We start from the raw sequence: 461,373 nt of genomic DNA, 5'->3' as shown, positions 1-461,373 counted from the left end.
CCCGCCCTGGTGGCGACGGCCTGCTGGGCTTCGAGCAGGCCCTCGGTGGTGTCCAGGTCGTAGCGGGCGGCGAGGTCCGGTCGGGCGCGGCGGACCCGGCCCGCCGCGGCGTGGCGCAGCCGGTCCTGGGCGGGGTCCAGGACCGGGCTCGGGCTCGGGCTCATACGAACACCTCCGTGAGGAGGTCGCGGGCGGGTGCGGCGCGGCGCTTGCCGAGCAGGGCGGAGGTGAGCCGGTACGGGTCGACGTAGGTGTGGTCGCGGCGGTGCCCGCCGAGGAGGCCGGCCAGGTGGGCGGGGTCGGCGGGGGCGGCGGCGGCCAGCAGCCGCTGGGCGCGGCCCAGGCACTGGCGCAGCAGGTCGGGGCGGAAGGACTGCTGCTGTCCGGGGCCCAGGACGGCGATGAAGTAGAGGCGCATGCCCAGGCGTACGGCGTCGGCGTCGTGGTCGGCGTGGGCGGCGGTGAGCAGCGCGGCGGCGTGGTGCCCGGGGTCGCCGCCGTGGCGGGCGGAGCGGATGCGGCCGTCGATGGGCACGCGGCCGACGGGGATCCGGCGGACGGTGGGGCCGAGGGCGGTCAGGACGCGTTCCAGCAGTTGGTAGTCGGGGTCCAGTTCGGGGTCGTAGAGCAGGACGATCTCGTCGAAGTCGCCGGCGAGGGGGATGAGTTCGCGCAGTGCGCAGGCGAGGTAGTTGGGTCGTCCGTCGCGGGTGACGATCTGGCGCAGGGGCAGGCCGTGCCGGGTGAGGTCGAGGTGGACGGGGCCGCCGAAGGGGCGCTGGTCCAGGCACATGCCGTGGGCGCGCAGGGTGGTGAACGCCTCGTCGAGGGTGAGGCCGGGGGGCTGGTGGGCCTGGAGTCCGGGGTCGTGCAGGCCCAGGCCGCGGTAGTGCCCGGCCCACAGGCTCAGGATCCGTGCCGAGGCGGGGTGGACCCAGCCCTGCTCGACGGCGTCCTGGTAGGGCTGCAGGTGGTGGGCCGGGGGGCGGTCGGGTTCGGCGCGGAAGGCGACGTAGTGGGCGCCGATCTGTTCCTCGCTGAGGTCGGCGTAGTCGGTGTCGCCCTGGGTGCGGTCGAGGTACTCCCAGAATCCCAGGGTCTGTTCGGTGGGGTGGTAGGTGGTGTGGCTGTAGCGGTAGGTGACGTGGGCCAGTGGCTGGGTGGCCCGGTACATGACGTCGGTCCACAGCAGCCCTTTGAGGTGGCTGGGTGTCAGGGGTTTGGACGGGGTGACGGTGATGGGGGCGAGCAGGACGCGGCGGGTGCGGGGGGCGGCGGCGTCCTGGTGGGCCGGTGCGGGCGGGCGGGCGCTCACGGACGGGCGGGCGCTCACGGGCGGGCTCCGGCCGCCTGGGTGACGAGGCGGACGAGTTCGGCGTGCGGCGGGGCCTGCGGGCGGGCGGGGGGCGGGGGTGCCTGGCGGATCCTGGCGAGGATCTTGTCGTCCCCCAGGGCCTGCGCGGGGGTGGCCAGGGTCATCAGCGTGCGGGTCAGGGCGCGCCAGACGACTGCGTCGGTGGCGGCGGCCGCGGCGAGGGCGGCGGGGCCGGGCGGGTCCGCCGGGTCCGCCGGGGGTGGCGGCGGGGGCGCGGCGCCGTCGACGGCGGCCTGCCAGCGGGCGATGCGGGCCCGGTCGGCGGCGGCGGAGTGTTCGTACCAGGGCAGGAGGAGGGTCGTGGTGAGCCGGGCCGCGTCGTGGGCGGCTTCCTCGCCGGGCCGGGGGTGGGCGGCGAGCAGGTCGGCGAGGCGGAAGGCGTGTTCCAGGGCGAGGGACATGCCGCGTCCGAAGAGGGGGTTGGTGGTGCAGGCGGCGTCGCCCAGCGGGTAGAGCCCGGTGACGGGGGGCCGGGGGGCCAGGGCGGCGCCGCGCAGGGTGTTGGGCGGCGCGGTGATGGCGCGGACCGGGGAGAGGGGTTCGCTGACGCCGTCCGCCAGCCAGGGGCCCAGGCCGGGGGTGGCGCGGGCCGCGGCGGTGAAGCCGGCCGCGGTGCGCAGTGCGCTCAGGCCGCGGTCGCCGGGCAGGGTGGCCAGGGCGATGGAGAAGGTGTCGCCGTCGCCCGGGTGCAGGACGCCCGCGTAGTGGTCCCAGATGTCGCCGGCGGCGTTGCCGCGGTTGAGGGGGCCGGGGGCGGTGGCGGAGCGGAGCCGGTAGACGCGGGTGTGGCCGCGCAGGCCGGAGGGCTCGGCGCGGTCCTCGGGCGGGGGCGTGCCCGCGTCGCGCAGCCAGGCCCGGTGTGCGGCCGTGCGGCCGGTGGCGTCGACGACGATGTCGGCCGGCAGCCGTTCGCCGGCGGTGGTGCGTACCGCGCGCACCGCCCGTCGCGCCGGGTCGAGTTCCAGGGCGGCGAGGGTCGCGCGGTGGTGGAGGGTGACGCCGGGCAGGGTGCGTACCGTGTCGTGGAGGGCGCGTTCGAGGGTGGGGCGGCGGCAGCCGAGGGCGGCCAGTTCGTCGTCGCCGGGTTCGCGGGCGGCGTCGGTGGCGCCGGCGGGCATGGCCAGGGTGAGGTCGAGCAGGTGGGCGCCGGCGTCCCGGGCCGCGGCCAGGACCTGCGGGGCGCGTTCGCGCAGGACGCGCAGGCCCAGCGAGGTGAGGGTGTGCGAGTGCAGGGCCTGCGGCGCGGTGGGGCGGGGGCGGTCCGGGGCGGCTTCGCCGGCCCGGCGCGGTGGCGGCTCGTCCCCGCGTTCGAGGACGTGGACGCGGTAGCCGATGCCGTGCAGGGCCAGGGCGGCGGCCAGGCCGGCGATGCTGCCTCCCGCGATGACGGCCACGGGCATGTCAGCGCCGCCTGCCGTGGACGAAGAACACCCGGCGCACGCCCTGGACGGAGCGCGGCGGCACGGGGTCGGGCCAGCGGCCGAAGTCGGCTCCGTCCTCGCCGGGCTGCAGGGCCCGGGTGGTGTAGCCGTACTGGTCGAAGAGGGCTTCCGGTTCGTTGGTGCCGAACAGCCAGGGGCAGCCCCAGCTCTCGAACACGTCCAGCAGTCCGCGCATGTGCGCGAGCGTCAGGGCGTCGGCGTTGACGATGTCGGCGGCTATCCGGCTGCCGGGGGCGGAGATCGCGGCGACCCGCTGGAGGATGCGGTGGGTGTCGGCCTCGGGGATGTAGTAGAGCAGCCCTTCGAGCAGCCAGGTGGAGGGCGCCGACGGGTCGTAGCCGGCGTTCTGGAGGTCCTGTTCCCAGTCGGGTGAGGTCAGGTCGACGGCGACCTTGCGGTGGTCGGTGCGGGCCTGGACGGCGCCGAGGCGTTGCTGCTTGTAGGCGAGGACGGCGGGGCGGTCGACCTCGAACCACCGTACGCGCGCGGGCCAGTCGGTGCGGTAGGCGCGCGAGTCCATGCCGGCGGGGGCGAGCACGATCTGGGTGGTGGCGGGGTCGGCGGCCGCCTCCTTCAGGTAGTCGTCGAAGAACCTGGTGCGGATCGCGTTGTAGTCGGGGGTGCTGGGCAGGGTGCGCTCGCCGTCGGCGGGGAAGGTGGCGGCCCGCACCTGGGCCAGGAGTTCGGGGCCGATGTCGCCGGCCAGCGCGTCGGCGTAGGGGTCCTCGTAGAGCCGGTCGGGGCGCCGGGTCTCGGCGGCCCGCAGGGCCGCGGTGAGCAGGGCGGTGCGTTCGACGGCGTCGAGTGAGGCGGTCATGGGGGTGTCCTTCCCGGGCCGTGCGGCCGGTGAGTGGTGCCCGTCGGTCAGTGGTGGCCGTCGGTGAGTGGTGCCCGTCGGTGAGTGGTGCCCGTCGGTGAGTGGTGGCCGTCGGTGAGTGGTGCCCGTCGGTGAGTGGTGGCCGTGCGGCCGGTGGTGGCCGTCGGTCAGTGGTGGCCGTCGGTCAGTCGTGCCCACTGGGCGTCGTCCTGGCGGAACAGCCGGTCCTTGACCTGGGTGGGCCGGATGCCGGAGGCGACGGCCGCCTGCCAGTCCTCGGCGAAGGCCTCGGGGGCCAGGCGCAGGAGGGTGGGGGGTGCGAGCCGGCCGCCGGCGCGGGCGGTGCGGTAGCCGGCGGACTCGGTGCCCAGCTGCGCGTCGAGGAGGTGGAGGAAGCGCCGGCTCCCGTCCTCGTTCCAGGGCGCGCGGGGGGAGAGCGCGAACTCGTAGCCGGGCGCGGCGCCGGGCGCGGAGGGCCGGACCCGGCAGGCGACGTTGCGCAGTTCGAGGCCGGTACGGCCCAGGGCGACGGCCAGGGCGCGGGTCACCTGGGCGTCGCGCAGCCGCTCGCCGGCCGCGTCGGACCGGGTGCTGCGGCCGGTGTACTCCAGGCGGGGCGCGCCCCCGGCGCGGTCGACGACGCGGACCACGTCGCCGACGGCGTACCGGTAGAGGCCGCCGACGTGGCTGAAGACCACGTGGTAGTCGCGGCCGGTCTCGAGTTCCTCGGGCAGGAGGGTCTCGGTGTCGGGGGTGAGGTCGTCCTCGGCGTCGGCGAACTCGTGGACGGCGGCGGTGACGACCAGGCTCCCGGCGCTGGGGTGCCGGTCGAGCGCGACCCCGACCGGCCCTTCGGAGGCGGCGACCGGTGCGGGCAGGAGGGCCACGTCCGGGCCGAACTCCTCGCGCAGCCGGGGCAGGTAGAGGGAGGCCAGTCCGGTGGTCCAGCAGAACAGGGCGCGCATGCGCGGCCAGATGTGGGCGGGGCGCACGGTGTGGTGGCGGGCGGCGATCCGCTCCAGTTCGGCGGCGCGCCGCGGGTTGGGGGCGCCGTGGGGCAGGCCGCCGAGGGTGCCGTCGGCGATGTCCTTGAGGATCCTGGGCCACCACAGGTTCAGCTGGTGCGGCAGGGCGGCGATCATGGCGGGGTTGATGCCGATCACGCAGCGCACGTCGCTCTCCACCGCCAGGCGCAGCCGCAGGTACATCTTCTCCAGGTGCGCGCCGGCGTCGACGTGGGCGGGCAGGACGGCCCAGGGGGCGCCGGTGCCGGGTTCCGCGGAGAGCGGTTCGCCGAACCTCGTCCCGAAGTCGACCTGGCTGGCGCCGACGTGGGGGCGTCCGGAGGCGGTGGTGGGCGGGGCCGTCAGGGGGTCGTGCTTGAGGTTGAGCACGGCGTCCGGCCGGTCGAGGACGTCCGGGAAGTGCTCGATCAGGGGGGCCCAGGCCGCGTAGTAGAAGGGGAAGAACGTGGTGTGCATGAAGCGCGGGGTGACGGGGATCTTCTTGTGGGCGCCGGTGGTGCCGCTGCTGGTGAAGTACACGGCGGGCTGGTCGGCGGTCAGGACGTTGTGCTCGCCGGCGGCCGCCCGTTCGATCCACGGCCCGAGGGCGGTGTAGTCCTGGACGGGTACGGCCTTGCGGAAGTCGTCCAGGGTGCGGATGGCGGCGAAGCCGTGCTCGCGGCCGTAGTGGGTGCCGGCGTTGAACTCCAGCAGGTCCGCCAGGACGTGTCGGCGCCGGCCGGGGGCGTCGGCGAGGGCGGCGCGCAGGCGGGCGCGTTCGTGGAAGACCCGTTCGCGGTAGCGGCGCAGGCGGTCGGGGTCGGTCCAGGCTTCAGCCGAGTTCATGCGCGAGTACCTTTCGTATGGCCTGCGCGGTCTGCGCGGGGTCGCCGTGTCCGTCGATCACCGTCACCGGGAGGTGGGCGATCTCGTCGTGCATCGTCTTCGCGAGATCGCCCTGGTAGCGGGTGAAGCCGTCCGCGGTCGGCTGGGGGCCGTAGTACTCCAGGCGGTTGAGGTCGCGGCCGTCGTGGCTGCGGCGCCAGGCGGTGGCGGGGCGCACGTCGAGGTAGACGACCCGGCGCGGCTGGGGGAAGGTGCGCCACCAGGCGAAGCCGGCGTGGTCGTCGGCGCCGGCCAGCCGGCCCTTGGCGAGGAGCTTGTAGTAGTAGGAGTCGACGACGGCCGGGGTGTGCGGGTCGGCGCAGAGCCGGTCGCGCAGGTGTACGGCGGCCGTCTGCAGCATCGTGGCGAGGAAGTCGGGTGACCACGCGCCGGGCCGTCCGGCGACCTCGCGGACCAGGTCCCGGCGCAGGCTGGTGAGCAGGGTGTGCTCCGGTGCGAGGTGGGTGTCGTCGACGGAGAGGGTCCGCCACGGCACGGTGTCGCGCAGCAGGGAGAGTGCCGAGGACTTGCCCGCGTAGTCGGGCCCGAGGAGGACGCAGAAGGCAGGGTGGTGTTCCGGCATGGATCATCGCTCCTTGTGAGGGACGGTTCCCCGTGGCGCGTCGCGGCCGGCACGGCTGCGGCCCTGCGCCGACGTTAGGGGAGCGGGCGGGGGTTTTCCGTCTGCGGGGCGGTAACCCGCTGCGATCGTGGCAACTTGGCAGAGGTGTATCCGGTCTGCCGGAAAGGGGGGCGCTTTCGCGGCGGCCGCCGGCTCGGACACGGCGGGGGCACCCGGCGCGGCGCCGGGGCGGCGGGGGCGGCGGGGGCTGCGGCGCGGCAGCGGGAACGGGAACGGCAGCGGGAACGGCAGCGGGAAGGGGAACGGCAGCGGGAACGGGAACGGGACGGACGGCGAAGGCCGTCCGTCCCGTTCCGGGTGGCGCGGTGGCGCGGTGGTGCGGGTCTACCTGTCGCGGGGCTTCTCGCCGGCGAGGTGTCCGCGGGCGGCGGGGCGGGCGCCGTGCGGCGGGTGGCTCAGCAGGGTTCCGGCCAGGAGCTGGAGTCCGGCCTGCGAGGGCGATCCGGCCGGCGCGCTGTAGGCGAGCATCCGCTGCCCGGAGTCGTCCGCCAGCTGCATGCTCTCGAAGGACAGCTCCAGTGCCCCCACGAAGGGGTGGTGCAGCAGCTTGGTGCCGAAGGTGCAGCTGCGGACCGGGTGGCGTGACCACATCCCGGCGAACTCGTCGCTCTTCATCGCGAGCTGGCCGATCAGCTCGGCGAGGCGGCGGTCGTCGGGGTGGCGGCCGGCGGTGAGGCGCAGTGCCGCGACGGATGTCTTGGCCTCGTCCTCCCAGGCGGTGTGGAGTTCGCGGGTGTGCTCGTCGAGGAAGAGCATGCGGGTGAGGTTGGGGCGTTCCGAGGGCGACTGGGGGGCGGTGTAGTCGATGTGGCCGGCGAGGAGTGCGTGGCCCAGCGGGTTCCAGGCCAGGACGTCGTTGCGGCGGTCGAGGATGACGGCGGGCACGTCGGTCATGGCGGCGATGAGCTGGGCGGCGGCGGGGCGGGCGTAGTCCGGTCGCAGCGGGGCGGGGCGGGCGGGGGCGGCGGGGCGGGCCAGGTCGCGCAGGTGCGCGGTCTCGTCGGTGTTCAGGCGCAGCGCGCGGGCGATCGCGTCGAGGACGGCGTCGGAGGCGTTGGTGCTCTGGCCCTGTTCGAGGCGGGTGTAGTGGGTGACGCTCACGCCGGCCAGTTGGGCGAGCTCCTCGCGTCGTAGTCCCGGGACGCGTCGGCGGGCTCCGTAGGCCCGCAGGCCCACGTCCTCCGGTTGGAGCCGGGCTCGTCGGCTGCGCAGGAAGTCTCCCAGCACGGATGGTGTGTCCATGGCTCTCAGTGTGCCCCGCGCCGCGGGCGGGCGGGGTGTTCAAAGGTATCCCTGTGATGAGTAGTCTCCGGGCGACCAGTCGTGGGCTGGGTACTCACCTCAGAGGTCTGGGTAGGCCGCGCCGGCGGCGGCAGGCTCTTCTCCGTAAGCACCGCGATGGATGAGGAGTGTGTGATGTCGGTCGTTGATGAGGCGTCGGTTTCGGGCGGGGTGCGGGGGGCGGGGTCGCCACCGGCACGGATGACGGGGCGCCTGCGGCTGCTGCTGGTGGTGCTGCTGGTCGCGCAGTTCATGCTCGCGGTGGACTTCTCGATCCTGAACGTGGCCCTGCCGGTGATCGGCAAGGGCCTCGGGTTCTCCCTGTCGAACCTGCAGTGGATCGCGACGTCGTTCGCGCTGTGCGCCGCCGGGTTCACCCTGTTCTTCGGCCGCGTCGCCGACCTCTTCGGACGCCGGCGCCTGTTCCTCGCGGGCCTGGCCCTGCTCGGCCTGTCCTCCCTGGTGGGCGGCCTGGCCACCTCCCCGGGCATCCTGATCGCCGCCCGCATCGCCCAGGGCCTGGCCACCGCCGCCGTCACCCCCGCCGGCCTGTCCCTGCTGACCACCTCCTTCCCCGAAGGCCCCCTGCGCGACAAGGCCCTCGGACTCAACGGCGCCCTCATGTCCGCCGGCTTCACCACCGGCGCCATCCTCGGCGGCGTCCTGACCGACCTCCTGTCCTGGCGCTGGTCGTTCTTCATCAACGTCCCCGTCGCCCTCGCCGTCCTGCTCATCGCCCCCGGCGTCATCAAGGAATCCCGCCCCGACCAGCGCCCCCGCCTCGACATCCCCGGCGCCCTCACCGTCACCCTCGGCCTGCTCGCCCTCGTCTTCGGCCTCACCCGCGCCGGCGAGAACGGCTGGAGCGACCCCACCGCCCTGATCTCCCTGGCCGCCGGCCTCCTGCTCCTCATCGCCTTCTACCTCGTCGAGAGCAAGGCCCCCGCACCCCTGGTCCCCGTCACCATCCTCAAGCGCCCCACCGTCATCTGGGGCAACATCGCCGGCCTCATCGCCTTCCTCACCGAGACCTCCCTCGTCTTCCTGATGACCCTCTACCTCCAGGAAGTCCTCGACTTCTCCCCCCTGGCCGCCGGCCTCTCCTTCGGCGTCCTGGGCATCGGCACCGTCATCGGCGGCTCCCTCGCCGCCAAGGTCATCGCCCGCATCGGCACCAAGGCCACCCTCATCACCGGCGGCCTCCTCCAAGCCGCCGCCACCGCCGCCCTGCTCACCCTCGGCGACACCCGCACCTCCATGGCCGTCCTGCTCACCGCCACCTTCCTCGGCGGCATCGGCAACATGCTCGTCATCGTCGGCTTCATGGTCACCGCCACCTCCGGCCTGCCCGACCACGAACAGGGCATGGCCACCGGACTGGCCACCATGACCCAGCAGATCGGCATCACCATGGGCACCCCCATCATGAGCGCCATCGCCACCACCCAGATCACCACCCACGCCACCCACACCACCGTCCTCGACGGCGTCACCCTCGCCGTCCTCGTCAACACCGCCCTCGTCCTCGCCGGCACCCTCACCACCGCCCTCTTCCTCCACACCCGCAAAACCCCCACCCCCTGACCCACCCGGCACCAGACGGCCGCCATCTGGCCAGGTCGGTGTTGCCGCCCCCGCGGGGCCGCCGGGAGGGTGGGGCTCCCGGCTTCCCCCGGGCCGGGCCCCGAGCGCGGTACCCGCCGGGTGGCGGGTACCGCGCGGCGGGTGGTGCCGGGGGTCGCGGGCGCGGGAGTGCGCCCCGGGGCCGGCCGCCGTCGTACGAGCACGGGCTCTCTCTTCCCGACAGGTCTGCGAAACGGAGAAGGATCATGACGGGTTCGGCCACCGGCACCCCCGGACAGATCGTGTGGAAATCGGCTCTCGTGCCGGGCGGGGAGCACCCGGTGCCGGTGCGGATCCTGCGCCCCGCCGCCGGGCACCGCGGCTGGCTGGTCTGGGCGCACGGCGGGAGCTGGCGCAGCGGTTCGGCGGAGGGCTGGCACCGGGCGTGCGCGGACCTCGCCGTGCAGGCGGCGTGCACCGTGGTCAGCGTCGACTACCGGCTGTCGCCGGAGCACCGGCATCCCGCCGCGCTCCAGGACGTCCTGGCGGTGCTGGACTGGGCCCAGGAGCGGGCCGAGGAGGAGGGCCTGCCGCCGGTGGCGGTGGGGGGTGACAGCGCGGGGGGCACGCTCGCGGCGCTGGCGGCCCTGGTGCGTCGTGACCGGGGGCAGCCGCTCAGTGCCCAGGTGCTGGCGTATCCGCCGCTGGATCCCGAGTGCCGTGCCCCGTCGTACACGCGGTACCTGGACAACTTCCCGACCCGGGAGTCGCTGGTCTCGGCGTGGGAGGACTTCCGCGGGAGCGACGGCGGCCGCGGCTACCCCAGTACGCCGTTCGAGGTCGAGGACCTCGGTGCGCTGGCGCCCGCGATCTTGAGTGTCGGGGCGCTGGATCCGGTGGCGGACGACGTCCGTGACTTCGCGCGGCGGCTGCGGGCGGCGGGCAACGAGGTGGTGTTCCAGGAGTTCCCGCAGATGCTCCACGCGGCTTTCCTGCTGCCCCAGGGGCAGTTGCGGCAGTGGCTGGGGGCGGCTCTGCGGCTGCGGCTGCTGGCGTCGGGCCCGAGCCGCAGCGGTAGCGGTAGCAGTAGCAGTAGCAGTAGTGCCAGTTGATCTTGTCCGTGCCGCCGTACCGGCGGCCGTCCCAGAAGGAGAAGCCCGTGAACAGCGTCCCCGAGAGCGCCACCGGCACCGTCCCGGCGAGCGCCGGCACCGCCGCCCTGCCCCATGTCACCGCGCTGCTGCGGCATTTCGGTGACCTGCGGGACGGTTCGCACGGTGAGGCGACGAGCCGCCGGGGGAAGGAGGACCTGTTCCTCTCGGCGGTGGCCCTGCTCGCCCCCTACGCGCTGGAGGCGCTGGAGGAGGTGAACGCCCACCTGCTGAACGGGACGGGGAAGGTCGAGGGGACGGGGGTGCGGCGCACGGCGGACGGCGGGGTGGCCGCGCTGTGGACGCTGTCCTGGCCGGAGCAGCGTTCGGAGGGCATCGAGCCGATCACCCTGGCGGCGCACTACGGGCGCAACTTCCACCACCCGCACCTGCGGGGGGCCACGGTCGGCGAGTGGCCGCTGAACGTCTTCACTCCGGCGCAGGCGAAGGCCGAACTTCCCACCCTGCGCGCGATCATCACCGCCGACCTGCACAATCTCGTCTTCCAGCGGGATTTCCGGATCGTGCCCGCCACGATGGCCGCGGTCGGCTCCGACCACACGAACTGAGGTATCCGCCATGTCGATTCGCCTGTCCGTCCTCGACCAGACCCCGGTCGGCGAGGACTTCTCCCCCGCGGAGGCGCTGCGTGCCTCCGTCGACCTGGCCGAGGCCGCCGACCGCCTGGGCTTCACCCGCTACTGGGTGGCCGAGCACCACAACTCGCCGGGTTTCGCGGGCACCGCGCCGGAGATCCTGGCGGGGGCCCTGCTCGCGCGCACCCGCCACCTGCGGGTGGGGACGGGCGGGGTGCTGCTGCCCCGCTACGAGCCGCTGAAGGTGGCGGAGGTGTTCACCGTGCTGGCGTCGGTGTATCCGGGCCGGGTCGATCTCGGGATCGGGCGCGCGGGTGGTCCGGCGCACCGCTTCCCCCAGCAGCTCGACGAACTGCGGCGGCTGCTGGGGATGTCGGCGCCGGGTTCGGGCGCCGAGGACGCGCGGCGGGCCGGGCCGCAGATGTGGCTGCTGGGGGCGGGGGGCAGTTCGGCGGCGCTGGCCGGGCGCCTGGGGACGTCGTTCGCCTTCGCGCACTTCCTCGCTCCCGCTCCCGGGCGGGCGGCGCTGGAGGACTACCGGCGGGAGTACGCCGCCTCGGGGGCCCGGCCGCCGGCCGAGGGGGTGCTCGCCGTGCGGGTGGTGACCGCGGACACCGACGCGAAGGCGCAGGAGCTGGCGCAGGGGCTGCTGCTGTGGCGCAGCCGTAAGGACCTGGGGCAGGATCTGCCGTTGCCTTCGCCCGCGACGGCGCGTCGCCACCGGTGGACGGGGGCGGAGGCGGAGCGGGCGGCGGTCAACCGCCGGGCCCTGGTGGCGGGGACGCCGGAGCGGGTGCGTGAGGTGCTCACCGGCCTGGCCGCGGAGCACGGGGTCGGGGAGATCGTGGTGAACACCCTGACGCACGATCCCGAGGACCGGCTGCGGTCCCTCCAGTTGCTGGCGCAGGCCTTCGGGCTGACGGAGCGCGGTGGCGCTCTCGCGACGGCGGTGGTGTGACCTTCCCGGTCCGCCGCGCCCGCTCGCCCCGACCACGTGTGGCCCCTCCCCCGTTCTCGCGGGGAGGGGCCACTTCGTGGTCGGGGCGGTGGTGTCAGCGCAGGAAGTCGGTGATGAGCGCGGTGAGTTCGGCGGGTCGCTCGTAGGGGATGTTGTGGCCGCTGTCGATCTCCGCGTAGCGGCTGCCGCGGATCGCGCGGTGGAGTTCGCGGGAGTGTCCGACGGGGATGACCTGGTCCTGGGTGGCGCCGACGACCAGGGTCGGGGTGTGGATGGCGGGCAGGAGGTCGCGGATGTCGACGGTGAGGTCGAGGTCGATCTGGCGGCGGGCTCCCTCGGAGGGCACGGCGGTGGAGGCGGCCTTGGCGAGGGCGGCGCGGTCCAGTCCGGCGAGGCCGGCCGGGGAGACGGCGAGCAGGGTGATGAACTGCTGGTAGGCCTCGGTGTCGAGGTCGGCGAGGCGGCGCCAGAGGCCCAGGAGCGCTTCCTGGCGGGGGTCGTCGTTGCGGGCCCAGCCGCCGACCAGGACGAGGCGGCGCACGAGGTGCGGGTGCCGGGCGGCCAGGGCCGCGGCGACGACGGCGCCGAGGGAGAGGCCGACCACGTCGACGGGGGCGGAGCGGTCCGCTCCCGCGGCGCGGGCGGCGGCGGTGACCTGGGCGACCAGGTGGTCGAGGGTCAGTGGTCCCTCGGGCAGTGCGGTGAGGCCGCTGCCGGCGTAGTCGGGGGTGATGACGGTGTGCCGCGCGGTGAAGCGGGGGCGCAGGTCGGCGAAGTTGGTCTCGGAGTCGGCGGTGGAGCCGTGGACGAGGAGCAGGCCGGGGCCGGTTCCTTCGGTGCGGTAGTGGACGTCTGTTCCTGCTGCGTGGACGGTCGGCATGGTCGGCGTCTTCCTGGGCGGGGGCGGTCGGGGGCTGGTGCGGGTCGGGGGCTGGTGCGGGTCGGGGGCTGGTGCGGGTCGGGGGCGGCCGGTCAGGTGCGGCTCGCGGCGGTGACGGGGCGGGCGCTGCGGTCGGTGTCCTGGTCGGTGTCCTGGGCGGGGAGCGCGGCGGGGAGCGTGGCGGTGGCGGGCCTGCGGCTGCGGCTCCAGCGGCGCATGGCCGGCATCTCGACGAAGCGGAACAGGAGCCAGCCGCCCAGCAGGGACGCGGCGAGGAAGCCGATGACGACGAGGAGGGCCACCGGGGCGCTGTAGGTGTGGGCGCCGAGCAGGGAGCGCAGGTAGAAGATCGTGACGCCCTGGACGAGGTAGAAGCCGAAGGAGATCTCGCCGAGCAGCTGCATGACGGGTCCGCGCAGCCGGGTGCGGCGGCCGTCGACGTCGGCCGCGGCGACGGAGCAGATCAGGGCGCTGACGGGGATGATCATGGCGACGACGAAGCTGTACTGGAAGGGGACCAGGAGGGCGACGCCGTAGCCGACGGCGGTCAGCGCGAAGGAGACGCCGATGCCTATCTGGCGCGGCCACTTGCCGCTCATCACGATGCGGGCGAGCAGGATGCCGAGGGCGAACTCGAAGACGCGGCCCGGCGGGAAGAGGTAGCCGAACCAGAACTGCAGGTCGGAGACGGGGGTGATGGCGGACTTCGGGGTGGCGGGGACGAGGTAGGTGGAGACGAGCTGGACGGCGACCGTGCCGGCGACCATGACGGCGGACCAGGCCCACAGCGCCTTACCGGCGATCTTGCGGATCGGGATGATGAGCAGCGGGAAGAGGACGTAGAAGAGGAGTTCGCTGCCGAGGGACCAGCTCGGGGGGTTGACGCTGAGGTTGATGTCCGGCTGCGGGAAGAAGGTGTGGACGAGCAGCATGTTCGGCAGCCACTGGGCGGTGCCGGTGACGGCGGCGCCGGCGAACAGGACGATCGAGGCGGCGAAGACGACCAGGTGGTTGGGGAAGATCTTGAGCATCCGGCGGCGCCAGAAGGCGGTGACGCGCTCGCCGGGGCGTGAGGCCCAGGCGAGGACGAATCCGCTGAGGACGAAGAAGAAGGACACTCCGAGGTAGCCGGACTTGCTGAAGGCGGTCTCCAGGAAGCCGGCCAGGCCCTTGTCGGCGAAGGGGTTGATGGGGGCGTTGGGCGGGATCGGGGAGTTGCTCAGGGTGGAGTGGAAGAAGAAGACCGCCAGCGCCGCGAAGAACCGCAGTCCGGTCAGTGAGGGCAGTTTGGCCAGGGCGGCGGGCTTGGCGCCGGCGGCGGCGCGGGGGGTGGCAGGGGGCGTCGAGGACATGGCGGGGCTGCTTTCCGGGATCGTCGCGGGCGCGGGGCGGGCGCGGGGCGGGGGTGGGGGCGGGGGTGGGGGCGGCCGTCCTGGACGGCCGCCCCGGGGGCCGGGCTACTGCTGCTCGATCTCGTTGCGGTAGAGCATGAGCTTGGCGTCCTTGGCCACGTAGTAGTGCTGGACCGAGTAGGCGATGGTGGCGAAGTCGAGGCGGCCGTCGCCGTTGAAGTCGGCGGTGGCGATGCGTGCGACGGACTCGTCGGAGACGCGCCACTTGGCCCAGACGCCGTTCTCCAGGTCGATCGCCTTGTAGTACATGACGCCCTGCCACGGCCACGGTCCGCGCAGCGCGACCAGGAACTCGTCCTCGCCGTCGCCGTCGAAGTCGGCGCACACGATCTGGTGTCCGGGGCCCTCGCCGTTCTCGTTGGGGTCGCCGTAGACGTCGAGCAGGGTGCGCTTCCACTCGGCCTCGCCGGCCGGGCCGTCGGTGGTCTTGGTGTAGACGGCGACGGTGTTGCCGTGGAAGGGCTCGATCGCGGCGACGTAGGCCATCGGGTCGTCGCCGATGCGGCCGGCGTTGAGGTCGCCGCTGCCGCGGAAGCCGGTCTGCTCGAACTGGGTGAGTTCGCCGGTGCCGATGAGCTTGCGGACCCATTCCTTGGCGGAGTCGTCCCAGTAGAGCCAGGTGACGCCCTCGTCGGAGGCCAGGAGCAGGGAGTCGCGGTCGGAGCCGGGGATGAGGCCCGGCTTCTTCTCGGCGCCGTGGATCATGCGGAAGTGGCTGTCGTCGATGACCGTCATCGGCCATTCCTCGGCGCTCTGGACGTCGTCGGGCTGGGTGAACAGGACGACGGGCAGGACCGCGTGGACGTCCTCCTTGGCGACGATCGGCAGGCCGATGATCTCCAGGCGCTCGGTCTGGGTGAAGTGGCCGACGCGCAGGCGGTGCATGCCGGTGGCGCGGCCGACGTAGTGCCGCTTCCAGCGGGACTCGTCCTTGTCCGGGCTGCCGGGGTTCTCCAGCCAGTCGATCTTCCCGCCGGCGGTGTTGGCGTCCTGGATGGTGCCGATCGGGCCGTAGAGGTCGTAGCAGACGATGATGTCGGGGTGGCCGTTGCCGCTGATGTCGGCGAAGTCCGCGCCGACCGGCATCTTGATCTTGTCGGCGACCAGGCGGCGGGTCCACTTCTCGCCGTTCTGGTACCAGTAGATCTCGCCGAGCCGCAGACCGTAGCCGAACAGGTCCGGCTTGTTGTCGTTGTCGATGTCGGGGGCCTCCAGCCAGTAGCCGTCGCGCAGCTGGTCGGCCACGATCTCGGCGGCGAAGCGGGGGGCGCGCAGGTGGGATGCGTCGTTGGCGGTCATGGTCCTTCTCCTACGGGTGTCGGTGGGGCATGGGGTGGTACTCGACGGCGAGCCAGACGCAGTCGGTGTCGGCGCGGTACTGGTGCCAGGGGTAGAGGTAGGTGCCGTCGGGGCCGGTGGAGCAGAAGGGCTGGGAAGTGGTGTAGCCAGGGCTCATCGGCAGGTCCTCGTAGAGGGTGCTGTGGTCCTGCTCGGTGAACTTCTGCATCCGGCCCAGGCCGTGGAGCTGGGTGTGCACCTCGATGAAGTCGTGCTGGTTGTGGATGAAGCAGTCGGTGCCGGCCGGGGCGAACCAGAGGTTGGCCCTGATCTCGAAGGGCTGGAGGCGGCGGGGTTCGGCGCGCTCGGCGAGCAGGTGGGCGGGGTCCAGTTCGATGAGGCCGGCGTGGTCCTGGGGGCTCTTCCAGAGCGGGGTGTCGCGCGGGAAGGGCAGGGTGGCGTCCTCGGTGGGGGTGGTGCTGTCGCCGAGGAGGTCTCCCAGGAGGTCCCAGCCGGGTTCGCGGGCGATGCCGGCGATGTCGGTGTCGTCCTTGACGCGCAGGATCAGGAGGGAGGCGGCCTCCTCGATCCGGACGCCGGTGAGGATGGTGGAGGAGAGCGGGGGGATGGCCTTGCGCGGGGTGCGGGCGAGGTGGACGTCGCTGGTGCCGGTGTTGACGACGACGGCCGGTCCGCTGACGTGGTAGTCCTTCACGTCCTGGACGAGGAGGGCCTGGACGCGCGGGCCGCTGAAGTTGAGCGGGGTCTCGGCGTTACGGGGCATCAGGCCCTCGCGAACGGTGCGCGGCGGGCGAGCTCCACGGCGAACTCGTCGACCTCGACGCCGGGGACGAAGGGGTCCACGGCGGGGCCGTCGCCGAAGAAGTGGGCGATGGCGCCGACGGTGCGCTCGGTGGCGCAGCCGTCGCCGTAGGGGTTGGCGGCGGTGGCCATGCGCAGGTACTCGGCGGGGTTGCGCAGCAGTTCGGTGGTGGCGGCGACGATGCCCTCGGTGGTGGTGCCGACCAGCCGGGCGGTGCCGGCGACGACGGCCTCCGAGCGTTCGGTCACGCTGCCCAGGACCAGGGTGGGCTTGCCCAGGGCGGGGCCTTCCTCCTGGGAGCCGCTGCTGTCGGAGACGATGATGTCGGCGCGGCGCATGAGCTTGCTGAAGCTGAGGTAGGGCAGCGGGTCGACGACGGTGATGTTCGGGTGTCCGCCGATCCGGGGGAGCATCGCCTCGCGGACGACGGGGTTGCGGTGCAGCGGGACGATGACGCGTACGTCGGGCTCGTCGGCGATGTCGACCAGGGCCTGGGCGATCTGGGGCAGGTGCGGCCAGGCCTCGCGGCGGTGGGCGGAGGCGAGGATGACCCGCCGCGGGTCGGTGTCCAGGTCGGCGAGGGCCGGGTCCCCGTAGGAGTCGGAGCGTCCGCTGGCCCACTGGAGGGCGTCGATGACGGTGTTGCCGGTGACGACGATGGTCTCCTCGGCGATGCCCTCGCGCAGCAGGTTGGCGTGGTTGCCGGGGGTCGGCGCGAGGTGGAGGGCCGCGATCTGGGCGACGAGGCGGCGGTTGCCCTCCTCGGGGAAGGGCGATCCCAGGAATCCGCTGCGCAGGCCGGCTTCGACGTGGATGACGGGTATCTGGTGGTGGAAGCCGGAGAGGGCGGCGGCGAGGGTGGTGGCGGTGTCGCCGTGCACCAGGACCGCCTCGGTGGAGAGCTTGCCGAACTGCTCGCCCAGGCCGCGCAGGCAGCGGTAGGTGACCTGGGAGAGGGTCTGCTTGGGGGCCATGATCTCCAGGTCGATGTCCGGCTTGAGGCCGAACGCCTCCAGGGTGTCGTCGAGCATCTGCCGGTGCTGGCCGGTGGAGATGACGACGGGGTCGAAGCGGGGGTCGGCCTGGAGTGCCCGGATGACCGGCGCGAACTTGATGGCCTCCGGCCGGGTCCCGAGGACTACTGCTACGGACCGCATGATGTCTTTTTCCTTTGCTGTGGTCTGGTCAGGGCATGCGGAACCAGGGGCGGTTGCCGCGTCGGCGCGATGTTCTTCGGAGGCTCCTCGGCCGGCCCGGTGCCGGGCGGCCCGAGAGGAGGGCCTTCGGTGGCTCACGTCTTCGTGGAAGCCGGGGTCTTTCGCCGGTGGGCCCTGGCGGGCTCCCTTCGGCTGATAGATATCTTTCCCGTGAGCTATCTGTCCGTCAACGAAGGCATCCCGGGACTTGCACAGCGCGGGCACGGCGAAGCCCCCGCGCTCGCGGACGGCGAACACGGGGGCCCAAGGCGGCAGTTGGCGGACGGCAGGACACCCCGGCAGGCCAGAACCCGGCCAGGAGGACCCGCGGGGCGGCCCGCCGGCCCTCACGCCCTCAGACGGCGCAGGACCTCCCCCACCCGAACAGCGCGGGCACGGCGAAGCCCCCGCGCTCGCGGACGGCGAACACGGGGGCCCAAGGCGGCAGTTGGCGGACGGCAGGACACCCCGGCAGGCCAGAACCCGGCCAGGAGGACCCGCGGGGCGGCCCGCCGGCCCTCACGCCCTCAGACGGCGCAGGACCTCCCCCACCCGAACAGCGCGGGCACGGCGAAGCCCCCGCGCTCGCGGACGGCGAACACGGGGGCCCAAGGCGGCAGTTGGCGGACGGCAGGACACCCCGGCAGGCCAGAACCCGGCCAGGAGGACCCGCGGGGCGGCCCGCCGGCCCTCACGCCCGCAGGCCACGCAGGACCTCCCCCACCCGAACAGCGCGGGCACGACGAAGCCCCCGCGCTCGCGGACGGCGAACACGGGGGCCCAAGGCGGCAGTTGGCGGACGACGGGACACCCCGGCAGGCCAGAACCCGGCCAGGAGGACCCGCGGGGCGGCCCGCCGGCCCTCACGCCCGCAGGCGGCGCAGGACCTCCTCGCGGACGCTGCCCAGCGTCGCCGCGTCCCGGGCCTCGACGTTGAGGCGCAGCAGTGGCCGGGTGGTGGAGGGGCGCAGGTTGAACCACCAGTCGTGTGCCGTCACCGTCAGGCCGTCGAGGTCGTCGAGCATGACGTCCTCGTGGCGGGCGTAGGCGGCGCGCAGCGCCGCGGTGCGGCCCTGCGGGTCGTCGGTGGCGATGTCGGTCTCGTCGCAGGAGCGGTAGCGGTCCCAGGGGGCGACCAGGGCCGAGAGCGGGCCCGAGCGGTCGTCCAGGGCGGCCAGGAGGTGGAGGGCGGCGAGCAGGCCGCTGTCGGCGTTCCAGAAGTCGCGGAAGTAGTAGTGCCCCGCGCGTCCGGTGCCCAGGACCGCTCCCGTGGCGGCCATCTCCTCCCGGACGAAGGTGTGCCCCACCCGGGTGCGGACCGCCTTGCCGCCGTATTCGGCGGCCGCTTCGGGGACCGACCGGGAGGTGGCCAGGTCGTGGACCACGGTGGCGCCGGGGTGCCTGTCCATTTCGCGGGCGGTGAGCAGGGCCGCGAGGGCCGGGGCGGGGACGCTCTCGCCGCGTTCGTCGACGACGGCGCAGCGTCCGCCGTCCAGGGCCAGGCCGAGGTCGGCGCCCTCGGCGACCACGCGGGCCCGCAGGGCGGCGGTGGCGGCCGGGGCGAGCGGGTCGGCCCGGGCGTGGGCGGGGGCGGTGTCCGGGCCGGCGGGCAGCGGGACCACGCGCAGGGGCAGGGCCGCGAGGACGGCGGGGGCGCTGTGCCGGCCCGGGCCGTCGCCGGCGTCCACGACGACCGTCAGCGGGCGGATGCCCCGCAGGCCGGCCAGGGCGCGCAGGCGGGCCCCGTAGTCGCCGAGGACGTCGCGGCGCCTGATCGTGCCGACGGGGACGAAGGAGGGCGGGGCCCCGTGCACGGCCCACCGCTCGACCAGGGCGCGGATCTCGGCGAGGGCGGCGTCCTGTCCCAGGGGCGCGGCGCCCGCCCGGCACAGGGTGAGGCCGTGGTAGCCCGCGGGGCCGTGCGGGGCGGTGAACATCGCCCCGGGCAGGGCGAGTTCTCCCGAGGCGAAGTACAGCTGGTCGCTGGTGCAGGGGCCGATGTCGGTGACCGCCGTGCCGTACAGGGCCGCGCCCTGGGCGAAGGCGAGTGCCAGGTCGGGGGCGCAGGAGCGCGTGTCGTGGCCGACGACGAGGGCCTGGGCCTTCGTGACGCGGGCGAAGGCGGCGCCGAACAGTTCGGCGATCCGTTCGTCCCACTGGTCGGGGACGGTTCCGCGCAGGTCGTGGGTGTTGACGAGTGGGGAGAGGTCGAGGCTGTGCGGCCGGCTGAGCGGCATGGGTGTTCCTCCGGGTGCGTGCTCGGGGGGCCGCTGTCGGGCCCGGTGGTTCTCGGCGGGGCGGGGCCGGACGGGGCGGGCCCGGCACGGGCGCGGGCGCGCCCCCGCGGGGAACGCGGGGGCGCGCCCGGGGCCGGGGCCCTAGCGGGGCAGTTCGACGGAGAGTGAGTGGCGGAAGAAGTTCGTCGGGTCCCAGCGCTTCTTGACCTGCTGCAGGCGCGGGTAGTTGCCCTTGTAGTAGAGGGTCTGCCAGGGCACGCCGGAGGTGTTGTGGCGGGGGTCGGAGACGTCGCGGTCGGGGTAGTTGATGTAGCACCCGTCGGTGGCGTCGTCGATCAGGGGCACGCCGCCGGTCTTGGCGAAGAAGTCCTCGTAGATGCCGCGGGCCCAGCCGAGGTAGAAGTCGTCCTCGCTCGCGTCGGCCCAGAAGGTCTGGAAGCACATCTTGAAGATCGAGCTGCGCTGGGCGTTGGCGGTGGCGTCGGGGGCCACCGCGTTGACCTGTCCGCCGAAGGAGAAGAGCACCAGCATGGTGTCCGGGTTGTTGAAGTCCGGCCGGGTCATGTGCCGGTAGACGGCCGCGACCTGGTGGTCGGTGAAGTTCCTGCGCATGTAGCCGGACTTGTGGGCGCCGCGGGAGGTGGGGTTGGTGATGGTCGGGTTGTTGGTGCCCACCTGGCGGGTGGCCTGCAGCCACGGGAGTTCGCGGGGGGCGAGCAGTTCGGGCATCGCGGGCAGTTCGCCGTTGGCGCGGGCCAGTGCCCTGGGGGTGACGCCGGTGCCGGCGAGGACCGCTGTCAGGTAGTCGTCCAGGAGCCGGCGGGCGCCGGGGACGGTCGCGTCGACCTGGGTGAACATGCCGAGGCTGCCGTGCGCGCGGGAGCTGACGTTGAAGAGGCTGCTGAGGTGGCGGTACTCGGAGTCCGGGGCGCTGTTCGCCTCGTGCCAGGCGCCGAAGTTCTTCAGCAGGCGGGTGAACTTCGCCTCGGTCAGCTGGTCCCAGGGCAGTTCGATGGCGCTGACCAGGACCGTCGAGGGCGGGGAGACCAGCTGGTCGGCGGGGTTGCTGCCGGTGGCGCCCGGGGAGCGGAACAGGTAGCGGGTGACGAGGCCGAAGTTGCCGCCGCCGCCGCCGGTGTGGGCCCACCACAGTTCGCGGTTCGGGTCGTTCTCCTCCCGGGTGGCCAGTACGGTGCGGGCCTTGCCCCGCCCGTCGACCACGACGACCTCGACGCCGTAGAGGTGGTCGGAGACCAGTCCGTGGGCCCTGGACAGCAGGCCGTACCCGCCGCCGGCGATGTGGCCGCCGGCCCCGACGCTGTAGCAGATGCCGCCGGGTATGGTGACGCCCCAGCCCTTGTACAGCGCCTCGTAGACGTTGATCAGGCGGGCGCCGGGCTCGACGACGAAGGCGCGGTGGCCGGGGTCGTAGCCGACCTCGGTCATCTCGGAGAAGTCGAGGATGACCTCGACGCCGGGATTGGCCGTGAAGTCGGCGAAGCAGTGGCCGCCGCTGCGGACCGAGACCCGCTTGCCGGCCCGGAAGGCGCTCTCCAGGGCCCGCTCGGCGTCGGCGGAGGACCGGATCATCTTGACGTAGTCGGGCCGGGCGACGAACCGCTGGTTGTTGCCGCTGGTCAGCAGCGGGTACCGCGGGTCGTCGGGGCGGATGGTCGGGCCGGTGGCGGCTCCCGGGGCCGCCCCGGCGGGAGCCGCCGCGGCGCTCCCGCCCAGGGCTGCGGCGGCCACCGCTGCGCCGGCCACGGCCGCGCCGCGTCCCAGTACGGTCCGGCGATCCACACCACTCATCGTCAGCTACCTCGAGTTCCTTGGTTGTCGTGTCCGGGCGGGCGTGCCGCGCGCCCGGTGGGGCGGTGGGGCGGTGGGTCAGGCCGCCGCGGGCGAGGTCTGCTCGCTCGCGGGCAGGTCGTGCGGGGGCGGGTCGTGCGGGGGCGGGGGGCCGTCCGCGGCGGTGCGGCGGTCGAGCAGTCCGGCGAGGGCGGCGACGGCGAGGCCGGCGACGGCCAGCAGGGCGCCGACCCAGTTGGGGGCGGTGTAGCCGAGCCCGTGGCTGATGGTGAGGCCGCCGAGCCAGGCCCCGACGGCGTTGCCCAGGTTGAACGCCGCGATGTTGGCCGCCGAGGCGAGGGCCGGAGCCCCCTCGGCTTTCTGCATGACCCGCATCTGCAGCGGCGGCACGGTGGCGAAGCCGACGGCTCCCAGTGCCGCGAGGGTGATCGCCGCCGACACGGGTGTGCGGGCGGTGGCGACGAACAGGAGCAGGACGCCCGCGAGGGCGGCGAGGATGACGTAGAGGCTGGGCATCAGGCTGCGGTCGGCCGCGCGCCCGCCCAGGACGTTGCCGACGCACAGGCCCGCTCCGAAGAGCACCAGCAGCCAGGTCACGGCGCCGGGCGGGAATCCGGCGACCTCGGTCATCATCGGCGCGACGTAGGTGAAGGAGGCGAAGACCCCGGCGAAGCCGAGGGTGGTGGTCAGCAGCGCCAGCCATACCTGGGGGCGGCGGAAGACCGCGAGTTCGCCGCGCAGGCCGGCGCCGCGCTCGCGCTCCTGGCGCGGGACGAGGGCGGTGATGCCGCAGAGGCCGACGACGCCGAAGGCGGTGACCGCCCAGAACGTCGAGCGCCAGCCGAAGTGCTGTCCGAGGAAGGTGCCCAGCGGCACGCCGAGGACGTTGGCGACGGTGAGGCCGGTGAACATCAGGGCGATCGCGCTGGCCCGGCGGGCCGGGGCGACCAGGCCCGCGGCGACGACGGACCCGATGCCGAAGAACGCTCCGTGGGTGAGCGCGGCGACCAGCCGGCCGGTCATCAGCTGGGTGTAGCTGCCCGCGAAGGCGCAGAGCAGGTTGCCGGCGATGAAGAGGGCCATCAGGACGGCGAGCATGGTCTTGCGCGGCAGCCGGGATCCGGCGGCGGTCATCAGCGGGGCGCCGACGACCACGCCGAGGGCGTAGCCGGTGACGAGCATCCCGGCGGAGGGGATGGAGACCGAGAAGTCCCCCGCGATCTGCGGGAGCAGGCCGACGATGACGAATTCCGTCGTCCCGATGCCGAAGGCGCCCAGGGCCAGGGCGATGAGGGCCAGCGGCATCACCGCACCTCTTCCCGGTGCGCGCGGGCGCCCGCGTCGCGGTGGTCCTCCAGGAGGGCCCGCAGTCGCCTGCGGCCCCGGTGCAGGCGGGTGTTGACCGTGGCGTAGGGGACGCCGACCAGTGCGGCGATCTCCTCGTGGGAGAGTCCTTCCATGTCGGCGAGGTAGACCACGGTGCGGAAGATGCCGGGTATCCCCAGCATCGCGCGGGTGACCGCCGGGCCGGGCAGCCGGTCCAGGACCTGTGACTCGGCGGACGGCACGGGGCCGGGCCGGGCGGGCCCGCGGTCCTCGGTGTAGGGGGCGCCCGAGAGCTGGGGGGCGGCCTGCTTCTTGCGGTAGGCGTCGAGGTAGGTGTTCAGCAGGATCCGGGACAGCCACGCGCCGGCGTTGGTGCCGGGGCGGAAGCCGTGGTAGCCGCGGTAGGCGCGGGTGTAGGTCTCCTGCACCAGGTCCTCCGCGTCGGCGGGGTTGCGGGTCAGGCGCAGGGCCTGCGCGTGGAGCCGGTCCCGGTGGCCGAGCGCGTCGCGCTCGAAGCGCTCCGAGCGCTGGGCGCGGGTCTGCGGCGCGGCGGTGATCGTGTCCGTCATCAGGCGTCCTTCTACGGTGCCGGCGAGCGCCGCGGCGCGGGCGGCGCGGGTCAGATCTGGCGCAGTGCTCCGCCGTCGACGGCCCATTCGGCTCCCGTGACCTGGGCGGCGAGCGGGGAGAGGAGGTAGGCGATGACGCGGGCGACGTCGTCGGGGGTGCCGATACGCCCGGTGGGCAGTGCGCGCACCTCGCGGACGAAGTGCTCGACGGCCTCGTCGGCGGGCAGCGCGAAGCGCTCCGCGAGCTGGTCGGCGAAGCCTCCGGGGGCGTCGAACAGGGCGGTCCTGGTCGGGCCGGGCGAGACGACGTTGGAGCGGACTCCCCGGCGGGCGAACTCGGCGGTGAGGGACTTGGAGAGGGAGAGCAGGGCCGTCTTGGAGGCCGCGTAGTCGACCAGCGGGTGGTCGGGGAAGCGCGCGGCCTCGCTGGCCAGGTGCACCAGGGAGCCGGCGCCCCGCTCCAGGAGGGCGGGCAGCGCGGCGCGGGTCATCCGCACCGCGGAGTGGAAGTTGGTGTCGAAGGTCGCCTGCCACTGCTCGTCGCTCACGTCCAGGAAGCCCGTGCGGGAGTGCAGGGCGCCGACGTTGTTGACCAGTCCGTCGAGGCGCCCGTGGCGCTCCAGGACGGTGTCGACGACGCGGCGGGCGGCGTTTGGGGCGGTCACGTCGGCGGCGACCGTGCTGACCCGGGCGCCGGGGCCGGCGGGGTCGGCGGGGCCGGCGGCGGGCTTGCGGGACACCCCGACGACGGTCGCCCCTTCCGCGGCGAGCACCCGCACGGTGGCCCGCCCGATTCCGGCCGAGGCCCCGGTGACGAGGAAGACCTTGTCCGCGAGTTGCAGGTCCATCGGTTCGGCGTCCTTTGCGTGTCGCAGGGGTGGGTGGTGCCCGGCCCGGGCCGCCGGGGGTGGCCGGCGGCCCGGGCCGCGTCGCGGGTGGGTCAGGGGGTGGGGGTTTTGCGGGTGTGGAGGAAGAGGGCGGTGGTGAGGGTGCCGGCGAGGACGAGGGCGGTGTTGACGAGGACGGCGAGGGTGACGCCGTCGAGGACGGTGGTGTGGGTGGCGTGGGTGGTGATCTGGGTGGTGGCGATGGCGCTCATGATGGGGGTGCCCATGGTGATGCCGATCTGCTGGGTCATGGTGGCCAGTCCGGTGGCCATGCCCTGTTCGTGGTCGGGCAGGCCGGAGGTGGCGGTGACCATGAAGCCGACGATGACGAGCATGTTGCCGATGCCGCCGAGGAAGGTGGCGGTGAGCAGGACGGCCATGGAGGTGCGGGTGTCGCCGAGGGTGAGCAGGGCGGCGGTGGCGGCGGCTTGGAGGAGGCCGCCGGTGATGAGGGTGGCCTTGGTGCCGATGCGGGCGATGACCTTGGCGGCGAGGGAGCCGCCGATGACGGTGCCGATGCCCAGGACGCCGAAGGAGAGGCCGGCGGCCAGGGGGGAGAAGTCGAGGACTTCCTGGAGGTAGAGGGTCATCAGGAAGACGAGGGAGGTCTCGGTGAGGAAGGCGATGAGGCCGGCGATGTTGCCCCAGATGACGGTGGGGCGCTTGAGGATGGTGACGGGGACCAGGGGTGCGGGGGCCTTGCTCTCGACGAGGTAGAAGGCGATGAGGAGCAGGAGGCCGGCGGCCAGGGAGATCAGGGCGGTGGGGTCGCTCCAGCCGTTCTCGCCGGCGCGGGTGAGGCCGAAGACGAGGGCGAGCAGGCCGAGGGTGACGGTGAGGGCGCCGGGGATGTCGAGGCGGGGGCGCTGGTCGGGGCGGGATTCCTTGATGACGCCGGGGGCGATGAGCAGGACGGCGAGGGCGACGGGGACGTTGATGAAGAACGACCAGCGCCAGGACAGGAGGTCGGTCAGGACGCCGCCGAGGATGGCGCCGGTGGTGAAGCCGGCGGACATGAGGGCGCCGTTGAGTCCGAGGGCCTTGTCGCGCAGGGGGCCTTCGGGGAAGGAGGTGGTCAGCAGGGACAGGCCGGCGGGGGTGACGGCGGCGGTGGCCAGGCCCTGGGCGATGCGGGCGGCGATCAGGATGCCCGGGGAGGTGGCCAGGCCGCCCACCAGGGAGGACAGGCCGAGCAGGGCCAGGCCCGCGAGGAACAGGCGCCGGCGTCCGAAGAGGTCGGCGACGCGGCCGAAGAACAGGGTGAACCCGGCGGCGCACAGCGCGAACGACGTCGCGATCCACTGCAGGTTCGACAGGGAGAACCCGAGGCCCTTGCCGATCACCGGCAGGGCCACGTTCAGGATCGAGAAGTCCACCGCGAGCATGAACTGCGCGACCAGCAGCACCACCAGCAGCAGCCGCAGGCGCCCCGTCATCCGTGCCGGTGGCGACCCCGCCCCCCGCACCCCGCCCGAAACCGACGCCTCATCAACTACCGACATCACACACTCCTCATCCATCGTTTCTCTTCATCTGTCGGGCTTCCCCGCCCCCGTGTTCCGGGAGGGGAGGCCCCTGCCGCGTCCGGCCGCTACGGCGACGGGGCGCGGCGCATTCTGGCCGCGAATTCCTGCCAGGCTTTCGCGCATTCGAGGGCCGCGAGGGCGACCGTTTCGGTCCGGTGGGCCGGAACCGATTCCGCGAGGCGGTCCCACTGGTGGGGCAGGTGCGTTTCGAGCATGCGCAGCAGCAGGCGTCCGGTCTCGGTCTGGCGCAGGGAGGGGTCGTTGCGCAGGCTGGTGAGGACCCGGCCCAGGTCGGCGGGGGGCCCGGCGGCGGGGCCGGGCGCCTTCCCGGCGTCCTCGCGCGGGCGGGCCCTGGACGCCCGGGCGCCGGCGCCTCTTCGCCCGCGGGCCCGCGGCAGCGGGTCCTCGCCGCGCTCCAGGCGGGCCCGGACGTCGCGCACGGTGCCGGGCGAGATCCCGGCCTGGCGGGCGATCTCGCGCAGGGACGCCTGCGGGGTGGCCGCGATCAGCCGGCTGGCCGCCAGGCGCCCGGCGGTGCTGTCCAGCGGCCTGACCCTGCCGTCCTGGCCCACCCGGGCCCGCGGTGCGAGGTTCCCGGCGCCGGCGCGGCGCCGCAGGGCGGCCACGGTCTTCGAGGAGAGCCCGGCGACGGAGGCGATGGCGCGGTCCGACCACTGGGGGTGGGAGATCATGATGCGGGCCGCGGCCGCGGCCCGCTCGGCGAGGGTCAGCGGCAGGCCGTGGCGGCAGTTGGAGCGGACGGCGACGACGAAGGCGTCCTCCGGCGTCCCGTCGAAGAACAGCACCTCCACCAGCGCCCGCTCCTGGAGGATGGCGGCGCGCAGCCGGTGCATCCCGTCGATGACGCGCATCGTGGCGCGGTGCACCAGGATCGGGGGGAGGTTCCCGTCCAGTGCGCCGAGGGCGCGGGCGTGGTCCAGGTTCTCCCCCGACATGCGCGGCGAGTCGGCGGGCAGGAGCATGCCGATCGGCACCCGTTGCACGCCCTGGTCCTCCGCTTCGGGCGGCCGGCCCGCGTCGCCGCCGGAGGCGGGCAGGGTGTCGGCTTGGACGGTGTCCATGGTCGGGCGCACCTCCTGGGGTACCGGTCGTCGCGGAAGCCGGCGGTGTGGGTGGATCGGCCGGGTCGCCACCGAGATTACGTAACGATCGTTCGGTTTTCTTGGTCGCGCGGGACTCCCGCGGCGATCTGGGCAAGTCGCCCCGGGCGGGGCCCGGTTGCGCAACCGGGGAGTTCCCCGGTTGCGCAACCGGGGTCAGTGGGCGGGTGCGAGGACGTCGGCGGCCATGAACTCCCGCAGCCAGGTGCGGAACTCCGGGCCCAGGTCCTCCCGCTCCCAGGCGATGCGGACGGTGGCCTTGAGGTAGTCGGAGCGGTCGCCGGTGTCGTAGCGCCGGCCGGAGAAGACGACGCCGTGCACCGGGCCGCCCTCGTTGGTGTGGGCCAGTTCGCGCAGGGCGTCGGTGAGTTGGATCTCGCCGCCGCGGCCGGGCTCGGTGCGGCGCAGGACCTCGAAGACCGCCGGGTCCAGCACGTAGCGGCCGATCACCGCGTAGTTGCTCGGGGCGGTGCCGGGCGCGGGCTTCTCCACCAGGTCGGTGACCTGGACGGTGTCGCCGTCGCGGTCGTGGCGCACGACGGCGCAGCCGTAGAGGTGGATCTGGGAGGGGTCGACCTCCATCAGGGCGACGACGCTGCCGCCGTGCTGCTCGCGGACCTCGATCATCCGGCTCAGCAGGGGGTCGCGGGGGTCGATGAGGTCGTCGCCGAGCAGGACGGCGAAGGGTTCCGAGCCGACGTGGGGGGCCGCGCACAGGACGGCGTGTCCCAGGCCCCGGGGGTCGCCCTGGCGCACGTAGTGGATGTCCGCGAGTTCGGTGGGGGCGCAGACCCGGGCGAGGCGGTCGGTGTCGCCCTTTCTGAGCAGTTCGGCCTCGAGTTCGTAGTTGCGGTCGAAATGGTCCTCCAGCGGGCGCTTGTTGCGGCCGGTGACCATGAGGACGTCGGATATCCCCGAGGCGACGGCCTCTTCGACGACGTACTGGATCGCGGGTTTGTCCACCACCGGGAGCATTTCTTTCGGGGTGGCTTTGGTGGCCGGCAGGAACCGTGTTCCGAGACCGGCGACGGGTACCACTGCCTTGACTATGCGGGCAGACGTGGAGGTCATGGCCAGAAAGCTATTCGACCGGTATTGCGCGGGGAAGAATATGCCGTCGGGGCAACGCGACTTGGGCATTTTCCGGCTGATCTGGCACGGGCCGCCCGGGCCCGTCTAGACTTTGCTGGCCCCTGCGGTGCGCGGATCGGGGGGCCGGCGATCGGGGGGCGGGCGGACGTGGCGTCAGGGGCGGTCGACAGGAGCGGGTACGCCGTGGCGCCCGGGGCCGCGGCGGAGCTGGCCGCCCTGGCGGCGCGGCTGTGCGCGGTGATGGACGCGACCACCAGCGAGCGGATCGCCGAGCACGGGCTGACCCGTGCCGACTTCGACGTGCTGGCGGCGCTGCGCGGGGCGGGGCCCGGTCACCGGCTGCGGCCGATGGACCTGTCGGCGCTGTGCCGGCTGTCCTCCGGGGGGACGAGCAACGTCCTGCGGCGGATGACGGAGTCGGGCTACGTGGTGCGTGAGGCGGACCTGCGCGACGGGCGCAGTTCGTGGGCGCAGTTGACGGTGGAGGGGCTGCGGGTGGTCGGGGCGGTGCAGGAGGGGGTGGACGCGGTGCACGCGCGGGTGCTGCGCCGGCTTCCGCCCGGGGTGGTGGACGCGTTGTCGGCGTTGCTCGCGCAGGCCGTCGACGCCCTGGAGTCGCCGCAGTGGTGAGCGGTGCGCGCCGCCGCGCCCGCGCCCCCGCCGGCCCGGGCCGGCGGGGGCGCGGGCGCGGCGGGGTCAGGCGCGGGTGGGGCGGCGGGTGCTCAGCGCGGCGATGACGTCGAGCAGCCGCCCGGCCTGCGGGACGCCCTCGGTGCGCCATGGTCCGATGGCGATGGTGGGGACGGTGTGGACGCGCAGGGCGCGGCGGGTGTGCTGCTGGGAGTCGTGGTGGTCGAGGGCGGCCTGCGGGGAGAGGATGCGGGCGCGGAACTCCTCGGGGTCCAGGCCGAGGCCGGCGGCGGTGGCGGTGAGTTCGGCGGGGTCGGAGATGTCGCGGCCGTGGTGGAAGTGCGCGTCGAAGACGCGGGTGTCCCAGGCTTCTTGGAGGCCGTGTTCCCGGGCGTAGCGGTGTCCGTGCATGGCGAGGGCGGTGCGGGGCAGGGCGATGGCGGGGACGGGGCCGAAGCGGATGCCGAGCCGCTCGGCCATGGGCAGGACGGAGTTCTCCCAGACGTGTTCGGGGTAGTCGGTCTTGCCGGTGGGCGGTACGCCGTTCTCGTGGAGTTCGTAGGGGTGCCAGCGGACGTCGGCCGGTGTCCGGGCGGTGACGTCGTCGATGACTTTGCGGGTCATCACGGAGAAGGGGCAGATGTAGTCGAACCAGATGTCGATGATGGGTTTGGTGGCGGTCAGTTCCATGGGGTGTCATCTCCGGGGGGCCGGTGCGGCGGCCATGCCGCGGGGTCGAGGAGCCGTTCGACGTCTTCCAGCGGTATGTGCAGCCAGTGCGGGCGGTTGCGGGCTTCGTAGGCGCTCTCGTAGACGGCTTTGGCGAGGATGTGGGCGCGCAGCGGTGCGGGGGTGTCGCGGGGGTCGTGGCCGGTGGCCAGGGCGTAGCCGTCGCAGAAGGCGTGCTGGCTGTCCCGGGCCCAGCGGCGCAGGTCCCGCGGGTCGGCGGGGCCGGGTTGCCAGGCGGCGTGGTGGGCGGCGTAGTCGAAGGAGCGGAGCATGCCGGCGATGTCGGCGAGCGGGGGGCGGGGGGCGGTGCGCTCGGCCATCGGGGCGGAGGGTTCCCCTTCGAAGTCGATGAGCTGCCAGGTGCGGCCGCAGCGGACGAGCTGGCCGAGGTGGAGGTCGCCGTGGACGCGTTGGAGGGTGGTGGCGGGGGTGGGGTCGGCGGCCTGGGCGTAGGCGTGGCGCAGGGCGGTTTCGTGGCGGGCCAGTTCGGGGACGGCGCGCAGGGCGTCCTCCAGTGCGGTGAGCAGGCGCGCGGTGAGGCGGGCGGCTTCGCCGGGGGTGGGGCGGCGGGTGCCGAAGGCGGCGGCGAGGCGGGTGTGGACGGCGCCGGTGGCTGTTCCCATGGCGTGGGCGTCGCGGGCGAAGGACTGTCCGGGTCGGGTTCGGAGGTGGTGCAGGGCGGCGGTCCATCCGTCGACGGCGTCGGGCAGGTAGCTCTGCAGGACGGCGTAGGTGACGGGGGCTTCGCCGAGGTGGCCGTGGAGGACGGCGTGCAGGGGCGGGGTGAGGGGCGGGCCGGGGTGGCCGGCCAGGGCGCGGCGCAGTTCGACCTCGGGGTTGGGGCCGGTGTGCAGGCGGCGGAAGCACTTGAGGAGGTAGCGGTCGTCGATGACGACGGAGGTGTTGCTCTGTTCGGCGGTGAGGAGTCTGCTGGTGGCGGGCGGGCCGGCGGGGGGCCGGTGGCCGGGGGTGGTGTTCTCGGCGCGCAGGGCGAGGGGGGTGGGGGCGCCGTCTGGGGCCGGCGGCGCGAGGAGGTCGCGGACGAGCGCGTGGTCGGCGAGGGCGTCGTGGACGACGGTGTCGCCGATGACGGCGATGGGGGGCGGGTCCTGGGGGCGGGGGCCGGGCAGGGCGGGGCGGATGCCGATGGGCACCTGGTAGTGCTCGGGGGCGCCCGCGTCGGCGAAGTGGGCGCGGGCCACCAGGAGGAGTCCGCGGGCCGGGCCGCGGCGGGGGCCGGGCGGGCCGCCGAAGGGGTGCGCGGCGATGACGGACACGTGGTCGAGGGGGCGGGTCCTTCCCGCGTACCAGCGTTGTGAGGGCAGCCAGGCGGTGAGGGCCCGTTCCGTGGCGGCGCGCTCGAAGGGCAGGGGCTGGCCGCTCACCGGGGCTCCTCCTGGGGGCAGACGCAGAACCAGTAGAAGCCGTGGCCGGGCAGGCTGAGCTGGTAGGGGCGGCCGCCGATGGCGGGGAAGGCGGCGCCTCCGGTGACCTCGACGGGGACGATGCCGCGGTGGGCGCGCAGTTCCAGTTCGACGGGCTGGGGGCGGGAGGAGAGGTTGTTGACGCACAGCACGGTGGAGGTGGTGGCGTCGTCGCGGGTGTGGCGGCGCAGGTAGGCGAGGACGGCGGGGTTGGAGGAGGGGATCTCCTCGAACTCGCCGAGGCCGAAGGCGGGGTGGCGGCGGCGGGCGGCCAGCAGGCGGCGGGTGCGGTGCAGCAGGGAGGCGTTGTTGTCCCGCTGGCTCTCGACGTTGATCGCCTGGTAGCCGTAGACGGGGTCCATGACGGGGGGCAGGCCGAGCCGGCCGGGGTCGGCGCGGGAGAAGCCGGCGTTGCGGTCGGGGGTCCACTGCATGGGGGTGCGCACGGCGTCGCGGTCGCCGAGCCAGATGTTGTCGCCCATGCCGATCTCGTCGCCGTAGTAGAGGACCGGGGAGCCGGGCAGGGAGAGCAGCAGGGCGGTGAGCAGTTCGATCTGGCGGTGGTCGTTGCCCAGCAGCGGGGCGAGGCGCCGGCGGATGCCGACGTTGGCGCGCATCCGCGGTTCCTGGGCGTACTGGGCGTACATGTAGTCGCGTTCCTCGTCGGTGACCATCTCCAGGGTCAGTTCGTCGTGGTTGCGCAGGAAGATCGCCCACTGGCAGCCGGCCGGGATCTTGGGGGTGGCGGCGAGGATCTCGGAGACGGGGTACCTGGACTCCTTGCGCACGGCCATGAAGATGCGCGGCATCAGCGGGAAGTGGAACGCCATGTGGCACTCGTCGCCGCCGCGCTCGTGGTCGCCGAAGTAGTCGGCGACGTCCTCGGGCCACTGGTTGGCCTCGGCGAGCAGGACGCGTCCGGGGTACTCCCGGTCGACGAGCGCGCGGACCTCCTTGAGGAGGTCGTGGGTCTCGGGGAGGTTCTCGCAGTTGGTGCCCTCGCGGGTGTAGAGGTAGGGGACGGCGTCGAGGCGGAAGCCGTCGATCCCGAGGTCGAGCCAGAACCGCAGGACGTCCAGCATGGCTTCGCGGACGGCCGGGTTGTCGTAGTTGAGGTCCGGCTGGTGGGAGAAGAAGCGGTGCCAGAAGTACTGCTTGCGGACGGGGTCGTACGTCCAGTTGGAGGTCTCGGTGTCGACGAAGATGATCCGGGCGTCGGGGTAGCGGCTGTCGTCGTCGGCCCAGGTGTAGAAGTCGCCGTAGGGGCCGTCGGGGTCCTGCCGGGAGGCCTGGAACCAGGGGTGCTGGTCGCTGGTGTGGTTCATGACCATGTCGGTGATGACGCGCATGCCGCGCTGGTGGGCGGCGGTGACCAGGGCGGTGAAGTCCTCGAGCGTGCCGGACTCCGGCAGGACGGACTTGTAGTCGGAGACGTCGTAGCCGCCGTCGCGCAGCGGGGAGGCGAAGAAGGGCGGCAGCCAGAGGCAGTCGACGCCGAGCCACTGCAGGTAGTCCAGCCGGGCGGTCAGGCCGCGCAGGTCGCCGACGCCGTCGCCGTCGCTGTCCTGGAAGGAGCGGACCAGTACCTCGTAGAAGACCGCTGTCTTGAACCAGTCGGGTGCCGCGCCGAGGCCGCCGGGCGGGGCCGCCCGCCGGGCGTCGGCGGGGCGGCGGACGGGGGCGGGGCGGCGGACGGGGGCGGGGCGGCGGACGGGGGCGGCGGACGGGGTGCGGTCCGTGCTCACGTGTTCCTCCAGGTGAAGACGCGCCGCGGCGCGGCCGGCGGCCGGGTCGGTCGCCGGCGCCGGCCGGCCGGGGTGGCGCGGGGCGGGGGTGGCGCGGGGCGGGGTTCAGTTCGGCGAGGCGTGGCCGGCGGGGCCGGGGGGCGCGGCGGGATGCGGGCGCGGCGGCGCGGGGCGGGGGCGGGGGCGGGCCCAGCGGCGCAGGGCGGGGATCTCCACCAGGGTGTGCAGCAGCCAGGCCAGGGCGAGGCTGACGGCGAGTGCCGCGAGTACGAGGAGGGCGGCCACCGGGGTGGACCAGCCGCGGTCGGCGCCCAGCGCCCGGTGGCCGTAGCCGAGCACCAGCCGGTGCACCAGGTACAGGGCGAAGGACAGTTCGCCGAGCCGCACCACCGGGCGGGCGGCGAGCCAGCCGCGGCGCCCGGTACGGTCGGCGTGGGCGAGTGCCGCGACCAGCAGGGCGATCGGCACGACGGTGGCGGCCGCCAGGCCGTAGAGGTAGGGCACCCGGGTCGCCGCCGCGTACCCGGCGGCGGCGAGGGCGGTGGCGGGCAGCGGCCGCAGGCCGATCCACTTCCCCTCGCGCACGACCCTGGCCATCACCGCTCCCAGGACGAACTCCAGGGCGCGCACCGGCGGCAGCACGTAGACGAACCAGTACTGGTGGAGGGTGACGGTGCCGTCCGGCATCGTCAGCACCGGGCCGCCGGGCAGCAGGTGCCCGGCCAGCGGCGGCACGCACACGACGGCCGCGGCCAGCGCCCCCGCCCACCACCACAGCCGGCCGGCCCTGATGCGGCACAGCGCGCGCCACATCGGCGGGAAGGACAGGTAGAACAGCAGCTCGCAGGAGAGCGACCAGCTCACCGGGTTCCCGCTGACGAAGATCTCCGGCTGCGGGAACCAGGCCTGCGCGAGCAGCAGGTTGGGCACCACCTCGGCCCAGGTGAGGCCGGTGCCGCCCGCCACGAGCAGGGCCATCGCCGTCAGGGTGGTGACGAGATGGGCCGGGTGGATCCTGGCGATCCTGCGCCGGCGGAAACCGGGCCGCGCCCCGTGCGGGCCCGCGGACCAGGCCAGCACGAAGCCGCTCAGCACGAAGAAGAACGAGACGCCCGCCCAGCCGGCCTTCCCGAGGAGGGCGGCCAGGACCCCGGCGGTGCCCCGGTCGGCGAACAGCCCCTCGGAGGAGGCGTGGAAGGCGAGCACGAGGAGGGCGGCGAGAAACCGCGTTCCGGTCAGTGACGGCAATCGCTCCGGTGGGGCGGCTGCGGGTGCCATGAAGGGGCGCTCCTCGGCTGCGGGCGGCGGTTGGCAGCGCTGCGCACTGCGGGCGTCCCAGAACACCAGAACGAACGCCGGGGGCGGCCGCGGGGCGGGGCTTTCGCGGCGACTGGGGCAACTTGGGAGAGTCGCCGCGATCGTGCCCGCGGTCATTGCCCGCTCCCGGGGCAGGGGTTTGACTCGGTGGCGTCCCCAGCCCCCGGCCCGCGGCCCGCCGCCGGCGGCCGCGCCGACGGGACAGCCCTCGTCCTTACGTCACAGGGGAGACATCCGTGTCCAAACGCGTCCTGGTGGTGCTGTCCGAATTCGGGTACTGGGGGGAGGAACTCGTCGGGCCGCTCGACGTGTTCGACGCGCGCGGCTACCGGACGGCGTTCATCACCCCGACCGGCAAGCGCCCCCAGGCGCTGCCCCCCAGCCTCGACTCCGAGTACATCGACCCGCCGCTGGGCCGGGCGGTCACCACCCGCGACATGGCCCGCCGGGCCCGCGCCATGGACGACTCCAGCCGGCTCGACAACCCGCTCAGCCTCGCCGAGATGCTCCCGGAGCGCCCCTACTACAGCGCGCTCAACCACCTGCGCGACCTGGAGGAGTACAACCGCCGGCTCGGCGCGGCGACCGGCGAGCTGCTCGCCAGCTTCGACGCGATGGTCGTGGTGGGCGGCAGCGGTCCGATCGTCGACCTGGCCAACAACGAGCGCCTGCACGAGCTGATCCTGGCGTTCGTCGCGGCCGGCAAGCCCATCCTCGCCGAGTGCTACGGCGTCGCCGCGCTCGCCTTCGCCCGCGACGCGGAGTCCCGCGCCAGCCTGCTGCGGGGCAAGCACGTCACCGGCCACCCCAAGGAGTACGACTACAAGGACGGCACCGGCTTCGTCGGCGTCGAGTTCAACATGGGCCCCCCGCCGTACCCGCTGGAGTACATCCTGCGCGACGCCACCGGCCCCGACGGCGCCTTCCACGGCAACGTCGGCAAGGAGACCTCCGTCGTCGTCGACTTCCCCTTCGTGACCGCCCGCTCCACCCCGGACTCCGTCCTCGCCGGCGAACTCCTCGCCGAGGTGCTGGAGAACGGCCTGCGCCGCTTCGGCTGGTAGCCGAAGCGGCCGGCACAGTCCCCGGTCCGCGACCCCGAGGAGCCACCATGCCCGCAAGGCCCGGCAAGGCCGCCCTGTTCGAGCAGTTCGCCGCCGACGGCATCACCCACATGTTCGGCAACCCCGGGACCGTCGAGCAGGGCTTCCTCGACCTCGCCGGCGCCGGCGCCACCCGCTACGTCCTGGCCCTGCACGAGAGCGTCGCGGTGGCCATGGCCGACGGCTACGCCCGGGCCGCGCAGCGCCCCTCGGTGGTCCAGCTGCACAGCGGCGTCGGGCTCGGCAACGCGGCCGGCATGCTCTACCAGGCCAAGCGCGGCGGCTCGCCGCTGGTCGCCCTGGTCGGGGAGGCCGGCGTGCGCTACGACGCGATGGACGCCCAGATGGCGGCGGACCTGGTGGCGATGGCCGCCCCGGTCACCAAGTACGCCACCCGCGTACTCGACCCCTCCTCCGTCCTGCGGGTGCTGCGCCGCGCGGTGAAGATCGCGATGACGCCGCCGCGCGGACCGGTCCTGGTGGTCCTGCCCGCCGACGTCCTCGACCAGGACACCGCCGAGAGCGCCGTCGCCACCCTCGTGCCGTCCCTGCGCGCCGTCCCGGAGCCCGCCGCCGTGGCCGAGGCCGCCCGCCTGCTGACCTCGGGCACCGCCCCGCTGGTCCTGATGGGCGACGGGATCGCCGCGAGCGGCGCCCAGCGCCAGCTGACCGCCGTCGCCGAGCGGCTGGGCGCGCCGGTGTGGGGCGTGAACTCCTCCGAGGTCAACTTCGACACCACGCACCCGCTGTTCGCCGGCAACCTCGGCCACATGTCCGGCGCCGACAGCGCCCGGGTGGTGGGCGGCGCCGACACCGTCCTGATCGCGGGCACCTACGTGTTCCCCGAGGTCTTCCCCAGCCTCGCGAACCCCTTCGCGCCGGGCGCCCGCATCGTGCACATCGACGCCGACGCGTACGAGATCGCGAAGAACTTCCCCGTCGACCTCGGCCTGGCCGGCGACCCCGCGCTCGCCCTCGGCGCGCTGGGCGCCGAACTGGCGTCCCGCGGCGGCGCCGCCCCGGCCCGGCCCGCCGCCCCGCGGCGACCGCACGGCCCGCACGGCCCGCACGGCCCGCACGGCCGGGACGGCCAGCAGGGGCGGGACGGCCGGGACGGCCAGCACGGCCAGCACGGCCGGGACGGCCGGCAGGGCCGGGAGGGGCTGATGGAGGCGTTCGCCCGGGAGCTGGCGGCGCGGGCCCCGGCGAACCTCGCCGTCTTCGACGAGGCGCTCACCGCCTCCCCCGCGCTGACCCGCCACCTGCCGCCGCGGGTGCCCGGCACCTACTTCCAGACCCGCGGCGGATCACTGGGCGTCGGCATCCCCGGAGCGATCGGCGTCAAACTGGCCCGCCCGGACCTCCAGGTGGTCGGGTTCACCGGGGACGGCGCCAGCATGTACACCGTCCAGGCCCTGTGGACCGCGGCCCGCTACGGCGTCAGCGCCGGATTCGTCGTCTGCAACAACCGCCGCTACCGGCTGCTGGACCTGAACATCGAACGGTACTGGCAGGAGCAGGGCATCGCCCCGCACGCCTACCCGGACGCCTTCGACCTGTCGCGCCCCGAGATCCGCTTCGCGGACCTGGCCCGCTCGCTCGGCGTCGCCGGGCAGCGGGTCGACGCGCCGGAACAGGTCGGGCCGGCCGTCCACGCGATGCTCACCCACGACGGGCCGTACCTGGTGGACCTCGTGACCGGATGAGAGACCGCCCCGCCCGCCCGACCGGCCGCCCGCCCGACTCCCCCGACCAACCGCCCGCCCGACCCCGCGACCGACCGCCCGACCAGCCGAAGGAGCACCGCGCCATGCCCACGCCCCAGATTCAGCAGCAGCTCAGCGAGGCCGCCGTACGCCGGCTCGTGGAGGACTGGTACCGCGCGCTGGACCGGCACGACCCCGTCGAGGACGTCCTGCCCCACCTGGCCGCCGACGGCCTGGTCATGCGCTTTCCCGAGGGCACCGCGCACGGGCACGAGGGCTTCCGCTCCTGGTACGACGCGGTGACGCACCGGTTCTTCGACGAGGCGCACACCGTGCTCACCGTGGACGTCGAGGAGATCCGCGCCGCCTCCGCCGAGGTGCGGGTCCTCGTCAACTGGCAGACCAGGACGTGGAAGGCGCCGGACGCCACCAGCACCTGGCTGGGCTTCGACGCCCACCAGAGCTGGAGCGTCGTCCTGGAGGACGGCACCCCCCGCATCCGCGCCTACACCGTCGACTCCCTGACTCCGATGCCCGGCTCCGCCGGGCTCTGAGAGCCGCCGTCGCCGTCCCCCACCGGGAACGGGGCCGCGGCCGCGGCGCCCGCCCGCGCCGCGTCCGCGCCCCCGTCCCCCGCCCTCCCCCTGTCCGGCAACGACGCAATTTCCGGGAGAGTCCCCCGTGAGAACCGTGAAACCCCTGCCGACCGGCCGGCTGGCCGGAAAACGCATAGGCGTCCTGATGGAGAGCGACTTCGTCGAGGACGAGATCGCCTACTACCGGCGGCGCTTCGCCGAGGAGGGCGCCGAGGTCCGCCTGCTCACCCGGCTGTGGGGGCAGCCCTCCCTCACCTTCACCGGCCACGAGCACCACGCCCCGCTCGACGTCGACGGGGACCTGGAAGGCGCGGACTACCACGAACTGCTCCAGTACTCCGCGCTGATCGTCCCCGCGGGCAGCGTCGCGGACCGGCTGCGCTTCAGCGAGGACGTCGAGCAGACACCCCCCGCGCTGGAACTCCTGCGCCGCGCCTTCCGCATCCCCAGCCTGGTCAAGGCGTTCTCCTGCCACGGGCTGCAACTGCTCGCCGCCGCACCCGAACTGATCCGGGACAGGCCCGTCACCTGCCACAACAACCTGGCCGCCGACGTACGCAACATGGGCGGCGTCTACCTCAACCAGGACCTCGTGGTGGACCGCGACCTGGTGACCTCCCGCACCGCCGACCACTGCCACCTGCTGGCCCGCACCGTCATCGAACGGCTCTCCGTCCCGGCGCGGAGCACCGAGTGAACACCGCCCTGCCCTTCTCCTTCTCCGACCTCACCGCCGGCTACGTCACCGGCCACCAGGGCTCCCGCTTCACCCTGCGCACCCTGGACGGACGCGACGTCACCCTCCACCTCACCGAGACCACCACCGCCCAGCGGCTGCGCAACCTCGGCGAGCCCTACCACGACGTGAGCGCGCGGATCGGGGAACACCTGTCCCCCGGAGCCCTGGTCTTCGCCCACGGCCCCGTCTACCCGGACGGGGCGGACCTGTACTTCCAGGCCGACCGGCTGGTGTTCGCCGGGGACGCCGCCACCGCGCACCCCTACCAGGAACCCGGCTGGTGGACACGCCAGCTGGACCAGCTGGCGAAGTTCTACCGCCGCTCCCAGTTCGGCGACGGCCCCGCCGACTTCGCCCACTACCGCACCCAGGTCCGCGGCTGCGGGCACCGCACCGCGCACCACGTCCAGGAGAGCGACACCATCTCCCGCCTCGTCTACGGGATGGCCACCGCCTACATGCTCACCGGCAACGAGGAGTACCTGGAGGTCGCCGAGCGCGGCTCCCAGTACCTCCACGACCACCTGCGCTTCCACGACGAGGCAGAAGACACCGTCTACTGGTACCACGGCGTCGACGTCGAGGGCGGCGGGGAGCGCAAGCTGTTCGCCTCCGAGTTCGGCGACGACTACCGCGCGATCCCCGCCTACGAACAGATCTACGCCCTCGTCGGCCTCGCCCAGACCTACCGCGTCACCGGCAGCCCCGTCATCAAGGCGGACATCGAAGGAACGGTCAGACTCTTCGACAAGTACTTCCACGACCCCCGCCTGGGCGGCTACTACTCCCACATCGACCCGGTCACCCTCAGCCCGCACCACGACGGACTCGGCCCCAACCGCTCCCGCAAGAACTGGAACTCCGTCGGCGACCACGCCCCCGCCTACCTCATCAACCTGTACCTCGCCACCGGCGAGGACCGCTACCGGCGGATGCTGGAACACACCTGCGACATGATCGCCGTCCACCTCCCCGACCGCGGCCCCGACCCCAGCCCGTTCGTCAACGAGCGCTTCCACGGCGACTGGACCCCCGACCACACCTGGGGCTGGCAGCAGAACCGCGCGGTGGTCGGCCACAACCTGAAGATCGCCTGGAACCTGACGCGGACCGGCGCCGCCCTGCCCAAACGCGAATACCGCCGCCTCGCCGAACAACTCGCCCACACCATGCCCGCCGTCGGCCGCGACGGCCAGCGCGGCGGCTGGTACGACCTCCTGCAACGCGAGGCCGACAACGGCCGGCACGCCTTCGTCTGGCACAACCGCAAAACCTGGTGGCAGCAGGAACAGGCCATCCTCGCCTACCTGGTCCTCGCCGGACACACCCGCGAGGACCACTACCTGCACCACGCCCACGAGGCCGCCGCGTTCTACAACGCCTTCTTCCTCGACCACGACGAGGGCGGCGTGCACTTCACCGTCCTCGCCGACGGCATGCCCTTCCTCATGGGCGACGAACGCCTCAAGGGCAACCACGCGATGGCGATGTACCACAAAGCCGAACTCTGCTACCTCGCCGAGGTCTACACCCGGCTGCTGGTCCGCGGCGAGAGCCTGGACCTCTGGTTCAGGCCCCGCGGCGACGCCGACTACCCCGGCGCCCTGCTGCGGGTGGCCCCCGACCTGCTGCCGCCCGGCCGCGTCGAACTGCAGCACGTCCTCATCGACGGAGCCCCCTGGAGCGACTTCGACGCCGAGGCCATGACCGTCCGCCTGCCCGCGCACGACAGGGCGATGACGGTACGGGTACGCCTGCGCCCGACGGAACGCCCGTGAACGCCCCCCCGACCCGCACCACGCCGCCACCGCGCCCCGCACCGCCCGCGCCGCCCGCGCCGGCGGTCCTGCCCGGCGACCCGCTGCGCCCGGGAGCGTCCCCCACCGCCGCCGGCGTCACGTTCACGGTCAACTCGCCGACCGCGCACGCCATGTGGCTGGTCCTGCTGGACGCCGCGCACGGCGGGATCCTGCGCGAGATCCGCTTCCCCGAGGAGTACCGCACCGGCGACGTCTTCACCATGACCGTCCCCGGCCTGGACCCGCGCGCCGTCCACTACGCCTTCCGCGCCCAGCACTCCCCCGGCACCCCGCCCGGACCGCTCCTGCTCGACCCCTACGCCAAAGCCCTCGCCGGAGGCGAGCACTGGGGACAGCGGCCCGCCTACCGCTCGAAGATCGTCCACGACGACTTCGACTGGCAGGACGTGCCGCACCCCCGCATCGCCCCGCAGGACCTGGTCGTCTACGAGCTGCACGTGCGCGGCTTCACCCGCCACCCCTCCGCCGCCGTGCGACACCCCGGCACCTTCGCCGGCCTGCGCGAGAAGATCCCCTACCTGCGCGCCCTGGGCGTCAACTGCGTCGAACTCATGCCCGTCCTCGAATTCGACGAGACCGACAACCCCTTCACCGACCCCGCCACCGGAGCGCCGCTGCCCGACTACTGGGGCTACAACCCGGTCGCGTTCTTCGCCCCCAAGGCCGCCTACGCCGCCGACCCCTGGGGACCGGGCCCCGTGCGCGAACTGAAGGAACTCGTCCGGGAACTGCACCGCGCCGGCATCGAGGTGATCCTCGACGTCGTCCTCAACCACACCGCCGAGGGCGACCACCGCGGCCCCACCCTGTCCCTGCGCGCGCTCCACGACACGGCGTACTACCTCCACGACCACGACGGCTCCTACCTGAACCTCACCCGCACCGGCAACACCGTCAACGCCAACCACCCCGTCACCCGCGCCCTGCTCCTGGACTGCCTGCGCCACTGGGCGAGCGAGTTCCGCGTCGACGGCTTCCGCTTCGACATGGCCCCCATCCTCACCCGCGGCCAGGACGGCCGGCCACTGGACAACCCGCCCCTGCTGGAAGCCATCTCCCACGACCCCGTCCTCGCGCACTGCAAACTCATCGCCGAACCCTTCGACGCCAGCGGACTCGACCTGGTCGGCCGCTTCCCCTCCCACGGACGGTGGATGGAGTGGAACAGCCGCTTCCAGTACGCGGTACGGCGCTTCCTCACCGGCACCGGCGACGGGGGCGAGGAACTCGCCCACCGGATGGCCGGCTCCCCCGACCTCTACGGCCGACGCGGCCACCGCGCCTCCGTCAACCTCCTCACCAGCCACGACGGATTCACCCTCGCCGACTGGACCTCCTACGACCACCCCCACAACGAGGCGAACGGCGAACGGGGCGAGGACGGCCCCCGCGACAACGCCAGCTGGAACGCCGGCTGCGAAGGCCCCAGCGAGGACCCCGCCGTCCTGCGGCTGCGCTCCCAGCAGATCCGCAACGCCCTGCTGCTCCTGCTCACCGCGCCCGGCGTGCCGATGCTCACCGCCGGCGACGAGTTCGGCCGCACCCAGCACGGCAACAACAACGCCTACAGCCAGGACAACGCCACCGGCTGGCTCGACTGGACACTGGCCGACACCAACGCCCACCAACTCGCCTTCGTCCGCGCCTGCCTCGCCCTGCGCGCCGCCCACCCCGTCCTGCGCCGCCCCGCCCGCGCGCCCGGCGACACACCCCCCGGCTGGCCCTACCCCGCGCTGAGCCGGCACGGCGAACTGCCCTGGCGCGGCGAGGACCCCGCCGCCGAGGGCCTGCTCGCCCTGCTGGCACACCACCAGGACGACGACGCGACGACCACCGCGGACACCGTGTTCCTCGCCGCCAACACCCGCGGCCACACCCGCGCCGTCCACCCGCCCCCGCCCCCCGCCGGCACCCGCTGGCACCTGTTCGCCGACACCTCCGCACCCCCCGGCCAGGACATCAACCCACCCGGCGCGCCCCCCGGCCCCGCCCTCGCCGGCCCCCTGACACTGGCCGGCCACAGCGTCACGGTCCTCGTGGCGCACCCCGCAGAGACAGGTGACGAACGTGACCTTTGAGGCCTACTACGGCATCACCGGCTCCACCGCGACGATCCACCTCACCGGCGAACTGCCCGAACGACGGGTACCCGCCCTGCGCGGCCTCGTCGAACAAGCCCTGCAACGCCCGCTGAACCGCCTCGTCCTGCGCGTACACGGCCTGCGCTCCATCTGCGCCGGCGGCGTGCGCTGCCTCGCCCACACCCAGCAACTCCTCCCCCGGGGCGCGCAGATCACCGTCGACGGCGCGGGAACGGCCGTACGGCGCGCCCTGACCGCCGCCGGCCTCGACACCGCCATGACCCTCACCGACGACCCCACCCACACCACCGGCCCCGCCGGCGCCTGACCCCCCGCCCACGCCGCCCCGCCGCAGCGGCCCGCCCGGCCCGCCCGGCGGCGGCGGGCGCCCGGCCCACCCCGCCGCGACGCCCGTCCCGACCGTGACCGTGACCGTCCTGATCGTCCTGACCGAACGACCGAGGGAGAACTCCGGTAATGAAGGCTGTTGTGATGGCGGGCGGTGAGGGGACACGGCTGCGGCCGATGACCTCCGACCTGCCCAAGCCGCTGCTTCCCGTCGCCGACCGTCCCATCATGGAGCACGTGCTGCGGCTGCTGCGCAGGCACGGCCTGCGCGAGACGGTGGTGACCGTCCAGTTCCTGGCCCCGCTCGTCCAGGAGCAGTTCGGGGACGGCTCCGCGCTCGGGATGTCACTGACCTACGCGCGGGAGGACAGCCCGCTGGGCACCGCCGGCAGCGTGAAGAACGCCCAGGAGCAGCTGGGCGGCGCCCCGTTCGTCGTCATATCGGGCGACGCGCTGACCGACATCGACCTCGGCGACCTGATCCGGTTCCACCGGGAGAAGGGCGCCCTGGTCACCGTGTGCCTCACCCGGGTCCCCGACCCGCTGGAGTTCGGCATCACCATCACCGACGACCAGGGCCGGGTGGAGCGCTTCCTGGAGAAGCCCACCTGGGGGCAGGTGTTCTCGGACACCGTCAACACGGGCATCTACGTGATGGAGCCGCAGGTCCTGGACCACGTGGCCGCCGGGGAGAGCGTCGACTGGGCCGGCGACGTGTTCCCCCGGCTGCTGGCGCAGGGCCACCCGGTGTACGGGTACGTGGCCGAGGGCTACTGGGAGGACGTCGGCACCCACGGCAGCTACCTGAAGGCCCAGGCCGACGTCCTGGAGGGACGCGTGCGGGTGGACCTGCCCGGCTTCGAGGTCGCCCCCGGCGTGCGGGTGGCCGCCACCGCCCAGGTCGACCCGGCGGCCGTCCTGGAGGGGCCGCTCTACATCGGCGCCCACGCCCAGGTCGGCGCCGGGGCCCGGCTGGGCCAGCACACGGTGGTCGGCAGCCACGCCGTCATCGAGCAGGGCGCCGTCCTGCAGCGCGCCGTGGTGCACCCGCACGCCTACGTCGGCCCGCGCGCCGCCCTGCGCGGCGCGGTCGTGGGGCGCGGCGCCGTCCTGCACAGCGGCACCCGCGTCGAGGAGGGCGCCGTCCTGGGGTCCGGCTGCGTGCTGGAGGAGGACTCCTGCGTCACGGGGGGCGTCCTCGTCTACCCGGGCAAGAGCGTCGAGGCGGGCACCGTCGTCAGCGACTGCCTGATCTGGGACTCCCGCCGCGCGAAGTCCGTGTTCGGCTCCCGCGGCGTGCGCGGCACGCTGAACACCGAGATCACCACCGAACTCGCGGTCCGCCTGGCCGGCGCGTACGCCACGACCCTGTCCCTGGGCGCCCACGTGGCCATCGCCCGCGACCACGGCACACCCGCGCAGGTCCTGGCACCCGCGATGATCTGCGCGCTGCGCGCCGCCGGCGTCGGGGTGCGGGACCTGGGGCACGTGCCGCTGCCCGTCGCCCGCCGCGAGAGCGCCGCCGGCTGCGACGGCGCGATCGTGGTGACCACCACGCCGGGCACGCCCGAGAGCGTCGACATCGTGTTCCTCGGCGCGGACGGCACCGACCTGCCGCAGGGCGCGCAGCGCGCCCTGGACCGCGTCTTCGGGCGCCGGGAGTACCGGCGGGTGCTGGCCGGGGAGCTGGGCTGCCTGAACACCTCGCCCGCGTCGGTGGAGGACTACGCGCGCGAACTCGCCGAGCGCGTCGACGTGTCCGCGATCGCCGAACGGCGGCTGAAAGTGGTCGTCGACGCCGCGTGCGGGAGCGCCGCGCTCGTCCTGCCCTCGGTCCTGGGACGCATCGGCGTCGAGGCGCTCACCGTCAACAGCGGCCTGATGCCGTCGGCGTGCACGCAGACGGCCTCGGAGCGCGCCGCCGCCATGCGCACCCTGGGCCATCTGGTCGCCGCCTCCCGCGCGGCGTTCGGCGTGCGCTTCGACTCCGCGGGCGAACGCCTGTGGATCGTCGACGAACTCGGCCGGGAGGTCGGCGACGACGCCGCGCTGCTGCTGATGGTGCGACTGGTCACGGCCGAACTCGGCGGCGGCACCGTCGCGCTGCCGGTCACCGCCAGCCGGGTCGCGGAGTCCGCGGCCGCCGCGCACGGGGGACGGATCCGGTGGACCGCCACCGCCCCCGGGGAGCTCGCCCGCCGCGCCGCCCAGGACGCGGCCGTGCTGGCCGCCGACGGCGAGGGCGCGTTCATCCTGCCGGAGTTCTCCCCGCACGCCGACGGCATCGCCGCGTTCGTACGCCTGGCCGGACTGCTCGCCCGCGACGGCGCGCCGCTGAGCGAACTCCTCTCGTCACTGCCGCGGGCCCACGTCCGCAGCCGGGACCTGCCCACGGCCTGGCAGGACAAGGGCCAGGTCATGCGGACGGTGGTGGAGGCGGCCAGCGGACGCGCCATCGACACCACCGACGGAGTACGGGTCCTGGAGGACGACGGACGGTGGGCACTGGTCCTGCCCGACTCCGTCTCCGCCGTCACCCGCCTGTGGGCCGAAGGCCCCGACCCCGCGTCCGCGGACGCGCTCCTGGACGAATGGTGCGAAGCCGTGGGCCAGCCCATCGCCTGACCACCCCCGCATCCCCGCACCCCCGCACCCCGCGCCCCGACCGGGCTGCCCGCCGGTCACGGCCGCCGACGCGCGGGTGCCCCTCCCCCGGCCCGGCCGGCCACGGAAGGGGCACCCGCGCGTCGCCGCGCCCCGCCCCGGACCGGACCGCCCCGGACCGCCGCGGATCCCCACGGACCGCCGCGCCGCCGGGTGCCGGGCCGCCGCAGGCCGCGGCCCCGCCGCGGCGCGGTCGCGGCGCGGTCGCGGCGGGGCCCGGTCGTGGCGGGGCCCGGTCGTGGCGGGGCCCGGTCGTGGCGGCGGGGTGGGCGGGGGTCAGCCGGTGCCGGCCTCGGCGGCGCGGCCGATCGCGTCGTCGAGCTGCGCGCGGGAGGGCACGCCGTCGATCCGCCAGGACCCGATGACCACGACGGGCACCATCGTGACGCCCGCGCTCGCGCGGGCGGCGGCCTCCGCCTGGCGGTGCAGGCGCGCGTAGCGCGCGGACAGGATCGCCGAGCGGTAGGCCAGGGGGTCCAGGCCCGCCCGGCGGGCCAGGGCGGTGAGGACGACGGGGTCGGAGATGTCCTGCCAGTCGTGGAAGTAGGCGTGGAAGACGAGGTCGCTGTAGGCGGGTTCGGCGCCCTGTTCGAGGGCGTACTGGTAGCCCGTGAACGCCATCCGCGCGCGGCGCAGCGGGGTGCCGGGCGGTCCGGGCAGGGGTACGCCGTGCCGGCGGGCGAGCGGGCGCACCGAGTTCTCCCACACTCCCCGGGGGTACTCCCCCGCTTCCTCGACGCAGTGCGGGTTGACCTCGAAGGGGTGCAGGGTGGTCCTGGTGTCGGTGCCCGCGCCGGTGACGGCGCGGGCGAGGAGCTGGCGGGTGATCAGGCTGTAGGGGCAGATGTAGTCGAACCAGACGTCGATGTCGACGGTCACCGGGTGTCTCCGTGGGTCGGGTCCCCGCTCGCGGGCACCGGTGCCCGCGCCGCCACCGGCGGCGCCGCCACGGGCGGCGGCGGTACGGGTACGGCGGGGGCGGGCGGCGGTACGGGGGTGTCGGGCGGGGTGTGGCGGGGGGTGGCGAAGCGCCGCATGAGGGGGCGTTCGAAGGCCGTGTGCAGGATCCAGGCCAGCAGCAGGGTGAGGGCCGCGCTCGCCGCCAGCAGCGCGGCCGCGGCGGGGGTGCTCCAGGCGCGGCCCTCACCGAGGGCGCGGTGGCCGTAGACCTGGACGAGGCGGTGGGTGAGGTAGAAGGCGAAGGAGAGTTCGCCCAGGCGCAGCATCAGCGGCGCGCGCAGCGGGCGGGCGCGGGGGCCGGCCCTGCGCCTCCCCGCGAGGGGGGTGGTGGGGGTGGTGGGGGTGGCGGGGGTGGCGGGGGTGCGGGTGTCGGCCGCGGCGGCGGCGGTGATCAGCCAGGTGACGGGGACGAGGGTGACGGCGGCCAGGCCGTAGTCGAAGGGGGCCCGCAGGGCGAGGGCGTAGGCGCCGGCCAGGGCGAGGGTGGCGGTGGGGGTGCCGGGGCCCTTCCAGCGGCCGGTGGCGACGATGCGTGCCATCACCATGCCGAGGACGAATTCCAGGGCGCGTACCGGCGGGAAGGCGAAGACGAACCAGTAGTGCTGTTCGGAGACCGGCAGCCAGGTCATGTGGGGTGTGGCGGGCAGGAGGGCGCCGGCCAGCGGCGGGACGCACAGGACGGCCGCGGTGAGGGCGCCCGCGCAGGGCCACAGGCGCGCGGGGCGGATCCGGCGCACGGCGGGCAGCAGGGCGGGGAAGGCGAGGTAGAACAGCGCCTCGCAGGCGAGGGACCAGCTGACGGGGTTGACGCCGAGGATGACGTCGACGTCCGGGGTCCAGGTCTGGACGAGGAGGAGGTTGCGCAGGACGCCGGGGCGGGGCTGGCCGGCGCGGGCCATCAGGGCGAGGGCGGCGAGGGCGGTCAGCAGGTGGCTGGGGTAGATCTTGAAGAAGCGCCGGCGCCAGAAGCGGCGGGCGCTGTCGTGGGGGCGGGCGGACCAGGTGAGCAGGAAGCCGCTGAGGACGAAGAAGAAGGAGACGCCGACCCAGCCGGCCTTGCTGAACAGCTGGGAGAAGCGGGCGCCGGCGTCGGGGTCGCGGAAGGCGTTCTCGTAGGTGGCGTGGAAGCAGAACACGAGCAGGGCGGCGACGAAGCGCAGGGCGGTCAGGGACGGCAGCCGCCCGGGCGCGCCCGGGCCGGCGAGGTCGGCGCGGGCGGGCGTCACCGGGGCCGCCCGGTGCGCGGGGCCGTACCACTGCCGGTGCCCGGGCCGGGGCCGGTGCCGGGGCCGGGGCCGGTGCCGGGGCCGGTGCCGGTGCGGGTGGGGGTGGGGGTGGGGCGGGGGGCGAGGGCCAGGGCGAGGAGGGCGAGGAGGGTGACGGCGGCCAGGGCGGCGGCGAAGGCGTCCTGGTGGGCGCCGGCGCCGGTGCGGCCGCCGAGCGCGCGGGAGAACACGAGCGCGGTGACGGTGATGCCCAGGGACATGCCGATCTGGGCGGCGGTCTCCATCGCGCCGGAGACGGCCGCGCTGTCGCGGGCGGGGGTGTCGCGCAGGACCGCGGCGAACAGGGGGCTGACGCCGAGGCCCTCGCCGAATCCGATGACGGTCAGGGCCGTCATCAGCGTCCAGCGGTCGCCGGCGGTGGCGGGCAGGAGGGTGGCGGCGAGCAGCAGGAGGGTCCCGGCGGCGTTGACGGTGTATCCGATGGCGAGGACGTGGGCCTGGTAGGGGGGTTTCAGGCGGGGCGCGAGCAGGGACGCGGCGACGAAGGCGCAGGCCAGGGGGGTGAAGGTGAGGGCGGCTTGGAGGGGTGGGTATCGCAGGCCGTCCTGCAGGAGCAGGGTGAGGGTGAAGAAGAGGCCGGCGTTGCCGGCGAAGAACGCCAGCGCGGTGGCGCCGCCGCGGCGCACGGCGGGGTCGCGCAGGAGGGCGGGGGGCAGGAGGGGGGTGCCGCCGCGGGCGTGCAGGGCGCGTTCGTGGCGGTGGAAGGCGGCGAGGGCGGGCAGCGACAGGAGGGGCAGGGTCCAGGTCCAGGCGGGCCGGGCGGGGCCGGTGGCGTGGAGGAGGGGGAGGGTGAGGAGCAGGAGGGCGCAGGTGAGCAGGAGGACGCCGGTGAGGTCGAGCCTGGCGGGGCGCCGTCGCGGGGTGCGGGGCAGGGTGAACGCGGCGGCGGTGAAAAGCAGGGCGCCGGCGGGGACGTTGACGAGGAAGGCCGTCCGCCAGGAGAGGCCGAAGGGGTCGGCGGCGAGCAGGACGCCGCCGAGGAGCTGGCCGGTGACGGAGGCCGCGCCGATGGTGGCGCCGAAGGCGGCGAAGGCGCGGTCGCGGCGGCGGCCGGTGTAGGAGGTCTGGAGGAGGGCGAGGACCTGGGGGTAGAGGACGGCCGCGCCCAGGGCCTGCAGGAGGCGCAGGCCGATGAGGGCGGTGGCGGAGGTGGCGAGGCCGCAGGCCAGTGACGCGGTGGTGAACAGGGCCAGGCCCGCGAGGAAGGCCCCGCGGTGGCCGTGGAGGTCGCCGAGGCGTCCGGTGGTGATGAGGAGCAGGCCGTAGGCCAGGACGTATCCGGAGATGACGAGTTCGCTCTGGGTGAGGCCGGTGTGCAGGGAGGTGCGGATGGTGGGGGCGGCGACGTTGAGGATGAAGGAGTCCATGACGGTCATGAACGCGCCGCCCAGGAGCACGGGCAGCAGCACGCGGCCGCGGGCGGCCCCCGCGCCGTCCTCGGCGGGGACCGCCGGGGCGCCGCCCTCGGCGGGGTGCCGGACGGCGGGGGCGCCGGGGGCGCCGGGGGCGGCGGGGGCCGGGGCGGGGTGGGGGCCGGTGGTGGGGGTCCGGGCCGGGGGGCGGGCCGGGGGCGGTTCCTTGACCGCCCTGGTGGCCGCGGGTGTGTCCGCCACGGGATTCTCAGCTCCTCGCAGGTCCGCCGGAAGGGTGAGCCCTCACCCTCGGGCCCGGGGGGCGCGGGCACAACGGGGACTTGCGCAAGGTGTGCCCGGGTGGGGCGCGCCCCCGGGCGTGGGGTGTGTCCGGGCGGGGGTGCGCGTGCTCAGGTGGGGTTGGCGGACACGCCGCGCAGGACCAGGCGCCAGAGCTGGGCGAGTTGGGCGTCGGCGCTCTGGTGTTCGGTGTGGGGGACGCGGCAGCGGATGTGCGTCTCGGCGCCGGCGACGAGGTGGGCGACGAGGGCGGCGACGGTGCGCAGGTCGGTGCCGGGGCGCAGTTCGCCGTCCCGGGCCTGTTCGAGGAGTTCGTCGACGGTGTGTGTCCAGGCCGGGTACCAGGCGGTGGCGGCGGTGGTGGCGGGCATTTCCCGGGTGAGGCGGGCGGCGGCCCGTACGCTTGCCTCCTTCTCCAGGAGGCGGGCGAGTTCGAGGGTCAGCGCTATGACGCTCTGCAGGGCGGGCGCGGGGTGGGCGGCCACGCGTGTGACGACGTCCTGGGTGGCCGAGCGGCCCAGGCGCTGGACGGCGACGGCGAGTTCGCCCTTGGTGCGGAAGTGGAAGGTCAGGGCGCCCATGGAGATGCCGGCCGTCTCGCTGATGCGGGCGAGGCTGGTGCCTTCGTAGCCGGCGCGGTCGAATTCCACGGCGGCGGCCTTCACCAGGGCGTGCCGGGTGCGTGCCGCCCGTTCCTGCTTCACCACGGTGTGGCTCCCGTCTGCGCGCGCCGGCGGGGGCGGCCCGGGGCGGGCGCGTACGGGAGGAGGGCCCAGGCGGCCGGGGCGGGGCGCGGTGGCGGGGACGGCGGACGGCGGGGCGAGGACCGGCGGCGGGAGGGCGGCGGAGCGCCGCACACCGGGCGCGCCGGGTGTTCCGGGTGTTCCGGGTGCGCCGGGTGTTCCGGGTGCGCCGGGTGTTCCGGGTGCGGGGTGCGGGGTGCACATCCGGCCGGTGGTGCGTGTGCGGCCCTCAGATGTGCTCGTCCCACCACAGATCTCCCCACTGGCCCGCGCGTTCGGTCTGCCGCCCAGCTTTCGACGGCGGGCGGCTGCGGCGCAACGCCGACGTGCGAAAGACGTCCGGACTTCTCCTGCGGGTCCGGTCGTGGGGCGACTTGGCGAAGTTGTAGCAGGCGGCTCCACCCGATTCAAAAACAAAGCGAACGTTCTCTATTATCTTGGGAGGAGCCCAGCCGGGGAGGAAACAGAGGATGGCCGAAGACATGTCCCGCGCGGCGGCCGCGCTCGCCCAGTCGCGCCTCAGCGCCTTCACCGAGGAGCTGTTCGGCCATCTGCCGCGCGCCGACCAGCGCCGCTGGGCCCAGGCGTACCTGCGGGGGCTGCTGGTCACGCCGGGCAAGAAGTCGGTGCGCCGGCTGGCGTCGGCGGTCTCCGACTCCCCGACGGCCTCCCAGTCGCTGCAGCAGTTCATCAACGCGAGCCCGTGGGACTGGCGCCCCGCGCGCCGGGAGCTGACGCGGGTGGTCGAGCAGCACGCCCCGACCGAGGCCTGGTCCGTCGCCGCGGCCGTGCTGCCCAAGCGCGGGGACCACTCGTGCGGCGTCCACCGCCGTTTCGTGCCGTCGGCCGGGCGTACCGTCAACTGCCAGGTGGGGGTGGGGGTGTTCCTGTCCTCGGGCGGGCAGGACGTGCCCGTGGACTGGCGGCTGCTGCTGCCCGACCAGTGGGACGACGACGCGGTGCTGCGCGAGCGCACACGCATCCCGCCCGCCGTCCGCCACCGCCCCCTGTGGGCCCACACCCTCGACCTGGTGGACACCCTCGCCTCCCGCACCTCGCAGGCGCCCGCGCCGGTCGTGGCGGACATGAGCGAGTACCCGGACGCCGGCCGGCTGGTCGAGGGCCTCAGCCGGCGCGGACGCGACTTCGTCATCGCCGTGCCGGGCACCCTGCGGGTGGTGCCCGGCGGACTGCGCGCCGCCGCCCCCGACCTCCACGCCCCCCTCAGCGCCCGCCAGCTGCTGTACCCCTCCGGCACCCGCCACCCGCACACCGCGACGCTCCCCGCCCCCGACCGGCGGCTGCGCAGTGTCCGCATCCTGTCGGGGCTGGCCCGCCTGCACCTCCCGCGCCAGGACGCCCCCGCCGCGCGGCACACCTACCGGCTGTTCACCCAGTGGCGCCCCGGCGGCGGGCAGCAGCCCGCCCGGATGTGGATCACCAACCTCGTGGACCGGCGCATCGACCGGCTGATCGCCCTCTCCCAGCTGCACCGCGGCACGACGACGGCGATGCGCTCCCTGGAGCAGGAGTACGGAATGCTCGACTTCGAGGGCCGCTCCTACCCCGGCTGGCACCACCACATGACACTGGTCTCCGCCGCCTACACCTACAACCGCCTCGTCCACCCGGCCCAGCAACCGGGCGAGCCGGTACACCAGAGCGCCTGAACACCAGAACGCCTGAACGCCCGGACGCCCGGACGCCCGGACATCAGAGCGCCCCGCCCCCGGGGACACCCCGAAAGCGGCCCCCCGCCCGCGCGGGGGCTCCCCCGACAGCCCCCCGCACGGGAGCCGGACACCGCGCGCCCCGCCACACCCAAAGACGCCCGCACCGCCGGCACGCACCAGCCCGCCACCCCGCGCGAACCCCGGAACACCCCACACCCGCCACCCCTCCCCCCGAGCCGCCGCGTCCGGACGGCGGGTGCCCGGGCGTCCGGGCGGCGGGCGGCGGGCGTCCGGGCGTCCCGCACCGAAACAGCGGGCCCCGCACACCCCCCGCGAACCAACCCCCCACCCCCGCACGGACCCCGGCATCCCGCACCCACCGCACCGAAAACACCCGCACCCACCGCACCGGGGACGGCCGACACCCTCCGCCCCGCCACCCCTTCCCCCGAGCCGCCGCGTCCGGACGGCGGGTGCCCGGGCGTCCGGGCGTCCGGGCGGCGGGCGTCCGGGCGTCCCGCACCGAAACAGCGGGCCCCGCACACCCCCCGCGAACCAACCCCCCACCCCCGCACGGACCCCGGCATCCCGCACCCACCGCACCGAAAACACCCGCACCCACCGCACCCACCGGGCCCACCGCACCGGGGACGGCGGACATCCGCACCGCCCCCGTCGAGACACCTTGACGGCGGGGCGGCGGTGGCGGCCGCCGGGGCGGCGTCCGGCCCGCACGGGCACGGCCACGGCCACGGCCACGGCAGGACGGTGCGAGGCCGGGGCCGCGGGGGCGGGGGCGGGGGCGGTCAGGCGGTCAGGCGGTCAGGCGGTCGGGCGCGGGTCGAGGTGCGAGCGGTACCAGCGTGCCGCCTGTGCCGTCCGGGCCAGCACACCGGGGCCGGCCGGGCAGCCCGCCGCCCGCCACACCCGCTCGCTGCGGTACCAGTGGTCGCGGGTGAGCAGCTCCAGCTGCCGGGCGCTCACCCGTCCCGGCCGCGCCCGCAGCCGCTCCAGGCAGGCCTCCCAGGACAGCTCCTCCCGCTGCGCGACCGACGGCAGCACCCCGTGGGCGGCGAGCACCGCCAGCAGGTCCCCCACCCTGACCGGCACGGGATGGCTCGCGTGGTACAGACCACCGCCCACCGCCCGGGACGCGCACGCCAGACGGACGATCAGCCGGCCCAGATCACCGACCGCCACCGCCGACAACAACCCGCGGCCGCCCTCCCACCGGGCCGGCACCCGCTCGACCAGCTCCGCCAGCGCGGGAACGACCCACCGGTCCCCCTCCCCCAGCACCAGGCCCGGCCGCAACACGATCCCTCCCGCCGCCAGGACCGGCCCCTCCCCCGCCAACCGCGTACGGCTCACCACCGAAACGGGCACCGGCTCGACCTCGTCCACACCGATCCCGCTGTGCGGCCCCACCCCGTACACCGCCGCCGTCGAGAGACCCACGATCCGCCCCACCCCCGCCCGAACGGCCTCCCCCACCAACGCCGCGCTCCCCGCGACATTGACCGCCTCGCACATCCCCTCGTCCGCACCGATGTAACTGGCGAGATGCACCAGCACATCCGCCCCCTCACACACCCCGCGCAACGACGCCGGCTCCGCCAGATCCCCCCACACCCACTCCACCACCCCGCCACCCCCCACCGGAGGCCGACGCGACACCACCCGCAACTCCACCCCCCCACCACCCGCGGCACCCGCCCACCCGCGCACCAACCCCTCCAGGACCACCGAACCGACGAACCCCGTCGCCCCGCTCAGCACGATCCTGCGACCCCCCACCCGCCGACCACGCAACGAACGCCACCCACCCGGCCCCAACCCCGGCCCCGGCCCCGGCCCCGGCCCCGGCCCCGGCCCCGGCCCCGGCCCCGGCGACACGGCACCCCCGGCAGACCACGCCACACCACCCCCACCCGCGCTCCCCCACCACACTCGCGCCGACCTCCCCCCGAACAAAACGAACACCCTCCATTCAACCGGCCGCGACCACCCACCACCAGAGCCCACCCGGCAATCCGCACCACCCCACCACCCGAACCCACACCCGGGGCCGCACCCGGGGCCGGGTGCGGGTGCGGGGCCGCACCCGGGGCCGGGTGCGGGTGCGGGGCCGCACCCGGGGCCGGGTGCGGGTGCGGGGCCGAGCCCGGGGCCGGGGCCGGGGCCGGGGCCGGCCACCGAACCACCCCGCCACCCCCGCCGCGGGAAGCCGCGACGGACGCACGGCGCAAGGACACAAAGGCACCCCGCGGACCCGCCCGGCCCACCCGCCACCACCGGACAGACACCCCGCAACCACCCGCCGAGCCCGGCCGGCGGGCACCACCCGCAACACCGCCGCCACCCGACACCGGACACCGGACGACGGCCCCCGCCACCCCCGACCACGGAACCAGGCAACGCCCGAACACCGACCCCACCGGCCGACAGCACCCCGGGACCAGCCACGACCCGCACAGCGGACAGCGGACAGCACCCGGACCGAACAGCGCCGGCCCCGGACCAACAGCGCACCACCCCCCGCAGCCAGGACCCGGCCCCGACGACCAGAGCCGCGAGAACCGGACAGCACCCCCCGCAGACGGAGACGGAGACGGGACCAACGGCGACCCCGCCGGCCGGCCCCGCCGGCGCACCACCCCGAACCGAAACGGACAGCGCCCCCGGCCACCGGCCACCCGACCCCGCTCACCCCGCCGAGACCCGACCAGACGGCGCACCACCCCGAGCCGAAACGGACAGCGCCCCCGACCACCGGCCACCCGACCCCGCTCACCCCGCTCACCCCGCCGAGACCCGACCAGACGGCGGCCCGACCGACGGCTCCACCCGGCCCCCGCTCACCCCGCCGAGACCCGACCAGACGGCGGCCCGACCGACGGCTCCACCCGCAACAGCACCGCCGCCTGGGGGGTGGCGACCGCCGGAAGCAGATACCGCCACAGCGAAGCGATCCGCTCGGGCAGGTCCGCCCGCCCGGTCGCCACGTTGGAGAAGATCTGCGTCCCCGTGTAAGCCCCCACCAGCACCGTCGCGAACTCCCACTCGTCGACGCCCTCCAGCAGCTCACCGCACTCCCGCGCCGCGACAAGCTGCGCGTGGAACCGCTGGACCCACTCCTGGTACGCCGTGTCGTCCTCGAGCCCCAGCTCCCCCTGCTCCACCGCCAGACGCACACTCGCGCGGAACAGCACATTGCGCTGCAGCTCCCCCGCGATATGGAACGTGATGTCGATCAGCCGCTGCAGACCGTCCCGCCCCGGCGGCAGCCGGATGAACTCCTGCTGACTCGCCATGACCGCGTGCGCCAACCCCTCCTTCGACTTGAAATGAAAGTACATCCCGCCCTGCGTCGCCCCCGACCGCTGCATGATCTTACTGATGCTGGCACCGCTGTAACCGCACTCGTCGAAGACCTCGGCCGCCGCGTAAAGGATCACCTCACGCGTCCGCACGGCACGCTCCTGCTTCGGTTCAGCCACAGCCAGGCCCCGCTTCCACTCGGCAAACAAAACGAACGCCCTCTATTTTACAGACGAACCTCGGTCTAGGGTCAGGGTGTTGCACCATGTACGCCACGGGAGTGACACACCCCGAGCACAGCACGTCCGACCGGGCGGCCCACAGGCCACCGGCCCCACCTCGCACGCCAAAAAAGGGGAACGGCATGCTCGTCACCACGCAACCTCACACCGGCCCACGGCCCGCACTCACCACCACAGTGGCCAAAGAGTACGTCCACCGCGCGTCACTGTCCGAAGTCTTCCTCACCGGCTGGCACCAAACCGCTCCCGACACCTTCACCGTCACCGCCCAATGGCCCCGCAGCCACAGCTTCTACACCACCGACCACCACACCCACGACCCCCTCCTGCTGTCCGAAACCATCCGCCAGACCTTCCCCCTCCTCACCCACGCCGCCTACCACCTCCCCTTCGGCCACCAACTCAGCTGGTCGCACTTCCAGATACGGCTCGACCCCCGCGCCATGAGGATCGAACCCACACCCGCCGAGATCGAACTCCACGTCACCGCCACCAACATCAGGTACCACCGCGGCCTGCCCGCCTCCATGACCATGCACTACACCGCCCGACGCGACGGCCAACCCCTCGCCACCGCCACCACCCACTTCCACTGCCACACCCCCACCGTCTACCAACGCCTACGCGCCGGCCGCGCCACCACCGCCCACCCGTTCCACACCGCCCCCCCACCCCCCCACCCCCTCACCCCCACCACCGCCGGACGCACCCACCACCACGACATCGTCCTCTCCCCCACCCCCCACCCCCACCACTGGCAACTACGCGTCGACACCCACCACCCCGTCCTCTTCGACCACCCCGTCGACCACGTCCCCGGCATGCTCCTCCTCGAAGCCACCCGCCAAGCCACCAACACCCTCACCACCCCCCGAAAACCCCACATCATCACCCACCTCGACATCACCTTCAACCGCTACGTCGAACTCGACACCCCCTGCTACATCCACGCCCACACCACCCACCACAACCCCACCAACCACCACAACCCCACCCACCACATCACCGCCACCCAGGCCGACACCACCGCCTTCACCGCCCACACCCACACCACCCCCCTCCCCACCTGACAACCAACCCCCGAAAACCACCCCACCCACCCACCCCCGAAAACCACCCCCAAACAACCAAGGCGGCCGTTCCCCACACCCCTGTCGCGCGTCAGACTTTGTGGCAGGGCTCGTTTGTCGCGGGTCCTGCTGCGTGAAGGAGTCCGATCGATCATGGTGAGACCGCCGGCACTGCCGCCGGAGGAGAAGGTCCGGATCGTACTGTCGATCCTGGCCGGGGAGACGACCGTCGCCGAGGCCGCGCGACGGGCGAAGGTGTCCGAGCAATCGATCGGAACCCGGAAACGCCAGTTCCTGGAGTCCGGCCGCGCGGGGCTGGCGGGCAAGTCCGGCCCCAGCACCCGGGAACAGCAACTCGAAGCCCAAGTCGCCGACTTGACCCAGGCACCGGGTGAGGCCCCGGTCGAGCCGCGGGTGTGGAAGAAGTCCGCGGAGGGCCGACTGGGCCCTTCGAGGACCTCGAGGCGACCCGCGCCGAGGCGGGCATGCCGACCGCGAGGTTCTGCCGGCTGATCGGCGTGCCCGAGCGGACCTGGCGCCGCCACCAGGCCCGCGCCCGCCAGGGCGCGCCCACCAGAGGACCATGGCCGCGTCCGGCCCGCGAGAGCGTCCGGGAGACCGCCCGCCGGCACGCGCTCGCGCACCCGGCCTGGGGCCACCGCAAGGTGTAAGCGACGTGCCGCTGGGACGGCCACCGCGTCTCACAAGCGACCGTGTTGCGACTGCTGCGGGACGAGGGCCTGCTGCTGGAGGCGAACTACCAGCGCGAACGGCGCCAGCTCGCCGCCCGCCGCAAGGCCGCCTTCGCCACGGAGCCGACCGGCCCGAACCAGGTCTGGCAGCTCGACTTCTCCGAGTTCGAGACGGCCGGCAGCGGGATCTGGAGGCTGGCCGGCTGTCGCGATTACTGGTCGAAGTACGAGCTGGACTGGCACATCTCGCCCACCGCGAACCAGCACGACGCGATCGCCGCGATCGAACTCGCCGTCAAGGAAGCGGAGTCGCTGGCCGGAAAGCCACTGGCCGAGTTCGCCACGCGCGACGCGGACGGGACCGTGAAGCCGCTGGTCACCATCGTCACCGACAACGGCGGACCATTCCGCTCGTTCCGCATCGAGGCGTTCATGGCCACCCGACCGGAGTTGCGGCACATCCGCACCCGGGTCCGCACCCCCGGCCAGCACGGCTCCCGCGAGCGCGGCTTCGGCTCGCTCAAGTACGAGAAGCCGTTCCTCGAGGAGATCCCCGACGCCCTCGACCTCGTCCGGCACGCCGAGGACTACCGGCGTGACTACAACACCCTCCGACCGCACGAGGCCCTGGCCTGGAACCAACCCCACGACGTCCACACCGGCGCCGCGGACCCCCTCGTGCCCAACTTTCCCGAACACGAAAACCTGCCAATTGCTTGACGCGGGAAAGATTCGTATTTTGGCGGATCGTGACCGCCTCACTGCAGGTACGGCTTCGATCAGTGGCTGGATTTGGCGTGCTTGACGATATGGATTGCCAATGTGATCACAGCTGCTACTTCGATGGCGGAAACTGCCAGGCTGAGAGCGGAGTTCCGGCCCCCGGACCAGCAAACTGCCAGTGCCACGGTGGGGATTCCGGTGAAGAGCGCGAGGTCGACGGCGCACTGGATGGTCCGGCGCTGGGTCCGCCCGGCGTCGCTGCGGTGGAAGTGCTCCCAGGCGAACATCGTGACCTGCTCCTGGCTGATGGCGCCGAGCCGGGGGTCGAGGCTGGTGCGGATGTAGCGCCCCATGTCGCTGATCTTCTTGTCGTTGGCCAGGTAGAGCCACCCCAGAGCGGGGGTCGCGGCGGAGATCAGGAGGAGCAGAGGCGTGGAGAGGGAGCCGGCGACGAGGACTGCGGCGACGAGGCCGAGGGTGACGTAGGGGAGGTTGTCGCGGAAGGCGATCCTGGATTTCTGTTCCTCTTTGGTCTGCTGGTATTCGAGGAAGAGGGCCTTGATCGAGGTCGCTTCTTCTTCCACTAGGGCTCCTTCACTGTCGGAGGGTGGAGCTATTGTTGCCAGTGGATCGAGGGGATGCGATGCGGCCCGCCGTGGCATGGGGCCGGTACCTTCGAACGAGGGAAAGTCCGTTCTCGCAGGAGTGTTGTCTTTCTTTGGGGGTCTGATGAGTGGTAGTGATTCTCGGCCTGTGGTGGTGCTGACCGCACTGGGGCTGGAGTACGAGGCGGTTCGGGCCCATCTGTCCGGCCTGAGGCGCGTTGTCCATGGCGGGACCGTCTTCGAGACGGGGGTGCTCGGCACGACGGGGCGCGCGGTTGCCTTGGCCGAGGTCGGCCCGGGTAACCGACCGACCGCCGTGGTGACCGAGCGGGCCAGGCAGCACTTGGACCCGTGGGCAGTGCTGTTCGTCGGCGTCGCGGGGGCCCTGAAGCGGGACGTGGCGCTGGGGGACGTGGTGGTGGCGAGCCGGATCCACGCCTACGAGAGCGCCAAGCACACGCCGGCTGGCACACTCCCCCGCCCGCAATCCTGGCCCGCCTCCCACCCGATGCTGCAGGCGGCCCGGCACGCCCTGCGCGGCCGGGAGTGGCACGCAGGGATTCCCAGCGATGCGCGCGGCCGGTGGGAGGGGGCGGGGCCGGCAGTGCACTTCAAGCCGATCGCGGCTGGCGAGGCTGTCCTCAACACGTCGCAGGGCGAGGTGCGCAGGCTGCTGGCAGAGGCCTTCGAGGACGCGGCGGCGATCGAAATGGAGGGGGCCGGCCTTGCCGAGGCCGCCAGCATCGGCGGTTTGGAGGCGCTCGTGCTCCGGGGCTTGAGCGACTACGCGGACGGGGCGAAGGCCACGGCGGACGCATCCGGGTCGCAGCCCCTGGCCGCCGCCCACGCGGCCGCTGCGGCCGCCGCCGTCATCGCCGCCCTCCCTGCGGGGCCGGGTGAGCCACCGGATTCCCGCGGCACCGGCAAGGGGCCCGGGGCGGGCGAGCCGGGCGCGGTCGGCGGTCCGGTCCAGGTGAACACCGCGTACACCCAGGGCACGGTCAACGCGGTCCAGAAAGGGTCCCTGACGATCCGTGGGGACCGTCGGCTGCCGCCGGGGGTGTGAGGATGACCCGGCCGCCTGAGGACGCGGGCGGGGCACTCCCCCGTCAGGAATCACAGCAGGATGGGGTGCAGGTCAACACCGCCTCCGCCCACGGGAGCGTCTACGCCTCCCAGCACGGCGACGTCATCCACTACGGCGCCACTGTGGATGCCCCGGTCCTGTTCGCCCAGTGGGAGCGCAGGCTGCGCAGGCTCACGCCCGGCTTCATCCGCACCGGCGGCGGTGAGGAGTTGCGGATCGACCGCGGCGCGGCCGTGCGCGACCTTTCGGGCTGTGTCACCGATGCGGGAGCACAGGCGGTCGTCCTGGTGCGCGGGGAGCCGGGCACCGGGAAGTCGGCCCTGGCACTGGGTGTGGCCGAGGAGCTGAGGCGGCGCCAGTTCACCGTGCTCGCCGCGCCCTTGCCCGCCCTGGCCGGCCACCGGGACGGGCTGGAGGACCTGCTGGAGAGGGCGCTGGCCGCAGGGATCGGCGCGGACGGGCACGCCGATGGCGGGGAGCAGAGGCCACCGGGCCGTGCCGTGCTCCTGGACGGCGCGGAGGCGGCGCAGCAGGGCTTGGAGGACCTGGTGGCCGAGGCCGCCGAAGCGGCCTGGGGCCTGGGCGCGACTCTCGTCCTGGTCAGCCGCGACGATGCGGTGGACACCCTGCGGCAGATTCTGGAGCTGGCAGGGCGCCCGGTTCGGGAGTTCACTCTCCGCTCGTTGGACGAGGGCGAGAGTGCCCAGGTGCTGGCCGCCGCCCCCGAACTCGCCCGGATCGCCCGCGACGCCAGGTCGCGCTGGTTGCTGGGCCGGCTGACCACCGTCGACCTGCTGCTGCGCGCCACACGCACCGGCGCCCGTCTGCCCGAGGTGCTGTCCAGCGAGGCCGACGTCTACTCCGTGGTGTGGCAGGCACTGATCCTGCAGGGCGGGCGCCCTGGTGCCGATGACGAGGGGTCGGGGGATGACCGGGCCGACGCGCTGGTGTCGTTGGCGGAAGGGCGGCTGACGGCACGCCGGGGCCGCCTTCCCACCGGCCGGACGCTGGCGTCGCTGCGTTCGGCGGGGATCCTGGCGCCGGTGGGCGAGGGGTCGGCGCTGGGGGGCGAGGAGCAGCAGTTCGCGCATGACGTGCTGCGGGACTACGCCGTGGCCCGGCGGCTCCTGCTGGAGGACGGCCTGCCGCTGCTGGAGGCGTCGGGGCACCGGTGGGCGGTGCGGGCGGCGCGGATCGTGTGCCAGGTGAGGCTGCGGCAGCGCGGCAGCGCGACCGGTGCCTTCCTTGCGTGCTGGGAGGAGGTGTCGGCCAGGTTCGCGGCGCTGGCCGGAGTCCACGGGCCGCGGTGGGCGGAGGTGCCGTGGGAGGCGGTGCTGGCGGCGGGTTGGTGCGAGCAGGCGCTGGAAGCGCTGTCCGCTTCGCTGGGCGGCGACCCGCTATTGCTGGACAGTCTGCTGTCATGCGTGCAGCTGCGGTTCGCCGGCGAGGGGGCGTGCGATGTGGTGGTCGCAGCGCCGGTCGTGGCGTGGCTGGCTGCGAACACTGCCCTGTTCGCCTCCGGTGCCGACCATGAGCCGTCCCGGGGCGAGGAGGTGGTGCTCGGCTGGCTGCGGGGGGTCGCGCGGTTGGAGACGGCGGGATCCGACGTGTCGCCCTACCGTGCCGCGCGGGTTCTGGTGCGCGAGCGTCTGCTGAGCGGCGGGGGCCGTGGAAGCAGGGGCCAGGCGCGGTTGGAGGCCTTGGGGCTGCTCGGCGCCGACCTGGACGAACACGTGGCGCGGGCGCTGCGGGCGGTGGCCTTGGCCGACCGGGGCGAACTGGCTCCGGTGGTGGACCGCTTCGATCCCGCACGCGCTCTGGCGGCCCGTGATCCGGACCTGCTGCTGCGGCTCGCGGCGGCGTACTACTGCACGGACCCGCACGACGCGGGGAAGGACCTCCGCCGCCAGGAGGCGTTCCGGGGACGGCACGAGTACGAGGGGCTGCGCACACGCGGTCAGGCCGCCTGGTACCGGGGGCCGTTCATGGCGCTGCTGCAGGCCTCGGCCCCACACGGGCTGGCCCTGGTGTCGGCGCTGGCCCACGACTGCGTGTACGGGCCGGTCACAGAGTACTGGGACGGGGTGTCCGAGCGGGTCCCGGGCGGGCCCGAGGGTGCCAGCTCCCCCGGCGGCCCGGTGTTGGAGGCGGACCTGCTGGACACCGGTGTCCGCGTGTACGCCGGCGGCGCGGGGGCGTGGGGCTGGTACCAGGGGACCCTCAACGGCCCCCAGCCGTGCACGAGTTCCCTGATGGCCCTGGACCTGATGATGCATCACATGCTCGAGGCCGGGATGGAACTGCGGCACGTGGCGCAGCTCCCGCTGCGGCATGTCGGCACGGCCGCCGGCGCGGGATTGGCCTACGGCTTCCTCGTACGCCATCTGGACCGCGTCACCGACGAGTTGGACGACTTCCTCGCCCAGCCGCTGGTGTGGTCGTTCGAGAACCGGCGCGCCATGTACCGGGGCATGTTCGGCTCCGGCTCCCCCACCGACCTGCCCGGTGACCTCTACCTGCGGGCGCAGCCGGGCCGTGTGGCGATGCACTTGGTCGTCGAGGCCGCGCGCCAGGACGACCAAGGGGTCCTGGAGCGACTGCGGGGGGTGTCGCGGCGCCTGCGCGAAGCCGGCGGGGAGCAGGATGCCGTGGACCCAGCGGTGGGAAACTGGGCCGACCATCTGGACTTCGACCGCTACAGCATCCGCCGAGAAGGGCGGGAGGTGGTGGTCGAGGTCCTGCCCTCCCCCGACATCGCCGAGCGGATCCAACGGATGCGGGCCGCGAGCGGCTTCCAGAGCCGTCTGCTGGGGATGACCACGGCGTATCAGGCGATGACGGACCTGTGGCGGCGCGCTGCGGCCGCGGTGCCGGCGGATCTGGCCCAACTGGCCGCCGACCTGCGCGTTGCCCGGGATGCCGCCCAGGACTTGGAGGAGGGTTCTCGCTCTGATGAGGTCGGTGTCCACGCTGCCGGTGGCCTCTACGCGGTGGCCGCCGGGGCGGTGATGGCCGCCGACACGGGCCGCGAACTGGAGGCGGACGATCTGGAGTGGGCGATCGGGCTGCTGGCCTGCGCCATCACGGACCGCGTGCCGGCCGGCGCGGCCGATGCCACCTACCCCTGGGAGGGGAGCCGGATGGCAGCGCTGGTCCTGCCCCGATTGCTGCTGCCCTGGGCCGCACACCGGGTCGGCCCGGCACTGCGGGAGGCCGCGGCGGAGGCGGTACGCGCGGCGGCATGCCATCCGGTGCACGAGGTACGGCGCTACGCCTGTGACGGACTGGCCGTGCTGTGGCGCCAGCCCTGTGCTACGGCCGGGCCGGTGTGCCATCACGCCCTCGCATGGGAGGCAGTCCTCGGCGGGATCCGGCTGACTCCCGCCAACCCGCTGAACGTCCCGGACTGGTATCCCGAGGCGCTCGATGAGTTCGACGAAGAGGAGGAAGGCCACGGTGGTGCGCCGCCGCGCACGGCCTTGGGCCAGGCCGGCACACTGGCAGCCGACCTCGAGGCCATGGAGGACCACCGGATCCCACTGGACCTGCTGTTCCCGAGCGTGGCCGCGGTGCTGGACGCCGCCGCCGGCGAGCACTGCGCCGCGCCTGTGGCCCGGGCGCTTCGGCCGACCGTGTTGAACGCCTACGCTCGGGCAGTCTGCGTCGAGGACGGCCGGTTCCACAACCTGCGCTCCGACATGACCGCACCGCTCGCCGCGGCCGTGCTGCACGCCGGCCGCCACGAGCCCGCCGTCGCGGCCGGGATCATCGACCAGTTGGTCGGCTCGCCGGCCGTACTGGCACTTCTCCTGGATGCCCTGAAGATGGCGGCCACCTACGAGCCGGAACTCGCCGCCCCGCTCGCGGTGCTGTGGCCGCACGTCATGGAGAGCGCCCTCACTCTCCCCCCAGTCGTCGGCCGCGCCGGCTACCGGGCACGCCAGGGCCGCGAGGACCTGCTGCGGGCCCTCCTGCCCGCACCCACACCCCACGGCTCCGACCGGCACCTGGACGCCGTCATCCAGCAGGCCCGCGCGAACTGGCTCCCGGTGCAGCCCCTACGCGATCACATCGAGGCATGGCTCCAGGAGGCCCGCGGCGTGCAGCGGTGCACGGACGCCCTGGTTGGCCTGTTGAGGTCGCAGCCGCTCGGCTTCCAACTCGACCCCGGCCTGCGCTGGGCACGGGAACTCACCACACCCGTTGACGACACGGGCACCTCACCGGGCTACCTGATGCCGGAATGGCTCGAAGCCCTGCGCCCCCATGTCAGCTCGGCCACCCGCCCTCACTACCTGGCCCTTGTGGACACCTTCGCCAAGGACGGGCACACATTCGCCAGACAATTGCAGCAACGGGATGAGTAGCCAACGCCCTTCCCGCCCCCGTCAAGTACATCCGGCCAGGAGCTGGACGGGGCTGTGATCAGTCAAGCGCACCGGCTCGGCTTGAGACTCTACGTTGTGACTGTGACCAGGTGTTTTGTGGCGGTCAGGTAGTAGCTGGCTTCGTATTCGGCCGGTGGAACGTGGCCTATCTCACCGTGGAGTCGGCGATGGTTGTACCAGTCCGCCCACTCGGCGGTGGCGGGTTCGACTTCGGAGAGCGTGCGCCAAGGCCGCTGGGGTTTGATCAGCTCTGTCTTGTACAGGCCGATCGTTGATTCCATCAGGGCGTTGTCCAGCGCGTCGCCGACCGAGCCGATGGAAGCGGCGACGTCGGCCCGGCCCAAGACCCCGGGGAGGGCCGGACGACAACACCCGCGAGCAGCAACAACCAGCGGTGGCAGCGGTAGCGGTAGCGGTGGCGGTGGCGGTGGCGGTGGCGGCAGCGGTGGGCGGTGGCGGTCGCGACGCAACACGTATCGAAAGGCACCGGCACCACGGGCAGGCCGCCAGAAGGAGGCCCACCGCGCTGTCGGCACCCGGCACTCCACCCACCGCCGGGCGTACGGAGCATGGAAGCCACCACCCGATATCCCACCGCACCGGCATGAGCGCGATCACCGGCCGCCCCGCCACACACGCCCCCGCGCCGGAGCGCTCTTCCCGGCACCGCCCACAGCGGTGCCGGTCGCCGCTCAGTGCGAGGGCCTACTCACACCGACGGCCAGCACCACCACACCGAGCAGCACACTCACGGCCACCAGGACCCAGCGGGCCACGCGCAGACGCCGCACGCACGGCAGCAACCAAGTGACGACGACCGCCAACACCACCACACCCAACAAGACGACCACCGCGGCCCTGGCCCCGAAACCCGCGCCCATGCACCCACTCGATCCGTCATCGCAACCGGCATCACCGAATTTCACAAACGTCGCGAGCGGCCGTCTGGCGGGACTTCTCGGCGTCGGTCTGGCGGCGGCCTCCCACCTGAAGGGGGAGGCCGCCGCCGGAGGGTTCGGTCAGAGGCGGAAGGGGTTTCCGCCTTGGCCGGCGAGGATGTACCAGGCGGTGGCGCCGGTGTGCAGGGAGGCGTAGTAGATGTCGCCCTCACCGGTGGTGAGGCCGTCGCTGGAGGCGGCGACGATGCCGTTGCCGTCGGCGTTGGGGACAGCGCCGCCTTGGGCGTCCTGCAGGGTCTTCTGGAGGACGGCCGCCTTCGCGTCGTCGCCCGGTGCGCGGCGGGCGTGGTAGGCGGCGAGCAGGTGGGCGGTTCCTTCCAGCCAGACCTTGCTGGTGTCGGACTTGGCGAAGCTGACGCCGTAGAGGGTTCCGCCGACCGGGTTGTCGGTGGCGGCGAGGTTGGTGGCGGCCCAGTCGATGGAGCGGGAGTAGCGGGGGTCAAGGGTGGCCAGGTAGCTCCAGGTCTGGATGTCCTCGGGGACGCTGTCGCGGTTCTGGGTGACGCCGTCGTTGCCGGTGCCGGTCCACAGCCGGCCGTCGTCGGCCTGCATGCCGCGCACAAACGCGAAGGCGTTCTCGGAGCGCTGGGCCCAGGTCTGATCACCGGTCAGTTTCGCCAGCATGGCGAAGAACGCGCCGACGTCGATGTTGTGCTCGGTCGCCTTCCAGTCCTTGCGGACCATGGCCGTGCCGTTGCCGGAGGAGTCGGAGTAGCCGCCGGTATAGCCGCCGAGCCCGCGGGTGTCGGCGGCGTTGTCCTGGATCCAGTCGGCGGCCCGGAGCGCGCCGTTGAGGTACTTCTGTTCGCCGGTGACCGAGTACAGGCGGGCGAAGGCCATGCCTGCCCAGGCCATGTTGCCGGTGTAGACCGACCAGCTGCCGATGTAGGGGGTGCCGGCGGGGTAGTCGCGGCCGAGGGTGGTGACGAACGGGTCGGTCAGGTAGGACGCGCGGATCCGGCCGTCGTCGACCGGGTCGTGGTCCTGGGCGTACAGCAGGCTGTCGCCGAGCCTGACGGCCCGTCCGACGTCGCGGAAGCGTCCCTGCAGTATGGAGGCGATGATCACCGCGTTGTCGTAGGTGAAGGAGGCCTGGAATCCGTTGGGCCCGAACTCCGGGCCCGGGCCGAAGTGGCCCCCCGTGTAGCTCTGCGGCACCCCGAGGTCGTTGACGATGTTCTTGTCCATGGTCTTCTCGAGGAAGCCCGTCGCCATCAGGACCGACACCGGGTCCGCGTCCGCGACCGGCGCCGCATCGCAGGCGCCGAGCGACTGGAGGCTCGTGCAGGAAGCGGTGTTCTCCACCTTCCACTGCTGTTCGCCGAGCCCGGAGCAGGGAACGAGCCGCAGGCGCGAGTTCTCGTCCTCCTCCGAGGCGGTCAGGCACCAACGCCGCATGTTCGCCGGATGGATGTCCACAGCTCTGGGCTCGCGCAGGTGGGTGATCCAGAAATGCCCCTGGCTGTCGCTGTGGAACTGCCAGCTCGCCGCGTACGGATCGCTCTCGACGGGCCCCACGTCACGCAGGTGGACCGTCCCGGAACCCGGATCCGCGACCAGGGCGGCGCCGTTCGGCGCCCTCAACTGCCAGCCCCCGACCGTGTCCCTGACGGGCGTCCAGCTCTGGGCCGCGGCAAAGGTCCGCCCGGGCTCCGGCGCTGCGGGCTCCGCGTGGGTCGCCGGGAGGTCGCCCACGGGGATGAGCGTCCCCGGCGAGGTGAGGAACCGCCGCCCCTCCACCGGCCATGGTCCACGCGTGCTCAGCGCGGCACTGCCACCACTCGCGACCGGCGGATCGACCGCGACACCGAGCGAGTACCTCGCGTCCTCATCCTCGGACAATCCCATCTCGGTGGCCGGCCGTGCACCCGGATTCGTGCACTTGAATCGCCAGGCCCCCGTTCTGAAGCCCTGCTCCAGATAAGCGGCCAGCGCGGTGAGACACGCGCCCAAGGCCTGCTGCCCGTACGCGTTGGGGTGGATCGCCTCCTGCTGCGCACCCAGGGGGCCGACTTCGATGAGGCGGTCGGGGAGCCAGCGGATCCACTCGGCACGGTTGCTGGCCACTCCTCCCGACGTGGTCGCCAGGTCGGCGAACTTGCTGCACAGCTCATGCCCTGCGAAAGCATCGGTCAGGTCCAGGAACCTGACCCCGCCGACGTCGTCCGCCGCCTCCTTGAGACGATTGGTGAGTTTTTCCATCATCGTGGTGGCGGCCCAGGTGGCATCGGCGTCCTTGAAAGGGCAGCCCCTGTTGCCCCGGTTGTCCGGCGTGAAGTCATCGATTTTCGCGGGAAGGGGGCGAGGATACGACTGAAGGACCAGGCTGTAGTCCCAGGGCTGATACCCGGCGTCCCTCATCTTGGTCTTGATCGACCTGAGAACCGTGGAGACCTTGGTCCGGAGGTACAGGTTGGCCGAATCGAAATTCTTGTCCTGCTCCTCATTGCAAGTCCCCTGGAAGGGGAGCGTGTACGCCTTGACGCAGGCCTTGATGATGTCCGAGAAGCCGACATCATTCCCGCCGACCGAGACGACCACCATCTTGACCCGGTTGGTCCGGGCGACGTAGTCGAGCTGATCCAGCTGCGAAACCTGGCTTTTCTCGGCCCAGCCGTCGTGGAACTGGTCGGTCTTGGCCCCCGAGCAGGCGAGGTTGAACTTCTTCACCCCCACCTCGCCCGGCAGGTCCGCCATCATGATCTCGGCCACGTTCGACCGGTCGCACTTGTTGCCACCGTCCAGGTACGACGTGTTCTCTTCGATTCCCAGGTAATTCGGCCCCCGGTAGATGCCGATCCCATTGTCGGTGGAATCCCTGGCCTCGCCGTCGCCGTTTCCTCTCCATCGCCCTCCCTCGCCGGAGATGTAGCTGTCGCCCATGGAGACAATGGCGGGGGAAAGGTTCGGGTCTTGCGGGACCGCTACAGCGGGAGTGACGGTCACAATTCCCCCTGCCGCCACCGCGGCGACCGCGAGAAGGGCGGTGGCGGATTTTCGCCACCGCCCGCGACCGGCCGGGATAACTGTTGTGCGCATGGATTCCAAACCTCTCGGCACCGGGCCACGAGGCGGTTCCCCATGACCTGAAGCAGGCTTCAAAAGTAGGTGCTCCCGCCTCGGTTCTGTGGATCTGGTGTGAAACATGCGCGCTTTCCGGGAACCCCCGCCCGTTCGGACACGGCGTTCCTGCCTGTTCGGACACGGGCTGCCGGACCCTCCCGCCGGGGACCGACGGCCACGGGGAGGGGGCGTGCGGCATTGCCGTGCGCCCCTCCTTCGTTGTCCAGTGCGGCCGGCCCTCGCGTTGCGGGCCTGGAGACGGAGACGGGCCTGCTCGGCGTACTCGGCCAGACGGGCCCCGCCGCCTCGGTGGCCGGCTCCAGCCGGACGCAGAAGAAAAAGGGCCCGCCGCAGGCGCCGGACCCTGCCAGGCACGATCGAGGACAGCGCATCGAGCCGTTGCCCCGGCCGGCCTCCGTTTTGCAGAACCTGAATCAGCACAGGTGCGACATTCTCGCCAACATGCGACATCAACCTGTGAGGCGCGGACGGGAAGTCACCGAGCGATGCGGCCACATGTCAGTGGAGGTGCGGGCCAACGTCAGCGTTCCAGCCCTGCCGCACGTCCCCACCTGCGACTCAGCTCCCAAGCAACCGCTGGCGCGAAGCCGCATCCAGCTGGCACCGCGCCAGAACATCACACGGGGTCCGTCGTCAGGGTCGCGGTGACCGCTCGTGCGCCCGGAGGATGTCCGAGCGGGGACGCGGCCAGCGGCTCAGGCCGGGATGACGACCAGGTGGTCGCCGGGGATGCCGGCCAGGCCGGGGGCGAAGTAGTCCCGGATGCCGTCGGCCCAGGAGGCCACCGTGATCCGGTCCTGGGCGTCGGTGCCGAACGCGTCGAAGACCGAGTTGATGTTCGGCGCCTCGAAGCCCCAGGCCGTCATCAGGGCGAGGAAGCGGGGGCGCCCGATCAGGTTGTCGCCGTCCGGGTCACCGAGCACGGAGAGGGCGTCGGCGAACTCGTCGGCGGCCCGGCCGAACAGTTCGGGGCTCAGCACGGACGCCTCGAACTCCTGCGGGCTGACCACGCCGTTGCCGTTCTCGTCCAGCACTCCCGCGATCACCTCCCACCAGCGGCGCATGCTGTCGGTGAACGCCCTGCGGGCCTCCGGCGTCGAGTCCGGGGCCTCGGCCAGCACCCGCTCCGTCTTCAGCTCGAAATCCCCCGCGTCGAGCACTCCGTTCCCGTTGGCGTCGAGCAGCTTGAAAACCAGCGCGACGCGCTGGACGGCTTCGTTCCGCATGTCCGCACCCCTCTTCGAAGGAGACCGGGGAAATCGTCTCCCCCGGCTGTATGGTCCATTTTCCGGGGCCGAGTCCCGCGAACGGTCGAATCGGCGCGCTGTCACCCCGCGGGGTGACATGGTGTGACCAAGGGGATGCAGGCACCAGCCGGCCGCGCGGAGCTGACGCGGGCACCGGTCGGCCGTGACCCGGATGGCCCGGGCCGGGTCGGAGGGGGCACCGCCGACCCGGGCCCCGGCCCGCCCCCGTTCGCCCACCACCCGGACCAGGGCGGCCGGCCCCCAGGACGTGCCGGAGGAGCGGGAGGAGCAGCCGGCGTTCCTGAACCGGTGAGCGAGGCAATCACACGACAGGGGTGCGGAGTTGGACGGCCATGTCACGGAGACGGAAGAGTGCGGCGCCAGGGGCCTCCTGTCGCTCGGCTGGATTCGACGTCCACGAGCTGCGCGGGAGGCCCCGTCTTCATGCCCCGCCGATCAGAAGATCACCTGACCGAGTCGGCGGATTCGAACTCACGATCACCAAGGTCGATGGGGCAACGGCCGGTCAGACGGGGAGGATGACCAGGCTGGCGGTTCCGTTGACTTCGGAGAGACCGGTCGTGGCGCAGGCGGTCGGGCTCAGCTGGGGAATGACGACGGCCTTGGTGACCGTGCTGCCCAGGCCGAGGCCGGAGGTGATCGCGCCCACGGCGGTGACCGTGGTCGTGCCGTCGGCCGCGCGCACCGCGGTGCTGCTGACGTAGGTGGCGGTGCTGCTCTGACCGGTGTTCCAGCTGTACGTCTCCGTCGCCGTGTTGGTCGGAGGGGTCACCGCGAGGAGACAGCTCAGGGTCTGCACGACGGTGCGGTTCAGGGAGCCGCTGCTCACCGCGGTGAGCAGCGACGTGCAGCTGAAGTTGTTGGTGATGTGGGCGGTGGTGTCCTGCTCGGTGTTGGTGATGGGCGGGTCGTAGGTGACGTGCGTCGAGCCGAGGCAGGTGATGTCGACTCCGGCCGTCTGTGAGGCCTGGGCCGCGGCGGGGGCGAGCAGCGGCACGGCGAGGCCGAGCAGGGTCGCGGAGACGGCCGTCGCGAGGGTGCGCAGATGCTTCACGGTGGTTCCTTCTTTCTCGGGTGATGGCGCTGCACCGGTTCCGGGGCAGCGGACAGGGCCGCGGCGGAGGGAGCGGGTGAGGGCGCGAGCATGTCTTGGAGCCAAAACGCGAATGCGGCCTTGGCGCCGGCGCAGCGCGCGATGCGCGGGTCCTCGAGCGGGAGTGGGGTTCGGGGTGTCGTCGCGCCCAGACGGGTCGAGTCGGGTTGCGAAGCTGGGGCCGTGGCGGCCCTGGGCGCCGGCAGGTCCGCCCGGGGCCGGCCGCTGAGGCCCGTGGTGCACGAAGGCCCCAGGTCGCACCGGTCCCGGCGGGATCGGCATGGTCGTCCGGAGTCGATCGATTCTCGCGGACGCCCTCCCCCACCGGGCACGGCCCGCAAGCACCGGCATGTCAAATCTGATGAGCTGTCAAGAATGTGACGGCGGGGCCCCGCCCACGCCCGGACCCTGCGTGTCCCCCTCCGGCAAGCCGCGCGGGGACGGGCCGCTGCTCCCGCCGGACCGTCGGACGGCTTCCTGCCGATGCGGCCCGGCGATGCCCCATCCCGGGCCCTGCCCGCGGGGTGGGTGAGGTGTCGGCGGTCCCAGGCAGCCGCGCCCAGGGTGTGGCCCGGGTCGGCCCAGGCGATCGCCGGTGTGAGCGCGCGCCCGCACTGCCGAGATCGCCTGGGCCGACTCGGTGCGGCCTGCCGGCGCCGGCGGGCCGGTGGTGAGGCACCGGCGCTCACGGGAGATGCCGTCGGCGGCGGGGCGTTGACAAGGCGAGGCTGCCGCACGAGCATTTCCTGCGACAGAGGGCGACCATGCGACTACCGAGAGGGACTGCCATGCTGAGGACCGCCTGCCCCCTTGCCGCCGCCGCGCTGCTGACCGTCGTCACCGCGGGCGCCACGCCCGCCGGCGCCGCCCCGCAGCCCCTCGACCTGACGTGCACCGCACCCAGCAGCAACGTCGTCTCCTACAGCCCGGCACTGACGAACACCCCCTCACCCCACGTGCTGCAGACCAACACCCAGTACGGCCCGTGCGTCTCGCCCGGCCACCCCGGCGTCACCTCGGGAAGCACCTCGGGCACCGTCCCGCCGGGCGGCGACATCAGCTGCCTGACCCTGCTCGTCCCCACCTCCGTCACGTTCCCCATCACCTGGAACACCGGTCAGACCTCGACCGTCAGCGCCAACATCCAGTCCAGCATCGAAGGCGTCACCTTCGTCGTGGTACTCAGCGGCACCGTCACCTCCGGACTGTTCGCCGGCGACACCTACCTCCAGACCAACGTCGGCGCCGCCAGTGACATTCTGCTGTGCAACGCGGGCCTCGGAAGCGTCCAGGGCGTCTACTCCACCGTGACCCTCGAAATCACCGCCGCCTGACCGACGGAGCACACGGGTGAGGCGCGGACAGGAAGTCCCCGGCCGATGCGGCCACATGCCGGTGGAGGCACGGGCCGACGTCAGCGTTCCAGCCCTGCCGCGCATCCCCACCTGAGGCTCAGCCCCCAGGCAACCGCTGGCACGAAGCCGCATCCCGCCGGCACCGCACCCGAACATCACACCACCGGGCCCCTCCACGGCCGGACACCGAAACCGGGCTGCGGACCGCAGCCGAGACCTCCGGGGACAAGGTCCCCGGGGGCGGGTCGGGGGCGCCGGCCCTCGAACAGCGGTTGGCGCCGGAGGAGATCGAGCCGTGGTGGTGACCGCACCGGCCGACCGACCCGAGGGCCTGGGCGCCCGTGCGACCGCCCGGCAGTGGTGGCTGGAGTCCGACGGCCCTGTCGGCTGGGCCGGCCTCTGGGTGGAGACCGTCTTCGAGGGCGAGCCGCTGGGCCGGTGGGTGCGGGCGCAGCGGTCGGGCTTCGCCGGGCCCGACCGGGAGCGGCGGGACTTGGTGCTCGCGCTCGACGTCGAGGAGGAGCAGGAGCTGGCGGGGGCCGCGGCGAGGCTGACGGTGTCGCGTACCGACCGGTTCGCGGCCGAGCTGGTGGCGCCGGACGCAGGCGTCCCGGGGGCAGGTGCCGTCCCGCACGCCGCACAGGTCGAGTGTCTCCAGGATCTGGTGGGCGAACTCCTCGCCTCGGATCGAGCCGGTCCGGGCGCCTGTCTCCGGGCCGACGGTGGCGATGGTGGCGATGGTGAAGCCTCTGTCCCGGTTGACCGCCTGGGAGTGGCGGAAGAGGGCGTAGAGGGCCGAGTAGGGCGGTTCGCCGGGTCGCTGTGGCAGGCAGAAAGGTCCCACGACCGTCCCGGGGCCTGGATACGCCTGTGGGCTCGTGGGAGCTCAGAAGGGCGCTCGCGCGCAGGAGTTCGCCGAGATCCGCCCGTTCCTGGGATCCGGCGTGCCGGGGCTCGGAAGACTGACCCGCATGGTGATGACCGGGATGACCGTGTGCCAGGACCCGAAGGCCGTGACGGCGAGTTCGGAGGGGGCGGTGGCGATCGGCGACCGGGTGCTGCACCCGAGAGACCTGGACGCCTACGCCACGATCGCCTACGAGCTGGCCGGCCTGCGCGAGGACGACGGCGGCTTCGGTGACGGCGAGGACGGCCCGGACGACGTCGACCCCGAGGGCCTGGACACCGCGCTGGAGTGGGCGCGGGGCGGGGCGGTGCCCCGGCCCGCGGCGGTCGTGGTCCCGGGGTGTCAGGGCCGGTCGCTGAAGATGACGGTCCGGGGCTTGTAGCCGATCTTGTCCGAGGAGGCGACGAAGACCTCCTTGGCCACGAAGTCGACGGCGACGCCGTGCGCGACGTCGCCGGGGATCTCGGCCTTGCCCAGGCTCTTGCCGGCGGCCGGGTCGAAGGCCGTCAGCGCGAAACCGGAGCTGTTGTAGAGGGATCCGGCGACGTAGAACCGCCCGGTGACGGGGTGGGCGGCGACGCCGTCGAAGTACTTGTCCGCGGTATCCCAGGTGCGCGTCTTCCCGCTGGCCGGGTCGATCTCGATCAGCACGCTGGTGAGGGTCCGCTCGCCGGGCTGGACGGTGTAGATCCTCCCGTTCGCGGTGTTGAGCGCGGTCTTGGTCCCGGCGTTGGCCACCTTGACGTCCTTGAGCGGCTTGCGGGTGGAGGACTCCCACACCTTAAGAGGACATCTCATTTGGTGAGTCTGTGGTGGCAGATGAGGGCGGCGGCGATGGTGGCGAACGCGGCGAAGTGGGTGCCCTTGCGTTCGTAGCGGCGGTGGAGTCGACGGCATCCGCCAAGCCACGCGACGGTGCGCTCGATCACCCAGCGGTGGCGGCCGAGACGCTGGGAGGAGTCGATGCCCCAGCGGGCGGTGCGGACCGGGATCTGTCGTCCTCGCAGGCAGGAGCGGATGAAGCGGTCGTCGTAGGCCTTGTCGGCATGCAGCTTGCCGGGCCTGCGACGCCTGGGTCCGCGGCGTGAGCGGATCGGTGGGATCGCTTCGACGAGCGGGATCAGGGCCTGGCCGTCATGGACGTCGGCACCGCAGACCGCGAGCGACAAGGGCAGACCGACGCGTTCGCAGTCGGGCCCGCGTGCACACCGACGTGGCGACGGCGACGGTGCCGCCGGGGGCGGTGACGCGGTACCACTCGGTGACGGCGGTCGGGCGGTCGGGCGGTCGGGGAAGAACTGCAGGCCGTGCTGACAGCACGTCGGGGCGAACGCCGCGTCGGGGAGGCCGTCGAGCGGGGCCGCGCCGGTGAGCGGGGGGTGCTGCGCGGCGCCGACGGCGGGCTCGATGACGGCGCCTTCGAAGGTCAGGCGGTCGACGACAACCGCGCAGCGCCGGGGCGGTGAAGGTCTTCCTCCAACCGCCGAACAACTCGTCCGAGGCAATGGTCACGCTGTCCTTCTCCCCCACCCAGTCAAAACGCGGAACAGCAACTCGGCCCCACAGCGGGCGAGTTCCAGCACCGCCACCACTCCCGCCCCACGCCCGCACCCGCGCGGGGATGACCCCGGCGGCCCCGAGGAGCGGGAAGCCGGGACAGGGGGCGGGGCGGCTCGCGGGGCGTGCTTGCGGGGGTGCTCGCGGAGTGGCCGCCGATCCGCTATCTTGCATTGCATGGTACCTGGTATGGCAAGCAACGAGGGCGGTGACGCCGACGGGCCGGTGGCCACGCAACTGCGCAAAGGGGTGCTGGAGTACTGCGTGCTCGCGCTGCTGCGCGAAGGGCCCCGCTACGGCGTCGAGCTGCTGAACGAGCTCGGGCGCTTCCCCGCGCTGGCGACCAGCCAGGGCACGATCTACCCCCTGCTGTCGCGGCTGCGGCGCACCGGGCTCGCCGAGACCTTCCTGCGTGACTCGGCGAGCGGGCCCTCGCGTCGCTACTACACCCTCACCGACACCGGACACCGCGCGTTGGAGGAGTTCACCGCGCTGTGGCCCGCCTTCCGCGAAACCGTCGACCGCGTCCTGACCACCGGAGAGAACCCGTGAACACCCCCGCCGAACACCCCCTGGTCCGCGCCCACCTCACCGCCGTCGAGCGCCACACCGCGCCGCTGGCGCCCGAACGCCGACGCGAACTCCTCGCCGACCTGCGCGAGCACGTCGAGGTCGCGCTCGCCGAGAACGGCGACACCGGCGGCGCGCCCGACGACGACGCCGTGCGGTACGTCCTCGGACAGCTCGGCACTCCCCGGGAGATCGCCGACGCCGCCCTCGCCGAAGACGGCCGCACCCGTCCCGAACCGGAGAGCGCCCCCGCACGGCCACCACCCTGGCCCTGGCCGCCCTCGCCGCCCCCCTGCTCCTCGTCCCCGGCGTCGGGCCGCTCCTCGCCCTGGCCAGCGCCGCCACCGCGGCCGTACGGATCACGAAATCCCCGCAGTGGACCAGGCGGGAGAAGAAGCGGGCCACGCTGCTCCTGCTCTGCGCCCTCCCCCTCACCCCCCTCGCGGCCGCCGCCATCGCCCTCACCGGCACCCTCGACCCGAACGGCGTCCTGCTCGCCCTCGCCGTCGGCCTCACCCCGACCCTCCTCGCCACCCTCCTCCTCGCCCGCTCCGCCCACCGACTGCGCGCCGCCACAGCCGCCTGAACCCCCGACAGCCGCACCGACAGCCGCACCCGGAAGAACCGGCGGAGGCAGCGCCCTCCGCTGATGACCGGAGCGGGCGAGGAGGGCGGTGGCCGCGGGACCGCCGGGTTTCCGGGCGGTCGGGTCGTCGTACTCACTAGGATCGGCCGCATGACCAGTCGACGTCAGCTGATACTTCGTCTGTCACTGTCCCTGCCACTGCTGTTGGCCTCCACGCTCTCCCTCGCGGCCTGCGAATCGACGCCCTCCAAGGCCACGATGGCGGCGCGCGAGTCCACCAAGTCCGCCTGTGCCTCGCTGCAGCAGCTGGCCGACCAACTCGCCCTCCCCCGGCCGTCGAGTCTGACCGACCCCTACTACCAGACCGCCGAGCAGTACCTGAACACGGCGACCAACCGCGCCGCCGACGCGGCCCAACAGGACCACGACTACCAGGAGTTCGCCGACACCCTGCACCGGGCGGCCGAGATCTGGCAGGTCACCTCCACGCTGACCGAGGCCGAGCCGCTGATCCGGCAGGCGCGGACGGAGAAGTGCTGACGTCCTCGGCGTGAACCCGCTCGGCGACGGACTCCACCCGCCGCTCCTGCGCCCTGGAGCGGAGGAGCGGCGGAGCGGAGGAGCGGCGGAGACGGGTCAGGCGTGGGTGGGGCGGTGGGGCTGGTGGGTGGGGCGGGGCTTGGGGAGGTGGGCGGGGAGAGTATGGCCGGTGTGGTCGTCGGTCTGCCAGGACTGGGACTGGAAGGCCAGGAAGACCGCCGTCCAGCGCGACCGGCCGGGGAAGTGGATGAGGAGGGCGCCGTCCTGCCAGACGCCGTCGTCCTTGCTGAAGCGCTTGCTGTTGCCCTGGTTCATGTGGACGTCGTGGACGCCGTTGCCGGGCTTGAAGCCGAACACCTTGTCCGGGACGGTGGGTTCGGTGGGCCAGCGCTGGCCGAAGACGTACACGACGGCGTCCGGGTCGTCGATGGCCCGCAGGACCTGGCGGTCGAGCAGGTCGGCGAGGTCGTTGTCCGCGCCCGGGCGGTCCGGGGGAAGGGTGTGGAGCGCGGCGCGGTCGAGGAGCTTGCCGCGGACGAAGTCGAGGGCGGCGGTGTCGGGCGCGGAGGGCAGCGGGGTCCAGCCGACGGGGGCGGCGGGCAGCAGGGCCGTGACCGGGTGGGTGAAGTCCTCGTCGACCAGGTAGCGGAGGTCGGACGGGGCCTGCTGGGACTGGACGTTGACCGCGGCCCGGAAGTGCGTGCCGGCGCTGTCCTGGAGGTGGATCTGGTAGTGCGGGGTGTCGGAGGCGCCCTCGCGGCGGCGGTCGACGGGCCTGGCGGCGAGCACGCCGTAGTGGGCGATGGGCATGCGGGGTCCTTTCGGTGGGCGGGCACGCGGCCCGCTTGCTGCCCGTACTGTCTCGCACCACCGGGGCCCCGGGCCGGCGCGTCACCCGATGTTCACCCGCTCGGGAAGGGGAGTCGGGAGGGGGAAGGGAGGGGAAGGGAGGGGGGAGGAAGGGAGGGCGTGGCGGAGGGCCGGGCGGAGGGGGCTCCGGCCCGGCCCTCGGTGGGGTGGGGTGGGGTGAGGGGGTTACATGTGGGCGGCGGCGGGGGCGTCGCTGTCGTGCGGGGTCGGCGGGCCCGCGCGGTAGAGGAGGGCGGTGATGACGAGGCCGAGGGCGAAGAAGGCCGCGGACCACCAGTACGCGGTGGAGTAGCTCTCGATCGCGGCCTGGGCCTGGACCTGCGGGCTGGGCTGCTTGCCGACCAGGTAGTTGGTCGCGGCGGTGGTGGCGAGGGTGTTCAGCAGGGCGGTGCCGATCGAACCGCCGACCTGCTGGCTGGTGTTGACCATGGCGGAGCCGACGCCGGCGTCCTGCGGCGCGATGCCGGCGGTGGCGAGGTTCATCGCGCAGGCGAAGATGAAGCCCATGCCGAGGCCCGCGATCATCAGCGGGCCGAGGACGTGCGCGGCGTAGTTGCTGTCGGTGTCGAGGCGGGTGAGCCAGAGCATCGACGCGCAGGCCAGGGCCATGCCGATCGGGACGAGGACCTTGCCGCCGAACCTCGGCAGCAGCGAGTTGGTGGCGACCACCGAGGCGACCACCATGCAGGCGACCAGCGGCATGAAGGCGACGCCCGTGGTGACGGGGGTGTAGCCGAGGATCTGCTGCAGGTAGTACGTCAGGAACAGGAAGACGCCGAACATGCCGGCGCCGGACAGGAACATCGCGATGAAGGACGCGCCGCGGTCCCGGTCGAGGACCACCCGCAGCGGCAGCAGCGGGTGCTCGGCCCTGGTCTGCCACCACGCGAAGGCGATCAGCAGGAGCGCACCGGCGACGAGGAAGCCCCAGGTCTGGAACTCGCTCCAGGCGTGGGTCTCGGCGTTGCTGAAGCCGTAGACGATGCAGAACAGGCCGGTGCAGGCGAGCACGGCGCCCGGTACGTCGAGCCTGGGCCGCTGGGCGGGGCGGCCGCCGTGCAGCAGCCGGACGCCGCCGATGATGGCGACCACGGCGAAGATCAGGTTCACGTACAGGCACCAGCGCCAGTCCAGGTACTCGGTGAGGACGCCGCCGAGCAGCAGGCCGACCGCGCCGCCGGCGCCGGCGATGGCGCCGTAGATGCCGAACGCCTTCGCGCGTTCGCGCGGGTCCGTGAAGGTGGTGGTGAGCAGGGACAGCGCGGCGGGTGCCAGCAGGGCACCGAAGGCGCCCTGCAGGGCGCGGGCGATCACCAGCATCTCGAAGCTGGTCGCGGCACCGCCGATGGCGGACGCGCCGGCGAATCCGATCAGGCCGATGACGAAGACGGTCTTGCGGCCCACCAGGTCGGCGATCCGGCCGCCGAGCAGGAGCAGACTGCCGAAGGCGAGCGCGTAGGCGGTGACGATCCACTGCCGGTTGCCGTCGGAGAAGCCCAGGTCCTGCTGGGCGGAGGGCAGCGCGATGTTCACGATCGTCGCGTCCAGCACCACCATCAGCTGGGCGATGCCGATCACCGCGAGGATCCACCACCGGTGTTCGTGCGCCCCGCCGGCGCCCGGGGACGCCCCGGACGGGTCCCGCTTCCTCGTCGATTCGGATGACTGAGCCACGTTCGACCTCCCACCGCCCCCCGTCGGCCCCCCTCGGTCCCGTTCACCAAGCTAGATCGGCGGCTGGGGTGCCGCGACCCGGGTCGCGGTGGGTGAGCGGGCGGACGCGGGGAGCGACGGGCGGGCTGGGGTGGGAGGGCGGAGCGGGTCAGGTGGTGCGGAGGAAGTGGTGCAGGGAGGTCTTGGTCGCGGCGATGAAGGACTCGCGTTGGTCGGGGGTGGCGGCGTCCAGTGAGAGGTAGGGGTTGAGGTCCTCCAGTTCGACGAGCAGGAGGTCGCCGTGGGCGGTGCGGCAGGCGTCGACGCGCTGGATGCCGTGGTCGAGGGTGTTCCAGTCGATGAAGCGGCGGGCGAAGTCCAGGTCGGCCGGGGTGGGGTGGTAGGGCGTCAGTTCCCAGCGGCGGGCGGGGTCGGGGGCGTGCAGGGCGTACTGGAAGGTGTGGTCGACGTAGTAGAAGGAGACCTCGTAGCGGAAGTCGACCAGGGGTTGGACGAGCAGGCCGTGCCAGTCCAGGGCGGGCAGGTCGGCGGGGGCGAGGACGGTCAGGCCGATCGAGTCCGCGCCGTTCCTGGGCTTGGCGACGTAGCGTTCGGCGGGCGGGAGGAGGGGGAGGTCGGCGGGGCGGTCGACGGTCGGTATGACGGGGAGGCCGGCGGCGGTGAGGGCGGGCAGGTAGTCCTTGCCGGCCATGTCGCCGCGGCCGGTGAGCGGGTTGTAGACGCGGGTGCCGAGTTCGGTGGCGCGGCGGCGGAACGCGTCGTACTGCTCGCGGTAGTGCAGGACCGGGCCGCTGTTGCGGACCATGACGGCGTCGAAGCCGTCGAGCAGCGCGGCGGCGTCCCCGGGGTGGCACAGGGCGAGGTCGAACTCCTCGCGCAGGCGGGCGGTGAGCAGGATGTCCTCGTCGCAGTAGCGGCGGCCGCGGGCCGGGTAGGCGAGGTCGGTGACGTACAGGATGCGGGGGCGGTCGGGCACGGGGGTCCTCTTCCCGGTCGGGGGCGGGCCGTCGCCGGTCCGGCCCGGTCGGCGGTCCGGGCACTCTACTCGGGGCGGGCCGCGGGCCGGGCGGGGCCGGTCAGCCGATTTCCTGCCGGTGGCGATCGGCGGGGGCAGGGGCGGGGGCGGGGGTCGGCGGGGTGGCGCGGGCGGTGGTGCGGGGCAGGGTGAAGGCGAGGGCGGCGGCGGCCAGGGCGAGGACGGCCAGCACCTGGTAGGCGAGGTGGTAGGCGGCCAGTGGCGGGTGGGCGCGTTCGGGGCCGGTGGTGGCGAGGACGAGGGCGGTGGTGACGGCGGCGGGGGCGAGCGCGGCGCCGGTCTGGCGGACGACGGTGTTGAGGGTGGCGGCGTGGGCGACGTCGGCGGGGGCGATGGTGCTGAAGGAGGCGATGGTGGTGGGGATGAAGACGGCGCCCATGGCGAGGCCGAGCAGGAACATGTAGCCGCGCAGGGTCCACGGGCCGGTGTTCGCGTCGGTGGTGGCGAAGAGCAGCATGACGGCGGCGACGGCGAGCAGGCCGGTGCCGATGATCGGGCCGGGGCCGGTGCGGTGGTAGAGGGCGCCGACCAGTTGCATGGTGAGCAGGACGCCGAACGCCTCGGTGAAGGTGGTGGTGCCGCTGTCCAGGGCGGTGCCGCCGTAGGCGTTCTGGACGAGGAGGGGGCCGAGGAACATCGCGCCGAGCATCGGGACGTAGCCGATCAGGCTGACCAGGTTGGTGTCGCGGAAGAGCCGGTCGCGGAACAGGCGCAGCCGCAGGGCGGGGTGGGGGGTGCGCAGTTGGTGGCGGACGGCGGCGGTGAGCAGGGCGGCGCCGGCGGTGAGGGCGGCCAGGACGGCGGGTTGGTGCCAGCCGAGGTCGGGGCCGGCGCACAGGCCGTACATCAGGGTGGCGGTGGCGGCGGCGGACAGGAGCAGGCCGGGGAGGTCGGGGCGGCCGGGGGCGTGGTCGCGGTGTTCGGTGAGGAAGAGGGCGCCGAACAGGACGGCGGCGGCGCCGAGGGGGACGTTGACGTAGAACACCCAGCGCCAGGACAGGCCGGTGACCAGCAGGCCGCCGAGCAGCGGGGCGATCGCCGGGGCGATCTGCTGCGGGATCACCATCAGCCGGGAGAGCCGGACCTGTTCGGCCTGGGAGAAGGTGCGGAACAGCAGGGCCTGCGAGGCGGGCATGAGCAGGCCGGCGGCCAGGCCCTGGAGCGCGCGGGCGGCGATGAGCAGGGAGAGCGTCGGGGCGGCGCCGCACAGGCCGCTCGCGGCGGTGAAGGCGGAGAGCGAGAGGAGCAGGGTGCGGCGGCCGCCGTGGCGCTCCAGCAGCCAGGCGGAGGCCGGGATCATCATGCCGAGGCAGACCGGGTAGATGACGACGACGCCGGTCAGCGCGGCCGGGGCGAGGGCGAACTGCCGGGCGATGCTGGGGAGGGCGACGGTGGTGATCGCCCCGTCGACGATGCAGATGAAGGTGGTCAGGACAGCCATGATGGGCACGACACGGCGCTGGCCCAGGCGGGTGCTCATAGAAGCTGAGCATACTCACTATGATTGTGCTCAGGAAGTCCGCGAGTCGGCGGAGGACGGGGAAGGCACGGCATGACAGAGGAATCGACGGCGCGGCAGCGGTTCGGCAGCAGCGACGTCCTGATCGACGAACTCTTCGACACCACGCACCGGTTGCGCGTCTTCGTGGACGGCCGACTGCGGGAGCACGGCGCCTCGGTGGCCCGCCTGCGGACGCTGCGGGTGCTCGCCCTGGCCGGGGAGCCGCTGCGGATGCGCGACCTCGCCGAGCACGTGGGCAACGCCGCCCGGACCACCACCACGATCGTCGACAGCCTGGAGCGGGACGGCCTGGTCGAACGCGTCCGGCACCCCACCGACCGGCGGGCGTTCCTGCTGGCCCTCACCCCGGAGGGCGTCCGGCGCCACCGGGAGGCCGAGGAACTCGACCGGGCCGCGCTCGCCGCCGCCACCGGCACGCTGAGCGACACCGAGCGCGGACAGCTGCGCGCACTGCTCGGCCGCGTCCGCACGGCGGTCGCGGACGCGGGCGGGGGCGCGGACGGGGCCACGGACGCGGACGCGAAGGAACCGCCCTCCGGCGAATGAGGCGCGAGTGAGGCGCGGACGGGCGCGCGCCGGAGGTCCGGACAGCGCGCCTCCGGCGCACCCGCGCGGCCGGAGCGGGCAGCGCGGGCGGTCAGCGCAGCAGGGCGCGCAGGGCGTGGCGGAAGAGCGGGCGGGCGCACCAGGCGGTGGGGCGGTCGAGGAGGGTGGGCAGGGGGGCGAGGCGGAGGTCCTCGCGCCAGCGGACGAGGGAGCCGTCGCGGTGGCGGCGGACCTCGACCTCGGCCCAGCCGGTGATCAGCGGGCCGCGTTTGACGAGCCGGCAGCTTCCGGGGGTGTCGCCGTGGGGCGGCTGCCAGTGGGCGAGGTCCATCACGTCGTCGAAGCCGAACCGGCCGAGGGCGGTGCGGGCGGTCACGGTGGCGCCGTCGGCGCGGACGGTGGTGAGCGGCATCGCGCGTCCGTGCCGGGGCCAGTCGGTGACGCGCCGCCAGGCGGCTTCGGGGGTGAGTGCGGTGGCCCGGACGATGCGGAACTCGGTCATCCGTTGATGGTAGGCCGGTGCGGGGTGGGGCGTACGGCAGGCGTACGGGAGCACGCCGGTGGCGAGGGGCGCTCGGGGAGTCGCGGCGGGGTGTCGGCGGGCGGACGGAACGGGCCGGGGCGAATCGGTACGAATTCCTACCGATCGGACAGTGATGCGTACTGGCGCGCGATTCGGCATATGACTGGGTCTCTTTCTGATTCGCTCATGTGAATGATTACACGGAGATCACGGAGGAATCGCCGCACGCGGCCGCGATGAACCCGACAACGTGATAGGAATAGTTATGTATTACGGGGGAAGTCGTGCGCCAGGCGGATGGCCGGCGCACGCGTCCGCCGCCCCGCGACCCTCGGGCGCGGGACGCGCGAACGGTCGAATCGGGGGAACGCGGGGAATATCGGGAGCATCGCCATGGTGCGTCCGGGGGGACGGGCGGGCCGCTCGGCGGCAATACCGAACGAGCAATCGATCGATCATTCGACAGTACGATCAATGAGATGTGGGGTGGGGACCATGAGCAATCCTTTCGACGACGAATCCGGGCGCTTCCTGGTGCTGGTGAACGCCGAGGCGCAGTACTCGCTGTGGCCCGCGCACCTGGACGTCCCGGGCGGCTGGGAGCGGGTGGGCGGCGAGGGGTCGCGGCAGGAGTGCCTGGACGTGATCGAACGCGTCTGGACCGACATGCGCCCGGCCGGCCTGGTTGCGGCCATGGAGTCCGGCACCGGCTGACCCGCCGCTCCCCTCCCCCGGATTGCCACCTGGTGGGATTTCCCACCGCGGGCCCGGTTTCTCCCGGCGCGGCCCGGACCGGCCCGGCACGGCTCGGCGCGGCCCTTGAGGACTAGGGGCGGCTCGTTAAGGCTGGGGGCCGTTTCCCGCGGCTCCCGGCGGCAATCCCTTCCATTCAGTGGGAATTCACTCCACGGACGCCCCCGGGCCGGCAGGCCGGCCCGCCCGCGCCCGTGGCGCTCCCCGTTCGTCGCTGGAAAACCCCCACGAACCGAGGTGTCGTCGGCATGCCCGAAAACCGTCCCGTCCTGTCCCCCGCTCCCGTCTCCACTCCCGCCCCCGCCCCCGCCCCCGTTCCCGAGCTGCTGGAGCTGACCGCGGCGCAGCAGGGCGTGCGGTACGGCCAGTTGCTCGACCCGGAGAGCCCGAAGTACAACATCGCCGAGTGCCTGGAGATCCGGGGCGGGCTCGACGAGGGGCTGTTCGCGACGGCGGTCGACCGGGTGCTGCACCTGTGCGACAGCCTCAACACGGTGCTGGTGGAGGAGGACGGCCGGGTCCGGCAGCGGGTGGTGCGGCCGGCGGCGGTGCGGCGGCGGCTGCGGCTGGTGGACGTGTCGGGGGCGGCGGACCCGGTGGCGGCGGCGGAGCGGTACATGGCGGCGAAGCTGGCCGAGGTGGACGACGTGGCGGCGCCCGCGCACCACCACGCGCTGCTGCGGCTGGGTCCGGAGCTGCACTACTGGTACGTGCGCTTCCACCACATCGCGATGGACGGGCTGAGCGGCGCGCTGGTCGCCCGGGCGACCGCCGAGCTGTACACCCGGCTGGTGGGCGGGGCCGACCCGGAGTCGGCGGTGGCGCCGGGCGGGCCGCTGGGCGCGCTGGTCGCGGACGAGGCGGCCTACCTGGCGTCGGAGCGGTTCGAGGCGGACCGGGCGTACTGGACGGGCCGGTTCGCCGGCCGGGCGGACGGCAGCGGGGCGGGGCTGCTGCGGCGGCGCACCGACCTGGCCGAGGGCGCGGCGGGCGCGGCCGGCCCGGAGCGGTCGGGGGTGGGGGCGCTGCACACCGGCGGGACGCTGGCGCTGCCGGTGTTCGACGGGCTGCGGCGGCTGGCGGCGGAGAGCCGCACCACCTGGAGCGCGGTCCTGGTGGCGGCGGTGGCGGCGTACGCGGCGCGGGTCTCCGGCCGGGCCGAGGTGTGCGTGGGGCTGGCCTCGCACGGCCGGCCGGGGGCGCTGCGCGACGCGGTCGGGATGACCGCGACGATCCTGCCGCTGCCGCTGGCGGTCGGGCCGGACGCGACGGTCGGGGGCCTGGTGCGGGCGGTGGCCGCCGAGATGCGCGGGGCGCTGCGGCACCGGCGCTTCCCGCGCGAGCGGCTGGCCCGGGAGCTGAACCTGGCGGACGGCGGGGCGCGGCTGACCGACGTGGTGGTCAACGTCATGGGCTACGACTACGCGCTGGACTTCGCCGGGAGCCCGGCGCTCTCCCGGGTGCTGTCGGTCGGCCCGGTGGACGACGTGTCGCTGTTCGTCTCGGAGCGCTCGGAGGGCGCCGGCCCGCTGCTCGGCCTGGACAGCAACCCGGCGCTGTACCACCCGGAGGAGGTCCGGCTGCACCAGCGGGCGCTGCTCGACTTCCTGGCCGCGTTCGCCGCCGCGTCCACCGGCGCGCCGGTGGACGGGCTGCCGCTGGTCGCCCCGGAGCGGGCCCGGGAGCTGCTGGCCGGCGGCCGGGGCGCGGCGCTGCCGGCGGGGACGGCGGACGGCACGGCGGCGGGCGGGCTGGCGGCGGCGTTCGCGGAGCGGGTGCGCCGGGACCCGGCGGCCCCGGCGGTGCTGGACGGCGGCGCGGTGCTCTCGTACGGGGAGCTGGCGGAGTCGGCGGGCGCGCTGGGCCGGGCGCTGGCCGGGTGGGGGCTGGGCGCGGAGGACGGGGTCGGCGTCCTGCTGGGGCGGTCGGCGGCGGTGGTGGCGGCGTCGCTGGGCGCGGTGGCGGCCGGGGCGGTGTACGTGCCGATGGACCCGGGGTGGCCGGCCGAGCGGCTGGACCGGGTGGCCGAGGTGGGCCGGGTGCGGGCGCTGGTGGTGGACGGGGCGGCGGCCGGGCTGCCGTGGGTGGCCGGGGCGGCCGGGCGGCTGCCGGTGCTGGTGCTGGACCGGGCGGGCGGCCTGCTGCGCGGCGGTCCCGAGCGGCCGGGCGCGCTGCCGGGGCCGGTGCGCGGCGACCGGCTGGCGTACACCGTCTTCACCTCGGGGTCGACCGGCCTGCCCAAGGGCGTCGGGGTCAGCCACGCGGACGTGCTGGCGCTGGCGGCGGACGCGGCCTGGGCGGACGGCGCGGTGGACGCGGTGCTGATGCACTCGGCGTACGTCTTCGACGCCTCGACGTTCGAGATCTGGGCGCCGCTGCTGAACGGCGGCCGGGTGGTGGTCGCGGAGCCCGGCGTGCCGGACGCGCGGACGCTGCGGGCGGCGGTGGCCCGGGACGGCGTGACGGCGCTGTTCCTCACCACGGCGCTGTGCAACGAGATCGCCCGCACCGACCCGGCGGCGTTCGCGGGCCTGCGGCTGGTCGCGGCGGGCGGCGAGGCGGCCGCGCCCGACCTGATGCGGCGGATCGCCGCGGCCGCGCCGGGCACCCGGGTGCTGCACGTGTACGGGCCGACCGAGACGACGACGTTCGCGACCCGGCACGAGGTGCGGCCGGACGCGGCCGGGGTGCCGCCGATCGGCCGCGCCCTGGACGGGATGCGGCTGTACGTGCTGGACGCGGCGCTGCGGCCGGTCCCGGCGGGCGTGCCGGGCGAGCTGTACGTGGGCGGCGCGGGCGTGGCCCGCGGCTACCTGGGGCGGCCCGGGCTGACCGCCGGGCGGTTCGTCGCGGACCCGTTCGAGGGCGGCGGCGCCCGGATGTACCGCACCGGCGACGTGGTGCGCTGGACGGCCGGCGGCGACGTCGAGTACGTGGGGCGGGCCGACGGACAGGTCAAGCTGCGCGGCTTCCGGATCGAGCCGGGCGAGGTGGAGAACGCGCTGCTGGCCCGCGCCGACGTGTGTGACGCGCGGGTGCTGGTCCGCGAGGACGTGCCCGGCAACCCCCGGCTGGTCGCCTACGTGGTGCCCGCGCCGGGTACCCGGCCGGACGGGCCCGGGCTGGCCCGCGCGCTCGGCCGGGTGCTGCCCGCGTACACGGTGCCCGGCGCGTTCGTGCTGCTGGACGCGCTGCCGCTGAACGCCAACGGCAAGGTCGACCGGGCCGCGCTGCCCGCCCCCGCGCTCCCGGCCGGCGCCCGGACCGCCCCGCGCACCGCGCGCGAGGAGGTGCTGGCGGGCCTGTTCGCCGAGGTGCTGGGGGTGGAGCGGGTCGGCGCCGACGACGACTTCTTCGCGCTCGGCGGGCACTCGCTGCTCGCCACCCGGCTGGCCGGCCGGATCCGCACCGCGCTGGGCGCCGAACTCGGCCTGCGCGAGGTCTTCGCCCACCCGACGCCGGCCGCCCTGACGGCGGCGCTGGACGGCGCCGCCGGCGCGGCCCGGCCCGCGCTGACCGCCGTCGACAGACCCGACCCGCTGCCGCTGTCGTACGCGCAGCAGCGCCTGTGGTTCCTCAACCGGGCGGCGGGCCCGGGCGACGACGTCTACAACGTCCCGCTGGTGCTGGCGCTGGACGGGCCGCTGGACGCGAGCGCGCTGCGCGGCGCGCTGGCCGACGTGCTGGCCCGCCACGAGAGCCTGCGCACGGTCCTCGCCGAGCACGACGGCATACCCCGGCAGGTGGTGCTGGAACCGGCGGCGGCGGCCGCGCTGGTCCCGCTGGAGGTCGTCACCGCCCCGGCGGGGGCGGCGGACGGGCCGGGCGCGGCGGGGCCGGACGGGTGGGCGGCCGGGGAGGTGGCGCGGCTGGCGGGGGCGCCGTTCGACCTGGCGGCGGACCTGCCGGTGCGGGCCCGGCTGCTGCGGGTCGGCGCGGAGCGGCACGTGCTGGTGCTGGTGCTGCACCACGTGGGGGCGGACGGCTGGTCGCTGGCGCCGCTCTGCCGGGACCTGGGCGCGGCGTACCGGGCCCGGGCGGCGGGTGGCGGCGGGGAGCCGGAGTGGCCGCCGTTGCGGGTGCAGTACGCGGACTACGCGCTGTGGCAGCGCGCGCTGCTCGGCGCGGAGGACGACCCCGCGGCGCCGGTCGCACGCCAACTCGCCTTCTGGCAGGAGGCGTTGGCCGGGCTGCCCGGTCCGGTCGGGCTGCCGTGGGACCGGCCGCGGCCGGCGCTGCCCGGGCACCGGGGCGGGTCGGTGCCGTTCGCGCTGGACGCCGGGACGTACGGGCGGCTGGTGCGGCTGGCCCGGGAGAGCGGCTGCACGCCGTTCATGGCGCTGCACGCGGCGCTCGCGGTGACGCTGCACGCGCACGGCGCGGGCACCGACGTGCCGGTCGGGACGGCGGTGGCCGGGCGGACCGACGAAGCGCTGGACGAGCTGGTGGGGTTCTTCGTCAACACGGTGGTGCTGCGCACCGACCTCTCCGGCGACCCCGGCTTCCGCGAACTGCTGCGCCGGGTCGCCGCGTTCGACCTGGCCGCGTTCGAGAACGCCGACCTGCCGTTCGAACGGCTGGTGGAGGCGCTCAACCCGGACCGGTCCGGCGGCCACCACCCGCTGTTCCAGACCATGCTGGTGCTGCAGAACCAGCGCCCGGCCGTGCTCGACCTGCCGGGCGTCGCGGTGCGCGACCTCTCGGGGCCGCCCGCGACCAGCAAGTTCGACCTGACCTTCTCGCTGGTCGAGGAGGCCGGGGACGGGGTCGGGGACGGGGACGGTGACGGCGATGGCGGAGGGGCCGGCGGGCCCCGGCTGGGCGGGCACCTGGAGTACGCCGCCGAACTGTTCGACCCGGCGACGGCGCGGGCGCTCGCGGACCGGTTCGCCCGCGTCCTCGCCCTGGTCGCCGACGACCCGGAGCTGACCGTCGGGGCGATCGACCCGCTGTCGGCCGGGGAGCGGACCGGGATGCTGGCCCTCGGCCGCGGCGCGGCGCGTCCGCTGCCGGACTCGGACGTGCCCGGCGCGGTCGCCGCCTGGGCCGCCCGCACCCCGGACGCCCCCGCCGTCCGCGACGCGGACACCCGCCTGACCTACGCCGAGCTGGACGCGCGGGCCGACGCGCTGGCGGGCGTGCTGCGCGGACGCGGGATCGGCGGCGGAGCACTGGTGGCGCTGGCCGCCGAGCCGTCGGCCCGGACGGTGGTGGCGATGCTGGCCGTACTGCGCGCGGGCGCGGCCTACCTGCCGGTCGACCCCGGCTACCCGGCGGCCCGGATCCGGCAGATGCTGGACGACGCGCGGCCCGCGCTGCTGCTCACCGGCGCGGGCGCGCCGGCCGAGGCGGCGACGGGGCCGGTGCCCCGGCTGTCCCTGGACGAACCGCTGCCCGCCCCGGCGGGCGGGACGGCCGGGCCGGCCGGGACGTTCCGGCCCGCCGACCCGGCGGCCGCGGCGTACGTGATCTACACCTCCGGCTCGACCGGCCGCCCCAAGGGCGTGGTCGTCCCGCACCTGGCGCTGGCCAACCACATGGCCTGGATGGCCCGCCACCTCGAACTGACCCCGGACGACCGGGTACTGGCCCGCACCTCCACCAGCTTCGACGCCTCGGTGTGGGAGCTGTGGCTGCCGCTGACCCAGGGCGCCGAGGTCTGCGTGACCCCGGCCGGGGCCAACCGGGAACCGCGCGAACTGCTCGACTGGATGCGCCGCTTCGACGTGACGGTGGCCCAGTTCGTGCCCTCGCACCTGGCCCTGGTCCTCGCCGAGAGCGGCCCGGACGCCGCGCGGGCGGACGACGGCGCGCAGGCCCTGCGGGCGGCCGCGCCGAACGGGCGGGGACAGGGACAGGGACAGGAACAGAGCGGAGACCACCCGACGGCCGACGGCACGCGGGCGGCCCGGACGGGCGCCGGGGCCGGAAGCGACCGGCCGGCCGGGCACGGCGACACCCGACCGGCCGACGGCACCACCGGGGCGACGGACGACCACCGGGACCCGGCCGGGCAGGCCGGAGACGGCACGCGGGCGGCCGGGACGGGCGCCGGGGGCGGCCTGGCGGTGCGGCACGGCGGCGCCCACTGCCCGGAGGGCTCCGCCGGGGCCGGTGCTGCCGGGCGGCCGTCGGCCGGGTTGCGGGCGGTGCTGTGCGGGGGTGAGGCGCTGCCGCGCGGGTTGGCGGTGGCGGTGGCCGGGCGGTGGGGGGTGGCGGTGCACAACCTGTACGGGCCGACGGAGGTGACGATCGACGCGACGGCGCACCGGACGGCCGGGGCGGCGGAGCCGGAGCGGCCGGGCGGGTCGGTGCCGATCGGCCGGCCGGTGGACGGGATGCGGGCGTACGTGCTGGACGGGGCGCTGCGGCCGGTGCCGGCGGGTGTGGTGGGCGAGTTGTACCTGTCGGGGCCGAACCTGGCGCGCGGCTACCTGGGGCGGCCGGGGCTGACGGCGGAGCGGTTCGTCGCGGATCCGTTCGAGGGCGGCGGGGCGCGGATGTACCGCTCCGGTGATCTGGTGCGGTGGTCGGCGGACGGGCTGCTGCAGCACGTCGCGCGCGCGGACGAGCAGGTGAAGCTGCGCGGGTTCCGGGTGGAGCCGGGTGAGGTGGCGGCGGCGCTGGGGGCGCTGGACGGGGTGTCGGCGGCGTGCGCGGTGGTGCGCGAGGACGTGCCGGGCGAGCCGCGGCTGGTGGGGTACGCGGTGGGGGCGGGGGTGTCGGGTCCGGCGTTGCGGGCGGCGTTGGCGGGGGTGCTGCCGGGGCACCTGGTGCCGTCGGCGGTGGTGGTGCTGGCGGCGCTGCCGCTGCTGCCGAACGGGAAGGTGGACCGGTCGGCGCTGCCCGCGCCGGCGGAGGAGTTCCGGGGTGGCGGTGGCGGGGAGCCGCTGGGGGTGCGGGAGGAGTTGGTCGCGGGGGTCTTCGCGGAGGTGCTGGAGCGGTCGGCGGTCGGGCCCCGGGAGGGGTTCTTCGAGCTGGGCGGGCACTCGCTGCTGGCGATGCGGGTGGTGGGCCGGCTGCGGGCGGTGCTGGGGGCGGAGCTGTCGGTGCGGACGCTGTTCGACCACCCGACGGCGGCGGCGCTGGCCCGGGTGCTGGATCCGGCGGCGGCGCGGCGTCCGGCGGTGGTGGCGGGGGCGCGGCGTCCGGATCCGGTGCCGTTGTCGTTCGCGCAGGGGCGGCTGTGGTTCCTGAACCGGATGGAGGGCCCGGGTTCGTCGTACAACCTGCCGCTGGTGCTGGAGTTGCGCGGCGCGCTGGACGCGGATGCCCTGCGCGGGGCGCTGCTGGACGTGGTGGAGCGGCACGAGTCGCTGCGCACGGTGTTCCCGGAGGCGGGGGGCGTGCCGTACCAGCTGGTGCTGTCGGCGGAGCGGGCGGCGCCGCGTCCGCCGGTGGAGGGGGTGGCGCCGGTCGACCTGGAGGGGGCGGTGCTGGCGGCGGTGGGCGAGCCGTTCGACGTGCTGGTGGATCCGCCGTTGCGGGCCCGGCTGCTGCGGGCGGCGCCGGAGCACCACGTGCTGGTGCTGGTGCTGCACCACATCGCGGCGGACGGCTGGTCGCTGGGGCCGCTGGTGCGGGATCTGGGCGCGGCGTACCGGGCCCGGTTGGCGGGTGCGGAGGCGCCGGCCGGGTCGGGGGTGCAGTACGCGGACTACGCGCTGTGGCAGCGCGGGCTGCTGGCCGAGGACGGGGTGCTGCTGCCGGAGCAGTTGGCGTTCTGGCGGGGCGCGCTGGCGGGTCTGCCGGGGCTGGTGGAGCTGCCGTGGGACCGGGCGCGGCCGGCGGTGGCGGATCCGCGCGGCGCGGTGGTGGAGTTCGAGCTGCCGGCCGGGCTGCCGGCGGCGCTGCTGGGGCTGGCCCGGTCGGCGGGCAGCACGCTGTTCATGGTGCTGCGGGCGGCGGTGGCGGTGCTGCTGTCCCGGCACGGGGCCGGGGAGGACGTGCCGCTGGGGGCGCCGGTGGCGGGGCGGACGGATCCGGGACTGGAGGAGCTGGTCGGGTTCTTCGTGAACACGCTGGTGCTCCGCACCGACTTGTCGGGTGATCCGACGTTCCGTGAACTGCTCGGCCGGGTACGGGAGTTCGACCTGGCGGCGTACGCGCACCAGGACGTGCCGTTCGAGCGGCTGGTGGAGGAGCTGAACCCGGTGCGGGCGCGCGACCACCACCCGCTGGTGCAGACCGTGGTGGTGCTGCAGAACCAGCGGGCGGCCCGGGCGGAGCTGCCGGGGCTGGCGGTGGAGCAGCGGCTGGTGCACAACGGGTTGAGCAAGTTCGACCTGACCTTCGCGTTCGCCGAGGAGGAGGGCGGCGGCCTGTCGGCGGGGCTGGAGTACGCGACGGCGCTGTTCGACCGGTCGACGGCGGAGGCGCTGGCGGCCCGGCTGGTGCGGCTGCTGGAGCTGGTGGCGGCGGAGCCGGACCGGCGGCTGTCGGGGTACGACCTGCTGACGGCCGAGGAGCACCGGCGGCTGGCGCGCTGGGGCACCGCCCGGGCGCTGCCGGGGGCGTCCGGGGAGGCCGGGGCGGGCGACGAGGGGTCGCTGGCCGCGCTGTTCGCCCGCCGGGTGCGCTCGGCGCCGGGCGCGGTGGCGGTGGCGGACGGCGGGGCGGTCCTGTCGTACGCCGAACTGGACGTGCTGTCGGCCGAGTTGGCGGCGGTGCTGGCCGGGCACGGGGTCGGTCCGGAGGACCGGGTGGGCGTGCTGCTGGGCCGGTCGGCGGCGGTGGTGACGGCCTCGCTGGGCGTGGTGCGGGCGGCGGCGGCGTACGTGCCGCTGGACGCGCGCTGGCCGGCCGAGCGGCTGGACCGGGTCGCGGCGGTGGCGGCGCCGCGGCTGCTGGTGGTGGACGAGGAGAGCGCGGCCGAGCCGTGGGTGGCGGGCCTGGGCCTGCCGCTGGTGGTGCTGGACCGGCTGGGCCGGGTGCTGCGCGGCGGGCCGGGTCGGCCGGGCCGTCCGGCGGCGGTGCCGGGGCCGGACGCGCTGGCGTACGTGATGTTCACCTCGGGTTCGACCGGCCTGCCCAAGGGCGTCGGGGTCAGCCACGCGGACGTGGCGGCGCTGGCGGCGGACGCGGCCTGGGCGGACGGCGCGGTGGACGCGGTGCTGATGCACTCGGCGTACGTCTTCGACGCCTCGACGTTCGAGATCTGGGCGCCGCTGCTGAACGGCGGCCGGGTGGTGGTGGCGCCGGGCGGGCTGCTGGAGGCCCGGGGGCTGGACCTGGCGGTGCAGGAGCGCGGCGTGACGGCGGTGTTCCTGACCACGGCGCTGTTCAACGTGGTCGCGGAGACCGATCCGGGCGTGTTCGCGGGCCTGCGGGTGGTGTGCGCGGGCGGCGAGCTGGCCTCGCCGGACGCGATGCGGCGGGTGGCGGCGACGGCGCCGGACACCCGGGTGCTGCACGTGTACGGGCCGACCGAGACGACGACGTTCGCGACCCGGCACGAGGTCCGGCCGGACGCGTCCGGGGTGCCGCCGATCGGCCGGCCGCTGGACGGGATGCGGCTGCACGTGCTGGACGGCGCGCTGAACCCGGTGGCGCCGGGCGTGGTGGGCGAGCTGTACCTGGCGGGCCGGGGCGTGGCGCGCGGCTACCTGGGGCGGCCGGGCGCGACGGCGGACCGCTTCGTGGCGGACCCGTTCGCGGCGGACGGCAGCCGGATGTACCGCACCGGCGACCTGGTGCGCTGGACGGCGGACGGCGAGGTGGCGTACGTCGCGCGGGCCGACGGGCAGGTGAAGCTGCGCGGCTACCGGGTCGAGCCGGGCGAGATCGAGGGCGTGCTGGCGGGCCTGCCGGAGGTCGCGGACGCGTTCGTGCTGGTCCGCGAGGACGTGCCGGGCGACCGGCGGCTGGTGGCGTACGTCGTCCCGGCGGCGGGGGCCCGGCCGGAGCCGGCCGCGCTGGCGGCGGCGGTGGGCCGGGTGCTGCCGGGCTACATGGTGCCGTCGGCGGTGGTGCCGCTGGCGGCGTTCCCGCTGAACCCGAACGGGAAGGTCGACCGGGCGGCGCTGCCCGCGCCGTCCGCCGGGCCGGCCCCGGCGGGGCGGGCGCCGCGGACGGCCCGCGAGGAGCTGGTCTGCGGCCTGTTCGCGGACCTGCTGGGCCGGCCGTCGGTCGGCGCGGACGAGGACTTCTTCGCGCTCGGCGGGCACTCGCTGCTGGCCACCCGGCTGGCGGCCCGGCTGCGCGCGGCGCTCGACGTGGACGCCGAGGTGCGCACCGTCTTCGAGCACCCGACGCCGGCCGCGCTGGCGGCGGCGCTGGACGGCGCCGGGGCGTCCCGGCCCGCGCTGGTGCGGGCGCAGCGGCGGCCGGCCGAGCTGCCGCTGTCGTACGCGCAGCAGCGGCTGTGGTTCCTGCACCGGTTCGCGGGGCCGAGCCCGACGTACAACGTGCCGCTGGTGCTGCGGCTGGACGGGCCGCTGGACGCGGCGGCGCTGGAGCGGGCGCTGCGCGACGTGGTGGAGCGGCACGAGTCGCTGCGCACGGTGTTCCCGGAGTCCGGGGGCGTGCCGCGCCAGCTGGTGCTGGACGCGGCGGGCGCGGACCTGGACCTGGCGCCGCGCGACGTCGACCCGCGGCGGCTGGACGAGGTGCTGGCGGCGGAGACGGCGTACGCCTTCGACGTGGCGGTGGAGCGCCCGGTGCGGGCCCGGCTGCTGCGGACCGGCGCGGACGCGCACGTGCTGGTGCTGCTGGTGCACCACATCGCGGGCGACGGCTGGTCGCTGGCGCCGCTGGCCCGGGAGCTGGGCGAGGCGTACCGGGCCCGGTCGGCGGGGCGGGCGCCGGGGTGGGCCGCGCTGCCGGTGCAGTACGCGGACTACACGCTGTGGCAGCGCGCGCTGCTCGGCGAGGAGGCCGACCCGGCGAGCCTGGCGGCGCGCCAGCTGGCCTTCTGGCGGGAGGCGTTGGAGGACCTGCCGGACGTCCTGGAGCTGCCGGCCGACCGGCCCAGGCCGGCCGCGGCCTCGCACCGGGGCGAGGCGTTCGACTTCCCCGTCGACGAGGACACCCACCGGGCGCTGGAGGCGCTGGCCCGGGCCCGCGGCTGCAGCCTGTTCATGGTGCTGCAGGCGGCGCTGGCGGTGCTGCTGTCCCGGCACGGCGGCGGCGAGGACATCGCGCTCGGCACACCGGTCGCGGGCCGCACCGACGAGGCGCTGGACGACCTGGTCGGCTTCTTCGTCAACACGCTGGTGCTGCGCACCGACCTGTCCGGCGACCCGACCTTCGAGCAGGTCCTGGACCGGGTCCGGGAGTTCGACCTGGCCGCGTACGCGCACCAGGACGTGCCGTTCGAGCGGCTGGTGGACGCGCTGGAGCCGGAGCGGACCGAGAGCCGCCACCCGCTGTTCCAGGCCATGCTGGTGCTGCAGAACACCGCGGACGCCGCGCTCGACCTGCCGGGCGTGTCGGTGGCCCGGCAGCCGGTGCGCACCGGCATCAGCAAGTTCGACCTGACCTTCTCTTTCGCCGAGCGCCGCGACGGCCGGGGCCGGCCGCGCGGCCTGGAGGGGACGCTGGAGTTCGCCACCGACCTGTTCGAGGCGGCGACCGCCCGGGCGCTGGCCGACCGGCTGGTGCGGCTGCTGGGCGCGCTGGCCGCCGACCCGGCCCGGCCGGTGCGGGCGGTGGAGGTGCTGGACGGCGCGGAGCGGGCCGCGCTGGCGGCCGCCGCGCGCGGGCCGGTGCGGGACCAGGACGCGGGTGCGGGTGCGGGTGCGGGTGCGGGGCTCTCGATGCCGGCCGCGTTCCGGGCCCAGCGGGACCGGACGCCGGACGCGGTCGCGGTCGCTGTTCCCGGCGGCTCGGGCGGCCTGACCTTCGCCGAGCTGGACGCCCGCTCCGACGCGGCGGCCCGGCTGCTGCGCGGGCGCGGCGTCGGCCGGGGCGACGTGGTCGCGCTGGCGCTGCCGGGCACGGTGGAGCAGGTGGTCGCGATGCTGGCGGTCGCCAAGGCGGGCGCGGCCTGGCTGCCGCTGGACCCGCGCTACCCGGCGGCCCGGCTGCGCTTCGCGGTCGAGGACGCCCGGCCGGTGCTGCTGGTGACGGCGGCGGCGTTCCGCGCCGAGCTGCCCGAACTGCCGCTGCCGGTGCTGGTGCTGGACGCCGCGGCGCTCCCCGTCTCGCCCGGTCCGCTGGAGTGGCCGGAGCCGGGGCCGCTGGACGCCGCGTACGTGATCCACACCTCGGGCTCCACCGGCCGTCCCAAGGGCGTGCTGGTGCCGCACGGCGCGCTGGTCAACCACATGGCGTGGATGGCCGGGCACCTGGAGCTGACCGGCGCGGACCGGGTGCTGGCCCGCACCTCGCCGAGCTTCGACGCCTCGGTCTGGGAGACCTGGCTGCCGCTGCTGCACGGCGGCGCGACCTGCCCGGTGCCGCCGGAGCTGGACCACGACCCGGCGGGCCTGCTCGCCCGGATCCGCGAACTCGGCGTGACGATCGCCCAGTTCGTGCCCTCGCTGCTGAACCTCGTGCTGGGCGAGACCGCCGCCGAGCGGGCGCCGGAGGCGCTGCGGGCGGTGCTGTGCGGCGGCGAGCCGCTGACCGCCGCGCTGGCCGGGCGGGCCGGCCGGGCCTGGGGCGTCGAGGTGCACAACCTGTACGGGCCGACCGAGGCCACCATCGACGCCACCGCGCACCGCCACCGCCCGGCGGCGGACGGGCCGGGCGGCGTGCCGCTGGGCACTCCGGTCGACCACACCTGGGCGTACGTGCTGGACGAGGACCTGCGCCCCGTCCCGCCGAACGTGGTCGGTGAGCTGTACCTGGCCGGGGCCGGCCTGGCCCGCGGCTACCTGGGCCGGCCGGGCCTGACCGCCGGGCGCTTCACCGCCTGCCCGTTCGGCCCGGACGGCGGGCGGATGTACCGCACCGGCGACCTGGTCCGGCTCGGCGCGGACGGCCTGCTGCGCTACGCGGGCCGGGCCGACGACCAGGTCAAGCTGCACGGCCTGCGGATCGAGCCCGGCGAGGTCGAGGCGGCGCTGACCGCGCTCGACGAGGTCGCCGCGGCCTGCGTGCTGGTGCGCGGCGGCCGGCTGGTCGGCTACCTGGTGCCGGGCCCCGGCCCGGCACCGCTGACCGACGCCGAGCTGCGGGCCCGGCTGGCGGCGGCGCTGCCGCCCTCGCTGGTGCCCTCGGCGTTCGTCCGGCTGGCGGCGCTGCCGCTGCTGCCCAACGGCAAGACCGACCGGCGCGCGCTGCCCGACCCGGTGCCGCCGGAGCGGGCGACGGCGGCGGCCTGGGAGGGCCGGGGGCTGACGGCGGCCGAGCGGGCGCTGTGCGAGGTGTTCGCGACGGTGCTGCGGGTGCCGGAGGTCCGGCCCGACGACGACTTCTTCGCGCTGGGCGGCGACAGCATCCTCTCCATCCAGCTGGTCAGCCGGGCCCGCGAGGCGGGCCTGCGGATCACCCCGCGCGAGGTGTTCCTGCACCGCACGCCCGAGGCGGTGGCGGCGGTCGCCGTCCCCACCGCCGAGGACGCCGCGGCCCCGGCCCCCGCCGAGGACGGCACCGGGACGATGCCGCCGACCCCGATCGCGGCCTGGTTCCTCGACCGCCCGGGCCCCACCGACGGCTACAACCAGTCCGCGGTGCTCCGCACCCCGGCGGGCGCCGACGAGCACCGCCTGACGGCCGCCCTGCAACTGCTGGTCGACCACCACGACATGCTGCGGATGCGGGTCGTCCACGCGACGGACGGCGCGCTGCCGGACGGCGGCACGGCGGCGGTCGTCGCGCCCCGGCGGGCGCCGGACGGCGAGGGCACGAGCCGCGGGACGGCGGCGGGCGCGCTGCCCGCAGGCACGTCGGACGGCACCGCCGGGGCGGCACTCCCCCGGCACGCCACCGCAGACGTCACCGGGCCGGAGGCCCTGTTCCCCGCCCCCGCCCGGCCGGTGCCGGACGGGTCGGCCTCGTCCCCCGTCCTGCTGGAGGTGTTGCCGCCCGGGGCGGTGCCGGTCGGGGCGCGGCTGGAGCGGGTGGACGTCGCGGGGCTGGACGAGGAGGGGGTGCGGGAGGTGCTGGCGGCGGCCGGTGAGCGGGCGCGGGGGCGCTTGCGGTCGGCGGCGGGGCGGGTGTTCGAGGCGGTGTGGTGCGACGCGGGGCCGGCGGCGCGCGGGCGGCTGCTGCTGGTGGTGCACCACCTGGCGGTGGACGCGGTGTCCTGGCGGATCCTGCTGGAGGATCTGGTGACGGCGTGGCGCGCGGTGTCCGAGGGGGGCGCGGTGGCGCTGCCGCCGGTCGGGACGCCGTACCGGTCCTGGGCTCGGCTGCTGGCCGGGCAGGGTGCGGACGGGGTGCGGGCCGGTGAGCTGCCGCTGTGGGTGGCGGCGACGGCGGCCCGGCCGGGCGGTCCGGTGCTGGATCCGTCCCGGGACACGGCGGGGCGGGCGGGGACGCTGACGACCCGTCCGGCGGCCGGGTGCGTGCGGGAGTTGCTGACCAGCGCGCCGCAGGCGTTCCACGCCGGGGTGGACGACGTGCTGCTGACGGCATTGGCGCTGGCGGTGCGGGCGCGGCGGTTCTCGGTGGCGGACGGTCCGGGCGGGGTGCTGGTGGGTCTGGAGAGCCACGGGCGCGAGCAGCTCGCCGAGGGCGTCGACCTGTCGCGGACGGTGGGCTGGTTCACCAGCCTGTACCCGGTGCTGCTGGATCCGGGGCCGCTGGATCCGCGGGATCCGGGCCGGTTCGACGCGAGCGTGGTGGACCGGGCGGTGAAGAACGTGAAGGAGCAGTTGCGCGCGGTGCCGGACCGGGGCGTCGGGTACGGGGTGCTGCGGCACCTGGACCCGGCGGGCCGGGAGCGGCTGGCGGGCGGGGCGGCGCCCCGGCTGGGCTTCAACTACCTGGGCCGCTACCCGGCGCCCGGCACCGGCCCGGCGGCGGACTGGGAGGTGCTGCCGGAGGGCGGCGCGCCGGCCGCCGCGGACCCGGGGATGCCGCTGCACCACGTGCTGGACGTCAACGCGCACACCGAGGACGGCCCGGACGGCCCGCGCCTGCTGGTGCGCTGGACGTGGGCCGCCGACCTGCTGGCCGAGGCGGACGTGGCCGCGCTCGCCGCGGCCTTCGACCGGGCGCTGCGCGCCGTCGCGGAGCACTCCGCGCAGCCCGACGCGGGCGGCTGGACGCCGTCCGACCTTCCCCTGGTCTCCCTGGACCAGGCCCAGCTCGACCGACTGAAGAACAAGTGGGGTGGACGCGCATGACCGGGTTCCAGTTGGAGGACGTCCTGCCGCTGACGCCGTTGCAGGCGGGCATGCTCTTCCACGCGCTGTACGACTCCGCGGGGGTGGACGTCTACACCTCGCAGTTCGTGCTGGCGCTGGAGGGCGCGGTGGACGAGGAGGCGCTGCGGGCGGCGCTGGCGGCGCTGCTGCGGCGGCACGCCAACCTGCGGGCGGGCTTCCTGCACGAGGACCTGGACCAGCCGGTGCAGGCGGTGGCGGCCGAGGTGCCGGTGCCGCTGACCGTGCTGGACCTGGCGTCGGGACCGGATCCGGCGGAGCGGCTGCGGGCGTTCCTGGCGGCGGACCGGGTGCGCCGCTTCGACCTGGCCGAGCCGCCGCTGCTGCGCTTCGCGCTGCTGCGCACCGGGCCGGACCGGCACCGGCTGGTGGTGACGGCGCACCACCTGCTGCTGGACGGCTGGTCGGTGCCGCTGCTGCTGCGCGAGCTGTTCGAGCTGTACGCGCGGCGGGGCGACGCGTCGGGCCTGCCCCGGGTGGCGCCGTACCGCTCGTACCTGGCCTGGCTGGCGGCGCAGGACCGGGAGGCGGCGCTGGGGGCGTGGCGGACGGCGCTGGCGGGGGTGGAGGGTCCGACGCTGCTGGCGGGCCGGGCGGCGGCGTCGGCGCACGCGGGCGAGCTGCCGCAGGCGGTGGTGCTGGAGCTGGACGGGGCGGTGGCGGACGGGCTGCGGGCGGCCGCCCGGGCGCACGGGCTGACCCTGAACACGCTGGTGCAGGGCGGCTGGGGGCTGCTGCTGGCCGGGCTGACCGGCCGCTCGGACGTGCTGTTCGGGACGACGGTGTCGGGCCGGCCGCCGGAGCTGCCGGGCGTGGAGTCGATGATCGGGCTGTTCATCAACACGGTGCCGGTGCGGGTGGAGGTCCGGCCGGGGGAGAGCGCGGCCGCGCTGCTGGGCCGGTTGCAGGACGGGCAGGGCGCGCTGCTGGGCAGTCAGCACCTGGGGCTGGGCGACGTCCGGGCGGTGACCGGGCTGGACGAGCTGTTCGACACGCTGGCGGTGTTCGAGAACTATCCGCTGGACGCGGAGGGGCTGCGGGCGGCCGGGCAGGGCCTGCCGGGCGGGCTGTCGGTGACCGGGATGGCGGGCGCGGACGCGGCGCACTACCCGCTGACGCTGACCGTGGCGCCGGGCCGGACGCTGCGGTTCACCTTCGCCTTCCGTCCGTCGGTGTTCGACCGGGCCGGGGTGGAGCGGATCGCGGCCCGGCTGGAGCGGGTGCTGACGGCGCTGGCCGGCGGCCTGGAGGTGCGGGCGGACGCGCTGCCGCTGCTGCTGGACGGCGAGCGCGCCGAGCTGCTGGCCCGGGGCGCGGGCGCGGAGCTGCCACCGGGGGCGGCGGGCGGTGACGTGGCGGCGGCGGTGGCCCGGATCGCGGCGGAGCGGCCGGACGCCCCGGCGGTGGCGGGCGTCGGCGAGCACCTGACGTACCGTCAGCTCGACGCGGTCGCCGACGGCTTGGCGGGTGCGCTGGCCGCCATGGGGGCGGCGCCGGAGGAGGGCGTGGGCCTGCTGCTGGGCCGGTCGGCGGCGCAGGTGTCCGTCCCGCTGGGGGTGCTGCGGGCGGGCGCGGCGTACGTGCCGCTGGATCCGCGCTGGCCGGCCGAGCGGCTGTCGGCGGTGGCCGCGGCGGCGGCGCCGCGGCTGCTGGTGGTGGACGCGGCGGGCGCCGCGCACCCGTGGGTGCGCGGGCTGGGCCCCGAGGTGCGGGTGCTGGTGGTGGACGGCGCGGGCCGGCCGCCGGCGGGCACCCCGGTGGGGCCGCTGCCGGGCCCGGCGGACCGGCGGCGGCTGGCGTACGTGATGTTCACCTCGGGGTCGACCGGCCGGCCCAAGGGGGTGGGCGTGACGCACGGCGACATCGCCGCGCTGGCGGCGGACCGGGCCTGGGACGGGGTGGCCGAGGCGGTGCTGCTGCACTCGGCGTACGTCTTCGACGCGGCGACCTTCGAGCTGTGGGTGCCGCTGCTGAACGGCGGCCGGGTGGTGGCCGCCCCGGAGGGGGTGCTGCAGCCGGCGGCGCTGCGGGCGGCGGTGGAGCGGGACGGGGTGCGGGCGGCGTTCTTGACCACGGCGCTGTTCAACGTGGTGGCGGAGACCGATCCGGGGGCGCTGGGCCTGCTGCGGCTGGTCGCGGCGGGCGGCGAGGCGGCGGCGCCGGGGGTCATGCAGCGGCTGGCGGCGGCGTACCCGGGCACCCGGGTGCTGAACGCGTACGGGCCGACCGAGGCGACCACCTTCGCGCTGCTGCACGCGGTGGGCGCGGCGGACGGGCCGGCCGGGGTGCCGCCGGTCGGCGGGCCGCTGGACGGGGTGCGGGCGTACGTGCTGGACGGGGCGCTGCGGCCGGTGCCGGCCGGCGCGGAGGGCGGGCTGTACCTGGCGGGTCCGGGGGTGGCGCGCGGCTACCTGGGGCAGCCGGGGCTGACGGCGGACCGCTTCGTGGCGGACCCGTTCGCGGCGGACGGCTCCCGGATGTACCGGACCGGCGACCTGGTGCGCTGGGGGCGGCGGGGCCTGGAGTACGCGGGCCGGGCCGACCAGCAGGTGAAGCTGCGCGGGCACCGGATCGAGCCGGGCGAGGTGGAGGCGGTGCTGCGCGCGCACCCGTCGGTGCGGGCGGCGTGCGTGCTGGTGCGCGAGGACCTGCCGGGCGACCGGGCGCTGGTGGCGTACGTCGTGCCGGCGGCGGGGCGGGTCGCGGAGCCGGCCGCGCTGCTGGCGGAGGCGGGGCGGCGGCTGCCCGCGTTCATGGTGCCCTCGGCGGTGCTGGTGCTGGCGGCGCTGCCGCTGACGGCCAACGGCAAGCTGGACCGGGCGGCGCTGCCCGCGCCGTCCGCCGGGGTTGCGGCCCCGGCGGGGCGGGCGCCGGCCGAGGGCCGGGAGGAGATCCTGGCGGGGCTGTTCGCCGAGGTGCTGGGGGTGGAGCGGGTCGGCGCGGACGACAGCTTCTTCGCGCTGGGCGGCAATTCGCTGCTGGCGACGCTGCTGGTGGGCCGGATCCGGTCGGCGCTGGAGGCGGAGGCGGAGATCCGCACCCTGTTCGAGCACCCGACCGTGGCGGCGCTGGCCGCCGCGCTGCGCGACGCGGGGCGCCCGGCCCGGCCGGCGCTGCGCCGGGGGGCGCGGCCGGAGCGGCTGCCGCTGTCGCACGCCCAGCGCCGGCTGTGGTTCCTGCACCGGCTGGACGGGCCGTCCGCGACGTACCACATCCCGTTCGCGGTGCGGCTGGACGGCGCCTTGGACGTGGACGCGCTGCGGCTGGCCTGCGCGGACGCGGTGGAGCGGCACGCGGCGCTGCGCACGCTGTTCCCGACCGTCGGGGACGGGCCGGTGCAGCGGATCGTGCCGCCCGGCGAGGCGCGGGTGCCGTTCGCGGTGGAGGACGTGGAGCCGGGCAAGTGCGCGGACCGGATCGCCGCGGCGGTGGCCGAGCCGATCGACGTGGAGCGCGAACTGCCGCTGCGGGTGGCCCTGTTGCGGCTGGCGGCGGACGCGCACGTGCTGGTCCTGGTGGTGCACCACATCGCGGCGGACGGCTCCTCGCTGGCGCCGCTGTTCCGCGACCTGGCCGCCGCCTACCGGGCTCGGCTGGCCGGGTCGGCGCCCGGCTGGGAGCCGCTGCCGGTGGACTACGCGGACTACACGCTGTGGCAGCGCGAGCTGCTGGGTGCGGAGGACGACGAGCAGGGCGCGCTGGCCAAGCAGTCGGCGTTCTGGCGGGAGGCGCTGGCCGGGCTGCCGGAGCGGGTCGCGCTGCCGGCCGACCGGCCGCGTCCGGCCGGCGGCGGCGGGCGGGCGGGCGCCACCCACCGCTTCGCGGTCGGCGCGGCCACCGCGCGGGCGCTGGCCGCCCTGGCCAGGTCGGCCCGGTGCAGCGAGTTCATGGTGCTGCAGGCGGCGCTGGCGCTGCTGCTGTCCCGGCACGGCGCCGGGGAGGACGTGCCGCTGGGCACGGCGGTGGCGGGGCGCACCGACGAGGCGACGGCCGACCTGGTCGGCTTCTTCGTGAACACGCTGGTGCTCCGCACCGACCTGTCGGGCGATCCGACCTTCGGTGAGCTGCTGGGCCGGGTCAAGGAGTTCGACCTGGCGGCGTACGCGCACCAGGACGTGCCGTTCGAGCGGCTGGTGGAGCTGCTGAACCCGACCCGGGCGGAGCACCACCCGCTGTTCCAGACCATGCTGGTGCTGCAGAACCACGCGCCGGCCGCCCCGGCCGAGCTGCCGGGCCTGCGGGTCGAGCCGGTGCCGGTCGACCTGGGCGCCGGCAAGTTCGACCTGTCGTTCACCTTCACCGCCGAGCCGGGCCCGGACGGCGGCCTGCTGGGCACCGTCGACTACGCGACGGCGCTGTTCGACGCGGACACGGTCGCGGCGCTGGCGGACCGGCTGGTGCGGCTGCTGGCGGCGGTCACCGCCGATCCGGGGCGGCCGCTGCACGCGTACGAGGTGCTCTCCCCCGCCGAGCGGGACCGGCTGGAGCTGTGGGGCTCCGGGCCCGCCGCCGGGCCGGCCGCCGCCTTCCCGGCGCTGTTCGCCGAACAAGCGCGGCGCACGCCGGACGCCCCGGCGGTCCGCGACCCGCGCGGGGTGCTGTCCTACCGCGAGCTGGACGCCCGTTCCGGGGCGCTGGCCCGACGGCTGGCGGCGCGCGGCGTCGGGCCGGAGGACCGGGTCGCGGTGGCGCTGCCGCGCGACGCCGGGCTGGTGGTGGCGCTGCTGGCGGTGCTGAAGGCGGGCGCGGCGTACCTGCCGCTGGACACCGACTACCCGGCGGCCCGGCTGGCGTACATGCTGGCGGACGCGGCGCCGCGGCTGCTGCTGGCCACGCCCGCGGCGCGCCGGGCGCTGCCGGAGTGCGCGGTGCCGCTGCTGGACCCGGAGGAGGCGGCCGAGGAGGCGGCCGAGGACGTCCCGGCGGCGCTGCCGGACGTCGATCCGGCGCATCCGGCGTACGTGATCTACACCTCGGGGTCGACCGGCCGGCCCAAGGGCGTGGTGGTGACCCACCGGGGCGTGGCGGCGCTGGCCGCGACGCAGCGGGCCCGGCTGCGGGTGACGGGTGACAGCCGGGTGCTGCAGCTGGCGTCGGTGAGTTTCGACGCGGCGTTCTGGGAGCTGTGCATGGCCCTGCTGTCGGGGGCCTGCCTGGAGCTGGACTCCCGGGAGGCGCTGCTGCCCGGTCCGGCGCTGGCCGAGCGGGTGCGGGCGCACGGGATCACCCACCTGACGCTGCCGCCGGCCGCGCTGGCGGTGCTGCCGGCCGACTCGCTGCCGGAGCGGACCACGCTGGTGCTGGCGGGCGAGAGCTGCCCGCCCGCGCTGGCCCGGAGCTGGGCGCGGGGGCGGTTCCTGGTCAACGCGTACGGTCCGACCGAGACCACGGTGTGCGCGACGATGAGCGGCTTCCAGAGCGCCGAGGGCCCGCTCGCGCCGGGGCGGACGGTGCCGATCGGCGCCCCGGTCGACGGCTCCCGGGTGCGGGTGCTGGACGCCCGGCTGGCGCCCGTCCCGCCGGGCGTGGTGGGCGAGTTGTACGTGTCGGGCGAGGGCCTGGCGCGCGGCTACCTGGGTCGGCCGGGGCTGACCGCCGGGCGGTTCGTCGCGGATCCGGCGGCGGCGGACGGCTCCCGGATGTACCGCACCGGCGACCTGGCCCGCTGGGGCCGGGGCGGGCGGCTGGAGTACGTCGGGCGGGTGGACGAGCAGGTGAAGCTGCGCGGGTTCCGGATCGAGCCGGGCGAGGTGGAGGCGGCGCTGACCGCGCTGCCGGGCGTGGCGGCGGCCTGCGTGCTGGTCCGGGAGGACCGTCCGGGCGACCGCCGGCTGGTGGCGTACACGGTGGGCGGCGGCGGTCCCGAGGAGTTGCGGGCCCGGCTGGCGCAGACCCTGCCGGACCACCTGGTGCCCGCCGCGTTCGTCGCCCTGGCGGCGCTGCCGGTGACGCCCAACGGCAAGGTCGACCGCCGGGCGCTGCCCGCCCCGGAGGGCCCGAAGGCGGCCGGGCGGGCGCCGCGCACCGCGCGGGAGCGGGAGCTGTGCGGGCTGTTCGCCGAGGTGCTGGGCGTGCCGGAGGTCGGGGTCACCGACGACTTCTTCGCGCTCGGCGGGCACTCGCTGCTGGCGGTGACGCTGGCCCAGCGGATCGAGGAGCGCTGCGGGCGGCGGCTGTCGCTGCGGGCGCTGTTCGCGGCGCCGACGGCGGCGGGCGTCGGGCGGCTGCTGGACGGGTCGGGGGACGCGCCGCTCGCGGGGGCGCCGCTCACGGGGGCGGCCTCCGGTGCGACCGGGCCGGCCGAGGTGACCGACTGGGCGGCCGAGGTGCGGCTGGCGCCGGAGGTCGCGCCGAACGCGGCGGCGGCCATCGCGGCGGCCCGGCGGGGGACGGCCCGGCCCGCCCCGGTGCCGCTGCTGACCGGGGCGTCCGGGTTCCTCGGCGCGTTCCTGCTGCGCGACCTGCTGGAGCGCACCGGCGGGCCGGTCGACTGCCTGGTGCGGGCGTCCGACGGCTGGGACGGGGCCCGGCGGCTGGAGGGGAACCTGCGCCGGTACGGCCTGTGGCGCGAGCGCTACCGGCCGCTGGTGCGGGCCGTGCCGGGCGACCTGGCGGCGGACGGCCTGGGCCTGGAGCCGGGCGTCCGGGCGGCGCTGGCGCGCCGGCTGGGGCCGGTGCTGCACAACGGCGCCCGGGTGAACTTCGCGGCCGGGTACCGGGAGTTGCGGGCGGCGAACGTCGGCGGCACCGGGGAGCTGCTGCGGCTGCTGGCGGACTCCGGCTCGCCGGGCCTGCACTACGTGTCGACCACCGGCGTCCACCCGCCGTCCGGCGGCCCGGAGCCGGTCACCGAGGCGACCGGCCTCGGGTCCGCCGAGGAGCTGCCGGACGGGTACGCGCGCAGCAAGTGGGTCGCCGAGGGCCTGGTCGGGCTGGCCCGGGAGCGCGGCCTGCCGGTGGCGGTGCACCGGCCGGGCCGGATCAGCGGCGACACGGCGAGCGGCGCCTGCCAGGACCGCGACCTGCTCTGGCAGCTGATCAAGGGCTGCCTGCAGGCGGGCGCGGTGCCCGACCTGCCGGCCGGCTCGACCGGCTGGGTGCCGGTGGACTACGTCAGCGCGGCGGTCACCGCCCTGGTCGGCGCCGGACGGCTCGGCACCTTCCACCTCACCCACCCCGAACCGCCCGCCCTGGAACGGGTGTTCGCCGCCGCCGAGACCCTCGGCTACCGGCTGCGGACGCTGCCCGCCGAGCAGTGGCGGGCCGCCGTCGCGGCCCGGCCCGACAACGCGGCGCAGCTGTTCCTCGGCGAGGACGGCTCCCCGTCCGGGACGGCCCCGGTGGGCCGCCGCTTCGACTCCCGGCACACGGCGGAGCTGGTGGCGGGGCTGGGCGTGCAGCTGCCGGAGCTGACCGACGAGGTGGTGCTGCGCTACCTGGCCTACTTCCGGGAGACCGGCTTCCTGCCGGCCCCGTAGGCCCCGCGGCCGCCCGCTCCCTCAGTGGTCGCGGGTGACGGACCAGGCGGGCAGGTGGGTGAAGAACGCCACCGCCTCGGTCCGCCACCGGCCCTCCCAGCCGGCGGCCAGGTCGGCGGCCCGGCGCGCGTGCCGGGCCGCCTCCGCGCGCAGCGCGTCCTCGACGCCGGCCGCCCGGGCCCGGGCGCGGAGCCCGTCCGGGGTCCGGCCCGCCGGGTCGATCCCGGCGGCCTCCAGGGCGAGCAGCAGGTAGCTGCGGCGGCCGGCCCGCAGGTCGGTGCCGAGCGGTTTGCCGAGGGCGTCCTGGTCGCCGAAGAGGTCGAGCAGGTCGTCGTGGATCTGGTTGGCGACGCCCACCGCCTCGGCGTAGCCGCGCAGTTCGCGGTCGTACGGGGCGGGGTCGGCACCGGCCGCGAGCAGGCCGAGGCGCAGCGGGGCGAGCACCGAGTAGCCGGTCGACTTGTACGCGGTGACCTCGTGCAGGAAGGCGGTGTCCGGCAGCGGCGGGAAGTCCCGTTCCAGGTCGAGGAGTTGCCCGCCGACGGCGGCCGCCCCGGCGTCGGCGACCACCGCCGCCATCGCCAGCGCCCGCTCCGGCGGCGGCCCGCCGGGGCCCAGCAGCACCCGGACCGCCAGGAACGCGGCCAGGTCGCCGGCCAGCACGGTGAGCGCCCGCGCGGTGTCCGGCCGGTCGGGGAACTCGGCCAGGTACGCGTAGTAGGTGGACGGTCCGCCCCGGCGCAGCGGCGCGTCGTCGATCAGGTCGTCGTGCACCAGCCCGTGGGTGTGCAGCAGTTCGACGCTCAGCGCCGCCGCGTCCAGCCCCGGCACCGGCCCGGCCGTGACCAGCGCGGCCGCCTCGTGCAGCAGCGCCACCCGCAGCCGCTTGCCGCCGCGCAGCGAGAGCTCGCGCAGCAGCTCCAGCGCCCGCGCGGGAAAGCGCCCCCGCCCCGGCAGCTCCGGCCCGCCGCCGGCCGCCGGATCGGCCAGCGCGTCGAAGTGGGCGGCGAGCCGCGGCTCGAACCGGCGCTGGTGGCCGGCCGCGCGGGACAGCGCGGCGGCGAGGACGTCGTTCATCCCGCCAGGCTCTCACGCCCTCCGGCGCGGCCGTCCGGCCGGTCCCGGCCGACCGGAGGGAAAGCGGGCGCTCGGTCGCCACTGGCGGCGAACTCGGCTTCCCCGGTCGGTGGTTCGGGCGCTCGGGCGGGTGGCTTGTGTGGTCACCGACAGGTCGTTTTGGTCATTCGGTGGCCGATACCCGTGGAAGATCGCCTTCTTCCCGGAAGCCCCTCCCCGGCGGTGCGGGTGCCCTGCCATGCTGGCGGCAGCGGAATGTGACATTTCACATTCCGGATGCCGTCCTACCCCCTACCCCCCGAGGAGAGGCACCCATGAAGACCACCGTCGCCGTCGCCGCCGCCGCGGCCCTGACCGCCCTGACCACCCTGGCCACCGTCCAGGGCGCCGCCGCCGCGCCCGCCGGCCCGGCGGGCCCGGTCGGCCCGACCATCACCTGCGGCGCCCCGGGCGCGCCCGGCCCGCTGCTGACCCGGGCCTGTGTCGAGATCTCCGGCAACCAGGTCCGCTTCTACGGGGTGGCCACCGCCAACGACCCGTCCTGGACGCCGCAGTCCGTCGGCTTCACCATCTCCGGCACCGTCATCGGCGGCGTCCCGCTCGCCCCCGCCAACCCGACCGTCCTGATCCAGTCCGGCTCGAACTCGGTCGGCAGCGTCTTCACCAGCGTCGCGTGCGGCCTCACCGTCAGCAACACCTTCTCGGTGAACCAGCCCGGCCTGCCCGCCTCCACCGCCACCGTCTCCACCGTGGTGGCCTGCTGACGCCGCTCCCCCGGCAGGCGTGCCCCGGCCCCAGCGTCCGGGGCACGCCCCTTTCTTCCCTGTCCCCCGGGCATCGCGTGCGCTCAGCGCAGCGGCCCGCGTTCGTCGACGAGGACGGTCGGCTCGCCCAGGAAGGCGTCGGCGGCCACCGGGCCGTACCCGATGTTGAAGGTGTCCAGCCAGTACGACCAGCCGCAGACGCCCGCCGCGCTGCTGAAGCGGTGGTTGAGCTGCCAGCGCACCCACTGGCCCGGACGCCCACCCGCGCCGGCGCGACACCGACGTCCGCCGTCCCGACGTCCCGCCGTCCTGGCCGCCCGACGGCGCGAGCGGGGCACCCGCCGGGGAGGTCGGAGTCCGGCCGCCGCGGCCCGAAACGGCGTGCCCGCCTGGCCGCCACGCACTATGGTGGCACGCATGTCCGAATCCTCGACCAGGGACTTCTACGACGAACTGGCCCGCGACTACCACCTGATCTTCCGAGACTGGGACGCGAGCATCGCGCATCAAGCCAAGGTGCTGGACGAGCTCCTGCGCTCGGGTCTGGGGCCGGGACCGCACAGGGTCCTGGACTGCTCGTGCGGGATCGGGACCCAGGCGATCGGACTGGCCCTGAGGCAACACGACGTCGTCGGCAGCGACTTGAGCCCCCTCGCAGCCACACGGGCCGCGGCCGAGGCGGCAGCCCGTGGCGTCAGCCTGCCGGCCACCGCCGCGGACATGCGCCGACTGCCCTTCAGGTCGTCGGTCTTCGACGTCGTCCTGTGCGCCGACAACTCGCTCCCGCACCTGCTGTCCGCGCAGGACGTCCGGGCGGCACTCCTCGGCATGCGCCGCGTGCTCCGGGACGACGGACTGTTGATGATCACCCTCCGGGACTACGACGACGCCCGCCTGGCCAGACCCACCGCGACCCAACCCCAGGTCTCCGAGACCCCTGACGGCCAGGTGATCAACTTCCAGCTCTGGCACTGGCACGAGGACGGCGAACGCTACGACCTGGAGCACTTCCAACTCGCCCCGGCGCAGAGCACCTGGAACGTCCGAGTCCGCCGCACCACCTACTGGGCACTGACCCGCCGACAGCTGACGGAGTTCGTGGCCGAGGCCGGCTTCACCGACCTCAGCTGGCACACCCCGGCCTCCAGCGGGTACTACCAGCCGGTGCTCACCGCTCGGCGCGCTTCGTCTCCGTAGCGGACCGGACCCGCACCCGGTCCGGCCCCGCGCGGCCACCGCGCCGCCGTCGCCGTCGCCCCGGCCCGGACGACCCCGGTCAGGAGTCGACGTGCCCGTCCCGGAAACCGACCGCCGCGTGCGAGCCGTCGCACAGGGGCTTGTTGCGGGAGGCCCCGCAGCGGCAGAGGGCGACCCGGTTGCGCAGTTCGTAGGCGTGCCCGTCGGCGGCGGTGACCCGGATGCCGCCCCAGACCCGGTAGCCGCCGGAGACGCCCTGCGCGGGGTCCTCGACGACGCCGATCGACGGGGCGAGTTCCGGTTCGAGGTCCTTCGCGGTGCCGCCGTCGGTCTTCCAGGCGACCAGGCGTCCGCCGACGCACTGCCCGGCCTCCCGCTCGACCCGCTCGGCGGTGCCGGGCTGTTCGACCTGGGCCCAGATCGAGCCGTCGACGTCGCAGAACCGGGCGAAGGCGCAGAGCTTCTGGGCGTCGGTCAGCACGAGTTCGGGCCCGTCCTGCTCGCCCGCCTGCTGGAGGTAGGGCGCCCGGGAGGCGGTCTCGGTGCCCTCGAAGCCGACCCGTTCGTGGCTGCCGTCGCAGAACGGCTTGTCGGCGGACTGCCCGCACCGGCACAGCCGGTACTCCGCCCCGGCGTCGTAGCCGCCGCTCTCCCGCCAGGACCGCGAGTCGCCGTGCTCGTCGGCCACGATCGTCTGCCGGGTCAGCGGCACTCCGCCGGTGACCACGTAGGGGCCGTTCTCGGTGACCTGGACGTGCGCGTCGGACACGGCTGACTCCACGGGTGTGCGGGACCGCCCGGACCGGCGGCGGAAGGAGGGGACGGCGCCCCGGCGGGCGGCCAGGGGAAGCCTCGCGCACCGGGCGCCCGCGGCACCCCGGACACGCACGCGCGCCACCGGAGATCCACCGGACGGACGGCCGGACGGCGCGCCGGTCAGCCGGCCTCGGCCTCGGTCTCGGGGGTCGATCGAGCCGAAGCGGCGGGTCCACAACCGGCTCGGGTTCGCAGTGCAGATGACCACGGTGCGGTTCCTCGGGGTGCTCCTGGACGTGCCGACGGAGGCGGTCGACTACCTCGCCGAGCAGTTGGGCGTCGATGACGGTGGACAGGACGGCGCACCGGCGGACCGGCTGCGGCCCGCGGGTGGCAAGTCGTGCTGCCTCATGAGTGGCTGCGGGACAGTTCCGGCTCGTGTTGCGGCGTCTGGTCCTGTCGGGGAAGCAGGAGCGGTGTGGTCAAGATGAGCAGTCCTGCGACGGTGAGAGCGGTACGCGGGCTGGTGACGTCGGCGAGCAGCCCGGCGAGTGCGGTGAGGACGGCGATGGAGGCCTGCTGGCCGATCGACCAGGCCGACAGGGTGCGGGCGACGAGATGCCCGGGGGTGTGTTCGAGCCGGTAGGTGGCAAGCACCGGGCCGTACAGGCTCATGTTGATGATGATCGCCAGCTCGACAGCCATCACCGTCACAAGGCCGACGACGCCGGGACGGACGAAGGCCAGGCCGATCAGCCAGACGGCGCGCAGGGTCCCGACGGTCCGGAAGACCCGGTGCCGGCCGAAGCGGGCCACGACACGGCGGGCCAGCCGCGAGCCGATGAGCCCGCCGAGGCAGGGGGCGGCGAAGGCCAGGCCGTACTGCCAGGGCGGGAACCCGAGCCGGCGAAGCAGGAGCACCGCCAGCAGCGGCTCGGTGGCCATGATCAGCCCGCCGACGAGCATGTTGTTGAAGTAGAGCGCCCGCAGACCGGGGTGGCCCATGATGTGTCGCCAGCCGTCGAGCAACGCGCCCGCCCGGACGGGGCTCTTGCCGGTCGTCCTCGGCGCTTCCTCGCGGCCGCGGATCGCGGTGATGCCCAGCGCGGAGAGCAGGTAGCCGATCGCGTCGGCCACCACGGTCGCCACCGGCCCGAACAGGCCGATCGCCGCCCCGCCCAGCGGTGGCCCCACCGCGATGGAGCTCCAGTTCGTGGACTCGAACCGCGCGTTGGCGACGAGCAGGTCCTCCGGCCGCACGAGGGCCTTCAGGTAGGCGCCGCCGGCCGCGTTGAAGGCGATCTTGGCCGCGGCGACCACGGCCGAGACGACGAGCAGCTGGACGAAGCCGAGCCACCCGAAGGCGTAGGCGACCGGGACCGTCGCCATGGCCGCGAACCGGGCCAGGTCCATCATGATCATGACCGGCCGCTTGCGCCGGAACTCCACCCACGGCGCGAGCGGCACCGCGATCAGCGCACCCACCGCAGGCCCCACCGCCGACAGCGCGGACACCTCGGCAGGTCCGGCGCGCAACGCCAGCACGGCGATCAGCGGCAACGCCCCGAACCCCAGCCCGGAGCCGTACGCGCTCACCGCATATGACGCCCACAGCCAGCCGAACTGCCGGCCCAACCGGCTCCTGCCCACCATGCTCAGCGCACCCCCCTTGAGCTCCCACCCGGACAAACCGACGTTGACCAGTGAGAGACAAGCGGGCAGGACAACAGCAGGTCAAACAACTGACCTGCCAGCAATCCACAACCATCCGTTGTTCACCCAGGTGGGTCGGCGTGGATCTCGAAGCGCGCAGGCGCGTCCGTGCGCCCCGGCCACCGTCTGCTTCGCGTCGACGCGATCGCCTCGCGCGGCGCGCGGTCGGGCCTGATGCGCGGCTTCCACCGCGCCCACCCCGAGACCGACCTCGACGTGATGAGGCCGTTCACCGCCGGGCGGCCCCACAGCAGTTCCAGCGCCTCGCCGCTCTCGGCGCCCTCCACCGAGGCCGGCGGCCGGCCCTCGCCGAGGCGCACGGCGGTCCTGCCGACGGCGATGCCGTGGTTCCGGACGGTGTCCGGGTCGCCGAGCGAGTCCCGGCTTCACCGCCGTTCTCGGCAGCGGCCAGCGGACCACCCGCGCCCTGGCCGACTACCTCGCCGAGGCCCGCACCGCCTGAGAACCGCCCGCACCGGGCACGGCCCCGCACCGCACCGCACTCGTCACCCACAGGTGCCGGCGGCCGTGGACCGCTCCCCACGCGGGCAGGCCGAGCAGCGGGGCGATCCGCCGCCGGGTCTGTTCCGGGGTGACCCCGCTCATCGGCGCTCGGCCCAGCGGGCGCCGGGGCCGACCACCAGTCGGCGGCGGGAGGGCAGGCGGAGCACCCAGTCGGGGGTGGTCTCCGGGGTGCGGTGGGCGGTGGGGAAGACGCTCAGCCGGTGGTCGCCGAACTCGACCAGGGCGTCCCAGCCGGGTTCGGTGAGCCGGACGCCGGTGATCTCGCGACCGATCAGCACCCGCAGGTCCGCGGCCGGCCGGGGCACGGCGTCACCGGAGGCGGCGGCCGGAACCGCCAGGCCGTCCGGGCCGTCCGGGCTGCCCGGTCCGGGGGCGGGGGCGGGGCCGATGCGGTCCAGCCGCCAGGCCGGGCCGCAGACGGTGAGCCAGCGGTGGAGCAGTTCGGCCCGGCCGTCGGGGTGCCGGTGGGCCAGGCCGAGCAGCAGCGCGAACAGGCCCTCGCCCCCGCTGGGCACGTGCACCGAGACCACCTTCGCGCCGTCCAGCACCGCCAACTGCCGCCGCAGCGCGCCGAGGTCCGTGGAGGTGCCGGGGTGCAGGTCAGGTGCGGGGTCCGTCTGGGTCGTCACCGCACCCAGTCTGCGGACCGGGTCCGCGAGCGTCCACCCGTTATCACCCCGCTGCGGCGGCCCCCGGAGGACGGCGGCTGTCCGCCCACTGGGGGCTGCCGCAGCGGGGTCGGGTCGAAGGAGACCTGGAGGCTGTCCAGGCCGCGGAAGTTGAGGCTGCGCTGCCAGGACGGGGCGGGGCCGTCGAGCCGCCAGTCGGGCAGCCGGGTCAGCAGGGCCTCCAGCACGATGGCGCCCTCCAGCCGGGCCAGCGCCGCGCCGAGGCAGAAGTGCGGCCCGTAGCCGAACGCGACGTGTCGGCCGCCGGGGCGCTCGAAGTCCAGCCGGTCGGGGTCGGGAAAGACCGCCGGGTCCCGGTTGGCGGCGCCGCAGACCAGCAGGACTGCCTGCCCGGCGGCGATGCGGCGGCCCGCGAGGTCGAGGTCGTGGCGGGCGCGGCGCAGCATCAGCTGCACCGGGCTGTCGTAGCGCAGCAGTTCCTCCACGGCGGCCGGTATCAGCTCCGGCCGGGCCCGCAGCCGGTCGGCGGCCTCCGGGTGCCGGAGCAGCGCGAGGGCGGCGTTGCCGATGAAGTGGGTGGTGGTCTCGTGGCCGGCGATCAGCAACAGGGCGCAGTTGGCGAGCAGTTCGTCGAGGTCCCGGTCCTGCTCCCCGCCGCTGACGCCGATGCCGGCGCCGTCGGCGCCGTCGGCGCCGTCGATGCCGAGCAGGGCCCGCAGCGTGTGGGGTGCGTCCCCGCCGCCCTCTGCCCTTTCTCCGCCGTCCTCGCCTTCCCCGCCTTCCCCGCCTTCCCCGCCGAGGAGTTGCCGCAGGTAGTCGAGCGTCTCCTGCATGGCGCGCGAGGCGGCCCGGCCCTCCTCCTCGTCCAGCCGGGAGCTGCCGATGGCGGCCGCGACCGGGTCCGACCAGGCCGACAGCGTCGACCGGTCCCGCTCGGGCACTCCCAGCAGGTCGCAGATGACGGCCAGCGGCAGCGGCCGGGCCAGTTCGGCGACCACGTCCAGCCGGCCGGTCGGCGCGGCCCGGTCGAGCACCTGGTCGACCGCCGCCGAGATCCGGCCGCTGAGCGCGCCCACCGCGCGGGGCGTGAAGGCCCGGCTGAGCAGCGATCGCAGCCGGCCGTGGTCGGGCGCGTCGCTGTAGAGCATCTGTCGGCTCAGCACCCGGGCCAGCGGCCGGAGTTCGGCGGAGACCGCGTCGATGTCCGGGTAGCGCACCGAGGAGAAGCGCGGGTCGCCCGCCGTCCCGCTGACCACCTGGTGGCCGGTGGCGACCCAGGCGTTGAGCGTCCGGTCCCAGTACAGCTCGTCGGTGTCCCGCAGGTCCCGGTAGAAGTCGTAGAGCCGGTCCTGGTTCTGCGGGCGGAGGGCGGCCAGCAGCGACGGCGGCGCGGTGTGGGTGGTCATCGCGGCAAGGTAGCACCGTCCGCGTCGGCGCGCGGGCCGTTCTCGGAATGACGTTCGCACTTACGCCCCGCAATGCGCTCAACAATTCAACACTTCACACCCGGAATGGGCCTGGATAATGCACCTGATCCCATTTACCGGGGCTCATTAGAATCCTCACCGAAACAGTTCGAGCGCCTGGTGCGCCGGGCGTGCTCCCCTCCGGCCGTGGGGAGTGTTGAAATGCATTTGCGGAATCCTCCGGCTGCCCTAGGTTCGACGCATGAGCACCGTCGAAAGACATTCCGGAAAGCCGAAGAACCTCACCTGTGCCAGGTGCAACGCCCATGTGGAGGCCGTCCACGCCGGGAGCGGCCGGGACGCCGCCGGCCGCCGCACCGAACGTTGGGAGCACGGGCCGTGCCGCAATCCGCAGTGCCCGGACTCCCACCCGGAGCAAGGCTCCTGACGCCGCGCCGGGCCTGCCCGAGCGCACCCCCGTCCCCCTGTCACCCCGCCCCCTCTCCGCCCCCACCCCGCCCCCGTCCCGTCCCCGTCCCGTCCCGACAAGTGGGAAGAAACCCATGCTGAACAGCACCGCGCACACCGACGTCCTCGTCCCCGCGCCCGGCCGGCGCCCGGGGCCCGCGCCCGAGGTGACCGGCACCGAGGCCCTGCTCGACGTCCTCGTCTCCGAGGGCGTGCGGCACGTCTTCGGCAACCCCGGCACCACCGAACTCCCGCTGCTGGCCGGCCTGGAGCCCGCCGGGATCGGGTTCGTCCTGGGCCTGCACGAGGCCGTCGCGGTCGGCATGGCCGACGGCTACGCCCGGCTCACCGGCCGTCCGGCCTTCGTCAACCTGCACAGCACCGCGGGCCTCGGCAACGGCCTGGGCGTGCTCACCAACTCCGCGGCGGCCGGCACCCCGCTGGTCGTCACCGCCGGGCAGCAGGACTACCGGCACATCGCCCAGGAGCCACTGCTCTCCGGCCGTCTCGCCGAACTGGCCGCCCCGCTGGTCAAGTGGTCCCACGAGGCCCGCAGCCGACACGAGTTGGCGGTCATGGGCCGCCGCGCCTTCCAACTCGCCGCCGCCCGCCCCACCGGGCCGGTGTTCCTCTCCCTGCCCGTCAACTTCCTGGACGAGGCCGGGCCCGGCGCGCCCGCCCGGTCCACCGTGCTGCCCGCCGCCGGCGGCGAGGTCACCGACCTGGCCGACCTGCTGCTCGCCACCCCCGCCGGACGCCTCGCCCTGGTCTACGGCGACGAGGTGACGGGCAGCACCGCCGCCGAGGAGGGCCGGCGGCTCGCCGAACTCCTCGACGCCCCGGTCTACGGCCCCAGTTGGCCCGGCAGCAACCCCTTCCCCACCGACCACCCGCTCTGGCGCGGCTTCCTGCACGCCGGGCCCGACGGCTTCGCCACCTCCCTGGCCGGCCACGACCGCGTCCTGGTCGTCGGCGGCCGCGCCCTCACCGGCTACGTCTACACCCCGGCCCCGCTGCTCCCCGCACGCGTCGAGCTGCTCCAGATCACCGCCGACCCCGCCGCGCTCGGCCGGCAGCAGGCCCTGCGGCTGGGCGTGGTAGGCGACGTCGGCACGACCCTGGCCGCGCTGCGGGCCGCGATCGGCACCCGCCGCCGCCCGCCCGGGCAGCCGCACCCCGCCACCGCCGGACCCGCCCCCGATCCGGTGGCGGCCGCCCCGTCCCGGCTCACCCACGACGCGGTGGCCCGGGTGGTGGCCGACACCCTGCCCCGGGACGCCTACCTCGTCGAGGAGGCGCTCTCCACCCGCCCCGCGCTCTGGCGCCACCTGCGGCTGCCCACCGCCGGCCGCTACCTGGCGCCCGCCAACGCCGGCCTCGGCTGGGCCATGCCCGCGGCGTGCGGCGCCGCGCTCGCCGCCGGAGGAGCGCCGGTGCTGTGCGTGGTCGGCGACGGCGCCGCGCTCTACACCCCGCAGTCGCTGTGGAACGCCGCCCACCAGCACCTCCCGGTCACCTTCCTGGTCGTCAACAACACCCGCTACCAGGTCCTGGACACCAACTGGCACCGGATGCGCCCCGACGACCCCACCCCGCCGCCGCTGCCCGGCCTCGACCTCGTCTCGCCCGCCGTCCGCTTCTCCTCGCTGGCCCACGCCATGGGCATCGAGTCCCACACCGTCGACACCCCCACCGCCCTCCACGACGTCCTGACCCGGGCCTTCGAGGAGCCCGGGCCCCGCCTCGTCGAGGCGCTCCTGCCCGACGGCAGCTGACCCCCGCTCCTCCCCCTTCCCGCCTCCCCCGCGCACCGGCTCCGGCGGACACCGCGTCCGCCGGGGCCGGTGCGCGCTGATGCGTGGCGGTGCTGGCCGGAGCGTCAGCGGAGGGGGGAGCGCGCAGGCGACGGACGTTCCCGCAGGGTGGCCAGTCGGCTCTCCAGCCGGGCCCGGCCGGCCTGGGCGAGGGCCGAGGCCGGGCCCGGGGGGAGGGCGAGGTAGGCGGTGTGGGTGCGGCGGGCGTGATGGACGTCGCCGGTGTCGAGTTCGAGGTGGGCGAGTTCGAGCAGGGAGCGGCCGATGGTGCGGTGCTCGCCGTCCGGGCGCAGCCGCAGTGAGGCGCGCAGGGCGGAGAGGGCGGCGGCGGGGTCGCGCAGGGCGCGGTGCACCTGGGCGGCCTGGTAGAGCAGCGCGGCTTCGGGGTAGCCGAGCGGGTCGTCCCCGGCGGGGGCGGCGGGGATCAGGCGTCGGGCTTCGTCGAGGGCGTGCAGCGCGGGCCGGGGCCGGCCGTCCCGGGCGGTGGCCACGGCGTACTGGGCGAGGACGAAGGCGCGGACGCCGGGCGGGGCGGCGGCGGGCAGGTGGGCGAGGGCGGCGGCGGCGAGGTCGGCGGCGTAGCGGGGGTGGCGCAGCGAGCCGGCCAGGGTGCTCTGGTCGCGCAGGGCCATCGCCTGGCCGGTCGGGTCGTCGGCCTCGGCGGCCAGCCGGTACGCCAGCCGGTAGTGCCGCTGGGCCTCGCCCTGGAGGTGGTCGTCGGCGTAGGTGCGGCCCAGGACGCGGACCAACTGGGCGGTGGCGGTGAGCAGTTCGGTGTGCGCCCGGCTGCCGCCGGAGTGTCGCAGCCAGGGCAGCGCCTGCTCGCGCAGTCCGGCGGCCAGGACGCTGCGGGCGGGGGTGCCGCCGTGCGCGTCGTAGTGGCGGGTGCCGAACGCGGTGAGCTCCCGCACCGCCCGCCCGTGCCCCGGCCCGATCCGACCGCCCACCGGCGTGATCCGGGCGCCCACCGGGCCGGGCGAGCCGGACGGGCCGGCCTGGTCGGAGGCTCGGGGGCCGGGCAGTGGGCGGACCTCGTAGAGCGCGGGATGGGGCGGCTCGGTCGTCCCGGGCCTGCCCTGCGGCCAGTGCAGCCGCAGCAGGGCGTGGACGGGGTCGCTCTCCTCCCGGTGGCCGCCGCCGGGCGGCGGCCACCGGTGTTCCGCGCCGAAGCCGAGGTCGGCCATCGAGACCGGGCGGCCGAGCTTGCGGGTGAACACCTCCTCCAGCAGCCGGGGCCCGGGCGGGCGCGGCTGGGTGCCGGTCAGCCAGTGCGCGACCGTGCTCCGGTCGTAGCCCACCCGGATGCCGCTCTCCCGGGCCACCCGCACCAGGGCGGAGGCGAGGGCGGGCCCGTTCCAGCCCGCTTCGTCCATGTGCCGGCGCAAGGCCGGATTGGGTTCACGAACGTGTTCCATGACTTGTGCTCCCGCTACGAACAGCAGCGGAGGACGGACACCGGTCCGGTTGCCCCGGTGGCCCCGTCCACCGCCGAGGCCCTTGCGGAAGGACTTCGGCGCCCGGCCCCGTTCGGATCGGAGCGCGGTTGAAAACCGCCCGGCCTTCAACCCGTCCGGCCTTCAACCCGTCCGGCCGAGGCGCGAACCGAGGCCGGGGGCGCGGGTCAGGGGCGCGCGGTGAGTTCGGCCAGCATGGCCCTGGTCGTCTCGGCGAGTTTGACGGGGTGGACCGCCGGCCCGGGGACGCTGTCGAGCTCCACCAGGGGGGAGTCCCCCGGGTAGTCGTCGAGGAACCAGGTCTCCTCGGACACGTGGAAGCCCAGCCGCCACTGCTCGCCCCGGTACTGGAGCTGCACGTAGCCCTGGTGCTGCTCGTGGTCGGGCTCCTCGACGATCTCGATCTCGCTGCCGGGGACGACCAGGTCGGCGAGCTGTTCGGCGGTCAGCCGCAGCGCCTCGGCGTACGTGCCGGGCATGGGCCGCTGCTGGGGCACGGCGGAGAGCCGGGCGAAGAGCCGGTCGGCGGTGTCCAGCGACGGCTCCGGGGCGGGTGCCCCGCGCGGACCGTCGAGCTCCCGGGAGGGCGGCACGTCACCGCGCCGCTCCATCGCCGCCAGGACGTCGCGGAGCCGGTCCTCCGCCAGCTCCGCGTAGTACCGGACGGCCTCCAGGGCGGCGGCGACGGCGCCGACCTGTTCGGGGGTGTGCAGGGCCCACGGGGAGGAGAGCAGCACCGCGAGGCCCTCCGCGCCGTCCAGGGCGGTGCCGGCGAAGTGGGCCGCCGCCTCCGGGCGGCCCTCGCCGTCGGCGACGTCGTCGATCGTGCAGCCCCCGAAGTCCTCTCCCAGGGTGCGCAGCCGCTCCCGCCAGGGCGGCGTGCCGGTGGTGGTGCGGGTCGGGTCGTCCATGGCGCTGTCCTTCGAAGTGCGGTTCCTGGCGGACGGGTCCGGGCGGGCCGCCCGAACCCGGGCGGCGCGCCGTCGCGAACACCCTGTCGCACCACCGGTCGGCTGTTCCGGACTTCTCACGAACGAGTGAAGGGGGAACGGATGTCCGAATCGCGGCGCCGACGGCCGGGCCCGGTCAGGGCTTTCCGCCGTCGACGACGATCTCGGTGCCGGTCAGGTAGCTCGCGGCGGGTGAGAGGCAGAAGGCGGCGGTGCGGCCGAACTCCTCGGGCCGGCCGGGGCGGCGCAGGGCGGTGGCCGGGAAGGTCTCGGTGGGTTCGAGGGGCGCCCCTTCGGTGGGGAAGCGGCCGGGGAGCAGGGAGAGGACGCGGATGCCGCGGGGGCCGAGTTCGGCGGCGAGGCTGCGGGCGGCCATGGCCAGGCCGGGGCGCAGCCCGGTGGAGAGGGCGAAGCCGGGGAGCGGGGCCCTGGCGGAGGTCGACAGGAGCAGGGCGAGGGCCCCGTCGGCGGGCAGGGCCGGGGCGATGGTCCTGGCGCAGCGCAGGACGGCGAGGAACAGCAGCTCGAAGTGGGTGCGCCAGTCCTGGTCGGTGGCGTCGAGGACGGTTCCGCGGGCGCTGCTCCCGGTGCCGAGCAGGGCTCCGTCGAGGCGGCCGAAGGTCCGGTGGGCGGTGTCGAGGAGCAGGTCCGGTGTGGTCGGGGCCAGCAGGTCGGCGGCGACGCCGACGGCGTGCCCGGGGGCGAGCCGGTCGACGGCCCGGTGCAGCCGGTCGGGGTCGCGTGCGCAGAGCACGACCTTGGCGCCCTCGTCCACCAGGGCCCGCGCGGCGGCGAAGCCGAGTCCGCTGCTCGCCGCGGTGAGCAGGTAGCAGCGGCCGTCGAGTCCGAGGTCCACGGCGTCAGCGGTCCCGGTCCGCGGCGGGGGCGAAACGGTGTTCCTCCCCGTGCCGCCAGGGGAAGTGGTGCAGGGCCCAGCGGCGCAGGCAGTTGACGTAGAGGGCGAGGGCGGCCGTCACCGACCGGAACTCCTCCTTGGTCCGCAGGGCGGGCAGGACCCGGTGGGTGCGGTGCACGAGGGCGTGGAGGTCGTGGAAGCCGCAGTGGCCGAGGAAGTCGGTCTGCATGGCGGTGAGCCGGGGCAGCAGGGCGCGCAGCGCGTCGAGGGTGACGTCCGGGTCGAAGGTGGCGGCGACGAGCGGGTTGAGGGTGGTGGAGCCGAGCAGGCGCAGTTCCCCGTTGACGTAGACCAGGGTGGAGAAGTACTGGCCGCGGCTGCCGAGCGGGACGTCGCCCCGGTGCAGGGCGAGCAGGTCGGCGGGCGGGGCGAGCCAGACCCGTTCGGTGTGCGCGTGGAGGTCGTCGAGCAGGGCTTGGGCCTCGGGGTCGGCGACGTCGGCTTGGCGGGGGAGCCGCCAGTGCCCGCCGGGGTCGCCGTGGCGGGTGACCCGCACTTCGAGGGTCCGCTTGGTGCGGTAGACCGACTCCCAGGACTGTTCGGCGACCTGGCGCAGGGTCGGGAGCTCCTCCTCGGGGACGCGGGCCACGCGGGCGCAGACGGTGGGTTCGAGGAGCGGGGCGTACTTGATCAGCAGGTGCTGGAGGCGGGAGAGGTAGACGCTGCCGTCGGGGGCGAGGCTGCGGTCCTCGGATGTCCGGTGCGGGGCGTGGACGGGTTCGGAGCCGGGGACGAGGTGGTAGAAGTGCCCGTCGGCGACGACGGCGTGGCTCTGGACGCTGCGGTAGGGCAGCATGTCCCACCAGACGCGGGCGAGTTCGGGGTTGAGGTCTTCGGCGAGGGTCGCGGTGACCTTCGCGCCGAGGGCGGGCCAGGCGATGTCCACACGTTTCACGGCTTCCTCCAGCGGATGCGGTTGCGGGGCCTGCTCCGGGTCCGGGTCCGGGTCCGGGTCCGGGTCCGGGTCCGGGTCCGGGTCCGGGTCCGGCGAGTGGGCGGGCGGGTCAGCGCGGGTACCGGGGGCCGAGTGCGGCCGGGACCGCGGCGGGGCCGCGGAAGACGCTGGCGCGGCCGGTTCGGTGGGCGGGGCCGTCCTCCGGGGTGCGCGCTTCGGGGAACCGCCGGGCGAGGGTGTCGAGCAGGGTGTCCGCCAGGGCGTGCACGAGGGGCGCGCCGATGCAGCGGTGGGCGCCGTGGCCGAACTGGAGGTGGCGGTTGGGTGCGCGCTCCGGGTCGGGACGGGACGGGCGGGGGAAGACGGCGGGGTCCCGGTCGGCCAGGGCCAGCGAGACGATCACGATGTCGCCGGCTGCGATCGGGGTGCCCGCCAGGACGGTGTCGGTGCGGGCGAAGCGCCAGACCCCGCGCACGATCGGGCCGTCGAACCGCAGGTACTCGTCGGTGAGCAGCCGGCGGCCGCGCGGGGTGCGGCAGCGCGCGGACCAGTCCTCCCGGGCGAGGGCGCCGAGCAGCAGCGTGGCGAGGAAGTCGGTGGTGCTGCGGCGTCCGGCCCCGTACATCTGGAGCAGGACGTCGGCCCATTCGTCCGACGGCGTGTCACCGCGCAGGCCGCCGGCGCTCCGGTGCCCGGGCTCCGGCGGCGGGTCGGTGCGGACGTGCCGCCGCAGGGCCAGGCGGGCTTCGGTGATCTCCGCGCGCGCGTCGGCGCTCGCCATCGGGCGCAGCAGGCGGTCGGCATGGGCGCGCAGCGCGGCGTCGGCTCGGTGCGGGAGGCCGAGGAACGCTTCGGTGGTCTCGTCGACCAGCGGCTCGACCAGGGCGGGGAGGAGGTCGGTGGTGCGGCCCGGGACGAGGGCGTCGACGAGTTCCGCGCACCGTGCCCCGGCGTGCCGGCGGAAGGCCGGGAGGGCGCCGCCGGAGGAGGCGCGCAGGGCCTCGGCGCGCAGCCTGGTGTGGTCGGGCGGGTCCTTGTCGATGAGGCCCAGGCGCATGGGCGACACGTGCGCGGCCAGGTCCGGGTGGACGTGCCGTTGGTCGCTGGCGAGGTCGGGGACGTCCAGGGCGGCGACGGCGGCCGCGTAGGAGGTCACCCACCACACGTCGAACCGCTCGTACAGGCGCACCCGGACCACCGGTCCGGCGGTCCGCAGCTGTTCCAGCAGGGGGTAGGGGTCGGCGAGCGACCCGGGGTCTCGGGGCAGGTGGCGGGACGGGCACCGCGGGTCGCGGTCGGTCGGGCCACCGGACGTCTCCTGGCGCATGGCCGGTCCCGTCGGGAAATGGTGGAGGTTCCGGAAGGGGGGCGGCGTGGCCCGGTGCCGTGCCGGGCGCTCCACCCGTTCGCGGCCCATCGTGACATTTCCGTGACCGGCTGTCGACGGTGGGATCGAGCCATCGCGCGGCGGGCCTGTCTGCTTCCCGGCGGGTCGGCGTCAGACGGCGGCGCGCAGGAGGAAGGCCGCGCGGCGGTGGGCGCGGGACGGGCGCGACGCGCGGCGGGCCCGTTCGACGCGGCGGGAACCCGCGGAGGGGCGGCGGGCGAGGAACCCCTCCCGGGCGGCGCGGGCGGAGTCCGGCCGGCCTGCGGCCGGGTGGACTCGGGCGGTGCGGGCCAGGACGAGCACGTGGGCGGGCCGCAGGGCGGTGGAGGGGCGCGGGCCGCCGAGCGCGCCCCGGGCGCCCCGAGCCGGAGGCGGGCCTCGGCAGGCCGCCGGGCGAGCGAGGCGGCCCGGTAGGCGTCGGTCAGGCTCCCGCCGTCCGGCGGTTCACCGGACGCCGAACCCCGGGCGCCCCGGCCGACGGCCGGCCGCAGGTCAGCGGCCCGTCAGCGGCCGGTCAGCGGCCGAGCGCGGCGTCCCAGGCGGTGCGGTCGGTGCGGTCGGTCGCGGGCGGGAGGCCGTCGAAGTCGGGGTGGGCGCGCAGCCACTCCTCGGCGCGGGCCCGGTCGGCGGGATCGGCGAGGGTCCGGGCGGGGGTGCGCCGCAGGTGGCGGATCCGGGCGCGGGCCCGGGCGGCGGCCGGGTCCGCGCGGGCGGCGGCCAGGGCGACGGCGAGCAGGGCGTCGCCGGCGGGGGCGGGCAGCGGCTCGCCGCGCAGGGCGGCCCGGAAGCGGGCGCGGTGCATCCGGTCGGCGGCGACCTGGGCGTCGTACCAGGGCTTGAGGCGGGCGACCCGCCACTGGTGGTGGGCGGCGGCCAGCCCGGGGTCGGCGGGGTCGTCGTGGCGGGCGATCTCGGCCGCGGCCCACAGCGCGAGCGGGATGCCCTGTCCGAGGGTGGGGTTGGTGTGGACGGCGCCGTCGCCGATCCCGATCAGGCCGGTGACCTGCGGTCCCCGCTCGTCGACGAGGGCGGTCCAGCGGTTGTCGAGACCGGCCATGACGTGGACCGGGCCGGTCGGCCGCTGGTCGAGGGCGAGCCAGTCGCGGGCGGCCGGGAAGGTCCGGGCGGCGGCGTCGAAGGCGTCCGGGTCGCGCAGCGCGGTGCGGGCGGGGTCCTCGACGGAGACGGTGAGCGCCACCGCGAAGTAGCCGTTGTCGGAGGGGAACACCCCGCACAGGGCGTGCGGCGCGGCGGCGCCGAGCCCGGCGGGCTCGGACTGTCCGGGGCGGGCCCGGTACCAGCGGCAGAAGTAGGCGATCCCGGTCGGGTGCCGCTCGGTCCGGACCGGCCGGGCCCCGGCCCGCTGCAGCCACCGGGGCAGGCGGGTGCGGCGGCCGCCCGCGTCGATCACCAGGTCGGCCCGGAGGTCCTCGCCGGCGGCGGTGCGCAAGCCGGTGACGCGCGGGACGGCGCTGCGGCCGGCGGTCAGCAGGCCCTCGACAGCACTGCCGGTGCGCAGTTCGGCCCCCGGTTCGGCACGCAGGGCCCGGACGAGGGCGGCCTCCAGCACGATCCGGCGGGTACGCATGGTGACGAACTCCTCGGGTGGGAGGCCGGCGGGGTGGGCGGGGCCAGCGGGGTCGGCGGGCTCGGCGGGGAGGTCGTGGTGCTCGATCGCGCCGTCCCGCAGCACCGCCGCGTACACGTCGGGGACGAGTTCGCGCAGGACGGTGCGGACCGGCCCGAGCAGCGAGTGCGGCTGGACCGCCTGCGGGGTGCGGGGGCGCGGCCAGTGCAGGAAGTCGGCGTCCAGGTCGGCGCCGGCCGTGCGCGGATCGCGTTCCAGGACGGTGACCCGGTGTCCGCGCCGGGCCAGGAAGAGTCCTGCCGCCAGCCCCGCGATCCCGCCGCCCGCCACCGCCACGTGCACCATCGGCACTCCCCTTCCACCGTGATGCAATGTCACATTACTGCATGTCTCGCGGGGTTGACGCCGGCTCGGCCCGAGTGCGGACGGCGACCCGGGAGCAGAACGAGCCGCTTCACCGGCCGTCGGAGGCGTTCAGGGCGGCCACCGGGACGGGCGTGCCGGCCGACACCTCGCCGAACTTCCAGGGCCACGGGTTCATCGACCGGATGTCCGACCTGGCCGTGCATGCCGTCCGGGAGGCGCGCCGGGTGCGCCCCGACCGGCGCCCCAGCCGTCGGATGTCACGCCGATTCCACTGCCTTCAGAGCGAGTTCAACGTTTCAACAGATCCTTCCGCCGGAGCTTGCGGGGTGTCCCGGCGGCGTGGGCTGCAGGTTCGTGAGGGCGGGGGCGGGTGGGGGCGGGTCCGCGCCGGGCAGGCGTCGAAGCACTCTTTTCACGCTCTTGTCCGGCATGCGCGGCCCGGTCGATACTTCGGCTCCAGGAACGGGCCGCCGTGGGCCGGCATCGCCGAAGGGCCGCTGCCGGTGTCCGCCGCCCGTCCACCGTCCCGGCGGCCGGGTGCTGTACGCGCCCCGTCGCCGGCCGTTCACCAGCGCGCCGCGAGCGGATGCCGCGCGTGCGCCGCCGCACCCCGGCCCCGGGCCGGATCCGCGTCGTCAGCCGGGGCCCGCGCACCGGCTCCCGCACCTGACGCCCCGCCACCGCGCCCCGGACCACACCGCACCGGTCAGATCGACCGGCCTACCGACAAGGAACCGTCATGAAGCATCCCCGCGTCCTCGCGTCCACCCTCGCCGGCGCCCTGCTCGGCCTCGCCGTCCCGCTGCTCGCCCCCGCCGCCGCCCAGGCCGCCACGCTGAACGCGTGCACCGGCACCGAGATCGCCACCTACTCCCCCGCGATGCAGGTCACCGCGGGGAGCACCACCGTCACGGCCAACGGCACCCTCTCGTGCACCGGCGACAGCACCCACCCCTCCGCGAGCGTCTCCTTCCACGGCAGCGGCAGCCTCTCCTGTCTCACCGGCGGCACCACCGCGGGCACCGGCGAACTCCACTGGACCGGCACCGGCACCACCACCAGCCACTTCACCTTCTCCCTCGCCCTGGGCGCCCGCCCGACCGGCGAGGAGGTCCTGGTCGCCACCGGCGCCGTCACCTCCGGCGACTACAACGGCAGCCCGATCACCTTCACCTTCACCCTGCTCGCCGGCGACCCCACCGCCTGCCTCACCACCGGCATCTCCAGCGACGCCGGCCCGCTCACCGCCGTCATCGGCGCCTGAACCCCGGACCGGCACCCGCCCCACCTCGCCCCTGCCGGGCCGGGGCCGGTCCGGCAGGGGCGGCCCCGGTCCGGTTGGCGAAGACGTGTTCCGCCATCACGGCAAAGGAACCGCCATGCGCAACCTCGTCCACCGCTCGGGCGCCCCGGCAGCCGCCGACCTCGGCGTCGCCCTGGCCCTGCGCGACGAGGTGGCCGACCCGGAGGCGGCGGGCGCGGCGGTCATCCAGGTCGACGAGCCCGCGCTGCGCGAGGCGCTGCCGCTGCGCCGCTCCGGCCGGCCCGCGTACCTGGACTGGGCGACCGAGGCGTTCCGGCTCACCACCTGCGGGGTGCGCGCCGACCCCCAGGTGCACACCCGCATGGGCTACGCCGGGTTCGGCGGCATCCTGCGCGCCATCGAGGAGTTGGACGCGGACGTGATCTCCCTGGAGGCCGCCCGCGAGCTCGCCGACGCGGGCCACCTCGCCGAGGTCGGCCCCGGCGTGTGGGACATCCACTCGCCGCAGCAGGCCGAGCGCCGAGGAAGCGCTCGGCCTGCTGCGGGCCGGGCTGGCGGCGATCCCCGCCGACCGCCTGTGGGTCAACCCGGACTGCGGCCTGAAGACCCGTGACCGGCCGGAGACCCGGGCCTCGCTGGACAGCCTGGTCGCCGCCGCCCGCACCCTGCGCGCGGAGCTGCGGGAGCGGCCGGCCGGCAGACCGCTGCCTGAAGTCCGCCGCCTGACGCCTCGTCCGCCGCCCGGAACGGCCCGTCCTCAGCGGGCATCCGTGCTCCGGCCGGGGCGGTGCGGGTGCATGCCGCGGGCCCGGACGGCGGCGGTGGCCGGCTCGCCCGCGAGCAGGTCGAGCAGGGCGCGGGCCCGGTCGGGGGTGGCGGTGGCGGTGAGGACGGCGGCGGCGAAGGTGGAGGTGATGGCGGTGTCGCCGGGCAGCGGGCCGAGGATCCGGACGCCGGGGAGGCCGGCGAGTTCGCTGTGCTGCTGGAAGGCGAGGTCGGCCCGGCCGTCGGCGAGCAGGCTCCCGGCCGGGACGCCGGGGTCGGCGCACACCAGGCGGACGCGTCCGGCCAGGCCGAGGCGTTCGACCAGGGCGCGCAGCGCGGTGCCGCTGGGGCCGGTGGAGTGGGCGACGGCGCGGGCGCCGGTGAGCAGGGCGGTGAGGTCGTCGACGGTGTCCAGTGCGGCGGGCGGCGCGTCGTGCGCCACGGCGGCGACGGTCGCGGAGTCCCAGAGTGGGCGGGGCCGTTCGGCGAGTCCTTCGGCGTGCAGCGCGGCGAGCGCGTCGGCGGCGAGCACGGCCAGGTCGGCGGGGGCGCCCGCGCGGATCCGGCGGGCGACCTCGACGCCGCCGCCCGCTTCGAGGCGGACGCCGGGCAGCAGCGGGGCGAGGGCGGCGAGGGCGGGGCGGACGGCCATCGAGCTGAGCAGGTGCAGGTCGGGCAGGTGCAGGTCGGGCAGGTCCACGGGGTTCCTCCGGTGGTGGGAGCGGGTGGGAGCGGTGGGGGCGGGTGGGAGACTGGCGGGATGAGTGCGAACGGTGTCTCGGCTGCGGGCAAGGTCCTCCGGGTGCTGGCGGTGTTCGACCGCGAGCACCCGTCCCGGACGCTGTCGGAGATCGCCCGCAGCGCGGGCCTGGCGGTCAGCACGGCGCACCGGGTGGTGGCGGAGCTGGCGGCGTGGGGGGCGCTGGAGCGGGCCGAGGACGGGTCGTGGCACGTGGGGCTGCGGCTGTGGGAGGTCGCCTCGGGGTGTCCGCGGACGCAGATCCTGCGGGACGCGGCGCTGCCGTTCATGCAGGACCTGTACGAGGCGACGCACGAGAACATCCAGTTGGCGGTCCGCGAGGGCACCGAGCTGGTGTTCGTGGAGCGGATCGCGGGGCACCGCTCGGTGGACCTGCTGACGATGGTGGGCACCCGTTTCCCGGTGGCGTCGACCGGGATGGGCCGGGTGCTGCTGGCGCACGCGCCGCGCGAGTTCCAGGACGAGGTGCTGGCGGAGCCGCTGCGGTCCTGGACGCCGCACACGGTGACCGATCCGCGGACGCTGCGGGCGCAGTTGGACCTGATCCGCCGGGAGCAGGTGTTCGTGAGCGACCGCCAGTTGTCGGAGAGCACGGTGGCGGTGGCCGCGCCGGTGCGGATCGGCCGGTCGGGGCCGGTGAGCGCGGCGCTGGGGATCGTGGTGGCGGCGCGCGGCGCGGAGCGGGCGCGGGGGCTGCGGGAGCCGCTGCTGCGGGCGGTGCACGGGATCTCCGAGGAGCTGGGGCGGCGGGCCCGCACGGCGCTGTAGGGGGTGCCGTGGGGGCGTGACGGCAGTCTGGTCGGGCGGGGCGGGCGCGGACCCGGTCTTTCCGTCAGGCGGAAAGGGTGCGGACGGCCGGCCGGGCGGGCTGCGAACGTTCGGGACGTGCCCGGTGGCCGGCCCTTCGCCGCCCCGGGTGCGGAAACCCTCCCCCGCCGTGCCCTGGAGCCGTCATGCCCCGATCCGCCGTCGACCCCGCCGAAGTCGGCCCTGCCGAAGTCGGCGGCGCCGCCGTCGACCCCGCCGCCGTCGGCGCCGCCGAGGTCGACACCGTCACCGAGGTGCCCGTCGCGGTGGTCGGCGCGGGCCCGGCCGGGCTGATGCTGGCCCACCTGCTGGGCCGGGCGGGCGTGGACGCGGTGGCGGTCGACCTGCGGAGCCGGGCCGAGATCGAGTCCACCCACCGGGCGGGCATCCTGGAGGCGGACGCGGCCCGCGACCTGGTGGAGACCGGGGTGAGCGACCGGATCCTGCGCGAGGGCCACGAGCACGAGGGCACCGAGCTGCGCTTCGGCGGCCGGGCGCACCGGATCGACTTCCGGGCGCTGGTCGGCGCCTCGGTGTGGCTGTACCCGCAGACCGAGGTGTTCACCGACCTGGCGGACGCCCGCGCGCGGGACGGCGGGACGGTGCACTTCGGCGTCAGCGACCCGGAGGTGCTGGACGCGGACACCGACCGCCCCCGGGTCCGCTTCACCGCCGCGGACGGGACGCGGCACGAGCTGCGGGCCCGCTACGTGGTCGGCGCGGACGGCTCGCGCGGCATGTGCCGGGGCCTGGTCCCGGAGGAGCTGCGGGTCCGCCACGGCACCGAGTACCCGTTCGCCTGGTTCGGCGTGATGGCGCAGGCCCCGGCGAGCGCGCCGGAGTTGGTGTACGCGCACTCGGAGCACGGGTTCGCGCTGATCAGCCGGCGCACCGAGACCGTGCAGCGGATGTACTTCCAGTGCGACCCGGACGAGGACACCGCCGCCTGGCCGGACGAGCGGATCTGGGCGACGCTGCAGGCCCGGGTCGCGGGCGGGGACGGCTTCCGGCTGGTGGAGGGGCCGATCCTGGAGCGGACGGTGCTGCGCTTCCGCTCGTTCGTGCAGGAGCCGATGCGCTGGGGTTCGCTGCTGCTGGCGGGCGACGCCGCGCACACCGTGCCGCCGACCGGCGCGCGCGGGCTGAACCTGGCGCTGCACGACGTCAAGGTGCTGGCGGGCGTGCTGCTGCGGGCGCTGGGCCGGGAGGGCGAGCCGGCGCTGGCCGACTACCAGCCGCTGGCGCTGCGCCGGATCTGGCGGGCCCAGCACTTCTCGTCCTGGATGACCCGCCTGCTGCACACCGCGCCGGGCGCCTCGCCGTTCGAGCTGCGCCGCCAACTGGGCGAGCTGGACAGCGTGGTGGGCACCCGCGCGGGCCGCGCGTACCTGGCCGAGCAGTACACCGGCTGGCCGTCCTCCCGCTGAGCCCCGCCCGCCCGCCGAGCCCGGCCAGCCCGCTGAGCCCCGCCCTCCCCGACTCCCCCGCTTCCCTGGAGGACCCCCGTGATCATCGACGCGCACGGCCACTTCACCACCGCCCCGCCGCAGCTCGCCGCCTGGCGCGAGCGCCAGAGCGCCGCCGTGAACGACCCGGCGAACACCCCCGACCCTTCCGAGCTGCGGATCTCGGACGACGAGCTGCGCGAGGCGGTCGGCTCCAACCAGCTGCGGCTGATGGACGAGCGGGGCACCGACCTGACGGTCTTCTCGCCGCGCGCCAGCTTCATGGCGCACCACGTCGGCGACTTCGCGGTGTCCTCCGCCTGGGCGCGGATCTGCAACGACCTGGTGCACCGGGTGAGCGCGCTGTTCCCGGAGCGCTTCGCGATGGGCGCGATGCTGCCGCAGTCGCCGGGCGTCGACCCGGCGAGCTGCCTGCCGGAGCTGCGGCGCGCGGTGGAGGAGCTGGGCGCGGTCTCGGTGAACCTCAACCCGGACCCGTCCGGCGGCCACTGGACCGCCCCGCCGCTGACCGACCGGGCCTGGTACCCGCTGTACGAGGCGCTGGTGGAGTACGAGGTGCCGGCGATGGTGCACGTGTCGACGTCCTGCAACCCGGCGTTCCACACCACCGGCGCGCACTACCTGAACGCCGACACCACCGCGTTCATGCAGCTGCTGCAGGGCGACCTGTTCGCGGACTTCCCGACGCTGCGGCTGGTCATCCCGCACGGCGGCGGCGCGGTGCCCTACCACTGGGGGCGCTTCCGCGGGCTGGCGCAGGCGCTCGGCGGGCCGGCGCCGGAGGAGCTGGTGGGCCGCAACGTCTTCTTCGACACCTGCGTCTACCACCAGCCGGGCATCGACCTGCTGGCCTCGGTGGTGCCGTCGGAGGGCGTGCTGTTCGCCAGCGAGATGATCGGCGCCGTCCGGGGGGTCGACCCGCTGACCGGCCACCACTTCGACGACACCCGGCGGTACGTGGACGCCACCGACCGCCTGGACGACGAGCGGCGGGCGGCCGTGTACGCCGGCAACGCGCTGCGCGTCCACCCCCGGCTGGCCGCCCGGCTGGCCGCCCGCCCCGCCGCGCGCTGACCGCCCCCGACCCCGTCCGCCAGGAGGAGAGACCCATGCACACCGAACTCGGTGTCGTCCACACGAAGATCGAGCGGCCCGACCCGGCCGCGGTGGCCGCACTGTCGGCCTTCGGCTCGGCGACCGTCCACGAGGCGATGGGCCGCACCGGCCTGACCCGCCCGTACCTGCGCCCGGTGTACCCGTCGGCGCGGCTGTGCGGCCCGGCGGTGACGGTGCTGCTGCAGCCGGGCGACAACTGGATGCTGCACGTCGCGGCGGAGCAGGTCCGGCCGGGCGACGTGGTGGTGGCGGCCTGCACGACGGAGAGCGAGGACGGGTTCTTCGGCGAGCTGCTGGCGACCTCGTTCCGCTCGCGGGGCTGCGCGGGCCTGGTGATCGACGGCGGGGTGCGGGACGTCGCGGACCTCGCGGCGATGGACTTCCCGGTGTTCTCCCGGGCGGTGAACGCCCGCGGCACGGTGAAGGCGACCCTGGGCTCGGTGAACGTGCCGGTGGTGTGCGCCAACGCGCCGGTCCGCCCGGGCGACGTGGTGCTCGCGGACGCGGACGGCGTGGTGGTGGTGCCGCGCGAGCGGGTCGCCCAGGTCGCCGAGGCGTCGGCGCGGCGCGAGGAGAACGAGGCGGGCAAGCGCGAGCGGCTGCGCTCGGGCGAACTCGGCCTGGACATGTACGCGATGCGCGGCCCGCTGGCCGAGCTCGGCCTGCGCTACGAGGACTGATGACCGTGCACCAGGAGAAGACCCCGGGCTGGCTGGACTGGCACCCCGCCCCGAGCCGCCCCGCACTGACCCTCCCGGCGGGCGCGGTGGACGCGCACTGCCACGTGTTCGGCCCCGCCGCCGCGTTCCCGTACGCGCCCGAGCGCAAGTACACCCCGTGCGACGCCTCCGCCGAGCAGCTGTTCGCGCTCCGCGACCACCTGGGCTTCGACCGGAACGTGATCGTCCAGGCGACCTGCCACGGCGCCGACAACCGGGCCCTGGTGGACGCGCTGCGCCGCTCCGGCGGCCGGGCCCGCGGCGTGGCGACGGTGCGGCCGGGCGTCTCGGACGCCGAGCTGCGCGAGCTGCACGAGGCGGGGGTGCGCGGCGTCCGGTTCAACTTCGTCCGCCGGCTGGTCGACGTCACCCCGCGCGCGGACCTGTGGGACGTGGTGCGGCGGATCGCCCCGCTCGGCTGGCACGTGGTGCTGTACTTCGAGGCCGCCGACCTGGCCGGGCTGCGCGAGTTCTTCCTCTCCGTCCCGGTGCCGCTGGTGGTCGACCACCTGGGCCGCCCGGACGTGTCGAAGGACCCGGACGGCCCGGAGTTCGCCGAGTTCCTGTCCTTCCTGCGGGCCCGGGACGACATCTGGTGCAAGGTCAGCTGCCCCGAGCGGCTCTCGCTGACCGGCCCGGCCGCGCTGGACGGCGAGCGGGACGCCTACCGGGACGTGGTGCCGTTCGCCCGCCGGGTGGTCGAGGAGTTCCCCGACCGGGTGCTGTGGGGCACCGACTGGCCGCACCCCAACCTGAAGGACCACATGCCGGACGACGGCCTGCTGGTCGACTTCCTGCCGCACGTCGCGCCCACCGCCGAGCTGCGGCAGCAGCTCCTGGTCGACAACCCGACCCGCCTGTACTGGCCCGAGAACGAAGGGAGTTGAGCGCGATGGCGATCGACCGCAGCTACCGGCTGGTGCCCGGCACCACGATCTTCGACGCCGAGCAGTCCGCCCGCGGCTACCACCTCAACCAGTTCTGCATGTCGCTGATGACGGCCGAGAACCGGGCCGCCTACCTGGCCGACGAGCGCGGCTACCTGGACGCCTGGCCGCTGCGCGAGGAGCAGAGGCGGGCGCTGCTGGACCGCGACCTGAACGCGGCGATGCGCGAGGGCGGGAACATCTACTTCCTCGCCAAGTGGGGTGCCACGCTGGGGTTCTCGTTCCAGCAGATGGCGGGCTCGATGACCGGCATGACCGAGCAGGAGTACCGGGACATGATGGTGGCCGGCGGCCGCTCCGCCACCGCCCCGGCCAGCCGGATCGACCACGCCGTGCTGGAGGCCGCGCACGCCGCCGACACCCCGCCCGCCGAGCACGCCGCCGTCTCGGCCGCCGTGTTCACCTCGCACGTCCCGGCGATCGGCGCCGCCATGGACCACGGCAAGACCGACGAGCCGTACTGGCAGCCGGTGTTCGCCGGGTACGAGCCGTCCCGGCGCTGGGCCGCCGCGCACGTCCCGGACGTGGTGGTCCTGGTCTACAACGACCACGCCAGCGCCTTCGACCTGTCGCTGATCCCGACCTTCGTGCTGGGCACCGGCGCCGCCTACCCGACCGCCGACGAGGGCTACGGCCCGCGCCCGGTGCCGGGCGTCGAGGGCGATCCGGAGCTGGCCGCGCACCTGGCGCACTGCCTGATCCAGGACGACTTCGACCTGACGCTGGCCAACGAGATGCCGGTCGACCACGGGCTGACCGTGCCGCTGTCGCTGATGTTCGGCGAGGTCGAGAAGTGGCCGTGCAAGGTGATCCCGCTGCACGTCAACGTGGTGCAGTACCCGGTGCCGTCCGGGGCGCGCTGCTTCGAGCTGGGCCGGGCGCTGCGCCGGGCGGTCGAGTCGTACCCGCGCCCGCTGGACGTCCAGGTGTGGGGCACCGGCGGGATGAGCCACCAGTTGCAGGGCCCGCGCGCCGGGCTGATCAACCGGGAGTGGGACAACGCCTTCCTGGACCGGCTGGTCACCGACCCGGCGGGCCTGGCCCGGGTGCCGCACCTGGAGTACGTCGAGGAGGCCGGCTCGGAGGGCATCGAGCTGGTGATGTGGCTGATCGCGCGCGGCGCGCTGAGCGACGTCGACGACGGCGGCACGGTCGACGTCGAGCACCGCTTCTACCACGTGCCGGCCTCCAACACGGCCGTCGGCCACCTGATCCTGACCAACCAGCACCCCCAGCCCACCGAGGAGAACTGACATGACCACCCAGCAGCCCCTGCGGATCGCCCTGGCCGGCGGCGGCGCGTTCGGCGCCAAGCACGCCGCCGCACTGCGCCGGATCGAGGGCGTGGAGCTGGCCGCCGTGGTCTCCTCCTCGCCGGACAGCTCCCGGCGGTTCGCCGCCGAGCAGGGCGTCGGCCGGGCGGCCGGCAGCCTGGCCGAGGTGCTGGCGATGGACGACGTGGACGCGGTGATCCTGGCCACCCCGACGCCGCTGCACGCCGAGCAGACCCGGGCGTGCCTGGCGGCGGGCAAGCACGTGCAGGTGGAGATCCCGGTCGCGGCCTCGCTGCCGGACGCCGAGGCGTCCGCCGCGGCCGCGGAGCGCACCGGCCTGGTCGCGATGGCCGGGCACACCCGCCGCTTCAACCCCAGCCACCAGTGGATCCGGCGGCGGATCGCGGCCGGCGAGCTGAGCATCCAGCAGCTGGACGTGCAGACCTACTTCTTCCGCCGCAGCAACCTCAACGCCCTCGGCCAGCAGCGCAGTTGGACCGACCACCTGCTGTGGCACCACGCCGCGCACACCGTCGACCTGTTCGCCTACCAGACCGGCTCGCCGATCGTCCGGGCGAACGCGCTCCAGGGCCCGGTCCACCCCGAACTGGGCATCGCGATGGACATGTCGATCCAGTTGCAGGCGGCGAGCGGCGCGATCTGCACCCTCTCGCTGTCCTTCAACAACGACGGCCCGCTCGGCACCTTCTTCCGCTACATCGGCGACACCGGCACCTACCTGGCTCGCTACGATGACCTGGTGACCGGAGAAGACGAACCGATCGACGTCAGCGGCATCGACGTCTCGCTGGACGGCATCGAACTGCAGGACCGCGAGTTCACGGCCGCGATCCGCGAGGGCCGCGAACCGAACGCCTCGCTCGCCCAGGTACTGCCCTGCTACCGCACGCTGGCCGACCTCGAACGGCAGCTCGCCGAACCGGTGGGCGCGTGAACGCCTTCCGCGGGATCGGGCCGTTCGAGGTCCCGGCCGTCGGCCTCGGCTGCATGAACCTCAGCCACGCCTACGGCACCCCGCCCGCCCCGGAGGACGCCGCGAAGCTGCTGCTGGCCGCGCTGGACGCGGGCGTCACGCTCTTCGACACGGCCGCGCTGTACGGCTTCGGCGCCAACGAGGAGCTGGTCGGCCGGGTGCTCGGCCCGTACCGGGAGCAGATCGTGCTGGCCTCCAAGTGCGGCATGACGGGCGTGGACGGGCGGCGCGTCATCGACGGCCGCCCGGAGACGATCCGGCGCACCGCCGACGAGGCGCTGGCCCGGCTCGGCACCGACGTGATCGACCTCTACTACCTGCACCGGTTGGACGGGTCCGTCCCGGTCGAGGAGAGCGTCGGCGCGCTGGCCGGGCTGGTCGCGGCGGGCAAGGTCCGCGCGATCGGCCTGTCCGAGGTGTCGGCGGCCACCCTGCGCCGGGCGCACGCGGTGCACCCGGTCGCGGCGCTGCAGAACGAGTACAGCCTGTGGACCCGCAACCCGGAGCGCGGCACCCTGGCCGCCACCCGCGAACTCGGCACCGCCCTGGTCGCGTTCAGCCCGGTCGGGCGCGGCTTCCTGACCGGCGCGCCGCCCGCGCTGGCCGACCTGCCGCCCGGCGACATCCGGCACGCCATGCCGCGCTTCACCGACGCCCACTACCCGGCCAACCTGGCGCTGCGCGCCGAACTCGCCGACCTGGCCGCCGGCGCGGGCCTGACCGTCGCCCAACTCGCCCTGGCCTGGGTGCTCTCGCGCGGCGAGCACGTCATCGCCATCCCCGGCACCCGCTCGGTCGACCACCTGCGCGAGGACGTCGCCGTCCTCGGCCTGGACGTCCCGGCCGACCTGCTGGCGGCGGCCGGCCGGATCCTCTCCGACGAGACGGTGCACGGCTCGCGCTACGCGGAGGCGACCCTGCCGGAGATCGACACCGAACGCTGCGGCGCGGCGGGCTGACGCCCCGGCCGTCCCCGGGCGGTTCCGCCGCCCGGGGACGGCCCGTTGACCGATCTTGATGATCCGGCCACCGCCGGGGCCCGGAGTCCCTATCGTCGGACCTGCTGCTGATCGAGTGGACGAGGGGCCGGGGGCGGACAGTGCTGGCGTCAAGGGTGGAGCGGCCGGAGGGCACGGGCGAACCGCGGCACGTGGTGCTGTCGCTGGGGATCGCGCTGACGCCCACCGAGGACGGCGATTCGCCGCGATTCGGCCTGGACGTCCTGGAGGAGGCCCCCGGCCACGCCGACCGGGTCGCGAAGATCCTGGAGGAGTTCCGGTACACGGCGCGGCACCCGACAACGGCGGCCGAGGCAGGCGCCGAAGGAGCGGCCGACCACGGGAAACTGGTGGAGGCCGCCGTCGAGGCCGAGGACGCCGACGTGCTGATCGTGCACATCGTCGGGCACGGAGAGCTGGCCGAGGGCAGCAGCGAGAAGCTGTACATCCTGGGCAGCGACGGCGAGCGCCTGGGCCGGCCGGTGGGCGGGTGGATCGACCTGATCGAGGACCACCCCGGGCGGCACCGGCCGATGACCCTGTTCGTCCTGGACGTCTGCTACGCCGGACAGGCTGCGGTGACCGCCTGGCACTCGCGGATGGACGTGGACAGACGTCGGGCCTGGGTGCTGGCCGCGACGGGACCGGACCGGCAGGCGTTCGGGTACCGGCTGAGCCGGGCCCTGGTACGGGTACTGGAGAAGTACCGCGACCTGGAGGTCCGCTTCGACCCCTCCCTGCGGTACATCCCGCCCGACACGGTCTGGCGGGACATTGACCGCACCGTCGACGAACTGGCCCGACAGTCCAACGGACTGCCGCAGTCCATCCTGACCAGCCTCGTCCCCGGCCACGCCGACCTGTCCCACCTGCCGTTCTTCCCCAACCCCTCCTACAACGCCCACGACACCGCACCGATACCGGACCTGCCCCCGGAGATCGCCCGCCTGGCCGACTGGGCCGCCGACCCGCTGCACTTCATGCGCCGCGCCGGCGGCGCCGAACCCGTGGACCGCGACTGGGCCGAAGGCTACTTCACCGGCCGCACCACCCAACTCGACACCCTCACCCGCTGGTTGGACGACGACACCGCCGCCCCCGGACTGCGCGTGGTCACCGGCAAGGCCGGAGCCGGCAAGTCCGCGCTCCTCGGCATCCTGCTGTGCGCCGCCCACCCCGCCCTGCGCCGCCACACTCGCCCCCTGTGGGCCGGACTCGACGACCACGTACCCGACGAGAACCACCGGATCGCGGCCGTCCACGCACGACGCCTCGGCCTCGACGACATCACCGCCTCACTGGCCCGCCAACTGCGCCACATCAGCGCCCTCCACAGCACCACACCACCGGACGGAGAAACCCAGGACCCGGCCGGAAACCCGGTACAACTGCTGCTGAACCTGCTGCCCCCCGACAGCCGGCCGGTCACCATCGTCATCGACGCCCTCGACGAAGCCCTGCAACCCCAGGACATCACCACCGCCCTGCTGCTCCCGCTCGCCCGACACGCACAGACGGCGGACAGCCGACTGCGCCTGCTGGTCGCCACCCGCGAGGACGCCCGGTTCCACCAACTCCTCGGCCTGGCGCGGAACACCGGAGCGTGCACGGACCTGAGCACCGTCGCACCGGACGAGATCCGCCGCGACGTGGCCGCCTACACCAAACGGCTCCTGACCGCCGACGGCCCCTACACCCGCGCCACCCTGCGCCCCGTCCGGAACGCCCTGGCCGAGACGATCGCCGAAACACTCACCGCCCCCGGTCCGGCCGACCACGAAGCCCTGCAATGGGGGGAGTTCCTCACCGCCGGACTCTACGTCCACCTCCTGCTGGCCACCCCGCCCGCCGCCACGGTCGAGGACGCCGTACACTTGGGCCGGGCCGCGCCCCGCGAGTTGCCCGACCTCCTCGAAATCGACCTACGACGCCACTCCGACCGGATCCACCTGCGCCCCGTCCTCACCGCACTCGCCTACGCCCAGGGCCGAGGCATGCCCGAGAGCGTCCTGGCCCACGCGGCCGCCGCGTTCACCGCCGACGGCGCCCCTCCCCTCTCCCAGCGAGACCTGTACACCCTCCTCGACGGGGCAGCACGCTTCTACCTGCGCCGCGACATCGACACCGACGGCACCACCCTCTACCGCCTCTTCCACGAAGGCCTCGCCGACTGGCTCCGCCGGCCCGCCAGCCCACCCTCCGACGAGAGCGCCCCGACCACCGGGCGCCCCGCGCCCGATCCGGCGGAGCGCCTGTTCGAACGGCTCCTGGACTGCGTCCCCCGGGATTCGACCGGCGACATGTCGTGGCAGCACGCGGCCGGTTACCTGCTGCGCCACACCGCCCAGCACGCAGTCGACGCCGGACGCCTGGACGAACTCCTCGACGACGGCCGCTACCTCCAGCACGCCGATCCCCACACCCTCGCCAACACCCTGACCCACGCCCACTCCGACCGGGCCAGGCTCAACGCCGCCGTCTACCGCGCTTCCTGGGGCCTCCACCACACGCTGCCACCTGCGGCGCGGCGCCAACTCCTCGCGCTGGACGCCGCGCGGTTCCAAAACGCACCGCTTCAGGACCAACTGCCCGGCGACGGCGACTGGACGGTGCGATGGGCAACGGGCAGCCAGGTCACGCCAGCCTTGGTCAGCACCCTGCCAGGCCACACCGGCAGGGTGCGCGCGGTGGCGGTGACGCTCCTGGAAAGCCGCCCGCACGCCGTTACCGTCGGCGACGACCGGTCAGTGCGGGTGTGGGACCTGACCACCGGCACCCAAGTCCGCGAACTCACGGGCCCCACCGGGGAGATGGACGCGGTGGCAGTGACAGTCCTGGGAAACCGCCCGCACGCCGTCACCGGAGGCCACTCGGTGTGGGCATGGGACCTGACCACCGGCACCCAAGTCCGCCAACTCACCGGCCACACCGGCCGGGTGAAAGCGGCGGCCGTGACAGTCCTGGAAGGCCGTCCACACGCCGTCACCGCCGACAACGACCGGTCAGTGCGGGTGTGGGACCTGACCACCGGCACCCAAGTCCGCGAACTCACCGGCCACACCGGCCGGGTGAACGCGGTGGCCGTGACAGTCCTGGAAGGCCGCCCGCACGCCGTCACCGCCGACAACGACCGGTCAGTGCGGGTGTGGGACCTGACCACCGGCACCCAAGTCCGCGAACTCACCGGCCACACCGGCCGGGTGAACGCGGTGGCAGTGACAGTCCTGGAAGGCCGCCCGCACGCCGTCACCGCCGGCGACGACCGGTCAGTGCGGGTATGGGACCTTAGCACCGGTACCCAAGTCCGCGAACTCACCGGCCACACCGACTGGGTGAACGCGGTGGCAGTGACAGTCCTGGAAGGCCGCCCGCACGCCGTCACCGCCGGCGACGACCGGCTGGTGAGGGCGTGGGACCTGACCACCGGTACCCAAGTCCGCGAACTCACCGGCCATACAGGCGGGGTGAACGCGGTGGCAGTGACAGTCCTGGAAGGCCGCCCGCACGCCGTCACCGGAGGCGACGACCGGTCAGTGCGGGTGTGGGACCTGACCACCGGCACCCAAGTCCGCGAACTCACCGGCCACACTCGCGGGGTGAACGCGGTGGCAGTGACAGTCCTGGGAAACCGCCCGCACGCCGTCACCGGAGGCGACGACCGGCTGGTGAGGGCGTGCGACCTGACCACCGGTACCCAAGTCCGCGAACTCACCGGCCATACAGGCGGGGTGAACGCGGTGGCAGTGACAGTGCTGGGAAACCGCCCGCACGCCGTCACCGCCGGCGACGACCGGTCAGTGCGGGTATGGGACCTTAGCACCGGCACCCAAGTCCGCGAACTCACCGGCCATACAGGCGGGGTGAACGCGGCGGCAGTGACAGTGCTGGGAAACCGCCCGCACGCCGTCACCGCCGGCGACGACCGGTCAGTGCGGGTATGGGACCTTAGCACCGGCACCCAAGTCCGCGAACTCACCGGCCATACAGGCGGGGTGAACGCGGTGGCAGTAACAGTCCTGGGAAGCCGCCCGCACGCCGTCACCGGAGGCAACGACCGGTCAGTGCGGGTATGGGACCTTAGCACCGGCACCCAAGTCCGCGAACTCACCGGCCATACAGGGGGGGTGAACGCGGTGGCAGTAACAGTGCTGGAAAGCCGCCCGCACGCCGTCACCGCCGGCGACGACCGGTCAGTGCGGGTATGGGACCTTAGCACCGGTACCCAAGTCCGCGAACTCACCGGCCACACCCGCTGGGTGAACGCGGTGGCAGTGACAGTCCTGGGAAACCGCCCGCACGCCGTCACCGGAGGCAACGACCGGTCAGTGCGGGTATGGGACCTGACCACCGGCACCTGCCTCACCACATTTCACTTTCCGGCTGCGGTACAGGCCGTCACCATCACCGCAGCCGGCATCGTGGTGGTCGGCTTCGGCTATGAAGTGGCTGCCCTCAGCCTTGAACCCATGATCAGGAGGCTTTGTTGACCAGCATTGAGACCGCTTCACCGCTTCGGGTCGTCGCCGTTCACGGCATCCACAACAGGTTCAAAGGCGAAACCCCCGATACCCGCAAGGAGGAGGAGCGCACACGGAAGTCTGCCACCTGGGCGAGGGAGTTGGCGGCCGGCCTCGGCGTCTCTCCGGAGCGGCTCGATGTCGACTTCGCGTACTACGCGGACCGGCTCCGCCCCGGGCCGGTCGCCCAGGGCGGGCAGGGCGGCGACTTCCTGGACGACCCGCTGGCGCAGGAGTTTCTGGACGTGTGGGCGCGGGAGTTGGGGCTGGCCGAGGAGGTGGCGCAGGGGCATGCCGCGGTGCCGTTGCGCGCGTTCTCCTCGTGGTTGGCGCGCAGGTTCGACTTGGCGGAGGGGCCGCTGGCGGTCTTCATCCGGGTGGTGTGTGGTGAGGTGGCCGCGTACTTGCGTTCTGCGGACGCCCCGGAGCGTATCGCGGCGCGTGAGGAGGTCGCGGCGCGGATCGCCCGGCATCGGCCGCGTGTCGTCGTCGCGCATTCGCTGGGGTCGGTCGTCGCCTACGAGGCCCTGCACGCCCATCCGGAGTTGCGGCCTGAGCTGTTCCTCACGCTCGGTTCGCCGCTGGCGCTGCCGCGCGTGGTCTTCGATCGTCTCGTCCCCGCGCCGCGTCCGGCGGACGGCCCGCAGTTGCGGGGCGTGGGTCTGCCGGGTGGGACGCGCTGGGTGAACATCGCCGATCCCGGTGACCCCGTCGCGGTTCCGCCCAAGCTTTCCAGGTTCTTCGACGGGATCGCCCTGGACCACACCGCCACCGTCAGCGCCCACTACCGTTTCCATCACGCCGACAACTACCTGCGGTCTGCGGCCACGGCTGCCACTATCGCCCCCTATCTCGGTATCTGACCGGTAGGCGGGTGTCGTCGGTCGGCGGGAGCCCCCGCCGGGTAGGTCCGGGCGGCGAGTGGGGCGCGGGGGTCTCGTCTCGGATGCCGAGTCCGTTGGTCGGCGGGCTGGGGAGTGGTGACGGGCTGTTCGAGGCCCGCGCGGTGGCTCCGGAACGAGCCGTCGGATAGGCCGTGGGCGATCGGCCCGACGCTCGCTGCGCCTCTCGGCGCAGAGGGTGCCGGCCTTGGCGGGCCGGGTGGTGCCGGTGCTGCACGCCAGGGGCGGGGTGGCCTTCCGGGACCCGCTGGGCCGCGTCCTGGAGCGGGCGGGTCACCGGACAGCACGAACCTCGCCCCGCCGAGGGGAAGTTCGGCGGGCGCGGCGGCCTGGTCCACGCCCTCGATGTCGTGGCACGGCTGCGGCGTATGGTGGTCCTGCCCTGGCCCGGCGGAACCGGCAGGCCGGGGCCTGGAGGCGCTGAGCGCTGACCGGCTGCGGCCGGTTCGAACCTCGGGCTCCCGTTCCGCCCGCCGCCTGGCGCGGGTCCATGCCGCCACGGTTCCCGGGCCGTTGAGCGGATTCCGGGGGACGGTGGCGTGGAACCGGTTGGCGTCGGCGGCGAAGCTGCCCCCCCGGTGGTGGAGAGCCCGCTGACCGCGAACGCCGTCCGGGACGGCGGGTTGCCGGAGGCGGAGAGCCGGGCCCGGTTCGGGGTGCCCGGCACGGTGACGCTCCGCTGCTGCCGGAACGCCGGGCCGAGCCGGGCCGCCGTCAGCGAGCGCGGGGCGGGGGAGGGAAAGTCCCCTTACGGCGCCGGCGGCCGTCGAACTCCCGTGCGCAGCTTGCCCGTTCGCTTTTCACTTCGCCGCCCCGCCGGTTTCATCCGGCGGCCGGTCCCCCGGCCAGTCCCCCGGCCGGTACCGGTCCCCCGGCGACCCGGTGGACGGCGCCGGCCGCCGCCAGGGTGCCCGCCGCCAGGGCCGGCCAGAGCACGGCCGGCGCCAGGGCGGTCATCACGGCCGGGGAGAGCGCCAGGCCGAGGCCGGTGGAGAACTGGAGCCGGGACAGCGCCCGGCCGAGCGCGCCGGGCGGGGCCAGCGCGGTGACCAGCGGGGTGGCGCTGCCCGCGTAGAGGATCTCGCCGAGGGTGCACGGGACGGTCAGCAGCGCCACCGCGAGCGGCCCGAGCGGGGTCGCCGCCAGGATGCCGAGGTAGCTCGCGGCGAGCACCGCCCCGGCCACCGTGAGCACCCGCGCCCGTGGCCAGCGGGCCGCTGCCCAGGCGGTGACCGGCACCTGGAGGGTGACCACCAGCACGGTGTTGGCGACGAACACGGCGGCCGGCCAGGCCGGCGAGGCGTGCAGCGCCGCCACCAGCACCAGCGGGACCGCGATCTCCGGCACGTTCAGGCAGAACACGTACACGGTGTTGGCGAGCAGCACGGCCCACAGCCGCCGCGCCCCGCCGCCGTCCGCCGCCCCGGCGGCGGGTCCGGTCCCGGGCGCGTCCCGCCCGGCGGCGTGCACCCGGACCGAGCGGGCCAGCGCGGCGGCCGCCAGGAAGCCCGCGCCGGAGAGCGCGGCCAGTGCCCGCAGGGCGGGGGCGCCGCCGGTCAGGCAGACGGTGGCGAGCAGCGCGCCGAGGCCGAGTCCGGCGTTGCGGACGGCGCGGGCGGCGGCCAGCGCGGTGTCCCGCAGGCCGGGTGCGGCGACGGTGGTGACCAGGGCGGCGTGCGCGGCGGGCCAGGCCTGGTTGCCGATCCCGAGGAACAGCGCGGCCAGCGTGAACAGCGCCACTCCCCCGGTCGGCGCGGCCAGCAGCGCGGCCACGCCGAGCACCCGCACCAGCATCGCGGCGGCGACCGCGCTGCTGCGCGCGCCCCGGTCCAGCCAGCGGCCGAGCGGCGGCATGCAGGCCAGGCCCGCGACGATCCCGCCGGTCATCGCGAGGCCGGCGGCGGCCGCGTCCAGCCGCAGCACCTCGATGCCGTACAGCAGCAGGAACGGGCGCAGCAGCCCGGAGCCGAGGGCGTCGACGAGCAGCGCGGCGGCGTAGCGCGGGCCGCCGCCGGACCGGACCAGCAGGCGGAAGGTCGGCCTGGGCGGCGGCACGGCAGGCGATGGCGGGGCGGCCGGGGTGGGCGATGGGACGGCGGGCGACGGCGGCGCGGCGGGGGTGCGGGCGGTGGTCATGGCGTCAGGCTGCGGGCGGGGCGGCGGGGCGGTCACGTCGGTTGACGCTTTCCGTCAACCGACGCCGGTCCGGCGTTCGTGAGCAGCGAGAATACCGGGGTGACCCTGCGCATCGACCTCGCCGGGACGCCGCCGGAGCGGATCCGGTTCGGTGTCTCCCCGCTCGCCGAACTCACCGCGATGCTGCACGTGCTGGCCTCGCCGGAGCACCATCCGCAGCTGGCCGGCTGGGCGGCGGGGGTGTGGGCGGGGCTGCGCCCGGAGCTGGCCGAGCGGCTGCGCGAGGCGGAGTTCCTGTGGCGCTCCTCGCGGGCGGACTTCCTGCTGCCGGCCCGGCCGCGGGCCACCCTGGCGGCCGAGCTGGACGACGTGGACGCCCTGGACGACGAGCGGTACGCGCGCACGGCGCTGGTCACCACCTGCGGCTCCAACCGGCGGACCTTCGCCGGCGGCTCCCCGCTGCACGACCCGGTGTCCCGGGCCTCCGCGCTGGACCTGGCGCAGGCCCGGGGCCCGGTGCAGGAGGCGTTCACCGAGCGGCTGCTGGACGATCCGGCGGCGGTCCGGGCCCGGGTGCGGGAGACCCTGGAGCTGTGCGCGGAGGCGTTCTTCGACGCCGAGTGGCCGGCCCTGGCCGCCCGCCTGGGCCGGGACGTCCGGGACAAGGCCGAGCTGCGCCGCCGCCAGGGGCTGGCGGCGGCGCTGGCCGAGGTGTCGGCGGCGGTCGCCGTCTCCCCGGACGGCGGTTCGCTGGTCCTCGACAAGCTGCAGGACTCCACCGGGCGGGCCGGGGCGGCGGGCGTGACCTTCCTGCCGAGCGTGTTCGGCCACCCGCACCTGGTCGTGGTGCACGCCCCGGGCTGGCAGCCGGTGGTGCAGTACCCGGCGGCGGGCGGGGAGCGCGAGCCGACCGTCCCGCTGGAGACGGTGAGCCTGCGCCTGGAGGCGCTGGCCCACCCGGTGCGGCTGCGCCTGGTCCGCTCGCTGGCCCGGGCCTCGCACACCACCGGCGAACTCGCCGCCACCTGGGGGCTGAGCGCGCCGGAGGTCTCCCGCCACCTCGCGGTGCTGCGCCGGGCCGGGCTGCTCGCCGCGGACCGGCGCGGCCGGCACGTCCACCACGTCCTCGACCTGGCCGCGACCGGCCCCCTGGGCACCGACCTGCTGTCCGCCGTGCTGCGCTGACGCCCGCCGCGCTGCCGCCGGCGCGCCGGCGCGGCTACTCGGGGGCGAAGGCGGTGCAGAGCGCGCAGCCGGCGAGGACGGCGAGCAGGACGATCGCGACGGTGCGGTCCGGGGCCTCGGGGCGCGGGCCCAGCCGGGTGTCGACCACGCCGCGCGGGTCCCGGGTGACCTGGAGCCGGTCGCCGGTCGCCGGGTGCCTGTTCCCGGTCTGGACCGCGTGCAGCACGGTGCCGTCGGCGAGTTGGACGTCCGCGGCGGTCACGCTCACGTTGAGGTCGCTCATCGGGTCGGTGGTGAGGATGGCGCGCACCACCGTGCCGTCCGAGGTGGTGCCGCGGTCGTGCAGGAGCTGCTGGTCCTGCATGCCGAGGACGACGATGCCGAGGACGACCCAGGCCGTGAGCAGGCCCGACATGCCCAGCGCGGCCCACGCCCCCTCGTACGCCCCGCCCAGCCGGACGACGCCCGCCACGCCGAGGGCCAGCAGCAGCAGGACCCCGAGGGCGGCGGCCGGGCCGTGCCCCTCACCGCTCAGCGCCAGCAGGCCCCACAGCCCGAGCACCGCGACCGTCCCGCCGCCGACGCCCCACACCGCCTTCTCCACGGCCTCACCCCCGTTCCGTCCCGTACCCCGCCGCGCCGCCTGCGACCCTTCTCCGCACCGGGCCTCCCCGCCGTCCGGCCGGCTCAGTCGCCGGGCAGCAGGAGGACGAGGAGGGCGCAGAGGCCCATGACGGACAGCATGGCGATGGCGACGGCGCGGCCCGGCGGGTCGGGGCGCGGGCCCAGCCGGGTCTCGACCGTGCCGCGCGGGTCGGCGGTGACCTGGAGCCGGTCGCCGAGCGCGGGGCGGTCGCCGCGGGTCCCGACCTTGTGGAGCACGGTGCCGTCGTCGAGCCGCAGGTCGACGGCGGTGACGGACGGGCCGACGCCGCCCATCGGGTCGGAGGTGACGATGGTGCGCGTCACGGTGGCGTTCGAGGTGGCGCCGCGGTCGTGCAGGATCTGCTGGTCCTGCATGCCGAGCGAGGCGATGAAGAGGACGATCCAGGCCGAGTACATGATCATCAAGGCCAGGGCGGCCGGCGCCTCGTCCTCTTTGAGGAGCCGGATGAAGCCCGCCACGCCGATGGCCACGGCCAGCAGGAACCCGAGGAAGCCCGCCGCGTGCCCGGGGCCGTCGCGCAGCGCCAGCATGCCCCACAGCAGCAGGAGGGACGCCACCCCTCCGACCGGGCCCCACAGCAGCTTCTCCACCGCCTCACCCCCGTTCCGTCCCGTACCCCGCGGAGCGGCCGGTGACTCCCTTGCCGGGCCGGTTTCCTGACGATCCGTCAGACGGCGGTGGCGATCAGCGCGAGCGCGCCCGCGCAGGAGACGGCGAGGACGCCGGTGCGGGTGGCGGCGGGTGACAGGCGCGGGGAGAGCGCCATGCCCGCGGCGGCGCCGGCGGCGAGCGCGGCGAGCGTCGGCCAGCTGGGCAGGGTGACGCCGAGGACGGCGGCGGTGGCGGTGTTCTGCACCAGGAAGAAGGCGTGCAGGGTGGCCCGGGCCTCGCGCGGGGCCCAGCCGGCGTTGGCGGCGTACAGGCCGATCGGCGGGCCGCCGACGCCGCCGATCACGTTGAGGCCGGCGCTGCCGAGGCCGCTGACCCAGGCTCCGGCGGGGCGGCACAGGAACGCGGAGCGCAGCCCGGAGGCGAGCAGGGCGCAGCCGGCCAGCACCCCGCAGCCGGCCGCGACGGCGAGGATCCGGGTGTCGAGGCGGCCCAGCAGCCAGCCGGCGAGCGGCGCGCCGAGCAGGGCGGGCAGCAGCAGCCGTCCGGTGTCGCGGCGGCGGGCGTGCCGCCAGTCGCGGGAGAGCGGCAGCAGCGAGGCGAGGACGGCGAGCAGCAGGACGGCGGGGACGCCGCGGTGCGGGCCGAGCGCGGCGATCAGCGCGGGGGCCGCCACCAGGGAGAAGCCCATCCCGGTGGTGGCCTGCGCGAAGGCGCCGAGTCCGACGGCGCCGACCGCGAGGGCGCCGAGCGCGCCGGTCACCGGCGGGCGTCCAGCGCGCAGCGCCGCTGGCAGGCCAGGGCGAGGGCCATCAGCGCGGCGGGCAGCAGGGTGAACCCGGCGAGCAGCGCGGTCAGCGCGGCGTCGCTCTGCGCGGCGTGTTCGCCGGCGGTGCTGGAGACGAAACCGCCGAGGGCGAGGACCGCCGCGTACAGGTAGGGGCCGACGGCGGTGCCGGTGGCCTCGGTGGCGGTCCAGACGCCGGTGTAGGCGCCGGCTTCGGCGTGTTCGGCGGCGGCGACGGCGTCGGGCAGCAGCGCGAACGCGAACAGTTGGAGCCCGGCGAAGGCCACGCCCATCGCCATCACGACGGCGGCGGTGGCGGCGGTCCGCACTCCCCCGTCGAGCAGGGCGGCGGCGGGCAGCAGCAGGGCCGAGCCGGTGGCGAACACGGCTTGGCAGGTGAGCAGTCCGCGCTGCTTGCCGTTGCCGGGGCGGCGCGACCAGGCCGTCCAGGCGGGTCCGGCGAGCAGCGCGGGGGCCAGGAAGAGGCCCATGAACAGGGCGGTCAGCTTGCCGTCGTGGAAGACGTGCTCGGTGACGTAGGGCAGTGCGGCCAGGAACAGGTGGGTGGTGGTGCCGGTGAACAGGTAGGACAGCACCAGCGGGCGGAAGTCCGGGTCGCGCAGGGCGGCCCGCAGGTCGGCGCGGGCGGAGTGGCCGGCCCGTCCGGCACCGGCCCGTTCGGCGGGGGCCTTGAAGCCGCACTCGGCGGTCAGCCGGCGCACGCCGATCAGCGCGACGGCGGCGGAGGCGGCCATCGCGGCGGCCAGCAGGACGGCCATCCGGGCGTAGTCGGCGCGGCCGCCGCCGGCGGAGAGCGCGGGGGCGGCGACGCCGGCGGCGAGCAGGCCGACGGTGAGCAGCGCCATCCGGAACATGAAGACCCGGGTGCGTTCGTGGTAGCCGACCGCCAGGTCGGAGGGGGTGGTCAGGTAGGGCACCTGGAACGCGGCGAACAGCAGGTTCCCGGCGGTGAACCAGCCGCCGACCCAGAGCGCGGCGGCCCAGCCGTGCAGCGCGGACGGGACGCTGAACATCGCGGTCATCGCGAGGCCGAGCAGCAGTCCGGTGCGCATCATCCGCCGCCGGTGGCCGTCGCGGCGGGCCTGCCGGTCGGAGCGGGAGCCGAGCAGCGGGTGGGCGACGATGTCGACGGCCTTGGGCAGCAGCAGCGTGAAGCCGGCGAGCAGGGCGGGGACGCCGAGCACGTCGGTGAGGAAGTACAGCAGCAGCAGTCCGGGCACGGTGACCCAGACGCCCATCCCGACCGACCCGGCGGCGTACAGCGTGAGGGTCTTCCGTCCGGCCTTGGTGCCGTTCACTCCTCCCCCCGGTTGCGGCCGGTGCGGCCGCTGCGGGCGAGCACGCCGGCGGCGAGCGCGGCGCCGTCGAAGGCTCCGGCGGCGGTGCGGGCGGCCAGGGTGCGGGTGACGATCCGGTCGGTGAGGGCGGGGAGGTGGCGGGCGAGGAAGAACTCGACGGCGCCCTTGCGGGTGGTGGTGACGTCGCGGTGCGGGCGGGTGGCGAAGGCGGCCTTGCCGATCGCGTCGAGCACGCCCTCCAGCGGCTCGTACACGCTCATGCCCTCCAGGGAGAGTCCGGCGGCCTTGGTGGAGTCGTGGATCGGGCTGCGCACGGCGGAGGGGTAGACGCAGCTGACGCCGACGTGCGGGGCGAGTTCGAGGCGCAGCGCGTCGGCGTAGGCGACCATGGCGCGCTTGGAGGCGCCGTAGGCGGCGGCGAGCGGGAGCTGCATGACGGCCATCCGGGAGGTGACCATGACGACCCGGCCGCGGGCGGCGACCAGGGCGTCGACGCAGGCGGCGGTGGTGCGCCAGGTGCCGAGCAGGTTGATCTCCAGTTGCCGGCGGACCTCGGCGCCGGGGGCGTACTCGGCGGGGGCGGGGCCGCCGGTGCCCGCGTTGTTGACCAGGACGTCGAGGCCGCCGAGGGTGGTCAGGGCCTCGGCGACGGCGGCGGTGACGCTGTCGTCGTCGGTGACGTCGCAGCGCAGCACGGGGAAGGGCTCGTCGCCGGTGGGGCGGAGGTCGAGTCCGAGGACGTGCGCGCCGGCGGCGGTGAGGCGGGCGCCGAGGGCGCGGCCGATGGTGCCGGAGGCGCCGGTGATCAGGACGCGGCGGCCGCGCGGGTCGCGGCGGCGGTCGAGGATCGTCACGTGGTCTTCTCCTTCTGCGCGCGGCGGGCGCCGGCCTTGAGTTCGCGGGGGATCGCGGCGACGTACCGGTCGAAGTCGATCCGCATCATCGGCCGCTTGTCGCCCCAGCGCCGGACGGCGGCGGCGTGCGCGCGGCGGACGTGCGCGCGCTGCCGTTCGGCGTCGGGCAGGGCGTAGCGGCCGGCCAGGTGGGCGGCGACCAGGCGGCCCTGGGCCTCGACGACGGGGAGCGCGGCGCCGGTGGACTGCATCAGGCCGACGAAGCTGAGGGTGGGGTCGTCGAGGTGGAACACCCGCTGGTAGAGCGGGAGTTCCTCGGGGTCGGGGCCGGTCCAGCGCTCGTCCAGGAAGGGCAGGGTGACCCGGTAGCCGGTGGCCCAGACGATGACGTCGACCTGGTCGGTGCGGCCGTCGGTGAAGCGCACCCGGGTGCCGTCGAGCCGTTCGATGCCGGGGCGGGCCTCGATCTCGCCGTGGGTGAGGCAGTGCAGGACGGTGTCGCTGATGGTGGGGTGGTTCTGGAACAGGCCGCCGGCGGGTTCCGGCAGGCCGTACCGGCCGGGGGTGCCGACGGCGAGCTTGAGCATCCGCTGGGCGACGGCCTGCCGGATCCGCCAGGGCAGCACGGCGAGCGCGCCGCCGGTGGCGTCGGCGGGGCGGCCGAACAGGTACTTGGGCACGATGTGGGTGCCGTGCCGGGCGGAGAGCAGCACCGGGCCGTCTGCGGTGTACGAGGCGTCGACGGCGATGTCCATCGCGGAGTTGCCCATGCCGACGACCAGCACCCGCCGGCCCGCGTACGCGGCGGCGCTGCGGTGGTCGTGGGCGTGCAGCTGGGTGCCGGCGAAGTCGCCGGGGTAGCCGGGGCTGGGCCACTTCGGGTCGCGGTTGTGGCCGTTGGCGACGACCACGGCGTCGTGGCGCTCGCCGTCGACCAGCCAGCCGTCGGCGTCCCGGGTCACCGTCTCGACGCGGGTGCCGAACCTGATCCGCTCGGTGACGCCGAACCGGTCGGCGTAGTGGGCGAGGTAGTCGGCCACCCGGGCGGCGGACGGGTAGTCGGGCCAGGCGGCGGGCATCGGGAAGTCGGCGAACTGGGTGCGGCCCTTGCTGGTGTTCAGGTGCAGGCTGTCGTACGCCGGGGACCCTGCGCCGTCAGCGCCGTCGCCTCCGCCTCCGCCGTCGTCGTCGCCGGCCCACAGGCCGCCGACGCGGGTGCCGCGTTCCAGGACGGTGACGTGCAGCCCCTGGTCGAGCAGTGCCTTGGCGGCGGCCAGTCCTGCCGCGCCGGCGCCGATCACCGCCACCCTGGTCGAGCCCATGCCGGGTGCTCCTCTCGTGGAAAGGCGCTCATTCAATCGAATGATGGAGCCCGGCACAATGGGTGGTGACCTGCCGGTTTCCCATCCATCACCTGATGGATTCCGTCCGCTCCGATCCGCTATCCTCGATGCCCATGAGCGCCCTGCCCGAGGACAGCCCCCGCGAACGAATCCTGGCGACCGCCACCCGGCTGTTCGCCGAGCGCGGCTACGACGCCACCAGCACCCGGGCGATCGGCGACGCGGTCGGCCTCAACATCGCCACCGTCGCCTACCACGTCGGCGCGAAGCCCGAGCTCTACCGCGAGGTGATGCGCCGCGCCCACCTGGCCCAGCGCGAGGTGGTCGCCGAGGCACTGGTCCGGCTGCACGCCTGCGACCCCACCCCGGAGGAGACCCGGGCCGCGCTGCTCGCCTTCGTCGACGACTACCTGACGTTCTGCCTGCGCCGCCCCGAGGTCCCGGCGCTGTGGATGCGCCGCTGGCTGGCCGAGGGCGCCGACCACTCCGACATCGAGAGCGAGTTCGCCGGCCCGCTGGTCGCCGAGGTCGCCGCCGCCGTCCGCGCCGTCCTCGACCGGGCCGGACTCGGCCCCGGCGCCGACGTCGAGATGCTGGTCTTCACCATCGTCTGGACCTCGCACTCCTTCGGCCAGGCCGGCGTCATCGACCCGGCCGGCACCCGCCGGGGCCCGCTCGACCTCCCCGTCCTCGACCGCTTCCGCCGCCACCTGCACACGGTCGTCACCGCCGTCCTCGACCAGGGCGCCTGAACGGCCGCCGCCCCCGCCGTCCCGACGGGCGGGAGGGCGGGGGCGGCGGGGGCGGGCGGCGCGCGGGCCGAGCGGCCGTCAGACGGCCGGGTAGGAACTCACCTTGAAGTTCCCCGTCCCGCTCTGCGCGGCGTCGGGGAGCACGTAGAAGGTGTACGTGCCGTCCACCGGCAGACCCGTGTACGCCAGTGGCGCGGTCTCGACGCAGGCGCTGCGCCCCAGCGCCTCCGGGACCACCACCCGCCCTCCGGGGCCGACCAGCGCGTAGCTGTCGGACTCGCAGCGCAGCGTCCCCGCCGTCCCGTTGGTGATGTACACCGACTGCCCGGCCGCGGCCTGGAAGGAGAGCGCGATCCGCCTGCCCGGCGCCGCCTGGGCGATCGCCACCGGGGTCGGGGCGGGGGCGTCCACCGTGGCGGCGACCTGCTCGTAGCCGCTGCGGAGTTGGAGGTTGACGGCGGCGTACTGGACGGTGTCGAGGGTCAGGTAGAAGGTGTAGGTGCCGCTCTCGGGGAGTCCGGTGAGGGGGAGCAGCGTGCCGGTCACGCACTGGTTGACGGGCGTCGAGGGGACGACGATCCGGCCGCTCGGCGAGATCAGCGAGTAGGTGTCGGAGGCGCAGCGCATCGTGTTGCCGTTGCCGCTGTTGAGGTAGACCGACTGCCCGGCGGTGCCGGTGAAGGTGACCGCGATCCGCTGTCCGGCCTTGGCGGTCGGGACGGAGAGCGGCACGGCCGGGCCGTCCACGGTGGCGGCCTTGGTGGTGACGGTGACCTTCGGGACGCCGCCGGGTGCGCCGGCCAGCCAGAGGGTGACCGGGCCGGCCGAGTAGGCGAAGGGGCTGAACTCGATCTGGTAGTCGCCGCTGACCGGCAGCAGGGTCGGGGCGATCAGCACCTGCGGGCAGGTGCCGGGGGCCTCGTCCTCGGGGCAGGCGTTGTACGGGACGGCGACGCCGACGGCGGTCCGTACGCCGTGCGGGTCGTAGAGGGTGAGGGTGCCGCCGGTGGCGCCGGTGATGCCGAGCAGGCTGACGGCGGAGCCGGCGGTGGCGGTGAAGCCGAGCCGCATCGCCTTGCCGGGGGTGGTGACCGGGATGTCGAGCTGGATCGGCAGTCCGTCGACGCCCAGCCCGGCGTTGATGGTGCTGCCGTAGAGCTGGATGCCGACCGGGCCGACCGCGTCGGCGGACGGGGTGATCAGCAGGGTGTAGCGGCCGGTGGCGTTCAGGTTGGTCGGGGTGAGCCAGCGGGTGGGGAGGCCGAGGGCGATCGCGTCGGCGGTGCCGGTGGCGATCCGCTGGCCCTGCCGGTCGTACAGCTCGACCCTGGCGCCGAAGCCTGCGGTGGAGCCGTTGACGTAGAGGCTGTCGCCGGCGGTGCCGTCGAAGGTCACCGCGATCCGTCGGCCGGCCTGGTCGGCCGGGACGGTCAGCGACAGCGGGGCGCCGTCGATGGTGGCGGTGGCGGTGAGTTCGTCGAGCACCTGGAACCGGAGGTCGCCGACGGCGCCCGCGTCGGGCGTGACGACCAGGGTGTAGGTGCCGTCGGTGTTCAGGGCGACCGGGTCGATCCAGCCGGTGGCCTGGCCGGCCGAGGTGGCGGAGAACCTGGACAGTGCGATCCTGCTGCCCTGCGGGTCGTAGAGCGCCACCGCTCCGTCGAACGCCCCCGCCGTCCCGTTGACGTGCACCCGCTGTCCGGGCGTCCCCCGGAACGTCGCGGCGAGGCCGCGCCCGGGCTGGTCGGCCGGGATGGTGCGGGTGACCGCCGGGCCGTCGACCGCGGCGTTGACGACCGGGTTGTCCAGCACCTGGAGCCTGACCTGGCCGGTGGCGCCGGCGTCCGGCGTGAGCACGACGGTGTAGGTGACCTGCGGGCCGCCGATCGCGGCGCTGATCGCGGGCGAGGTCAGCACCTGCGCCGCGACCGTGCCGGTCGCCCCGGCGGCGGGCTCGGCCCGGACCGTGTACGTGCCGGTGACCGGCAGGCTGACCGGGTTGATCCAGCTCTCGGCCTTGCCGCCGTTCGACTTGGAGCTGACGCTCGCGGCGAACGTCACCAGCGCGAGCAGCAGACCCCACCAGGGCCTCGTCTTCAACGCGTCCCCTCGGAACGATCACGCGCACGTCGCGTCCGCGCGTTTTCGGCAGGGGGACGCACCGGACGCCGTCCGGCGCCCGGTGGTTCGAACACCCCCCGTGAAGCGGGGCCATTGAAGCAGCCCGCCGCCCGGGCCGCAATCATGATCGTCCGCAAGTCCGACTTGTCGTCAGATAGCGGTGGCGGCAGGGAAGTCGGCGGGCTGGACAGGGACCAGGTACCGGGATCCGGCCACCGCTCAGGTGCCGGCGGCCTGCCGGGAACGACTCACCGCGAGGACGGGGGCGACGGCGGCGCGGAAGCCCGGCCGGTCGTCGCCGTAGGCGGCGGACATCGCCCGCAGCCACCAGGTGGTGATCACCGCCTCCCGGTCCGCCGGGTCCTCGACCGGGCCGAGCTCGCCGTGGAACCGGGCCCGCTCCTCGTACGTCAGGCCCTGCCCGATGCCGTTGATGCTGCGCGGCACCCGCAGCGTCCCGGACTGCGCCGTCGCGGTCATCGCCCCGCCTCCCCTGCCTTGCCCGTCCTGCCTGCCACCCGTCTGCTGCTCAGACGGTAACCCGGACGGCCCCGATCCGTCTGCCACCCCGCACCGCCGGTCTCACTCGCAGCCGCCCCGGCGCCAGTCGTTCGAGCTGCCCCGGCCCGCGTGCCCGGGGTCGTCCGGGGACGCCTCGCCGGGCGCGAGCGCCTTGGCGTGGCCGACCAGGTTGACGTACTGCCACACGCAGGCGTACGTGCCCGAGGTGCCGTTGTTGAACCAGGACCGGTCGTTGTTGTCGATCGCCCAGTCGCCCCAGGAGGCGTTGTCGCCGAGGAACCGGTACATCCGGCCCCGGAAGTCGGGCTGGTCCCACACGCACAGGTAGCCGGACGGGCAGGCGGCGGTGCCGGTACGGCCGTGGGCCGCCTGGGCGGAGCCGGCGGGGAGCAGGGTCGCGGCCATGGCGATGGCGGCGGCCATCGCGGTCTTCACGCGCAGGCGCATCCGGGGGTGCCTCTTCGGTTCGGGCGGCGGAGGCCGCTCGCGGGGTCGGTCGGACGCGAACGTATCCCGCCCCGCCACCGGGAGTTGGGCCGAATGCGGCCCCTGCGGGGGAGCGCCCGAAGCACCGGGGGCGAGCCCCGCACCACCCCGCTCCCCCTCCGCTGCCCGCGCGCCCGCCCGCGCATCCGCCCGCGCATCCGGCGGCCCGGGAGGTGGCGGCGGGGGTCCTCCGGCCGACCGCGCCGGCTACGCCTCCAGGTGGAGTCCGAAGCCGGTGCGGCCGGCCGGTTCGAGGCCGGGCTTCAGCTGGAGGGCGGGGATCTCGTAGTCGCCGAAGTTCTGCCGGCGGTAGCGGACGGGAGCGGTGGTCTCCAGGGTGCGGAGGCGGTGTTCCCAGGCCGCGGCGACGGCCGGGTAGTCGGCGGGGTCGAGGCGGTCGCTGCCGTGGACGACGAAGGGCGGGAGGACTTCGAGGCCGGGGTAGTGGAGGATGCCGTGCTGGATCGGGAAGAGCAGGTCGTCGATCGGGCCGTTGATGCCGCGCGGCGCGTAGTGCGCCTCGGGGCCGCCGACGGTGACGGAGAGCAGCGCGCGGCGGCCGGCCAGGGTGCCCTCGCCGAAGCGTTCGCCGTACTTGGTGTCGCTGTGCTCGCCGACGCCGTAGGCGAAGCGGTAGGTGAAGACCCGGTCGACCCAGCCCTTGAGGATGGCGGGCATGCTGTACCACCAGAGCGGGAACTGGAGGATGACGGTGTCGGCCCAGAGCAGCTTCTCCTGCTCGGCGCGGACGTCGGGGGTGAGCGTGCCGGCGTCGAAGGCGCGGCCGGAGTCGAGGGGCACCTTGAGCGGGCTGGAGGCGTGCGGGCCGTAGTCGTCGGCGTCCGCGGCGGCCTTCCAGCCCATCGCGTACAGGTCGCTGACCCGCACCTCGTGCCCGGCGTCCCGCAGGACGGTGACGGCGTGGTCGGTCAGCGAGCCGTTCAGCGACTTCGGTTCGGGGTGGGCGTGGACGATCAGGGTCTTCACCGGGGGCTCCTCGGTTGCGGTCGGTTGCTTGCCTCGACCACGATCCTGGCGGCCGCGGCGGCCCGCGTTCAGGGACGGGAGGTCCGTAGGACCGGGCTTCCTGGTACTCGCAGGGCCACCCGGGGGGACGCGGCGGCGGGCGATACTGGGCGGCATGGACGATCTCGCGGGCTTCCTGCGGACCCGGCGCGCCCGGGTCGATCCGGCGACGGCCGGCATTCCGACCGACGGCCGCCGCCGGGTGGCGGGGCTGCGGCGGGAGGAGGTGGCGCACCTGTCGGGGGTGAGCGTCGACTACTACGTGCGCCTGGAGCAGGGCCGGGCCACCCAGCCGTCCGAACAGGTGCTGGACGCGCTGGCGCGGGTGCTGGGCCTGGACGGCACCGAGCGGGCGCACCTGCACCGGCTGGCCCGGCAGCCCCGGCGGCGGGCGAAGGCGCCGGGCGGGCGGATCCGGCCGGAGCTCCTGCGCGTCCTCGACCTGGTCCAGGGCGCGCCCGCGATCATCATGGACCACCGGATGGACGTGCTCGCCGGGAACCGGCTGGCCGGGCTGCTGTACGGCCGGCCGGAGCTCGCCGGGCTGAACACCGCCCGGCACATCTTCCTGGAGGAGGGCGAGCGCGGCCTCTACGCGGGCTGGGAGTCCTGCACCCGGGACGTGGTCGGACACCTGCGGCTGGCCGCCGGCAAGTACCCGGACGACCCCGGACTCGCCTCGCTGATCGGCGAGTTGGCGATGGGCAGCGAACGCTTCCGCCGCCTCTGGGCCCGCGCCGACGTGCGCGCCCGCACCCACGGCAGCAAGGCGTACCGGCACCCGCTGGTCGGGCTGCTCGAACTGCACCAGGAGAACTTCGCCCTGCCGGACGGCTCGGGCGCCGAACTGCTGGTCCTCTCGGCCGCCCCGGGCAGCCCGGCCGAGGACGGACTGCGCCTGCTCGCCGGCCTGGCCGCGGACACCACGGCCCCCGCCCGCCCGGCCCCGGAGGAGGCCCGGGCGGGCGAGCAGCCGTGACGGCTCGCCCCGCGCGCGGTGCCGGCGAGCAGCCGTGACGGCTCGACCCGCCTGCGCGGGGCCGGTGGACAGCCGTGACGGCTCGACCCGCGTGCGCGGGGCCGATGGACAGGCCGCGGCGGCTCAGCCCGCGTGCGCGGCCAGCGCCCGTGCGACGGTCTCGGCCAGCGGCGTGGTCGGGCGGCCGATCAGCCGGGCGAGGTCGCCGCTGCCGCCGGCCAGCAGGCCGCGGGCGATGCCGGACACGTCCACGTCGACCAGGATCTCGGCGAGCGGCCGCGGCAGGCCCGCGCCGGTGAGCAGCGCGAGGTTGGCCTCGGCGGGCAGTTCGTGGTGGGCGACGGGGCGGCCGCTCTGCCGGGACAGTTCGGCCGCGTACTCGGCCAGCGTCCAGGCCCGGTCGCCGCTGAGCTCGTACGCCCGGCCCTCGTGGCCCGCGCCGGTCAGCACCTCGGCCGCGGCGGCGGCGTAGTCGGCGCGGCCGGCCGCGCCGACCCGGCCGCCGGCGGTGCTGCCGGCCACGCCGTGCTCCAACTGGACGGGGATCAGGGCGGTGTAGTTCTCGGTGTACCAGCCGTTGCGCAGGAAGGTGTACGGCAGGCCGGAGTCGAGGACCAGCCGCTCGGTGGCCTTGTGCTCGTCGGCGAGCCGGAAGTCGGCGTCCGGGCCGCCGAGCACCCCGGTGTAGACCAGGCGGGCGGCGCCGGCGGCCTGCGCGGCGTCGATCACCGCGCCGTGCTGGGCGGTGCGGCGGCCGATCTCGTTGCCGGAGATCAGCAGCACGGTGTCGCCGGGGCGGATCGCGTCGGCCAGCGTCTCGGGCCGGTCGTAGTCGGCGGTGCGCAGTTCGACGCCGCGGGCGGCCAGGTCGGCCGCCCGGTCCTGGTCGCGGACGGCGGCGGCGACCTCGGCGGCCGGGACGCGGGTCAGCAGTTCCTCGATGACGAGGCGGCCGAGCTGACCGGTGGCGCCGGTGACGACGATGCTCATGGTGATGCGGCTCCTGAACGGGGACGGCGGGGGACGACGGCTTGCTTGTCTCACCCCAGGAAAGTCACTAACCAATCGGAAGTACCCACCTTCGAGTAAGCTACTGTCATGAACGCCAGGGTGAAGGAACTGACCGGCGGGCTCCCCGTCGACGTCAACTCGGCCGCCTGCGCCTCCCGGGGCATCCTCGAACACGTCACCAGCCGCTGGGCCGTCCTGGTGCTCGCCGTGCTGCTGGACGGCACCCACCGGTTCAGCGAACTGCGCCGCGCGGTGGGCGGGGTGAGCGAGAAGATGCTGGCCCAGACCCTGCAGACCCTGGAGCAGGACGGCCTGGTCCGGCGCGAGGCGCACGCCGTGATCCCGCCGCGCGTCGACTACTCGCTGACGCCGCTCGGCGAGGAGGCCGCCCGGCAGGTCTGGGCGCTGGCCCGCTGGGTGGAGTCCCGCGTCCCGGAGGTGCTGGCGGCCCGGGCGGCCCACGCCGAGACGAAGGCGCGGGCGCAGTCGCAGCCCCAGTCGCAGAGGCAGCCGCAGACGCAGGCGGAGGCGCGCCCGAGGCCGTCCGGACGCGTGGCCGGGGGCCGGGCGAAGGCGAACGACGCTGCCGCGCAGGCCGGTTGACGAGGTCTCGGAAACGCGTCCGAACGGCTTCGGGTGCGACCTATACTCCGCTGGTGAGCAACGAGATGCCGCCGCCGACCCCGATCAGGTGCAGCCACTGCGGGCACACCGGCCTCCACCAGGGCTTCCTGGAGGACGACGGCCAGGACAGCGCGGGGGACGTCCGGTGGATCCCCGGTCCGGTCGAGCGCGGGCCGCTGGGCGGTGCCAAGCGCTTCAGCCGGGCGCGGTTGCAGGTCGACGCGTTCCACTGCCCGTCCTGCGGCCACCTGGAGCTGTTCGCCCGGCAGCAACTGTTCTGAACCGCCCGCGTCGCCGTGGCCGGCGCCGACCGGCAGGGCCGGTGGCCACCGGCTCTGCCGACGGTCCGTCAGTGACCGCTGCGGTGGGCCGGAACCGGTCTTCCGCCGCCGCTTGACGGAGGCCCGCGGCGTCCACCATGGTGTGGTCCACTCCCTCGCACCGCTGCCCCTCGTCGCCCTCCCCACCGGAGACACGGTATGCGTGCACCCTCCCGCCCCTTCCCGGGCCGCCGTCGGACGGCCGGGCCCGCCTTCGGGACGCCGGGGTGCCGTGCGGGTCGGCCCGGCGGCGCGGGTGTCCTTCCGCCGCCGGCAGGGGCAGCGACAGGTCGCGCCGCGCCGGCCGCGTACGGGCGGCGCTCCCCCACCCACCCGAAGGAGTCCCCGATGCGCACCCCCGTCCCTCCCGCTACCCCCGTCCCTCCCGCCACCCGCAGGCCCGCCCGCAGACCCGCCCCGCGCGGCGCGATCGCCGGGGCGGCGGCCCTGGCCGCCGCCGCGTGCCTGTTCACCCTGGGCGCCGACCCGGCCGGGGCGACCGGCCAGGAGGCGGTCACCAATCCGCTGTTCCAGTCGCCGCCCAGCGAGGGCTGGACCTGTGAGAGCGGCGTCAGCTGGTCCTACGACACCAGGGTCGAGGGCCGCCCCGGCGCCTACGACTTCGCGGGCTGCACCCAGCAGGTCACCGTCCAGCCGAACCACATCTACGACTTCAGCGCGTTCGTCTCCGGCGCGTACGCCTTCGTCGGCGTCTCCGGCCCCGGCATCGAGCCGGTCCAACTGTGGGCGAACTCGCCGAACCTGACCCAGTTGCGGCGCAGCGTGACGACCGGGCCGGACGCCCGGACGCTGACCGTGTACTTCCACGGCTGGTACGGGCAGGGGCCGTACCAGGTGCGGCAGGTCTCGCTGTACGACACCACGCCGGTCTACATCCCGCCCTGCCCGGGCGGTGGCGCCTCGCTGCCCACCTCGCCGGCGCCGACGCCGACGCCCGCCTCGACGCCCGTCCCCCTCGCCGCGCCGAGCGGGGCGCCCCTGCCGCCCTCGCCCTCGTCGCCGGTGTCGCCGCCGCCTTCGTCGGTATCCCCGTCCCCGAGTTGCCTGCCGCGTCCCTGACGGTTCGTCAGGGGTGGTTCGGCGCGGTCCAGTCGGGGTCGCGGCCGAGCAGGCGCAGCACCAGGGCGAGCGAGTCACCGGCTCCGTCCCCGTCCCCGGCTCCGGCCGGGGACGGCAGGGCGGGGGCGAAGGCGGCACCCGGGGCTTCGCGGGCGGGGCCGGCCGGGACCTGGCGGGCGATCGGGAGGACGGCGGCGGGCAGGCCGGGGGCGAAGTCGGGTTCGGCGCCGATCGAGACCGCGACGTCCCAGCCGTGGACGACGTAGTCGAGGAAGTGGAAGCCGATCGCCTGCCGGCCGGGGAACGGGCCGCCGTCGCGGATCTCGGGCAGCCAGAAGGCGCGTTCGAGGACGCCCTCTTCGGCGAACGCGGCCTCGACCTCCGCCACCGAGGCGGCGAACACCCCGGCCGGGTCGTCGCCGACCGGGCGGTCCGCCCAGTCGGCGAGGTCGCGGCCGCCGCCCCGGGCGGCGGCCGCGAAGCCGTGGTTCTGGCCGGTCATGTGGGCGAGCAGCCGGCCGAGCGTCCACGAGCCGCAGGGCGTCGCGAGGCCGAGCATGCCGGGGTCGATCCGGTCGACGAGGGAGCGGGCGGTCGCGAGCGCGCGGGCGTCGAGGGCCACGAGGTCGAGTCCGGGGGTGTCCACAGCCTGGTTCTGCGTCATGCCGCCGAGCCTACCCGAGATTTCAGCACGATCGTGCGAATTCATCCGCCGGACCGCCACCCACCCCCGAAACGGCGAACACGCCAGCGGGCCCCGGCCGCACCGGCCCAGAACGGGAAGTGACCGCCCTCCGGCGACCCCGACACACGCGACTACCGGTTCTGCCGGACTCACCGTCGCCGTCAGCACACGCCAGAGGCCCTGCACGGCCAGGAAGACCGCACGGAGCATCGTCGTACGCGGGACCCACCGGGCAGGTGCCCGAACCGCTGGGCTCAGTCCCATGCGATCCGTTGGCCCTCGGCGCTGACGGCCACCCGCAGCCGCTCGCCCGCGGGCTCACCCGCGACGCGCCACCGGGTGATCAGCTCGGCCACCGCGCCCCGGACCCTCGGCGGAGACGGGCACCTTGCGGTGCTCGCGCGCCCAGTTGGCGAGGGCGCACATGTACACCGTGGACCGGACGGCACGGTCGAACCGCCAGAACACCAGCGCGTCGTAGCCGTCCGGGTCGTTCAGCCAGCGGGAGAGAGCTGCGGGCGCTCCCACCGGGACGTCCTGGACACGCTGACGTCAAGGTCCACCGCTTCGCGCAGCGCGTCACCCGCGCCGAATGCGACCCGCCGCTCTGCGCCTGCGTGGTGGCACGCTTCCCGCTGGCGTTCGGGGCGGCATTGATCGGAACGGCCCCGCTCTGGGAGGATGTCGTCCATGACGAACCAACGAAAGGGCCATGGCGCGTAGACGGCCAGGCCAGGTGCGCGCCAAGTTGTCGCACAGGCTCCGCCCCGAGCAGAGCAGGAAGATCCTTTCTGGGGTCTCGGCGCGCACGCAGAGTGAGATCGCCGCGTTCGAGGATTCACATGCGTGGCCGGGAGCCGTCGCCGACGCGATGGCTCGGTGGGGCGGCACTGTTCACGGCCCGGCCCGCAGGCTGACGGATCCACAGGTCCGCGGCTGCGGAGTCGAAGCGTGCTGTCCTTCCGACGCCCATCCACGAGAGATGCTGGAGCAGGCCCTGCGCGGGCTGCCGACCGGTGCGTCGCGGGAGCTCCGACGGCTGGTGCGTCCGCTTGACGAGGTCTACTGTTCCCGCACGATCGTGGACTCCCATGGCGATCCGTCTCAGCCGTGGTGGACGCGGAGATGCTGAAGCCCGGACAGGGGGATGCCTCGTAAGCGCCCCTCCGCGGTCCGGCCGGAGTCCGGATCATGCCTTCGGTGCGGCACCAGGCAGGACTACTGCGAACGGTTCGACGCAGCGCTGTGCGTGGTGTGCGACGAATGGCGTGAAGGAGTCTGCGGTGACCCCGATTGCGAGTACTGCCGACGACGGCCCGAACGGCCGAGCCTTGCCTGGGAACACACCCGAGCAGAAGCCGTCTTGCGTCGCGCGGCCCGGCTGGCCAACCGCCGCTCGCTCCGGTCCCGGCCGAGGAGCCCGGTCACCTGATGGTGGTCGGACCCCTCGACCGGGTGTTGCGGGGCCACTTGCCGACGGGTGGGCCAAGGAGGTGGGCTTCGGGGTCGACACCGCGGCGGTCCTGGAAGCGCAGGTCGGAGCGGGCGGCCTTGAGGGCTCCCTCGGCGTTCAGCGCGCGTTCGCACCAGGTCGCCTCGCGGGCGTCGTCCTGGTCGGTGAGCGTGCGGGTCCGGCGTTCGCCGGCCCGAGCCGTCACCGCGGCGACGGCGGCTCTGGCCTCGGTGTTGTCGTAGAGGCAGGTGCGCGAGACGTCCGCGCGGCGGGCGACGGAGGCGACACCGCCCCGGGCCTTCTCGCGTCGGAGCCGGGCGACGGCCCGGTGGACGCGCTCAACAGCGGTTTCGCTCTTGCGGCGGCGGGCGGCCAGGGCCGCCGCGGCGCGGGATTCGGGGACGGTGGCGCGGAAGGCCGTGGATCGGACACGGTGGAAGTGGTCCCGGGGCTTGCGCGGGTCCAGGGCGAACTCGTCGCGGCTGTGGCGGTCCGGGGTCTTGCGCCGGCGCTCGGCGAGGACCCCGCAGAGGCGTTCGGGCATGCGGATCGCGGCGTCGTAGTTGCCGACCTTGGCCTGGTCGTGCCAGAACATCTCCAGCCCGCCGTAGCGGCCGATGCAGTCCCACCGCACCTGGAGCACCTCGCCGATGCGGCGGCCGGTGGTGACGGTGCTCTCCCCGATGTCACGGACGCCCTTGTCGTTGGGGTCGTAGGTGGCCGCGATTCGGTCTTGTGCGCGGCCCGCCGGCTCGGATGCCGCTGACACAGCCGCAGGTCGTTGCGGGCCGCAGGCCGTTCAGGGCAGATCTGGCAGATGGTCCCTGTCGCCCCGAGGCGCCGGTCCGGCCCCTGGACGGCCGAAACGAAGGCTGCCCTGCCGACCCCGCGCTCGCGGTGCTGGGCCCACTGCCGCTGATGCTCCGGGCACAGATCCGACCCGCCCGTCCGGCTGCGTTCACACTGGTCGACGACGCGTGTCCACCGGCAGACCGCACGGCCGGGTGGGGTCTCGATCACGTCGGGACGGTAGACCGGGTCGAAGGTGGGCCCGCCGACCGGCGCGGGAACTGCGGGCACGCCCCGGACCACGGCCCCGGCGAGCGGCGGCTGGCCGGCCCCGGTCACGGCGAACAGCAGCGGGTCGGCGGACGGGGGTCAGTCGATGCAGAACTCGTTGCCCTCGATGTCCTGCATGGCGATGCACGAGTCGTCGCCGCCGTCGTACAGCAGCCGCACCCGGACCGCGCCGAGCGGCAGCAGCCGGGCGCACTCGGCCTCCAGCGCGGCCAGCCGCTCCTCGCCGACCAGGCCGGTGCCGACCCGGACGTCGAGGTGCACCCGGTTCTTGACGACCTTGCCTTCCGGAACGCGCTGGAAGTACAGCCGCGGCCCGACCCCGGTGGGGTCGGCGCAGGCGGCCCACCCGCCGCGCTCCGCGGCCGGCTGCCCGGCCTCGTACTCCTCCCAACTGGCGGCGCCCGCCGGGGGGTTGGATTCGTAGCCGAGCACCTCGCACCAGAAGCGGGCGAGCCGAACCGGCTCCGCGCAGTCGAACGTCACCTGGAACTTCCTGAGCACTGCCATGGGCGGCACCCTAACAACACGTCAGCCCGGCGTCGTCCGAATATCGGTCGGCGGTTCGCCCGCGCGGGGCGCTAGGTTCTCCGGCATGGGGACGTTCACCACTTGGAGCCTGGACGGCGCACCGGCCGAGGGCCCACCGCCCGAGCTGTCGCCCGAGTTGGCGGCGGCCTGTGCGGCGGTCGGCCGGGACGTGCTGCGGACGGCGGGCGGGCGGCTGCCGGCCGGGGTCGACTGGGTGCTGGCCGAGGACGACGTGTACGGGACGACGCTGCTCGGCTGGCGGGCGGCGGACGGGCCGCTGTTCGCCCGGTCGCTGCCGGTAGCCGCCGGTGACGCCGAACTTGCCTGCTTCGTCGCCGAGTTGGTGCAGGACCACCTGGCGGGGTACACGTTCACCCAGTGGCCGTCCTGCCCGGGGCACGCGCACCTGCTGCGGCCGGCGGCCGGGGACGCGGGCGGCTGCTGGTGGGTGTGCCCGGGTTCGGGGCGGCGGGTGGCCGCCGTCGGGGGCCTGGGCCCCTGCGGCGGCCCTCCGGCGGGCCGTCAGGCGTAGAAGCGGGAGACGCTCTGCAGGACGGCGGCGGGCTTGGTGGCGCCCTCGATCTCGATGGTGCCGTCGACGGTGATCTGCAGGCCGCCGGGCACCTCCTCGACCTCGGCGAGGCGGGCGGTCAGCCGGATCCGCGCGCCGGCCTTGACCGGGGAGGGGAAGCGGACCTTGTTCAGGCCGTAGTTGACCTTGGTGGTGACGCCCTCGACCTCCAGCAGTTCGGTGAAGAGCGGGATGAACAGCGAGAGCGTCAGGTAGCCGTGCGCGATGGGCGCGCCGAACGGGCCGGCGGCGGCGCGCTCGGGGTCGGTGTGGATCCACTGGTGGTCGTCGGTGGCGTCGGCGAAGGTGTCGATGCGCTGCTGGGTGACGTCGAGCCAGCCGCTGGCGCCGAGGTCGGTGCCGGCCAGGGCCTTGAGGGCGTCGAGTCCGTTGACGGTGATGGCCATGGAACTGCCTTTCTGGGTGGGAAGGGGGAAGGAGGGTCAGCCGTCGTGCCGGGCACGGAGCCGGTGCTTGAGGATCTTCCCGGAGGCGGTGCGCGGCAGTTCGTCCGCGAGCAGCACCGTCCGGGGCAGCTTGTACTTGGCGAGGACGCCGGCCAGTGCGGCGAGCAGCGCGTCCGGGTCGACGGCCGCGCCCGCGGCGGGGACGACGACGGCCCGGCCGACCTCGCCCCACTTGGGGTCGGGCACGCCGTAGACGGCGCACTCGGCGACGCCGGGCAGCGCGAGCAGCGCCTCCTCGACCTCGGCGGGGTAGACGTTCTCGCCGCCGGAGATGTACATGTCCTTGATCCGGTCGGCGATGGTCAGGTAGCCGTCGGCGTCGGCCCGGGCGGCGTCGCCGCTGCGGAACCACTCGCCGTGGAACGCCAGCCCGGTGGCCTCGGGCAGGCCCCAGTAGCCGGGGCCGACGTTGGGGCCGCTGACCAGGACCTCGCCGACCTCGCCGAGGCCGGCCTCCCGCCCGTCCGCGGTGGTCAGCAGCACGTCGGTGAAGAAGTGCGGGACGCCCGCGCTGCCGGCCTTGCCGGCGGTGTGCTCGGCGTCCAGGAAGAGCACGCCGGGGCCGGCCTCGGTCATGCCGTAGCCCTGCTGGAAGGAGAGGCCGCGGCGCAGGTAGGTGTCGATCAGCGGGCGCGGCACGGGCGCGCCGCCGCAGTTGAGGATCCGCAGGCTGCGCAGGTCGGCGTCGGCCCAGCCGTCCTGGCGGGCCATCAGGTCGTACATGGTCGGCACGCCGAACATGTAGCTGATCCGCTCCCGGGCGATCAGTTCCAGCGCGCCGGCCGGGTCGAAGGACTCGGTGAGCAGGCAGGCGCCGCCCTTGAGCAGGACGGGGAGGGTGAGCATGTTCAGTCCGCCGGTGTGGAACAGCGGGGCGGAGACCAGGGCGACGTCGTCGGCGAGCAGGTCGGTGTCGACCAGCACGTTGTAGGCGTTCCAGGTGAGGTTGCCGTGGGTGAGCATGGCGCCCTTGGGACGGCCGGTGGTGCCCGAGGTGTACATGATCAGGCAGGTGTCGTCGAGGCCGACCGGCTCGTCGATCGGGGTGCGGTCGGCCCCGGCCAGCCAGGACTCGTACTCCTCGCCGGTGCGCACCGTCACCGGCACCGCGCCGGACGGCACCAGCGGGGCGCAGCCGGGCGCGTGGATCAGCGCCCGGGCCCCGCAGTCGTCGAGCTGGTGGGCGATCTCGGGCAGCGCGAGGCGGGTGTTCAGCGGGACGAACAGCGCGCCGAGCAGGCCGGCGGCGAACAGCGTCTCCAGGAAGGAGGGGTGGTTGGGGCCGAGGTAGGCGATCCGGTCACCGCGGCGGATGCCGGCGGTGCGCAGCGCGTGGGCCAGCCGGGTGCTGCGTTCGTGCAGGTCGGCGTAGCTGTGGCGGTGGCCGCCGTGCACGAGGGCGGTGCGGTGCGGGGTCTTCCTGGCGCGGCGGGCGGGCCAGGAGCCGATTCCCTGGTTGCGCATGAGGGTGGGGGAGCCTTTCGGGGCGCGGGACGGCCGGGTGCGGGTGCGGGTCCGGTCCGTCCGGTCAGGTCAGGCCGAGCAGACGGGCGGCGTTCTCCTTGAGGATCTTCGGTCGGACCTCGTCCTTGATCGGCAGCTTCGCGAAGTCGGCGAGCCAGCGGTCGGGGGTGAGCACGGGGTAGTCGGAGCCGAACAGCACCTTGTCCTTGAGCAGGGTGTTGGCGTACTGGACGAGCTGCGGCGGGAAGTACTTCGGCGACCAGCCGGAGAGGTCGATGTGCACGCCGGGCTTGTGGGTGGCGACGGCCAGCGCCTCGTCCTGCCAGGGGAAGGACGGGTGCGCGAGGATCACCTTCAGGTGCGGGAAGTCGGCGGCGACGTCGTCGACGTGCAGCGGGTTGGAGTACTTGAGCCGGATCCCGCCGCCGCCGGGGACGCCCGCGCCGATGCCGGTCTGGCCGGTGTGGAAGAGCGCGACGGTGCCGGTCTCCTCGATCAGCTCGTACAGCGGGTAGGCGAGCCGGTCGTTCGGGAAGAAGCCCTGGATGCTGGGGTGGAACTTGAAGCCCCGCACCCCGTGCTCCTCGACCAGCCGGCGGGCCTGCCGGACGCCCGCCCTGCCGCGGAACGGGTCGATCGAGGCGAACGGGATGAGCACGTCGGCGTTGGCGGCGGCGGCCTCGGCGATCTCCTCGTTGGGGACGGGCGGGCGGCCGGTGGCGTGCTCGGCGTCGACCGTGAAGACCACGGCGGCCGTCTTCCGCTCGCGGTAGTACGCGGCCATCTCCGGCAGCGTCGGCCTGCGGTGCGCCCCTTCGACCTTGAAGTAGCCGCTGGAGGCGTCGTTCAGCTCCTCGTCGAGCGAGGCGTGGCCGTGCGCGGAGACCTCGGCGTGGGTGTGGACGTCGATCGCGGTCAGTTCGGCGAGGTTCACTTGCCCTCCCCCGGGACGGCCGGGGCGGGGACGGCCGGGGTGGGAGCGGCCCCGGCGGGGACGGCCGAGGCGGGGACGCCGACGGTCTGCGGTTCGCGGCCGACGCCCGCGGCCCAGCCGGCGGCGATCGTCTCGGGGCGCCAGCCGCCGTCGGCGTAGGCCACCGCGACCTCCTGCGGGTGCGACCAGAGGGCGAGCTTGTCGCCGCCGATGCCGACGCACTGGCCGGTGACGCCCGCGGCGGCGTCGGAGGCCAGGAACGGGATCAGCGCGGCGCAGTCCTCGGCGGTGCCGAAGCCCTCGCCCTTGCGCAGGAAGTCGGGCAGCGGGGCGCCCTGCCGCATCGCCTCGACGTAGGGGGCGAAGGCCGGGATGGTCTCGGTCATCGCGGTGGCGGCGATCGGGATCACGGCGTTGACGGTGATGCCGGCCTTGGCCAGCTCCATCGCCCAGGTGCGCACCATCGCGGCGATGCCGGCCTTGGCGGCGGCGTAGTTGGTCTGGCCGAAGTTGCCGCGCTGGCCGGCCGGGGAGCCGATCATGATCAGCCGGCCGCCCTCGCCCTGCTCGCGCATCCGGACGGCGGCGGCCCGGGCGCAGGTGAAGGTGCCGCGCAGGTGGGTGGCGACGACCGCGTCGAAGTCCTCGTCGGTCATCTTCCAGAGCACCTTGTCGCGCAGGATGCCGGCGTTGGTGACCATCACGTCGAGCCGGCCGAACGCCTCGACGGCCCCGTCGACCAGGGCCTGCGCGGCCTCGGTGGTGCCGACGGCGGCGGCGACCGCGACGGCCCGGCCGCCGGCGGCCTCGATCGCGGCGGCGGCCGCCCCGGCGACCCCGGCGTCCAGGTCGTTGACCACGACGGCGGCGCCGGCGGCGGCGCCGGCGGCGGCCAGCGCGGCGGCGTAGGCCAGGCCGAGACCGCGGCCGCTGCCGGTGACCACGGCGACCTTGCCGGTCAGGTCGAGGTCGAGGGGGTGGGGGGCGTTCGGGAGGGTTTCGTTGCTCATGACCATTGAAGCTAGGAACAATCATTGTTGATGTCAATGATTGTTTTGAACATCTTCGCTCTGGCATGATGACCCCATGAGCGACGCCCCCTGGATGCACGGCCTACAGGCCGACACCGGCTACCTGCTGTACCGCCTCGGCCAGCGCACCGGCAGCGCGTTCAACGCCGCCCTGGAACAGCACGGCCTGCGCCTGCGCCACCACGCGATCCTGCGCTACCTCGGCACCGTCGACGGCGTCCGCCAACGCGAACTCGCCGACCGGCTCGGCTACGACCCCAGCGCGATCGTCTCCCTGCTCGACGACCTCCAGCGCCTCGGCCTGGCCGAGCGCCGCCCCGACCCCGCCGACCGCCGCAGCCGCCAGGTCGTCCTCACCCCCGCCGGCCACGACCTGCTGCGCACCGCCGACCACGACAGCCGCCGCGTCACCGAGGACCTGCTCGCCCCGCTCTCCCCCGACGACCGGGCCACCCTCAACGAGCTGCTGCAGCGCATCTCCGCGCTCTGACCCCGCGCACCGCCGGATCGTTCGCACGCCCGTGCGAGGATGGCGGGCACTCCACGCCCGCGCACCGCAGAGGGGCCGACCGGATGCCGCCCTACGACCTTTCCGAGCGACTCGTCATCGGCATCGCCTCCAGCGCGTTGTTCGACCTGACCGAGTCGGACGCGGTCTTCCGCGAGCACGGCGAGGAGCGCTACCGCTCCTACCAGGAGGAGCACCTCGACGACACTCTCGAGCCCGGCGTGGCCTTCCCCTTCGTCCGGCGGCTGCTCTCCCTGAACGACCTCGCCCCAGCCCCCGGCGATCCGCTGATCGAGGTCATCGTGCTGTCCCGCAACGACCCCGACACCGGGCTGCGGGTGATGCGCTCCGTCCAGGCCCACAAACTGCCGATCAGCCGGGCCGCGTTCATGCAGGGCAAGTCGCCCTACCGGTTCATGCCGGTGCTCAACATGTCCCTGTTCCTCTCGGCGAACCGGGACGACGTCCACGCGGCGGTCGACGCGGGCCTGCCCGCCGGACACGTCCTCGGCCCGCTCCCCGCAGACGCCCCGGACGACCGGGACCTGCGGATCTCCTTCGACTTCGACGGGATCCTCGCCGACGACGCCTCCGAGCAGGTCTACAGCGCCGCCGGCATCGAGGGCTTCCGCGCGCACGAGCTCGCCCACGCCGACGTCCCGCACGACGCCGGGCCGCTCAGGGACTTCCTCGCGGCCGTGGACCGGATCCAGCGCCGCGAGGAGAAGCGGCGCCGCGCGGACCCCGGCTACCGCCCGCGCGTCCACGTCTCGCTCGTCACCGCCCGCGACGCGCCCGCCCACGAGCGCGCCGTGATGAGCCTGAAGCGGTGGGGACTGCGCGCCAACGACGCGTTCTTCCTCGGCGGCATCGACAAGGGCGGGATCATGAAGGTGCTGCGGCCGCACATCTTCTTCGACGACCAGAGCTCCCACCTGGCCAGCACTTCCCGCACCACCCCCAGCGTCCACGTCCCCTTCGGCCGCCTCAACGACGAACGGCCCGGCCCGGCGAACTGACTCCCCGTCACTTCTCCTCCCCCACAATCCGATTAGTCCTCCGCCCGGCCGTGCCGGTAGCCTCCCGGGCAGGAGCGGGCGGACCGGGCAAACCGGGCAGCGGGCAGTGGAAAGCGGACGGGCGGGGAGATCATGGCGCAGCGGACCTCGGGGTACTGGCGGACGGACGGGGGCCGGACCGTGCCGGTCAGCCGCGCCGAGGCCCTGGACGCCTGGGGGGCGGCGGCCTACCCGCTGCTGGTCGGCGTCGCCTCGCGCTACCACGACGTCATCACCTACAGCGACCTCGGCGCCGCCGTGCAGCGGGAGTCCGGCGTGCAGACCAGCGTCCTGCTGCACAACTGGATCGGCCGGGTGCTCAGCCGCGTCATCCCCGCCACCCTCGACCGCGCGCACCCGCCGCTGACCGCCCTGGTGGTCCACACCGACGACGGCATGGTCGGCGAGGGCTACCGGGAAGTCCTCGAAGCCGCCGGCCTGCCCCCGGCCGCCGACGCGCACGCCCGCGAACTGCACGCCGCCGAAGCCCGCCTGGCCTGCTACCGGGTGTTCTGCCCCGACCTCCCGCCCGGCGGCGGAACCGCCGCCCTCGCCCCGCTCTACCACCAGGCCGTCCAACGCCGCCGCGCGGCCGCCACCGAACGGCCCGCCCCGGTCTGCCCGCGCTGCCGGGTCCAGCTGCCCGCCACCCGGATCTGCGACACCTGCTCCTGATCCGGCCGGTGCCAGCCGAGCAGCGCCCGCCCCGGAAGGCCCGTCAGCGGGCCCGTGCCGCACGGCGGTTGCCGGGGGCGGGGCCGCGCTGGCAGCCTGAAGCACATGATCGACCCTCCCGAGGCGCCGTCCGCCGCCGATCCGCTCGACGAGTTCACCGCGCACCGCCGCCTGCTCTTCGGCACCGCCTACCGGCTGCTCGGCAGCGTCGCCGACGCCGAGGACGTCCTGCAGGACGCCTGGATCGCGTGGTCCGCGGCCGGCCGGGCCGAACAGGTCGCCAACCCCCGCGCGTACCTGGTCCGGACGGTCACCAACCTGTCGCTCACCCGGCTCACCTCGGCCCGGGCCGTCCGCGAGTCGTACGTCGGACCCTGGCTGCCCGAACCCGTCCTGACCGAACCGGACGCCGCCGACGAGGCCGAACTCGCCGACACCGTCTCCACCGCGCTCCTCGTCGTCCTGGAAAGCCTCGGCCCGGTCGAACGGGCGGTCTTCGTGCTGCGCGAGGCGTTCGGCTTCAGCCACGCCGAGATCGCCGGCTTCCTCGACCGCACCGAGACCTCCGTCCGGCAGACCGCCCACCGCGCCCGCGCCCACGTCCAGGCCCGGCACACCCGCTTCGACACCGACCCCGAACAGCGCCGCGCCGTCACCGGCCGCTTCCTCGCCGCCTGCGACGGCGGCGACCTCAACGCCATGCTCGAACTCCTCGCCCCCGACGTCACCGCCTGGTCCGACGGCGGCGGCAAGGTCACCGCCGCCCGCCGCCCCCTGCACGGCACCGACCCCGTGGCCCGCTGGATGGTCGGCGTCCTCGCCAAGCCCGGCGTCCAGGGCATCAGCTGGCGCTCCGCCCTCATCAACGGCGAGGAGGGCGTCCTGTTCACCGCCGACGGCCACCCCATCGGCGCCCTCACCTTCGACCTCGACGGCGGCCTGATGCGCAACCTCCGCTTCCAGGTCAACCCGGACAAACTCCGCGGCCTGCGGCGGTAACCGCCCCCGTGGCGGTGGTGCGCCCCCTCGCCGCGGGGGCGCACCGCCACTACGGGAGCCGAAGGGCCAGCGCCTGCCGAACCGCCGTACGGGCCTCCTCCGGGCCGGTGCCCTCAAGCTCCCGCAGGACCTCCAGCGCCTCGGCGCCCTCGGGCCACAGCACCCCGAGGAGACGGGCGGCGGTCACCCGGACGGTCGGCGCCTCCGCCTGGTCGAGAGCTCGCGCGCACACCAGCGGATACGCGTCGTCCGGCCACCGCCAAGCCAGCGCACCCAGGACCTCGGCACGGACCTCCGCGTCGCCATCCCCCACGGCGGCACGCACCACCTCGAACACACCCGCCTCCTCCGACCTCCCCTCCGCCGAAGCCCGCAACGCCGACCCCGCAGATCGACGTCCCCCGCGATCCGGAACTGCCAGAGACCGTGGTGGATGTCCGGGGCAAGAGCAGCCGCGATGAGCGGTTTACTGGCCGGCAAGGCCGCTTCCGACGCTCTGACCGGCGTAGTGCCAGGTCAGATGCCGGGTCCGTCCACTCCAGTAAGGGTCCACGTTTCGCAGGGCGGGCAGCGCTGTCGCCAGTCTCTAAAAAAATGACCCCCGGTCGGTTTCTGAAAGTTGACCCCCCTTGCCCGCAAGAGACCTCAATACCTGGCGCGGTATGGGAGTGCGCCGGGTGTCAGTTCTTTATCTGCCGGGCTCCGGTGGTCAGTCCGGGGGTGACTAGGGCGAGCCAGCGGGCGCGGGCGGCGGGGGGCTGGTCAGTGGGCGCGGTGGAGAACAGCAGGTAGATGTCGTTGACGGTGACGTCGGGGTGGATGTCGCCGTCGGCTTGTCCGGCTTGGATGAGGCCGGCGACGGCCGAGCCGGCGCGGTCCTCGTCGGCACGGTCGCCCGGTTGCGCGCCGAGGACCTGGGCGGCGGCTTTGACGGCGCGGTCGGTGGCGGACTGTTCGACGACGCGGCCGAGGAACGCGGTGAGCTCGTCGAGGGCGCGGCCGGTGCCGTCGGCGGCGCGGGCGAGGGCGGCCTCGGCGTCTTGGGCGACGCGGGCGACGTACTCGGCGACGACGGCGGCGACCAGGTCGGTCTTGGTGGGGAAGTGCCGGTACAGGGTGCCGACGGCCACGCCCGCGGCGGCGGCTATCTCGTCCATCCCCACGTCGGGGCCGTGGGCGGTGATCTGCTCGCCGGCGGCGGTGAGGATCTTCCTGCGGTTGCGGACCGCGTCGGCGCGCGGTGCCCTGGCCTGGGTCACGGGAGGTGCCTGCCCTTCCACTTGCATCAAGGTGAACCATGGTTCAGGATAGATGGTGAACCTTAGTTCATCTTAACTGTGAGGACCCCGCCATGCCCGCCAAGACCGCCCTCGTCACCGGCGCCTCCTCCGGCATCGGCGAGGCCACCGCCCTCAAGCTGCAGGAACTTGGCTACACCGTCTACGGAGCCGCCCGCCGCACCGACCGCCTCGAACAGCTCGCCGATCGCGGCATCCGCCCGCTCGCGATGGACGTCACCGACGAGGACTCCATGCGGGCCGGCATCGAGAGGATCGTCGCCGAGACCGGCCGCATCGAGGTCCTGGCCAACATCGCCGGATACGGCTCCTACGGCGCCCTGGAGGACGTCCCCCTGGACGAGGCGCGCCACCAGTTCGAGGTCAACGTCTTCGGCGCGATCCGCCTGACCCAGCTCGTCCTGCCCCACATGCGCGCCCGGCGCTCCGGCACCGTCGTCAACGTCACCTCCATGGGCGGCAAGATCTACACGCCGCTCGGCGGCTGGTACCACGGCACCAAGTTCGCCCTCGAAGCCCTCAGCGACTGCCTGCGCCTGGAGGCCAAGCCCTTCGGCATCGACGTCGTCGTCATCGAGCCCGGCGGCATCGCCACCGAATGGGGCGCCATCGCCGCCGACAAGCTGGAGAAGTCCTCCACCGGCGGCGCCTACACCGCACAGGCCGCCGCCGTCGCCTCCTCCCTGCGCTCGGAGGCCAACGCCAAGCGCAACTCCCCGCCCTCCGTCATCGCCGACGCCATCGCCAAGGCCGTCACCGCCCGCCGCCCCAGGACCCGTTACGCCACCGGCTTCGGGGCCCGCCCCCTGATCGCCCTGCGCCGGATCCTGCCCGACCGCGCCTTCGACGCCGTGATCTCCCGCGCCGTCGGCCTGCCCCGCTGAACCACCCGGGAGGCACAGGGCTGCGACGGACCCGGTGAGGCGTTCGATCCCTCCGGCCCGTCCCGCGCTTCCCGGACTCGACCGCGCTGTCCCGACCCGTGGATCAAGCCAGAACGTGCTGAAAGTGGAGAACCGGGCGGGATCGCGCAGTGCGACCTGTGGTTCCCCGAGACGAAAGTGCAGGTCGCGCCGGGCCGGCAGCGGATCCTGCCGGTGCTGGTGATGACGCTGGACTTCTCGCGGTTCCTGACCGCGGAGATGATCCCGACCCGGCAGGGCGGCGACATCCTGTCGGGCATGTGGTCGCTGATCAGCGGTATCGGCCGGGTCACCAAGACGCTGGTCCGGGACCGGGAGGCGGCCATCGGCGGCACCGGGCGGGTTCAGGCGTCCGGGCCCAGGGCGTCCGGGCCCAGGGCGTCGAACAGGGTGTCGATCCGCAGGCGGAGTTCGGTGTCCGTCGCGCCCGTGACGACGGCTTCGACGAGGTCGTCGCCGTGGGTGGCGTTGGCGAGGTGGAGGCGGACCGACGCGGTCGAGCCCTCGATCAGGTGGGTGTCCCAGCTGCCGGGGTCGTCCTCGGCGGTGCCGTGCACGTGCGCGGTGGCGGCATCCCAGTCGGTGTCCGAGTGGTCGTGCGTGTAGGTGGCCAGCAGGTACGCGAACAGGCCGAGGTTCCGGCGCGGGATCCGGCCGCCGAGGCTGTAGTCCGGGGCCGGGGGGCTCGGGCGGAGCTCGCCGCTGACCGGGTGTTCGTCCTGGAAGAACGCGCGGAGGCTGACGGTGAGGTCGAGCCGGCGGCACGCGTCCTCGGGGTCGTAGGCGGCCGTGGGCAGTTGGGGCACCCGTTTGCGGCCCGTCGCGTCCAGGCGGTACGGCTCCTCGAACGCACGCTCCCACCGCTCGACGGCGGGCGTGAACCGCTCGGCCGCGTCGGCCGCGTCGGTGCCGAGGTAGCGGGCGATCTGCTCCCAGCTGCTGCCGCGCTCACGCTCGAAGAGGACCGCCCGGAGGAGCACCCGGTCAGCGACGTCCCGCAGGGTGGCGGCCTCGCTGACCCGGCCGCCCGGGCCGGTCTGGTCGTCGAACCGGGTGATCGCCAACTGTCCGGCGGCGGCGGCGAGGTCGGCGCTGGTGTCGCTGAGGACCAGCCGCGCCAGGGCCGCCCGGCTGAAGGCGCGGCGTTCGGCGTCGTAAGGCGTGGGCACGGGTGCGGGCGTGGACGTGGGTGCGGGCTCCGTCAAACCGGCTGCTCCTGTCGGTGGTTCGGTGGCCCGGTGGTCGGACCCGCCGGACAGTGTGGTGCGCCGGTCCCGCGAACTCCACCGGTTTTCCGTCGCGGGCCGGCGTGCGGCCGACTCCGCGTACGCTGGCGCGCATGAGTGTCACGGGGTGGTGGGCCGTCACGCGGGTGCCCGGCGCCGGGGCGCCCCGGCGGCGCGTGCGGCACGTGCGGCGCGGGACGGTGGCGGCGGCGGCCGGGGTCACGGGCGCGGCCGCCCTGGCCTGGGGCGAGTGGTTGAACCGGCGCTGGTCCCGCACGCTCGTGGGGACGGGCGGCGACGGCGGGGGCGTGCGCACGGCCGTGGTGGTCCTCGGGTACCGGAACCCCGGGGCGACGGCGAACCCGGTCAACCGGTGGCGGGTCCGCGCCGGGATCCGCTCCGTCCCCGCCGACGGCGCGCCCGGGACCCGGCTGATCCTCAGCGGCGGCCCGACCGGTCACGGCACCACCGAGGCCCGGCTGATGGCCGACTACGCGACGTCGGTGCTCGGCTTCGACGGCGCCGTTCTCCTGGAGGAGCGGAGCACGAACACCTGGGAGAACATCACCCACGTGATCCCCCTGCTGGAGGACGCCGACCGCATCAAGCTCGTCTCCCAACCGGCCCACGCCCTCAAGGCCCGCGCCTACCTGCGACGCCAACGCCCCGACCTCGCCCGGCGACTGGTGCGCGCGGACGACTACCGCCCCGGCGAATGGACGCTCGTCAAACCGCTGCTGGCCCTGCACGGACTCCGGGCGCTGCGCGGCCTCGCCCCCGCCGAGCGGAAGGCCCGGCGGCGGTAGGAGCGGCGACGTGAGGACGTTGCCGACGGAGGATCAGTTCGACTGCGGGCAAGCCGAGTTGCCGAAAGCCGACTCCGCCGACTCCGCCGGTCCCCTGCCGCTCCTCCGCCGCCGGGCGCCGGAGTTGTCGGCGCCGCCGCGTACGCTGCCGCGCATGAGTGTCACGGGGTGGTGGGTCGTCATGCCGGTGCCCGGCGCGGTCGTCGTCGACGTGGGGGCGGTGGTCGGGCCGCTGGTGGCGGCGCAGGCCCGGGAGGGCGGGGCCGGGTTCGAGCGCTGGCGGCGCGGGGAGCTCGATCTGCGGGAGGCGGAGGCGCAGTACGGGCTGGCCGCGCCGGACCTGCTGGACGACCACCTCGACCTGCTGTACGAGGTGTGGGGCGCCCACGAGAAGTCGGGGCCGTTCCTGGCGGCGGCCTGCCGCAAGGGCTGTCCGGCGGCGGGGTTGGCGCACGCCGTGGGGGCGGAGCGGTTCGGGGCGCTGCCGGGCTGGTTCGGGAACTTCGCGCTGGGGCCGGAGCGGGTGCGGGAGGCGTTCCCGGCCGTCGAGGCCGCGTTCTCGCTCGGCACCGGGGAGCGGGCGGCGGCCGAACGGCGGCTGTACGAGGCGCTGGAGGAGGTCCGGCCGGAGGACGCGGACGCCCTGCTGGACGGGCTGGTGCCGGTCTGGCGGCGGGCCCGCGATGCCGGGTGGGGGCTGCTCGGGGCCCAGGCGACACCGTCCTGACCGGACGCCCGCCCGGAGGAGGGGGCAGCCCGTCCGCGCCCCGGCCCCGTCCGCGTCCCGGCCCCGGCGGCGCCCCGCGCCGTCAGGCGCCGTCAGGCGCCCGCGCCCAGCCGCATCGCGGCCTCGGCGGCGGCGGGCCCCCAGCGGTCGGCGCCGGTCGCCAGTCTGCCGCGCAGGCCGCGGAGTTCGTGGCGGACGAGGGCGGGGAAGCCGGGGAGCGGGGTGCGGTCGGGGGTGAGGAGGGGGGCGAGGGCGGCGAGGGCGGTGTGCGGGTCGTCGGCGCAGAGGTGGCAGTCGGCGATCCGGACGGTGAGCATGGCGCGGGCGGCGGGGAGTTGGCCGTCGCCGAGGAGTTCGAGGGCGGCGGTGGCGGCGGTGAGGGCGCGCCGGGCGAGGCGGGGGTCGGCGGTGGCGGCGGCGAGGTCGCGCAGGGCGGCGGAGGAGCCGGATTCGACGCGCAGCCGGAGGGCGGCGGGGGCGAGCCAGGGGACGTGTTCCTCGGCGGCGACGGTGCCGGGGCGGTCGAGGTGTTGGCGGGCGCGGCCGATGTGCCGGACGGTGGCGCGGATGTCGCCGGCGAGGGCGGTGGCGCGGGCTTCGCCGAGGTCGGCGAGGGCGTCGGACCAGTGGCGTCCGGGGGCGGCGCGGCGGATCTCGCGGGCGTAGTCGCCGGCGGAGGCGGGGTCGTCGTCGAGCAGGCCGAGGACGGCCATGTCGCTGAGGGCGGCGGCCTGGGTGGTGGGGTCGTCGGCGAGGGCGGCCCAGCCGAGGGCGCGGTCGAAGCAGGCCATCGCGGTGGCGGGGCGGCCGCCGTGCAGGCGGAGGCTGCCGGCGGCGTGGGCGTGTTCGGCGGCGAGGCGGGCGAGGACGCGGCGGTGCCGGGCGGGGGCGTCGGCGAGCCGGGTGACGACGGCGCGCAGCGTGCCCTCGATCACGCCGCCGGGTCCGCGTTCGCCCACTGCCCTTTCGGCGCTGTGGAGTTGGGCGCCGAGGACGGCGGCGAGGGCGTGCACGGTGTCGGTGTCGAGGGGGGCGGCGGGGTCGGCGCAGAACGCGGCGTGCAGGGCGACGGCGGTGGCGGGGGGCGGGGGCTGGCAGCCGGTGGCGCCGTGCAGCGGGCACTGGACGTCGTGGTCGGGGAGGCTGGCGGGGACGGGGGCGGCGGGGGTGGCGGCGGGGACGGGTCCGGTGCCGGGGGGCAGCGGGGGGCGGAGCAGGTGCGGGGGCAGGGCGGGGCGGCCGCCTTCGGCGCTCTCGGCGCGGGCGTGGCTGCGGGTGAGTTCGCCGCCGGTGCCGAGGAGTTCGTCGATCTGCCGGACCAGTCGGGGGGTGGCGCGGCGGGCGCCGTGTTCGAGGCGGCTGACGGCGGTGTGGTCGTAGCCGACGGCGGCGCCGAGTTGGGCCTGGGTCCAGCCGGCGTGGCGGCGCCAGTGGCGCAGCAGGGCGCCGAATTCCTGTCGGGTCCCGCCGTCCGGCAGTTCGACCGGGTTGGGTGCTCCCAGCATCCGCCGTCACCTCCCCCGGTGCCGTTCCGTTCCGTCGTGCTCCTGTGAGCAGACGGTACCCGGCGGGACCGGCCCCGTACATGGTGTGGTCTGTACCTCTTCTTTGCCATCGCCCTTGCCGGAGCCCTTGCCTCCGCCCGTCGCGGGCCCGTTCCGGGCCCTTTCCGGGCGCCGCGCACCCTTGCTGACGGGCCGCCAAATGCCTTCTAGATCAATGTCTTTGACGGAATTTGCCATCCCGCTCCGGAGATTGTCAGGTTCGTTGACCGGGCCATGTCGGCGGTGTGAGGGTTCCGGGCACCCCCACACCCGAGGAGCTGAGGAGCTCTGATGAAACGCAGATTGCTGACCGCCGGCACCACCCTGGCCGTGCTGGGCGGCATGCTCGGTGGTTTCGCCGGACAGGCGAACGCCGCGCCCCTGCCCGCACCGCCGGCCCCCACCCCCCTGGCGGCCGCCGTCTCGGCAGCGGACCTGGCGGCTTCGGCCGGCCTGGACTCGCTGGCCAAGGGCCCGGACGAGAGCTACGAGCGCCGGAACGTCACCCAGTTCCTGAACGGCCTGTACTCGGTCTCGTACGAGCGCAGTTACAAGGGCCTGCCGGTGGTCGGCGGCGACGCGGTGGTGCTCGCCGACGGCCAGGGCAAGGTCCGCGGCGTGCAGAACGCCGCGACCGGGCCGGTCGGCGTGCCGACCAAGGCGAAGGTGAGCGCGGCGGCGGCCGAGAAGGCGGCGCGCGCGCGGTTGGCGAAGGTGGACTCCGCGGAGGCGCCGCGGCTGGTGGTCCGGGTCAAGGACGGCACCTCCCGGCTGGCCTGGGAGTCGGTGCTGACCGGCACGACCGAGAACCGGCCCAGCCACCTGCACGTGTTCGTGGACGCGGTCACCGGCGAGGTGGCGGACAGCTACGACGACGTCAAGGCCGGCACCATCAACAGCAAGTGGAACGGCCCGGCGGGCCTGACCATCAACACCAGCGGCTCGGCGGGCTCGTACTCGCTGCGCGACGCGACCCGTCCGGGCCTGCAGTGCTCGGACTACTCGACCGGTCAGGTCTTCAGCAAGTCCACCGACTCCTGGGGCACCGGCGCGGCCACCTCCAAGGAGACCGGCTGTGCCGACGCGATGTTCGCGGCGCAGAAGGAGTGGGACATGCTCCGCGACTGGCTGGGTCGCAACGGGCACAACGGCAACGGCGGCAGCTGGCCGGTCAAGGTCGGCCTGAACGACGTCAACGCGTACTGGGACGGTTCGACCATCTCGATCGGCCACAGCCAGGCCAACGAGTGGATCGCCTCGATCGACGTGGTGGGCCACGAGTTCGGCCACGGCCTCGACCAGTTCACCCCGGGCGGCGCCAACAACGAGGCGGGCCTGGGCGAGGCGACCGGCGACATCATGGGCGCGCTGACCGAGGCGTACGCCAACGAGCCGTCGCCGTACGACAGCCCGGACTACACCGTCGGCGAGATGATCAACCTGGTCGGCAGCGGTCCGATCCGGGTGATGTACAACCCGTCGCAGGTCTCCGGCAACCCGAACTGCTACTCCTCCTCGATCCCCAACACCGAGGAGCACGCGGCGGCCGGCCCGCTGAACCACTGGTTCTACCTGCTGGCCGAGGGCTCCAACCCGGGCGGCGGCAAGCCGACCAGCCCGACCTGCAACTCCTCGTCCGTCACCGGCATCGGCATCCGCGACGCGGGCCGGGTCTTCTACGGCGGCATGCTGCTCAAGACCAGCGGCATGACCTACAAGAAGTACCGGACCGCGACCCTGACCGCGGCCAAGAACCTCGACGCGAGCTGCACCTTCTTCAACCGCACCAAGGCGGCGTGGGACGCGGTCAGCGTTCCGGCCCAGGCCGGCGACCCGACCTGCACCTCGTCTCCGACCAGTGACTACTCGCTGGCGCTGAACCCGTCCTCGGGCAGCGTCCAGGCGGGCAGCTCCACCAGCGCGACGGTCTCCACCGCCGTCACCGCGGGCTCGGCGGCGAACGTCTCGCTGACCGTCACCGGCGCCCCGTCCGGCACCACCGCGACGGTCTCGCCGTCCTCCGTGCAGTCCGGCGGCTCCGCGACGCTGAACGTCAACGTCGGCGCCAACACCGCGGCGGGCACCTACACCCTGACGGTGACCGGCACCGGTCCGGCCACCCACACCGCGCAGTACCAGCTGACCGTGACCGGCGGCGGGGGCAACCCCGGCGGCTCGGCCCCGGACATCAACGTCGCCAACGTGCAGGCGCACCTGAGCCAGCTGTACACCATCGCCCAGCAGAACGGCGGCAACCGCCGGGCGGGCACCGCCGGCTACACCCAGTCGCTGGCGTACGTGAAGGGCAAGCTGCAGGCGGCGGGCTACACCGTCACCGAGCAGACCTGCACCTCCTGCACCTACACCTCCAACAACCTGATCGCCGACTGGCCGGGCGGCCCGTCCGACCAGGTCACCATGTTCGGCGCGCACCTGGACTCGGTCTCGGCCGGTCCGGGCATCAACGACAACGGCTCCGGCTCGGCCACCCTGCTGGAGAACGCGCTCGTCCTGGCGCAGCAGAACCCGACCATGACCCGGCACGTCCGGTTCGCCTGGTGGGCCGGTGAGGAGCAGGGCCTGCAGGGCTCGCAGTACTACGTGGGCCAGCTCTCCTCGACCCAGCGCTCGGCGATCAAGGGCTACTACAACTTCGACATGGTCGGCTCCCCCAACGCCGGCTACTTCATCAACAACGTCAACTCGGCCACCGCGGCGCCGCTCAAGGCGTACTGGGACTCGCTGAACCTCCAGCCGGAGGAGAACGTCGAGGGCCAGGGCCGTTCCGACGACTACTCCTTCCAGCAGGGCGGCATCCCGACCTCGGGCTACGCGGCGGGCGCCAGCGCCACCAAGTCCTCCTCGCAGGCCGCCAAGTGGGGCGGCAACGCGGGCGCGTCGTACGACTCCTGCTACCACTCCGCGTGCGACACCACGTCCAACATCAACGCGACGGTGCTCAACCGGAACGCGGACGGCGTGGCGTACGCGATCTGGAAGACCTCGGTCGGCGGCACCACCGTTCCGACCGACGACTTCACCCTCGCGGTGAACCCGTCCACCGGCACCGTCCAGGCGGGCTCCGCGGCCAGCGCCACCGTCTCCACCGGCACCAGCTCCGGCAACGCGCAGAGCGTCTCGCTCTCCGCGAGCGGCGCCCCGTCCGGCACCAGCGTCTCGTTCAGCCCGTCCTCCGTCACCAGCGGCGGCAGCTCGACCCTGACGGTCTCCACCTCCTCCTCCACCCCCGCCGGCACCTACACCCTCACCATCACCGGTGCGGGCACCGCCGCCACCCACACCACCAGCTACACCCTGGTGGTCAACGGCGGCGGCACCGGCGGCGGCACCTGGGCGGCCGGCGTGGCCTACAACGCGGGCGACGTCGTCACCTACAACGGTGTCAGCTACAAGTGCCTGCAGGCCCACACCTCGCAGAGCACCTGGACCCCGGACGTCGTCCCGGCCCTGTGGCAGCGCCTGTGAGCCACCGGGAACCGCTCCCGAGCACCACTACCCGCACCATCTGAGCAGGACCTGAGCACCACCTGAGCAGGACCTGAGCAGGACCTGAGCAGGACCGACAACTGCAGGAACCAGTACGACGGGTGTGCCGCGACCGGTTGGGGGACGGGTCGCGGCACACGCGCGTTCCCGCCCGTCCCCCGCCACCGGCGGCGGCCTTACGCCGGACACACGTACGGTGCACGTACGATGTGCGCCGTCCTGATCGTCCGTCACCCCCAGCCGCCACCCGCCACCCGGGGGCGGCCCGACCGCCCCGGGCGGGAGCCGCCGTGACCACCACCGCCACCGACCCCGTGCTGGAGTCGGAGCCGCCGCCCCCGCCCGGCGGCCCCGGCAGCGCCCCGGACAGCGCCCCGGGCGGGCCCGCCCGCCGGGTGCTGCGCCGGGTGCTCGGCCCCTCCCGCGCCCGGACGTTCGTCGGCTGCGTGGCCTCGGCGCTGCTGCTCTCGCTGCTGATCAAGACCTTCCTGGTGCAGGTCTTCGTCATCCCGTCCGGCTCGATGATGGGCACCCTGCAGAAGGGCGACCGGGTGGCCGTCGACAAGTTCAGCCCCTGGCTGGGCGAGCGGCCCGAGCGCGGCGAGGTCGTCGTCTTCCGCGACCCGAACAACTGGCTGACCGAGCCCGCCTCCTCCGGCAACGCCCTGCAGAGCCTGCTCAGCCACCTCGGGCTGATGCCCGCCGCCGACGAGAAGGACCTGATCAAGCGGGTGATCGGGGTCGGCGGGGACACCGTCGAGTGCAACGCGGGCCAGCCCCTCAAGGTCAACGGCACCGCCCTCGACGAGCCCTACCTCTACCCCGGCGCCACCCCCTGCGACGACAACCCGGTCGGCACGGTCAAGGTGCCGGCCGGCTTCGTCTGGGTGATGGGCGACCACCGCAACGACTCCCGTGACTCCCGCTACCAGCAGCTCCACAACCCGGCGGGCGGCTTCGTCCCCGTCGACGACGTGATCGGCCGCGCCCGCGTCCTGGTCTGGCCCGCCGGCCGCTGGACCACCCTCCCGATCCCCGACACCTTCCGCCGCGTGCACTGAACCGCCCCGCAACACCGGAGAGAGAGGACGGAACCGATGGACCAGGAGGCGCGGCACGCCGCCGCCCGGGCACTCACCGCACTCGCCCGGAGCCACGACTACCGCGACCGCGCCGACGCCGGCCACGGCCTGGCGGCGTTCGCCGAACTCCCGGACGCCGCCGAGACCCTGCGGGCGCTCGTCCTCGACCCCGACGACACCTTCGTCACCCTGCGGACCACCGCCGCGCTGCTCCGGCGCGGGGACGGCACCGGGGTCGCGGTGGTCGCCGCCGCGCTGCCGGACGCCGACTGGAGCCACCAGGAGTGGATCCACGCCGGGGCCACCGACGCCCTCGGACTCTTCGCCGACGACCTGAACGCGGCGGTCCGGCACTGCGCGGAGCTCCCGCCGGACGCCGACGGCCGGACCACCCGCGGGGCCGCCCTGCTGCGCGAGCTGCTGGGCGAGATCGAACACGTCCTCGGCCCCGCGCACGACACCCCCTGGAACGCCCCCTGGAACACCCCCGCCGCACCGCCGGGTTGAGTACCCGGGCTCAAGCCCCGCCGTGCCGCCCCCGGCACCATGGACGGAGCCGAACCCGGCCGCCCACCCCGCCCACCCCGCACCGCCGCTAGGAACGCCCCGTGCTCAGTGCCGTCGCCCGCGCCGTCGTCCCGCTCCTCGGACGGTTCACCTTCTCCGCCGACGAGGACGCGGTGCTCGCGCCCGGCAGCATCGTCGCGGCCAACCACTCCTCGCTGATCGACCCGGGCCTGGTGCTCGCCGCCGTCAGCCGGCTCGGCGTCGAACCGGTGGTGCTGGCCACCGCCGGGCTGTGGCGGATCCCCTTGCTGGGCGGCGCGCTGGCCCGCGAGGGGCACGTCCCGGTACACCGGGGCACCGCCCGGGCCGCGCGGGCCCTGGACGACGCGGCCGCCGCGCTGGCCGCCGGCCGGGTCGTCGTCATCTACCCCGAGGGCCGGCTCCCCCGCCGGGTGGACGCTGCCGACACCCCGCCGGGACCGTTCCGCTCCGGCCTCGCCCGGCTCGCCGCCGACGGCGCCCCGGTCGTCCCGCTCGGCCAGGCCGGCGCCCGCCGGATCAGCTCCGGCTCCACCGCCAAGCAGGTCGCCGGCGTCCTCACCGCGCCGCTGCGCCGCCCCCGCGTCCACGTCCACCTCGGCGCCCCGCTGCGCCTCGACGGCGACGACGTCCCGACCGCCACCGCCCGCGCCCGCACCGCCGTGACGGACGCCTGGCGCACCGCCGCCGACCGCCTGGCGGCCGCCCAGCGGGGCTGACCCCGCCGCCGGCGCCCCACCCCCTACCCCAGCCGCTCCAGCCGCTCCAGCCACTCGTGCCCGGGGTGGGCCCGGCGCAGCCAGGCGGCCAGTGCCGCGCGGCGGTCCGGGCCCAGCCGGGGCAGCACCCGTTCGAAGTCCGCCCGGTCCTTGTCCCGGACGGCCTTGGCCTTGAACAGCAGGGCGAGTTCGGGGCGCAGGTGGGGGATGCCGTCGGCGGTCCGCTCGATCACCTCGGGGTAGGGCAGCCGCAGGCTCTCGTCGCGCCGGCAGATCCACCGGCCGTCCTCGTGCGGCTCGCGGAACACGTCGAACCGGTACTGCCCGTTCGCCGGGTCCCGCGCCCAGGTCTGCCGGGTCGCGGCCAGCGCGGCCGGTCCGGCGGCCGGCCAGGTCCGCCCCCAGCCGACCGCGTCGAACTCCAACTCGGGGAAGCGCGAACGCAGTTCCGCGAACTCCCCGGCGGGGACGGCGATCTCCAGGTCGTCGTGCGGCCGCGACTGCCCGCCGAGGAACAGGTCGAGCGCCCAGCCCGCGGCCACGTACCAGGGCGCGGCGATCCCCTCCAGCCGCCGCGCCACCCGCTCGGGCCGCCAGGCCGCGGCCCAGCGCGCGTCCACCTCGGCCACGTCGATCCGCACCCCGCCGGGCGGCGGGCCTTCCTCGCTCCCCATCCCCCGAACCTACCGTCCGCCCGCGCCCCGCTATCCCCGCGATAACCCCTCCGTCCGCCGCCCGCCCGTGCGAGGATCGGCCGCCATGGAGATCCTCGACAGCGGCGCGTTCCGCCCCGGGCCGGACGGCTCGGCCCACTACGCCGAACACCTGAGCGTGCCCGCCCTGAGCTTCGGCACCTACTCGCTCCCGGCGGGCTCCACCGACGACCAGTCACCCCACCTCCAGGACGAGGTCTACGTGGTCACCCGCGGGCGGGCCCGCTTCACCTCCGCCGACCGCACCGTCGACGTCGGCCCCGGCACCACCCTGTTCGTCCCGGCCCGCGAACGCCACCGCTTCCACGACATCACCGAGGACGTCACCGCCCTGGTCTTCTTCGCCCCGGCCTACGGCGGCGTCCCCGCCCCGGCGGAGCTGGACTGACCGGGGCGCGGCAGGAAGCGCGGGTCGGGTGAGCCGCCGTAGCCGTCGGCGACCTGGCGGGGGTCGAGGGCGTGGGCGGTGGGCACGGTCGGGGGCCTTCCTTCGGTGGTGCGGGGGTTGTCGTCCGGTGGGCTTATCGTGCGGGCCGACCCGCTGTTCCCCCGGCCTCGCGCGTTGCGGCGCCGTGGGCCGTCCGACGCCTTGGAGCCGCCCCCGATGGCTGCCGTCTGCCCCTCCTGCGCGCTGGCCGACCGCAGGCTGCCCGTCCCGGCCGCGCTGCGCGGCGTCGTGGCACACTGGTGCGGTCGGCGGGCGGGAGCGCGGGGCCGGGGGCCTCCGCGGCCGCGGTCCTGCTGAGCGGCGTGTTCACGGCGGTCCTGTACGCGGCGAGCCGGGTGGTCCGCCGACCGGCGGCCCGGCGGCGGCTGGCGGCGAGCGGGATGGTCTCGGACGCGCACTGGGCGCTGGCGCGGCAGGTGTGGCAGGCGAGTTGGCTGTACCGGGGCTGCCGGGCGGTGTTCCTCCCGGCGGGGGCGCTGCGGCCGGGGTCGCCGACGTCCCGCGCGCCGTCGTTCGAGCACGTCCGGGCCTGGCTGGCCGGGGCGGAGCCGGCGGAAGGCGGCTCCGCCGGGCGGAAGCCCGCCGCGGGCGCCGGCTGACGGCGGGTCACGGCTGCGACAGGCCCCGGACGGCGGGGCGGTGTCCGCCCGTGGCGGTCGGAGTATCCGCCGGGGCGCGGTTCGGGGGCCAAGGGTTTTCGGTCCCGCGTGGGTGGCCGGCGCCCGCCCGCTCCCCGGACGGGCAGCGGGCGGGCAGCGGGCGGGCGGGTCGTCAGGTGACCGGGGCGTGGACGCGTTCGACCTGCTGGGTGCCGGTGCGGGTGCGGTAGGAGCGGGTCCAGCGGGTGGTGGCGTCGGCCTTGGTGCGGTCGGAGAGGACGTAGTAGTCCATCTGGGCGCGGTCGGCGGTGATGTCGAGGACGCCGTAGCCGTGCGAGTCGAGGTCGGTCCACTTGACGTGCGGGTTGGCGGCCTGGATCGCGGCGGCGGCGGCCAGGGAGAGGGTGCCGGGGGCGACCTTGAGGATGTCGTCGATGTTGTCGCTGGTGACGGAGGTGACGACGAACTCGGTGGCGGCGCTGCCGGAGGCGGGGTAGGTGGCGGCCTCGTGGGGGACGTCGCAGGCCCAGGCGGAGTGGATGTCGCCGGTGAGGAAGACGGTGTTGGTGATGTGGTGGTCCTTGAGGTGGCCGAGCAGTTCGCGCCGGTCGTGGGTGTAGCCGTCCCACTGGTCGACGTTGACGGCGAGGCCCTCGCCGGGCAGGCCGAGCAGTTGGGCGAGCGGGCGCAGCAGGTAGTCGGGGAGGGCCAGGAACGCGACGGGGGAGATCATCACCTCGTTGCCGACCAGCCGCCAGGTGGTGTCGGAGGCGGCGAGTCCGGCCTTCAGCCAGTCGAGTTGGGCCCGGCCGGTGAGGGTGCGGTCGGCGGAGTCGACGGCGCCGTCGCCGATGGCAGCCTGCCGGGAGCGGAAGGAGCGCAGGTCGAGCAGGTGCAGGTCGGCGAGCTTGCCGTAGCGCAGCCGCCGGTAGGTGGTGCCGGCGACGGACGGGCGGACCGGCATCCACTCGAAGTAGGCCTGCTTGGCGGCGGCGACCCGGGCGGCCCAGTCGCCCTCGGTGCCGGGGGTGTGGTTCTCGGCGCCGCCGGACCAGGCGTCGTTGGCGAACTCGTGGTCGTCCCAGATGGCGATGGTGGGGACGGCGGCGTGCAGGGCCTGGAGGTCGGGGTCGGTCTTGTAGCGGCCGTGCCGGGTGCGGTAGTCGGCGAGGGTGAGGATCTCGTGGGCGGGGGCGTGCGGGCGTACGACGGTGCCGCGGGCGGCGTAGGCGCCGCTGGCGTACTCGTAGATGTAGTCGCCGAGGAAGAGGAAGGCGTCGAGGTCGCCGCGGGCGGCGAGGTGGCGGTAGGCGGCGAAGTGGCCGGCCTCCCAGTTGGCGCAGGAGGCGACGCCCAGGCGCAGCCGGTCGGTGGTGGCGTCGGCGGCGGGGGTGGTGCGGGTGCGGCCGACGGGGGAGGTGACGCCGTCGGCGAGGAAGCGGTACCAGTAGGCGGTGTCGGGGCGCAGGCCGCGGACGTCGGCCTTGACGGTGTGGTCGGTGGCGGCGCTGGTGGTGACGGTGCCGGTGGCGGCGAGGGTGGTGAAGTCGCGGTCGGTGGCGAGTTGCCAGCGGACGGGGGTGTCGGGGCCGAGTCCGGAGCCGGGGGCGGCGTCGGCGGTGGGGGTGAGCCGGGTCCACAGCAGGACGCCGTCGGGCAGCGGGTCGCCGGAGGCGACGCCGTGCAGGAAGCGCGGGGTGTCGGCGGCGCCGGCCTGGCCGGCGGCGGTGAGCGGCAGCGCGAGGGCCCCGGCGGTGAGGGCGGCGGCCTGGATGACCCGGCGGCGCGGCGGGCGGGGCGCGGCGGTGCTGGTGGGTGTGGTCACACCTCCCGAGGCTTACCGCTCGGTAATGCGTTGTCCAGGGCGGCTGCTGACTGTTCGTCAAGCCTTCACCCCGGTGACGCGAAGCCCGCCCCGCCCCGTCCGCCCCGCCCCGGCCGCCCCCGGGGCGGGGCGGCCGCTCGCCTCACAGCCGGTCGGCGTCGAGCACCGCCCGGACGAACTCGCCGGGTGCCTCCTGCGGCAGGTTGTGGCCGACGCCGTCGACGGTGCGGTGCAGGTACGGTCCGGCGAACCGGTCGCGGTGGGCGCGGCCGCCGCCGGGGGCGGTGAACGGGTCGAGCGCGGCGTCGAGGGTGACGGTGGGGACGGTGATCACCGGGCGGGTGGCGAGCCGGCGTTCGTCGGCGTCGTAGCGGTGTTCGCCGGGGGCGAGGCCGAGCCGCCAGCGGTAGTTGTGGACCACGATGTCGGGGTAGTCGGGGTTGTCGAAGGCGGCGGCGGTGCGGTCGAACACCTCCTCCTCGAACTTCCAGGTGGGCGAGGCGTTCTGCCAGACCAGCCGGCACAGGTCGCGGCGCAGCCGGCGGTCGACCAGGGCGCGGCGGCCGCGTTCGGTGGTGAAGTAGTACTGGTACCACCAGGCGTGTTCGGCTTCGGCGGCGAGCGGGTCGGCCTGGGCCCGGACGTCGGTGATCAGGTAGCCGCCGACCGAGACCAGGGCCCGGACCCGTTCGGGCCACAGGGCGGCGGCGATCGCGGCGGTGCGGGCGCCCCAGTCGAAGCCGGCCAGCAGGGCCCGGCTGATCCCGAGGGTGTCCAGCAGGGCGATCAGGTCCCGTGCGACGGCGGCCTGTTGGGCGTTGCGCGGGGTGTGCTCGGAGCGGAACCGGGTGAGGCCGTGGCCGCGCAGGTAGGGCACCACGACGCGGTAGCCGCGGGCGGCGAGCAGCGGGGCGACCTCGGCGTAGCTGTGGATGTCGTAGGGCCAGCCGTGCAGGCAGACCACCACCGGCCCGCCGGCCGGGCCGCACTCGGCGTAGCCGACGTTCAACTCCCCGGCGGCGACCCGCTTCAGTGCCCACGGCACGGCCAGTACGTCCGACAGCACCGTCCCGTACGGCGCGCCGTACTGCGCGCCGTACGCCCGCCCGCCGGCGGTGGTCGCGAGCAGGCCGGTGCCGGCCGCGACTCCCGCCAGGTGGAAGGTCCGCCTGTCCATCCGCCCGTCCTCCGTCCGTCCTTGGCGTTGCCGCTGGCCAGCATGCCGGAAAGCGGACGCGGGCCGGGACGGGACGCGCCGGGGGGCGGCGGGCCGGATGGACAGAACGGACCGAACGGCAGAGCGGGGGAACAGGCGAACGGGCCTGCCGTCAGCAGCCGTTGAGGAGGTTGGTGAGCGCGGTCTTCTCGGCGCTGTCCACGGACAGGTTGTAGTAGTACTTCACCTGCACCCAGGCGCGGGCGTAGGTGCAGCGGTAGCCGACAACCGGGGGCAGCCACTCGGCCGGGTCCTTGTCGCCCTTGGCCTGGTTGACGCTGTCGGTGACGGCGATCAGCTGCGGGCGGGTGAGGTCGTTGGCGAAGGCCTGGCGCTGGGCGGTGGTCCAGGCGGAGGCGCCGGAGTCCCAGGCTTCGGCGAGCGGCACCACGTGGTCGATGTCCAGGTCGGAGGCGGCGGTCCAGGTGGCGCCGTCGTACGGGGAGTACCAGCTGCCGGAGGTGGCGGCGCAGGCGGAGTCGGTGACCACGCCGGAGCCGTCGCGCTTGAGCACGGTCTCGCGGGTGTTGCAGGCGCCGGAGATGGTGATCCAGTGCGGGAAGAGGTCGCGGCTGTAGCCGGTGCGGTTCTCGGCCTTGACGGTGAGCTGGCCCAGGTAGCCGCGGGCGGTGGCGGCGGAGACCGGGGTGGGCAGCGCGGCCTGGGCGGTGCCGGTGGTGGCGGTGAGGACGCCGGCGGCGAGGACGGCGGTGGTCGCGGTGGCGGCGAGGCGGCGGAGGAAACGATTCGGCACGGGAGGCTCCTGGGTTCGGCGAACGGGCCTGGCACGGTGGTCGGGCGCAGTCGGTCGGGCCGGGCGTGGGCGGGCACGGGCGGTGCGCCGGAGTGCTCCCGGCGGGGGGCTCGGCCGTGCTGCCGGGTCAGATTGGCAGCCGGCTGTCTATGCGGGTAGATACCGAGCCGTGAAGATTGCATTACCGTCATATGGCGATACCGGCGCGCGATGTGAACGTTCGCCACCGCACCGAACCCGCCCGGCCGTCCGCCCGGTCACCAACTACCGCCCGGAACAACGGAACTGACGGAAGATCAGCGAGCCGTAACGATCGTCGGCCGCCCCTTGACCGGCCCGCCCCGGTGATCTACTTTCGTGCCTCGCCACCGGCCGTCGCGCCGGACCGACCACGACCGGGAGGACGAGGGTGCCCACGGCTCTGTACAGCCGCCGCCACATCGACCTGCTCATGGTCTCCAGCTCCCTCTGTAGCTGAACAGGACGGGCCCCGACGGGCCCACGCGACCGCACCGCCCGCGCCCGGCCCGACCGCGCCGGCCCGCGTCCGCACCCCGCCCGCGCCGGACCCCCGAACCACCGGAACCGCCGGAACACCCCCGGCCCACCGGCCCGTTCGGCCGCCGCGCGCGCCGCCGACGCCCGCCCGCGCACCGCCCGCGCACCGCCTGCCGGCACCCCGCCCGCGCGCACCGCCGCACCGCCGCACCTGTGAGACCCGGAGACCAGCCATGCCCAACCGCCTTTCCCCCTTCGCCAGTTCGCCGCACCCCGGCGGCCCCGTCAGCGGAACCGCCCACGGATCCGTCAGCGGAACCGCCGCCCGGGCGGGCGCCCCCGTCCGCCGCCGCACCGCGCTCGCGCTGAGCGCCGCCGTGCTGGTCGCGGGCGCCGCCTGCACCAGCGCCAAGTCCGGTGGGAGCAACGGTGGTTCCGGCGACGGCGCCGCCTCCGCCGTGCTGACCGTCGGCACCACCGACAAGGTGGTCAGCCTCGACCCGGCGGGCGCCTGGGACGCCGGCTCCGGCACCATCGCCGGCGAGGTCTACTCGCCGCTGCTGAGCGCCCCGAACGGCACCTCGGACGTCGCCCCCGACCTGGCCTCCGGCGTCAAGCTGACCGCGCCGACCCAGTACACCGTCACCCTCAAGCCCGGCCTGAAGTTCGCCAACGGCCACGAACTGACCTCGTCCGACGTCAAGTTCAGCTTCGACCGGCAGCTGAAGATCGCCGACAAGAACGGCCCGTCCCCGCTGCTGGCCAACCTCGCCTCGGTCGCCGCGCCGGATCCGACGACCGTGGTGTTCACCCTCAAGTCGGCCAACGACAGCCTCTTCCCGCAGGTGCTGTCCACCGGCGCGGGCCTGGTCCTGGACGAGGAGGTCTTCCCCGCCGACAAGGTCCTCGACGACGACGCGATCGTCAAGGCCCGCCCGTGGAGCGGCCCGTACGGCATCACCAGCTACGGCAAGAACTCACTCGTCGCGTTCGAGGCGAACACCGCGTACCAGGGGCAGTTGGGCAAGCCGAAGACCCCGAAGGTCCGGCTGAAGTACTACACCGACCCGAACAACCTGAAGCTGGACGTCCAGCAGGGCGGCATCGACGTCGTCTACCGCACCCTGGCCACCGCCGACCTCCAGGACCTCGCCACCAAGAAGGGCGTGACCGTCCACACCGGCTCCGGCAACGGCATCCGCTACCTGGTCTTCGACTTCAAGTCGCAGCCCTACGGCAGCGGCACCCCGCAGGCCGACCCGGCGAAGGCGCTGGCCGTCCGGCAGGCCGTCGCGCACGCGGTGGACCGCAAGCAGCTCGCCTCCCAGGTCTACAAGAACACCCTGGAGCCGCTCTACACCTCGGTGCCGGACGGCATCACCGGCGCCACCCCGTCGTACCGCAAGCTGTACGGCGACAAGAACGGCGGCCCGAGCAAGGACGCGGCGGCCGCCGTGCTCGCCGCCGCCGGGGTCACCACCCCGGTCACCCTCAAGCTGCAGTACAACACCGACCACTACGGCTCCTCCTCGGCCGACGAGTACGCCCTGCTGAAGACCCAGCTGGAGGCGACCGGCCTGTTCAAGGTCGACCTGCAGTCCACCGAGTGGTCGCAGTACGGCAAGGACCGGGTCGCCGGCCTCTACCCGGTCTACCAACTCGGCTGGTACGCCGACTACCTGGACGCCGACAACTACGTGGGCAGCTTCTTCGCGCACGAGAGCTGGGTGAACAACGGCTACGACGACCCGGCCGTGCAGGCGCTGATCAAGCAGGAGGCCACCGAGACCGACCCGGCCGCCCGGGCCAAGCAGATCGAGCGGATCCAGGACGCCACCGCCGCCCAGATCCCGCTGCTGCCGCTGCTGCAGGGCTCCACCGCGATCGTCACCCGCTCCGAGGTGAAGGGCGTGCCGGAGCGGCTGACCAGCGCCTACCGGCTCCGCTGGGCCGAGCTCGACAAGGGCTGAGCCCCGCGCGGGCCCTCCCCGCCCAGGGCTGAGCCCCCTCCCCTCCCGACACCTCCGAAAGAAACTGCCATGACGCTCGCTCAGCCCCTGGGCGGACGCGCGGCGGAGGACGACGGCAACGACCCCGAGCGCGGCCGGCCCCGGCGGGCCGCGCTCCGGGGGCGGCTGCCGCTGCCGCGTTCACCGCTGGTCCGCTACCTGGCGGTCCGCCTGCTGCTCGTCCTGCCGACCGTCCTGCTGCTGCTCACCGCCGTGTTCTTCCTGATGCGGGCCACCGGCGACCCGATCACCACCGCCTTCGCCGACCGGCTCACCCCGGCCCAGTTGCAGGAGAAGCTGCACGCGGCCGGCTACGACCGGCCGCTGCTCACCCAGTACTTCGACTACCTGCGGCAGACCGCCACCGGCGACTTCGGCCGCACCGCCACCGACAACCGGGCGGTCTCCGAGGTGCTCCGCACCTACGGCGCCGCCACCCTCGAACTCGCCTGCTGGGCCCTGCTGGTGGCCGTCGCCGTGGGCGTCCCGCTGGGCGCCCTGGCGGCCCGCTTCCGCGACCGCGCCCCGGACGCGGTGCTGCGGCTGGCCGCCGTGCTGGCCTACGCCACCCCGGTGTTCTTCGTCGGCCTGCTGCTCAAGCTGGTGCTCGCGGTCGGCCTGGGCTGGCTGCCGGTCTCCGGCCGCGCCTCGATCGACGTCGAGCTGCGCCTCCAGGACCTCTCCGACCCGACCGGCCTCTACCTGCTGGACGCGGTGCGCAGCGGCGACGGCCCGGCCGTCGCCGACGTGCTGCGGCACGCCGTGCTGCCCGCGCTGGCGCTGGGCCTGCTGCTGGCGGGCGTGCTGCTGCGGCTGGTCCGCACCCACCTGATCTCCACCCTGGAGGCCGAGTACGTCGAGGCGGCCCGCTCGCGCGGGGTCGGCGGGCTGCGGCTGGTCACCCGGCACGCCGCCCGGCCCGCGCTGATCCCGGTGGTGACGGTGCTCGGCCTCCAGGTGGCCGGGCTGCTGGGCGGCGCGGTGCTGACCGAGACCACCTTCGAGTGGAAGGGCCTGGGCTACGAGCTGGCGCACTACCTGACGGCCCGTGACTTCGCCGCCGTCCAGGGCATCGTGGCGCTGTTCGCCGTGGTGGTCGCGGTGGTCAACTTCCTGGTGGACGCGCTCGCCGCGCTGATCGACCCCCGGGTGAGGTACTGATGCGCACCGCCCTGACCACCCGACTCGTCCCGAAGCGGCTGCGCGGCAGCGTCGGCCTGCAGCGCGCGATGCTGCTGGCCGGCGTCGCGCTGACCGCCCTGCTGCTGCTCGCCGCCCTCGCCGCGCCCTGGCTCGCGCCCTGGGGGCACGCCCAACTCCAGGACGGCGGAGCCCTGTTCGGCTCGCAGCGGCCGCCCGGCGCGGGGCACCCGCTGGGCACCACGGTGGGCGGCTACGACGTGCTGGCCCGCACCCTGTGGGCGACCCGTACGGCGGTGGCGGTGATCGGGCTGTCGCTGCTGATCTCCGTGCTGCCCGGCACCCTGCTCGGCCTGGCCTCCGGCTACCTGGGCGGCTGGCCGGACCGGCTGCTGGTCGGGGTCGCCGACGCGCTGTACTCGTTCCCCTCGCTGCTGCTGGCGATCGTGCTGTCGATCGTGATCAGCGGAGGGCAGTCCAGCCTGGGCGGCGGGCTGACGGCGGCGGCCTGCTCGGTGGCGATGGTCTTCGTGCCGCAGTACTTCCGGGTGGTGCGCGCCGAGGTGCTGCGGGTCAAGGCCGAGCCGTTCGTCGAGGCGGCCCGGGTGATCGGCACCGGCCACCTGCGGATCATGTTCCGGCACGTGCTGCGCAACTCGGTGCGCGGCCTGCCGCTGATCCTCACCCTGAACGCCGCCGAGTCGGTGCTGACGCTGGCCGGCCTCGGCTTCCTCGGCTTCGGCATCGAGCCGAACGCGGCCGCCGAATGGGGCTACGACCTGAACCGCTCCGTCCCGGACGTGACCTCGGGCATCTGGTGGACGGCGCTCGCCCCGGGCAGCGCGATGGTGCTCACCGTGCTCGGCGTGACGCTGCTGGGCGAGAGCCTGAACGACCTCGCCGACCCGCGCCTGCGCCGCCGCCGGGCCCCCGCCGCGACCATCGAGGTGCCCGCTGAGAAGCCCGCGACCACCGGGACGCCCGCCGAGGCGCCCGCGGAAACACCCGCCGAGGAGGAGCCGACCCATGCCCGATGAGAGCCGCTCCCCCGCCGCCGAGCTGCTGCGGATCGAGGACCTGCACGTCTCGTTCGCCACCGACGCCGGCCCGGCCCCGGCCGTCCGGGGCGTCAGCCTGTCGGTGGCGGCCGGGGAGGCGCTGGCCCTGGTCGGCGAGAGCGGCAGCGGCAAGACCGTGACCGCGCGCAGCGTGCTCGGCCTGCTGCCCGGTTCGGCGGCGGCCGGCGGCCGGGTGCTGCTGCGGCACGGCGACGCCGGCCTGGTGGACGTGCTGGGCGCGGACCGCCGGACGCTGCGGGAGCTGCGCGGCACGGCGGCGGCGATGGTCTTCCAGGAGCCGTCCACCGCGCTCAACCCGGTCTTCCCGATCGGCTGGCAGCTCACCGAGGGCCTGCGCGCCCACGGCTGGGGCACCCGCGCCTCCCGCCGGGCCCGCGCGATCGAGCTGCTCGACCAGGTCGGCATCCCCGAACCGGACCGGCGCGCCGCCTCCTACCCGCACCAGCTGTCGGGCGGGCAGCAGCAGCGCGCGGTGATCGCGATGGCGCTCGCGCTGGGCGCCCGGCTGCTGGTCGCGGACGAGCCGACCACCTCGCTGGACGTCACCGTGCAGGCCGGGATCCTCGACCTGCTGCGCCGCCTGCGGGACGAGTCGGACACCGCGCTGCTGCTGATCACCCACAACATGGGCGTGGTCGCCGACCTGGCCGACCGGGTCGCGGTGATGCGGGCCGGCCTGATCGTCGAACAGGCCCCGGTGCGCGAGCTGTTCGCCGCGCCGCAGCACCCGTACACCCGGCAACTCCTGGCCGCCGTACCGGACTTCGGCGCCGCCCCGGCCAGGCCCGAACCGCCCGCCGCGACACCTGCCGACCCGTCCGCCGCGACACCTGCCGACCCGTCCGCCGCGACACCTGCCGACCCGTCCGCCGCGACACCTGCCGACCCGTCCGCCGAGGCGCCCGCCGGCCCGCCGGTGGTCGCCGCCCGGGGCCTGACCGTCGACTACCCGGGGCGGCTGGGGCGCCGGCCGTTCCGGGCGGTGGACGGGGTCGACCTGGAGATCCGCGCGGGCGAGGTGCTGGGGCTGGTCGGGGGCAGCGGCAGCGGCAAGACCACCATCGGCCGCGCCCTGGCCGGACTGACCGGCGTCACCGGCGGCAGCCTCCGCGTCCTCGGCGAGGAACTGGGCGGAGCCGCCCGGCGCCGCCGCCCGCGACAGGGCGGACGGCTCGGCTTCGTCTTCCAGGACCCGGCCACCAGCTTCGACCCCCGGCTGACCATCGGCGCCTGCGTCGCCGAACCGCTCCGGGTGCACCGGCCCGAGCTGGACGGCCCGGCCGTCGCCGCCCGGGTCCGCGAGCTGCTGGCGCAGGTCCGGCTGCCCGACGGCACCGCCGACCGGCACCCGCACGAACTCAGCGGCGGCCAGCGCCAACGCGCCTCGCTGGCCCGCGCGCTGGCCCTCGATCCGGAACTGGTGATCGCGGACGAACCCACCTCGGCGCTGGACGTCTCGGTGCAGGCCCGGGTGCTGGAGCTGTTCACCCGGCTGCAGCGCGAACTCGGCTTCGCCGCGCTCTTCGTCAGCCACGACCTGGCCGTGGTCGAACGGGTCGCCGACCGGGTCACCGTCCTGCACCAGGGCCGGGTGGTCGAGACCGGCCCCACCGCCCGCGTCCTCGGCGACCCGCGGCACGCCTACACCCGGCAGCTGATCGCCGCCCTGCCGGTCCCCGACCCGGACCGGCAGGCCGAGCGCCGCGCCGCCCTCCTCTCCCGACGACAGACCGGAGCCACCCCCGCATGACCGGACACACCGCCCGCGCCGGACACACCGCCCGCGCCGAACACGCCGACGCCGACGCCACCGTCCGGGAGGCGCTGCTCCGCACCCCGGTGTTCGACGGCCACAACGACCTGCCGGTCGCCCTGCGGGCCCGGGCCGGCGGCTCGGTGGAGGGCCTGGACGGGCCCCGGCCCGAGCTGCACACCGACCTGCCCCGGCTGCGCGTGGGCGGGGTCGGCGCGCAGTTCTGGTCCGTCTACGTGCCGTCCGACCTGCCCGAGCCGGTCGCCGCGGTGGCCACCCTGGAGCAGCTCGACCTGGCGCACCGGCTGATCGCCCGCTACCCGGAGCGGCTGCGGGCGGCGGCCACCGCCGAGCAGGTGGAGGCGGCGGTCGCGGACGGCCGGATCGCCTCGCTGCTCGGCGTCGAGGGCGGGCACTCGCTGGCGTCCTCGCTGGGCGTGCTGCGCGCCTACGCCCGCCTGGGCGTGCGCTACCTGACGCTGACCCACAACCACCACACCCCGTGGGCGGACTCCGCGACCGACCCGGACTCCCCCGGCGTCGGCGGGCTGTCGGCGGCGGGCCTGGCCGTGGTCGCCGAGCTGAACCGGATCGGCGTGCTGGTCGACCTCTCGCACACCGCCGAGTCCACCCAGCGGGCCGCGCTGGCGGCCTCCACCGCCCCGGTGATCTTCAGCCACTCGTCCTGCCGGGCGGTCGACGAGCACCCGCGCAACGTCTCGGACGAGGTGCTGGCGCTGCTGGCCGGCAACGGCGGCGTCGTGCAGCTGACCTTCGTCCCGGACTTCGTCTCCGCCGACGTGGTCGCCTGGCGCGCCGAGCTGGCCGCCGAACGGGAGCGGCTCGGCCTGCCCGAGCCGCGCTGGGCGTGGCCGCGCCACCCGGCCCCCGGCGAGAGCCCGGCCGCCGCGGCCGCCGAGTACGCCGCCGCGTTCGCGGCCGGCCCGGGCGCGCCCCCGCCGCCGGAGCTGCGCCGCTGGCTGGACGCCCACCCGCGCCCGGAGGCCACCGCCGCCCGGGTCGCCGACCACGTCGAGCACGCCCGCGAGGTGGCCGGCCTCGACCACATCGGCCTGGGCGGCGACTACGACGGCGTCGACCGGCAGCCCGTCGACCTGCCGGACGTGGCCGGGTACCCGGTGCTGCTGCGGGAGTTGGCCGTCCGCGGCTGGTCCACCGCCGAGCTGGAGGCGCTGACCGGCCGCAACGTGCTGCGGGTGCTGCGCGCGGCCGAGGACCGCGCCGAGGAGCCGCTCTGGCCGCGCGCCTGAACCGGCCCCCGCGTCCGGCCCCCGCGCCCGTTCGCCGCCCGACCGGGGCGCACCGGCGGCTACGGCTGCCGGTACGTCCCGGTCAGGACGGCGAACTCCCACTCCTCCAGCCGCTCCGCCAGCACCTGCCGGTCGGCGGCCTGCCGCGTCACCAGCTCCGCGAGCGCCGCCACCAGCGGCCGGCAGGCGCCGAGGCCGTGCCGCTGGACGAACTCGTCCAGCAGTTCGGCCTCCGCCCCGCCGTCCCCGGCCCTGACCAGTGCGATGGCCGTCAGCACCACCGAGTCGGCGAACGCGTGCGGCCCGTGTCCCGTCTCCATCGCCCCACCATCGCCCGCCGCCCGCCGCACCCTCCAGCCCCGCCCCTCCCCCCGGGTGAACCCCCGCCGCTTCGCCCCGCCCGGGCCGCGCCCGCGTGCTACGGCGCGGCCGCGGGGCCGTGGCTCGGGGCCGTGGCTCGGGGCGGCCGGGACGGCCGGGACGGCCCGGTCAGGAGCGGGGGGCGTCGATCTCGGCCCAGACGATCTTGCCGGCGGGGTGGAGCGTGCTGCCCCACCGGTCGGAGAGCGTCCGCACGATGTGGAGGCCGTGGCCGCCGGGTGTGCTGGGCTGGTGCGGTTCGCGCGGTACGGGGGCGGTCCGGGAGGCGTCGCTGACCTCCACCCGCAGGCGGGTGCCGGTGGCGTGGAGGACGAGGTCCTGGAGGCCGCCGGCGTGCAGCACGGCGTTGGCGACGAGTTCGGCGACCAGCAGGACGACGTCGTCGGCGCCGGGCCACGACCAGTCGTCCAGGGCGCCGCGGGTGAACTCCCGCGCGCGGGCGACCGGCCTGGGCCGCCCGTCCAGGGCCAGGCGCCGTCGCTGGCCGCCCGGCGGCAGCGTCAGCACGGTGCCGCGCAGGCTGTCGTCGAGGGTCTGGCGGGCTGTGGTCATTCGGTCGGCCCTTCGAGTTGACGGTCGTTGCCGCTTCGCCTGCCCGCTGCACTCCGGCTGATTCGGCTGGTTCGACTGGTTCGGCTGGACCGGGTGCGGCGGCAGGGCACGGGAGGGCACGGAGATCATGGTCACGGCAGCTCGGCGATCGCGGCGGGGACGGTGGGGCGGACGTCGAAGACGGCTGCGGCGCCGGTGATCTCCAGCAGCCGCTCCACGGGGTGCGACACCGCCGCCAGCCGCAGCACGGCGCCGGCGGCGAGGGCGTCCGCGCGGGCCGTGAGCAGCATGTTCAGCCCCGAGGAGTCGCAGAACGCCACCTGGGCCAGGTCGACGACGACGAGCCGGTTCCCGCCGCGGAGCACCTCGGCGAGGGCCTTCCTGGCGGGCGCCAGCGATTCGATGTCCAGGTCTCCGGCGATCCGGCAGACGACGGTGCCGTCACCGCCGGACCGCACCTCGACGTCGGCACCGTCCTCGAGCGCGACGGCGCCCGCCTGGACGGACGTGCCGTGGTCGTGCAATTGCATTCTCACATCCCTCTCACCGTGCGGGCGGCGTCCGGCGGGCGGGCGCCGGACGCTGATCACCCTGCTCCATGGGCTCGATCCGCCTCCCGCCGCCTCAAGCCGCCTCGAGGCCCTGGCGCAGCTTCGCGAGCGTGCGGGAGAGGAGGCGGGAGACGTGCATCTGGGACAGTCCGAGGCGTTCGCCGATCTGGGACTGCGTCAGTTCCTCGGTGAAGCGCATCGACAGGATCAGCCGGTCGCGCTCCGGCAGGGCGGCGATCAGGGGCTGGAGCGAGACCAGGTCCTCGACCATGCCCAGCCGCTCGTCGGTGCCGCCGATCTTGGCGGCGAGTGCGCCCGGGCCGTCGTCGTCGGGCCCGGCCGGCAGGTCGAGGGAGTCGGTGCTGTGCGCGTTCGCGGCCTGCAGCCCCTCGATGACCTCCTCCTGCGTGATCCCCAGGTGCTCGGACAGCTCGGCCACCGTCGGCGCCCGGTCGAGGGCCTGGGACAGGGCGTCCTGGGCCTTGACCAGGGCCAGGCGCAGCTCCTGGAGGCGGCGGGGCACGTGGACGGCCCAGGTGGTGTCGCGGAAGTGCCGGCGCAGCTCCCCGAGGATGGTGGGGATGGCGAAGGTGGTGAACTCCAGGCCGCGCTCGGTCTCGAAGCGGTCGATGGCCTTGATCAGCCCGACCGCGCCGACCTGCATCAGGTCCTCGGTGCTCTCGCGGTGCGAGCCGAAGCGGCGAAGGGCGAAGCGGACCAGGGAGAGGTTGAGCTCCACCAGGGAGGCCCGTACGTAGGAGTACTCCCGGGTGCCCTCCTCGAGGCCGGCCAGGCGCGCCAGCAGCACCCGGGTCAGGTCGCGGGCGTCGGTCGGCGCGACCTCCGTCAGGTCGCCGAGCTCCGCCAGCTCCGGTGCGAACTCCCGGGAGCCGCGCGGCGGTGCGGTGCGCACGTGGTCGTTCACCGGGTGGGGCGCTGCCATCAGGAGCTGGTTGCTCGTCACGGTCGGTTCCTTCCTAGAACGGCAGGGTGCGCCCCCGTCTACCCCCTCGTGACGCATCCATGCGCACCGATTCGCGCGAAGTACCCGGGCGGCCCCGGCGTACGGGGTGGCGGGCCGGCCGGGAGGCCACCGGGACGGTCGGGCGGCGGGATGAGACGGGACAAGCCCGGGCCCCGCGTCCGAGGACGCGGGGCCCGGGCAGCCCGGTGCGGCGGGTCAGTGGGCGGTGCCGCCGTAGTAGCCGCCGACCTGGTCGCGGTAGGCCGGGTCTTCGGCGTGCTTGTCCTTGTCGTACTCGGGCGAGTTCTTGACCTCGTCCTGGGTGCGGTTGACCCACACGGTCTTCTCCGCGTCGTCGACCCGGATGATGGTGCCGGCCGGCAGCAGCACCTCGCGGCCGAAGATCCACGGGCCGGTGTCGACCACGACGTAGCCCGCGCCGACGTCGACGGTGTGCTTGTCGACCTTGCCGATGTGCCCGTCCGTCGCCTCCACCCGGTACCCCGTCAGGTCGGACCCCGCGGCGTAGCCCTCGGCACCCTCGTAGCCCCACATCGCCTCAGTCATCTGCTGTCTCCTCGCGTCGAGCTTTTCGTTCCCCGTACGGCAAGCCGCCTGCCCCGGTATCGCGCGGCCATGCCTCCGAACACCGCGGAGAATGGAAAATCCCCGGGAGGGCGTCGCGGGATTCCCGCTTTCGCGGCACTCCTGTTCACGGGACTCCTGGCCGGGACGGGCTCCGCCCCTCTCTCTGTTCCTTTGTTCCGCTCCTCACGCCTTTGCGCCGTGTTCCCGGCCGGGAGCACGGCGCAAAGGCCGGCCCCCGTGTCGGGGGGCCGGCCTTGCGGGTACGCGGATCGTTCAGGCGCGGCTGTGCCGGTTCCCGGTGACGAGGCGGTAGACCACCAGCAGGATGAGCGAACCGACGATGGCCGCGATCCAGGTGGAGAGGTCGAAGAACCCGTCGATGGAGTCGACACCGAAGATGACCTTGCCGAGCCAGCCCCCGAGCAGACCGCCCGCGATGCCGATGAGCATCGTGACGATGATGCCGCCGGGGTCCTTGCCCGGCATCAGGGCCTTGGCGATGGCGCCGGCGATCAGACCGATCAGGATCCAGGCGAGAATGCCCATCTGCTTCTCCTGCTTCTGCGAGTACGAGTGCGAGCGTTGTCGTCGACGACATCCGTCTGCACCGGTAGGAAAAAATTAAACGCCCGACTTTCCTGATCTCCGTTCAGGACCCGGTCGGGCCCCGGGAGAGAAGGCGGCCGCGCAGGCCCGGGTGATCCGCCGGAAAGCGAAAGAGACTGCCGGCGCGCATCTTCGCTCCGGCAGCGAGAAGAAGGATCCCGTCACGGGAATCCGACCAGGAGGACCGGCTCGATCAGACGGAGGATGACTCATGGCCGCCGACCGCAGCACCGCCAAGCCCACGCCCTCCTCCGACCTCCCCGGCCGCACCGGGCCGAGCGCGCCGGCAACGCCGCCGCCCCCGGCGGCCGCGGCCGCCGACCGGGGCGCGGACTGGCGCGGGCGCGCCGCGTGCACCCGAGAGGACCCGGAACTGTTCTTCCCCGTCGGCAACTCCGGTGCCGCCCTGCGCCAGACCGAGCGCGCCAAGGCCGTCTGCCGCGGCTGCCCCGTCACCAGGCAGTGCCTGCGGTGGGCGCTGGAGAACAAGCAGGACACCGGAGTCTGGGGCGCCACCGGCGAGGAGGAGCGTCGCGCCATGATCCGCCGCGCCGCCCGCCAGCGCACCCGCCACACCAACTGACCCCCCGGGGGCGCCGGAAGGGGAGGTCCGGCGCCGCTCCGCGAACCTCCCGCCGGCGGGTGCCCGTGCGGGTGCGGGCGGGACGACGGGGGTCAGCTCCTTGCGGTCGGGGGGACGGGAAGGGGTGGGCTGGTGTGCGGCTCCAGGAACGGCGAGGTCTGCCCGGGCAGGAGCGGCGGGGGCGCGGCGGCAGGCAGGGCCTGGTCGACGGCGGGTTCGGAGAAGGTCAGCGCCAGCGGGCGGTGATCGGGGTTCATGGAGACAGTCTGACCTGCCGTCATCAGTTCAAGCACCGTCTTTTCGCGCGGCCGGGATTCGCCCGCCTCGGACCCGGACCGGGCGGGAGGACGGCGGCCCGGCCGCTCCCCGGGGCCGGTTCACCGGGCCCGGTTCACCGCGGTGTGCCGTGCGGCGGGCCCTGGACGGGGTGGGGGACGGCGGCGGCCTGGGCGACCCGCAGGGCGAGCAGGGCGGTGTCGTCGCTGGACCAGCCGCCGTGCCGGGCTTCCAGGAGGGCGCGGAGGTGGGCGATGGTGGCGGCGGCGTCGAGGCCGTGCGTGTCGGCCAGGGCGTGGATGAGGTCGGCCTCACCGAAGACCGCGCCCGCCTGGTCGGGCCGGGTGCCGGGGCGGGGGCGGGCCTCGATGGCGCCGTCGGTGTAGAGCAGCAGCAGTTCGCCCGGGGCGAGGTCGAAGGGCACGTCGGTGAGGGACACCTCGGGGATGATGCCGAGCATGGTGCCCAGTGCGCCGAGCCGCTCCACGGTTCCGTCGGCACGGCGCACCAGGGCGGGCGGGTGTCCGCCGAGGGCGATGGTGCCGCTGGCGCCGTGTCCGGTGAGGTGGAAGGCGGCGTAGGCGCAGGTCAGGTAGCGCGGGGAGCCCTGGGCGAGCAGCGCGGTGTGCAGGCGCCCCAGCAGTCCGGCGGGCGAGCCGGTGTCGGCCGCGTCGGCGCGGACGGTGTAGCGGGCCATGGAGCTGACCTGGGCGGCCTGCACGCCCTTGCCGCACACGTCGCCCATCACGACCGCCCAGTTGTCGCCGTGGGTGCGGAACAGGTCGTAGAAGTCTCCGCCGACCTCGATGTCGGTGCGCTCGCGCCGGGACGCGGGCAGGTAGGAGGCGGCGGCCTCCACGCCGGGGACGGTGCGCAGGGCGGCGGGCAGCAGGCCGGCCTGGAGGGTGCGGGCGAGGTCGGCCGAGCGCCGGTGGGCGTGCCGGGAGGAGGCGAGGGCCTGGCGCAGGTGGATCTCGGAGGAGACCGAGCGCGCCAGGGTGGCGAGGGTGGCGAGGTCGCTGTCCGACCAGGCGCGCGGGTCGGTGTCGATCACGCACAGCGTGCCCAGCACGTGGCCGTCCGGGCCGAGCAGCGGCTGCCCGGCCCAGGCGCCGATCGCCATCGGGCCGGTGGCGGGGTGGTGGGCGGTGCGCGGGTCGGTGGCGGCGTCGTCGACGACGAAGGGCTCGCCGGCCGCGCCGACCAGGAAGGAGCAGTAGCTCTGCCCGATCGGCCCCTGCCGGGTGGCGGAGTCATCGAGGTCGACGCCGACGCTCGCCTTCCAGAACGAGCGCTCGGCGTCGACCAGGGTCACGAACGCCCGGCCCGCCCCGGTGATGCGCGCGGCCAGCGAGACGAGGTCGTCGAAGGCTTCTTCCGGGCCGGTGTCCATCAACCCGGTCGCCGCGACCGCCCGCAACCGCGCCGGGTCCGACAGCGCCGCCGGCAGCCCGTCCGCCCGTGTCCCGCCCGGGTACTCCACCACCGCCACCTCCTGCCGTCCCTGAAAGCCCCTCTCCCCCAAGCGAACCACACCTTCCCGCCCCCTCGACGCGCGGGAGCTCCCCAGCGGATCCGAGCACGGGGCTTCGTCGCGGCGGACGCCGGACACGCCCGAGCGGGCCCGCGGTCGTGCGCGGGCCCGCTCGGGGGGGGACTCGGGGGAACTCGGGGGAGGGTGCGTCCCGGGCGGGGACTACCAGCGGTACCAGCGGCCGCGGCCGCCGGTCGCGTTGGTGCCGCGGGCGGCGAAGCCCACCAGCCAGACCACCAGCACGACGACCGCCACCCACCACAGGGCCTTGAGCGCGAACCCGGCGCCGAACAGCAGCAGGGCCAGCAGCAGAACGAGAAGAAGGGGAACCATGAGAACCTCCAGGCAGTCTGTGTCGGACCGCCGCATGCCCCTGATCCGACCGAGTATTCACCCGCGTCGGAGCCGCCCGACGGGGCAGCCGCCTCCACTCGCCCCGGTGGGGCACCGCGGGCGAGGAGCGCGACGAGGAGGAAGCGACGAGCCCGGGCGACCAGCTCAAGGGCGCCGCCGAGGAGAACGCGTTCAAGGACCGGGCGCCGCCGAGCCGCTCACCGCACCCGGCGGCCACTGCGGCTTCCGCCGCAGCGCTGAACGCCACCTCCGTCGCCGGGCAGGTCTTCGCCGCACGCGGGCCGCTGCCGGTGGCCGGCGCCTGACCGGCAGCAGGCACGGTGGCCGCTCCTTCCCGCGCCGGTCGCGCGCCCGGTGTCGGTTCCTGGTCCGGGACGGCCGGAAGACGAGAGGCATGAAGGCGCGATCCCCGGGCATGCGTGTCGTGCGGCGGACGAGGGCCCGGCCGACTCCCCCCTGAGGCCGGGCCCCCCGCCGCACCCGGCTGTCTCGCCCTGAAGCCGGGCTCGCACCGGCCGGAGGGCGCTGACCGAGCCGTCGGGCGCCTGCTGCGGCACGTCGCGGTGGGCGGTGCGGGCGGCGCGACGAGGGATTTCGATGCGCTTTCGATGCGGAGGGCTCCCGTCCGGATCCGGCGGAATAGGGCCCGCGCGCCAGGGCAGCCGATGCCGTGACACGGTCATGCGACCGGCGACCGACCCGTAGGAGAGCGACCCGCGAGGCCACCACCATGTCCGACACCCGACAGACCGTCATTCGAGCCGTCCCCGCCCGGCCGGCCCCCTCACCTCCGCTCCCGGGCACCGACCGCCCGGGCACCCCGCAGGCGCGCGGACAGGACACCGGAGTGGAGGCGCCGCCCGTCATGAGCGCGGCCCAGGCCCGCCGCAGCGTGCGGCAGAGCCTGCGCGAGGCCGGCTCCTGCACGGCCGACACCGAGGCGAACGCCCTGCTGGTGGCCAGCGAACTGGTCACCAACGCCAACCGCCACGGCGGCGGCGCCACCGCCTTCACCGCACGCGTCGACACCGCCGCCCCGGCCGCGGCCCCGGTGCTGCGGATCACCGTCGAAGACGCCGACAGCGCTCTGCCGCACACCACCCCGCACGCCCTGCGCGAGCGGGCGCGCCCGAGCGGACGCGGCTGGGCCCTGGTCCTCCTGCTGACCGACGCCCGCACCGTCACCCCGCTGCCCGGGGGCGGCAAGCGGATCACCGTCACCGTCCGCCTGCCCTGACCAGCCGAGCCGCCGTCCACCGCCGTCCGACGCGGGCCGCGGCCCGGCGACCAGCGCCGGACGGCGACACCTCCCGCCCCCGGTGACCGACGGCGGCGGGGTCCGCGGGCCAGGGCAGCTCGCCCCGGGCGACGGCGGGTCCCCGGCTCGGGGCACCAGGGCCCGCCGGATATCCCGTTGACCGGGGTCCGCGCGGCCGCCGATGATCCGGGGCATGGAACAGCACCTGCTGAACGTGGTGGACGTCGAGGCCACCTGCTGGGAGGGGCAGCCGCCGCCCGGGCAGGTCAGCGAGATCATCGAGATCGGGCTGACGGTGGTCGACCTGGCCTCGCTGGCGCGGGTCGGCCGGCACCGGGTGCTGGTGCGGCCGCGGCGCTCGTCGGTGAGCGGGTTCTGCACCGAGCTGACCGGCCTGACGGCGCGCGAGGTGGCCGGCGGGCTGCCGTTCGACGAGGCGTGCCGGCTGCTGGCGGCCGAGCACCGGGCGGGTGAGCGGCCGTGGGCGAGCTGGGGCGACTACGACCGGCTGCAGTTCACCCGGCAGTGCCGGGCGGCGGGCACCGCCTACCCGTTCGGCCGTCGGCACACCAACGCCAAGGCGGTGTTCACCGAGGCCCGCGGCCTGCCGAAGCGGCCCGGCATGGCGCGGGCCCTCGAACTGGCCGGCCTGCCGCTGGAGGGCCGCCACCACAGCGGCGCGGACGACGCGTGGAACATCGCGGCCCTGGTGCTGACCCTGGCCCGGTCGGGCAACTGGCCCTGCGAGCAAACCCGTTGACGCCCCCTCCGGACTGTCGGCACCGGCGCCTAACATGATCACATGAGTTCTTCGCTGAGTGTCTTCCTGGTCGACCCGGCCCGCCTGAACGCCCTCGTCGGCGCCGCCGACCCGCACCTGCTGCGGGAGCTGGAGGAACGCCTCGCGAGCAGGCTGGAGTCCTCCGACCGCTGGTTCTCGTCCGAGATCGAGAACGGCGCGCCCACCGCCGCCGAGGCGCTGCGCGCGCTGGTCGACGGCGGCCCGTACTCGGCGGACCGGGAGCACGCCTTCCGCTACGGCTACGCGTACGAGCAGCTGTGCTCGGTGGCCGGCTGGCGGCTCGACAACAGCAGCTTCTCGCCGTTCCGCGGCTCCTGGCTGGACGAGGTCGACCAGGGCCTGAAGGCCCTGGGCGTCAGCGCCGTCTCGGTGTCGGACTTCTTCTACGGCTCCGCCCTGCCCGCCGGGGTCCCCACCCCCGAGACGTACCCGTGCTGCGACGAGTGGTCGCACGCCGCCTGCGTCACCGCCCTGGAGCAGTTCGAGCAGGGCCGACGGGACGGCCTCGCCCCTGACCTGGACCGCGAGGTCGCCGAAGCCGCCTCCCAGGTGGTCTCCTGGCTGCGCCGGGCCGTCCGGACGCCCGACCTGGTCGTCATCGGCTTCTTCTACTGACCGGCGGCCGGACGCCGGACCGGCCGGGGCCCGGAGGAGTCGTCCTCCGGGCCCCGGCCGTTCGGGTGCCTCCGGTTCACCGCGCCTGACCGGTGATGCCCGGGCGCGGCGCCGGGCCGCCGAGCGGGCGCGCCGCCGGGGTCCGGGCCGTCTCGGGGTGGCGGTGCCGCCAGTACGGGTTGTCGAGCGGGAGCTTGGAGCTGACCCGGCCGTACATCCCGAACGTGGCGATGACCAGCCCCATGGCGAAGCTGAACACGACGTTGGGGATCCGGAAGGCCAGCAGGTTGGCCCCCGAGTCGAGCAGGGCCAGGTTGACGAACCCGCTCAGGACGAAGAGGGTGCCCACCACGATGTTGATCGTGGACGCGGTGTTGCCGCCGATCACCGCCCCGACGATCAGCACCGCGGCGGTGGCGATGGAGACCAGGCTGAGCAGGCCGTTGCTGGTCAGCCCGGCGACCTGTTCGCCGCTGGTGCTGAAGAACGCCAGGCCGTCCGCCAGGCCCAGGCAGCCGAACACCAGCAGCGCCACGCCGCACAGTCCGGCGCCGATCCGGTAGACGTTGGCGAGCCGGTGGTCGACGGGAAGCTCGTCTCGGAAGTCCATCACAGCACTCCGTTCCTTTTCCTGGGGGGTCGTCCCCGTGGACTGACTGTCGGCGGAGGTCCCGCCGGGGGTCCCGGGCGTCGCCGCGCTCAGCCGGCTTCGGCTCCGGTCGCGCGCCGGTCGAACCAGGCGCCGCGCTGGTCGCCCGCCTCGCCGGCGGCCCTGCCCTCGTAGTGGGCGAGGGCGAGTCCGAGACCGAAGAAGGTCGGTGCCCACTCGCCGACGAAGATGCCCCAGCGGTCGGCGCGCTCGACGCCCGCCTGCTCGGCCTTCATCGACACCATCCAGCTCAGGAGGGAGAGTCCGACCGAGCCGAGCGCGGCCGCGTAGGCGTGCTCGCTGGTGACACCGGCTTCGTGAAGCTTGCGAACGATCATCATGCTGACCACTCCTCGTTCCGTGGGGATCCCCCGCCACCCACCGTGCACACGTTTCCCCCTCGGCCGGGAGTCGCATCGATTGCGCACCGATGGGCCGGGCCGACGGCCGCGGCATCGGGGGGGCCGGGGCCGCAGCCGAGGTCGCGGCCGGGCGGCGTGCCCGCCCGCGGGCCTCACCGGGAGCCGAGCGCCGTCCGGTTCGGCCCCGCCGCCCCGCCCGGGCCGAACCGGACGGGCACCCCGGGCGAGAACAGCACGCTCGCGGGCGGGCCGGTGACCTCGACGCCGGCCGCGCGCAGCAGGGTCTCGTCGAGGTGCTCCACCTCGGCCTGGTGCAGCGGCCACGGCGGGTGCTCGACCGGCAGGTAGACGGTGCGGCCGGCGGTGCGGGTGTGCAGCCCCCAGCGGGCGGTCAGGAATCCGGCGAGCGGGCCCGGCCGTTCCAGGCGCGGGCCGACCCGGGCGCGCAGCACGCACCGGGCGCCGCTCCCGGCTCCGCGCACCCGGGTGGCGAGGTGCAGCACGTCGCCGTCCGCCGTCCAGCGGGTCCGCGACCAGCGGTAGGGAAGGCCGAGGGCCGTGCGTGCGACCAGTACGGCGGGCAGCCGCGGGCAGTCGAGCGAACGGAACACCACTCCGCGCCGGCCGCGCCCGTCCACCGAGTAGAGCCGGACGTTCACCTCCGGGAACGTCCCGAAGTACGGGACGGGCGTGCGGCCGGGTCCCAGCCGCTCCATGGAGAACGCGACGAGCCCGACCCAGGTGGTGGCGTTGCGGACGTCGGGGAAGGTGCCGGGCGGCAGCAGGGGGGCGACCGCGTCGGGGTGGACGGGCCAGTGCAGGAAGAGCACGTCGCGCCAGTCCTGGGACAGCAGCGCCGGGCGCACCGTCCGCGGGGCGAGGTCGGTCACCGGCTCGGGCCGCACGGGTCCTCCTTCCGCCCGGGCGGTTCGGCGCGGCCCACCAGCCCCGCCGCCCCCGCCACCCCCGCCGCCGACGGAGCGCGCGCGGCGGTGGCCGGGCGGGCGGCGGTGGCCGAGGTGTCCCGGTCGTCGACGGCCCGTTGGAGCAGGTCGAGGGCGGATTCGAGCGTGCGCGGGCAGGCGAGTCCGGTCGGGTGCTCGTGGCGGTTCCACCCCGGCCCGGCGATGACGACCAGGGGGTCGAGGCGCGCCCCGGCGGCGCCCCAGGAGGCGCGGCCGACCTCGCGCGCGAGGTGCGGGTCGGCGGTGGCGCGGTGCTGGGCCCACAGCAGGACCGCCGAGGGGCCGAGCCGGGCGAGCGCGTCGAGGAGCGCCCGCCCGGGCACGGCGGCGCCGAGCATCCGGTACGGCAGGCCGCGCACCGCCATCGCGGCCGCCACGGCCTCCAGCGGGAGCGTGTGCTGCTCGCCCGGCATGGCCGCGAGCAGGACCGGCGGCGCCTCCCGGAACCGCACCGGGGCGACGGCGGCGGTGCGCAGCGCGGCGGCGACGTGCCAGGAGAGCAGGTGCTCGACCTCGACGTACTGCTCGCCGTCGGCGGCCCACTTGCGGCCGGCCGCGCGCAGGGCGGGCATCATCACCTCGTTCCACGCCCGGACGGGGCCGAGCCCGTCCACGGCGGCGCGCAGGATCTCGGCCACCTCCGGGCCGTCGAGCCTGACCGCGGCGCGGGCGAGGCCGCGGCACTCGGGGCGGACGGTGCCGAGCGGCATGGCGCGGCTGCCGCCCGGGCGGGCGGCGGTGGCCGGTGCGGGGGCGGGGCTGGGCGGGACGGGGTCGGCGCCGGGGGCGGGCTCGACCGGGGGCGGGCCGTCCTCGGGGCCGCGGCGCGTGCCGGGCGCGGCGGCGCGGACGGCCTTCGCCGCCTCGGCCGGCGGGATGCCGCGGGCGGTCAGCCGGCACATCTCGTCCAGCAGGGAGACGTCCTCGGGTGACCAGCGCCGGTGCCGGCCGGGGCCGCGGTGGGAGGGGCCGATGCCGTAGCGGCGCTCCCAGGAGCGGATCGTGGTGGGTGACACGCCCAGTCGGCGGGCGACCGTCCCGGTCGGTACGCCGACGGGGGTGTCGGCCTGGTCGGTTGCGTCGCTCATGGCGGGGCTCCTCGGGGGGCGGGTCGGGTCGTCCTTCGGCTCGGTGCGGTCCTCCCGCTCAGCCGTCGTGCAGGGCGCCGCGCAGGCGCAGCAGGCCGTCCCGCATCCGGGACTTGACCGTGCCCAGCGGCAGCCCGAGGGCGGCGGCTATCTGGCTCTGCGAGTGGCCGCCGTAGTAGGCGAGCACCAGCGCTTCGCGCTGGGCCGGGCTCAGGCCGGACAGGGCGCGGCGGACCCGGGCGGACTCCATGGTCCGCTCGACCGTCTCGGCGACGGGCTCCGGGACCGTCCGGTCCTCCCGGAACACGCGCTGCTCGCGCTCGTGGGACGCGCGGACCGACCTGACCCGGTCCACGGCGCGCCGGTGGGCGATCGTGCAGGCCCAGGCGGCGACCGGGCCCCGCTCGGGCCGGTAGGACGGCGCCGAGCGCCAGACCTCCAGGAGGGCTTCCTGGGCGACTTCCTCGGCCTGGGCGGGATTCCCGAGCACCCGCAGCGCCATGCCGTGGACGATCGGCGCGAGTTCCTCGTAGAGGCCGGCGTACGCCTCCCGGTCGCCCCGGGCCGTCCGCTCCATCAGGGCGCGCAGCCGCTCGGCGCGCGGGGAGCGGGCGTCTCCGGGCAGGGGTCGCGGGAAGGCGGGGGAGGAGGTGGTTCGCATGGGTCGAAACTGCCGCCGATCGCTGCGGCCTTCCACTCGCAGTGTTCGTGCAGCGTTTCGCGCCGCACCGTTTCGTCCGGCCCGGGCCGGACGGCCCGCGCCGGACGAAGCGTGGTTGATCAGGGGGCGGCGTCGCCGCGGACGGCCTCGGCCGCCAGCAGTTCGGGGAGGTCGTCGAGCCGGTCGAGTCCCCGGACGGCGCGGACGGCGCGGTGGTTGGCGGCCAGCAGGTCGCGGTGGCGGTGGGTGAAGGCCCAGTAGCCGGCGGTGAACGGGCAGGCCCGCTCCCCGGTCCGGTCGCCGGGGCGGTAGGCGCACGGGCGGCAGAGGTCGCTCATCCGGTTCAGGTAGGCGCCGCCGCAGGTGTAGGGCTTGGTGGTGACGGTGCCGCCGTCGGCGTACTGCGACATGCCGACCACGTTGGGGACCATCACCCAGTCGTAGCCGTCCACGAAGCAGCGGTGGAACCAGTCGGTGACCGCGGCCGGGTCGTAGCCGTGCTGCAGGGCCCAGTTCCCGAGCACCATCAGCCGCGGGATGTGGTGGACCCACCCGGTGTCCCGGACCTGGGCGAGCGCGCCGGACAGGCAGCGGGCCCGCACCGCGTCCGCGTCCAGTTCGGCGAACCAGTCGGGCAGGGGCGCGTGGTGGCCGAGCGCGTTGCGGTGCCGGTGCTCCTCGCCGAGGTACCAGTACAGCTGCCAGACGTACTCGCGCCAGCCGGCCACCTGCCGGACGAACCCCTCGACGCTGTTGAGCGGGGCGCTCCCGGAGCGGTACGCGTCCTCGGCGCGGCGCGCGCACTCGCCCGGGTCGAGCAGGCCGAGGTTCAGCGGGACGGAGAGCAGGCTGTGCGCCATCCACGGGTCCGCGGCCAGGACGGCGTCCTCCCAGCGTCCGAAGTGGGGCAGCCGGGCGGTGACGAAGTGCTCCAGCGCGCGCAGCGCCTCGGCGCGGGTGGCGGCGAAGCGGCGAGGGCCGTCCCGCCCGACGAAGCGCACCTCGCCGGACCGCTCCCAGCGGTCGAGGTCGGCCCGCACCCGTTCGTCGATCTCGTCCTCCTCGGGCCACCGGGGCGGCGGCACGGGCAGGACGCCCTCCCCGCGCGGCGGCGGTTCCCGGTTGTCGGCGTCGAGGTTCCACCGGCCGCCGACGGGTTGCCCGCCGGGGTCCAGCAGCAGGTGCTCGGCCCGGCGGACCCGGCGGTAGAAGTCCTCCATCAGCAGCCGCCGTTCCCCGAGCCCGTCCGCCCAGCGACGGAAGTCCCCGAACGGGACCAGGAAGCCGCGGGGCGGCAGCACCTCCACCCGGGGCAGCGCCGTCACCAGGCCGAGCGCCGCCCGGGACGTCGGGTGGCAGACCGTGACGCCACGCTCCCCCACCGCCCGCCGCAGCCCCTCCCGGTAGGTCTCCGCCCGGACGTAGCGGGCCCGGTCGCCGAGTTCGGCGGCCCGGTGCCGCATCGCGGACAGCACCAGGTGGGCCTTGGCCCGGTGGAAGCGCCGGCGGCGGAACACCGAGCGGGCCTCGACGATCACCACGGGCGCGTCGGGGTCCGGTCCCGGCCCGGACGGGGCGAGGAAGTGCGGCCCGAGCTGGTCCCCGAAGAGCCAGTGCGCCCTGGGGCCGCTCACCGGGCCGGCCCCGGGCGGTGGTCCGGCGCGAGCTCCTCGCGGACGTCCATGACGATCCCCTCCTTCGACGGTGGAGGCGGTCGCCTCCGTCCTCCACTGTCGGCACCCGTCCCGCCGGGGGGAAGTCGCACCGTTCCCGCAGCGCTGGGAGGGCGTCCCACCCCGTTCTCCCGCCCCGTCGTCCCGGCCCGAGGCGCACGGGCACGGTCGGCGGGGTCGCTCACGGCCGGGGACGCCCTCCGACCCCGGCGGCCGGGGCCGATAGGATGTTCCCGCGGGATCCGGGGCGGAGGGAGGGCGCGTTGAGGAACGCACGTACCGTACCGACCCTTGAGCCCGTCGACGCGGGCGATCACGTCTGCTGGCTGGTCGGGCCCGGTGACGACTTCACCATGACGGCCCGGGCCTTCGCCGCCGACGGGGCGCTCTTCGGCGACAAGGTGCTGCTCATCGGCGCGCCCGACGCCCGGTGGTCGCCGGACGGCGCACCGCAGGGCGTGGTCGTCGACCCGCTGACCGCGCGGGCGGACGGCGCCGGGTGGAACGCGGCGGCGATGCTGGACCTGGTGGTCCGGGAGGCGGACACCGCGAGCCGGCAGGGTTTCCGCGCGCTGCGGGTGCTGGCCCGGATGGACCGGGTGTGGCCGGGCAGCGCGAACCCCCGGGAGATCGCCCGGCACGAACTGGACCTGGACCGGCTGGCAGTCGCCAGGACGGCCGTCATCGTCTGCGCCTACCACCGCTTCAGCTTCCGGCCGGACCTCCTGGAGCAGGCGTCCGGAGTACATCCGCACCATCTGGGCACACGAACGGAGATGCCAGGTTTTCGGATGTACAGCGTGGGAACGGACTGCTGGAGCGTGAGCGGTGTGGTGGACTCGGACGGCGCGGACGCCTTCCGCACCGCGTTGGACGAACTCGTCGCCCGCTCGTCCACCCTGCGGCTGCGCTGCGAGGAACTCGAACTGATGGACGCCGCGGGCATGCGCGCCCTGGTCGACGCGGCCCGCCGGGCCCCCGGTCGCCGGATCGTGATCGAGAAGGCGGACGAGACGTTCCGGCACTGCTGGTCGCTGCTCGGCTACGACGTCCCGCAGATCCCCGTGGAGCTGGCACCGTGAGCGAGAACAGCACGACGCGCCCGGAAGCCCCCGCCGAGGACTCCCCCTTCCGGCACGAGCTGTACCCCTACGCGGGGGACGCGCAGTTCCTCGACGGCGCCATGTCCTTCATCCACGACGCCCGCGCCGGGAGCGAGCTCGTCCTGGTCGCGGTCGCGGGGCCGAAGGAGCGCATGCTGCGCACCGAACTGGAGGGCACGGACGCCGCCGAAGGGGTCACCTTCCTCGACACCGCCGTCCTCGGCCGCAATCCGGGCCGGCTGATCCCCGCCTGGCGCGACTGGATCTCCAAGGCCACGAAGGGGCACCCGGTGCGCGGCATCAGCGAGTCCGCGTGGAGCGAGCCCTCGGCGGCCGAGAGCACCGAGTTCGAGTACCACGAGTGGCTGTTGAACCTCGCGTTCGCCCAGTCCCCCGCGTGGTGGCTGCTGTGCGCCTACGACACCGCCGCGCTGGAGCCCGCCGCGGTGGAGTCCGCGCGGCGCTGCCACCCCATGCTGCTGAGCGACGGGGCGCACGGCCCCAACAGCGCCTACGCCCGGGAGCCCTACGTCTTCCCCGAGCTGACGGCCTCGGCCGACCACCGGGAACTCCCCTACCAGCGGGGCCGGCTCGCCGCGGTGCGGGCCCACATCACCGCCTGCGCGGGCCGGTACGGCCTGGAGGGCGCCCGCCTTCGCGAACTGCTGATCGCCGCCTGCGAGGTCGCCGGCAACAGCATCAAGCACGGCGGCGGCCGGGGCGTCCTGCGCACCTGGGTGGAGGGCGCGGACCTGATCTGCGAGTTCCACGACGCCGGCCACCTCCAGGATCCGCTGGTCGGCCGCCTCCGCCCCACCGTCGACCAGATCGGCGGCCGCGGGCTCTGGCTCGTCCAGCAGCTCTGCGACCTGGTCCAGATCCGCTCCACCGCGCAGGGCGGCACCACCATCCGGCTGCACACCCGACTGCCCGGCTGACCCCCGGACCGTCGCGTCGGACGGCCCGTCGCGGTGTGACGCCGCGGCGTCACACCGCGGCGTCGGGGGCGGCTCCCAGCGGGGGCCAGGCGGCGAGCGCGGCGTCGGCCATGCGCTGGAGTTCGTCGCGGCCGATGCCGCTCGCGGCCTGGACGGCGATGCCGAAGGCGAGGGTGCTGACGTGGCGGCCGAGCAGCCCGGCGTCACGACCCGCCCGGCGGGAGGTCCGGCAGCGGCTCCCCCGCGAGGATCGCCGTGACCGCGCGGGCCGCGAGGCGCTGCCAGGCCCCGGCACCGCCGAGCATGGCGTGTCCGCCCCGGGGCATCGCGACGAACCGCACCTCGGCACCGGCCCGCCGGGCCCGGGCCGCGAAGGCGCGGGAGGCGTCCGCACTGGTGACGCGGTCGGCCGGGTCGTGCAGGATCACCAGGCGTCTGCCGCGCAACTGCCCCACCGCGTCGCCGGGTTGGCACCACGGCGCCAGCAGGACGGCGCCGCGGACCTGGGGGTGGCCGGCGACGGCGAGCGCCGCCCGTCCGCCCATGGAGTGCCCGAGCAGCGTGACCTTCAGGTCGGGCGCCCGGGACGCGATCTCCCGCAGGGCCCGGTCCGCGTCGGCGACGGGGTGCGCGTGCCCGCCGTTCCACCCCCGGTAGCGGTACCCCACCTCGACCTCCACCAGCGACGGGTCGGCCGCGAGGCGGCGGACGGCCGCGGCGAAGGCCAGCATCCGGAGCCTGGCCAGGCCCAGCCGGGGCTGGGGGGCGAGGCTCTCGGCCCTGCCCCCGTGCAGGACGAGCAGGACGGAGCCGGCCCCGGGCGGGAGGCGGTCGGCGCGGTCGGGCACGGGGGTCTCCTGCGTGGTCGGCGGCTGGCGCGGGAACGGTCGGGGGGGGACGGCGGGCCGTCAGCTCCCGCACCACGCGGCGGGCCGGACGGTCTCCCGCGCACCGCCGGGGCGGCGGGCCAGGATCTGGTCGACGCCCATCCGCCCCTCCGCGAAGGCCAGCGAGCTCCCGGCCAGGTAGAGCTGCCACAGCCGCACCGTCGGCCGTCCGACCAGTGCGGTGAAACGGTCCTGCCGCCGGGTGAGTTCGGCGCGCCACGCGTCGATGGTGCGGGCGTAGTGCGGGCGCATCGCCTCGGTGTGCAGCACCTCCAGGCCGGCCGCCTCGATCAGGTCGACGGTCTGCCCGAGCGGGCGCATGTGCATGTCGGGGGTGATGTACGCCTCGATGAACGCACCGCCGCCGGGTGCGGTGGCGCCGCGGGACATCTGCTGGACCAGCAGCCGCCCGCCCGGGCGCAGCAGACCGTGCAGGCGGGCGGCGAAGGCGGGGTACTCGTCCCGGCCGACGTGCTCGCCCATCTCCACGCAGCTGACGGCGTCGTAGGCGTCCGCGGGGATCTCCCGGTAGTCGCACAGCCGGACGTCGACCAGGTCCGCGACGCCCGCCTCGGCGACCAGGGCGCGGGCGTGGGCGTGCTGGCGGGCGGAGAGGGTGACGGCGGTGACGCGGGCGCCGTGGTGCAGGGCGGCGTGCCGGGCGAGCGCGCCCCAGCCGCAGCCGACGTCGAGCAGGCGCGTGCCGGGGCGCAGGTCGAGCTTGCGGCAGATCAGGTCGAACTTGGCTTCCTGGGCGTCCTGCAGGGTCTGGTCGTCCTGGGTGTAGTAGGCGCAGGAGTAGGCCATCGCGGGTCCGAGCAGCAGGGCGTAGAACTCGTTCGACAGGTCGTAGTGGTGGCTGATCACCGCCCGGTCGCGGCTGCGGCTGTGCAGGGCGCCGCTGACTTTCGCCCGGCCGCCGGGCCGGGGCGGCGGCGGCCCCACGGCGCCGAGCCGGGCGGCCGCCGACAGCAGGGCGGGCCAGCTGCGCGGCGCCGGACGCGCGGGCACCCGTCCGGCGAGTGCCCGGCGGACGGCGGAGAGGGCCTCGCCGAGGTCGCCGTCGACGTCGAGCTCGCCGCTGATCCAGGCGTCGGCCAGGCCGAGCTCGCCCGGCTGCCACAGCAGCCTGCGCAGGGCCCGGCGGTGGCGCACGCGCACCCGTGGCCCGTCCGCCGGGCCGGTCGTCGAGCCGTCCCACAGGTGCAGGGCGAAGGGCGGCGGCCCCGCGAACACCTCGCGCAGGACCGGTTCGAGCAGACCGGCGGCGCCCTCCCCCCGTCCGGGGGGCCGGGTGGTCGGGGTCGTGGGTGCGGTCATGGCTCTCCCTCCGCCGGGCGGGCCGCGGTGCGGCCCGGTGGTCGTCTGCTGCTGGGATTCGGAGCGGTGCCCGGCCCGGCTTGGTCGGCCGGTGCCCGTCCCTCAGACGGTGAGCAGGGCCGGGTCGGCGGCCTTGTCGGTGGGCAGGAAGTCGTCGGGGACGGGGTACTGGCCCAGGACGTAGTGGAGGATGGCGGCGTGCATGGCCTCGACCGGGGCGATGGTGGCGGCGGTGGCGATGCCCCCGGGGCTGGTGACGTGGTAGGTGGCGAAGAGGTAGGTCTGCGCCGCCTGGTCCTCGAGTCCGAGGGCGAGCTTGGCGACGTCGCCGACGGTGGTCGCCTTGCCGAGGGCCTCCAGGGTGGCGGGCTGGTTGGACAGCGGCACGCCGGTGATGGCGGGCTTGCCCGCGCCGGTCAGGACGCCGTTCCAGGCCATGGCGTGGTCGGCGTGCTGGCCCATGGCGGTGGTGATGAAGGTGGCCACGGCGGGCGGGACGGTGCCGAGCCTGCCGGCCTTCGCCGCGTCCAGGGCGGCCTGGTAGGCGCCCACGGCCTGGTTCTCCAGCGCGGTGGCCAGCGCCACGACCTTCAGGTCGCCGGTGTACTGCCCGGACGCGGAGCCGGGGACGGCCGTCGAGGACGCGCTCGGGACGGGCGAGTTGGCGGACTTGCCGCTGGAGCACGCGGCGAGTGCCAGCGCGGCCGCGGCGCCGCCGGCGCCGAGCAGGAAGCGGCGGCGGCCGGGGTCGAGCGCCGGAGGGGCGAGCCTGGAGCGGATGTCGGCGGCCAGGTCCACGGCGCCGGAGCGCATGGCGGGCAGGGTCGCGCGGTGGGCTTCCTCCATGTCCCGGGTCAGGCGGGTCAACTGGCTTTCGCTGATCGGGAGTTCCCAGTCCTGCGTGGTCACTTGACGGCTCCCTCGTCGATCGGCGAAGCGTTCTCGGTCTGGTAGAAGGCGTCGGGGAATCCGACGCTGCCCGCGGCGGCGGGCAGCTTGGCCGGGTCGACGGGGATGGCGATCAGGTCCGCGGCGTTGCCCGCGAGCAGCGCCTGCACCGCCAGCAGCACCGCCCGGTGCTGGGCCTCGACCGGGGCCACCGAACCGAACAGCCTGCGCAGTTCGGGCGAGGAGACCTGCGAGACGTTCTTGGTGTAGGTCTGCGCGGCCACGTCCTCCAGGGTGATGGCCAGCTTGACCACGTCGGCGGGGCCCTTGATGGTGGGCAGGGCCTGGTCGACCACCGCCTTGTACTTCGGGTCGGGCTGGTTCTGCGCCTTGCCGCCCGCCTGGGTGGCGGCCGAGTTGAACGCCTTCGCGTGCGCCTGGTGCTGGGCGGTGGTCCTGGTGATGAACGCGGCCACCGTCTTGTTGCCGTCCTTGATGAACGGCAGCCCCGCAGCGGTCTGGTAGACGCTCACCGCGAGGTTCTCGATCGACGCGGCGGTCTGCAGCGCCATCACGTCGTCCGCACTCGCCGAGGCGGAGGCGGCCAGCGCCCGCGAGGTGCCCCACAGCGCGGCGGCCCCCGCCGCGCCCGTCAGCACCCCGCCGCGCTGCCACCAGCGCCGCCGGGGTCCGGTCACCTGCCCGAACTCGGTCAGCGCGGTGCGCGTGATGCGCTGCGCGTCGCTGTTCAAGTCCTCGGACTGCTCGGTCAGTTCCGCGAGCAGCCGCGAGTCGATGTGCTCTGTGGCCATCATGCCTCGTCTCGGTCCGGGGCCCGGCCAACTCCGCGCCCCGCTCGGGACTGCTTCGGCCCCGGGGCGGCCCCGGCTTGGCCACCGCCGTCTCGTTCACCCGTCGGAGTGAACGAGCCGGCGGCCGGCCGGCGTCGGGGCAGGCCCGGGTCGGGGCCGTTCCGCTCTCGCCTGGCCGACGACCGATCCGTCCGGGCTCCGGCGACGAATGCCCGAGGCACACCGATCCTCCGAACGTCCCCGTACGGCTCCGACGCACCCGGTGCGGCGGACGGACGGATGCCCGCGACCGCGCCCGAAGGAGTGCCCGATGCCCGCTCAGCCCGAGTCCCCGTGCCCCGTCCTCGACGTCCGCGGCCGGTCCCTGCACGCCGATGTCGCAGCGCTGCGCGCGCGGGGGCCGGCCGTCCGGGTGCTGCTGCCCGGCGGCGTGCTGGCCTGGTCGGTGACCCGCCACCGGGTGATCCGGCAGCTGACGGCGGACCCGCGGGTCTCGCGCGACTTCCGCCGGCACTGGCCGGGGCGCGCGGAGGTGCCCGAGGGCTGGCCGCTGGCGGCGGTCGTGTTCCAGTCGAACTTCCTCAACTCCTACGGGGAGGAGCACCGGGCGCTGCGCGCGCTGGTCGCGCCGTCGTTCTCGCCGCGACGGGTCGGCGCGATGCGCCCCGCCGTCGTGGCGACCGCCACCCGGCTCGCCGCAGCCCTGGCCGCGACCCCGCCCGGGACGGCGGTCGACCTGCGAACGGCCTTCGCGCTCCCGCTGACGATGACGGTGATCTGCGACCTGTTCGGTGTCCCCGAGGAACTGCGGGCGGGGCTGGGCAGGGCGATCGACCGCGCCGCGGACACCGCGGCCACCCCCGAACGGGCCCTGGAGGCGCAGGCGGAGATCTCGGCGGTCCTGGACGCGCTGGTGGCGCACAAGCGGGCCCACCCGGGCAGTGACCTGACCGGTGACCTGCTGTCCGCGCCGACCGGCAGCGGCGAGCCCCTGACCGGGGAGGACCTGAAGGGCACGCTCTTCCTGATGATCGGCGCGGGCTACGAGACGACCGTCCACCTGATCACCAACGCGGTGCACGCCCTGCTGACCCGGCCCGCGCACCTGGAGGCCGTGCGGGCCGGCCGCACGAGCTGGTCGGCCGTGGTGGAGGAGACGCTGCGCCACAGCGCCCCCATCATGTACCTGCCGCTGCGCTACGCCGTGGCGGACATCGACCTCGGGGAAGGGGTGGTGATCCGGCAGGGCGAGCCGATCGTGGTGGCCTTCGCCGCGGCCGGACGCGATCCGCAGGTCCACCCGGGCGACTTCGACGTCTTCGACCCGTCGCGCGCGGACAAGGAGCACCTGGCCTTCGGCCACGGCCCGCACTTCTGCCTGGGCGCGCACCTGGCCCGGCTGGAGGCCGAGACGGCCCTCCAGACCCTGTTCCGGCTGGTGCCCGGCATCGCCCTGGCCGACACCGGGGATGAACCCGCCCGCCTGCCGTCCTTCATCCTCGACGGCTTCGCCGAACTGCCGGTGGTGCCGGTGCCCGTCGCGCCGGCGCCCCGCGAGGGCTGACCGGACGCCGGGGTACCGGGTGGCGGGTGGCGGACGGTCCCGGGTCAGGGCCAGAAGGCGGACAGCGCGCCCTCCTTGAACGGCGCCGGGGAGACGCACAGGTCGCCGGTGAACGGCCGGTCGAGGACCAGGACGAGCAGCAGGCTGAAGCCGATCAGCGCGGCGATCGTCCCGGTGAACAGCACCTGCACCCTGATCCGGCGGGTGCCGTACAGGGCGGTCAGCGCGATGATCACCAGCGCGCCGCCGTAGACCAGGGTCTGCAGCAGCGGCGGGAGTTGCCGGGTGGCCATCGCGATCCGGGCGCGCCGTTCGGCGACCACGTCGTCCAACTGCTCGGCGGCGCGTTCGTAGTAGGCCTGTTCGGTGCTGGTCTGCGGCTCGTAGGACTGCAGGGCGTCGTAGATGTCCTGGGCCTTGGCGGCGGTGGCCTCGAAGTCGGGCCGGCCCGCGCGCATCAGCGGCCACTGGACGTCGACGACGGCGTGCAGGTAGGCGCCGACCGCCGTGTCGATGCGCTCGCGCGGTTGCGGCGGGAACGCCTGGACGTCGCGCACCAGCGTCGCGGCGGCGGTGGCCTCCCGGGCGACCCCGGTGCGGGTCTCCTCCATCTGGGTCCACAGGTTGACGATCACGAACGCCAGGATGATCCCGTAGATCGCGCCGAACAGCCCCAGCACGACCCCGATCACCTCGTTGTGCTCGCCCTCCACCACCTGCGGGAACCCGCGCCGCACCAGTAACGCCCCCACCCCCGCGAGGACGACCGCGCTCCCGACCACCACCGCGGTCAGCGCGGCGGTGTCCAGGTGGTTCAGCAGCCACAGCTCCATCGGTTCTCCCTCGTCCCCGTGTTCCGGTCCGTCCGGATCAACGCCCGGACGGCGCCGAGGTGGCGGAGCGACGGGGCAGCGGGGAGGGCAGAGTGGCGGGGCGGGGCGGGGTCAGTCGCTGTCGCGGCGTTCGACGACCAGGATCCGGGCCTGCGGCGCGGGGTGGGCCACGTGCTCGTCGCCGGGTTCGACGGCGCAGACCCGGCCGGGGGTCAGGTGTTCGACGTGCTCCTCGCCGTCGACCCGGTAGTGCATGTCGACGGCGCCGTCGAGGACGACGAAGACCTCGGGCCCGTCGTTGACGTGCCAGCGGTAGGGCTGGTCGGTCCAGTGCAGGCGGACGGTGGCGTCGTCCAGTTCGGCGAGGCCGACCGAGCCCCAGGGGCGGTCGGCGGTGAACTCGGCGGCGTCGAGGAAGCGCACGGGGTGGGGTCCTTCGGGTCCGCGGCCGCAGCTCCGGCCTGGTGCCGACCATGCTGGCCCGGGGAGCGGCGGGCCGGACAGTGGCAGGGATGCCGGAGTGCGTCGATTTCCTGCCACCGCCGCGTCTCCCGCCTCATCCCCCGCTGTCGGCGGCCGCCTTGAGCGGGCCCTCCAGCAGGCGGGCGGCCGCGAGCGCGGTGGTGGCCGTGCTGCGGCCGGGGAGGTTGCGGCGCAGCGTCTCGTGCAGGTCCACGAAGGTGAGCGGGTGAGGCAGAGCAGGGTGTCGAGGGCGGCGATCCGCTCCAGGTAGGCGGCGGGCAGCGGCGTGTCCAGGTGCGGCTGGTCGGTCAGCGTGCGCGGGGTGAAGCGGACGGCCACCGGGGTGAAGTCGGCGGCCGCGTTCGTCGCGCGGACGGCGTTGCCGAGGAAGAGCGCGGCGTAGCCGGGCAGCGGGTGGGCCAACTCGTCCAGCAGGCGGTACATCCGCTGTTCGGACGGCGGGTGGGTGTCGCCGATCCGGACGAACAGCGCGTGCTCCCGGGCGGCCAGCGCGAACAGGGCGACCGTGCTGCCCCAGGTGGTGAGCAGGTCGACGTCGGCGACGGGCAGGCGGAGGTCCGGGGTGCGGGCGGCCGCCGCGTCGCGTTCCAGGCTCCGGCGGGTCAGCCGGTGGGCGGTCAGGTCGGCTTCGAGCTCCTGGGCGGGTCCGGCCCCGTGCCGGTGGCCGTGCAGCTGGTGGGCGAGTTCGTGGCCGAGGACGAAGCGGACCGCCTGGGTCAGCACGACGTCCCTGATCCCGTCGGCGCGCGGATCGGTGCGCCAACCGGGTTTCGCCGACAGGCCGAAGACCCGCTGGTGCAGGAAGTGGTAGCGGAGGAGCGCGGCCGGCCCGGCCGGGTCGGTGCCGAACGCCTTCCGGCGGAGCGCCGCCCGGGTGTTCCGCCACGCCCGCCACGGGCCGCCGTCGAGCACCCGCACCGCCTCCTGCGCGCCGAACCCGCTGTACAGGCCGGCCAGGCCGAGGAACGACTCGGGCAGCACCATCAGCGCGGAGCCGTCCGCGAAGCGCTTGCACTCCGGGTAGACGTCCTCCTCGGCGAGGACCGCGAGCCGGAGCTGCCGCCACTGCCCGTCCGGGCCGCCGAGGTCGGCGAAGACCGTCCGCAGGTCCTCGGTGAGCGCGGCCTCCAGCCGGTCCGCCGTCCTCGTCCAGCTCTCCGCGCCGATCCCGCGCAGGGCGGCGGGGTCGACGCCCAGCTCGGCCAACCGGGCCCGCATCCGGTCGAGTTGGGTCGCCCGGTTGTCGACCCGCCGTCTCAGCTCCCACTGCGCGTCGGCCGCCGTCACGTCACTCACCGCCTCTCTGCGGGGGCTCCGGCCCTTCCGTCGGCTCCGGCTCCAGCTCCGGTGCCGGGGCGTTGGCGCAGAAGGCGCGCAGGCCGATCCGGGACACCAGCACGCCGACCGCCGCGTAGTCCAGCACCGGGTGTCCGGTGCCCCCGCCCAACTCCTCCAGCACCTTGGCGATCCCGGCCGCGTCGGTGACGTCGGCCCGGGTGCCGCCGTCGGCGTCGATCAGGCCCCGCAGCCGCTCGTGGTGGCAGATCTTCCGCTGGAGGTCCCGGTGCATCTCCTCGAACAGGCCCCGCCCGAAGACCCGGAACCGCCTGCGGTCCTCGGGCCCCGCACCGAGGCCCCCGCCGAGCACCGCCTCCCCGATGATCTCGTACAGCTCGTCGTCGCTCAGTCCCCAGTACGCCTCGACCGTCACGGCCCGCCCCTCTCGTCCCGGCTGTCGCTGTGCCAGCCGTCCTCCCCCACCGGGACCGGCCGAAACGGGGCTGCACGAACGGCCGTTCGCGCCGCCGTTCGCGCCGCCGTTCGCGCCGATGCTCCGCCCGGCTACCGGCCGTTGCGGGGCGGCCAGTGGTCGAGCGGGAGGGGGCCCCGGGAGCGGACGGTGCGGATGGCGAAGGTGGAGCGGGCGTCGCGGACGGGGCCGACGGCGAGGATCTCGTCCAGCAGGACCTGCTCGTAGCTGGCCAGGTCGGGGACGGCGATCTCCACCAGGAAGTCGGCCTCGCCGGAGACCACGTGGCAGGCGACCACGGCGGGGATCGCGCACAGCGACTCCTCGATGTGCCGCGAGGTCTCCCGCGAGTGCTGCTCGACCCGCAGCGCGACGAACACGGTCAGGCCCAACCCGGTCTTCCCCCGGTCGAGTTCGGCCCGGTAGCCGGCGATCACGCCGTCCGCCTCCAGCGCCTTGGTCCGGCGCAGCGCGGAGGAGGGCGAGAGCATGACGGCCTCGGCGAGGTCGACGTTGGGGGTCCGGCCGTGGCGCTGGAGGTGCGCGAGGATCGCCCGGTCGATGCGGTCGTACTGCGGGGTCGACATGCGGCGCAGCTTACTGCCGTCGGCCGGCGGGCGGTGGCGGGATCGGTCCGGATCCGGTGTGTCCCCGGCATTCCGTGCCGCCGATCGCGGCCGGGTCGGCAGGATCCGCCACGCGGGCCCGCGTACCCCCGGCAGATTCCCCCGCAGGCGGGGGCCCGTCCGGGGGCCTCGGCAGGGTGTGCCGCCGAAGGCGGTCGGGGCGGCAGGATCTGCCGTGCGGGGCCCGGGGCGGGGCGGTTTTCGCCAGCGGGTGCCGCGCGGTCCGGGCCAGGATCGGGGCATGACCGAGACCGCGACGGCCTCCCCGTCCCCCTCCCCCGCGACCACCCCCGCCGCCCGCCTCTCCACCGCCGGGGCGTCCGCGCTGTACATCGGCGCGCTGCTCGGCCCGAGCCTGCTGCTGCTCCCGGGGTTGGCGGCGCGCGCGGCGGGCCCGGCCTCGCTGTTGGCGTGGCTGGCGCTGCTGGGGCTGTCCGGCCTGATCGCGGTGGTGTTCTGCGCGCTGGGCACCCGGTTGGGCTCGTCCGGCGGGGTCGCCGGGTACACGGCGGCGGGGCTGGGCGCCCGGGCCGGCCGGGCCGCCGGGTGGTGCTTCCTGGCGGGGGTGGTCGCGGGCGCGCCGGTGGTCTGCCTGATCGGCGGGAGCTACGCGGCGGCGGCCGTCGGCGCGGACGGCGGCACGGCCGTCCGGGCGGGGCTGGTGCTGCTGGCGGTGGTGCTGGCGGTCCGGCTGGTCGGCGTCCGGACCGGCGCGGGTCTCCAACTGGTGCTGGTCTCCGCGCTGGTGGGGCTGGTGCTGTTCGCGGTGCTGGGATCGGCCCCGGCCGCCCGGGCCGCGCACTGGACGCCGTTCCTGCCGCACGGCTGGACGGGCGTCGCGCAGGCCGCGCCGCCGCTGATGTTCGCGTTCGTCGGCTGGGAGGCCGCGGCCTCGCTGACCACCCGGCTGCGCGACCCGCGCCGCCAGCTGCGCCGGGTGGTGCTGATCGCGTTCGCCGTGACCTCGCTGCTCTGCCTGGGCCTGGCCGCCGCGACGGTCGCCGTGCTCGGCCCGGGCGCGGGCGGCTCCGTCCCGCTCGCCGACCTGATGCGCGCCGCGATCGGCTCCCGGGGCCCGCTGCTGGCCGCCGGCGCGGCCCTGGTGCTGACCCTCGCCGCCACCAACACCTACCTGACCGGCGCCGCCGCCCTGCTGGACGCCCTGCTCCCGTCCGGCGCGGCGGCCGGGCGGCGCGGCTCGCTCGCGGTGGTGGCCACCACCGCGCTGACCGGCGTCCCGCTGTTCGTCCTGGTCGGGACGGGCGTCCTGACCACCTCCCAGCTGGTGGCCGTGCCGACCGCGCTGTTCCTCACCGTCTACCTGACCTGCACGGCCGCCGCCGTCCGCGTCCTGGCGGGCCCGGCCCGGCTGGCCGCCGCCGTGAGCTGCCCGGCGGTGCTGGCGCTGCTGCTCGGCACCGGCTGGCCGGTGGCGGCCGCCGCGGCGGTGGCGGCCACCGCCGCGCTCGCGCCCGCGCCAACACCCGTTCCGGTCGATCGAACTGACGACCACTCACCGTCCGTCCGTTCCGCGCCGCCGCTGGAGGTTTCACCGGCCCGTGGGGTTTGACCCCGAACGACTACCGCGGGCCACGCGCACGGTCCGATGATCAGCCGGTGGACCATGCCACGGGCGCGTACCCGACCCCGTCCCTCCCGCCGTTCCCCCCGCTGCCCTGTCTCCCGCCGCTCCCCCACCTCCCGCACCCGCACCACCCGCCCTGGCTCTGGTGCCACAGCCCGTCACCGAGCGCCAGCCCGCCTCCCAGTCCGACGCCCAGCCCCAGCCCGACGCCCGCACACCCGACGCCGGTTCAGCCCCCGTCCCCCACCCCCACGCCCACACCCCACACCGCGACACCGACCCCACCCCCGGTCGCCAAGGCCGCGAGCGTGCCACCGCCGCCCGCACCACGCCTGACCCCCGCCACCACCCCGCCACCGTCGCCCCCGCCACCGTCGCTCTTCTCGCCCCCGCCGCTCTCGCCCTCGCCCACCCCCTCTCCCACGCCGACTCCGACCCCGACTCCGACCCCCTCGACCCTGGTCGCCGCCCCGCCACCGGACAGCCCGGCCGGGCCCGCGCCGATCGAACCCTCGGTCTGGGCGACCGTCCTGCTCGTCACCGTCCTGCTGCCGGCCGCGCTCGCGGCCCTCGTCGGGCAGCACTTCGCGTTCTCCAGGAGGAGCCGTTGAATCCCGCTCCGTTGTTGGGCGCCGTCGGGGCCATGGTGCTCGCGGTGGGCGCGCTCGCGATCTCGCACCGGCTGCGTCCGGAGGTGCCGGAGGGCGAGCCGTTCCCGGAGCCGCATCCGACGCTCGGGGCGATCGGCTCCGGGCTGCTGTCCGGGTTCACCCTGCTGACGGGTTTCCTGATCGCCACCGGCTGGGCCGCGCACAGCACCGGCATCGTCCCGCCCGACGGCCTGTACGTCGCCGACCTCGCGGCGGGCGGCGCCGTGCTGCTCTACCCGTCGCTGGCGGGGCTGCCGTTCACGCCCCGCTACATCACGGCGGTGTGCCTGTTCGGGTTGCTGGTCGGCTACGTGATGGTGACGGCCGTCCAGCTCCGGCCGTGAGCCCGCGGGCCGTCGGAAAAACGGGGGTGCCCCGCCGGCCCACGGGTGGGGGGGGTGGCCGACGGGGCTGGGGAGGATGGCTCAGGAGGTGGTGCAGGCGGTTCCGTTCAGCGTGAAGGCGCTCGGGGCGGTGTTGTTCGACCCGTAGGTGGCCTGAAGGCCGAAGTTGGTGGACGCGCCGGCCGCCAGGGTGCCGTTGTAGCCGAGGTCGGTGGCGGTGACGGCGGCACCGCTCTGCACGACGGTGGCGTTCCAGGCGCTGGTGATCTTCTGGTCGCCGGGGAACGTCCAGGCCAGCTTCCAGCCGGAGATCGCGGCGCTGCCGGTGTTCTTCAGCGTGACGTCGGCGGTGAAGCCGCCCGCCCAGGAGTTGGCCCGGTACGCGATCGAGCAGGACGCGTTCCCGGCCGGCGGCTGCGAGGTCGGCGGCTGGCTGGACTGCGACGGGGACGGCGTCGGGGTCGGGGTCGGCGTGGGAGTGGGAGTCGGCGTCGGGGTGGGCGCCGGGGTGCTCGGGTCGGCCGCGTTCACCGCCAACTGGTAGGCGATGTCGGGGACGAACGTCCCGGCCGCGGCGGCGCAGCCGTCGGCCTCGCCCGGGGGTTTGATCCACAGGTAGGCGTCGATGCCGCTGTCGTTGGTCGCGGCGGTCGGGTAGTTGCCGATCTTGCGGCCGGACGGGTCGCACCAGGTGCTGCCCGCCGGGCCGTTGCCGTTGCGGCTGGTGTCGATCACGGCGTGCAGGTTGCCGGGGTTGCCGAGGGCGTTGAGCACGCCGTGGGCGTAGCCGGCCTCGTTGGCGGTGGGGTTGAAGTTGGAGACGTTGGTGAAGAAGCCGTCCGCGTTCAGCACGCCCGCGCCGCGCAGCCGGTTGGCCTGTTCGGCGGCGGAGTTCCAGGTGGAGTGGCCCCCGTCGAGGTAGACCTTGGCGTTCGGGGCGGCGGCGCGGATGGTGGTGACGGCGCGGGCCAGCGAGGCGAACCGGTCGTTCTGCTGCTGGGCGCCGAGGCAGGTGGTGAGCGCGATCGAGTCGGGTTCCAGCACCACGACCGAACGCGAACTGCCCAGCCCGGCCGCGAACTTGCCGACCCAGGCGTCGTACGAGGCGAGGTCGGGAGCGCCGTCGGCGGACGCGCCGCCGCAGTCCCGGTTCGGGATCATGTAGGCCACCAGCACCGGCACCTGGCCGGCCTGGGCGGCGGCCGAGGCGACCGTGCGGACGTCCGAAGTGATCGTGTCGGGGCGGTAGTTGGCGAACCAGATGCCCTGCGGCTGGCTGGCGATCCGCTTGCCGATCACCCGGGCGCGGGAGTCCCCTGGGTTGGCGGCCGTCCACTTCACGGCCTGCGAGGCCGGGTCCTTGTAGAACTGGGTGTCGGCGGGGAGGCTGCCCTGCACGGCCGCGTCCGCGCCGCCCTGGGCGGCGGCCACCAGCCCGACGGCCGCCGTCGCGGCGGCGAGGGCGAGGGCGGCGGCGCGACGGGTCGGCCGGACGGGCGCGGCGGCGGCGCGCCGTCGGGGGGCCTGGGGGTCGGTGGGGTGCACGGTGTCCTCCGGGGGTGCTCTCGGGTGGGAGAGGCGGCCGGCAGCCGGGTGGGGGCATGCTGACCGGGGACGATGCGGGAGCCGAAGCGTGGGAGCGCTCCCGCACCGAACCGCGGCCGATGCTAGCGGCCCGCCCCACCCCGCGGCAGGCCCCCGCGCGACACCGACTCCCGCGCCGACGGCCGGAGTCGGGCCGGGACCGGCCCGCCCCGACCCGTCGCGGCACCGACGAACAGCGGCCGAAGGGCCGCTCCGTACACGCCGCGTCCCACCTCACCGGGGGTCCGGCCGCCCGGCCGCGCACCCGAAACTTTCACGCCCCGCGCACCCCCGGCCCCGCGCTCCCCCGGCCCTGCGGCCCGGCTCGACGGCACGCGCGGATCAGCAGCTGCCGAGGTCCTGCCAGACGCCCCACTGCCCGGTGGTGCCGGGCTCCTCGCCCAGCGTCCACCACTTGGCGCTCCACTGGTGGCCCTTCCACGAGACGGTGGCGCCCCCGGTGTAGACCTGCGCGCCGACCCAGGGGGCGGCGGGGCACGCCGGGGCGGTCACGGTGAGCGTGTAGGTCGCGGAGGACGTGGCCGAGGTGCCGGTCAGCACGCCGTTGACCGTCAGCGTGTAGGTGCCGGGGACGACCGCGGACCCGGTCGACACCGACAGGGCGGCGCTGGAACTCCCGCTGACCGACGACGGGTTGACCGAGGCGCTGACCCCGGCGGGAGCACCGCTGACCGTCAGCGCGATGGACGTGTACGAGCCGTTGTTGATGATGGCCGTGCCCACGCTCGCGGTGGCCGACGAGCCGGGGGCCAGCGTGCCCGAGGACGGGTTGACCTGCACCTGGATGGCCGGCGACAGGACGCTCGACGCGGAGGGCGACGGGGAGGGCGACGGGGCACCCGCCGCGTGGACGGTGCCGGCGCCCGCGAGCGCCACGCCGGCGACGGCGGTGGCGGTGGTGACGGCTCCGGCGAGCAGGGCTCGGAGTGGTGCGCGAACGGGTCCGGCCATGGACCGCGCTCCCTTCGAAGGTGGGGGACTTCGGCGGCCCGAAGCACTCTGGGCCGGACCCATACTGGTGGTCTGGACCACCGGGCTGTCAAGAGTCCTCACCGCGCCCCCGGGGCCCAGCGGCCCCTTCCGGAAGGGGAGTTGCGGTGCGGGTCGGCGCGGCGGGGCGGGGCCGCGCGGTCTCACATCCGGGATCTCAGCACGTCGACCTCGCAGCCCGGGGCGAACGGGTCGAAGCCGTGCTCGACGAGCCAGCGGACGGCCAGCAGGCTCCGCAGCGACGACCAGGCGCGGATCACGTCCGGGTCGACGTCGGTGCCGTAGCCGGCGAGGAGGTCGTCGAGGTGCTCCTCGTGTCCGAGCGTGAAGGTGGCGAGGTCGTACAGGGCGTCGCCCCGGCCCGCCTCGGACCAGTCGATGATGCCGGTGACCCGGTCGCCGTCGACGAAGAGGTGGGCGATCTGCAGGTCGCCGTGCGTGAACGCCGGGGTCCACGGCCGGAACGCGGCCTCCGCGACGCGGCGGTTGCGGGTGACCAGGTCGGCGGGCAGGAGGCCGCCGGACACGAGCAGCTCGCACTCCCGGTCGAGTTCCGCCGTCAGCGCGACGATGCTCCGCCCGGCCCGGCCCGGCCGTGCCGGCAGCGGCGCGTCGTGCAGCTCCCGGATGGCGGCGCCCGCCGCGGCCCACGCCGCCGGCGACCCGGTCGACGGCCCGCCCAGGCTCCCGAGCGTCGTCCCCGGGAGCGCGGCGAGCGCGAGCACGGGCGGCTTGCGCCACAGGACCTCCGGGGTCGGGACCGGCGCCAGGGCCATCGCCTCGACCTCGGCGTCGATGCGCGCCTGATCGGGGTCCACCTTCAGGAACACGTCACCGACCCGCAGGGTCGCACGCTCGGAGTGCGCGACGACGACCTCGACCTCATCCATGGCGGCCAGTATCCCGGGCCGGCCGACGACACGCACCGGGTTATCACGGGCCGACCGCAGCCCGGAGCCGCCAGCCCGGGGCGGCCCGCCCGGAGCCGCCCGGGGTGTCGGTTCCGTGAGCGGGGTCAGTTCTGGCGGTGGGCTTCGAGCGCGGCGGTGACGGTCTCCAGCAGCTCGGTCCAGGACGCCTCGAACTTGCTGACGCCCTCGTCCTCCAGGAGCTGGACCACGTCGTCGTAGTCGACGCCCGCGGCGGCGACGGCGGCGAGGACGGCCTCGGCGTCGGCGTAGTGCGCGGTGATGGTGTCGCCGGTGACGGCGCCGTGGTCGTCGGTGGCGTCCAGGGTGGCCTCGGGCATGGTGTTGACGGTGCCGGGGGCGACCAGCTCGGTGACGTAGAGGGTGTCGGGGAGGTTGGGGTCCTTGACGCCGGTGGAGGCCCAGAGCGGGCGCTGCGGCTTGGCGCCGGCGGCCTCCAGGGCGGCCCAGCGGGCGGAGGCGGGCTTGGTGCCGTCGACCGAGCCGTAGACCTCCTCGTAGGCCCGGTAGGCGAGGCGGGCGTTGGCGAGCGCGGCCTTGGAGCGCAGTTCCTTGGCCTCGGGGGTGCCGGCGGCGTCGAGGCGCTTGTCGATCTCGGTGTCGACCCGGGAGACGAAGAACGAGGCGACGGACTCGATCTGGGACAGGTCGAGTCCGGCGGCCTTGGCGGCCTCCAGGCCGCTCAGGTGGGCGTCGATGACGGCGCGGTAGCGCTCCAGGGAGAAGATCAGCGTGACGTTGACGCTGATGCCCCGGCCCAGGACGGCGCTGATGGCGGGCAGGCCGGCCAGGGTGGCGGGGATCTTGATCAGCACGTTGGGGCGGTCGACCAGCCACCACAGCTGCTTGGCCTCGGCGACGGTCGCCGCGCTCTGGTGCGCGAGGCGGGGGTCGACCTCGATGGAGACCCGGCCGTCGCGGCCGTTGGAGGCGTCGTAGACGGGGCGCAGCACGTCGGCGGCGTCGCGCACGTCCGAGGTGGTGATCATGCGGATCGCCTCGTCGGTGGTGACGCCCCGCACCGCGAGGTCGGTCAGCTGGCCGTCGTAGGCGGCGCTGCCGCCGCCGATGGCCTTCTGGAAGATGGTCGGGTTGGTGGTGACGCCGACGACGTGCTTCTCCTGCACCAGCTCGGCCAGGTTGCCGGAGTTCAGGCGCTCCCGGCTCAGGTCGTCGAGCCAGATCGCCACGCCCTCTTCGCTGAGGCGGTTCAATGCGTCGGTCATGGTGGGTCGGGTCCTTTCAGGGGTCTTGCGGGTGGCCGGGTGCCGGCGGGTCATCAGGTCAGCGGGTGACGGTGAACCGGTAGACCGTGGTGGAGCGGTACTCCTCCCCCGGGCGCAGGGCGGTGGAGGGGTAGTCGGGGCGGTTCGGGGAGTCGGGGAAGTGCTGGGTCTCCAGGGCGAGGCCGGCGTGTGCCCGGTAGGGGCGGCCGGAGCGGCCGGTGACCGAGCCGTCGAAGAGGTTGCCGGTGTAGACCTGGAGTCCGGGTTCGGTGGTGCGGCACTCCAGGCGGCGGCCGCTGGCCGGGTCGGTGAGGACGGCGGCGGTGCGCAGGCCGGTGCCGTCCAGGACCCAGGTGTGGTCGTAGCCGGAGCCGGCCGGGCCGAGTTGCGGGTGCCGCAGGGCGAACCGGTCGCCGAGCGTGCGGGCCGTGCGGAGGTCGAAGGGGGTGCCGGCGACGGGTTCGACCGGGCCGAGCGGGATCAGGTCGTCGTCGACGGGGAGGTAGCCGGCGGCGTCGACGCGCAGCAGGTGGTCGAGGACGGTGCCGCTGCCTTCGCCGGCGAGGTTGAAGTAGGCGTGGTTGGTGAGGTTGACGACGGTGGGCGCGTCGGTGGTGGCCCGGTACTCGATGGTCAGTTCGCCGCGGGCGTCGAGCAGGTAGGTGGTCTCGGCGGTGAGCGCGCCGGGGAAGCCCTGGTCGCCGTCGGGGCTGTGCAGGCGCAGCCGGACGCCGACCCGGTGCTCTTCGCGGACGGCTTCGCCCTCCCAGAGCCGGGTGGCGTAGCCGTCGGGGCCGCCGTGCAGGGTGTGGCCGGTGTCCTGGGTGGCGAGGTGGTGGACGGTGCCGTCGAGGGGCAGTCGGCCGCCGGCGACGCGGTTGGCGTAGCGGCCCACGGTGGCGCCGAAGTAGGCGGCGTCGCCGAGCAGGTCGGCGACGTGGGCGCCGCCGAGGACGACGTTGGTGCGGTGTCCGCTGCGGTCGGGGGCGTGGAGGGCTTCGAGGCGGGCGCCGAGGCTGAGGACCTCCGCGGTGACGCCGCCGGGGGCGCCGAACGTCCAGCGGGTGATCCACCGGCCGTCGGGGAGGGTGGCGATCTCGCTCTGGGCGATCCTGAGTCGGGCGGGGGCTCCGGGCGGCACGGGCGGCTCCGTTCAGCGGGGACGGACGGGCGGACGGGCAGCGGGCCGGGCAGCGGGCCGGGCAGCGGGCCGGGCAGCGGGCCGGGGAGAAGCGGGGGACGGCGCCCGCGGGCGGGCGGGCGCCGTCGTTCCTGGGTGACGGAGGGTCACAGGCGCTGGGCCAGGCGGTGGTAGGCCTGGTTCCAGCGCAGTTCGCGGGTGAAGGAGCGGATGGTGGTGTCGGCGTCGATGACGACGAGTTCGGTGGCCAGCATCTCGGCGAGGTCGTCGAGGTGCTCGGTGCCGAGGGCGCTGGTGAGGACGGTGTGGTGCGGGGCGCCGGCGGTGAGCCAGGCTTCGGTGGAGGTGCGCAGGTTGGGCCGGGGCTGCCAGACGGCGCGGGCGACGGGCAGGTTGGGGAGCGGTTCGACGGGGTCGACGACGTCGATCTCGTTGGCGACCAGGCGGAAGCGGTCGCCGAGGTCGGCGAGTCCGACGACGGTGGCGGGGCCGGGCGCGGCGTCGAAGACGAGGCGGACGGGGTCCTCGCGGCCGCCGATGCCGAGCGGGTGGATCTCGCAGGACGGGGTGGCGGCGGCGATGCTCGGGCAGACCTCCAGCATGTGCGCGCCGAGGATCAACTCCCTTCCGGGCTCCAGGTGGTAGGTGTAGTCCTCCATGAAGGAGGTGCCGCCGCCCAGGCCGGTGGCGGTGGTCTTGAGGGTGCGCAGCAGGACGGAGGTCTTCCAGTCGCCCTCGCCGCCGAAGCCGTAGCCGTCGGCCATCAGGCGCTGGACGGCGAGGCCGGGGAGCTGGCGCAGGCCGCCGAGGTCCTCGAAGTTGGTGGTGAAGGCGCCGAAGCCGCCGGCGGTGAGGAAGCCGCGCAGGCCGAGTTCGATCCGGGCGGCGTAGCGCAGCGAGTCGTGGCGGTCGCCGCCGGGGCGCAGTTCGGGGGCCAGGCGGTAGGTCTCGTCGTACTCCTTGACCAGGGCGGTGACGTCGGCGTCGGCGGTGGTGTCGACGGCGGTGACCAGGTCGTTGACGCCGTAGGTGTTGACGGAGACGCCGAAGCGCAGTTGGGCCTCGACCTTGTCGCCCTCGGTGACGGCGACGTCGCGCATGTTGTCGCCGAAGCGGGCGAGCTTGAGGGCGGCGAGGTCGGCGCGGCCGGCGGCGGCGCGGGACCAGGCGGCGATCCGGTGGGCGACGGCGGGGTCGCTGACGTGGCCGGCGACGGTCTTGCGGGCGACGCCGAGGCGGGACTGGATGTAGCCGAACTCGCGGTCGCCGTGGGCGGCCTGGTTCAGGTTCATGAAGTCCATGTCGATGGTGGCCCAGGGCAGGTCGCGGTTGGCCTGGGTGTGCAGGTGGAGCAGTGGTTTGCGGAGCGCGTCGAGGCCGGCGATCCACATCTTGGCCGGGGAGAAGGTGTGCATCCAGGCGATCAGGCCGACGCAGGCGTCGTCGGCGTTGGCCTCCAGGCAGACCCGGCGGATCGCGTCGGCGCCGGTGAGGACGGGCTTCCAGATCAGGCGCACGGGCAGGCCGGTGCGGGCGAGCTGGTTGATGACCTGCCGGGACTGGTCGGCGACCTGCTGGAGGGTGTCGGCGCCGTAGAGGCCCTGGCTCCCGGTGAGGAACCAGATCTCGCGTCCGGTGAATACCTCGGTCACTGGTGGTTCTCCTTCACTGGGCCGCGGGGCGCTGGCCGTAGACGTTCTGGTAGCGGAAGTTGAGGCGGTCGATGTCGGCCTGGGCGATCGGCAGCGGTTCGCCGAGCTGGCGGGAGACGTGCACGGTGCGGGCGACGTCCTCGCACATGACGGCGGCCTTGACGGCGGCGCGGGCGTCCTTGCCGATGGTGAAGACGCCGTGGCTCTTCATCAGGACGGCGGGCGAGCGGTGGCCGTCGAGGGTCTCGACGATGCCGCGGCCGATCGAGTCGTCGCCGATCAGCGCGAACGGGCCGACCGGGATCTCGGCGCCGAACTCGTCGGCCATCGCGGTCAGCACGCAGGGCACCGGCTCGCCGCGGGCGGCCCAGGCGCTGGCGTAGGTGGAGTGGGTGTGCACGACGCCGCCGACGTCGGGGCGGTGGCGGTAGACGTAGGCGTGCGCGGCGGTGTCGGAGGAGGGGGCGTGCCGGCCTTCGACGACGTTGCCGTCCAGGTCGCACAGGATCATGTTGCCGGGGGTGAGTTCGTCGTAGTCGACGCCGCTGGGCTTGATGACCAGCAGGTCCTGGCCGGGGACGCGGGCGGAGACGTTGCCGGCGGTCCACACGACCAGGCCGTAGCGGACCAGCTCCCGGTGCAGGTCGCAGACCTGGCGGCGGAGCGCGTCGATGGTGTCGCTCATGGGGTGTCAGTCCTCGCTGTGGTGGCTCGGGGCGGCGTGGCCCAGCGCGGCGTTGCGGATCGCCCGCAGGCGGTGCAGCAGCAGGTCGTTCCCGGTGCCGAAGTGCGCGTGCAGCAGGCGGTACTCGGCGTACAGGGCGTCGTAGGCGTCGGCGCGGGCCGGGTCGGGCAGGTAGGCGTGGCGCCGGACGCGGCCCATCGCGGCGGCGGCGGTGCGGACGTCCGGGTGGGCGCCGGCGGCGACGGCGGCGTGGATGGCGGAGCCGAGGGCCGGGCCCTGTTCGGAGACGGCGAGCGAGACCGGGCGGCGCAGCACGTCGGCGTGGATCTGCATCAGCAGGGCGTTCTTCTTCAGGCCGCCGGTGACGACGAACTCGTCGACGGGGACGCCGCCGTCCTCCAGGGCCTCGACGATGGTGCGGGCGCCGAAGGCGGTGGCCTCCAGCAGGGCGCGGTAGACGTCCTCCGGCCGGGTGGCCAGGGTGAGGCCGGCGATGACGCCGGAGAGGTGGTGGTCGACCAGGGTGGAGCGGTTGCCGTTCATCCAGTCGAGGGCCACCAGGCCGTGCGCGCCGACCGGTTGGGCGGCGGCCTTGCGGGTGAGCAGGTGGTGGGCGTCCTCGCCGGTGGCCTCGGCCTCGGCGAGGTAGTCGGCGGGCAGGCCCTGGCGCAGCCACCAGGCGAAGATGTCGCCGACGGCGGACTGGCCGGCCTCGTAGCCCCAGGCGCCCTCGGCGATGCCGCCGTCGACGACGCCGCAGATGCCGGGGACGTCGGCCGGGGCGGGGCCGTTGACGACGTGGCAGGTGGAGGTGCCCATGATCGCCAGCAGCTTGCCGTTGTCGACGGCCTGCGCGGCGGGCGCGGCGACGTGGGCGTCGACGTTGCCGGCGGCGACCGCGATGCCCGCCGGCAGGCCGGTCCAGGCGGCGGCCTCGGCGGTCAGCGAGCCGGCCCGGGAGCCGAGCGGGGCGAGGCCGGCGGGGTGTTCGAGCCGGGTGCGGGCGAAGTCGGCGAAGCCGGGGTGCAGGGCGGCCAGGTACTCCTCGGACGGGTAGCCGCCGTCCTGGAAGATGCCCTTGTAGCCGGCGGTGCAGGTGTTGCGGGACTCGGTGCCGGTGAGCTGCCAGACGATCCAGTCGGCGGCCTCGATCCAGCGCTCGCAGGCGGCGTAGACCTCGGCGTCCTCCTCCAGCACCTGGAGCGCCTTGGCGTACTGCCACTCGGCGGAGATCTTGCCGCCGTAGCGGTGGATCCACTTCTCGCCGCGGGCGTGCGCCAGGGCGTTGATCCGGTCGGCCTGGCCCTGGGCGGCGTGGTGCTTCCACAGTTTCGGCCAGGCGTGCGGGCGTCCGGCCCAGGCGGGCAGCTCGGCCAGCGGGGTGCCGTCGGCCAGGGTCGGCAGCACGGTGCAGGCGGTGAAGTCGGTGGCGACGCCGATCACGGCGGCCGGGTCGACGCCGGCGGCGGCCAGCGCGGCGGGGACGGCGGTGCGCAGCACCGCGCGCCAGTCCTCGGGGTGCTGGAGCGCCCAGTCGGGGGGCAGGCGGCGGCCGGTGCCGGGCAGGCGGTCCTCGATCACGGCGTGCGGGTAGGCGTGCACGGCGGTGCCGAGCTCCTCGCCGTCCCGTACCCGGACCACCACCGCGCGCCCCGACAGGGTGCCGAAGTCGATGCCGACGACGTAGCTCTCCGGCTCGTTCGCCCGGTCTTGGTGGGAAGTCAAGCTCACTGTCTCTTCCTTGGCGTGGGGTGGGGCGTGGGGTGGGGCGGGGGGGGTGGCGCGTGGTGGACTGCGGCGGCCGCCGGCGGGTTCCGCGCCGTTGCGGGCCGGCGGCCGGCCGGTGTTCCCGTCGTCGCCCGTCGGGAGGGCGGACGGGATCCGCGCGGGCCGCCCGGCGGGAAGCGGGTGGGGCCGGGCGGCGCGGCGGGGTTCGGGGGGCTGGGTCCGCGGGCCCCGCGGCGCAGGCGGCGGGGCCCGGCGGTCAGGGGCGGCGGGCGGTGATCAGGCGCTGCAGGACGATGAAGACGAACAGCAGGGCGCCGATCACGATCCGGGTCCACCAGGAGCTGAGGGTGCCCTGGAAGCTGATCACGGTCTGGATCAGGCCGAGCACCAGCACGCCGAGCAGGGTGCCCAGCAGGTAGCCGGAGCCGCCGGTGAGCAGGGTGCCGCCGATGACGACCGCGGCGATCGCGTCGAGTTCCAGGCCGACGGCGTGCAGGCCGTAGCCGGAGAGCATGTAGAAGGTGAGCAGCACGCCGCCGAGCGCGGAGCAGAAGCCGCTGATCGCGTACACGGCGGTCTTGGTGCGCTGGACGGGCAGGCCCATCAGCAGCGCGGACTGCTCGCTGCCGCCGAGCGCGTACACGTTGCGGCCGAGCCGGGTGTGGTGCAGGACGACGAAGCCGGCGGCGACCACCAGCAGGGCGATCAGCGCGCTGGGCGAGACGAAGAGGTCGCCGAGCGGGATCCGGGTCTGCGCCATCGCGGTGTACTGCGGGTCGGTGATGGAGATCGACTCGACGCTGATGGTGTAGCACAGGCCGCGGGCCAGGAACATGCCGGCCAGGGTGACGATGAACGGCTGGATCTCGAAGACGTGGATGATCCAGCCCATCAGCCAGCCGCCGGCGGTGCCCATCAGCAGGACCAGCGGGATCACCAGCAGCGGCGGCCAGCCGTGCTGTTCGACCAGCCAGGCGGAGACCATGGTGGAGAGCGCGACCACCGCGCCGACCGACAGGTCGATGCCGCCGGTGAGCACCACGAAGGTCATGCCGACCGCGACGACCAGCAGGAAGGCGTTGTCGATCAGCAGGTTGAGCACGACCTGGCCGGAGAAGAAGCCGTCGTACTGCGCCGAGCCGACGCTGAACATCGACACCAGCAGGACTGCGGTGACCAGCAGCGGGATCTGCCCGCGCAGGCGGGTCAGCAGGGCGTTGGCGTTCACGCGCCGACCTCCCGGTTGGTGGGGGCCGCGGCGTGCGGCCGGGTGGTGCGCCGGGTGCGGGTGCCGCGGGCGGCGAGCTTGGCGCGGAAGGCGGGCGACTGGATCAGGCAGACCGCGATCACCACGAACGCCTTGAACACCAGGGTGGTCTCGGGCGGGATGCCGATGGTGTAGACGGTGGTGGAGAGGGTCTGGATGATGAGCGCGCCCAGGACGGTGCCGCCGAGGGAGAAGCGTCCGCCGTTCAGCGAGGTCCCGCCGAGCACGACGGCGAGGATGGCGTCGAGTTCGATCCACAGGCCGGCGTTGTTGCCGTCGGCGGCCGAGACGTTGGAGGAGACCATCAGCCCGGCCAGCGCCGCGCACAGCGCGCTGAACACGTAGACCAGGGCGACCAGCCGGGTCGCCCGGATGCCGACCAGCCGGCTGGCCACCGGGTTGCCGCCGACGGACTCCAGCAGCAGGCCGAGCGCGGTGGAGCGGGTCAGCAGCACGGTGGCCAGCACCACGGCGGCGCTGAGCAGGATCGCGAACGGCATGGTCAGCCAGTAGCCGCCGCCGATCATCTTGTACGGGTCGCTGGTGACGGTGATGATCTGGCCGTCGGTGATCAGCTGGGCGACGCCGCGGCCGGCCACCATCAGGATCAGGGTGGCGATGATCGGTTGGACGCCGGCCTTGGCCACCAGCAGGCCGTTGACCGCGCCGAGCAGCAGTGCGGTGCCCAGGGCGATGCCGAGGGCGCCCAGCAGGGTGGCGAGGCCGCCCGGGTCGGCGGACTCGCTGATGTGCAGGCAGGCCAGGGCGCCGGAGATCGCGACGGTGGAGCCGACCGAGAGGTCGATGCCGCCGGTGGCGATCACCAGGGTCATGCCGAGCGCGACCAGGATCAGCGGGGCGCCGAAGTGCAGGATGTCGATCAGCGAGCCGTAGAGGTGGCCGCCCCGGACGTGGACGGCGAAGAAGTCCGGGGTGAAGGCGAGGTTGGCGACCAGGAGCACCGCCAGCACGGCGGCCGGCCAGAACAGCCGGGACCGGGTCACCGCCTTCACCGGGCTCGCCGCTGCTGCCGTGTTCATGCGTGCGCTCCGCTCGCGATGGTGGCCATGACGCGCTCCGGGGTGAGCTCGCCGTCGTTGTCGAGCTGGGCGACCATCCGGTGGTCGCGCAGCACGCCGATCCGGTGGCTGAGCCGCAGCACCTCCTCCAGTTCGGCGGAGATGAACAGCACCGCCATGCCGTCCTCGGCGAGGTTCGCCACCAGTTTCTGGATCTCGGCCTTGGCGCCGATGTCGATGCCGCGGGTGGGCTCGTCGAGGATCAGCAGCTTGGGGTCGGTGATCAGCCAGCGGGCCAGCAGCACCTTCTGCTGGTTGCCGCCGCTGAGGTTGCGCACCAGCGCCTCGGGGTTGCCGGGACGGATGTCCAGGGCGCGGATCCACTTCAGCGCGTACGCGTCCTGGGCGGTGCGCGACAGCGGGCGGAGCCAGCCGCGGGCGGCCTGCAGGGCGAGGACGATGTTCTCCCGGACGGTCAGTTCGCCGACCAGGCCCTCGGTCTTGCGGTTCTCCGAGCAGAACGCGATGCCGTGGGCGATCGCGTCGCGCGGGCCGCGCAGCGCGGTGACGGCGCCCTCGATCCGCAGCGTGCCGCCGTCGCTCTGGTCGGCGCCGAACAGCAGCCGGGCGGCCTCGGTCCGGCCGGAGCCGAGCAGTCCGGCCAGGCCGATCACCTCGCCGGGGCGGATGTCGAGGTCGTACGGTTCGACGGCGCCGCGCCGGGTCAGCCGGTCGGCCCGCAGGAACGCCTCGCCGGTGCGGGCGGTGCGCTCGCGCCGCTTGCCGCCGCCGAGCTGGTCGAGTCCGGCGAGTTCGGCGCCGATCATCCGGGAGACCAGTTCGACCTGGCCGAGCTCGCCGGTGCGGTACTCGCCCTCCAGCCGGCCGTTGCGCAGCACGGTCATCCGGTCGCAGATCTCGTAGACCTGGTCGAGGAAGTGCGAGACGAACAGGATCGCCACGCCCTGGTCGCGCAGTCGGCGCATGACGGCGAAGAGCCGGCGCACCTCGTCGCGGTCCAGGCTGGAGGTCGGCTCGTCCAGGATCAGCACCTTGGCGGAGACGTCGACCGCGCGGACGATCGCGACCAGTTGCTGGACGGCGATGGAGTAGCTGTTCAGCGGCGCGCTGACGTCGATGTCCAGGTCGAGTTCGCGGACGAGCTCGGCGGCCCGGCGGCGCATCGCCGCCCAGTCGATCAGGCCGAACCGGCGGGGTTCGCGGCCGATGAAGACGTTCTCCGCGACCGACAGGTTCGGGCAGAGGTTCACCTCCTGGTAGACCGTGCTGATGCCGGCCTGCTGGGCCTGGAGCGGCCCGGCGACCCGGACCCGCTCGCCGGCCAGCACCACCTCGCCGCCGTCCGCCTGGTAGACGCCGGTGAGCACCTTGATCAGGGTGGACTTGCCGGCGCCGTTCTCCCCCATCAGGGCGTGCACCTCGCCGGGGAAGAGCCGGAAGTCGACCCCGTCCAGCGCCACCACCCCGGGGAACTCCTTGCGGATCCCCCGGACTTCCAGGACCGGTTGCTGCCGCACCCCGGTTCTCCTCTCGTGTTCTCCCGGGCGGGGCCGCCGCTGGGGCGGCCCCGGCCGGTCGGGGCGGGTCAGTACTGGCGGTTGGGCAGGGCCGCGGTGGCCTGCTCGGGGGTGAAGGTGCCCTCCTCGGTCTTGATCCGGCGCGGCACGCTCTCGCCGGCCTTGACCTTCTTCGCCAGGTCCATCAGCTGGTCGCCGAGCAGCGGGTTGCACTCGACGTCGTAGTTGATCTTGCCCTGGCTCATCGCGGTGAAGGCGTCCTTGACGCCGTCCACCGAGACGATCTTGATGTCGGTGCCGGGCTTCTTGCCGGCCTCCTCGATCGCCTGGATCGCGCCCAGCGCCATGTCGTCGTTGTGCGCGTACAGCACGTCGATCTTCGGCTGGGACTTCAGGAACGCCTGCATGACCTCCTTGCCCTTGGCGCGGGTGAAGTCACCGGTCTGCGAGGCGACCACCTTGAACTTCGGCTGGCCCTTGACGGCGTCCGCGAAGCCGGACTTGCGGTCGTTGGCGGGCGCGGAGCCGGTGGTGCCCTCCAGCTGGACGACGTTCACGTCGCCGGTGGCGGCCGCGTACTCCTTGACCAGCCAGTCACCGGCCTTCTTGCCCTCCTCGACGAAGTCCGAGCCGAGGAAGGAGACGTACAGCGACTCGTCCTTGGAGTCGACCGCGCGGTCGGTCAGGATGACCGGGATGTGCGCGTCCTTGGCCTCCTTGAGGACGGTGTCCCAGCCCGACTCGACCACCGGCGAGAAGGCGATCACGTCGACCTTCTGCTGGATGAACGAGCGGATCGCCTTGATCTGGTTCTCCTGCTTCTGCTGCGCGTCGGAGAACTTCAGCTCGATCCCGGCCTTCTTCGCCGCGTCCTGGACCGACTTGGTGTTGGCGGTGCGCCAGCCGCTCTCGGCGCCGACCTGGGAGAAGCCCACGACGAGCTTGTGGCCGGAACCCTTGTCGGCGGAGCCTGAGCCGCCGCCGGAACCGCAGGCGGTGAGGACGGCGACCATCGCGCCGGCGACCAGGGCCGCCGCAGCTCTCTTGGACATGTGGGGAATTCCTCTCGGGATCGTCGATCGCACGGCCGGCGGGGCCGGCCCGCGTTCACGGGGGTGAGGAGCGAGACGACCGGGGCAGGGCGCGACCGGGGAGGGCGCACGCCGTCTCGTCCGTGTGAACGGGATGTAGCGGCGCCGTTTCGCTTGAGGGAGATTGTTAGCGCTCACATTCGGGCTCGACAACCCGCGGCACCGCCCGTTACCCAATCTTGACCGGCGTCGGACCCCACTCGAGCGGCACCGGACGCCCTTTCCGCAGGTCGGGGCCCCGACGCGCCCCGGAGCCCCGGTTCCCGACCGATTGTGAGCGCTAACAGGAACAGCGGGTACGATTCCCGGACCACCGGCGCGCGACGCCACCACCGCTCCCCCCGCACCGCACGGGGCGGACCGGCCGCGCCCGGAACGCCTTCGCGGTCGGTGAGGAGTGGGAGACGGTGGAGACCGAAACGGCCGGCCCGGAGACGCGGCAGCCCGTCATGGCGGACGTCGCGAAACTCGCCGGGGTGTCGCACCAGACGGTGTCCCGGGTCCTCAACGGCGCCCCGCACGTCCGCCCCGGCACCCGGGAACGGGTGCTCGCGGCCATCCGGGAACTCGACTACCGCCCCAACTCGGCGGCCCGCGCCCTGGTCACCCGCCGCTCGCAGACCCTCGGCGTGGTCAGCTTCGAGTCCACCCTGTACGGGCCCGCCTCGATGCTGGACGGCATCGAGCGCGCCGCCCGCAGCGCCGGGTACTTCGTCAGCGTCGCCAGCCTGCGCTCACTGGACAGCCGCTCCGTCCAGGAGGCGGTCGACCGGCTCCGCGACCAGGGCGTCGAGGGGGTCGTGGTGATCGCCCCGCAGACCTCGGCCGTCAGCGCCGTCGCCAAACTCTCCAGCTCGGTGCCGGTGGTCGCGGTCGGCTCCGGCGCCCGCTCCAGCATCCCGACCGTCACCGTCGACAACCGCTCCGGCGCGGAGGCCGCCACCCGGCACCTGCTCGACCTCGGCCACCGCACCGTCCACCACCTGGCCGGCCCGGCCGGCTGGCTGGAGAGCCAGGACCGCCAGGAGGGCTGGCGGCTGGCCCTGGAGACGGCCGGCCTGCGGCCCCCCGCCCCGGCGCTCGGCGACTGGAGCGCCCGGTCCGGCTACGAGGCCGGGCAGCGGATCGCCCGGCTGGCCGACGTCACCGCCGTCTTCTGCGCCAACGACCACATGGCCCTCGGACTGCTGCGCGCCCTGCACGAGGCCGGCCGGCCGGTGCCCGGCGACCTCAGCGTGGTCGGCTTCGACGACATCCCCGAGGCCGCCTACTTCATCCCGCCGCTCAGCACCGTCCGCCAGGACTTCGGCGAACTAGGCCGCCGCGCCCTGGAGTTGCTGGTCGCCGAACTCGGCGGCAGCGCGCACCCGCTCACCCGCGTCCAGATCGCCCCCGAACTGGTGCTGCGCCGCAGCACGGGACCGGCCCACCGCGGCTGACCCCCGGCGGACCCTGCGGGAGTGACGCGGCGCGGGGATCCGGCGCGGTCGGCGGCACGACGCGTACCCGCACCCCCCGGGGGGGGTGCGGGTGGCGGCGGTGCGGCCGCGGCGGACGGAGAGTCCGGCGCGGTGGGCCGGTCGCGTGGGGCGGGGTCAGGCGCGGATCTGCTTGCGGGCCCCGCTGCGACCGACGGCCACCTTGCGGGGCTTGGCCTTCTCCGCGACCGGGATGCGGAGCGTCAGCACGCCCTGGTCGTAGTCCGCGGTGATGCCCTCGGGATCGAGGGTGTCGGAGAGCATCACCTGGCGCGAGAAGACGCCGAGGGGGCGCTCCACGAGCTCCCACTTGACGTCCTCGGCCTGCGGGTGGGGGCGGCGCTCGGCCTTGACGGTCAGCATGTTCCGTTCGACGTCGACGTCGATCGCGTCCGGGTCGACTCCCGGCAGGTCGAAGTGGATCACGTACTCGTCGCCGGCCCGGTAGGCGTCCAGGGGCATCGGGGCCGGACGCGACCAGGTGCCGTTCGCACCCGTGAACTGCTGGGTGAGACGGTCGAGTTCGCGGAACGGGTCGGTGCGCAGCAGCATCGCGAAACACCTCCTGTGGGATCAAAGGGTGCCGGTGCACATCACCTGTGACCGTTGTAGCACGTCGTCCACTCGATGACAAAGGTGCGACGTCATTGTTAGGATGACGCCATGAGCGAGAAGCCGACGCCACCCCACACCCCCTTCGGCGGGGCCGGCCGACCGGTCTCGCCGGTCGCCGCCGTCGCGGCCCTGGCCGCCATCGAGGAGGCCGTCCACCGCGCCGGTGCACCCGGGTCCCCGGCCCAGCCCGAGCAGCGCGAGCAGCCGGGCGATCCGGCAGCGGCCCTGGACGCCCTGCTGCTGCTGCGCGAACTGCGGGCCCGGCTCGCGGGCTGGGAGGCCGGGCTGGTGGAGAGCGCCCGCGCGGACGGCGCCACCTGGGCCGACCTCGCCCACCCGATGGGGGTGGGCAGTCGCCAGGCCGCCGAGAACCGCTACCTGCGGCTGCGCCGCGCCGGGGAGGGAGCGGCGGGGACGGGCGCTGCGGGAACGGGCGCTCCGGGAACGGGCGCGGAGCGCGTCAAGGCGGTGCGCGACCACCGGGCCGCCGACCGGGCCGTCTCCGCCTGGGCCCGCGAGCACGCCGCCGAGCTGCGCGTCCTGGCCGCCCGACTCGGGGCGGCCGGGCTCGGCCCGGACGCGCGCCCGGCCCAGGAGACCCTCGCGGCCGCCCTCGGGACGGCCGACGCGGCCGACCTCCTCGCTCCGCTCACCGAGCTGCGCCCCCACCTGGGCAGCGGACAGGCCGAGTTGGCCGCCCGCCTGGACGCCCTCGCCGACCGCACCGGCGACCTCCGCGCCGCCAGCAACCGGCGCCGCGCCTGAGCGCCCGCACCCCCTAACGCCCCGAGCGCCCCGAGCGCCCCGAACATCCGAGCGCCCGTCCGCCCGCCGACCGGTGGGGCGACGGGTGGACGGGCGGGCGGGGCCGGGTCAGCGGCGGATGCCGGACAGCGCGGAGGGCTTCCAGTCGACGAAGGCGGCGCCGCCCAGGCCGAGCGCGGTGGCGCGGGCCTGGAGGGACTCGGGGGTGGCGGCGTTGCTCCAGGAGCCGGTGGTCAGGCGCTGCTCCAGGGCGTGCAGGCCGGCCACGATCTCGGCGGTGGTGAAGTTGCAGTGCCCCTGCCGGGCGACGAACGCCTGCCGCAGCAGGCTGTTGTCGCCCGCGGCCCGGATCCGGGCGGCGTAGGCGTTCTCCTGCTCGACCGGGACGAGCTGGTCGGAGGTGGTGTGCAGGGAGAGCATCGGGACGCCGAGCGAGGCGACGGTGGAGCTGGCGGTCAGGTTGGCCCGGGCGGTGGCGGAGCCGGTGATGTCGGCGTGCGCGGTGAGCGCGGCGGTGTCGGCCTTCGGGTCGAGGCCGGCCGCGGCGTACAGGGCGCGGACCTCGTCGGCGTGCCAGGACCTGCCGAGCAGGTCGGTGTAGTCGACGCCCTCGGTGGAGGAGGGGTTGCCGCCAGCGGACCGCTCGACGGCGTAGCGGCCGGGGACGATGAAGGACAGCAGTCCCTGCCGGAGCCACTGGTACTGCTGGTGCTCCTGCTCGGCGTGGTCGGTGGGGGCGGGCGGGGCCTGGCCTGGGGCCCAGGCCGACTGGTTGAGGTAGGCGGCGGCGAGGGCGATCCTGGCCCGTCCGGCCGGGGTCTGCTGGGCGGCGGCGACGGCGGCGGTGAGCCGGTCGGCCAGTGCGGAGGCGGCGGCCTGGCTGGGCAGGTCGACCAGCAGCGGCAGGTCGGCGCGGTCGAAGAACCAGGCCAGCGCGTACTCGGCGTCGAGCTGGTAGTCCTCCAGGTCGACGCCGCCGGCGACGAGTCCGCACAGGTTCAGCGCGCCGTCGATCCGGCCGGCGCCGTCGCGGGCGATCTGGGCGTTGACCAGGCCGCCCATCGAGAGCCCGACCGAGACGACGTGCGCCGGCCGGCCCGCGGTGTCGCCGAACGCGGTGACGGTGGCGAACTGGTCGCGTTCGGCGGAGTTCAGCGCCCAGGCCGAGCCGTTCGGGTCGTAGGAGGAGCCGGCCAGCGCGTAGCCCTCGGCGAGCAGCCGGTCCCGGACGGCGTCGGAGGGGGCGTCGGCGGCGGTGAGCGGGCCGAAGCCGTGGCTGAACAGCAGCAGGACGCCGTTCCACTGCGCGGGCTTGTCGGCGATCCAGGTCGCACCGTCCGCCAGGGTGCCGCTGTAGTGGGTGGACGCGGTGGCGGCGGCCGCCGGGGCGGTGGCGGCGAACGGGACGAACGGGACGAACGGGTGGGTCGGCTCATGGCGGGGGCTCCAACAGGGTGGGGTCGGGTCGGCGGTCAGTGGACGGGGACCGGCTCCCCGTCCGCGGCGCGGCCGCGCAGGGCCAGCAGCGCGAGGAGGGCGGAGAAGAGCGCGGCGCAGCCGCAGACCACGAAGCCGACCGAGTAGCCGGCCCCGAGCGCGCTCTCGGCGAGCGGGTGCAGGGCGGCGAGCTTGGGCGCTTTCGAGGCGCCGTTGACGGCGAGCGGGCCGCCCTCTTCCAGGATCGCGGCGCCCGCGCCCTTGAGCGGGGCGGGCAGGTCGGAGGCGCCGAGGGCGGTGGTGAAGTGGTCGCCGGCCCGGCTGAGGGCGATCGCGCCGATCACGGCGGGACCCAGGGTGAAGCCGAAGTCGCGCAGCAGGTTGGTGGTGGCGCTGGCCATGCCGGCCAGGTGCGGGGGCACGGTGGTGACGGCGGTGGCGGTGACGGAGGAGACGGTGACGGCGAAGCCGAGGCCGACCAGGGCGAGCGGGGCGATCAGCGGGGCGAAGGAGTGGTCGTGGACCGGCAGGGCGGCCGCCCAGTAGTTGCCGGCCGCGATCAGCAGCAGGCCGGAGCCGAGCAGCAGGCGCGGGGCCACCGTGTTCAGCAGCCGGCGGGTGACCGGCAGCATGGCCAGGGCGATGCCGTTGAGCAGCAGGAAGGCCGTGGCGGTGCGCATGGGGGGCAGTTCCTGGACGGGGCCGAGCCGGATGCTGACCGAGTAGGCGGTGCCGAGGAAGCTGAACATGCCGACCACGGCGATGACGGAGGCGACCGCGAAGGAGCGGTTGCGGAACAGGTCGAGGCGCAGCAGCGGGGAGGCGGAGCGCAGTTCGGCGACGACGAAGCCGGCCAGGCCGAGGACGGCGAGGGCGAAGGCGGCGAGCACGGGGGTGGAGGTCCAGCCGTCCTCGGGGCCCTGGACGATCGCGTAGAGCAGGGCGAACAGGCCGACGCCGATGGTGAGTTGGCCGGGCAGGTCGAGCGAGCGGCCTTCGGGGGCGCGGGACTCGTCGGCGAGGAAGGCACTGGTCAGGGCGCTGGCCGTGCCGATCAGGGTGACGATCACGAAGGCCCAGCGCCAGGAACCGTGGGTGGCGGTGACGCCGCCGATCAGCGGGGCGACGAAGCCGCCGGTGGAGAGCAGGGCGGCCCACAGCGCGACGACCCGGGCCCGTTCGGCGGTGGAGGCGGCGCCGGCGGCGAGGATCGCCAGCGAGGTCGGGAAGAGCGCGGCGGCGCCCAGGCCGGCCAGGGCCTGGCCGGCCCAGAGCTGGTGGATGCCGGAGGCGGTGGCGCTGACGATCTCGCCGACGGCCAGCAGGGCGGCTCCGCCGACCAGCAGCCGCTTGCGGCCCAGCAGGTCGCCGAGCAGGCCGAAGGTCAGCTCCAGCACCGCGACCGGCAGCAGGAAGGCGTCCGAGATCCAGGTCAACTGCGAGCCGACGGGGTGCAGTTGGCTCTGGAAGAGGCCGTTGAGGGTGGCCGGGATGGCCAGGCCGATCTGGGCCGTGCAGACGGCGAGCAGGCCGGCGATCAGGGTGCCGCGCCGGAGGACCGGCCTGCCCTGGGCGGCGGGCGCGGACGGGCGGGTGGTGGTGGACATGGGGGCTTCTCCTGGGGGGGAGGGGGACGAGCGGGGGCCGGCGCCGGAGGCGGGGGCGGAGTTCGGGCGTTCGCACGGAAGGGGCGGCCCGGGGGCGGCGCGGGGGCGGCGCGGGCGTACCGGCCGTGCGGCGAATCTAGGGCTGCTCTTTGTCGGCCGTCAATAATATGCACGGCATTGGTCGCGATCGGCCGCCCGACCGCCGGAACGGCGCGAGCCGCCACCCCGGCGAGGGGGTGGCGGCTCGCGCCGTTCCGGGCGTGGAAGCAGTACCCGGGCGTGGAAGCGGCACCCGGGCGCGGAAGCCGCGCTCAGGCGTAGAAGCGGTAGACGGCCTGGGCCACGGCCGCGGGCTTGGCCCCGCCGTCGATCTCGACGGTCAGGTCGACGGTCACCTCGGCGCCGCCCTTCACCTCCGCGACCGAGGCGATCGCCCCGTGGACGCGGATCTTGGACCCGACCGTGACCGGGGAGGGGAAGCGGACCTTGTTCAGGCCGTAGTTGACCTTGGTGGTGACGCCCTCGACCTCCAGCAGTTCGCTCCACAGCGGGATCAGCAGCGAGAGCGTCAGGTAGCCGTGGGCGATCGGGGTGCCGAACGGGCCGGCGGCGGCGCGTTCGGGGTCGGTGTGGATCCACTGGTGGTCGCCGGTGGCGTCGGCGAAGGTGTTCACCCGGTCCTGGGCGATCCCCAGCCACTGGCTGTGGCCGAGGTCGGTGCCGCCGAGGGCGAGCAGGTCGGTGAGGCCGTGGACGGTGCGGGGCACGTGGGGGTCCTTCCGGACGGGCGCGCGGGGGCGCGGGGAGGGGGCTGGTCAGGCGTGCCCGTGGGCGGTGCGGAGCGGCCCCTTGAGGAGCTTGCCCGCGCCGCTGCGGGGCAGCGCGTCGGTGAAGCGGACGGATTTGGGGATCTTGTAGCGGGCCAGTCGGCCGTCCAGGTGGGCGAGGACCTCCTCGGCACTCGCGGCGGCGCCGGGTTCCAGCACCACGACGGCGCGGCCCACTTCGCCCCACTTCTCGTCGGGGACGCCGAACACGGCGCACTCGGCGACGGCGGGGTGTTCGAGCAGGGCGTCCTCCACCTCGGCGGGGTAGATGTTCTCCCCGCCGGAGATGATCATGTCCTTGAGGCGGTCGACCAGCCGGACGTAGCCGTCCTCGTCCCGGACGGCCACGTCGCCGGAGCGGAACCACCGGCCGTCGTGGTAGGAGTCCGCGGTCTCCGCGGGCAGTCCCCAGTAGCCGGGGGTGACGTTGGGCCCGCTGACCACCACCTCGCCGGGTTCGCCCGGGCCGACCTCCCGGCCCGCCGGGTCGAGCAGGCGGACGTCGGTGAAGAAGTGCGGCACGCCGGCGGTGCCGGCCCGCTCCAGGGCGTCCGCCCGGTCGAGCAGCAGCACGCCGGGCGCCGCCTCGGTCATGCCGTAGCCCTGGACGAAGGCCAGGCCGCGGTCGAGGTAGGCGCGGATGGTGCGGGCGGGCACCGGCGCGCCGCCGCACATCAGGGTGCGCAGGCTGCCGAGGTCGGCCGCGGCCCAGCCGGGTGCCCGGGTCATCTCGTCGTACATCGCCGGGACGCCGAACAGGCAGGTGATCCCGAGCTCCCGGACCAGCGCGAGGGTGCGCTCGGCGTCGAAGGCGGACTCCAGGACGGCGGTGCCGCCCTTGAGCAGGGTCGGCAGGCAGGTCATGTTGAGCGCGGCGGTGTGGAACAGCGGCGCGCTGACCAGGGTGACCTCGTCGCCGGCGAGGTCGGTGTCGACCACCACGTTGAGGCTGTTCCAGACGATGTTGCCGTGGGTGAGCAGGGTGCCCTTGGGGCGGCCGGTGGTCCCCGAGGTGTACATGATCATGCACAGGTCGTCGTGGGCCACCGGCAGGTCCGGCGGTTCCCCGGCGGCGTCCGCGAGCAGGGCCTCGTACCGCGCGCCCTCGGTCTCCCACACCGCGGTGTCCGCGGCCAGTTCCGCCAGCAGGCCGGCGTCCTGGCGGACCGCCAGCAGCAGGGAGCTGCCGCTGTCGCGGAGCTGGTAGCGCAGTTCCGGCGGGGCCAGCCGGGTGTTGAGCGGGACGAACACGGCGCCCAGCCGCCCGGCGGCGAACAGGGCTTCGAGGAAGGCGGGGTGGTTGGGGCCGAGGAAGGCGACCCGGTCGCCGCGGCGCACCCCCCGCAGGTGCAGCAGCCGGGCCAGCCGGCCGGACCTGCGGTGCAGCTCGGCGTAGCTGGTGCGCCGCCCCTCGTGGACCAGGGCGGTGCGGTGCGGTGTCTTGCGGGCCCGCCGGGCGGGCCAGGAGCCGATGCCGTCGTCGTACAACGCGGGAGACCTCCGTCTGCGTCACTGCTGCCGGTCGAGGCCGAGCAGGCGGGCGGCGTTCTGCTTGAGGATCTTCGGCCGCACCTCGTCCTTGATCGGCAGCTGCGCGAAGTCGGCGAGCCAGCGGTCCGGACTGATGAGCGGGTAGTCGGAGCCGAACAGCACCTTGTCCTGGAGCAGGCTGTTGGCGTACTTCACCAGCTGCGGCGGGAAGTACTTCGGCGACCAGCCGGACAGGTCGATGTACACCTGCGGCTTGTGGGTGGCCACCGCCAGCGCCTCGTCCTGCCAGGGGAAGGACGGGTGGGCCAGGACGATCGGCATCCCGGGGAAGTCCGCCGCGACGTCGTCCACCAGCATCGGGTTCGAGTACTTCAGCCGGATGCCCCCGCCGCCGGGCGCGCCGGCGCCGATGCCGGTCTGCCCGGTGTGGAAGACCGCGATCGCGCCGGCCTCCTCGATCGCCTCGTACAGCGGGTAGGCGAGCCGGTCGTTCGGGAAGAACGCCTGCACGTTGGGGTGGAACTTGAAGCCGCGGACGCCGAACTCCTCCACCAGGCGGCGCACCTGGCGCACCCCGGCGCGGCCCTTGTACGGGTCGATGCTGGCGAACGGGATGATCACGTCGGGGTCGCGGCGGGCGGCCTCGGCGACCTCCTCGTTGGGGACGGCCGGGGTGCCGGTGGCGGCCTCCGCGTCGACCGTGAAGACCACGCAGGCCATCCTCCGCTCGCGGTAGTGGGCGGCGATCTCCGGCAGGGTCGGGCGGCGGTGCCCGGCGTGGAAGTAGGCGCCGGCCGCGGCGTCGAGCTCCGCGGAGAGCGAGCCGTGCCCGCTCGCGGAGACCTCGGCGTGGGTGTGGACGTCGATCGCGACCAGGTCGTCGAGCGACGGGCGGGGCTGCTGGGGGCTCATCGGGCGGCCGCCGCTCAGATCCGCGGGGCGGGGATGCCGTAGGTCTCGGGCACCCGTCCGACCGTCACCGGCCAGGCCGCGGCGATCGCGTCGGCGCTCCAGCCGCCGTCCGCGTAGGCGACCGACACCTCCTGCGGGTGCGACCACAGGGCGAGCTTGTCGCCGCCGATGCCGACGCACTGGCCGGTGACGGCCGCGGCGGCGTCGGAGGCCAGGTAGACGACCAGGGAGGCGACGTCCTCGGGGGTGCCGAAGCCCTCGCCCTTGCGCAGGGCGTCCGGCAGCGGGGTGCCGTGCCGCTCCAGCGCGTCGACGTGCGGGGCGAAGGCGGGGATGGTCCTGGTCATCGCGGTGGCGGCGACCGGGATCACCGCGTTGGCGGTGATGCCCGCCTTGGCCAGCTCCATCGCCCAGGTGCGGACCATGGCGGCGATGCCGGCCTTGGCGGCGGCGTAGTTGGTCTGGCCGAAGTTGCCGCGCTGGCCCGCCGGGGAGCCGGCCACGATGACGCGGCCGCCCCCGCCCTGCTCGCGCATCCGGGCCACGGCGGCGCGCACGCAGGTGAAGGTGCCGCGCAGGTGCACCCGGACGACGGTGTCGAAGTCCTCGTCGGACATCTTCCACAGCACCCGGTCGCGCAGCACGCCCGCGTTGGTGACCATCGCGTCCAGCCGGCCGAAGGCGTCCACCGCCCGCGCGACCAGCGCCTCGGCGGTCTCCGCCGTGCCGACCGCGCCGACCTCGGCGACCGCCCGGCCGCCGGCCGCCCCGATCTCCTCCACCGCGCCGGCGGCCGCCTCCGCGTCCAGGTCGTTGACCACGACCGCCGCGCCGGCGGCGGCGAGCGCCTTGGCGTAGGCGAGTCCGAGGCCGCGTCCGCCGCCGGTGACCACGGCGACCTTGCCGTTCAGATCCATGGTGCTTCTCCTTCGAGGGGTGGAACCGGCCTCAACCTAGGCAGGTTCGTGATGGCCGTCAAGATGTTGCCCGATATTGCGGTCCCCGCCCCGGCCGCCCCGGCCGGGGTCCTAGGCTGGGCCCGTGATCGATCTCGACCCCGCCCCGCGCCCCCAGTCCCTGACGCTCACCTTCTTCGGCATCCACGTCCTGGGCCGGGACGTGGCGCTCTCCTCCGGCTGCGTCATCGAGATCTTCGAGCGGGTCGGCGTCACCGAGGAGGCGGTCCGCTCCACGCTGACCCGGATGGTCAACCGCGGCCTGCTCGACCGGCACCGGCAGGGGCGCCGGATGTACTTCGGACTGACCCCCCGGGCCGTGGCCGTCCTGCGCGACGGGCACGACCGGGTCTGGAGCACCGGCGCGGTCAACCGGCACTGGCGGGGGCAGTGGACGCTGGTCGGGTTCTCGCTGCCGGAGGCGTGGCGCCGCCAGCGGCACGACCTGCGCTCCCGGCTGACCTGGGGCGGCTTCGGGCCGCTGCAGAACGGCCTGTGGGTAGCCCCGGGCGAGGCGGACGTGGCCGCGCTGCTCGGCGACCTCGGCCTGGACGCCCACCTGCGGGTCTTCCGCGGCACGGTGCTCGAACCGACCGAGGTCGCCCAGGTGGTGGAGACCGCCTTCGACACCGGGGCCATCGCCGCCGGCTACCGGGCGTTCCTGGAGCGCTGGAGCGGCCCCGCCGACCGGCCCGACGACCCGCTGCGGCGCCAACTGCTGCTGCACACCGACTGGCTGGAACTCGTCCGGCGCGACCCGCACCTGCCCGCCGAGCACCTCCCGGCCGACTGGCCGGCCATCCCGGCCGAGGAGCTGTTCCGCGCCATCGCCCGGGAGGTCGCCGCGGCGGCCGGCCGGGAGGCCGCCCGGCTGATGGAGACCGTCCCCACCGGCTGAGCGCGCCCCGGCCCGGCGGCCGGGGGCACCGCTCCGGCGGCCGGGGGCCTCACAGGTCGAGGACGAGCCGCTCCCCCAGGCAGCGCGAGACGCAGACCATCATGCTGGCGGACTCCGCCCGCTCCGCCTCGGTGAGCAGCGCGTCCCGGTGGTCGGGGCGGCCGTCCAGGACGTCGGTCTCGCACGTCCCGCAGGTGCCCCGCTCGCAGGAGTAGAGCACCTCGACGCCCGCCGCGCGGACGGTGTCGAGCACCGAGGCGTCCGCCGGGACGGTCAGGGTGCGCCCGGAGCGGGCCAGCAGCACGGTGAAGGCCCGGTCCGGCCCGGCCCCGGCCGGCTCGCGCGGCTGGAACCGCTCGACCCGGGCGGGCCGCCGGCCGGTGCGCTCGCGGTGCCGTTCGACGGCCGCCAGCAGCGGGCGGGGGCCGCAGCAGTAGACCTCGGCGGCCTCGTCCAGCGCGTCGAGGTGGGCGGCCAGGTCGGGGCGGCCCGTCTCGTCCCGGGGGTGGAGCAGGACGCGCGGCCCGTAGCGGTCGGCGAGCTGCCCGGCGAAGGCCATCGCGGCGCGGGCGCGGCCGGTGTAGAGCAGGCGCCAGTCGGCGCCGGCCGCCTCGGCGGCGGCGAGCATCGGCACCAGCGGGGTGATCCCGATGCCGCCCGCGACGAACAGGTAGCGCGGGGCGGGCCGCAGCGCGAAGTGGTTGCGCGGCCCGCGCGCCCGGACGGCCGCGCCCGGGTGCAGCGTGTCGTGGACGCGGACCGAGCCGCCGCGCCCGCCGGCCTCGCGCAGCACGGCGACCGTCCAGGCGGCGGTCTCGGCCGGGTCGCCGCACAGCGAGTACTGGCGTTCCAGCCCGTCGCCGAGCAGCAGGTCGAGGTGGGCGCCGGGGGTCCAGCCGGGCAGCGGGCCGCCGTCGGGGCGGGCCAGGGTGAGCGAGACGACGCCCTCGGCCTCGGTCCGGCGGCCGGTGACGACCAGTGCCAGGGTCGGTTCGGGCGCGGTCACGGCCGTGCTCCTTCCGGCGGCGGGGCGGCGTGCCGGGGGTGGTCGAGCACGTCGCCGCCGGGCAGCCAGTCGACGCGGTACACCCGGCGCCCGGGGGCGCAGCTCACGCGTCGGCCCGGTCGGCGCCGGCGGCGGCCAGCGCGGCGAGGATCCGGCGGGCGGCCAGCGCGCCGGTGTCGATGTTGATGCTGAGCTCCTGGTAGGGGCCGGGCTCGGTGTCCAGGGCGCGCTGGAGCAGGTCGAGGGCGTCGACGTCCTGCATCACCACGGTGTGGTTGAAGTCCCGCAGGAACGCGGTGACCTGCTCGTCGCCGACCGCGAAGTCCCGCGAGACGGCCCAGAAGTCGTAGACCCGGCCGGGCGCCGACGGGGTGATCGCGTAGGTGATCTCGGTGCGGAAGACCGGCCCGGGCTGCCCGACCGGGGTGATCCGGCTGTGCAGCAGGTACAGGCAGGGGGCGAAGTACTCGATGTCCTGGAGCCGGCTGATCCGGCCCTCGATGCCGGTGGAACGGGCGTAGAACGGCGGGCACTCGGCGTCCGCCATGTGCCGGGAGACCCGGACCACGCCCGCCTCCTCGTCCACCTCGGTGGTGATCGGGGTGGCCGCCACCTCGGGGGTGCCGATGTAGCCGCCGTGCAGGTACGTCTCGTGCGAGAGGTCGAGCAGGTTGTCCACCAGCAGGCCGTAGTCGGCGTCGATCGGCTCCATGCCGCGCACGGTGGTCATCGCCGGGTCGGCCAGGTGCGGGGCGCGCGGGACGCGGGAGGCGTCGGCGGCGGCCGGGTCGCCGATCCAGATCCACACCAGCGAGTCCTGCTCGACGACGGGGTACGCGGCGACCCGCGCGGTGCGCGGCACCCGGGTCTGGCCGGGGACGGAGACGCAGGCGCCGGTCCGGTCGTAGGTGAAGCCGTGGTAGCCGCAGATGATCGCGTCGCCCTCGCGGCGGCTCTCGGAGAGCGGGAAGCGGCGGTGCACGCAGCGGTCCGCCAGCGCGATCGCCCGGCCGTCCTCCGCCGAGCGGTAGAGCACCACGGGCTCGCCGAGGACCGTGCGGCCGAGCAGGTCGTCGCCGACCTCGGCCGCGTACGCGGCGACGTACCACTGGTTGCGGGCGAACTGGGTCATGGGGGCCGTCCCTGGAGTGGGTGGGGGTTCAGCGGGGATGCGAGGAGGCTCCCAGCGCCCTCCGGGGGCCGACAACGGGACTTCCGTCAGGCGAAAGGCGCCGCCCGGCCCGCCGCGCCCGGCCCTGTCGCACCCGCGCTCGCGCCCGCCGCCGCACCCGTCACACCCGCGCTCGCACCCGTCGCACCCGCGCCAACGCCCGCCGCACCCGCGCCAACGCCCGCCGCCCGGCCCGTCGCCAGCGCCCGGGAGATGCCGCGCGCCGCGAGCCGCACGGCCGGGGCGAGCGCGGCGGCGCTGCCCGGCGCGCGCACCACCACGGAGACCGCCGCGACCACCGCACCGTCGCCGCCCCGGACCGGGGCGGCGACCGACAGCGCGTCCTCGGTGACCTGGCGGTCGCTGACCGCCAGCCCGGTGGTGCGCACCTCGGCCAGCATCCGCCGCAGCCGGTCCGGGTCGGTCACCGTCCAGGGGGTGAAGGCGGCCAGTCCGGCGGCCAGGTACGCCTCCTGGAAGGCGGCCGGGGCGTGCGCGAGCAGCGCCAGGCCGACACCGGTCGCGTGCAGCGGCCAGTGCGCGCCGAGCCGGGTGCGGACCCCGACCGAGGAGCGGCCGGCCAGCCGTTCCACGTAGACCGCGTCACCGGCCTCCCGGACCGCGAGCTGCACGTTCTCCCGGGTCGCCTCGTACAGGTCCTCCAGGAACGGCAGGGCCGCCTCGCGCAGCACCGGCCCGCGCGGGGCGAGCGTGCCGAGCTCGAACAGGCGCAGCCCGACGTGGTAGACGCCGTCGGCGTCGCGCTCCAGCGCGCCCCAGGCGGTGAGTTCGGACAGCAGCCGGTGCGCGGTGGGCAGCGAGAGTCCGGCGCGGCGGCTGATCTCGGTCAGGGTGAGGGCGGGGGCCGCCCGGTCGAAGGCGGCCAGCACGGACAGCAGCCGCCCGGCGGCGTTGGTGGCCGGGGTGGTCGGGAGGGTCATGGGCGCGACGGTAGGGCATCGGGCGGCTCCCGGCCAGGGGCGGGCGGCGGGCCTGCGGCGCCGGGCGTGACCAGCGCGGATCGGTCCGCTGCCCGGCCGGGCGGCGCCACGGGGGCGCCCTTCGGTCCGACGGGCCGTCAACTCGTGCGCGTTTACCGCCTCTTGACGCGCCCGCCGCGCTGCTGGCTTCATTGGGGCGGATGGGAGCGCTCCCACGTCTGCGAGCGCCCACCCCACGCATCCCCTCCCCCACACAGGAAGGCTCCCACCCGTGCCTCCGATCCCCTCCGGCCGCGGGCTGCCCCGGCGCGCGGCCGCCGTGCTGACCGGCCTGGCCCTGGCCGCCGGCGGCCTCACCGCCACCGCCGGCGCCACCGCGCTCGCCCCCGCGCTCGCCCCCGCCGCCGCCACCGTCGGCGCGCCCGCCGACTTCCCGGTCCGGGTCAACCAGCTCGGCTACCTGCCGGACGGCCCCAAGCGGGCCACCGTGGTCAGCGCGGCGACCGCCCCGCTCGGCTGGCAGCTGCGCGACTCGGCCGGCGCCCAGGTCGCGTCCGGCAGCACCACCGTGCACGGCGCCGACCAGGCGTCCGGCCAGTCCACCCACCTGGTGGACTTCGGCGCCTACACCGGCACCGGCACCGGCTTCACGCTGGTCGTCGGCGGCCTGGCCAGCCACCCGTTCGCCATCTCGGCCGCGCTGTACGACGGGCTGCGCGCGGACAGCCTGAACTTCTTCTACCAGCAGCGCAGCGGCATCGCGATCGACGCCGCCCTCGCGGGCGGCAGCGCGTACGCCCGCCCCGCCGGGCACCTGGGGGTGGCGCCGAACAAGGGCGACACCAGCGTGCCGTGCCAGGCCGGGGTGTGCGACTACCGGCTGGACGTGCGCGGCGGCTGGTACGACGCGGGCGACCAGGGCAAGTACGTGGTCAACGGCGGCATCGCGACCTGGGAGCTGGTCGGCTCCTTCGAGCGGGCCCGCCGCGCGGGCGGCGACGCGGCCCTCGGCGACGCGACGCTGCGGGTGCCCGAGCGCGGCAACGGCGTGCCGGACGTGCTGGACGAGGCCCGCTGGGAGCTGGAGTTCCTGCTCCGGATGCAGGTCCCGGACGGCAAGCCGCTGGCCGGGACGGCCTTCCACAAGATCCACGACGCGCAGTGGACCGGCCTGCCGACCCGCCCCGAACTCGACGACCAGCAGCGCGAGTTGCACAGACCGTCGACCGCCGCCACGCTCAACCTGGCCGCCACCGCCGCCCAGTGCGCCCGGGTCTACGCGCCGTACGACGCCGCCTTCGCCGCCCGCTGCCTGGACGCGGCCCGCCGCGCCTGGAGCGCCGCCAAGGCCAACCCGAACCTGCTCGCCCCGGCCACCGACAGCACCGGCGGCGGCGCCTACGAGGACGCCGACGTCTCCGACGAGTTCTACTGGGCGGCGGCCGAACTCCTCGCCACCACCGGCGAGGCGCAGTACCGGGACGCCGTCACCTCCTCCCCGCTGCACGCCAGGCCGGCGGACGCCTTCTGGTGGGGCGGCACCGCGACGCTCGGCCGGATCACCCTGGCCACCGTGCCCGGCGTGGCACTGCCCGCCGACGACCTGGCCCGGCTGCGCGGCCTGCTGACCACGGCCGCCGACGGCTACCTGTCCACCATGGGCGGCCAGGGCTACGCGGTGCCGCTCGCCCCCGACGGCTACGTGTGGGGCTCCAACAGCGCGGTCGCCAACAACGCGATGGTGCTGGCTGTCGCCTACGAGCTGACCGGTCAACAGCGCTACCGCAGCGGGGCGTTGGAGACCATGGACTACCTGCTGGGCCGCAACGCGCTGGACCGCTCCTACGTGAGCGGCTACGGCGCGCGCGCCGCGGAGAACGAGCACCACCGCTTCTGGGCGCACCAGAACGACGCCTCGCTGCCGCACCCGCCGGCCGGCTCGTTCGCGGGCGGCCCGAACTCCGGCCTGCAGGACCCGGTCGCCGAGGCCCAACTGGCGGGCTGCGCCCCGGCGGCCTGCTACGTCGACGACATCGGCTCGTACTCGACCAACGAGGTGGCGGTCAACTGGAACGCCTCGCTGGCCTGGCTGGCCGCGTTCGCCGCCGAGCGGCGCCCGGCCCCGGCGGTGCCCGCCGTGCAGGTCACGCCCGCGGCGGTGACCGTCCCCGAGGGCGGTTCGGCGTCGGTCGCGGTGAAGCTCTCGGCCGCGCCCGCCCAGAACGTGACGGTGACGGTCACCCGCACCTCGGGCGACACCGACCTGGCGGCCGCCACCTCCTCGCTGCTCTTCACCCCCGCCGACTGGGCCGCCGCGCAGCAGGTTTCGCTGACGGCGGCACAGGACGCGGACACCCTGGCGGGCAGCGCGCTGTTCACCGTCTCCGGCCCGGGCGTCCAGTCGGCGACCTTCACGGCCACCGAGGCGGACGACGACACCGCGCCGCCCGCGGCGAGCTGCGCGGTGGCCTACACGGTGGACAGCTCCTGGGGCAACGGGTTCACCGCGACGGTGACGGCGCGGAACACCGGCGCCTCGACCCTGGCCGGCTGGACGCTCGGCTGGAGCTTCGCCGGTGACCAGCGGATCACCAACGCCTGGAACGCGACCGCCTCCCAGAGCGGCGCCGCGGTGACCGCGCGGGACGCGGGGTGGAACGGCACCCTGGCGCCCGGCGCGAGCGCGAGCTTCGGCTTCCAGGCGACGTACTCCGGCGGCAACGCGACACCGGCCCGGTTCACCGTGAACGGAGCCGACTGCGCCTGAACCGCGCCCCGCCCGTCTGCCCGCCGCACCGGCCCGGTGCGGCGGGCAGACGGCTTTGCGGCGGCGGGCCGAGGTGGACACTAGGCGGCGTTCCCGGGTGACGTCAATGAAAACTTCCGGTGATCCGCCGGAAACTTCGGCCGACCGCGCAGAGCTGCTGGCCAGGGCCGTTCTTTCACCCTCCGGCAACTTCCGCGCGCTGCACGGCCATTGACTGGAGTGGATTCGGCTGGCTAGCTTCTTGATTGTTCGAAACAATTCCGAAACTTTCGAGCCTGATTCTCTTCCCGTGACTCCGAGGAGTTCGTTGTGAAGCTTCGCCGTACGCTCGTGGCGGCCGCCGCCGCGGCCGTCGTCCTCCCGCTCGTCCCGTCCGCCGTCGCCGCGGCCGCCCCGGAGAAGAAGCCGGCCCCCGCCGCCGACTCGCTGCGCGCCCTCGGCGACCGGCAGAAGCTGGGCATCGGCACCGCCGTCGACGACGCCCACCTGGGCAGCGACCAGCCGTACACCGACCTGGTCGCCGGCCAGTTCTCCGTCGTGACGCCGGAGAACGCGATGAAGTGGGAGTCGGTGGAGCCGACCCGCGGCAGCTACGACTGGGCCGCCGCCGACCGGCTGGTGGCGTTCGCCGGGGAGCACGGCCAGCAGGTCCGCGGCCACACCCTGCTCTGGCACAACCAGCTGCCGTCCTGGCTGACCGGTGGCGTGGCCGACGGCGGCATCAGCAAGGACCAGCTGCGCGAGATCCTGCGCAAGCACGTCACCGACGAGGTCACGCACTTCCGGGGCAGGATCTGGCAGTGGGACGTCGCCAACGAGGTCTTCGCCAACGCCTGGGACCCGAACCCGCTGCCCAACGGCCTCAACGGCGACGACTTCTGGATCAGGAACCTCGGCGAGGGCGTCGTCGCCGACGTCTTCCGCTGGGCCCACCAGGCCGACCCGAAGGCCCTGCTCTTCTACAACGACTACAACATCGCCGGCCAGGACGGCAGCAACGCCAAGTTCCAGGCCGTGCACGACTTCTTCGGCAAGCTGGTCGCCCAGGGCGTGCCGGTCGACGGCATCGGCGAGCAGGGCCACCTCGACACCCAGTACGGCTTCGACGGGCAGCGCTTCCAGGCCGACCTCCAGGCGTACGCCGACCTCGGCCTGAAGGTCGCCGTCACCGAGGCCGACGTGCGCACCTTCGTCGACAACGCCACCGACCAGGTGCCGACCAGCCAGCTCGCCGCGTTCGCCCAGCCGTACGAGTTCTCCCAGATGCTGACGGCCTGCCAGCTCGTCGACGCCTGCGTCTCGTTCACCGCGTGGGGCGTGTACGACGGCGACTCGTGGATCCCCGGCACCTTCGCCGGCACCGGCTACGGCCTGCTCTACGACGTCAACATGCGGCCGAAGCCCGCCTACTTCACCCTGCGGCAGGACCTCGCCCTCGCCGCGGGCGACGCCAGGCACGGCGGCGGCAGGAAGTAGCACCCCCAGGACGGCCGGCCCGCGGCAGCTCCCACCCCCACGGGGAGCCGCCGCGGGCCGGCTTCGCCGTCAGCCCAGCTTCCACTGCTGGTTCGTGCCGCCGCTGCAGCCCCACAGCTGGACGGGCGTGCCGTCGGCGGTGCCCAGCCCGGCCACGTCCAGGCAGAGCCCCGACTGCACGCCGGTGACGGTGCCGTCCGCGTTGACCTGCCACTGCTGGTTGGGCTGGCCGTTGCAGGACCAGGTGATCACCTTGGTGCCGTTGGCGGTGCCCTTGGCGCTGGCGTCCAGGCACCGGGTGGCGCCGCCGACGGTCACGGTCAGCCGGCCGTCGGCGGTGCGGGTCCAGGTCTGGCCGGCGGCGCCGGTGCAGCCGGCGATCTGCTGCTGGCTGCCCGCCGCGCTGCCCGGGTCGGTCAGGCACTTGCCGGCCGCGACCGCGCGCAGCGGGCCGCCGGCGGGGGCGGGGGCGGCGTCCAGGCCCATGAAGTGGACCGCGTTGGCGGCCATCCCGGCGCCCTGGACCGGCAGTTCGTGCCCGGCCCCGACGATGCTGTACGCCTCGACCCGGACGGTGCCCGCGGCGTCGGCGTAGCGGGTGCGGTTCCAGTTGGCGGCGGGGGTGTCGGCGGACGACGGCGTCTGGCCGACGCCGAGGACATCGGTCCACTGCTTGACCTCCTCGCCGAGGTCGTGGTGGCTGAGGATGGTGTCGGCGGTGCCGTGCCACAGCTGCACCCGGGGGCGCGGGCCGGTGTAGCCGGGGTAGGCGCCGCGCGCCAGGGCGCCCCACTGCTGCGCGGTCATCGAGACCTGGCCCTGCGCGCAGGCGGAGTTCCAGCCGCGCACCGTGCCGGTGGCGAAGCAGTGGTAGGGCACGCCCATGAACGCCGCGCCGGCCTTGAAGACGTCCGGGTAGTCGGCGAGCATCACGTTGGTCATCATGCCGCCGGAGGACTCGCCGGTGACGTACACCGCGTTCGGGTTGCCGCCGTAGTGCTGCTCGGCGTAGGTCACCATCGACATCAGCCCGACCGGGTCGCTGCCGCCGCCGCGGGTCAGCGCCTGGTCGGAGGAGACGTCCCAGCAGCTGCCGGCCGGGCTGGTCGACGGGTAGACCACCAGGAAGCCGTACTGGTCGGCGAGCCGGCCGAAGTCGGTGCTGGAGTACAGGTAGGGGCCGCTGCCCTGGCAGCCGTGCAGGGCGAGCAGGATCGGCGGGTCGGGCCTGACCGAGGCCGGCACGTACAGGTGCATCAGCAGGCCGGTCGGGTTGGTGCCGAAGTTCGTGACCTGGGTCAGCGAGGCCGCGCCGGCCCGGGGCGCCGCCTGGAGGTTCAGGCCGAGCGCGAGGGCGAGCACGGCGAGGACGCCGAGCAGTCTGGACGCGGACGAGTGGATTCGGGGCATGGGAGCCTCTCCGTCGGGAGTGCCAACGGCATGCGGGGGTCCGGCGCCACCACGGATGAGACACCGATGGTACCCGCCGCGCGCCTGCGCTGTCGCCGACCCCCTTGCCGGACAGCCGGGTTGGCCGGGGCGGGGCACCCCTCCGACCTGCGGTTCCGCCGGCCGGAAGCGCGGGTCGGCGCGGGTCGGCGTGGGTCGGCGGCGGTGAAAGTTGCAGGCCGGGCGGATCGCGGGCCGGGCCGGCGGCTCCGGGCGGCCGCTGCGCGGAGTATTGACAACAGGTAACGCCTGGTCCACATTTCACCGGGGCGACCCCGGAGAGGCCGGTGTCCCGCACGCCGAATTGTTAGCGCTAACAGCATGATCGAGGGCCCGGCGCCCACCCTTCCCTCGACCGACCGCCTCTCCCGCACCACGCCCCACGCGCCCCGCCGGGCGGGAACGGCCCGGCGGGGCGCCGCCCCGCACGACCGCCGGCCGGAGGCTCCCGGCCTCCCCGGCGCGCACTCTCCTCCCCCACCCAAGGAGAACGATCCGTCATGCCCCGACTCCCACGGAAGACCCGGTTCCACAAGGCCCTGACCCCGGCCGTCTGCACGGCGGCCGGCCTGGTCGCCGTCCTCACCGCCGGCCCCGCCGCCCAGGCCGCCGGAGCGGCCACGCTCGGCGCCGCGGCGGCCGGCGGCAACCGCTACTTCGGCACCGCGGCCGCCTCCGGCCGCCTCGGCGACTCGACCTACGCCACCGTCCTCGACCGGGAATTCACCATGATCACCCCGGAGAACGAGATGAAGTGGGACACCGTCGAGCCCGCCCGGGGCTCGTTCAACTTCGGCCCCGGCGACTCGATCGTCAACCACGCCGCCGCGCACGGCCAGCGGATGCGCGGCCACACCCTGGTCTGGCACTCCCAACTGCCGGGCTGGGTCGGCTCGATCGGCGACGCCGCCACCCTGCGCGGCGTGCTGGACAACCACATCACCCAGGAGATGTCCCACTACAAGGGCAAGATCTACGCCTGGGACGTGGTCAACGAGGCGTTCGCCGACGACGGCAGCGGCCGGCACCGCCCCTCGGTGTTCCAGAACCTGCTGGGCGACGGCTTCATCGAGCAGGCGTTCCGCACCGCGCGGAACGTCGATCCGGCCGCCAAGCTCTGCTACAACGACTACAGCATCGAGGACTGGTCGGCCGCCAAGACGCAGGGCGTCTACAGCATGGTCAAGGACTTCAAGTCCCGCGGCGTGCCGATCGACTGCGTCGGCTTCCAGAGCCACTTCGGCAGCGGCGGCGCGCCCGCGAGCTTCCGCACCACGCTGGCGAACTTCGCCGCGCTCGGCGTCGACGTCCAGCTCACCGAGCTCGACATCGCCCAGGCCGCCCCCGCCGCGTACGCCGGCGCGGTCCAGGCCTGCCTCGACGTCGCCCGCTGCACCGGCATCACGGTCTGGGGCATCCGCGACAGCGACTCCTGGCGCACCGGCGAGAACCCGCTGCTGTTCGACAACAACGGCAACAAGAAGGCCGCGTACACCTCGGTGCTCAACGCCCTGAACAACGCCGCCGGCACGCCCGGCGGCGGCACGCCCGGCGGGGGCATCGTCTCCGGCACCGTGTACACGCTCACCGACGTGGCGGCCGGACGGGTCCTCGACGAGCCCGCCGGGCAGACCGGCAACGGCACCCAGCTCCAGGTCTGGGACGCCAACGGCACCGCCGCCAACCAGCAGTGGCGGGCCACCCAGGACAGCGACGGCAGCTACACCCTGACCAACCTCGCCAGCGGCCGGGTGCTGGACGAGCCGAGCGGCCAGACCGGCAACGGGACCAGGCTCCAGGTCTGGGACGCCAACGGCGGCGCGGCCAACCAGCACTGGCGGGCCAGCCGCAACGCCGACGGCTCCTACACCCTGCTCAACGCGGCCAGCGGCCGCGCCCTGGAGATCCCCGGCGGCCAGAACGGCAACGGCGCGCCCGTCCAGGTCTGGGACTCCAACGGCGGCGCCAACCAGCACTGGACCTTCAAGTGACCCGGACCGCGCCCGGCCCCCGCGCCGGGCGCGGTCCCTCCCCGACCCCCTCCCCGACCCCCTCCCCCACCCCCGAGGAGAACCCCGTGCACAGCCGAAATCCGAGCCGCCGGCAGCTGTCCGCGCTGGTCGCGACCGCGGCCGCGCTCGCCGCGCTGCTGGTCGCCGGCCCCGCCGCCCAGGCGGCTAGCACCGGCGCGCTGAAGAGCGCCTCCGCCGGCCGCTGCCTGGACGTGGCGGGCGGCAGCCAGAGCGACGGCGCGCTGCTGCAGGTCTACGACTGCTGGAACGGCACCAACCAGCAGTGGACGCTGACCTCCGCCAACCAGCTGACCGTCTACGGCACCAAGTGCCTGGACGTCCCCACCAACGCCACCGCCGGCACCCGGGTGCAGATCTGGGCGTGCAGCGGCGGCGCGAACCAGCAGTGGCGGGTGAACGCCGACGGCACGGTCGTCGGCGTCGCGTCCGGCCTCTGCCTGGACGTCACCGGCGGCGCCACCGCCAACGGCACCGCCGTGGAGCTGTGGACCTGCAACGGCCGGGCCAACCAGCAGTGGACCGGCCTGACCGGCACCACCCCGACCACGCCCCCGCCGACCGGCACCAGCTGCCCGCTCCCGTCGACCTACCGGTGGAGCTCCACCGGCGCGCTGGCGCAGCCGGCCAACGGCTGGGCGGCGGTGAAGGACTTCACCGACGTCGTCTACAACGGCAAGCACCTGGTGTACGCCTCGAACGTGAACGGGTCCTCGTACGGCTCGATGGCGTTCGCGCCGTTCACCGACTGGTCCGACATGGCCTCGGCCGCCCAGACCGGGATGGGCCAGTCCGCGGTCGCGCCGACGCTGTTCTACTTCGCGCCGAAGAACGTCTGGATCCTGGCCTACCAGTGGGGCGCCTGGCCGTTCATCTACCGCACCTCCAGCGACCCGACCAACCCCAACGGCTGGTCCGCGCCGCAGCCGCTGTTCACCGGCAGCATCCCGAACTCCGGCACCGGGCCGATCGACCAGACGCTGATCGCCGACGACCAGAACATGTACCTGTTCTTCGCGGGTGACAACGGCAGCATCTACCGGGCGAGCATGCCGATCGGCAACTTCCCGGGGAGCTTCGGCTCCTCGTACACCACGGTGATGACCGACACCGCGGCCAACCTGTTCGAGGCCCCGCAGGTCTACAAGGTCAAGGGCCAGAACCAGTACCTGATGATCGTCGAGGCCCGGGGCGCGACCGAGCAGCGCTACTTCCGCTCCTTCACCGCCACCAGCCTGAACGGCTCCTGGACCCCGCAGGCCGCCACCGAGGCCAACCCCTTCGCGGGCAAGGCCAACAGCGGCGCGGGCTGGACCAACGACATCAGCCACGGCGACCTGGTCCGCAACAACCCCGACCAGACCATGACCATCGACCCCTGCAACCTCCAGCTGCTCTACCAGGGCAAGTCGCCGACCGCGACCGGCAGCTACGACCAACTGCCCTGGCGCCCGGGCGTGCTGACCCTGCAGCACTGACCCGCTCCGACACCGCGACGGCGGGCCCCGGCCACCCGGCCGGGGCCCGTCCGCGCGGCGGCTACCGTCCGGAGAGCCGGGCGAGCGTCTCCAGCGGCCGGGCGAGCAGGTCGGCGAAGGCCAGTTCGGCGGCGCCGATCAGCACGGTGTCGTCGCCGAGTGCGCCGACCCGCAGGCGCAGCCCCTCCCGGACGGCGGCGAGGGCGTTGGTGTTGATCCGGCTGCGCACCTGGGCGGCGGAGCCGAGGTAGACGTCCCGCAGGGTGCCGCCGAGGACGACCAGGTCGGGGTCGAGGAGGTTGGCCAGGTTGGCGATGCCGATGCCGAGCCAGTCGCCGACCCGGTGCAGGGCGGCGCGCGCGGTGACGTCCCCGAGGTCGGCGGCGGCGACGACGGAGCGGACGGCCTCGGCTCCGGTGCCGTCCCGGCCGGCGGCCTCCAGCAGGGCCCGTTCGCCGGCCTCGGCCTCCAGGCAGCCGCGGGCGCCGCAGCCGCAGGGCCGCCCCCGGTGCGGGTTGACGGTCAGGTGGCCGATCTCGCCGGCGTACCCGCGGGCGCCGCGCAGCAGTTCGCCGGCGCTGATCACCCCGGCGCCGATGCCGATCTCGCCGTGCAGGTAGACGAGGTTGCGGCTGCCCCGGCCGACGCCGCGGCGGTGCTCGGCGAGCGCGCCGAGGTTGGCCTCGTTGGCGACCAGGACGGGCAGGTCGGGCAGGTCGGGCAGGTGCCGGCGGAGCCGGTCGGTGAGCGCCCCGGCGAGGTCGACGTCCTTCCAGCCGGTGTTGGGGGTGAGGCCGACCAGGCCGTCGGGGTGGCGGACGAGGCCGCGGACGGCCGCGGCCGCGCCGACCCAGGTGCCGCCGGGGGGCCGGCGGGCGAGCAGGTCGCGGGCGAACCCGGCGAGCAGGTCGGCCACCCGCGCGGGGTCCTGCGGCTGCCCGGCGGGCCAGCGGTGTTCGCGGCGGTCCAGGAAGGCGCCGCCGAGCCCGACCAGGGCGGCGGACAGCCGTTCCACGCCGACGTCCATCGCGAGGACGTGCGCCCGGGCGGGTTCGGGGCGGACGACCAGGGAGGGCCGTCCGGCCCGGCCGGTCTCCTGCGGCGCCTCCTCGCGGACCAGGCCGGCGGCCGCCAGGTCGCCGGCCAGGCCGAGGATGGTGCTGCGGTTGAGGCCCAGCCCGGCGGCCAGGACGGCGCGCGAGGTGGGCCCCTCGTGGTGGACGTGGCGCAGCAGCGCGCCCAGGTTGTGCTGGCGGACCTCTTCCTGGGAAGGACCGGCTCTCATCGCGGGTGACCCTCATCGTCGGGCGGTGCGGCGGCGGGACATGGCGTCCACACCGGCGGCCACCAGCAGAACCGATCCCGTGACAGCGTACTTGACGCCCGAGCTGTACCCCATCAGTCCCATCCCGTTCTGGATCACCGCGACGACCAGGCCGCCGAGCACCGCGTCGACCATCCGGCCGCGGCCGCCGAACAGGCTGGTGCCGCCGATCACGGCGCTGCCGACGGCGAGCAGCAGGACGTTGCTGCCACCGGTGTTGGGGTCGACGGAGTTGCCCCGGGAGGCGGCGATGACGCCGCCGACGGCGGCCAGGCAGGAGCAGATCACGAAGGCGGCGATCCGGATGGAGGCCACGTTGATGCCGGCCCGGCGGGCGGCCTCGGGGCTGCCGCCGACGGCGTACACGTGCAGGCCGAAGCGGGTCCGCCGCAGGGTGAACGTGCCGAGCAGCAGCAGGGCGCCGATCACCGGCACCACCAGCGGCACGCCCTTGAGCGAGCTGACCAGGACGTTGCGGCTGCGCTCCTGGTTGAGCAGGCCGACGGCGACGGCGCCGATCAGCGTGACGGCGCCGATCCGGGCGGCGAGCAGCAGCGGCGGCGTCCCGGCCAGGCCGCGGCGGGCCCGGTCGCGGCCGCGGCGCAGCTGGAGGGCGGCGTGGCCGAGCACGCAGCCGGCCAGCAGCAGCCAGCCCAGGAGGGGGCTGAGGTTGTCGTTGGCGATCGCCAGCACGGTCGGGTCCTTGACCGAGACGTTCGTGCCCTCCTTCAGCAGGATCAGCACGACGCCCTGGAAGCCGAGGAACGCGGCCAGCGTCACCACGAAGGACGGGATGCCGACCTTGGCGACCAGGAAGCCCAGCAGCAGGCCGATGACGGCTCCGGTCAGCACGGCGGCGGCCACCGCGGCGTACCAGGGCCAGCCGTGGTCGGTCAGCAGGACGGCCAGCACGGCGGCGCAGACGCCGCTGGCGTAGCCGGCCGACAGGTCGATCTCGCCGAGCAGCAGGACGAAGACCAGGCCCATGGCGATGGCGATGCTGCCGGCGCTCTGGGTGAGCAGGTTGGCGAAGTTGAGGTCGGACAGGAAGACCGGGCGGAGCAGCGCGAAGAGCGCGCACAGCACGACCAGGCCGGCGACGGCGGGCAGCGAGCCGAGTTCGCCGGCCCGGAGCCGGCCGAGGTAGCCGCGGCCGAGGTCCGCGAGGCCGGTGCCGGGGCCGGTAGGCCGCGCGGGCTCCCCCGGTTCCCCCGGCCGCTCGGGCCGCTCGGGCTGCTCGGACTGCTCGGGGGCGAGGGCGGTCATGCGGCGGCTCCCTTGGGGGTGTGCTGCGGGCCGAGGTCGCCGCTGCGGCCCGCGGTGATCAGTTCGACGACCTGGGCGTGCGTCACGTCGGTGGTCCTGACCTGGGCGGCGGTCCGGCCGAGGTGGAGGGCGGCGATCCGGTCGGAGACCGCGAAGACGTCGTTCATGTTGTGCGAGATGAGCACGACGGCCAGGCCGTTGTCGGCCAGTCGGCGGACGAGTTCGAGGACCTGGGCGGTCTGGGCGACGCCGAGGGCGGCGGTGGGCTCGTCGAGGACCACCAGCTTGCTGTTCCACAGCACGGCCTTGGCGATGGCGACGGTCTGCCGCTGGCCGCCGGAGAGGCTGGAGACCTTCTGGCGCAGCGACGTGACGGTGCGCACGGACAGGCTCCTGAGGGTGGCGGCGGCCATCTCCTCCATGGTCGCGTCGTCGAGGACCAGGCCGCGGCGCTTCTCCCGGCCGAGGAACATGTTCTGGACGATGTCGAGGTTGTCGCAGAGCGCGAGGTCCTGGTAGACGATCTCCACGCCGAGCGCGGCGGCGTCGCGCGGGCTGTGCACCTGGACCGGCCGGCCTTCGAAGAGGTACGCGCCCGCGTCGGCGGAGTGGATCCCGCCGATGCACTTGACCAGCGTCGACTTGCCCGCGCCGTTGTCGCCGACGAGCGCGGTCACCTCGCCCGCGCGGGCGCTGAGCGCGACGTCGTGCAGGACCTGGACGGGGCCGAAGCTCTTGTCGATCCCGCGCAGTTCGAGGGTCGGGGCGTCTGCCGTCGGGGCGTCTGCCATCGGTGTGTCTGCCATCGGTGGGGCTCCTGGGGTTGGCGGGGCGGGCCCCGGCGCGGTGGCCGGGCCCGCTGGGTGCGGCCGGGCGCGGGCGCGGGCGGGGCTACTTGATCCCGGCCCCGGCGCACAGCGCCGCGTAGTCGCCGGTGCAGAGCTGCTCCTTGGTGACGTAGCCGTCCGCGACGACCTTCTGGACGCTGTCCTTGAAGATCGCCTCGGGGGCCAGCAGCACCGACGGGACGTCCCGGTTGCCGGTCGGGTCGTGGACGGTCGCGCCGGGGTCGCTCTTCTTGCCGCCGGCCAGGTCGACGGCGAGCGCGGCGGCCGCGTCGGCCTCCTTCTTGACGGCCTTGTAGACGGTCATGCACTGGTCGCCGGCCAGGATGTTCTGCAGGCCCTGGACGGTGGCGTCCTGGCCGGTGACCGGCACCTGGCCGTTGCGGTGGTTCTTGCGGAGCACCGCGACGGCGGAGTTGGCCAGGCCGTCGTTGGCGGCGAGCACCCCGGCGAGGTCCGGCCGGCTGGTGTACATCTGCTCGAAGATGGTCTGGGCCTGGGCGTTGTCCCAGTCCGGCACCGACTGGTCGGGGCCCTTGACGTACGCGCCGGAGGCGTACAGCGGGTCGAGCACGCCGTTGTAGCCGTTGGCGAACAGGGTGGCGTTGTTGTCGGTCGGGGAGCCGTTGAGCTCGGCGACGACGGGGTTCTTGGCGCCGGTGCCGGCCAGGCACTTGGCCAGGCCCTCGCCCTGGAGCCTGCCGACCTGGGTGTTGTCGAAGCTGACGTAGTACTGGGCGGAGCCGCCGAGGGTGAGCCGGTCGTAGTCGATGGTGGCCACGCCCTGGGCCTTGGCCTTGTCGAGGACGGCCTTGCCGGTGCCGCTGTCCAGGTTGACGATGACCAGCACGTTCACGCCGCTGGTGATCATCTGGTCGGCGATGGTCTGGAAGCCCTGCTTGTCGCCCTCGGCGTTCTGGATGTCGTAGTCCACGCCGGCGGCCTTGAAGGCGGCCGCGAGGTACGTGCGGTCGGCGGTCTCCCAGCGGACGGAGGACTTGCTGTCCGGCAGGATCACGCCGATCTTCGGCTTCTTGCCGCCGGCCGGACCGCCGTCGGAGCCGGAGCCGGAGCCCGTGGACGAGCAGGCGGTGGCCGTGGTGAGCAGGGCCGCCGCGAGGGCGGCGGTGGCGAACAGGAGCCCCTTGCGCATGGGCAGGGTCCTTTCGGGGGTTGTCCGGACCGGGCCGGACGTGCGTGGCTGGGTGGGGTGGCGCCGGGTGGGGACGGGCGCGCGGAACGGGGCGGGAAAGCAGCCCCGGCACGGTTTGTTGCCAGCCACAACATACGGTCTGCCCGGGGGGCCGCCAAGCCCTCGCGTCGAGGCCGGCGGGTAACGATCACGTCACCGGCCGCCGGTCGGCCGAAGGCCCGGGCGGAGCCAACTCGACGCCGGGGCAAGGGAGATGGCGAGCGGCGCCGGCCCGTCGGCGGCAAGGGGCACCCTCCCCCGGAGTCGACCGGGAGGGGCGCGGACGGACCGCCACGGGGCCGGCGCCGCTCGCGCCCGCGGCGGACGGAGCGCGCTGGGGGAGCGGATCTCCGTCGGCGGCGGGCCCCGGCCCGCTGCCTCACCCTCAGGAGGGCGGCCCGGGGGTCACCGGAGGTGCGCGGCGGGAGCGCGGCGCACCGACACCGGAATGTTAGCGCTCACAAATCGCCTGTCAAGCTCTCCGGCCACCCCGCCCCCGCCCCCTCGCGGAGCGACGGACAGGGCACGGCACGGCACGGCACGGCAACGGCAACGGCAACGGCAACGGCAACGGACCGGGCCTACCGGTGCGGACCCGCCCCCGGCGCGTCCGAGAACAGCGCGGCCGGGCTCCCCACCGCCGCGCTCCCCGCCGCTCCGCCCGCCACCGCTCCGCCCGCCGCTCCGCGCGGCCGGCCCTCGGCGGTGCTGGCCCTGACCACCAGCTCCGGCCGGACGCTCAGGTGGGCGACGGGGGTGGCGGGCTCGTCGATCAGTCGCAGCAGCAGGGCGATCCCCTCCCGGCCGACGGCGGGGAAGTCCTGCCGGACGGTGGTGAGCGGCGGTGTGAGGTAGGCGCCCTCGGGAAGGTCGTCGAAGCCCGCCACCGCCACGTCCAGGGGGATCCGCACCCCGGCCTCGTGCAGGGCGCGCAGGACGCCCAGGGCCATGTGGTCGTTGGCGGCGAACACGGCGGTGGGCCGGCTCGCGGCGCCGCTGCGGAAGGCCCGGGCGATCTCCCGGCCGGCCGCGTGGCCGGAGGCCGGGCTCCAGTCGCCCGCCAGGTGGGCGGGCACCGGCAGCCCGGCCGCCTCCAGCGCGGCGCGCCAGCCGCGCAGGCGGCCCTCGGCCTCGATCCACTCGCCGGGCCCGGCGACGTGCCAGATCCGGGTGTGGCCCAGCCCGATCAGGTGCTCGGTGACCGCCCGCGCCCCGCCGACCTGGTCGACCGCGACGCCCGGCAGGTCGAGGTCGTGCCCGCCCGCCACCGTCACGACCGGGAACGGCTGGGGCAGCCGGGCCAGCGCGGTCACCGTGTGCCGGTGCGGCGTCATCACCACCGCGCCGTCGACCCCCCAGCTCCCGAGCCGTTCGAGGGCGCTGGCCAGGGCGTGCTCGGTGAGCTCCTCCAGGCCGACCGACGCCACCAGGTAGTCCTCGCGCCGGGCGGCCCGTTCCAGGCCGGCCAGGATGCTGGCCGGGCCGAACAGGGTGGTGTTCGCGGCGACGACGCCGAGGGTCCGGCTGCGCCGGGTGACCAGCGTCCGGGCCGCCGAGTTGGGCCGGTAGCCCAGTTCGGCGATCGCCCGCAGCACCCGCTCCCTGGTCGCCTCGCGGACGTTGGGGTGGTCGCTGAGCACCCGGGAGACCGTCTGGTGCGACACGCCGGCCACCTGGGCGACGTCCGCCATCGTCGGCGGGCGCCGCTCACCGGTCTCGTCCATGGCTCTCCCGTCCCGCCCGGCCCGGGCCGGACGCTACCCCGGCGTCCACCCTACTGGCCGCCACCGGGTGCCGGGCACCCTACCGGCGGACGTCCGCCGCCGGGTCCGGGCGCGCGGGAACGGCACCCGGCCGACGGCTGCCGGCCGGGTGCCGTTGCCGGGCGCGCTACGGGCGGTCGGTGACCGCGAGCGCGGCGCACTGGCCGGTGGCGGCCCGGGCGGTGCGGTTCGGCGTTCCGCCGTCGACGGGGGCGGGGTCGTTCCCGGCGCAGCCCAGGGCGTCCTCGACGCGGTTGCCGGAGAGCAGCGGGGCGCTGCCGGTGTTGCCGGTGAGGTTCAGCGTCCTGGCGAAGGCGTTGCCGGTCAGGCCGATCCGGCCGGTGGTGCCGGAGAGCGTCGCGTTCCCCTCGAAGGTGCTGTTCTCAGCGACCACGGCGGTGCCCCGGTGGACGTTGAGGTTGCCGAGGATCCGGCTGTCGACCACGACCAGGACGGCCGTGTCGTCGACCACGGTGACGGTGCCGACCTCCGCTCCCTTCAGGCAGGTCGTCCCGGCGGTGACGACCAGGGCGGCGCGGCCGTGCCCGGTGACGGTGCGGGTGCACGCCGGCACCACGTCGACGGTCGCGGTGCCGGTGGCGCCGCGGTTGCCGGCCCGGTCGGTGGCCCGGTGGGTGACGGTGTGCCGGCCGGGGGCGTCGACGGTGACGGGGGCGGTGTACGGGTGCCAGTCGCCGCCGTCGAGGGCGTACTCCAGCGCGCCGAGGCCGGAGCCGGTGTCCTCGCCGGTCAGGGTGAGGGTCGCGGAGCCCTCGTACAGCCCGCCCAGGGTGGGGGCGGACAGCCGCGCGGCGACGGTCGGGGCGGTGGAGTCGCGCTTCACCGGGAGGCGGGCCTCCGCGCTGGTGTTGCCCGCGGTGTCGGTGGCCCGGTAGCCGAGCGCGGTGCTGCCCTCGGGCAGTGCCACGGGGGCGGTGTAGGGCTGCCAACTCCCGTCGCCGAGGCGGTACTCGACGCCGGCCACGCCGGAGTCGTCGGTGGCGGACAGTTCGACGGTGACCGGGCCGGTGAACCAGCCGTCCGGCCCGTCGGGCGCGGCGGGGGTGGTGCGCGCGGTGACGGCGGGGGCGGTGCGGTCGAAGCCGAAGCGCCAGTCGTCGACGTCGAACAGTTCGCCGGGGCCGGGGCCCCGGGCGGTGAGGAAGACGTCGTGGGTGCCGGTGACCCGGGTGGTGAGGTCGGCGCGGACCTCGGTCCAGGTGCGGCCGGACCCGGCGGGGACGGTCAGCGTGCCGACCGGGGTGCCGGTGGCGTCCGGGTGGTCGAGGCGGACCTCGATCCGGCTGCCGGCCTTGGGCAGCACGTCGGCGGCCAGGCTGGTGGCGCCGTCCTGGCCGAAGTCGACGCCGGCCAGCGCGGTCCACTCGCCGTCGTCGAGGTCGGCGAGCTTCTGCTCGCCGTCGCTCGCGGCGCCGACCGGCAGCACCCGGATGCCGGACGCGGGGTCGTAGGCGTCCTGGATGCCGGAGTCCCAGGCGATCGTCTCGGCCTCGATCCGCCGGTGCGCGTCGAGCGTGCCCTGCCGGGACGGGCCCCGGTAGGTGCCGGTGATCGGGGCGATGGTGCCGTCCGGGTTGACCGTCACCTGGTCGATGTGGGTGGAGCGGTAGCCGCGGGGCTGGTCGAGGGAGCCGCCGGCGACCAGCGCCGACTGCAGCGTCTGGGTGTGGTAGGTGATGTAGGTCCGGCCCTTGAACTCGAACATCGCGTGGTGGTTGTTGCCGCCCGCGCCGAAGAAGGAGCCGGGGTTGGCGAGGATCTGGCCCTGGTAGCGGAACGGGCCCGTCGGGCTGTCGGACACCATGTAGGCGATGTTCCCGTAGCCGATGTCCTGGCCGTCGATGGTGCTGGAGTGGCTGAAGTTGGTGCAGTAGCTGTAGTAGTACTTGCCGTTGATCTTGTTGATCCCGGAGTCCTCGAACACGGCGGGCGCGTCGATGGTGACGGCCTGGCCGACCGTGCTGACCATGTCGTCGCCGAGCCGGATCACCCGGGTGCTGCGCGGGTGGTCGGTGCCGCCGGCGGGCACGCCGCCGCCGAAGTAGAGGTACGCCGAGCCGTCGTCGTCGACCAGGACCGCCGGGTCGAACATCCACACCACGCCGGCGGTGCCGGGCGTCGCGGGGCTCACCAGCGGCCCGCCGATCGGGTCGGTCCACGGGCCGGTGGGCGAGTCGGCGGTCAGCACGCCGATGCCGCCGCCGCTGTTGGCGAAGTACAGGAAGAACTTCTCCTTCCCGCCGACCGGCTTGTGCGCGGCGGCCGGGGCCCAGGAGTTGGCGGCCCAGGGGGCGGCGCCGGGCGCCCCCGCGACCTTGACCTGGCCCTCGTTGGTCCAGTTCACCAGGTCGGCGGAGGACAGGACGGTGAGCGTCCTGATCTGCCCGTAGCCGTTGTCCTTGACGGCGCCCGCGGCGTCGTGCTCGTACGCCTGGACGACGTCGCCGGCGGCGTCGTAGGTCGACCCGTCGGAGGTCAGGTACTCGTACACGCGGCCGTCGTAGACCATCGCCCACGGGTCGGCGCCGTACTGGTAGTCGATCAGCGGGTTGGCGTTGCCGACGGTCTTGGCGGGCGCGGCGTGGCCGGGCGGGCGGGTGGGCGCGGGGTCCGCCTCGGTCAGCGAGACGTCGTCGGCCTCGAAGTCCATCAGGTTGGCGTGCGGGGCGCTCGCCGGGTCCTGGACCCAGGGGGTCTCCAGGAAGAGCCGGGCGGTGCCGACGTCCTGCCCGGCCGGGACGGTGAAGGTGCCCCGGAGGAGGCCCCACTGGCCGCGGGGCACGGTCACCGTGCCGAGGTTGGTGTAGGTGGCGCCGCCGTAGTGCATGGTGGCGAAGAACTGCTTGGCCGCCGGGGCGGCGGGGTCGTCGTACTTGACCCGGGCGGTGACGGTGTAGCTGCGGCCGGCCCGGACCTTGCCGGAGAGGTCCTGCATCGGGCCGGAGCCGGTGGTGGTGCGGCCGGTGACCAGTACGGCGGCGGCGCCGGAGTGGGCGTCGGCGGTGGACGACAGCACGGCGCCGTCGGTGGGGTTGCCGTGGTTGGCCGACCAGCCGGCGAGGCCGTTCTCGAAGCCGCCGTTGACGATGATCTCCGGGGCGGCGGCGGCCCGGGCGGGCGCCGCCGCGACGGCCAGGGCGGGGGCCAGCAGGGCGGTGGCGGCGGCGACCGCCGCGGTTCTGCGCCGGGCGGCTCCGAACCAGCGTCTGTCCATGGGCATCCTCGAAAGTCGGGTGGGTGGGTCGGTGGGTGCCCCATATTGTTAGCGCTAACAAAGCCTGTCAAGGCGCCGGACACCGCCCCCGCCCCGAAGGCTTCGAAATCTTTCGGTGTTATACGGCCGTAATCAGTCGCAAGTTTCGGCAACTTTTCGGAAACAAGTCATTGACGGCCGCTCCGCGCCGCGCCCATACTCTCCAGCATTCGAACCGCCCCTGCCGACCGCCCCACTCCGGTCACGCCGGCCCCGCCCGCGACCGGGGCGCAGGAGCCGCGGCGCTCCCCCTCTGACGTGCCCCTCACTTCGCGTACCCCCACCCGGGTGTTCCCGGCGACGACGACAGAACAGGAAGTCCTCACGATGATCAGAAAGACCCGCCGCGCGGCCGCCGCCGCGATCGCCCTGGGCGTCGCCCTCGCCGTCACCGGCTGCGCGGGCGGCGGTGAGGAGGGCGGCGGCTCGGCCGGCGGCAAGGTCACGCTGACCCTCTGGGAGAACGCCCAGCCGGGCGCGGGCGCCGAGTACTGGAAGACCGCGGCGGCGGCGTACGAGGCGCTGCACCCGAACACCAAGGTGAACATCCAGACGATCCAGAACGAGGACCTGGACGGGAAGCTGCAGACCGCGCTCAACTCCGGCTCCGCGCCGGACATCTTCCTGCAGCGCGGCGGCGGCAAGATGCAGGCCATGGTGCAGGCCGGCCAGGTCCAGGCGCTGGAGCTGACCGACACCGACCGGGCGAACGCGGGCGCGGCCGGCATCGCCGGCTACACGATCGACGGCAAGGTCTACGCGATGCCGGTCGACACCCAGCCCGAGGGCGTCTACTACAGCAAGGACCTGTTCCAGCAGGCCGGGATCACCGCGCCGCCCACCACGATGGGCGAACTCCAGGACGCCGTCGCGAAGTTGAAGGCGATCGGCGTCGCGCCGATCGCGGTCGGCGCCAAGGACGCCTGGCCGGCCGCGCACTGGTACTACAACTTCGTCCTGCGCGAGTGCGGCCAGGACACCCTGAAGAAGGCCGCCGCGTCGCTGAAGTTCGACGACCCGTGCTGGACCAAGGCCGGCGAGGACCTCGCCGCGTTCCTGAAGACCGAGCCCTTCCAGCAGGGCTTCCTGACCACCTCCTCGCAGCAGGGCGCCGGCTCGTCCGCGGGCCTGGTCGCCAACCACAAGGCGGGCATGGAGCTGATGGGCAACTGGAACCCCGGCGTGATCGCCAGCCTGACCCCGGACCAGGAGCCGCTGCCCGACCTGGGCTGGTTCCCCTTCCCGGCCGTGCCGGGCGGGAAGGGCGACCCGGCCGCCATCATGGGCGGCCTCGACGGCTTCTCGCTGTCCAAGAAGGCGCCGAAGGAGGCCCTCGACTTCCTGCGCTTCCTGGTCACCGCGGAGCAGCAGAAGGCGTACGCCAAGGCGTTCGTCGCCATCCCGGTGAACCAGGAGGCCCAGGCGGGCGTCACCGAGCCCTACAACGTGTCGGCGCTCCAGGCGTTCAACAAGGCCCCCTACTCGGTGCTGTTCCTCGACACCGAGTACGGCCAGAACGTCGGCAACGCGATGAACACCGCCGTGGTGAACCTGCTGGCCGGCAAGGGCGGCGCGGCGGACATCGCCAAGGACACCAACGCCGCCGCCGCGAAGGGCTGAGTGCGCACACGATGAGCAACACCCTGGGTACGGAGCCGGTCGACGGCCCCCAGTCGCAGGGCACGCCCCGAGCCGGGCGCGCGGCCCCGTCCGCGCGCCCGGCCCCGCGGCCGGCGGCCCCCCGCCGCCGGCGCGGCCGTGCCAAGCTGCGGTTCGAGATCGCGGTGCTGTCCGGACCGGCGGTCCTGGTCTTCCTGGCGTTCGTGATCTTCCCGGTGGCGCTGGCCGCGTTCTACGGCTTCTACCGGTGGCACGGCTACGGGCCGCCCACCGACTGGGTCGGCCTGCGGAACTACCGGCTGATCCTCACCGACCCGGCGTTCCAGCAGGTGCTGTGGCACACCGGGGTGATCCTGGTGCTCTCGCTGGCCGTCCAGGGGCCGCTGGCGATCGGCCTGGCGCTGCTGCTCAACCAGCGGATCCGCGGCCGCTCGGCGATCCGGATCCTGATCTTCGTGCCGTACGTGGTCTCCGAGGTCATCGTCGGCACCGGCTGGAGCCTGATGCTCCAGAGCAACGGCGCGCTCAACGACCTGCTGGCCCACGTCGGCCTGGGCTTCCTGCGGGCCGACTGGCTGGCCGACCCGGACCTGGCGATCTGGACGCTGCTGGGCATCATCTCGTGGAAGTACATCGGCTTCGCGGTGATCCTGATGCTCGCGGGCCTGCAGTCGATCCCGGAGGAGCTGTCCGAGGCCGCCCAGATCGACGGCGCCTCGTACTGGCAGATCCAGCGGCTCGTCACGCTGCCGCTGCTGGGGCCGACGATCCGGATCTGGGCGTTCCTGTCGATCATCGGCTCGCTGCAGCTGTTCGACCTCGTCTACATCATCTGGGGCCCGTACGTGGCGGGCACCGCGGGCACCTCGACCATGGCGATCTACATGGTCGGCCAGGGCCGCAACGCGGGCAACTACGGCTACGGGAGCGCGATCGCGGTCGTGATGTTCCTGATCTCGCTCGTCGTCGCCCTGCTCTACCAGCGCTTCCTGCTCCGCCGCGACCTGCGGGGCGCCCTCACCGAAGGAGCCTCCTGATGCGCGCGCGGACGGCCGAGCGGCCGCAGAAGTGGGGCAACCCCTTCACCTACTTCGTCGCCCTGCTGTTCATCGGCCTCTGCGTGGCGCCCGTGCTCTACATCGTGCTCGGCGGGTTCCGCACCAACGCGCAGATCAGCACCAGCCCGGCCGGCCTGCCCGAGCCCTGGGTGGCCGGCAACTACCTTGACGTGCTGGGGTCGGTGACGTTCTGGGGCGAGTTCGCCAACTCCCTGGTGGTGGCGCTCGCCAGCACCGTGGGCACGGTGGTCCTGGGCCTGATGGTGAGCTTCGTGCTCGCCCGCTACGACTTCAGGTTCAAGGGGGCGATGTACTCGCTGTTCGCGGCCGGCCTGATGTTCCCGATGGTCATCGCGATCACCCCGCTGTACATCGTGGTCAAGAACCTCGGCCTGGTCGACAACCTGCTCGGCGTGATCGTCCCGCAGATCGCCTTCGGCCTGCCGACCACCGTGATCATCCTGGTGCCGTTCCTGCGGGCCATCCCGCGGGAGATCGAGGAGGCCGCCGCGATCGACGGCACCGGCCGGCTCGGGTTCTTCTTCCGGATGGTGGTCCCGCTGTCGCGCCCCGGCGTGGTGACGGTCGGCATCCTCGGTTTCATCGGCAGCTGGAACAACTACGTGCTGCCGCTGTACGTGCTGAACTCGCAGGCGAACTTCACCCTGCCGCTCGGCGTCCAGGCGTTCTCCTCGCAGTACTCCGTCGACACCGCGAAGGTGCTCGCCTTCACCTCGCTCGCCATGCTGCCCGCGATGGCGTTCTTCGCCGCCTTCGAGAAGAAGATCGTCGGCGGCCTGACCGGTGCCGTGAAGGGCTGACCCCGCCCCGCACCGCACCGACCCGCTGAAAGGACCCGCTGTGCCCCGCGCCCACATCGCACTCGACCGGAAGGCCGTCGTCGGCCCCGTCCGGCGCCGCACCTTCGGCTCGTTCGTCGAGCACCTCGGCCGCTGCGTGTACACCGGCATCCACGAGCCGGACCACCCGACCGCGAACGAGGACGGCTTCCGGACGGACGTCGTCGAGCTGGTGCGGGAGCTCGGGTCCACGACCGTCCGCTACCCCGGCGGGAACTTCGTCTCCGGTTTCCGCTGGGAGGACTCGGTCGGCCCGCGCGAGCACCGGCCGGTGCGGCGCGACCTGTCCTGGCACTCGCTGGAGTCCAACCAGGTCGGCCTGGACGAGTTCGCCCGCTGGCTCAAGCTCACCGGCTCCGAGCTGATGCTGGCCGTCAACGTCGCCACCCGCGGCATCCTGCCCGCGCTGGACCTGCTGGAGTACGCCAACCACCCGTCCGGCACCGCGCTCTCCGACCTGCGGATCGCCAACGGCACGCCGGAGCCGCACGACGTGCGGATGTGGTGCCTGGGCAACGAGATGGACGGCCCCTGGCAGACCGGCTTCATGACGGCGGACGACTACGGCAAGATCGCCGCCCGGACCGCCGCCGCGATGAAGGCCGCCGACCGGGACCTCGAACTCGTGGTCTGCGGCTCCTCCGGCTCCGGCATGCCGACCTTCGGCGACTGGGAGCGGACGGTGCTGGAGCACTGCTACGACCACGTCGACTACGTCTCCTGCCACGCCTACTACCAGGTGCACGACGGCGACCTCGGCTCCTTCCTGGCCTCGTCGCTCGACATGGAGTTCTTCATCGACACCGTGCTCGCCACCGCCGACCACGTCGGCCACAAGCGGCAGTCGAAGAAGCGGATGAACATCTCCTTCGACGAGTGGAACGTCTGGTACCTGGAGGAGCACAAGGCGTCCGACGAGGTCAACCACGAGTGGCGGCACGCCCCCCGGCAGCTGGAGGACGTCTACACGGTGGCGGACGCCGTGGTGGTCGGCAACCTGCTGATGACGCTCCTCAAGCGCAGCGACCGGGTCACCTCGGCCTCGCTGGCCCAGCTGGTCAACGTGATCGCCCCGATCATGACCGAGCCGGGCGGTCCGGCCTGGCGGCAGACCACCTTCCACCCGTTCGCGATCACCAGCCGGCTCGCCTCCGGCGAGGTGCTCCGGCCGCTGGTCGACGCGCCGACCTACCCGACGGCGCGGCACGGCGAGGCGCCGCTGGTCGACGCGGTCGCGACCGTCGACGACGGCCGGGCGGCGGTCTTCCTGGTCAACCGCGACCTGTCCGAGCCGGCCCGGGTCACCGTCGACGTCCGCTCCCTGGGCCTGTCCCGGGTCACCGAGGCGCTCACCCTGGCCGACGCCGACCCGTACGCGCAGAACACCCTCGCCGACCCGCTCCGGGTCGTCCCGGCCGCGAACACCAGCGCCGTCCTGGCCGACGGCGTGCTCGACGTCGAGCTGCCCCCGGTGTCCTGGACGGCGATCGCCCTCGGCTGACCGGCGGCCCGCAGCAGCCCTTCGAAAGGACCGCCCCGTGCGGACGTACGACAATCCCGTGATCCCCGGGTTCCACCCGGATCCCAGCGTCTGCCGGGTCGGTGACGACTACTACCTGGTCTGCTCCAGCTTCGAGTACGTCCCCGGGCTGCCGCTCTTCCACAGCCGGGACCTGGTGCACTGGCGGCAGCTCGGCAACGTGCTCGACCGCCCCGGGCAGCTGCCGCTGCCGCTGCCCGGCAGCACCGCCTCGCGCGGCCTGTACGCACCGACGATCCGGCACCACGGCGGCCGGTTCCGGGTGGTCTGCACCAACGTCACCTCCGGCGGCAACTTCGTCGTCAGCGCGGAGCGGCCCGAGGGCCCCTGGTCGGACCCGGTGTGGATCGACCTGCCCGGCATCGACCCGGACCTGGCCTGGGAGGAGGACGGCACCTGCTGGGCCGCCTCCACCGCCCCCGGCATCCACCTCACCCGGATCGACCCGGCCACCGGCGAAGTGCTGGAAGGCCCCTTCCCCACCTGGTCCGGCACCGGCCTCACCTGGCCCGAGGCCCCGCACCTGTACCGGATCGGCGACTGGTGGTACCTGCTGATCGCCGAGGGCGGCACCGAACGCGGCCACGCCGTCTCCGTCGCCCGCGCCCGCTCCCCGCGCGGCCCCTGGGAGGGCGCCCCGGCCAACCCGGTGCTCTCCGCCGCCGGCACCGACCGGCCGGTCCAGAGCACCGGCCACGGCGACCTGGTCACCGCCCCCGACGGCAGCTGGTGGATGGTCCTGCTCGGCACCCGCCCGCGCGGCTTCTCCCCCGGCTTCCACGTGCTCGGCCGGGAGACCTTCCTCACCCCCGTGACCTGGGACGAGGACGGCTGGCCGGTCGTCGCACCGGTCCGGGAGCGGCACCCCGCGCCCGGCGGCGCCTGGCACCCCTTCCCCGCCCCGCCGGCCCGCGACGACTTCGACGCCCCCGTCCTCGCCCCGCACTGGATCTCCCCGCACGCCCGGCCGGACGGCTCCTGGTCGCTGACCGAGCCCCCCGGCCGACTCACCCTCACCGCCACCGGCCCCACCCTCGACCGCCCCGGCCACACCTTCGTCGGCCGCCGCCAGCAGCACCACGACTGCCGCGCCGCCACCCGGATCGACCCCGGCACCGGCCGGGGCGGCCTCAGCGTCCGCCTGGACGAGGCCCACCACTACGACCTGGAGGCCGGCGCCGGCGAGGTCCGCGTCATCGCCCGGATCGGCCCGCTGCGCCAGACCCTGGCCCGCCGCCCGGTCCCGCCCGGCCCGCTCACCCTGACCGTGACCGTCCGCACCACCCAGCTGGTGCCCCCGTCCCCCGAACTCGCCGGCACCGAGCCCTTCGGCCCCGACACCGTCGCCTGCTGGCTCGGCGACCCCGACACCCCCGGCGCGCGGCCGCTCGCCGAACTCGACGGCCGCTACCTCTCCACCGAGGTCGCCGCCGGCTTCACCGGACGCGTCATCGGCATGTACGCCACCGAGGGCACCGTCGCCTTCGACTGGTTCGACTACCGCCCGGCACCGTAGCCCCCGGTCCGCCGATCGCTAAGCTGCCGGAACGGGAGTGCGACGGTCTTGGAGGGGCGACTTGCCGGGCGAGTGGATCAGGGTACCGGTCGGCGAGGACTCGACACGGTGGACCACCCGCGGCGGCTGCCGCCAGGTCCTGCTGGTCGTCCACAACGTCACCTCGGCGACCCGGCTGCTCGATGTCGTCGGCCTGTTCCGCGACGACCTGCGCGTCCAACTGACGGCCACCTGCCCGGGCACCTCGCCTTTCCGGTCCGGTCTTCCGGAGCTCCTCGCCGCGCTCGGTGTGCCGGTCCTGCCCTGGGAACAGGCCCTGGCCGTCTCGCCCGACCTGGCGGTGTCCGCCAGCTTCGGCGGCCGACTCCGGGAAGTGAAAGGCGCGTTGGCCATCATTTCGCATGGCGTTGGCTACAATAAAAAGCTTGCGACGACCGGGAGCCGGGAGCCGGGAGCCGGGAGCCGGGAGCCGGGAGCCGGGAGCCGGGAGCCGGGAGCCGGGAGCCGGGAGCCGGGAGCCGGGAGCCGGGAGCCGGGAAAGGTGCCCACGTTCGGGATGTCGCCGGAGTGGCTGCTGGACGAGCACGGGGAGCCGATCGCCGACGCGCTGGTGCTGTCGCACCCCGATCAGCTCGACCGGCTCGCCGCGGCGTGTCCGGAGGCCGCGCACACGGGGGTGCTGGGCGGTGACCCGTGCTTCGACCGGATCCTGGCGGCCCTCCCCCGGCGGGACGCGTTCCGCCGGGCGTTCGGGGTGCGGTCCGGCCAGCGGCTGCTGGTGCTGAACTCGACCTGGAACCCGACCTCGCTGTTCGGCGACGGCGGCCCGGACGACGTGCTGCCGCTGCTGCTGTCCCGGCTGCCGGAACTGCCGTTGGACGATTACCGGGTGGCGGTGGTGCTGCACCCCAACGTGTGGCACGGCCACGGCCCGGGGCAGGTCCGGCTGTGGCTGGACGGGGCGCGCCGGGCGGGGGTGGCGCTGGTGGATCCGGTGGCGGACTGGCGGCAGGCGCTGATCGCGGCGGACGCGGTGGTGGGCGACTTCGGATCGGTCAGCTACTACGCGGCGGCGCTCGGCACGCCGGTCGTGCTGGCCGCGACCGGGCCGTCCGTGATCGATGACGGGTCACAGGTCGCCGCGTTCGTCCGGGAGGCGCCGGGGCTCGACCCGTACACCGCGCTCGGCCCGCAACTGGACGCCCTGCTCGACAGCGGTGAAGTCCCTTCCGGTCCAGGTGAGTTGACGTCGTCCGACCCCGGCCGGTCGGCCGCCCTGCTGCGTTCGCTGTTCTACCGGTTCCTCGGCCTGACCGAGCCGCCCGGGCCCGCGCTGCTGGATCCGCTGCCGCTGCCCGCGTACCAGCCGGCCGTGGTGACGGCCCCGGTCCGGGTGCTGACCCGGACCGGCGGGGACGGCGCGGTGGAGGTGCGGCGCTTCGCGGCGGCCCGCCACGAGCCGGCGGGGCCGGGCGCGGCGCACCTGGTCGTGCACGAGGACACCCTGGACCCGGGTGCCCTGGCGCTCGCCGACGTGATCGTCCGGCACGGGGACGCCGCCGACCCCCGGCTCGGCCCGCCGCTGCTCTGGGCCGAGCAGACGCTGCGCCGCCACCGCTCGTGCGCGCTGGCCGTGCAGGTGACCGGGCCGGCCACCTGCACGGTCCGGCACCGCTCGGGTGCGGCGCTGGAGCTGGCGGGCGACTTCGACGGAGTCGACCCGGCGGCGGCGGCCTCCGCGCTGCTGGCCGCCGGGCTGCCGGCCGCCGGGCCGCTGCCGGGGGTGCTGACGGTCCGTTCCGGCACCGCGATCCACCGGGTGACGGTCACTCCGGCTCGTTGACGCACAGCGCGCGCAGCACTCCGATCGGCACCAGGTGGAAGGTCGCGCCGCCGCGCTCCAGCAGCACGGCGGCCTCGTCCAGCAGCGGCAGCGCGTCCGGCCCGCGCCGCTGCTCGATCAGGGTCTGCGCCAGGTCGGTCAGCGCCCGGGCGAGGTTGTACGCCTCGTCGGTCTCCCGGAAGAACGCCACCGCCTCCTCGATCGCCACCCCGGCGGGCTCGAAGCGGCCCAGTCCGCGCAGCGCCCGGCCCCGGTGGCGGCCGAGCAGGGCGCGGGCTCGGGGCAGGTCGGCCTGGCCGCTGTCGCCCTCGGCGATGCCGTCGAGCAGTCCGAGGGCCCGGTCGAAGCACTCCAGTGCGTCGTCCCAGTCCCACTGGCGCAGCCGCAGCAGGCCGAGTGTCTCGACGGCGGTGGCCTGTCCGCGCAGGTGGCCGTCCTGCTCCTCGGCGTCGGCGGCGAGCACGAGGTGCCGTTCGGCCTCGCCGTACTCCTGCGACTCGGTGAGCGCGAAGGAGAGTTGGACGTGCATCCGGGCGGCCGTCCGCGCGCCGGTCTCCGGTGCGGCGGCCGCCCGGGCGCCGGCCCGCAGGGCGGGCAGCAGTTCGTCGTGCCGGCCCGCCTTCAGCTGGAGGGCCCACAGGGCTTCGACCAGCTGGCAGACCGTCCCGGGGACGGCGAACTCCTCGGCGGCGGCCACCGCCTCGACCAGGTTGGGCAGTTCGGCGCCGAGCACCGCCAGGGCGGCGGCCTCGTCCAGGTAGCCGTCGGGGCCGATCTCGGCGTACAGCGGGCCGAGGTGCCAGCGCTGCGGGAGCGCCGCGTGGTCGGCGCCGACGGCCAGCCGCAGGTAGTGGTCGACGGTGCGGTGCACGGCGGTGGCGCAGGCCGCGAGCCCGTCCTCCCGCACCGCCGCGGCCTCGGCGTGGCGGCGGACGGCCGGGCGGTAGCGGTGCCGGCCGTCCAGGGCGGTCTCCAGCAGTGCGGCGGCGGCGAGGTCGTCGAGCGCCTCGGCCGCGTCCGCCTCGCTCAGGCCGGTGGCGGCCGCGGCGGCCCGGGCGTCGATCGCGGGCCACGGGCGCAGCGCGCACCGCCGGTACGCCAGTGCGGAGTTCGGGGCGAGGCGGGCGTACCGGTCGGCGGTCGCGGCCTCGACCGGGTCGGTCGGGACCTGCCCGGCGAGCGCGCGCGGTGCGGCGTCGCCGAGGACGGGGGCGGCGGCGCGCAGCGCGAACGGCGAGCCCGCGCAGCGTTCCAGGACGCCGGGGAGGGCGGCCTTGGCGGCGGTGACGGCGTGCTTGCCCGCGAGGTCGGTGAGCAGGCGGCGGGCGTCCTTGTCGGCGAGCGGGCCGACCGGGATGTTCAGCGCGTCCAGTCCGGCCAGTGGGCGGCGGGCGGTGACGACGGTGAGCACGCCGGGGGCGGCGGTGAGCAGCGGACGGACCTGGGCGGCGGAGTGGGCGTGGTCGAGGACGACCAGCAGGCGGCGGGTGGCGAGCAGCGCGGCGAACAGTTCGGCGCGGTCCTCGATACCGGCGGGCAGGTGGTCGGCGGGGACGCCGAGCCGGCGCAGGAAGCGGCGCAGCACGGTCGCCGGGTCGGCCGCGCCCTGCGGGCCGGCGGCGCGCAGGTCCGCGTACAGCTGCCCGCCGGGGAAGCGGTGGGCCTCGCGGGCGCCCCAGTGGATCGCCACCGCGCTGGTGCCGATGCCGTCCGGGCCGTGCAGCAGCACCTGCCGGGGGCGGCCGTCGGCCTTGCGCCCGGCCTCCTTGTCGAGTGCGGCGAGCGGCTCCTTGCGGTCGGTGAAGTACCGGGTGGAGGCGGGCAGCAGCCGGGGCACCGCGTCCGCCGGGGCCGGCGCGCCGTCGGCCAGGCCGCTCATCCAGGCGGCCAGCGCCCGGGCCCGCTCCGGGTCGTTGCGCGCCCCCTCGACCAGCAGCCGGGCCAGCTCCGCACGCTCCTCCGCCCCGGCCGGGGCAGCGACCTGACGCCCGGTCATCCGCTGCGCGAGGTTCCCGACCGACTCCCAGGCCCACTTCCCCGCCTCCCCCGCCATCGCCGAGCCGACCGCGCCCAGCACCCCCGTGACCGCCGTGACCGACAGCGGATCGATCATGCCCCCGCACCCCCAGAACCGTGCCCGGCCGGCCACCGCCGCCCGCATGCGCCACCTGACGGGCCCCACCGTAGCCTGTGCGCCACGCACCGTCAGCACACGCCCGCCCGCTCCCCCGTCGCGACGCCGTCCTCCCCGGCCGGGCCCCTGGACCGCACCGGGTCGGCCGGAGACGCCACGGGGTGACTGTGACCTGGGGTTTCGCGGCTGCCGGGGAGGGGTCGGCTGCGTGTTCGTCGTCCCGGGCCGCCCGGCGTCAGGAGAGCGTGAGGATCCCGACGCCGACCGTCAAGGAACCGTACGAGCGGCTCCCGCGAGCCCGGGCAGCCCGGACGATCCCGGTGACAGCACTTCAGGCCCGCGGAGGTCACCGATGCCCGCCCCCACCGATCCGGCACCCGCCGGGATCCCCGCCGTCCCCGCCTCCGAGGCGCCCAGGGTGCCCGGAGCGCCCGGGGACGCTTCCGCCCCGGACGAGCGGCACCGGCTGACCGCGCTGGGCGGCCTGGCCGCACTGTCGCTGGACGCGATGGCCTCGGTGGCGTACGGCCCCGAGTCGATCGTCCTGGTGCTGGCCGCGGCCGGCTCGTACGGGCTGGGGTTCACGCTGCCGGTGACGGTGGCGATCGCGGTGCTGCTGGCGGTGCTGGTCGCCTCCTACCGGCAGGTGATCGCGGCGTTCCCGGACGGCGGTGGCGCGTACGCGGTGGCCAGGGCCCACCTGGGGCGGCGGGCGTCGCTGGTCGCGGCGGCGTCGCTGGTGGTGGACTACGTGCTGAACGTCGCCGTCTCGGTGACGGCCGGGGTGGCCGCGCTGGCCTCGGCGTTCCCCGGCCTGTACGGGCAGCGGGTGTGGCTGTGCCTGGGCGTGCTGGTGGTGGTGACGGCCGTCAACCTGCGCGGGATCGCCGAGTCGGCGCGCTGGTTCACGGCGCCGACGGCGGTGTTCGTGCTCGCGGTCCTGGCGGTGATCGCGGTCGGCCTGTTCCGGGACGTCCCCGCCTCCACGGCGGCCGCCGCCGGGCACGCCGCGCCGCTCGCCGACGGTGCGGGCACGGTCGGCGCGCTGCTGCTGCTCAGGGCTTTCGCCGCCGGCTGCTCGGCGCTGACCGGCGTCGAGGCGATCGCCAACGCCGTCCCCTCGTTCCGCGCGCCCCGGGTGCGGCGGGCCCAGCGCACCGAGGTCGCGCTGGGCGCGCTGCTGGGTGTGATGCTGGTCGGTCTGGCGGTGCTGATCGGCCGTTTCCACCTGCGCCCGGTCGAGGGCGTGACCGTGCTGGCGCAGCTCACCGACGCCTCGCTCGGCCACGGGTTCGCCTTCTACGTCGTGCAGTTCGCCACCGTGGCGCTGCTCGCGCTGGCCGCGAACACGTCCTTCGGCGGCCTGCCGGTGCTGCTGCGCCTGCTGGCCCGCGACAACCACCTGCCGCACGTGTTCGCGCTGCGCGCCGACCGGCAGGTGCACCGGCACGGCGTGCTGTTCCTGGCGCTGGTGTCGGCGCTGCTGCTGGTCGGCTCGGGCGGTGACGTGAACAGCCTGGTGCCGCTGTTCGCGATCGGCGTGTTCGTGGGTTTCACGCTCTGCCAGGCGGGCATGGTGCGGCACTGGCTGGCCCGCGGCGAGCGGGCCAGGGCCGCGCTGAACGGCTTCGGGGCGCTGCTCACCGCCGTCGCCGCGGTGGTCGTCACCGGTGGCAAGTTCGCCGAGGGCGCCTGGGGCGTCTGCGTCGCCCTGCCGCTGCTCGTCCTGCTCTTCGAGGCGGTCCACCGCGCCTACGCCCGGCTCGCCGTCCGCCTGGAGCTCGGCCGGATCCCGGCCGCGGTGACCCGGCAGCGCTCGCTCGTGCTGGTCCCGGTGCACGGCATCACCCGGCTGACCCGGGACGCCCTGTGCGCGGCCCTGTCGCTCGGCGACGAGGTCCGGGCCGTCACCGTGGTCCCCACGGCCCCGGACGCGGAGGACCGGCAGGCCGTCGAAACCCTGCGCCGCGACTGGGAGTCGTGGCAGCCGGGCGTCCCGCTGACCGAACTCGCCGACCCGCACCGCCGCCTCGGCCAGCCGATCGCCGCCCACGTCAACGCCCTCGCCGCCGAACGCGCCTACGACCGCCTCACCGTCCTGATCCCGGAGGCCGAACCGCCGCACTGGTGGCTGCGCCTGCTCCAGAACCAGCGCGGGGCCGTCATCGCCCACGCCCTGCGCCGCCACACCGACACGGTGGTCTGCCGACTGCGGACGCGCGTGTAGCCCCCCGGCGCCCCGGCCGCGCGTCCGGGGCCCCTCACCCCTCGATTCGCCCCTCGATTCACACCTCGATCTGCGAGCCCATGATCACCGTCCGGTCCCGGGGCAGGCCGAAGTACTCGGCGGCGTCCGCCGTGATGTACGAGGTCGCGATGAACAGGCGTTTGCGCCAGGGCGCCATGGTCGGCAGCTTGCCCCGCCGCAGCTCGATCTTCGACAGGAAGTAGGAGGCCCGGTCGAGGTCCAGGGGCCCCTCGGTGTCGGCGGGGTCGAGCAGGGCCAGCACGGCCGGCACGTCGGGGGTCTCCATGTAGCCGAAGCGGGCGGTGACGTGGATGATGCCGTCCTCGCCGTAGCCGAGGTCGTCGACGACGCAGCGCTCCGCCACCGGGACGCGCGGGACCGGCTCGGTCCTGATCGACAGGATCACCAGGTGGCTGTGCCGGACGTGGTTGTGCTCGACGTTCGCGCGCAGTGCCAGCGGGGTGGTCTCCTTGCCCCGGTTGAGGAAGACCGCGGTGCCGGGGATCGGGGTGGCCGGCACCCGCCCGTCGTGCAGCCGGTCGACGAACTCGCGCAGCGGGCCCTCGCGCCGCTCCCGCTCGGCGGTGACGGCGCGCCGGCCGCGCTGCCAGGTGGTCATCACGGTGAACGCGACCAGGCCGATCAGCAGCGGCAGCCACGCGCCGTGGAAGAACTTGGTGGCGTTCGCCGCCACGAACAGCAGGTCCACCGTCAGCAGCGCGGTCGCGCCGGCGGCGACCAGCCACACCGGGGTGTGCCAGCGGGTCCGGGCGACGTGGAAGAACAGCAGGGTGGTGATGGTGATCGTGCCGGTGACGGCCATGCCGAAGGCGAAGGCGAGGGCGGCGGAGCTGCGGAAGGCGAAGACCAGGGTGAGGACGGAGACCATCAGCAGCCAGTTGATCCACGGCACGTAGATCTGGCCGATCGTCGACTCCGAGGTGTGCGCGATCCGCAGGCGCGGCAGGTAGCCGAGCTGGGCGGCCTGCGAGGTGACCGAGTACGCGCCGGTGATCACGGCCTGCGAGGCGATCACGGTGGCGGCGGTGGCCAGCAGCACGATCGGCCAGCGGGCCCAGCCGGGGGCCAGCAGGAAGAACGGGCTGCTGATGTCGGCCGGGTCGTCCAGGATCAGCGCGCCCTGCCCCAGGTAGCTGAGGATGCAGGCGGGGAAGACCAGGAACAGCCAGCCGCGGGTGATCGCGGGCCGGCCGAAGTGCCCCATGTCGGCGTAGAGCGCCTCCGCGCCGGTGACCGCGAGGACGACGGCGGCGAGCGCGAAGAACGCCGTCCCGAAGTGGCCGACGAAGAAGCCGAGCGCGTACGTCGGCGACAGCGCGCGCAGGATCTCCGGGTGCCCGGCGATGCCGCGCACCCCGAACGCCCCGACCGCGGTGAACCACAGGATCATCACCGGCCCGAACACCCGGCCGACGGCCGCCGTGCCCCGGCGCTGCGCGAGGAACAGCAGCACCAGGATGCCGGCCGTCAGCGGCACCACCGCCTCCTTGAGCGAGGGCTGGACGACTTCCAGGCCCTCCACGGCGGACAGCACCGAGATCGCCGGGGTGATCATGCTGTCGCCGAAGAACAGCGCCGCGCCGAAGATCCCGAGCACGGTCAGCACGGTCGCGGTCCGCCGTCCCGCCTTGGCGCCCGACCGCCGGATCAGGGTGATCAGCGCCATGATGCCGCCCTCGCCCTCGTTGTCGGCGCGCATCGCCAGCAGCACGTAGGTGACCAGGACGACGACCACCACCGACCAGAAGACCAGCGACACCACGCCGTACACGTTGTCCGTGCTCACCGGCACCGGGTGCGGGTCGTCCGGGTTGAAGACCGTCTGCAGGGTGTAGATCGGGCTGGTCCCGATGTCCCCGAACACCACCCCGAGCGCCCCGACCACCAGCGCCAGGCGGGCGGGGCCCCTCACCCCCGGGTGAAGGGCCGGGGAACCGCGATCGGTCATGGTGACCGCCTTCCTTACGATCGTCTTCCGCCCTTGCCGGTCAAGAACCGACCGGATCCGAACGTACGGCAGTTCGGCACCGCCGCGCGCCCCGCCCCACCGCCGGGCGCGCCTCCCGCTCCCCCGCTCAGCCGCTCCCCCGCTCAGCCGGTCCGCCGGTACGCGCCGGGGGCGAGCCCGTGCACGCGCTTGAACGCGTGGGCGAACGCGAACTCGGAGGCGTAGCCGACCTGGGCGGCGACGGCGCGCAGCGGCGCCTCGGTCTCCCTGAGCAGCCGGGCCGCCCGGGTCAGCCGCCACCAGGTCAGGTAACCGAGCGGCGGGCGGCCGGTGGTGGCGCGGAAGCGCCGGGCGAACGCGGCCCGGGAGAGGCCCGCTTCGGCGGCCAGCGACGCGACCGTCCAGGGGGCCGCCGGGTCCCGGTGGACGGCGTGCAGCGCGGCGGTGACCGCCGGATCGCCGAGGGCCGCGGCCCAACCGGTGGCGCGGCCGCCGCCGGCGGGCGGTTCGGCGAACCCGATCCGCAGGATGTACATCAGCAGCGCGTCCAGCAGCGCGGGGACGGCGACGTCGCCGCCCAGCCGCGGTTCGCCCAGCTCGGCGGCCAACAGCCTTAGCGCGGCGTGCAGTTCGGGGTGACGCTCCGGATCGGCCGGCAGGTGGACGGTGTCCGGGAGGGTCAGCAGCAGGGGGTGGGTGCGGGCCGGGTCGAGCCGGTAGGCGCCGCAGAGCAGCACGGTGGCCGGGCCGTCGCCGTCGCTGTCTCCGTCTCCGCCGCCCGCCTCGGCGTACCGCGGCAGCGGTTCGGGGTCGTCGGGTGAGCAGGCGGACGGCGCGACGGCGGTGCCGGGGTGGTCGGCGAGCGTGTGCCCGGTGCCGTTGGGGAGGAACAGCACGTCGCCGGTGCCGAGTTCGAGCGGTTCCGCGTCCGGGCGCAGCAGCCAGCAGCCGCCCTCCAGGACCACCTGGAAGCCGGCCGACCCCGGCACCGGGGCGAACCGCTGGGCCCACGGCGCGTGCCACCGCACGTACGCCGAGCGGGGGCGGCCGGTCCTGGCCACCGTGACCACGTCGCTGAGCACGTCCACGCGGCGAGCCTACCGCCCGGCCCGCGAGACGGACGCGCATGAACGGGGCACTCCGGCGCATGGATCGTCTCGCCGGGCGGCCGTAGGTTTCCGGCATGACCACGAATCGGCACGTGCGGCAGACCCGGCAGGTGCGGCGGATGAGGGCCGCGCGGTTCCACGCGTTCGGCGGGGTGTCCGTGATCGGCCACGACGAGGTGCCGCGGCCGCGCCCGGGGGCCGGGGAGGTGCTGGTGCGGGTCGCGGCGACCTCGTTCAACCCGACCGAGGCCGCGCTGCGCGCGGGACTGCTGCAGGGCTTCCGGCCGGTGGAACTGCCCTACACGCCGGGCTGGGACGTCGCCGGCACAGTGGCCGAACTCGGCCCGCACACCGGCGGGTTCGCGGTCGGCGACCGGGTGGTCGGCTGGCTGGACAGGGCGGGGGCGGCCGCCGAGTACGTCCGGGCGCCGGCCGGGTCGCTGGTGGCGGCGACGGTGTCCGTCCCGCTGGCGCACGCGGCGGCCCTGCCGCTGGCGGGGCTGACGGCCTGGCAGGCGGTGGTCGAGCAGGCGGAGGTGACGGCCGGCCGGCGGGTGCTGGTCAACGGCGCGGGCGGCGGGATCGGCGGTTTCGCGACCCGGTTCGCCAAGCGGGCCGGGGCCGAGGTGATCGCCACGGCGGGGCCGCGCAGCGAGCGGGCGGTGCGGCGGCAGGGGGCGGACCGGGTGGTCGACTACACCGCGGGCCCGGTGGCCGCCGCGCTGGACCGCCCGGTGGACGTCCTGCTCAACCTCGTCCCGCTGAGCCCGTCCGACGCCGCCGCGCTGGCCCCGGCGGTCCGGCCGGGCGGACGGATCGTCTCGGTCGCCACCCCGATCGAACCGGTCGCGGGCAGCGGGGTCCGCGCGACGCACCTGATCGCCCGCAACGACCCGGCCCGACTGGCCGCCCTGGTGGCCCTGCTGGACGCGGGCGAGCTCACCCTCGACATCAGCGCCACGCACCCGCTGTCCGACCTCGCCGACGTCCACCTGCGCAGCGCGGCGGGCCTGCTCCGCGGCAAGGTGCTGCTCACTCCGTGAGCCCGGTGGTCCGGTGGTCCGGTGGTCAGCCGCCGTCCCCGCCTTCGCCTTCGCCGAGCGGGTCAGGCGGCCTCGACCGGGAGTTCGGCGAGCCGCCACTCCAGCATGCCGTCGTCGAGCCGGACGGCCCGGCGGCCGCGGGCGCGCAGCAGGCGGACGGCGTCGTGGGCGAGCGCGCAGTAGGCGCCGCGGCAGTAGACGACGACCTCGGTGTCGGCGGGCAACTCGCCGATCCGGTCGGCGAGTTCCTCGACCGGGATGGAGAGCGCGCCGGGGATGTGGCCGGCCGCGTACTCCTCGGCGGGGCGGACGTCGAGCGTGACGACCCGTCCGGCGGCGGCGCGTTCGCGCAGTTCGGCGCGGGTGAGCGGGTCGTCCTCGGCCGGGCCGAGGTAGGCGGCGCTGGCGGGGGCGACGGCGGCCTGGTGGCGGGCGGCGACCTCGCGGAGCTGGACGAACAGCGCGGCGACGTCGTCCCCGGCGAGGCGGTAGTGGATGCGGACGCCGTCGCGGCGGGTGGCGACGAGTCCGGCCTGCTTGAGGGTCTGCAGGTGGGCGGAGGCGGTGGTGAGGTTGAGGCCGGCGGTCCTGGCGAGGTTCTCGACGGTGCGCTCGCCCTGGGCGAGCAGGTCGAGCAGTTCGAGCCGTTTGCCGTTGGAGAGGGCCTTGCCGGTGGCGGCGAACGCCTCGTACAGCTCGGTCTTCGCGGCCCGGTCCGCCATGGCGGCCACCCCTTCCTCTCGCATTCTATGGAATAAGGGTACTCTCCTCGTCCGGGGCGGCGCGCAGCGCCGGAACCGCCCGCCGCATCCCGACGTACAGCAGGGCCGCCAGCGCCTGGAGCGCGGCGATCGCGAGCAGGAAGCCCCGGGCAGTGCCCGGGCCGGCCGCCGCGGCGAGGGCGGCCCCGGCCGCGGCGGCGGAGATCTTCAGGCCCGCGCCCAGCGTGAAGACCTGGGGCCGTCGGTGCGGCGGGGAGTACGCGGCGCGGATCCGCAGCGTCGCCGTCAGCACCAGGCCGTCCCCGGCCCCCGCCAGGGCGAAGCCGCCCACCGCGACCGGCAGCGCCGGCACCGCCGCCGCGAGGGCGAGGCCGGCGCCCGCGAGCGACAGCCCGGCCACGGCGAGCCGCTGCGGCGCGGTCCCGACCCACGGGCCGGTGAGCAGCAGCGATCCGGCCAGCGCGCCGAGCGCGAACGCGGCCGTCAGCAGGCCGCCCGCCTCGGCCCGGCCGAGCCGGGCGGCGAGCAGGACGCCGGTGGTGGTCAGCGCCCCGAGCCCGAGGAAGGCCAGGCCGGTCGCGGCGCTGACCGCCCGCAGTTCGACCACCCGCCACACCGTCCGTACCCCGTCGGCCAGTTCCGTCCGCAGCCGGGACGACCCCGCCCCCGCCACCGGGGCCGGTTCCGGCAGCCACGGCACCAGCGCCGCCGCCCCGGCCGCCACCACCGCCAGTGCCCACATCGCCGCCTCCGGCGACCACCCGGCGCCGACCGCCGCGACGGCCCCGGGCCCGGCCATCCCGGCCGCGTTGTACGTCACCGCGTCCCACGCCCGCGCCCGTTCGTCCCCGCGGGTGGCGGAGTCGCCGGAACCGCCGCGGGGCAGTCGACCGAGCAGCGCGGAGAGCCCGCCCGAGACGACCGGCCCGCAGCAGCCGCCGGCCGCGGCGGCCACGAGGGCGAGCGGCAGCGGGAGGCGGCCGAGGACCGCGGCGAGGACGGCGAGGGTGGCGGCGAAGCCGCCGATCGCGGCGGCGTGCAGCAGCCGGGGGCGGCGGGTGCGGGCCGCGAGCGCGCCGACCAGCGGGGCGGCGAGGACGTGCGGGGCGGTCCAGGCGGCCAGGACGAGCGCGCCGGGCGCCGCGCTGCCGGTGCGCGCCAGCGCGAGCAGGACGATCGCCACGGCGGCGCCCTCGTCGGCCAGCCGGGCCAGGAACGCGACTCCCAGGTAACGCGGCAGCATGGCGGCCCATCCCCTCCGGTAACGTCTTGCTTGTCGAAGGCATTACATCAGCAGGGTGCGCACCACCCCGAGGAGGAGACCGACGTGAGCAGCCCGGGCTTCCGGCCCGCCCAGCGCCTGATCGACCTGGCGAACGCCGTCCGCACCCACCCCGACCTGCCGCGCGCACTCGCGGTGCGCCTGCTCGTCCGGCACGGCGAACGCCCGGCGGAGCTGGCACCCGACGCGTTCACCGACGCCGACCTGTCCGAACTGCGTGACGCGGCAAGGCAGTTGGCCGACCTGCTGGCCGAACCCGACCCGGACGCGGCCGCCGCCGCACTGAACGCGACGCTGGCCGCGCACGCCGTCGCCCCCCGCCTGTCCCGGCACGACGGCCACGCCTGGCACCTGCACGTGGACCGCGCGGACGCCGGCTGGGGCGAGTGGCTGCTGGCGTCGAGCGCGCTGGCCCTGGCCCAGCTCCTGACCGAGCACGGCCGCCCGGTCTGGGGCGAGTGCGCGGCCCCCGGCTGCCGCACCCTGCACCTCGGCCCCGGCCCGGGCAGCCCCCGCCGCTACTGCTCCCCGGCCTGCGCCTCCCGCACCCGGGTCGCCGAGCACCGCCGCCGGCGCGCGGCCGCGCAGGACGGCGCGGGGGGCTGACCCCGCGTCAGGCTTCAGCGTGGGCACGACGGAACGAGACGGGCCGCCGAGGGGAGACTAGGAGTTGGTCAGTGGGGTCACCGTGCGGACCCCGGCACCACGCCGACCGGTCCGGGCCGCCGGCGCCCGGCGAACACAGCCCGGGCGGCTACCGGCCGTACGGCTCCGCCGGCCCGGCCCGGCGCCGGCGGATCCCGTTCCACCGGGAGCCCGGCTTCCCGCCGGACGGGATCGCCACCGTCCCGGCGGACCCGCAGGCCGACGCGCTCGGCCGCACAAGCCGGTCGACGTCGCCGAGCGGGCGATCGGGGTCCGCACCCCCGGGATCGACCTGACCCCGGAGGAGCGCTTCGAGGTCGTCGGCGACGTCGTCTTCGACCTCGGTCATGCCACCGACGCCCACCTCAGGTGGGGCGACCACGAGGGGCACCAGGGGTCCCCGGCCCGCGCCGGGTGGCGCCGTCTCAGCGCCCGTGGCGGGCGCCGACCGCCTCGCGCCGCTCCTGCCCGGCGGAGGGGCGGGCGGGGCCGGCGCTTCCGGCGGCCCCGCCCGCCCCTCCGGCGGACGCGGATGCGGACGCGCGGTGCCGGCCGCGGCGGGCCGGGGCGCGGGTCGCGGTGACGGCGGCGGCGAGGATCAGGGGGGCGAGCAGCAGGGCCATGGTGAGTTGCATTGCGGTGCCTCCGGGGGTCCGGTTCCTGCTGGTGCGGTTACCCGCCCTCGGCGCGGCCATGTGGTCGGCCGGGGCGGATCACCCGCCCGGACCGCCGCACGGCCCGGTTCTCGCCCGGTCGGTCGTCCGCCGATCGGAGGTCTTCCCGGGCCGACGATCCGTCAATCTGCCTCTCGGGGGCGCTCGGGCAGCACGATCGGCGCGCCGCCGCCGGGGTGCGCCAGCACTTCGACGGGGTGGCGGTAGACCCGGCTGAGCAGTGCGGCGTCCAGGACGTCGCCGGTGGGGCCGACGGCGACGGTGCGCCCGGCGTCGAGCAGGGCGATCCGGTCGGCGTGGGCGGCGGCCAGGGTGAGGTCGTGCAGGACGACGACCACGCCGCACCCGGCGGCGGCACGTTCCCGGGCGATCCGCAACACGAGTTCCTGATGGCGCAGGTCGAGCGCGGCGGTGGGTTCGTCGAGCAGCAGCAGCGCGGTGTCCTGGGCGAGGATCCGGGCCAGGGCGACCCGGGCGCGTTCGCCGCCGGAGAGCGCGGTGAACGGGCGGCGGGCGAGGTGGGCGCAGTCGGTGGCGGCCATCGCGGCGGTGACGGCGGCCTCCTCCCCGGCGGCGGAACGGGTGCCGGTCCACGGGGCGCGGCCCATCCGGACCACCTCGGCGGCGGGGAACGGGAAGGACACCTCGTGGGTCTGGGTCAGCAGGGCGCGGCGGCGGGCGAGTTCGAGCGGCTTGTACGCGGCCAGCGGGCGGCCGTCGATCCGGACCTCGCCGCGGGCCGGGCGCCGGTCGCCGGCCAGCACGGACAGCAGGGTGGACTTCCCGGCGCCGTTGGGCCCGAGCAGGGCGAGGATCTCCCCGGCGCGCACGGTCAGGTCGACGCCGGCCAGCAGCTCGCGTCCCCCGGCGGCGTAGCCGATGCCCTCGGCTTCGAGCAGTGCGGTCATGCCCAGCCTCCCTGGCGGCGTCGGGTGCGGCGCAGCAGCCAGAAGAAGAACGGGCTGCCGATGAGTGCGGTGAGGACGCCGAGCGGGAGTTCGGCGGGTGCGGCCAGGGTGCGGGCGGCGAGGTCGCCGGCCACCAGGACGAGCGCGCCGCCGACGGCGGAGGCGGGCAGCAGGAAGCGGTGGCCGGGTCCGGCGAGCATCCGCAGCAGGTGCGGGACGACCAGGCCGACGAAGCCGATGATGCCGCTGACGGCGACGGCGGCGGCGGTGAGCAGCGCGACGACGGTGATCAGCACGATCCGCATCCGTTCGACGTCGACGCCCAGGTGCCGGGCGGGGCGCTCGCCGAGCGCGAGCAGGTCGAGGCGGCGGGCGTGGCGGGGGGCGACGGCCAGGCCGAGGGCGGCGAACGGCAGTACGGCGAGCACCTTCGTCCAGCTCGCCTGGGAGAGCGAGCCGAGCTGCCAGAACGTCACCTGGCTGATCGCGGCGGTGTCGGCGGTGAACAGCAGCAGGCCGATCAGGGCGCCGCAGAACGCGTTGACGGCGACGCCGGTGAGCAGCAGGGTGACGACCTCGGTGCGGCCGCCGCTGCGCGACATGGCGTAGACGACGCCGACGGTGAGCAGTCCGGTGGCGAACGCGGCGGCGGTGACCGTCCAGGAGCCGAGGGCGTCCAGGCCGAGCACGATGCAGCCGACGGCGCCGACCGCGCCGCCGGAGGAGACCCCGATCACGGCGGGTTCGGCCAGCGGGTTGCCGAACACGCCCTGCATCAGGGCCCCGGCGCAGCCGAGCGCGGCGCCGACCAGCAGGGCGAGCGCCACCCGGGGCAGCCGGACGTTCCACAGCACCGATTCGGGGACCCGTTCCAGCGGGTGGCCACCGAGGTGGGCGCGGTGGGCGAGCGAGGCGAGGATGTCGCCGAGCGGGATGGCGTACGCGCCGGTGCCGGCGGCGAGCAGCGCCACGGCGAGCAGCGCGGCGGCCAGGCCGCCCAGCAGCAGCGGCCGGCGGTCGCGGACGGGCCGCTCGGCCGGCGGCGCGGCGGGGGCGGTGGCGGTGTTCTCGGGCAGGGTGGCGGTCACTTGGCGTCCCGGTGCAGCTGGGTGGCGAGGTCGCGCAGCACCTGGGGGGTGCGCGGGCCGTAGGAGAGCAGGCGGCCGTCGTCGATGGAGACGATCCGGCGGTCGAGTCCGGCGGGGGTCTGGGCGACGCCGGGGAGTTTCAGCATGCCGTCGACGCCGCCGACCGAGTCCAGGCCCTTGCGCATCACCAGGATGGCGTCGGGGGCGGCCTTGACCAGGGCCTCGCTGGTGAGCGGGGTGAAGTCGCCGGTGAGGTGGGCGGCGGTGCCGGCGTCCTCGCCGCCGGCGGCCTCGATCAGCGAGGGCGCGCCGGAGTCGGGGCCGCCGAGCAGGAAGACCGAGGCGCTGCCGCGCAGGTAGAGGAAGGCGACCTTGGGGCGGGTGGCCCCGGTGGCGGGGAGGTGGGCGCGGACCTCGTCGATCCGGGTCCGGGTGCGCTCCTTGAGCCGGGCGCCGGCGTCGGGGACGCCGAGGGCGGTGGCGACGGCGTCGATCCGGGTGTCGATGTCGGCGAGCTCCTTGGGGTCGTCGAGGACGATCAGCGGGACGCCGGCGGCCCGGATCTGTTCGACGGCCTCGGCCGGGCCGGTGCTGCGGTCGGCGAGCACGACGGTGGGGCGCAGCGAGAGCACGCCCTCGGCGGAGACCTCGTGGGCCTGGGTGATGACGGGGAGTTTCGCGGCCTGTTCGAAGGTGGTGGAGACGTCGCGGGCGACGGCGCGGCCGCCGAGGCCGAGGCTGAAGACCAGTTCGGCGAGGCTGCCGTTGAGCGGGATGATCCGCTCGGCGCTGGCGACGGTGACCTGCCGGCCGTCGGCGGAGGGGACGGTGACGGGCAGTCGGGGGACGGGGATGTCGGGGAGCGGCTCGATCCGGTCGGGGTCGGCGGGGGCGGCGGCGCCGGGGGCGGCGGGGGCGGCCTGGCCGGTGGCGCAGGCGCTCGCGCCGAGCAGGAGTCCGAGGACGGCGAACGGGACGGCGAGCCGGACGGCGGGGGCGGTTCTGGTCCGGTCGCGGAGGGTGCGGGTCAACCTCGGGCCTTTCTCGGTGCGTTGACGTCCCGTCGAGGCCGACCCGGGGGGTCGTGGGCGGAACACTTGACTCATATATTAGGTTAGCCTTACCTCAATTCGGCAAGGGGGTGGTTCCCCTGCACCCCCTGCCACCTGCCCGCTTTCCCCTCCGCCGAGGAGTGATCCGCCATGCCCGTCTCCGGACGGCCCCCCGTACCGCCCCGCCGCCCGGCCGCCCGGCTCCGCACCCCGCGCGCGCTCCTCGTACTGCCGCTCGCCCTGCTGCTCACCCTCGCCTGGCTCCCCGGCCGGGCCGCCGCGGCCGACCCGGCGGTCTCCGGCGGCCGGCTCGACTGGGGGATCAAGCAGTCCTTCCTCACCTACGTCACCGGCCCGGTGGCGCACGGCAGCTGGGCGCTGACCGGCGGCGCGGCCACCGTCGGCGGCTCGCTCTTCCGCTTCCACTCGGCGACCGGCGGCTACGACCCGGCCACCGGCGCGCTCTCCGCCGCCTTCCGCGGCGGCGTCCGCTTCACCGGCCACCGGGAGAACGGCGCCGACGCGCTCGACCTGGCGATCTCCCGGCTCACCGTCCAGGCCGGCGCGGACGGCGGCGCCGCCCTGTACGCCGACGTCAGCTCCAAGTCCCGGCAGACCGGCCAGACCTCCAGCGCGAGCCAGGCCCGGATCGCCGACCTCTCACTGGCCGGCGTCTCGCTGAAGAACGCCTCCGGCACCCTGACCCTGAGCAACGTCCCCGCGACCCTCACCGGCGCCGGGGCGAACGCCTTCGGCGGCTTCTACCCGGCCGGCACCGCGCTCGACCCGCTGACCTTCTCGGTCACCCTGAAGGCCCCGGCCGCCGACCCGGCACCCACGCCCACCCCGACGCCGACCTCGACGCCGACGCCCACCCCGACGCCGACGCCCGCGGAGACCGCCGCCGCCACCGCGCTCGACCGCGGCGCGTTCGACTGGGGCGTGCGCCGCACCTTCCGCGACTACGTCACCGGCTCGATCGCCAAGGGCGCCTGGCAGCTCGCCGACGGCGCGGCCGACGGCGGGGCCTTCTTCCGCTGGACGCCCGCCCGCGGCAGCTGGGACCCGGCCACCGGCACCCTCGACGCGCGCTTCACCGGCACCGTCCGCTTCACCGGCCTGCGCGAGGGCGACACCGACGGCCTCGACCTGACCCTCGCCAACCCCCGCCTCACCACGGCCGGTTCCGCGGGCCGGCTCACCGTCGACGTCTCCGGCCGCACCCCCGACGGCGCCACCCACACCGCCGCGCCCGTCGAGCTCGCCACCTTCGACGCGAGCCGCCTGGGCACGGCGGACGGCCTCCTCACCGCCACCGACCTGCCGCTCACCCTCACCGCCGCCGGCGCGGGCGCCTTCGGCAACCTCTACCCGGCCGGCACCGAGATGGACCCGCTGACGGTCAACCTCCCGCTCACCGCGACCGCCACCGTCCCCCCGCTGCCCGACCTCGGCCCGACCGCGAGCCCGACGCCGTCCCCGGCACCCGCGCCGGACGCCGCCGCCCCGGTCGCGGCCGCCGCCTCCCCGTCCACCCCGATCGGCCCGGTCACCGCCCTCGCCGCCGTCCTCCTCGCCGCCGCGGCGGCCGCCACCACGATCGTCCTGCGCCGCCGCAAGCGCCCCTGAGCCGACGGGCCGCGCCCCGCCACTCCCCACTCCCCCTCGTTCCACCCCACCGAATCCCGGAGCCACACCCATGTCGCACTCCCCCGCCCGCCGCCGCAACCGCACCCGGCTGGCCGCCCTCGCCGCCGCGACCGCGGGCCTCGGCCTGACCGCCTTCGGCCTGCCCTCCCTCGCCTTCGGCGCCGGCGCGCCCGGCACCGTCAGCTACGACGCCGGCTCGCTGGACTGGGGCGTCAAGGCGAGCTTCCGCAACTACGTGACCGGCCCGGCCGGCGGCGGCAGCGTCGCGCTGAGCGGCGGGGCGACCGTCAACCCGGACGGCACCTACCACTTCGGCCTCGCCTCCCCCGCGAGCTACGACCTGACGAACCACCGGCTGGACGCCGCCTTCGACGGCGGGATCCGCTTCCTGGCCCACGACGGCGCGCTGGACGTCGCACTGAGCGACCTGAGGATCACCACCTCGGGCACCACCGGCACCCTCACCGCCGACACCGCCTCGAAGGAGAGCATCGGCGCCGCCGCGCCGACCCTCCGCCAGGACGTCCCGCTGGCCACCTTCACCGTCGCCCGCGACACCACCGCCGGCGGGGCCACCGCCGCCACCCTGACCGCCGACGGCGCCAAGGCGTTCGCGGGCTTCTACCCGGCCGGCACCGCCCTCGACCCGCTGTCGATCGTCCTCAAGCAGACCCCCGCCCCCTCGCCGTCGCCGTCGCCGTCGTCGTCCGCCTCGGCCTCGCCGTCCGCCTCGGCCTCGGCCTCCGCCACCGCCGAGCCGTCCACCTCCGCCGAGCCCAGCACCTCGCCCGAGCCGTCCGGGTCGCCCTCCACCTCCCCGTCCTCCTCGCCGTCCCCCTCCGCGTCCGCGTCAGCGTCCGTGTCCACCCCGGCCGGGCACGAGCTGCCGGTCGTCGACGGGCGGCTGGAGTGGGGCGTGCAGTCGGACTTCGTCGCGTACGTGACGGGCCCGGTGTCGGGCGGCAAGGTGGAGTTCGGCGGCGGGGCGGCCGACTACCGGTTCGGTTCGGGCAGCGGCTCCTACCGGACGGACACCCACGCGCTGGCGGTGGACTTCGCCGGTTCGGTGCGCTTCCTCGGGCACCAGGGCGCCGACGGCGCCTACCAGTTGGACACCACGCTGGCGAACCTGCGTCTGCGGGTGGACGCCTCCGGGGCGTACCTGGTGGCCGACGTGCACGCGGCCTCGCTGAGCGGCGGGGCGCCGGTCGAGCTGACCGGGGCCCGGATAGCCAGGCTGGACGTCTCCAAGGCCGACTTCACCCCGGTGAACGGCGTGGTGACGCTGCGCCAGGTGCCGGCGGCGCTGACGGCCGAGGGCCGGCCGGTGTTCGGCCAGTACCCGGAGGGCAAGGCGCTGGCCCCGGTGACGGCGGTGCTCTCCTTCGACCAGGACGCCGCCCTGCCGTCCACCGCCCCCTCCGCCACCCCGTCCACGGGTGCCACCACCGGCACGGGCACCAGCGGCGGCACCGGCGGCGCGGGTACGACCGGTGGTGCCACCCTCACCACCTCCGGCGGCACCGGCGGCGAACTGGCCTTCACCGGCGGCGGCACCGACACCGTGCCGCTGCTGGCCACCGCCGCCGGCCTGCTGCTGGTCGGCGGGGCGACGACCGTCCTGGTCCGCCGCCGCTCGTCGGCCGCCGCCGCCGAGTAAGGCCGCGCCTCCCCGCACCCCAGGGCCCGGACGGATCCCCCCGTCCGGGCCCGCCCGCGTCCGCCTCCACCCGGCCGCAGACGCGCGACCGCCCCCGCCGGGTAGGCCCCGGCGGGGACGTGGTGGGCCGTTCAGCGCGCGGCGGCGAGTTCGGCGAGGGCGCGCAGGCGGGTGAAGTAGTCGGCGGCCGAGGGGTCGTCGGCGAGTTCGGGGAGCAGTCCGTCGACGGAGGCCATGCCGGTGCGCAGGGCTTCTCTGCGGCGTTGGTCGAGTGGGCCGGTCAACGCGGCGGACACGCAGCCGGCGAGGTGGCTCTCCAGCAGCACCAGGTCTTCGCCGGCGGCCGAACGCCGGTAGCAGCTCTGCGGAAAGGGCAGGTCGAGGAAGTCCTGCCAGAGGGTGGCCAGCTGGTCATCGTGCGTGTCGCTCATGCGGACGATGATGCACGAGCGCACCGGCGCTCCGACACCCGCCCCACCCCTGGTCGGGCCGCTCCGCCGCGGGCGCGCACGGCGGCGGGGCCCGGTGCGGGAGCGGTTCCGCACCGGGCCCCGCGGTGGTCCGGGAGTCCGGCTGTCAGGGTGTCAGGACCATGGCGCCGGAGGGCTTCAGGGCGTCAGGCGCTGAGCGGGTACCGGCCGCCCAGCTCGCCGAATATCGCGCCGTTGAGGACGAAGGCGCGCTTGCACTCCTCGGCGACCCGGCGGCGCTCGACCTCGTCCATCAGCTCGCCCGCGGCGTCCAGCTTGGCGCGGTAGTCGCGCTTGAACGCGGCGGGGTTGTCGATCTCCTCGAAGACGTAGAACCGGACGCCGTCGCCCTTGCGCGCGAAGCCCCAGGTGCGCTCGGCGACGCCGCGGATGATCTGACCGCCCGACAGGTCGCCGAGGTAGCGGGTGTAGTGGTGGGCGAGGTAGCCGGCCGGCCAGGTCAGGGCGAGGTGCTCGATCCGGGCGGCGAGCGCCTCGGTGGCGGGCAGCGGGGCGAGGGTGTCGCGCCAGCCGGGGCCGGCCAGGTGGTCGAGGTCGCGTTCGATCGCGGCGGTGCGCAGCAGGGCGCGGTCGGCGAGCGGGCCGGCCACCGGGTCGGCGGCGAGGACGTCGAGGTGGGCCTCCAGGGCGCGGTAGACGTACCAGAGCTGGCCGGTGAGGTCGGTGTACGCCTGGACGCCGAGCCGCCCGCCGAGCAGGTCGCTCATGAAGGAGGAGTGCTCCGCGGCCTCGTGCTCCTCGGCACTGGCGGTGCGGAGCAGGGCGGAGAAGGTGGCGGGCGGCAGGTCGGGGCTGGACATCGGGCAGGGCCTCCAAAGATCGAATCCCCCTGATTATTTAGGTGAGGCTCACCTAAGTCAAGCTGTTGCCGACACCTTGTCGGGAAGATCCCCCGGCCCGTCGAATCCCTCGGCGCACCGGCCCCGACGTGCTTGGATGCTCGCCATGGACCGATCAACGAACCGACCCGAGGACCGGACGACAGACCGGACGACGAACCGCCCCGCGGGCCCTGCGGCGGGCCGCTCCTTCGACGACCTGGTCGAGGAGGCCGCCGCCGCGCCCGTCGACGGCTGGGACTTCTCCTGGCTCGACGGCCGGGCCACCGAGCAGCGCCCGTCCTGGGGCTACCAGCGGCTGCTGGGCGAGCGGCTCGCGGCCGCGACCGCCGCGCTGGACGTGCAGACCGGCGGCGGCGAGGTGCTGGCCGGCGCGGGCGCCGGGAACTTCCCCCGGACGCTGGTGGCGACCGAGGGCTGGGCGCCGAACGCCGCCCGGGCGACCCGGCTGCTGCACCCGCTGGGCGCCGTCCTGGTCGCCTCGCCCGAGGGCGCGCCGCTGCCGTTCGCCGACGGCGCGTTCGACCTGGTGACCAGCCGCCACCCGGCGACGGTGGACTTCCCGGAGCTGGCCCGGGTGCTGGCCCCGGGCGGGACGTACTTCGCGCAGCACGTGGGCGGGCGCACCAACGTCGAGCTGAGCGCGTTCTTCCTCGGGCCGTTCCCCGTCCCGACCGCCCGCGAGCCCGAGGTGGAGGCGGCCCGGGCCCGGGCGGCCGGCCTCGACGTCGTCGACTGCCGCAACGAGCGGCTGCGGCTGGAGTTCACCGACGTCGGCGCGGTGGTCTGGTTCCTGCGCAAGGTGCTCTGGACGGTGCCGGACTTCTCGGTCGACCGCTACCGCGAGCGGCTGCGCGACCTGCACGGGCTGATCGGGCGCGAGGGCGCGTTCGTCTCCACCATGTCCCGCACCCTGCTGGAGGCCCGCAAGCCCGCCGCCGCCTGACGGCCCGCCCCCGCACCCCGCCCGTCCCCCGTTCGGCGCGATCCGCCACCCGCACGGGTGACCCGGCGAGACGGGAGGCGCCGGAGCGGCTATGCATCCCGGCGGACAGACCGGGACGGCCGCGAACGGCCGGGGACGGCGCCCGGGGACGACGGACGGGAGGCGGGCGCGGTGGCGGAGCAGAAGGCGGACGAGCGCACCGAGCTGGACCGCAAGGGCGGCCCGGGGCACACGGTACTGCTGGCACTGCTCGCGGCGGTGCCGGTGGTGAAGGTCGCCTGGACGGTCGGCGGCGGCTCGCACACCCGCGAGGTGGTCTCCACCATGGGCGTGCCGAACCTCGGCGAGGTGCTGGTCGGCATGGTGACGACCCGTCCGCTGCTGGGCTGCCTGGTCGCGGTGGTCACCTCCCGGGTGGTGTTCGCGCTGGCCGCGGCGCGCGGCGCCGTCCCGCGCGGCCGCTCGCTGGGCCAGCTGGCCCGGACGGTGACGCTGACGGTCGCGAACCCGCTGGCGATGGGCGTGCTGTGCTGGGTGTTCTACGGGTTCCGGTGGGGGCTCGGGGTGGCGCTGGTCTCGCTGGCGCTCCGGCACGGGCTGGTCCAGGAGTACCGGGCGGGCCGCCGCAGCCACCCGCACGGGCGGCCGGACCCGGTCTCCCTCGCGCCGTGGGAGCTGCGGCTGGTGGCCGCCGAGCAGTGGGCCGCGCTGCTGCTGACCGTCGTGCTGCTGCCGCTGGTGGCGTTCGGCTCCGCGCTGGACGGGCGGGCCTGGGACACCGTGCTGCGCTGCGAGGTGACGGCGGGCGAGCACACCGGGCCGTCCCGGCTGATCGAGTTGCGCCGCGAGGGCAACGGCGTGGTCGGCTGGGACCTGCACGCGCGGGAGATCGTCAACGGGGCGGGCTGCGTCAAGGAGGAGTCGCTGCGGGTCCGCCCGGCCTGGTGGGACTCCTGAGCCGCAGCCGCTACGCCTCCGGGACGCGGCGCACTGGGTGGCCGGACTCGCCGGCGGTCAGCCAACCGCCGTCGCCGAGCGGGCGCAGGTCGTAGCAGTCCCGGCCGCCGGAGGCGAACTCGCCGAGGATCCGGCCGCCGTGCGCGTCGACCCGGTAGCTGCGGAACCACTCCCGCCCGGTCTCCTCGTCCTCGCCGTACAGCACCACCGCGAGGGTGTCGGCGTCGAGGTAGCCGCCGCTCCACTCGACCACGGCCTCCCACTCCGCGCCGTCGTAGCCGAAGTCGTCGACGGTGAGCGTGAACACCGCCTCGCCGCCGGGCCAGGCGTGCACGGTGGCGTCGGCCTGGCCGTGGTCGACGGTCAGGAAGTGCCCGCCGTCCGGGGCGAAGCCGATCACGCAGCGGTCGTCCCAGGGGTACTCGACCAGTTCCAGCGTGCCGTCGTCGCCCAGCGTGCCGCGGAAGACCCCCGTGCCGTCCTGGCCCTCACCGACGCACAGCAGCACCGCCGTGCCGTCGGGGTGGACGAAGTGCTCGCCGCCGTGGCCGACCGTGCGCAGCGCGGCCCGGGCGAGCCGGGTGCCGGTGGCGGCGTCCAGCACCTCCCAGTGGTCGTGCGGGCCGCGGCCGGCCATCGCGTCGGGCCGGTACCACCAGAGCAGCCGGCCGTCCCGGGAGAGCGCGCAGCCGGGGTGGTGGCCGAGGTCCTCGGTGCGCTCCGGCTCGGCGGTGGCGCGCCACCGCTCGGTGCCGTCCGCGCCGACGCAGACCGCGCCGTCCGGCGTGGTGTAGTACGCCCGCCCGAGGTCGGGCGCCACCGCGTGCTCGCGGACCTCGTCGCCCGCGACCGGCCGGAACACCGCGACGGGCTCCAGCGGCCCGGGGGCGGCCGGGCGGTAGGCGTGGATCGCACCGCCGACCAGGCGGGTGACGATCGGGCGGCGGTCCTGTTCCTCGTCCGTGGCTTCCGCGCCCGTGGCTTCCTCGTTCATGGCCCGGAGCCTAACCGGCCGCGCCGACAGCCGGGTTCACCGCTTCTCGGCGGTGGTCACCAGCACGGTCACCGAGGCCAGGAACGGGCCGCGGGCCAGGTGGTCGAGCCACTGCCCGGCCTGCCGCTCGGTCAGGTGGCCGGCCGCGACGGCGCGTTCGGTGTTGCGGCGCAGGCCGAGGACGCGGTCGGCCTCCCGGACGTCCCGGTAGAGCGGGGTGACCGGGACGACGGCGCGCACCGCGAGACCGGCCCGCTCGGCCAGCCGGGGCAGTTGGCGGCCGATCAGCGGGTTGCGGACGATCCGGTCGGTGAGGTGCCGGGTGAAGGCGCGGGGCAGTTCGGGGTCGGGGTGGTCGACGGCGAGGGTGTCCCAGTCGGGTTCGGCGGCGACCAGCCGGCCGCCGGGACGCAGCACCCGGTGGGCTTCGGCGAGGGCGGCGGCCGGGTCGGCGAGGTGCTGGAGCAGCCGGTCGGTGCGGATCCGGTCGGCGCTGCCGTCCGCGAGCGGCAGGCGGTGGACGTCGGCGCGCAGCACGGCGGTGCCGGGCAGTCCGGCGGCCCGTTCGGCGGCGCGGCGGACCATCGCGGGGTCGTGGTCGATGCCGAGGACCCGGCCGCGGGCGGTGGCGGCGCGGGCCAGCGCGGGGAGCGCGGCGCCGGTGCCGCAGCCCCAGTCGAGCAGGTGCCCGCCGGGCCTGGCGTCCAGGGCGTCGAGCAGGACCTGCTGGTAGGCGCGGGCCTGGTCGGTGGTGTTGAGGCGCTCCTGGTAGGCGATCCGGTCGGGGACGACGGTCTCGAAGAGCTGTCCGGCGACGTCGGCGAGCGCGTCCAGTTCGCGGCCGAGCGTGCGGCGGCCCCGCTCGGTCAGTCGGACGGGGCGGCGGCGGCCCTCGCCGGGCAGGTCCGCGATCAGCTGTTTGTCGCGCAGCCGGGCGAGCGCGCCGGAGAGGCTGCCGCGGCCGAGCCGGGTGCCGGTCATCCGCTCGATGGCGGTGTTGACGGCGTAGCCGTGCAGCGGGCCGTCCGCGAGGGCGGACAGCACCAGCATCTGGGCGTCGTTGGTGCGCACCTGGCTCCGTTCGTTCGCGTCGGCCGTCCGGCCGCGCTTCTCGATGACACGCGTCGCGTGCTATTCATTGTGCACCACGCGGTCCGCCCCTCCGAAAGGCCGTCACCTTGCCCGTCCCGAAGGCCCTGCACGCCGTGGGCTCCGCCCTCGACTCCCTCCTCGGCCCGCTCCGCACCGGCCGGCTGCGCCGCCGCCTGGCCGGGGCCGAACTCCCCCGCCACATCGGCCTGATCATGGACGGCAACCGCCGCTGGGCGCGCGAGCGCGGCCTCGCCGACACCCGGCTCGGCCACCGGCACGGCGCCCGGCACGCCGGCGCGGTGCTCGGCTGGTGCGAGGCGCTGGGCGTGCGGCACGTGACGGTGTTCGTCTGCTCGGCGGAGAACCTGGAGCGCCGCGGCGACGCCGAGGTCGCCTTCCTGATGCGGGTGATCGAGGACGTCCTGGCCCGCGAGCTCGCCGGGCCGCGCCCCCGCTGGCGGGTCCACCTGGCCGGCGACCCCGCCACCCTGCCCGACTCGACCGTCCGCGCCCTGCGCCGCGCCGTCGACGCGACCGCGCACTGCGCGACCGGCGCGCACCTCACCCTGGCCGTCGGCTACGGCGGCCGGCAGGAACTCGTGCACGCCGTGCGCGGCCTGCTGAACGCCCACGCCGACACCGGCCGCCCGGTCCGGGCGCTGGCCGAGGAGCTGACCGCCGACCACATCGCCCGCCACCTGCACACGGCCGGCCACCCCGACCCCGACCTGGTCATCCGCACCAGCGGCGAGCAGCGGATGTCCAACTTCCTGCTCTGGCAGAGCGCCTACGCCGAGCTCTACTTCGCCGACGCCCACTGGCCCGCCTTCCGCGAGCTCGACTTCCTGCGCGCCGTCGCGTCCTACGCCGCCCGCGGCCGCCGCTACGGCCGGTAGGCCCGGCAGGTCCGGGTGGCCGGGCGGCGGCCGGAGCGGCGGCGGTGCGGGTTCAGTAGAGGCCCTCGGGGGACGAGCTGGCGATCTGGAGCGGGCGGACGTTGGCGACGCCGTCGGTGGGCCACCGGTCGGTCGGGTGCCGCAGGGCCTGGTCGCGTTCCAGGATGTTGGGGAGGAACAGGTCCTCGTGGAGGACGGTGAGCCGGACCTGGCCGACCGCGCCGGGGGCGACCGGGGTCGAGGGGTCGCCCTTCTCGACCACCCCCATGGTGACCTGCGGGTAGTTCGGGACGTAGCTGATCAGCTCGCCGTCCCGCTCGACGTCCAGGCAGGCCGCGTTGCCGAAGGTGTTGCCGTAGGTCAGCCCGCAGATGCCGCCGTGCAGGGCGGCGGTGAAGGCCCGGTACATGTCGGCGCTGATCTGGGTGCCGCTCAGCCGCACGCCGTCGAGGGCGGCGACCAGGTCGGGCCGCTGCCGGGCGAGGGCCTGGAAGAGGGCCGGGGTGGTGTTGAGGTAGTGGACCCGGCCCGGCTGGAGGACGTCGGCGATCTGCTCCAGCAGGTGGGCGGTGTAGTCGCCGACCTCGGCCAGGCGTCCCGTCCGGATCAGGCGCTTCACCCACCGGGGGTCCATGTCCACGGCGTACACCTGGCCGGCGTGCAGTTCGGAGACCTCCTGGACGCCGTTCCCGATCAGGTGCGGCCCGGTGGGGGTGGCCTGCAGCCAGGTGCGGCCCGGGGCGAAGCCCTCCCGGACGAAGGACCAGCGGCGCCAGAGGGCCCGGTGCCGCAGCATGTCGGGGGTGTAGAAGGCCCGGCAGGGGGTGCCGGTGGTGCCCCCGGTGTCCCAGACCCGGCCGACCAGCGGCCTGGGCACCGACAGCGGGACGAGGTCCGCGGGGTCCTCGGTGCGCAGCCGGTCGAGCGGGAACGGGCCGAAGGCGGCCAGCTGGTCGTAGCGGGTGACGTCGCGCGGGTCGAAGTCCAGCCCGGGGGCCTGCCGGAGCCAGTAGGGGCTTCCGGAGACCGGGTCGAAGTGCCGGCGGACCACGGCGCGGGTCCACGCGTCGAGGTCGGTGTCCAGCCAGCGCGCGATCTGGGCGTCCGGGTCGGTGGCGGCGGTGGTGCCGGTGGCGGCGGTCACGGCAGGGCCGGGGTGCCGGTGAGGTCGATGCCGAGCTCGTACGCGGTGGTCAGGGCCTGCTCGATGTGCTCGGGCCGCTCGACGTGCACCACCGGGAAGGGGAACGCCAGGATGCCCTCGGGGATCGAGGGGCCCATCACCAGCCCGAGCCGCACGCCCTGCTCCCGCATCCCGGTGTAGACGTCGACCAGGCTGATCGGGTCCGTGGAGTTGCGCTGGAAGAGGTCCCGGACGTCGGCGGCGGTGCGCAGGACCTTCGGCTCCAGGCAGGACAGCAGCGGGATCGCGGGGTCGGCGAAGGGGATCGCGTCGATCCGCGGGGCCATGAAGTCGCGGTAGGGCCGGCGCAGCGGGGTGTGGACGGCGATGGTGCGGCCGGGCAGCGGGACGACCGTGCCGGGCGGGACCTCGGCGGCGAGCGCGCCGAGCGCCTCGGCGCGGCCGGCCAGCATCATGATGCGCTGGGTGCCGTCGGCCGTGGGGCCGAAGTCGCCCGCCAGGTAGACGCCGGGGGTGTCCGCGCCGGGGTGGGAGGGCGTGCCGTCGGCGGCGGGGCCGAAGGCGATGGCGATGCCCTGCGGCGGCTCGTCGGCGGGCGGTTCCGGGACGTCGCGGGAGCCGGCCAGCAGCTCGAACAGCTCCCGGCGTCCCAGCGATCCGGCCAGGCAGCTGGCGGTCATCGCGCCGAGGCTGAGGCCGCCGATGGCCGCGGGGCGCAGGTCGAACGAGGCGAGCACCTCGTGCACGCCGATCGCGAGGGCGGCCTCGCGGACCGTGCCGACGCTCTGCCGCTCCTCCTGGGCGGTCGGGAGGTCGTCCTCCAGGATCTGTCCGACCGTCAGCCCGGTCCACGCGGAGACCTGCTCGTACCAGGCCCGCACGACCTCGTAGGTCCGGTAGAGCTCCAGGCCGTGCGGCTCGGTCCCGACTCCGCCGCCGAACAGGTACCCCAGACTCATGACGACTCCTGTGAATAGGTGTGAAAGGAGGGAACGGTGGTGCGGATCGAACGCGGTGGGACGGGAATGGATCCGACCGCACAATGACGCGCGATAAGGTGCCCGACCGGGCGGCGGGGAGTCCGGATCCCGGCGCGATATCGAGATGCTATCCGGATATGGGAAAATCACCTCCGGCACGACGGCGGGCGCATTTCCCGCGCCCGGCAGCAATTGCCCCCGCCATTCCTCCGAGGGGGGATCGGGCGACGCCCGGATAAAAGGCCCGACGCCGCCCGCCCCCGTCTATGGCTCAAGGAATTCCGGGAGAACACGGGGTGGCCACGACCCGACGCTGAGCACTCCGAGGGAGTGCGCCCGGGAGATCAGCGCGGGCCGGTTCACCGCCTGGAAACGGCGCATCATCAGCCCGATGCGGTACTCGACGCCCTGCCGGCTCAGGTGCAGCGCCGCCGCCAGCCGGACGGTCGGGATGCCGATCGCGACGCCCTCCAGGATCCCGACGTCCAGGGCGGTCAGCCTCCGGATGTCCGGGCCGCCGGCCGGATCGGGCCTCGGCCGCCGCGCGGGCCCGGCCTCCGTCGAGGTCGCTGACGGTGTCACTGCCCCACCCCCTTCACTGTCGTCCGCCCCCCGCCGTCCGTGTCCTCAGGCGCGCAGCGCGCCGGTGAGGTGCTCGCGCAGCACGGCGGTCACCTCGTCCGCCCGGCTGCTCAGGTAGAAGTGCCCGCCGGGGAAGACCCGGAGGTCGAAGGCGGACCTGGTGCGGTCGCGCCAGCGGTCGGTCCCGGGGACCGGCGCCCAGCGGTCCCGGTCCCCCACCAGGGCGGTGACCGGGCAGTCGACCGCGGCCTCGCGGTCGGCCCGGTAGGCCCCGACCGCCCGGTAGTCGGCGCGCAGCGCGGGGAGCACCATCCGCAGCAGCTCCTCGTCCTCCAGGAGCCGGGTGTCGGTGCCGCTCATCTCCCTGAGCTCGGCCAGGATGCCCGCGTCGTCGACCGGGTGGGCGGGGTCGGGCCGGTCCGCGGACGGCCCGTTGCGGCCGGAGACGAAGAGCCGGTCGACCCGCCCGCCCGCCCGCTCGATCCGCCGGGCCACCTCGAAGGCGACCAGCGCGCCCATGCTGTGCCCGAAGAGGGTCAGCGGGAGGTCGTCCCAGCGGCGCAGCGCCTCGGCCGCCTCGTCGGCCACCCGGTGCAGGTCGTGGAAGCCGGCCTCGTCACGGCGGTCCTGCCGGCCGGGGTACTGCACGGCCAGGACGTCGACCGGGCCGTGCAGCGCGGCGGACACCGGGAAGTAGAAGCTCGCCGAGCCGCCGGCGTGCGGGAAGCAGACCAGTCGGCGGGCGGCCGTCGGCGAGGGGTGGAAGCGACGGCACCACAGGTCGCTGTCCAAAGAGAGGGAGGTCATGTCGGCCTTTCATTCTCTTATCGAAATCCGCGCGGTGCCGGCGGGTGGGGCGTGGCGACCGGGTGGGGTATCCGCCGCACCGGCGGGCCGTCTGATGCACACTTATCAGGGGAGCCCGGATCGACGGTGACCTACGGCCCACGGTTGGCGCATATGACAGCCTGCCATACCGCTTGTAATGTCAGCAAGTACGCATCGGAGCGCATCGATCCGCTCATGCCCGGGGTCAATTCCGGCCATCTCTCCGACGGTTGGTGAGAACGTTGCGGTGCGGAGCAAAGCCGTGGGTTTTACTTGGCTCCGACTCGGCGGCGGCGACTCCGACCGCCGCGACCGTGTCGCGCGACGCACACCCGGCACGCACGCAGGACCCGCGTTCTAGGAATACCCCTAGACGCGACGGGACTTCGTTGACGCGTACACGGTCTCCCAAGAGGCTGGAGGCACCCCTGCCCACCGGCCGTGCGACGAAGAGGACTCCCGCCTTGAAATTCCTGTTGCTGGGCCCGCTCTCCATCCGGCTGAACGCGCGTGAGGTGCACGTGTCGGCGCCGAGGCAGCGCGTGGTCATGGCAGCGCTCCTCCTCAACGCCAACCGGGTGATCTCGGTCGACCGGATCGCCGAGTACGTCTGGGACGGCGCCCCGCCGCCGAGCGCCGCCGCGACCGTCCGCACCTACGTGATGCGCCTGCGGCAGTCGCTGGGCGAGATCGCCTCCGCCCGGATCCTCACCCGGGCGCCCGGGTACCTCCTCGAACTCGGCGAGCACGAGAGCGATCTCGGGCAGTTCACGGCCCGCCGCCGGCGCGCGGCGGAACTGGCCGGGCGCGGCGACCTGGCGGGCTCCGCCGCCGAACTGGCCGAGGCGCTCGCCCTGTGGCGCGAGGAGCCGCTGGCGGACATCCCCTCGCAGACGCTGCGCGACGTGGAGGGCCGCTACCTCCAGGAACTCCGGCTGCAGACCATGGAACTGCGCTTCGACGCGGAACTGGCCCTGCTGCGGCACGCCGAGATCGTCCCGGAACTGGTGCGGCTGGTGCGGCGGCACCCGCTGCGGGAGGCCCTGGTGGGCAAGCTGATGCTGGCGCTGTTCCGCTCGGGACGGCAGTCGGAGGCCCTGGACCTCTACCGGCGCACCCGGGTGCTGCTCGTCGAGCAGTTGGGCGCCGAGCCGGGCGCCGAACTGCGCGAGGTCCACCGGCGGATCCTCTCCGCCCACGACCGGCCCCGCACCCCCGCCCCGCCGCGGGAGCGGCCCGCGCCCGCCCGGGCGGCGTCCCCGGCCGCCGCCTGGGCGAGGCGGCCGGTGCCGGCGCAGCTGCCCTCGGTGCCGCTGCCGCTGTCGGCCCGCTCCGGCGAACTGGTGCGGCTGCGGCACTTCCTGACGACCGGTTCGATGCCCGCGGGCACGGTGGCCACGGCCGTGGTGACCGGCCGGGGCGGTGTCGGCAAGAGCGCGCTGGCCCTGCACGCGGCGCACGCCGTCCGCGGTTCGGCGGTGGACGGCCAGCTCTACGCGGACCTCGGCGGAGCCGGCCGGCCGCTGACCGCCCGGACGGTCCTGCCCCGGTTCCTGGCCGACCTGGGGGTGCCCAGGGACGGGATACCCGAGGAGGAGTCGGAGCGCGAGAGCCTCTACCGCTCGCTCACCTCGGGCCGCCGGCTGCTGGTGGTGCTCGACAACGCCTCCGGCGGCGCGCAGGTGCGGCCGCTGATACCGGGCAGCGGGGGCAGCAGGCTGCTGGTGACCAGCGGACGGCGGCTGGCCGAACTGGAGGGGGCCCGGACCCTGCGGCTCGGCCCGCTGGACGAGGCCGGGTCGCTGGAACTGCTGGGCGGCATCATCGGCCCGGACCGGGTCGACGCCGAACCGCAGGCGGCCCGGACCCTGCTGACGGCCTGCGCGGGCCTGCCGCTGGCGATCCGGATCGCGGGGACCCGGCTGCTGGAGCGCCCGCACTGGAGCATCGGGCACCTGGCCCGGCGGCTCACCGAGGCCCCGCGCCCGCTGGACGAACTGCGCGCGGGCGACCTCGGCGTCCGGCCCCGCCTGGACGCCGACCACGCCGGGCTCCGGCGGCCCGGACCGGGCGGGGTCGACCCGGCCGAGGTGTTCACCGCGCTGGGGGCCGCCGACCTGTCCTGGGTCTCCCGCTGCCGGGTCGCGGTGATGTTCGGCTGCTCCGAGGAGCAGGCCGAGGAGGCCCTGGACGCCCTGGTCGAGGCGAACCTGCTGGGCGCGCCGACCGGGGACCGCTACCCGCTGGACGCGCTGCTGCGGGCCTACGCCCGCGAGCGGGCGCAGGCGGCGGCCCTGCGGCGGCACGACGCCCCGTTCATGCGCGCCGGGTGACCGACCCCGCTCCCCTTCAACCCGTCCCGTTCCGCTCCGTTCCGTTCCGAGAGGACCCCTCGCCATGGCCGACCAGACGGCAGCCACCCCCGACCTGCTCGCCTACGTCCGGGAGGTGTCCCTCCGCGACGACGACCTGCTCCGGGAGCTGCGGGAGACCACCGCGGACCTGCCCGGCGGGGCCGCCCTCCAGGTGATGGCGGAGGAGGGCCAACTGCTGGCCCTCCTGGTCGGGTTGACGGGGGCGCGGACGGTGCTGGAGGTCGGCACCTTCACCGGCTACAGCACCCTGTGCATGGCCCGCGCGCTGCCGGCCGACGGGCTGCTGGTGTCCTGCGACATCGAGGAGCGGTGGCCGGCCATCGGCGCCGACTTCTGGAAGCGGGACGGCGTCGACTCGCGCATCGACCTGCGGATCGGCGACGCCGCCGCGACGCTGGACGCGCTGCTGGCGGAGCGCGGGCCGGAGGGCTTCGACCTGGTGTTCATCGACGCGGACAAGGCCAACTACGTCCGCTACTACGAGGCTTCGCTGGCGCTGCTGCGGCCCGGCGGCCTGATCGTGATCGACAACACGCTCTTCTTCGGCCGGGTCGCCGACCCGGCCGCCGCGGACCCGGACACCGCCGGGGTCCGGGAGCTGAACCGGCTGCTGCACGGGGATCCCCGGGTGGAGCTGTCGCTGCTGGTGATGGCCGACGGGATCACCCTCGTCCGCAAGCGCTGAGCACCGCGGGGCCGAGGGCCCGGCGCGCCCGGGGTTCCGGGGGCGCCGGGCCCTTCGGCGGTCACGGCGCCGCCGGGCCGCCTTCCGGCACGCCCAGGTCGGGGGCGTCCACGTCGATGACGGTGGACACCACGCGCGGGCCGGGCGCCAGGTGCAGGCGCTGGAGGCCGCCCTCCGCCGGGCCCGCCGGGTTCGCCGGGTTCGCCGGGTTCGCCGGGTTCGCCGGGTCGGCCGGGAGGACGGCGGCGCACGGGCACGGGGCCTCGTCCAGGCCCTCGAAGCCGGCGAACCGGTAGGCGATCTCCATCATCCGGTTGCGCTCGGTCGCCCGGAAGTCCGCGACCAGGTGGACCCCGGCGCGGGCGGCGGCGTCGGCCAGCCAGTTCAGCAGGGTCGCGCCGGCGCCGTAGGCGACGACCCGGCAGGAGGTGGCGAGCAGCTTGAGGTGCCACAGGCCCGGGTGCCGCTCCAGCAGCAGGACGCCGACCGCGCCGTGCGGGCCGAACCGGTCGGTGAGGGTGACCACCAGGACCTCGTGCCGGGGGTCGGTGAGCAGGCCCCGCAGCACCGCGTCCGGGTAGTGGACCCCGGTCGCGTTCATCTGGCTGGTGCGCAGGGTGAGTTCCTCGACCCGGGACAGCTCCTCGCCGGTGGCCCGGCCGATCCGCATCCGCAGCTCCAGGGAGCGCAGGAACTCCTCGTCGGAGCCGGGGGCGGCCGCCCGCTCGGCGTCGCGGCGGAAGCCCGCCTGGTACATCTGGCGGCGGCGCCGGGAGTCGACGGTGCTGGTTCCGGGGGTGAACTCGGCGAGCCCCGGCAGGTCGAGGACCCGCTCGGCCGGGTAGCAGCGGACCTCGGGCAGGTGGAAGGCCACCTCGGCGCGCTCGGCGGGCCGGTCGTCGACGAAGGCCACGGTGGTGAGCGCGAAGTTCAGCCGGTCGGCGATCCGGCGCACCGACTCGGACTTGGCGCCCCACCCGATCTCCGGCAGGACGAAGTACTCGGCCAGGCCGAACGCCTCCAGCCGGGCCCAGGCGTGCTCGTGGTCGTTGCGGCTGGCGACGGACTGCAGGATGCCGCGCGAGTCGAGCTCGATCACCACCTTGCGCACCTCGTCCGGCAGGTGCACCTCGCCGTCCTCCAGCAGGGTGCCCTGCCAGAGGGTGTCGTCCAGGTCCCAGACCAGGCACTTGACGGTGCCGTTCCCAGCCATGTCGTCCTTCCTCGTCTCGTCGGCCGCGGGCCCGCTCACGGCGTGCCCGGGGCGGAGAGGGCGTGCTGCGCCAGCATCAGCCGGCACAGCTCGCTGCTGCCCTCGATGATCTCCATCAACTTGGCGTCCCGGTACGCCCGGGCCACCGCGTGCCCGTCCCGGGAGCCGGCCGAGGCCAGCACCTGGACGGCCGTCGCCGCGCCCCGGGCGGCCTCGGTCGCGCTGACGTGCTTGGCCAGCACGGTCGCCACCACCTGGTCCGGCGATCCCTCGTCCCAGCTGCGGCTGGCGTGCTCGCAGACCCGGGAGGCCACCTGCTCGGCCGTGTAGAGGTCGGCGAGGTGCCCGGCGACCAGCTGGTGCTCGGCGAGCGGCTTGCCGAACTGCCGCCGTCCGGCGGCGTGCGCGGTGGCCGCCGCCAGGCAGGCCCGCAGGATGCCCACGCACCCCCAGGCGACGGACATCCGCCCGTACGCCAGCGCGGTCGTCACCAGCAGGGCGGGCGGCAGCGGGTGGCCGCCCAGGACGCTGTCGGCCGGCAGCCGCACCCCGTCGAGGTGCACGTCGGCGTGCCCGGCCGCGCGGCAGCCGAGCGGGTCGGCGATCCGCTCGATCCGGACGCCCGGCGCGTCGGCGGGCACCACCACGGCCACCGCGCCGTCCTCGTGGCGGCCGACGACGACCAGCAGGTCCGCGTAGTGGGCGGCGGTCACCCACTTCTTGTGCCCGTCGACGACGACCTCGTCGCCGTCGCGGCGGACGGTCGTCGCCATCGCCGCGAGGTCGCTGCCCGCGCCGGGCTCGCTGAAGCCGACCGCCGCCAGCGCGCCGCCGGTCAGCCGGGGCAGGTGGACGGCCGCCTGCTCGGCGGTGCCCAGGCGCCGGATGGTCCACGCCGCCATGCCCTGGGAGGTCATCACGCTGCGCAGCGAGCTGCACAGGCCGCCCACGTGGGCGGTGTACGCGCCGCTGTGCGTGCTGCTGAGCCCCCAGCCGCCGTACTGCTCGGGGACCTCGGCGCACAGCCGCCCCTCGGCGCCCAGTTCGCGGAGCAGGTCCAGCGGGATGAGGCCGGTCCGGTCCCACTCCGCCGCCAGGCCGCCGACCCGCAGGGTGACGGCGGTCATCGCGCCGCCCAGGTCGTCACCCACGCGGACCCCCGGCGGCGGACTCCCGGAGCCGGGCCACCAGCTCGGCCATCCGCCGCACCGTGCGGAAGTTGTCCAGCCGCAGGTCCGCGCCGCGGACGGCGACGGCGTAGGTCTTCTCCAGGTGCACCACCACCTGCATGGCGAAGAGGGACGACAGCCCGCCGGCGTCGAACAGGTCGGTGTCGGCGTCCCAGGCGGTGCCGGTGCGCGCTTCCAGGAACCCCAGCAGTTCCTTCTCCAGCTCGTGGGTGTCGGGCGTGTTCGCCGTGCTCATGGACGTCTCCTTGTCGGGTGTACGGGTGTACGGGGGTGCGAGGTGCAGGGGGTACGGGGGGCGCGGGGTGCTCAGGCGTAGTCGTAGAAGCCGCGCCCGGACTTGCGGCCCAGCCGGCCCTCGCGGACCAGCTGGAGCAGCAGTTCGGCGGGGCGGCAGCCGTCGTCGCCGGTGCGCTCGTGCAGCACGGTGAGGGAGTCGACGAGGTTGTCGATGCCGATCAGGTCGGCGGTGCGCAGCGGCCCGGTGGGGTGTCCCAGGCAGCCCTGCATCAGGGCGTCGACGTCCGCGGCGGTCGCCGTGCCCTCCTGCACGACCCGGGCCGCGTCGTTGATCATCGGGTGCAGGACGCGGCTGGTGACGAAGCCGGGCGCGTCCCGGACGACCACCGCCCGCCGCCGCAGGGCCGTGAGCAGCTCGGCCACGGCGGCCATCGCGGGCTCGCCGGTCCGGGCGCCGCGGACCACCTCGGCGGTGCCGATCAGGTAGGGCGGGTTCATGAAGTGGGTGCCGACCAGTTCCTCCGGCCGCTCCAGCGCCCCGGCCAGTTCGTCGACCGGGATCGAGGAGGTGTTGGTGATCAGCAGCGTCCCGGGCCGGACCAGTCCGGAGACCTCGGCCAGGACGGCGGCCTTGACCTCGGCGTTCTCGGTGACCGCCTCGACGACGGCGGTGGCTCCGGCGACGGCCTTCGCCGAGGTGCCGGTGACCAGGGTGCCGAGGGGCGTCCCGGCGGGCAGCGCGCCCATCAGCTCGGCCAGCCGGAGTTCGCCGTCGATCAGGTCGGCGGCCCGGTCGAGCCGTTCCCGGTCGACGTCGACCAGGTGGACCGGCAGGCCGTGCCCGAGGGCGAGGACGGTGATCCCGACGCCCATCACCCCGGCGCCCAGCACGGTCAGGGCGTGGCGCGGGGAGGGCTGGGGGGAGTCGTGGTCGTCGTGCGGGGTGGTGCTCAACGGGTTCTCCTTCGTGCTCACGGGCCGTCGGGGGTGCTGGCGGGGATGGCGGTACGGGTGGCGGTGTGGGTGGTGGCGGGGGTGGTGCGGAGCGTGGCGCCGAGCCAGTCGGCGACGGCCTCGCCGGTGGTCGCGACGTGCTGCTCCATGATCGAGAAGTGGTCTCCGGGGACGTCGACGGTGTCGGCGCCGGCCCAGGACGAGCGCCAGTCGCCGGCTTCGGCGGACGGGCGGCCGAGCGGGGTGGAGGCGCGGACCAGCAGCAGCGGGGCCCGGACCGCCGGGGGCTTCCAGTCGTCGAGCAGCCGGAAGTAGCCGCCCATCGCGGTCAGCCGGGTCCCGTCCATCGGGGCCGCCCGGTCCTCGCGGGCGAACATGCCGCCGAGCAGGACGTCGTTGAACTGGGTGATGCCCTGGTTGTCGGAGAGGTAGGTGTCCAGCAGCACCACGGCCGCCGGTCCCGCGCCGCGCCGCTCCAGCTCGGCGGCCACCCCGTGGGCGAGCGTGCCGCCGGAGGAGGAGCCGGCCAGGACGAGCGTCCGCCCGGGCAGTTCCCGGAGCAGGGTCGTCGCCTGGAAGTCCAGCAGGGCCGCCATGTCGGCGGGCAGTTCCTCCTCGGGGGTGAACCCGGGGGCGTCCAGCGCGGCGACGGCGTAGCGGTCCCGGAAGCGGGCGGCGAAGCGGGCGTACTGGTGGGCGCCGCCGAGGGCGACGATCGAACCGAAGCAGACGAGCACGGGGGCGTCGGCGCGTTCGTTCAGGCGCAGCAGCCGGGGTCCGGCGCCGGTGGCGGCGAGGCCACCGCCGTCGTGGAAGGCCGGGCGCAGGGCGGAGGCGTTCTTGAGCAGGGCGATGCCCTCGTCGATCCGGCCGAGCGCGCAGGCTTGGCGGAACAGCACGCTCGCCGGGTCGGCGGCGCTGTCGGTGTCGGTCTGCTGACCGGGCGCGGGTGGCGTCGCGGGCCGGGGGGCGTCCTCCGTCCGGGCCTCGGCGGCGAGGCGGGCCGCGAGCGCGGCGGGGGTGCCGCTGTCGAAGACGGCGGAGGGCCGCAGCCGCACCCCGGTGAGGGCGGCCAGCCGGTTGCGGAGCTCGACGGCGGTCAGCGAGTCGAACCCGACCGAGAGGAAGGGCTCGGTCGCGGACAGCGCCCCGGCGTCGGCGTGGCCGAGGACTCCGGCGGCCTCGGCGAGGACGAGTTCGCGCAGGACCCGCTCGCGCTCCCCCGGGTCGGCGGCGGCGTCGAGCCGGTGCCGCAGCGCGGCGGCGGCGGTCGGGGCCGCCGCCCCGGCCGGGGCGCGCCGGACCAGGGCGCGCAGCATGGGGTGCACCGGGCCGTCGCCGCGCCCGGCGAGGTCGAGGTGGGCCAGCACGACGGGGCTGCCGTCCGCCGGCGGGGCGGCGTCGGCGGCGCACACCGTGTCCAGCAGGGCCATCGCCTCCTCGTCGGAGAGGCCGCGGGCGCCGCGCCGGTCGATCCGCCGCCGGTCGGCGCCGGCGAGTTCCGCCGTCATCCCGCTGACCCGCGCCCAGGGGCCCCAGGCCAGCGAGAGGCCGGGCAGGCCGAGCCGCCGGCGTTCCGCGACGAGCGCGTCGAGCGCGGCGTTGGCCGCCGCGTAGGACGCCTGGCCGGGGCTGCCCAGTACGCCCGCGGCGGAGGAGAAGACGACGAACGCGGCGAGGTCCGCGCCGCGCGTCAGCTCGTCGAGGTGGTGGGCGGCGTCGAACTTGGGCCGCAGGACGGCGGCCGCCCGCTGCGCCGTCAGCCCGTCCAGCAGGCCGTCGTCGAGCACCCCGGCGGTGTGCACCACGGCGCACAGCGGGTGCTCCTCCGGGACGGTCGCGAGGGCGGCGGCCAGCGCCCGGCGGTCGGACACGTCGCAGCCCAGCGCGGTCAACTCGGCCCCGGCAGCGGCCAGTTCCGCCGCCAGCTCCGGCAGGCCGGGGGCGTCGGCGCCGCGTCGGCTCAGCACCAGGAGGCGGCGCACCCCGTGCGCGGCGACCAGGTGCCGCGCCAGCACGGCCGCGAGGGCGCCGCCGCCGCTCACCAGCACCGTCCCCCCGGCCGGCCCGAACGCGCCGACCGGCGGCTCGCCGGACGCGGACGTCGGGACGGGTGCGGGGACGGGGGCGGTCGCGGGGGCCGGGGGGCGCACCAGTCGGGGCGCGTACAGGACGCCGCCGCGCAGGGCCGCCTGCGGTTCGCCCCCGGCGAGCAGGTCGGCGAGCGCGTCGCCGAGCCCGGGGCCGTCACCGAGCCCGTCCTGGTCCGGCCCGTCGGTGTCCAGCAGCACGAAGCGGTCCGGGTGTTCGAGCTGGGCGGCCCTGAGCAGGCCCCAGACGGCGGCCGCGCCGGGGTCCGCCGGGCGCGGCCGCGCGCCGAGCGGGCCGGTCGCGTCCCGGGTGAGCACCACCAGGGGCGTCCGGGCGGTGGTGTCGTCGGCCAGGTGGGCCTGGACGCGGTCCAGCACCTCGGACACGACGGCGTGCACCGCCCCGGGGTCCCCGCTGGCGTCGGCGGACGGGGGGCAGGCCAGCAGCAGCGCGTCGGGGGCCCCGGGCGGGGGTCCGGCGGGGAAGCCGGCCGGCAGCAGCCGCTCGTCCCGGGGGCCGAGCAGGCCCCAGCGGGTGACCGGGCGCGGGCCGGGGGCGGCGGCGACCGGCGTCCAGCCGACGTGGAAGACCGAGCCGGTGGAGGCCCGCAGCGCGGCGGTGGAGGCCGTGCGCAGGGTGAGTGAGCCGACCGTCGCCACGGTGCGCCCGGCGGGGTCGGTGATCCGGGCGGTGACGGCGTCGGGGCCGTCGGGGCGCAGCCGGACGCGCAGGACCGGCGCGTCGGAGTCGTGGAGCGCGACGCGCTGCCAGGAGAACGGCAGGGGGACGCCGTCGGCGGGCGCCGCGGTCGGGGCGCCGTCGCGCAGGCCGGTGGTCTGGAGGGCCGCGTCCAGCAGGGCGGGGTGCAGGCTGAAGCCGTCGGCGCCGGTGCCGGGGAGGCCCTCGGGCCGGGCCACCTCGGCGTGGATCGCGTCCGGGGTGCGCCAGGCGGCGCGCAGGCCGCGGAACGCCGGGCCGTAGGCGACGCCGCGGGCTTCGAGCAGTGCGTACAGCTCGTCGACGTCCAGCGGGAGCGCGCCGGGCGGGGGCCAGGCACCGGCCGCGTCGGCCTGCTCCGGGCTGTCGGCGCGCTCCGCCGAGGGGTCCGGCGGGCCGACCGTGCCGGTCGCGTGCCGGGTCCAGGGCTGGTCGGGGGCGCCGGCGGCGTCGGGGGCGGTCTCGGGGCGGGTGTGGAACTCGACCGGGCGGCGGCCCGTGCCGTCCTCGGCGCCGATCCGGACGCGCAGGTGCACGGCGTGGTCGTCGGGCAGCAGCAGCGGGGCGGCGAGGGTGAGTTCCTCGACGAGGGGGCAGCCGTGCCGGCGGCCCGCGTGCGCGGCCAGCTCGACGAGGGCCGCGCCGGGCAGCAGCACCGTACCGGCCACGGCGTGGTCGGCGAGCCAGGGGTGGGTGGCCGGGGAGAGCCGGCCGGTGAAGAGGGTGCCCGCGTCGTCGGGCAGGTCGACCGCGGCGCCGAGCAGCGGGTGGTCCGCGGCGGACTGGCCGGCGGCGGTCTGGTCCCGGTCGGCGGGCTGGGCGTCGAGCCAGTAGCGGCGGCGCTGGAAGGCGTAGGTGGGCAGGTCCACCCGCTGGGCGCCGGTTCCGGTGAACAGCCGCTCCCAGTCGATCCGCAGGCCCCGGACGTGCGCCCCGGCGAGGGCGAGTTGGAGCCGGCGGAGTCCTCCGGCGCCGCGCCGCAGGGTGTCGAGCACGACGGTCTCCGGGGCGCCCGCGTCGGCGGCCGTGTCCTCGATCCCGTACATCAGGGCCGGCTGCGGGCTGGACTCGATGAAGACGCGGTGCCCGGTGGCGAGGAGCGCGCGGGTCGCCCGCTCGAACTCGACGGTCTGCCGCAGGTTGCGGTACCAGTACTCGGCGTCCAGCGCCTTGGTGTCCAGCAGGTCGCCGGTCACGCTGGAGTAGTACGGCACCGTGCCCGACCGGGGGGTGATGCCGTCCAGGTCGGCGAGCAGCCGCTCCCGGAGCTGCTCGACGTGCGCGGAGTGCGAGGCGTAGTCGACCTCGATGCGCGTCGCCCAGACCCCTTCCTCCAGGAGTTCCGCGACCAGCGCGGCCACCGCGTCCGCGTCACCCGAGACCACCGTCGAGGACGGGCCGTTGACCCCGGCCACCGACAACCGCTCCCCGATCCGCTCGCGGACCGCCTCGACCGGCAGCGGCAGCGACGCCATCCCACCCCGACCCGCCAGCGCCCCCACCGCACGGGAGCGCAGCGCCACCACCCGCGCCCCGTCCGCCAAGCTCAACCCGCCCGCCACGCACGCGGCGGCGATCTCCCCCTGCGAGTGGCCCACCACCGCGTCCGCAACCACCCCGAACGCACGCCACACCTCGGCGAGCGACACCATCACCGCCCACAGCACCGGCTGCACCACGTCCACCCGCGCCAGCAGCTCCTCGGAGCCCAGCGCCTCCGCCAACGACCAGTCGGTGTACGGCTCCAACGCCCGCCCGCACTCCGCCATCCGCGCCGCGAACACCCCCGATTCGGCCAACAGCTCCACCGCCATCCCCACCCACTGCGACCCCTGGCCGGGGAAGACCAGCACCGAGCGGCCCGGGAGCGGCCCGGCGCCGGTCGGCACGGCCGCCGAGCCGGTGCCGCGCGAGAGGGCGGCGAGGCCGGTGAGCAGTTCGTCCCGGTCGGCTCCGACCACCACGGCGCGTTCCGTGAAGCGGGAGCGGCCGTTCAGCAGCGAGTGGCCGACGTCCAGCGCGCTCAGCTCCGGTGCGGCGGCCACCCGTTCGTGCAGGGCGGCCGCCTGGGCGCGCAGCGCGTCGGGGGTGCGGGCCGACAGGATCCAGGGGACGGCGGCGGGCGGCGTCGCCGGTCCGTCGGCGGGTTCCGGGGCCGGGGCCTGTTCGAGGACGAGGTGGGCGTTGGTCCCGCTGGCGCCGAACGAGGAGACCGCGGCCCGGCGCGGACGGCCGGTCTCGGGCCAGGGGGCGGCCTCGGTGAGCAGGGTGACGGCGCCCTCGGTCCAGTCGACGCGGGGCGAGGGGCGGTCGACGTGCAGGGTGCGCGGCATCAGGCCGTGCCGGATCGCCAGCACCGACTTGATCACGCCGCCGACGCCCGCGGCGGCCTGGGTGTGGGACAGGTTGGACTTCAGCGAACCCAGGCGCAGCGGCCGGTCGGCGGGCCGGTCCTGGCCGTAGGCGGCCATCAGCGCCTGCGCCTCGATCGGGTCGCCGAGGACGGTGCCGGTGCCGTGCGCCTCGACCAGGTCCACCTCGGCCGGGGCGAGTGCGGCGTTGGCCAGGGCGTGCCGGATGACGCGCTGCTGCGCGGGCCCGTTCGGGGCGGTCAGCCCGTTGCTGGCGCCGTCCTGGTTGACGGCCGAGCCGCGGACCACCGCGAGCACCGGGTGCCCGTTGCGGCGGGCGTCCGAGAGCCGTTCCAGCAGGAGCAGGCCCAGGCCCTCGCCGAACCCGGCGCCGTCCGCCGCGGCGGAGAAGGACTTGCTGCGCCCGTCGGGGGCCAGGCCGCGCTGGCGGCTGAACCCGGCGTACAGGCCGGGGGTGGACATCACGGTCACCCCGCCGGCCAGGGCGAGGGTGGTGTCGCCGGCGCGGAGCCCCTGGCAGGCCAGGTGGACGGCGACCAGGGAGGACGAGCAGGCGGTGTCCAGGGTCACCGCGGGGCCCTCCAGGCCCAGGGTGTAGGCGATCCGGCCGGAGGCGACGCTGGGGATGGTGCCGGTGCCGAGGAAGCCCTCCAGTTCGTCGGGCACCCGGCCGAGGCGGGAGCCGTACTCGCTGTGGATCACCCCGGTGTAGACGCCGGTGCGGCTGCCGCGCAGGGTCGCCGGGTCGATGCCCGCGCGTTCCAGCGCCTCCCAGGACGCCTCCAGCAGCAGCCGCTGCTGCGGGTCCATCGCGAGGGCCTCGCGCGGCGAGATGCCGAAGAACCCGGCGTCGAAGCCGGTCGCGTCGTGCAGGAAACCGCCTTCGCGGACGTAGAAGGTGCCGGGGGTGTCGGGGTCGGCGTCGAAGCCGCCCTCGACGTCCCAGCCCCGGTCGGCGGGGAACGGGGAGACCGCGTCGCGCTCCTTGACCAGCAGGTCCCACAGGTCTTCCGGGGTCCGCACGCCGCCGGGGTAGCGGCAGCTCATCGCGACGATGGCGATGGGCTCGGCGGAGTCGTCGCGCAGCCGCCGGTTCTCCTGCCGCAGGCGCTGGTTGTCCAGCAGCGAGGCGCGCAGGGCGGCGACCACCTGGTCCGTGTCGGTGGGCATGGGGGCGGGCTTCTCCTTCGGCGGCTGTCGGTCAGTCACGGTCGCCGCCCAGGGCCATCCGGACGAGGTCGTCGACGGCCATGCCGTGGATGTCGGCGGCGGCGGGAGCGGTGGCGGGGGCGGGCGTCCCGGGTGCGTCCGGGCGGTCGGCGAGGGCCAGCAGCGCGTCCAGCAGGCCGGCCCGGCGCAGGGCGGCGGGCGGGATCGCGGCGAGCAGGGAGCCGATCTCGTGGTCGGCGGGGTCCGGCCGGCCCGGTGTCCCGGCGGCGGGCCCGCCCGGTCCTCCCGGTCCGCCCGGCCCGTCGGGGACCAGCCGCCCGGCGAGGTGGGCGGCGACGGCGGCCGGGGTGGGGTGGTCGAAGACCAGGGTCGCGGGCAGTCGGCGGCCGGTCGCGGCGCCGAGCCGGTTGCGGAGCTCGACGGAGGTGAGCGAGTCGAAGCCGAGGTCCTTGAACGCCTGGTCCGGGTCGACGGCCGCGGCCGTGCCGTGGCCGAGGACGTCGGCGACCCGGCTCCGCACCAGGTCGAGCAGGGCGGCGAGGCGGTCCTCCGGGGAGAGCGCGGCCAGCCGGCGGCGCAGCGAGTCGGCCTCGGCGGCGTCCGCCCCGGAGGCGGGGCGGCGGGCGGCCCCGGGGACCAGGGCGGAGAGCAGCGCCGGGACGGGCCCGGTCCGGGCCGCCGTCCGGAGCCGGCCGAGGTCGATCCGGACCGGGACGAGCAGCGGTTCGTCCAGGGTGAGCGCCGCGTCGAACAGGGCCAGGCCCTCTTCGCTGCCGAGGGCCGAGGTGCCGCCCCGGGCCATCCGCCGCAGGTCGGTGGCGCTGAGCGTGCCGGTCATGGCGCCGCGCCGGGCCCACAGGCCCCAGGCGAGCGACTGGGCGGGCAGGCCCAGGGCGCGCCGGTGCTGGGCGAGCGCGTCGAGGAAGGCGTTGGCGGCCGCGTAGTTGCCCTGTCCGGCGTTGCCGACGGTGGCGGACGCGGAGGAGAAGAGGGCGAAGGCCGACAGCGGCAGGTCGCGGGTGAGGGCGTGCAGGTGGAGGGCCGCGTCGACCTTGGGTCGCAGGACGGGGCGCATCCGGCCGGGGGTCAGCGACTCGACCGTGCCGTCGTCCAGGACGCCGGCCGCGTGGACGACCGCGCTCAGCGGGCGGTCGGCGGGGATCCCGGCGAGCAGGGCGGCGAGCGCGTCCCGGTCGGCGACGTCGCAGGCCGCCAGGTCCACCCGGGCGCCGCGGCCGCGCAGTTCGGCCGCGAGGTCGGCCAGGCCCGGGGTGTCCGCGCCGCGCCGGCCGACGAGCAGCAGGTTCCGCACGCCGTGCGCGGCCACCAGGTGCTCCGCCACCAGGCCGCCGAGCGCGCCGCCGGCCCCGGTGACCAGGACGGTTCCGCCGGCCGCGCCGATGGCGGACGGCAGGCCGGGGTCCGGGTCCGGCTCGGCGGCGGCCCGGGTGAGGCGGGCGGTGAGGAGCCGTCCGGCGCGGATCGCCAGCTGGGGTTCGGTGCCGGCCAGGGCCAGGGCCTGCGGGAGCAGGCCGGCCACGGCGGCCGGGTCGTCGGTGTCGATCAGCAGGAAGCGGTCCGGGTGCTCGGACTGGGCGGAGCGGACCAGGCCGCGGACGGCGGCGGCGGTGAGGTCGGTGACCTGCTCGCCGTCCGCCGCCGGGACCGCGCCCCGGGTGACGAGCACGAGCCGGGTGCCGTCGTCCCAGCGCGGGTCGGCCAGCCAGTCCTGGACGAGCCGCAGGGCGTCGTCCAGCGCGGCGTGCACGGCGGCGGCGTCGGGCGGGGACGACGGGAGCGGCGGGGCGTGGTCGCACCAGGCCAGGACGGCGGCGGGCGGCGGCGCCCCCGCGTCCAGCGCGGCGCCGAGCGCGGCCAGGTCCGGGTGGCTGTCCGGGAAGGACTCCCGGCCGCCGAGGACGGCCCAGGCCCCGAGGGGGGCGGCGGGCCCGCTGGCAGGCGCCACCGACCAGCGCAGCCGGTAGAGGGATTCCGGTCCGCCGCCGGGGCGCAGGGCGTCGAGGTCGATCGGCCGGACGGCGAGCGCCTCGACCGACACGACCGGGAGCCCGTGCGGGTCGGCCGCGTCGATCGACACCGACCCGTCCGGCCGGAAGCCGAGCCGGACCCTGAGTGCGGTGGCCCCGGAGGCGTGCAGCCTGACTCCGCTCCAGGAGAACGGCAGTCCGGCGGACGGCCGGTCCGCACCGGGACCGGCCTCCGGCCCGGCGTTCAGGAACAGCCCCTGGAGGGCGGCGTCCAGCAGCGCGGGGTGCACGCCGAAGGCGGCGGCGGACCGGTTGCGGTCCTCGGGCAGGCGCACCTCGGTGAAGATCTCGTCGCCCCGGCGCCAGGCCGCGGTGAGCCCGCGGAAGGCGGGCCCGTAGCCGTAACCGGAGGCGTCGAACCGCTCGTACAGGTCGTCGACGGCGACCGGGACGGCACCGGGCGGGGGCCAGGCGCCGGCGTCGGAGACGGGGGTGGCGTCGGAGGCGGAGGCGGCGGCGAGCCGGCCGGTCGCGTGCGCGGTCCAGTGCGGGGTGGCCGTGTCCTCCCGGCAGGAGAACAGGTCCAGGGAACGGCCGCCGTCCGCGTCCGCCGCGCCGACCCGCACCTGTAGCCGGACGGCGGTGTCGGCCGGTATCAACAGCGGCTGCTGGAGGGTCAGTTCCTCCACCGCGCGGCATCCGGCCTCGTCCGCCGCGCGGACGGCGAGTTCCGCGAAGGCCGCGCCGGGCAGGAGCACGACGCCCGCCACCGCGTGATCGGCGAGCCAGGGGTGGGTGCGCAGCGAGATCCGGCCGCTGAGCAGCAGCTCACCCGTGTCGGCCAGCTCGACGGCCGCGCCCAGCACGGGGTGGTCGGCCGGATCGAGTCCGGCCGCGCCCACGTCGGCCGCAGTGACGGGCGCCGGCGCGGGCCAGTAGCGGGTGCGCTGGAACGCGTACGTCGGCAGCTCGACCCGCCGCGCCCCCGGGAACGACCCCGACCAGTCGACCTCCAACCCCCGCTCCCAACCACGACCCACCGCACGCAACACCTGCGCCAGACCACCCTCACCACGACGCAACGTCCCCAACACCACCGCGTCCACCCCCGCGGCCTCCACCGACTCCCCCACCGCCACACCCAGCACCGCGTGCGGACTCGACTCCACGAAGAACCGGAAACCCTCCCCCAGCAACGCCTCCGTCGCCGCCCCGAACTCCACCGTCTCCCGCAGATTCCGGTACCAGTACTCGGCGTCCAGCGACTTCGTGTCCAACCACCCGCCCGTCACCGTCGAGAAGAACGGCACCCCACCCGACAACGGCGTGATGCCGTCCAGGTCGGCGAGCAGACGCTCGCGGACCTGCTCGACGTGCGCCGAGTGCGAGGCGTAGTCGACCTCGATCAGCCTCGCCCGCACCCCCTCCTCGACGAGTTCCGCCACCAACGCGGCCACCGCGTCCGCGTCACCCGACACCACCGTCGACGACGGACCGTTCACCGCCGCCACCGACAACCCGACCCCGATCCGCTCGCGGACCACCCCCACCGGCAGCGGCAACGACGCCATCCCGCCCCGACCCGCCAACGCCCCCACCGCACGCGAACGCAACGCCACCACCCGCGCCCCGTCCGCCAAGCTCAACCCACCCGCCACGACCGCGGCCGCGACCTCCCCCTGCGAGTGGCCCACCACCGCGTCCGCAACCACCCCGAACGAGCGCCAGACCTCCGCGAGCGAGACCATCACCGCCCACAGCACCGGCTGCACCACATCCACCCGCGCCAACAGCTCCTCGGAACCCAGCGCCTGCGCCAACGACCAGTCGACGTACGGCGCCAGCGCACGATCACACTCCGCCATCCGCCCCGCGAACACCCCCGATTCGGCCAACAGCTCCACCGCCATCCCCACCCACTGCGACCCCTGCCCCGGGAACACCAGCACCGAGCGGCCGTCGACCGGACGGCCGCCGCCCCACGCTCCCGCTTCGTCGTCGGCCATGCCGGCCAGCAGGGAGGGGAGTTGGTCCCGGTCGCCGATCAGGGCTTTCCGGTACTCGAAGGCGGTGCGGGCGTGCAGGGCGGAGCCGATGTCGCGCGGGTCGGAGTCGGGGTTGTCGTCCAGGTGGCGGCGCAGCCGGTCGGCCTGGGCGCGCAGGGCCTCGGGGGTGCGGGCGGACAGCAGCCAGGGCACCTCCGGGAGGGGGGTGCGCTCGGCGGGCGGGGCGTCGTCGTCCAGCGGGGCGTGTTCGAGGATGGTGTGGACGTTGGTGCCGCTCAGGCCGAAGGAGGAGACGCCGGCCCGGAAGGGGCGTCCGCGCAGCGGCCAGGGCTGTTGTGCGGCCGCGAGGGCGAGTGCTCCGCGCGTCCAGTCGACGTGGGCGGAGGGCGTGTCGACGTGCAGGGTGCGGGGCACCTGGCCGTGCCGCATGGCCAGGACCGTCTTGATGACGCCCGCCACGCCCGAGGCGGCCTGCGCGTGGCCGAGATTGGACTTGAGCGAGCCGACCAGCAGCGGCTGGTCGGCGGGCCGGTCCTGGCCGTAGGTGGCGAGCAGGGCCTGCGCCTCGATCGGGTCGCCGAGGGTGGTGCCGGTGCCGTGCGCCTCCACCACGTCGACGTCCGCCGACGTCAGCCCGGCGTCCGCGAGCGCCGCCCGGATGACGCGCTGCTGCGACGGGCCGTTGGGGGCGGAGAGGCCGTTGCTGGCGCCGTCCTGGTTGACGGCCGAGCCCCGGACCACGGCCAGCACCGGGTGCCCGTTGCGCCGCGCGTCGGAGAGCCGCTCCAGCAGCAGGACGCCGGCGCCCTCGCCCATGCCCATGCCGTCCGCGTCGTCCGAGAACGCCTTGCAGCGGCCGTCCTCGGCGAGGCCCCGCTGCCGGGAGAAGCTGATCAGGGCGCCGGGGGTCGCCATCACGGCGACGCCGCCGACCAGGGCGAGCGAGCAGTCGCCGCCGCGCAGCGCCCGGCCCGCGAGGTGCATGGCCACCAGTGAGGAGGAGCAGGCCGTGTCGACGGTGACGGCGGGGCCCTCCAGGCCCAGGGTGTAGGCGACCCGGCCGGAGACGACGCTGGGCGCGCTGCCGGTGAGCAGGTGGCCGTCCCCTTCCTCGGACCGGGCGACGACGGCCGCGTAGTCGGCGTAGTTGACGCCGGTGAACACGCCGGTGCGGCTGCCGCGCAGGGCGACCGGGTCGATGGCGGCGCGCTCGATCGCCTCCCAGGTGGTCTCCAGCAGCAGCCGCTGCTGCGGGTCCATCGCGAGGGCCTCGCGCGGCGAGATGCCGAAGAACTCGGCGTCGAAGTCGGCGGCGTCGTGCAGGAAGCCGCCCTGCCGGGTGGTCGAGGTGCCGGGGCGGTCGGGGTCGGGGTCGTAGAGGGCTTCGAGGTCCCAGCCCCGGTCGGTGGGGAAGTCCGAGACGGCGTCGCCGCCGTCGGCGAGCAGCCGCCACAGCTCTTCGGGGCTGCCGATGCCGCCGGGGAAGCGGCAGGCCATCGAGACGATCGCGATCAGGTCGTCGTCGGGCGCGGGCCGGTGCGCGGCGGTGTCCGGGCCGGCGGGGGCCGGGTCGGCGGCCGGTCGGCCGAGCAGTTCGGCGCGGATCTCCCGGGCGAGCGCGGTGGCCGACGGGTGGTCGAAGATCAGGGTGGAGGGCAGTCGCAGTCCGGTGGCGGTGTTGAGCCGGTTGCGGAGTTCGACGGCGGTGAGGGAGGCGAAGCCCATGTCCTGGAAGGCCGTGCCGGGCCGGATCGCGTCCGCCCCGCTGTGGCCGAGGACGGCCGCCGCGTGGGTGCGGACCAGGTCGAGCAGCAGGCGGTGCTGCTCGGACTCGCCGAGGGCGGCGAGCCGTTCGCGCAGTTGGGCGGCGGCGGGGGCCTCCGGGGCGCCGGCCGGGGCCTCCAGGGCGCGGCGGGCTTCGGGGACGCCGGTCAGCAGCGGGCTGGGGCGGGTGGAGGTGAAGACGGCGGCGAACCGCTCCCAGTCGACGTCGGCGACGGTGAGGACGGTCTCGTCGTCGTCGAGGGCCTGGCGCAGGGCGTGCAGCGCGAGGTCGGGGGCGATCCGGGGCAGGCCGTGCTCCTCCAGTTTGAACAGGTCGGCGTCGTCCCCGGCGGCGCGGTCCCGGTGGGGGTTCTCGGCCTGCCAGATGCCCCAGTCGACGCTGGTCGCGGTGAGGCCGCGGGCCCGGCGGTGCTGGGCCAGGGCGTCGAGGTGGGCGTTGGCGGCGGCGTAGGCGCCGTGGTCGCCGCTGCCCCAGACTCCGGCGATCGAGGAGAACAGGACGAAGGCGTCGAGTTCGCGGTCGAGCAGGGCGTCGAGGTGTTCGGCGCCGGCCGCCTTCGCGGCGACGATCTGTTCGAACGCGGCCATCGGCGTGCCGTCCAGGGGGGCGAGCGCGACGAAGGCGGCCGCGTGGACGACCGCGGTGACCGGGTCGCCCGCCGCCTCCAGGCCGGTGAGCAGCGCGGCCACCGCCCGGCGGTCCGCCAGGTCGCAGACCGGCAGGCTCAGCCGGACGCCGAGGGCGGCCAGTTCGGCGGCGAGTTCGGCCGCGCCGGGGGCCTGCGGGCCGCGGCGGCCGGGGAGGACGAGGTGCTCGGCGCCGCCGCGGGCCAGCCAGCGGGCGAGGTGCGGGCCGACGGCGCCGGTGCCGCCGGTCAGCAGGACGGTGCCGCGCGGCTTCCAGGGCTTCGCGCGGTCGGGGCTCCGGTCGGCGTTCCGGGGCGCGCGCCGGAGGCGGCGGGCCAGCAGGCCGGTGGGGCGCAGGGCGAGCTGGTCCTCGCGGCCGGGGCCGGCGGCGGTCGGCCCGGCGGCCGGCGGGACGGCGGCGGTCAGGGCGGCGGCGAGCCGGGTCCTGGCGCGGGCGTCGAGCTCGGGCGGCAGGTCGACGAGTCCACCCCAGCGGGCGGACAGTTCGAGCGCGGCGACCATGCCGGTGCCCCAGACCTGCGCCTGGCGGGGGTGGGTGACCGGGTCGTCCGGGCCGGTGGACACGGCCCCGGTGGTGGCGCACCAGAGGGGGGCGGTGAGGGCGAGGTCGCCCAGGGCCTGGACCAGGGCGACGGTGAGGGCCGTCCCGGTGGGCAGGGCCGGGTGGTCGGGGTGGGGCCGGTCGGCGGCGGCCAGCAGGGACAGCACGCCGGTCGGGACGCGGTCGCCGAGGGCGGCGGCGAGCGTCTCCGCGAGGTCGGCGCGGCGGACGGCGCCGGCCGTGAGTTCGGCCGTGACGACGGTGGCGCCCGCTTCGGTGAGGGCGAGCAGCGGGCCGCGCACCCGGGTGTCGTCGCCGTGCCCGGCGGGCAGGACGACCAGCCAGGTGCCGGCGGCGGCGGGGGCCGGCGGGTCGGGCAGCGGCTGCCAGCCGACCCGGTAGCGCCAGGAGTCGACGGTGCTCTCGTCGCGCCGCTGCCGGCGCCAGCCGCGCAGGGCGGGCAGGACGGGGGCCAGGGCGTCCTCGTCGACGGCGAGGTGGGCGGCGATCTCGGCCGGGGCGTCGTGGTCGACCATCTGCCAGAACGCCGCGTCGTCCGGGTCGGCGGCCGTCGCGGTGGCGGGCGCCGCCTCCGGTTCCAGCCAGTAGCGGCGCAGTTGGAAGGGGTATCCGGGCAGGTCGGTGCGGCGGGCGCCGGTTCCGGCGTACACGGCGGCCCAGTCGACGGCCGCGCCCGCCACCCACAGTTCGGCGGCCGAGCGCAGGGCCCGGCGCGGTCCGCCGTCGTCGCGGCGCAGGGTGCCGACGACGACGGGCGGCTCGGCGGCGCCGGTGGCCTCGACGGTGTCCTGGAGGGCCATGGTCAGCACCGGGTGCGGCGACACCTCGACGAAGACCTCGTGGCCCTGCTCGGCCAGGGCGCGGACGGCCGCGTCGAAGCGGACGGTGCCGCGCAGGTTGCGGTACCAGTAGTCGGCGTCCATGGCGGTGGTGTCGAGCCGGTCGCCGGTGACGGTGGAGTACAGCGGGATCCGGGCCGGGAGCGGGCGCACGCCGGCCAGTGCGGCCAGCACCTCGGAGCGGATCCGCTCGACCTGGGCGGAGTGCGAGGCGTAGTCCACGGGGACGGACCGGGCCCGGACGCCGCGCGCCTCGCAGTGGGCCAGCAGTTCGGCCAGGGCGCCGGTCTCGCCGGAGACCACCACGGCGGCGGGCCCGTTGACGGCGGCCACCGACAGCCGTTCGGCCCAGGGGGCGAGCAGGGCGCGGGCCTCCTCCTCGGGCAGCGGGACGGCGGCCATGCCGCCGAGTCCGGCCAGCGCGCGGATCGCCCGGCTGCGCAGCGCGACGACCTGCGCGCCGTCCTCCAGGGTGAGCGCCCCCGCCACCACGGCGGCCGCGATCTCGCCCTGGCTGTGGCCGACGACGGCGTCCGGCCGGACGCCCCAGGACTCCCAGTGGGCGGCGAGCGAGACCATGACGGCCCACAGCGCGGGCTGGACCACGTCGACCCGGTCGAGTCCCGGCGCACCGGGGGCGCCGCGCAGGACGGCCTCCAGCGACCAGTCGACGAAGGGCGCCAGGGCGCGTTCGCAGTCCGCGATCCGGGCGGCGAACACCGGTGCGGAGTCGAGGAGTTCGACGGCCATGCCGTCCCACTGGGCGCCCTGGCCGGGGAACACCAGGGCGGTCGGGCCCTCGACGGCCCGGCCGGTGCCCGCGACGACGTCGGCGGCCGGTTCGGCGGCGGCTTCCGCACCGGGGCCGGACAGGGTGCCGGGGGCGGACAGGGCGGCGAGGCCGTCCAGCAGGGCGGGCCGTCCGGTGCCGATGACCACGGCCCGGTGTTCGAAGGCGGACCGGGTGGTCGCCAGCGAGAACCCGGTGTCGGCCGGCCGGACGGAGGCGTCCGCGTCGAGCCGGGCCCGCAGCCGGGCCGCCTGCTCGCCGAGCGCGGCCGCGGTGCGGCCGGACAGCACCCAGGGCAGCACGGCCCCGGGCGCGGCCGCCGACCCGTCGACCGGCTCGGACTCCGGCACCGGTTCCGGCTCCGACACCGGTTCCGGCTCCGGTGCCTGTTCGAGGACGACGTGCGCGTTGGTGCCGCTCATGCCGAACGAGGAGACGGCGGCCCGGCGCGGACGGTCGACGGCGGGCCAGTCGCGGGCCTCGGTGAGGAGTTCGACGGCGCCCGCGGACCAGTCGGCGTGCGGGGTGGGCGCGTCCACGTGCAGGGTGCGCGGGAGGACGCCGTGCCGCAGCGCGAGGACCGTCTTGATCACCCCGGCGACGCCGGCGGCGGCCTGGGTGTGCCCGATGTTGGACTTCAGCGAGCCGAGCAGCAGCGGCCGGTCGGCGGGCCGGTCCTGGCCGTAGGTGGCGAGCAGCGCGTCGGCCTCGATCGGGTCGCCGAGGGTGGTGCCGGTGCCGTGCGCCTCGACCGCGTCGACGTCGGCGGACGCCAAGCCCGCGTCGGCCAGCGCGGCCCGGATCACCCGCTGCTGGGACGGGCCGTTCGGGGCGGTCAGGCCGTTGCTGGCACCGTCCTGGTTGATCGCCGAACCGCGCAGCACGGCCAGCACCGTGCGGCCGTTGCGCCGGGCGTCGGAGAGCCGCTCCAGCAGCAGCATGCCGACGCCCTCGCCCCAGCCGGTGCCGTCGGCGGCGGCCGCGAACGGCTTGCAGCGGCCGTCGGCGGACATCGCGCCCTGCCGGCTGAACTCGACGAACACCGCCGGCAGCGCCATCACGCTGACCCCGCCGGCCAGGGCGAGCGAGCACTCGCCGGCCCGCAGCGCCCGGGCCGCGAGGTGCATGGCCACCAGTGAGGACGAGCAGGCGGTGTCCACGGTGAGGGCGGGGCCCTCCAGGCCGAGCGCGTAGGACACCCGGCCGGACATCACGCTCATCGAGTTCCCCGTCATCAGGAACCCCTGGACGGCTTCGGCGGCGCCGGAGCCCAGCGTCGCGTACCCCTGGTCGATGGCGGCGGCGTACACCCCGGTGCGGCTGCCGCGCAGGGTGAGCGGGTCGATGCCGGCCCGTTCGATCGCCTCCCAGGAGGCCATCAGCAGCATCCGCTGCTGCGGGTCCATCGCGACCGCCTCGCGGGGCGAGATGCCGAAGAACTCCGGGTCGAAGTCGGCCGCGCCGTCCAGGAACGCCCCCCGCCCGGGGACCGTGCCCCCGGCCGGCCAGACCCGCTCCCAGCCCCGGTCGCCGGGGACGGGCCCGCTGGTGTCGCGGCCTTCGGCGAGCAGGTCCCACAGCTCCTCCGGGTCGCGGACCCCGCCGGGGAAGCGGCAGCTCATCGCCACGATCGCGATCGGCTCGCTGCTGCGGGCCTCGGCCTCCCGGAGCCGCTGCCGGGTGTCCCGGAGGTCGATGGTCACCCGGTTGAGGTAGTCGCGCATCCTCTGGTCGCTCACTGGGCACCGCTGCTTTCGTCTCGGGCTGCTCGGGTCTCGTCCCGAAGGACGCGGGGGACGCGGGGGACGCGGGGGGTGCGGGCCGGTGTCATGCGGACCCCAGTTGCCGGTCGATGTACTCGAACATCTCGTCGTCGCTGGCCGCCTCGATCAGGTCGGCGTCCAGGTCGTCCAGTCCGTCCGGGCCGCCCGGGCCGCCCACGGGCCGGGTCGCGGACTGGGTCGCGGCCGGGGCCCCGCCGGGCAGCGGGCGGGACAGCACGTCCCGGATCCGGGCGGCGAGTTCGTCGCTGACGCCGTCCGGCGGCAGGGCGTCGAGCAGGGTCTCCAGGGCGTCGAGCCCGGCCCGGACCGCGGCGTCGCCGCTCGGCCGGGCGGCGCCGGTCCGCTCGGCGAGGTGGCGGGCCAGTGCCTCCGGGGTGGGGTGGTCGAAGACCAGTGCGGCGGGCAGCCGCAGCCCGGTCGAGGACGCCAGCCGGTTGCGCAGTTCGACGCCGGTGAGGGAGTCGAAGCCGACCTCCTTGAACGGGCGGGCCGGGCGGATCAGGTTCGGCGAACTGTGGCCGAGCACCGCCGCGGCGTTGCCGCGCACCAGGTCGAGCAGGGTCCGGTACAGCTCGGCCTCGGGCAGTTCGGCGAGCTGCCGCGCCACCGAGCGGGCCGGCGCCTCCGCCGGGGCGGCGCCGGTCCGGGCCGGGCGGACCAGGCCGCGGAGCACGGCGGGCAGCCGGTCGTCCGCCCGCAGCGCGGCCGGGGCGATCCTGGCCGCCAGCCGGTAGGCGTACGGGGAGTGCAGGGCCGCGTCGAACAGGGCGAGGCCCTCCGCCGCGGTCAGCGCGCCCGCGCCGGCGCCCCGGCCGGGGGCGACCGCCGCGGTCATCGCGCTGCGCTCCTCCCACAGGCCCCAGCCGATGGACAGGCCGGGCAGGCCCTCGGCCCGGCGTTCGGCGGCGAGCGCGTCCAGGACCGCGTTGGCGGCGGCGTAGTTCGCCTGCCCGGCCGCGCCGAACTGGGCGGCGCCCGAGGAGAAGAGCACGAAGTGCGCGAGGTCGAGGTCCCGGGTGAGCGCGTGCAGGGCGAGCGCCGCGTCCACCTTGGGCCGCAGGACGCGGTCCAGCCGGTCCGGGGTCAGCCCGGAGAGCGTGGCGTCGTCCAGGACGCCGGCCGCGTGGACGACGGCGGTCAGCGGGTGCGCGGCGGGCACCGACCCGAGCAGGGCGGCGAGCGCGTCGCGGTCGGCGACGTCGCAGGCCGCGACGGTCACCGACGCGCCGAGCCCGGTCAGCTCCCCCACCAGCTCCGGCATCCCGTCGGCGGCGGCGCCCCGGCGGCCCGCCAGCAGCAGGTGCCGGGCGCCGTGCGCGACGACCAGGTGCCGGGCGAGCAGCCGTCCCAGGGTGCCGGTCGCGCCGGTGACCAGGAAGGTCCCGTCCGGGTCCGGCGCGGCGGGCAGCAGCAGGACGTTCTTGCCGATGCCCCGGGCCTGGCTGAGCGAGCGCAGCGCGGCCGGGGCCTGCCGGACGTCCCAGCCGGTGACGGGCAGCGGGCGCAGCACCCCCCGCTCGAACAGGTCGAGGATCTCGGCGAGCATCTCGCCGATCCGGTCCGGCCCGGCCTCCATCAGGTCGAACGCCCGGTAGCGCACCCCGGGGTGTCGGCGGGCGACCTCCGCGGGGTCGCGGACGTCGGTCTTGCCCATCTCGACGAACCGGCCGCCGTTCGGCAGCAGCCGCAGACCGGCGTCGACGAACTCCCGGGCCAGGCTGTCGAGCACGACGTCGACGCCCTGCCCGCCGGTGGCCGCCAGGAACGCGTCGGCGAAGTCGGTGCTGCGGGACGAGGCGATGTGGCCGTCGTCCAGTCCGGCGGCCCGCAGGGCGTCCCACTTGGCCGGGGAGGCCGTGGCGAACACCCGCGCACCGGCGTGCCGGGCGAGCTGGACCGCCGCCGTGCCGACCCCGCCGGCCGCGGCGTGCACCAGGACCGACTCCCCGCGCCGCAGGCCGCCGAGGTCGAACAGGCCGTAGTAGGCGGTGAGGAACACCACCGGCACGGAGGCGGCGCGGGCGAAGGACCAGCCCGCCGGGATCCGGGCGACGGTGCGGCGGTCGGCGACGACGGTCGGGCCGAACGCGCCCCCGAAGATCCCGAACACCCGGTCGCCGGGCGCCAGGTCGGCCACGCCCGGGCCCACCTCGACGACGGTGCCGGCGCCCTCGCTGCCCAGGCCCTGCTGTTCGGGGTCGGGGTCCAGGCCGAGCGCGGCGATGACGTCGTGGAAGTTCAGTCCGGCGGCGCGCACCGCGATCCGCACCTCGCCCCGGCCCAGCGGGGCGAGGGCCCCGGGGGCGGGCTCCGCCACGAGGTCCTCCGGCCCGCCCGCGCCGTCGGCGGCGAGCCGCCAGGCGGCGCCGTCCGGCAGGGTCAGCGTGCCGTCCGGCCGGCTGCCGCGGACCAGTCGCGGCAGCAGCGGCGGGCCGGTCCGCAGCGCCAGTTCGGGTTCCCCGGCGGCGAGCGCGGCGGGCAGCGCGTCCGCCGGTTCGACGGTCCCGGCGGCGTCGATCAGGACGAAGCGCCCGGGGTGCTCGGCGCGCGCGCTGCGCAGCAGGCCCCACAGCGCGGCCTGGGCGGGGTCGACGGGGCGGTCGACCGGACCGGTGCGGACCGCGTCCCTGGTGAGCAGGGCCAGTGCGGCCCCGGCGAACCGCTCGTCGTCCAGCCAGCGCTGCACGAGCGCGAGGCCCCGGTGCGCGGTGGCGCGGACCCGGGCGGCGGGGTCGGGCAGGTCGGCGGTGGGCACGGCCGCCACGAGCAGCGCGGGGAGGGCGGCGCCCGCGTCGACGGCGGCCGCCAGCGCGTCGAGGTCCGGCCAGGAGACCGCGCCGGGGACGGCGTCGCCGAGCGCGGCCCAGGTCGGCGCCGCGCCGTCGGCCGGGTCGGGGGCCGGGGTCCAGTCGAGGCGGTACAGCAGGTCGGCGTGGGCGGCCGCGGCGAGCGGCCCGCCCGCGGCCGGCGGCCGCAGCAGCAGCCCCCGCACGTCGATCACCTGCCGACCGGACAGGTCGTGGGCCCGCAGGGTCACGGCGTCCGGCGCGTCGGCGGCGAGCCGCACCCGCAGCGTGGTCGCGCCGGTGACCCCGCCGGTCACCCCGGTCCAGCTGAAGGGCAGCCGGGCCCCGCCGTCCCGTTCGGGCAGCAGCGCGGCGCTCTGCAGGGCCGCGTCCAGCAGCGCGGGGTGCAGCACGCACCCGGCGGCGTCGGCCTGCTGCCGCTCCGGCAGCACCACCTCGGCGAACACCTCGCCGCCGCGCAGCCACGCGGCCCTGATGCCCCGGAAGGCCGGGCCGTAGTGGTAGCCGGCCCCGGCGAAGCGCTCGTAGAGGTCCTCGGTGTCCACGGGCTCGGCACCGGCCGGCGGCCAGCTCAGCAGGGCGACCGGGGTACCGGCCGGGTCGTCGGCGGCGGGACGGGGTGCCAGGGTGCCGGTGGCGTGCTCGGTCCAGGGCCCGTCGGCGTCCCGCGCCGTCCGGGCGAACACGCTCAGCCGCCGCCGGCCGTCCCCGTCGGGCCCGGAGACCCGGAGCTGGAGGTGCGCGGCGTCCTCGGCCGGGAGCACCAGCGCCGCTCCGAGGGTGAGCTCCTCGACCACCGGGCAGTCCGCCTCGGCCCCGGCGCGCAGCGCGAGTTCGAGGAAGGCCGTGCCGGGCAGGAGCACGACGCCCGCCACCGCGTGGTCGGCGAGCCAGGGGTGGGTGCGCAGCGAGATCCGGCCGCTGAGCAGCAGCTCACCGGAGTCCGCGAGCCGCGTCGCCGCGCCGAGCAGCGGGTGCCCGGTGGCGGCGAGACCCGCCGAGGCGACGTCCTGGCTGGTGGTCGGCACGTCGAGCCAGTAGCGGGTGCGCTGGAACGCGTACGTCGGCAGCTCGACCCGCCGCGCCCCCGGGAACGACCCCGACCAGTCGACCTCCAACCCCCGCTCCCAACCACGACCCACCGCACGCAACACCTGCGCCAAGCCGCCCTCACCACGACGCAACGTCCCCAACACCACCGCGTCCACCCCCGCGGCCTCCACCGACTCCCCCACCGCCACACCCAGCACCGCATGCGGACTCGACTCCACGAAGAACCGGAAACCCTCCCCCAGCAACGCCTCCGTCGCCGCCCCGAACTCCACCGTCTCCCGCAGGTTGCGATACCAGTACTCGGCGTCCAGCGACTTCGTGTCCAACCACCCGCCCGTCACCGTCGAGAAGAACGGCACCCCACCCGACAACGGCGCGATCCCCTCCAAATCGGCCAGCAACCGCTCCCGCACCTCCTCCACGTGCGCCGAGTGCGAGGCGTAATCCACCTCGATCAACCGCGCCCGCACCCCCTCCTCGACGAGTTCCGCCACCAGCCCGGCCACCGCCTCCGCGTCACCCGACACCACCGTCGACGACGGACCGTTCACCGCCGCCACCGACAACCCGACCCCGATCCGCTCGCGCACCGCCCCCACCGGCAACGGCAACGACGCCATCCCACCCCGACCCGCCAACGCCCCCACCGCACGCGAACGCAACGCCACCACCCGCGCCCCGTCCGCCAAGCTCAAACCACCCGCCACCACGGCGGCCGCGACCTCCCCCTGCGAATGGCCCACCACCGCGTCCGCAACCACCCCGAACGAACGCCACACCTCCGCGAGCGACACCATCACCGCCCACAGCACCGGCTGCACCACATCCACCCGCGCCAGCAACGACTCCGAGCCCAGCGCCTCCGCCAACGACCAGTCGACATACGGCTCCAGCGCCCGCCCGCACTCCGCCATCCGCGCCGCGAACACCCCCGATTCGCCCAGCAACTCCACCGCCATCCCCACCCACTGCGACCCCTGCCCCGGGAACACCAGCACCGAGCGGCCGGAGACCAGCCCGCCGCCGGCCGCCGAGGCGCCCTGCGCCAGCGCGGTGAGGTGTGCGGTGAGGTCGTCCTGTGTGCCCACCAGCACCGCGCGGTGTCCGAGTGCGCTGCGGCCGGTGGCCAGCGAGTAGGCCACGTCCGCCGCGCGGACGCCCGAGCCGTCGCCGATCCGGGCCGCGAGGGCCTCGGCTTGGGCGTGCAGGGCCTCGGGGGTGCGGGCCGAGAGGAGCAGGGGGACGGTGGCGGGTGCGGTCGGGGGTGTGCCGGGTTCGTCGGTGGGTGCGGGGGTCGGCTCGTCGGCCGGGGCCTGTTCGAGGATGACGTGGGCGTTGGTGCCGCTGACGCCGAAGGAGGAGACGCCGGCCCGGCGCGGGCGGCCGGTGTCGTCCCAGGCGCGGGCCTCGGTGAGCAGCCGGCCGGCGCCCGCCGACCAGTCCACCTCGGGCGTCGGGCCGTCGACGTGCAGGGTCTTGGGCATGACGCCGTGCCGCAGGGCGAGTACCGACTTGATGACGGCCGAGACTCCGGCGGCGGCCGAGGTGTGGCCGATGTTGGACTTCAGCGAGCCGATCCACACCGGCCGGTCGGCGGGCCGGTCCTGGCCGTAGGTGGCCAGCAGGGCCTGCGCCTCGATCGGGTCGCCGAGGGTGGTGCCGGTGCCGTGCGCCTCCACCACGTCGACGTCCGCCGCCGTCAGCCCGGCGTCCGCCAGCGCCGCCCGGATGACGCGCTGCTGGGACGGGCCGTTCGGCGCGGTCAGGCCGTTGCTGGCGCCGTCCTGGTTGACGGCCGAGCCCCGGACCACGGCCAGCACCGGGTGCCCGTTGCGGCGGGCGTCCGACAGCCGCTCCAGCAGCAGCATGCCGCTGCCCTCGCCGAAGGCGGTGCCGTCGGCGGCCGCGGCGAAGGACTTGCAGCGGCCGTCCGGGGCGAGTCCGCCCTGCCGGCTGAACTCGACGAACAGTTCGGGGCTGCACATCACGTTGACGCCGCCGGCCAGCGCCAGCGAGCACTCGCCCGAGCGCAGCGCCCGGGCCGCCAGGTGCAGGGCGACCAGGGAGGACGAGCAGGCCGTGTCGACGGTGACGGCGGGGCCCTCCAGGCCGAAGAAGTAGGCCAGGCGTCCGGAGACGATGCTGCCCGAGTTCCCGGTGCCGAGGAATCCCTCGACGTCCTCGGGAATGTAGGGCAGCAGCCGGGCGGCGTAGTCCTGCTGCATCAGGCCGACGTAGGTGCCGACCTGGGCGCCGCGCAGGGTGGCCGGGTCGATGGCGGCGCGCTCGAAGAGCTCCCAGGTGGTCTCCAGCAGCAGCCGCTGCTGCGGGTCCATCGCGAGGGCCTCGCGCGGCGAGATGCCGAAGAACTCGGCGTCGAAGTCGGCGGCGTCGTGCAGGAAGCCGCCGTGCCGGGTGACGGAGGTGCCGACGCGGTCGGGGTCGGGGTCGTAGAGCGCGTCCGGGTCCCAGCCCCGGTCCTCGGGGAATTCGGAGATGCCGTCGCGGCCCTCGTCCAGCATCCGCCACAGCTCCTCGGGGGAGCGGACGCCGCCGGGCAGGCGGCAGGCGGTGGAGACGATCGCGATCAGGTCGTCGTCCGCGTCCCGGTCCCGGCCGGTCGGGCGGACGGGGGCGGCGGGGGCGGCGGCCTGGTCCGGGGTGGTGAGGCCGGCGCCCAGGAAGGCGGCGAGCACCGCCGGGGTGGGGTGGTCGAACACCAGGCTGGCGGGGAGCCGCAGGCCGGTGGCGGCGTTCAGGCGGTTGCGCAGTTGCACCGAGGCCAGCGAGTCGAATCCGAGTTCGCGGAAGGCCCGTCCGGAATCGAGGGTGTCCGGGGAGGCGTGGCCGAGGACGGCCGCCGCGTGGGTGCGGACGAGTTCGACGAGCAGCCGGGTCCGTCCGGCGCCGTCGAGGGCCGCGAGGCGCAGGCGCAGGGCGTTGTCGTCGGCCTGCGCCGCTGCGGCCGCGGCCTTGCGCGGCGGGGTGCGGACCAGGCCGCGCAGCAGCGGCGGCAGGGTGCCGTCGGCCGCCGCGGACCGCAGGGCCGCGGTGTCGAGGCGCATCGGGACCAGGGCGGCCCGGTCCACGGTGAGGGCGGTGTCGAGGAGTTCGAGTCCCCGTTCGGTGGAGAGCGGCGGCATCCCGGACCGGGCGAGGCGGCGCACGTCGTCCGCGTCGAGGTGTCCGGTGAGGGCGCTGGGCTGCTCCCACAGGGTCCAGGCCAGGGACTGGCCGGCCAGTCCCGCCGCCCGGCGCCGGACGGCCAGGGCGTCCAGGAAGGCGTTGGCGGCGGCGTAGTTGGCCTGCCCGGGGCCGCCGAAGGTGCCGGCCGCCGAGGAGAACAGCACGAAGTGGGTGAGGTCGAGGCCGCGGGTCAGCTCGTCCAGGTGGAGGGCGGCGTCGACCTTGGGGCGGAGCACGGCGTCGACCCGCTCGGGGGTGAGGGCGGTGACGACGCCGTCGTCGAGGGCGCCGGCGGTGTGGACCACGGCCGTCAGCGGGTGCGCGGGCGGCAGGTCGGCGAGGACGGCGGCCAGGGCGGTCCGGTCGGCGGCGTCGCAGGCGACGACGACGGCCTCGGCGCCCAGCGCGGCGAGCTCGGCCAGCAGTTCCGCCGCCCCGGGGGCGGCCGGGCCGCCCCGGGAGAGCAGCAGCAGGTGCCGGACGCCGTGCCCGGCGACCAGGCGGCGGGCGACGTGCGAGCCGAGCAGGCCGGTGCCGCCGGTGACCAGGACCGTCCCGTCCGGGTCGAAGGCCGCGCCGCCGTCCGGCCGGTCGGCGGCGTTCCGGTCGGCGTCGTCACGGTCGCCGTCGTTCCGGGGGACGCGGGCCAGCCGGGGGACGCGGACCTCGCCGCCGCGGACCGCGGACTGCGGCTCGCCCGAGGCGAGGGCGGCGTCGACGGCCGCAGCGGCGTCGGGGTCGACGGCGTCGGGGTCGAGGTCGAGCAGGGCGAAGCGCCCGGGGTGTTCGGAGTCGGCCGAGCGGATCAGGCCCCAGAGCGCGCTGTGCGCGGGGTCGCGGACGTCCTCGCCGTCCCGGGTGCCGACCGCGCCCCGGGTGGCGAACACCAGGCGGGAGCCGGCGAAGCGGTCGTCGGCGAGCCAGGTCCGGACGTCGGCGAGGGCCCGGTGGACGGCCGCGCGGACCGCCACCGCCACCGCCGACGACGCGGCGTCGGGCGCGGCGTCGGACGCGGCGCAGGTCAGCAGGACCGTCTCGGGCACCGGGGCACCGGCGTCGACGGCGGCCAGCAGCGCGGCCAGGTCCGCGGTGCGGTGGGCGGCGGGGCGGGCGGGCGCGCCGCCGCGCGGGGGTGCGGTGACCCACTCCGTCGCGTAGAGGTCCCGGTGGTGGCCGCCGCGGGGGGCGGCGGGGCCGGTGCCGAGGGCGGCGGGGCCCGCCGGGCGCAGGGTGAGCGCGTCCACGGTCGCGACGGGGGCGCCGGTCGGGTCGGCGACGGAGAGGGCCAGCGCGTCGGGGCCGGCCGGGGTGAGGTGGACGCGGATCGTCCCGGCGCCGGTGGCGTGCAGTGTGACGCCGCTCCAGGAGAACGGCAGCCGGCCCTGCGGGTGAGCGTCCGCGCCGGGGGTGCCGGGCACGCCGGTGGCGTGCAGGGCCGCGTCCAGCAGGGCGGGGTGCAGGGCGAAGCGGGCGGCCTCGGGGGCGGGCGCGGCGGGGAGGGCGGCTTCGGCGAACAGGTCGTCGCCGCGCCGCCAGGCCGCGCGCAGGCCCTGGAAGGCGGGGCCGTAGGCGAATCCGGCCGCCGCGAAGCGGTCGTAGAGCGCGTCGAGGGCGAGGGGTTCGGCGCCGGGCGGCGGCCAGGGCATCGGTCCGGCGGCCTCGGCGCCGTCCGCGCCGTCCGCGCCGTCCTGGGCCAGGACGCCTTCGGCGTGCCGGGTCCACTCCTCGTCCGGGTCGCCGTCGGCGGGCGCGTCCGGCCGGGAGTGCAGGCTGAGCGGGCGGTGGCCGCGGGCGTCGGGGGCGCCGACGGTGAGGCGCAGCACGGTGCCGCCGTGTTCGGGCAGGACGAGGGGGGCCTGGAGGGTGAGTTCCTCGACCCGGGGGCAGCCGGTCCGGGCGCCGGCCTGGAGGGCGAGTTCCAGGAAGGCGGTGCCGGGGAGCAGGGCCCGGCCGCCGACGGCGTGGTCGGCGAGCCAGGGGTGGGTGCGGGTGGACAGGCGGCCGGTGAGGATCAGGCCGTCGCTGTCGGCGAGGACCACGACGGCGCCGAGCAGCGGGTGGTCCGCGGGGGTCAGTCCGGCGGAGCCGACGTCGGCGGCGGGCGGGGCGCCGTCCTCCAGCCAGTACGGGTCGCGCTGGAAGGCGTAGGTGGGCAGGTCGACCCGGCCTGGGCGGCGGCCGGCGAAGACGGCGTCCCAGTCCGGGGAGACGCCGCGCAGGTGGAGTTCGGCCAGCGCCTCGGTGAACCGGCGCGGTCCGCCGTCGTCGCGGCGCAGGGTGCCGACGGCGGTGGCGTCGGCGCCCGCGTCCTCGGCGGTCTCCAGGACGCCGACGGTGAGGACGGGGTGCGGGCTGCTCTCCAGGAGGACCTGGTAGCCGTCGGCGAGCAGGGCCCGGGTCGCCTCTTCGAACCGGACGGTGCCGCGCAGGTTGCGGTACCAGTAGTCGGCGTCCAGGACGGTGGTGTCGGCCAGTGGGCCGCCGGTGAGGGTGGAGTAGAAGGGGACGGCGGACGGGCGGGGGGCCAGTCCGTCGAGCCGGGCGAGCAGGTCGGCGCGGATGTCCTCGACGTGGGCGCTGTGCGAGGCGTAGTCGACGGGCACGCGCCGGACCCGGACGCCCAGGGCGGCCGCCCGGTCGAGGAACGCGTCGAGCGCCTCGGTGTCGCCGGAGACCACGGTGGAGGCCGGGCCGTTGACGGCGGCCACGGAGAGCCGGCCGTCCCAGGGGGCGAGGTGCTCGGCGGCCTCGGCGGCGGGCAGCGCCACCGAGGCCATGCCGCCGCGGCCGGACAGCGCGCGGATCGCCCGGCTGCGCAGCGCGACGACCTTCGCGCCGTCCTCCAGGGTGAGCGCCCCCGCCACCACGGCGGCGGCGATCTCGCCCTGGGAGTGGCCGACGACGGCGCCGGGGGTGACGCCGTACGAGCGCCACAGTTCGGCCAGCGAGACCATGACGGCCCACAGCGCGGGCTGGACCACGTCGACCCGGTCGAGTCCCGGCGCGCCGGGGGCGCCGCGCAGGACGGCCTCCAGCGACCAGTCGACGTGGGGCGCCAGGGCGCGTTCGCAGTCCGCGATCCGGGCGGCGAACACCGGCGCGGAGTCGAGGAGTTCGACGGCCATGCCGTCCCACTGGGAGCCCTGGCCGGGGAACACCAGGGCGACCTCGCCGCCGGTGCCGGCGGTGCCGAGGACCAGGCCGGGGGCGTCGAGGCCGGCCGCCAGGGCGTCGAGGCCGGACCGGAAGCCGTCGGGGTCGGCGGCGATCAGGACGGCCCGGTGCTCGTGCGCGGCGCGGGTCGTGGCGAGGGCGTGGCCGATCTCGGCCGGGCCGGGCCCGGGGTGGGCGTCGAGGTGGTCGCGGAGCCGGGCGGCCTGGGCGCGCAGCGCCGGGGCGGTGCGGCCGGAGAGCACCCAGGGCAGGACGGCGGGGGCGGCAGCGCTTTCGGCCCGCTCGGCCCGCTCGGCCGGGGCGGGCTGGTCGGCCTGCTGCGCCGGGGCGGGCTCGTCGGCCTGCTCCAGGACGACGTGTCCGTTGGTGCCGCTGACGCCGAAGGAGGAGACCGCGGCCCGGCGCGGCCGTCCGGTCTCGGGCCAGGGGGTGTTGGCGGTGACCAGGCGCACCGCGCCCGCGGTCCAGTCGATCCGCGGGGACGGGTCCTGCGCGTGCAGGGTGGGCGGGACGGTGCCGTGCCGCATGGCGAGGACGGTCTTGATGACGCCGCCGACGCCGGCCGCGGCCTGGGTGTGCCCGATGTTCGACTTCAGCGAGCCGAGCAGCAGCGGCTGCCCGTCGGCGCGGCCCTGGCCGTAGGTGGCCAGCAGGGCCTGGGCCTCGATCGGGTCGCCCAGCGGGGTGCCGGTGCCGTGCGCCTCGACGACGTCCACGTCGGCGGGGGTGAGTCCGGCGTTGGCCAGGGCGTGCCGGATGACGCGCTGCTGGGCGGGGCCGTTGGGGGCGGTGAGGCGGCTGCTGGCGCCGTCCTGGTTGACGGCGGTGCCGCGGATCAGGGCGAGCACCGGGTGGCCGTTGCGGCGGGCGTCGGAGAGGCGCTCCAGCAGCAGCATGCCGACGCCCTCGCCCCAGCCGGTGCCGTCGGCGGCGGCGGCGAAGGACTTGCAGCGGCCGTCCCGGGCCAGGCCGCCCTGGCGGCTCATCTCGACGAACGGGACGGGGGTCGACATCACCATCGCGCCGCCGGCCAGCGCCAGGGTGCAGTCGCCGCCGCGCAGGGCCTGGGCGGCGAGGTGGATGGCGACCAGCGAGGAGGAGCAGGCGGTGTCGATGCTGACCGCCGGGCCCTCCAGGCCGAAGGTGTAGGCGACCCGGCCGGAGGCGACGCTGTCGGAGCTGCCGTTGCCGACGTAGCCGGCCACGTCGTCGGGGACCTGGCGCAGCCGTACCGCGTAGTCCTGGTACATCACGCCGGCGAAGACGCCGGTCCGGCTGCCGCGCAGGGTCGCGGGGTCGATGCCGGCCCGTTCGAACGCCTCCCAGGTGGTCTCCAGCAGCAGCCGCTGCTGCGGGTCCATGGCGAGCGCCTCGCGCGGGGAGATCCCGAAGAAGCCGGGGTCGAAGTGCCCGACGTCGTCGAGGAAGCCGCCCAGGGCGGTGTGGCTGCTGCCCTCGCGCAGCTGTTCCGGGTCGTCCAGGTGGTCCAGGTCCCAGCCCCGGTCGGCGGGGAAGCCGGTGATGGCGTCGGTGCCTTCGGTGACCAGGCGCCACAGGTCCTCGGGGGTGCGCACGCCGCCGGGGTAGCGGCAGCTCATCGCGACGACCGCGATCGGTTCGCGGGCCGCCTCCTCGGCTTCGCTCAGGCGGCGGCGGGTGTGGTGCAGGTCCGCCGTCACGCGCTTGAGGTAGTCCCTCAGCTTGTCGTCGTTCACCATCGGGGGCCGCCGTCCTGGTTCGCGGGTCGGGTCGGGTCGGTGTCGTGACCGGCCGGGTTCGTCGTGGGTCGGGCCGGGGTCATGACCGGCCGAGTTCGTTGTCGATGAGGTCGAAGAGCTCGTCGTCGCTGGCGCCGTCCATCCGGTCCTCGATGGAGGCGGTGGCGGTGCCGTCGCCGTCGGCCGCCGGGGCGGCCGGGTCGAGGCGGCGCAGCAGCTCGCGGAGCCGGTCGGCGAGCCGTTCGCGGTCCGCCGGGTCGTCGGGGACGCCGTCGAGGGCGCCCGTCAGGAGGTCCGCCCCGGCGGGGCCGGCGAGCGGGCCGGGGCCGGCGTCGACGGCCAGTTCGGCGGCGAGGTGGGCGGCGATCGCGGTCGGGGTGGGGTGGTCGAAGAGCAGGGTGGCGGGCAGCGGGTGGCCGGTGGCGGCGCGCAGCCGGTTGCGCAGTTCCACCGCGGTCAGCGAGTCGAAGCCGACCTCCAGCAGGCCGCGTCCGGGTTCGATCGCGGCCGGGCCGCTGTGGCCGAGGACCAGGGCGGCGTGCGAGCGGACCAGGTCGAGCAGGACCCGGCCGCGCTGGGCCTCGTTGAGGGAGCCGAGCCGCTGCTTCAGGGCGTCGGGCCCGTCGGGGCCGGTGCCGGGCGCGGTGGCCGCAGCGCCGCGCCGGGCGGCGGGGCGCACCAGGCCGCGCAGCAGGGCGGGGACGCCGCCGGCGCCGGCCTGGGCGCGGACGGCCGCGGTGTCGAGCCGCAGCGGCAGCAGGACCGGCTCGTCGACGGTGCCGGCGGTGTCCAGGAGGGCCAGTCCGCGGGCCGGGTCGAAGGCGACGATGCCGCCGCGGGCGATCCGTCGCAGGTCGGCCTCGGTGAGTCCGCCGGTCATGCCGGTGCTGTTGGCCCACAGGCCCCAGGCGAGCGAGCGGCCGGGCAGGCCCTCGGCGCGGCGCCGGTGGGCGAGGGCGTCCAGGAAGGCGTTGGCGGCGGCGTAGTTGCCCTGGCCCATGCCGCCGAAGATCCCGGCGATGGACGAGAACAGGACGAACTCGGACAGTTCCAGGCCGGCGGTGAGCTCGTGCAGGTTGAGCGCCGCGTCGACCTTGGGGCGCAGCGCCCGGGTCAGCTGGTCGGGCGTCATGGCGGCGACCACGCCGTCGGCCAGCACGCCCGCGGCGTGCACCACGCCGGTCAGCGGGTGCGCGGGGGGCACGGTGGCCAGCAGGGCGGCGAGGGCGTCGCGGTCGGCGGCGTCGCAGGCGGCGATCTCGGCGTGCGCGCCGAGGGCGGCGAGCTCGGCGAGGAGTTCCGGCGCGCCGTCGGCGGCGGGGCCGCCGCGGCTGGTCAGCAGCAGGTGCCGGACGCCGTGCTCGGCGGCCAGGTGGCGGGCGACGTGGGCGCCGATGGCGCCGGTGCCGCCGGTGATCAGGACGGTTCCGTCGCCGCCCCAGCCGGGGGCCCGCCCGGGGGCGGCCAGCGGTACCCGGGCCAGCCGGGCGGCGTGCACGGCGCCGGCCCGGATCGCGAGCTGCGGCTCCCCGGAGGCGAGGGCCGCGGCGAGCAGCGCGGCCGGGGTCAGCGGGTCGTCCAGGTCGAGCAGGACGAACCGGTCCGGGTGCTCGGTCTGCGCCGAGCGGACCAGGCCCCAGAGCGCGGCCAGGGCCGGGTCCGGGACGTCGTCGCCGGCCACCGGGACCGCGCCCGCGGTGACCAGGACCAGCTTGGCGCCGGTCAGCCGCTCCTCGGCCAGCCAGTCGCGCAGCAGGGCGAGGACGGTGCCCAGGCCGTCGTGGACCGCGTCGCGCAGCACGCCGGGCGGCGCGTACGGGGCCGGGGCGGACGGGGCGGCGGCGAGCACCAGCCGGGGCGCCGGGGCGCCCGCGTCGAGCAGCACGGACAGCGCGGCGAGGTCGGCGACCGGGCGGCCGGGCAGCGGCGCGGCGCCGAGCACGGCCCAGCCCTCCGCCGCCGTCCCGGAGAGCGCGGGCGAGGCGGGCAGCGCGGGCCACTCGGGGCGGAACAGCTCCTCGTGGTGGCCGCCCCGGGTGGCCGTGAAGCGGTCGCGGGTGACCGGCCGCAGGACCAGGGAGCGGGCCGAGAGCACCGGCCGCCCGGTGGTGTCGGCCGCCCGCACGGTGACGGCGTCGCGGCCGGTGGGGGTCAGCCGCAGCCGGAGCTCGGCGGCCCCGGCGGCGTGCAGGCGCACCCCGTTCCAGGAGAACGGCAGCCAGCCCTGCGCGGGCCCCTCCAGGACGTCGAACACCAGCGCGTGCAGGGCGGCGTCCAGCAGGGCCGGGTGCAGGCCGAACGCGCCGGCGGCCGGCCGCTGCTCCTCCGGCAGGCTCGCGAGGGCGTACACCTCGTCGCCGAGCCGCCAGGCCGCGCGCAGGCCCTGGAACGCGGGGCCGTAGGCGAACCCGCCGCCGGCGAAGCGGTCGTACAGGCCGTCGGTGTCGAGCGGGACGGCGCCGGGCGGCGGCCAGGCGGCGTCGGCGGCGTCCGAATCGGCCGGGTCCGCCGGGTCGGCCGGGTCGGTGGCCCCGGCGGGGCTGAGCAGGCCGCTCGCGTGCCGGGTCCAGGGGGTGTCGGGGCCGTCGTCGGCGGCCCGGGCGTGGACGCTCAGCGGGCGGGTGCCGGAGGCGTCCGGGGCGCCGACGGTGAGCTGGAGCGCGACGGTCCCGTCCGCCGGGAGCACCAGCGGTGCCTCCAGGGTCAGTTCCTCGACCCGGTCGCAGCCGACCTGGTCGCCCGCCCGGACCGCGAGTTCCAGGAACGCGGTGGCCGGGAACAGCACGCCCTCGTAGACGCCGTGGTCGGCCAGCCAGGGGTGGCTGCGGACCGAGAACCTGCCGGTGAAGAGGAAGCCGTCGGAGTCGGCGAGCTCCGTTCCGGCGCCGAGCAGCGGGTGGTCGACGGCCCGCAGTCCGGCCGCAGGCAGTCCGGCGGCGGCCGGGCCGGCCGGCAGCCAGTAGCTGCCGCGCTGGAAGGCGTAGGTCGGCAGGTCGACGGCGGCGGCGCGGTCGGGGGCGGCGGCGCCGTCGGGGGCGTGGACGGCCGCCCAGTCGACGGGGACGCCCGCGACGTGCAGCCGGGCCAGCGCGGCCGTGGCCGCGGGCGCTTCGGGCCGGTCCTTGCGCAGCAGCGGCACCAGCACCGGGCCGCCGGTGTCAGCGGTGGTCAGGCAGTCCTGGCCCATCGCGGTGAGCGCGCCGTCCGGTCCGAGTTCGAGGAACGCGGTGACGCCGTCGCGCTCCAGGTGGCGCACGCCGTCCTGGAAGCGGACGGTGCCGCGCACGTGCTCCACCCAGTAGTCCGGCGAGCCGAGCTGCTCGGCGGTGGCCGGCTCGCCGGTCAGGGTGGAGACCACCGGGATGGCGGGCTCCGCCGGGACGGTCCGGGCCACGGCCGCGCGGAACGCGGCGAGCACCGGTTCCATCAGGGGCGAGTGGAAGGCGTGCGAGACCCGCAGCCGCCGGGTCTTGCGGCCGCGCGCGGCGAGCACGGCGGCGATCTCGTCGACCGCGGCCTCGGTGCCGGAGACCACGGTCGAGGCCGGGCCGTTGACCGCGGCGAGGCCGACCTCGGCCTCGCGGCCGGCGAGCAGCGGCAGCACCTCGTCCTCCCCGGCGGCGAGCGCGGCCATCGCGCCGCCCTCCGGAAGGGCCTGCATCAGCCGTCCCCGGGCGACCACCAGGGCCGCGGCGTCGGGCAGCGTGAACACCCCGGCGACGTGGGCGGCGGCCAGCTCGCCCACGGAGTGGCCGAGCAGCCGGTCGGGGCGCACGCCCCAGTGCTCGACCAGGCGGAACAGGGCGACGCCGAGGGCGAACAGGGCGGGCTGGGCGTACTCGGTGCGGTCCAGCAGGCCGTGGGCGGGGTCGCCGGGGGCGGCGTCGACCACCTCGCGCAGCGGGTGGTCGAGCAGCGGGTCGAGCTCCGCGCAGACCGCGTCGAAGGCGTCGGCGAAGACCGGGAACCGGGCGTACAGCCCGGCGCCCATGCCGGTGCGCTGGCTGCCCTGGCCGGGGAACAGGAAGGCGGTCCTGGCGGCCGGGCCGGCGACCCCGAGGGCCAGGTCGGCCGACGGTTCGCCGGCGGCGAGGGCGGCGAGGGCGGCGAGCAGGGACGCCCGGTCGGTGCCGGTGAGGGCGGCCCGGTGCGCGAAGGCGCTGCGGTGCAGGGCCAGCGAGCGGCCCAGGTCCGCGACGGCGGGGGCGTGGTCCCGTTCGACGTGCGCCAGCAGCCGGGCCGCCTGCGCGCGCAGCGCGTCGGCGCCGCGGGCGGAGAGCAGCCAGGGCAGGGCGGGCGCGTCGGCGGCGGGCGCCGGGAGGAGCGCCGGCGCCGGGGCCGGGGCCGGGGCGGCGGGCTGTTCGAGGATGGTGTGGGCGTTGGTGCCGCTGACCCCGAACGAGGACACGGCGGCCCGGCGCGGCCGTCCGGTCTCCGGCCACGGGGTGTCGTCGGTGAGCAGGCGGACCGCGCCGGCCGTCCAGTCGACGTGCGGGGTCGGCGCGTCGACGTGCAGGGTGCGCGGCAGGGTGCCGTGCCGCATGGCCTGGATCATCTTGATGATGCCGGCGACGCCGGCGGCGGCCTGGCTGTGGCCGATGTTCGACTTCAGCGAGCCGAGCCAGAGCGGGTCCCGCCCGTCGCGGCCCCGGCCGTAGGTGGCCAGCAGGGCCTGGGCCTCGATCGGGTCGCCGAGCCGGGTGCCGGTGCCGTGCGCCTCCACCGCGTCGACCTCGGCGGCGGTGAGTCCGGCGTCGGCGAGGGCCGCCCGGATGACGCGCTGCTGGGACGGGCCGTTGGGGGCGGTCAGGCCGTTGCTGGCGCCGTCCTGGTTGACGGCCGAGCCGCGGACCAGGGCGAGCACCGGGTGGCCGTTGCGCCGGGCGTCGGAGAGCCGTTCCAGGACGAGCAGTCCGGCGCCCTCGGCCCAGGAGGTGCCGTCGGCGGCGGCCGCGAACGGCTTGCAGCGGCCGTCCTCGGCGAGCACCCGCTGCCGGCTGAACTCGACGAACGCGCCGGGCGTCGACATCACGGTCACGCCGCCGGCCAGCGCCAGCGAGCACTCGCCGGCCCGCAGCGACCGGGCCGCGAGGTGGACGGCGACCAGCGACGAGGAGCAGGCCGTGTCCACGGTCACCGCGGGGCCTTCGAGGCCGAGGCTGTAGGAGATCCGGCCGGAGGCGACGCTGCCCGCGCTGCCGATGCCGAGGTAGCCCTCGAACTCCTCGGAGGGCTCGGTGACGCGCGAGCCGTAGTCGTGGTGGCTGCAGCCGACGAAGACGCCGCTGGGGCTGCCCTTGAGGGAGAGCGGGTCGATGCCGGCCCGTTCGAACGCCTCCCAGGAGAGTTCGAGCAGCAGCCGCTGCTGCGGGTCGATGGTCAGCGCCTCGCGCGGGGAGATCCCGAAGAAGGCCGGGTCGAAGCGGTCGGCGTCGTGCAGGAAGCCGCCCTCCCGCGCGTAGGTGCTGCCGACCCGGTCCGGGTCCGGGTCGTAGAGGCCGTCCAGGTCCCAGCCGCGGCCGGTGGGGAAGCCGGTGATGGCGTCGCCGCCGCCCGCGACGAGCTCCCACAGCTCCTCGGGGGTGCTGACGCCGCCGGGGTAGCGGCAGCTCATGCCGACCACGGCGATCGCGTCGTCCTCGTCGTCGGCCTCGGGCCGGGCGGCGGCCGGGCCCGGCCGGGCGGGGGCCTCGGGGGCCTCGGCGGCGGGGGCGCCGGGCAGTTCGGCGCGCAGGTGTCCGGCCAGGGTGGTGGCCGTGGGGTAGTCGAAGGCCAGGGTCACCGACAGGCGCAGGCCGGTGGCCGCGGCGAGCCGGTTGCGCAGTTCGACGGCGGTCAGCGAGTCGAAGCCGATCTCCTTGAACGCCTGGTCGGGTCCGACGGCCTCGGGCCCGGGGTGGCCGAGCACGTCGGCGACCTCGCGGCGGACCAGCTCCAGCAGGGCGCGGTCGCGTTCCGCCGGGGGCAGCGCGGCCAGCCGCCGGGCCGGCGGTTCGGCGCCGGCGGCCGCGCCCCGGGGGCCGGCGGCGGCGAGCGCCTCCCGGACCTCGGGCAGGTCGCCGAGGGCGGGGCTGGGCCGCAGCGCGGTGTACGCCCGGGTGAAGCGGTCCCAGGCGAAGTCGGCGACCAGGACGGTCGTGTCGTCGTGGTCGAGGGCGCGGCGCAGCGCGGTGGTGGCCGCGTCGGGGTCCATGGCGGGCAGGCCGTCGCGGATCAGCCGTTCGGCGACCGCGCCGCTGGCGAGGCTCTCGCCGCCCCACAGGCCCCAGGCCACCGAGGTGCCGGGCAGGCCGAGGTCGCGGCGCTGCCGGGCCAGGGCGTCGAGGTAGGCGTTGGCGGCGGCGTAGCTGCCCTGGCCGGTGCCGCCGAGGGTGCCGGCCAGCGAGGAGAACAGCACGAAGGCGGTGAGGTCGTGGCCGCGGGTGAGCGCGTCGAGGTTGCGGGCGCCGTCGAGCTTGGGGCGCAGGACGCCGGCCGCGCGTTCGGGGGTGAGCGAGTCGATCACGCCGTCGTCGAGGACGCCCGCGGTGTGCAGGACGGCGCGCAGCGGGCGGTCGGCCGGGATGCCGGCGAGCAGGTCGGCCAGCGCGTCGCGGTCGGCGACGTCGCAGGCCGCGGCGGTGGCTTCGGCGCCGAGCTCGCGCAGTTCGGCGAGCAGGGCCCGGGCGCCGGGGGCCTGGGCGCCGCGCCGGCTGGTGAGCAGCAGGTGGGCGGTGCCGGTGCGGGCGAGCCGGCGGGCGATCTGGGCGCCGAGGCCGCCGGTGCCGCCGGTGATCAGGACGGTGCCCTCGGGGGTCCAGGCGCGGGCGGGGGCGGTGTCGCCGAGCGCGTCGTGGACGATCCGGCGGCCGTAGAGGCCGGTGGCGCGGACGGCGAGCTGGTCCTCGCCGTCGGGGTTGGCGAGGGCTTCGGCGAGCCGGGCCGCGGCCCGGTCGTCGAGGCGGCGCGGCAGGTCGACCAGGCCGGCCCAGCGCCGCGGGTACTCGACGCCGGCGACTCCGCCGAGGCCCCAGGTCAGGGCCTGGAGGGTGCTGTCGGTCCGGTCGGAGCGGCCGACCGAGACCGCGCCCCGGGTGGCGCTCCAGAGCGGGGCGTCGGTGCCGAGGTCGCCCAGGGCCTGGAGGAGGGCGACGGTCAGGGTGAGGCCGCGGGGGAGCGCCGATCCGTCGCCGTGCGGTTCCTCGTCCAGGGCGAGCAGCGACAGGATGCCGGCGGGCGGGCCGTCGGCGCGGTCGTGGGCGGCGCGGAGCAGGGCGGCGAACCGGGCGCGGTCGGTCGCGTCGGGACCGGCCTCGACCGGGACGGGGGTGGCGCCGTGGCCGCGCAGGGCGGTCGCGGCGAACGTGACGGCCGGGTCGTCGGCGGCGCCGGCCGGGACGACCAGGAGCCAGCGGCCGGCGAGCCGGGGCCGCTCGGGGGCTGGCAGCGGCTTCCAGGCGACCCGGTAGCGCCAGCTGTCGGCGGTCCGGTCGCCGGCCCGGTCGCGGGCCCAGGCGGCGAGGGTGGGCAGCAGGGAGGCGAGGGAGGCCCGCAGTTCCCCGTCCTCGACCCGCAGGGTGGTGGCCAGGGCGTCCGGGTCGCCGTGCTCGACGGCCGCCCAGAAGCCGGAGTCGGCCGGGCCGCCGCCGGTCGCGCCGGTCGCGGCGGCGGCCCGGTCGGGGGCGGCGTCCAGCCAGTAGCGCTGCTGCTGGAAGGCGTAGGTGGGCAGCGGGCGCTTGCGCGCGCCGGTGCCGGCGAACACCGCGTCCCAGTCCACCGGCAGGCCGCGGACCTGGACCTCGGCGAGCGCCGCGAGGAAGCGGCCGGGGCCGCCCTCGCCGCGGCGCAGGGTGCCGACGACGGCCCCGTCGCCGGCCCCGGCCGCCTCGACGGCCTCCTGGATCCAGACGGTCAGCGCGGGGTGGGTGCTGCACTCGACGAAGGTGTGGTGCCCGTCGGCGACGAGCACGTCGAGCGCCCGGCCGAACTCGACCGGCCGGCGCAGGTTCTCGTACCAGTACGCGGCGTCCAGGCCGAGGGTGTCGACGGGGCCGCCGCTGACCGTGGAGTAGAACGGGACGGCGGAGGTCTGCGGCGCGGTGTCGCCGAGGAGGGCGAGCAGGTCCGCGCGGAGCTCCTCCACCTGGGGCGAGTGCCCGGCGAAGTCGACGCCGGGCACCGGCCAGGCCAGGACGCCCGCCTCGGCATACCGCTCGCGCAGCAGGTCCAGGGCCGCCGGGTCGCCGGAGACCGTCACCGACGTCGGCCCGTTGACCGCGGCGACGTCGAGCGCCCCGCCGTGGTCGGCGAGCGCCGCGCGGACGGCTTCGACCGGCTGCGGCACGAACAGCATGCCGCCGCGTCCGGTCAGGGCGAGCAGGGCCCGGCTGCGCAGGGCGACGATCCGGGCCGCGTCGTCCAGGGAGAGCGCGCCGGCCACCACGGCGGCGGCGATCTCGCCCTGCGAGTGGCCGACCACGGCGTCGGGGACGATCCCGTGCGCCCGCCACAGCTCGGCCAGCGACACCATCACCGCCCACAGCACCGGCTGGACGACGTCCACCCGGTCCAGCGGGGGCGCGTCGGGCTCCTCGCGCAGGACGGCGAGCAGCGACCAGTCCAGGTGCGGGGCGAGGGCGCGTTCGCAGGCCGCGATCCGGTCGGCGAAGGCCGGGGCGCGGTCGAGCAGTTCCCGGGCCATGCCGGGCCACTGGGAGCCCTGGCCGGGGAAGACGAAGACGGTCCTGGCCGAGCGGGCGACGGTGCCCCGGACCAGGCCGGGGGCGCGCTCCCCCGCGGCCAGCGCGGCCAGGCCGCCGAGCAGGGCCTCCCGGTCGCCGCCGACGACGGCCGCGCGGTGCTCGAAGGCGGTCCTGGTGGTGGCCAGCGAGTAGCCGACGTCGGCGGCCGGCAGCTCCGGCCGCTCGGCCAGGTGGGCGTGCAGCCGCGCCGCCTGCTCCCGCACCGCCTCGGCGGTCCGCCCGGACAGGATCCACGGGACGACGGACGGACCGGGAGCGGGTGCGGGCGCGGGCGCGGCGGGCGGCTGTTCGATGACGACGTGGGCGTTGGTGCCGCTCAGGCCGAACGAGGACACGCCGGCCCGGCGCGGGCGGCCGGTCTCCGGCCAGGGGGTGGCCTCGGTGAGGAGTTCGACGGCGCCGGCCGTCCAGTCGACGTTCGGGGTCGGGCGGTCGACGTGCAGGGTGCGCGGCAGTTCGCCGTGCCGCATCGCCTCGACCATCTTGATGACGCCGGCGACGCCGGCGGCGGCCTGGGTGTGCCCGATGTTGGACTTCAGCGAGCCGAGCCACAGCGGCCGGTCGGCGGGCCGGTCCTGGCCGTAGGTGGCGAGCAGCGCGTCGGCCTCGATCGGGTCGCCGAGCCGGGTGCCGGTGCCGTGCGCCTCCACCGCGTCGACGTCGGCGGCCGACAGCCGGGCGTTGGCCAGCGCGTCGCGGATCACCCGCTGCTGGGCCAGGCCGCTGGGCGCGGTCAGGCCGTTGCTGGCGCCGTCCTGGTTGATCGCCGAGCCGCGCAGCACCGCGAGCACCGGGTGGCCGTTGCGGCGGGCGTCGGAGAGCCGTTCCAGCAGCAGCAGGCCGACGCCCTCGGCCATGCCGAAGCCGTCCGCCGCGGCGGCGAAGGACTTGCAGCGCCCGTCCTCGGCGAGCCCGCGCTGCCGGCTGAAGCCGGTGAACGACAGCGGGGTGCCCATCACGGTGGCGCCGCCCGCCAGGGCCAGCGCGCACTCGCCCGAGCGCAGCGACTGGGCGGCGAGGTGGATCGCCACCAGGGACGAGGAGCAGGCCGTGTCGACGGTCACCGCGGGGCCCTCCAGGCCCAGGGTGTAGGCGATCCGGCCGGACAGGACGCTGGTGGAGATGCCCGCGATGAACAGGCCCTCCAGCTCCTCGGGGACGTCGCGCAGGGTGCCGCCGTAGCCCTGGTAGGAGGCGCCGGCGAAGACGCCGGTCGGGGTGCCGCGCAGGGTGGACGGGTCGATGCCGGCCCGCTCGATCGCCTCCCAGGAGGTTTCGAGCAGCAGCCGCTGCTGCGGGTCCATGGCCAGGGCCTCGCGCGGGGAGATCCCGAAGAACCCGGGATCGAAGCGGTCGGCGTCGCGGACGAACCCGCCCGCGGCGGCGTAGCTCCGGCCGGGCCGGTCCGGGTCGGCGTCGTACAGCGTGTCGAGGTCCCAGCCGCGGTCCGTCGGCAGCCCGGAGACGGCGTCGTGCCCGTCCGCGACCAGGCGCCACAGCTCCTCGGGGGTGCGGACGCCGCCGGGGTAGCGGCAGCTCATCGCGACGATCACGACGGGGTCGTCGTCGACGGCGGGGGCCGCCGCCGGGGGCCGCCGGACGGCGGCGGGCCGACCGGCGGCGGGCTGGTCGGCGGCGCCCAGCAGGCCGGTCTCCAGGCGCCCGGCGAGCGCGGTCGCGGACGAGTAGTCGAAGACGACGGTGACCGGCAGCCGCAGGCCGGTGGCGGCGTTCAGCCGGTTGCGCATGTCGACGGCGGTCAGCGAGTCGAAGCCCAGCTCGCGGAAGGCCCGTCCGGGGGCGACCGCGTCGGGCGAGCCGTGGCCGAGGACGGCGGCCGCGTGGGTCCGGACCAGGTCGACCAGCAGCCGGGTCCGCTCGGCCGGCGGGAGCGGCTCGAGCCGCTCGCGCAGCACCGAGGGGGCTCCGCCGGCGGTCTCGCCGGCCTCCGGTCCGGCGGCCAGCGCGGCGCGCACCTCGGGGAGCTCCCCGATCAGCGGGCTGGGGCGGGCCGAGGTGAAGACCGTCGCGAAGCGCTCCCAGTCGATGTCGGCGACCACGACCACCGTCTCGTCGTGGTCCAGCACCTGCTGGAGGCCGGTGATCGCGACGGCGGGCGGCATGAAGAGCACGCCGTGGCCGCGCAGGGTGTCCTCCGCGAGTTCGGCGGCCATCCCGCCGGCCCCGTCCGCCGGGCTCCAGATGCCCCACACCACGGAGGTCGCGGCGAGGCCCCGGCTCCGGCGGTCCTCGGCGAGGCCGTCGAGGTAGGCGTTGGCGGCGGCGTAGGCGCCGTGCACGGCGCTGCCCCACACCCCGGAGATCGAGGAGAACAGCACGAACGCGTCGAGGGTGTCCCGGTCGAAGAGCAGGTCGAGGTTCCGGGCCCCGCCGACCTTGGCGTGCAGGGTGTCGGCGAACTCGTCGGCGTCGGTGTCGGGCAGCGGCACCAGCAGTCCGGCGCCCGCGGCGTGGAAGACGGTGCCGATCCGGTGGCCGTCCTGTTCGAGGCCGTCCTTCAGGGCGCGCAGGGCGGCCAGGTCGGCGACGTCGCACGCGGCCAGGGTGACCCTGGTTCCGAGCGCGGTCAGTTCCTCGGCGAGCTCCGGCGCGCCCGGCGCCTCCGGGCCGCGCCGGCCGGCCAGCACCAGGTGCGCGGCGCCGCGCCGGGCCAGCCAGCGGGCGATCTGCGCGCCGATCCCGCCGGTGCCGCCGGTGATCAGGACGGTGCCCCCGGGCCGCCAGCTCCGCCGGGGCGCGGTGTCGCCGAGCGCGGAGCGGACCAGCCGCCGGCCGTGGCAGCCGTCGGCCCGGACGGCGACCTGGTCCTCGTCGCCGGCCCGGCCGGCCAGCACCCGGCACAGCCGCGGCGCGGTGTCCTGGTCCAGGACCTCCGGGAGGTCGACCAGGCCGCCCCAGCGCTGCGGGAACTCCAGCGCGGCGACCCGGCCCAGGCCCCAGAGCAGGCTCTGCGCGGCGCTGACCCGGCTGCCGGTGTCCGGGCCGCCGACCGCGACCGCCCCCCGGGTCGCCCACCACAGCGGCGCGCCGGTCCCGGTGTCGCCGAGGGCCTGGAGCAGGGCGAGGTTGAGCGCGGTGCCGAGCGGCAGGGCGGGGTGCGCCGGGTGCGGGCGCTCGTCGAGGCCCAGCAGCGACAGCACGCCGGTGACCGGCTCCGGCAGCGCGTCGAGGGCCCCGCGCAGCCGGTCGGCCAGCACGGCCCGGTCGGCCGCCGCCGCGTCGAGCCGGACGTGGAGCACGCTGGCCCCGGCCAGTTCCAGGACGCGGACCACCTCCGCCGTCCGGCGCGCCGCGTCCTCGGGCCCGCCGTCCGGCGACAGCACCAGCCAGCTGCCGTCCAGCGCGGTCGCGGGGCCCTCGGGCAGGGCCCGCCAGGTCACCCGGTAGCGCCAGGAGTCGACCGCCGAGCGCTCGGTGCGCGCGGTGCGCCAGGTGGCGAGCGCGGGCAGCACCACGTTCAGCGGGTCCTCGGGGGCCACCCCGAGGGCGGTGCTGAACCGGTCCAGGTCGCCGCCGCCCAGGGCCTCCCAGAAGTCGTCGCCCGCCGCGCCCGGCCCGGCCGGGCCGCCGGCCGCCGGGCCGGTGTCCGCCAGCCAGTACGGGCGGCGCTGGAACGGGTAGGTCGGCAGCGGGACACCGCCCGCCGGGCTCCCCGCGAACACCCGCTCCCAGTCCGGCGGCAGCCCGCCCACCTGGGCCTCCCCCAGGGAGGCCAGGAAGCGGCCGAGGCCGCCCTCCCCGCGCCGCAGCGTGCCCAGCACCACGGCGGGACCCTGCGCGGAGTCGGCGCTGCCGGCCGCGTCGGCGCTCTGCTGGACGCCGAAGGTGAGCACGGGGTGCGGGCTGGACTCGACGAAGAACCGGAAGCCCTCGCCGAGCAGCGCCTCGGTGGCCGTCCCGAACCGGACGGTCTCCCGCAGGTTGCGGTACCAGTACTCGGTGTCCAGGGCCTTGGTGTCCAGCCAGGTGCCGGTCACCGTCGAGAAGAACGGCACCCCGCCCTGCAACGGCGCGATGCCGTCCAGGTCGGCGAGCAGCCGCTCGCGGACCTGCTCCACGTGCGCCGAGTGCGAGGCGTAGTCGACCTCGATCAACCGCGCCCGCACCCCCTCCTCGACGAGTTCCGCCACCAGCGCGGCCACCGCGTCCGCGTCACCCGACACCACCGTCGAGGACGGGCCGTTCACCGCCGCCACCGACAACCGCTCCCCGATCCGCTCGCGGACCGCCTCCACCGGCAGCGGCAGCGACGCCATCCCGCCCCGCCCGGCCAACGCCCCCACCGCACGGGAGCGCAACGCCACCACCCGCGCCCCGTCCTCCAGGCTCAGACCGCCCGCCACGCACGCGGCGGCGACCTCGCCCTGCGAGTGGCCCACCACCGCGTCCGGGACCACCCCGTAGGAGCGCCACACCTCCGCCAACGACACCATCACCGCCCACAGCACCGGCTGCACCACGTCCACCCGCGCCAACAGCTCCTCCGAGCCCAGCGCCTCCACCAACGACCAGTCGACGTACGGGGCGAGGGCCCGCCCGCACTCCGCCATCCGCGCCGCGAACACCTCCGATTCGGCCAACAGCTCCACGGCCATCCCGACCCACTGCGACCCCTGGCCGGGGAAGACCAGCGCCACCCGGCCGGAGGAGACGCCGTCGCCGCGGATCAGCCCCGGCGCGGTGCGGCCCTCCGCCAGGGCGCGGACGCCGTCGAGCAGCCCGTCCCGGTCGGTGCCCAGGACGACGGCCCGGCGTTCGAAGGCGGTGCGGGTGAGGGCGAGGGCGCGGCCGGTGGCGGCGGGGCGCAGCGGGCCGGGGGCGGCCTCCAGGTGGGTCAGCAGCCGGGCCGCCTGGGCGCGCAGCGCCTCGTCGGTGCGGGCGGACAGGACCCAGGGCAGCGGGTGCGGGCCGTCGGCGGGCCCGGTCGCGGCGGCCGGTTCGGCTTCCTCGGCGGGGGCCTGTTCGACGATCAGGTGGGCATTGGTGCCGCTGACGCCGAAGGCGGAGACGGCGGCCCGGCGCGGGCGCCCGGTGTCGTCCCAGGCGCGGGCCTCGGTGAGGAGTTCCACGGCGCCCGCCGACCAGTCGACCATCGGGGTCGGCCGGTCGGCGTGCAGGGTGCGCGGCAGCAGGCCGTGCCGGATCGCCAGCACCATCTTGATCACGCCGCCGACGCCGGCCGCCGCCGAGGTGTGGCCGAGGTTGGACTTCAGCGAGCCCAGCCGGAGCGGCCGGTCGGCGGGCCGGTCCTGGCCGTAGGTGGCCAGCAGGGCCTGCGCCTCGATCGGGTCGCCGAGGGTGGTGCCGGTGCCGTGCGCCTCGACCGCGTCGACGTCGGCGGAGGCCAGCCCGGCGTCGGCCAGCGCGGCCCGGATCACCCGCTGCTGGGACGGGCCGTTCGGGGCGGTCAGGCCGTTGCTGGCGCCGTCCTGGTTCGTCGCCGAGCCCCGGATGACGGCCAGCACCGGGTGCCCGTTGCGCCGCGCGTCGGAGAGCCGCTCCAGCAGCAGGACGCCGGCGCCCTCGGACCAGCCGGTGCCGTCCGCGTCCGCCGAGAACGCCTTGCAGCGGCCGTCGGCCGACAGCGCGCGCTGGCGGCTGAACGCGACGAACGCGTCGGGGGTCGCCATCACCGACACGCCGCCGGCCAGCGCCAGCGTGCAGTCGCCCGCCCGCAGCGCCCGGATCGCCAGGTGCAGGGCGACGAGGGAGGAGGAGCAGGCCGTGTCGACGGTGACGGCGGGGCCCTCCAGGCCGAGGGTGTAGGCGATCCGGCCGGAGACCACGCTGCTCGCGGTGCCGGTGTCCAGCAGGCCCTGGACCTCGGGGAGGTGGCGCGAGCCCGCGCCGTAGCCGTTGCCGATCGCCCCGAGGAAGACGCCGGTGCCGGTGCGGCGCAGCGTACGGGGGTCGATCGCGGCCCGCTCGACCGCCTCCCAGGCGGTCTCCAGGGCCAGCCGCTGCTGCGGGTCCATCGACAGGGCCTCGCGCGGCGAGATGCCGAAGAACTCGGCGTCGAAGTCGGCCGCGTCGTGCAGGAAGCCGCCCTGCCGGGTGTAGGAGGTGCCGGACCGCTCGGGGTCCGGGTCGTAGAGGCCCTCCAGGTCCCAGCCCCGGTTGACCGGCCAGGCGGAGACCGCGTCGGTGCCCCGGGCGACCAGGTCCCACAGCAGTTCGGGCGTGTCGGCGCCGCCGGGGTAGCGGCAGGCCATCGAGACGATGGCGATCGGTTCGTGCCGGGCCTGTTCGGCCTCGCGCAGCTGCCTCCGGGCGTCGCCGAGGTCGGCGGTGGCACGCCTGAGGTAGTCGAGCAGCTTCTTGTCGTCGGACATCGGGGCCAGCTCTCTCTCAGACGTTTCCGAAGTCGGTGTCGATCAGGGCGAACAGCTCGTCCGCCGTGGCCGTCTCGGCCACCGTGGCGGTGTCGGCCGCCGCCCCGGGGGGTGCCGTCCGGCCGCCGCCCGCCGCCCGGCCGGCCGGTGGGCCGGCCCGCCGGCGCCAGTCGCGCAGCATGTCGTCCAGCCGTTCGCCGACCCCGTCGCCGTCGTCCGCCCCGGGCGGGGCGGCCGTGAGGAGGGCGGCCAGCCGGTCCAGTTCGGCCAGCAGCGGTGAGGGCGGTTCGGGCACCGCGGACAGTTCGGCGTCCAGGTGGGCGGCGAGCGCCTCGGGCGTCGGGTGGTCGAAGACCGCCGTCGGCGGAACGGCCAGGCCGGTGGCCTCGGACAGCGCGTTGCGGAACCGCACCGCGAGCATCGAGTCGAAGCCGACCTCGGCGAAGGAGCGTTCCGAGCGCACCGGGCCGGTCCCGGTGTGGCCGAGGACCGCGGCCGCGTGCCGGATCACCAGGTCGAGCACCGCCTGGCGGCGGGCCCGCCGGTCCAGCGGGGCCAGCCGGGCGGCCAGCGGTACGGCGGGGGTGGCGTCGCCGTCGCCCGCGCCCGCGCCTGCGGGTTCCTGGGCAGCCGGGGTGGCGGCCGTGGCCGTCCGGCCCGGGGTGGCCAGCCAGTAGCGGTCGCGCTGGAAGGGGTAGGTGGGCAGCAGGAGGGGTGCCGGGCCGTCCGGCCCGGGGCCGCCCGTCCAGGGCGTCCAGTCCACCGGGCCGCCGCCGGCCGCCCACGCCTCGGTCAGCGAGGCCAGCAGCCGGTCCCGGCCGCCGTCGCCGCGCCGCAGCGTGCCGACCGCCGCCACCTCCCGCCCGGCCGCCGCGGCCACCTCCTCGATCCCGGCGAGCAGCACCGGGTGCGGGCTGACCTCGACCAGCAGGGTGTGGCCCGCGTCCAGCAGGGTGCGGGTCGCCCCGGCGAAGTCGACCGGCTCGCGCAGGTTGCGGTACCAGTAGGCGGCGTCCAGCGACTCGCCCGGGACGGGGGCGCCGGTCACCGTCGAGTACAGCGGGACGGCGCAGGCGCGGGGGCGGATCCCGGCGAGGGCCGTGCGCAGTTCGTCCTCGACCTCGGCGACCTGGGCGGAGTGGGCCGCGTAGTCCACCGGGATCGCCTTGGCCCGGACGCCCTCCCGCTCGCAGGCCGCGAGCAGGGCGGCCAGCTCCGCGGGCTCCCCGGCGACGACCACCGCCCCGGGGCCGTTCACCGCGGCCACGCAGGCGCGCCCGCCGGCCGGCAGCAGGCCCGTGGTCCGCTCGGCGGAGGCGGCGACCGACACCATGCCGCCGCGGCCCGCCAGCTTCAGCAGCGCCCGGCTGCGCAGCGCCACCACGAGGGCGGCGTCGTCGAGCGACAGCGCCCCGGCGACGCAGGCGGCGGCGATCTCGCCCTGGCTGTGGCCGACGACCGCGTCCGGGGTGACCCCGGTGGCGCGCCAGTGCGCGGCCAGCGCGACCATCACGGCGAACAGCACCGGCTGGACGACGTCCACCCGGTCGAGTCCCGGTGCGCCGGGCGCGCCGCGCAGCACCTCGGTCAGCGACCAGTCGGTGTGCGGGGCGAGCGCCCGCTCGCAGTCGGCGACGGCGGCGGCGAACGCCGCCGAGGCGTCGAGGGCCGCCGCGGCCATGCCGGCCCACTGCGAGCCCTGGCCGGGGAAGACGAAGGCCGTGCGGCCGCCGCGCGCCCGGTCGCGCACCGCGCCGGGGACGGGTTCTCCCGCCACCAGCGCGTCCAGCCAGTCGAGCAGCGCGGCGCGGTCACGACCGGTGGCGGCGGCCCGGAAGGGCAGGGCGGGTCGGGTGGTGGCGAGGGCCCGGGCGGCCGCGGCGGCGCCCGCGCCGGGGTCGGCCCGCAGGTGCTCGCCCAGTCGGCGGGCCTGGCGGCGCAGGGCCTCGGGGGTGGTCGCGGAGAGCAGCCACGGGACGGTGGCCCCGGTCTCCTCGGCGGGTGCGCCGTCCGGGCCGCCGGGCGGCGGGCCGTCGGCGGCGGGGGCCTCCTCCAGGACGGCGTGGGCGTTGGTGCCGCTCATGCCGAACGCGGAGACGCCGGCCCGGCGCGGCCGGCCCCCCTCCGGGGCGTCCCAGGGGCGGGCGTCGGCGAGCAGCCGCACCGCGCCGGCCGACCAGTCCACCCGGCTGGACGCCTGCCGGGCGTGCAGGGTGCCGGGGAGCACGCCGTTGCGCAGCGCGAGGACGGTCTTGATCACCCCGGCGACGCCGGCGGCGGCCTGGGTGTGGCCGATGTTGGACTTCAGCGAGCCGAGCCACAGCGGCCGGTCGGCGGGCCGGTCCTGGCCGTAGGTGGCCAGCAGGGCCTGGGCCTCGATCGGGTCGCCGAGGACGGTGCCGGTGCCGTGCGCCTCGACCAGGTCGACCTCGGCGCCGGAGAGGCGGGCGTTGGCCAGCGCGGCCCGGATCACCCGCTGCTGGGCGGGGCCGGACGGGGCGGTCAGCCCGTTGCTGGCGCCGTCCTGGTTCACCGCCGTGCCCCGGACCAGGGCGAGCACCGGGTGCCCGAGGCGGCGCGCGTCGGAGAGCCGCTCCACCAGCAGGACGCCCACCCCCTCGCCCCAGCCCGTGCCGTTCGCGCCGTCGGCGAAGGAGCGGCAGCGGCCGTCGGGCGACAGGCCCTGCTGGCGGCTGAACTCGACGAAGACGTCCGGGCTGGCCATCACCGCGGCGCCGCCGACCAGGGCGAACGAGCAGTCGCCGGCCCGCAGCGCCTGGCCCGCCAGGTGCAGGGCCACCAGCGAGGACGAGCAGGCCGTCTCCACGGTCACGGCGGGTCCGCCCAGGCCGAGGGTGTAGGCGACCCGGCCGGAGGCGACGCTGGTGACCGTGCCGCTGAGCAGGTGCCCCTCGACCTCGTCGGACGGGTCCTGCGGGCCGCTGCCGTAGCCCTGGGAGGCGACGCCGACGTAGACGCCGCCCTCGCTGCCGCGGAGCGACGCGGGGTCGAGCCCGGCCCGCTCCAGGGCCTCCCAGCTGGTTTCGAGCAGCAGCCGCTGCTGCGGGTCCATCGCGAGGGCCTCGCGCGGGGAGATCCCGAAGAACTCGGCGTCGAACTCGGCCGCCCCGTCCAGGAAGCCGCCGCCGGTGGTGTAGAAGGTGCCCGGGTGCAGCGGGTCCGGGTCGTAGAGGGCCTCCAGCGGCCAGCCCCGGTCGGCGGGCAGCGCGGTGACCGCGTCCACTCCGTCGGCCACCAGCCGCCACAGGTCCTCGGGCGAGCGGACGCCGCCCGGGAACCGGCAGGCCATCGAGACGATCGCCAGCGGTTCGTCGGCCGCCGCGGGTCCGTCCGGGCCGGCCGGGCCGGCCTGGTCCGTCCTGTGGGTCGGGCGGTCGGCGGTATCGGTCGGGTCGGCGGCGGCGGCCGGGGCCGGGCCGCCGAGTCCGGCGAAGAGGTGCGCGGCGAGGGCGGCGGCCGTCGGGTGGTCGAAGACGGAGGTGAGCGCGAGCGGCAGGGCGGTGACCGCGACCAGCCGGTTGCGGAGCTCGACGGCGGTGAGCGAGTCGAAGCCCGCCTCCCGGAACGGGCGGTCGGCCGCGAGGCCGACGGCCGACTCGTGGCCGAGCACGGCGGCCGCCTCGCTCCGGATCAGCTCGGTCAGCAGCTTGCGGCCCTCCGGCCCGGGCAGCAGGCGCAGCCGCTCCGCCCAGGACGGGTCGCCGCCCGGGGCGGGGGCGTCGGCGGCGGGGCCGCCGTCGGCCGTCCGGAACTCCTCGGCCGCGGGCAGGCCGCGCAGCAGCGCGCTCTCCCGGGCCGAGCCGAAGAGCGGCGCGAAGCGGCTCCAGTCCAGTGCGACGACGACCGGCTCGCCCTCGTCCAGGGCCAGCGCCAGGCCGAGCGCGGAGAGCGCCGCCGCCGGGTCCATCGGCAGCAGGCCGTGGCGGCGCAGGCCGTCGCCGACCGCGCCCTCGGCCATGCCCGGGCCGGCCCAGGGGCCCCAGGCCACCGAGGTCGCGGGCAGGCCCCGGCCGCGCCGGGCGGCGGCGAGGCCGTCCAGGTAGGCGTTGGCCGCCGCGTACGCGCCCTGGCCGCCGCTGCCCCAGGTGCCCGAGATCGAGGAGAAGAGGACGAAGGCGTCCAGCGGGCGGCCCTCGAACAGGGCGTCGAGGTGGGCCGCGCCGCGGACCTTGGCGGCCGTCAGTCGGGCCAGTTCCTCCGGGGTGCAGTCCGTCAGCGCGGTGTCCGAGGTGAGTCCCGCGGCGTGCACCACGGCCCGCACGGTGTCGCCCTCCTCGCGCAGCCGGTCCAGCACCCGTTCCAGCGCGGCGCGGTCGGCGACGTCGCAGGCCGCCAGGGTGGTGCGGGCGCCGAGCGCGGCCAGTTCCGCGGCGAGCTCCGGCGCGCCGGGGGCGTCGGGGCCGCGGCGGCCGAGCAGGACCAGGTGGTCCGCGCCGCGCTCGGCGAGCCAGCGGGCCACCTGGGCGCCGAGGCCGCCGGTGCCGCCGGTGACCAGGACGGTGCCGCGCGGGGTCCACGGCGCGGGCGCGGGGGTCGCCGGCTCCGGGGCGGGGACGAGCCGGCGGCCCAGCGGCCGCGGTGCGCGCACCGCCACCTGGTCCTCGCCGTCGAGTCCGGCCAGGACGGCGCACAGCCCGGCGGCGGCGGGGCCGTCCAGCGCGTCCGGCAGGTCGACCAGGCCGCCCCAGCGCTGCGGGTGCTCCAGGGCGGCCACCCGGCCCAGGCCCCAGACCCGGGCCTGCCCGGGGTGGACCCGCTCGGTTCCGTCGGCCGCGACCGCGCCCCGGGTGGCACACCACAGGGGCGCGTCGACACCGCTCGCGCCCAGGGCCTGGAGCAGCAGCAGGGTCCCGGCCAGGCCGGCGTCCGACGGTTCCCGGTCCGGTCCCCCGGCCAGCGCGAGCAGCGACAGGACGCCCTCCAGGGCGCCGAACTCGGGGATCAGCGCGGCCAGTTCGGCGCGCTCGACGGCGGCCCCGACCCGGGTCACCACCACGTCGGCGCCGTGTCCGGCGAGGGCCTGCTCGCAGGCGAGCGCGGTGTCCTCGACGCCGGGTCCGTCCGGGACGACGAGCAGCCAGCGGCCGGCCAGGCGGGGGGCCGCGGGCACGGCGAGCGGCTGCCAGCCGATCCGGTAGCGGTGCGGGTCGGCGGGGGCCGCCGTCCCCCGGCGGGCGCGCCAGGCGGCGGGGGCCGGGTCCGCCGCGGCCCGCGGCCAGAAGCGCCGGCGCTGGAAGGCGTAGGTGGGCAGGTCGACCCGCCGCACGTCGGTACCGCTCCAGCCCGCCGACCAGTCCACCGCCACGCCGCGCAGGTGCAGCGAGGCGAGTGCGGTGCGGACCGCGTCCGACTCGCCCCGGTCGCCGCGCAGCAGCGGCACCGCCCCGACCGGACCGCCGGGGGCGGCGGAAGCGGAAGCGGAGGCAGAAGCGGCCCCGGCTCCGGCCCCGGGCTCGGGCTCGGGCTCGGGCTCGGCGAGGCAGGCGTGGAGCATGCCGGACAGCACGCCGCCCGGTCCGAGTTCGAGGTACGTCGTGGCGCCCTCGGCCCGCAGTCGGCGGGCCCCTTCGAGGAAGCGGACGGTGCCCCGGGCGTGGCGCACCCAGTAGTCGGGCGAGCGGAGTTCCGCGGCCGTGGCCGTGCGCCCGGTCAGGTTGGAGACGATCTCGATGCCGGGCGCGCGGTAGGTCAGCGACTCGGCCACCTCGCGGAAGGCGTCGAGCATGCCGTCCATCCGGGCGGAGTGGAAGGCGTGGCTCACGCTCAGCCGCCGGGTGCGCCGGCCCCGGGCGCGGAACGCCCCGGCCAGGCGCAGCACCGCGTCCCCGTCGCCGGACAGCACCACGGAGGCGGGCCCGTTGACGGCGGCGATGTCCACCTCGTCGCGGTCCTCGCCGAGCAGCGCCAGCCGGACCTCGTCCTCGCCGGCCTCCACCGCCGCCATCGCGCCGCCGCCGGGCAGGTCGTCCATCAGCCGGCCGCGGGCGGTGACCAGCGCGCAGGCGTCGGGCAGGTCGAGCACGCCGGCCGCGTGGGCGGCGGCGAGTTCGCCGACGGAGTGCCCCATCAGCAGGTCGGGCCGCACGCCCCAGTGCCGGACGAGCCGGAACAGCGCCGTCTCCAGGGCGAACAGCGCGGGCTGGGTGTAGCGGGTGCGGTCGAGCAGTTCCGCGCCGGGGGTGCCGGGTGCGGCGAACAGGAGGTCGCGCAGGTTCAGGTCGAGGTGCGGGTCCAGGCCGGTCAGCACCTCGTCGAGGGCGTCGGCGAACACCGGGTCGTCGCGGTACAGCTCCGCGCCGGCTCCGGCCCGCTGGCTGCCCTGCCCGGGGAAGAGGAAGGCGGTCCGGCCGGGGCGCACGCCGTCGCCGGTGAGCAGCCGGCCCGCGGTGGTGCCGCGGGCGAGCGCGGCCAGCGAGCGCCGGACGGAGGCCCGGTCGCGGCCCAGGACGGCGGCCCGGTGGGCGAGCGGGGCCCGTCCGGTGGCGAGCGAGTAGGCGACGTCGACGAGTTCGACGTCCGGGTCGGCGTCGAGCCGGCCCAGCAGTCGGCTGGCCTGGGCCCGCAGGGCCTCCGGTGTCCTGGCCGCGAGCAGCAGCGGCACGGGCGGGCCGGTGCGGCGGGCGGTCGGGGTGACGGTGACCGCCGCGAGGGCCGTCGCGACGGCGGGGGGCTGCGCGGCGGGGGCGGCCGGGGTGTCGGTCCGGTCCAGGGCGGGGACGGCGGCGATCGCGGGCGCCTGCTCGATGATCGCGTGCGCGTTGGTGCCGCTGATGCCGAACGACGACACGCCCGCCCGGCGCGGGCCCCCGGTCTCCGGCCACGGGGTGTGCGCGGTGAGCAGCCGGACGCCGCCGGCGGACCAGTCGACGTGCGGGTTCGGCGTGCCGGCGTGCAGGGTGCCGGGCAGTTCGCCGTGGCGGATGGAGAGCACCATCTTCATCACCCCGGCCACGCCGGCCGCCGCCTGGGTGTGCCCGATGTTCGACTTCACCGAGCCGAGCCACAGCGGGCGGTCCGCCGGGCGCTCCGGTCCGTGGACGGCCTGGAGCGCCTGCGCCTCGATCGGGTCGCCGAGCCTGGTGCCGGTGCCGTGGGCCTCGACCGCGTCGATCTGGTCGGCGCGCAGCGCGGCGTCGGCCAGGGCGGCCCGGATGACCTGCTGCTGGGACGGGCCGTTGGGGGCGGTGAGCCCGTTGCTGGCGCCGTCCTGGTTGACCGCGGTGCCGGTGACCAGCGCGAGCACGGGGTGGCCGTGGCGCAGGGCGTCGCTGTGGCGCTCCAGCAGCAGCACCCCGGCGCCCTCGCCCCAGCCGGTGCCGTCCGCGTCCGCCGAGAACGCCTTGCAGCGTCCGTCGGCGGCGAGCCCGCGCTGGCGGCTGAACTCGACGAAGAGCCGCGGCGTGCTCATCACCGTCACCCCGCCCGCGAGGGCCTGCTCGCAGTCGCCGCGCCGCAGCGCCTGGACGGCCAGGTGCAGGGCCACCAGGGAGGAGGAGCAGGCGGTGTCGACGGTGAGCGAGGGCCCCTGGAGGCCGAGGACGTAGGACAGCCGGCCCGACAGCACGCTCGCCGTGTTCCCGGTCAGCAGGTGGCCCTCGGACACCCCCTCGGCGCCCTCCAGCAGCGCGGAGTAGTCCTGGCCGTTGGTGCCGATGTAGACGCCGACCTGCCGGTCCTTCAGCGCGGTCGGGTCCTGCCCGGCGCCCTCGACCGCCTCCCAGGCGGTCTCCAGCAGCAGCCGCTGCTGCGGGTCCATCGCGAGGGCCTCGCGCGGCGAGATGCCGAAGAACTCGGCGTCGAAGTCGGCCGCGTCGTGCAGGAAGCCGCCCCGCCTGCTGTAGGTGGTGCCGGCCCGGTCGGGGTCCGGGTCGTACAGCCCCTCGGTGTCCCAGCCCCGGTTCGCCGGCCAGTCGCCGACGGCGTCGGTGCCCGCGGCGAGCAGCTGCCAGAAGTCCTCGGGCCCGGCGACCCCGCCGGGGAAGCGGCAGCCCATGCCGACGATCGCGATCGGCTCGTTGCCGAGGGGGTCGGCGGAGTCGGCGGGGTCGGCGGGGCCGCTGGACACATCCGGCTGGTCCTGGTCCTGGTCCGGGTCCGGGGCGAGGTCCAGGGTCGCGAGCAGCCGGTCGGCCAGCGCCGACGGGGTGGGGTGGTCGAAGAGGACGGTGGCGGGCAGGGCCAGCCCGGTGGCGGCGGCGAGCCGGTTGCGCAGCTCCACTGCCATCAGGGAGTCGAAGCCGAGCTCGGAGAACGCCCGCGCGGGCTGGACCGTGTCGACGCCGGGGTGGCGCAGGACCGTCGCCGCGTGGGCCCGGACCAGTTCGGTGAGGGTCCTGAGCCGGTCCTCGTGGCGCGGCAGCGCGGCGACCCGCTGCCGCAGGGTGTCGGCGGCGCCGTCGCCCTCCCGGGCCGCCGGCGGCGCGGCGGCGTCCGGGGCGGCGTCCGGGGCGGGCCGGGCGGCCGTCGGGTCCGGCATCCCGTCGAGCAGGGCGGCGGACCGCAGGCCGATGCCCGCGGCGAAGCGCTTCCAGTCGACGTCGGCGACCACCACCAGCGCGTCGTCCGCGTCGAGGGCCCGGCCGATCGCGCTGACGGCCGTCTCGGGCTCCATCACCGGCAGACCGAAGTCCCGCAGCCGGTCGGCGACCTCGTCCGCCAGCATGCCGGGACCGGCCCAGGCGCCCCAGGCCACGGAGGTGCCCGGCAGTCCGGCGGCCCGGCGTTCGGCGACGAGCGCGTCGACGGCCGCGTTGGCGGCCGCGTAGTTCCCCTGCCCGGGGTTGCCCAGCACGCCCATCAGCGAGGAGAACACCACGAACGCCGACAGGTCGAGGCCGGCGGTGGCCTCGTGCAGGTTCCGGGCGGCGGTCAGCTTGGCGCGCAGCACCACGGCGAGCCGCCCGGGGTCCAGCGCGTCGAGCACGCCGTCGTCGAGGACGCCCGCCGCGTGGACGACGGCGGACAGCGGGCGGTCGGCCGGGAGGTCGGCGAGCAGGGCCGCCAGCGCGGCCGGGTCGGCGACGTCGCACGCCGCGATGGCCACCTCGGTGCCCAGCTCCGCCAGCTCGGCCCGCAGCGCGTCCGCGCCGGGGGCGTCGGCACCGCGCCGGCTGACCAGCAGCAGCCGCTCCGCGCCCTGCCCGGCCAGCCAGCGGGCCGTGTGCGAACCCACGCCGCCGGTGCCGCCGGTGACCAGGACCGTGCCCCGCCAGCGCGACCGGACGTCCGGGGCGTCGGCACCGGCCTTCGACCGCGCGGACGGGGCGGACGGGGCGGACGACGCGGGCAGCGCGGGCCGGAGGCGGCGGCCGTGCACCCCGGTGGAGCGCACCGCGACCTGCTCCTCGTCGGCCGCGGCTCCCGCGAGCACCGCGCACAGGCGGCGGGCGGCCCGCACGTCCAGCACCTCGGGCAGGTCGACCAGGCCGCCCCGGCGGTGCGGGTGCTCCAGCGCCAGCGTCCGGCCCAGGGCGGCGGAGGCGGCCTGGCCGGCCGGGCCGGGCCGCTCGGCGCCGCCCAGGACCGCCAGCCCCTTCGTCAGGATCCAGAGCCGGGCCGGGCTGCCCGCGCCGGCCTCCTCCGGGTCCGACGCCGACAGGCCCGCGTCCTCCAGTGCCTGGGCCAGCGCGAGTGTCAGCGCCGGACCGCCGGGCAGGTCGGGGTGGGCGGGGTGGGGGCGCTCCTCCCAGGACAGCAGGGACAGCACCCCGGCGATCGGCTGCCCCCCGGCGGTGTCGGTGAGCAGCGCGGCCAGCTGTTCGCGGGTCGCGCCCGGGTCGGTGACGACGCACGGGAGGAGGTCGGCCCCGGCCGCGCCGAGGGCGTCCAGGACGGCCGCCGCGGCGCCGCCCTCGGGCCGCAGGGCGAGCCAGCGGCCGGGGAGGCCGTCGGCCGGCGCGACCGACAGGGGCGCCCAGGCGACGTGGTAGCGCCAGGACTCCGCCTTCCGCTCGCGGTTCCTGGCGGAGCGCCAGACCGCCAGCGCGGGCAGCACCTCCGCCAGGGCGGCCCGGCCGACCCCGAGGACGTCGGCGAGCCGGGCCGGGTCCTGCCGCTCCAGGTCGTCCCAGCGGTCCTCGACGGGGGCGGCCGGGGCCGCGGGGGCGGGGGCCGTCAGCCAGTAGCGGGTGCGCTGGAAGGCGTACGTCGGCAGCTCGACCCGCCGCGCGCCCGGAAACGTCCCCGACCAGTCCACCCCCAGCCCGCGCTCCCAGCCACGGCCCACCGCACGCAGCACCTGCGCCGGGCCGCCCTCGCCACGGCGCAGCGTCCCCAGCACCGCGGCCTCCGCGCCCGCCGCCTCCACCGACTCCCCCACCGCCACGCCCAGCACGGGGTGCGGGCTGGACTCGACGAAGAACCGGTGCCCGGCCGCGAGGAGCGCGCGGGTCGCCCGCTCGAACTCGACGGTCTCCCGCAGGTTGCGGTACCAGTACTCGGCGTCCAGCGCCTCGGTGTCCAGCAGGCCACCGGTGACGCTGGAGTAGAACGGCACCGCGCCCGACCGGGGCGTGATGCCGTCCAGGTCGGCGAGCAGCCGCGCGCGGACCTGCTCCACGTGCGCGGAGTGCGAGGCGTAGTCGACCTCGATCAGCCGCGCCCGCACTCCTTCCTCGACGAGTTCCGCCACCAGCGCGGCCACCGCGTCCGCGTCACCCGACACCACCGTCGAGGACGGGCCGTTGACCGCCGCCACCGAGAGCCGGCCGCCGATCCGCTCCCGCACCGTCTCGACCGGCAGCGGCAGCGACGCCATCCCACCCCGACCCGCCAACGCCCCCACCGCACGCGAACGCAACGCCACCACCCGCGCCCCGTCCGCCAAGCTCAGACCGCCCGCCACGCACGCGGCGGCGACCTCGCCCTGCGAGTGGCCCACCACCGCGTCCGGGACCACGCCGTAGGAGCGCCAGACCTCGGCGAGGGACACCATCACCGCCCACAGCACCGGCTGCACCACGTCCACCCGCGCCAACAGCTCCTCCGAGCCGAGCGCCTCCGCCAACGACCAGTCGACGTACGGCTCCAGCGCCCGCCCGCACTCCGCCATCCGCCCCGCGAAGACCCCGGATTCGGCCAGCAACTCGGCCGCCATCCCGACCCACTGCGACCCCTGGCCCGGGAACACCAGCACCGAGCGGCCGGAGACCAGCCCGCCGCCGACCGCCACGGCGTCCCGGGCCAGTGCGGTCACGCCGTCGAGCAGGTCGCTGCGGTCCGTCCCCACCACCACGGCGCGGTGTCCGAAGGACGCGCGGCCGACCGCCAGCGAGTAGCCGACGTCCGCCGCGTGGAGGCCGGGCTCCGCCGCCAGGCGCGCGGCCAGCGCCGCCGCCTGGGCGCGCAGCGCCTCGTCGGTGCGCGCCGACAGCGGCCACGCCACCGTCCGGGGGCGCGGGGCCGCTTCCTCCACGGCCTCGGGCGGGGCCTGTTCGAGGATGACGTGGGCGTTGGTGCCGCTGATGCCGAACGAGGAGACGCCGGCCCGGCGCGGGCGGCCGGTGTCGTCCCAGGCGCGGGCCTCGGTGAGCAGCCGGCCGGCGCCCGCCGACCAGTCCACCTCGGGCGTCGGGCCGTCGACGTGCAGGGTGCGCGGCATGACGCCGTGCCGGATCGCCAGCACCGACTTGATCACGCCGCCGACGCCCGCCGCGGCCTGGGAGTGGCCGATGTTGGACTTCAGCGAGCCGATCCACACCGGCCGGTCGGCGGGCCGGTCCTGGCCGTAGGTGGCCAGCAGGGCCTGCGCCTCGATCGGGTCGCCCAGCCGGGTGCCGGTGCCGTGCGCCTCCACCACGTCGACGTCCGCCGCCGTCAGCCCGGCGTCCGCGAGCGCCGCCCGGATGACGCGCTGCTGGGACGGGCCGTTCGGCGCGGTCAGGCCGTTGCTGGCGCCGTCCTGGTTGACGGCCGAGCCCCGGACCACGGCCAGCACCGGGTGCCCGTTGCGGCGGGCGTCCGACAGCCGCTCCAGCAGCAGCATGCCCACGCCCTCGGCCAGGCCGAAGCCGTCGGCGGCCGCCGCGAACGCCTTGCAGCGCCCGTCCGGGGCGAGTCCGCCCTGCCGGCTGAACTCGACCAGCATGCCGACCGTGGACATCACGGTCGCGCCGCCGGCCAGCGCCAGCGAGCACTCGCCCGAGCGCAGCGCCCGGGCCGCCAGGTGCAGGGCGACCAGGGAGGAGGAGCAGGCCGTGTCGACGGTGACCGCCGCCCCCTCCAGGCCCAGGGTGTAGGCCAGCCGGCCCGAGGCGACGCTCCCGGTGTTGCCGGTCAGCAGGTGGCCGCCCTCGTCGGCGCCCTGTTCGAGGGAGGGGCCGTAGTCCATGGTCATCGCCCCGACGTAGACGCCCGTCGGGGTCTGCCGCAGGGTGGACGGGTCGATCCCGGCCCGCTCCAGCGCCTCCCAGGTGGTCTCCAGCAGCAGCCGCTGCTGCGGGTCCATCGCGAGCGCCTCGCGCGGCGAGATGCCGAAGAACCCGGCGTCGAAGTCGGCCGCGCCGGCGAGCGAACCCGCCTCCCGCTGGTAGTAGCGGCCCGGGGTGCCGGCGGCGGGGTCGTACCGTCCGGCGGTGTCCCAGCCCCGGTCGGCGGGCAGCGCGGAGACGGCGTCGGCGCCCGCCGCCACCAGCTCCCAGAGCTCGTCGGGGCTGCCGACCCCGCCGGGGTAGCGGCAGCCCATGCCGACGATCACCACGGGGTCGTCGTCCGCGGCCCGCCGCACCGGCGCCTGCGCGCCCGCGCGCGGCGCCGGCCGGTCGCCGCTGATCCGGGCGTGCAGGTAGGCGGCCAGGGCCGCCGGGGTCGGGCAGTCGAAGACGGCCGTCGCCGGGATGCGCAGCGCCGTCGCCGCGCTCAGCCGGTTGCGCAGCTCGACGGCGGTGACCGAGTCGAACCCGAGGTCGAGGAAGGCCAGGTCGGCGGGGACCGGCTCGGACCGCCCGGTCAGCGCGGCGATCTCCTCGTCCACCAGCCGCACCAGCGCGGCGCGGCGCTCCGCCGCGTCCAGGCCGGCCAGCCGCGCGCGGAACGCGCTGCCGCCGTCCCCGGCACCGTCCGCCCGGCCGGGCCCGTCCGGGGCCGCAGCCGCAGCCGGGTCCGGGTCCGCCGGGGCGGGCGCGGTGAGCGCCGCCAGGACGGTGGCGGGCAGCTCCGGCAGCCGGGCGGGCGGCGCTTCCGGCGCTGCTTCCGGCGCCGGGGTGACGCCGTGCACGTACAGGTCGCCGAGCGAGGTCAGGAACCGGCGCGGGCCGCCCTGGTCCCGGCGCAGCGTCCCGAGGACGACGGCCCGCGCGCCCGCCTCCTCCGCTTCCTCCGCGCAGTCGGTGAGGGCCGAGGTCAGCACGGGGTGCGGGCTGACCTCCAGCAGGACGCCGTACCCGTCCCGCAGCAGGGCGCCGGCCGCCTGCTGGAACCTGACCGGGTTGCGCAGGTTGCGGCACCAGTAGTCGGCGTCCAGGGCCGGGGCGTCCAGCCGTCCGCCGGTCAGGCCGGAGTAGTAGGGCAGGTCGGCCGGGCGGGGGCGGATCGGTGCGAGGTCGGCGCGCATCCGGGGGACGATCGCGTCGATGTGCGGGGAGTGGGCGGCCAGGCCCACCGCGATCCGGCGGGCGTGCAGCCCGGCGGTGGCGAGGTCGGCGAGGAGTTCGGCCGCGGCGTCGCGGTCGCCGGAGACGATCACGGAGCGCGGGCCGTTGTGGGCGGCGACGACGAGGCGGCCGTCCCAGCGGCGCAGCCGGGGTTCGACCTCGTCGGCCGGGGCCATCACGGAGACCATGTCGCCCTGCCCGGCCAGGGTCGCCTGGGCCTGGCTCCAGCGGGCGACCACCCGGGCGGAGTCGTCCAGGGAGAGCGCGCCGCTGACCGCGGCGGCGGTGACCTCGCCGACGCTGTGGCCGAGCACGGCGGCCGGTTCCACGCCCCGGGAGCGCCACAGCGCGGTGAGCGACACCGTCACGGCGAACAGCAGGGGCTGCACCACGTCGGCCCGGTTCCCGGCGGGCGCGCCCGGCGCGTCCGGGTCGCGGAGCACGTCGATCGGCGACCAGTCGAGGAACGGTTCCAGGGCCTGCGCGCAGGCGTCCATCCGGTCGCGGAAGACCGCGGAGGCGTCCAGCAGCTCCACCGCCATCCGGGGCCACTGCGCGCCCTGGCCGGGGAACACGAAGGCGACCCGGCGGTCCGCCGCCGCGACGCCCTCCACCAGGCCGGAGGTGCTCCGGCCGGCGGCGAGCGCGTCCAGCCGGCGCAGGAACCCGTCCCGGCCGCCGGCCACCAGCGCCGCCCGCCGGCTGCCCTCCGAGGCGGTGCGCGCGAGGGCGAGCGCGACGTCCTGGGGGCTCCAGTCGTCACGGCCGGCCAGGTACCCGTGCAGGGCGCGGGCGCCTGCCGCCAGCGACTCCCTGCCGCTGCCGGCCAGTGTCCACAGCAGCGGTGCTTCCGTACCGTCGGGGTGCGCCATCGTGTCTTCGGACTCCTTCGCGGCGAGCGGGTCCACCAGTCGCCGGACCGTGGCGGGCGCCCGCTCTCGCGGGTCGCGCACCGACCGGGACGCCTTCGTCAGGCCCGGCGCGTACCGCCGTCCGGCCTGCGACGTCGATCTTTCCCGCGTCGCATAGCGGCCCGATAGCGCAGGCCGCGACACGACGCGGGGACGGCGCGGGAACAAGCGGGGAGCGGGCCGGGCGCGCCGGTTCAGCCGGGCGCGCCGGTTCGGCGCGCCGGTTCAGCCGGCCGGTCGCGGTTCCCGGGCCCGCGGCACGCCCAGCTCCCGCCAGATCCCGTCCAGGGCCTCGACGAACCCCTCGATCTGCGCGGGCTGGTGGACGGCGCCGGGCGCGCTGCGGAGGATCTCCTGCCCGGCGCGGACGCTCGGCGCGTTGATCGCCTGCACGTAGATGCCGTGGCGCTCCAGCAGCAGGGCGGAGACCCGCTGGGCGAGCGCGTCGTCCCCGACGAAGATCGAGACGATGTGGGAGCCGTCGGAGACGAAGGGGATGCCGCGCTCGGTGAGCAGCCGGTGGGTCAGCCGCGCGTTGGCGTGCAGCCGGTCGCGCTCCTCCTCCGAGCCGCGCAGGTGCCGGACGGCGGCGAGCGCGCCCGCCACCACCGCCGGGGGCAGGGCGGTGGTGAAGATGAAGGAGCGGGAGAGGCCGCGCACCGCGTCGACCAGCTCGGCGGGGCCCGCGATGTATCCGCCGGTGGTGCCGAATCCCTTGGCGAGCGTTCCCATGATGACGGTGAACTGGTCGGCGATGCCCAGACTGGCGGCGATTCCGGCGCCTTCCGGCCCGTACATCCCGACCGCGTGGACCTCGTCCAGGAAGGTCATCGCGCCGTACTTCCGGGCGATCCGGGCGATCTCGGCGAGCGGGGCGACGTCACCCGCCATCGAGTAGACCGATTCCATGACGATCATCTTCGGGCGGTCGGGGTCGGCGGCGGAGAGCAATTCCTCCAGGTGCGCCGTGTCGTTGTGCCGGAATATCCGCTTCTCGGCGCCGCTGTGGCGGAGTCCGTCGATGATCGAGGCGTGGTTCATCTCGTCGGAGAAGACCACGCAGTCCCCCGGCCGGCCGGCCAGGACGGTGAGGGCCCCGTCGTTGGCGGTGTAGCCGGAGCTGAAGAGGAGGGCGTCCGCCTTGCCGTGCAGGTCCGCCAGTTCGCGCTCCAGCAGCACGTGGTAGTGGTTGGTGCCGCCGATGTTCCGGGAGCCGCCTGAGCCCGCGCCGTGCTCGTCGAGGGCCTCCCGGGTGGCCGCCAGGACCAGCGGGTGCTGGCCCATCCCCAGGTAGTCGTTGCTGCACCACACGCTGACCTCGGCGGCGGCGCCGCCCAGCGGGCTGCGGGCCGCCGGGAATTTCCCGGCGATCCGGCTGATCTCCAGGAACTCCCGCTCCGCCTTCGGGGATCCCCCTTCACGCATGCGCCGCGAGAAGATCTCCAGGTATTGGTTCATGCCGACCCTTTTCTCCGAAGACTGCGCCGGTTCGGGGCCCGGACCGGCAGAGGGAATTGTCCCAGGACGGAATATCACTTCGATGGCGCGGAATGCGACAATCGGGAACCCCGCCATTCTCCTGCCCTAGCGATTCACGACCCTGGTGAATCCGATGGGCGCACTGTAGGGTGTGCGGAAATTCCTCGGAGCGGCACCACTGGAGTTTCCCATGCCGTCGGACGAAACATATGTCAGCCAGATCCTCGGGGTGCTCTCCGCGGAACCGGAGAGAGTGGTCCTCTCCTGGCGCGACCGGACGCTGACCGCGGCGGAGCTGACCGCCCTGGTCCGGTCGGCCGCCCAAACCCTGCACCGGCAGGTCGGCGGGGACGGCGGGGACGGCGCCGGGGCGGTGGTCGCCGTCCTGACCGTCACCAACACCGCCCCGACCCTGGTCCTGCGGTACGCCGCGAACCTGGTCGGGGCCACGGTGGTCCACCTGCACACCACCAACGCGGTCGACCCGGCGGACCCGCTGGCCGCCGGCGCCAAGCTCAAGATCCTCCGGGAGACCGGCGCGACGCACCTGGCCGTCGACGCGGAGAACCTCGCGACCGCCCGCGAGCTGCGCGAGCGGCTGGGCGCCCCGCTCGTCCTGGTCGCCCTCGGCGACCTCGGCCCCGACGTCCTGGACCTGACCACCGGGGACCCGGACGCGCTGGACCCGGCCGACATCCGGATCCCGCCCGACCGGCCCGCGGTGGTGACCTACACGAGCGGGACGACCGGCGAGCCGAAGGGCATCGCCTTCGACTTCCGGGCCCGCAACGGGTTCATCTCGGCCGGGCTGCAGATGCGCTGGCGGTCCGTCTACCTGGCCTTCCTCCCGCTCAGCCACTCCAGCGGCGCCACCGCCGACGACTCGCTCGCGTCCGGCGGCTCGGTGGTCCTGCTGGACGGCTTCGACCCGGGCGAGGCGCTGCGCGCCGTCGCCCGGCACCGGATCACCCGGATGCTGCTCTCCCCGCCCCAGCTGTACCTGCTGATGGACCACCCGGAGCTGGCCTCGACCGACCTGTCCAGCCTCCAGATGGTCACCTACCTGGGCTCCCCCGCGTCCCCCGAGCGGCTGGCCGAGGCGGTCAAGGTCTTCGGCGACGTGCTGCTCCAGGTGTACGCGACCAGCGAGGCGGGCTTCGTCAGCATGCTCTCGCCCGCCGAGCACCTCGACCCCCGGCTGCGGGCCACGGTCGGCCGCCCGATGCCGGACTGGGTGCGGATCGCCGATCCGGACGACCACCGCGACCTGCCGCCCGGCGAGACCGGCGAGGTCTGCGTCCGGTCGCCCTTCACGATGAGCGCGTACGTGGCCGAGCCCGAGCTCACCGCCCGGACCGTGCGGGACGGCTGGGTGCACACCGGCGACCTCGGCTTCGTCGACGGCGACGGCTACCTCCACCTGCGCGGCCGGATCGGCGAGGTGGTCAAGACCAACGGCATCAAGATCCACCCGGTGACGGTGGAGAACGCCCTGCTGGCGCACCCCGACGTGGTGCAGGCCGCCGCCTTCTGCGTCCGGGACCGGGACCGGATCGAGTACCTGCACGCCGCCGTGGTGCTGCGCGAGGGGGGCACGGCCGGCCCCGGCGAACTGGCGGAGCACGTCCGGGCCGCCGTCTCGCCCAAGCACGTCCCCGCCCGGATCAGCGTCCGCGACGCGCTGCCGCTCACCGGCGTCGGCAAGCCGGACAAGGCCCGGCTGGCCGCGGAAGCCGACGGGTGAGGCCCCGGTGACCCTCTCCGTGGCGGCCATCCTCGCCGAGTCCGCGCTGCGCCGGCCGGACCACCCGGCGCTCGTCTCCGGCACCCGCCGGACCACCTACCGCGAGCTGTGGGACGGCGCGCGGCGGTACGCGGCGGTGCTGCGCGCGCGGGGCGTCGGCCCCGACGACAAGGTGGCGCTGCTGCTGCCCAGCACCCCGCACTTCCCGCTGGCCTACTTCGGAGTGCTCGCGCTCGGCGCGGTCGCGGTCCCGGTCCACGCCCTGCTCCGGGCGGACGAGATCGCCTACGTCCTGCGGGACTCCGGGGCGGTGGCACTGATCTGCGCCGCCCCGCTGCTGGCCGAGGGCGGCCGGGCGGCGGCGGCGGTCGGCACCCCGCTGCTCACCGTCATGGAAGAAGAAGGCACGGAGGACGGGGAGGGCGCGGGCGCCGCCGCCCGGCGGCTGGACGTGCTCGCGGCGCGGAGCGCCCCGATCGACCGGCTGGTGCCGCGCGATCCCGGGGACGTCGCGCTGGTCCTCTACACCTCCGGCACCACCGGCCGGCCCAAGGGCGCCCTGCTCACCCACCTCAACGTGGTGATGAACGTCGACACGACCATGCTGTCGCCGTTCGACTTCACCGAGCAGGACGTCCTGCTCGGCTGCCTGCCCCTGTTCCACACCTTCGGCCAGATCTGCGGCATGAACACCTGCTTCCGGGCGGGGGCGACCCTGGTCCTGATGCCGCGCTTCGACGGACCGGGCGCGCTGGACCTCATGCTGCGGGAGGGCTGCACCGTGTTCATGGGCGTCCCGACGATGTACACGGCCCTGCTCGACGCGGCCCGCGCCGACCCGCGCAGGCCCGCGCTCGACCGCGCGTTCTCCGGCGGGGCCGCGCTGCCGGTGGCGGTCCTGGACGCGTTCCGGGAGACGTTCGGCTGCCCGGTCCTCGAAGGCTACGGACTGACCGAGACCTCCCCCGTCGTCGCCTACAACCAGCGGGCGTGGCCGCTCAGACCCGGCACCGTCGGCCGGCCGATCTGGGGCGTCGAGGTCGAGATCGCCCGGGCGGAGGTGGCGGACCGGATCGAGCTGCTGCCCGCCGGCGAGACCGGGGAGATCGTCATCCGGGGCCACAACGTGATGGCCGGCTACCTGAACCGGCCGGAGGCGACCGCCGAGGCCATCGTGGACGGCTGGTTCCGCTCGGGCGACCTCGGCGTCAAGGACGACGAGGGCTACCTGTCCGTCGTCGACCGCAAGAAGGACGTGGTGCTGCGCGGCGGCTACAACGTCTACCCCCGCGAGGTGGAGGACGTGCTGGCCCGCCACCCGGCGATCGCCCAGGCGGCCGTCGTCGGACTCCCCCACCCCGTCCTCGGCGAGGAGGTGTGCGCGGTGGTCCGGGTCCGCCCCGGCACCGCGCCGGGCCCCGACCTCGGCGCCGGGATCGTCGCCTGGAGCCGGGAGCGGATGGCGCCGTACAAGTACCCGCGCCGGGTGGAGTTCGTGGACGCCTTCCCGCTCGGCCCCAGCGGCAAGGTGCTCAAACGGGAGCTGGTCGCCCGCCTGAGCGCCGCGGACCAGGCCCCGGACCAGGCCCCGGACCAGGCCGCGGACCGGCCGCCGGGCGGCTGAGCCGGGCCGCCCGACCGGCCGTTCAGGGCGCGGTGGTCCGGGCCGGGACGGTCGGGGGGCGGCCGGTGGTGACCCGCAGCAGGGCCTCCAGGATGCCGGTGCTCTCGGCGGCGGAGAGCGCCACGGGGTGCGGCAGGCCGGGCGGGGTGCAGGCGATCTCCAGCAGGACCCGGGCCGCGTCGGCCAGCGCGGCGGCGGCGTGCTCGGCCCGCTCGACCGGGTCGGAGTCGGCGAGCAGGCCGAGCGCGGCGGCGGTGCGGCGGCGCTCCCGGCGGGCCTCGTAGGCGCGCTGCCGGCAGGTCTGGCCGCAGTACTTGGGGCGGGTGCCCCGCTTGCCGGCCTCGGCGGCGGGCTTCCCGCACCAGACGCAGGGAGGCGCGTCCGTCCGGGCGTCGGGGGTGGTGGCGGCTTCGTCCATGCCCTGTTCCAACGCCCGCCGGACGGAGGCGGGCCCGACCGCGCCGCCGGTTCACCCGAACAGGTGACGACCGGCGCCGCTCGGGCCCGCACCGCTCGGGCCCGTACCGCTCAGGCCCGGGGCAGCGCCGCCACCAGCGGGTGGTCCCGGCCGACCGGGCCGTACGCGCTGGCGCCGCCCGGCATGCCCAGCTCGGCGCAGAACTCGGCGTTCGCGGCGGCGAACGGCCGCAGCTCCGCCGGGAGGTCGTCCTCGTAGTGGATCGCCTCGACCGGGCAGACCACCTCGCAGGCGCCGCAGTCGATGCACTCGTCGGGGTGGATGTAGAGCATCCGCGGCCCCTCGTAGATGCCGTCCACCGGGCACTCCTCGGTGCACGCCCTGTCCTTGACGTCCACGCAGGGCAGGGCCACCACATAGGTCATCGGGCCGCCGTCCTCTCCGGTTCGGTACCGCTCGCCGCTCTGGCACGGCCGACCGTAGGTCCTCAAGTAAGGTTGAGGTCAATCCGGACCAGGGGGGAGGCGGCGGTGACGGACCGTCAACCGGGCGGGGCGCAGGCGGCGGAGCCCTCGGAGCCGGCAGCGTCGGCCGAGTCGGCGGAGCCCTCGGCGGACGACTGGCTGCCGATCGGCGAGGTCGGCGCGCGGACCGGGGTGGCGGCGTCCGCGCTGCGGTTCTACGAGGAGTTCGGCCTGATCGCGTCCGGGCGGGACGGCCGCGGCCGGCGCCGCTACCCGCGGCACATGCTGCGCCGGATCGCGCTGATCTCGGTCGCGAAGCGGATCGGCATCCCGCTGGAGGACCTGCGCGAGGCGTTCGCCGACGTCCCGCTCGACCGGCCGCCCAGCCACCAGGAGTGGCAGCGCGCCTCGCGCGGCTGGAAGCGCCGGCTGGAGGAGCGCCGCCGGACCATCGAACGGCTGGAGGCGGAACTGACCGGCTGCATCGGCTGCGGCTGCCTGTCGATGAGGGCCTGCGCCCTGCTGAACCCGGGCGACTCCCTCGCCGGGGACGGCACCGGCCCGCGCCGCCTGTAGCGGCGGCGGTGGGGTCGGCGGGTCAGGCCACGCCGGCCCGGCACCGCCAGTGGCCGGGATCGGCGGACGCCGCGGCCGCCGCCCGCAGCCGGGCGACGCCCTGTTCGAAGGCGTCGGCGAGCGAACGGCCGTCGCCGACCACGGTGCTGACCGGGTCGGCGACGTGGCCGCCGTGGTCCCGCTCGCAGGCGCAGCCGACCTGGACCTGGGTGTGGCAGGCCAGTCGGCCGTCCGCCACCGGGCCGACCTCGATCTGCAGTTCGACGTCCCGGTTCGGGTCGAGGAAGACCTCGGTGAGGAAGGAGCGGCCCGCCGGGAACCACTGCCAGATCCGGCGGACGTCGGTCGCGGGGCGCAGCGCGTCGACCGCGTCGGCGGCGGCGGTGATCCGCCGCCGCTCGTCCGGGGTCAGTTCGGGGAACAGCTCGGCCAGCGGGACGTCGGCCATCCGGTGCGCGCCGGGGTACTGGTCGCTCATGCGGTCGATCCTCGGGCACACCCGCCGTGCCCGGCAAGGGTGTTCAGCGGCGGAGCGCCAGCACGGTGTTGTGCCCGCCGAAGCCCATCGAGTGGCTGAGCGCCAGCCGGGGGCCGTCCCGGCGGGGGTGGCCGGTGACCAGGTCGAGGCCGGCCGTGTCGGGGCCGGGGGCGTCGTGGTTGGCGGTGGGCGGGACGGTGCCGGTGCGCAGGGTGCGGACGGTGAGCGCGGCCTCGATCGCGCCGGCCGCGCCCATGGTGTGGCCGAGCGCGCCCTTGGCGGAGGTGACGCTGGGCGGGGTGCGGGCGAAGAGTTCGCGGATCGCGGCGGCCTCGGCCCGGTCGCCCAGCGGGGTGCCGGTGCCGTGCGCGTTGACGTGCCCGACCTCGTCGGGGCCGGCGTCGGCGGCGCGCAGCGCGAGCGCGACGGCCGCCCGCAGGCCGCGGCCCGCGGGGTCGGGGGCGGTGGGGTGGTGGGCGTCGGAGGTGGTGGCCCAGCCGGCCAGCCGGGCCAGGGCGGGGGCGCGGCGGGCGGCGGCGTCGGCGGCGCGTTCCAGGACCAGGACGGCGGCGCCCTCGCCGAGCACGAAGCCGTCCCGGTCCCGGTCGAAGGGGCGGGAGGCGGTGGCGGGCCGGTCGGTGCGCCGGGAGAGCGCGCCGGCCTTGGCGAACGCGGCGGCGCACAGCGGGGTGGCCATCGCGTCGGTGCCGCCGGCGATCGCGAGGTCGCAGGCGCCGGCGGCGAGCAGCAGCGCGGCGTGCGCGACGGCGTTGGCGCCGGAGGCGCAGGCGGTGGAGGTGTGCAGGGCGGGGCCGGTGGTGCGCAGCGCGAGGGCGAGGTGGCCGGCGGCGGAGAGGTTGGGCAGGTAGCCGGTGAGGGTGAGCGGGGAGAGCGCGTCGGGGCCGCGTTCGAGCAGGCGGCGGTGGGCGTGTTCGAGGACGGCGACGCCGCCGGCGGCGGAGCCGATCACCACGGCGACCCGGGCCGGGTCCCAGTCGGGCGGCCGTTCGCCGAACGCCGGGTGGCCGGCTTCGGCGAGGGCCTCGCGGGCGGCGGTGAGCAGGTAGCGGGTGCAGCGGTCGAGCCGCCAGGCCTGCCGGACGGGGGCCTGTTCGGGGTGCGGCGGGCGGCAGCTGATCGGTGCGGGGGTGCCGAGCAGTTCGGGGTCGGTCCGGGCGGTGCCGCGTCCCTCGCAGAGGGTGCGCCAGGTGGCGTCGAGGGTGTCGCCGCCGGCGGTGACGGCCCCGGTGCCGGTGACGACGATCCGCGCGGGGTCGGTGCGCTCAGTCGTCACCGGTTCCGCTCCCGTCCGGCGGCAGGGCCGCCCCGGAGGACGCCCGCCCGTCCAGCGCCTGGCGCAGTTCGTCGACGAGTTCGCCGACGGTGGTCTCGGCGCCGGGGGCCTCGGCGTCGAGCGGGACGCCCCACTCCTCCTGGAGGGTGACGTACAGCTCGACGACGGACAGCGAGTCGAGGTCGAGCTCCTGGAAGCTCGCCCTGGTGGTGATCAGGTCGGCGGGGACGTCGAACTTGTCGGCGAGGACGGCGGCGACGCGTTCGGTGATCCGGTCCACGGGGGTCTCCTGGGGTCAGTCGAGGGTGCGGCGGACGGGGGTGGCGGCGGGCCAGGTGAGGGCGACGGACGCCCAGGTCAGGCCGCCGCCGAAGGCGGTGAGCAGGGTGGGGGTGCCGGGGGCGACGGCGCGCTGCGGGCCGTCGTCGGCGAGCACCAGCGGGATGGACGCGGCGGCGGTGTTGCCGAGGTCGCGCAGGTTGCCGAAGCGGACGGCGGGCGGCAGGCCGAGGCGGTCGGCGACCGAGTCGAGGATCCGCTGGTTGGCCTGGTGGGCGACGAACGCGCCCAGGTCGGCGGTCTTCCAGCCGGCCCCGGCCAGCGCGCGTGCGGCGGAGTCGGTGAGGTGCCGGACGGCCTCGCCGTAGACGGAGCGGCCGCGCATCCGGAACCAGTGCGCGTCGGGGACGGCGCGCTGCCGGTCGGGGTGCCGGGAGCCGCCGGCCGGGATGGTGATCAGGCCGGACCCGGCGCCGTCGCTGCCCAGGTCGGCGGCGCGCAGGGTGCCGGGGGCGCCGTCCTCGGCGGCGGCCAGCAGGACGGCTCCGGCGCCGTCGCCGAACAGGGCGGCGGTGTCGCGGTCGGCGGGGTCGACGATGGTGGAGTAGGTGTCGGCGCCGATCACCAGCGGGCGGCGGCAGGCCCCGGCCCGGACCAGGGCGTCGGCGGTGGCCAGCGCGTACAGGAAGCCGGAGCAGACCGCGGCCAGGTCGAACGCGGGGACGTGCGGCAGGCCGAGCCGGTGGGCGACGGCGGGGGCGGTGGCGGGGCAGGGGTGGTCGGGGGTGGTGGTGGCGAGCAGCACGAAGTCCGGTGCGGCGTCGGCGGATTCGATGGCCGCGGCCGCGGCGTGCGCGGCCAGGTCGCCGGTGGCGGTGCCGGGTGCGGCGCGCCGTCGGCGGTGGATGCCGGTGCGCCGGCGGATCCACTCGTCGCTGCTGTCGAGCGCTCCCTCGGCGATCACCTGCTCGTTGTCGACGCTGCGGGCGGGCAGGCAGGAGCCCAGTCCGACGACGGCCGCGCGGTTCATCCCGGGGCCGCCGCTCAGGCCGCGAACGGGGACGGCGGCTTGGGGATCGCCGCGAGTCCGCCGTCCGGGGTGCTCAGTCCGCCGTCCAGCACCAGGGCCTGGGCGGTGACCAGCGCGGAGGCGGGCGAGGCGAGGAACAGCACCGCCCCGGCGACGTCCTCGGGGCTGCCCCAGCGGCCCTGCGGGACGTGCGCCATCAGCCAGTTCGAGAACGCCTCGGTGCCGGAGGCGAAGCCGGTCATGTCGGTGGTGATCCAGCCGGGGCAGACCGCGTTCACCCGGATCCCCTCCCGGGCCCAGCCGACGCCCAGGCTGCGGGCCAGCGAGATCTGCGCGGCCTTGGTCGCGGCGTACGCGTCCAGCAGCGGGGTGCCCATCACCCCGGACGCCGAGGACATCAGGATCAGCGAGGCCCGCCCGGACGCCGCCAGGTGCGGGTGGGCGGCCCGGCAGAGCTCGGCGGTGACGTTCAGGTTGAGGGCGATGACGTACTCCCAGTCCTCCTGGGTGGAGTGCTGGAACGGCACCAGGACGGGGCTGCCGTCCGCCGCGGTGGGCAGCACCCCGGCGTTGTGCAGCACGACGTCGAGCCCGCCGAGCGCGGCGGCCGCCCGGTCCACCACGTCGCTCGGCGCGCCCGGGCCGGCCAGGTCGGCGGCCAGCGCCACGGCCCGAACCCCGTGCTCCTCGGCCTCCTTGGCGGCGCCGTGCAGCGCCGCCCCGCTCCGGGCGGTCAGGGCCACGTCGGCCCCGGCGGCGGCCAGCGCCAGCGCGCAGGCCCGCCCGATGCCCCGCGACGCCCCGGTGACCAGGGCGCGGGCCCCGTCCAGCCGGAACGCCCCCGGCAGTGTGCTGGTGCTCATGACGGTTCTTCCTTCCCATCGATGCGGATTCCCTCCAGGGCCGCGGACCAGCGCAGCAGTGCGCTGCCCCAGGTCATGCCGGCCCCGAAGACGGTCAGCAGGATCAGGTCGCCGGGCTGCAGCCGCCCCTCGGCGTGCGCGGTCGCCAGCGCGTAGGGGGCGCTGGCCGCGCCGATGTTGCCCACGGTGTCGCCGACCACGGTCATCCGGTCGGCGAGGCCCGCCTCGGCGGCGAGCCGGCGCAGCAGGACGGGGTTGGGCTGGTGGGTGATCACGTGGTCGATGTCGTCGACGGTCAGGCCGTGCCGCTCCAGGGTCTGGGCCAGCATCCGCGGGAACGCGTCCCGGATGAACCGGCTGACCGTCCGCCCGTCCATCCGGATCCGGTGCGCGCCCTGGTCGAGGGTCTCCCGGCTGGCCGGACGCCGGCTGCCGCCGGCCGGGATCAGCACCCGGTCGGCGAGCGTCCCGTCCGATCCCAGCCGGAACCCGCCCAGGCCGCCCGGCGGCTCCACCGGCCCCAGCACGGTCGCCGCCGCGCCGTCCGCGAACAGCACCGCGGTGCCCCGGTCGGCCGGGTCGAGGAACTTCGAGTACGCCTCCACCCCGACCACCACCGCGAGCATCGGCCCGTCCGCCTCCCGCAGCCAGTCGTGCGCGACCTTCGCCCCGAACAGCCAGCCCGAGCAGGCCGCCGACACGTCCAGCGCGACCGCGTTCCGCGCGCCCACCAGCGCCTGCACCCGGCAGGCGGTGGCCGGCCCCAGCTCGTCCGGCGTCGACGTCGCGCAGACCAGCAGCCCGATCTGCCCCGCCGCCACCCCGGCCGAGCGCAGCGCCCGGCGCACCGCCTCGGCCGCCAGGTCCGACGTCGCCTGGTCCGCCGCCGCGACGTGCCGGCGGAGCACCCCGGTCCGCTCCGCGATCCACTCGGCGGTCACCCCGACCGCCGCCGCGACCTCCGCGTTCCCCCGCACCCGGGACGGCACGTACCGCCCGGTGCCCCACACACCCACCGCGTTCACGGTCTGCGCACCTCTCCTTGTCCTTGTACTTGCTCTTGTCCTCGCTCTGCCCTGCCCTTGCCCTGGTCCGGGGCGGGCCCTGCCTCCGCCTAGACGATCTCCTCGGGGAACGCGAAGACCTCCTCGACCTCCTCCAGCCGGGGCAGCAGGCCGTCGTAGCCGCGTTCCAGCGCGTTCTCCAGCCCCGCCAACTCCCCCGGGGCGAGCGTGCGGTGGCGCAACAGCGGGCCCGCCGCGCGGTCGGCGGCGCGGAGCGCGGCGAGCCGGCCGAGGGCCGCCGCCGGGCTCTCCGGGGGGAGGGCCGCGACCGCCCGGGCGAGGTCCTCGGCGGCGAGCCGCGCGGCGTAGGTCGCGCCGAGGTCGGCGGCCCGGTCGAGCAGCGGGTTCCACACCTCGAAGGGGGTGGCGCCGGCGGCGGCCCGCTCGGCGGTGGCCCGCCGCAGCCAGCCGGCCTGGTCGTGCTGGTGCCGGGCCAGGACGGCGGGCCACCAGCCGGGGTCGCCGAGGTCCGCGGGGATCGGCGGGAGCCCGCTCGCGGGCGGGTCGTCCAGCAGGGCGCGGCCGAGGTCGTAGCGGATGAGCCGGCTGTCGCCGCCGGCCGGGTCGAAGGCGCGGGCGAAGCCGTGGTAGCCGGCCAGCCGGTTCTCCTCGGCGAGCCCGGCGTGGCCGCAGCGGCGCTGGCACTCGGCGATGATCCGTTCGGCCTCGTCGGCGCAGTGCGCCTTGTACGCGGAGAGCGGCCGGCTGACGGCGGCCCACGGCGCGTACCCGGCTTCGGCGCCGGCCGGGTCGGACGCCCCGGACGCCCCGGACTCCCTTGTGGCGGCGAGCAGTTCGCGGGCGCGGGCGGCGGCGCAGCTGAGCGCGAAGGCGTCGGCGAGGGCGCCGAGCAGGGCGCGCTGCTGGCTGCGGTGGGCGAGCAGCGGGGTGCCGGGGGCGAGGGCGGCGCGGGTCTCGCGGTGGCGGGAGTGCCGGACGGCGAGCACCGCGGCCTGCCGGGCGAGCGCGGCCAGCGCGGTCGGCAGGACGCCCCACAGGTCCTGGCCGACGGCGAGGGTGCGGCGCAGCCGGTCGGCGGGGGTGCGCGGGTCGTGCAGGCGGCCGTGCTCGTCGAGGCGGGCGTCGTCGCGCAGCCAGTGCGCCTCGGGGACCCGGACGCCGTCGAAGCGGACCCGGTGGTAGCCGAGCGGGAGCGCGCCGACCGGGACGGGCGGGGAGAGCGTGACGCCGGGCCGGGGCCCGTCGTGGTCGGCGAGCCTGACCAGGAAGGCGAACACGCCGCCGTCCCGGCCGGCCGCGTCGACGGCGCGGGCGATCACCACGGCGCCGCGCGGTCCGGGGTACTGGGCGACGCCACCGAACTTGGCGTCCTCCTCCCCCGGGGTGCGCAGCACGAACTCCCTTCGCTCCGGCCGGAATTCGGCGACCGTACCGGCGCCGAGGTGGCTGCCGGCCCGGCCGGCCTCGGTGACCAGGTAGCCGATCCGCAGCTCGCCGGCGTCGACGGCGTCGAGTGCGGGGGCGACGTCCTTGGGGTCGCCGGCCAGCCGCAGCAGGGAGCCCTGGCCGAGGACGTTCTGGGTGATCAGCGTCATCCCGAGCCGGGGGTCGGCGACGGTGGCCCAGGCCAGCGCGGCGGCCAGGCCGTCGGGGGCGGCGTGCAGGTCGGCGGCGGACGGGAGGGCGCGCAGCAGGGCGCGCAGGCGGCGGTAGAGGTAGGTCTCGCGTTCGGCGGGCGCCTCGGCGACCCGGTAGGGGTGCCGGGCCAGGGCGCGGTGCAGGCGGGGTAGGTAGCCGGGGTGGTGGCGGCCGTGCAGCAGTTCCGCCAGGGCCCGCTCCGGTGCCTCGTCCATGCCGGCCCTCCTCTCCTGGTGGTGGGTTGACGGTCCGTCGGCCCGCTGTCCGTGCACCCGGGCGCCGGTGCCGCGCAGGCAGTCGGCGGCGTTGCGGGTGAGCGCGCCGCCGGGGCCGGCCTCGCGGTAGTCGGTGTGGCCGTGGGCGGCGAGCAGGGCCAGCACCCGGGGCAGGTGGGCCGGGCGGACCAGGCAGTCGGCGGCCCGGGCGGCGAGGTCGTCCCCCGGGGTGTAGCGGCGGCCGGCGACCGCCGAGTAGACGGGCACGGCGAGCGGGCCGATCGGCGGCCCGGCCCGCAGCACCGCCTCGAACTCGGCGCGCTGCGCTTCGAGTTCGGGATGGTGCGAGCCGAACGGCAGCCGCAGCCGGGCGACCTGGACGCCCTGCCCGGTGGCGAGCCGTTCGACGGCGGCCAGTTGCTCCAGCGGGCCGCCGATCACGCACTCGCCCGGACTGTTGACGCAGCCGACCGCGACCCGTCCGCCGCCGGCCCGGGCGGCCAGTTCGGCGGCCCGGCGCTCCCCGCAGCCGATCAGCGCCAGCCGGCCGGGCGCCCGGGCCAGCACCCGGGCCAGTCCGTACGCGGCGGCCGCCCCGGCCCCGACCGTCCAGGCGCCGGCGGCGGTCAGCGCGGCGAGCTCGCCGAAGCTGACGGCCAGCAGCGCGTCCGGCGGCCCGTACCGGGCGGCCAGCACCCGCTGCCAGGCCACCGCCGCGCCGTGGTGGGCGAGTTGCTGGAGGCCGACCGGGCCCCGCGCCAACTCCCGTCCGCCGGGCGGGTGTTCGCCGAGCAGCAGGGCGGCCAGCGGGGGCGGCGGGGCGGCGGCGGCCGCGATTTCGGCGGTCTCGGCGGCGGGGTCCGTGGGAGTGGGGGTGAGGACGGCGGTGGCGTCGATCTCCTCGTAGACGTCGCGCAGCGCGCGGCGCAGGGTGCCGTCCCGGGCGGCGGCCCGGTACAGCGCTGATACGGGAAAATCTCCCTGTCCGGGGAACATGTGAACCGACACGGGCATGACTGCACGCTCCGCAGCAGCGAGGGAAGCGATCAGGTGCGGGCCGCGACACTCCCGGCCCCGCGCCGACTCCCCGTGGCGCGGCCGGTGTCGGGCCCGTCACCACAGTGCCGAATCAGTACGTCCACCATCCAGTCATATGACCCGTGGATGTGTTGAAAATTCCGACCCGGTTGAATCTTGTTGAACCTTCACCGGCATTCCGGCGGGCCCTCACCCGTGCAACAGCCGGGCCGCCGACCCGGGGGCGCCCGACTCGACCTCGGCCGCGCCCTCCGCCTGCGCTCATCCGGCCCCTGCCGCGATCATCCCGGCCAGCGCGAGGTCGAGCAGCCGGTCGGCCTGTTCGGCGGTGTCGTGTTCGCGGGCCCAGGCGGCGGCGTTCGTCAGGGTGAACACGTCGGCGCCGGTGGTGTCGCCGCGCAGCGCGCCCGCCGCCCGGGCCCGGTCGACCAGGTGCTCGCCGATCGCGGTCATCCGGTGGCAGGAGTCGAGGAGTTCGTCGGCCCGGGCGGCGAGTGCGGCGGCCAGGCCCTGGTAGGCGGCGGCGTGCCGGACGACCGCGCGGATCCAGTCGGCCAGGGCGCGCGCCGGGTCGGGGTGGGCGGCCAACCCGTCCCCGTAGTCGAACAGTTCCTCGTTGCGCGCCTCCAGCAGCGCGGCGATCAGCGCGGCCCGGGTCGGGAAGTGGCCGTAGAGCGTGCCGGTGGCGACGCCGGCCCGGCGGGCGATCCCCTCCAGCGAGGCGCCGGTGCCCTCCGCGCGGAACACCGCGTCGGCCTCGGCGAGCAGCCGTTCGCGGTTGCGCAGCGCGTCGGCGCGCGGTCGGCGGCGGGCGGTCCCGGTCACGTCATCAGCTCCCTTTTCCCGGTGGGTACTTGCCCTCGCACAACAAGTCGAGGCATCCTCGACTTAAGCCGAAACCGAGGATGCCTCAGCTTACCCGGGGCCCCCTCCACACCCGCATCCCCACCCGCACCCGCACGCCCAGCCGAGGAGAGAACCCGCCATGATCCTGCTGACCGGAGCCACCGGCTCGATCGGCCGCCACCTGGTCCGCCGCCTCACCGACCGGGGCGCCGAGTTCCGCGCCCCGGTCCGCGACGAGGCCAAGGGCCGCGCCCTCGGCTGCCCGTACGCCGTCGGCGACTTCGACGACCCGGCCTCGCTGACCGCCGCCTTCGCGGGCGTCGACCGGCTGTTCCTGAACGGCCCCGGCGCCGTGCCGGTGGACGGGGAGCAGCCGATGGTCCGCCAGTACACCGCCGCCATCGAGGCGGCCGCGGCGGCGGGCGTCGAACGCGTGGTGAAGGTCTCGGTCTGGCACGCCGAACCGGGCAGCCGGCTCGCCCAGGGCGCCCACGGCGTCCTCGACCGCCGCCTCACCGCCGCCGTCCCGGGCTGGACGCTGCTGCTGCCGTCCGGCTTCCTGCAGAACCTGCTGCTCCCGGGCGCCTTCACCCCGGACGGGCGACTGGTCGGCCGCTACGGCGGCGCGCCCGTCTCGCACCTCGACTGCCGGGACATCGCCGAGTGCGCGGAAGTCCTGCTGACCGGGGCCCCGCGCCCGGGCGAGTCCTTCGTCCTGACCGGCCCGCAGGCCCTCACCGACCGGCAGTTGGCCGACCGGGTCGCGCACGCCCTGGGCCGCCCCGTCGACCTGCTCCCGCTCACCCCGGACGAGGTCGCCGCCGCCCTGACCGCCCAGGGCCTGCCCGCCTCCTTCGCCGCCGACCTCGCCACCCTGCTCCGCGAGGTCGCCACCGGCACCCTCGCCGAAGTCACCACCGCCGTCCCCGACCTGCTCGGCCGCCCCGCCCGCACGGTCGACACCTTCCTCGCCGACCACCTTCCGGCCCTCCGCGCCGCCACCCGACTGCCCTGACCCCGCCACCCGACTCCCGCCCGACCCCGCTGACGCCCCCTCAGTCGAGTGCGCGTACTCTTCCCTCCGATACGCCGCACACGAAACGATGGCGGCCCGACGGGCCCGGAGCCCGCCCCCGCCCACCGACCGACCGACCGACCGACCGACCGGAGCAGCGCACCGTGATACGTCCCACCCTGTCCGCGACCGCCGCCACCCTCGCCGTCGCCGCCCTGCTCGGCGGGCTCACCGGATGCGGCTCCACCCGCGCCGCCGGATCCTCGGGCGCCCCCGGCGCGCAGACTTCCGCGCAGGCAGAGGCCCAGCGGCAGTACGCGGAGCAGCGCCGGCAGGCGGAGGCCGCCCACGACCGGGCCTTCCCGGCCGTCGCCGCGGCCTGCGCGGGCAAGGAGGCCACGATGCCGCCGTCCACGCCCGCCGCCGGTTCGTCCGGCGGCCACCAGCCGGAGAACCCCAAGTACGGCGAGAACCACGCGTACCTGAAGATGACCTCGATCACCCCGCTCCAGCAGTGCCGGGGCAACGAGCACGCCTCGCGGCTCTCCGTCGAGGCCGCCCGGCAGCCCCCGGCCGGGCCCGAGCAGGCCAAGGCCCTGCTGACCCGCCTCGGCTACCCGGAGGCCCGGGTCGGCCAGAGCGCCGACGGCGTGCGGTTCTCGTTCTCCGTCCCGGGCGTCGGGCCGTGCCTGTCGGGCGTGCTGTCGGCCACGCCCCGGATCGAGGTGCACGGCGCGTACGTGGAGGGCGGCTGCGAGACCCCGCAGGGCGGCCACTGACCCGGCCACCGCGCCGGACGCCGCCGGGCACACCGACCCGCTACGCGCCCGCCCCGGACGCGCCCGCCGTCGAGCGACTCCCGGCCGACCACCCTGCGTTGCGCGCGCTGACGGACCGGGTCGGCCCGGCGGAGCGCGACGAGGCGTCGCCGGACGAGATCACCTGGCCCGCGCCCGCCCTCGCCGCCGGGCTGCTCCCGCAGTGGCACGCCCGCGTCCCGGCCTCCCGCCGGGTCGCCACCCGTATCGGCTTCCGCGCACCGGACACCCGGCTCTCCGGCGAACTCCCCTGGCCGGAAGGCCCGTTGGCGGCCCGCCCCGATCAGCGGCGGGCCGAGACCAGCAGGGCCGCGTGCGGGAGGGCCAGTGCGCCGTCCGCGGTGCGGAACTCCTCGGCGAGGCGGACGAATTCGCGCCTGACCCCGGCCCGGACCTCCGGCGTCTGGTGGTGCAGCAGCTCGCCGATGAAGGCGACCCGGCCGGCCGGGCCGGCCCACCACTCCTCCACGGTGGTGCGGTGGTCCCAGCGCAGCGTGCGGCAGTGCGCGTCGGGCAGGCCGGCGGCGGCGAGCAGCGCGGTGAGGCCGTCGGGGCTGCCGGTGGCCTGCAGCGCGGCGGGCGCCGGCGGCAGGTGCGCGGGGCGGGGTGCGCCGGCGGCTTCGACGGCCCGGCCCAGCAGGCTCTGCCCGCGCGGGGCCGGGGTGGCCCAGGTGGTGAGGGCGAGCCGGCCGCCGGGGCGCAGGACGCGGCGCAGTTCGGCGACGGCGGCGCGCTGCCGCCCGACGTGGTTGATCACGAAGTTGCCGACCACCGCGTCGAACGTCCGGTCGGCGAAAGTCAGTTCGGGCAGCGTCGCGGCGTGCACCGCGGCCCCGGGGGCGTTCCGCCGGGCCTCGGTGAGCATGCTGGGCTCGGCGTCGACGGCGGTGACCCGGGCGCCGCGCGCGCAGGCGGCGGCCGCGACGGCACCCGTTCCGGTGCCGACGTCCAGCAGCGCGGTGCCGGGGCCGACCCCGGCGGCGTCGAGCAGGTCGGGCACCGGGCGGGCGCAGAGCCGGGCGAAGCTCGCGGCGTAGGCGGCGGCCCGGCCGGTCCAGATCCGCCGCTCCAGGGCGTCGTACGCGGCGATCACCTCGTCGGTGTCGGCCGCCGCCCCGCCCAACGTGAAGTTCGCCATCCGTCCGCACCCCTCCCCCGCGCCGCTCGCTTCGTCGACGCACCGACCGTCCCGGGCAGCTTAGTCTCGATCTTGGGCGAGCAGCTGGTCGGCCGGGGCGCGGGGCGCGAGGCCGGTGCCGCGCCTAGCGCCGGCCAGCGGAGACCAAGCCGTGTTCGTAGGCGGTGATGACGAGGTGGACGCGGTCGCGGGCGTCGAGCTTGGCCAGCAGGCGGGTGACGTAGGCCTTGACGGTGGCAGCGGTGATGAAGAGGGCTTCGGCGATCTCGGCGTTGGACAGGCCCCGGCCGATCAGGGTGAGGACTTCGCGTTCGCGGTCGGTGATGCCCCGGAGGTCCTGAGGGGGCCGGGCGGCGGCGGGCCGGGGGCGGGCGGTGAACTCCTCGATCAGGCGGCGGGTGACTTTGGGGGCGAGCAGGGCGTCCCCGTCGGCCACCACGCGGACGGCCGTCGTGATGTCGTCCAGGGCCATGTCCTTGACCAGGAAGCCCGAGGCGCCGGCCCGTAGCGCGTTGTGGACGACTCCGACGGGCGGCCCCTCCCCGCGACGGTGGTCGGCGAGTCCTCCGGCGGCTGGGACGTCACCAGCCTCGACTGGGACAGGTTCATCAAGCTGAGCCCCGGCCGGCGCGCGGTGAACTTCTACGTCCAGCTCGCCCCGGGCACCGATGCGGCCGCCTACGCCTCGGCGGTCACCGAGGCGGACCACGGGGTGGGGGCCTCGGTCAACGGCGGCGTCGAGACCATGGAGAAGGTCGTGATCGGCGTGGTGTCGACGCTCACCCTGATGCTGATCGCGGTCTCCGCCCTCGGGGTGCTCAACACCGTGGTGCTGAGCACCCGCGAGCGGCGCAGGGACCTGGGCGTGCTCAAGTCGATCGGCATGACCCCGCGCCAGGTGATCGCCATGGTGGTGACCTCCATGACGGTCCTCGGCGCGGTCGGCGGGCTGCTCGGCGTACCGCTCGGGGTGCTCGCGCACCGGATCGTCATCCCGCTCACCGGGCACGGCACCGGGGTCGACCTCCCCGCCTCCCTGCTGCACGTGTGGCACTGGCCGACCCTGGTGCCGCTGACCCTGGCCGGCGCCCTGATCGCCGCCCTGGGGGCCTACCTGCCGGCCCGGGGCGCAGCGAGGCTGCCGGTGGCGGAAGTGCTGCGGACGGAGTGACGGCACCGGCCCCGGAGCCCGCCTGGAAGGTGCCTCGCGCCCGGCGACGTACTGGACCCTCGACACGTCCCGTCGTCCCGGCGCAGAGGCCCCTTCGGCCGTCCTGGCCGTCCGTTCGACAGCCGGCTCCGCGAAAGCGCGGGGCCGACACGCCTCGTCCGCGCGGCGGTTCAGCCCTCCGCGTCGGCCGCCGCCGTCCCGCGCACCTTCGCCAGGAAGCCGGCCAGGTTGCCGCGCATCCGCTCGATCCGCTGCTCCTGCGTCAGCGACTCGTGGATCCGGTTGCCGGTCTCGCGCAGCCCGCGCACGTACAGCGAACAGGCCAGGTCGCTGCACATGTACGCGCCGACCGAGTTGCCCTGCCGCCCGGCGGGACCGGCCAGCGGGGCGACCAGCAGCGAGACCCCGCCGGTGTGGGTGGTGACGCACAGCGAGCAGATGCTCCGGCGCGGCTGCCAGGACGCACCGGAGGAGGCGCGCAGGACGACGGCCTGCGGGCGGCCGTCCAGCTCGGTGACGAGGTACGCCCGGTCGGGGGCCTGCGGGTCGCGCCAGCCGAGGAAGTCCAGCTCCGGCCAGGGCTGTTCGGCCAGCTCACGGGGAAGGTTCAGCCGCTTCGCCTCGCCCTTGGAGCAGTTCAGGAACGCGGCGCGGATCTCGGGGTCGGTCAGCTCTCTCACGAAACACCACGCTAATTTGCCTAAGTCGTTTAGGCAAATGGATAATCTCCCCAGGAAGCACCGGCCGTCACCGGCAGGCACCGCCGAACGGTGAACGAACGTACGAACGCATGAAGGGACGGGTGGACGCCGTGGCACGCGCAGGTCTGACCCCCGAGGTACTGGCCCGGGCGGGCGCCGAGCTCGCCGACGAGGTCGGGTTCGAGCAGGTCACGGTGACCGAGCTGGCCCGCCGCTTCGACGTGAAGGTGGCCAGCCTCTACTCGCACGTCAAGAGCTCGCACGACCTCAAGGTCCGGATCGCCCTGCTGGCCCTCGCCGAACTCGCCGACCGGGCCACCGACGCCCTCGCCGGCCGCTCCGGCCGCGACGCGCTGGCCGCCTTCGCCGAGGCGTACCGCGGCTACGCCCGGGAGCACCCCGGCCGCTACGACGCCACCCGCCTCCGCCTCGACCCGCAGACCGCCGCCGCCAGCGCCGCCCCCCGCCACGCCCACCTCACCCGGGCCATCCTGCGCGGTTACCACCTCCCCGAACCCGACCAGACCCACGCGGTCCGGCTGCTCGGCAGCGTCTTCCACGGCTACATCGGCCTGGAGGCGGCCGGCGGCTTCGCCCACACCCCGGTCGACCCCCAGCAGTCCTGGGACTGGATCGTCGACTCCCTCGACGCCCTCCTCCGCGCCCGCGCCGGCACCTGAACCACCACGCCCACCACGCCCACCACGCCGACGAGATCACCACCGGACACGTCGCCACCGCCGCGCCCGGCGCCGGCGTCCACCTGTCCGCCGCACTGCGCAGACGCCGACCGGCCCTGCCCCCCGGCTCCCAAAGGCCGGTGGCAGGAAGGCCCTTGGGGTGGGCGCGGTGCGTACCGGTCCGAGGACGGGCCAGGATGGTGCCGTGACCGACAGAACCTTCGTGATCGTCTCCGGACTTCCGGCCAGCGGGAAGAGCACCCTGGCCCGGGCTCTCGCCGAGGAGCTGGGGCTGCCGCTCCTCGACAAGGACGAGATCCTCGAATCGCTCTACGACTCGCTGGGCGTCGGGGACCACGACTGGCGCCGCCGCCTGAGCCGCGCCGGCGACGACGTCCTGTTCCGCCTGGCGGCCCGCACCCGGGGAGCCGTGCTGGACAACTGGTGGCACCACGAGACGGCACCCGCGCGCCTGCGGGAACTGGGCGGCCGACTCGTCGAGGTCTTCTGCGACTGCGACCCCGCCCTCGCCGCCGAACGCTTCCAGGCCCGCACCCGCCACCCCGGCCACCTCGACCGGCGGCAGAGCCCCGAGCAGGTCGCCGAACGCGTCGCCGTCATCCGCGCCACCTTCCCCGGCCCCCTGCGGCTCGGCGGCCCGCTGCTGGCCGTCGACACCAACGACCGGGTCGACCCGGCCACGGTCACCCGACGCCTCGCCCCGCTGCTGGCCGCCCCGGTGCTCCCCGGCTGACCGGGGGCGGGCGAGGGCGGTCAGGGCGTTCCACGGCGAGCCGCCCCTCGGTGGCGGGCCCGGGCGGTTCCGGCTCCGGCTCCGGCTACTACTCCGGTTCCGGTTCAGCAGCGGAGCGCTCGGCGTGCCGCCACAGGACCGCCGGTCAGCCCGGTCAGCCCGGTCGGACGGCCGGGTCGGGGCGCTCCCGGCGCCGGACACGCCGACGGGCGGCGGCCGCCGGAGGAACCGGTGGCCGCCGCCCGTCCGTCCTGCTGCCCGGCTGACCGCCCACCGGGCCGCCCTCAGGCGCCTTCGCGTGCCGGGAGCTTCCACCCGGGGCGCGGGTAGTGGCAGGTGTAGCCGTTGGGGTAGTGCTGCAGGTAGTCCTGGTGCTCGGGCTCGGCCTCCCAGAAGTCGCCGACCGGCACCACCTCGGTGACCGCCTTGCCGGGCCACAGGCCGCTGGCGTCGATGTCCGCGATGGTGTCGAGGGCGGTGGCGCGCTGGGCCTCGTCCGTGTAGAAGATCGCGGAGCGGTAGCTGCTGCCGATGTCGTTGCCCTGCCGGTCCAGGGTGCTCGGGTCGTGGATCTGGAAGAAGTACTCCAGCAGCGTCCGGTAGCTGATCCGCTCCGGGTCGTAGACGATCTCCAGTGCCTCGGCGTGGCCGGGGTGGTTTCGGTAGGTGGCGTGCGCGTTCTGACCGCCGGTGTAGCCGGTGCGGGTCGACTCGACGCCGGGGAGTTTGCGGATCAGCTCCTGCATGCCCCAGAAGCAGCCGCCGGCCAGGACAGCCCGGTCAGTGGTCATCTCGTACTCACTCCTCGCATCCGTACCTCGACTCGTCCCGCCCGGGGCACCGCCCCACGGGGACCATCCGGTCCAACCCCCGGCAGCCGCTCGATGTTCCCGCCGACCCGGGCCTCTTGGTCCCCTTGGTCCCTGCCCCGGGTCCCGTTCTCAGCCGGCCAGGCCCTCCAGCACCCGGGCTCCGGGCAGCGCGGCGGCGACCGCGCCGGGCAGGATCAGCTTGCCGCGCCGCCGACCGCTGCCGACCAGGACGTACGGGGCGGCGGCGACGGCCGCGTCGACCAGCAGCGGCCAGGGGGCGGGCAGGCCGACGGGGGTGATGCCGCCGTACTCCATGCCGCTCTCGCCGACGGCGGTGTCCATCGGCGCGAACGAGACCTTGCGCGCGCCCAGGTGACCGCGCACCGCCTTGTTGACGTCGAGCCGGGTGGTGGCCAGGACGAGTCCGGCGGCCAGCGTGGTCTCCCCGCCGCGCTTCGCCGCGACCACCACGCAGTTCGCGGACGCCTCGGCCGGGACGTCGTACGCGGCGCAGAACACGGCGGTGTCGGCCAGCTCCGGATCGGTGTCGACGTACAGCACCTGCCGGGCCAGCCCGGCGTCCCACCCAGCCAGCAGCGCGGCCACCGGCGGCGCCAGCTCCGCCGCCGCGTCCACCGCCCGCCGCACCCGCGGGAAGTTCCCGAACGGTGCCCGTACCGCCTGCTCCGCCTGCTGCTCGCTCATGTCCCGACTCTAGCGACCCCGCACGGGGTCGGGGATCGAGGTCGCCCAGTCGGACATCGCCTGGAGGACCGGCCCGAGGCGCTCCCCCAGCGGGGTGAGCCGGTACTCCACCCGCGGCGGGATCTCGGGGTAGGCCGTGCGGACGACCAGGCCGTGCGCCTCGAACCGGCGCAGGCGGCTGGTGAGGGTGTGCGGGCTGATCCGGGGGAGCGCCTCGCGCAGCTCGGTGAAGCGGTGCGGGCCGTGCAGCAGTTCACGCACGATCAGCGTGGCCCAGGGCCCTTCGAGCAGGACCAGGAACCGGGCCACCCCGCATTCGGGCAGCTCGGGCAGCTCGGGGAGTTCGGGAACCTCGGAGGCTTCGGGGAGCCCGGGGGATCCGGAGCGGGATCCGGAGCGGGGCCCGGGACGAGGCCCGGAGCGGGATTCGGTGGACACAGGGGCACCGTAGCCCATTAGTGCAGTTGAAGTAACTGGTGCACCCCGTGCACTAATTGGGGCCATGAGCTACGTCATCCACGGCGCCACCGGCGCCCAGGGCGCCCCCGTCGCCGCCGCCCTCGCCGCCGCCGGCACCCCCGTCACGGCCCTCACCCGCAACGCCGACGCGGTCGTCGCCGGCGCCCGGGTGCGGGCGGTCGACCTCGGGGCCACCGAGGCGCTGACCGACGCCTACCGCGGCGCGGCCGGCGTCTTCGTCCACCTCCCGATCGGCGCGCCGGAGGACCGGCTGCGCCACGCCCGCAGTGTCGTCGCCGCCCTGGAGGCCGCCCGCCCGGGCCGGGTGGTGTTCTCCACCAGCGGCGGCGGGCCCGTCGCCGCCGCCGACCCGGCGGTCGCGGCCGTGATCGACGGGCTGGGGCGGAGCGGCCTGTCCCACGCGGTGGTGGCGCCGCGCCTGTTCCTGGAGAACCTGCTGCTGCCGCCCGTCGTGACCGGGGCCCGCGAACAGGGCGTGCTGCGCTACCCGCTGCCCGCCGGCCACCCGGTGTCGTGGTCCTCGCACCTGGACGTCGCCGACGCCGTGGCAGCCCTGTTCGACCGCCCGGACGTCACCGGCCTGGTCGAGGTCGGCCTGCACCCCGCGCTCACCGGCCCCGAGCTCGCCGAGGCGTTCACCGCCCACCTCGGGCACGCCGTCCGCTACGAGGCGCTCGCCCCGGCGGCCTTCGGCGGCCTGATCGCGCCCCTGCTCGGACCCGGCGCGGCCGCCGGCATAGCCGGGCTGTACGACTTCCTGGGCACCCTGCCGGACAACGCGATCACCCCCGACCGCTCCGCCTCGACGGTCCTCGGTCTGCCCTCCCGCACCGTCCTCCAGTGGCTGGCGGACGCCGTCCGCTGAGGGCCGCCCGGCCCCGTCCCCCGTCCGTCCCGCTCCCGCCCTCCACCCCGCTCACTCGTCGAGCGCCGCCCGCCACGTCCAGGACGCGCGGCGCGGGCGGCCCGGCAGTGCGGCCCGGCCGGTGCACCAGAGCAGGACGGGGGCGGGGTCGCCGGGCGGGGCGTCGGGGAAGAGCCGGGCCAGTACGGCGGCGCACAGCGCGGGCGGCGGCGTCCAGTCGAGGGCCAGGCCGGTGGCGATGTCGTGGGTGTGCAGCAGCGTCTCGGCGGTGCCCATCGCGGCGAAGCCCGACGGGTCGGTCGGGCCCCAGTGCCAGGCGCGCAGGCCGGGCTCGGCGGCGGCCAGGGCGAGGGCGAGCAGTTCGCCGCAGGCCAGCGCGGTGTCCAGCACCTCGGCGGGGCCCGCTTCCGGACGGACCGTCAGGTCGAAGGGCAGGTAGCGGTCGCCGGGCCGGGCGGTGACCTGCCCGGCGTAGCCGAGCAGGTCGTGTCCGAGGTGGGCCAGCGTGTCGCGGCAGTTCCACTCCAGCGGGCCGGCCGGAACGCTCCAGTCCCGGCCGAGCCGCGGGGCGAGGACGCGTCGCGTCTCCGCGAGCGCGGCGCGCAGTTCCCGATGACCGATCACCGCGCCATCCTCGCACCCGCCCCGCGGCTGTAGGGCGGCCGCCCTACCGGCGACTGCGCCACCTGCGGGCAACCGTCTACAGGTAGGGGCGGGTGATCAGTTCCAGGCCGTGGCCGGCCGGGTCGAGCAGGTAGACGCCGCGCCCGCCGTGCTCGGTGTTGGTCTCACCGGCGCGCCGCATCTGCGGGTCGGCCCAGTGGTCGATACCGCGCTCGCGCAGCCGCGCGTACGCGCGGTCGAACAGCTCGTCGTCGAGCAGAAAGGCGTAGTGCTGCATCTGGATCTCCACCGGCGGCGCGGCGAACTGCAGCAGGACGCCGTCGGCCAGCTTCAGGTTGGTGAACGGGCCCCAGGAGGGCGCCTGTTCGGCCTCCAGCAGCTCGCGGTAGAAGTCGGCGGACGCGGCGGCGTCCTTGGAGGCGATGATGGTGTGGTTGAAGGCGGCGGGCATGGCCGGGTGAACCTCGTTCCGGGTGTGGTCGGTCTGGGGCGGGTAGGCGCACTGCTCCCGGACCTCGGCGGCCCTCGTGCGTGCGGACGCCCTCGCGGCACCCGGGGCGCGGTCAGCCGCCCACCGGGTCACCGATCCGTGCGTGGCCCAAGGCCGTTCCGGTGTTCACCCGGCCCACCGTACGCACCCGCCACCCCCGCGGCAAACCCTTTTCCGCCCCGCCGTCCCCGCTCCGATAACCGGGTGCACCGCCGCGGACCGCGGACTACCGTCGCGCGGATGGCCGACGAATGCTTCACGCTGCCCCGCCTGGCGGAGATCTACGACGCACTCGACCCGGACCGCGGCGACCTGCTCCCCTACCTCGCCCTGGCCGGGGAGTTGGGCGCCGCCGAGGTCCTCGACCTGGGCTGCGGCACCGGCGTGTTCGCCCTGCTGCTGGCCGGGCGCGGCACCCGGGTGGTCGGGGTCGACCCGGCCGCCGCGTCCGTCGAGGTGGCGCGCGGCAAACCGGGCGCCGAGCGGGTCCGCTGGCTGGTCGGGGACGCCACCGGGCTGCCCCCGCTGCGGGTCGACCTGGTCACCATGACGGCCAACGCCGCCCAGGCGATCACCGCCCCGGCCGACTGGCACGCCACCCTGCGGGGCGTGCGCGCGGCGCTGCGCCCGGGCGGCCACCTGGTGTTCGAGACCAGGGTGCCGGCGGCCCGCGCCTGGGAGTCCTGGACGCGGGCGGAGTCCCACCGGGTCAGCGAGCTGCCGGGCGTCGGCGCGGTGGAGAGCTGGGTCGAACTGCTCGCCGTCGACGGCCCGCTGGTCTCCTTCCGCTGGCACTACGTGTTCGCCGCGGACGGGCAGCACCTCACCTCCGACTCCACCCTCCGCTTCCGCGAACGCGCCGAGGTGGAGGCCGACCTGCGCGCCGCCGACCTCGAACCGGTCGAGGTCCGGGACGCGCCGGACCGCCCGGGCAAGGAGTACGTCTTCCTGGCCCGCCGCCCCTGAGCCCCGTCGGCCCCTGGCCCCCGACCCCTGCCAGCCGCAGCCGCGTCCCGTGTGCCGGTCAGCTCCGTACGCCCGGCCGGTCGGCGCTCTCGGCCGGGTCGCCGTACCCGCCCGCCGCCCAGACCTCCCGCCGGAAGTCCCCCAGCGTCAGCGCCCGGGCCGGGCAGCCGGGTTCGGCGCGGAAGTGCACGGTGCCGCAGCGCCGGCAGTACCAGCCGCGCGACCACAGCCGTTCGGCCTCCGCCCGCCGGTCCGCCTGCCGGGCCGCCTGCCGCCGACCCGCGCGCGCCCGCCGCCGGACGGCGACGAACAGCGCGACCGCGAGCAGCAGCGCGGCGCCGGAGATCCAGCCGAGGAACAGCAGCGAGGGCCGGTCGGCGGACGCGGCGTCCGCCGGGTGGAGCACCGTCCCGTGGAACCGGCCGCCGTACGGATCCGGACCGTCGGGCACCGGGTCCCCGCCGTCGAACCAGTGCCCGGCGAGCGCGCCGGCCACGAACGTCCCGATCGAGACCGCCACCAGGTGCAGGCCCACGACGACCATCAGGCACGAGGTCGCCCTCGGCAGCCGGGTCGGCGCCGGGGCCAGCGCGCTGGACAGCGAACTGCTGACCGTCCGGACGCCGCCCTCCTCGCCGTCCCGGACGGTGTCCCGCCCGGCGTGGTACGCGGCCGGCACCCCGACCACCTCGTCGTCCAGGCCGCAGGTCGGGCACTCCTGCAGCACCGGCGACCGCCCGTCTTCCGTTCCTGCCATGGCCTCTCCCCGAAACCGTGCCGCCGGTCGGCGGGCGCCGCACAGCCTGTCAGAGCCGCGGAGCGACCACCAGGGCATTTGAGCGACCCTTGAGCAGCCGCCGCTCCCGCGCCCTCGGCGGGGGCGGGGCGGGGCGGGGTCAGCCGCCGCGGAGGATCCGGAGGAGGACGCGCGGGCCGAGGAGGGCGGTGGGCGGCGCGGCGCGCTGGAAGACCCGGGCGAACGTCGCGGCGGTGGCCGGGTCGGCTGCGGCGGCCCGGTAGAGGCGGTCCAGGTACCAGGTGACGGCGCGGTCGCGGCGGGTGGTGCGGCCGGCCCGGTGGCGGGCCCAGATGGCGTCCTGGAAGGTCGACATCCGCCAGGCGTACCCGGTGGTGCGGGGCAGGCGGCGCTGGAACTCCCTGGCCAGGCCGGTCAGTTCGGCCACACCGGCCACACCGACCGGGCCGGACGGGGTGCTCCGCCCGGTGCGGGCGGCGAGCAGGGAGCGCAGCAGCAGGGCCTGTTCCAGGGCGACGCCGATGCCCTGGCCGTAGAGGGGGTTGAAGGCGCAGACCGCGTCACCGGCGACCAGGAAGCGGTCGGGCCAGGCGGGCATCCGGTGGTAGTCGGTGCGGTGGTTCTCGGTGCGGACGTAGCGGTGCAGCGGCGAGACGGGCCGGGCCTCGGCGAGGAACGCGGCCACCACGGGGTTGTCGAGGCGGTCGGCGAACGCCCGGAAGCCCTCCTGGTCGGCGGGCGGGTGGTCGCCGCAGGCGCCGACCAGGGTGACCATCCAGCGGCTGCCCTCCAGCTTGCCGATGTAGGCGCCGCGAGTGCGGTCGGGGCAGACGGTGGGCTGGATGAGGGCGAGCCATGACTGGTCGGGGGCTTCGAAGAGGCCCGAGGCGTAGCCGACGCCGGCGTCGATGGTCCGGGTCGGCGGGGTGGGGAACCCGGCGTCGGCCAGTCGGCGGGGCAGGCGGGAGAAGCGTCCGGTGGTGTCGACGACCAGGTCGCCGGGGACGGTGCCCCCGTCGTCGGTGGCCACCGCGCGGACGGCGCTCCGGGCGGCGTCGGTGACCAGGCCGGTCACCCGCAGGCCGGTGCGCGGTTCGACGTTCGGGAGGGCCAGGACGCGGCCGCGGATCCGCGCCTCCATCAGCGCGCGGCTGCTGAGCCGGGAGCCCAGGTCGGTGTCGACGCGCGGGGCGTTGCCGGTCGGGAAGCAGGTGAGGACGTCCCGCCCGTGGTCGAGTCGCGGGGTGCCGGCGTCCTCCAACTCGCGGTCGAGGCCGGGGAAGAGCTCCTCCATCAGGTCGAGACCGCGCGCGGTGAGGCCGTGGATGTGGTGGGCCTGCGGGACGCCGCCGCGAGGCCGGTCGTCCGCGGGCAGCGGGTGGGGTTCGACGAGCACGACGGCGTCGAAGAAGTCGTGCAGGACCCGGGCCATGGCGAGCCCGGCGATACCGGCCCCGAGGACGACCGCGCTCCTCGGGGTGCTGCTGGTGTCCATCGGCGTCGGCTCCGCTCTCGGCTTCGACGTAGGCATAGGCGTAGGCATAGGCGTAGGCATCGACTTCGGCATCGACTTCGGCTTCGGCCTCGCTGAAGCGGCAGCCGGGGGTACGGGGATGCGGGGATCCGGGGTCGCTGACCGGGTACCCGGTCGCGGGGCCCGAACGCCTGTCCCGCCAGGGCGCACGGAGGCGCGGCGGGGCGCGGGCGGAGCGACCGGCAGCGCCCCGGAAGCACCACCGCCCCCGTTCGGCCGTGACGGCGGGCTGCCGGAAGATCCGTTCCCGTCCCCGGGGCCTGTCGGTCCCCCCGGCTAGGGTCCGTTGTGGTGGGGCCGGTTCCGAGGCCACCAGCACTGGAGAACGGCAGCCTCCCCGGCCTGCTCGGGGGTGGTCACGGCCCAACCGGCGTCCGGGCTCAGCCGAGCGCCACGAATGCAGCCTGTCAGCCCCGGCCCCACCGCCCGCCCGCCCGTCCACCCGTCCTTCTCCTCCGCCGCCGTTGCCGTCGCCGCCGCCCGGGAGCGGTCAGCAGTACCAGTCCGGGCAGTACTGGACGTTCAGGACGGTCGGGGCGGACGCGTCGTGGCGGAGGGTGTGGCGGAGCGGCTGGGCCGGGAGCAGGGTGGTCTCGGGGCCCCGGCGTTCGTGGCCGCCGGCGGAGGCGAACGGGCCGAGGGTGTGGTGCAGGGCGGGGGCGGTGGCGAGCAGGTCGCGGAGGGCGACGCCGTGGTCGCGGTAGGCGGGGGCGGAGCCGGTGACGAAGAGGGTGTGGGCGGCGAGGTCGTAGCGCAGGTGGTCGTGGGTCTCGCGGTGGTGGCGCCGTCCGGTGGCGGCCGGGGCGGTGGTGAAGTCGGCGTCGGGGGTGCGGGTCGTCTGCGGGCGGCCGGGGTCGAGGCGAGAGCGCAGGTGCTTCCACCCGGTGGGCGGGAACTGCAGCGAGTGGTGGGCCAGCACCAGGTCGTAGCGGACGCTCCGGTCACCCAGCGGCGGGTTGGCCGGCGCCGGACGGGTCCGCAGCGGGAGGTGGACCAGGGTGTGCGGGGAGCGGGCCGCGAGCGACCAGGCGGCGAGCAGCCGGGACAGCCCCGCGCGGTCCGCGTACACGGTGATCCGGAACTGCTCGTCCAGCACCGAGAGCCGTCCCGGCCGGTCCCCGACCCGCACCACCCGGTACTGCCGCCCGCCGGACCGCCCCTGATGGACCGTCACCCGCTGCTCCATGCCCCCCTCCTCCGCACTTCCCTGCCCGTCCCCGCCCGTCCCCGCCCGTCCCCGCCCGTCCCCGCCCGTCCCCGCCCGGAACCTAACGGTCCGGGCGGTGCGGCGCACCCGGTTTCGGCCGGCTCACTCGCAGGTGAGGGCGACGATGAACGGGTCGCCCCCGTCCGGGGTGCCCGCCTCCGGGTGGGTGACGGGGTGCCAGGTCAGGTCGGTGAAGCCGGCGGCGCGGGCGGACTGCTCGTAGACGTCCGCGTCCCAGCGGGTGAAGGACAGCTCGACCGGCGGTTCGACCGGGAACTCCAGGACGAGGGCGGTGCCGCGCGGTACGGGCCGGGCCGCCGTGATGCGGGCCCGGAGGGGCTGGCGGTCCGGATCGTCCGGGTCGTAGCCGGGGTGGACGGTCACCGCGACCAGGCGGCCACCGGCGGCGAGGTTGGCGCGGACGCCCCGGAACATGTCGGCCATCCGGCCGGGGTCCTCGGCGTAGTTGAACAGCCAGATGGCGACCACCGCGTCGAAGCTGCCGAGGACCGGCAGCGCGGCCGCGTCGTACTGGTGGTAGACCGCTCCCGCCGGGTCGCGCTCCTCCTGCTGCCGGGCCTGCGCCACCATCTCCGCGGAGATGTCCACGCCCTCGGCGCGCGCGGCGCCGAGCCGCCTGGCCAGCCGGGTGTACTGACCGAAGCCGCATGCCAGGTCGAGCACCCGGGCGCCGGTGAGGTCGCCGAGCAGGGCGCGCACCGTGGGCTCCTCGGGCGAGAGGCCGTGGTGGCGCTTGAAGTCGCTGTACCGCTCGCCGATGACGTCGTACTGGGCGGGTTCCCGCTCCTGCGCTGCCATGGAACGCCCTCCTGGTCGGATCGGTCCGGTTCGTCGCGGGTCGCGGGTCGCGGGGACCCGTGACCCGCCGTGCACCAGACTGCCAGAACCGCTGGCCCCGCACCCGGCGGACGGCGGCCAACCCTCCGCCGAAGAAGGTGCGTTGACCGTTCTCCCCTCGCCCGCACCGCCCCGGGCCGGCAGGAGCGCCGTGCCGAACACCCCCGCCCCCTCCTCGCCGCGACGGTCGGCGCCACCGTCGGGTTCTACGCCTTCGTCTTCTACGGGACGGCGGCGGCGCTGGCCTGCGGCCACGAGTTCTCCCCCTCCGGGGTCCTGGCCGCCGACACGCTCGCCTCCTACCCGGTCGTTCCTCGCCCGACCGCTGGGCAGGCTGTTCTTCGGCCCGCTCGGCGTCGCCGAGCCGGTGCTGCTCGTCGCGCCGCGCTTCGTCCAGGGTTTCGCGCTCGACGGCGAGTGGGACGGGGCGACCCTGACGGCGGTGGAGCACGCGCCTCCCGGCCGTCGCGGCCTCTGCGGGACCTTCGTCCAACTCGGCAGCGCCATCGTCCCGTTGCTCGCCTCCGGGGTCTTCCTGCTGTCGGCGGTGCTGACCGTCGCGGGGCTGCTGATCCGCCGCTCGGCCCGGCACCCTGGCGCCGGCCGCCGGAGCGAGGATGCCGGGGACGGGCGGCTACCAGCTCGTCGCGGTGTTCCTCGTCCTGGTGTACCTGCCGTCCATCGGCGTCTTCGCCGACCTGGTGCTGCTCGGCCTGTACAGGTGGCTCGGCGATCGGAACAGGCTGGAACGGGCCTCGCGGCCCGGCTGCGACTACACCGCCGCCGCCGCGTTCCCGATGTTCATGCTGGCCGACACCCGGAACACCGCCCCGGTGCTGCTGGCCGTCCCGGTCCGCTGCACCGGCGCCACTGCTGGCCGGCGAGTTGCGCGCCCGCGCCCACGGCGCCTCCTGGCCGGTCGCCGCCCTGCTGGTCGCCCAGGCCCTGGTCAGCCTTGCCGCCATCACCGCGCTCCGCTCCCGCTCCCCCTTCACCCTCCCCCGGCTACGCGCCGGGAGTGAGCGGCTCGCCCTCCTCGAAGCGCAGGACCCGCTCGCGCAGCAGCCGCTTGGCCCGAGGCAGGAAGGCGCTGCTGGGGCCGCCGACGTGCGGGGTGATCAGCGTGCCGGGGGCGTGCCAGAGCGGGTGGTCGGCGGGCAGCGGTTCCGGGTCGGTGACGTCGAGCGCCGCGCGCAGCCGCCCCGCGGTGAGTTCGGCCAGCAGCGCCGCGGTGTCGACGACGGGGCCGCGGGCGACGTTGACCAGCAGCGCGCCGTCCTTCAGCCGGGCCAGGAAGGCGGCGTCGACCAGGTGGTGACTCTCCGGGGTCAGCGGGGTCAGCAGCACGACGACGTCCGCAGCGGGGAGCAGTCCGGGCAGTTCGTCGACGCCGTGCACCCGCTCCTCGGGACGGGCCCGGCGCGCGACCCGGACGATCTCGCACTCGAAGGGCTCCAGGCGGGCGGCGAGGGCGCGGCCGATCGAGCCGTAGCCGAGGATCAGCACGGTCTTGTCGGCCAGCGACTGGTGGAACTCCTGCTGCCAACGCCCCTGGTCCTGCAGCCGGGTGAAGCGCGGCACGCCGCGCAGCGAGGCGAGGACCAGCGTCACCGCCAGCTCGGCGGTGCTGGCGTCGTGCAGCCCGCGCGCGTTGCACGCCTCGACGCCGTCCGGCACGTGCGGCAGGACGTCGTCCATCCCGGCGGTGAGCGTCTGGACCACTCGCAGCGCGGGCAGTCGCCCGATCACCGGGAGCGCGACGGCGTGCCGCATGTACGGCAGGCAGAAGAACTCCACCTCGCGGAGCGCGTCGGCCGGCGGCACCGGCCCGTCCCCGTCCCAGACCAGGGCGGGGAGGTCGGCGGGCAGGCCGCCGATCGCGTCGGGGGCGTACGGGAGGAGGTAACGGGCGCTCATGCTCCCGACCTTAACCACCCCACTGACCGGCCTGCCCGACCGGCCTGCTCGGTAGGTCGGGACGGCGGGTCGGACGACGGGTCGGACGGCGGGTCGGGGCGGCTTCGGTCGGAGCCTGTCGGCCGCGGCTCAGGGCTTCACGATGCCCACCGCCTTCCGGACGATCCGGCGTCGGCCGAGCAGCGGCACCGTACCCAGCAGGCCGTCGACCTTGACCCGGGCCCGGAGCGTGATCTCCATCGGCAGTTCGGTGGCGCCGGCCGGGAGCGTGATGAGCGCGCGCAGGTTGCGGTCCACGTGCAGCGGGGTCTCGCCGGTCTGCAGGAAGTCCCACTGGGCGTAGGAGAAGTCGCGGCCGGAGGCGGTCAGTCCGGGGAGGAAGACGTCCTGCTCGCGCACCCGCTCGGCCGCCAGCTCGGGTGCGAGCGGGACGAGTTCGGTCTGCAGGGAGAGGCCGCCGCTGTACCGGGTGACGATGTGGACCGGCTGGTCGGCGATCTCGCCGTCCGGGCTGAGGTCGAGGACCGTCCCGTCGTCCGGCAGGTCGACGGTGAGCCTGACCCAGGCCAGCCGCACGTCCGGGTCGCGGTGGAAGGTGCAGCGCAGCGCCAGGTCGACGAGGGTCTGCGGCGGCGGGGTGTGGTCCACCCAGGCGCTGGGCAGGGCCCGCAGCGCCAGCCTGCTGCGGCGGGCCAGCAGCACGGCCTCGTCGTCCAGAGCCAGGCTCTCGGCACGCTCCGCCAGGTCGTCGCGGTCGAGCTCCAGCTCGATCTCCTCCTCCCACGCCGCGCCCTGCTGCTCCTGCTCCTGCTCCTGCTCCTGCTCCTGCTCCGCCAGGGGACGTTCGAGCACGTTCTCTCCTCTTTCGGTGGGACGGAGTTGCGGTTCGATGGAACGGGGCCCGGGCCGGTCGGGGCTCAGGACCAGTCGCCGACCAGGACGAAGGCGCCCCAGTGGTAGAGGTGCCGCGGGGGCCCCTCGGCGATCCGGGAGACCTCCACCGCCGCGTGGTGCAGCGCCCGGGCGGGTGGGTCACCGGCGGCCAGCCGCTGGTGGAAGGAGGTGAGCAGCTCCCGGGAGGACTCGTCGGCCACCCGCCACTGGCTGACCAGGACGGACCGGGCCCCGCCGAGGAGCAGCGCCCTCGGCAGGCCGACCGGTTCGTCCCCCGGCCGCTGCTCGTTGACCCCGGTCTCGCAGCCGCTGAGCACCACCGCCCCGGCCCGGATCCGGCGGCCGACCAGGTCACCGGCCGTCACCGGGCCGTCGGACAGGTGCACCCCGCGCTCGAACCCGCTGCCGGTGGTGACCACGCCGTGGCCGGCCAGGTGCACCAGCCCGGACGATTCGAGCGCCGCGAACAGGGCGGCCCGGGTGGCCTCCCCGCCGATCGCCGCCCGGACCCCGAGCAGCCCGGCCACGGCCGCGCCCTCCGCCGCCGCGTGCGGCAGGTTCCGCTGCGGGTCGGCGAGCACCGCCCGCCCTGCCGAACGGGAGGCCGGGCCGCGCACCTCCCGCCGCAGCAGGTCTACCAGGACCGAACTGCTGGGCAGTTGGACGACCGGGTTGCGCAGCAGCAACGGCACCCCCGCCACCGGCAGGGTGTGCAGGGGCAGGTCGTGCAACGACCCGTGCGGAACGAGGACGACGACGTCGTCCGGCTCCGTCCACTCGGCCAGCGGCTCGACCAGAACGGCGAAGGCCGCCCAGCCGCGCAGCATGGCCGCGGTCATCATCCGCACCTCGCCGGAGCGCTGGAAGGTGCCCCGGGTGAGCCGGCGGAGCCGGTCCTGGTCGACGGCGATCTCCCGCACCTCGGGCTGCTCCCAGTCGTGCCGCATCCCGAACAGCAGGAGGCCGGTCGGCGAGCTGCGGTACTGGGCGAGGACCAGCCGCTGCCCGCTCCGGGCGAACTCGGCGGCCAGCGCCGCCTTCAGCACCGGCCACTCCCCGGCCTTGGCACCGGGGCCGGGGTTGAGGTCGGGACCGGTGGCGGGGTTGAGGTCGGGACCGGAATCAGAACCGAGGCCGGGGTCGGCGGCTGCGCCGACGTCCGCTCCGCTCCGGTCCAGCGCGGCCAGCCCGTCCAGCAGGGCGCGACTCTTGGCACGCTCCAGCCAGTAGAGGGCGGCGGCCGAGTCGTGGAGCCGGTACCAGTGCAGCTCGAACGCCAGCCGGTACACCTCGTCCTTGTCATGGGCGGAGGCGATTCCGGCCTCCTGGGCCTGGAGGGGGTGCGTCGCGGGGGTCGCGGCGCCCCGGCGCAACCGGTCGGCTTCGTCCGCCGCTTGCGCCAGCAGTTCGCCGGCCCGGACCCAGCGCGCCCGCCGCCCGTCCTCCTGGTCTCCCTCCTCCCGCTCCTCCCCCTGCTCCCCCTGCACCTCCGGTGTCCGATCACCGGCCTCCAGCGCGCAGACGGCGCGGTGGAAGAGCGAGCGCCATCGCTCGCCGGTCATCCCGGCCGCGCTGAACAGCCGCTCGGACTCGGCGAAGCAGGCGTCGGCCTCCTCGTAGCGGCCCGGGTCCGTGCGGGCCGCGGAGACCAGGAAGAGGCCCTGGTAGGCAAGGGTGAAGGCGAGCGCCGGGCCCAGGCCGGCCGCTCGGCCGATCTCCGCCGCGCAAGCGAACCAGTGCGCGGCGGCGGGGCCGTCCTGCCGGAAGAACGCCGCCTGGCCGCGCTGCTGGAGCACGCTGGTGAGGTGTTCGAGGGCCTCCAGGGTCCGCAACGGCAGCAGCAGCCCGACCGCCTCGTCGAACACCGCCTCGTACTCGGCGGTCCGGTCGACACCCCCGACCGCCGACGAGCCGGCCGAGGCCGCCGAGGCGAACGATCTGCGGGCGATCGTCCAGCCGAGCAGGCTCAGGCAGCGGGCCCGGTCCATCACGCTGCCGAGGGCGTCGGCGGCGGCGGCCCCGCGACGCAGGCAGACCTCCGCCGCGTCCGGGTCGTCCTCGACCAGCAGCGCGCTCAGCGAGAGGTGGACCTCCGGCAGCAGGGCGGACGCCCCCGGGCGTGCCTCCAACTCCTCGGCGCAGGAGCGGAGCAGGGCGACGGCCTCCTTCCGCAGGCCCATGGTGGAGAGCGCGGAACTGCGGACCACGCGCAGGCCGACCGGGTCACCGAGCGCGTCCTCGGCCCGGTCGGACGTCAACTTCCGTGCCTCGCCGAGCCGTCCGTCCCGCATGGCGGTGTCGGCCGCGCCCAGGGTCAGGCCGTCGGCGGTGAAGCCGTTCTCCAGTCGTTCGGCGGCGGTCCGGGCCGCCGCGTGCGCCGCGGCCCGGGCGACCGCGTCGCCCTTGCGCAGGTGGTAGATCGCCACGTCCTGCCAGAGGGAGTGCTCATCGGCGTCGGCCCCGTGCTCCCCGAGCAGGACGGCGGCCCGCTCGGCCTGCTCCACCCCCTCCGCCAGCCCGTGCGCGAGCAGCAGCCGTGCCTCGGCCGCGGCCGCCCGGGCCTCCGCACTCGCCACCCCGGCCGCGGTCAGCGCCCCGGTGGCGAGCTCCCACTCCAGGGCCGGCCCCTCCAGCCCCTCCGTCCCTTCCACCCGTTCAGCTTCCTCCGGCCCGTCTGCTGCCTCCGGCCCACCGCTGCCGAGCGCGGTGAACCACTCGCGCACCGCGTTCTCGGCGAGCGCCGAGCGCGCCTCGGCGATCCGCAGGGTGTCTGCCCGGGTGACGGCCTCCGCGAGTTCGGTTTCGAGGATCGTCCGGGCCCGCGCACGCTGGGCCGGCGGCCCGTCGAAGGCGAACCGCGCCGCCCGGCGGGCCGCCCGCCCGGCCTCCCGGCCGAGCCCCGCCTCCCGGTACGCGGCGGCAGCCCGCTCCCACTCCCCGACGGCCACCGCCCGGGTCTCGACCGAGCCGCCGTGCAGGAGCAACTCCAGCCCGATCGCCTGCGCCCGGAGATCCACGGCGAGCGCCACCACCCCGGGCCGGGCCGTCGTCTCCACCGCCGTCGCCGTTGCCGTCGCGATCACCGCCTCGCACTGCGCGCGCAGTTCGGCGAGCAGCCGGGGACGAGCAGCGTCCGGCGTGTCGAGGACGATCGCCAGCCTGCCCCAGAGGTTCCCCGGGCCGTCCGCCGGAAAGCGCCCCATCCCGGAGCGGGCCGCCCCGGCCGCAGCCCGGAACGCCCCGCGTTCGAGCCGCCCCCGGAGCAGCAGCACGAAGACCGCCTCGTCCCCCTCCGAAGCACCCGCCCCGTCCGAGCTGTCCGAGTCGTTCCGGCCCCCGGCCGCCCAGACCTCCAACTCCTTCCAGCGCTTGGTGTCGTACAGCTCCTGTCCGCTCCAGCCCGCCCCGGAACCCGTTGCCACGCAGCCCTCCCCTCCCGGTGGATCACCGATGCCCCGCCCTGGCCCTTCCCTCCGGCCGACCGTTTCAACCGAAGCAATAAACAAACAATCGGATTTTCATTTCAAAGATTCAACCCTTCAACACCTCCAGCCCATCCGCCCACTGGAATTGTCCACCATCATCGACGGGGCGCACCAATGATTTTTCCACCCGGTCCGCCGAGCGCCGACTGCGCCCCGTGCGCTCCCGCCGGACCGGCGAATCCAGCGGACCGGTCGACCGCCGAAGAATCGGATGCCTTACATTCGGGGCATGAGCGCCCCGCAATCCAATACCGAGAAGCCGAAGAACCTCCGCTGCGCGCAGTGCAACGGCCACGTGGACGCCGTGCACGCCGGAACGTCCCAGGACGACGCCGGAAACCGGGTCGAACGCTGGGAACACGGCCCCTGCCACAACCCGCAGTGCTCGAAGTCCACCCGCACCCCGCGCTTCTGACCCACGCCCACCCCACTTCCGCGGCTGCCGCCCGACCGGTCCGGGCGGCGGCCGCCCCTTTTCCGGACCTTCTCCCGCCGAGCCACGGTGGAATTCCCTCACCCACCGTGAGCATTGACGAAAACCAGCCGCCCCGGACGCACTTTCAACATGGCTCGCGACGGAAATGGCGCCCCTCACGCCCGCAAGGGGAGAGGAAATCCAAACCACCCACCCACCCACCGAAAACACGGACCGCCCCGAGCAGCAGTTCCGCTCGCCGCCCGAACCGAACCCGCCCAGGTCGCACCCGCCCGGGTCCGCGCCGAACGGCCTCCGATCACGCCCGGAGTCGCCGCGAGGTGGATTCCAGGGCCCGGTTGTCCGGGCCCCGCGCCGGCCCCCGCACCGCTGCGCCGCTCCCCCGCCGGCCCGGTCGCACCCGGCGCGCGGGCGGCGACCTCCGTGCCCCCGCACGCCCCCAACCGCGCGGCGTCGCGCACCGAATGCCCTCGACACCGCAACCGATCGCGGTCCCCGAAGCCACCACGGGCCCGCCGTGGGCCGCCCGTCCCCGGAAGGGGCCTCGTGAACAGACCACAGCGCACCGAGTGGTTCGCCGCCGTCGCCGACGACGGCCTGGTGGTGGTGTCCGCCTTCACGCACCCAGGGCGCGGGCCGGTGGAGTGCCCGGCCGCGCCGCTGGTCTCGGCGTGGCTGAACGCGCGCGGCGTCCCGAACCGGATCGCCCCCCTGACGGGCGGCCCGGGGCGGGCCGTCGCCGGTCCCGGCAGCGGCGGGGGCGAGGGGCAGCTCGCGGCCACCACCTACCCGGCGCCCGACGGCCGGATCCTGGGCCTCGCGGTCCTCGCCCCGACCCTGTTCGCCGACACGGCGGGCACCGCCGTCTCGACCTGGGGCGGATGCCTGCGCACCCGCCGACTGGTCGTGCCCGAGCTGGTCCCGCACTGCGACGGCTCACTCGCCCCCGGCCCGTCCGCGCCGGCGAGCGCGCTCACGGACGGGAACAGCTGCCCGTCCCTCGCGGGCGCCCGCGAGGCCGCCTTCCGGCACCGGGCGGAGCACCGAACGGTGCTGCTCCTCGGTGCACCCCACGACACCGCCAGCGCGATGACCTGCCCCGTCCCGGACCCTACCCCGGGCCTGATCCCGATCCCGGACCCGGACGCGGCGGCCCGGCTGGCCGTCGCCGACCCGCGCAACCTCGCCTTCGTGGTGGCCCCGTGCGCCGACGTCCGGAACGTGAGCCGGGTCGTCGCGGTCCTGCGGGAGCGCTTCCCCCTGCTGCGCGGCCAGCACCCCGACCAGTGGTGCTACCGCGCCACCGACAACCAGCACGTCCTCGAAGCCGCCGTGCGCCACAGCGACCTCGTGCTCTCCACCCTCGGCACCCCGCTCCGCGCCCCGCACGTGGGACGCCTGGTCAACGTCCGCTCCCTCGCGGACCTCAGGCCACCGGACCTCGCCCGGGCCACCACCGTCACCCTGGTCGGTCCCCCGCTCCCGCCGGCACCCGGCACCGGCCCCACGGTGGCCGACCTGACCGGGGTGCTGACCGGCCTCGGCCCCACCAGCGTCGTCCGCCAGCGCTTCCGCAGCGAGGTGGCCGTCCCCGCCGCCGCACCACCCGCCCACCCGTGAACGCCTCCCGGCCGTCGCCGCTCCTGTGACCGAGCGCTTCAGTCGGCGAGTCGAGCGTTCGACCTGGTGGACCCGGGTTATCCGGCCGGCGGACGACATGGCAGTGGTGGTTCGCCCCGACGGAAGCTCAGCGGGGCAACGGCGTTCGGGTGCCCGGCGGTGGAAGCCGGCCGGGCGTGTCCTCGGTGTCGGCCATGTCCTCGGGGTCCTCGGTAGCGGCGATGGTCTGGCGCAGCAGACGACGGACGGTCTCCAGGTCGAGGCGCACGTGGGGCTGCTGGACGAGGCCGGAGTCGACCGCGCCGTCCTGTTCGGCACCCGGCCGCACCCGGACCGGTTCGTCGGCTTCCTGTCGGTGCCGCTGGGGCTGGGAGCGGAGGAGACCGCCGCGCTCGTGGAGCGGGAAGTCCTCGGGCGGGGCCTGCGCGGGATCGGGGAGCTGGCACCGGCACCGGGAGGGGCGGGACTGGTCGAACCGGTGCTCCGAGCGGCGGCCGACCAGGGGCGGCTGCCCGTCGTCGTCCACGGATCCGCGCCGACCACCGCGGCGGACCTGACGACGCTGGCCACGCTGGCCCGCCGGTACCCGGATGTTCCGCTGGTGGTCAGCCAACTGGGCGGGCAACACTGGATACAGGCCGTCGAACTGGTCCGGGACACCCCGAACATGTACCTGGAACTGTCCACCGCCAACGTCGTCTTCGCGGTGCGAACGGCCGTCAAGGAGATCCCGGACCGGACCCTGTTCAGCTCGGACGCGCCGTACGGCGAACCGGTCCTCGGCGGGACGATCGCTGAACTGATCGACCTCGGCTGACACCAAACCGACCCTTCAACGTGTGGCCCGACGGATCCGCACACCGGGCCCGCCGACCGAACCGCTCCGCCACCGCCCCTCAGACCTCCAGCTCCAGCCAGCCGAGGTCGTTGATCTCGGCGGTCAGGCCGTCGGCCCGGCGGCCGCGGTCCTTGAAGTAGTGCTCCTGGAGCCCGGTGGCGAGGATCCGCCGCTGTTCGGTCTCGCTCGCCCCGGCGTCCCGGGCCGCGTACAGCTCGCGGGCGACGTCGCCGGGCAGGTGCTGGGTGATCAGCCGTTCGCGCGGGTCGTCGGTGGAGCCGCCGGCCGCGCTGTAGCCGAACCTGGCCTGGATGTGCAGCATGAAGCCCTGCTCCTCGGCCCGGCGGCGGACCCGGCGGCGGACGCCGGGCTGCCAGGTGGCGCGGACCCGCTCCTCGATCCGGCGGGCGGCGTCCGGCTTGGGCGCGATGGTGCCCTTCAGCCAGCGCTGCACGGTGCGCTGGGAGACGCCGAGTTCGGCGGCCACCGCCCGGGTGGAGCCCTTGGCCCGCTTGACCAGGTACCGGACCCGGGCGGGCACGGTGCGCGGGATCGGCCTGGTCCGCTCGACCCGTTCGAGTCCTTCGTCGATCTCCCCCACGGGGTGTCACATCCTCGCTGCCGCGCCGGTACCGCTCACGTCTCTCCCACTGCCCGCCCGGTCTCATTCATCGGCGGAGACCAGCCCCCCGGTCTTGATGTGGCGGGCCGGGTTGGCGCCGTCGGCGAGCAGTCCGCGGATCTCGGCCAGCGGCCGGCTGCCCTCGAACTTGACGTGCCCGGGCGAGACGCCGAGCCTCAGCGCGCCGGACAGGGTGCCGTCGGGGCGGCGCAGCACGTCCGTCGCGGACGGCCCGGGGGCCGCGAAGACCGCGCAGTCGGAGAGCACGGCGAGCGGCGCGGTGCCGAGTTCGGCGCGCAGCCGGGCGAGTTTGCGGTGCAGGTTGACGGTGGCGGTGTCGATCACCAGGGCGCGCACCAGCGGGTCCCAGGTGGGGCGTTCGAGGGCGGCCCAGCGCTGGCCGGGGCGGTAGCCGAGGCCGCGGGGGCGTTCGCGGAACTTGCCGATGGTGCCCTTCGCGGTCTGCTTGATCGCGCCGAGCACGGCCAGTTCGGCCGGGTCCCCGGTGCCGAGCGCGGCCATCGCGGCCAGGAAGGCGTCCGGGTCCCGGTCGGCCAGGTCGAGCGGGACGCCGAGCGCGGCCATGGTGTCGACGTACGCCTGCCGCAGCCGCTTGTGCCACGGGTCGAGGTACGGGCCGGACTCGTGGCGCAGCCACCCTTCGCTGGGGCGGACCTCGGCGCCGAGCTCGACAGCGTACGCGAGTTTGGCGGTGCTGTACCAGGCGGGGCCGGTGGGCGCGCTGCCGTCGGGGGTGAACGGGTTGGGCAGCAGCGGGTCGAGGACGAGTCCGCTGAGGTCGGCGCGCCAACTGCCGGGCGTCTTCCGGTCGAAGACCGGGTCCAGTTCGTGGACGGGTTCGGAGAGCGGCAGGTTGAGGCGCCCGGCGGCGGCGAGGAAGGCCGTGTTGACGTCCAGCCCGACGGCGAACGGCGCGGCCTGCTCCCGCTCGGTGAGCGGACGGTGCCAGTCCCAGGCCTCGGCGATCAGGACGGCGTCGTCCGCGCGCTCGGCGGCCAGCGGGTGCTCGTCGGGGACTTCGGGCGGCGCGGCGTCGAACACCCGCGACCGGGAGCCCTCCACCGGGCCGGACGTCCAGCCGCCGGCGGTGCGGACCGGCCGGGTCGGCGGGCGCAGCGCGGTGACGAGTTCCAGCCCGGAGACGGCGGTGGAACCGCGCGGAGTGTGCACCCGCTGGGCGTACGTGCCAAGCAGGCGGGCGAGTTCGGGCGCGGCGAGGCCGTCCGGGAGCTTCCAGCCGGCGCTGTCCAGCGCGCCCCACGGCAGCACGCAGAGCTGCACGCACTGCCGGCGGCCGGCCTCGGGCTCGCGGTGGATCCGGGCCCAGGGGCCGAAACCGCGCCGGGTGAGCTGCCAGCCGTCCTTGGTGAGCGCCTTGACCTGCCGGTGGGTGTCGGGCAGCCGGCCGATCCGGGGGACGTACTGGGTCTTCTCGTCGCGGCCGGCGGGTGGCAGGCCGAGTTCGGTGGCGGCGGCATCGGTCAGCACCAGCAGCGGGTCGCCGTCCTTGCCGTACCGGTGCAGCCGGGCGGTGCCGAGGCCGGTCCGCAGCGCCCACTCCAACAGTCCGCCCAGCGTGCGGCCGGTCGGCGGCTCCCCGACCGTCTCCTGCCCGTCCGCGCCGTACGCGACCAGTCCGCGCCCGTCCGCCGCGACCTCCAGCACGGCCAGCGGCCCGGCCGGGAAACGGGCGGCGGCAGCCTGCTCCCAGTCCTCGCCGCCCCGCTCCTTCCCGCCCCGGCCCCCGGCGGACCGCGCCCGGGCGGGCGCCGCCTTGGCGGCGCTCCTGGCCGCCGGCCGCGCCGCCGGGGGCACGGCGGGGGGCGCGGCGATCGCGGGCGCGGCCGTCGGCGCCGGCGGCCGGCAGAACCCGCCGAGGTGCATCGGCCGCCCCTGCGCGCGGTACACCGACGGCTGCCCGCACTGCACGCACGGCGCGGCCCCGGCCATCACCAACGAACCGTCCGGGTGCTGATCGAGCATCACGGCCTGCCCCACCGGCTCCGCCGCCGATTCTGGCTCCGCCACCGCCACCGCCACCCCCACCGCCGCCACCGGCTCCGGCTCCGGCTCCGCAACGAGGGGCTCCGCCGCTGCCGCTTCCTCCGCCGCCAGTTGCGCGACGATGCCCTCCAGCAACCGCGCGTACGCGGCACGGCCCTCGCCCTGTGGTTCGCGCCGGCCCTGCTCCCAGGCGCTGAAGGTGCTCGCGCTGATGCCGAGGGCCTGCGCGGTCTCGGCCTTGCCCAGCCCGTACGCCACCCGCAGGCGTTCGCGTTCGGCCGGTTCGGGTAGCGGGACGGCCCGCCGGGGGCCGGATCCGAGCAGGGCGCCGACGGCGTCGGGGGTACCGGTCACCTCACGCCCCCTTCGCCCGCGGAACGCCGGCCGTACCGGCTCCGCTCCCGCACCACGCTGCCGGACGGGGGCCACACATCGTGCCGCTGCACCTCTTCTTGCATCCTGCCGAACGGTCGAACTCCCGCCCAACATAGACATGCCCTGAGCAGCGGCACAAGCAAGCCCACCCACGAGCCGCCCCTGCTGCCCGGTTCAGGTCCCGACGGCGAAGACCCAGACGGGGAACGGCCGAGGCTCGGACCCGCCCCGCGCCCCGTCAACCGACAGTTCCCCCGGCTCCTCCCACTCTTCTGACTCCTCGGACTCCTCGGACTCCTCCGATTCCGATTCCTGCTGCGCCAGGTACCGCTCGACGATCGGCAGCAGGTCGTCCGTCGGGCGGTGGGGTCCGTCGAACGGCAACTCCTCCCGACCCACCGAACCCGTGGAGCAGCGCAGTTGGCGGGCCTGTTCGTCGTGCCAGGCGTAGAAGGTGGCGGGCCCGTCGTACGGCAGCTCAGCGATGCGGCGCCGGATGCCCTCGGCGGTGCTGCGGAACACGGCGACCACCTCGGCCGCGGTCGGCGCCGGTCCGTCGTCGGGACCGATCCACCAGGTGTTGGTCTCCCACTCCTCCCGCCGGTCCTCGGGGGTGAGCACGAGCGGTTCGTCGGCCACTTCGGCGATCCAGGTCAACAGCATCCGCCGAGTATCACCCACCGCCGCCCCCGCCCGGGCCCAGCGAACGCTTCGACCCCCACCCCCGTATCCGTTCATCTGTTCGTCGGGTGAAATCAGTTCCAGCACTGCGACACTTCAACGCCAAATCATCACGCTGCGTACAAATGGCGGCCGCCCGAGTGACGGACCGTCAGGAAAGGAGGGCCCTCGCGTGCCCGGCCCGTCCGGGCCTCGTTGGGTGGGACATGGAAAAGATGATCACTTGCGCATCGGTCGGGCTCCTGCTCCTGGCCGCCGCCGCGGGCCCGGCCGACGCGGCCACCGCCCAGCGCTCCGGCTCCCACCTGGTGCGCGGACAGAGCGTCGCGGCCTGCCCGACCGACGCGTTCTGCCTCTACGAGCACGAGAATTACAACGAACAGGAGGACGGCCAGATCTGGGTGTTCCAACAGGAGAAGCGCAACTCCACCCCCCGTCTGGACCTGCCCCGCTCCGGGGCGCTCGGTTTCGGCCGCTCGGCGGTGGCCAACGACAAGGACTTCGTCACCATCCGGCTCTCGCCCAACACCTGCTCCACGGTGCACAACCCGGCCCGCGACTGGGAGTACCTGATCTTCCTCCCCGGCAGCGGCTACCCCGAGCGCACCGCCCGCGTCCCCGACCTGAGCGCCGCGAAGGGCATCCACCACAACGCCCGCGAGGTGGACGAACAGGGCCGTCAGGTGATCTCCGGCCGCGTCCTCGACCTGGACAACCGAGCCCGCTGCCTGCTCTTCGACGAGTCCACTCCCGGCCTGTGACACCCGGCCGCCCGTCGGCGGCCTGACCCTCCCTCCCCGCCCCACCCAGGTCCGTCCCCGGACCACCCCGCGGCCCGCCCACGGCCGCGCCCCCGCCCGGCCCGTCTCACCCCAGAGCGGCCCGATCCGGCGCTGGGGGCCACTCTTCCGCAGTCCGGTCCGCCTCCCCGAGTCAGCCGAAACGATTCTTCCGCCCAAGGGGAGGCGGACCGTCCGCCCGCCCACCCCGAACCGTCGGCCCGAGCCGGGCCGAACCGTCCGGGGCGGTACTCACCGCCCCGGGTGGTGGACGAACACGTAGGTCTCCCGGTCGAGTTCGGTGATCTCCACCCCGAACGCGGCGGGCACCCGGACGTATCCGCGCAGCAGTTCCGTCACCCGGGCGGAGAGCGTGCTCCTGGCCTCCGCGCTGCGACCGGCCAGGATCTTGATCTCCACCAGGACGACAGCGTCCGTGGAGGCGCCGTCGCCGACCAGGTGCCGCGCGGCCGGACGCACCAGCGTCTTGCAGTCGTCCACCCGGGCGTCGATCACCTCGGGGATCAACTGGTGGACCTCCTTGGCGAAGCCCGTGGCGTCGAAGTCCAGGCCCGGCGAGTGGTCGATCAGGATCTGCGGCACGACGGTCGCCCTCCCCGGACGGCGGGCCGCCCCCGGGGCCTTCCCGGAGCGCCGACGTCCGTGATCCAGAACATAGCCCCGCGAGGACACCCCCGGCGGGCATACTGGCGCAATGCCCGACCGCCGACCGCCCGATTCCATCGAGCCCCCGGACCCGTTCGAAGGTCTGGTCCTGGACGAGGAGTTCATCCGCGCCGCCACCGTGAGCGAGCCCTCCGCCCGGACCCGGATGCTCACCGAGCGCTGGCGCCACGAGCCCCCGGTCGACCCGGGCGGCCGCCGCTGGTCCCCGGGCGATCGCGCCCGCTCCCGGCGCGCCCACTCCACCGGACGGCCCGGCCGCGGCCGGTTCGCCGGGTTCACCAGGTTCTCCCGGTCCGGCAGGACGGGCGGCGGGCCCGCCCTCGGCCCGCGCGGCCGCCGGGGCGGCGCGCGCCTCGGCTCCCGGTTCCGCGCCCTCAGCCGGGGCGAGCGGTGGACGGCCGTGCTCGGCACGCTGATCGTCCTGCTGGTGGTCGGCGGGCTGCTGTTCGGCCCGAACCGGGCGCACACCCCGCAGGTCGCCGCCCCCGGCGCCCATCCGGGCAGCCCCCGCCCGACCGGCGACCGGGCCCTCCCCGGCGGCGGGACGTTCGCGGGCAGCGAGTGCGGGCAACACGGCTACCACCACTTCCCGAACCCGCTCGACACGCTCCCCGGTGACACCCCGCCCGGCCCCTGGCTGGGCTTCGCCCCCAACGCTTCCCGGTCCGGCGCCTCCCCGTCCGGCGCCTCCCCGTCCGGCGCCTCCTCGCCGCTGAGGACCTCCCCGTCCGGCGGGCTGCTGCTCGACCTGGAGCTCGGCTCCGGTTCGAGCGCCCCGCTGGCGCTCCCCGCACCGCTGGGCAGTGCCGGCATCGCGGTCGAGATCGAGGGACCGAACGGGGTGGTGGCCGCCGCCCACGGGCTGCCCGCCACGGTCTCCGGCGCCGCGCACACCCCCGACGGCACCGGCTGGCTGGTCGCCGAGAACGGCACCACCGCCCACCTGGAACTGCCGGCCGTGGCCCTCTGCCCCGGCGTCGACGCCGCGGCGCTGGCCGTCGGCACGGCCCCCCGGGTCAACGCCGACGGCACCGTCCCCGGGCCCCCTGCGTACACCCTCACCGTGTCGGTGGCCGACCCCGAGATCGCCGAACTGCGCCGCACCCTGGGAACGCGGTTGCACGGCGAGGTGCTGGCGGTCACGAACCTACTGCGGGTGGCCGTCAAGCCGGTCTGACGGCCGCCGCCCTCCGCCCCGTCTGGGGGCGGTCGGGCCGGGGGGTGGCCGCCGGGCGGGGGTGGGGATATCCCCACCCCATGGTCTCCGGTCGCCTCCATGGTGGTTGACCTGCGAGTTTCCTAGCGTTGAGGGTGCCCCGGTGCGAGTCCGCCGGGGCGCCGTCTCCGAGGAAGGCTCCACCATGTCGCCCCGCCTGCGCCGTTCCGCCTCCGGTCGGCCCGCCCCGTCAGCCGTCCCCGGATCCCCAAGGCCCGCCGGTCCCGCCGGGCCCGCCACCGGGGTGCCCGCCGTGGAGCTGCGCGGGGTGCGCCGCGGCTACGGGCAGGGGGCGGGGGCGGTGACCGCGCTCGGGGGCGTCGACCTGGTGCTCCCGGCGGGCACCTTCACGGCCGTGATGGGTCCGTCCGGCTCCGGCAAGAGCACCTTCCTGCAGTGCGCGGCGGGCCTCGACCGGCCGGACGCCGGCCAGGTGCTGCTGGCCGGGCAGGAGATCAGCTCGCTGGGCGAGGACCGGCTGACCAAGCTGCGGCGCACCCGGATCGGTTTCGTCTTCCAGTCCTTCAACCTGCTGCCGTCCCTGACCGTCCTGCAGAACGTGCTGCTGCCCCAGCGGCTGGCCGGCCAGCGGCAGGAGCGGGCCCGGGCCGGCGAACTGCTGGCCCGGGTCGGCCTGGGCGAGCACGCCTCGCGCCGCCCCGGCCAGCTCTCCGGCGGTCAGCAGCAGCGCGTCGCGCTGGCCCGCGCGCTGATCACCCGCCCCGACGTGATCTTCGCGGACGAGCCCACCGGCGCCCTCGACACCCGCAGCGCCCACGAGGTGCTCGGCCTGCTGCGGGACGCGGTGGACGCCCTGGGCGCCACCGTCGTGATGGTCACCCACGACCCGGTGGCCGCCTCCTTCGCCGACCGGGTGGTCTTCCTGGCCGGCGGCACCCTCGCCGGTGAACTCCACCACCCCGATCCGCGCACCGTGGCCGACCGCATGCTCACCCTCTCCGCCTCCCCCTCGGGGGCCGCCGCATGACGCCGCGCCGCCGCCTCCTCGCCCGTTCCCCCTCCCTCTCCGCACCGACCGCCGCCCACAACACGGAGCCGACCGCATGAGCAACGGACTGGCCCGCGCCGCCGTGCGCTTCCGCCCCGCCTCCTTCGCGGGGACCTTCCTCGCCCTCTTGTTCGCGTCCGCCATCGTCACGGCCTGCGGCGTGCTGCTGCAGACCGGTCTGACCGCGAGCGTGCAGCCCTCCCGGTACGCCGACGTACCGGTCGTGGTCGCGGCCGACCAGCAGGTGAAGGTGGAGGTCGCCCGCGGCGAGGACCGCGAGACCGTGGCCCAACCCCTGCCCGAACGAGCCCGCCTGGACGCGGCCCTGACCACCACCGTGGCCTCGCTGCCCGGCGTCGCACAGGCCCTGCCGGACTCCGCCTTCCCGGTCTCCGTCGCCTCCGCCCCCTCTTCCTCCTCCGCCTCCTCCGCCGGATCCACCTCCGCACCGTCCGACCTGCCCGGACTCACCGGCCGGGGCTGGGCCGCCCTGGGGATCGGCCCGGGCGAGCGGCTGGCCGAGGGCCGGGCACCCGCCGACGGCGAACTGGTGTTGGACGCCGCCAGCGCCCGCGCCGCCCACCTCTCCCCCGGTGACAGCGTCACTGTCGCGACACCCGCCGGCAGCGCCTCCTACCGGGTCTCCGGCCTGGCCGAGGCACGGCCCGGCTCGGCCACCGCCTGGTTCTCCGACCGCACCGCGGACCGGATCTCCGGGCACCCCGGCCGGATCGACGCCATCGCGGTACGGCCCGCCGCGGGCACCGATCCGCGCGCCCTGGCCGCCGAACTGCGCCACTCGCTGGACGGTCGGGCCCAGGTGTCGACCGGTCTGCAGCGCGGCACGGTCGAGCAGCCGGCGCTGCACGAGGCGAGGGCGATGCTGACGGCGCTGGGGGCGTCCTTCGGCGGGGTGGCGACCATGACGGCGGTGTTCGTGGTGGTCAGCACGGTCGCGCTGGCGACCGGCCAGCGGGCCCGCGAGTTCGCGCTGCTCCGCACCATCGGTGCGACGCCCCGCCAGATCCGGCGGTCGATCGCCGCGGAGGCGGTGCTGGTGGCGCCGCTGGCCGCCGCGGTCGGTGTGCTGCCCGGGCTTGCGCTGGCCCGCTGGTGGTTCGGCGAGCTGGTCGCCCGCGCCGCGGTGCCGGCGGACGTGGTGCTCGGAGTCGGCCCGCTGCCGGTGCTGGCCGCCGTCGCGGCGTGCACGGTGACGGCGCTGGCGGCCGGCTGGTTCGCGGCCCGGCGCAGTGCCCGGATGCGGCCCGCCCAGGCCCTCGGCGAGGCGAACACGGGCCCCGGATGCCCCGGTCCGGTCCGGACGGTGACGGGTGCGGTGTTCACGGCGGGCGCGGTGGCGTTCGCGGTCGTCGCGGCCAATCTGACGGGTGCCGCCGCGGCGAACACCGCGCTGGGTGTGGTGCTGTGCTTCCTGGTCTCGGTGGCGCTGCTCGGCCCCTGGCTGGTGCGCGGGGCGGTGGGTCTGGTCGGGGTGCTGCTACGGGCGGGCGGTGCGCCGGCCTCGCTGGCCGCGGACAACGCCCGGGCCTCGTCCCGCCGGTTGGCTTCGGCGACGGTGCCGATCGTGATGGTGACGGCTTTCTGCGGCACGCTGGTGTTCCTCCAGTCGAGCCTGCAGCACACTGCGGCGGAGCACGTCCGCCAGGGCCTGACGGCGGATCAGGTGGTGTCCGCCCAGGCCGGCCGTCCGGGCCTGGACGCGGGCACGGTGGAGCGGGCTTCGCAGTTGCCCGGGGTCGCGGCGGCGGTCGGCCTGCGGCCGACCGGGCTGGTGTACCAGCAGTCCGATGTGCTGGCCACGGCCACCGCGCTGGGGGTGGAGGGCGACCCGGCGGCCCTCCCCTCGGTGCTGGACCTGGGTGTCAGGTCGGGTTCGCTGGCCGACCTGTCCCGTTCCGCGGACACGGTCGCGCTGGACGCCACGCTGGCCGACAGCCTCGGCGTCCGGGTCGGTGACCGGGCTCCGCTCTGGCTCGGCGACGGCCACAAGGCCGAGCCGACGGTGGTCGCCACCTACAGCCGGGGCCTCGGCCTCGGTGAGGCGCTGCTGCCGGGAGCCACCGTCGCCGCGCACAGCGACTCCCCGTACCTGGCCCGACTGCTGGTCTCCCGGGCGCCGGGGGCGGACCGGGCGGCCACCGCCGAGGCGTTGTCCGGGCTCGCCCCCGGCGGCCTGACGGTGACGGACCGGCAGGGCTACGCGGCGCAGGCCGACCGGCAGCGCGAACTGAGCGGCTGGGCGAACAACGTGATGGCGGGTGTCCTGGCGGGCTTCGCGGCACTGGCCGCCGCCAACACCCTGGTGATGACGGTGTTGGACCGCCGTCGTGAGATCGCCCTGCTGCGGCTGGCCGGCACCACCCGCCGCCAGGTCCGCGCGATGCTCCGGTGGGAGGCCCTGCTGATCGCGCTGATCGGCCTGGCCACCGGCACCGCGATCGCCTGGACGACGCTCACCCCGATCACCCGGGCCCTGACCTCCGCCTCCCCCTACGTCCCCCTCGGTACGGCCCTCCCGCTCGCCGCCGGGGCCGCCCTGCTCTGTCTGGCGGCCACCGCCCTCCCGGGCCGCGCGCTCCTGCGCTCCCGGCCCACCGCCACCCGCTGACGGCGGTCCCGGCCACCTCCTCGACCGCCCGGGCCGCCCTCCCCCTCCCGGGAGGGCGGCCCGGGCTCAGCGCCCCTTCCGGCGCCTCCCGCTCCCGACCAGGCCCCAGCCAGACCTGCTCCCTGCCCCGACCCCGACCCCGACCCCGACCCCGACCCCGACTCAAGGCTCATCGCGATATCGACTTGTCAAGGAGCCCACGCCCACCACGCTTCGACGGCGGATCAGCGGCCGGTGCCCAACCGCACCGTCATGGTCGGCCCAGCAGCTGCGTCCCGGCGACGCTCTCCGTGCGGGCGGTGAAGAACTCGGTGAATCCCCTCACGAACTCCTCCTCGGTGATCTGTCCGTCCCCGTCGGTGTCCAGTTGCCGGAAGCCGTGGGTCAGTTCGGCCGGGTGGACCCGGGAGCCGCCGAACAGGGTGCGGTACTCCTCGGCGTCCAGCAGTCCGCTGTGGTCGAGGTCAGCGGCCCGGAACATCGCGCGGACGGCGAGGTGCAGGCCCTGGTCGAGGTAGTCCGGGTCCCGGTCGATGCCGGCGAGCATCGCGGTGACGAACTCCTCGCAGGAGATCTCGCCGTCGCCGTCGGCGTCCATGGTGGCCAGCAGGTGCTGCCACCAGGCGTCGAAGGCCGCGTACACACCGGACTCGCCGGCCTGGTCGAGCTCCAGCGGCCAGCAGACGTTGTGCGCCATCGCCGCGAAGTCGGCGGAGGTCAGCCGGCCGTCGCCGGTCTGGTCCATCACCTGGCGGTAGAACGCGGCGATCCGCCCCGGCCGGTTGTCGCGCAGTGCCCGCGGCGTGCGGGCCGGGCGCGGGGCCTTGGCCTGCTGCGGTCGGGCCCGCTCGCCGTCCGGCAGGGTGCGGTAGCGCAGCCGGTCGGGCAGTTGCAGCGCCACCGCGCGGGCCCCGCGGTGGACGAGCCAGGAGAGTGCGGCCGCGCCCCGGCCGCGCGGCAGGTCGAACTTGGCCCGGAACTCGGCCGGCAGGTCGGCCAGCGTGAGCGTGGTCAGGAAGCGGGCGACGAGTCGGCGCAGCAGCGGCCAGGCGGGGCGCAGCCGGCCGAGGCGGCGTGGGGCGGGTGCCCGGGTGAGGACGGTGTACAGCATGTCCTGGGCGGCTTCGGTGAGCTCCAGGGTGTCCCGGATGGTGGCGCGGATGTAGCCGGGCACGTCGGCGGCGGTGGGCGGGAGGAGTTCGGCGGGGAGTTCGAGGGCGGCGCAGACCGTGCGGAACTCCGTGTAGAGCCGGTCGAGCTGGGCGGGGCGCAGCGGCCGTCCGGCGAGGGCGTGCAGGGCGGTCATCGCCTCGTACAGGGTCACCATCACCCAGACCCGGACGGCGGGGTCGAGGGCGCTGTAGGGGCGGCCCCGGTCGTCGACCCCTTCGATCCGGCGGTGGCTGCGTTCGAGTCGTTGGATCTCCCGGTGCAGGGCCTCCTGGTCGGAGAAGAAGAGCCGGCGGCCGCTGTCCATGGTGTGTTCGATCCGGCGCCAGGGGTGGTTGCGGTAGGTGGAGAGCCGGCCGACCCCGGCGCCGACCGCCGGGTGCGCGTTCTGCAGGACCAGCAGCCGCCAGGCGACCAGGACGATCCGCTGCTCGCCCAGCGTGCGGCGGAGCATCGAGGCCGCTCCGGCCCGTGCGACGTCGGCCGCGCTCGGCATCGCGCCCGGCGCCTGGCCGGATGCCGGGCCGCCCGCTCCGGTCGCGCCGCCCCCGGGCACGGCGCCCGCCCTCGTCGTCTCCGTCATGGTCCGCTCCCCCCTGGGCGTCTGCGCCCGGCTTGCTCCGCTTGATCCCGTTCGTCCTTTGTCTCGTCGGCAACCCTAGGGGCGGTGCGGACGGGTTCTCGGTGCTGCGGGAGCCAAACCACCCGGCAGGGCGAATCTTCGTGCGATTCTTCGCTCGCCCGAGTGGGGCCCGGTCAAGCGGAGTTGACGTTTCAGTGGGGACCTGGCGGCCGGCAGTGGGCGACGGGCCGCCGCCGGGGGCCGGTCAGTCCCACCAGAACGACCACTGCGGGGCGCCGATCAGCCCGGGCGCGTACGCGGTGAGCGTGCCCGCGCCCTGGAAGATGTTGTCCGGACAGAAGGCCAGGTGCTCGGCGGCGATCCGGAGCGCGGTCGGCTCGTCGACCGGCGGGGCGGCCACGCTCAACTCCAGCTCCGCGAAGCCGACCTGGACCACCCTGGTGCCGTAGCGGCGCTCCCAGTCCAGCAGGACGGCGGACACCTTGGCGATGTCGTCCTCGTGGTTGACCGGGCCGGACCAGCCGCAGGCGGTCAGCGCCTCGGCCCCGCCGGCCGCCGCGACCAGGCCGATCCGCAGGTTCGCGTTGAACGCCAGCAGTTCCCGGGCGAGCGCCCGGGCCGCGCCGTCGGGGTCGCCGGTGCGGTCGGCGGCGGGCGCGGTGCCGGGCCAGCCGTCGAGGAACGGGGCGACGGACCGCCCGAGTTCGGACGCCTCGTCCGGGTCGAGCGGTTCGCCGTCGGAGTCCACCGTGGTGGAGTACTCCCAGCCGTTGCGCAGCAGCGCGGCCGGGTCGTACCAGTCCGGTTCGCTCGCGGACTCGGTGCTGAGCTCGCCCGTCGCCCAGGGCCGGAACTCCTCGTCCCCCTCCCGGAGCGGCGCGAGCAGCAGCGGCCACAGCCCGCTGCGCGGGTGCGCGCGGTGCAGTTCCTCCCACAGCCCGAACGGCGCGGGCCCGTCGCTCAGCCAGAGCACGGGGGGCGCGTCCTCCCGGTCCTGCCGGGGGCCGACCAGCCGCCCGGGGGGCAGCAGGTCGGCCACGGTGCTCGGGTCTCCACTGGGCAGCAGCCGGCCCAGATCACGCTCGGCATCGGTCATGCGAACACGCTAGCGAGCGCCGGTGACAACCCCGGCACGGCACCGCCCGCCGCGCGACCCCCGGAATCAACACCACCCCCGCCCCGCCTACGCGGAGCGCTGCGCGGCCGCGTCCAACAGCCGGTACTCCAGCCCGAGCCGCCGGTAGAGCCGGACGGCCGGCTCGTTCCAGCCGTCCACCATCAGCGCCGCGCGCGGCGAACGCCCGAGGATCGCGGCGAGCACCAGTCGGCAGGCGGCGGCCGCGTGTCCGCGGCCGCGCCCGTGCTCGCGGTCGCTGACGACGCCGGCGAGCAGGCCGACGGTGGGGGCGGGCCAGGCGTCGGCCGCGACGGCGGTGAGCCGCCCCGCGCCGTCGCGGACGCCCGCCCAGGCCCGGACGCCCGGCCGGTGCGGATGGGCGTGCGAGGCGGGAAAGTGCCGGTCGATCAGTTGCGCCGCCTCGTCCAGTTCACCGGGCGCCAGCCAGTAAGCGGCACCCTCGCCCCCGACCGCCCTGCCACCCGCCGCTATGCCCCCGCCCGCCGGAACGTCCCGGCCCGCCGCGTCGCCTTCGAGCAGCGGGACGCCGACCGGGCCGCGCTGCATCCAGCCGAAGCGCCCCCGCGTTTCCAGGTCGTCGCGGCGGGTGCAGAGTTCGGCGAGCAGTTCGGCGTCGCCGAACGGCCGGTAGCCGGGGCCGACGAGCGGCAGCACGTCGTCGAGCAGTGGCAGCAGGTCCGCGACGGGGCCGCGGACGGCGATCCGGTCGCGGCCGGAGAGCGCGGGCGAGGCGACGGCGACGGCCCGTCCGGCGGTCCAGGCGCGGGCGCCGCCGTCCAGGCCCTGGGCGGCCCAGGCCAGTACGGCGTCGTCGTCGGTGGCGGTGCGGAGTTGCTCCTCCGAGGTCAGTTCGAACACGGAGTCATTCTGCGCCGCGCCCCGGTCCGCCCCGCGCCCGGGTCCCGGTGCCGCCTGCGCACTACTGGTCGTACCGCTCCAGGAGGGCCGCGATGTACGTCTCCAGCCGCTCGGCGAGCAGCCAGGGGGTGAGGTCGGCGCGGCCGCTCTCCCGCCAGGGCACCGCGACCTTCTCGGCGTCCGGCGCGAAGGCGAGCGCGTCGAGCAGCCGCCAGTACAGGTGGTCGCGGGGGTGGTCGGCGAGCGTGCCGCCGGCGGCGGTGTAGTGGTCGGCGAAGGCCGTTCCGTGGGCGGGGCCGTGCAGCAGGGCGAGGGCGGTGGCGCAGTGCGCGACATCGAGGTCGGCGGGGCCCCAGGAGGTCTCGACCCAGTCGACCACGCCGCTGATCCGCAGTGCGGGGCCGTGGCCGGTGAGGAGCACGTTGCCGGGGTGGTAGTCGCGGTGCAGGAAGAGCGGCCGGTGCGCGGGGGCCGGGCGGTCGATGAGCGCGACGGCGCGGGCCCAGAGTCCGGGCCGGCTGGTGGCGGGCGGGACGGCGACGCGTTCGGGCGCCGTCCAGGCCTGGTAGTCGCGCGGCCGGGTGAGGTCGGTGGTCTCGGTCCGGTGGATCGCGAGGAGCTGCCGGGCCATCAGTGCGGCCTGCCGGGCGGCGTCGGCGCCGTCCAGCCGGATCGTGCCGGGCAGCAGCGTCATCAGCAGCGAGGGGTGTTCGCACCGTTCGGCGCGCTCGTCGACCGCGATCAGGCGGGCGGCGGGCACCTCGCCGGGGCCGAGCAGGCCCAGGATCGCCGCCTCCCGGCCGAGCAGCCCCTCGGCGTGCCGGACGAAGAACGGTTTGACGAACGACCGCAGCACCAGCGTCCGCCCGCCGTCCGGTCCGGTGACCTCGATCCGGCGCATCTCGGACGTCCAGCCGCCGCGCAGCCTGGTCGCGCCGGCGATCCGTTCGCCCTGGTCGAGGTGGTCCGAGATCCACGCGGCGGTGCGTTCACCGATCAGTTCCGTCACATGTGACACCTTACATACCGTATCCCGGATGGCATCAGCCCCCGGCGGGGCCGGTCCGGGCTGACCCGTGGTCAACGGACCACCGTCGGCGGCGGGTTCACCTAGCGGATGGCAGTGGACGCGGGGACGACTTTTCATTACGGTCAGGCTGCAAACCTATATTCGGACGATCACTCGAACGAATGAGTCCGACCCGAAGAGGGAGCCCCGATGGCCTCGCACCGCCGCCCCAAGCAGCCCAGTCGCGCCCGGGTGGCCGTGCTCACGGGGGCCGCCGCGACCGCCGTCGCGCTGTCCGCCCAGGGCGGCGCGCAGGCGACGCCCGCCCAGCCGAACAAGGACGAGGTCAAGGCGCAGGTCGACAAGCTCTCCGAGGAGATGGAGCGGGCGACCGAGAAGTACAACGGCGCCAAGGAGCGCTCCGAGCAGCTGCGCCAGCAGGCCGGCCAGTTGCAGGACCAGGTGGCCCGCGGCCAGGAGCAGTTGAACGAGCTGGCCGCGGGGCTGGCCGCGGTGGCCGGGGACCAGTACCGGCAGGGCGGCGTCGACCCGTCGATGCAGCTGATGCTCTCCTCCGACCCGGACCAGTACCTGGCCAAGGCCACCTCCTTCGACCAGGCCGCCGGCACCCAGGCCGAGACGCTCAAGTCGCTCAAGGAGCAGCAGCGCCGCCTGGACCAGCAGAAGCAGGAGGCCACCGCCGTCCTGGCCGAGCTGGACAGCGAGGCGAAGACGCTGAACGACACCAAGAACGAGGTGCAGACCAAGCTCGCCGAGTCGCGCCGGCTGCTCAACCAGCTCAGCGCCGCCGACCGCGCCGCGATCCTCGCCGACGAGGGCGGCACCGCCTCCCGCGGCTCCGACCGGGTCGACGTCGCCACCCTGCCGAAGGCCTCCGGCGCCGCCACCCAGACCGCCATCGACGTCGCGCTCGCCCAGCGCGGCAAGCCGTACGTCTGGGGCGCCGAGGGCCCGAACAGCTTCGACTGCTCCGGCCTGATGGTGTACGCGTACGCGAAGGCCGGCGTCTCGCTGCCGCGCACCTCGCAGGAGCAGGCCCGCGTCGGCGGCAACGTGGGCCGCGACTGGCACAACGCCCAGCCGGGCGACCTGGTGATCTACAGCGTGCACGGCGCCCAGGACCACGTCGCGATGTACCTCGGCAACGGCGTGGTGGTGCACGCGCCCAAGCCGGGGGCGCCGGTCCGCACCATGGCGGTCGACGCCCTGCCGATCAGCACCATCCGCCGGGTCTGACCCCGGCACCCCGCGGCCGGCCGCCGCACCCGGGGCCCTCCGCCCGCGAACGCCTCACGTCCGGGCCGTCCGGGCGGCCGCCCGGCGCTCCGGCAGCTGGCCGGCCACGATCGAGGCCAGCGCCAGCGCGAAGCCCAGCAGTTGCACCGGGCCGAGCGTCTGGTCCAGCAGCAGCGCTCCGAGCACCGCCGCGACCAGCGGCGACAGCAGGCCGAGCACGGCGACGCCGGTGACCGGGAGGCGGCCGATGCCCTGGAACCAGAGCGCGTACGTGAGCAGCCCGCCGATCAGGCCCAGCCAGAGGTAGCCGAGCGCGGCCCGGCCGTCGATCGCCGGGGGCGCGCCCTCGAACAGGAAGGTGACGGGCAGCAGGAAGAGTCCGCCGGCGGTGAGCTGCCAACCGGTCAGCGCGAGCGGGCCGACGCCCTCGGGGCGGCCCCAGCGCTTGGTGAGCGTGACGCCGAGGCCCATCGTGGCAGCGCCGCCGAGACCGGCGGCCACGCCGACGGCGTCCAGTGCCGCGCTCGGCCCGATCACCACCAGCCCGACCCCGAGCACGCCCACCAGCCCCCAGCCCAGCCGCCGGAGGGACAGCCGCTGGCCGAGCACCGGGACGGCGAGCAGCGCGACGACCATCGGCTGGGCGGCGCCGAGGGTGGCGGCCACGCCGCCGGGGAGGCGTTCGGCGGCGGTGAACAGCAGCGGCAGGAAGAGCCCGATGTTCAGCACTCCGAGGACGGCGGCCTTGCCCCACCAACTGCCGCGCGGCAGCGTCCGGGTGAGGAGCAGGGCGATCAGCCCGGCGGGCAGGGCGCGCAGCAGGCCGGCGAAGACCGGGTGGCCCGGGGGCAGCAGTTCGGTGGTGACCACGTAGGTGGTGCCCCAGACCACCGGGGCCACGGCGGTCAGCGCGGTCAGCGCGGTGCGGGCCGACCTGCCGGAGCCGGCGCTCCCGAGCGAGCCGGCGGGAGGCGAGCCGGCCGGGGGCGAGCCGGCGGGAGGCGAGCCGGCCGGGGGCGAGCCGGCGGGAGGCGAGCCGGCCGGGGGCCTCGGGGTGTCGAGCGGGCTGACGTTCGGGGTGGTGCCGCTGTTCGCTCTCATGCGCAGCAGTCTGGCCCCGGCCCGATCGATGAGTCCAACACATGTTTGTCAGCCAATCGATCTACCGTGATGATTGATCGCATGGAACTCCAGCAGTTGCGCTACGTCCTCGCGGTGGCCGAGACGCTGAGCTTCACCCGGGCCGCCGAGCGCTGCCTGGTCGTGCAGTCCGCGCTCAGCCACCAGGTCGCCCGGCTCGAACAGGAGCTGGGCGCCCGGCTGTTCGAACGCACCAGCCGCCGGGTCCGGCTGACCGCCGCCGGGGAGGCGTTCCTGCCGGCCGCCCGGCAGTGCCTGGAGGCGGCCGAGCGGGCGGCCGCCGAGGTCGCGGCGGCGGTCGGCGAGGTGCGCGGCCGGCTCGCGGTCGGGCTGATCTCGACCGTCACCGCAGTGGACATCCCGGCCGGGCTGCGCGAGTTCCGCGGCCGGTACCCGCAGGTGCGGATCAGTCTGCGGGTCGGCGCCAGCAAGGACCTGGTCGAGCAGGTCCGCCAGGGCTCGCTGGACGTCGCCTTCCTCGGGCTGCCGACCACCTTCCGGCCCGAGGGCGTCACGGCCCGCGAGCTGGCCCGCGGCCGCCTGGTCGCCGCGGTCGCCCCGGACCACCCGCTGGCCGCCCGGGAGCGGGTGCCGCTGGCGGAGCTGGCCGCCGAGCCCTTCGTCGACCTGCCGCCGGGCACGGCGGGGCGGGCCCAGACCGATCTCGCGTTCGCCGCCGCGGGGCTGGTGCGCGACGTGGCCTTCGAGGTCGACGAGGCTTCGTACATCCCGCGCCTGGTGGGCCCCGGGCTGGCGGTGGCCATGCTGCCCGCCGCGTACGTCCCGCAGCTGACCGGGATCGCCGTGGTCGAGGTCACGGACGCGCCGACCCGGATCGAGACGGTGGTCTGGCCGCGCACCGGGCCGTCCCCGGCGACCGCCGCGTTCCTCGCCCTGCTCGGGATCCCGGCGGCGGCCTCCGACTGATCCCCCGCCCCACCCGCCAAATATAAGTACGACCATCAGATGATGACCCGTCAAGTCGCCACCGCATTGCGCCCCGTGTCCCCCCGTGTCCGCTTCCGCGATCTGCTGGCGGGGCGTTCGCGGCCTGTGCTTACCTGACGCCGTGACCGTCCGGCGGCGGCACCGCACCGCCCGTGCGGAAGCCCCCGCAGCTCCACGCGGGCCCGCACGGGCCCCGCAGACCGGCGCGGACCCGTCGGCGGCATCCCTCCCCTGCCCCTCCCCGCGTCCGAGCGGCGGCTTCGCCGTACCCGGTCGCGCCCGTGATCCCGTACAGGAGCAGCATGTCCGAGCAGAGCCCCGCGGCCGTCCCCGGCTGGTCGTTCGAGACCCGGCAGATCCACGCGGGCGCGCAGCCCGACCCGGCGACCGGGGCGCGGGCGGTGCCGATCTACCAGACCACCTCGTTCGCCTTCCGGGACACCAAGCACGCCGCCGACCTGTTCGCGCTCGCCGAGCCGGGCAACATCTACACCCGGATCCACAACCCGACCACCGACGTGCTGGAGCAGCGGCTGGCCTCGCTGGAGGGCGGCGTGGCGGCGGTCGCGCTGGCCTCCGGGCAGGCCGCCGAGACGCTGGCGCTGCTGACGGTGGCCCAGGCGGGCGACCACCTGGTCTCCTCGTCCTCGCTGTACGGCGGCACCTACAACCTGCTCCGGCACACGCTGCCCCGGTTCGGCATCGAGGTGAGCTTCGTCGACGACCCGGACGACCTGGACGCCTGGCGGGCGGCGGTCCGGCCGAACACCAAGGCGCTGTTCGCGGAGTCGCTGGGCAACCCGCGCGGCAACGTGCTGGACGTGCGCGGGGTCGCGGACGTCGCACACGCCGCCGGGGTGCCGCTGATCGTCGACAACACCGTGCCGACCCCGTACCTGCTGCGACCGCTGGAGCACGGCGCGGACGTCGTGGTGCACTCGGCGACCAAGTTCCTCGGCGGCCACGGCACCACCATCGGCGGCGTGGTCGTGGACGGCGGCAGCTTCGACTTCGGCGCCGACCCGGAGCGCTTCCCCGGTTTCAACGAGCCCGACCCGAGCTACCACGGCCTGCGCTTCTGGGAGGCCCTCGGACCGGGCGCGTTCGCCGCCAAGCTGCGGGTGCAGCTGCTGCGCGACCTCGGACCGGCGCTCTCCCCGCACTCGGCGTTCCTGCTGCTGCAGGGCGTGGAGACGCTGTCGCTGCGACTGGAGCGGCACACCGCGAACGCCCTGGAGCTGGCCCGCTGGCTGGAGCAGCGCGACGAGGTCGCGGCCGTCCACTACCCGGGCCTGCCGTCCAGCCCCTGGTACGACGCGGCGCAGCGCTACCTGCCGCGCGGCGCGGGCGCGGTGCTCTCCTTCGAACTGCGCGACGGCGTGGAGGCGGGACGGCGGTTCGTCGACGGGCTGGAGCTGTTCAGCCACCTCGCCAACATCGGTGACGTGCGCAGCCTGGTGATCCACCCGGCCTCGACCACGCACAGCCAGCTGGACGCCGAACAGCTGGTCGCCACCGGGACGGCGCCGGGCCTGGTGCGGCTGTCGGTCGGCCTGGAGAGCGTCACCGACCTGCGGGCCGACCTGGAGGCGGGGTTCCGCTCGGCGAAGGGCGCGTCGTCCTGAACGGCCCGGCCCGGGTCGCCGTCCCGCCGGCCTCCGGGGCCTGGCGGGACGGCGACCCGGTCGGCCGGCGGCACTGGTTCGCCCTGCCCGGGCCGCTCGCCCTGGAGGCGGGCGGCACCCTGCCGGGGGCGCGGCTGGCCTACCAGAGCTGGGGCACGCCCCGTCCGGACGGCTCCAACGCGGTGCTGGTGCTGCACGCGCTGACCGGCGACAGCCACCTCACCGGCCCGGCCGGCCCCGGGCACCCGACGGCGGGCTGGTGGGCGGAACTGGTCGGGCCGGGACGAGCGCTGGACACCGACCGCTGGTACGTGGTCGCGCCGAACGTGCTCGGCGGCTGCCAGGGCTCCACCGGCCCGTCCTCGGCCGCGCCGGACGGGCGGCCCTGGGGCAGCCGGTTCCCGTTCCTCACCCAGCGCGACCAGGTGGCCGCCGAGGTGCTGCTGGCCGACGCCCTCGGGATCGACCGCTGGGCACTGGTGGTCGGCGGCTCGATGGGCGGGATGCGCGCGCTGGAGTGGGCGGTGGCGCACCCCGGACGGGTCGGGGCGCTGCTGGTGCTGGCCACCGCGGCGGCGGCCTCGGCCGAGCAGATCGCGCACGCCTCCACGCAGGTGCACGCGATCCGCGCGGACCCGGGATGGCACGGCGGCGACTACCACCACCTGCCGCCGGGCGGCGGCCCGCACCGCGGGCTGGGCCTGGCCCGCCGACTGGCCCAGATCACCTACCGCAGCGAGTCCGAGCTCGCGGCCCGCTTCGGCCGGGACCCGCAGTACGGCGAAGACCCGTGGCGCGGCGGCCGGTTCGCCGTCGAGTCGTACCTCGACCACCACGCCGCGAAGCTCGCCCACCGCTTCGACGCGGGCAGCTACGTCGTCCTCAACGAGGCCATGAACGCGCACGACCTCGGCCGCGGCCGCGGCGGCACCGCCGCGGCGCTGCGCCGGGCCGCCGTCCCGGCGCTGGTCGCCGCGGTCGACTCGGACCGGCTCTACCCGCCCGCCCAGCAGGCCGAGCTGGCCGCGCTGCTGCCGGACGCCGACGCGGCCCGGGTGATCCGCTCGCCGTACGGGCACGACGGGTTCCTGCTGGAGGCCGGCCAGGTGGCGCCGCTGTTCGCCGAACTGCTGCCGGCCGCCCGCCCGCGGGTCCACCGGCCGTGAGTCGACGGGCCCGCGAGTCGGCGGGCGCGTGAGCCGGTCGGCTCGGGTCAGGCGATCGAGGCGGCCACGATCGCGGCGGCGGCGAGGTTGCAGCTGGCCGACACCCACACCGCCGGGTGCGGTGCGGTGGAGACCAGGATCGCGCCGAGCCGCCCGGGGGTGAGCAGGTCGAGCAGCCAGAACGCGAGCGCCATCAGCAGCAGGCCGAGGACGCCGAAGCAGAGCGTGGAGAGCAGGCCCTTGCCGAAGTCGTCGTAGGTGTACCGGATCGCCGTGTACACGATGCCGCCGACGCCGAGCAGCGCCGAGCTGAGCAGCACGGCCGCGTTGCGGTTGCCCTCGGCCCAGATCAGCCGGCCCAGCTTGCCCGGTGTGAGCACGTCGATCAGCAGGTAGCCGAGCAGCAGCAGCACCAGGCCGACCAGGCCGTAGACGGCGGCCGCGCCGAGGCCGTGGAGTATGTCGTTCATCTGCGGGGCTCCCGGGGGTCGGACGGCCGCACGGGCCGCGCCTGGGTCAAGGATCGGCAAAAGATATCCCATGTCCCTGGCGTCACGTCAGTTTCCAGGGGCCCCTCCCCTATCATTCGGCGGCACGCGTACGATGATCCGCCATGACACCGCCGCACCCCTCCGCCGCCGGACCCGACCGGTCGATACCCGCCGGCCGCCGCCGCTCGGGGTTCGTCGCCCTGGGCATGGTCGGCACCCTCGCCCTGACCCTCTCCGGCTGTTCCTCGTCCGGCGGCAGCACGCCCAGCCGCTGCGTCGACCCGAACACCCTGAAGGTCCTCGACTCGCACTCCTGCTCGGCGGGCGGCTCGGGCGCGGGCCAGTGGTACTACTGCGGTTCCGGCGGCACCGTCGCGAGCGGCGGCACCTTCAGCAAGTCCGCCGCCAAGCGCGGCGGTTTCGGCTGCCCCAAGGGCAGCAGCAGCGGCTCGGGCGGGGGCTGATCCCCTTGCGCCGCCACACCGTCGCCCCGCGCCCCGACTGGCTGGCCACCGTCGAGTCCCAGGGGCTCGTCTACGCGATGTGCTCCGACCCGTGCAACCAGGGCGGGCCGCACGCCTACTGGGACGAGAGCGCCTACTACGAGTTCTCGCTGCCGGAGGTCGAGGCCCTGGAGGAGGTCGTCGAGGAGCTGCACGAGCTCTCGCTGGCCGCCGCCGAACACGTGGTGCGCACCGGCCGGTTCGCCGACTTCGGGATCACCGACCCGCGGCTGGCCGCCGTCGTCGCCGAGTCCTGGCGCCGCCGCGCGGAGCAGCCCAGCGTGTACGGCCGCTTCGACCTCGCCTACGACGGCACCGGTCCGGCCAAGCTCTTCGAGTACAACGCCGACACCCCGACCTCGCTGATCGAGGCCGCCGGGCCGCAGTGGTTCTGGATGGAGGAGCGCTTCCCCGAGGCCGACCAGTGGAACTCGCTGCACGAGCGGCTGGTCGAGTCCTGGACGCGCCAGAAGCACCTGCTGCCGCCCGGCCCGGTCCACTTCGCCCACTCCCGCGGCGACACCGAGGGCGAGGACTGGCTCACCACCCTCTACCTGCAGGAGTGCGCCGAGCAGGCCGGACTGCGGACCGTCGGCATCGCGATGGAGGACATCGGCTGGGACGAGCTGTCCGGCCGCTTCGTCGACCTCGAACACCGCTTCATCCGCTCCGCGTTCAAGCTCTACCCGTGGGAGTGGCTGGTCGACGACGAGTTCGCCGACCACCTGCTCGACGTCATCGACCTCGGCGGCGGCACCGGCTCCACCCTGTGGATCGAGCCCGCCTGGAAGATGCTGCTCTCCAACAAGGCCCTGCTGGCCGTCCTGTGGGAGCTCAACCCGGGCCACCCCAACCTGCTGCCCGCCTACCTCGACGGCCCGCGCGAACTCGCCGACCCCGGCGGCCCCGGGTACGCCGCCAAGCCGCTGCTCGGCCGGGAGGGCGCCGGCATCCGCATCGTCGAGCCCGACGGCAGCCAGACCCGGCTCGCCGACTGGGCCGGCGACCCGGACCGCTACGGCGCCGAGGGCTACTGCTACCAGCAGTACCACCCGCTGCCCGACTTCGACGGCAACCGTCCCGTCCTCGGCACCTGGGTCGTCGACGGCGAGGCCGCCGGCCTGGGCATCCGCGAGACCGACGACAGCCCCATCACCCACCAGGGCGCCCGCTTCCTCCCCCACCTGATCCGCTGATCCGCTGATCCGGCGGGCCGTCCCGTCCGGTACGGCCCGCGGCCCCCTGGCACCCACACCAGGGGGCCGCGGCGTTCTTCCTCCCCCGCCCGCCCGACCGTCCGCGCGGGCCCTCTTCGGCCTCCGGTCCTCCGGCGGATCAGCGCTCCGCGGAGGACGCGGGACGCCCCGCGGAGGAGCGCTGCGCCGGGATCAGCGGGACGGTCTTGCCGCTCCCGGCCACCGCCCACCGGCGCTGCCCGGACGCCCGCAGGCCGACGACCTCCCCGGCCGGCCGCGCGGGGACCGGAACCGGCGCCGGCACCGGGTGCTTGGGGGCGATCCGCGCCAGCGAGGCCAGCCGGGCACGGCTGGTCTGCCGCTCCACCGTCCCCCGGCAGCCGGACCGGCCGGCGGCCGAGACGTCAGGAGCGGTGAAATGCTCGGCGGCATAACGTCGGAAGAGTTCACGGCGGGTCATCGAAACCTCCTGGGCGGCCTGGGCCGGCTGGCAGCCGTCTTCGGGAACGCCCCAAGCAAAACCCCGCCCCGACGACCGAACAATGCGTATCCCCTACCCAACATCCGGCCCGAACCCTGGGTACCCCTATCCCTGCCGGGCCACTACCCACCCTTCGCCCGCCGCGTTGGGTACCACTACGCATTGATCACCCCGTTCGTTCACCGGTTAGCTGGTACCCGTTCCCTCCTACTCTCGACCCGGAGGTCCGGATGACCCGCCGCGAACGCTTCCGCCTGTACGCAAGCGAGCACTTCACCACCCTCACCGACCAGCCCGCGACCGGCCGGCTCCGCGGCACCGTCGAGCGCCAGACCCGCCAAGCCACCCTCACCAGGCTCGCCCGGCTCTCCCACCACCCCCGTACCTGAGAACTGCGTGGCCCCCACCATGACCCTCATGACCCTCACCGCCACCGCCCCGGCTCCCCCCGTCGCCTCCGCCCGGCGACTGTTCACCGCGGTCGACCTCCCGCTCTGGCTGGTCACCATGCCCACCACCAGCCGCACCGGCGCCCGCGGCGAACAGACCTTCGCCGTCCGCGCCCTCACCTACACCGACGCCCTCGACGCGGCCACCACCACCGCGTACGACCACCCGGCCCTCCGCCACCGCCGCGGCGCCCACATCGACCCGGCCTCGGCCTACGCCACCCTGCACCACTGACCGGCCCGCCACCCGCGCGCGGCAGACCGCGCCGACCGGCCGCCGGCGCCCCGCGATTCCCGACGCGCCCACCGGAGCGACCCGCCGGAGGCCCCGCGGCAGCCCGGGTCCGCACCACGGCTCAGCCCGCACCACCCCGCCACCGCGCCACCCCGTAACACCGCCCCCCGCCGTGAACCGGTGGGGACGGCCCGGCCGGATGTCCGACCCGGCACCCCCGAGGACATCCCGCCCCGCACCGCCAGCAGTCCGGCCCAGGACCGTTCGCGGCTCCGCACCGCCCTTGTTCCGCGGGCCTTCCGGGGAGCCGTCCGCACCGCAACCGGCTCCCCGCCCCCTGTCAGCCCTCCCTGTCAGCCCTCCGTCTCCGTCAGCGCCTCCGCCACCTCCTTCCGGCCCACGCCGAGCTTCCGCAGCACGCTGGCCACGTGGTGCTCGACCGTGCGGGGGGACAGGAACAGGGCCTGGGCGATGTCCTGGTTGCTGGCGCCCTGCCCGAGCAGTTCCGCCACCTGCCGCTCGCGCGGCGAGAGCGCCTCGCCGTAGCCGCGCCGCCCGGGCGAGGCCATCCGCCCCAGGCCGAGGTCGCGCCGGACGTGCTGGCAGCGGGCCGCGTCGGAGGCCGCGCCGAGCGTGGTGTAGGTGGCTTCGGCGGCGGCCAGCCGCTCGGCCGCGGTCTGCGGGTCGCGCTCGGCGAGCGCCCGTGCCAGCCGCTCCTCCACCCTGGCGACCTCGTAGGGCCGACCGATGGCGCGCCAGGCGTCCCGGGCCTGGCGGTAGGACTCGATCGCCCCGCCCGGGTCAGTCCCCTCCAGCAGGACGCCCCGGGCCAGGGCGAGCCCGGCGTGCGCGGCCGGCGCGTCCACCCCGCCGAGGGCATCCGCCGCCTCCTCGATCAGGTGCTGGGCCGCCCCGTCGTTGCCGACGCCCCGCGAGACCTCCACCCCGATCGGCAGCAGTTCGCCGGCCCGGGCCCACGCCCCGGCCTGCCGCAGGATCGCCACGGCGGGCGTCAGCACCAGCGCGGCGGCCTCCGCGCCGCGCTCCACCAGCTCCACCCCGCCCAGGCCGGCGGCGGCCCTGAGCGCTGCGGTGACCTGCGACTCCCGCTCCCCGTACCGGGCGGCCGACTCGAACTCGGCCCGCGCGACCGCGAGCCGCCCCCGCGCGGCGGCCATCCGGCCGAACAGCATGGCGCGCTCGACCCGGGCCATCGCCACGTCCGGGTACTCGGCGCCGAGGGCTTCGAACCGCTCCTCCAGCCCCTGCCAGCGCCCGGCCAGGCCGTCCAGGCGCAGCAGGGCGATCCGGCTGTAGCACTCCAGGTAGGAGATCGCCGCCTGCCGGGCCAGGGCGCGGCTCTCGGCCAGCAGGCGGCCGGCCCGCTGGTCGTGCCCGGTCTCCATGGAGATGTCGCCGACGTTGAACAGGGCCCGGGTGGTCTGCCGGACCAGTTCGGGGCTGGAGGCGTCGCGCGGCAGCCGGTCGAGCTCGGGCTGCAGTTCGGGGTCGCCGTCGCGGGCCTGGAAGGTGAGCCGGGTCGCGCGGTAGGCGGCGGCGACCTCCTCGTCGGGTTCGGCCTCCAGCGCGGTGGCGGCCCTGGCCATCCGCTCCTTGGCGGCCGCGCCCGCGCCGTCGCGTTCGTCCATGGCCAGTGCGACCAGGGCCCGGGCCGCGCGGGCGGGCCGGTCGGCGATCAGTTCGTCGGCGGCCTGTTCGATCAGCGCGAAGCCGGCCCGGTCCCCGCCCTGGACGGCGACCCGCAGGCCCAGGGTCAGCCGGACCTCGCCGCGGTCGGCCACCGGCAACCGGGGGTCGGCGATGATGGCGGACAGCACCTGGGTGCTGGCCGCGTCGTAGGCGGCGTTCGCGGCCAGCCCGGACAGCGCCCGGGCCGCCCGCCCGCGGCGCTCGGGCGCGAGGTCGGTCTCGGCGAGCAGCTCGCGCAGCAGCGGACCGGCCGCCGCGGTGTCGCCCTGCTCCACCGCCTGTTCGGCCGCCGCCTCGGCGGCCTGCTGCCAGGCGTCCCGGTCGCCGAGGGCGCGGGTGTGCGCGGCGATCCTGGCGAGCGGCTGCGGCTCCCTGCCGCGCAGCGCCTCGATCGCCCGGCGGTGGAGCGCGGAGCGCATCGGGCCCGGTATCCGCCGGTACGCCACCTGCCGGGCGGGCTCCCAGCGGAACGCGTACCTGGCCGGGGCGGGCTCGTTCAGCACCCCGGCGCGCAGGGCCTCCACCAGCCCGGCGGAGACCTGCTCGGCGGGCAGCGCGGAGACCTCGGCGAGGAGTTCCTCGCTGGCGGGCTCGTCGAGCACCGCGGCGCTCTCCGCCACGGTGCGGGCCGCGGTTCCGAGGCCGGCCAGCCGCTCGACCACGCTGTCCCGCAGACCGCGCGCCAGGTCGGCACCGGCCAGGGCGGCGACGGGGTCCGCCCGTCGGCCGTCCCCGCGCAGACCCTCCAGGGTCTCCAGGTCCTCGACGATCGCGGCCGGAAGCCCGCCGGACCGTTCGTACAGCGCGCCCGCCAGCGCCGGCGCGCTTCCAACCCCGCCACCGGCTGCGGTGCCGGTGCCGAGGACCTTCCAGACCAGTTCCAGCACCTCCGCCTCGTCCAGGGGCTCGACCCTGAGCAGACCTCCGGAGACCCCGGGCGGACAGCGGTAGGCGGTGCCCAGGACGGGCGCGCCGTCGGGCAGTTCCTCCGCCCGGTAGGTCACCAGCAGTGACAGACCCGGGTGCGGGTCCCTGGCCAGCAGCAGCAACAGCTCCCGGGTCGCCCGATCGGCCCACTGCGCGTCCTCGATCAGCAGGACCACGTCGCCCAGCGCGTCGAGCAGCGCCCGCAGGCCCTGCGTCAGCCGGTACCGCTCGTCGCCTCCCCCGCCGGTGCTGTCCTCCGGCAGCAGGTCGGCCAGGTCCGGCAGCCAGGCCCGGAGCGCGCCGGTACTCGGCGGCACCTCCGCGGCCTCCCGCAGGACCGGCCTGCTGCGGCGCAGCGCGTCCAGCAGCGGACCGTAGGGAGGTGGGTCGGCCACCGGGTGGCACCGGCCGGTCAGCACCCGCTCCCGGGGCAGCCCGGCCTCCGCCAGCGCCCGTCCGACCAGCGCGGACTTCCCGACGCCGGCACCGCCCTCCACCAGCACCACGGCCGGTGCCGCCCGCACTGCCCCGACCAGCCACGCCACTTCGCGCTGCCGCCCGACAAAACCCGGCGCTCCGCCGTCATGCCTCATCACCGCACACCCCATCCGCACACCCGACCCGACCGCACAATCCGGCGAGAGCACGTACGTTCCATACGCCCATCATGCCGTGCCGCTCTGACGTCCCGACCCCCGGCCACCGTCCGATCACCGCCCGGCGCTCCCGACCGGGCCGCCACGCTGCCGTAACGCTTCGTCTCCGCCCCCTCCCGCTCCCGGCATCCGGCTGCCCCGCCGACCCGGATCCAACCCTCCCCCGTCCACTCGCCCCGGTCCCGTCCGCAGGCCGCTCCTCGGCCGCCCACGGGCGCCGCGCCACCGCTCCGCAGGCGGGCGGCAACCGCCCGCGGGCCCGGCCGCTCCGAGCCTTTCCGCACCGCGCCGTGTTGCGGGGCGGGTCACTCCCTGGCGAGCATGAAGAAACTGCGTGTGGCCTCACCCGAGTGACCCCGAGTGACGAGGACAGGTGCTGTCATGACCGACTGGGACGCCCAGGACCCGGACTCCGCCGAGGACGACGGCGTTCTCGAACCTGCCGACTCCCTGCTCACGGACCGGCTGGACGACGATCCGCTCGACACCGGGATCATCCCGCCGGACGGCTACCACGGCGCCACCGCGTACGGCACCACGCCGGAGGAGGCGGAGCGCGGCGAGTCCCTGGACCAACTGCTGGCCGAGGAGGAGCCCGACACCGATCCCGACGCCGTCGACGACCGCTGGCCGGACGGCCCCTCGCCACGGGCCGGCCGCCTGGTCGAGGACGGCATCGACACCGAGGGCACCGACGTCGGACCGGACTCCGGCGCCGCCACCGCGGAGGAGGCCGCCGTGCACCTGGTCTACCCGGACGAGGACGCGGACGCCGAGTTCGACGACGCCGGGCCCGACGAGCCGCTGCGCGAGGCGGTCAGGTTCACCGTGCTCGACGACCTGTCCGACCGGGTGCCCGACGACGACTACCGCTGAGCCGCCCACCGCCCACCGCCCGAGTTCGCGGACCGGCCCGGCCTCAGTCGCCCACCTCCACCTCCGCCACCTCCACCTCCAGGTCAGCCACCAGCAGCCGGGGCCCGCTCTCGTCGGCATCGGCCATCACGGTCCCGTCCGGCGCCCACACCGCGCTGCCCCCGCAGCCCGTCCACGGCCCGGCGGAGCCGACGTGGTTGGCGAGCACCACGTACATCCCGGTGGCCCTCGCGATCGCCGGGTGCACGGTGCGGCGCTCCTGACGGCCGCCTCCTGTTCCGTACAGCGAGCTCGCGAGGTGGATCTGGCAGCCCTGGGCGGCGTTCCGCGCGGACACCTCCGGGAAGTGGTTGTCGAAGCACGTCGCCAACGAGTAGCCGATCCCGCCCAACCGGAAGCGGCCGCCACCGCTCCCCGGTTCGAAGACCTCCCGCTCGTTCTCGTACAGGTGCTCCTTCGCGTACACCGTCAGCACGGCGCCGTCCGGGGCGTACACGGTGCTGACGATCGCCGGGCGCCCTCCCGGCCCCGCCGCGGCCCCGTTGACCACGATCGCGATGCCCGTTCCGCGCAGGGGGTCGAGGCGGGCGTCCTCCGCCTCGGTCCACAGCGCGCGGTCCGCGCCGATCCGCTCGGGCGCGTACCCGGTGAGCGCCAACTCCGGGCAGACCATCACCGCGCTGCCGGCCTCCCGCGCGTCCACCGCCAGATCGGCGATCTGACGCACGTTGGCCTCCACGTCACCCGCCACGCACTCGAACTGGGCCGCCGCCACCCGTACCCGTGCCACTCCGGTCTCCTCTCCGTTCTCCCACCACAAGGACCATCCGGACGCTACCGCCCGTGCTCACCGGGCCGCACCGCCGGGACTACCCGCTCCCACCGCCGGGTGATCCCCCACCCCGAGGATCAAGAAGCTGTCAGGACGCGGTACCCGGCCGGACTTTCCGGCGTAGCGTCGATGCCATGACGTGCCGCATCGGACGCGTGCCCGGTACGTTTCCGCGACCACCACTCCTCGTGGAGGCATCCCCATGCAGCAACGCCCCGACGACGCCCTCCTCCTGGTACCGGTCAGGCCCGGCCCGCTGGGCTACACCATCCGGCTCTTCCGCACCGCGCTCGGTGACCGCACCGCTGTCGCCTTCACCTCCGAAGACCTCCTCGTGTCCGTACTCGGCGGCACCCAACTCCGGACCGGGCTCTGCGCGCCGGCCCTGCGGGCGCTGGTCGCGCCCCTCGGCATCACCACCCTCACCATCGACCCCCAGCTCGTGGCCGCCGCCCCGCGGAACCGCGTGCTCACCGGCAGCGTGCTCGACACCTCCCGACCGGTCCCGACCCCCGCCCCGCTGCCGGCCACCGCCTTCCCCGGCAATTGAGCCACTGCCGGTCCTTCCGCGAACCGCTGGACGCTGACCGGTTGGGTACCACCAATCCTGGGGGCGGAGGTATCCGGTGGACTTCGATAGGCACATCATCGCCCCGGGCAGTCCGAATGCCCGGCAGTGGCGCACCTTCGACAGTGAGCGCACCGTGCCGGTCGCGGCCCGGACAGCGACCTCCCTGGTCCGCGTCCTGGAAGTCCTTCCGGAACCGGTGGCCGTGTTCGCCCACGATGCGATCCTCGCGTTCGGTGGGGGCGTCCCAGAGCTACTCCGTTCATTGCGTTGCCACACTCTGCCGTGGAACCAACTCACCAGCGCGAAGCCTGACCTGATGATCTCGGCGAGCGAGCACACCGGGGTCCCGGCCGGTGAATATCCGGTTCTCGTCCTCGCTGGCATCGGGCGGGTCGCCCAGGACAGGTCAAGCCGCGCTGCTGGTTCGTTCCCAGTGGAGATCGGCTTTTCGCACCAAGTAAGGTGAAGCAGCCACGCGTACCGCTCCTACCTGCGAACTCGCAGACCAACCTGCTGTCCGCCGACAATTCGACACCGGAACGTGTCCGAAGCCTCGACGCGCGACGGCGCGTCCGCGGGTGCGCGACCCGCTCGGCGGCTTGTCGCGTCGCGTTCCGCCCGCACCCTCGATCAGGAGTCCCAGTGCCGCCGATCTTTCCCGAGACCACTCTGCGCACCGAACGGCTGGTGCTCCGGCCGTTCACCGCAGAGGACGTGGACGACACCCGGGCCGCCTGCTCCGACGAACTGACCCAGCAGTGGCTGCCGTTGCCCGCGCCGTACACGGTCGAGCACGCGGCTTCGTGGTGCACCGACGTGTCCCACCGGCTGCGCACTTCCGGCGACGGCATCCACTTCGCCGTCACCGACGCCGAGTCCGGGAGGCTGCTCGGAACGGTGGGGCTCAAGAAGACCGACTGGCCGGCCCGGGTGAGCGAGGTCGGGTACTGGGCCGCACCGTGGGCACGCGGCCGCGGTGTGACGGCGGAGGCGACGCGGGCTCTCGGCGAGTGGCTGCTGGGCGCGCAGGGTTTCCAGCGGGTGCAGTTGTTCGCGGCCACCGCCAACACGGCCTCCCAGCGGGTCGCCGAGAAGGCCGGGTTCCAACGGGAGGGCATCCTGCGGAACGCCGGCTACGTGCACACCGGCCGGGTCGACCTCGTCCTCTTCTCCCTCCTGCCCGACGACCTGACGGGCTGACGGGCTGACGGGGAACTGGCACCCTGCGCGGCACCGGAGCCGTCATCAGAGAGGGGTGCCGGCGCCGCACGAAGCGTTGGACGCCCCGGCGGGCTCCCTACGGAACGGTTCCTCAGCTACGCAGGACGAGAAAGCGCGCGCTGAACCAGAGCCCGATGAAGCCGAGGACGTTGCCGACTGCCATCAGCTTCGACAGGTCTCCGGCGTCGACGGGCCCGGGTATGAGGAACGTGGCACCCAACATCGCCGCGAAGTACACCACGTTCAGCAGGAAGGCCGCCCCCGCGCGGCCGATCTGCTCGAGATAGCCGAGCAGTGCGAGCGTCCCTCCGAAGAGCACCAGGGTGGGGCCGACCCAGGCGAAGTATTCGGCCGCGACGGAAGCGGCGGCTTGATCGGTGGTCAGGGCGCGGGCGATCGTCTCCCGGCACAGGAATGCCGCGGTCCCGAGCAGGAGGTACGGCGGGATCGACAGCCGCAGGGTGGTGATCAGACCGGCGTAGTTGATCCCCCGTCGGCTGTCTCCCGGTCGGAGGGTCACCGCGATCGCCGCCCCCGAGCCGACGGCCATGGCTATCACCATCAGCAGTCCGACGGCCATCTGCCCGAGCGCGAACCCGGCGACCTCGGCCGTCCCGGCCGCGCGCAGCACTCGCAGGTAGCCGAAGGTCACCGTGGACAGCAGCAGGAACGTGCCCGCCACCGGTGCGGCGAAGCCGAGGAGTTCACGCACCGCGTCCCGGTTGCCGGCGAGTACGGGCCGGGCCACCCCCTTGCGCTTGAGGACGATCACGACTGCCGCGCCGACGATGGCGGTGGCCGGCAGGCCGCCGAACGGCACCGCGAGCACGCCGAGCCCCGTGACGGCGTGGAGCACGGTCGTTCCGGCGATGGAGAGCGCGGTGAACAGCACTCCGAGCCAGGCCGCCGGGCCGGTGTGGCCCAGCCCGCGCAGAACGCCCGTGCCGAGGTAGGGGATCAGCCCGAGCACGGAGGCCGCGGCAACGGCCACGACGAAGACCAGTACGGAGCGCCGTGCCTCCGGGGCGACTCCGAGGGCGGTCAGGAACGGTCCCGCGGCCACGAGCACGACCACGGCTTGCAACGCCAGCAGCCCGGCGCCGACGGCGAAGAAGGTCGGCACGGATCCGAGCGCGTACCGCCCCCGACCGGTGCGGCCAGCGATGCCGGCGGAGACCTGGGCGGCGACCACCAGCCCTTCCGTGACGGCGAGCACGAGATAGCCGACGGGTGTGTACACGGATCGGACGTACAGCGCCTCGGGCCCCAGGCGGCCGAGGAAAGCCACCGTCCACGTCTGCAGCACCAGCCCGGCCAGCAAGCCGAGCAGGATGGACAGGGCGAACCGTCCCGCCGAAACGTCCAGCGGAGCGAGCGCCGGCTCCCGGCTCCCGACCGCGCTCGTGGTCTCCCCCGTCATGGCTCTCCTCCTCGTCGTGTCGACCTCTCCCGCGTATCGGTGCTGTCGACGCTGATGACCGTAGCCGGACATTTTTATGAATTCAATAATTAAATTTCTTCCAGATCGGGGGCGCTGCGGAAATTCGGCCGGCGAGCAGCAGACTCGGTCCGGACCGGGCCCGACTGCCGGCCCTCGGCGAACTCCCGTGCAGTGCGCCACTCGTTGGAGGCATCCGCCGGTGCGACCCGGTACTCCGCCCCGATCGGATGCGTTCTGCCGTGCGGCACCCTTCGGTCCCGTGTGACCGTCCACCGAATCCCGATCCACCCCTGACCCCATGGAGGCATCCATGCCCACCACCGCTGTCTTCACCGTCGAAGGAATGAGCTGCGGCCACTGCGAACGGACCGTCACCGCCGGCCTGACCGCGCTGGACGGCGTCACCGATGTCACCGCCGACGCGAAGTCCGGCCAGGTGACGATCGAATCCACCGAGCCCCTGCCGGAGGATCAGGTCCGCTCCGCCGTCATCCGTGCGGGTTTCGCCTTGATCGGTCGCGCCTGAGCCCTTGCCGGGCCGCCGAACGTCGAGGACACCACCGCACCCCCTTCTCGTGGTCCTGCCGCTGTCCGAGCAATTACCGCGGCAGGATTCGAAGTAACCCTCTCCTTCGCTCCCAGCCCCTTGGTTCACTCTTTCGGGCAGTTCTGCGTAACCTGCAATCGACCCTGGCGAGCTGCCCGGAAATCTCGGCCGAATAATAATTTGCAGGCGATCCTCCACTCTCCTAACCTGTGGGCATCGTCGGCGACGGAGTACCTACCGCAGTCGGCCCACCAGGCATTCACCCGGCCACGCCCATGGCCCGCGCTGCCACGTTCCGAGAGGAGTCCCGTGATGGTTCCAATAATCCGCAGCCACGTCATGGCGCTCCCGATCGCCGCGCCTTCCACTCGGTCCGCCCTCGCGCGCTAGCGCGGCGGACCGCCACGATCGGGTTCCGCGCCTCCCAATCCCTTTCCCGGAGGCACCGTGATCTTCCGTCCGATCGTTCCGCAGGAAATCAACGCCGTACTGGCCCAGATCAGGCCCGACCCGTCCACCGCGGTCTCCGCCGACACGGTCCGTGCGCGCCTGGCCGATGGCGAGTACCGGCCCGGCTGGATCTGGGTGGCGGAGCCCGCCCCTGGCCAGGCCCCGCTGGCTGTCGCCATCTGGTGGGGCAGCCCCACCGACCCCCGTCCGAGCAATCTGGACGCGCTGTTCGCCAGGTCCGATGCGATCTCGGGCCCTCTTCCCCAGGCCCGCCGACTGCCCCGCGGCCCTCGGCCGACCACCGACCCCCGCAGTGCGGTCGCCGCCGCTCTGCTCACTGCCGCGCATCAGGTGTTCGCGGCCGACGGGCTGACCCCCGCGCCCGACTACCACCTGTTCCTACCGCCCGACTGGCGTGATCATCCTGCGATCGCCGCTTCGGTCGCATGGCGCCGCCAGGCGGCCGAAGCGGCGGGCCTGCGCCTGACTGCCGAACGACTCAGATTCGAATGGGAAACCGATCGTCCTGTCCCGGCCCTGTCCAATCGGCTGTTCTTCACTTCCGAGCCCGACGACGAGGTCTTCGTCGACCTCTTCCGCCGGACTTCACAGCGCAGCCTGGACGTGGCATCCACTCGGGAGGTGTTCCTGGTCGGCGCGGAGGCCCATGCCCGGAGCGAGGTCTCCTTCTATCACTGGGAAATGCCCGGCGAGCGGTCCTGGTGGCGAATAGCCCGTACGTTGTCAGGGCGGGTGGTCGGCTTCGCCATCCCCTCGCACAACTCAGTCGTACCGGTGGTGGGTCACTTCGGCGTCCTGCCCGAATTCCGGGGCATGGGATTCGCCGCCGAGGTCCTCGCCGAGGCCACCCGGATCCTGGCTGCCGAAACCGATGCCGAGGTGATCCGTGCCGAAACCGATCTCTGCAACCATCCCGTGGTCGGCGCCCTGGAACTGGTCGGTTACCGCGACCGCACCCACCGCCTGGTCCTCTCCGCCGTCTGACCGGGCGCGGCTGGCCTCCGGCCTCCCCTCCCCGGCCGCCGCTCCGTCCCTGGCCCACCTCACGCCTTCCGCCGGCCGGCGCCGAACGGCTTCTGCTCTCCCCACACGACGAGGAGAACCTCCCATCAGGTACGACTTCCAGTACGACGTCCCGTCACATGACCGCTCCGGCTCACTCCAGCGAGAACGCTCCGCTGGGCGGAGGCGGGGAGTCCTCAGCCGTCTCGTCCGTGACCGGCTCCGTCGCCTGCTCAGGCGCCTCCGTCAGCCTGGCGGGAAACGGGTCGGCGGCGAGCAGTCGGGTCAACTCCCCCGTGGGGAGGGGCTCGTCGGAGCCGATCAGCAGCACGTTCCCGTAGCGCCGCCCCCGCAGCACTGCGGGCTCGGCCACCAGACAGACGTACGTGAACACCGCCGCGACCGTGGCGGTCTGGGCCTTGGCGAACGTGAGTGGCGGACCGTCCGCCAGGTTCGCCGCGTAACAGCCGCCGGGCCGGAGCGCGGCAGCGGCCTGGCGTACGAACTCGACACTGGTGAGGTGCGCCGGCGTCCGCGAACCCCGGAACACGTCGGCCACCACCACGTCGAAACCAGCGGCCGGCACGGATGCGAGGGCGGCCCTCGCGTCACCCACCGTCACGTCGATACCGGAGGGCCAGGGCAGGTGCTCGGCGATGAACTCGGTCAGCGGACCGTCCACTTCGACCACCTGCTGCCGCGAACCGGGGCGGGTGCCCGCCAGGTACCGGGGCAGGGTGAGACCGCCACCGCCCAGGTGCAGCACGTCCAGCGGTTCGCCGGGGTCTGCGACCACGTCCAGCAGGTGCGCGATCCGCTGCACGTACTCGAACTCGAGGTGCGTCGGGTCCTGGAGGTCGACGTACGACTGCGGGGTACCGTCGAGAGTGAGCAGCCAGCCGCCCTCGACATCGATGTCGGGCACCAGCTTCGCCGTGCCCAGCGCCACCTCGCGCTCCACCGGCCGCGGGTCCGACCCGTCGATGTCGCTCATCGGCCGCGCCTCCGGGAAGTGGCGGCGCGGAGAACGATCGACGAAGGAACAGCCATGCGGGCAGCTTAGGCCCCAGCAGGGCGGTCTTCCCAAACGAAGGCTCCTACCGACCGGTATGGTCGCGGAGGTGGTACCGCCCGGGAGGGTCCGGGGCGGCGCAGCGGTCCAGGAAACGGATGTGGCTGGCATGGAGTTCCACGAAGACATCCTGGGTGCCCCGTACGAAGCGGCGGAGCTCCCACTGATCCCGGACGAGGAGGGGGAGGTCAGCGCCACCCTGGTCCGTCGGCTGGTCGAGGGGTCGAGGCAGGCGGTACTGTACCTGCACGGCTACAACGACTACTTCTTCCAGACCCACCTCGCGGACCACTTCACAGCTGCCGGCTTCTCCTTCTACGCGTTGGACCTCCGCAAGTACGGCAGGTCGCTCCGCCCGCACCACTCCCCCAACTTCGTGACGGATCTCGCCGCGTACGACGAGGAGTTGGACGAGGCGGTCCGGATCATCCGCGAGCTCGACGGCCACACCCGGCTCCTGGTGAACGGGCACTCGACGGGCGGGCTGGTGGCGGCCCTGTGGGCGGCCCGCCGGGTCGGTCGCGGGCTGGTCGACGGGCTGGTCCTCAACAGCCCGTTCCTGTCGATGCCCGCCTCGCCGGCCGTCCGGACCCTGGGCGCCCCCGCGCTCGACTTCATCGGGCGGGCCGCACCGACGCGCAAGCTGCCCGCTCCGCTCAATCCGCACTACGTGCACAGCCTGCACCGGAACCACCGCGGCAGTTGGGAGTTCGACCTCGCCCTGAAGCCGGCCGAGGGGTTCCCGATGTTCGCCGGGTGGCTGGCAGCGATCCAGCGGGGGCACCGGCAGGTGCGCCGCGGCCTCTCGGTCGACTGCCCGGTCCTGCTGATGGCCTCCACCGCGTCCACCGTCACCAACCGGTGGGATCCGGCCCTGATGCACACCGACGCGGTGCTGCGCGCCGATGACATCGCCGCGCTCGCCCCACGTCTCGGCCGGCATGTCACCACAGTCCGGGTGGAGGGCGGGGTGCACGACCTGGTCCTGTCGGCCGAATCGGTCCGCGCCGAGGTGTTCGCCGAGGTGGACCGCTGGATGGCCGCCTACTTCCCCGCTCCCTGACCGTCAGGCCGGAGCCAGCGGCTCCGGCGGGCGCACCGTGCACACCGACGAACCCGTGGGCCTGCGCCCTGGGTGCTCAGGATTCGATCCGGTGGCGCTTCCGATGGCCGCCGGGCGCTCCGGAGCGCTCCACACCGCCCCGGAGGACGGAGACCACCCCGAGCCCGGCGGCGCTGACCGGCACCGCGAGCAGGGCACCGATGATTCCGGCGATCCCTGAGCCCGCCACCACCGCGATCATGATGGTGGCGGGGTGCAGTTCGACCGTCCGGCTCTGGATGAGGGGTTGGAGGATGTTCCCCTCGATCGCCTGCACCGCCAGCACCACCCCGAGGGCCCACAGGGCGGTACCGAGGCCGCCGTTCGCGAGGGCCACCAGGACGGCCACCGTTCCCGACAGGAAGGCACCGACGAAAGGAATGTAGGCGCCCATGAAGACCAGTGCACCGAGTCCGGCCGCTCCGGGGACTCCCAGGACCAGCAACCCGATGGAGATGAACGTGGCGTCGATCAGGGCGATCAGGGTGGTCCCCCGCATGAAGCCGGCCATGGCCGTGAAGGCCTGCTGACCACAGGCGATCACCGTGTCGGCATGCCGGCCGGGCATCAGCTCGTGCATCGCGTCACCGAAACGGTGGCCGTCGCGCAGGAAGAAGAAGACCAGTGCGAGGGCGAGCACGCCCCCGGTCAGCAGTTGGGTGACCAGGCCGAGTCCGGACAGGACTCCGTTGGCCAGCGAGTCCACCAGGGTGCTCCCGGAGCCCGAGCTCTCCTTGAGCGCGTACTGGACCTTGTCGCCGAACGGTCCCAGCCAGGAGGCGATGCGATCGCCCGCCTGCTGGAGGCCGGAGGCGATCTGCGGCGCGCTGTTCACCAGGGAATTGACCAGCAGCGCGATCCCCCCGGTGACCACCAGGACCAGGATCGCGCAGGTCAGCCCTGCTGCTACACCTCGTTTGACGCCCCGGCGGACGAACCAGGGCATCACCGGGTAGAGCAGGGCCGTCGCCAGCAGCGCGATCACCATCGGAATGGTCGCGGCCCGCAGCTCCACCACGACGAAGACGGCGAACGCGCCCACGGTGATGAAGAGGATCACCGCCGTGGACCAGGCGGCGGCCGATCGGACCGCCGGCGGCAGCATCTGGGCCGGCCGTCGGTTGTCCGGGCCGCTGCCGACCGTCGCCGACACGGGCGCCGGTCCCGTCATCCCCCCGACCTCCAGGAAGGGAGCTCCACTTGATGTCGGTTCTCGCGAGGGTCCGTTCGAAGCCGTGGCACGACCGGCAGGGGCCTTCGGTCGACGGCCCGCTGCCTGCTCCGGCGGCTGCGGGCGGCCGTCTCCTCCGCCGGATTCTGTCGGCTGCCCTCCGCCTGCCCGTTTGGCGGAGTCCTCGGCTCCATCACCGTCCCCGCTGGGTACCGACGGGTCCTGGTGGTCGCCCGGATCCTGCGGATTCGGGGAGCCCTCTGCCGTCACCGCCACCTCCGCAGCCAATGCGTCGCCATGATCGTCCAATTTCAACAGACCGCGGTCACATCGACTGGCAGGAGCTGACGGCGCGGCGCGCCACGGCGGGCTGCCGCCCCGGGCCGTCCGCGGCGGCGGCGGCGGGGGTAGCGGCATCCGGGGCGGACACCCCCAGCCGCCCCCGCACCGACCGGTGTCCGGGCTGCGGCGCCAACGGCCTCGACGCCTGGGGCCTGGGCGTCGATCGCCCGGCCGACGGTGCTCGGCCGGGCGCGGGTCGCGCTGTCGGCGGGTCAGGGCCGGTGCTGGTCGATCGTGCGGCGCAGCAGGGTGATCCGGTTGGAGGTCAGCGAGTCGACGCCGAGGGCGAGCATCCGCCGCATGGTGCGGCGCAGGTCCACGGTCCAGGTCGCCAGGCCCAGGCCGGCGTCGTGGACGGAGGCCACCAGCCGTTCGTCGACCAGTCCGAAGGGCGGGTTGAGGTAGCTGGGGCCCAGTTCGGCGAGCAGTCGCTGCTTCGGCAGTTGGAGGCGGTTCCAGGTCAGGGAGATCTCCGCGTCGGCGTCCAGTTCGCGGACGGCGAGCATGGCCACGACCGGACCGCAGAAGGCGACGCGGTCCGCCATTCCCAGGTCGCTGACGGCCTGCCAGGTGGCGGCGGCCGGGCCGCTGTCGTCCAGGTCGATCATCAGCCGGGCACCTTCGGTGGCGGCGACGGCCTGCAGCGCCTCGGCGAGAGTGGGGATCCGGAGCCCCGGGGAGGCCACTTCCGCCAGCTCGTCGAGCGTCACGCGGCCGATCTGGCGTTGGTCGCCCCAGAGGCGTTCGAGGGTGCGGTCGTGGAGCAGGACGGGCACCTCGTCGCGGGTCAGCTGGACGTCGACCTCGACGGCGTCGGCTCCCGCGGCGAGGGCCGCGCTGACCGCCGGCAGGGTGTTCTCGCGGTGCAGGTACGGGTCACCACGGTGGGCAACGGCGCGCACGCGGCTCTTCAACGGAATCGTCCTCTCGCACGGTCGGAACACTCACAGCACTGGCCGCCCCACCACCGGTCGACCGCAGACCCCCGCATCCTAGGCGGCGTCAGTTCGCGGTCCGCTCCCGGCCACCGGTACCAACCGGACAACCCCGTACCGACCCCGACCGACACGGGGCCGGGGCCGGGGCCGGAAGGGCGGGGAGCTCCGTGCGGCCCGGTCCGGTCTCAGCGCCGCTCGACGACCACGTTGGTCGACTTGATCACCGCGGTCGCTGGCGCTCCGGGGACGAGGCCGAGTTCCTCGGCCGAGTCTCGGCTGATCAGGGAAACCACCCGGAACGGACCGGCCTGGATCTCCACCTGGGCGGCGACGTCTCCGAGGACGACCGCGGTCACGATCCCGGGGAACCGGTTCCGGGCCGAGGAGCGCCCCTCCACCTCACCGTTCTCCGGCCGCGCCAGCTCCCGTGCGAACGCCGCGAGTTCCGCCCCGGCGATGATCCGGTGGCCGTGCTCGTCACGCATCGCCGGCAGCCGGCCCGCGTCCACCCACCGCCGCATGGTGTCGGCGCTCACCCCCAGCATCGAGGCGGCCTCGCCGATGCGGTACGGGTGGACGGGTCGGTCGGACATGACCATCGATGCGACTCCGGGGCGTTTCGAGGACGGAACTGGCGGAACTGGCAGCCCCCGCCATCCTGCCGTACCGGCGCCCCTCCCCACGCACACCCCACCATCCGCTGCGGTGAGGCGGCACCGACGGGCGGGCGCGAGCCGATTCGGCCCCCACCGGTGGCACACGGGCCCGATCGCGGTGCGCGGTGGGGTACTCGACCACCAGGACGGACGGGGTAGGGGCGTCCGACGGCGGGGCGAACAGCGCCGGGTCGGACCTCGGTACGACGGACCACCCCAGGGGTGGTCTCACTCGCCGCCGAACAGCTCCCGCCGTACCGCGTCCCCGGCGGTCAGGACCGCGCCCGCCAGCACAGCGCCGCCGCCCGCGGTGCCGGCCCGCACCTCGGTGGCGAGCGGGGACAGCCGGGCGAGGTGCCGTTCGACCCGGTCGGCCAGTTCCGGGCCGCCCGCCTGCCCGATCTCGCCGCCCAGCACCACGCACCCCGGGTCCAGTACGACGCAGATCGCGGAGGCGCCGACGGCGATCCGCAGGGCCAGTTCGTCCAGAAAGCCGTCGGCGCCGGTCTCGACAGCCCGCCGCACCACGGCCTCGGCCATGGGCTCCCGCCCTTCGCCGAGCCATTCACCGTGCTCTTCACCGCGCTCTTCACCGCGCTCGTCACCGGATGCCTCGCAGTCGTGCCCGCTTCCGGTGCCGGGCTCGGAGGTGAGCCCGTGGCGGGCGGCGAGTTCGCAGATGGCCGCGCTCGACACCATGGAGTGGAAGCCGCCGTCGCACTTCGTGGAGTCCGGCAGTCCGGCGGTTCCGGGGACGGGCAGGAATCCGATCTCGCCGGTGCCGCCGGAGGCCCCGCGGCGCAGGCGGCCGTCCAGCACCACGGAGGCGCCGACGCCGTGTCCCAGCCAGATCAGTGCGAAGTCCCGCCTGCCCTGGGCCGCGCCGATGCGGTGCTCGGCGATCCCGGCGAGGTTCACCTCGTTCTCAAGGATCACCTCGGTTCCGGGGCGGGCCCGGAGCGCAGCGAGCAGCTTGGTGTGCCATTCGGGCAGCTTGCCGGAGTTGTTGAGCGCACCGGTCGCCGGGTCGACCAGGCCCGGGGCGCCGACGGCCACGGTGTGGAGTTCGCCGGCGCCGGCCTCGGCCGCGGTGGCGAGCAGCGCTTCGACGGTCCGTTCGACCAGCAGGTCGCCGTCCCCCGCCCCGGCAGCGTCCGCCCCACCACCGTCTCCCGTGCCGGGGGCGGTGGTGGGTGCGGGGGCCGCGATGGTGGCCGTGCCGAGGGTCCGGCCGGTCAGGTCGGCGACCACCAGGCTGACGCCGGTGGAGCGGATGTCGATGCCGGCGAGGTGCGCGCGGTCGCCGACCAGCTCGTACAGCCTGGCGTTGGGGCCCCGGCGCAGCGCGGCGCTCTCGCCGGCGTGGGCGACCAGGCCGCTGCGCTGGAGGCGTTCGAGCAGATCGGCGACGGTGGGCCGGGAGAGCCCGGTCAGCGTGCGCAGGTCGGATGCGGTGAGCGGGCCCCGTTCGAGCAGCAGGTCGAGGGCAAGCCGGTCGTTGATGGCCCGGGCGGTGCTCGGCGTGGCGGTGCGAGCGGTCGTCATGAGCCTGCATCCTTCCAGAGGTTTCTATCAGGCAGGGTCCCTGATAGTTTATTGCCATCCGATCGACCCAAGGGGGACCCCGGCATGGGCGGAACTCTCAAGGACGTCCAGCGCGCCAGGGTGAGCGTGGCGCTGGTCTTCGCCGTTCACGGTGCCGTCACCGGCACCTTCGTCACCCGCATCCCGTGGATCAAGGACCACCTCGACCTGAGCCCCGGCCAGCTCGGGCTCGCGCTGGTGTTCCCGGCCATCGGCGCGTCGGTGGCGATGCCGCTGGCCGGCCGGATCGTGCACCGCCTGGGCGCCCGGACGGCGTTGCAGGGCCTGCTGACGCTGTGGTGCCTGGCCCTGGCGCTACCCGCGCTCTCCCCGCACCTGGTGGTGCTCTGCCTGTCGCTGTTCCTCTACGGCGCGACGGCCGGCATGTCGGACGTCGCGATGAACGCGCAGGGGGTCGAGGTCGAGGAGCGGCTCGGCCGGTCGATCATGTCCGGCCTGCACGGCATGTGGAGCGTCGGCGGCCTGGTCGCCTCCGGGTTCGGCGTGCTGGCGGCCCACCAGCACGTGGACGCCCGCCTGCAGTGCGCGGTGACCGCGGCGATCCTGGCGGTGCTCGCCCAGGTGGTGTCCCGCGGAGTCCTGGACGTCCGGCCGACCGCGGGCGAGGAGGCCCCGCCGCGGTTCGCGCTGCCCCCGAAGGAAGCCCTGGTCATCGGCCTGGTCGGATTCTGCGCGGTGTTCGCCGAGGGCGCCTCGATGGACTGGAGCGGGGTCTACCTCCGTGACATCACCGGCGCCTCCGCCTCCCTCGCCGCCGCCTGCTTCACCGCCTTCTCCGCCACCATGGCCGCGGCCCGACTGGCCGGTGACGCGGTGGTCCGCCGGCTCGGCCCGGTGCGCGCCGTCCGCCTGAGCGGCGTAGTCGCCGCCACCGGCGGCCTGCTGGTGGTGGTCGCGGACACGCCGTACGTGGCCATCCCGGGCTTCGCGCTGATCGGCATCGGCATCGCCGTGGTCGTCCCGCTGGCCTTCGCCGCCGCGGGCCGGGCGGGCAGCAATCCGAGCCAGTCCATCGCCGGTGTCGCCACCATCACCTACACCTCCGGCCTGGTGGCCCCGGCCGTGGTCGGCGGCATCGCCCAGGCCAGCTCGCTGACGGTCTCCTTCGTCGCGGTCACGCTGCTGGCGGCCGCGCTGATCCCGTCCGCGGCGGCGATGCGCCACCGCAACGCGACCGGCTCCCCCGTCGCGGCCTCCGGCTCCCTGGAGCCGACCCACTGACGGACGGCCGGACCATGGGCGGGCGGACGTCCGTCGAGGGGCGCGGGAGATCCACTCCCGCGCCCCTCGGCACGTCCGCGACGGAAACCACCCGCCGCCGCTGCCCTGCGGTCCGCGGCCCCTCGCCTGCCCCGGGGCCCTGCAACTGGACGGCTCGACGGCGGTAGGGCGTCAGTCCGGTCGCCGCTGGGTCACCCGCCAGAGCCGGCGCGGCAGGTCCCCCTCCTCGAACGGCTCGGTCCGCGGCGGGGTCCAGCCGGTCGCCAGGCGGTCGACCAGTTCCGCCGGAAAGAAGTGCACCGCGAAGCCGCCGTGCTCCCAGATGTCGTCGCCGTGTCCCGTCCCGGCCCCGTAGTGCGCGTCGCCGGTGTGCCGGACGGTGTACACCAGGGTGCCGCCTGGTCGCAGGACCCGGCGGACCTCGGCCACCAGGGCTTCCAGCTCGGCCGTGGACAGGGCCATGCAGAACAGCATGTGCGCGTACACCGCGTCGACCGATCCGTCGGGCAGGCCCAGCGGCTCGCGGACGTCCTGGACCAGCGTGCGCACTGCCAGCCCGTCGGCGGCGGCCCGTTCGGCGAGCTGGGCCAGGCCGACGGGGCTGAAGTCCGCCGCGACGACCGTGAAGCCGCAGCGGGCGAGGAAGAGGGCGTCCCGCCCGTGCCCGGCGCCGAGCTCCAGTACCGTTCCGCCGGGGCGGAACACCGTCGCGGCGTACTCGGCCGACTCCGACGGCCGCTCGCCGTACATGCCGGGGTGGGCGCGGTACGTCCGCTCCCAGTGCTCGCGCTGCGCCCGCGCCAGTGACTCGCCCATCCGCCTGACTCTCCTCCGTCCGACCCGGCCCAACCGACCCAACCGGCCCACCGGCCCACCAGCACACCAATCACACCGGCCGACCGGCCGTCGGGCCCACCCGCTCCCCCGTCGCGCCGCCCCGGTGATCTGCGCTTCCATCCTGCCGTGCGATGCTCCTGAGATGGATTCCGCCCCGCGCAACCCGATCGGTGCCCATGTCCCCGTCGCCGGGAGGGGGCTGGCCGGGACGGGGCTGGCCTACGCCGAGAAGGTCGGGGCGGAGGCGGTGCAGGTGTTCGTCGCCAACCCGCGCGGGTGGGCGACTCCGGCCGGGAACCCCGCTCAGGACCTGGCCTTCCGGACGGCCTGCACCGAGCGGGGCGTTCCGGCGTACGTGCACGCGCCGTACCTGATCAACTTCGGCTCCGACTCGGCCGCGACCCGGGAGAAGTCCGCCGAGTCGCTGACCCACTCACTGCACCGCTCGGCGGCGATCGGCGCTCTCGGCGCGGTCGTGCACACCGGGTCCGCGCTCTGCGGCACCCGCGCGGAGGCGCTCGCCCAGGTCCGGGCCCAGGTGCTGCCGATCCTGGACGGCCTCGACCGGTACGGCGCCGACGCCCCGTGGCTGCTGCTGGAGCCCACCGCCGGGCAGGGCAGCTCGCTCTGCTCCCGGATGGACGACCTGGCGGCCTACCTGGACGCCCTGGAGCACCACCCGCTGGTCGGCGTCTGCCTGGACACCTGCCACGCCTTCGCGGCCGGCCACGACCTGGCCGCACCGGGCGGGGTCGACGAGCTCTTCGACGCCCTGCACCGGGCGGTCGGCCCCGGACGGCTGCGACTGATCCACGCCAACGACTCGCAGGACGTCACGGGTGCCCGCAAGGACCGCCACGAGAACATCGGCGCCGGCCACATCGGCACGGCCGCGTTCGCGGCGCTGCTCGCGCACCCCGCGACCGCCGGCGTCCCGCTGATCATCGAGACCCCGGACGGCCGCCACGACCCCGACCGGATCGAGGGCGCCCGCCACGCGGCCGACATCGCCCTGCTCAAGCGGCTGCGCCGCCCCGCTTCCTGAACCGCACCGCCCGCACCCCCGGGCGGGTGGGGACGGCGGACGACCGGTTAAGCTCCCCGGGTGTCCGCCCCGCAGCCCCCGCCCGCGCCCGTCACCTCGGCCGCCTCGGCCGCCATGACCGTCCCGGACACCCCCGCCGAGGCCGCCACAGTCTCCGTGGCGTCCCTGGCCTCCGCGACGTCCGTGCCGCCCGTCGGTCCCGAGGCCCCGGTCGGCGGGGCCCGGCCGCCGGGGCGCCGTCCGGGTCGCGGGGCGCTGCTCCGGCTCGGCGCGCTGTTCGCCCTGCTCGCCGCCGCTTCGGCCTCGCTGCTGCTGTGGGATCCGTCCGCCGTGCTGTCGACCGCTTCGGGGCCGTGGCGGGTCCCGGTCGCGCTCCTCGCGTACGCCTTCGGCACGCTGGTATTCCTGCCCCGTCCGGCGCTGAACGCGGGGATGGGGCTGCTGTTCGGTTCGCTGGGGGGCGTGCCGCTGGCGGTCGCGGGGTCGGTGGTCGGCGCGGCGGCGACGTTCGCCCTGGGGCGTTCGCTGGGGCGCGAGGCGCTGCGGCCGCTGGTGCGCGGCAGGGTGTTGACGGAGATCGACCGCCGCCTGTCCGAGCGGGGGTTCCGCAGCGTGCTGCTGGTCCGGCTGTTCCCGGGGGCGCCGTTCCAGGCCGGCAACTTCGCGTGCGCGTTCTCCGGCGTCGGGTTCTGGCCCTACCTGGCGGGCACCGCGCTCGGCGTCCTGCCGAGCACCACCGCGTACGTGGTGGCGGGGGCGAGCGCGGGTTCGCCGACCTCGCCGACGTTCCTGCTCTCCGCCGCGGTGATCGTCGCGATGTGCGTGTACAGCGCCGTCAAGCTGTGGCGCGCCCGCCCGCGCCGCTCCACCTGACCGCGCCCCGCCCCCGCCCACGGCCCGCGACGCACAGCTCGACGGGACCGGAACCGGGGCCGGGCCGGACCGTCCTAGCGCTCGATCGCGGGCGACCACTCGCCGAGGGACCGCAGCGCCACCGTGTTGACGGCCATCACGGCGCCGAGGCCGAGTGCCCAGCCGGGGTAGCCGCCGACCGCGAGCAGCGCGACCGCGCCGCCCCAGACCAGCAGTTGCACTCCGTACCAGAGCGCCGGCGAGTCGCGCACCGGCCGCCGGGGCGCCGCGTAGCGGCCCCACAGCACGATCGCCAGGGCCGGCAGGGCCGGCGCGAGCAGCACCCGCAGCGCTACCGGGCCGTCCGGCCAGGCCCGGTAGCCGCCGATCGCCAGCGCGACCAGCGAGGCCAGTTCGAGCAGCAGGCGCAGCATCAGCTGCGTCCCCGTCACCGCCTTGCGCACGTCCGTGCCCCTCCCCGTCCCACCGCGCCGATGGTCGGCTCTTCCTACCACGGCAACCGCCGCTTCCGGTCCGCCCGAGCGCCCTCGGCCCGAAAAGGACTCGCCCATCCGATCCGTTCTGCCCCACCATGTCCGCATGACGGACACCTCCTCGAACGCGAACGCGAACACGGGCACGAGCACGAGCACGGGCACCGGCACTGCCGCGAGCACCGGCACCGATCGGGTCAGCCCGCCCTTCGCCGCCGACGAAGCGGCCATGCTCGGCGCCTGGCTGGACTTCCACCGCTCCACGCTCGCCCTCAAGTGCGAGGGGTTGACCCCCGATCAGCTGCGCGAGCGCGCCTGTCCGCCGTCCTCGCTGTCGCTGCTCGGGCTGGTGCGGCACATGACGGAGGTGGAGCGCCACTGGTTCCGCAAGGTGCTGGCCGGGCAGGCCCTGGATCCGGCCGGCGGCTACTGGACCGAGGAGTTCCCGGACGGCGACTTCGACCTGGTGGACGGGGCCGACCCGGTCACCGACAGCGCGCTCTGGCAGGCGGAGGTGGCGTTCGCCCGCTCGGCCGCCGCCAGTGTGTCGTTGGACACGGTCGGCGCAAGCCGGTGGCGCGGCAACGACGTGACGCTGCGTTGGATCCTGGTGCACATGATCGAGGAGTACGCCCGCCACAACGGCCACGCCGACCTGCTCCGGGAGCGGATCGACGGCGCCACCGGCGAGTAGCCCGTCCGGCGGCACGCACACCCCTCTCGCACGCCCCAACGGCCCCTGCCCCGCACGGCCTTCGCCCGGTACGGCGCCCGGCCGCGTCCGCGCGCCCCCCGGCGGCGACCCGCCACCTCGAGGTGAAGCCGTTACATGATTGTTGACAGCCAGTCAACTAGCCTCGGAGCACCACCGATAGGGTCGTCACGCGCAACCGTTCACCGGCCGGTCGCGTCGTTGCGGGTATCCGGGCGACCACGGATCCTCCCCCGCGCCACAACCCGTCCGGTGGGCGCAAGCGGGCACATCCACGGTGATCAGTGCGATACTCGGACAGTTCCAACAAGTGGATGACGTGTCAAAACGACCCGTCGTCCCCCGGGGGACGAGTACGGAACGAGACAGGGAGGCGCGGTCAATGGGAGCACTTCGCGACGAGCACCACAACGGGTGGCTGATGCCTTCCGGCAGCTACCCGGCCGCGGTGTACGAGGAGCAGTGGGAGGGCGAGGAGACGCTGCCGAGCAGCGTCCAGAGCAGCCCCACCAAGATCGTCTCGCTCCGGCCGACCGGCTTCGAGGCCGCCCGCACCGTGGGTGAGCACATCCGCGCCGCCACCCCGGTGGTGATGGACCTCACCGAGATGGACGACGCCGAGGCCAAGCGGATGGTCGACTTCGCCTCCGGTCTGATCTTCGGCACCCGCGGCGGTATCGAGCGGATCGCCCGCCGGGTGTTCCTGCTCACCCCGGCCGACGTCGAGGTGATGGTCATCGACCGCCCGCTCGACGAGACGGGCTTCTACAACCAGAGCTGACCGGGCCGGCGGGCCGCCGCCCCGGCCCCACGAGCCCCCGCAGCCCACACGCCCCGCACTTCCCGGACCCCGCGCCCCGCGCGGGGTCTTCGGCATGTCCGGACCCCGCGCGCCCCCGCGCCACCGCGCCACCCACCGAAGGCACCCCCTCCCCCACCCCCTCCGTGAGACACAGGAAGAAAAATTGAGACATCAATGTCTCATATGCGCTATCCTCTTCTCATGGCAACCGACCGTGACTCCGTCCTTGAGGCGGCCGTGGGCATCCTGTCCCGGCGCCCGACGGCCCACCTCGACGAGATCGCCCGCGCCGCCGGCATCAGCCGCGCCACGCTGCACCGGATCTTCCCGGGCCGCGAGGCGCTGATCCTGGAGGTGGGCGCCCTCGGCCTGCGCCGCTTCTCCGCCGCGCTGGACACCGCGCGGGTCGAGGAGGGCAACGCCGAGGCCGCGCTGCGCCGCCTGGTGGACGCGGTGGTCCCGGATGCCGCGCTGTGCGCCTTCCTCGCCGGGGAGAACCAGCTGTACGACCACGAGGAGATCAACGACCTCTGGGAGCTCCAGGACGCCCGGGTCCGCGCGCTGTTCCTGCGCGGGCAGCAGGAGGGGGTGTTCCGGGTCGAGCTCTCGGCCGCCTGGCTGAGCGAGGCGTTCTTCGACCTGGTGGCCGGCATCGGCTGGGCCGTGCAGGAAGGCCGGCTCGCCCCTCGCGAAAGCGCGTTCTCGCTCGCCGAGCTGTTCCTCGGCGGTGCTCTACGGAGACCTGATACCCCATGAGTTCCACCCTCGTCGCCCGGTCCGGCCACCGCTGGGCCGGTCTCGGCGTCCTCGTGCTCGCCGTCACCCTGGTGGCGGTGGACGCGACGGTGCTCTCCCTCGCCATCCCCTCGATCACCGAGACCCTCCGCCCGTCCGGCACCCAGCTGCTGTGGATCGGCGACGTCTACTCCTTCGTGCTGGCCGGCCTGCTGGTGTCGATGGGCGCGCTCAGCGACCGGCTGGGCCGCAAGCGGGTGCTGCTGGCGGGCTCGGTCGCGTTCGGCGCGGCCTCGCTGCTGGCGGCGTACGCGCCGGGCCCCGGCTGGCTGGTGCTGGCCCGGGCGCTGCTGGGGGTGGCCGGTGCGACGATCATGCCGTCCACGCTGTCGCTGATCCGCACGCTGTTCCCGGACCCGCGGGAGCGGGCCACCGCGATCGGCGTCTGGGGCGCGGGCGCCGCGGCCGGTGCCGCGCTGGGCCCGCTGGTGGGCGGCGTGCTGCTGGAGCACTTCTGGTGGGGTTCGGTGTTCCTGCTGAACCTGCCGGTGATGGTGCTGCTGCTGGTGTTCGGCGCCTGGCTGCTGCCGGAGTCGCGCGATCCGCGACCGGGCCGGTGGGACGTGCTGAGCGTGCTGCTGTCGATGGCCGGCGTGATCGGCGCGGTGTACGGCGTCAAGGAGCTCGCCGTGCACGGCCTGGAGTCGTGGACGACCCCGCTGGTGTTCGCGCTGGGCGCGGCCGCGCTGGCGCTGTTCGTCCGGCGCCAGCTCCGGCTGGAGACCCCGCTGCTGGACGTCCGGCTGTTCCGGAACGCGCGGTTCACGGCGGCGGTGGTGTCCTCACTGATCTGCCTGATCGGCCTCTCCGGTGTGATCTTCTTCATGTCGCAGTACCTGCAGCTGGTCCGCGGCTACTCCCCGCTGCACGCGGGCTTCGCCGAGCTGCCGGCCTTCGTCGGCTCGGTGGCGGGCGGTCTGCTGACGGCCCGCCTGGTCCGGCGCGCGGGCGCCCGCCGGGTGCTGACGGTGAGCCTGTTCGTGATGGGCCTGGGCATCGGCGTGCTGGGCTTCATCCGGGTGGACAGCGCCTACCTGCTGCTCGGCTCGTCCTTCCTGGCGCTGGGCACCGCCGAGGGCGTGGTGTACACGCTCTCCTCGGACCTGGTGCTGGGCGCCGCCCCGGCCGACAGGGCGGGTGCCGCCTCGGCCGTGTCGGAGACGGCGTACGAGCTGGGCGCGGCGCTGGGCATCGCCCTGGTCGGCTCGATCGTGACGGCGCTGTACGCGGGTTCGCTGTCCGTTCCGGCGGGCGTCGACCCGGCGCTGGCCGCGCAGGCCGAGGAGTCGCTGGGCGGTGCCCAGGAGTCCGCGGCCGCCCTCCCGGCGGGCCCGGCCGAGCAGCTGATCGCCAACGCGGACAGCGCGTTCGTGCACGGTGTGACGGTCGCGGCCTGGGTCTCGGCGGCTCTGCTGCTGGCGGCCGCCGCGCTGGCCCACCGCCTGCTGCGCGAGCGGAAGGGCGCCGCCGAGCACCCGGTCGCGGACCACCCGTCGGCCGAACCCGCCAAGGCGCCCGCGCACCACTGACGCGCGGCACGCGCGACGCACACAGCACGCGCGGCGCACGCGGCACACGCGGCGCACGCGGCACGCACGAGAGAGCGCCGGACGCACACGCCCCCGCCCCGCCCGTCAGGGGTGGTCCGCCAGGTACCCGACCAGCCGGTCGGTGTCCTGCTCGGTCCACCCGGCGGGCGGGGCGATCCGCGCCCAGGCTTCGGCGGGCATCAGCCCGTAGCGGTGCCCGTGCCCCTCGGGGACCGCCTCGGAGGCCGCCAGGTCGCAGGTGACCTGCCAGAACGTCACCAGC

At 75.4% G+C, this 461,373-nt stretch carries 348 protein-coding genes and 7 pseudogenes (2 of these 355 only partly in view); 143 read left to right on the top strand and 212 right to left on the bottom strand.

The genetic code is table 11. The features are described from left to right. From KSE_RS37640 to KSE_RS37610, 7 genes are all read right to left on the bottom strand, one after another. A protein-coding gene (locus KSE_RS37640) for a DUF6182 family protein (RefSeq protein WP_014133235.1) crosses the window boundary here: on the bottom strand, positions 1-164 show its beginning. The gene continues 625 nt to the left of window position 1, outside the view; the window shows 164 of its 789 coding nt (coding positions 1-164); its start codon is at positions 162-164; the stop codon falls past the left edge of the window. Further along, a complete protein-coding gene (locus KSE_RS37635; protein ID WP_014133236.1) occupies positions 161-1,333 on the bottom strand; it encodes a hypothetical protein in 1,173 nt (390 codons plus the stop codon). The genes KSE_RS37640 and KSE_RS37635 overlap by 4 nt, the downstream gene beginning before the upstream one ends. Next, positions 1,330-2,775, bottom strand: a complete 1,446-nt coding sequence (locus KSE_RS37630; protein WP_014133237.1) for an NAD(P)/FAD-dependent oxidoreductase — start codon at positions 2,773-2,775, stop codon at positions 1,330-1,332. Before KSE_RS37630 ends, KSE_RS37635 begins: the two co-directional genes overlap by 4 nt. Position 2,776: 1 nt before the next feature. Beyond that, the gene (locus KSE_RS37625) at positions 2,777-3,634 is read right to left on the bottom strand and encodes a class I SAM-dependent methyltransferase (protein ID WP_014133238.1); all 858 of its coding nucleotides are present in this window, start codon (positions 3,632-3,634) and stop codon (positions 2,777-2,779) included. Positions 3,635-3,801: 167 nt separating this feature from the next. Beyond that, a complete protein-coding gene (locus KSE_RS37620; RefSeq protein WP_014133239.1) occupies positions 3,802-5,484 on the bottom strand; it encodes a GH3 family domain-containing protein in 1,683 nt (560 codons plus the stop codon). Next, positions 5,471-6,106 (bottom strand): dTMP kinase, encoded by a 636-nt coding sequence (locus KSE_RS37615; RefSeq protein ID WP_014133240.1) that lies wholly within the window; start codon positions 6,104-6,106, stop codon positions 5,471-5,473. Before KSE_RS37615 ends, KSE_RS37620 begins: the two co-directional genes overlap by 14 nt. A 384-nt stretch (positions 6,107-6,490) precedes the next feature. Beyond that, entirely contained in the window at positions 6,491-7,408 is a 918-nt protein-coding gene (locus tag KSE_RS37610; protein WP_014133241.1) for a helix-turn-helix domain-containing protein, read from the bottom strand. Between the two features lie 174 nt (positions 7,409-7,582). Here KSE_RS37610 and KSE_RS37605 point away from each other — a divergent pair, with 174 nt between their 5' ends. The 4 genes from KSE_RS37605 (at position 7,583) to KSE_RS37590 (ending at position 11,715) form a co-directional block, all read left to right on the top strand. Further along, positions 7,583-9,031: an MFS transporter gene (locus tag KSE_RS37605; RefSeq protein WP_014133242.1), complete on the top strand. Its 1,449-nt coding sequence runs from the start codon at positions 7,583-7,585 to the stop codon at positions 9,029-9,031. A gap of 245 nt (positions 9,032-9,276) precedes the next feature. Next, positions 9,277-10,122 carry an alpha/beta hydrolase gene (locus KSE_RS37600; protein WP_014133243.1) on the top strand — a complete coding sequence of 282 codons (846 nt, stop codon included), beginning with the start codon at positions 9,277-9,279 and terminating at the stop codon, positions 10,120-10,122. A gap of 47 nt (positions 10,123-10,169) precedes the next feature. Beyond that, positions 10,170-10,730, top strand: a complete 561-nt coding sequence (locus tag KSE_RS37595; RefSeq protein ID WP_231873103.1) for a hypothetical protein — start codon at positions 10,170-10,172, stop codon at positions 10,728-10,730. 10 nt (positions 10,731-10,740) lie between these two features. After that, a complete protein-coding gene (locus tag KSE_RS37590) occupies positions 10,741-11,715 on the top strand; it encodes an LLM class flavin-dependent oxidoreductase (protein ID WP_014133245.1) in 975 nt (324 codons plus the stop codon). Positions 11,716-11,809: 94 nt separating this feature from the next. Here KSE_RS37590 and KSE_RS37585 read toward each other — a convergent pair whose 3' ends face one another. The 13 genes from KSE_RS37585 to galU all read right to left on the bottom strand — a co-directional run bounded on the left by KSE_RS37585 (position 11,810) and on the right by galU (position 27,850). Further along, positions 11,810-12,595 carry an alpha/beta fold hydrolase gene (locus KSE_RS37585; protein ID WP_014133246.1) on the bottom strand — a complete coding sequence of 262 codons (786 nt, stop codon included), beginning with the start codon at positions 12,593-12,595 and terminating at the stop codon, positions 11,810-11,812. A gap of 92 nt (positions 12,596-12,687) precedes the next feature. After that, positions 12,688-13,947: an acyltransferase family protein gene (locus KSE_RS37580; RefSeq protein WP_014133247.1), complete on the bottom strand. Its 1,260-nt coding sequence runs from the start codon at positions 13,945-13,947 to the stop codon at positions 12,688-12,690. A 105-nt stretch (positions 13,948-14,052) separates the two neighbouring features. After that, positions 14,053-15,306 (bottom strand): FG-GAP repeat domain-containing protein, encoded by a 1,254-nt coding sequence (locus tag KSE_RS37575; RefSeq protein ID WP_014133248.1) that lies wholly within the window; start codon positions 15,304-15,306, stop codon positions 14,053-14,055. A 10-nt stretch (positions 15,307-15,316) separates the two neighbouring features. Continuing rightward, on the bottom strand, positions 15,317-16,069 hold the full coding sequence (locus KSE_RS37570; protein WP_014133249.1) for a hypothetical protein: 753 nt from the start codon (positions 16,067-16,069) through the stop codon (positions 15,317-15,319). Then, positions 16,069-17,265: a non-hydrolyzing UDP-N-acetylglucosamine 2-epimerase gene (wecB, locus tag KSE_RS37565; RefSeq protein WP_014133250.1), complete on the bottom strand. Its 1,197-nt coding sequence runs from the start codon at positions 17,263-17,265 to the stop codon at positions 16,069-16,071. Before wecB ends, KSE_RS37570 begins: the two co-directional genes overlap by 1 nt. A gap of 902 nt (positions 17,266-18,167) precedes the next feature. Further along, entirely contained in the window at positions 18,168-19,541 is a 1,374-nt protein-coding gene (manB, locus tag KSE_RS37560; protein ID WP_014133251.1) for a phosphohexomutase domain-containing protein, read from the bottom strand. A 141-nt stretch (positions 19,542-19,682) separates the two neighbouring features. Continuing rightward, a complete protein-coding gene (locus tag KSE_RS37555) occupies positions 19,683-21,350 on the bottom strand; it encodes an FAD-dependent oxidoreductase (RefSeq protein ID WP_033260395.1) in 1,668 nt (555 codons plus the stop codon). A 78-nt stretch (positions 21,351-21,428) separates the two neighbouring features. Next, positions 21,429-22,655, bottom strand: a complete 1,227-nt coding sequence (locus tag KSE_RS37550) for an MFS transporter (protein WP_014133253.1) — start codon at positions 22,653-22,655, stop codon at positions 21,429-21,431. Further along, entirely contained in the window at positions 22,655-23,245 is a 591-nt protein-coding gene (locus tag KSE_RS37545) for a sigma-70 family RNA polymerase sigma factor (protein WP_033260396.1), read from the bottom strand. The genes KSE_RS37550 and KSE_RS37545 overlap by 1 nt, the downstream gene beginning before the upstream one ends. A gap of 50 nt (positions 23,246-23,295) precedes the next feature. Beyond that, complete coding sequence (locus tag KSE_RS37540; RefSeq protein ID WP_014133255.1) at positions 23,296-24,093, bottom strand: SDR family NAD(P)-dependent oxidoreductase; 798 nt, start codon at positions 24,091-24,093, stop codon at positions 23,296-23,298. Positions 24,094-24,185: 92 nt separating this feature from the next. After that, on the bottom strand, positions 24,186-25,634 hold the full coding sequence (locus KSE_RS37535; protein WP_014133242.1) for an MFS transporter: 1,449 nt from the start codon (positions 25,632-25,634) through the stop codon (positions 24,186-24,188). 89 nt (positions 25,635-25,723) lie between these two features. Further along, on the bottom strand, positions 25,724-26,740 hold the full coding sequence (locus KSE_RS37530; RefSeq protein ID WP_014133256.1) for a ParB/RepB/Spo0J family partition protein: 1,017 nt from the start codon (positions 26,738-26,740) through the stop codon (positions 25,724-25,726). A 195-nt stretch (positions 26,741-26,935) separates the two neighbouring features. Continuing rightward, the gene (galU, locus tag KSE_RS37525) at positions 26,936-27,850 is read right to left on the bottom strand and encodes a UTP--glucose-1-phosphate uridylyltransferase GalU (RefSeq protein WP_014133257.1); all 915 of its coding nucleotides are present in this window, start codon (positions 27,848-27,850) and stop codon (positions 26,936-26,938) included. Between the two features lie 204 nt (positions 27,851-28,054). Here galU and KSE_RS37520 point away from each other — a divergent pair, with 204 nt between their 5' ends. Next, positions 28,055-28,501 (top strand): MarR family winged helix-turn-helix transcriptional regulator, encoded by a 447-nt coding sequence (locus KSE_RS37520; protein ID WP_051055074.1) that lies wholly within the window; start codon positions 28,055-28,057, stop codon positions 28,499-28,501. A gap of 66 nt (positions 28,502-28,567) precedes the next feature. Here KSE_RS37520 and KSE_RS37515 read toward each other — a convergent pair whose 3' ends face one another. From KSE_RS37515 to KSE_RS37500, 4 genes are all read right to left on the bottom strand, one after another. After that, the gene (locus KSE_RS37515; protein ID WP_014133259.1) at positions 28,568-29,191 is read right to left on the bottom strand and encodes a DsbA family oxidoreductase; all 624 of its coding nucleotides are present in this window, start codon (positions 29,189-29,191) and stop codon (positions 28,568-28,570) included. Beyond that, positions 29,182-30,615: a maltokinase N-terminal cap-like domain-containing protein gene (locus KSE_RS37510; protein ID WP_014133260.1), complete on the bottom strand. Its 1,434-nt coding sequence runs from the start codon at positions 30,613-30,615 to the stop codon at positions 29,182-29,184. Before KSE_RS37510 ends, KSE_RS37515 begins: the two co-directional genes overlap by 10 nt. Further along, positions 30,612-32,399 carry a maltose alpha-D-glucosyltransferase gene (gene treS, locus KSE_RS37505; protein ID WP_014133261.1) on the bottom strand — a complete coding sequence of 596 codons (1,788 nt, stop codon included), beginning with the start codon at positions 32,397-32,399 and terminating at the stop codon, positions 30,612-30,614. Before treS ends, KSE_RS37510 begins: the two co-directional genes overlap by 4 nt. Positions 32,400-32,504: 105 nt before the next feature. Next, positions 32,505-33,677 carry an acyltransferase family protein gene (locus KSE_RS37500; RefSeq protein WP_014133262.1) on the bottom strand — a complete coding sequence of 391 codons (1,173 nt, stop codon included), beginning with the start codon at positions 33,675-33,677 and terminating at the stop codon, positions 32,505-32,507. A 275-nt stretch (positions 33,678-33,952) separates the two neighbouring features. Between KSE_RS37500 and KSE_RS37495 the strand changes: the two genes are divergently transcribed. The 8 genes from KSE_RS37495 (at position 33,953) to KSE_RS37460 (ending at position 44,734) form a co-directional block, all read left to right on the top strand. Continuing rightward, positions 33,953-34,780, top strand: a complete 828-nt coding sequence (locus tag KSE_RS37495) for a type 1 glutamine amidotransferase domain-containing protein (protein ID WP_014133263.1) — start codon at positions 33,953-33,955, stop codon at positions 34,778-34,780. A gap of 47 nt (positions 34,781-34,827) precedes the next feature. Further along, positions 34,828-36,525, top strand: a complete 1,698-nt coding sequence (locus tag KSE_RS37490) for a thiamine pyrophosphate-binding protein (protein WP_014133264.1) — start codon at positions 34,828-34,830, stop codon at positions 36,523-36,525. Positions 36,526-36,629: 104 nt separating this feature from the next. Further along, the gene (locus KSE_RS37485) at positions 36,630-37,079 is read left to right on the top strand and encodes a nuclear transport factor 2 family protein (protein ID WP_014133265.1); all 450 of its coding nucleotides are present in this window, start codon (positions 36,630-36,632) and stop codon (positions 37,077-37,079) included. A gap of 127 nt (positions 37,080-37,206) precedes the next feature. Then, the gene (locus tag KSE_RS37480) at positions 37,207-37,818 is read left to right on the top strand and encodes a DJ-1/PfpI family protein (protein ID WP_014133266.1); all 612 of its coding nucleotides are present in this window, start codon (positions 37,207-37,209) and stop codon (positions 37,816-37,818) included. Then, complete coding sequence (locus tag KSE_RS37475) at positions 37,815-39,638, top strand: AGE family epimerase/isomerase (RefSeq protein WP_014133267.1); 1,824 nt, start codon at positions 37,815-37,817, stop codon at positions 39,636-39,638. The genes KSE_RS37480 and KSE_RS37475 overlap by 4 nt, the downstream gene beginning before the upstream one ends. Then, positions 39,635-41,758 carry a glycogen debranching protein gene (locus KSE_RS46135; RefSeq protein ID WP_014133268.1) on the top strand — a complete coding sequence of 708 codons (2,124 nt, stop codon included), beginning with the start codon at positions 39,635-39,637 and terminating at the stop codon, positions 41,756-41,758. Before KSE_RS37475 ends, KSE_RS46135 begins: the two co-directional genes overlap by 4 nt. Beyond that, positions 41,748-42,089: an STAS domain-containing protein gene (locus KSE_RS37465; protein ID WP_014133269.1), complete on the top strand. Its 342-nt coding sequence runs from the start codon at positions 41,748-41,750 to the stop codon at positions 42,087-42,089. The genes KSE_RS46135 and KSE_RS37465 overlap by 11 nt, the downstream gene beginning before the upstream one ends. Before the next feature lie 149 nt (positions 42,090-42,238). Continuing rightward, positions 42,239-44,734, top strand: a complete 2,496-nt coding sequence (locus KSE_RS37460; protein ID WP_014133270.1) for a sugar phosphate nucleotidyltransferase — start codon at positions 42,239-42,241, stop codon at positions 44,732-44,734. A 315-nt stretch (positions 44,735-45,049) separates the two neighbouring features. On the opposite strand, the gene KSE_RS37455 is transcribed toward KSE_RS37460, so the two are convergent. The 4 genes from KSE_RS37455 to KSE_RS37440 all read right to left on the bottom strand — a co-directional run bounded on the left by KSE_RS37455 (position 45,050) and on the right by KSE_RS37440 (position 49,378). Further along, positions 45,050-45,652 carry a DsbA family oxidoreductase gene (locus KSE_RS37455; RefSeq protein ID WP_014133271.1) on the bottom strand — a complete coding sequence of 201 codons (603 nt, stop codon included), beginning with the start codon at positions 45,650-45,652 and terminating at the stop codon, positions 45,050-45,052. Continuing rightward, entirely contained in the window at positions 45,649-46,959 is a 1,311-nt protein-coding gene (locus KSE_RS37450) for an acyltransferase family protein (RefSeq protein ID WP_014133272.1), read from the bottom strand. The genes KSE_RS37455 and KSE_RS37450 overlap by 4 nt, the downstream gene beginning before the upstream one ends. Next, on the bottom strand, positions 46,956-48,632 hold the full coding sequence (locus KSE_RS37445) for an MFS transporter (protein ID WP_014133273.1): 1,677 nt from the start codon (positions 48,630-48,632) through the stop codon (positions 46,956-46,958). Before KSE_RS37445 ends, KSE_RS37450 begins: the two co-directional genes overlap by 4 nt. A 149-nt stretch (positions 48,633-48,781) precedes the next feature. Continuing rightward, positions 48,782-49,378: a ScbR family autoregulator-binding transcription factor gene (locus KSE_RS37440; RefSeq protein ID WP_014133274.1), complete on the bottom strand. Its 597-nt coding sequence runs from the start codon at positions 49,376-49,378 to the stop codon at positions 48,782-48,784. A 506-nt stretch (positions 49,379-49,884) separates the two neighbouring features. Between KSE_RS37440 and KSE_RS37435 the strand changes: the two genes are divergently transcribed. Then, positions 49,885-51,084 carry an IS701 family transposase gene (locus KSE_RS37435; protein ID WP_014133275.1) on the top strand — a complete coding sequence of 400 codons (1,200 nt, stop codon included), beginning with the start codon at positions 49,885-49,887 and terminating at the stop codon, positions 51,082-51,084. An 825-nt stretch (positions 51,085-51,909) separates the two neighbouring features. Here KSE_RS37435 and KSE_RS37430 read toward each other — a convergent pair. Together KSE_RS37430 and KSE_RS37425 are read right to left on the bottom strand one after the other, a co-directional pair. Further along, a complete protein-coding gene (locus KSE_RS37430; protein WP_269450280.1) occupies positions 51,910-52,866 on the bottom strand; it encodes an NAD-dependent epimerase/dehydratase family protein in 957 nt (318 codons plus the stop codon). A gap of 1,079 nt (positions 52,867-53,945) precedes the next feature. After that, on the bottom strand, positions 53,946-54,587 hold the full coding sequence (locus KSE_RS37425; RefSeq protein ID WP_014133277.1) for a ScbR family autoregulator-binding transcription factor: 642 nt from the start codon (positions 54,585-54,587) through the stop codon (positions 53,946-53,948). Between the two features lie 239 nt (positions 54,588-54,826). Here KSE_RS37425 and KSE_RS37420 point away from each other — a divergent pair, with 239 nt between their 5' ends. From KSE_RS37420 to KSE_RS45470, 4 genes are all read left to right on the top strand, one after another. Next, complete coding sequence (locus KSE_RS37420) at positions 54,827-55,720, top strand: ScbA/BarX family gamma-butyrolactone biosynthesis protein (RefSeq protein WP_158413044.1); 894 nt, start codon at positions 54,827-54,829, stop codon at positions 55,718-55,720. Between the two features lie 153 nt (positions 55,721-55,873). Beyond that, the gene (locus KSE_RS37415; RefSeq protein ID WP_041293924.1) at positions 55,874-56,233 is read left to right on the top strand and encodes a helix-turn-helix domain-containing protein; all 360 of its coding nucleotides are present in this window, start codon (positions 55,874-55,876) and stop codon (positions 56,231-56,233) included. Then, on the top strand, positions 56,206-56,391 hold the full coding sequence (locus KSE_RS43930) for a hypothetical protein (protein WP_014140610.1): 186 nt from the start codon (positions 56,206-56,208) through the stop codon (positions 56,389-56,391). Before KSE_RS37415 ends, KSE_RS43930 begins: the two co-directional genes overlap by 28 nt. A gap of 42 nt (positions 56,392-56,433) precedes the next feature. Then, positions 56,434-57,132, top strand: a complete 699-nt coding sequence (locus KSE_RS45470; RefSeq protein WP_014140609.1) for an integrase core domain-containing protein — start codon at positions 56,434-56,436, stop codon at positions 57,130-57,132. A 59-nt stretch (positions 57,133-57,191) separates the two neighbouring features. On the opposite strand, the gene KSE_RS37405 is transcribed toward KSE_RS45470, so the two are convergent. Next, positions 57,192-57,719: a hypothetical protein gene (locus tag KSE_RS37405; RefSeq protein ID WP_014140608.1), complete on the bottom strand. Its 528-nt coding sequence runs from the start codon at positions 57,717-57,719 to the stop codon at positions 57,192-57,194. A 169-nt stretch (positions 57,720-57,888) separates the two neighbouring features. Here KSE_RS37405 and KSE_RS37400 point away from each other — a divergent pair, with 169 nt between their 5' ends. Next, positions 57,889-58,806, top strand: coding sequence for a 5'-methylthioadenosine/S-adenosylhomocysteine nucleosidase family protein (locus KSE_RS37400; protein ID WP_051055596.1), 918 nt, complete (start codon positions 57,889-57,891; stop codon positions 58,804-58,806). 65 nt (positions 58,807-58,871) lie between these two features. Continuing rightward, complete coding sequence (locus tag KSE_RS37395; RefSeq protein WP_033260210.1) at positions 58,872-63,194, top strand: ATP-binding protein; 4,323 nt, start codon at positions 58,872-58,874, stop codon at positions 63,192-63,194. A gap of 89 nt (positions 63,195-63,283) precedes the next feature. On the opposite strand, the pseudogene KSE_RS43200 reads toward KSE_RS37395, so the two are convergent. The 5 genes and pseudogenes from KSE_RS43200 to KSE_RS39185 all read right to left on the bottom strand — a co-directional run. Continuing rightward, positions 63,284-63,574, bottom strand: a pseudogene (locus KSE_RS43200) (integrase core domain-containing protein); the annotation flags it as partial. 333 nt (positions 63,575-63,907) lie between these two features. After that, complete coding sequence (locus KSE_RS37385) at positions 63,908-64,096, bottom strand: hypothetical protein (RefSeq protein WP_014140604.1); 189 nt, start codon at positions 64,094-64,096, stop codon at positions 63,908-63,910. 138 nt (positions 64,097-64,234) lie between these two features. Beyond that, a complete protein-coding gene (locus KSE_RS39190) occupies positions 64,235-67,057 on the bottom strand; it encodes an SGNH/GDSL hydrolase family protein (protein ID WP_158413067.1) in 2,823 nt (940 codons plus the stop codon). An 896-nt stretch (positions 67,058-67,953) separates the two neighbouring features. After that, positions 67,954-68,484: an EF-hand domain-containing protein gene (locus tag KSE_RS37375; protein ID WP_014140602.1), complete on the bottom strand. Its 531-nt coding sequence runs from the start codon at positions 68,482-68,484 to the stop codon at positions 67,954-67,956. 547 nt (positions 68,485-69,031) lie between these two features. Further along, positions 69,032-69,580 (bottom strand): hypothetical protein, encoded by a 549-nt coding sequence (locus KSE_RS39185; protein WP_014140601.1) that lies wholly within the window; start codon positions 69,578-69,580, stop codon positions 69,032-69,034. Between the two features lie 827 nt (positions 69,581-70,407). Between KSE_RS39185 and KSE_RS37365 the strand changes: the two genes are divergently transcribed. Next, complete coding sequence (locus KSE_RS37365; RefSeq protein ID WP_033260211.1) at positions 70,408-70,953, top strand: hypothetical protein; 546 nt, start codon at positions 70,408-70,410, stop codon at positions 70,951-70,953. Between the two features lie 992 nt (positions 70,954-71,945). Next, a complete protein-coding gene (locus KSE_RS37355) occupies positions 71,946-72,263 on the top strand; it encodes a hypothetical protein (protein WP_033260213.1) in 318 nt (105 codons plus the stop codon). Here the strand turns inward: KSE_RS37355 and KSE_RS37350 are convergent. Both KSE_RS37350 and KSE_RS37345 read right to left on the bottom strand, forming a co-directional pair. Next, positions 72,224-72,679, bottom strand: coding sequence for a YncE family protein (locus tag KSE_RS37350; protein ID WP_148283223.1), 456 nt, complete (start codon positions 72,677-72,679; stop codon positions 72,224-72,226). The two genes, KSE_RS37355 and KSE_RS37350, sit on opposite strands and share 40 nt — an antisense overlap. Beyond that, positions 72,676-73,068 (bottom strand): annotated as a pseudogene (locus KSE_RS37345) (transposase); the annotation flags it as partial. The pseudogene KSE_RS37345 and the gene KSE_RS37350, both read right to left, overlap by 4 nt. Positions 73,069-73,627: 559 nt before the next feature. Here KSE_RS37345 and KSE_RS37340 point away from each other — a divergent pair. The 3 genes from KSE_RS37340 (at position 73,628) to KSE_RS37335 (ending at position 75,134) form a co-directional block, all read left to right on the top strand. After that, positions 73,628-73,990: a PadR family transcriptional regulator gene (locus KSE_RS37340; protein WP_014140595.1), complete on the top strand. Its 363-nt coding sequence runs from the start codon at positions 73,628-73,630 to the stop codon at positions 73,988-73,990. Continuing rightward, positions 73,933-74,658, top strand: a complete 726-nt coding sequence (locus KSE_RS46440) for an HAAS signaling domain-containing protein (protein ID WP_407927464.1) — start codon at positions 73,933-73,935, stop codon at positions 74,656-74,658. The genes KSE_RS37340 and KSE_RS46440 overlap by 58 nt, the downstream gene beginning before the upstream one ends. 86 nt (positions 74,659-74,744) lie before the next feature. Beyond that, positions 74,745-75,134: a hypothetical protein gene (locus tag KSE_RS37335; RefSeq protein WP_148283222.1), complete on the top strand. Its 390-nt coding sequence runs from the start codon at positions 74,745-74,747 to the stop codon at positions 75,132-75,134. Between the two features lie 96 nt (positions 75,135-75,230). On the opposite strand, the gene KSE_RS37330 is transcribed toward KSE_RS37335, so the two are convergent. The 4 genes from KSE_RS37330 to KSE_RS37315 form a co-directional block, all read right to left on the bottom strand. Next, complete coding sequence (locus KSE_RS37330; RefSeq protein WP_014140593.1) at positions 75,231-75,944, bottom strand: DUF2278 family protein; 714 nt, start codon at positions 75,942-75,944, stop codon at positions 75,231-75,233. A gap of 225 nt (positions 75,945-76,169) precedes the next feature. After that, positions 76,170-77,678, bottom strand: a complete 1,509-nt coding sequence (locus KSE_RS37325) for an MFS transporter (RefSeq protein WP_014140592.1) — start codon at positions 77,676-77,678, stop codon at positions 76,170-76,172. 148 nt (positions 77,679-77,826) lie between these two features. Further along, positions 77,827-78,654, bottom strand: a complete 828-nt coding sequence (locus KSE_RS37320; RefSeq protein WP_014140591.1) for an ATP-grasp domain-containing protein — start codon at positions 78,652-78,654, stop codon at positions 77,827-77,829. Positions 78,655-78,754: 100 nt separating this feature from the next. Beyond that, on the bottom strand, positions 78,755-80,155 hold the full coding sequence (locus KSE_RS37315; protein ID WP_106438132.1) for a DHA2 family efflux MFS transporter permease subunit: 1,401 nt from the start codon (positions 80,153-80,155) through the stop codon (positions 78,755-78,757). Between the two features lie 111 nt (positions 80,156-80,266). On the opposite strand from KSE_RS37315, the gene KSE_RS37310 reads away from it, so the two are divergent. Further along, positions 80,267-80,782, top strand: coding sequence for a MarR family winged helix-turn-helix transcriptional regulator (locus KSE_RS37310; RefSeq protein ID WP_014140589.1), 516 nt, complete (start codon positions 80,267-80,269; stop codon positions 80,780-80,782). 91 nt (positions 80,783-80,873) lie between these two features. Here KSE_RS37310 and KSE_RS37305 read toward each other — a convergent pair whose 3' ends face one another. Continuing rightward, entirely contained in the window at positions 80,874-81,284 is a 411-nt protein-coding gene (locus tag KSE_RS37305) for a hypothetical protein (RefSeq protein ID WP_014140588.1), read from the bottom strand. Between the two features lie 516 nt (positions 81,285-81,800). Between KSE_RS37305 and KSE_RS37300 the strand changes: the two genes are divergently transcribed. From KSE_RS37300 to KSE_RS37290, 3 genes are all read left to right on the top strand, one after another. Next, a complete protein-coding gene (locus KSE_RS37300) occupies positions 81,801-82,019 on the top strand; it encodes an MbtH family protein (RefSeq protein ID WP_014140587.1) in 219 nt (72 codons plus the stop codon). Positions 82,020-82,306: 287 nt separating this feature from the next. Then, positions 82,307-97,294 (top strand): non-ribosomal peptide synthetase, encoded by a 14,988-nt coding sequence (locus KSE_RS37295; protein ID WP_014140586.1) that lies wholly within the window; start codon positions 82,307-82,309, stop codon positions 97,292-97,294. Further along, positions 97,291-104,811 (top strand): non-ribosomal peptide synthetase, encoded by a 7,521-nt coding sequence (locus KSE_RS37290; RefSeq protein WP_014140585.1) that lies wholly within the window; start codon positions 97,291-97,293, stop codon positions 104,809-104,811. Before KSE_RS37295 ends, KSE_RS37290 begins: the two co-directional genes overlap by 4 nt. 21 nt (positions 104,812-104,832) lie before the next feature. On the opposite strand, the gene KSE_RS37285 is transcribed toward KSE_RS37290, so the two are convergent. Beyond that, positions 104,833-105,888, bottom strand: coding sequence for a polyprenyl synthetase family protein (locus KSE_RS37285; protein ID WP_014140584.1), 1,056 nt, complete (start codon positions 105,886-105,888; stop codon positions 104,833-104,835). 314 nt (positions 105,889-106,202) lie between these two features. On the opposite strand from KSE_RS37285, the gene KSE_RS37280 reads away from it, so the two are divergent. Beyond that, the gene (locus tag KSE_RS37280) at positions 106,203-106,652 is read left to right on the top strand and encodes a hypothetical protein (RefSeq protein WP_014140583.1); all 450 of its coding nucleotides are present in this window, start codon (positions 106,203-106,205) and stop codon (positions 106,650-106,652) included. An 83-nt stretch (positions 106,653-106,735) separates the two neighbouring features. Here KSE_RS37280 and KSE_RS43270 read toward each other — a convergent pair whose 3' ends face one another. Next, positions 106,736-106,894 carry a hypothetical protein gene (locus KSE_RS43270; RefSeq protein WP_014140582.1) on the bottom strand — a complete coding sequence of 53 codons (159 nt, stop codon included), beginning with the start codon at positions 106,892-106,894 and terminating at the stop codon, positions 106,736-106,738. A gap of 175 nt (positions 106,895-107,069) precedes the next feature. Between KSE_RS43270 and KSE_RS37270 the strand changes: the two genes are divergently transcribed. After that, positions 107,070-107,849: a class I SAM-dependent methyltransferase gene (locus tag KSE_RS37270; protein WP_014140581.1), complete on the top strand. Its 780-nt coding sequence runs from the start codon at positions 107,070-107,072 to the stop codon at positions 107,847-107,849. 79 nt (positions 107,850-107,928) lie between these two features. On the opposite strand, the gene KSE_RS37265 is transcribed toward KSE_RS37270, so the two are convergent. Next, positions 107,929-108,618 carry a CDGSH iron-sulfur domain-containing protein gene (locus KSE_RS37265; protein WP_231873287.1) on the bottom strand — a complete coding sequence of 230 codons (690 nt, stop codon included), beginning with the start codon at positions 108,616-108,618 and terminating at the stop codon, positions 107,929-107,931. 199 nt (positions 108,619-108,817) lie between these two features. Between KSE_RS37265 and KSE_RS46435 the strand changes: the two are divergent. Continuing rightward, positions 108,818-108,952 (top strand): annotated as a pseudogene (locus KSE_RS46435) (DUF4158 domain-containing protein); the annotation flags it as partial. A 61-nt stretch (positions 108,953-109,013) separates the two neighbouring features. On the opposite strand, the gene KSE_RS37260 reads toward KSE_RS46435, so the two are convergent. From KSE_RS37260 to KSE_RS46125, 3 genes are all read right to left on the bottom strand, one after another. Beyond that, positions 109,014-110,258 carry an MFS transporter gene (locus KSE_RS37260; protein ID WP_014140578.1) on the bottom strand — a complete coding sequence of 415 codons (1,245 nt, stop codon included), beginning with the start codon at positions 110,256-110,258 and terminating at the stop codon, positions 109,014-109,016. Between the two features lie 662 nt (positions 110,259-110,920). Then, positions 110,921-111,472: a hypothetical protein gene (locus tag KSE_RS37250; RefSeq protein WP_014140576.1), complete on the bottom strand. Its 552-nt coding sequence runs from the start codon at positions 111,470-111,472 to the stop codon at positions 110,921-110,923. Continuing rightward, the gene (locus tag KSE_RS46125; RefSeq protein ID WP_014140575.1) at positions 111,469-112,878 is read right to left on the bottom strand and encodes a cytochrome P450; all 1,410 of its coding nucleotides are present in this window, start codon (positions 112,876-112,878) and stop codon (positions 111,469-111,471) included. Before KSE_RS46125 ends, KSE_RS37250 begins: the two co-directional genes overlap by 4 nt. A gap of 563 nt (positions 112,879-113,441) precedes the next feature. On the opposite strand from KSE_RS46125, the gene KSE_RS37240 reads away from it, so the two are divergent. Then, a complete protein-coding gene (locus KSE_RS37240) occupies positions 113,442-115,121 on the top strand; it encodes a thiamine pyrophosphate-binding protein (protein WP_014140574.1) in 1,680 nt (559 codons plus the stop codon). Between the two features lie 104 nt (positions 115,122-115,225). Here the strand turns inward: KSE_RS37240 and KSE_RS37235 are convergent, their stop codons facing one another. The 6 genes from KSE_RS37235 to KSE_RS46120 form a co-directional block, all read right to left on the bottom strand. Continuing rightward, positions 115,226-116,575: a hypothetical protein gene (locus KSE_RS37235; RefSeq protein ID WP_014140573.1), complete on the bottom strand. Its 1,350-nt coding sequence runs from the start codon at positions 116,573-116,575 to the stop codon at positions 115,226-115,228. Positions 116,576-116,781: 206 nt separating this feature from the next. After that, positions 116,782-117,525: a hypothetical protein gene (locus tag KSE_RS37230; protein WP_014140572.1), complete on the bottom strand. Its 744-nt coding sequence runs from the start codon at positions 117,523-117,525 to the stop codon at positions 116,782-116,784. A 175-nt stretch (positions 117,526-117,700) separates the two neighbouring features. Continuing rightward, positions 117,701-118,420: an SDR family oxidoreductase gene (locus KSE_RS37225; RefSeq protein WP_014140571.1), complete on the bottom strand. Its 720-nt coding sequence runs from the start codon at positions 118,418-118,420 to the stop codon at positions 117,701-117,703. A gap of 4 nt (positions 118,421-118,424) precedes the next feature. Then, entirely contained in the window at positions 118,425-119,375 is a 951-nt protein-coding gene (locus KSE_RS37220) for a cucumopine synthase-related protein (protein WP_033259490.1), read from the bottom strand. Positions 119,376-119,484: 109 nt separating this feature from the next. Then, on the bottom strand, positions 119,485-120,702 hold the full coding sequence (locus tag KSE_RS37215; protein ID WP_014140569.1) for a cytochrome P450: 1,218 nt from the start codon (positions 120,700-120,702) through the stop codon (positions 119,485-119,487). A gap of 574 nt (positions 120,703-121,276) precedes the next feature. Next, entirely contained in the window at positions 121,277-122,695 is a 1,419-nt protein-coding gene (locus KSE_RS46120) for an NAD(P)/FAD-dependent oxidoreductase (protein ID WP_014140568.1), read from the bottom strand. A gap of 760 nt (positions 122,696-123,455) precedes the next feature. On the opposite strand from KSE_RS46120, the gene KSE_RS39180 reads away from it, so the two are divergent. Continuing rightward, entirely contained in the window at positions 123,456-123,980 is a 525-nt protein-coding gene (locus tag KSE_RS39180; protein WP_014140567.1) for a hypothetical protein, read from the top strand. A 166-nt stretch (positions 123,981-124,146) separates the two neighbouring features. Beyond that, positions 124,147-124,660 (top strand): annotated as a pseudogene (locus KSE_RS37195) (5-methyltetrahydropteroyltriglutamate--homocysteine S-methyltransferase); the annotation flags it as partial. Positions 124,661-124,737: 77 nt separating this feature from the next. Here KSE_RS37195 and KSE_RS37190 read toward each other — a convergent pair. Continuing rightward, positions 124,738-125,445 carry a substrate-binding domain-containing protein gene (locus tag KSE_RS37190; RefSeq protein ID WP_014140565.1) on the bottom strand — a complete coding sequence of 236 codons (708 nt, stop codon included), beginning with the start codon at positions 125,443-125,445 and terminating at the stop codon, positions 124,738-124,740. Positions 125,446-125,505: 60 nt separating this feature from the next. Here KSE_RS37190 and KSE_RS37185 point away from each other — a divergent pair, with 60 nt between their 5' ends. The 10 genes from KSE_RS37185 to KSE_RS37140 all read left to right on the top strand — a co-directional run bounded on the left by KSE_RS37185 (position 125,506) and on the right by KSE_RS37140 (position 139,206). Continuing rightward, positions 125,506-126,273, top strand: coding sequence for an IclR family transcriptional regulator (locus KSE_RS37185; RefSeq protein ID WP_014140564.1), 768 nt, complete (start codon positions 125,506-125,508; stop codon positions 126,271-126,273). A gap of 185 nt (positions 126,274-126,458) precedes the next feature. Further along, entirely contained in the window at positions 126,459-127,739 is a 1,281-nt protein-coding gene (locus tag KSE_RS37180; RefSeq protein WP_014140563.1) for a 4-hydroxybenzoate 3-monooxygenase, read from the top strand. 78 nt (positions 127,740-127,817) lie between these two features. Further along, positions 127,818-128,852 carry an amidohydrolase family protein gene (locus tag KSE_RS37175; protein ID WP_014140562.1) on the top strand — a complete coding sequence of 345 codons (1,035 nt, stop codon included), beginning with the start codon at positions 127,818-127,820 and terminating at the stop codon, positions 128,850-128,852. Between the two features lie 35 nt (positions 128,853-128,887). After that, complete coding sequence (ligK, locus tag KSE_RS37170) at positions 128,888-129,574, top strand: 4-carboxy-4-hydroxy-2-oxoadipate aldolase/oxaloacetate decarboxylase (protein WP_014140561.1); 687 nt, start codon at positions 128,888-128,890, stop codon at positions 129,572-129,574. Further along, a complete protein-coding gene (locus KSE_RS37165) occupies positions 129,574-130,500 on the top strand; it encodes an amidohydrolase family protein (RefSeq protein WP_014140560.1) in 927 nt (308 codons plus the stop codon). Before ligK ends, KSE_RS37165 begins: the two co-directional genes overlap by 1 nt. Positions 130,501-130,505: 5 nt before the next feature. After that, the gene (gene ligA, locus KSE_RS40645; protein ID WP_014140559.1) at positions 130,506-131,813 is read left to right on the top strand and encodes a protocatechuate 4,5-dioxygenase subunit alpha; all 1,308 of its coding nucleotides are present in this window, start codon (positions 130,506-130,508) and stop codon (positions 131,811-131,813) included. 1 nt (position 131,814) lies between these two features. After that, entirely contained in the window at positions 131,815-132,789 is a 975-nt protein-coding gene (locus tag KSE_RS37155) for a Gfo/Idh/MocA family oxidoreductase (RefSeq protein ID WP_014140558.1), read from the top strand. Continuing rightward, positions 132,786-133,787, top strand: a complete 1,002-nt coding sequence (locus KSE_RS37150) for an aldo/keto reductase (protein WP_014140557.1) — start codon at positions 132,786-132,788, stop codon at positions 133,785-133,787. Before KSE_RS37155 ends, KSE_RS37150 begins: the two co-directional genes overlap by 4 nt. A 155-nt stretch (positions 133,788-133,942) precedes the next feature. Then, positions 133,943-138,313: a WD40 repeat domain-containing protein gene (locus KSE_RS39175; RefSeq protein WP_014140556.1), complete on the top strand. Its 4,371-nt coding sequence runs from the start codon at positions 133,943-133,945 to the stop codon at positions 138,311-138,313. Beyond that, positions 138,310-139,206 carry an alpha/beta hydrolase family protein gene (locus tag KSE_RS37140; protein ID WP_014140555.1) on the top strand — a complete coding sequence of 299 codons (897 nt, stop codon included), beginning with the start codon at positions 138,310-138,312 and terminating at the stop codon, positions 139,204-139,206. Before KSE_RS39175 ends, KSE_RS37140 begins: the two co-directional genes overlap by 4 nt. An 861-nt stretch (positions 139,207-140,067) precedes the next feature. On the opposite strand, the gene KSE_RS37135 is transcribed toward KSE_RS37140, so the two are convergent. Further along, the gene (locus KSE_RS37135; RefSeq protein WP_014140554.1) at positions 140,068-141,381 is read right to left on the bottom strand and encodes an MFS transporter; all 1,314 of its coding nucleotides are present in this window, start codon (positions 141,379-141,381) and stop codon (positions 140,068-140,070) included. Between the two features lie 99 nt (positions 141,382-141,480). Here KSE_RS37135 and KSE_RS37130 point away from each other — a divergent pair, with 99 nt between their 5' ends. Continuing rightward, the gene (locus KSE_RS37130) at positions 141,481-142,566 is read left to right on the top strand and encodes a DUF5937 family protein (protein WP_014140553.1); all 1,086 of its coding nucleotides are present in this window, start codon (positions 141,481-141,483) and stop codon (positions 142,564-142,566) included. A 34-nt stretch (positions 142,567-142,600) separates the two neighbouring features. On the opposite strand, the gene KSE_RS37125 is transcribed toward KSE_RS37130, so the two are convergent. From KSE_RS37125 to KSE_RS45435, 6 genes are all read right to left on the bottom strand, one after another. Then, positions 142,601-143,170 (bottom strand): hypothetical protein, encoded by a 570-nt coding sequence (locus KSE_RS37125; protein WP_014140552.1) that lies wholly within the window; start codon positions 143,168-143,170, stop codon positions 142,601-142,603. An 83-nt stretch (positions 143,171-143,253) separates the two neighbouring features. Then, positions 143,254-143,823: a hypothetical protein gene (locus tag KSE_RS37120; RefSeq protein ID WP_014140551.1), complete on the bottom strand. Its 570-nt coding sequence runs from the start codon at positions 143,821-143,823 to the stop codon at positions 143,254-143,256. A gap of 77 nt (positions 143,824-143,900) precedes the next feature. Further along, entirely contained in the window at positions 143,901-144,605 is a 705-nt protein-coding gene (locus KSE_RS37115) for a TSUP family transporter (RefSeq protein ID WP_014140550.1), read from the bottom strand. Then, a complete protein-coding gene (locus tag KSE_RS37110) occupies positions 144,602-145,948 on the bottom strand; it encodes an MFS transporter (protein ID WP_014140549.1) in 1,347 nt (448 codons plus the stop codon). The genes KSE_RS37115 and KSE_RS37110 overlap by 4 nt, the downstream gene beginning before the upstream one ends. Then, positions 145,945-146,802: an SDR family NAD(P)-dependent oxidoreductase gene (locus KSE_RS45440; RefSeq protein ID WP_014140548.1), complete on the bottom strand. Its 858-nt coding sequence runs from the start codon at positions 146,800-146,802 to the stop codon at positions 145,945-145,947. The genes KSE_RS37110 and KSE_RS45440 overlap by 4 nt, the downstream gene beginning before the upstream one ends. Then, positions 146,799-148,124 (bottom strand): flavin-containing monooxygenase, encoded by a 1,326-nt coding sequence (locus KSE_RS45435; RefSeq protein ID WP_014140547.1) that lies wholly within the window; start codon positions 148,122-148,124, stop codon positions 146,799-146,801. The genes KSE_RS45440 and KSE_RS45435 overlap by 4 nt, the downstream gene beginning before the upstream one ends. A 134-nt stretch (positions 148,125-148,258) precedes the next feature. Here KSE_RS45435 and KSE_RS37095 point away from each other — a divergent pair, with 134 nt between their 5' ends. Further along, positions 148,259-148,897, top strand: a complete 639-nt coding sequence (locus KSE_RS37095) for a TetR/AcrR family transcriptional regulator (protein ID WP_014140546.1) — start codon at positions 148,259-148,261, stop codon at positions 148,895-148,897. A 78-nt stretch (positions 148,898-148,975) separates the two neighbouring features. Here KSE_RS37095 and KSE_RS37090 read toward each other — a convergent pair whose 3' ends face one another. The 4 genes from KSE_RS37090 to KSE_RS37075 form a co-directional block, all read right to left on the bottom strand. Continuing rightward, positions 148,976-150,997, bottom strand: a complete 2,022-nt coding sequence (locus KSE_RS37090; RefSeq protein WP_014140545.1) for a hypothetical protein — start codon at positions 150,995-150,997, stop codon at positions 148,976-148,978. Positions 150,998-151,237: 240 nt separating this feature from the next. Beyond that, complete coding sequence (locus KSE_RS37085) at positions 151,238-151,498, bottom strand: hypothetical protein (RefSeq protein WP_014140544.1); 261 nt, start codon at positions 151,496-151,498, stop codon at positions 151,238-151,240. 102 nt (positions 151,499-151,600) lie between these two features. Next, a complete protein-coding gene (locus KSE_RS39170; protein ID WP_014140543.1) occupies positions 151,601-151,987 on the bottom strand; it encodes a peptidase inhibitor family I36 protein in 387 nt (128 codons plus the stop codon). A gap of 246 nt (positions 151,988-152,233) precedes the next feature. Beyond that, complete coding sequence (locus KSE_RS37075; RefSeq protein ID WP_014140542.1) at positions 152,234-153,013, bottom strand: NAD(P)H-dependent oxidoreductase; 780 nt, start codon at positions 153,011-153,013, stop codon at positions 152,234-152,236. Positions 153,014-153,167: 154 nt separating this feature from the next. On the opposite strand from KSE_RS37075, the gene KSE_RS37070 reads away from it, so the two are divergent. Next, positions 153,168-154,031 (top strand): helix-turn-helix transcriptional regulator, encoded by an 864-nt coding sequence (locus tag KSE_RS37070; RefSeq protein WP_014140541.1) that lies wholly within the window; start codon positions 153,168-153,170, stop codon positions 154,029-154,031. 123 nt (positions 154,032-154,154) lie between these two features. On the opposite strand, the gene KSE_RS37065 is transcribed toward KSE_RS37070, so the two are convergent. Further along, the gene (locus KSE_RS37065) at positions 154,155-155,021 is read right to left on the bottom strand and encodes an NAD(P)H-binding protein (RefSeq protein ID WP_014140540.1); all 867 of its coding nucleotides are present in this window, start codon (positions 155,019-155,021) and stop codon (positions 154,155-154,157) included. A 108-nt stretch (positions 155,022-155,129) separates the two neighbouring features. Between KSE_RS37065 and KSE_RS37060 the strand changes: the two are divergent. From KSE_RS37060 to KSE_RS37050, 3 genes and pseudogenes are all read left to right on the top strand, one after another. Next, positions 155,130-155,525 (top strand): annotated as a pseudogene (locus KSE_RS37060) (winged helix-turn-helix transcriptional regulator); the annotation flags it as partial. A gap of 173 nt (positions 155,526-155,698) precedes the next feature. After that, positions 155,699-155,947: a hypothetical protein gene (locus KSE_RS37055; protein WP_014140538.1), complete on the top strand. Its 249-nt coding sequence runs from the start codon at positions 155,699-155,701 to the stop codon at positions 155,945-155,947. A 387-nt stretch (positions 155,948-156,334) separates the two neighbouring features. Continuing rightward, positions 156,335-157,066, top strand: a complete 732-nt coding sequence (locus KSE_RS37050; RefSeq protein ID WP_014140537.1) for a carbohydrate binding domain-containing protein — start codon at positions 156,335-156,337, stop codon at positions 157,064-157,066. 7 nt (positions 157,067-157,073) lie between these two features. On the opposite strand, the gene KSE_RS37045 is transcribed toward KSE_RS37050, so the two are convergent. From KSE_RS37045 to KSE_RS37035, 4 genes are all read right to left on the bottom strand, one after another. Further along, the gene (locus tag KSE_RS37045) at positions 157,074-157,730 is read right to left on the bottom strand and encodes a TIGR03086 family metal-binding protein (RefSeq protein WP_033259494.1); all 657 of its coding nucleotides are present in this window, start codon (positions 157,728-157,730) and stop codon (positions 157,074-157,076) included. 339 nt (positions 157,731-158,069) lie between these two features. Further along, positions 158,070-158,279 carry a hypothetical protein gene (locus KSE_RS42530; protein WP_014140535.1) on the bottom strand — a complete coding sequence of 70 codons (210 nt, stop codon included), beginning with the start codon at positions 158,277-158,279 and terminating at the stop codon, positions 158,070-158,072. Positions 158,280-159,175: 896 nt separating this feature from the next. Continuing rightward, positions 159,176-159,973 (bottom strand): hypothetical protein, encoded by a 798-nt coding sequence (locus KSE_RS45430; protein WP_014140534.1) that lies wholly within the window; start codon positions 159,971-159,973, stop codon positions 159,176-159,178. Positions 159,974-160,362: 389 nt separating this feature from the next. Further along, positions 160,363-160,791, bottom strand: coding sequence for a VOC family protein (locus KSE_RS37035; RefSeq protein WP_014140533.1), 429 nt, complete (start codon positions 160,789-160,791; stop codon positions 160,363-160,365). Between the two features lie 85 nt (positions 160,792-160,876). On the opposite strand from KSE_RS37035, the gene KSE_RS37030 reads away from it, so the two are divergent. After that, complete coding sequence (locus KSE_RS37030; protein ID WP_014140532.1) at positions 160,877-161,344, top strand: hypothetical protein; 468 nt, start codon at positions 160,877-160,879, stop codon at positions 161,342-161,344. On the opposite strand, the gene KSE_RS37025 is transcribed toward KSE_RS37030, so the two are convergent. The 4 genes from KSE_RS37025 to KSE_RS37010 all read right to left on the bottom strand — a co-directional run bounded on the left by KSE_RS37025 (position 161,335) and on the right by KSE_RS37010 (position 165,264). Further along, positions 161,335-161,790 (bottom strand): MaoC family dehydratase, encoded by a 456-nt coding sequence (locus KSE_RS37025; RefSeq protein ID WP_014140531.1) that lies wholly within the window; start codon positions 161,788-161,790, stop codon positions 161,335-161,337. The genes KSE_RS37030 and KSE_RS37025 overlap by 10 nt on opposite strands. Before the next feature lie 36 nt (positions 161,791-161,826). Then, positions 161,827-163,314 carry an acyl-CoA synthetase gene (locus KSE_RS37020; RefSeq protein WP_014140530.1) on the bottom strand — a complete coding sequence of 496 codons (1,488 nt, stop codon included), beginning with the start codon at positions 163,312-163,314 and terminating at the stop codon, positions 161,827-161,829. A gap of 64 nt (positions 163,315-163,378) precedes the next feature. Next, positions 163,379-164,248, bottom strand: coding sequence for a 4-hydroxyphenyl-beta-ketoacyl-CoA hydrolase (locus KSE_RS37015; RefSeq protein WP_014140529.1), 870 nt, complete (start codon positions 164,246-164,248; stop codon positions 163,379-163,381). Continuing rightward, complete coding sequence (locus tag KSE_RS37010) at positions 164,245-165,264, bottom strand: SDR family oxidoreductase (RefSeq protein WP_014140528.1); 1,020 nt, start codon at positions 165,262-165,264, stop codon at positions 164,245-164,247. The genes KSE_RS37015 and KSE_RS37010 overlap by 4 nt, the downstream gene beginning before the upstream one ends. A gap of 70 nt (positions 165,265-165,334) precedes the next feature. On the opposite strand from KSE_RS37010, the gene KSE_RS37005 reads away from it, so the two are divergent. From KSE_RS37005 to sigJ, 4 genes are all read left to right on the top strand, one after another. Further along, positions 165,335-165,769, top strand: a complete 435-nt coding sequence (locus KSE_RS37005; RefSeq protein ID WP_014140527.1) for a MarR family winged helix-turn-helix transcriptional regulator — start codon at positions 165,335-165,337, stop codon at positions 165,767-165,769. An 83-nt stretch (positions 165,770-165,852) separates the two neighbouring features. After that, positions 165,853-166,806, top strand: coding sequence for a 5'-nucleotidase (locus tag KSE_RS37000; RefSeq protein ID WP_014140526.1), 954 nt, complete (start codon positions 165,853-165,855; stop codon positions 166,804-166,806). A gap of 132 nt (positions 166,807-166,938) precedes the next feature. Continuing rightward, positions 166,939-167,520 carry a hypothetical protein gene (locus KSE_RS36995; RefSeq protein ID WP_014140525.1) on the top strand — a complete coding sequence of 194 codons (582 nt, stop codon included), beginning with the start codon at positions 166,939-166,941 and terminating at the stop codon, positions 167,518-167,520. Between the two features lie 105 nt (positions 167,521-167,625). Further along, complete coding sequence (gene sigJ / locus KSE_RS36990; protein ID WP_014140524.1) at positions 167,626-168,519, top strand: RNA polymerase sigma factor SigJ; 894 nt, start codon at positions 167,626-167,628, stop codon at positions 168,517-168,519. 49 nt (positions 168,520-168,568) lie between these two features. Here the strand turns inward: sigJ and KSE_RS36985 are convergent, their stop codons facing one another. Both KSE_RS36985 and KSE_RS36980 read right to left on the bottom strand, forming a co-directional pair. Then, entirely contained in the window at positions 168,569-168,856 is a 288-nt protein-coding gene (locus KSE_RS36985; protein WP_014140523.1) for a HEAT repeat domain-containing protein, read from the bottom strand. Positions 168,857-169,199: 343 nt separating this feature from the next. Further along, on the bottom strand, positions 169,200-169,778 hold the full coding sequence (locus KSE_RS36980) for a TetR family transcriptional regulator (RefSeq protein ID WP_014140522.1): 579 nt from the start codon (positions 169,776-169,778) through the stop codon (positions 169,200-169,202). Between the two features lie 92 nt (positions 169,779-169,870). Here KSE_RS36980 and KSE_RS36975 point away from each other — a divergent pair, with 92 nt between their 5' ends. Beyond that, on the top strand, positions 169,871-170,701 hold the full coding sequence (locus KSE_RS36975; protein WP_014140521.1) for an oxidoreductase: 831 nt from the start codon (positions 169,871-169,873) through the stop codon (positions 170,699-170,701). Between the two features lie 129 nt (positions 170,702-170,830). Further along, positions 170,831-171,124: pseudogene (locus KSE_RS40630) on the top strand (hypothetical protein); the annotation flags it as partial. Here the strand turns inward: KSE_RS40630 and KSE_RS36970 are convergent. Then, on the bottom strand, positions 171,085-171,909 hold the full coding sequence (locus KSE_RS36970) for a hypothetical protein (protein ID WP_014140520.1): 825 nt from the start codon (positions 171,907-171,909) through the stop codon (positions 171,085-171,087). The pseudogene KSE_RS40630 and the gene KSE_RS36970 overlap by 40 nt on opposite strands. Positions 171,910-172,151: 242 nt before the next feature. Here KSE_RS36970 and KSE_RS36965 point away from each other — a divergent pair, with 242 nt between their 5' ends. Together KSE_RS36965 and KSE_RS36960 are read left to right on the top strand one after the other, a co-directional pair. Continuing rightward, positions 172,152-172,772, top strand: coding sequence for a YdcF family protein (locus KSE_RS36965; protein WP_033259516.1), 621 nt, complete (start codon positions 172,152-172,154; stop codon positions 172,770-172,772). A gap of 154 nt (positions 172,773-172,926) precedes the next feature. Next, positions 172,927-173,499 carry a hypothetical protein gene (locus KSE_RS36960; RefSeq protein WP_014140518.1) on the top strand — a complete coding sequence of 191 codons (573 nt, stop codon included), beginning with the start codon at positions 172,927-172,929 and terminating at the stop codon, positions 173,497-173,499. 92 nt (positions 173,500-173,591) lie between these two features. Here the strand turns inward: KSE_RS36960 and KSE_RS46115 are convergent, their stop codons facing one another. Beyond that, complete coding sequence (locus KSE_RS46115) at positions 173,592-175,004, bottom strand: helix-turn-helix domain-containing protein (RefSeq protein WP_014140517.1); 1,413 nt, start codon at positions 175,002-175,004, stop codon at positions 173,592-173,594. A 330-nt stretch (positions 175,005-175,334) separates the two neighbouring features. On the opposite strand from KSE_RS46115, the gene KSE_RS36950 reads away from it, so the two are divergent. The 4 genes from KSE_RS36950 to KSE_RS36935 all read left to right on the top strand — a co-directional run bounded on the left by KSE_RS36950 (position 175,335) and on the right by KSE_RS36935 (position 180,897). Beyond that, complete coding sequence (locus tag KSE_RS36950) at positions 175,335-178,529, top strand: M28 family peptidase (protein WP_033259986.1); 3,195 nt, start codon at positions 175,335-175,337, stop codon at positions 178,527-178,529. Between the two features lie 311 nt (positions 178,530-178,840). Next, positions 178,841-179,611, top strand: coding sequence for a signal peptidase I (lepB, locus tag KSE_RS36945; RefSeq protein WP_014140515.1), 771 nt, complete (start codon positions 178,841-178,843; stop codon positions 179,609-179,611). A 36-nt stretch (positions 179,612-179,647) separates the two neighbouring features. Next, a complete protein-coding gene (locus tag KSE_RS39165) occupies positions 179,648-180,139 on the top strand; it encodes a hypothetical protein (RefSeq protein ID WP_014140514.1) in 492 nt (163 codons plus the stop codon). A gap of 101 nt (positions 180,140-180,240) precedes the next feature. Further along, positions 180,241-180,897: a lysophospholipid acyltransferase family protein gene (locus KSE_RS36935; protein WP_014140513.1), complete on the top strand. Its 657-nt coding sequence runs from the start codon at positions 180,241-180,243 to the stop codon at positions 180,895-180,897. Positions 180,898-180,920: 23 nt separating this feature from the next. On the opposite strand, the gene KSE_RS36930 is transcribed toward KSE_RS36935, so the two are convergent. Next, positions 180,921-181,571: a nucleotidyltransferase domain-containing protein gene (locus KSE_RS36930; protein ID WP_014140512.1), complete on the bottom strand. Its 651-nt coding sequence runs from the start codon at positions 181,569-181,571 to the stop codon at positions 180,921-180,923. Between the two features lie 85 nt (positions 181,572-181,656). On the opposite strand from KSE_RS36930, the gene KSE_RS36925 reads away from it, so the two are divergent. Continuing rightward, the gene (locus KSE_RS36925) at positions 181,657-181,998 is read left to right on the top strand and encodes a cupin domain-containing protein (RefSeq protein ID WP_014140511.1); all 342 of its coding nucleotides are present in this window, start codon (positions 181,657-181,659) and stop codon (positions 181,996-181,998) included. Here KSE_RS36925 and KSE_RS46110 read toward each other — a convergent pair. After that, complete coding sequence (locus tag KSE_RS46110) at positions 181,962-182,084, bottom strand: hypothetical protein (protein WP_255519028.1); 123 nt, start codon at positions 182,082-182,084, stop codon at positions 181,962-181,964. The two genes, KSE_RS36925 and KSE_RS46110, sit on opposite strands and share 37 nt — an antisense overlap. 276 nt (positions 182,085-182,360) lie before the next feature. Here KSE_RS46110 and KSE_RS36920 point away from each other — a divergent pair, with 276 nt between their 5' ends. Continuing rightward, a complete protein-coding gene (locus tag KSE_RS36920; protein WP_014140510.1) occupies positions 182,361-182,657 on the top strand; it encodes a hypothetical protein in 297 nt (98 codons plus the stop codon). A 172-nt stretch (positions 182,658-182,829) separates the two neighbouring features. On the opposite strand, the gene KSE_RS36915 is transcribed toward KSE_RS36920, so the two are convergent. From KSE_RS36915 to KSE_RS36905, 3 genes are all read right to left on the bottom strand, one after another. Continuing rightward, positions 182,830-184,482, bottom strand: a complete 1,653-nt coding sequence (locus KSE_RS36915) for an alkaline phosphatase D family protein (protein WP_014140509.1) — start codon at positions 184,480-184,482, stop codon at positions 182,830-182,832. 142 nt (positions 184,483-184,624) lie between these two features. Then, positions 184,625-185,659, bottom strand: coding sequence for an alpha/beta fold hydrolase (locus KSE_RS36910; protein WP_014140508.1), 1,035 nt, complete (start codon positions 185,657-185,659; stop codon positions 184,625-184,627). A gap of 151 nt (positions 185,660-185,810) precedes the next feature. Beyond that, positions 185,811-186,452, bottom strand: a complete 642-nt coding sequence (locus KSE_RS36905; protein ID WP_014140507.1) for an HNH endonuclease family protein — start codon at positions 186,450-186,452, stop codon at positions 185,811-185,813. A 731-nt stretch (positions 186,453-187,183) separates the two neighbouring features. Between KSE_RS36905 and KSE_RS36900 the strand changes: the two genes are divergently transcribed. The 5 genes from KSE_RS36900 (at position 187,184) to KSE_RS36880 (ending at position 194,202) form a co-directional block, all read left to right on the top strand. Further along, entirely contained in the window at positions 187,184-188,920 is a 1,737-nt protein-coding gene (locus KSE_RS36900) for an ABC transporter substrate-binding protein (protein ID WP_014140506.1), read from the top strand. Positions 188,921-188,989: 69 nt separating this feature from the next. Then, positions 188,990-190,120, top strand: coding sequence for an ABC transporter permease (locus tag KSE_RS36895; protein WP_014140505.1), 1,131 nt, complete (start codon positions 188,990-188,992; stop codon positions 190,118-190,120). Further along, positions 190,120-191,136, top strand: a complete 1,017-nt coding sequence (locus KSE_RS36890; RefSeq protein WP_014140504.1) for an ABC transporter permease — start codon at positions 190,120-190,122, stop codon at positions 191,134-191,136. Before KSE_RS36895 ends, KSE_RS36890 begins: the two co-directional genes overlap by 1 nt. Further along, on the top strand, positions 191,126-192,928 hold the full coding sequence (locus KSE_RS36885) for a dipeptide ABC transporter ATP-binding protein (protein WP_014140503.1): 1,803 nt from the start codon (positions 191,126-191,128) through the stop codon (positions 192,926-192,928). The genes KSE_RS36890 and KSE_RS36885 overlap by 11 nt, the downstream gene beginning before the upstream one ends. Further along, entirely contained in the window at positions 192,925-194,202 is a 1,278-nt protein-coding gene (locus KSE_RS36880; RefSeq protein WP_014140502.1) for a dipeptidase, read from the top strand. Before KSE_RS36885 ends, KSE_RS36880 begins: the two co-directional genes overlap by 4 nt. Positions 194,203-194,261: 59 nt before the next feature. On the opposite strand, the gene KSE_RS36875 is transcribed toward KSE_RS36880, so the two are convergent. The 6 genes from KSE_RS36875 to KSE_RS36850 form a co-directional block, all read right to left on the bottom strand. After that, complete coding sequence (locus KSE_RS36875) at positions 194,262-194,522, bottom strand: hypothetical protein (protein ID WP_033259988.1); 261 nt, start codon at positions 194,520-194,522, stop codon at positions 194,262-194,264. Positions 194,523-194,691: 169 nt separating this feature from the next. Continuing rightward, complete coding sequence (locus KSE_RS36870; RefSeq protein WP_014140500.1) at positions 194,692-195,135, bottom strand: ATP-binding protein; 444 nt, start codon at positions 195,133-195,135, stop codon at positions 194,692-194,694. Positions 195,136-195,266: 131 nt separating this feature from the next. Beyond that, positions 195,267-195,665, bottom strand: a complete 399-nt coding sequence (locus tag KSE_RS36865) for an STAS domain-containing protein (RefSeq protein WP_033259990.1) — start codon at positions 195,663-195,665, stop codon at positions 195,267-195,269. Between the two features lie 94 nt (positions 195,666-195,759). Beyond that, on the bottom strand, positions 195,760-196,629 hold the full coding sequence (locus tag KSE_RS36860; RefSeq protein WP_237419553.1) for a SigB/SigF/SigG family RNA polymerase sigma factor: 870 nt from the start codon (positions 196,627-196,629) through the stop codon (positions 195,760-195,762). Positions 196,630-196,866: 237 nt separating this feature from the next. Next, the gene (locus tag KSE_RS36855) at positions 196,867-197,217 is read right to left on the bottom strand and encodes a PRC-barrel domain-containing protein (protein WP_014140497.1); all 351 of its coding nucleotides are present in this window, start codon (positions 197,215-197,217) and stop codon (positions 196,867-196,869) included. 294 nt (positions 197,218-197,511) lie between these two features. After that, a complete protein-coding gene (locus KSE_RS36850) occupies positions 197,512-197,784 on the bottom strand; it encodes a GlsB/YeaQ/YmgE family stress response membrane protein (protein ID WP_014140496.1) in 273 nt (90 codons plus the stop codon). A gap of 391 nt (positions 197,785-198,175) precedes the next feature. Between KSE_RS36850 and KSE_RS45415 the strand changes: the two are divergent. After that, positions 198,176-198,427, top strand: a pseudogene (locus KSE_RS45415) (WhiB family transcriptional regulator); the annotation flags it as partial. Positions 198,428-198,519: 92 nt separating this feature from the next. Here KSE_RS45415 and KSE_RS43195 read toward each other — a convergent pair. From KSE_RS43195 to KSE_RS36835, 3 genes are all read right to left on the bottom strand, one after another. Then, positions 198,520-198,684, bottom strand: coding sequence for a hypothetical protein (locus KSE_RS43195; protein WP_157850098.1), 165 nt, complete (start codon positions 198,682-198,684; stop codon positions 198,520-198,522). A 134-nt stretch (positions 198,685-198,818) separates the two neighbouring features. Next, on the bottom strand, positions 198,819-200,189 hold the full coding sequence (locus tag KSE_RS36840) for a PP2C family protein-serine/threonine phosphatase (protein ID WP_231873285.1): 1,371 nt from the start codon (positions 200,187-200,189) through the stop codon (positions 198,819-198,821). Positions 200,190-200,399: 210 nt separating this feature from the next. After that, a complete protein-coding gene (locus tag KSE_RS36835; protein ID WP_014140492.1) occupies positions 200,400-200,570 on the bottom strand; it encodes a hypothetical protein in 171 nt (56 codons plus the stop codon). Positions 200,571-201,456: 886 nt separating this feature from the next. Between KSE_RS36835 and KSE_RS36830 the strand changes: the two genes are divergently transcribed. From KSE_RS36830 to KSE_RS36820, 3 genes are all read left to right on the top strand, one after another. Continuing rightward, complete coding sequence (locus tag KSE_RS36830) at positions 201,457-201,828, top strand: ATP-binding protein (protein ID WP_014140491.1); 372 nt, start codon at positions 201,457-201,459, stop codon at positions 201,826-201,828. Between the two features lie 214 nt (positions 201,829-202,042). Then, positions 202,043-202,609 carry a 3'-5' exonuclease gene (locus tag KSE_RS36825; protein WP_033260002.1) on the top strand — a complete coding sequence of 189 codons (567 nt, stop codon included), beginning with the start codon at positions 202,043-202,045 and terminating at the stop codon, positions 202,607-202,609. Between the two features lie 42 nt (positions 202,610-202,651). After that, positions 202,652-203,266 carry a DUF7691 family protein gene (locus KSE_RS36820; RefSeq protein ID WP_014140489.1) on the top strand — a complete coding sequence of 205 codons (615 nt, stop codon included), beginning with the start codon at positions 202,652-202,654 and terminating at the stop codon, positions 203,264-203,266. A gap of 76 nt (positions 203,267-203,342) precedes the next feature. Here the strand turns inward: KSE_RS36820 and KSE_RS36815 are convergent, their stop codons facing one another. The 6 genes from KSE_RS36815 to KSE_RS36790 form a co-directional block, all read right to left on the bottom strand. Next, the gene (locus tag KSE_RS36815; RefSeq protein WP_014140488.1) at positions 203,343-203,876 is read right to left on the bottom strand and encodes a DUF4383 domain-containing protein; all 534 of its coding nucleotides are present in this window, start codon (positions 203,874-203,876) and stop codon (positions 203,343-203,345) included. An 89-nt stretch (positions 203,877-203,965) separates the two neighbouring features. Further along, positions 203,966-204,253, bottom strand: a complete 288-nt coding sequence (locus KSE_RS36810; RefSeq protein WP_231873471.1) for a hypothetical protein — start codon at positions 204,251-204,253, stop codon at positions 203,966-203,968. Positions 204,254-204,429: 176 nt separating this feature from the next. Beyond that, positions 204,430-205,182 carry a YqjF family protein gene (locus KSE_RS36805; protein ID WP_014140486.1) on the bottom strand — a complete coding sequence of 251 codons (753 nt, stop codon included), beginning with the start codon at positions 205,180-205,182 and terminating at the stop codon, positions 204,430-204,432. Next, entirely contained in the window at positions 205,164-206,330 is a 1,167-nt protein-coding gene (locus KSE_RS36800; protein ID WP_014140485.1) for a MerR family transcriptional regulator, read from the bottom strand. The genes KSE_RS36805 and KSE_RS36800 overlap by 19 nt, the downstream gene beginning before the upstream one ends. Before the next feature lie 58 nt (positions 206,331-206,388). Then, a complete protein-coding gene (locus KSE_RS36795) occupies positions 206,389-206,991 on the bottom strand; it encodes a sigma-70 family RNA polymerase sigma factor (protein WP_014140484.1) in 603 nt (200 codons plus the stop codon). 119 nt (positions 206,992-207,110) lie between these two features. Then, positions 207,111-208,625, bottom strand: coding sequence for a cryptochrome/photolyase family protein (locus KSE_RS36790; RefSeq protein WP_014140483.1), 1,515 nt, complete (start codon positions 208,623-208,625; stop codon positions 207,111-207,113). Between the two features lie 302 nt (positions 208,626-208,927). Between KSE_RS36790 and KSE_RS36780 the strand changes: the two genes are divergently transcribed. Further along, positions 208,928-209,746: an MEDS domain-containing protein gene (locus KSE_RS36780; RefSeq protein ID WP_014140482.1), complete on the top strand. Its 819-nt coding sequence runs from the start codon at positions 208,928-208,930 to the stop codon at positions 209,744-209,746. Then, a complete protein-coding gene (locus tag KSE_RS36775; RefSeq protein ID WP_014140481.1) occupies positions 209,743-210,705 on the top strand; it encodes a sensor histidine kinase in 963 nt (320 codons plus the stop codon). Before KSE_RS36780 ends, KSE_RS36775 begins: the two co-directional genes overlap by 4 nt. A gap of 203 nt (positions 210,706-210,908) precedes the next feature. On the opposite strand, the gene KSE_RS36770 is transcribed toward KSE_RS36775, so the two are convergent. The 4 genes from KSE_RS36770 to KSE_RS36755 form a co-directional block, all read right to left on the bottom strand. Continuing rightward, positions 210,909-211,553 carry an alpha/beta fold hydrolase gene (locus KSE_RS36770; RefSeq protein WP_014140480.1) on the bottom strand — a complete coding sequence of 215 codons (645 nt, stop codon included), beginning with the start codon at positions 211,551-211,553 and terminating at the stop codon, positions 210,909-210,911. Positions 211,554-211,613: 60 nt separating this feature from the next. Further along, complete coding sequence (locus KSE_RS36765; RefSeq protein WP_014140479.1) at positions 211,614-212,912, bottom strand: class I SAM-dependent methyltransferase; 1,299 nt, start codon at positions 212,910-212,912, stop codon at positions 211,614-211,616. A 102-nt stretch (positions 212,913-213,014) separates the two neighbouring features. Then, complete coding sequence (locus KSE_RS36760; protein WP_033259993.1) at positions 213,015-213,821, bottom strand: ferritin-like domain-containing protein; 807 nt, start codon at positions 213,819-213,821, stop codon at positions 213,015-213,017. Next, positions 213,818-214,612, bottom strand: coding sequence for a ferritin-like domain-containing protein (locus KSE_RS36755; protein ID WP_106438124.1), 795 nt, complete (start codon positions 214,610-214,612; stop codon positions 213,818-213,820). The genes KSE_RS36760 and KSE_RS36755 overlap by 4 nt, the downstream gene beginning before the upstream one ends. A 310-nt stretch (positions 214,613-214,922) precedes the next feature. Between KSE_RS36755 and KSE_RS36750 the strand changes: the two genes are divergently transcribed. After that, entirely contained in the window at positions 214,923-216,176 is a 1,254-nt protein-coding gene (locus KSE_RS36750; RefSeq protein ID WP_014140476.1) for a cytochrome P450 family protein, read from the top strand. Between the two features lie 44 nt (positions 216,177-216,220). Here the strand turns inward: KSE_RS36750 and KSE_RS36745 are convergent, their stop codons facing one another. From KSE_RS36745 to KSE_RS36730, 4 genes are all read right to left on the bottom strand, one after another. Continuing rightward, entirely contained in the window at positions 216,221-217,009 is a 789-nt protein-coding gene (locus KSE_RS36745) for a bestrophin-like domain (RefSeq protein ID WP_014140475.1), read from the bottom strand. A gap of 111 nt (positions 217,010-217,120) precedes the next feature. Continuing rightward, a complete protein-coding gene (locus KSE_RS43915) occupies positions 217,121-218,788 on the bottom strand; it encodes a hypothetical protein (protein ID WP_197540730.1) in 1,668 nt (555 codons plus the stop codon). Then, positions 218,781-219,203, bottom strand: coding sequence for a hypothetical protein (locus tag KSE_RS36735; protein ID WP_014140473.1), 423 nt, complete (start codon positions 219,201-219,203; stop codon positions 218,781-218,783). The genes KSE_RS43915 and KSE_RS36735 overlap by 8 nt, the downstream gene beginning before the upstream one ends. 131 nt (positions 219,204-219,334) lie before the next feature. Next, the gene (locus KSE_RS36730; protein ID WP_014140472.1) at positions 219,335-219,829 is read right to left on the bottom strand and encodes an Lrp/AsnC family transcriptional regulator; all 495 of its coding nucleotides are present in this window, start codon (positions 219,827-219,829) and stop codon (positions 219,335-219,337) included. A 280-nt stretch (positions 219,830-220,109) separates the two neighbouring features. Here KSE_RS36730 and KSE_RS36725 point away from each other — a divergent pair, with 280 nt between their 5' ends. From KSE_RS36725 to KSE_RS36715, 3 genes are all read left to right on the top strand, one after another. Beyond that, positions 220,110-221,438, top strand: a complete 1,329-nt coding sequence (locus KSE_RS36725; RefSeq protein ID WP_014140471.1) for an APC family permease — start codon at positions 220,110-220,112, stop codon at positions 221,436-221,438. Positions 221,439-221,761: 323 nt separating this feature from the next. Further along, complete coding sequence (locus KSE_RS42525; RefSeq protein WP_148283219.1) at positions 221,762-222,064, top strand: hypothetical protein; 303 nt, start codon at positions 221,762-221,764, stop codon at positions 222,062-222,064. A 32-nt stretch (positions 222,065-222,096) separates the two neighbouring features. Then, complete coding sequence (locus tag KSE_RS36715; protein ID WP_014140469.1) at positions 222,097-222,447, top strand: hypothetical protein; 351 nt, start codon at positions 222,097-222,099, stop codon at positions 222,445-222,447. 81 nt (positions 222,448-222,528) lie between these two features. Here the strand turns inward: KSE_RS36715 and KSE_RS36710 are convergent, their stop codons facing one another. The 12 genes from KSE_RS36710 to KSE_RS36655 all read right to left on the bottom strand — a co-directional run bounded on the left by KSE_RS36710 (position 222,529) and on the right by KSE_RS36655 (position 237,279). Beyond that, complete coding sequence (locus KSE_RS36710) at positions 222,529-223,992, bottom strand: glycoside hydrolase family 6 protein (protein WP_014140468.1); 1,464 nt, start codon at positions 223,990-223,992, stop codon at positions 222,529-222,531. A 381-nt stretch (positions 223,993-224,373) separates the two neighbouring features. Next, a complete protein-coding gene (locus KSE_RS36705; protein ID WP_014140467.1) occupies positions 224,374-225,003 on the bottom strand; it encodes a hypothetical protein in 630 nt (209 codons plus the stop codon). Positions 225,004-225,185: 182 nt separating this feature from the next. Further along, positions 225,186-225,932 (bottom strand): phosphotransferase family protein, encoded by a 747-nt coding sequence (locus tag KSE_RS36700; RefSeq protein ID WP_014140466.1) that lies wholly within the window; start codon positions 225,930-225,932, stop codon positions 225,186-225,188. A gap of 125 nt (positions 225,933-226,057) precedes the next feature. Next, positions 226,058-227,197: a transaldolase gene (tal, locus tag KSE_RS36695; protein WP_014140465.1), complete on the bottom strand. Its 1,140-nt coding sequence runs from the start codon at positions 227,195-227,197 to the stop codon at positions 226,058-226,060. Positions 227,198-227,255: 58 nt separating this feature from the next. Further along, positions 227,256-228,338, bottom strand: a complete 1,083-nt coding sequence (locus tag KSE_RS36690; protein ID WP_014140464.1) for an aldose epimerase family protein — start codon at positions 228,336-228,338, stop codon at positions 227,256-227,258. Positions 228,339-228,484: 146 nt separating this feature from the next. After that, positions 228,485-229,990 carry an L-arabinose isomerase gene (gene araA, locus KSE_RS36685; RefSeq protein WP_014140463.1) on the bottom strand — a complete coding sequence of 502 codons (1,506 nt, stop codon included), beginning with the start codon at positions 229,988-229,990 and terminating at the stop codon, positions 228,485-228,487. A 13-nt stretch (positions 229,991-230,003) separates the two neighbouring features. After that, positions 230,004-230,675, bottom strand: a complete 672-nt coding sequence (locus KSE_RS36680) for an L-ribulose-5-phosphate 4-epimerase (RefSeq protein ID WP_014140462.1) — start codon at positions 230,673-230,675, stop codon at positions 230,004-230,006. A 6-nt stretch (positions 230,676-230,681) separates the two neighbouring features. After that, positions 230,682-232,400, bottom strand: coding sequence for a ribulokinase (locus KSE_RS36675; protein WP_014140461.1), 1,719 nt, complete (start codon positions 232,398-232,400; stop codon positions 230,682-230,684). A gap of 259 nt (positions 232,401-232,659) precedes the next feature. Next, the gene (gene yjfF, locus KSE_RS36670; protein WP_014140460.1) at positions 232,660-233,631 is read right to left on the bottom strand and encodes a galactofuranose ABC transporter, permease protein YjfF; all 972 of its coding nucleotides are present in this window, start codon (positions 233,629-233,631) and stop codon (positions 232,660-232,662) included. Next, on the bottom strand, positions 233,628-234,710 hold the full coding sequence (locus tag KSE_RS36665; RefSeq protein WP_033259546.1) for an ABC transporter permease: 1,083 nt from the start codon (positions 234,708-234,710) through the stop codon (positions 233,628-233,630). Before KSE_RS36665 ends, yjfF begins: the two co-directional genes overlap by 4 nt. Further along, entirely contained in the window at positions 234,707-236,227 is a 1,521-nt protein-coding gene (locus KSE_RS36660) for a sugar ABC transporter ATP-binding protein (protein WP_014140458.1), read from the bottom strand. Before KSE_RS36660 ends, KSE_RS36665 begins: the two co-directional genes overlap by 4 nt. A gap of 68 nt (positions 236,228-236,295) precedes the next feature. Then, complete coding sequence (locus KSE_RS36655) at positions 236,296-237,279, bottom strand: ABC transporter substrate-binding protein (protein WP_014140457.1); 984 nt, start codon at positions 237,277-237,279, stop codon at positions 236,296-236,298. A gap of 446 nt (positions 237,280-237,725) precedes the next feature. Between KSE_RS36655 and KSE_RS36650 the strand changes: the two genes are divergently transcribed. Next, on the top strand, positions 237,726-238,757 hold the full coding sequence (locus KSE_RS36650) for a LacI family DNA-binding transcriptional regulator (RefSeq protein ID WP_014140456.1): 1,032 nt from the start codon (positions 237,726-237,728) through the stop codon (positions 238,755-238,757). A 156-nt stretch (positions 238,758-238,913) separates the two neighbouring features. Here the strand turns inward: KSE_RS36650 and KSE_RS36645 are convergent, their stop codons facing one another. Then, entirely contained in the window at positions 238,914-239,348 is a 435-nt protein-coding gene (locus KSE_RS36645) for an Hsp20/alpha crystallin family protein (RefSeq protein ID WP_014140455.1), read from the bottom strand. Between the two features lie 111 nt (positions 239,349-239,459). On the opposite strand from KSE_RS36645, the gene KSE_RS36640 reads away from it, so the two are divergent. Beyond that, positions 239,460-240,176: a hypothetical protein gene (locus tag KSE_RS36640; protein ID WP_014140454.1), complete on the top strand. Its 717-nt coding sequence runs from the start codon at positions 239,460-239,462 to the stop codon at positions 240,174-240,176. Positions 240,177-240,284: 108 nt separating this feature from the next. On the opposite strand, the gene KSE_RS36635 is transcribed toward KSE_RS36640, so the two are convergent. The 6 genes from KSE_RS36635 to KSE_RS36610 form a co-directional block, all read right to left on the bottom strand. Further along, entirely contained in the window at positions 240,285-241,238 is a 954-nt protein-coding gene (locus KSE_RS36635; RefSeq protein ID WP_014140453.1) for a hypothetical protein, read from the bottom strand. Between the two features lie 410 nt (positions 241,239-241,648). Continuing rightward, positions 241,649-243,220: an MFS transporter gene (locus KSE_RS36630; RefSeq protein WP_014140452.1), complete on the bottom strand. Its 1,572-nt coding sequence runs from the start codon at positions 243,218-243,220 to the stop codon at positions 241,649-241,651. Between the two features lie 311 nt (positions 243,221-243,531). Beyond that, the gene (locus KSE_RS36625) at positions 243,532-243,987 is read right to left on the bottom strand and encodes a MaoC family dehydratase (protein ID WP_014140451.1); all 456 of its coding nucleotides are present in this window, start codon (positions 243,985-243,987) and stop codon (positions 243,532-243,534) included. Between the two features lie 48 nt (positions 243,988-244,035). After that, positions 244,036-245,535 carry an acyl-CoA synthetase gene (locus KSE_RS36620; protein ID WP_014140450.1) on the bottom strand — a complete coding sequence of 500 codons (1,500 nt, stop codon included), beginning with the start codon at positions 245,533-245,535 and terminating at the stop codon, positions 244,036-244,038. Positions 245,536-245,556: 21 nt separating this feature from the next. After that, positions 245,557-246,450 (bottom strand): 4-hydroxyphenyl-beta-ketoacyl-CoA hydrolase, encoded by an 894-nt coding sequence (locus KSE_RS36615; RefSeq protein ID WP_014140449.1) that lies wholly within the window; start codon positions 246,448-246,450, stop codon positions 245,557-245,559. Positions 246,451-246,464: 14 nt separating this feature from the next. After that, entirely contained in the window at positions 246,465-247,367 is a 903-nt protein-coding gene (locus KSE_RS36610) for an SDR family oxidoreductase (RefSeq protein ID WP_014140448.1), read from the bottom strand. 124 nt (positions 247,368-247,491) lie between these two features. Between KSE_RS36610 and KSE_RS36605 the strand changes: the two genes are divergently transcribed. Beyond that, on the top strand, positions 247,492-248,304 hold the full coding sequence (locus KSE_RS36605) for a PaaX family transcriptional regulator (protein ID WP_014140447.1): 813 nt from the start codon (positions 247,492-247,494) through the stop codon (positions 248,302-248,304). Between the two features lie 49 nt (positions 248,305-248,353). Here the strand turns inward: KSE_RS36605 and KSE_RS36600 are convergent, their stop codons facing one another. The 3 genes from KSE_RS36600 to KSE_RS36590 form a co-directional block, all read right to left on the bottom strand. Continuing rightward, on the bottom strand, positions 248,354-249,310 hold the full coding sequence (locus KSE_RS36600; protein ID WP_014140446.1) for a PDR/VanB family oxidoreductase: 957 nt from the start codon (positions 249,308-249,310) through the stop codon (positions 248,354-248,356). Between the two features lie 103 nt (positions 249,311-249,413). Then, positions 249,414-250,442 carry an aromatic ring-hydroxylating dioxygenase subunit alpha gene (locus KSE_RS36595; protein WP_014140445.1) on the bottom strand — a complete coding sequence of 343 codons (1,029 nt, stop codon included), beginning with the start codon at positions 250,440-250,442 and terminating at the stop codon, positions 249,414-249,416. Between the two features lie 86 nt (positions 250,443-250,528). Beyond that, positions 250,529-251,422 (bottom strand): IclR family transcriptional regulator, encoded by an 894-nt coding sequence (locus KSE_RS36590; protein WP_014140444.1) that lies wholly within the window; start codon positions 251,420-251,422, stop codon positions 250,529-250,531. Between the two features lie 271 nt (positions 251,423-251,693). Between KSE_RS36590 and KSE_RS36585 the strand changes: the two genes are divergently transcribed. After that, positions 251,694-254,189: a glycoside hydrolase family 9 protein gene (locus tag KSE_RS36585; RefSeq protein WP_014140443.1), complete on the top strand. Its 2,496-nt coding sequence runs from the start codon at positions 251,694-251,696 to the stop codon at positions 254,187-254,189. A 309-nt stretch (positions 254,190-254,498) separates the two neighbouring features. After that, positions 254,499-255,665: an endo-1,4-beta-xylanase gene (locus KSE_RS36580; RefSeq protein WP_014140442.1), complete on the top strand. Its 1,167-nt coding sequence runs from the start codon at positions 254,499-254,501 to the stop codon at positions 255,663-255,665. Between the two features lie 69 nt (positions 255,666-255,734). Here KSE_RS36580 and KSE_RS36575 read toward each other — a convergent pair whose 3' ends face one another. After that, positions 255,735-257,075, bottom strand: coding sequence for an extracellular catalytic domain type 1 short-chain-length polyhydroxyalkanoate depolymerase (locus KSE_RS36575; RefSeq protein WP_014140441.1), 1,341 nt, complete (start codon positions 257,073-257,075; stop codon positions 255,735-255,737). A gap of 539 nt (positions 257,076-257,614) precedes the next feature. Between KSE_RS36575 and KSE_RS36570 the strand changes: the two genes are divergently transcribed. Both KSE_RS36570 and KSE_RS36565 read left to right on the top strand, forming a co-directional pair. Then, a complete protein-coding gene (locus tag KSE_RS36570) occupies positions 257,615-259,105 on the top strand; it encodes an endo-1,4-beta-xylanase (RefSeq protein ID WP_014140440.1) in 1,491 nt (496 codons plus the stop codon). A gap of 86 nt (positions 259,106-259,191) precedes the next feature. Next, positions 259,192-260,622 carry a non-reducing end alpha-L-arabinofuranosidase family hydrolase gene (locus KSE_RS36565; protein ID WP_033259559.1) on the top strand — a complete coding sequence of 477 codons (1,431 nt, stop codon included), beginning with the start codon at positions 259,192-259,194 and terminating at the stop codon, positions 260,620-260,622. Between the two features lie 61 nt (positions 260,623-260,683). On the opposite strand, the gene KSE_RS36560 is transcribed toward KSE_RS36565, so the two are convergent. The 6 genes from KSE_RS36560 to KSE_RS46105 form a co-directional block, all read right to left on the bottom strand. Continuing rightward, the gene (locus KSE_RS36560; RefSeq protein ID WP_014140438.1) at positions 260,684-261,907 is read right to left on the bottom strand and encodes an ROK family transcriptional regulator; all 1,224 of its coding nucleotides are present in this window, start codon (positions 261,905-261,907) and stop codon (positions 260,684-260,686) included. Positions 261,908-261,919: 12 nt separating this feature from the next. Continuing rightward, positions 261,920-263,212: a sugar ABC transporter permease gene (locus tag KSE_RS36555; RefSeq protein ID WP_014140437.1), complete on the bottom strand. Its 1,293-nt coding sequence runs from the start codon at positions 263,210-263,212 to the stop codon at positions 261,920-261,922. Continuing rightward, positions 263,209-264,018, bottom strand: coding sequence for an ATP-binding cassette domain-containing protein (locus KSE_RS36550; protein ID WP_231873284.1), 810 nt, complete (start codon positions 264,016-264,018; stop codon positions 263,209-263,211). Before KSE_RS36550 ends, KSE_RS36555 begins: the two co-directional genes overlap by 4 nt. A gap of 85 nt (positions 264,019-264,103) precedes the next feature. Next, entirely contained in the window at positions 264,104-265,210 is a 1,107-nt protein-coding gene (locus KSE_RS36545; protein ID WP_014140435.1) for a sugar ABC transporter substrate-binding protein, read from the bottom strand. A gap of 620 nt (positions 265,211-265,830) precedes the next feature. Then, positions 265,831-266,973 (bottom strand): LacI family DNA-binding transcriptional regulator, encoded by a 1,143-nt coding sequence (locus KSE_RS36540; RefSeq protein WP_014140434.1) that lies wholly within the window; start codon positions 266,971-266,973, stop codon positions 265,831-265,833. A 166-nt stretch (positions 266,974-267,139) separates the two neighbouring features. Beyond that, complete coding sequence (locus KSE_RS46105) at positions 267,140-270,247, bottom strand: OmpL47-type beta-barrel domain-containing protein (RefSeq protein ID WP_014140433.1); 3,108 nt, start codon at positions 270,245-270,247, stop codon at positions 267,140-267,142. Between the two features lie 366 nt (positions 270,248-270,613). Here KSE_RS46105 and KSE_RS36530 point away from each other — a divergent pair, with 366 nt between their 5' ends. The 6 genes from KSE_RS36530 to KSE_RS43190 all read left to right on the top strand — a co-directional run bounded on the left by KSE_RS36530 (position 270,614) and on the right by KSE_RS43190 (position 278,723). Continuing rightward, on the top strand, positions 270,614-271,906 hold the full coding sequence (locus KSE_RS36530) for an extracellular solute-binding protein (protein WP_033259547.1): 1,293 nt from the start codon (positions 270,614-270,616) through the stop codon (positions 271,904-271,906). An 11-nt stretch (positions 271,907-271,917) separates the two neighbouring features. Further along, positions 271,918-272,943, top strand: coding sequence for a carbohydrate ABC transporter permease (locus tag KSE_RS36525; RefSeq protein ID WP_014140431.1), 1,026 nt, complete (start codon positions 271,918-271,920; stop codon positions 272,941-272,943). Further along, positions 272,943-273,785 carry a carbohydrate ABC transporter permease gene (locus KSE_RS36520; protein ID WP_014140430.1) on the top strand — a complete coding sequence of 281 codons (843 nt, stop codon included), beginning with the start codon at positions 272,943-272,945 and terminating at the stop codon, positions 273,783-273,785. Before KSE_RS36525 ends, KSE_RS36520 begins: the two co-directional genes overlap by 1 nt. 40 nt (positions 273,786-273,825) lie before the next feature. Then, a complete protein-coding gene (arfA, locus tag KSE_RS36515) occupies positions 273,826-275,325 on the top strand; it encodes an arabinosylfuranosidase ArfA (protein ID WP_014140429.1) in 1,500 nt (499 codons plus the stop codon). 37 nt (positions 275,326-275,362) lie between these two features. Then, a complete protein-coding gene (locus tag KSE_RS36510; RefSeq protein WP_014140428.1) occupies positions 275,363-276,880 on the top strand; it encodes a glycoside hydrolase family 43 protein in 1,518 nt (505 codons plus the stop codon). A 541-nt stretch (positions 276,881-277,421) separates the two neighbouring features. Beyond that, positions 277,422-278,723 carry a hypothetical protein gene (locus tag KSE_RS43190; RefSeq protein ID WP_158413066.1) on the top strand — a complete coding sequence of 434 codons (1,302 nt, stop codon included), beginning with the start codon at positions 277,422-277,424 and terminating at the stop codon, positions 278,721-278,723. Here the strand turns inward: KSE_RS43190 and KSE_RS36500 are convergent. After that, positions 278,707-280,836, bottom strand: a complete 2,130-nt coding sequence (locus KSE_RS36500; protein WP_033259550.1) for an ATP-binding protein — start codon at positions 280,834-280,836, stop codon at positions 278,707-278,709. The genes KSE_RS43190 and KSE_RS36500 overlap by 17 nt on opposite strands. A 373-nt stretch (positions 280,837-281,209) precedes the next feature. Here KSE_RS36500 and KSE_RS36495 point away from each other — a divergent pair, with 373 nt between their 5' ends. Beyond that, on the top strand, positions 281,210-283,084 hold the full coding sequence (locus KSE_RS36495; protein WP_014140425.1) for an APC family permease: 1,875 nt from the start codon (positions 281,210-281,212) through the stop codon (positions 283,082-283,084). Between the two features lie 58 nt (positions 283,085-283,142). Here KSE_RS36495 and KSE_RS36490 read toward each other — a convergent pair whose 3' ends face one another. Further along, positions 283,143-285,074, bottom strand: coding sequence for a potassium transporter Kup (locus tag KSE_RS36490; protein WP_014140424.1), 1,932 nt, complete (start codon positions 285,072-285,074; stop codon positions 283,143-283,145). A 143-nt stretch (positions 285,075-285,217) separates the two neighbouring features. Then, positions 285,218-286,162 carry an AraC family transcriptional regulator gene (locus tag KSE_RS36485; protein ID WP_014140423.1) on the bottom strand — a complete coding sequence of 315 codons (945 nt, stop codon included), beginning with the start codon at positions 286,160-286,162 and terminating at the stop codon, positions 285,218-285,220. A 95-nt stretch (positions 286,163-286,257) separates the two neighbouring features. Between KSE_RS36485 and KSE_RS36480 the strand changes: the two genes are divergently transcribed. Then, entirely contained in the window at positions 286,258-287,226 is a 969-nt protein-coding gene (locus KSE_RS36480; RefSeq protein WP_231873282.1) for an NADP-dependent oxidoreductase, read from the top strand. A gap of 62 nt (positions 287,227-287,288) precedes the next feature. Here the strand turns inward: KSE_RS36480 and KSE_RS36475 are convergent, their stop codons facing one another. Together KSE_RS36475 and KSE_RS36470 are read right to left on the bottom strand one after the other, a co-directional pair. Further along, positions 287,289-287,948 (bottom strand): ArsR/SmtB family transcription factor, encoded by a 660-nt coding sequence (locus KSE_RS36475; RefSeq protein WP_014140421.1) that lies wholly within the window; start codon positions 287,946-287,948, stop codon positions 287,289-287,291. A gap of 25 nt (positions 287,949-287,973) precedes the next feature. After that, positions 287,974-289,191 carry an MFS transporter gene (locus tag KSE_RS36470; protein ID WP_014140420.1) on the bottom strand — a complete coding sequence of 406 codons (1,218 nt, stop codon included), beginning with the start codon at positions 289,189-289,191 and terminating at the stop codon, positions 287,974-287,976. Positions 289,192-289,275: 84 nt separating this feature from the next. Between KSE_RS36470 and KSE_RS36465 the strand changes: the two genes are divergently transcribed. Further along, the gene (locus tag KSE_RS36465; RefSeq protein ID WP_033259551.1) at positions 289,276-289,836 is read left to right on the top strand and encodes a CGNR zinc finger domain-containing protein; all 561 of its coding nucleotides are present in this window, start codon (positions 289,276-289,278) and stop codon (positions 289,834-289,836) included. A gap of 464 nt (positions 289,837-290,300) precedes the next feature. Here the strand turns inward: KSE_RS36465 and KSE_RS36455 are convergent, their stop codons facing one another. The 4 genes from KSE_RS36455 to KSE_RS36440 all read right to left on the bottom strand — a co-directional run bounded on the left by KSE_RS36455 (position 290,301) and on the right by KSE_RS36440 (position 293,576). Next, positions 290,301-290,510 carry a hypothetical protein gene (locus tag KSE_RS36455; protein ID WP_033259553.1) on the bottom strand — a complete coding sequence of 70 codons (210 nt, stop codon included), beginning with the start codon at positions 290,508-290,510 and terminating at the stop codon, positions 290,301-290,303. A 161-nt stretch (positions 290,511-290,671) separates the two neighbouring features. After that, positions 290,672-291,457, bottom strand: coding sequence for a heme ABC transporter ATP-binding protein (locus KSE_RS36450; protein ID WP_014140416.1), 786 nt, complete (start codon positions 291,455-291,457; stop codon positions 290,672-290,674). Continuing rightward, positions 291,454-292,545, bottom strand: coding sequence for a FecCD family ABC transporter permease (locus KSE_RS36445; protein WP_014140415.1), 1,092 nt, complete (start codon positions 292,543-292,545; stop codon positions 291,454-291,456). Before KSE_RS36445 ends, KSE_RS36450 begins: the two co-directional genes overlap by 4 nt. Further along, positions 292,542-293,576, bottom strand: coding sequence for a heme/hemin ABC transporter substrate-binding protein (locus KSE_RS36440; RefSeq protein WP_014140414.1), 1,035 nt, complete (start codon positions 293,574-293,576; stop codon positions 292,542-292,544). The genes KSE_RS36445 and KSE_RS36440 overlap by 4 nt, the downstream gene beginning before the upstream one ends. A 171-nt stretch (positions 293,577-293,747) precedes the next feature. Between KSE_RS36440 and KSE_RS36435 the strand changes: the two genes are divergently transcribed. Next, positions 293,748-295,226 carry an HtaA domain-containing protein gene (locus tag KSE_RS36435; RefSeq protein WP_014140413.1) on the top strand — a complete coding sequence of 493 codons (1,479 nt, stop codon included), beginning with the start codon at positions 293,748-293,750 and terminating at the stop codon, positions 295,224-295,226. A gap of 70 nt (positions 295,227-295,296) precedes the next feature. Then, a complete protein-coding gene (locus KSE_RS36430) occupies positions 295,297-296,907 on the top strand; it encodes an HtaA domain-containing protein (protein WP_014140412.1) in 1,611 nt (536 codons plus the stop codon). A 131-nt stretch (positions 296,908-297,038) separates the two neighbouring features. Here the strand turns inward: KSE_RS36430 and KSE_RS36425 are convergent, their stop codons facing one another. Then, positions 297,039-297,338: a hypothetical protein gene (locus KSE_RS36425; RefSeq protein WP_148283217.1), complete on the bottom strand. Its 300-nt coding sequence runs from the start codon at positions 297,336-297,338 to the stop codon at positions 297,039-297,041. A 185-nt stretch (positions 297,339-297,523) separates the two neighbouring features. Continuing rightward, a complete protein-coding gene (locus tag KSE_RS36420; RefSeq protein WP_014140410.1) occupies positions 297,524-298,198 on the bottom strand; it encodes a biliverdin-producing heme oxygenase in 675 nt (224 codons plus the stop codon). 145 nt (positions 298,199-298,343) lie between these two features. Between KSE_RS36420 and KSE_RS36415 the strand changes: the two genes are divergently transcribed. Then, positions 298,344-299,183, top strand: coding sequence for a methyltransferase domain-containing protein (locus KSE_RS36415; RefSeq protein WP_051055580.1), 840 nt, complete (start codon positions 298,344-298,346; stop codon positions 299,181-299,183). A gap of 171 nt (positions 299,184-299,354) precedes the next feature. Further along, the gene (locus tag KSE_RS43185) at positions 299,355-300,140 is read left to right on the top strand and encodes a hypothetical protein (protein ID WP_014140408.1); all 786 of its coding nucleotides are present in this window, start codon (positions 299,355-299,357) and stop codon (positions 300,138-300,140) included. A gap of 10 nt (positions 300,141-300,150) precedes the next feature. Here KSE_RS43185 and KSE_RS36405 read toward each other — a convergent pair whose 3' ends face one another. After that, on the bottom strand, positions 300,151-301,134 hold the full coding sequence (locus KSE_RS36405) for a hypothetical protein (RefSeq protein WP_014140407.1): 984 nt from the start codon (positions 301,132-301,134) through the stop codon (positions 300,151-300,153). Between the two features lie 36 nt (positions 301,135-301,170). Beyond that, on the bottom strand, positions 301,171-302,205 hold the full coding sequence (locus KSE_RS36400; RefSeq protein ID WP_014140406.1) for a methyltransferase domain-containing protein: 1,035 nt from the start codon (positions 302,203-302,205) through the stop codon (positions 301,171-301,173). A 107-nt stretch (positions 302,206-302,312) separates the two neighbouring features. On the opposite strand from KSE_RS36400, the gene uppS reads away from it, so the two are divergent. Continuing rightward, positions 302,313-303,122, top strand: a complete 810-nt coding sequence (gene uppS / locus KSE_RS36395) for a polyprenyl diphosphate synthase (protein WP_014140405.1) — start codon at positions 302,313-302,315, stop codon at positions 303,120-303,122. Positions 303,123-303,174: 52 nt separating this feature from the next. Here uppS and KSE_RS36390 read toward each other — a convergent pair whose 3' ends face one another. From KSE_RS36390 to KSE_RS36375, 4 genes are all read right to left on the bottom strand, one after another. Then, positions 303,175-304,266, bottom strand: coding sequence for a hypothetical protein (locus KSE_RS36390; RefSeq protein WP_014140404.1), 1,092 nt, complete (start codon positions 304,264-304,266; stop codon positions 303,175-303,177). Next, entirely contained in the window at positions 304,263-305,225 is a 963-nt protein-coding gene (locus KSE_RS36385; RefSeq protein WP_014140403.1) for an ACP S-malonyltransferase, read from the bottom strand. Before KSE_RS36385 ends, KSE_RS36390 begins: the two co-directional genes overlap by 4 nt. A 285-nt stretch (positions 305,226-305,510) precedes the next feature. Next, positions 305,511-305,828 (bottom strand): helix-turn-helix domain-containing protein, encoded by a 318-nt coding sequence (locus tag KSE_RS36380; RefSeq protein ID WP_014140402.1) that lies wholly within the window; start codon positions 305,826-305,828, stop codon positions 305,511-305,513. A 45-nt stretch (positions 305,829-305,873) separates the two neighbouring features. Then, a complete protein-coding gene (locus KSE_RS36375) occupies positions 305,874-306,635 on the bottom strand; it encodes a thioesterase II family protein (RefSeq protein ID WP_014140401.1) in 762 nt (253 codons plus the stop codon). Positions 306,636-307,171: 536 nt separating this feature from the next. Between KSE_RS36375 and KSE_RS36370 the strand changes: the two genes are divergently transcribed. Both KSE_RS36370 and KSE_RS36365 read left to right on the top strand, forming a co-directional pair. Further along, on the top strand, positions 307,172-308,989 hold the full coding sequence (locus tag KSE_RS36370; protein WP_269450341.1) for an AfsR/SARP family transcriptional regulator: 1,818 nt from the start codon (positions 307,172-307,174) through the stop codon (positions 308,987-308,989). Positions 308,990-309,053: 64 nt separating this feature from the next. Beyond that, complete coding sequence (locus tag KSE_RS36365) at positions 309,054-309,716, top strand: O-methyltransferase (RefSeq protein WP_014140399.1); 663 nt, start codon at positions 309,054-309,056, stop codon at positions 309,714-309,716. Between the two features lie 61 nt (positions 309,717-309,777). Here KSE_RS36365 and KSE_RS36360 read toward each other — a convergent pair whose 3' ends face one another. The 10 genes from KSE_RS36360 to hemA all read right to left on the bottom strand — a co-directional run bounded on the left by KSE_RS36360 (position 309,778) and on the right by hemA (position 373,073). Continuing rightward, a complete protein-coding gene (locus tag KSE_RS36360; RefSeq protein WP_014140398.1) occupies positions 309,778-310,929 on the bottom strand; it encodes an HAD-IIIC family phosphatase in 1,152 nt (383 codons plus the stop codon). Positions 310,930-310,964: 35 nt separating this feature from the next. Continuing rightward, positions 310,965-312,080, bottom strand: coding sequence for an acyl-CoA dehydrogenase family protein (locus KSE_RS36355; protein WP_014140397.1), 1,116 nt, complete (start codon positions 312,078-312,080; stop codon positions 310,965-310,967). Beyond that, positions 312,073-312,354: an acyl carrier protein gene (locus KSE_RS36350; protein ID WP_014140396.1), complete on the bottom strand. Its 282-nt coding sequence runs from the start codon at positions 312,352-312,354 to the stop codon at positions 312,073-312,075. The genes KSE_RS36355 and KSE_RS36350 overlap by 8 nt, the downstream gene beginning before the upstream one ends. A 71-nt stretch (positions 312,355-312,425) precedes the next feature. After that, complete coding sequence (locus KSE_RS36345; RefSeq protein ID WP_033259554.1) at positions 312,426-313,310, bottom strand: 3-hydroxyacyl-CoA dehydrogenase family protein; 885 nt, start codon at positions 313,308-313,310, stop codon at positions 312,426-312,428. Between the two features lie 17 nt (positions 313,311-313,327). Beyond that, positions 313,328-319,660 carry a type I polyketide synthase gene (locus KSE_RS36340; protein WP_014140394.1) on the bottom strand — a complete coding sequence of 2,111 codons (6,333 nt, stop codon included), beginning with the start codon at positions 319,658-319,660 and terminating at the stop codon, positions 313,328-313,330. 31 nt (positions 319,661-319,691) lie between these two features. Further along, positions 319,692-330,017, bottom strand: a complete 10,326-nt coding sequence (locus KSE_RS36335; RefSeq protein ID WP_456236165.1) for a type I polyketide synthase — start codon at positions 330,015-330,017, stop codon at positions 319,692-319,694. Between the two features lie 88 nt (positions 330,018-330,105). Further along, positions 330,106-342,000, bottom strand: coding sequence for a type I polyketide synthase (locus KSE_RS36330; RefSeq protein WP_014140392.1), 11,895 nt, complete (start codon positions 341,998-342,000; stop codon positions 330,106-330,108). 79 nt (positions 342,001-342,079) lie between these two features. Beyond that, positions 342,080-357,094 (bottom strand): type I polyketide synthase, encoded by a 15,015-nt coding sequence (locus KSE_RS36325; protein WP_014140391.1) that lies wholly within the window; start codon positions 357,092-357,094, stop codon positions 342,080-342,082. 16 nt (positions 357,095-357,110) lie between these two features. Further along, positions 357,111-371,576, bottom strand: coding sequence for a type I polyketide synthase (locus KSE_RS36320; protein WP_041293991.1), 14,466 nt, complete (start codon positions 371,574-371,576; stop codon positions 357,111-357,113). Between the two features lie 264 nt (positions 371,577-371,840). Beyond that, a complete protein-coding gene (gene hemA / locus KSE_RS36315) occupies positions 371,841-373,073 on the bottom strand; it encodes a 5-aminolevulinate synthase (protein WP_014140389.1) in 1,233 nt (410 codons plus the stop codon). Between the two features lie 211 nt (positions 373,074-373,284). On the opposite strand from hemA, the gene KSE_RS36310 reads away from it, so the two are divergent. Both KSE_RS36310 and KSE_RS36305 read left to right on the top strand, forming a co-directional pair. Continuing rightward, positions 373,285-374,838, top strand: coding sequence for an AMP-binding protein (locus tag KSE_RS36310; protein ID WP_014140388.1), 1,554 nt, complete (start codon positions 373,285-373,287; stop codon positions 374,836-374,838). Between the two features lie 7 nt (positions 374,839-374,845). Next, the gene (locus tag KSE_RS36305) at positions 374,846-376,462 is read left to right on the top strand and encodes a long-chain-fatty-acid--CoA ligase (RefSeq protein ID WP_014140387.1); all 1,617 of its coding nucleotides are present in this window, start codon (positions 374,846-374,848) and stop codon (positions 376,460-376,462) included. A gap of 22 nt (positions 376,463-376,484) precedes the next feature. Here KSE_RS36305 and KSE_RS36300 read toward each other — a convergent pair whose 3' ends face one another. Both KSE_RS36300 and fdxA read right to left on the bottom strand, forming a co-directional pair. Beyond that, positions 376,485-376,880 (bottom strand): hypothetical protein, encoded by a 396-nt coding sequence (locus KSE_RS36300; protein ID WP_014140386.1) that lies wholly within the window; start codon positions 376,878-376,880, stop codon positions 376,485-376,487. 110 nt (positions 376,881-376,990) lie between these two features. Beyond that, complete coding sequence (fdxA, locus tag KSE_RS36295; protein ID WP_014140385.1) at positions 376,991-377,305, bottom strand: ferredoxin; 315 nt, start codon at positions 377,303-377,305, stop codon at positions 376,991-376,993. A 105-nt stretch (positions 377,306-377,410) separates the two neighbouring features. Here fdxA and soxR point away from each other — a divergent pair, with 105 nt between their 5' ends. Beyond that, entirely contained in the window at positions 377,411-377,920 is a 510-nt protein-coding gene (gene soxR / locus KSE_RS36290; RefSeq protein WP_014140384.1) for a redox-sensitive transcriptional activator SoxR, read from the top strand. Positions 377,921-377,942: 22 nt separating this feature from the next. Here the strand turns inward: soxR and KSE_RS42520 are convergent, their stop codons facing one another. The 8 genes from KSE_RS42520 to KSE_RS36250 all read right to left on the bottom strand — a co-directional run bounded on the left by KSE_RS42520 (position 377,943) and on the right by KSE_RS36250 (position 386,605). Beyond that, positions 377,943-378,398, bottom strand: coding sequence for a hypothetical protein (locus KSE_RS42520; protein WP_014140383.1), 456 nt, complete (start codon positions 378,396-378,398; stop codon positions 377,943-377,945). A 43-nt stretch (positions 378,399-378,441) separates the two neighbouring features. After that, entirely contained in the window at positions 378,442-379,692 is a 1,251-nt protein-coding gene (locus tag KSE_RS36280) for a beta-ketoacyl-[acyl-carrier-protein] synthase family protein (RefSeq protein WP_014140382.1), read from the bottom strand. Next, positions 379,682-379,972: an acyl carrier protein gene (locus KSE_RS36275; RefSeq protein ID WP_014140381.1), complete on the bottom strand. Its 291-nt coding sequence runs from the start codon at positions 379,970-379,972 to the stop codon at positions 379,682-379,684. Before KSE_RS36275 ends, KSE_RS36280 begins: the two co-directional genes overlap by 11 nt. Positions 379,973-379,987: 15 nt before the next feature. Then, positions 379,988-381,019 carry a beta-ketoacyl-ACP synthase 3 gene (locus tag KSE_RS36270; protein ID WP_407927479.1) on the bottom strand — a complete coding sequence of 344 codons (1,032 nt, stop codon included), beginning with the start codon at positions 381,017-381,019 and terminating at the stop codon, positions 379,988-379,990. After that, on the bottom strand, positions 381,016-381,864 hold the full coding sequence (locus KSE_RS36265; protein WP_014140379.1) for an SDR family NAD(P)-dependent oxidoreductase: 849 nt from the start codon (positions 381,862-381,864) through the stop codon (positions 381,016-381,018). Before KSE_RS36265 ends, KSE_RS36270 begins: the two co-directional genes overlap by 4 nt. Then, positions 381,861-382,889 carry a 3-oxoacyl-ACP synthase III family protein gene (locus tag KSE_RS36260; RefSeq protein WP_014140378.1) on the bottom strand — a complete coding sequence of 343 codons (1,029 nt, stop codon included), beginning with the start codon at positions 382,887-382,889 and terminating at the stop codon, positions 381,861-381,863. The genes KSE_RS36265 and KSE_RS36260 overlap by 4 nt, the downstream gene beginning before the upstream one ends. 89 nt (positions 382,890-382,978) lie before the next feature. Further along, positions 382,979-385,756, bottom strand: a complete 2,778-nt coding sequence (locus tag KSE_RS39150; RefSeq protein WP_014140377.1) for an acyl-CoA dehydrogenase family protein — start codon at positions 385,754-385,756, stop codon at positions 382,979-382,981. Positions 385,757-386,041: 285 nt separating this feature from the next. Further along, on the bottom strand, positions 386,042-386,605 hold the full coding sequence (locus KSE_RS36250) for a TetR/AcrR family transcriptional regulator (RefSeq protein ID WP_014140376.1): 564 nt from the start codon (positions 386,603-386,605) through the stop codon (positions 386,042-386,044). Positions 386,606-386,765: 160 nt separating this feature from the next. On the opposite strand from KSE_RS36250, the gene KSE_RS36245 reads away from it, so the two are divergent. Next, entirely contained in the window at positions 386,766-387,641 is an 876-nt protein-coding gene (locus KSE_RS36245) for an NAD(P)H-binding protein (RefSeq protein ID WP_014140375.1), read from the top strand. A gap of 164 nt (positions 387,642-387,805) precedes the next feature. Next, positions 387,806-388,420 (top strand): hypothetical protein, encoded by a 615-nt coding sequence (locus KSE_RS36240; protein WP_014140374.1) that lies wholly within the window; start codon positions 387,806-387,808, stop codon positions 388,418-388,420. Positions 388,421-388,742: 322 nt separating this feature from the next. Here KSE_RS36240 and KSE_RS36235 read toward each other — a convergent pair whose 3' ends face one another. Together KSE_RS36235 and KSE_RS45395 are read right to left on the bottom strand one after the other, a co-directional pair. After that, entirely contained in the window at positions 388,743-389,597 is an 855-nt protein-coding gene (locus KSE_RS36235; RefSeq protein WP_014140373.1) for a class I SAM-dependent methyltransferase, read from the bottom strand. Between the two features lie 124 nt (positions 389,598-389,721). Further along, on the bottom strand, positions 389,722-390,306 hold the full coding sequence (locus KSE_RS45395; protein ID WP_014140372.1) for a response regulator transcription factor: 585 nt from the start codon (positions 390,304-390,306) through the stop codon (positions 389,722-389,724). A 36-nt stretch (positions 390,307-390,342) separates the two neighbouring features. Between KSE_RS45395 and KSE_RS46430 the strand changes: the two genes are divergently transcribed. Next, on the top strand, positions 390,343-390,768 hold the full coding sequence (locus KSE_RS46430) for an ABC transporter permease (RefSeq protein ID WP_197540786.1): 426 nt from the start codon (positions 390,343-390,345) through the stop codon (positions 390,766-390,768). A 170-nt stretch (positions 390,769-390,938) separates the two neighbouring features. Here the strand turns inward: KSE_RS46430 and KSE_RS36220 are convergent, their stop codons facing one another. Beyond that, complete coding sequence (locus tag KSE_RS36220) at positions 390,939-391,448, bottom strand: FBP domain-containing protein (RefSeq protein ID WP_014140370.1); 510 nt, start codon at positions 391,446-391,448, stop codon at positions 390,939-390,941. Positions 391,449-391,579: 131 nt separating this feature from the next. Between KSE_RS36220 and KSE_RS36215 the strand changes: the two genes are divergently transcribed. Together KSE_RS36215 and KSE_RS36210 are read left to right on the top strand one after the other, a co-directional pair. Beyond that, positions 391,580-392,149, top strand: coding sequence for a TetR/AcrR family transcriptional regulator (locus KSE_RS36215; RefSeq protein ID WP_033258353.1), 570 nt, complete (start codon positions 391,580-391,582; stop codon positions 392,147-392,149). A 205-nt stretch (positions 392,150-392,354) separates the two neighbouring features. Then, entirely contained in the window at positions 392,355-392,903 is a 549-nt protein-coding gene (locus tag KSE_RS36210) for an AAA family ATPase (RefSeq protein WP_014140368.1), read from the top strand. 284 nt (positions 392,904-393,187) lie between these two features. On the opposite strand, the gene msrA is transcribed toward KSE_RS36210, so the two are convergent. The 3 genes from msrA to KSE_RS36195 all read right to left on the bottom strand — a co-directional run bounded on the left by msrA (position 393,188) and on the right by KSE_RS36195 (position 394,858). Continuing rightward, a complete protein-coding gene (gene msrA / locus KSE_RS36205; RefSeq protein ID WP_014140367.1) occupies positions 393,188-393,694 on the bottom strand; it encodes a peptide-methionine (S)-S-oxide reductase MsrA in 507 nt (168 codons plus the stop codon). Between the two features lie 150 nt (positions 393,695-393,844). Next, the gene (locus KSE_RS36200; protein WP_014140366.1) at positions 393,845-394,420 is read right to left on the bottom strand and encodes a YbaK/EbsC family protein; all 576 of its coding nucleotides are present in this window, start codon (positions 394,418-394,420) and stop codon (positions 393,845-393,847) included. Between the two features lie 9 nt (positions 394,421-394,429). Further along, positions 394,430-394,858 carry a winged helix-turn-helix transcriptional regulator gene (locus KSE_RS36195; protein WP_231873279.1) on the bottom strand — a complete coding sequence of 143 codons (429 nt, stop codon included), beginning with the start codon at positions 394,856-394,858 and terminating at the stop codon, positions 394,430-394,432. Positions 394,859-394,922: 64 nt separating this feature from the next. On the opposite strand from KSE_RS36195, the gene KSE_RS36190 reads away from it, so the two are divergent. Then, entirely contained in the window at positions 394,923-395,765 is an 843-nt protein-coding gene (locus KSE_RS36190; protein ID WP_014140364.1) for an SDR family oxidoreductase, read from the top strand. Positions 395,766-395,816: 51 nt separating this feature from the next. Here KSE_RS36190 and KSE_RS36185 read toward each other — a convergent pair whose 3' ends face one another. After that, positions 395,817-396,389: a maleylpyruvate isomerase N-terminal domain-containing protein gene (locus KSE_RS36185; RefSeq protein WP_014140363.1), complete on the bottom strand. Its 573-nt coding sequence runs from the start codon at positions 396,387-396,389 to the stop codon at positions 395,817-395,819. A 76-nt stretch (positions 396,390-396,465) separates the two neighbouring features. After that, positions 396,466-396,840: a VOC family protein gene (locus tag KSE_RS36180; RefSeq protein ID WP_014140362.1), complete on the bottom strand. Its 375-nt coding sequence runs from the start codon at positions 396,838-396,840 to the stop codon at positions 396,466-396,468. Between the two features lie 279 nt (positions 396,841-397,119). Between KSE_RS36180 and KSE_RS36175 the strand changes: the two genes are divergently transcribed. Next, on the top strand, positions 397,120-397,845 hold the full coding sequence (locus KSE_RS36175; protein WP_014140361.1) for a class I SAM-dependent methyltransferase: 726 nt from the start codon (positions 397,120-397,122) through the stop codon (positions 397,843-397,845). Positions 397,846-397,903: 58 nt separating this feature from the next. Here KSE_RS36175 and KSE_RS36170 read toward each other — a convergent pair whose 3' ends face one another. The 7 genes from KSE_RS36170 to KSE_RS46100 all read right to left on the bottom strand — a co-directional run bounded on the left by KSE_RS36170 (position 397,904) and on the right by KSE_RS46100 (position 408,434). Continuing rightward, the gene (locus tag KSE_RS36170) at positions 397,904-398,602 is read right to left on the bottom strand and encodes a hypothetical protein (protein WP_014140360.1); all 699 of its coding nucleotides are present in this window, start codon (positions 398,600-398,602) and stop codon (positions 397,904-397,906) included. 139 nt (positions 398,603-398,741) lie between these two features. Continuing rightward, the gene (locus tag KSE_RS36165) at positions 398,742-400,097 is read right to left on the bottom strand and encodes an FAD-dependent oxidoreductase (RefSeq protein WP_014140359.1); all 1,356 of its coding nucleotides are present in this window, start codon (positions 400,095-400,097) and stop codon (positions 398,742-398,744) included. Between the two features lie 529 nt (positions 400,098-400,626). Then, entirely contained in the window at positions 400,627-401,322 is a 696-nt protein-coding gene (locus KSE_RS36160) for a hypothetical protein (protein WP_014140358.1), read from the bottom strand. Between the two features lie 123 nt (positions 401,323-401,445). After that, positions 401,446-402,162, bottom strand: a complete 717-nt coding sequence (locus tag KSE_RS36155; RefSeq protein ID WP_014140357.1) for a class I SAM-dependent methyltransferase — start codon at positions 402,160-402,162, stop codon at positions 401,446-401,448. 1,044 nt (positions 402,163-403,206) lie between these two features. Next, positions 403,207-404,118, bottom strand: a complete 912-nt coding sequence (locus KSE_RS36145) for a 2-hydroxyacid dehydrogenase (RefSeq protein ID WP_014140355.1) — start codon at positions 404,116-404,118, stop codon at positions 403,207-403,209. Positions 404,119-404,247: 129 nt separating this feature from the next. Further along, on the bottom strand, positions 404,248-404,970 hold the full coding sequence (locus KSE_RS36140; protein ID WP_014140354.1) for a hypothetical protein: 723 nt from the start codon (positions 404,968-404,970) through the stop codon (positions 404,248-404,250). A 65-nt stretch (positions 404,971-405,035) separates the two neighbouring features. Beyond that, positions 405,036-408,434 carry a CHAT domain-containing protein gene (locus tag KSE_RS46100; protein WP_014140353.1) on the bottom strand — a complete coding sequence of 1,133 codons (3,399 nt, stop codon included), beginning with the start codon at positions 408,432-408,434 and terminating at the stop codon, positions 405,036-405,038. 292 nt (positions 408,435-408,726) lie between these two features. Here KSE_RS46100 and KSE_RS36130 point away from each other — a divergent pair, with 292 nt between their 5' ends. After that, positions 408,727-408,912, top strand: a complete 186-nt coding sequence (locus tag KSE_RS36130) for a hypothetical protein (protein WP_014140352.1) — start codon at positions 408,727-408,729, stop codon at positions 408,910-408,912. Positions 408,913-409,479: 567 nt separating this feature from the next. Then, positions 409,480-410,553 (top strand): hypothetical protein, encoded by a 1,074-nt coding sequence (locus KSE_RS36125; RefSeq protein ID WP_014140351.1) that lies wholly within the window; start codon positions 409,480-409,482, stop codon positions 410,551-410,553. A gap of 127 nt (positions 410,554-410,680) precedes the next feature. Here the strand turns inward: KSE_RS36125 and KSE_RS45380 are convergent, their stop codons facing one another. After that, positions 410,681-410,821, bottom strand: coding sequence for a hypothetical protein (locus KSE_RS45380; protein WP_231873278.1), 141 nt, complete (start codon positions 410,819-410,821; stop codon positions 410,681-410,683). On the opposite strand from KSE_RS45380, the gene KSE_RS36120 reads away from it, so the two are divergent. Then, positions 410,822-411,370, top strand: a complete 549-nt coding sequence (locus KSE_RS36120) for an amidohydrolase family protein (RefSeq protein WP_051055571.1) — start codon at positions 410,822-410,824, stop codon at positions 411,368-411,370. A 79-nt stretch (positions 411,371-411,449) separates the two neighbouring features. Here KSE_RS36120 and tpg read toward each other — a convergent pair whose 3' ends face one another. The 3 genes from tpg to KSE_RS36105 form a co-directional block, all read right to left on the bottom strand. Further along, a complete protein-coding gene (tpg, locus tag KSE_RS36115; protein ID WP_014140349.1) occupies positions 411,450-411,992 on the bottom strand; it encodes a telomere-protecting terminal protein Tpg in 543 nt (180 codons plus the stop codon). A 63-nt stretch (positions 411,993-412,055) separates the two neighbouring features. Next, positions 412,056-414,392 carry a telomere-associated protein Tap gene (gene tap / locus KSE_RS42515; protein WP_014140348.1) on the bottom strand — a complete coding sequence of 779 codons (2,337 nt, stop codon included), beginning with the start codon at positions 414,390-414,392 and terminating at the stop codon, positions 412,056-412,058. Between the two features lie 195 nt (positions 414,393-414,587). After that, positions 414,588-415,076: a hypothetical protein gene (locus KSE_RS36105; protein ID WP_033258322.1), complete on the bottom strand. Its 489-nt coding sequence runs from the start codon at positions 415,074-415,076 to the stop codon at positions 414,588-414,590. Positions 415,077-415,309: 233 nt separating this feature from the next. Between KSE_RS36105 and KSE_RS36100 the strand changes: the two genes are divergently transcribed. Continuing rightward, the gene (locus KSE_RS36100) at positions 415,310-415,855 is read left to right on the top strand and encodes a hypothetical protein (protein ID WP_033258321.1); all 546 of its coding nucleotides are present in this window, start codon (positions 415,310-415,312) and stop codon (positions 415,853-415,855) included. A 270-nt stretch (positions 415,856-416,125) separates the two neighbouring features. On the opposite strand, the gene KSE_RS36095 is transcribed toward KSE_RS36100, so the two are convergent. After that, positions 416,126-416,476 carry a 5-carboxymethyl-2-hydroxymuconate Delta-isomerase gene (locus KSE_RS36095; RefSeq protein ID WP_033258320.1) on the bottom strand — a complete coding sequence of 117 codons (351 nt, stop codon included), beginning with the start codon at positions 416,474-416,476 and terminating at the stop codon, positions 416,126-416,128. 112 nt (positions 416,477-416,588) lie between these two features. On the opposite strand from KSE_RS36095, the gene KSE_RS39140 reads away from it, so the two are divergent. The 3 genes from KSE_RS39140 (at position 416,589) to KSE_RS36080 (ending at position 421,414) form a co-directional block, all read left to right on the top strand. Next, positions 416,589-417,737, top strand: a complete 1,149-nt coding sequence (locus KSE_RS39140) for an SCO2583/SCO2584 N-terminal domain-containing protein (RefSeq protein ID WP_014140344.1) — start codon at positions 416,589-416,591, stop codon at positions 417,735-417,737. A 184-nt stretch (positions 417,738-417,921) separates the two neighbouring features. After that, positions 417,922-418,764: an ABC transporter ATP-binding protein gene (locus KSE_RS36085; RefSeq protein WP_014140343.1), complete on the top strand. Its 843-nt coding sequence runs from the start codon at positions 417,922-417,924 to the stop codon at positions 418,762-418,764. Positions 418,765-418,840: 76 nt separating this feature from the next. Continuing rightward, positions 418,841-421,414 (top strand): ABC transporter permease, encoded by a 2,574-nt coding sequence (locus KSE_RS36080; RefSeq protein WP_014140342.1) that lies wholly within the window; start codon positions 418,841-418,843, stop codon positions 421,412-421,414. Between the two features lie 250 nt (positions 421,415-421,664). Here the strand turns inward: KSE_RS36080 and KSE_RS36075 are convergent, their stop codons facing one another. The 4 genes from KSE_RS36075 to KSE_RS36060 all read right to left on the bottom strand — a co-directional run bounded on the left by KSE_RS36075 (position 421,665) and on the right by KSE_RS36060 (position 426,172). Next, positions 421,665-423,167: an oxygenase MpaB family protein gene (locus KSE_RS36075; RefSeq protein WP_231873276.1), complete on the bottom strand. Its 1,503-nt coding sequence runs from the start codon at positions 423,165-423,167 to the stop codon at positions 421,665-421,667. Positions 423,168-423,411: 244 nt separating this feature from the next. Next, a complete protein-coding gene (locus tag KSE_RS36070; RefSeq protein WP_014140340.1) occupies positions 423,412-424,263 on the bottom strand; it encodes a DUF4253 domain-containing protein in 852 nt (283 codons plus the stop codon). Between the two features lie 87 nt (positions 424,264-424,350). Further along, positions 424,351-425,163 (bottom strand): GNAT family N-acetyltransferase, encoded by an 813-nt coding sequence (locus KSE_RS36065; RefSeq protein WP_014140339.1) that lies wholly within the window; start codon positions 425,161-425,163, stop codon positions 424,351-424,353. 61 nt (positions 425,164-425,224) lie between these two features. Further along, positions 425,225-426,172: a phosphotransferase family protein gene (locus tag KSE_RS36060; RefSeq protein WP_014140338.1), complete on the bottom strand. Its 948-nt coding sequence runs from the start codon at positions 426,170-426,172 to the stop codon at positions 425,225-425,227. A gap of 210 nt (positions 426,173-426,382) precedes the next feature. Between KSE_RS36060 and KSE_RS36055 the strand changes: the two genes are divergently transcribed. Next, positions 426,383-427,429: a C40 family peptidase gene (locus tag KSE_RS36055; RefSeq protein WP_014140337.1), complete on the top strand. Its 1,047-nt coding sequence runs from the start codon at positions 426,383-426,385 to the stop codon at positions 427,427-427,429. A gap of 54 nt (positions 427,430-427,483) precedes the next feature. Here KSE_RS36055 and KSE_RS36050 read toward each other — a convergent pair whose 3' ends face one another. Continuing rightward, positions 427,484-428,530 carry an EamA family transporter gene (locus KSE_RS36050; protein WP_014140336.1) on the bottom strand — a complete coding sequence of 349 codons (1,047 nt, stop codon included), beginning with the start codon at positions 428,528-428,530 and terminating at the stop codon, positions 427,484-427,486. Between the two features lie 81 nt (positions 428,531-428,611). On the opposite strand from KSE_RS36050, the gene KSE_RS36045 reads away from it, so the two are divergent. From KSE_RS36045 to metX, 3 genes are all read left to right on the top strand, one after another. After that, positions 428,612-429,496, top strand: coding sequence for a LysR family transcriptional regulator (locus tag KSE_RS36045; RefSeq protein ID WP_014140335.1), 885 nt, complete (start codon positions 428,612-428,614; stop codon positions 429,494-429,496). Between the two features lie 323 nt (positions 429,497-429,819). Continuing rightward, positions 429,820-431,142, top strand: a complete 1,323-nt coding sequence (locus KSE_RS36040) for a bifunctional o-acetylhomoserine/o-acetylserine sulfhydrylase (protein ID WP_033258318.1) — start codon at positions 429,820-429,822, stop codon at positions 431,140-431,142. Then, positions 431,139-432,308, top strand: coding sequence for a homoserine O-acetyltransferase MetX (metX, locus tag KSE_RS36035; protein ID WP_033258317.1), 1,170 nt, complete (start codon positions 431,139-431,141; stop codon positions 432,306-432,308). Before KSE_RS36040 ends, metX begins: the two co-directional genes overlap by 4 nt. A 47-nt stretch (positions 432,309-432,355) precedes the next feature. Here metX and KSE_RS36030 read toward each other — a convergent pair whose 3' ends face one another. Then, entirely contained in the window at positions 432,356-432,778 is a 423-nt protein-coding gene (locus KSE_RS36030; protein ID WP_014140332.1) for a DUF350 domain-containing protein, read from the bottom strand. 143 nt (positions 432,779-432,921) lie between these two features. Here KSE_RS36030 and KSE_RS36025 point away from each other — a divergent pair, with 143 nt between their 5' ends. Further along, positions 432,922-433,263, top strand: coding sequence for a hypothetical protein (locus KSE_RS36025; RefSeq protein WP_014140331.1), 342 nt, complete (start codon positions 432,922-432,924; stop codon positions 433,261-433,263). Positions 433,264-433,268: 5 nt separating this feature from the next. Then, entirely contained in the window at positions 433,269-434,498 is a 1,230-nt protein-coding gene (locus tag KSE_RS36020; RefSeq protein ID WP_014140330.1) for a glutathionylspermidine synthase family protein, read from the top strand. A gap of 139 nt (positions 434,499-434,637) precedes the next feature. Here KSE_RS36020 and KSE_RS36015 read toward each other — a convergent pair whose 3' ends face one another. Next, positions 434,638-434,958, bottom strand: coding sequence for a hypothetical protein (locus KSE_RS36015; protein WP_014140329.1), 321 nt, complete (start codon positions 434,956-434,958; stop codon positions 434,638-434,640). A gap of 251 nt (positions 434,959-435,209) precedes the next feature. Between KSE_RS36015 and KSE_RS43180 the strand changes: the two genes are divergently transcribed. Both KSE_RS43180 and KSE_RS36010 read left to right on the top strand, forming a co-directional pair. Continuing rightward, positions 435,210-435,368, top strand: coding sequence for a hypothetical protein (locus KSE_RS43180; RefSeq protein ID WP_014140328.1), 159 nt, complete (start codon positions 435,210-435,212; stop codon positions 435,366-435,368). 28 nt (positions 435,369-435,396) lie between these two features. Next, complete coding sequence (locus tag KSE_RS36010) at positions 435,397-435,663, top strand: hypothetical protein (RefSeq protein ID WP_148283216.1); 267 nt, start codon at positions 435,397-435,399, stop codon at positions 435,661-435,663. Between the two features lie 353 nt (positions 435,664-436,016). Here KSE_RS36010 and KSE_RS36005 read toward each other — a convergent pair whose 3' ends face one another. Beyond that, on the bottom strand, positions 436,017-438,893 hold the full coding sequence (locus tag KSE_RS36005; protein ID WP_014140326.1) for an ATP-binding protein: 2,877 nt from the start codon (positions 438,891-438,893) through the stop codon (positions 436,017-436,019). A gap of 444 nt (positions 438,894-439,337) precedes the next feature. On the opposite strand from KSE_RS36005, the gene KSE_RS36000 reads away from it, so the two are divergent. Beyond that, positions 439,338-439,832 (top strand): DUF5709 domain-containing protein, encoded by a 495-nt coding sequence (locus KSE_RS36000; protein ID WP_014140325.1) that lies wholly within the window; start codon positions 439,338-439,340, stop codon positions 439,830-439,832. Positions 439,833-439,875: 43 nt separating this feature from the next. Here the strand turns inward: KSE_RS36000 and KSE_RS35995 are convergent, their stop codons facing one another. Beyond that, positions 439,876-440,622: a carbon-nitrogen hydrolase family protein gene (locus tag KSE_RS35995; protein ID WP_033258315.1), complete on the bottom strand. Its 747-nt coding sequence runs from the start codon at positions 440,620-440,622 to the stop codon at positions 439,876-439,878. A gap of 244 nt (positions 440,623-440,866) precedes the next feature. Here KSE_RS35995 and KSE_RS35990 point away from each other — a divergent pair, with 244 nt between their 5' ends. The 3 genes from KSE_RS35990 (at position 440,867) to KSE_RS35980 (ending at position 442,435) form a co-directional block, all read left to right on the top strand. Then, positions 440,867-441,214, top strand: a complete 348-nt coding sequence (locus tag KSE_RS35990) for an SAV_915 family protein (protein ID WP_014140323.1) — start codon at positions 440,867-440,869, stop codon at positions 441,212-441,214. 76 nt (positions 441,215-441,290) lie between these two features. Further along, on the top strand, positions 441,291-441,701 hold the full coding sequence (locus tag KSE_RS35985; RefSeq protein WP_014140322.1) for a hypothetical protein: 411 nt from the start codon (positions 441,291-441,293) through the stop codon (positions 441,699-441,701). A 176-nt stretch (positions 441,702-441,877) separates the two neighbouring features. Beyond that, positions 441,878-442,435 (top strand): GNAT family N-acetyltransferase, encoded by a 558-nt coding sequence (locus KSE_RS35980; protein WP_014140321.1) that lies wholly within the window; start codon positions 441,878-441,880, stop codon positions 442,433-442,435. A 112-nt stretch (positions 442,436-442,547) separates the two neighbouring features. On the opposite strand, the gene KSE_RS35975 is transcribed toward KSE_RS35980, so the two are convergent. Beyond that, positions 442,548-443,876 carry an MATE family efflux transporter gene (locus KSE_RS35975; protein WP_014140320.1) on the bottom strand — a complete coding sequence of 443 codons (1,329 nt, stop codon included), beginning with the start codon at positions 443,874-443,876 and terminating at the stop codon, positions 442,548-442,550. Between the two features lie 331 nt (positions 443,877-444,207). Here KSE_RS35975 and KSE_RS35970 point away from each other — a divergent pair, with 331 nt between their 5' ends. Both KSE_RS35970 and KSE_RS35965 read left to right on the top strand, forming a co-directional pair. Continuing rightward, positions 444,208-444,423 carry a heavy-metal-associated domain-containing protein gene (locus KSE_RS35970; RefSeq protein ID WP_014140319.1) on the top strand — a complete coding sequence of 72 codons (216 nt, stop codon included), beginning with the start codon at positions 444,208-444,210 and terminating at the stop codon, positions 444,421-444,423. 468 nt (positions 444,424-444,891) lie between these two features. Then, complete coding sequence (locus KSE_RS35965; RefSeq protein ID WP_014140318.1) at positions 444,892-445,899, top strand: GNAT family N-acetyltransferase; 1,008 nt, start codon at positions 444,892-444,894, stop codon at positions 445,897-445,899. 172 nt (positions 445,900-446,071) lie between these two features. Here the strand turns inward: KSE_RS35965 and KSE_RS35960 are convergent, their stop codons facing one another. Continuing rightward, complete coding sequence (locus KSE_RS35960; protein ID WP_014140317.1) at positions 446,072-446,911, bottom strand: spermidine synthase; 840 nt, start codon at positions 446,909-446,911, stop codon at positions 446,072-446,074. A 187-nt stretch (positions 446,912-447,098) separates the two neighbouring features. On the opposite strand from KSE_RS35960, the gene KSE_RS35955 reads away from it, so the two are divergent. After that, positions 447,099-448,052 (top strand): alpha/beta hydrolase, encoded by a 954-nt coding sequence (locus tag KSE_RS35955; RefSeq protein WP_033258313.1) that lies wholly within the window; start codon positions 447,099-447,101, stop codon positions 448,050-448,052. Between the two features lie 76 nt (positions 448,053-448,128). Here KSE_RS35955 and KSE_RS35950 read toward each other — a convergent pair whose 3' ends face one another. The 4 genes from KSE_RS35950 to KSE_RS35935 form a co-directional block, all read right to left on the bottom strand. Continuing rightward, on the bottom strand, positions 448,129-449,262 hold the full coding sequence (locus KSE_RS35950; RefSeq protein ID WP_063747413.1) for an AI-2E family transporter: 1,134 nt from the start codon (positions 449,260-449,262) through the stop codon (positions 448,129-448,131). A gap of 554 nt (positions 449,263-449,816) precedes the next feature. Further along, entirely contained in the window at positions 449,817-450,518 is a 702-nt protein-coding gene (locus tag KSE_RS35945; RefSeq protein ID WP_202523363.1) for a glycerophosphodiester phosphodiesterase, read from the bottom strand. Between the two features lie 209 nt (positions 450,519-450,727). Then, positions 450,728-451,141 carry a TOBE domain-containing protein gene (locus KSE_RS35940; protein WP_014140313.1) on the bottom strand — a complete coding sequence of 138 codons (414 nt, stop codon included), beginning with the start codon at positions 451,139-451,141 and terminating at the stop codon, positions 450,728-450,730. Positions 451,142-451,426: 285 nt separating this feature from the next. Beyond that, complete coding sequence (locus KSE_RS35935; RefSeq protein WP_014140312.1) at positions 451,427-452,743, bottom strand: ROK family transcriptional regulator; 1,317 nt, start codon at positions 452,741-452,743, stop codon at positions 451,427-451,429. A gap of 84 nt (positions 452,744-452,827) precedes the next feature. Between KSE_RS35935 and KSE_RS35930 the strand changes: the two genes are divergently transcribed. Beyond that, on the top strand, positions 452,828-454,024 hold the full coding sequence (locus KSE_RS35930; protein WP_014140311.1) for an MFS transporter: 1,197 nt from the start codon (positions 452,828-452,830) through the stop codon (positions 454,022-454,024). 171 nt (positions 454,025-454,195) lie between these two features. On the opposite strand, the gene KSE_RS35925 is transcribed toward KSE_RS35930, so the two are convergent. After that, positions 454,196-454,840, bottom strand: a complete 645-nt coding sequence (locus tag KSE_RS35925; protein ID WP_014140310.1) for a class I SAM-dependent methyltransferase — start codon at positions 454,838-454,840, stop codon at positions 454,196-454,198. A 163-nt stretch (positions 454,841-455,003) separates the two neighbouring features. Between KSE_RS35925 and KSE_RS35920 the strand changes: the two genes are divergently transcribed. Together KSE_RS35920 and KSE_RS35915 are read left to right on the top strand one after the other, a co-directional pair. Continuing rightward, on the top strand, positions 455,004-455,906 hold the full coding sequence (locus tag KSE_RS35920) for a deoxyribonuclease IV (protein WP_014140309.1): 903 nt from the start codon (positions 455,004-455,006) through the stop codon (positions 455,904-455,906). A gap of 60 nt (positions 455,907-455,966) precedes the next feature. Continuing rightward, positions 455,967-456,779, top strand: a complete 813-nt coding sequence (locus KSE_RS35915; RefSeq protein WP_014140308.1) for a TVP38/TMEM64 family protein — start codon at positions 455,967-455,969, stop codon at positions 456,777-456,779. A 74-nt stretch (positions 456,780-456,853) separates the two neighbouring features. On the opposite strand, the gene KSE_RS43175 is transcribed toward KSE_RS35915, so the two are convergent. Further along, a complete protein-coding gene (locus tag KSE_RS43175; protein WP_014140307.1) occupies positions 456,854-457,222 on the bottom strand; it encodes a YrdB family protein in 369 nt (122 codons plus the stop codon). 136 nt (positions 457,223-457,358) lie between these two features. Here KSE_RS43175 and KSE_RS35905 point away from each other — a divergent pair, with 136 nt between their 5' ends. The 4 genes from KSE_RS35905 (at position 457,359) to KSE_RS35890 (ending at position 461,090) form a co-directional block, all read left to right on the top strand. After that, on the top strand, positions 457,359-457,946 hold the full coding sequence (locus tag KSE_RS35905; protein WP_014140306.1) for a DinB family protein: 588 nt from the start codon (positions 457,359-457,361) through the stop codon (positions 457,944-457,946). A 400-nt stretch (positions 457,947-458,346) separates the two neighbouring features. Further along, entirely contained in the window at positions 458,347-458,745 is a 399-nt protein-coding gene (locus tag KSE_RS35900; protein ID WP_014140305.1) for a cell division protein SepF, read from the top strand. Positions 458,746-458,967: 222 nt separating this feature from the next. Next, positions 458,968-459,522, top strand: coding sequence for a TetR/AcrR family transcriptional regulator (locus tag KSE_RS35895; protein WP_033258312.1), 555 nt, complete (start codon positions 458,968-458,970; stop codon positions 459,520-459,522). Continuing rightward, on the top strand, positions 459,519-461,090 hold the full coding sequence (locus KSE_RS35890) for an MFS transporter (RefSeq protein WP_014140303.1): 1,572 nt from the start codon (positions 459,519-459,521) through the stop codon (positions 461,088-461,090). Before KSE_RS35895 ends, KSE_RS35890 begins: the two co-directional genes overlap by 4 nt. A 105-nt stretch (positions 461,091-461,195) precedes the next feature. On the opposite strand, the gene KSE_RS46095 is transcribed toward KSE_RS35890, so the two are convergent. Continuing rightward, positions 461,196-461,373: the final stretch of an alpha/beta hydrolase gene (locus tag KSE_RS46095; RefSeq protein WP_033258311.1), read on the bottom strand. Its footprint extends 1,502 nt past the window's final position; only the last 178 of its 1,680 coding nucleotides appear in the window; its start codon lies beyond the right edge, outside the window; it ends in the stop codon at positions 461,196-461,198.

This window comes from Kitasatospora setae KM-6054, from assembly GCF_000269985.1.
Lineage (GTDB): Bacteria > Actinomycetota > Actinomycetes > Streptomycetales > Streptomycetaceae > Kitasatospora > Kitasatospora setae.
Note: the sequence above shows the minus strand (reverse complement) of the source record. Positions and strands in the feature narration are given on the sequence as shown.

Coding starts and splice junctions, on each gene's coding strand:
- KSE_RS37630 (WP_014133237.1), bottom strand. CDS start 2,775: ATGCCCGTGGCCGTCATCGCGGGAGGCAGCATCGCCGGCCTGGCCGCC.
- KSE_RS37625 (WP_014133238.1), bottom strand. CDS start 3,634: ATGACCGCCTCACTCGACGCCGTCGAACGCACCGCCCTGCTCACCGCG.
- KSE_RS37620 (WP_014133239.1), bottom strand. CDS start 5,484: ATGAACTCGGCTGAAGCCTGGACCGACCCCGACCGCCTGCGCCGCTAC.
- KSE_RS37615 (WP_014133240.1), bottom strand. CDS start 6,106: ATGCCGGAACACCACCCTGCCTTCTGCGTCCTCCTCGGGCCCGACTAC.
- KSE_RS37610 (WP_014133241.1), bottom strand. CDS start 7,408: ATGGACACACCATCCGTGCTGGGAGACTTCCTGCGCAGCCGACGAGCC.
- KSE_RS37605 (WP_014133242.1), top strand. CDS start 7,583: ATGTCGGTCGTTGATGAGGCGTCGGTTTCGGGCGGGGTGCGGGGGGCG.
- KSE_RS37600 (WP_014133243.1), top strand. CDS start 9,277: ATGACGGGTTCGGCCACCGGCACCCCCGGACAGATCGTGTGGAAATCG.
- KSE_RS37590 (WP_014133245.1), top strand. CDS start 10,741: ATGTCGATTCGCCTGTCCGTCCTCGACCAGACCCCGGTCGGCGAGGAC.
- KSE_RS37585 (WP_014133246.1), bottom strand. CDS start 12,595: ATGCCGACCGTCCACGCAGCAGGAACAGACGTCCACTACCGCACCGAA.
- KSE_RS37580 (WP_014133247.1), bottom strand. CDS start 13,947: ATGTCCTCGACGCCCCCTGCCACCCCCCGCGCCGCCGCCGGCGCCAAG.
- KSE_RS37575 (WP_014133248.1), bottom strand. CDS start 15,306: ATGACCGCCAACGACGCATCCCACCTGCGCGCCCCCCGCTTCGCCGCC.
- KSE_RS37570 (WP_014133249.1), bottom strand. CDS start 16,069: ATGCCCCGTAACGCCGAGACCCCGCTCAACTTCAGCGGCCCGCGCGTC.
- wecB (WP_014133250.1), bottom strand. CDS start 17,265: ATGCGGTCCGTAGCAGTAGTCCTCGGGACCCGGCCGGAGGCCATCAAG.
- manB (WP_014133251.1), bottom strand. CDS start 19,541: ATGCCGCTCAGCCGGCCGCACAGCCTCGACCTCTCCCCACTCGTCAAC.
- KSE_RS37555 (WP_033260395.1), bottom strand. CDS start 21,350: ATGAGTGGTGTGGATCGCCGGACCGTACTGGGACGCGGCGCGGCCGTG.
- KSE_RS37550 (WP_014133253.1), bottom strand. CDS start 22,655: ATGCCGCTGGCCCTCATCGCCCTGGCCCTGGGCGCCTTCGGCATCGGG.
- KSE_RS37545 (WP_033260396.1), bottom strand. CDS start 23,245: ATGACGGACACGATCACCGCCGCGCCGCAGACCCGCGCCCAGCGCTCG.
- KSE_RS37540 (WP_014133255.1), bottom strand. CDS start 24,093: ATGGACCTGCAACTCGCGGACAAGGTCTTCCTCGTCACCGGGGCCTCG.
- KSE_RS37535 (WP_014133242.1), bottom strand. CDS start 25,634: ATGTCGGTAGTTGATGAGGCGTCGGTTTCGGGCGGGGTGCGGGGGGCG.
- KSE_RS37530 (WP_014133256.1), bottom strand. CDS start 26,740: ATGGACACCGTCCAAGCCGACACCCTGCCCGCCTCCGGCGGCGACGCG.
- galU (WP_014133257.1), bottom strand. CDS start 27,850: ATGACCTCCACGTCTGCCCGCATAGTCAAGGCAGTGGTACCCGTCGCC.
- KSE_RS37515 (WP_014133259.1), bottom strand. CDS start 29,191: ATGGAACTGACCGCCACCAAACCCATCATCGACATCTGGTTCGACTAC.
- KSE_RS37500 (WP_014133262.1), bottom strand. CDS start 33,677: ATGGCACCCGCAGCCGCCCCACCGGAGCGATTGCCGTCACTGACCGGA.
- KSE_RS37490 (WP_014133264.1), top strand. CDS start 34,828: ATGCCCGCAAGGCCCGGCAAGGCCGCCCTGTTCGAGCAGTTCGCCGCC.
- KSE_RS37485 (WP_014133265.1), top strand. CDS start 36,630: ATGCCCACGCCCCAGATTCAGCAGCAGCTCAGCGAGGCCGCCGTACGC.
- KSE_RS37460 (WP_014133270.1), top strand. CDS start 42,239: ATGAAGGCTGTTGTGATGGCGGGCGGTGAGGGGACACGGCTGCGGCCG.
- KSE_RS37435 (WP_014133275.1), top strand. CDS start 49,885: ATGGCCGAAGACATGTCCCGCGCGGCGGCCGCGCTCGCCCAGTCGCGC.
- KSE_RS37415 (WP_041293924.1), top strand. CDS start 55,874: ATGGTGAGACCGCCGGCACTGCCGCCGGAGGAGAAGGTCCGGATCGTA.
- KSE_RS43930 (WP_014140610.1), top strand. CDS start 56,206: ATGCCGACCGCGAGGTTCTGCCGGCTGATCGGCGTGCCCGAGCGGACC.
- KSE_RS37385 (WP_014140604.1), bottom strand. CDS start 64,096: ATGGGCGCGGGTTTCGGGGCCAGGGCCGCGGTGGTCGTCTTGTTGGGT.
- KSE_RS39190 (WP_158413067.1), bottom strand. CDS start 67,057: ATGGGCGACAGCTACATCTCCGGCGAGGGAGGGCGATGGAGAGGAAAC.
- KSE_RS37375 (WP_014140602.1), bottom strand. CDS start 68,484: ATGCGGAACGAAGCCGTCCAGCGCGTCGCGCTGGTTTTCAAGCTGCTC.
- KSE_RS37365 (WP_033260211.1), top strand. CDS start 70,408: ATGCTGAGGACCGCCTGCCCCCTTGCCGCCGCCGCGCTGCTGACCGTC.
- KSE_RS37355 (WP_033260213.1), top strand. CDS start 71,946: ATGGTGATGACCGGGATGACCGTGTGCCAGGACCCGAAGGCCGTGACG.
- KSE_RS37350 (WP_148283223.1), bottom strand. CDS start 72,679: ATGAGATGTCCTCTTAAGGTGTGGGAGTCCTCCACCCGCAAGCCGCTC.
- KSE_RS37340 (WP_014140595.1), top strand. CDS start 73,628: ATGGCAAGCAACGAGGGCGGTGACGCCGACGGGCCGGTGGCCACGCAA.
- KSE_RS37335 (WP_148283222.1), top strand. CDS start 74,745: ATGACCAGTCGACGTCAGCTGATACTTCGTCTGTCACTGTCCCTGCCA.
- KSE_RS37330 (WP_014140593.1), bottom strand. CDS start 75,944: ATGCCCATCGCCCACTACGGCGTGCTCGCCGCCAGGCCCGTCGACCGC.
- KSE_RS37315 (WP_106438132.1), bottom strand. CDS start 80,155: ATGGCTGTCCTGACCACCTTCATCTGCATCGTCGACGGGGCGATCACC.
- KSE_RS37310 (WP_014140589.1), top strand. CDS start 80,267: ATGACAGAGGAATCGACGGCGCGGCAGCGGTTCGGCAGCAGCGACGTC.
- KSE_RS37305 (WP_014140588.1), bottom strand. CDS start 81,284: ATGACCGAGTTCCGCATCGTCCGGGCCACCGCACTCACCCCCGAAGCC.
- KSE_RS37300 (WP_014140587.1), top strand. CDS start 81,801: ATGAGCAATCCTTTCGACGACGAATCCGGGCGCTTCCTGGTGCTGGTG.
- KSE_RS37295 (WP_014140586.1), top strand. CDS start 82,307: ATGCCCGAAAACCGTCCCGTCCTGTCCCCCGCTCCCGTCTCCACTCCC.
- KSE_RS37290 (WP_014140585.1), top strand. CDS start 97,291: ATGACCGGGTTCCAGTTGGAGGACGTCCTGCCGCTGACGCCGTTGCAG.
- KSE_RS37285 (WP_014140584.1), bottom strand. CDS start 105,888: ATGAACGACGTCCTCGCCGCCGCGCTGTCCCGCGCGGCCGGCCACCAG.
- KSE_RS37280 (WP_014140583.1), top strand. CDS start 106,203: ATGAAGACCACCGTCGCCGTCGCCGCCGCCGCGGCCCTGACCGCCCTG.
- KSE_RS37270 (WP_014140581.1), top strand. CDS start 107,070: ATGTCCGAATCCTCGACCAGGGACTTCTACGACGAACTGGCCCGCGAC.
- KSE_RS37260 (WP_014140578.1), bottom strand. CDS start 110,258: ATGGTGGGCAGGAGCCGGTTGGGCCGGCAGTTCGGCTGGCTGTGGGCG.
- KSE_RS46125 (WP_014140575.1), bottom strand. CDS start 112,878: ATGACCACCCACACCGCGCCGCCGTCGCTGCTGGCCGCCCTCCGCCCG.
- KSE_RS37240 (WP_014140574.1), top strand. CDS start 113,442: ATGCTGAACAGCACCGCGCACACCGACGTCCTCGTCCCCGCGCCCGGC.
- KSE_RS37235 (WP_014140573.1), bottom strand. CDS start 116,575: ATGGAACACGTTCGTGAACCCAATCCGGCCTTGCGCCGGCACATGGAC.
- KSE_RS37230 (WP_014140572.1), bottom strand. CDS start 117,525: ATGGACGACCCGACCCGCACCACCACCGGCACGCCGCCCTGGCGGGAG.
- KSE_RS37215 (WP_014140569.1), bottom strand. CDS start 120,702: ATGCGCCAGGAGACGTCCGGTGGCCCGACCGACCGCGACCCGCGGTGC.
- KSE_RS46120 (WP_014140568.1), bottom strand. CDS start 122,695: ATGGTGCACGTGGCGGTGGCGGGCGGCGGGATCGCGGGGCTGGCGGCA.
- KSE_RS39180 (WP_014140567.1), top strand. CDS start 123,456: ATGAAGCATCCCCGCGTCCTCGCGTCCACCCTCGCCGGCGCCCTGCTC.
- KSE_RS37185 (WP_014140564.1), top strand. CDS start 125,506: ATGAGTGCGAACGGTGTCTCGGCTGCGGGCAAGGTCCTCCGGGTGCTG.
- KSE_RS37180 (WP_014140563.1), top strand. CDS start 126,459: ATGCCCCGATCCGCCGTCGACCCCGCCGAAGTCGGCCCTGCCGAAGTC.
- ligK (WP_014140561.1), top strand. CDS start 128,888: ATGCACACCGAACTCGGTGTCGTCCACACGAAGATCGAGCGGCCCGAC.
- KSE_RS37165 (WP_014140560.1), top strand. CDS start 129,574: ATGACCGTGCACCAGGAGAAGACCCCGGGCTGGCTGGACTGGCACCCC.
- ligA (WP_014140559.1), top strand. CDS start 130,506: ATGGCGATCGACCGCAGCTACCGGCTGGTGCCCGGCACCACGATCTTC.
- KSE_RS37155 (WP_014140558.1), top strand. CDS start 131,815: ATGACCACCCAGCAGCCCCTGCGGATCGCCCTGGCCGGCGGCGGCGCG.
- KSE_RS37135 (WP_014140554.1), bottom strand. CDS start 141,381: ATGACCACCGCCCGCACCCCCGCCGCGCCGCCGTCGCCCGCCGTCCCA.
- KSE_RS45435 (WP_014140547.1), bottom strand. CDS start 148,124: ATGGGCTCGACCAGGGTGGCGGTGATCGGCGCCGGCGCGGCAGGACTG.
- KSE_RS37095 (WP_014140546.1), top strand. CDS start 148,259: ATGAGCGCCCTGCCCGAGGACAGCCCCCGCGAACGAATCCTGGCGACC.
- KSE_RS37085 (WP_014140544.1), bottom strand. CDS start 151,498: ATGACCGCGACGGCGCAGTCCGGGACGCTGCGGGTGCCGCGCAGCATC.
- KSE_RS39170 (WP_014140543.1), bottom strand. CDS start 151,987: ATGCGCCTGCGCGTGAAGACCGCGATGGCCGCCGCCATCGCCATGGCC.
- KSE_RS37070 (WP_014140541.1), top strand. CDS start 153,168: ATGGACGATCTCGCGGGCTTCCTGCGGACCCGGCGCGCCCGGGTCGAT.
- KSE_RS37065 (WP_014140540.1), bottom strand. CDS start 155,021: ATGAGCATCGTCGTCACCGGCGCCACCGGTCAGCTCGGCCGCCTCGTC.
- KSE_RS37050 (WP_014140537.1), top strand. CDS start 156,335: ATGCGCACCCCCGTCCCTCCCGCTACCCCCGTCCCTCCCGCCACCCGC.
- KSE_RS37045 (WP_033259494.1), bottom strand. CDS start 157,730: ATGACGCAGAACCAGGCTGTGGACACCCCCGGACTCGACCTCGTGGCC.
- KSE_RS37035 (WP_014140533.1), bottom strand. CDS start 160,791: ATGGCAGTGCTCAGGAAGTTCCAGGTGACGTTCGACTGCGCGGAGCCG.
- KSE_RS37030 (WP_014140532.1), top strand. CDS start 160,877: ATGGGGACGTTCACCACTTGGAGCCTGGACGGCGCACCGGCCGAGGGC.
- KSE_RS37025 (WP_014140531.1), bottom strand. CDS start 161,790: ATGGCCATCACCGTCAACGGACTCGACGCCCTCAAGGCCCTGGCCGGC.
- KSE_RS37020 (WP_014140530.1), bottom strand. CDS start 163,314: ATGCGCAACCAGGGAATCGGCTCCTGGCCCGCCCGCCGCGCCAGGAAG.
- KSE_RS37010 (WP_014140528.1), bottom strand. CDS start 165,264: ATGGTCATGAGCAACGAAACCCTCCCGAACGCCCCCCACCCCCTCGAC.
- KSE_RS37005 (WP_014140527.1), top strand. CDS start 165,335: ATGAGCGACGCCCCCTGGATGCACGGCCTACAGGCCGACACCGGCTAC.
- KSE_RS37000 (WP_014140526.1), top strand. CDS start 165,853: ATGCCGCCCTACGACCTTTCCGAGCGACTCGTCATCGGCATCGCCTCC.
- KSE_RS36995 (WP_014140525.1), top strand. CDS start 166,939: ATGGCGCAGCGGACCTCGGGGTACTGGCGGACGGACGGGGGCCGGACC.
- sigJ (WP_014140524.1), top strand. CDS start 167,626: ATGATCGACCCTCCCGAGGCGCCGTCCGCCGCCGATCCGCTCGACGAG.
- KSE_RS36975 (WP_014140521.1), top strand. CDS start 169,871: ATGCCCGCCAAGACCGCCCTCGTCACCGGCGCCTCCTCCGGCATCGGC.
- KSE_RS36960 (WP_014140518.1), top strand. CDS start 172,927: ATGAGTGTCACGGGGTGGTGGGTCGTCATGCCGGTGCCCGGCGCGGTC.
- KSE_RS46115 (WP_014140517.1), bottom strand. CDS start 175,004: ATGCTGGGAGCACCCAACCCGGTCGAACTGCCGGACGGCGGGACCCGA.
- KSE_RS36950 (WP_033259986.1), top strand. CDS start 175,335: ATGAAACGCAGATTGCTGACCGCCGGCACCACCCTGGCCGTGCTGGGC.
- KSE_RS39165 (WP_014140514.1), top strand. CDS start 179,648: ATGGACCAGGAGGCGCGGCACGCCGCCGCCCGGGCACTCACCGCACTC.
- KSE_RS36930 (WP_014140512.1), bottom strand. CDS start 181,571: ATGGGGAGCGAGGAAGGCCCGCCGCCCGGCGGGGTGCGGATCGACGTG.
- KSE_RS36925 (WP_014140511.1), top strand. CDS start 181,657: ATGGAGATCCTCGACAGCGGCGCGTTCCGCCCCGGGCCGGACGGCTCG.
- KSE_RS36910 (WP_014140508.1), bottom strand. CDS start 185,659: ATGGACAGGCGGACCTTCCACCTGGCGGGAGTCGCGGCCGGCACCGGC.
- KSE_RS36900 (WP_014140506.1), top strand. CDS start 187,184: ATGCCCAACCGCCTTTCCCCCTTCGCCAGTTCGCCGCACCCCGGCGGC.
- KSE_RS36895 (WP_014140505.1), top strand. CDS start 188,990: ATGACGCTCGCTCAGCCCCTGGGCGGACGCGCGGCGGAGGACGACGGC.
- KSE_RS36890 (WP_014140504.1), top strand. CDS start 190,120: ATGCGCACCGCCCTGACCACCCGACTCGTCCCGAAGCGGCTGCGCGGC.
- KSE_RS36885 (WP_014140503.1), top strand. CDS start 191,126: ATGCCCGATGAGAGCCGCTCCCCCGCCGCCGAGCTGCTGCGGATCGAG.
- KSE_RS36880 (WP_014140502.1), top strand. CDS start 192,925: ATGACCGGACACACCGCCCGCGCCGGACACACCGCCCGCGCCGAACAC.
- KSE_RS36875 (WP_033259988.1), bottom strand. CDS start 194,522: ATGGAGACGGGACACGGGCCGCACGCGTTCGCCGACTCGGTGGTGCTG.
- KSE_RS36870 (WP_014140500.1), bottom strand. CDS start 195,135: ATGACCACAGCCCGCCAGACCCTCGACGACAGCCTGCGCGGCACCGTG.
- KSE_RS36865 (WP_033259990.1), bottom strand. CDS start 195,665: ATGCAATTGCACGACCACGGCACGTCCGTCCAGGCGGGCGCCGTCGCG.
- KSE_RS36860 (WP_237419553.1), bottom strand. CDS start 196,629: ATGGCAGCGCCCCACCCGGTGAACGACCACGTGCGCACCGCACCGCCG.
- KSE_RS36855 (WP_014140497.1), bottom strand. CDS start 197,217: ATGACTGAGGCGATGTGGGGCTACGAGGGTGCCGAGGGCTACGCCGCG.
- KSE_RS36850 (WP_014140496.1), bottom strand. CDS start 197,784: ATGGGCATTCTCGCCTGGATCCTGATCGGTCTGATCGCCGGCGCCATC.
- KSE_RS43195 (WP_157850098.1), bottom strand. CDS start 198,684: ATGAACCCCGATCACCGCCCGCTGGCGCTGACCTTCTCCGAACCCGCC.
- KSE_RS36835 (WP_014140492.1), bottom strand. CDS start 200,570: ATGGTTCCCCTTCTTCTCGTTCTGCTGCTGGCCCTGCTGCTGTTCGGC.
- KSE_RS36830 (WP_014140491.1), top strand. CDS start 201,457: ATGAGCGCGGCCCAGGCCCGCCGCAGCGTGCGGCAGAGCCTGCGCGAG.
- KSE_RS36825 (WP_033260002.1), top strand. CDS start 202,043: ATGGAACAGCACCTGCTGAACGTGGTGGACGTCGAGGCCACCTGCTGG.
- KSE_RS36820 (WP_014140489.1), top strand. CDS start 202,652: ATGAGTTCTTCGCTGAGTGTCTTCCTGGTCGACCCGGCCCGCCTGAAC.
- KSE_RS36815 (WP_014140488.1), bottom strand. CDS start 203,876: ATGGACTTCCGAGACGAGCTTCCCGTCGACCACCGGCTCGCCAACGTC.
- KSE_RS36810 (WP_231873471.1), bottom strand. CDS start 204,253: ATGATCGTTCGCAAGCTTCACGAAGCCGGTGTCACCAGCGAGCACGCC.
- KSE_RS36800 (WP_014140485.1), bottom strand. CDS start 206,330: ATGAGCGACGCAACCGACCAGGCCGACACCCCCGTCGGCGTACCGACC.
- KSE_RS36795 (WP_014140484.1), bottom strand. CDS start 206,991: ATGCGAACCACCTCCTCCCCCGCCTTCCCGCGACCCCTGCCCGGAGAC.
- KSE_RS36765 (WP_014140479.1), bottom strand. CDS start 212,912: ATGACCGCACCCACGACCCCGACCACCCGGCCCCCCGGACGGGGGGAG.
- KSE_RS36755 (WP_106438124.1), bottom strand. CDS start 214,612: ATGGCCACAGAGCACATCGACTCGCGGCTGCTCGCGGAACTGACCGAG.
- KSE_RS36750 (WP_014140476.1), top strand. CDS start 214,923: ATGCCCGCTCAGCCCGAGTCCCCGTGCCCCGTCCTCGACGTCCGCGGC.
- KSE_RS36745 (WP_014140475.1), bottom strand. CDS start 217,009: ATGGAGCTGTGGCTGCTGAACCACCTGGACACCGCCGCGCTGACCGCG.
- KSE_RS36730 (WP_014140472.1), bottom strand. CDS start 219,829: ATGTCGACCCCGCAGTACGACCGCATCGACCGGGCGATCCTCGCGCAC.
- KSE_RS36725 (WP_014140471.1), top strand. CDS start 220,110: ATGACCGAGACCGCGACGGCCTCCCCGTCCCCCTCCCCCGCGACCACC.
- KSE_RS36715 (WP_014140469.1), top strand. CDS start 222,097: ATGGTGCTCGCGGTGGGCGCGCTCGCGATCTCGCACCGGCTGCGTCCG.
- KSE_RS36705 (WP_014140467.1), bottom strand. CDS start 225,003: ATGGCCGGACCCGTTCGCGCACCACTCCGAGCCCTGCTCGCCGGAGCC.
- KSE_RS36700 (WP_014140466.1), bottom strand. CDS start 225,932: ATGGATGAGGTCGAGGTCGTCGTCGCGCACTCCGAGCGTGCGACCCTG.
- tal (WP_014140465.1), bottom strand. CDS start 227,197: ATGACCGACGCATTGAACCGCCTCAGCGAAGAGGGCGTGGCGATCTGG.
- KSE_RS36680 (WP_014140462.1), bottom strand. CDS start 230,675: ATGAGCGACACCATCGACGCGCTCCGCCGCCAGGTCTGCGACCTGCAC.
- KSE_RS36665 (WP_033259546.1), bottom strand. CDS start 234,710: ATGAACACGGCAGCAGCGGCGAGCCCGGTGAAGGCGGTGACCCGGTCC.
- KSE_RS36655 (WP_014140457.1), bottom strand. CDS start 237,279: ATGTCCAAGAGAGCTGCGGCGGCCCTGGTCGCCGGCGCGATGGTCGCC.
- KSE_RS36645 (WP_014140455.1), bottom strand. CDS start 239,348: ATGCTGCTGCGCACCGACCCGTTCCGCGAACTCGACCGTCTCACCCAG.
- KSE_RS36640 (WP_014140454.1), top strand. CDS start 239,460: ATGAGCGAGAAGCCGACGCCACCCCACACCCCCTTCGGCGGGGCCGGC.
- KSE_RS36635 (WP_014140453.1), bottom strand. CDS start 241,238: ATGGGCGGCCTGGTCAACGCCCAGATCGCCCGCGACGGCGCCGGCCGG.
- KSE_RS36630 (WP_014140452.1), bottom strand. CDS start 243,220: ATGTCCACCACCACCCGCCCGTCCGCGCCCGCCGCCCAGGGCAGGCCG.
- KSE_RS36615 (WP_014140449.1), bottom strand. CDS start 246,450: ATGAGCCCCCAGCAGCCCCGCCCGTCGCTCGACGACCTGGTCGCGATC.
- KSE_RS36610 (WP_014140448.1), bottom strand. CDS start 247,367: ATGGATCTGAACGGCAAGGTCGCCGTGGTCACCGGCGGCGGACGCGGC.
- KSE_RS36595 (WP_014140445.1), bottom strand. CDS start 250,442: ATGACCCAGTTCGCCCGCAACCAGTGGTACGTCGCCGCGTACGCGGCC.
- KSE_RS36590 (WP_014140444.1), bottom strand. CDS start 251,422: ATGACCCTCCCGACCACCCCGGCCACCAACGCCGCCGGGCGGCTGCTG.
- KSE_RS36575 (WP_014140441.1), bottom strand. CDS start 257,075: ATGCCCCGAATCCACTCGTCCGCGTCCAGACTGCTCGGCGTCCTCGCC.
- KSE_RS36570 (WP_014140440.1), top strand. CDS start 257,615: ATGCCCCGACTCCCACGGAAGACCCGGTTCCACAAGGCCCTGACCCCG.
- KSE_RS36560 (WP_014140438.1), bottom strand. CDS start 261,907: ATGAGAGCCGGTCCTTCCCAGGAAGAGGTCCGCCAGCACAACCTGGGC.
- KSE_RS36555 (WP_014140437.1), bottom strand. CDS start 263,212: ATGACCGCCCTCGCCCCCGAGCAGTCCGAGCAGCCCGAGCGGCCCGAG.
- KSE_RS36550 (WP_231873284.1), bottom strand. CDS start 264,018: ATGGCAGACACACCGATGGCAGACGCCCCGACGGCAGACGCCCCGACC.
- KSE_RS36545 (WP_014140435.1), bottom strand. CDS start 265,210: ATGCGCAAGGGGCTCCTGTTCGCCACCGCCGCCCTCGCGGCGGCCCTG.
- KSE_RS36540 (WP_014140434.1), bottom strand. CDS start 266,973: ATGGACGAGACCGGTGAGCGGCGCCCGCCGACGATGGCGGACGTCGCC.
- KSE_RS46105 (WP_014140433.1), bottom strand. CDS start 270,247: ATGGACAGACGCTGGTTCGGAGCCGCCCGGCGCAGAACCGCGGCGGTC.
- KSE_RS36530 (WP_033259547.1), top strand. CDS start 270,614: ATGATCAGAAAGACCCGCCGCGCGGCCGCCGCCGCGATCGCCCTGGGC.
- KSE_RS36525 (WP_014140431.1), top strand. CDS start 271,918: ATGAGCAACACCCTGGGTACGGAGCCGGTCGACGGCCCCCAGTCGCAG.
- KSE_RS36520 (WP_014140430.1), top strand. CDS start 272,943: ATGCGCGCGCGGACGGCCGAGCGGCCGCAGAAGTGGGGCAACCCCTTC.
- KSE_RS36500 (WP_033259550.1), bottom strand. CDS start 280,836: ATGATCGATCCGCTGTCGGTCACGGCGGTCACGGGGGTGCTGGGCGCG.
- KSE_RS36495 (WP_014140425.1), top strand. CDS start 281,210: ATGCCCGCCCCCACCGATCCGGCACCCGCCGGGATCCCCGCCGTCCCC.
- KSE_RS36490 (WP_014140424.1), bottom strand. CDS start 285,074: ATGACCGATCGCGGTTCCCCGGCCCTTCACCCGGGGGTGAGGGGCCCC.
- KSE_RS36480 (WP_231873282.1), top strand. CDS start 286,258: ATGACCACGAATCGGCACGTGCGGCAGACCCGGCAGGTGCGGCGGATG.
- KSE_RS36475 (WP_014140421.1), bottom strand. CDS start 287,948: ATGGCGGACCGGGCCGCGAAGACCGAGCTGTACGAGGCGTTCGCCGCC.
- KSE_RS36470 (WP_014140420.1), bottom strand. CDS start 289,191: ATGCTGCCGCGTTACCTGGGAGTCGCGTTCCTGGCCCGGCTGGCCGAC.
- KSE_RS36455 (WP_033259553.1), bottom strand. CDS start 290,510: ATGCAACTCACCATGGCCCTGCTGCTCGCCCCCCTGATCCTCGCCGCC.
- KSE_RS36450 (WP_014140416.1), bottom strand. CDS start 291,457: ATGACCGCACTGCTCGAAGCCGAGGGCATCGGCTACGCCGCCGGGGGA.
- KSE_RS36435 (WP_014140413.1), top strand. CDS start 293,748: ATGCCCGTCTCCGGACGGCCCCCCGTACCGCCCCGCCGCCCGGCCGCC.
- KSE_RS36430 (WP_014140412.1), top strand. CDS start 295,297: ATGTCGCACTCCCCCGCCCGCCGCCGCAACCGCACCCGGCTGGCCGCC.
- KSE_RS36425 (WP_148283217.1), bottom strand. CDS start 297,338: ATGAGCGACACGCACGATGACCAGCTGGCCACCCTCTGGCAGGACTTC.
- KSE_RS36420 (WP_014140410.1), bottom strand. CDS start 298,198: ATGTCCAGCCCCGACCTGCCGCCCGCCACCTTCTCCGCCCTGCTCCGC.
- KSE_RS36415 (WP_051055580.1), top strand. CDS start 298,344: ATGGACCGATCAACGAACCGACCCGAGGACCGGACGACAGACCGGACG.
- KSE_RS36405 (WP_014140407.1), bottom strand. CDS start 301,134: ATGAACGAGGAAGCCACGGGCGCGGAAGCCACGGACGAGGAACAGGAC.
- KSE_RS36385 (WP_014140403.1), bottom strand. CDS start 305,225: ATGAGTCTGGGGTACCTGTTCGGCGGCGGAGTCGGGACCGAGCCGCAC.
- KSE_RS36375 (WP_014140401.1), bottom strand. CDS start 306,635: ATGACCTCCCTCTCTTTGGACAGCGACCTGTGGTGCCGTCGCTTCCAC.
- KSE_RS36365 (WP_014140399.1), top strand. CDS start 309,054: ATGGCCGACCAGACGGCAGCCACCCCCGACCTGCTCGCCTACGTCCGG.
- KSE_RS36360 (WP_014140398.1), bottom strand. CDS start 310,929: ATGGCTGGGAACGGCACCGTCAAGTGCCTGGTCTGGGACCTGGACGAC.
- KSE_RS36350 (WP_014140396.1), bottom strand. CDS start 312,354: ATGAGCACGGCGAACACGCCCGACACCCACGAGCTGGAGAAGGAACTG.
- KSE_RS36340 (WP_014140394.1), bottom strand. CDS start 319,660: ATGCCCACCGACACGGACCAGGTGGTCGCCGCCCTGCGCGCCTCGCTG.
- KSE_RS36330 (WP_014140392.1), bottom strand. CDS start 342,000: ATGGTGAACGACGACAAGCTGAGGGACTACCTCAAGCGCGTGACGGCG.
- KSE_RS36325 (WP_014140391.1), bottom strand. CDS start 357,094: ATGTCCGACGACAAGAAGCTGCTCGACTACCTCAGGCGTGCCACCGCC.
- KSE_RS36320 (WP_041293991.1), bottom strand. CDS start 371,576: ATGGCGCACCCCGACGGTACGGAAGCACCGCTGCTGTGGACACTGGCC.
- hemA (WP_014140389.1), bottom strand. CDS start 373,073: ATGAACCAATACCTGGAGATCTTCTCGCGGCGCATGCGTGAAGGGGGA.
- KSE_RS36310 (WP_014140388.1), top strand. CDS start 373,285: ATGCCGTCGGACGAAACATATGTCAGCCAGATCCTCGGGGTGCTCTCC.
- KSE_RS36300 (WP_014140386.1), bottom strand. CDS start 376,880: ATGGACGAAGCCGCCACCACCCCCGACGCCCGGACGGACGCGCCTCCC.
- fdxA (WP_014140385.1), bottom strand. CDS start 377,305: ATGACCTATGTGGTGGCCCTGCCCTGCGTGGACGTCAAGGACAGGGCG.
- KSE_RS42520 (WP_014140383.1), bottom strand. CDS start 378,398: ATGAGCGACCAGTACCCCGGCGCGCACCGGATGGCCGACGTCCCGCTG.
- KSE_RS36265 (WP_014140379.1), bottom strand. CDS start 381,864: ATGAGCACCAGCACACTGCCGGGGGCGTTCCGGCTGGACGGGGCCCGC.
- KSE_RS39150 (WP_014140377.1), bottom strand. CDS start 385,756: ATGCCCGTGTCGGTTCACATGTTCCCCGGACAGGGAGATTTTCCCGTA.
- KSE_RS36245 (WP_014140375.1), top strand. CDS start 386,766: ATGATCCTGCTGACCGGAGCCACCGGCTCGATCGGCCGCCACCTGGTC.
- KSE_RS36235 (WP_014140373.1), bottom strand. CDS start 389,597: ATGGCGAACTTCACGTTGGGCGGGGCGGCGGCCGACACCGACGAGGTG.
- KSE_RS46430 (WP_197540786.1), top strand. CDS start 390,343: ATGGAGAAGGTCGTGATCGGCGTGGTGTCGACGCTCACCCTGATGCTG.
- msrA (WP_014140367.1), bottom strand. CDS start 393,694: ATGACCACTGACCGGGCTGTCCTGGCCGGCGGCTGCTTCTGGGGCATG.
- KSE_RS36200 (WP_014140366.1), bottom strand. CDS start 394,420: ATGAGCGAGCAGCAGGCGGAGCAGGCGGTACGGGCACCGTTCGGGAAC.
- KSE_RS36190 (WP_014140364.1), top strand. CDS start 394,923: ATGAGCTACGTCATCCACGGCGCCACCGGCGCCCAGGGCGCCCCCGTC.
- KSE_RS36180 (WP_014140362.1), bottom strand. CDS start 396,840: ATGCCCGCCGCCTTCAACCACACCATCATCGCCTCCAAGGACGCCGCC.
- KSE_RS36175 (WP_014140361.1), top strand. CDS start 397,120: ATGGCCGACGAATGCTTCACGCTGCCCCGCCTGGCGGAGATCTACGAC.
- KSE_RS36170 (WP_014140360.1), bottom strand. CDS start 398,602: ATGGCAGGAACGGAAGACGGGCGGTCGCCGGTGCTGCAGGAGTGCCCG.
- KSE_RS36165 (WP_014140359.1), bottom strand. CDS start 400,097: ATGGACACCAGCAGCACCCCGAGGAGCGCGGTCGTCCTCGGGGCCGGT.
- KSE_RS36160 (WP_014140358.1), bottom strand. CDS start 401,322: ATGGAGCAGCGGGTGACGGTCCATCAGGGGCGGTCCGGCGGGCGGCAG.
- KSE_RS36155 (WP_014140357.1), bottom strand. CDS start 402,162: ATGGCAGCGCAGGAGCGGGAACCCGCCCAGTACGACGTCATCGGCGAG.
- KSE_RS36145 (WP_014140355.1), bottom strand. CDS start 404,118: ATGAGCGCCCGTTACCTCCTCCCGTACGCCCCCGACGCGATCGGCGGC.
- KSE_RS36130 (WP_014140352.1), top strand. CDS start 408,727: ATGAGCGCCCCGCAATCCAATACCGAGAAGCCGAAGAACCTCCGCTGC.
- KSE_RS36105 (WP_033258322.1), bottom strand. CDS start 415,076: ATGCTGTTGACCTGGATCGCCGAAGTGGCCGACGAACCGCTCGTGCTC.
- KSE_RS36100 (WP_033258321.1), top strand. CDS start 415,310: ATGATCACTTGCGCATCGGTCGGGCTCCTGCTCCTGGCCGCCGCCGCG.
- KSE_RS39140 (WP_014140344.1), top strand. CDS start 416,589: ATGCCCGACCGCCGACCGCCCGATTCCATCGAGCCCCCGGACCCGTTC.
- KSE_RS36085 (WP_014140343.1), top strand. CDS start 417,922: ATGTCGCCCCGCCTGCGCCGTTCCGCCTCCGGTCGGCCCGCCCCGTCA.
- KSE_RS36080 (WP_014140342.1), top strand. CDS start 418,841: ATGAGCAACGGACTGGCCCGCGCCGCCGTGCGCTTCCGCCCCGCCTCC.
- KSE_RS36075 (WP_231873276.1), bottom strand. CDS start 423,167: ATGACGGAGACGACGAGGGCGGGCGCCGTGCCCGGGGGCGGCGCGACC.
- KSE_RS36070 (WP_014140340.1), bottom strand. CDS start 424,263: ATGACCGATGCCGAGCGTGATCTGGGCCGGCTGCTGCCCAGTGGAGAC.
- KSE_RS36055 (WP_014140337.1), top strand. CDS start 426,383: ATGGCCTCGCACCGCCGCCCCAAGCAGCCCAGTCGCGCCCGGGTGGCC.
- KSE_RS36050 (WP_014140336.1), bottom strand. CDS start 428,530: ATGAGAGCGAACAGCGGCACCACCCCGAACGTCAGCCCGCTCGACACC.
- KSE_RS36045 (WP_014140335.1), top strand. CDS start 428,612: ATGGAACTCCAGCAGTTGCGCTACGTCCTCGCGGTGGCCGAGACGCTG.
- KSE_RS36040 (WP_033258318.1), top strand. CDS start 429,820: ATGTCCGAGCAGAGCCCCGCGGCCGTCCCCGGCTGGTCGTTCGAGACC.
- KSE_RS36030 (WP_014140332.1), bottom strand. CDS start 432,778: ATGAACGACATACTCCACGGCCTCGGCGCGGCCGCCGTCTACGGCCTG.
- KSE_RS36025 (WP_014140331.1), top strand. CDS start 432,922: ATGACACCGCCGCACCCCTCCGCCGCCGGACCCGACCGGTCGATACCC.
- KSE_RS36015 (WP_014140329.1), bottom strand. CDS start 434,958: ATGACCCGCCGTGAACTCTTCCGACGTTATGCCGCCGAGCATTTCACC.
- KSE_RS43180 (WP_014140328.1), top strand. CDS start 435,210: ATGACCCGCCGCGAACGCTTCCGCCTGTACGCAAGCGAGCACTTCACC.
- KSE_RS36010 (WP_148283216.1), top strand. CDS start 435,397: ATGACCCTCACCGCCACCGCCCCGGCTCCCCCCGTCGCCTCCGCCCGG.
- KSE_RS36005 (WP_014140326.1), bottom strand. CDS start 438,893: ATGAGGCATGACGGCGGAGCGCCGGGTTTTGTCGGGCGGCAGCGCGAA.
- KSE_RS36000 (WP_014140325.1), top strand. CDS start 439,338: ATGACCGACTGGGACGCCCAGGACCCGGACTCCGCCGAGGACGACGGC.
- KSE_RS35990 (WP_014140323.1), top strand. CDS start 440,867: ATGCAGCAACGCCCCGACGACGCCCTCCTCCTGGTACCGGTCAGGCCC.
- KSE_RS35975 (WP_014140320.1), bottom strand. CDS start 443,876: ATGACGGGGGAGACCACGAGCGCGGTCGGGAGCCGGGAGCCGGCGCTC.
- KSE_RS35970 (WP_014140319.1), top strand. CDS start 444,208: ATGCCCACCACCGCTGTCTTCACCGTCGAAGGAATGAGCTGCGGCCAC.
- KSE_RS35960 (WP_014140317.1), bottom strand. CDS start 446,911: ATGAGCGACATCGACGGGTCGGACCCGCGGCCGGTGGAGCGCGAGGTG.
- KSE_RS35955 (WP_033258313.1), top strand. CDS start 447,099: ATGGAGTTCCACGAAGACATCCTGGGTGCCCCGTACGAAGCGGCGGAG.
- KSE_RS35950 (WP_063747413.1), bottom strand. CDS start 449,262: ATGACGGGACCGGCGCCCGTGTCGGCGACGGTCGGCAGCGGCCCGGAC.
- KSE_RS35940 (WP_014140313.1), bottom strand. CDS start 451,141: ATGGTCATGTCCGACCGACCCGTCCACCCGTACCGCATCGGCGAGGCC.
- KSE_RS35935 (WP_014140312.1), bottom strand. CDS start 452,743: ATGACGACCGCTCGCACCGCCACGCCGAGCACCGCCCGGGCCATCAAC.
- KSE_RS35930 (WP_014140311.1), top strand. CDS start 452,828: ATGGGCGGAACTCTCAAGGACGTCCAGCGCGCCAGGGTGAGCGTGGCG.
- KSE_RS35925 (WP_014140310.1), bottom strand. CDS start 454,840: ATGGGCGAGTCACTGGCGCGGGCGCAGCGCGAGCACTGGGAGCGGACG.
- KSE_RS35920 (WP_014140309.1), top strand. CDS start 455,004: ATGGATTCCGCCCCGCGCAACCCGATCGGTGCCCATGTCCCCGTCGCC.
- KSE_RS35905 (WP_014140306.1), top strand. CDS start 457,359: ATGACGGACACCTCCTCGAACGCGAACGCGAACACGGGCACGAGCACG.
- KSE_RS35900 (WP_014140305.1), top strand. CDS start 458,347: ATGGGAGCACTTCGCGACGAGCACCACAACGGGTGGCTGATGCCTTCC.
- KSE_RS35895 (WP_033258312.1), top strand. CDS start 458,968: ATGGCAACCGACCGTGACTCCGTCCTTGAGGCGGCCGTGGGCATCCTG.
- KSE_RS35890 (WP_014140303.1), top strand. CDS start 459,519: ATGAGTTCCACCCTCGTCGCCCGGTCCGGCCACCGCTGGGCCGGTCTC.